Genomic DNA, 459,973 nt, shown 5'->3' with positions numbered 1-459,973 from the left:
TGAACGCGCGCACCTGTTCATCAGTGGGTGCGGGCACTTGCCCCCATTGAGCGTAGACCTGCCGGGCCGCCAGTTCACGTCGGGTGTAGTCGGCGTAACTGTGCTCATCGAAACCTGCGTCCTGCAGGCGCTGGTTGAAGCGTTGAGGGCTGCCAAAGGCCTGCCGCGTCTGCTCGACCTGCGCCTGCACTGCACTGTCGCTGATGATCACGCCGCGCCTGCCCGCCTCTTGCCACAACAGCTCCTTGTCGATCAACTCACCCAGGGCCGCCTGCCGCAATTGCCGGTAGGCCTGGGGGCTGCGAATGCTCGCCACCGCCCGCCCCTGTTCTTCCAGGTACTCGGTAAAGTAGCGCTCCAGGCGGAACTCGCTGATGGCTTGGCCGTTGACCCGCGCGGCCACCCGGCCATCGTCGGCCAAGGCCTGCATGAAGAGTGGCGACAGGGTCAGCAACAACAGGGGCTTGAGCTTCATGACGGTGCCTCAGGGTCTGGCTTGCAGCGATTGGTAGGGGGCCACGGGGTAGAAGCGCTGCTCGGGCAGTTCTACCGTGACGATGTGCGCGCCGTTCAGGCCCAAGCGCTTGCCCGGGCCAAAACTGATCGGTGGCGTGACGCCGGTGACGAAGTCGTGCAGGCCTTCCAGCGCGCTGATCAGCTTTTCCCGGCTGGCATCGCGGCCAGCCTGCTTCAAGCCCTCGCACAGCAACAACATCGAACTGTAGGCCGCCACCTGCAACACCGCGTGCTGGCCATTCAAGCCCTGGCGCTGGCGCAATTGGGTCAGCGCCGCACGGCCACTGGGGGTCCAGTCGCTGGGAATGAACGGATAGGCTAGAAACACCCGCCGGGAAAACCCGCTCGGTAACTGCAACACGTCGCCGGCCACCTGGCTTGAGGCGGCGAACAGGTAGGGTTGCACGCCGGCTTCCTGCAGGTGCCCGGCCAAGGGGCCGAAGCCTGCGCCCTCGCCCACGTAGAACACCGCGCGGGCGCTGGCCGCCTGGCCGGTAAAGCCCTGCGGTTGCCGTGGGTCGAACGCCAGGGCGCGCACCTGTAGCCAGCCCTGCCCTTGCAGGTAGTCGGCAAACGCGGCGGCCGCCTGTTGCTGGTGGGCATCGCCATACCAGGCCACCAGGGTCGGCCCCTGGGACAGTTGCAGGCCTTGCTGGGCGTAGTCGGCCAACGCCACCCATTGCTCGCGAAGGCCCGGCAACGGCTCGAAAATCTGCCGGCTGGTTTGGCTGGCCCCCAGCAGCGACAGTGCGCCAATCAACGGCACGCCGGCCTGTTCCAGTTGCGCCGACAGGTCCTCGTCCAGCGCCGGGGCCAGGGGCGCGACCAGCGCGAACACCGGTTGATCGATCAGTTGCGCCAACGCCTGCCGGGCGCTGGCACGGTCGGGGCCAGGGTCGGCCACGATCAGTTGCAGTTGGCGCCCATGAATGCCTCCGGCCTGGTTGATGCGCGCGATACTGCCCGTGAGGATCGCCGCCACGGTGGCGCCCTCCTCGGCCAGTGGCCCGCGGGTGGGCAACAAGGTGCCCAGGCGCAGCCGATCCGGTTCAAGGCCCGGGTCCTGCTCATCCTGCAGTCGCTTGAGGTAGGCGGTGAGGTTGCGCTGGTCATTGAGCGTCAGCACGAAGCGCGGCATGCTCGGGTCCAGGCGGTTGTTGGCCGGGTCGCGGCCTTCCTGCACGGCCCGGGCCAGCGTGGCGTCGTTATAGGCGGGGTAGTCGCGGCCGTTGATGCGCTGCTGGCCGTGGGCGCCGGCCAGGCGTCGCCAGCTAAGGTCGGCTGGCCTGATTCCGCCTTCCGGGCGCCCCAGGCCGTCGGTGCCGTGGCAGCCGGCGCAGGGCAGCGCGGTGGCCGGCACGCTGATGTCAGCCGCCCCCACCCGCGCCATGATCGGCTCGCCACTGCTCGACAGGCCCTCGCGATACAGGCGCTTGCCGGCGCTCTCGATAGCCGACAGCGGCACGCCGGCAGCCACCGCGCTCAAGCCGCACAGCAGCACCAGGCACACAGCCGCCCCGACGTTCATCGGTCACCGCCCGGCCACTGGCAGTGCCAGCAGTTGCAAGCGCTGGGCGATGGCGGCCGCCGGGGCATCGGGGCGGATCTTGCTCCAGCGCTTGCCGGCCACGTCGCCGACGATCAACTGGGTGGAGTGTTGTTCGGGGCTGGGGATCACCTGGCCGATACGGCCCAGCACCAGGGCCATCGCCTGTGCATCACCGGTCAGAAATAGCCATTGCGGGTCGTCCACGCCGTGCTTGAGGGTATAGGCCTTGAGCACCGCCGGGGTGTCGGTCTGCGGGTCGCTGGTCAGGGAGATAAACGTCACCTGCGCAGCGTCCTTGCCCAGTGCCTGGCGCACTTGGAGCAACTTGCGGGTGATCAGCGGGCAGGCGTCCGTGCAGCTCGTGAAGATGACATTGAGCAGCACCACCCGATCTTTCAACACGTCGCTGTAGAAGCGCAGCGTATTGCCGTGCTGGTCGTACAGCGGTGTATCGGTAAACCAGGCCTGGGCGTCACGGGTACCGCTGGCCGGGCGTTCGGTGGCCACTGCAGGCGCAGGTTCATGGCCCAAGGCGCTGCCACACAGCATCAGGCATACGATCAAGGCATGGGCACGCTTCATGGCTGCACATCCTGGGCGATCACCGTACGCCGGGCCTTGCGGTGCAGGCTGCTCAGCTCATCCACCTCGCGCACCAGCACGGCCGGGTCGGTGAAGCCGTAATAGCGGGTCCAGTGCGGGCTGTTGCCATCACCCACCAGAATCAACGGCGGGTGTTGGAGCAGGTTCGGGCTCCAACTGCCCAACCCCTTGAGGGTGGCGGTGATCGACTGGCTGCTGCCGGTCAGCCAACTCCAGCCGGGGCCATGCTGGAACTGCCGGGCGTAGGCCGCCAGGCGCGGTGGGTCGTCGCGCAGCGGGTCGACGCTGATCGACACCAATTGCACCTCGGTGCCCACCCGCCCGCCCAGTTGTTGCTGGACCTTGCCCATGATCGAGGACACCACCGGGCACACCGTGGTGCAGCGGGTGTAGATGAAGCCCATGACCACGATCTTGTTGGCCAACAGGTCTTTTTCCAGGCGTATCGGTTTGCCGGCCTGGTCGGTGAGCGGTACGTCGGCGAAGGTCACGCGGGTGGCTTCCAGGCGTGGTTTGGCCGGGCCGTGGCCTGCGTGTTCGTCGGCCGAATGGGCCTGCGCCGGCCCGGCCCCCAGGGCCAGTAGCCCGATCATCAATGCGCAGCTAGGGTATGTGTTCATCGCAGGCTCCCGCTCATTGGCCTGGCGCGGGCAATACCCGCACGCTGGCATAGGTCTTGTCATCGAAGTTCGCGCCCAGGGACGGCGCCCGCACGTGCAGGTACCAGGCGCCGCTCTGGTTCAGGTCCAGGGCCGCTTCATAAAGGCCATCGCCCACCTCGCGGGCCGGCACCACGCGCAGCTGCGAGGTGGGGGCCAGGTAATAGCGCACCTGCACGTCAGCTACCCCACGGCGAGGCACCCGGCCGCTGTCCTGGGCGATACGGAACCGCGCCACATAGGGGCTGCCCAGCGTCACGGTGCGGCGCTTGAGCAAGAAGTCGACCTTGGGCTGCGCCAGGCGCGGGTCGGCCACCGCCCCCGGCAATACCTGGGCGCTGAAGCAGTGGATGATGCTGGGCTGGTTAAGCAAGAACGCCACGTCGAACCTGCCGGCGGGCGGCAACTTGACCCGCGCGCTGTACACCCCAGGCGCAACCTCGCGCAGGCTGTGGTCGATCACCAGCGCCGCGCGCGCCTGCTGCCCGCGGTTGAGGTAGCCGGACATCGGGGCGTTCATGCCTTCGGCGTAAAAGTAGGTGGTGTTGTCCACCGGGTTGACCACGAACACCGAGTTCTCGTCCCGCGAGCTGGCCATGCTGCTGGCCAGCGGCAGGTCGCCGGCCTGGCGTGGCGCTGCTGCCCCGGCCTCGAACACCTGGGTAATGGGCGTGCGGCCCTCGCCCAGCGAGGACAGGTTGATCATGCTGACCTTTGGCGACCCCAGGCCGCGCACATAGGCGTAGGCCTGGGTGAAGTTGACCTGCCAAGGCTCGGCCGACACCTCAAGGTCATGGACCAGGCTGTCGGTGGCCGCATCGATGACCACCGCGCGGTTTTCCAGGGTGTTAAGCACAATCCCCCAGCGCCCGTCACGGCTGAAGCGTATCGGCCCCAACCCTGGCTGGCTGTGGATCAGCGTGCGCACGCGGTGGCTGCGCGCATCCACCACGGTCACCGTGCCGGTGCTGCCATCGGCCACGTACACCGCCTGGGACAACGCCGAGTAGGCCACCGCCAACGGTTGGCCGCCGGTCTTGAGTTGCGCCACCTGGGTACGGCTGGCAATGTCGATCACGCTCAGGGTGCCATCGTCGCGGTTGCTGACAAAGGCATGGCGCGAATCGTTGCTGAAGGCGATCTCGTGGTGGCCGCGGCCGGTGGCCAAAAACTTGACCGCCTGCAAGGTGCCCGGGTCGATCAGGGTCACGCCGGCCAGCGCCGGGTCGCTGGCGTTATTGCCCACCCACAACAGGCGCTCGTCGGGCTGCAAGGCCACGCGCACCGGTTGGTTGCCCGCGGCGATCGACGCCACGCGCCGGAACTGCTGGGCATCGATCACCGCCACCTCGCCTGCGCTGGGCTGCGAGACGAACACCCGGCGGTTGTCCTTGAGTGCCACCCAGTCCATGGGCGCGGCCACCAGCCCGATGCGGCCCAGGGTACTGGTGGTGCCGCCCAGGGACACCGAAGGGTCGATCACCGACACGCTGGCGTCCTGGTTCATCACCAGCAGGTAATAACTGTTGAGGTCGAGCAACGGCCGCGCGCCGATGCTGCTCTTGAGAAACAACGCGGCCCGCGACTTGCAGCTCTGTTCGCTGTCGCTGCCGACCTGGGTTTGCGCCGGGTCGAGCCAGGCGCCGGGGGCCAAATCCGCCAACGGCTGGCCCGAGGCAAGGTCGCTGACCTTGAAGCGCACGTCGGCAAAATCGCCTTCGTTGAGCGCGCCCTTGTCGCCCACCGCGCGCACCTCGAAGGCCACGGCCACGCCATCGCGTTCCAGGCGCTGGCCGGTCCAGGTGTCGGGCAGCGGCACGCTGGCCAGTGACTGGCTGCGTGGCAATGCCAGCCAGCCGACCAACAGCAGGGCCGCCACGGCCACAAGGCCGGCCCGGGTAAGTTGCTTGTCCATGTGCGTTCCCCTTTTCTTGGCCGCTAAGGCGCCGGCGCAGGTTCTGGCTCGTTGGTCACCCGCAGCAGCCCCCACAGCCCGCTGGCATTGCCGTAGGCGGCGTAATCGCGGTACAGGTAGTCGCCAGGGATGGCATTGGCGCCGCCGGCACTGGGGTGCATAAAGCTGAAGTGCCCCCCCGGCAAGACGCTTTCGTGGGCACCGACGTACATCGACATCGGGTTATAGCCAAACCGCACCGAGCCCACGCCAGGCGTGCTCATGGGGTAGCCAGCGGTGTCGCTTTTTTCCGATTGGAAGGGGTTGACCGACCACAGGTGCCCGTCCAACTGGTAGGTGCCGCCACGGCTGCCGCCCGAAGGCATCAGGATGTGCGTGCGAAACGGTTGGCCAGGCTTGACCCATAACACCGGCGTCTGCGGATCGCCGCCGACCAGCGCGTTGCTGTAGGCCATGTGGGCATTGACGATGTCGCCCAGGCCATAACCGCCCGCGCGCCCGAACGGCGCGTTGGGCGCCACGCCATAGCGAAACCACAACGGTTCGCTCTTGTAGTTGATGGCCATGTCGGAGTTGTCCTTGGGGTCGGTCGGCACGCCGTTGCCCTCGGTGTTCATGCCCTCCACCGGGCGGCCGTTGGCCCAGCGCATGTTCAAGGAGCGCTGCCACACCTGGGCAAAGTCGCGGTACGGTGCTTGCCCGCTGACGGTCACCGTGGCCGAGGCGCGGCTGCGCGCATCTTCAACCCAGGTCGCGGCCTGGGGCAGGATGCTCATGGCGCCGCCCAAGCCTTTTTGCGGCTGCTTGATCACGTCGGCCGTGGTCAGGTTGAGGCCACCAAACTCGATGGCCGTGGCGTTGATGTTGTCCACGCTGCGGCCCAACTGCGACACCGGCTTGCCTTCGCGCTCCAGGTGCCCGGCGTAGTACTGGTACACCCGGCTGGGGTACGCGCCGGTGCTGCCAACCCTGGGTGGCACGGTCTGGATCGGGTTGGTGCCGACGTTGGTGCCGTCGGACTTGGTGATGTCATAGGCCAGCAATTGCGCGTGCAGGCCCACGTGGCTGGAGGGGCGCAACTGGTTGTTGTTGAAGGTGCTGGCACCCTCGGTGTGGTTGCGATCGCGCTTGACCAGGCCTTGCATCACGGCGGTGCTGGCCAGGTCCGGCATCATGCTGGGCAGGCGGTTTTCCAGGGTGATGTTGATGCAGTCACCGGCAGTGGCGCGCAGCACCAGCGGCTCGATCGGCACACCGGGCTTGAGCTTGCCGGTGGCCGGGTCCAGGTCGGCCTTGCGCACGTAGAGGATCGCCGTGGGGTCATGCAACGGCCCGCTATTGCCGCCGATGGTGAAGGTTTCGCCGTCCTCGGGGTCAGTGACCGTCACTTGGGCAATGGCGGTGGCCCGGCTGTTGAACACCAGGGTACCGCCGGCCGGGTTCAGTGGCCCGCCGATGTGCTGGTTGATGCCGGCAGGGTCCGTCAGGCTGACGTTCAGCGGGTTTTTCAGAATATCGTTGGCCAATGCCGCGACCACTTCATAGTTGCGCTGCGGCGTGGGCCGGGTGCCGATGCCAGTGGGGTTGACACCGATACGCGGGCAGGCGCCGTCGAACGCCACGGTGTTGCGCGCCCCGGCCGGGGTGGCATTGTTGGGCAGTGCGAACAGGTCGGCGCGCTTGGCGGTGTAGTTGCGCATCACCCCCCAGATGCCGTTCCAGTAGCCCTCGATGGAGGCGTCCATGGAATACAGGTAATCCCCGGTGGTGGCGGCAGAACTCGAGAGCATCGACACCGGCGCGATAAAGCCCATCTGCTCGGAAATGCCGATCATCTGCGAGGCGCGCCAGCCGGAGTTGGAACTGTTGCCGAAGCCCGAGCCACTTTGCAGCCACTTGACCCCGTGCAGGGTCACGTTGTGCTCTTCCTCGTGGCCACCGGCGTGCACCCGCAGGCGCACGTTGTCACCGGTGTAGGTGCGCAGCATGGGGGTGAACGGGTCACCGGGCTCGGCCCCGCCCTTGTTGATGTGCGGCGGGAACAGCGTGGTGCCGCCCGTGGGCCCGGTGGCCGAGGTGACCAGGTTGGGCGCCAGGTTCATCGCCGCGATGGCCCGGTCGGTGCGGCTGTGCATCGCGTACGCCAGGTCGCCACCCAGGCCGTCGGCCTGCAGCCCGCGCTTGCCGTCGGGGCCAACCTTGTTGGGGTCGTACACGCGCAGGGCCAGCGGCTCGTTGCGGTAATTGACCACGAACATGCCTGGGTCATCCACCGAGATCGCTTGCGGGCAGGGCCGTCTCGGGCAGCCGGGTGCCAGGCCGCCGCGGGTTTCCACCACCGACTCGAGCAAGTTGGGGCCCTGCTTGCGCAGCGGCGGGTTGATGGCGTAGCGAAAGCTCTCGGTGGTGGCCGGGAATGCCTGGGCATTGGGCACCCCATCGGGGCCTGCGCCCACGTAGACGCCGGCTTCATAGGCGTGCTGGAAGTCGCTGTATTCCAGGAAAAATTCGCGGAAGCTGTCGTTGCGCCCGTCGCCATCCAGGTCGCCCGTGTTGACCACCGCTTGCCAGGACGTCGGCCCGCCGTCCTGGCGTGCGCCGCTGTACAACGGCTCGCCGGTTTCGGCATGGTTCCAGGTGGAGCCGGCAGGCTCGGCCAGCACCGTGGCGTACAAGCCGATCTGCTGGTGCGTCGAAGGGCCCAGGTGGTCATGGGTAAAGATGGTGCCCAGGCCCCGATCAATGCCACGGGTGTTCACCAGCGGGTCGATGAACCAGCGCTGCATGGCTGTGCGTGCACCCAGCCAATCGGCGCGCCCATAGCGGCCGAAGAACGGATGGTTTTTTGCCTGTGGGCACGCCGCGCTGCCTTCGCGCGGGTCGCTGGCGGTGCAGCCGTTGAAGGTGCGGATGGCATGGATGCGCTCCACCACCGCGCCGGGCGAGAGTACGCCGTCTTCGTAATTCCAACCATTGGAGGAACCATCGGCCGAGGTCAGGTCCCACTTGGGCAGGTGGATGTGCTGGCCGATCACGTCGGTGGGCGTGCGCACCTGGTAGTCGTCCATCTCGTAGGTGGCCGGGATCAGGTTGGTTTGCTGGTACATCACGCAGTCAAAGGTGTTCATGCGCATCACCAGGGGTTCGGGTGGGCGCTGCTTGGTGATCACCGGCCAGGCGTCTTCCCACAAGGCCAGGATGCGCGCCTGCGGGAAGTGGTAGCCGACCTTGTTGTACACCGCGTCGAACTGGATGTTGGCCGCCTTGTACAGCCGCGGGCGGTCGGCGCTGAAGGTGGACGCGCCAGTGAACGAGACGCCGTCCAGGCGCTCGCCGCTGTTGAATTCACCCAGGCCGGCACTGGCGGTCAGGCGTTTTTGCCGATCGTCCATGCACGGCTCGTAGTACGGCGCGCCGGCCACCGGCAAGGCACCGTTGGTGCGAAACGGCTTGGGCACCACTTGGTTGCCGGGTAGCACGGCGTAGCTTGGGTGTTCCTTGAGTGCATGGAAGGCCATGGCAGACTGCTCAACCTCTGTGCCCTCTTCAGGCAGGTACAGGGGCTTGGCGCGGGTCACCACCTTGGAGAAGTCCAGCGAGGTGGTCTGGGTGTCGGCCTCGCCCCCTGCCGCCACGCCGTCAAGCGCATGGCGCGGCAAACCGCCGTTCCAACCACCGGCCTGGACCGGGTCCAGGTTGGCCCACAAGGCCTTGCCCGTGGCCTTGAGCGCAGTGGCCTGGGCCGGGTCGAGCATGTCCAGCGGCGGGGTCGGCGGACGTTGGCCGACGCTGCTTTCCATGCCACCGATCCAGAACGGGTAGCCTGGGTTTTTCAAACTGCCGTCGGCGTTGCGGTTGGCCTGGCTGCGGTCCACCACGGCCAGGGAACCGATGGCCTGCTGGCCGCCGCCGTGTTGCCCATCATCATCGTCGCCCTCACCGTCGTCATCGTTGGCGGCCAGCCGGGTTTCACCCAGTTTGGGCACCACCGCCACTTTGCCGGGCATCGGCGCCATGGCCTTGCCCGGCAGTGGCACCACCGCCGGGATCGGTGTGCCGGCAATGATCTCGCCATCGGGCAAGGCCCGTGCGCCGGCGGCCGGCTTGCCGCTGCGCAAGGCGAAGGGCGCGGTGTGGTAACCGTCGACGCCTTGTTGCGACACCTCAAGCACAGTGCCCTCCTCGAACACGTCATGGATGCGCCACATGGCCCACATGCCCTGGGCAAAGTGGGGGTAGAAATGGCAGTGGTAAATGGCGTCGCCCGCCACGCGGTTGCGGTTGCCCGAGCCGCCGTTGGCGATTTCGTAGGTGTAGCCGGCGCCCGGGCCAATGCCTTGGGCGTCGATGTAGTCGGAGTTGTCGTCGTTGGGGTTGAACAGCCACTGATGCCCGTGCAGGTGGAAGATGTGCTGCTCGTGGCCATTGTGGGTGTTGCGAAACTTCACCAGGTCGCCGATGTAGCTGTGGTTCACGTTGGACGGCTCGGCCGGGTACAGCGCCATGCTGGCCTTGACGCCCACCTGGTCGGCACTCGGCACTTGGCCTGGGCGGATGTTTTCCAGGCCGACGTTGGCCGGCACGTCCACCAGCATCGCCACGTCGCCGACGGTGTGCGAGCTTAAAAAGAATTCTTCGTAGGCACACGACAGGCAATCATGCATCGGGCCCACGCCCAGGCGGTTGGCGATGACCTCGGCGCCCATGCCGCCGGAGCCGTAGTTGATCATGAACGAATCGCGGGTGGGCTCCAGCACATGGGCCATCACCGGGTCCGCCCAGTAACCGGGGAACGCCTGGGTCACGGCCACCTCATCCTGGAACTGCGAGGCAAAATCACGAAAGGGTTCCAGCCGGTTGGGCAACGCCGGGTTGCGCTTGCCCACCGCTTCCAGCGGGTAGGTGGCCGGGGGGAAGCTGCCATCGGCATTGCTGCCCATGACGATGGCATCGCTGTCGCTGGCAATGATTTCATTGCCATCGAGCATGTTCAGAATCGGCAGCCCGCCGCGGGCTTCGCCGACCCAGGGTTGGCGTTGCGGGTAGCGCGCCTGGTAATCCACCACCGGCTGGCCGGCTGGCGTGCGGCCCACACTGGCCAGGCGCAGCTCTTCTTCGGTCACGGTATTGCGGTAGGCGCGGCCACCCTTGGGCAGTACCACCACTTCGCCAAATAGGCCATTGGCCGCGTTGCCGGCATTGCCCTCCCCGCCAAACGTCGCGCCACGGCTGCTGGCGGCAAAGGCGCCTTCGCGCTCACCGAACAACACATAGCTGCGGCTGGCCCCGGGGGCCACCAGGCTGTTGGCGTTACGCCCGCTGAACGAGGCAATGTCATCGATGCTGCTGACGGCCTGCAGGCCGTTGACCTGAAAGCCCACGTGACGGTCGGCCACCTGGTCATCGACCACCGGCAGTTGGGCGCCCGCCTGATCTTGGACTTCATCCTGCCCCTGGTCACTCGCCGGGTTGGCCTGATAGGCCAGCAAGTTCTGCAAGTGCACGGTCAGGCAGTCGCCGGCGGCCATGCGCAGCACGATCGGCCGTGGGCGCTTGTCGGCGCGCAGGGTCACTTTGCCAGGCACCGCCGCCCCGCCCTGGGCCAGCGACACGCCACGGTCATCGACCACGTCGCGGCGCAGCGCGTAGAGCATGCCGTTGGCGTTTTGCGCGCCCAGGCGGTTGAACATCAGGGGTTGATCAAGGGCTACCACCTGCGCGACCAGGTTGCGCTCACAGCGCACCTGGGCCTCGGCAAACGGCTCAAGGCCAAACAGGGAACCGATCAGCAGAAGCAGGTTCATCAACCGCGGTGACGGGGATATGCCGTTCATGGGACGGGCCTCGCAAGGGGGTGCTGTACAGGACAAAACCACCCGAGCAAAGCTCATGCCAGATTATTATTTGTTATATTTCATGAGCTTACATTATCAACTTAATCAAGTGGGGGATTTGCCCCACACATTCCCCACATTCCCCGCGGGGCCGGCTGGCCCCACTGTTGGGGGTTACAGTGGGGCATCCACCGCCAAGCCTTGCAAGCGCCGGTACTGGCGCAGCACGCTGGGCACGTAGCGCTGGGTTTCGGCGAACGGCGGGATCACCCGGCCGCGGCTCAGCACCGCATCGGGCCCGGCGTTATACGCCGCCACGGCCAGGGCGATGTCGTTGCCGAACAGGGTCATCAACTGCTTGAGGTAACGCGCGCCGCCTTGGATGTTGGCCTGGGGGTCGTACACGTTGGCCACGCCCATTTGCCGCGCCGTGTCGGGCATCAGTTGCATCAACCCCGCAGCCCCCTTGGGCGACAAGGCACTGGGGTTGTAGGCCGATTCAGCCTTGATCACCGCATGCAGCAAGGCCGCAGGTAATTGGTTAGCGGTAGCGGCCGCCGACACCAACTCGGCGTACGGCTGGTTGGCAATCATCTGCGGCTGTTCGGCCACGCTGGCCACCCCCAGCGAGGCTTCCTGGATAACCCGCTCATAGTGGCGGCCGGGGCGGTGCACGTTGGACAGCACGTAGCCGCCGTTGGCGTCCCGCGAAATATAGACGTCGGCCTGGACGATGCTGCTGGCGGCAAGCCCGGCCAGGAATGCGGTGATGATCAAGCGCATGGTGAACCTCCCCTTCGCGGCAACCGAAAAGTGGGGGATATGCCCCAGTGGCCACACGCAACCAAGCCTTGAGCAAGCACTGTGCCGACTCGCGCAAGGCCCGGTTTACCTGGGGTTGGCAGGCTTGAGGGCCGGTGAGCATGGCAATTGCATCAGGCGTTGGGCCTACCGACTCTGTGAGGTCACCATGAACCGTTCCTGCATTAACCGCCGCCGTGCCCAGGCCGGCTTCACCCTCCTCGAATTGCTGGTGGTGTTGGTGGTGCTGGGCCTGTTGGCCGGCATCGTCGCCCCCAAGTATTTCGCCCAATTGGGCCGCTCCGAAGCCAAGGTGGCCAAGGCGCAGATCGAGGGCCTGGGCAAGGCCTTGGACCTGTACCGGCTGGAGGTGGGGCATTACCCCAGCACCGAGCAGGGCTTGCAGGCACTGGTGGTGGCGCCCAGCGATGAAACCAAGTGGACCGGCCCTTACCTTCAGAAAAAAGTGCCGCAAGACCCTTGGGGGCGCAATTACCTGTACCGCTACCCCGGGGAAAACAGCGAATACGACCTGAGCTCCATGGGCAAGGACGGCCAACCCGGCGGCGAAGGCGAGAACGCCGAAATCACCAACTGGCAGTAAGGGGCGCACGGCATGCGGTTTCATCTCAAGGCAGTCGGCAAAGGTGCGGTGGTATCCCTGACGGTCGAAGCGCCCGGCCAGGCCGAAGCCCGTCGCTTGGCCGAGGACCAGGGCTTGCGGGTGGTCAGCCTGCGCGCCGAACGCCACTGGCACCCGCTACGCTTGCACCGCAAGGAGTCCTTCAACCTGGTGCTGTTCAGCCAGGAGCTGACCACATTGATCAATGCCGGCCTGCCGCTGATTGACGCCCTGGAAAGCCTGGCGGAAAAGGAGACCGCCCCCAACGCCCGCAAGACCCTGAGCGAGCTGGTACGCCTGTTGTACGAAGGCAAGTCGTTCTCCCTGGCCCTCAGCCAACTGGGCGCGGTGTTCCCGCCGCTGTACGTGGCGTTGGTGCAATCGAGCGAAAAGACCGGGTCGGTCGGCGAGGCACTGGGCCGCTACGTGTCCTATCGCCAGCGCATGGACGAGGTGCGCCAGAAGATCGTCAGCGCCTCAATCTACCCGATGCTGCTGCTGATCGTCGGCGGTGGCGTGGTGTTGTTTTTGATGGGCTACGTGGTGCCGCGCTTCAGCCTGGTGTTCGAGGGGCTGGGTGACAACCTGCCGTGGCTGTCGCAAGTGTTGATGAACACCGGGATGTTCCTGCACGGCCACCAGGCCGAGTTTTTCACGGGCCTGGCGGTGGCGGCGGTGGCGCTGGGCGTGGTACAGCGCCAACCGCTGTTTCGCCGCGCCGTCGACCGGCTGATCCAGAAGGTGCCTGCCGTGCACCAACGCATCGTCATGTACGAACTGGCACGTTTCTACCGCTCATTGGGGATTTTGCTGCAAGGCGGCATCCCGATCCTCACGGCCATGGGCATGGTGCGCGGGCTGCTCACCGTCCAGTCCCGGGTGCGCCTGGACCAGGCCGCCGAGCGGGTGCGCGAAGGCCTGTCGTTGTCCAACGCGCTGGAGCTCAACCAGTTAGTGACCCCGGTGTCGCTGCGCCTGCTGCGGGCTGGCGAACAGTCCGGCAACCTGGGGCAGATGATGGAGCGCAGCGCGGACTTCTACGACGAGGAGATCAGCCGTTGGATCGAATGGTTCGTGCGCCTGTTCGAGCCGTTGCTGATGACCTTCATCGGGCTATTGATCGGGGTCATCGTGATCCTGATGTACATCCCGATCTTCGAGTTGGCGTCCAGTATTCACTGAGCCATTGCTGCGCCGGTGGCCGCTGCCGGGCTGCGGTTGGCCGCGGTCAGCAGCAGCCCGGCCAGGGCCAGCACGCCACCGGCCGGCGCAATCCATTCATACCCCAGGCCCAGGCCCAGCACGCCGCCACCCACCGCCGCCCCCAGGGCATTGCCCAGGTTGAAGGCGCCAATGTTCACCGAAGAGGCCATGCCCGGCGCATCGTGGGCCGCGTGCATCACCCGCATCTGCAACGGCGGTACGGCGCCGAAAGTGGCCGCGCCCCACAGCAACAGGGTGATGGCCGCGCCTGGCGAGGTGGTCGCGATAAACGGGAACGCCAGCATGATCACCGCCAGCACGCCCAGAAAGCCCATCAGCGTGCCTTCCAGCGAGCGCTCGGCGAGCTTGCCGCTGAGCAGGTTGCCCAGCGTGAAACCGATACCAATCACCACCAGCATGGCGGTCACGAAGGTCGGTGTGGCGTGGGTCAGGTGCTGCAGCACCGAGGCGATGTAAGTGTACAGCGTGAACATGGCGCCAGCGCCGAGCACTGTGGTCAGCAACGCGCGCAGCACTTGCGGGCGCATCAGCACGCGCAACTCGCGGCGCACTTCGGGCATCTGGCCCTTCTCACCCCGTGGCAAGGCGAACGCCAGGGACACCATCGCCAGCACGCCCAGGCCTGCGGTGGCGAAGAACGCCGCGCGCCAGCCGATCAATTGGCCGATCCAAGTAGCCACTGGCACCCCGCCAATGTTGGCAATGGTCAGGCCCAGGAACATGGTGGCCACGGCACCGGCCTGTTTTTCCTTGGCCACCAGGCTTGCCGCCACCACCGAACCCAGGCCGAAGAACGCGCCATGGGCCATGCTGGTGAACACCCGCGAGAACAGCAAGCTCGCGTAGCCCGGTGCGAAGGCCGACAGCACGTTGCCCACGGTGAAGATCGCCATCAGCAACAACAGCGCGGTCTTGCGCCGCGCCGGGCTGAGCAACAGGGTCATCAGCGGCGCACCGACCATCACGCCCACCGCGTACGCGCTGATCAACATGCCGGCGCTGGGGATGGACACGCCCACGCCGCTGGCAATCACCGGCAACAGGCCCATGGGCGCGAATTCGGTGGTGCCGATGGCAAACGCCGCCAGCGCCAAGGAGAAGAGGATAAATCGCATGACAAAACCTACTCAGGAGTAATATTTCGTTTAAATACTACTCTCCAGTATGATCCGTGCAAAGTCATTTCAGTTTTGCCGCCCACGCAAGAGTCCGATTTGCCATGAGCATCCAGAATAAGAAACGCCCCGCCGCCTTGACCAAAGGCGAGCAAACCCATGCCCGGCTGCGCGCGGTGGCCACCGCCGAATTCGCCAAGCGCGGTTTTCACAACACCAAGGTCAGCGACATCGTGCTGGCCAGCGGCTTGAGCCAGCCAACCTTCTACAACTATTTCCAAAGCAAGGAAGCGGCCTACGAGGAACTGGTCGGTGAATTCCGTCGGCGCCTGGAGGCCCTGACCCAAACCCTGCTGATCAAGACCGTGATGAGCCCGGGCGAGGCGCTGGACAGCGTCACCAGCAGCTTTCAGCAGTTCCTGGATTTTTTGGCAGAAGACCCGTGCCTCACCGAGATCGGGTTTTTCCAGCCCCCGGGCTGCACCGCGACCAAGGCCGGGCTTGCCGCCTGGATCGCCAGCAACATCGCCAAGGAGCAGGCCATCGGGTTGTACCGCGCGGACGTGACCTCGGTACAGATCGGCAAATGCTTTGTCGGCATGCTCGACCAGATGGCCCGCGGCCAGGTCAGCGCCCGGGAGCGCGCGGCCAATGCGCGCGGCTGCGCGACGCTGTTGTGCCAGGGGTTGTTGCTGTAGGGGCTGGGCTACACTGAGTACTCCCTGAAGGAGTATTCCCATGAAAATCAATCCGTACCTGATCTTCAACGGCGACTGCCGGGCCGCCTTCACCTTCTACGCCCATGCCCTGCCCGGCCATCTGGACGCCATGATGACCTTCGGCGAAAGCCCGGCCAAAGACCACGTGGCCGCCGAATTTCATGATCTGATCATCCACACTCGGCTGTCGATCGGCGACCAGGCCATCATGGGCTCCGACACCACCCCAGACCGCCCCACTGCCGGCATGAGCGGCAGTTCGATCTCGCTGAACGTCGACAGCATTCCCGAGGCCGAAAAAGTGTTCGGCGAACTGGCCCAGGGCGGCACCGTGCAAATGCCCCTGGAGGCGACCTTCTGGGCCGCACGCTTCGGCATGCTCACCGACCGCTTCGGCGTGGCCTGGATGGTCAACTGCGAGAAAGACCAGTAAACCTGCTCAACTCACCCGCAAATAACGCTGCGCGCCACAACGCACGCAGCGTTCACACAGCATCAAGGGGTTGTGCAGTTCGTTATCGGGCTGCGGGCTCCATTCGCAGCCGCGGATCAAGCAGATGATGGTCATGGGTACCTCCCGTGGGGCGGTTTTGCGCCCCTGTAAAAACACTGACCGGTGTTTTTGGCGAAGGTTTAGCCGGCCCAGGGCATTCTTTGCGCAAAAGGTACGGGTATTGCCCGTACAATCCTAACCTTCCAGGCCTGTACGGCTACGACCGTAACAATCCTGAACATAGTCAATAAACGCCCGCGTCTTGGCCGTCAACGCGCTGTGGTCAGTAACACAGGCATAGACTTCCATCGGCTCAGGCTCGGCGTAGGCGCTGTTGCGGCTGGCGTCATCAAACAGCGCCACCAGTTGCCCGCTGTCGATAAACGGTTGCGCCACGAAGTCGGCCAACCGGGTAATCCCACCCCCATGCACGGCCATCTGGGCCAGCACGTCGATGTCATCGCTGATCATCGACGCGTTCAGCGGCGCGTCGAAGCGCACCCCGTCGCGGATAAAGCCCCAGCGCAGAAAACGCCCGTCCACCGGGTAGCGGAACACCAGGCAGGCGTGCTGCTTGAGGTCTTCAGGGGTTTGCGGCCAGCCGGCCTGGGCGAGGTAGGCCGGTGCTGCGCAGAAGATGAACGGCACGCGGGCGATCAACCTGGCCACCAGGCGGTCTTCCAGTTGCGGCTTGATGCGCAGGCTCACGTCGATGGCTTCTTGCAGGTGATTGACCCGGCGGTCGGTGCTGATGATTTCAAGGGTGAGTTTCGGGTAGCGCGCCTTGAACCCTGGAATCAGGGGGGCCAGCACATGGCGGCCGAATGCCGAAGTGGTGGCCACGCACAGGCGTCCCTGGGGCTCGCCCGCCGTGGCGACGGCCTGGTGAGCGCGCTCCAGGTCGCGGTGGATGTGCCGCACTTGCTGGTAGTACAACGCGCCACTGTCGGTCAGGGCCATGCTGCGCGTGGTGCGCGACAACAAACGGCTGCCCAGGTGGGCCTCCAGGCGCGCCACGTTCTGGCTGACGGCGGCAGCGCTGATGCCCAAGGTGCGGGCGGCCCCGGCGATGCTGCCCGCCTCCACCACCTGGGTAAAACTTGAGATCGCGCCGAGCAGGTTCATGGCACTGGGCTCTTATTCGTAAGCGTTACTTTATAAAGAACCAATCGACGGCCGTCTACCGCTGGCCGACAGCCCTTGTTACCGTGGCCCACGCTGATCAATCACCGCTTCAGGGGGAAGCTCATGACTGCCGAAAATACCCGTATCGCTCGTACCTTCAAGCTGTCGCGGCGCACCACGCCGTATATCTTTGCGTTCTACATGGCCTCGATCATGGCCTTTTTGATGTGCCTGGTGATCACGGCCGCGGAGTTCGGCCTGGGCGCCGATTACCTTGCAAACGTATTGAGTGCTTACCGCGTGGCCATGCCTGCGGCATTTGTTTGCGTGCTGATTGTGCGGCCCATTGTGGCCAAGCTAGTGGCGTGGACCGTGCACGCGGCGCCGTGAACAAAATCTTTAAACCTTTTGCGCTCCCGCAAGCTCCATACCTGTAACGGCCTTTGCCGTGCCAATAATAATCGGGAGATCACCATGGATCATTTCAACTTCAAGCACCTGGCCGTCGCCGGCCTGATCGCCAGTGGCCTTGCCGGCCAGGCGTTTGCCGCCACCTCCAATGACTTCGTCGACACTGCGGCCGCCGGCGGTATCGCGGAGGTCGAGGCCGGCAAATTGGCGCAAGAGAAAAGTGCGTCCGCAGACATCAAGGCGTTTGCCAGCGAAATGGTCAAGGACCACACCGCTGCCAACCACGAGTTGACGGCGCTTGCGAAAAAACTTGACCTGCAAGTGCCCGACGACGCCGCGCTGACCGCCAAAGCGAAGAAGATGATCCTGGAAATGCGCGACGAATCCTTCGACAAGGCCTACACCAATAACCAGGTCAAGGCCCACGAAGACACTGTGGCGCTGTTCAAGAAGGAGGCCGATACCAGCGATAACCCTGAGCTAAAAGCCTGGGCGGCGAAGACCCTGCCCAAGATCGAGCACCACCTGGACCAGGCCAAGGCGTTGCAGACCAAATACAACCCATGACAGCGCAGCGAATGAGTCCGCGCCCACGGATAACCCCATCCGCCCTGTAGGAGCGGATTGATCCGCGAAAAAACGCCGCTCGGTATCAGGCCTACCGCGGCGGCGCCTTCGCGGCTGAATGCGCGCCTACAGAGTGGGATTGGCCTGATGCGGCGGGTTAATCCGAATCGGTATTGCCCACATCCGCCGCTTCATCCAGATCGTTCAGCGGCACCTCCGAGCAGCCCGTGCCTTCGTCCTCATCCCACGGCTCAGGCACATCCTCATCGGTGTCCTCGGCTCCAAGGTTCATGCGCGCCTCCGGTTCAAATGTCGACTTCGCCGCCTTGCATCTGCACACCCAACGATGCCAAGGCATTCCAGTATTGAGGATAGGTCTTGCCCACGCACAAGGGGTCGCGAATGCGAATGCCGGCCACTTTCAGCCCCGCCAAGGCAAAGCACATGGCGATGCGATGGTCGGAGTGGGTGTCGATCAGCGCGTTGCAGGTAATACCGGCCAACGCCGGGTCGGCGGCCACCAGCAGGTCATCGCCCTCGACGCTGGCCAGGCCCGTGCGGATTTCGTTCAGGCCGTCGTGCAGGGCCTGCACGCGGTCGCACTCCTTGACCCGCAGGTTGGCCAGGTCGACGAAGCGCACCGGCGTTTCGTTGAACGCCGCCAGCACCGCCAGGGTGGGGATCGCGTCCTGCATTTGCGAGCCGTTGATCACTGCCGGCATGTGCGGGAACTGCGCGATGATTTCGCGGGCCTTGGCGTCCGGTTGGGTGAAATCCTCATCGGCCACGCCCAGGTCGATGCGGCCTTGGGTCAGCGCCTGGGCAGCCCACAGGTAGGTGGCGGCCGAAGCGTCCGGCTCGATGAAGTAGTCACAGGCGCGGTAGCCGGTGGGCTCGACCCGCCAGGTGCCGTCGTCGACTTCGCTGACCTGGGCGCCGAACGCTCGCATGCAGGCCAAGGTGAGGTCGACATAGCCGCGCGCACCAATGTCCTTGCCAGTCAGGGCCACTTCGATCGGGGTTTCGCCGCAGGCAGCCACCATCAGCAGTGCCGAGACGTACTGGCTGGACAAACCGCCATCGATTTCAAAGCGCCTGGCCTGCAGGCGCCCGGTACCCTGGACCTGCACGGGTGGGCAACCGGTGGCGCTTTCGGCGCTCACGCCACCGGCGCGCAAGGCGCCCAGCAACGGGCCAATGGGGCGCTTGCGCATGTATTCATCGCCGTCCAGGGTGACGCTGCCGTTGACCGTGGCCACGGCGGCAGTCAAAAAGCGCACGGCGGTACCGGCGTTGCCCAGGAACAGCGCTTGAGCCGGCACGCTCAGGTGGCCCACGCTGGTGACCACGAAGGTGGTGTCGTCGGGCTCATCGATGGTCACGCCCATTTGGCGCAACGCATCGGACATGTGCCGGGTGTCATCGCTTTTCAGCGCGCCATCCAGGCGGCTGGTGCCCTTGGCCAGGGCGGCCAACAGCAACGCACGGTTGGTGATCGACTTGGACCCCGGAGGCGAAACCTGGCCCTGCAACGGGCCGCTGAACGGGGTCACTGTCATTGTTTGTTGTACAGCCATAGATCAACACTCCACATCCAAACCCATGCCGCCGGCAGAACCACAGGCAATAAAGACGCCCATGTTGCCATTTTTGCCGGCCTTGTTCAGCCCCTATTAAGCGTTTTGGCCGCGGCTCTGGTACTTTAGCGGCCTTAACAGACCATGGCAGACAAGGGTTCACATGCTCGACTTCATTGTTTATTCCGTATGGCTGGGCGCTGGCGCCACCGCGCTGCTCGACCTTTGGGCCCTGCTACTCAAGACCCTGTTCAAACTGCCAACCCCACCCTGGCACTTCGTGGGCCGCTGGTTTGCCGGCATGGCCGGCGGCAGGTTCGTGCACCAGCAAGGCATCAGCCAGTCCAAGCCCGTGGAGGGCGAGTTGGCGGTGGGCTGGGCGATGCACTACTTCACCGGCATGGTCTTCGCCGGCGCGTTGTTGCTGATCTGGGGCGTGGACTGGGTGCATGCGCCGCACTTCACGCCGGCCTTGATCGTGGGCCTTTTGACCGTGGGCCTGGGTTGGTTCGTGTTGCAACCGGGCATGGGCGTGGGCATTGCCTGCTCGGGTGCGCCCAAACCCAACCAGGCACGCTTGCTGAACGTGGTCGGGCACATTGTGTTCGCCATCGGGCTATACGGCACCGCATTGCTGGTGGGTTGAGCCGGGGCGTCACTGCACCGGCAGGAAATTCATGAACAGCAAGCTCTGCGCATAATTCAGACCGATCCGTCGGTATCGCTCGTCGAGCATCTGCGTCAGCAACTCCAGCCGGGCGACGATCTTGCCAAACTCGGTGGCGAAACTCAGGTTGCTGCCCTCCTCCGAAATCTCATTGGAAAACAGCAGCGGCTGGCCCTCACGGGTCTGCCGTTGGCTGAGCATCCAGGTCGCCTTCTCGATGTTGCGCGCCGCGTTGCTGATGAACTGCGGGTTGAGCGAATCGGTCATGTAAAACTGCAACCGGTTGCCATGGGCGGTCACCAGCATGCTGCCGATGGCGTAGATGAATGCACCCACGCGATCACCGAGAAACTCCGGGCTCAAGGCGTAGCTCAACGCCGCCAGGTCGCGGCGGTTGCCCAGGGTGGGCAGCGGCTGTTGCTGCTCGATGGCCTGGCGCACTTGCTGCTCGGCAATGGCCGGGCTCAGGAAGCCGGACTTCCTCCACTCGGCGGGGTTGCGCAGGTACAGCTTGTTCATCAGCAGGTACAGGCTCTGCAGGTTGTCGTGCATGGTAAGGGTGGCCATGCGGTCGACGCTGGTCTGGAAGAACTCGTCGGGCTTGCCGTTGCTGAATTGGGTGGCGATATCGTGCCCCTGCTGCTGGCTGCAGGCACTGGCGGTGAGCATCAGCAAGCAGGCGCAAGCGACTCTAAAGGTGGCAAAACGAAACACACAGGCCATGGATCTCGGGGTCTTGGACACTGTCGAGGCAGCGGGGATCGCTGCGTCTGGCCATGGATAGAGCGGCAAAATCGGAAAAAGTGCACTGCTGGCCATACAGCGCCCATAAAAAACCCCGCGTCAGCGGGGTTGGGGTCTGGCCAGGGAGCGGGCCGGCTTGGCCGGTTTGAACACCTGGCGGATGCGGCTGGCCAGCGAGCTTGAGCCATGCACGTTGTCGTAATGGAACACCGCCGTGGCGCGCACGCCGTTGGGGTCGCCGGGCAGGTTGGTATGCAACGAGCGGTAGCCCCAGAAGAAATACATGTCGCCGGGGTTCATGGCGATTTGGGTGAACGCCTTGGATTTTTGCTGGTGACGCTTGGCCAGCCAACCCTGCACCCATCGGTTGTCCACCTTCACCTTGTCCAGCAGGTTCCAGGCGTAATGGCTGCGTACCGGGCGCTTGTTGGGGATCATCAGCAGGTCGCCCTTGGGGCCGTTTTCCGGCAGGCACACTGGCATGATGGTGGTCAGCACGTAAGAGTCATAGTGGAAGATCATCGACTCGCGCCGGCCGGTGGACCCGGTCAGGCAGCGCAGTACCTGGAACAGGCCAGTCTCCTCCGAATCTCGGCCGGTGGCGGTATTGACCACCCGTTTGCACAAGTCGATGAACACCGGTGAGGTGCCCCACTCGTGCAGCAAGGTGCCGGTCACCGCCTGGCGCCCACTCAAGGCCACATAGTTGCCGCCGGCCGAGGCGATGCTGTCGGTGACCAGCCCCTTGAGCTCGGCCAATTGTTCAGGCGTGGCCCAGTTGGGCAACACGGCGTAACCGTCGCGGTCGATGCTGTCGACCAGCGTCTTGATTTGTTCATCGCTGAAGGCTGCGTATTGCATGTCCGTATCCCCGGCATTGGCGTTGGCAAATTTTCGGCGCGCAGCCGAATGCGCCGAAGGCTTGGGGCCGTCAGCTTGAGCGGGCTGCGTCTAGACGAGAGGTGAGCTACCGCAGGCCTTTGGGCTGTGCCGAAAGCTGCGAGTCACGATTGTTTCAGAAGTGGGCTGTCGCGCCCTTGCCAGAAAACACACCCGGCAAGGTGGACTAGCCCAGAGCCTAGCAGCGAAAACGCTGGCTGGCGACTGCCTGTTGAAAAAACGACGAGCGGCGCGACACATTTATCTGTATATCCATACAGATAAAGGTTGCCAGGACCCCTGCCAACCAGCATCCTTGAGCCCTTCGCAACAAGCAATAAAGTGGTGGCCATGCGACTGTACCTCTGTGAAAAACCCTCCCAGGCAAAAGACATCGCCAAGGTGCTTGGCGCCAGCCGGCGCGGTGACGGCTGCTGGGTAGGCAACGGGGTCACGGTCACCTGGTGCATCGGCCATCTACTGGAAACCGCCCCGCCCGATGCCTACGACGCCCGCTACAAGCGCTGGGTGCTGGCGGACCTGCCGATCATCCCGGAAAAATGGAAGATGACCGTCAAGCCCAAGACCGCCAGCCAGTACAAGGCGGTCAAGCGGCTATTGGGCGAAGCCGGCGAGCTGGTGATCGCCACCGACGCCGACCGCGAGGGCGAGATGATCGCCCGCGAGCTGGTGGAGCATTGCCGTTACCGCGGGCCGATCCAGCGCCTGTGGCTGTCGGCGCTGGACGAGGCGTCCATTGGCAAGGCCCTGGCGGCGCTCAAACCGGGCGCCGATACCTTCAGCCTGTACCATTCGGCGTTGGGCCGTTCGCGGGCCGACTGGCTGATCGGCATGAACATGAGCCGGCTGTTCACCCTGCTCGGCCGCCAGTCCGGCTACCAGGGCGTGTTGCCGGTGGGCCGGGTGCAGACACCCACCCTGCGGCTGGTGGTGGACCGCGACCGCAGCATCGCCGACTTCGTGCCCGTGGCGTATTGGGCCATCGACGTGCAATTGCGCAGCGAGGGCATCGTATTCAGCGCCCAGTGGCGCGCGCCCGAAAGCGCCTGCGACGACCAGGGCCGCTGCCTGAACCAGGCCTTGGCCCGGGACGCTGCGAGCGCCATGGCACGTGCCGCCAGCGCGCGGGTGGCCAAGCTGCGCACCGAACGCCTGCAAGAGCCGGCGCCGTTGCCGTTCGACCTGGGCACGCTGCAAGAGGTGTGCTCGAAAAAGCTCGGCCTGGGCGCGCAGGAGACCCTGGACATCGCCCAGGCGCTGTACGAAACCTACAAGCTCATCAGCTACCCACGCAGCGATTGCGGCTACTTGCCGCTCAGCCAGCACAGTGAAGCGCCGGCCATCCTTGCCGCCTTGGGCCGAGCCGACCCAGCACTGGGCGAGCTTGCCAAACACTTGCAGCCCCAGCGCCGCTCCCGCGCCTGGAACGACGCCAAGGTCAGCGCCCACCACGGCATCATCCCCACGGCCGCCGCCGCGGCCCTTGAGCGCCTGAGCGGCAAGCACCGCGCGGTCTACACCCTGATCCGCGCGCGCTACCTGGCGCAGTTCCTGCCTAACCATGAGTACGACCGCACCCAGGCCGACTTCACGTGCGCAGGCCAGGCCCTGCGCGCCGTGGGCAAACAGATCGTGGAGCCTGGCTGGAAGCGCGCCCTGCCCGAAGCCCTGGCCCCGGCCAAAGGCCGCGAGGCCCCTGCCCCGCAGCCCTTGCCGCCGCTGGCAGAGGGCCGTGACTGCGAGGTCGATGCCGTCACCCCCAAGGACCTGTGGACGCAACCGCCCAAGCCCTACACCGAGGGCGATCTGATCAAGGCGATGAAAAACGTGGCCAAGTTGGTCGACGATCCCAGGCTCAAGCAAAAGCTCAAGGACACCACCGGCATCGGCACCGAAGCCACCCGCGCCGGCATCATCCAGGGCCTGATCGACCGCGGCTACCTGGGCAAACAAGGCAAGGCGCTGCACGCGACGCCCGCCGCCTTCAGCCTGATCGACGCCGTGCCGCGGGCGATTGCCGACCCTGGCACCACCGCCATCTGGGAGCAGGCACTGGACATGGTGCAAAGCGGCGAGATGACCCTGGACGTATTCGTCGCCAAACAATCGGCCTGGATGAGCAAGCAGGTGGAACGCTGCACCGGGCTCACCCTGAACATCAGCGGCCCGGCGCCTCGCGGTGCCACGCCGTGGAAAAAGAGCAAGCGCAAGCCTTCAGGCACTGCTCAAAAGCCTGCACCAAGGGCGAAGCGGGCCGGTACTGGGGCAAAATCAGGCTCACGCTGAAGGGCACCGACACCGCCAGCGGTCGCCAAGCCAGGCCGCGCGTGGCCTCATCAAGGCCGGTCAGCGGGTTGACGATGGCCACGCCCAGGCCCTGGCGCACCATGGCGCACACCGAGGCTGCCGTGCTGGTTTCGATCAGTGCCGTGCGCTGCACGCCGGCCTGGCGAAACTGCTCGTCCAGGCGCTTGCGGTACAGGTCCATGCCCGACAGGTTGATGAAGTCCACCCCGTCGAAATCCTCCAGCGCCAACCGCGCCTTGGCCAACAGCGGATGGCCCGGCGGCAGCACGCACACCATGTCGGCGCGCAGCAACTCCTGCCCCGCCGTGCCGCGCGGGTACACCTGGCTTTCGCTCAGGCCCAGGTCGTAGCGCTGGCCGCTGAGGGACTCTTCCAGCAGCGGCGACTCCTGGGCGGTGATGCTCAGCGCCACGCCGGGGTACTGTGCGCTGAACGCCTGGCACGCTGCCGGCAACAGCACCTGGGCGAACACCGGCAGGCAGGTGATGTTCAACTGGCCTTGGTCGAAGCGGCGAATCGACTCGGCCACGCTGGTGATGCGCTCAAGCCCCACGTACGAGCGCTGCACCTCCTCGAACAACATCAAACCCTGCGCGGTGGGCTCCAGGCGCCCGCGCTCACGCTCGAACAGGCGAATGCCCAGCAGGCTTTCCAGGCGCGCCAGTTCGCGGCTCACGGTGGGTTGCGAGCTGAACAGCAATTGCGCCGCACCGGTCACGCTGCCGGCGTTCATCACCGCGCGAAACACTTCGATATGGCGGATGGAGATTTCCATTTGACATTCCTTGAAGCAAACACCCTCCATATCAGATATGAATAGCAGAATGAATAAAAGATATTTTATTGAATGACCGGTTTTTTGCATCATGGCGGCCTCATTCAGCAGCCGAAGATTGCGCGCCATGCTCGAACACGCCCCCCGCCTGAACGCCCTTGCCCAACAGCACGGCACCCCCTTATGGTGCTACGACGCGGCCGTGATCCGCCGGCAAATCGCCCGCCTGCAAGGCTTCGATGTGATCCGCTTCGCCCAGAAAGCCTGTTCCAACGTGCACATCCTCAAGCTGCTGCGCGAACAAGGCGTGCAGGTGGACGCGGTATCTCTAGGCGAAATCGAGCGCGCCCTGCTGGCCGGCTACAGCCCCCAGGGCGAGCCTGCGGGCATGGTGCTGACCTGCGACCTGCTGGACCGCCCGACCCTGGAACGGGTGATCGAGCTGGACATGGAGGTTAATTGCGGTTCCATCGACATGCTTCGCCAACTGGGCGAGCGCCACCCCGGCCACCGCGTGTGGATCCGCCTGAACCCAGGCTTTGGCCACGGCCACAGCCAGAAAACCAACACCGGCGGCGAGAACAGCAAGCACGGTATCTGGCACACCCACTTGGGCGACGCCTTGGCCGTGGTGCGCCAGTACGACCTGCAACTGGTGGGGCTGCACATGCACATCGGTTCGGGCGTTGACTACGACCACCTGGAGCACGTGTGCAGTGCCATGGTCGAGGCCGTCAGCGGCATGGGCCATGACCTGCAAGCGATCTCCGCCGGTGGCGGCCTGTCGGTGCCGTACCGTGAAGGTGACGCGGCCATCGACACCGAGCGTTACGCGCAGATCTGGAACCAGGCGCGCCGGCAGATCGAAACCCGCCTGGGCCACCCCGTGCGCCTGGAAATCGAGCCGGGCCGCTTTTTGGTGGCCGAGGCCGGCTGCCTGCTCAGCGAAGTGCGTGCGGTCAAGGACGTCGGCAGCCAGCATTTCGTGCTGGTGGACGCCGGTTTCAACGACCTGATGCGCCCCTCCATGTACGGCAGCTACCACGGTTTCAGCCTGCTGGACCGCGACGGCGTGGCCAAGACCGCGGGCCTGCGCGACAGCGTGGTGGCCGGCCCCCTGTGTGAATCCGGGGACGTCTTCACCCAGCACGAAGGCGGCCTGGTGGCGCCTCGGCCCTTGGCAGCGGCCGAGGTTGGCGACCTGTTGGTGATCCATACCACCGGTGCCTACGGTGCATCGATGTCGTCGAACTACAACAGCCGGCCGTTGATTCCGGAAGTGTTGATCGACGGCGACCAAAGCCGGGTGATTCGTCGTCGCCAGACGTTGAACGAATTGCTGGCGCTGGAGTTGATCGACGGCTGATGATGGCCGCCCGCACCCGCCCTCACCGGTCAGCGCGTGGGTGCGGGGCCCTTTGCGGGCACCCCGGCATTGCGTAAAGTGCCCGGACCGTTCCAGCCCGGCCCCTCGCCCATGCATTCGCCCGACATCGTCATCACCCCCGTCAGCCACCCCGACATCGCCGCCACCCAAGCCTTCATCATGGAGGCGCGCGCGCAACTGTTCCCCCTGCTCGACCCCAGCGTACTGCCCGCCGACCTGGCCGCCTTTGCCAGCACCTACCTGGCCCCAGGCCGTGGTCGTTTCCTGATCGCCCGGGCGCACGGTGACATCGTCGCGGGCATCGGCTACCTGCCCTACGATCATCGTTTCGAGCAGTTGGACTACCAGGGCCAACGGGTGGTCGAAGTGGTCCGCCTGTTCGTTTCCCCCGCCCTACGTCGCTGCGGTCTGGCCGCGCGGCTGTACCAGGCGATCAAGGGCCTGGCGCTGCAGGACGGCATCGAGGTGCTGTACCTGCACACCCACCCGTTCCTGCCTGGCGCCATCGACTTCTGGCACAAGCAGGGGTTGCAAACCGTCGATGTCGAAGCCGACCCGGTGTGGCAAACGACGCACATGCACTGGCGCGCCTAGGCGCAACACATCGTGCTCATCCCCACCACAGGGCCGCAAGTCGCGTTACTTATCCGACTTGATGTTGGTCCACACGCGCGTGCGCACCCGTTCAAGCTTTTGCGGCAGGGGCTGCACCACGTACAGGGTCTTCAAGGCCTCGGGGGTCGGCGTCAGGTTCGGGTTGCCGGTGATGTCCTTGTTGATCAGCGCGAATGCATCCTTGTTGGCGTTGGGGTAGCCGAGGAAGTCACTGATGCCGGCGATCACCTTGGGTTCCAACAAGGTGTTGAGGAACTCGTGGGCCTCTTCGACGTTTTTCGAGCTTTTGGGGATGGCAAAGGTGTCGAACCAGATCGGCGCGCCCTCTTTGGGCAGGCGCCAATCAACCACCACGCCGTTGCCGGCCTCTTTGGCCCGATTGGCAAACTGGTAGAAACTGCCGGAATAACCGATGGCCACGCAGATATCGCCATTGGCGATGTCGGTCATGTACTTGGCCGAGTTGAAATAGGCGACATAGGGGCGGATTTTCAACATCAGCGCCTTGGCTTTTTCATAGTCGTCGGGGTTCTGGCTGTTCGGGTCCAGCCCCAGGTAGTGCAACGCCAGCGGCAGGATCTCCGAAGGCGAGTCGAGCATGGCCACGCCGCAGGATTTGAGCTTGGCCATGTTCTCGGGCTTGAACACCAAATCCCAACTGTCCACCGGTGCATTGTCACCCAGCACGGCCTTGACCTTGGCCGGGTTGAAGCCGATCAACACCGTGCCGTACATGTAGGGCACGCCGTACTGGTTGCCGGGGTCGTTCTTGTTCAGCAGCGCCAGCAGTGCCGGGTCTTGGTGCTGCCAATTGGGCAACTTGGACTTGTCGAGTTTCTGGAACACCCCGGCCTTGATCTGGGTTTCGATAAACTGGTTGGACGGCACCACCAAGTCGTAGCCCGAGTTGCCGGTCAGCAATTTGGCTTCCAGTGATTCGTTGGTGTCGAAGGTGTCCCAGGTGACCTTGATGCCCGTGTCCTTGGCGAAGTCCTTGGGCACCGAGGGCAAGATGTAGTCGGCCCAGTTATAGACCCGCAGTTCACGCTGTTCGGCGTGGGCGCCAGCGGCCAACAGTGCCAGCCCACACACCGTGACGTTCAATACGCGTTTGATCGTGTTCATGGTTTCCCCAGAAGTGTCGTCCGTACGATGGTTTTCTTATGTTCTGTACACGGCAGCGGTCTTGAAAAAAGCCAAAGGCTCAGCATCAGGGTTCTTGTTGTGACGTCGATTCTTGCTGACGGGCTGGCCGGATCACAGTGCGCGGTTGGCCAAAAGGGGATAGAAATGGCCAATCGGTGTGGCCGGTGCTGCGCCCCATCAGAACAACGACCACGATGCGGTGCATCAAAAACCGCATTGCGGTCATATCTGTTCGGCGCTAGGATACTCGCTCCCTCCTCTATCCAGGCCCCCGCCATGCGCCTCCACCCCCGCAGCAGCGCCTTCGCGCTCTTTCTTGGCGTACTGGCCGCCCTGCCCCCCGTCGCCACGGACATGGCGCTGCCCGCGCTCAACGACATCGGCATCAGCCTGCAGGCCCGCGCCGGGTTGGCGGGGCTGACCTTGAGCCTGTTCATGGCAGGGTTTGCCTTCAGCCCGTTTTTCTACGGCCCGCTGTCCGATCGCTACGGGCGCCGGCCGGTGTTGCTGGCCGGCCTTGGGCTGTTCGCCGTGAGCGGGTTGGTGGCCACCCTGGCGCCGAGCATCGGCCTGTTGCTGGGTGCGCGCTTGCTGCAGGGCATGGGGGCTGGGGTGGGGATGACCCTGGCCATGGCCATGGTGCGCGACGTGTTCCATGGCCGTGAAGCCCAAGCCCGGCTGACCTTGATTACCGTGGTGGTGAACGTCGCGCCGATGCTCGCCCCGGCCCTGGGCGCGGCACTGGCCGGCTGGCTGGGCTGGCGCGGCATTTACGGCGCCATCGCGCTGTGGGGTTTCGCCACCCTGGCGGCAACGTGGCTGTGCGTGGGCGAAACCGCCACCCTGCCCCAAGGGCCACAGCCGCCGTTGCTCGGCGCGGTGCTGGCGGGCTATCGTACGGTACTGAGCCACCCAGGCATCATGGCACACGTGCTGCTCAACGCCTTTGGCTTTGGCTGGATGTTTGCTTACGTGGCCGCTTCGCCCTGGCTGTTGATGCAGGTGCTGCACGTCAGCCAAGGGCTGTACGCGCTGCTGTTCGCCTGTACCGGCGGCGGCATCGTGGTAGGCGCGATGGTGGGGGGCAAACTGGTCAAGCACGGCGTGTCACAGCGCACGGTTTTGCTGGCTGCCGTGCTGCTGGCCATTGGCACCACCGTCTGCCTGCAAACCCTGGCCTATACGGACCGTGTATCGCTGGTCAGTTTCATGCCGCTGCTGGTATTGGCCACTGCTGCGTTCGGCATGACCGCACCCAACGCCGCCAGCGGCGCGCTGGAGCCGCTGCCACGCTTGGCCGGCATTGCCGGCGGCTTGCTGACCTCGTTGCAAATGCTGGCGGGGGCGGCGACCAGCGCCGGGGTGGCCCTGCTGTTTCCGCGATTGGGCGTGCAGGCCATGAGCCTGACCATGCTGGGCTGCGCCGTGGCTGGCGCACTGATGGTGCTATGGATACTGCGCATCAAGGCCGCCCCGATCGGCAGCGCCGCAGCACCGCTGCCCGATTAATGCCGGGTTTGCTCCAACAGAATCGCCAGGCACTGCTCCTTGCAGGCCAGCAGGGCCTCCTTGATCATTGGCAAGCGAGCCTCGAAGCGAAACGCCGGCACCACCACCGAAATCGCATAGGCGCGCATGCCCGGCAGGCTGATGGCCGTGGCCAACGCACACACCCCCTGGGCATGCTCCTCGCGGTCGGTGGCAAGCCCGGTGGCGCGCACGTTGTCCAGCGCTTCAGCCAATGCGGCCCGCGAGGTCAGGGTGCGCGGCGTCAACGCGGCCAGTGAGGCCGGCAGGATGCGCTCAACCTCCTCGGCGCGGTGGCAGGCCAGGATTGCCTTGCCGTTGGCCATGGCGTGGGGCGCGAACGGCCGATCCAGCACGGGCACCACGCGCACTTCCTGATCCGACACGAAGCGCTCCAGAAAGCGGATCTCCTGGCCTTGCAGCACCGACAGGTCGATGGTTTCCCGGGTGTGCCGGAACAGCGCTTCCAGCGGCCCGCGCAACTGGCTGACCACCCCGGACGACACGTAGTCGCCCAGTTCCTTGAGCCCCCAGCCCAGGCGCACGCCGCCCTCGCCAATCTCCAGCAATCGCTCGCGGGCCAAGGCATCGACAATACGCTGCACCGTGGAGCGCGGCAGGCCGGTGCGCTTGGCCAGCGCGCCCAGGCTCGCCGTATCGCCGCCCAGGCTACGCATCAAGTCGGCCGCACGGGCAATGACCTGGATACCTGAGTTGTCGCGTTTATCTTGCGGGTCGTTCACGGGGCGGGCTCATCTGCGGCGTATCGTATGGCGAGGATGATAGCACCGCATGGTGGGGCACGATGCAACTCGCCAACCTGGCGCCCCCACCCACAGACCAATCACGCACGCCACGGACAGATCGCGCAGGCATTTGCGATGTATCAAAACCTGTAACATTGCGTATTGAATCGACAACGATAGTAGCCAGCCTACCCCGCACCCAGGAGGCTACATCGTGTTGCACCGCATTTTGTGCTCGCTGTCCTTGATCACCCTGTCCATCAACGCTGCGCAGGCCACCGAGACCTACACCCTCGACACCCCGCACCTGGCCAGCATCGACAACTTTCGTGACATCGCCGGCACCACCACCGCCTACACCACGGCCAACGACGGCACGATGCGTTCCGGGGTGTTCTACCGCTCCAACGCCTTGACCCCGTCGGCCGCAGACCTGGCCACCTTGAACAGCCTGGGTATCAGCGCGGTGTACGATTTGCGCACGCCCAGCGAGATTGCCGCCACGCCAGACACCCTGCTCACCGGCGCCACCTACACCAACATCGACATCATCGGCGGCGGCATTTCGGGGGCCAATATCACCAACATCTCCCTCACCAGCGCCGCCAGCGCGGTGGCGATGATGCAGGAAACCAACCGCCAGTTCGTCAGCGACGCCGGCATGCGCAGCCAGTTTTCCGTGCTGTTCAACGACCTGGCCGGGGCCGATGGCGCCGCCCTCTTCCATTGCACCGCTGGCAAGGACCGCACCGGCTGGACCGCGGCCGTGCTGCTGAGCATCGCCGGGGTCGACAGCACGACCATCATGGCCAACTACCTGGCCACCAACGACTACACCGCCGCACGGGTGGCCGCGACCCTGGCGGCGATGCCCTCGAGCATGGCGGCCATCTACGCGCCGCTGCTGGGCGTGGACGCCAGCTACCTGCAAGCTGGCCTGGACGAGGTGACGGCGTTGTATGGCAGCATGGACAACTACCTCAAGCAAGGCCTGGGGCTGTCCCAGGCGACCCTCTACGTGCTGCGCGCCAAGATGGTCTATTACAACAGCCTGCCCGGCCAGGCCGGGCTGTTCGGTAACGCCGCCGCCGGTGCGCTGCTGTTGCAACAATTGCAGAACAGCAGCCTGTCAGGCACCTACACCGCCTACAACTACTACCTGCAGTCGGCCATCGATGCCGGCACCCTGGGCGGCGTGCAATCGACCGTCGGCGGCCAAGTGCACGCCGACGCCGCAAGCTACCTGTTGCGCCAGGACGCCTTGATCGACCAGGCCGCCGCGCCCTACACCAGCGGCACCGACCTCAAGGTCGGCCAGCGCAGCGTATGGACGGCCGGGCTTGCCGGCTACCTGGGCACCGACGGTAGCGCCCATGCGCAAAGCAGCAACGAACACACCCAGGGCATGATAGTCGGCCTGACCCAGCGTTTTACCGAACAGCTCAGCGGCCACGCCAGTTTTGGCTACAGCCGCGGCAGCGTAGGCGCCGCCGGTGGCGAGGTGGACACCGACCTGACCTTTTTCAGCGTGGGGGCCCGCTTGGCCCCGGGCGGCCTGGAACAGGGCCTGTTCGCGGCCGCCAATGCCAGCACCGGCTACGTGGACTACAGCAGCAAGCGCGACATCGGCGGCGGCCTGGGCACGGCCAAGGGCGATACCCATGGCACCCTCAGCGGTGCCAGCCTGGCATTGGGCTACCGCCTGCCCATGGCCGGCATCACCCTGGAGCCCAGCCTGGGCCTGCGCGTGAGCCACCTGAACCTGTCCGGCTTCACCGAAAAAGGCAGCGAGCTGGCCTTGGATGTCGACGGCCTGCAGCAAACCCGCCGCAGCGCGTTCACCGAGGTAAAGGCGACCTTCGCGCCGATTGGCCTGGCCGGTGGCTGGCAACTGGTGCCGGGGGCGCAGGTGGGTTACGAACACGTGCTGGGTGACCAGCAGGTGAACAGCGACGCCCACCTGCTAGGCCTGGACATCGAGCAGCGCGCAGCCTTCGCCAACCGCGACCAGTTCATGGGCGCAGTCAACCTGACCGCCAGCCTGGGGGCGGTCAGCGTGGGTGCCGAGGTGGGGGCCGTGGGCGGTGGCGATAGCCACGGGGCAAGCGCCAGCCTCAAGGCCAGCTATCGGTTTTAAAAGCCAGGTTCAGGGGTGGGCGTTTGCCTACCCCTGGCCTGAGCCATCAATGGCGGCCGCGCAGGCCAAGCCGAACGTCCTGCGGGCTGACCCCATAGGCACTTTGGAAATACTGGCAGAACCTGCCGACATTGGAAAAGCCCAACCCCAATGCGACCTCCGTCACCGACACCGGCGCGCCCTGGCGCAACGCCTGGTGGGCGCGCTCCAGCCGTACCTGGCGCTGATACGCCACGATCGAGGTGCCCAAACAGCGTCGAAAGCCTTCCTGCAAGGCCCGCAGGCTGACGTTGCTCAGTGCGGCCAATTCGCTCCCGCTGACCAACGCGTCCGGATGCGCCTGGATATAGTCCATCGCAAGCTTCACGTGCCGCGGCGCAATGGCCGGCCCCGGTTGCTTGAGCGCCTGGCTGTAGTTGTGCGGCCACACCTCCAGCACCGCGTCTACCAGCATTTCCTGCAAGCGCGTGGGCATCAGCACGCTGGCGTTCATCAGCACGTCAAGCTCGCTGCCCGTGGCAAACCCGACCAACGCCTTGATGCTGTCGAACGCCGGGCGGCGCAGGTCAACCACCGGTTCAAAGCGGATCTTGTCGACCACCGGGCGGCCCAGCAACGCGCACAACCGCTGGGTGAACAGCCCACGCCTCACCGAAAGCCCGTGTTGCCCGTGGCCATCGATAAAGCGCACCGAGCGCACCGCGGTCTTCTCCACGGCAAGGCCCACGTGGGGCGTGCCGACTGTCTGGCAGGCCAGGTTGAAAACGATCTGGCCGGCGGTGGGTATGACAAAGGTGATTTCATCGTCCAAATCTGGGATTTGCACCGTGAAATCGCCGCGATAACTCATGCGCCGGAAGCTCACCCCCTCATACCGCCCGTACACCCCGGCCACGCTGATCGGCATGCCCTGTTGCGGCAGGTCGGCATACAGGCTGCCGAACACCTGGGAAAAGCGCTCGCCGAAATCATCGGCGCCCAGGCCTTCGCAGCGAATGATGATCGGTTTGCGCGTGGCGCTTGCGTACATGCTCGGTACCTGTCCCTGGGGCGCCCTGCGGGCGAATCGCCTGCACCCTAGCAAGGGAACATGACAACGTCGTTACCCTTTGGATACCTCCCGAAACATTAACCCGATTTGATCATCAACTAGGTCAAATCCGCTCACTGCACCACACCGCCTGCGTGCCGCAGGCCCCGCAATCTGGCCGTTTCATCGCTTGGCATAGCCTGTGCAAATGCTCTGCCTGGCCAGTCGCCCTTGTGCGCCCGGCCCATAAAAACAATCATCCGAGGCTAAGCCCATGTCCCATTCCGTCAAGCCAGACATTGTCCAACTCCCCCCTGAAGCGCACGCGCACATCATCGACCGCTATGCCTTGCACGGCGGCCACATCAGCAGCAGCGAAACTGAATCGCCGTGGGTGCCGTTTGGCGACAGCGCAGCGATTCGCCACCTCAGCTTCGACGTACGCACTGGCAGTGTCTGCAACATCCTCTGGGTCAAGGGTGGCGGGCGCATCGGTACCCACCGCCACCGCGCCGCCGTCTCGGCCGTGACCCTGGAGGGCAGCTGGGGCTACTACGAATATGACTGGACCTCCCGCCCCGGCAGCTTTGTCTACGAGACGCCAGGCACCGCCCATACGCTTTACTCCGACGACCCACAGGGCATGAAAGCGCTGTTCTGGATTCACGGCCCCATCGAGTTCTTCGACGAGCAAGGTCAGCACACCGAAACCACCGACGTGTTCTGGTTTATCAACCACTACGTCAGCCATTGCCAAAAGCACGGCCTGCCCATCAACAAGGCACTGTTTCTATAAGGATCGCGAGCATGAAGTTTTGGGAACGATTTGCCGTTGAAGGACTCCACTGCGTGGTCACCGGAGCTGCCAGCGGCATTGGCCTGGCCTATTCGGAAGTCATGGCCGAGGCCGGCGCCCAGGTCACCTTGCTGGACATAGACGCCACACGGCTGCACGAACAGGTCGAGCGTTTGTGCGAGAGTGGCTTGAACGTACAGGGCGAGGTGGTGGACGCCACTGATCGCGCCGCGATGTATGACTGCTTTGAGCGCATCGGGCAACGCCACGGCCGGCTCGACGTGGTGTTTGCCAATGCCGGCATCGATGCCGGCCCAGGCTTTCTCGACTGCGACGGCCAGCGCTGCCCGCAAGGGGCGCTGGAAGCCCTGGAAGAGGCGCATTGGGACAAGGTGCTGGCCACCAACCTGACCTCGGTATTCACCACGTTGCGCGCCGCCGTGCGCCTGATGAAGCCCCAAGGCAGCGGGCGCATCATCGTCACCACCTCCAACGCCGCGATGCTCAACGAAGCGATCGTCGGCACCCCCTACATGCCCGCCAAGGCTGGCGCCGCCTCACTGGTGCGCCAGGCCGCGATGGAACTGGCGCGCTACGGCATCAACGTCAACGCCATCGCCCCGGGCCCCTTCGTCACCAACATCGCCGGGGGCCGGCTGAACAATGCCGCGGACCGCGCCGCCTTTGCCCAACGGGTGCCCCAGCACCGGATTGCCAGCACCGAAGAGATCAAGGGGCTGGCGTTGTTCCTGGCCTCCCCGGCCTCAAGCTACGTCACCGGCGCCCAGATTGTGATCGACGGCGGCCAAATGCTCGGGCGAGTCGACTGAGGAGGCAAGCATGCAAGCTATTGTTTTCAAGGCCCCGCACCAACCGTTGCAGGTGGCCAGCCTGCCCGCGCCGACGCCTGGGCCGGACGAAGTGCTGATCGAGGTCTGCCGGTGTGGTATCTGCGGCAGTGACCTGCACATGACCCACGACCCTACCTTTGCCATTGCCCCTGACACCGTGCTGGGCCACGAATACAGCGGGCGCGTGGTTGAATGCGGCGCACAGGTGAACGGCTTGCGCGTGGGCGACCACGTGGCCGTGGCACCGTTGCGCGGTTGCGGCCAGTGCGAGCACTGTCGTCGTGGCGAGCCGGCCTGGTGTGCGGCCTTCAGCCTGCAAGGCGGTGGGTTCGCCGAGTTGGCCACCGCCCGGGCACACCAGTGCGTGGTATTGCCCGCCAGCATCGGCCTGGCCGACAGCGCGCTGGCCGAGCCCCTGGCCGTGGCCTTGCACGGCGTCATGCGGGCCCGCTTGCGCCCTGGCGCAAAGGTGTTGGTACTGGGTGCGGGTGCCATCGGCCTGGCCGTGGCGTATTGGGCCCGGCGCCTGGGCGCAGCAAAGGTGTGCATCACCGACCTGGGCGATTGGCAACGCGAGCGCGCCCTGCAACTGGGCGCCAGTGATTTCCTGGTGGATGACGGCAACCTGGCGCGGCGCATCCCCGAATGCCTGGGGGGGCCGCCGGACATCGTCTTCGAATGCGTGGGGCGCCCCGGGCTGATCGCCGCTGCCGTGGAGCACGTGCGCCCGCGCGGCACCGTGGTCATCCTGGGCCTGTGCACGGTGGCCGACAGCTTCATGCCCTTCCGTGCCCTGTCCAAGGAAGTCAGCCTGGTTACCTCGGCGTTTTTCAACCTGGATGAATTTCGCGCCGCCCTGGACGTACTCGACGGCCCACACGCAACGGCGCTGGCGATGGTCAGCGACACCGTGTCACTGGCCGCCATGCCTCAGGCATTCGAAGCGCTGCGCCAACGCACCCACCAGTGCAAGGTCATGGTGGCACCGTTTTCAAACTGAAGCCTTCAACCTGAGCGGTGCCATGTGGCACCGCCCGCTTTCAACCTGTACTGGAGAATCTTGATGAGTGTGTACACCCACGTAACCGTCGGCAGCAATGACCTGACCAAAGCACGCCAGTTCTACGACATCGTGCTCGGCCAGATCGGCCTGAACAGGCTGGTGGACCTGCAAGACAACGGCTCGATCTGGGGCGAGAAAGAACCCGCCTTTTTCGTGCTGCGCCCAGCCGACGGCGCCGCGGCGACCGTCGGCAATGGCGTGACAATCAGTTTTCAGGCACCCAGCCGCCAAGCCGTGGCCAATTTCCATGCCGCGGCCATTTCCGCCGGCGGTCGCTGTGAAGGCCTGCCCGGCCCACGCAGTTGGGCACCGAACGCCTACGCCGCCTATGCCCGCGACCCGGACGGCAACAAACTGGCGGTGTACTGCTTTGAGCCTGCCTGATTCGATTTAGCCCTCGCCCACACCTCCCGCCTTGGCGGGAGGTGTGCTTTCACGCGGCTAAAGCCCCAACGCGGTGCCCAAGTCGTACATCACCTGCACGGCGATCACTGCGCCATTACGGCTGAGCGGCGCCTGCGGGTTGTAGAAGTTGTCCGGGTTGAAGATGTATTGCACGCTGGGCTCCAACGCCAGGTCGCGACTGACCTGCCAATGGGTATTGAGCTCCACCCTCGACACACCGCGCCGGGTGCGCTCATCCTCGCCGGTCGCAGCCAGGCGTGCCTGCTCTTGCCAATGGGCCTGGCGCTCGCCCAGGCGCAGGTAACTGGCCTTGAGGTTGAGGCTGTCCTGCGGGCGCCCAAACGGCCCAAGGCGGGTCACGCCCACTTCGGCAAAATGCTCGAAAGGCTGCATGTCATCGGCGCTCCACGACCAGGAACCGAACCATTGCCAGGCGCTTTGCGGCACCGCGCCCGTGCCCTCGCGAGACAATGTCTGGCGAAATTTGAACAACAAGCCGCTGCTGCCACGGCGCAACGATCCATCAAGCGGGTCGATCTGCTGGCCACTGTTGTAAAAGCCGTTGAATTCATAATGGTAGGCGAACGGGGTTTGAGCGAACCCCTGTTCGCCTCCCCACCCCGCCAATACCGACACGCCGCTGGCATCACCCGGGTCCCAGTCAAAGCCTTCGGTGCGCTTGAGGTAATGCTGCGGGTTGGATTCGAACACGCCGGCATGCACGTAACGCCCCTGCTCCAGGTGGTAGCGTGAGTACAGGCTCCAGCTGCCATACGGGAACGGCAAAATGCCGGTGGAGTTGTCGATCACCGGGTCGTTGCAGGTGACGACATTGTCGCAGTTGGCCATGTAGAAATGCTGCTTGGCGTTGCTACGGCCTGCCACCAGTTCCAGGCGGTCTTCCAGCAAGCGCTGGTTCCAGGTAAAGCGCGCCAGGTAGCCGGCGTCGATATCGTTGTGCATCGGCGCGCCAGCGAAATAGCTGCCGGCCTTGCCTTGCCAATGGTCCTGGGCGGGTTGACCTTGGCCACGCATCCACGGAAAAAACACGTACTGAAACGACACCGAGGCACCCTGGATCGCAGCCAGCTTGGCCAGGTCAATATCGGCGCCGGCGAACACGTTGCCACTGTTGCCGTAGCGATAAGGTTGGGGGCCAGTGTCGAGGTTTTTCACCGAGAGGTTCCACACCTGTAAGTTGAGCTTGATCGCATCAAAGGGCGCCTCGGCGGCCATCGAGCAACTGCTGAACAGGGTCAGGAACAAAGCGGGCAAAGGGCTGAGGCAAACACCGGGCGAGCGGGTGCCGCGCTGCTGAGCAATCATGATGCACTCTCTATTGTTGTTGTTATGAAGTGCGGCCAGCGGGCCGCCAGAGGTGCATCGCAAAGGCTATGCCAGCCAGCACGGCAAGCGCCAAGGCCGGTAAAACCTGGCCTGGGGCTGCCGGCAAGCCCGCATCACTTGATCAAATTGATCGGCTTTGATCAGCCTGGATGATCAACCCAGGCCATGCGCCTTGAGGCGGTAGGCCAGTTGTGGCCGGGTCATGCCCAACTGTCGCGCAGCCGCCGAAAGATTGCCGGCGCAGGCTTGCACCACCTGGCGGTAATGCTGCAGTTGCTGGTATTGAATCGACTGCTTGAACTGGGACAGCGGCGAGCCTTGCAGGGGCAGGTCCGCGCCCTGGGTATCGGTGGCCTGCGCGCTGACCCTGCCGTCGCCGCCAATGCTCAAGCTGGGGCGCGGCGTTTGTTCCCCCGTGGGGAACAGGTGTTGGGTGCGGATCGACGCGTTGTTGGGCGCCGCGATCACGCCCCGCTCCACCAGGTTCTGCAGTTCGCGCACGTTGCCGGGGTAGTCATGATTGAGCAAGGCCTCGACCGCCTGGGCGCTGAAGCCGCTGACCTGCTTGCCGTGCAACTGGGTGTAGTGCTTGAAAAAGTGTTCCATCAACAACGGAATGTCGTCGCGCCGATCGCGCAGCGGCGGCAGGTGGATGGGAAAGACGTTGAGCCGGAAAAACAGGTCTTCGCGAAAGGTCCCCTGGGCAATGGCGGCACGCAGGTTGGCGTTGGTGGCGGCAATCACCCGCAGGTCGACCTTGATCGGCTTGTTGCCCCCTACCCGCTCGATCTCGCCTTCCTGCAAGGCGCGCAACAGCTTGCTTTGGGCGCTCAGGCTCAAGGCCTGGATCTCATCGAGGAACAGCGTGCCACCCGACGCCCGCTCGAAACGCCCCGCCCGGCCCTGCGTGGCCCCGGTGTAGGCGCCCTTCTCGGCACCGAACAACTCGGCCTCCAACAGGCTTTCGGGCAGCGCCGCGCAGTTGACCGCCACCAAGGGCCGGTCGGCGCGCGGGCTGAGCCGGTGCAGGCACTTGGCAAACACCTCCTTGCCCACGCCTGACTCGCCGCTGAACAGCACCGTGGCCCGCGTCGGTGCGACCTGGGCGATCTGATGGCGCGCCACGCTGAAGGCGGCAGAGATGCCCACCATGTCATCTTGCACTGGCAAGCTGCTGGTGGTACTGGCCGGTTGCGGGGCATCGCCTTGCCCCTCGGACCAGATCGAATTCATCCGGATGAAGTGGCTGGGGTCCCAGTGCCGCAACGCCTCGCTGTGCTCATGGTGCGGCAACCGGTCGGCGGTATCGCCGACGACCCGGCACACCTTGCCGCCCGCTGCCACGCACTCCACCTCGCGGTACACCACCAGCTTGCCGATGAAGGCACTGGCGTAGCCTGCTGCATAGCCCAGGGTCATCCAGCACACGGCCTCATCCCCCACGCCGTAATGGGCGATGTGCTCATGGGCCTCGCGGGAGTCGTGCCACAGGTACTCGCCATGGAAATGACCCTGGCCAATGTTCAGGTCCAGCTCCACGGTCTCCACGCGCACGATGCCCTGCAGCGCGTGCAGGCGCCCACCGGCGATGAACGAACTGCGCTCGTCCGAGCCCGTCCAGCGCTTGCGCACCAGGGCGGCGTCCTGGGTGCCCGCCGAATAGCCGATGCGCATCAGGATACGCTTGGCACCGTCGCGCCCGACGCTCTCGATCAGCTCGCGACGCAGCGCACCTAGTGCGCTGGAGTGCAACATGACCATGCTCTGGTCATCGAGCCAGATCCGCGCGTCCTCGTCGGAGAAACGCAGAAAACGCCGCAGGTCTGCCGGCGTCGGCTCGCAGGTTTCATAACTGTGCGCGGGGCGCGGGGCACAGGCGTGAGGGGCTGCCATGGACGTACGATTCATGCCTTCTCCGGTTATTGTTGTTATCCGCCGCATCGGTGCGCGGGGGATTGGAGAGATCGGGTTTGATCATCAATTTTTCCCACGTTCATCAACAAAGATCAAGGCAGCGCCACCGCACAGGCAGGCTGAATGCTTTGATTTCAATCGGTTGAACGCGCTAATCGCCGCTGGCCTGACCCTTGCTAAGTCATGGCTAACCGACGAGCCCTGCCCGTCGGTAATCCAATAACAATAATCATGCCGGAGATTGACCATGCGCCGCTGGTTCACTTGCTATGAAAACCGTCTGTTGTTTGTCCTCAGCCTGAGCTTCGGCTTTGTCTTTTTCGATCGCAATGCCATGAGCTTCCTGGCGCCTTTCGTGGCGCAGGACCTAGCCTTGAGCAACACCCAGATCGGCCTGCTGGTGTCGGCCCTTTCGCTTACCTGGGCGCTGTCCGGTTACGTGCTGGGCGCCCAGTCCGATCGTAGCGGCCGGCGCAAACCCTACCTGTTGGCGGCGGTCATGATTTTCTCGGCGTGCTCGTTCGTGTCCGGCCTGGCCGGTTCATTTTTCATGTTGCTGGCTGCCCGTCTGTTGATGGGCCTTGCCGAGGGGCCCATCCTGCCGATTTCGCAAACCTTGATGGCGATGAACTCGACGCCCGCCCGCAGGGGCCGGAACATGGGCATCATGCAGAACTTTGGCAGCAACTTGCTGGGCTCCTGCATCGCCCCGCTGGTGCTGGTGGCGATTGCCAGCCACTACCACTGGCGGTTGGCGTTCTTCGTGGCCGGGGTGCCTGGTTTGATTGCCGCCTGCCTGATCTGGAAATACGTCAAGGAACCCAAGGCCACCGTCACCACCACACCCACGCCGCGGGCGCGTACCACAACCTCGCTGCTGGACCTGCTGCGCTATCGCAACGTCTGGCTGAGCATGGTGATCGCCTGTTTTTACGTGGCCTGGATGGTGCTGGGCTGGGCCTTCATGCCGGTGTATTACTTGAACGAGCGCCACTTCAGCTCAACCGACATGGGCATCCTGATGAGCGTGCTGGGCGCCAGCGCCACCCTGTGCAGTTTTATCGTACCCGCCCTGTCCGACCGGTGGGGGCGCCGTAGCGTGGTGGTGGTATTTTCATTGATCGGCGCCCTTACGCCCTTGGCCGCGCTGTACTTTCAGGGGCCCTTCTGGGCACTGTGCGGCCTGCTGTTCGTGACCTGGTCGGCCAGCGGTGTCGCGCCGATCTTCATGGCCACCATCCCTTCGGAAACCGTGCCCACGCACTGCATCGCGGCCTGCGTGGGGTTGGTCATGGGCATGGGTGAAGTGGTGGGTGGCGTATTGAGCCCGGTGATCGGCGGCTGGCTGGCCGACGCTCACGGGCTGAGCGCACCGCTGTTGCTGCAGGCCGCCTGCGCAGGGGTAGTGGCCCTGCTCGGGCTGGGCCTGCATGAGACCGCGCCGCTGCGTGTGGGCCGCGCCACGGCGCTGGCAGGCAAAGGCGCAACCGTTCCCTAAAGTGCCTGGTTCACCACGGCGCCGCGCACGATCAGTGGCGCCGCCGTGGCCACCGCCGGTGCCGTCTCGCGCATCTTCAAGGCGCACAAGGTCGACGCCACCCCGAGCAAGCTGAACAACACCGCCGGCCCCATCCAGCCCACGCTGGCATACAATGCGGTGGCCACGAACGGCAAGGTGCCGGCGACCAGCGAGGCGCAGTTGTAGCCCAGGGAAATACCGGACGAACGCACGTTGGCAGGAAACTGCTCGGTGAACCAACTGGCCTCCACGGCAAAAATCGGGTCGTGGCTGAGCAGCAACGCCAATGCCACGGCCACCACCACCAGCACGATCACACCGCTGTTGATCATCATGAACATCGGAATGCCAAACACGATGGTAAACAGCGAGCCCAACAGGAACACCGGCTTGCGCCCGACCCGGTCACTGAGCGCACCGTAGAACAGGTGGCTGCCCAGGCCCAACGCCGAACCGATCATGGTGCCCCACAGCACGTTCTCCCGCGAGGCCACGCCGGCCAACAGCACGTAGGACAACATGAAGCTGGTCGCGATGTAGTAACCCCCCGTCTCGGCCAGGCGCAGGCCGGCGATCTGCAAAATCTTGCGCCAGTCGCTGCGGATCACCTGCAGGGCCGGCTGCTTGACCAAGGTGTTGTCGGCCTTGGCTTTCTCGAACTCTGGCGACTCGCTGACGCCCAGGCGGATATACATGCCCACGGCCACCATGGCGACGGAGGCAAGGAACGGCGCGCGCCACACCCAGTCACCTTCCAACAAGGCACCGCTGAGCAGGAATGCACCGTTGGCCATCAGCAGCCCCAGCGGGATGCCGATCTGCGGCACGGCACCGAAGAACCCGCGCCGGTGCGCCGGTGCGTGTTCGCAGGCCATCAGCACCGCCCCGCCCCATTCGGCGCCAAAGCCGATACCCTGGACCATGCGCAACACTATCAACAACAGCGGCGCCAACAGGCCAGCCTGCTCGTAGGTAGGCAGCGCACCAATCAACACCGTCGCACCGCCCATGGCCAGCAATGACCACAGCAATACCGTCTTGCGGCCCAGGCGATCACCGAAGTGGCCGGCCAGGTAGCCACCCAGCGGGCGCATGAAAAAGCCCACGGCCATGGTCGCGAAGGCCGCCAGGATGCCGATGATCGGTTCGGTGGTATGGAAGAACACTCGGCCAAACCAGCCGGCGGCTGCCGTGCCGTAGATGAAGAAGTCGTAGCTCTCCACGGCCGAGCCGATCATGGAGGCAAAGGACACTTTCGCAGCCTTGTCACCCGGCTGGGTCGTCGCTGAAGGGGACGGGTTCATGGCACTCTCCGCTATTTATTGTTGTTGTTGTTTGCGGGCAGGGTTTGGCCCTGCCCTGGGTTTGCGAAACACCTACTGCCAGGTCTCGATCACCCGGCTGTCATCGCGCTTGCCCAGCCCTGCGTCGGCCGCCAGGCAAAAGCGCTGATGGGCCACGGCCAGCAGCGGCACCTTGGCTGCACAGCCCTGAGCCGCATCGGCCACCAAGCCACTGTCCTTGACAAAAATATCGACCATGCTGGTGACACGGGTGTCAGTGCCCTCCAACATGCGCGGGCCGCGATCGGAGAGCATCCAGGAGCCCCCCGCGCCACCTTGCACCAGCTCCAGCACATGCGCCGGGTCAAGCCCCAGCGAGCGTGCCAGGCTCAGTGCTTCGGCTGCCGCAGCCAGGTGAACCGAGCACAGGTGCTGGTTGACCACCTTGATGGCCTGGCCGTCGCCGACATGATCGCCCGCCACCTTGACGTCACCCATGGCAACCAGCACCGGTGTCACGCGGTCCAGCGCCGCCTGTGGGCCTGAGGCAAAAATCAACAGGCTGCCGGTTTTCGCGCGCGCCACGCCGCCGGTGACGGGGGCGTCGATCACCTGCACGCCGTGCGCGAGCAAGCGCTGCGCTTGCTCGCGCACGGCCGCCGGCCCCACGGTACTCATCACCACCCAGTGCTGGCCGGCCTTGAGGGGCGTGCACTGGCTGACCAAGTCGGCCAATTGCGCGGGGGTGGCGACCATCACCACCACCACGTCGGCGTCAATGGCCGCGCGCCAATCGGCGCTCGCCTCGATGCCGTGGGCCTGCGCCGTGGCGCGCCCGGTGTCGCTCAATTCGATACCGACCACGGCGTGGCCGGCTTGCTGGATCTGCTGGGCCATGGGCAAGCCGATCGCGCCCAGGCCAATAAATGCGACGTTCATGTTCGAACCCTCAAGCCAGCCACAGGCGAATGTTGGCCGCCATGGTGGCGGTGGAAATGCCATAGCGATCGTGCAAGGTGGGCAAGGCGCCGGCGTCCAGGAACGCGTCAGGCAAGGCGATCTGCCTGAACGCCGGGTTCACGCCTGCCTTCATCAGCGTCAACGCCACGGCCTCACCCAGGCCGCCGACGCTGCTGTGGTTTTCGGCCACCACCACCAGCCGGCCACTGCGCCGGCATTGCTCGATCAGGGTGGCCTCGTCCAAAGGCTTGATGGTCGGCACGTGCAACACCGCGACGTCGGCGCTGCCGTCGGCCAACACCTCGGCCACCTCCAGGGCGCGCATGGTCATGATGCCGCTGGCGATGATCAACACATCCCGGCCGTCGCGCAGTAGCTTGGCCTTGCCCAATTCAAACTGGTAATCGTATTGGTCCAGCACCATCGGCACTTTGCCGCGCAGCAGGCGCATGTACACCGGCCCTTGGTACTCGGCGATGGCGGCCACCGCCTGCGCGGTGTCCAAGGCATCGCAGGGGTCGATCACGGTCAGCCCAGGCACGGCGCGCATCAGTGCCAGGTCGTCGGTGGCCTGGTGGCTGGGCCCATACCCGGTGGTCAGGCCGGGCAATGCCGCGCAGATCTTGACGTTCAGGTGCTCCTCGGCAATTACCTGGTGGATGAAATCATATGCCCGTCGCGTGGCGAAGACCGCGTAGGTGGTAGCAAAGGGCACCAGGCCTTCCTTGGCCATGCCGCCGGCGGCAGCCATCAACAACTGCTCGGCCATGCCCATCTGAAAATGCCGATCAGGGAACTCACGGCCAAACACATGCAGGTCGGTGTACTTGGAAAGGTCCGCGGTCATGCCGACGATGTGCCGGTTACGCTGGGCGGCGGCCACGAGCGCATGGCCGAAGGGGGCGGACTCGGTGCGCTGCCCTTCGTTGGCGATCGAAGCAATCATCGCGGAGGTGGTCAGGCGGGGTTTGGCTACGGTCCCGGTACTCATCTCAATGCCCCCCTTGCTGATGGCGAAGATCCAATGCATGCAGCGCGGCTTGCCATTCTTCTGGCTCCACGCGGATAAAGTGGTTTTTCTCGCGGGTTTCCAAAAAGTCCACGCCTTTGCCCATCAGGGTGTCGAACAGGATGACCCGGGGCCTGGCCTCGGCCAGCGCCATGGCCTGGTCAAAGGCGGTTATCACCGCGGGCAAATCGTTGCCATCGACCCGCTGCACATGCCAGCCAAAGGCCTGCCATTTATCCACCAGGGGTTCAAAGCCCAGAATGTCATGGGAGTTGCCATCGGCCTGCTGCTTGTTCAGGTCCACCAGGGCAATCAAGTTGCCCAACTGATGGTGCGCGGCCGACATCGCCGCTTCCCAGGTCGAGCCTTCGTCCAGTTCGCCATCGGACATCGAGTTGAACACCCAGGCCGGGTTGTTTTTCAAACGCAGCGCCAGGGCCATGCCCACGCCGATGGGCAGCCCCTGGCCCAGCGAGCCGCCGGACATTTCCATGCCAGGCGTGTAGCTGGCCATGCCCGACATCGGCAACCGACTGTCGTCGGAACCGTAGGTGTCCAATTCGCTTTCGGGGATGACCTGCGCTTCGATAAGCGCGGCGTATAGGGCAATCGCATAGTGCCCGTGGGACAGCAGGAAGCGGTCGCGGCCTTCATGGTGGGGATCGTTTGGGTGCAGGGTCATCGCGTGGCAATAGGCAACCGCGAGCACATCCGCCCAGCCCAGCGCTTGCCCGACATAGCCTTGGCCCTGTACTTCGCCCATGCGCAGGGCAAAACGGCGGATCCGCCAGGCGTGGTGCGCCAGGCGCTGAAGCGGCGCCACGGGGGCTTCGGCACTTCTAGGAATTGTTGTCATTATTGATTCCTGTTTTTTGTAAGAGCGTACCCAGGCGCACTACTGTGCTTAATTCATCAAACTGCCTGCGTACCACCTGCAATCAAGCTAACATCAGCCATACAGCCCTTACAAAAGACCTTTTTGCAGCAATGACTGAACATAATTCAGCAATCACCGCACTGCGCCGGGTTCCACTTTCATCACTGCGGGTGTTCGAGTCGGTGGGCCGCAGCGCATCGTTCATCCAGGCGTCGGTGGAGCTCGGTATCTCGTCGAGTGCGGTCAGCCATTCCATCAGAAAGCTGGAAGACGCCATCCAGATCCAACTGTTCGAACGCACCACCCGCGAAGTCAACCTCACGGCCAAGGGGCGCCTGTTGCTGGAGCACGTGCAGCGCGGCCTGGACGAAATGCAACGCGGCTTTGCCCTGGCCAACGCCGACGAACCCCCGCCCCTGCGCCTGCACACCGCGCCCAGTTTCGGTACCCAGTGGCTGATGCCGCGCCTATCACGGTTCGTGCAGGCACACCCGGCCATCGACCTGCGCTTTTCTGCCAGCACCGACTACGCGCAATTCGAAAATGACGACTTTGACCTGGATATCGTCTATGGCGAGCCGCGGCCCAGCCTCAACGAAAAGGTGCCGCTGGCGGTGGAACACCTCACCCCACTTTGCAGCCCGGCGCTTGCCGAACGCATCCGCAGCCCACAGGATTTGTATGCGCACACACTGATCCAGTGCGACGTGCAAATGCTGCAATGGAAAGGCTGGTTCGAGGCCAACCACCTGATGCCGCCGCACCACTATGCCCTGCGCTTTGACCGCAGCAACATGGCGATTGCCGCGGCGGTCAACGGCATGGGCGTGGTGTTGGAATCGACCTTGCTGGCCGAAGGTGAACTCAAGCGCGGCGCGCTGGTGGCGCCACTGCGGGCGCTCACTCATGACATCCAGTACATCGGCCACTACCTGGTGTACCCCAACCGTCGGACCCAGCACGAGGCGGCCGAAGTGTTCAAGAAGTGGTTGCTCGATGAGCTCGGCGTCAGGTGACCACGGCGCCGGCGGCGACACTTGCCAGCAGCGCCTGGGTAAGCGCTTGCTGCGCCCGGCCTCGCGCCACCAGCCAACGTTGGAAACTGCGGCACTGCGGCTTGTGAAAAGCCTCGCTGGCCCAGCGCAATTGGTACGGCGACGGCAACAGGCTGGGGTGCAGCACCGCGATGACCAGCCGGCCGCTGCCCAGCTCCTTGCCCACCATCGAATACGGCGCCAACACCACGCCCTGCCCCAGCAAAGCGGCCTCGATGGCCATGCCGGTGGACGAGAACGTGCGCGGGATGTGTAACGGCTGCGCAAGCACGACCTGCGCCGTGGCAAACCAGCTTTCCCAGGACGGCGGCGAATCGAACTTGGGCCGTGAGTCGACCCGAATCAACGGCAGCCTGGCCAGCGGCTCGGCGCTGGCAAAGGGGCCCCCGGCGGCGATCAGGGGTGGCGCGCACACCGGCACCACGCAATCCTGGAACAGCTCCAGGCCATGCTCGCCCTCTTGCAGGCTATCGCCATAGCCAATGCGAAAGTCCACGCCCTCCAAGGTCAAGTCCTCGTTCAGGGAGCTGTCCAGGTACACGCTGACCGTGGGGTTGTGTTGCTCCCATTCGCCGATCAACGGCCCCAGCCATTTGTGCAGCAACGACGGCAGGCCGCTGATGGACAGGCTGTGCGGGTCACGCGAGCGGTGAGCCTCATCGACTGCCAAGCGCAGTGCTTCGAACGCTGCCGTGCAACGGGCATGGAAGCGTTGGCCGCTGGGGTTCAGGCGCAGGCGTTGGCCGGCCTTGACCATCAGGCTGATGCCCAAGGCCTGTTCGAGGATTTTCATCTGCTGGCTGACCGCACCCGTGGAAATACCCAGGCGCCTGGCTGCCTGGGTGATGCCGCCGCAATGGCCGACGGCTTCAAATACTTCCATGGCCCGCAAGGGTGGCAGCGGATTCATCGGGTGAGATCCTTGGTCTATTTAGTTTAGGTATTCTAAACAATATCGCAGCTTTAGCCCACTTATCTTCACAGTAAAAGCCCCTTACGCTTTCAACCACGCCCCTGTACCTGGGGGCCTACGCGCGCTATTTTTTTCCTGTGGAGTGATTGATGAACCGCCATCCCGAGCAGATCGAACACGTGGTACTGGGCGACAGCGACCTGAGCCTTGAGCAATTCGTCGCCGTGGCGCGCTATGCCGCCACCGTGTCTTTTTCCGACGGCTACAAAGCCCGCGTCAACGCCTCCAGCCGTCTGGTCAAACGCTTCCTGGACGAAAACCGCCTGGTTTATGGCGTGACCACCGGCTTCGGCGACAACGTCAGGCACGTGATCGCACCGCAGGACGCCAAGCAACTGCAGGTCAACATCGTGCGCTCCCATGCCGTGGCCGTGGGTGAGCCACTGAACCGCGAGCAGGTACGGGCCATCCAGCTGATGATGCTGGTCAGCCTGGGCAAGGGGTTTTCCGGCGTGCGCCTGGCGCTGCTGGAACTGATCGCCGAGCTGTTGAACCATGACGTGGTGCCGTTCGCTCCCGGCGAGGGCTCGGTGGGCTACCTGGCGGTCGAAGGGCACATCGCCCTGGTGTTGCTCGGTGAAGGCCAGGCCCGGGTGGCAGGCGGGCCGCTGGTCGATGGCGCTACAGCGCTGCGGCAAGTGGGCCTGCGCGCCACCGAGTTGCACACCAAGGAAGGCCTGGCGATGCTCAATGGCACCACCTCGGTCACCGCGCTCAGCCTGTTGGCACTGTACAACGCCACCCAGGCAGCCCGCACCGCCGATGTCGCCGCGGCGCTGTCGGTCGAAGCCCTGCGCGGTACCGTGCGGGCCTTCGACCCGCGCTACCATTCGGTCAAGGCGCACCCGCTGCAGGCCCACACCGCGCGCATCCTTTGTGAGTTGCTGGCCGACAGCCAATTGGCGGCCGCAAACGTCGACCACCGCTTGCAAGACTTCTACAGCTTGCGGGCCATCCCCCAGGTGCACGGCGCGGTCAAGCAGTTCATCGACTACGCCCGCCAGGCGCTGGACAGCGAATTGCGCTCCAGTGGCGACAACCCGGTGATCTACCCGTTGGGCGACGACGATGGCATTGCCATCTCCGGTGCCAATTTCGACGGCTCCTACGTGGGCATGGCCGCCGACAGCCTATGCGTGGCCATGACCAACCTGGCCAAGTTCTCCGAGCGGCGCACTGATCGCATGGTCAACTCGCACTTCAGTGAAATGCCGGCTTTCCTGGTTCGCCAGCCGGGGCTCAACAGTGGCTACATGATCATCCAGTACACCGCCGCCGGCCTGCTGGGCGAAATGAAAGTACTGTCGCACCCGGCCTCGATCGACAGCGTTTCGACCTGTGGCAACCAGGAAGATCCGGTCAGTTTCGCCTATAACGCCGCCATGAAGGCCTACAAGGTGTCGCAAAAGCTCGAATCGGTGATCGCCATCGAAGTGCTGGTCGGCTGCCAGGCACTGGACTTTCACGACGTGGGCAGCGCCTCCAGCGCCACGCGCGCGGTGTACGACCGGGTACGCAGTGCCGTGCCGGTGGCCGATCAAGACCGTGCGTTTTATGCCGACATCGCCAGCGTGACCGAGCAATTGCGCAGCGGGCAGTTGCTCCAGGCAGTGGGGCCACGCTTTACCTAACCTTTACCGAACCTAGACCTGCGTTTACACGAAACGGGTGTTTCATACACACATGGCGAACCCAACATGCCGCCAGAGGAGACACCATGTTTTCGAAGATGACCCAAGCCTTGATCCTTTCCGGTTGCCTGGTCGCCGCAGGCGCGGCATCAGCCCATGATCGCGATGTGATAGTGCCCGTCATCGCCGGGGCAGCCGTGGGTGCCGTGGTGGCCGCCGTGATCAGCGGCCCCGGCCAGAACCACTACTACCGCCCGCAATACCAGGGCTATCAACCGCAGTATCGCTACCCGCCGCAATACCAGCCGGTGGCCTACGTGGTGCCGCAACGGGTTGAATACCGCCGGTACGCCCCACCGCCAACGCGCGGCTATTACGGCCCAGGCTACGGGCGCTGGTAACAGGCCTTACGCAATCACCCTTGCATAAACCGGGCGGTCTATATTGCCGCCCGACAAAATCACTGCCACCTTCTGCCCTGCCACCCGCTCACGCTCCTGCATCAATGCCGCCAAAGGCGCCGCACCGGCGCCTTCGGCCAGGTTGTGGGTGTCGGTGTAATACACCCGCATCGCGTCAGCGATCTGTTCGTCGCTCACCGCGACGATCCGCGCCGCCCCCGCCGCGTACACGGCAAAAGCCTCGGGGATTGGCTTGCGCACCGCCAGGCCGTCGGCAAAGGTGCCGGCCGAGGCGGTTTCCATCAGCGCACCGGCTTCAAAAGACTGTTTGGCCGCATCAGCCTCGGTAGACACCACACCCACCACCTGGGTCTTCAAGCCCAGCGCGTCGCGGGCGGCGATCACCGCGCAAATACCCGAACCGCAGCCGATGGGCACGTACACCGTGTGCAGGTCGGGTACCGCGTTAAACAGCTCCAGCGCGTAGGTCGCCACCCCCTTGACCAGTTCGGCGTGGTACGGCGGCACCAGGTAAAGGCCATGGGCCTGGGCCAGGCGCGCGGCCTCTTCGCGGGCTTCGTCAAAGTCCTGGCCAAACTCGATGACCTCGCCACCAAAGGCGCGCATGGCGGCGTTCTTTTCCACCGAATTGCCCACCGGCACCACGATCAGTGCCTGCAGGCCCAAGGCCCTGGCTGCCAGCGCCAGGCTTTGGCCGTGGTTGCCCCGGGTAGCGGTGACAATGCCTTTGACCTCTGGAAAGTTACGCTTGAGCCAGTGCATGAAGGTGATGCCGCCGCGCACCTTGAAGGCGCCGGTAGGCGTGTGGTTTTCATGTTTGACCCACACCGTGCAGCCCAGCCGTTGGGCCAGCAAGGGCCAGGCATATTGGGCGGTGGCCGGCATCACCTGGTACACCAGGCGGGCAGCGTTTTCGATGTCGTTGCGGATCAATCCGTGCATGGGCATGGCCTCTGGGGTTTGGCCCAGTCTAGGCAGATGCACCGGGCGCTGGCTTTCATAAAACTGACCTGACTTTCGCCCGCTCGATTGGCTACTATGACCGCCATGAACCGTTCCCCACACGTGCCCACACCGCCCCTTTGCGAACCGGTCCGGCGAGCCGTGGCGGGGCCGTGGGCGATCGAGTTGCTGCCAGGCGCCGCGTACCAGGCCCGTTATGTCGCCACCCAGTCGGCCATCGGCTTTGCCTTCGACAGCCAGCGCGGCCGGCACGCCATCGGCAGTGACCGGGTACGCCCGTTCGCCGCCACGGCCAATGGCCTGGCGTTCATCCCCGCCGGGTGTGACGTGTTTTCCGAATCGCCTGCGGGCGGCGAATACCTGCGCCTGGTCCGCAGCGACGGTGCGCCGCTGGTGGGCGACCAGGCGTTCAACAACCGGGTCGACCCGCCTGCCATCGCCCTCGCCCAGCAGATGCGCCGTGCGCTGCTGCTCGGGACGCTGGGCGCCGACTGGGAAGGCTGGGCCTTGGCCCTGGCTGCGCGGGCGAACGGCACTGCAGCGATGCCCCAAAAAGGCACGATGACCGCCCGGCGCCTGCGCCTGCTGGACGATTTCATCGACGCCGGGCTCGACGGGCCGCTGAGTGTGCAGGCCATGGCCCAGTTGCTGGAGCTATCGGAAGGCTACTTCACCCGTGCATTCAAATTGGCGATGGGCAAAAGCCCGCACAGCTACCTCATCGACCGGCGCCTGGCCCGCGCGCGCAGCCTGTTGCGCGGCTCAAACCTGGGCCTGGCAGCCATCGCCCAGGCCTGCGGGTTTGCCTCCCAGGCACACATGGCCACCGCGTTCCGGCAACGCCTGGGAATTTGCCCAGGCCAACTGCGCGATCATGGCCGCGCCGGCAGGGCCTGATACAAGGCCTGCACCGCCGCCTGGCCGTAACGCCGTTCCAACTGCCTGACAATGAAATGCCCCCGCGCCATGTCTTGGAAATGGTCGATGAACGCCAGGTTGACCAACGCCCCGCCCACGGCGCCAATGGCCGGTATCGCCTGGGCGGCCGCTTTCTCGCCCACGTGAATGCTGAACCGCTCGGCGATGGCGGCGATCAGCTTGAGGATCGAGCCGTCGGACAACGACTTGGCCAGCGCGGCGCGCACGGTGTAGTAGCCGGTTTCCGAATCATCGTCCTTCACCGAGCGGCCACCCAGCGCAAACACGGCCAGGCAGGCTTGCTTGGCTTCGTCGGTGTCCACCTGCTCGCCATGGCTGCGGGCGATATCGGCGATCGAGCGCAGCATGATCGAGGTCGACAGCGGCAATTCCACCCCCAGCCCCGCCAAGCCGAAAAAGCCGCCCACGCCGCCGCTCACGGCAATCCCGGTTTTGTGCCAGAGGTTGGAGGGTGCCTGCCCCGGTACACCCTTGAGGGTAAATACCGCCGCATCCAGGGCCTTGACCAAGGCCGACTGGGTGACGCCGGCAATGCGTTTGGTCACGCTTTTGGGCAATTGCTTCAGCGCGACCTCGATCGGCATGCCGATGATGTTGGTCAACTTGGCCACGAAGCCGGGGTTCTCCAGCAGGTTTTTTGCGTGCTGCAATTGCTGTTGGTCGTGCGGGGTAATGTTCATCGATTCCTCTGCGGCGAACTCTGGCGCGACGTTGCTATCAAAGTGCTGTCACGGCAACCAAAAAGCAAATTCCACCCAGCTGGGGTTTGATTGTGTGCCAAACCGCTTGAGTGTAAAAGTCCGGCCACGGCCACGTTAATGTCATGAGGGATGAGTTCTGAAACACCAAACCCGCGAGGAGCTGGCGTCCGAGAACGCCAGGCTGCGCCTGGCCCTTGAGCACAGCACGCGCACCGCCGAAACCGCACTGCGCCAAAGCGAAGAACGCTTCAGCACGATACTGGAAACCATCGAGGCGGCGTTCGCCATTGTCCAGGTCAAGTTCGATGCCAACGACCATCCGGTGGATTACCGCTTCGTGCAAGCCAACCCAGCCTTCGAGCGCCAGGCTGGGGTTAACCTGCGTGGCAAGTGGGTGACTGAATTCGCACCCGACCTGGAACAGTTCTGGTTCGACACCTACGGGCATGTGGCCAAGACCGGAGAATCGGCCAACTTCGAAAGCTATGCCAAGGCGTTCGAGCGCTGGTTTGACGTGCGTGCAATACGCGTCGGCGACCCCGCCGATCGGCAGATCGCGATCTTTTTCAGCGACGTCACCGAACGCCGCCGCGCTCAGGAACGCCTCGCCGCCAGCGAGGCGATCGCACGGCAAAACGTCGAGCGGGTGCAGTTGGCCCTTGCCGCCGGTGCAATCATTGGCACCTGGCACTGGGACCTGCCCACCGACCGCTTCACCGTTGACGAAGCCTTCGCCCGGGTGTTTGACCTGGACCCCGCCTTGGGCCTGGACAGCTTGAGCCTGGCCCAAGTGGTCGTGACCGTGCACCCGGACGATCGCGACGCACTCACCGCGGCCATCAATGAAGTGATCACCCGTGGCGGCGCCTATTCCCACCAGTACCGGGTGCGCCGGGCCGATGGGCGCTATTGCTGGATCGAAGCCAACGGTCGGGTCGACTGCGCCGAGGATGGCACCCCGCTGCGTTTTCCAGGGGTGCTGATCGATGTCGAGGAGCGCCGCAACATGGAGGCCCAGCGCGACCAGGCAACGGCGGCCTTGCGCGCGCTGAACGACAACCTGGAACAACGCGTGGCCGAACGCACCGCCGAGCTGATGCAAACCGAGGAAAAACTGCGCCAGGCGCAAAAAATGGAAGCGGTAGGCCAACTGACCGGGGGCCTGGCCCACGACTTCAACAACCTGCTGGCGGGTATCTCGGGCGCCTTGGAGCTGATGGGCAAGCGGATCGCCCAAGGCCGGTTTCAGGACGTGGACAAATACATCGTCACCGCCCACGGCGCGACCAAGCGAGCCGCGGCCCTGACCCACCGGCTGCTAGCGTTCTCCCGACGCCAAACCTTGGACCCGCGCCCCACCGACGTAAACGCGCTGATGGCCGGCATGCTCGAGCTGATCCAGCGCACGGTGGGGCCCAGCATTGTCCTGCAAACCCAGGCCGCGCCCGACCTGTGGCTCACGCTGGTGGATGCCAGCCAGTTGGAAAACGCCTTGCTCAACCTGTGCATCAATGCCCGCGATGCCATGCCTGCTGGCGGCCGCATCCTGATCGAAACGGCTAACCACTGGCTGGACAGCCAAGCCGCCCGCGCCCACGACATGCCCCCCGGGCAGTACCTGTCGCTATGTGTCACCGACACCGGCTGCGGCATGCCGCCCGAGGTCATCGCCAAGGCCTTCGATCCGTTCTTCACCACCAAACCCATTGGCCAGGGCACGGGCCTGGGGCTGTCGATGATCTACGGCTTTGCCAAGCAATCCGGCGGGCAGGCGCGCATCGACTCCCTCGTAGGCCACGGCACCACCATGTGCCTCTACCTGCCTCGCTACCTGGGCGACGCGACCCAGCTTGCGCATGCCCCGCACCCGGCGCCTGCCGCGTTCAGCAACGCAGCCGAGACCATCCTGGTCGTGGACGACGAACCGACCGTGCGCCTGCTGTTGACCGAGGTGCTGGGCGACCTGGGCTACACCCTGATCGAGGCCGCCGACAGTAGCGCCGGGCTCAAGGTGCTGCGCTCGGACGTGCACATCGATCTGTTGATCACCGATGTCGGCCTGCCCGGCGGCATGAACGGCCGTCAGTTGGCCGATGCCGGGCGGGAAATCCGGCCGCAACTCAACACCTTGTTCATCACCGGCTACGCCGAGAATGCCGCCATTGGTAACCGCGACCTGGGCCCGGGCATGCAAGTGCTGACCAAGCCGTTCGCGGTCGACAGCCTGGTGACCCGCGTGCGCGAACTGATGAACCACTGCCCGCCCTCACCGTAGGCGCGGATTCATCCGCGAAGCATACAACGCGGTTTACCAGGCAAACCGCAGCGCACTTTTCGCGGATAAATCCGCTCCTACGCCAGGGCCAACGCCGTCGTCAGCACGACCCGGGCCTCGCCCACACTGTAGGCGCGGATTCATCCGCGAAGCACACAACGCGGTTTACCAGGCAAACCGCCGCGCACTTTTCGCGGATAAATCCGCTCCTACGCCTGGGCCAACGCCGTCGTCAGCACGACCCGGGCCTCGCCCACACTGTAGGAGCGGATTCATCCGCGAAGCACACAACGCGGTTCACCAGGCAAACCGCCGCGCACTTTTCGCGGATAAATCCGCGCCTACTCAAGGGCCAGCGCCGTCGTCAGCACGACCCGGGCCTCGCCCACACTGTAGGAGCGGATTCATCCGCGAAGCACACAACGCGGTTTAACAGGCAAACCGCAGCGCACTTTTCGCGGATAAATCCGCTCCTACTCAAGGGCCAACGCCGTCGTCAGCACGACCCGGGCCTCGCCCACACTGTAGGCGCGGATTCATCCGCGAAGCATACAACGCGGTTTACCAGGCAAACCGCAGCGCACTTTTCGCGGATAAATCCGCTCCTACGCCACGGCCAACGCCGTCGTCAGCACGACCCGGGCCTCGCCCACACTGTAGGAGCGGATTCATCCGCGAAGCATACAACGCGGTTTAACAGGCAAACCGCAGCGCACTTTTCGCGGATAAATCCGCTCCTACGCCAGGGCCAACGCCGTTGTCAGCACGACCCGGGCCTCGCCCACACTGTAGGAGCGGATTCATCCGCGAAGCATACAACGTGGTTTAACAGGCAAACCGCAGCGCACTTTTCGCGGATAAATCCGCTCCTACGCCACGGCCAACGCCGTCGTCAGCACGACCCGGGCCTCGCCCACACTGTAGGAGCGGATTCATCCGCGAAGCATACAACGCGGTTTAACAGGCAAACCGCAGCGCACTTTTCGCGGATAAATCCGCTCCTACGCCACGGCCAGTTGCGGTACTATCTGGCCAGGCTGATGCTGCCTGCCGCTCGCTCCCCCTGGGAAAGGTGAAAGCATCTGATGGACCTTCAACCCGCTCACTTCTCTTGACGGTCGAAGTCTGGCAACGCGAGCCCCATGCGCATCGGCCACAGGAGTTGTGATGATTTCAATCGAACACGCCAAGCAGATGGCCACCCGGCTGCGTGCCTCGCTGGCCGCGCGCGAGCAACCGTTGGCCCATGCCGCCGCGCTGGAACTGGTGGCGCAGCAACTGGGCTACAAGGACTGGAACACCGCGTCCGCGCTGTTACCCCGGCAAGCTGCCAGTACCGCCGTCACCTTCGACAAACCCATCCCCATACTGCGCAGTTTCGATGAAGCCAAGGCGCGCGAATTCTACTTGGGCTTTCTAGGTTTCACGGTGGAATTCGAGCACCGCTTCGAAGCCGACCTGCCACTGTACCTGGGCATCAGCCGCGACGGTCTGCAACTGCATGTGTCCGAGCACCATGGCGATGCCAGCCCAGGCTCGACGGTGTTCATCCCCATGCACAACATCGAGCGGCTGCGCGACGAACTCCATGCCAAGCGCTACGGCTACGGGCGACCGGAGATTGTCCAGCAGGGCTGGGGGCAGGTGCTGGAGGTCTACGACCCGTTTGGCAATCGGCTGCGCTTTTGCCAAAGCTGAATCAATTCACCTAGTTTTCAGCGACGACGGAACTCGTGCGGGCTGCCGGCCCCTAAGCTCAGTCCGGGGCGCCCCGCGCCCCTTTCCCGAGCCCCTTCAGGACTGCGCCGTTGATGCCTTCTTCTACCCACTCGGCCACAGGCCCCGACCAGGCCAAACCGGCCGCCTCGCCTCGGCGCTTGATTTTTATCTCGGTACTGGTCGCCACCATGGGCGCGCTCGCCTTCGGTTATGACACCGGCATCATCGCCGGCGCCCTGCCCTTCATGACGTTGCCCGTCGACCAGGGTGGCCTGGGCCTGAGCCCATTCACCGAAGGGCTGGTGACGGCCTCGTTGATCGTCGGCGCCGCCCTGGGGTCGCTGGGCAGCGGCTACCTATCCGATCGCTTTGGCCGCCGGTTGACCTTGCGCGTGCTGTCGGTGCTGTTCATCGCCGGCGCGTTGGGCACGGCAACCGCCCCGTCGATTCCCTTCATGATTGCCGCGCGCTTTTTGCTGGGCATTGCCGTGGGCGGCGGCTCGGCCACCGTGCCGGTGTTCATCGCCGAAATCGCCGGGCCCTCGCGGCGTGCGCGGCTGGTCAGCCGCAATGAACTGATGATCGTCAGCGGCCAATTGCTGGCCTACGTGCTCAGCGCCGTGCTCGCCGCGCTGCTGCACGCCCCGGGCATCTGGCGCTACATGCTGGCGATTGCCATGGTGCCGGGCATCTTGTTGCTGGTCGGTACCTTCTTTGTACCCGCCTCGCCCCGTTGGTTGGCGTCCAAGGGACGTTACGACGAGGCGCAGCAAGTGCTGGAAACCTTGCGCGACAGCCCCGCCGCCGCCAAGCAGGAAGTGGAGCAGATGCAAGCCCACGACCAGCAGGCGCGCAAGCGCACGCCGGCCAGCGAACTGCTGCGCCAACCGTGGGTGCTCAAATTGCTACTGATCGGCGTGGGGCTGGGCTTCACCGCGCAGTTCACCGGGGTCAATGCCTTTATGTACTACACGCCCATCATCCTGAAAAACACCGGCATGGGCACCAACGCGGCATTGACTGCCACCATCGGCAACGGCGTGGTCTCGGTGGTCGCGACCTTGCTGGGCATCTGGGCCATCGGCCGCTATGGGCGGCGTCACCTGCTGATGACCGGGCTGGTCATGGTGGTGCTGATGCAAGCGGCGCTGGGCTGCGTGCTGCAATTGATGCCGCAGAACCTGACCCAAAGCTACACCGCTTTGGCCTGCATCCTGGTGTTTTTGCTGTTCATGCAAATGTGCATTGCCCCGGTGTATTGGCTGTTGATGTCGGAGCTATTCCCCATGCAGGTCCGCGGGTTGATGACCGGCACCGCGGTTTCGATGCAGTGGCTGTTCAATGCCACGGTCGCATTTGTTTTCCCGCTGGCGATCGCCGCACTGGGCAACCCGACGTTTTTCGTGTTCGCGGCCATCAATATTGGCTCGCTGGCGTTCGTGTTTTTCTGCGTGCCGGAAACCAAGGGCAAGTCCCTGGAAGAAATCGAAAAGCATCTAAAAAAGCAGCTATGAACCCAAGGGCCCTGCCAGGCGATGCCAAACGGTGCGGGGTAGACGCCTGGCTTATGTGATAATGGCCGCTTCCCCCGTACAGAGAAACCCGGAATGTCCTATCGGGCCCCACAGGACCTGGCCCTTGGCCTGGCACTCACCGCCCTGCTCGACGCCCAAGTGGCAGCGGGGCACTACGCCAGCGTCGAGCAGGCCCGCAGCGCCGCGTTGCAGAACCTGCAGGCGGGTGCCCGCGATGTGACGGCCGAGCAACACGACGAAACCGCGCTGCATGATTCCATGGATTTCGCCCGCCTTGCCCTGTCGGCCGTCAGCGGGGTTGGCGTGTGGACCTATGAAGTGTCCAGCGATTGCTTCTACTGCGACGCCGGCATCAGCGAACTGTATGGCATCGACCCGGTGCAGTCGGCCGCCGGTATCAAGCGCACCGACTTTCTTGCCAACGTGCACGCCGACGACCTAACGGCGTTGCGCAAGACCATGGCCGGCGGCCTGGTCAACAGCGGCGAACTGGAACTTGAGTACCGCATCCTGCACCCCGACGGCTCGGTACGCTGGGTGCTGTCACGCGGGCATACCTATTTCAACACCACCGGGCAACCGGTACGCCGCACGGGCGTGGGCATCGACATGACGGCCCAGCGATTGCTTGAACAACAACTGCGGCAAAGCCAGAAAATGGAAGCCGTAGGGCAACTCACGGGCGGCCTGGCCCATGACTTCAACAACTTGCTGGCGGGGATCATGGGCAGCCTGGAAATGCTCAGGCTGCGCGTCGGCCAGGGCCGTTTCGGCGAGATGGACCGCTACCTCGATGCGGCCCAGGGGGCTTCGCGCCGCGCCGCGGCATTGACCCATCGGCTATTGGCGTTCTCCCGGCGCCAGACCCTGGAACCGAGCGCCACGGACGTCAACCGCCTGGTCATGGGCATGCTTGAGCTGATCCGTAGCACCGTCGGCCCAGCCGTGCAGGTCCAGGTACAAGGCCAGAGCCACCCGTGGCTGACCCAGGTTGACGCCAACCAGCTGGAAAACGCCCTGCTCAACCTGTGCATCAATGCCCGCGACGCCATGCCCCAGGGTGGCACGTTGAGCATCGGCACGGCCAACTGCAGCCTTGACGCCAAGGCCGCCGCAGACCAAGAGGTGCCCGCCGGCGACTACTTGACCTTGAGCGTCACGGACACCGGCAGCGGCATGAGCCGCGAGGTGATGGCCCACGCCTTCGACCCCTTCTTCACCACCAAACCCACGGGCAAAGGTACCGGGCTGGGGCTGTCGATGATCTACGGCTTCGTTCGCCAGTCCGGCGGCAGCGTGCAGATCCAGTCGCAGCTGACGCTGGGCACCTGCATGACCTTGTACCTGCCACGGGCCCGCGCCGTGAGCGCATCCGCCAAGCCCCCGCTTGCCGCCCTGCCGCTGGCGGTTACCGCGCAAGGCGAAACGGTGCTGGTGGTGGACGACGAGCCCACGGTGCGCATGCTGATCACCGAAGTGCTGCAGGAACTGGGCTACCAGGCGCTGCAAGCGGCGGATGGCGCCAGTGGCCTGCAGGTGCTGCAATCGAATCAAAAGATCGATCTGCTGGTCACCGATGTCGGCCTGCCCGGGGGCATCAACGGCCGCCAGGTGGCCGACGCCGGGCGCACGCTGCGCCCTGGCCTCAAGGTGCTGTTCATCACCGGCTACGCCCACGATGCCATGGCCTGGGAGGAACAGCTGGAGCCCGGCATGCACCTGCTGACCAAACCGTTTTCGATGGAGGCGTTAACGCATCGAATCAAGACAGTCATCACCTCGTGAAACCTTCGCCCATCACCGCGGCGCACCTGGCCGATATCTTGCTTTGACTTGAGCACTGACCCCGTCGAGCCCCGCACCGTGAAACTTCACCAAATCAAAGCGCTGGTCGCCATCAACCAATGCGGCAGCATCAACGAAGCCTCGCAAATTTTGCACGTCACCCAGCCGGCCCTGAGCCGTTCGATCAAGGACCTGGAGCGCGAACTGGGGCTGACCTTGCTGCAGCGCTCCTACAAAGGCATGTCGCTGACCGAGGAAGGCCGGCGCATCATCCGCCACGCGCGCATGGCCGTGGAAAGCATGCGCCGCCTGCAGATCGAGGCCGATAACATTCATGACATGGCCGTGGGCGAAGTGGCCATCGGCGTGACGTCGCTGACCGCCATGCTGCCGGGTTTCGACCAATGCCTGGCCGACTTCCAGGCAAAAAACCAGCGGGTGCGCATGAAGGTGGTGGAGCAGCGCCCCAGCCATATCGTGCAGCGCCTGCGCGAAGGCACCCTGGACTTTGCCCTGACCTCGCAGCAGAACACCCAGCGCCTGAACCTGGACTGGGAGGCCCTGCACCGTATCCAGGGCGCGGTGACCTGCAGCGCAAGCAACCCGCTGCGCCATTCGCGCTCCCTGCGCCAGTTGCAATATGCCAACTGGATCAGCCTGGACGAAGTGGATGACCGCTCTTCGCAGTTCTACCAAATGTTCGAGGTCAACGACATACCCGCACCGCCCAAGGTGATCGAGTGCGCGTCGATGCTGCTGGCCCTGCGCCTGATCAAAAGCGCCGACGCGTTCATGACCATCAGCAAGATCGCCACGGCGCAAAACACGGTCGAACAAATGGCCGGGTTGGTGTGGGTCGACATCGAAGAGGTGATCCCCGACTACCCCATCTACCTGGTCTGCGTGGATCGTCACTCCCTGACGTCACCCGCCAGGGATCTGTTCTACAGCTTGAGGGCCCGGTTGACCCAGGAACAAACCTAGAAGTGGTAATACATACCCACCGCCACATTCTGCGGATCATCCCCGGCTTCGTTCACGGCAATACCGGCATAGGTGATCGATGAATTGGGGCGGTTCTTGATAAAGCCGACACGGCCATACACGGCCCAGTTGGGTCGCAGGAAGTGGTCGTAGCCGACCATCATGCCCAAGGCGTCCTTGTCACCGAACTCGATCTCGCGCTTGACCAACGACAAGCGCGCCACGTCGGCCTTGCCGACCGGGGCCGACATACCGAACGACCAGGCGGTCATGCTGGGCGTGCCACTGTAGTCGACGTCCTGGCGCTGCCAGCTGAGGCTGGTGGCAACGGGGCCGAAGTCATAAAACGCCGAGGCGGCCTTGATGTAGTTATGGGTTTGGCGCTGGTTGCCGTTATCGTTCCAGGGGTCGCTGAGGTAGTCGTTGTAGGAGGCCAGCAAGATCCATTTGGCGTCGCCGTACTGCACGCTCATGCCCTTGCCGCGCACGGTGTCACCGGTGCTGGCGGCATCATTGAAACCAAAACTGACCGCCGTGCCGACGCTTATGCCGGCGAACTTGGGCGTGGTATAGGCCAGGGTGTGCTTGGGCCGCAGGTCCAGGTAGTAGGCGCCCTTGCCGGCGGGCGGCGTGGTCAGGTAGGTGTAGGGCGAGCCGTACACCGCCAGGAACGGGTCGGCAAAGGTCGGCGGGCCCATGCCGTAGGTCTTGCCGAACTCAAGCTTGCCGTACTGCCGCGAGCGCAACGCCGCCACGGCCAGGCGCAGGGTGCCGACCTGTTTCCAGTGCTGGTCCAGTGCCTGGCCGTTGAGGTTGAAACCCTCTTCGGCGTCCAGCTCCAACACCGTGTCGGCGTCGAGGGCCTTGCGCATGTACAGCCCCAGCTTGTTGGTCCACGCCCCGCCGCCGGCCAGCTTGTAGCCTGAGTAGTGACCCGAGTCCTGATAGTTCACGAAGGCATCCAGGGTGCCATACACCTTGACCTTGTCGTCATAGCCCTTGTCGACGTTGTAGTAACCAAAACCAGAGGCCACGCGGGTGATTGCCGGGAAGCCGTCGGCCTGACTGGCCAGCGGCAGGCCCATGCCAAAAGCCAGGGCAAACACTGAGGTACTGCGCACAGGGGACATGCCCATTGCGAACTCTCCATGAACGTTGCGATTGAGAGGCCCCAGCGTTCACGAAAATAAAAGCCAGCGGAAATTGCCAATTCGATATGGCTATGCCTTTTTGCTAATACTCGTTGGCAAAGCGGCGACGCTACCGACCCTCAAGCGGGGCAAAACACCTGTTTTTTTCGGTTTTGGGGCACCGACCCTCCCCTCGACCCTCACGCTGGTGTCATCAACTGGTGCGCCGATGCCCTGTCAGCGGCTGTTATGCACCGCACTGACGCACATTTCCAAGCATCACAGGCCACAGTCATAACCATTTGTTAATTGCCTGCACATTACGCAAGTGATTCATCGCCAGCGTTGCTCGATAGTGGCTCCCGACAACGCCAAACGCTGGGGAGACAGCCATGAATACCTTGCACACCGACACACCACTGGCAGCCGCCACGCCCAAGCCAGGCCAGGCCGCCGTCGGGTCGCGCAAAGCCACCTTCGCCTGCGCCCTGGGCAATGCCCTGGAAATGTACGACTTCACCATCTACAGCTTTTTCGCCGTGGTGATCGCGAAAAACTTCTTCCCCGCGCAGTCCCCCGTGGCGTCGCTGCTGATGTCGCTGACGGCCTTCGGCGTGGGCTTTCTGATGCGCCCGGTGGGGGCCATGGTGATCGGCCGGTTCGCCGACCGCAAAGGCCGCAAGGCGGCGCTCAGCCTGACGATTTTCATGATGACCCTGGGCACTGCGCTGATTGCCTTTGCGCCCACCTACCAGCACATCGGCGTGTTCGGCACCGTGCTGCTGGTGGCCGGGCGCCTGACCCAGGGCTTTTCGGCCGGCGGTGAAATCGGCACCGCCTCGGTAATGCTGATGGAGTCGACCTCCACCGCCAACCGCTGCCGCAACGTCAGTTGGCAAGCCGCCAGCCAAGGCTACGCGGCGCTGGTCGGCGCAGGCATCGGTTTGCTATTGACCACGCTGCTCAGCACCCCGGACCTTGAAAGCTGGGGCTGGCGCATCCCCTTCGTGCTGGGCCTGTTGATCGGCCCCGTCGGCTGGTACATCCGCCGCTGCCTGCCAGAAACCCTGGAGCCTGCGCCAGTCGCCAAGCAGCACTGGCGCGAGGCAGTTGACCTACGCCACATCGTGCTGTCGACCGGCCTGTTGGCCAGCAGCACCATCGGCATGTACCTGTTCATCTTCTACATGCCCTCCTACCTGGTCAGCACCCTGCACTACCCACCCCGCAGCGCCCTGGCGATTGCCTGCGTGGCCAGTGCCTGCATGGCAATCATCTCGCCCATGGCCGCCCGCTACGCCGACCGCCGGGGCCTGCGCAAGCAACTGCTGGCCTGGACCCTGACCCTGCCGGTGCTGGCCGCCTGGCCGGCGCTGTACCTGCTGTCGCACACCACCAACCTGTACGCCGCGATGATGATACTGGCTGTGCTGGTGCTGCCCGGCTGCGTCGGTGCCGGGGCGTTTTTCGCGATGATCATGGAGGCTTTCGCCAAACCTCAGCGGGCCTTCGGCACCGCGGTCAGCTACAGCGTGGGCGTGACCTTGTTCGGCGGCTTCTCGCCCCTGATCGCCGCGTGGCTGACCGCCACCCTCAATGACCCGCTGGCACCGGCTTACTACCTGCTGGCTGGCGGTGCGATCAGCCTGACGTGCCTTAAATTGTTCCCCGAAAACACTGGAAGAGCCTGAGCCATGACGATTCATACTGCTTTCACCAAACACGACGTGGACACCTTCGTTGCCCTGCGCCGGCAGATCCATGCCGCGCCGGAACTGGGCGGCGATACCCCGGCCACCGCCGAACTGGTCGCCGCGCAGCTGACGCAATGGGGCTACCAGGTGCACCGCGGCATTGGCGGCCACGGCCTGGTCGGCGTGCTCAAGAAAGGTGACGGTGCCCTGCGCATCGGCCTGCGTGCCGACATGGACGCGCTGCCCATGCAAGAGAAAAACCCCTTCGCCCACGCCAGTAAGATCCCTGGGCGCATGCACGCGTGCGGCCACGATGGGCACACCGCGATCCTGCTCGCCGCGGCCTATCAACTGGCCATCGCTGGTAACTTCAATGGCACCCTCAACCTGATTTTCCAGCCCGATGAAGAAGGCCTGTGCGGCGCCAAGGCGATGATCGACGACGGCCTGTTCGAGCGCTTCCCGTGCGACGCGATCTTTGCCCTGCACAACATGCCGGGTGCGCCGGTGGGCAGCGTGGTGATCCAGGCCGGCCCCACCATGGCGTCCTCCGAGCGGGTGCGCATCAGCATCACCGGCAAAGGTGGCCACGGCGCCATGCCGGAGCTTGCCATCGACCCGGTGCCGGTGGTCGCTAGCCTGATCAACGCGATCCAGACCATCAAGTCGCGCAACCTGGCCCCCGAGGAGTTTGCCGTCATCAGCATCGGCATGATCCAGGCCGGCAGCGTCTACAACATCATCCCCGACGAAGCCAGCATGCTGGTCAGCGTACGCACCGACACACCGCACACCCAGCACAAGATCAACCAACGCTTGGAGGCCATCGTGCGTGGCCACGAGCAATTGTTCGGCGTGACGATCGACCTTCAGATCACCCCGCTGGCCCCAGCGCTTATCAACCACCCGGCCGAAACCGACTTTGTGTTGCAAAGCCTTGCGCCGCTGTTCAACGCAGGGCAGGTGCATACTCGGGGGCGCAAAGTGATGGGCACCGAAGACTTCGCCTGGATGCTGACCCAGGTGCCGGGCTGCTACTTCATGCTGGGCAACGGCGAAGGCGAGTTCCACGGTTGCTCGGTGCACAACCCGCATTATGACTTCAACGATGAGTTGATCGGCCTGGGGGCCCAATGTTGGGTGAAGCTGGTGGAAGATTACCTGGTCTGAGGAGGCTACTGGCGGGAACCGTAGCCTGTGCTAGCGTCTTCACACCATCCCCCATTTGCGAGACCCGGCCATGGACGCAACGATCGTCAATGTGACCACCGCGAAATTCGATGCTCTGGTTTCACTGGTACAGCAATACGGCGCCGCCTTCGCGGTCAAGATCCTCTGCGCCATCGCCTTCTGGATCGTCGGGCGCTGGATGATCGGCTTTGCCGTCAGCATGGTCCAACGGTCCTTGGGCCGGCAAAAGGTCGACCCCACGGTACTGCGCTACGTGGGTTCGGCCATTACCGTGACGCTGAACATCATCCTGGTGATCGGCATCCTCGGCTACCTGGGCATGCAAACCACCACCTTCGCCGCGCTGCTGGCGGCGGTAGGCCTGGCTATCGGCCTGGCGTGGTCGGGGTTGCTGGCCAACCTGGCGGCCGGTGCCTTCATCATTGTGCTGCGGCCTTTCAAGGTCGGCGATTTCATCTGTGCGGGGGGCGTGACCGGCACGGTCGTTGAAATCGGCCTGTTCGTGACCGCGATCAACACCCCGGACAACGTGCTGACCCTGGTGGGCAACAACAAGTTGTTCAGCGACAACATCCAGAACTTCACCCACAACCCCTTCCGCCGCGTGGAGCTCAAGGCGCAGCTGTCGGGCGCGGCCGACTGGAAAGCTGCGGCGGCCTTGCTCAAGCAACACATCGGCGCCTTGCCCAACGTGCTCGCCGAGCCTGCGGTGGAGATCGAGATCCTCGATTTCACCTTGGTAGGCCCGGTTTTGGCGGTACGCCCTTATTGCCATAACGAGCACTATTGGCAGGTGTATTTTGACACCAACCGCGTCATCAAGGACGCCTTGGGTGAAGCCGGCTTCCCGGCGCCGATTCCGGCGCAGGTGGTGATTGTGCAACAGCAGCCCCAACCCTGAGCGATCAAAACGTGGGCGTGTACTTGACCGTGAACATCACGTTGCGCGGGTCGCCAAAGTAGTTGTTGCCGGTCAGCGAGCCATACGACGGGATCACGTAGTGCTTGTCGAACAGGTTGTTCAGGTTGGCAGCCAGCGACACCTGGTCGCTCACCTTGTAACCCACCCGCGCGCTCCAGATCGAGAACCCAGGCTCTTCATACGCACGGTCAAAGCTTTGCGTGCGGCTTTGGCTGTTGACCCCCGCGCCCACGCTCACGCGCTCGAAATCGCCTGGCAACGCGTAGTTGGCCCACACCCGCAGCAGGTGCTTGGGCGTGAAGGTGCTGAACACCTTGCCCTGGTAATCCGGGTCATCCAGAAAGGTGGTGGTGTTGTAGGTGTAGCCGCTGGACAACTGCAGGCCCGGCAGCAGTTCGCCGTTGAGCTCCAGTTCCACGCCCTGGCTGCGCACCTTGCCGGCCGCCAGCGAGCAGTACCAGCCGTCGCAACTGGTTAGCGGGTCTTCAATGTCGGTGCTCAGGTCGCTGACCGCGCGGTTCTTCTGGATGTAGCGGAACACCGCCAGCGAGGTGTTCAGCCGCCCGTCCATCAGCTCGCCCTTCAGGCCCACCTCGTAGTTGGTCCCGGTGATGGGCTTGAGCGCGGTTTTAGCCTGGGTCAGTTCGCTCTGCGGCACAAACACATCGGCGTAGCTGGCGTAGGCCGACCACTGCTCGTTCAGCGCATACACCAGGCCCGCGTAGGGCGTGACTTTGCCGCTGCTTTGCGAGGTGCTGTGGGTGGGATCGCCATTGGGCTGGCCCTGGAAGTAGTTGTCGGCGTCGTAGCTTTCACTGTACCAACTGACTCGCCCACCCAACACCAGCGTCAGCGGCTCCAACAGGTTGACCCGCCAACTGCCATACACGCCCTTCTGGCGTACGTCGTATTGGCTATGGGTCAGGTTGGCGCTGCTGGCGATGCTGTCGTAGCTTTGGAAGGGCCGGTCGTGGTCGATGTTGTTGATGTCAACGCCCGGCGTGAACGCACGCGCGTAACCGTCATCGGTGGTGAATTTCGAATAGTTGGCGCCCAGCACCAGGCTTTGCATGAAGCCCAGCCCCTGGAACTGCCCGTCCAGGTACGCGTCCAGGCCCAGGTTGTGGTTCTGGAAATCGGTGCCGTAGTCCGCGTAAATGGGCCGCGAGGTGGGCGACACGGTGCCGGTGATGAACTGGTAGGTGGCCTCGTTGGATTCGACCATGCCCAGTGCCGAGGCCTTGAGTTTCCAGGCCTCGTTGAAGCGGTGCTCCAGGTCCAGGTAAATGCTGGTCTGGTTGCTGAAGGCGCGGTTCCAGTTGGCCCCGGCATAGGTCGAGCGGCCCAGGTCCAGGCGGCTGCCGTCGCTGTTGCGCGGCAGGCCGATCATGTACGGCTGGTAATGGCTGTATTTGTTGCCGGCACCCACGCCCAGGGTGGTGTCGGCGTCCAGGTCAAAATCCAGCGCGCCATACACCGTCTGCTCCCAGTTCCAGATCGAGTCGGTGAACGAGTTGCCCTTCTGGTAATCGACCACGGCGCGGCCACGGACGGTGCCTGCGTCATTGAGTTTGCCGCCGGCGTCGAGCTGCGTGCCGTAGCGGTCCCAACTGCCGCCGGTGGCGGTCAGGGTGACGGTGGGCTCGGCCTGCGGGCGCTTGCGCACCATGTTGATCGCCCCGCCCGGGCTGTTGGCGCCCTGCAGTAGGCCGGCAGCACCGCGCAGTACTTCCATGCGGTCGTAGATGGCCATGTTTTCGCTGATGTAGCTGCCCAGTGAGTACAGGTTGCGCGGCACCGGCACACCGTCGTACTGAATGGCTTCGATGTCGAAACCGCGTGAGTAAATGAACAGCCCCGAGCCCGGCGACTTGATCGCGCTGATGCCGGTGCTGTTTTCCAGGGCCTGCTTGAGGGTGACGATGTTCTGGTCGTCCATGCGCTGGCGGGTCAATACGCTGACCGACTGCGGGATGTCCTTGAGCTTCTGCGCGCCCTTGCCGAGGGTCACTGCACCGGTGGTGTAGGAGCCCGTGCCCTCGGTGGTGCTGCCCATCTGCTCGGAGTTGATGCGGGTGGCGCCCAACTCCATGGCATCGCCGGCCACGGTGGCTTTTTCGATGGCCAGGGTATCGCCGCTCAACGAGGCGGCAAGCCCGGTGCCGGCGAGCAACTGCTGCACGCCTTGGGCGACGCTGTATTGGCCATTCAAACCCGGGCTGCTGCGCCCGGCCAGCAGCTGGCTGTCGACAATCAACCGCAGGCCGCTTTGGTCGCTGAACCGCGTGAGTGCCTGGCCCAGTGGGCCTGCCGGGATGCGGTAGGCTTGCGTGGCGCTTTGGCTGGCGGCGTGCACGATGGGGCTGGTGGCCAGTGCCAGGCCGCAGGTGGCGCGAAGTGCCAGGCTCAAGGCGGCCCTTTTGAATGGTTGCTGCATGCGTCTTCCCCGAAGAAAAATTCTAATGACAATCAGTCTCAAATGGGAAAGACGCTGGGCGATGAAAACCCGACAGTGCTCGGTTGAATTTATTTTTTAACGGCGGCGCGGCGCTCGTCCGGCTCCACCACCGTCAACCACGGCAAGGTGCGCACGCGGATCGGCAACGACTGCTGCAACAACGCCAGTTGCGCGGCCAGGTCGCGGGTGTCGAACACCCCGGTTACCGGCAAGCTGCGCAGCGCCGGGTCACGTACCCACAGCAGGCCGCGCTGGTAACGGGCCAGTTCGTCGAGCACCTCGCCCAGCGGTTGGGCGTCGAACACCAGCCGGTCGCGGCGCCAGGCGGTGGCGCTGTCGACGTCCACGCTGTGCGGCGCGCTCAGCCCCTGGTCGTCGTAGCCCAGGCTTTGCCCGGCCTGCACCACGGTTTGCCCCGCCGTGCCCGGCCGGGTGACACCGACACTGTGCTCGGTGACCACCAAACGCACCTGCGCGCCTTCGCGGCGCACGTCAAAGCCGGTGCCCAGCGCACGCAATGTACCCTGCCCGGCCTGAACCTCGAATGGCCGCGAGGGGTCACGGGCCACCTGCACGAACAACTCGCCGGCGTACAGGCGCACGATGCGCCGGTCACCGTGCATCTGGATGTCGACGCGGGTTTCGGGCGCCAACTGCAAGCTCGAGCCGTCGGCCAATTGCAACTGCCGGCGCTCGCCCGCCGCGGTGCGCTGGTCGGCCATCCAGCCGTCCTCATGGGCCTGCCAGGTGGCGCCCCCGGCCAATGCCATGGCCATCACCAAGGCCAACCGCGGGCCCGGCCTGCGGCGCGAAACCGGTCGCTGCAAGGCGCTGCCCAGGTTCGTCCACAAGCGCTCGGCACTTTCGCTGGCCAGTTGATGCTCGACGCAGCGTTCGCACCAGCGCTGGTAATCCTCCCAGTCGGCTGCGCTTGCCGTGCCGCCATGCAAGTCCACCAGCCACTGCAAGGCTTGTTCGCTCAACCCGGGCAATGGCTGGTCAAGCGCGCTATCGGCTAACTTCGCCATGCTCACTCCTCCACCAGGCCAAGGCGCCGGGCGCAATGGCGCAGCGCGCGCATGATGTATTTGCTGACCATGCTCGCCGACACCCCCAGGCGCTCGGCAATGGCCTGGTGGCCCAGGCCCTCGAGGCGGTTGAGCAGCAGTGCGTCGCGGCAATTGCCGGGCAACTCGTCCAGTGCCTGCTGCAGGCACTGCAGTTGCTGGCGCAGCTCTAGCAAGCGCTCAGGCCCTGGGCGCGGGTCGTGCAACTCCTCTTGCACGTCCTCAAGGGAAGCCGGCACCCCTTGGCGCTTGCGGCCACGGGCGAAGTCGATGACCAGGTTGCCCAGTACCCGGATCAGAAAAAATCGCGGGTTGAGGATGCCCTCGGTACGCTGCTGCTGGCCCAGGCCTGCGTAGCGCACGAAGGCATCCTGCGTGAGGTCGGCAGCCATCTCGCGATCGCCTAGGCGGCGGTAGGCCATTTGCTGTAATTCGCGATGATAGAGGCGAAACAGCCGATCCAGATCGTCAGCCAAGGCGAACCCCGTGTGTTCAGTGACCGGCAGGCGCCGGCGGTCAGGCGCGCAGGATATAGTGATTAAGAATCGTTCGCAAACGATCGTTGCAGCACCTGTTTGGTAAAACCCGACTAGGCTGTGTGGGGCTTGCAATTCACTCAAGGAGTAGACCCCCATGGCACTGCGCATCAACGACCTGGCCCCTGATTTCACCGCCGAAACCGACCAGGGGCCCCTGCAATTCCATGACTGGATCGGCACCGGCTGGGCCATCCTGTTCTCCCACCCCAAGGACTTCACCCCGGTGTGCACCACCGAATTCGGCGCGGTCGCGCAACTGGCCGCCGAATGGGCCAAGCGCGGCACCAAGGTCATCGGCGTGTCGGTCGACGGCGTCGACGCCCACCGCAAATGGAAGGGTGATATCCAGGCGGTCTCGGGCGCCCAGGCCGACTTTCCGATCATTGCCGACGAAACCCTGGCCGTGTCCAAGGCCTTCGACATGCTGCCCGCCGAAGCCTACCTGCCCGATGGCCGCACCGCCGCCGACACTGCCACCGTGCGCTCGGTGTTCATCATCGGGCCCGACAAGAAGCTCAAGCTGTCGATGACCTACCCCATGTCCGTGGGCCGCAACTTCGCCGAAGTGCTGCGCGCCCTGGACGCCCTGCAATTGACCTACAACGTGCCGCTCGCCACGCCTGCCAACTGGACCGTGGGCCAGGACGTGATCGTCGCGCTGACGCTGAACGATGACCAGGCCCGGGAAAAATATGGCAGCATCGACAGCAAACTGCCTTACTTGCGCACCACCCAGGCGCCCAAGCAAAGCTGACACCCATGGCGTTTGTGCAGCAAGGGGACCGCCGTGCCGGATCGACAAGAAAAACTACAAGACTGGAACCGCCGCTGGCGGTTCATCGGCGAACTCATCCGCTGCACCGCCTGCGGGCAGGATCAGCTGTACCGCGATTCACGCGTGCCCTTCCCGCACAAGGCCAACTGCCCCGAGTTCGAACACAAGGGGCAATTGCCGTGGCTGGACCTTGAGGTAATACTGCGCCGGTCGCTGGAGTAACCAAGGGCCTGGGCCTGCAAGGAGAGCTGAACGATGACCCCCTTCACCGTGCGCACGCTGGAACGTGCGGACATCGATGCACTGCTGGCCTTCGAGACGGAAAACCGCGAGTGGTTCCAATCCCATATCGATGCCCGCGACCCTGCCTTCTACTCAGTGCAGGGTGTGGGCGAGCATGTCCAGGCCTACTTGTCCGACTTCGCCGTGGGGGCCTGGCACCCTTTTGTCATTGAAGATGCCAACGCACACATCGTGGGCCGGGCCAACTTGAAAAACATCAATTCGCCGCTCGGCTGCGCCGAAGTCGGTTACCGCATCGGCCAGCGCTTTTGCGGCCAAGGGCTGGCCACGCTGGCCGTGCGCCAACTGATTCAAACCGCGCAGCGCCGCTGGCACCTGACCCAACTGGTTGCCCACGTGTACAGGCACAATGTCGGCTCAAGCAAAGTGCTCGATCGCTGCGGCTTCCTGGTCGACCCGCAATCCTGGGCAGATGAAACGCAGAAGGAATGCCGGTTCAGCCTGTCGATCTGATCAGCCGCAAGCGCACAGGTGCTCGTGGTGTCGTGCTGCTCGATCCGAACCGTTATCCATGGCACTGGCCACTCAAAACGTATTGATCACGATACGTGTTCTGCACGATCACTTTGAAGCCATTGATGCAGTTTTAAATCGGAATACTCTGCATTCATCTTCACCATGATCTCGCACGACAAAAAGAGCGAACCGCCATGACCCGCCCGCGCACCCTTTACCAGAAGCACATAGACAGCCACACCGTCTGCACACTCGATGATCAGGGCCACGTGTTGCTGTATATCGATCGTCAAGTGGCGAACGAATACACCAGCCCACAGGCCTTCAGTGGGCTGCGCGAAGCCAAGCGCAGCGTCTGGCGGCCTTCGGCGACGCTGGCTGTGGTCGACCACGTCAACCCTACCGCGCCCACTCGCAGTGCTGCCATGGCGGATGCCGGCGGTGCCCTGCAGGTCTCATTTTTTGAACACAACTGCCGCGAATTTGGCATTGAACTGTTCGATGTACTGGATAAGCGCCAGGGCATCGAGCACGTGGTGGCCCCCGAGCAAGGCTTCATTCTTCCGGGCATGGTCGTTGCTGCCGGCGACAGCCATACCACGACCTACGGGGCACTGGGCGCTTTTGGCTTTGGTATCGGCACATCAGAAATCGAACACCTGCTGGCCACCCAGACGCTGGTCTACAAGCGCCTGAAAACAATGCGCGTCACCGTGACCGGCGAGCTGCGAGTGGGCATTACCTCCAAAGACATCATCATGGTGCTGATTAAAAAGATCGGCGCTTCAGGCGCAACGGGCTACGCAATCGAGTTCACCGGGCCCGCTATCACGGCCCTGAGTGTCGAAGCGCGCATGACCATTTGCAACATGGCCGTGGAGGCTGGCGCACGCGGCGCGTTCATGGCTGCGGACGACAAGGTCTATGCCTACCTCAAATCCAAGCCCCGCGCGCCGAAAGGCGAGCAATGGGACGCGGCCCAGAACACCTGGCGTGAACTGTATACCGACCAAGGCGCACGCTTCGATGCAGAGGTGGCGGTCGACGTTAGCGCGCTCGAACCCATGGTGACCTGGGGCACCAGCCCCGACCAGGCCTTACCTGTCGGGGGCACCGTACCTGACCCCCATGACCAGGCCGACCCCATACTGCGTCAAGGCATCCAGCGCGCGCTGAACTACATGGGGCTGGAGCCTGGTGCCCGCCTGGACCAGGTCACTATCAGCCATGCGTTCATCGGTTCCTGCACCAACGCAAGAATCGAGGACCTGCGCGATGTCGCGCGCGTGGTGGAAGGCAGGAAAGTCGCGCCTACGGTGCGTGCCATGATTGTGCCGGGCTCAACCTTGGTACGTGATCAAGCTGAAGAAGAAGGCCTGGCCAAGATATTCCTGGACGCAGGCTTTGAATGGCGTCAATCGGGGTGCTCCATGTGCCTGGCCATGAATGATGACGTTCTGGCCCCAGGTGATCGCTGCGCCTCCAGCACCAACCGTAATTTTGAAGGTCGCCAGGGCGCCGGGGCCCGAACCCATCTTATGAGCCCTGCCATGGTGGCTGCGGCCGCGATTCGGGGTCATTTGACCGATGTCCGCTCGTTCGCCGAGGAGGCTTGAGCCATGCAACCTTTTGAAATCGTCACGGGCAAAGCCGCGCCTATCCTGGCCTCCAATGTCGACACTGACGTCATCATGCCCAAGCAATTTCTCAAGGGCATTGACCGCAGCGGGTTGGACAAGGGCGTGTTCTTCGATCTGCGTTTTTTGAAGTCCGGTGAATTGAACCCGGCGTTCGTGCTCAATCAGCCAGCCTGGAACGGCGCCAGCTTCCTCGTCGTCGGCCCCAACTTCGGCTGTGGTTCAAGCCGTGAACATGCCGTGTGGGGGCTCAAGCAATTAGGTATCCGCGCATTGATCGGCACCCGCTTTGCCGGGATCTTCTACGACAACTGCCAGCGCAACGGCGTACTGGCCATTGAGCTTGACCAGAGCCAATTGCAGCGCCTGGGCGAGGCCGTGAGTGACCCAGCGGCAACGACTATCAGCGTTGATCTGCCCCAACAAACCATCCAGCTGAGCGACGGTTCGACCCTTGCGTTCACGATCGATGAGCTGCGCAAAGCGTCGCTGCTGCTGGGCCTGGACGCCATTGGCAGCACCTTGCAGAAGTCTTCGCAGATTCGCGATTTCGAGCGCCAACACCTGGCACGCAACCCCTGGCTCGCCTGAGCAGGTATCAGCCCAGGGACAACTCGCGAAAGTGCTGTTCGAAGAACTCGATACAGACTCTCAGCTTTGCTGACTGACTCACCCGCGTAGGGTATACCGCCCAAACGTTGGCGCTTTGGCTGTAGTCGGTCAGCACTTGCACTAGCTGCCCACTCTCCAGCAGAGGTTTAACGTCCCAGAGTGACCGCAAAATGATTCCCGAACCGCTCAATGCCCATCTCAGCACGATCTCGCCATTGTTCGAAGACAACGGCCCGCTGACCCGCACGGTCTCCTGCTGGTCGCCACGCGTCAGGTTCCACACACCGAATGCATTGTTGCGCTCCTTGAGCACCAGGCAGTCGTGTGCCGCCAGCTCATCAAGCGTTTGCGGCGTGCCCCGGCGCTCCAGGTAATCAGGCGTCGCGCACAGCACCCGGCGGTTGCTCACCAGCTTCTTGCCCAGCAACTGGTTCGGCAAATCATCGCCCACGCGAATTTCCAGATCAAAGCCCTCGTTGACGATATCCACCACCCGGTCAAACACATCGAGGCGTATTTCCAACTTCGGATACCGCTGTGACAGGGTGGTGATGGCCGGCGCCACGTGATTACGCCCGAAGCCGAAACTGCTGCACATGTGCAGGCTGCCACGCAACTGCTGCCGCGAGTCGGTAAGTTCGCTGATGAAGTCATCCATGTCCCCTAGAAAGCGCGCGGCCCAGATACGCACACGCTCACCCTCGTCGGTCAGGGCGACTTTTCGAGTGGTGCGATGCAAAAGCCTTGCGCCGAGGGTGGCTTCCAGGATCGAGACGCGCTTGCTGACGTAGGCTGGCGAATACCCAAGCGCCTCAGCCGCGTGATTGAAGCCGTTTTTACGGATAACCGTCAGAAATACCCGGAGGTCATCCGGCAGCAACGATTGCTCACGCTTCGTGTTCATAATGGTCAGGGCCTGACAATTTATCGTCTATTTCTGCAAGGATAACATCAAGCCACGTTCGATCTGCGCTTATGCAAACGGGGTCATTGAGCTGCCCGTTTTCATCGGCTGTGATGATCGGCCTGGGCATGCGCTACGTACCGCTGGACAGCGTCGGAATGTGTATTCCCAGCAGCGCAGAGGCCTGAAAGGATGGTATTTAAGTCACTGGCCATGCCATGGCACACCGACTTCCCGGAGCGAATCCGTGCTTGCACTCCTCGCTCAATATCGCCGCCAGCCTCTGATCCAGGTCTATGGCGGCTTTGGCCTGAAAGCCTACGCGGGCATAAAAGGGTGCATTCCATGGCACATGCTTGAATGTCGTCAGCGTCACGAAACTGAGTCTGTTTGAGCGGGCATAATCCTTCGCTGCCTCAATCAGACGCCGCCCTATGCCTTGTCCTTGCATCGATTGCATCACTGATAATTCATGGATGTGAAGGTCACTACAGTCGCGCTCAGCGCTGAGAAATCCTTGCGGTCGATTTTCGGCATCAAGGGCGACCCAGCAGGTCGACAGCGCAATGAGTTGGCGATGACGCTCAACGGACATCGGAGGCGACTCAGCCAGCCAGCTCAACGCCTCAATCATGCGAAATGCTTGAGCCGCGGAGGCTTCAATGGCGGGCAGGCGTTGTGCATCCTGCGGTACAGCAAGGCGGATAATCGCAGGCATGTGTCGCCTTTGGTGATATGAGTGAGTTTTTCGCTACCTGGCAGGCGTAGCACGTGGCGCAGTTCGTGCACCTGATGCGCAGTTTGCCGACGGGATCAAAAACGATCCACTGCTGCCCTTTGGACACCCGGGTTAACGAAGCTGCTCAACGCAGCGTCACTCGTTTCGCGGAACAACCTTGGTGTCAGGCCGAACGCAACCTTGAATGCCCGGCTGAAATGGGAGCTGCTGACAAAACCCCAAGACAACGCCACCTCGGTGATGGACCGATGACTCAGGTCGGGGTTGCGAAGGTCTTCGGCGCACCGCGTCAGCCGCCTGTGCCAGATGTACTCGCTCAGGCTACACCTCAGGTCTTCTTCGAACAGACGGTGCAGTGTGCGCGTTGAGCACCCTTGCGCCGCGGCGATGCGGTCGATGGTCAGGTCTGTGTCAGCCAGGCGGTCCTCGATGAAGCCTTTGATGCGGTGCTTTTTAAAGTAGCGAAAATCGTGTTCCAGCTTCGGTGCCGCCGCTCGGTTTTCCAACAGGTTTGCAACCAGCGCCGTAATGCTTTGCCCCACACAATGAGCGGAGCGGGCGTTAAGCAAGGGATATTGGCCATACGCGTCGGTGATCAGGTGGTGCAACATTTTGCCCAGGCCTTCGCGATTGTTCAGGTGCAGTTGCGACGGCAACGCGGCGTCGCCGATCAACCCCTCGCACAGCAGCATCAGGTATTCACAGCCGTTGGGGCTGGTGACCTCGAACGGCTTGCCGCTGTCGATCAACATCAGTTCGTCTGCGCACACGCTGTGGGAGCGGTTGCCCTGGCTGAAATGGCTGATGCCACGCATCTGCAGAATCAATAGCCAAGGTGCATCGTGTTGGCTGGCCGTGGCGCTGAGGCTGCGGGTAAATCGATGGGGGGTGCTGACCATTCGGCAGAAATGCATGTCGCCAAGTTCGCCGTATTCCAAACGCCCGGCAAACGGCGCGCCTTCCAATGACTGGAAACGGGTGGACTCCAGGCGGCGGAGCTTTTCCGGTGTTTTGCCCACATGCACACTCATGAGCTCTTGCCATTTCATCAACCGATCCGTCAGTGCGAACTGATCGGTACTCACGCAGGCCAATGTCCCCATGACACCCTCCTCTCTTCTTGTAGGGAAGCTGACGGCTTCCTGCCCTCAGCCTACCACTGTTAAAACGGGTACTGCTGCCTTCCTGCACGCCAGGTGACCCAATGCGCGCGGGTGAACTCATCCAGCGCGTAGTGCCCGTTGAACCGCCCCAGGCCCGAGTTTTTCTCGCCTCCAAACGGGGCGTTGGGCTGGTCGTCGACGGTGATGTCGTTAATGTGGGTCATGCCGGCCACGATCTGCCTGGCAAAACCGAGCCCGCGCGCCATGTCTTGGGTAAACACGGCGCTTGATAGCCCGTAGTCTCCCGCATTGGCCAGCTCCAGTGCATGCCGTTCATCTTGGGCAACCACCAAGGGCAGGATCGGACCAAAGGTCTCCTCGGCGGCCAGTTCGTGGGAGGGCGGCACCTGGCCAAAGACATGCGGGGGGAGCAACAAACCCGCAGCCGGCCCACCGGCAATCTGTTGCAACCCGGCCGCAGTGGCGCGCTCGACTTTGCCCAGCAACCCCCGCAACTGCTGTTCGTTGATTACAGGGCCAATCACCGTGTCTGGGTCATTGGGGTCGCCGACTTTCAGGTTGCCGACCCGCTCGGCCACCAATTCAGCAAAACGCGCATAAACGCTGCGGTCGACAATGATGCGATTGACGCTCATGCAAATCTGCCCTTGATGCAGGAACCGCCCCACCACGGCCGCGTGCGCCGCCTGCTCGACGTCGGCATCGTCCAGCACGACCAGGGGGCTGTTACCGCCCAGCTCCAACGCCACGCGCTTGATGAACGCCCCGCCCGTGGCAGCTCGCCCAACGCTGCGCCCGACTTCAGTGGAACCTGTGAAAGAAATGAAGCGCGGCACGGGGTGCTCGACAAAGGCATCACCGATTTCGGAACCAGCACCCACCACCACATTCAGAACGCCGGCAGGGAAACCTGCCTCTTCAAACAAATGGGCGATGAGCAACCCGCCCGTGACGGCCGTGTCGCTGGCAGGCTTGAGCACCACGGTATTGCCCAGGGCGATGGCAGGCACCACCGAACGCATGCTCAGGTAGAGCGGGAAATTCCACGGGCTGATCACCCCGACAACGCCCAACGGCTCACGAAACACAAAACTCTGCTCGCCAGGCTTATGGCTAGTGAGGATGCGCCCCTCGACTTGAAACGGCATGGCCGCGCATTCACGGGTTAGGTTGGCCGTGTTGGCACACTCAAAGCCGGCTTTGATTCGCGTGCTGCCCGATTCGCGGATGAGCCAGGCGGTGATCTCTTCGCTTCTGCGCTCGATGATCGTTGCCAGCCGGTTCAGCAACGCTGTTTTCTGCGTCGCCGGGCACGTGGCCCATTGCACCTGGGCCTGCTCTGCCGCACGGTACGCCTGGTCGACATCGGCAACGCTGGCCATGGCCATTTCGAGCAGCGGTTGCCCGGTGTACGGATCTCGGTCATCCAGCCTGCGGCTGGACCTGCCTGCCTGCCAGCGACCATTGATGTATTGATCGCCACTTAGTGCGTAGGACGAAACCGGTTGTGGTGCATTCATCTTGACCTCAGCTAAAAGGGGGAACCCAAGGGGCTGCACGCCGGCCTGTGCAATACAGGCGGCACACGGTGTTGTTGCTCGATTGAACGGCCTGATTAATCGGCCGGGGCCCAGCAGCCATGCAGCGACATGCGGATGCGCAGCGGCAGCTTGATGCGCGCGACGGGGCCGTCGGGCATGTGTTGGCTATCGAGCACCACCAGTTCGGTGGTGCAGTCGCCGATGTGGTTCAGCAACGCAATCACGTAACCATCGCCTTCCGGGGCATCGGCGCAACGGGGCACGAAAATGGGTTCCTGGAAACACTCGCTGTCACCGGCAAACCAACCTTCACTGTGCCCAGTACGGACATTCAGCCGGGCCAGCACATTGAAGAACTGAAAAGGCATCGGCCCGTTGGCCGGGTTGTAGGGCCTTTGCGGATCGAAGGCGATCACAAACCCATGCTCATACGGGCGCCCGATGTAACGGTCATCGCAGCGGGGGAACTCACAGGGCCATTCACTCAACGCGCAGGGCTCTACCGTGTTGCTCGCCGCGCTCAGGTCGAACGTCCAGCGCATCATCTGCGAGCTCAACGTTTCCGGTGATGGGACAAACCCGTCCGCCTGAGGGAAAAAATAGAAAATGTTGCCGCAGGTAACGGGCATGTCGACGTGAATCAGCCCGTGCGCCTCAAAGGCATTGAGCGTATGGCCCTGGAAACCATTGGCCGGGCCTTTGAACCAGCGCACCTCATCGCTTGCGCCACGCCGGGGCACCACGGCGAACAGTTGAGGCAGGTCGGGCTGCCATTCAAAGTGCGGGCCTGCGCGCTTCATACGCTCAACATCGACGGTCAACGGTATCAGGGGGAAGATCACGTGGTGTTCGGTGACCGCAAAGTCGTGGACCATGGCAGCGTAAGGTGCCTGGAACCATATTTCGTGCAGCAACTGGCCTGTTGCAGAGATCTCGAAGTAAGCCAGGTCGGGCGTGCCATCGCCCTTGGCTTCATAACTGAACGCCAGCAAGTTGCCCGTGGCGGGATCAATCTTGGGGTGCGCCGTGAAGGTGTGCGATTTAATTTGCCCGTCAAAGTCATGCACGCCCAGGGTCTCAAGAGTTTGCGGGTGAAGTGCGTAGGGCAATGCATCTTCTTTCATGGCCAGCAATACACCGTTGTGCTTGAGCACGGTGGTATTGGCCGTGGTGTTGTTGGCAGCCGCCTTGGGGTCGTTGGTGTGAACGTTGCGGTAAAGACCATTGAGCGATCGCCCTTCGCGCCGTTGCGCCATCAACCGGGCCGTTTTCACGTAGCGACGACGTAACGAAACGGTGCCGTTCTCAAAAAAGAACGCGCTGACCATTCCGTCCCCATTGAAGAAAATATCGTGCCCCAGCATGGGTGGATATTGAGGGTCGGGAGAAACTTGGTAGAACGCACCGCTGATCGCCGCGGGCAACGTGCCCTCCACCACCAGATCAAAAACGTCAGCCTCGACGCGACTGGGGCTATACAACGATCCAGCGAACTCGGGGAGTTGCGGAAATGGGCGTGTCATCAGGCACCTCTATTCATTATTTTTTCTGGATGTGTTCAGACGCTCAGGGCCATGGCAGCCCTGTGCTCAATCCCACGTTTGAAAGAGGCCACCACGGTGATCGCCGTGATCAGCGCGATCACGTAGGCACCCGCGGCCAGCCAGCCCACCGCGCGAAAATCCCCTTGGCCCACCACCATCGCTGCCGCGAACGGCCCCAGGCCCTGGCCGACGAAAATCGCCGCATTACCAAGCCCCGCCAAACGACCACTGGGGTCGAGTTCCGCCGCCATCGACAGCAGGTATGGCAGGCAAAAAAACCAGACCAGATGAATCAGCCCCGCAGTGATGGCGAACGCCAACGCACTGGTGCCATACACCATCATCAGCGTGGCAATGAGCGCGGTACCAAAGCCAAGCAGTTGCGGCAGCAATAGCCCGAACCGGCGCTTGATCAGCCCTGCCAGGCCAGCCCCGACGGCACCGGCCAACACGCTGGCGCCCAGGATTGCGCCGATCTGCTCGGTCGCCAAGCCGATGCTTTTGCCAATGCGCTCCTGGTACACCCACAACGCCGAATGCCCGAAAAACAGTAACGCGAACAGGCCAATCAGCAGCATTGAGGTCAGGCCCAGCGGGGTAGCGAGTTGCTGCTCACCCTGCATGACCCCGACGTACCGCGGCGGCACTTGGCGAACACCGTACGCGGCAACGGCGCTGGCGGCCCCCAGCAGCCAGAAGCACGAAGCAACCCCGCCATGGCCCAGAATCAAAGGCATGCTGGACACCAGGATCACGCCCCATAGCAGGTTGGCGATGTTGATGACGGCAAACGTGCTGTCCTTCGATGACCTGAGCGCCGCACTGGCATACACCACCGCCATGACTGCGCCACCGCCCAGGCCTGCGAACAAGCGCAGCACCACCAGTTGCCCGAAGGTTGCGGCATAGCTGCTGGCGATCGTGCTGATGATCACCAGCCCCATCGCAACCAGGGCATAGCGCTGTCGATTAATACGCGGCATCAACAAAGCGCTCGCGCCACAGGCGATCGCCATGGCAATCAATTCGGCGGCAAAAATGGGCCCGACCTGGTTCAACGAGAGGCCCAACTGATCGACGAAGGCCCCTCCCAGCATCGGCTGAACCTGCAACGTGCCCAGTGAAACCACCATCATCAGGCACAGCGAAAACAACGTACGCCGGCTATCCACATGTTCAAGTGTTGGCATGGCTGCGATACCTCAGGTACTTCAAAGGGCGTGCGCGAAACGCACTTGCACGGAGAACTCGTTTTTGGCGCGATTTTCCACGGCGGACTCGTGGTACACGTTGAACCAGAACCCTTGCCCGTCGCTGATCTTCCAAAACAACCCCGGGCCGAGTCCCAGTACGCGCTCGCGCGAGTCCTCCAAGCGGTGACCGTTGATTTGGTCATCGGAGATCTGTTTGAAGTAGTAGCCGTTCAGCCCTACCGAAACTTTGGGTAACACCTCATACGAGGCCGTGAAGTTGGCCCACGCCGCCTGTCCCGCCTGGGTGTCATCCACCGCCAGGCCCCGGTAGTCGAGTGGTGCACTACTGGCTGGTTTGTCGTTTCGAAAGTTGTAGAGGTAGTGGAGGCGCCAACTGACTTCCCAGCGGGGCGCGGGCATCAACGTAGCGGCCCAGTAGGGGTTGATGGAGTAGAAGTGCGAGCCGGGGTTGAAGTCTTTGTGTTCGTCGTATTTGCCGGTTGGTACGATCACGTCCATGGCGAAGCGTTGGACGTACACCGGTCGGCCGTGCGCGTCGACCACCGGGTCGAATTGAAGCTGAGGCCCGGCGACGACATCGCCTAGGCCCGTGCCATTGTCTTTGAGTTGGGCGCCGGCAGGCCCAAAATTCCCGTCCAGCGAGACGATGGGCACAATCAGGCTCCAGCCCAGGTGCGCGCCCATGCCAATGCTCTGCGGCGAGTAATAGCTGAACTGGTTCAGAAGCGTGGTGACCGAGAGTTTCGGGTCGTCGAGCGCAGGGTTCTGGCGGCCTTTGGCCCCTAGAAACGACTGCGCCGAATCGTACTTGAGGTACATCAGATGGCTCAGGCCTGGCGGCCCGGCAAACCCATCGTAGAAGCTGGTGCCCCCCAGGTTGATACCGGCCGGCTCATTGACCGAGGGTGTCACCGCATACACAGAACTCGTTGAAACGCCGAGCAACGCCAGCGCAATGCACGTGTGGGCAAATGGTCTTTTCATGGTGAGCTCTATTGTTTGAATTATGAGCGATGGAGCGCGCAGCCCCGATGCCCTTCAACTGTATGCAGTCCAAGGGGCGGGGTCTTTCACCAGCGAGACAGGCTTGACTGAACGCGACAACGCGGGGGCGCGCTGACGGTGGGGGGGGGTGGCTATTGGGGTTCGATCAGCAACTGCTCGAGGCAGCGCACGCAAGGCATCGCGCTCATCGCCGCTCAAGTGTTGCGTCAACACCTGCTCGACGCTGTCCACGCGTGGCTTCAACACCTGCAGTTGGGCCCGCCCCTGCTCCGTCAGGTACAGTGCATTGCGCCGCTTGTCGTGCGGGTCGGCCACCCGCTCCAGCATGCCGTTGCGGACCATGCGTGCGGCCAACTCGGCGATGGTGGAGCGGTCCAGGTCGAGTTCATCACCCAACTCGCGCTGGCTGACGCCGGGGCGTTGCTCCAGCACGAACAGCACGGCGTACTGCACGCTGGTCACGTCGGTGGACACTTCCTTAAGCCAAATGGCCACGTGACGTTGTTGTGCCCGGCGTATCAGGCTACCGGTATGCACGAGAATCCTGGGGTGGGCGTCGACCGACACGATGGGGAGCCTTCTATTGCGCAATAAAAACCGGCTGCAAGAATGCCTCCAGCTCACGGTATCCGTCCAGTGGCAGAACGTGGGCAATGTACTGGTCTGGCCGCACCAGCACCATCACGCCTTGCTGGGCATCGATGCCGCGCTGCTGGTAAATGCTGGACGCGGGGTCAACGGCAAAGGCTTTCTCGTAGTCGATCAGGCCGAAGCAGCCCTTGCGGGGCAACAACAACCCCGGTAACTGCTCAACCTTGAGCTCACGGTGCGGTTGCTGGTACACGGCGCGCACATCGAGCACGCTGTCCAGGTCTGCGCCGGGGGCGGTGAACCTGCGCACCGGCGAGGCCGGATCGTGTTCCAGGTAGTGGCACAAAGCGTTCAGTGCCTGGCCCGACGCATCGGCAAACGCATATAACCGCCAGCGGCCATCAGCGGTGGCGGCGTGCCCAAGGTGCATCGGGCGCCCGTCAGCCAGGCGGATGACCGGTGCGGAATGTAAGCGTGTACCAATGACCAGCCCACGGGCAAGGCCCTGCCAGGTGCCCTGCCCCGTCAGTGGCCCTGGCGGGTAATGGGTGGCAACCCCAGCGGTGTAGCGCCCTGCCTTTACGAAGTAGGCCTGCAACTCGGCCGGATCCACCCCACCGGCAGCCGGGTTCAAGGGGTCTTTGGGCCGCGCGCCCATCATCGCCGACCACTCCTTGTCGAAGCCAATCAGCGTTTGCGCCACCGGCTGACGTTCTTGCGAATAGCTGGCCAGAAGGCTCGACGGGCTGCGGCCTTGCAGCACGGCCGCCAGCTTCCAGCCCAGGTTGAAGGCGTCCTGCATCGAAACATTCATCCCCTGCCCGGCCTTGGCACTGTGGGTATGGCATGCGTCGCCGGCGATGAATACCCGAGGTTCGCGCGCCGCCCCTGCGCCATCCACCGCATCATCAAAGCGATCAGTCAGGCGCTGGCCAACCTCATACACCGAGCACCAGGCGATGCTTTTCACGTCCAGCGCATAGGGGTGCAAAATCCGTTGCGCGGCGGCGATCAGTTGCTCGGGGCGGGTCGCCTTGATGGCCGTGCGGTTGTGCTCAGTCACCTCCCCCAAGTCGACGTACATGCGAACCAGGTGCCCGCCCTCCCTTGGAATGATGATCATGTTGCCCGCCGAAGCGGACTGGATGGCCACCTTGAGGCGGATGTCCGGGAAATCCGTCACCGCCAACACGTCCATCACGCCCCAGGCGTGGTTGGCCGCGTCCCCCCGCAGTTGCTGGCCGATGGCAGCGCGCACCTTGCTGCGCGCGCCGTCACAGCCCACCAGGTAGCGCGCACGCACCTGCACCGCCTGCCCGCCGTCGGCGTGGGTGAGCGTCGCCAGCACAGGGTGCGTGGGATGGCTGTCACGGGCAACGTCGGTCAGTTCCAGGTTGTAATCAGGCGCCAAGCGCTGCGGTGATTTGAGCATGCTGTCGAGCAGGTAGTCCTGGATGCGGGCCTGGTTAACGATGACATGGGGGAACTCCGACAAGCCCTCCTCGGTGTCTTGCACACGCCCCGTGCGATGAATGCCTTGGCGAGCGTCTGCCTGGGGTCGCCAAAACGCGGTTTCATTGACCCAATAGGCTTCGCGCAGCAGTTTTTCCGCCAGCCCAAAGGCGTTGAACATTTCGACGGTGCGGCAAGCGATCCCGTCGGCCTGGCCCAATTGCAGCCGCCCGCCACGGCGTTCGACCACCCGCGTGAGGATGTTCGGGAAGCACGCCAGTTGCGCGGCCAAAACCAGACCGGCCGGGCCACTGCCCACGATTAATACATCCACTGCATCTGGCTGTATCGGGAGTTGGGTTTGGCCTGCAGGGTGAAGCTCTGGGTCCCCCGCTTGAAAGCCGTTGAGGTGAAATTGCATGGGCAGTGTCCTTGTTGTTTTTGATGAAATGCGATGCCCATTACAATATGCTCAGTATACAAACTATTTCAAGCCCCCACTCTGCTACCGCTTGGCGCAGCGTTTGCCAGGCAAGCAATTCGGGGGAACGGGAGCGGCGCCGACGACATCGAATGCACCACGCCTGCAGGGGCCGCTTCGCAGCCTTGGGCTGCAGCCAGGAAGGCTATTAACCCAGGCGCATCGACAAGCGGATTTATGCGCAAAGCATTCCCCGTCATGCGCCTGAAGTACCGCGCTGACCTGTTCGCGGATAAATCCGCTCCTACAAAATGGGGCACTTCGCCTTATCAATAAGAAACTATCGCGGGCAGGCTCGACACGTGCCGTACCTGATCAGGAATTCTTATACAACGCCGCGCTTACCCCTCTCAGGGCAAGGCATCTTTGGCTATTGCGGGGCGGTTACCGGGTAAAGCTTCAAGCCTGTGGGAGCAAAGTCGCCCCCAATTCGTGCGCAAGCCAGTCAATCAATGCGCGCACTGACGCACGATCGTCTCCCCGGTGCTGCCTGAACACCGATATCGCCTCCGGCAAGGGTACGCTTTCTGCGCAAGGCCTAATCAGCGCCTTGGTTTCGATAAGGCGCTGTGCCGTTCGGTGCCAACCCAGCGCGATGCCATGCCCTTCAACAGCCGCCTGGAGCATCAAGGGGTAACTATCGAACAGGGTTACCCGGGGGTAACTGTCTAGATTCTCGCCAAAGACTTGCAGCCAGGTGTCCCATTCCATCGCGTGCGGGGGTGTGCCCCGGTGATGTAACAGCATGTGGGAACGCAGTTGGCCGATCCCGATGGGCTTTCGCACGCGCAGGTAATCAGGGCTGCACACCGGAAATACCTCATCACTGGCGGTCAATGCCAGGCGGTGCGAGCCGCTGGGGCGGCCGGTGCTTTGCAACGCCACGTCGAAAGGGTCGTTGAGTTCGGCCAACGGTCTGGTAGACGTCGCAACCTGGATCTCGATCTGTGGATGTAGCTGATGGAACGTCGAAAGGCGCGGCATTAGCCAATAGAACGCTTCGCACAACTGACAGAGTAAAACCAGGCGATGTGTACGCGGCGTTTCACGCAGCTTGCTGGCGCTGGCACTGATGCTCTGCAATGCCGCACTGATCACAAGCCCTAGATTGCGCCCCTCCGGCGTCAGGAAGACCGCACGGTTACGGCGACAAAAAAGCTTAACGCCCAGGTCTTCTTCAAGCCCACGAATCTGCCGACTGATGGCTGCTTGAGTGATGTGCAATTCGTCGGCAGCCTTTGAAAAGCTTTGCAGCCGAGCCGCTGCTTCGAAGGGCAGCAAGCTGGCCAGCGGGGGCAATGACTTCCCTAGTGTATTCATAATCAGAGGTTATGCATTCCGGACCGAGAACTCGTTTGTAGCATATCGCGGGCGCTGTGCAACATAGGCCAACTCAACTGCGAACGAGCCTGATGGCCATGATCAACTCAAACCGTGTCGCAGGGCTTGCCCTGGCCGTGATTGCTACGCTGAGCTGGGCCCTGAATTTTATCGCCCCCTATGTCACAGGCGCCTACAGCATTTATGACTTGATGGTGATCCGGTTCCTGGTCGCAGGCGCGCTGGGTGCAGGCATCCTGGTGATCGGTCGCGTCCAGCTCAGGTCCTTAAGTGGCCATCAGCAGCTGCTTGGCGCGAGCCTGGGGTTGGTCGGATACCTCGGTTACAGCGCCTGCATAGCTGCAGGTGTGATGTTCGGGGGGCCGGTGCTGACGCCAGCGTTTATCGGCATGGTGCCGGTCTTGTTGGCGCTGTTGAGCAACACCCTGAGCCACACGGTTGCGTGGCGCAGGTTGACGATACCGCTGATGTTGTTGACGCTCGGGCTGGTGCTCTCGAACATCAGTAGCCTCCACGCACCTGCCGTGAACCAACGGTCATGGCCGGTGGCGCTGGTGCTTTCAGTCAGCGCGGTGGGCTTGTGGCTAGTATTCAGCGTGTTGAACCAGCGGGCCTTGAAGACACTGCCTGACAATGCGTCAGGGGTATGGACTGGCCTGATGATCACAGGTGCCGGCATGGGCGCCGTGTGCCTTATCCCTGTTCTGCTTGGGCTTGACCTTATCAAGCTTGCAACCCTGGGTTTTAGTGTGCGCGCTGCGGGGCACCTGTACGCCTGGGGGCTGCTGATTGGGGTGATGTGCTCATGCGTCGCAGCCTGGGCATGGAATGCAGCGTCTGAGCGCCTGCCCATGGTGCTTTCCGGCCAGCTCATCGCCCTTGAGTCGCTGTTTGCGACGTTGTTCGGCTTGTTGTTTCAACGTCGCCTGCCAACGCCGTTGGAAGCGGCTGGCATGGCTGCGGTGCTGTTGGGTGTGGTCATGGCCGTTCGCGCCATTGTGACGTCATCGCCAGAGGGGCAAGCCAAGCGTGAGCCTACACGGCGCTATCATCCACCACCGCAGGCGTCGCCGCCGCCCCCGCCAACAGGCCGCCGTCAATGTTGAATTCACTGCCGGTCACGTAGGTTGCCTCTTCGCAGGCAAGCAACAGGGCCACGGCCGCGACCTCCTCGGGCATGCCAAAGCGCCTGAGCGGCGTGTCTTGGACCAGGGCGGCCATCCGCTCGTCACGGCCGGCATCGGTACCCAGCATGGGTTCCCACATGGGCGTGAGGATGGCGGCCGGGTGAATCGAGTTACAGCGTACTTTCAGCCCTTGTTCGGCGCAGTAGAGCGCCACCGTCTTGGTGTGATTGCGCACCGCCGCCTTGGACGACGCATACGCTGCGGCGCCGGGGATACCGACCAGGCCGGAGCGAGACGAGATGTTGATGATTGAGCCCGTGCCTGTTTGGCGCATGGCGCGGATGGCGTACTTGCAGCCCAGGAAAACACCATCCAGGTTGGTGCGATGCACCGCGTGCCAGTCCTCCAGGCGCGCATGCTCCGGATCGTGCGGCACGGCGCCTTGCTCAAAACCGGTGATGCCGGCGTTGTTCACCACGACATCCAAACGCCCGCGCAACGCCAGAACCTGCTGCGTCACGCACTGCCAATCGCCCTCGCTGCGCACATCCAGGCGCAGATAACCGGCGTGCTCACCCAGTGAGCCTGCCAGCGCGGTGCCGAGCGCGTCGTTGATATCGGTGACGTACACAAAGCAGCCTTCTTGCACGAAGCGTCGTGCAATCGCGGCGCCAATGCCTTGCGCCGCCCCTGTCACCAAGGCGACCTTGGCCGTGAGTTTTTTATTGTCCATAATCGTGATGCCCTCCAGGTGAAGCCGATGCAAAGACTAAAAAAACAGATATGCCCTGTTTCAAAAAATACCTGATGCAGTGCGCCTTGAGTATTCTGTTTTCCATTACCTGCTGACACAAGGAACCTGTCACATGCCCACCCTGCACCTCATGTGCGGCAAAATCGCCTCCGGGAAATCGACCCGGGCAACGTCATTGGCGGGCGAGCATTCTGCGCTGTTGCTGAGCGAGGATTACTGGCTGGCGAGGCTGTACCCGGACCAGATCAAATCCGTCGGAGACTACGTTCGGTTTGCCCATCGAATTCGCGAGGTGCTGGGCCCGTTAGTCATCGACCTACTGGCCGCGGGTAACAACGTAGTACTGGACTTTCCCGCCAATACCCCGGCTGATCGCCAGTGGCTGAGTGGCTTGGCGCAAGCCGCCAAGGTGCCCCACCGCCTGCACTACCTCCAGATCGACGATGACACCTGCCGTGGCCGGTTGCATGCGCGAAACCTGCGTGGCGAGCATGACTTCGCGGCAACCGAGGCCGAATTCGATTTGATCACGAGTTACTTTCAAGCTCCGCAGGCCGATGAGGGGCTTGATGTTGTGGTCTACCGGCTGTAGGCCTTGCTTCAAAAGCCTTCAGGGTAAACCCTGGCGCCCACCTGGCGGGCTGTTGCCTACCAACGTTTCCACCAAGGTTTGCGCGGCAACGGCTGCTCATGAAGGCGCAAATACCAGGTCGTGGGCTTGAGGCTGCACTCCCACGGGCAAATGCCCAGGTATTCGTTCAACGCTTCATAACTCAAGCGGCTGGTCAGGCCCAGTTCCGGCACTTGCTGCTCACGGTCGCCCAGGTAGTAGATTTTTTGCCACTGCTCTTCGGGGCAATCATCTTCCTCAAAGTAAAATTGCGCGGACTCCCAGCGCTCTTCGAACGGTTTCAAGGGCCCGAACTGCTGCACCGGGCTGTCGAACAGATGCAGTCGCGAACGCGTCAGCACCCCATTCTCGATAAAGGCATAGCCGTAGGTACCTCCCGAATCGTATTGGCAAAACGGGATAATGAGGGCCGGCGAGCCAAGCGTTTCATGCAACTCGCTCGCCAGGTAGTGCGGGTTCTCCAATATCGGCATGGTCAGGGCGCCGCTGCTGATCACCCAAATATCGCCATATTGCTCCACCACCACATCATTGGGCTGACGAGTATCGAAGCGTGGGGGGCGCTGTGCGAGGACTTCTGCACGCTTGTTGAAGAGACGGGCGACCACCTGCGGCACATCGAAGTCTTGGCGTTGGGTACGGAATGCAATTGCCGCTTGCGAAACGCCCACGTGGTTATCCTTACTGATGGGTTTTTGAAGGCTGCTCGAACGAGCGTATCGGCCCAGATGCCCCAGGCTTGACAGCATGCTTGATGAAAAAAAACTCAGCGAGTGACAAGTCGGTGAATACCAGGGGGGCAGCCGAACCATCGATTACAGGCCTTGTGAAAACTACTGGCGTTACGAAACTGCAGCTGCTCGGCGATCGCAGTGATCGTGGTGTCGCCGTTGCGCAGTAACTGACTTGCCAATTGACGTCGGCAATCATCCAGCAGGTCTCGGAAGCCCGTCGCCTCGTCGTCCAGTCTATTTTGCAAGGTACGGAGCCCAAGGTTGAGTTCCCGCGATGCGGTCACAAGGGACACCTCACTACCGGAGGCCAACCCCACAAAAATGTGGTTCTGGACGACCGGCGAGATTTTTAACTTGCGCCTCGAGAGCTCTTGGTTCGAGTGGTTAAGATGGTACAACTTCAGCGCTTCATTTGCCGTGCCCAACGGGCATAGACAATCGATGCGCCTGAATACGATCTTATTTGATTCACTAGAAAATACGAGATTCGGGCCAAATACCGACTCCAACTGGGCGCGTTCTTCAGGCTCATCATAGGAAAAATAAACAGCCGCCGGTATGGGCTTCTCCCACGGGAGCAGCCAGTGCGTTAACCCGACAAACGTCGAAAGGCAGCAGTCGATGTATTGCCTGCTCACCCCAAGCGATTCGATACGAAGAAAATTTACCGTCACTGCCTCAGCGCCCTCACTTATCGAAATCGGTGCCCCGTCGGACAATAACACCGAGTAGTGCGCTGCCGTTTTAATCGCTTCACCCAAGGTGGCGCTGGACATGATCGCGTAGAGCTGCGAGTTGAGTTGGCTTGGCCTGAACATGGCGTAAGACCGCAAGCCTACATTCAGATCTCCAGTTTCTGATGCGAGAAGCCGCACATATCCAGAGGCTTCGAGTATATCTACACCTTGGCCGGACTCTACAACTTTCGCCATCGTGGAGTGCAACTTGCTGAGCGCCGCCGAAGGGGCTTGCACGTTCATGGATAAGCGCAAGATCACTTGAGCACAAGAGGCAGCGAGCGTGGGCATAACGAGTTCTCAAGAGTTGCGATATCGTTTCAGCATGCCAAATACCCGACGTTATGCCAAGCCCCTGCCAAGCTGCAGGCTGTGCTGAAAAAGCGCAACGCCCCCGGATCAAACAGTCGCTTCACGGCGCGCGACCACGGGTGCAGCCCAGTAAAATCGGGGGCAAGGCCTGATCCGAAGTGGGTTTGCCCGCCACTTGCGCCCTATCAGCAAGGCCAATTTATTAGCGTGCTTTGTATGTCCGGACATTGAAATTTTCATGCACGGAAACTCTAAATAAACGAGCGATTGTGATGAAATGTAAATGTAATCGCCTGCATCTATTCTGCCTGCCAACCCATAAAGGCCTTCCGCCATCAGACCCTGCCCGCGGTAAAAACAGAACACTACTATTGCTCTGAACCACGCCCAAAAAAACGCAACAAGGGCGAATACCTATCTGCACGCAAGCACCCAGAAAATAATATTGCCATAGGGCGCAAGGAAACAAACCATGGACTGCCACCACCGCACCAACACAGCACATAAAACTCTAAATCCGGAACACACCAATGTCATTGAGATCTTTTTCCATTACCACTAGAACCGTGGGATGCTTCACCTCGATCATCTTACTGATAATAGCTTTTGGCATTTTCAGCATGGTCGAGCTTCACCACATCCGAGCCCAAAGCCTCATCATCGAAAACGACGCACTTCCTGGTATTGCGTTGGGTGATGATATTGCGCTTACATTCGCGAACACGCGGATTACCGCCGTCAAAATCATGAGCTCCGCGAGCGTCGATGGGCAGTCGATGGAAACCGAACTACTCGCCAGGGAAGGAAAGTTCCATGAAGCCGTCACCGCGTACATGCCTCTTGTCAACTCAGACGCTGAAAAAGCAATCCTTAGCGACATCGATGAAACCTATCTCGCTTACATTCGAACTTTGCGCAACTACATGGCACCAACCGTTACAACGCAGGCGCTTACGCCCAAGGAGAAAATGGCGTCAATGACCCCCATCGCGGCGAAAATGACCGAGTTCCTGAAAAACATCGAAACCAACAACGATGCTGCACAGACCCACGCAAGCCAAGAAGCCAGCAGCGCTTACAGCATGACCCTGACCGTGACGATTATTGTCCTTATCGCCCTGATCGCGCTGACCGGGGCGGCCGCCTGGCTATTGATTCGAAGCATAGCGGTGCCCCTTTCTACCGCACTGGAGGTGTCCGAAGCGATCGCCGGTGGCGATCTGCGGGCCCTAGTCATCGACACCACCGGCAACGATGAGCCGGCGCAGCTCCTACAGTCGATGGAACGCATGCGCTCCAATCTTCAATCGATCCTTTGGAACGTACGCAATGCATCGGACTTGTTGTCAGCCTCGGCAGAATCCATGCGCGTGGTTGCCCAGGAAAATAGCGACGATATACAGCATCAGAATCAGGAAATCGAAATGGCAGCGACAGCAGTGACCGAGATGAGTCAGGCCGTCGATGAGGTCGCACGCAACGCCGAGTCGACGTCATTGGAGTCAAAGGCGTCTGCGGCAATGGCAAAAACGGGCCAGTCGGAGCTGGATAAGACCATCAATTCGATTGACGGGCTTTCGAACGAGGTCAATCGCGCATCCTCTGAAGCCAATCAACTTGCCGTCAGAAGCCAGGACATCACTCGGGTCCTTGAGGTCATCCGTTCGGTATCGGAACAAACGAATCTGCTGGCGTTAAACGCCGCGATCGAAGCTGCCCGGGCGGGAGAGGCAGGTCGAGGTTTCGCCGTGGTCGCCGACGAGGTCCGTGGCCTCGCGCATCGAACCAGCGAGTCCACGCGTGAAATCGAAACAATGATTGACGACATCCGAGCCGGCACGCAGAACACTGTCTGCGCGTTGAAAGCCAGTAATCAGCAAGCCACCCACACCAAATTGCAAGCAGAAAGTGCTGGTGACGCCCTTCGCCAAATTCAAGTGGCTGTCAACCTCATTGAAGAACGCAATATCATCATCGCAAGTGCCTCTGAGCAGCAAGCTCAAGTGGCGCGAGAAGTGGATCAAAACCTGTTGCGTATTCGAGAACTATCAGGCCTATCAGCGGCAAGGGGTCAGCAGACCAGCGAGTCGAGCGTAGAGCTGTCCAACTTATCACAACGACTGAATGGTCTAGTGACCAAGTTTAATCTTTGACGCGCCGACAATCCAAGATCTTGAGAAGTGCTCGACCTGTTGACTTGTACTTTCTCGAAGAGGAGTTTTTATGATCCCGTATGAAGCAAAACCCACTCCCGTGCATAAAACCATCGTCGGCGAAAAAATCATCGCTGCGATCCGGATCTTGATACGTGCCGCAACCACAGGGGAGTCAGATGCTGAACCCGTCGCTGCATTCCTATTGGCGTGGCACGACCCCATTGTTTACGGTGGTTTCAGCATTCAAGATTTATGGGGAATGGAAGAATCAGCACGCAACGCTGCAGCGATACTATTCGCCTGGATCAGTGATAACAGAGCCACGCCTCAAGACTTAGAGCTTGAACTCGTCTTCGAGGCCATCGGCGCGCGCTGGGCAAATTAACAGACTGACACTTTCGAATACAGCCAGAACGTATGAGCAGGAACCCCATGAACGAACTCGACATTCACACGGCAAGGCTGCAAGCCCTGATAGATGGCATGAGCCACTGCATACAACGGCTCTCGGTGAACACCCGGTCAAACAGAGCACTGACAGAGTTCATCGTTGCAACGACCGAACAAATCGACAAAAATATCCAATCGCTTCATGCTTTTCCCGATGCCTGCAACACGGCCCATAATACCCTCTTGCAGATCATCAATTTCACGCGCGCGGTTAGCATTCTGCTTTCAGTCAGCAACAATCAAATTGCCGAGGTCAACGCGACACTTGAAAGCGCAGTCAACACGGCCACATCGCTAAATTTATCCAGTATCAAGCTCGCCAGCGGTTTGGCTCAGATCAACCAGATCAAAGCCGATATCCACGGTATTCGGGAACTATTGGAAGCGACAGCCCAGCACCAAAAACTGCTGACCAGCATGTACAACTTTCCAACAATAAATGAACTTGTTCATTAAGCCCTGTACGACCGGTATCCCAGTTCGGCCATGCTGCGTTGAAAACAGGGTTCGCAGTGCAGTCCGCCAGCAAAAGCTTCGCTTAATGAAGTTTATGGCGTGGCCGCCCCGCTTGTTCCTGCGCGCCATCAGCAAAAAATGGCGCCCGCAGGCGCCGTAAACACTCAATGATTACCAGCAAAAGCTGTTCACCGCCAATTAGGTGGCCGCTGGGAAGCATTGACTGGGGGCACCTTAGCGCGCCAGGGCTGGGCGCGCTCTAGCTGCGCGGCGAGTGCCAGTAACGTACTTTCCTCGCCAAAGCGCGCCGCGAAATGTGCCCCCATCGGCAGCCGCCCAGCGCTCCAATACAAGGGCACCGACATTGCCGGCTGACCGCTGGCGTTGAACAGCGCAGTGAAAGGCGAGTAACTGTGGAAGCGCTCAATCAGTTCCTCAAGCCCCATGCTGTCGTCTTGCACATCCAGTTCGCCAATGGGAGCGGGCTCGCGCGTCAGGGTCGGGGTCAGGATCAAATCGTAATTTTGCATGAACAACGCCAACTGCCGACCCAAGGCATGAATCCACTCCACCGCCCCCGCATATTGCGCCCCGCTGACGTCGCCCTTGCTACGCAGGATAATCCGCGTCCGGGCTTCCAGTTCTTCAGGCTGTACCGCAAACCCGCGCATCTGGCCCAGTACATCGATATAGTGGCGGGTGCTCGCACCGATGATGGTAAAGACCTGATCGAGAAACTCTGGCAGCACCACCGGCAAGCTGACCGGTTCAACGCGATGCCCCAGTGACTCGCACAACCTGGCAGCCTGGCGCACCGCTTCCAAGCTCTCAGGGGCGGTTTGCCAAGCCCCCAACTGCTCTACCAGCCCAATACGCAGTGGCCGCGGATCACGTTGCACCGCCGTGACATAAGGCTGCGCGTGCATGGGGGCCGCGTAGGGTGCCCCCAGGTCGATACCTGCGGTGGCATCAAGCAACGCCGCACTGTCGCGCACCGATAAGGTGATAGCGTGCGGCGTACCCATCCCCGCCCACCCCTCTCCGACCATCGGGCCCGAAGGCAACAGCCCGCGGCTCGGCTTGAGCCCGAACACCCCACAGCAGGAGGCTGGGACCCGCAATGACCCACCACCGTCATTGCCATGGGCGAACGGTACGACGCGTGCGGCGACCAGTGCCGCTGCCCCACCGCTGGAACCACCGGCACTGTGAGCGAGGTTCCAGGGGTTGCGCGTGGCGCCGAAGCGGTTCGATTCGGTGGAGTAAGAAGTACCGAACTCCGGCGAGGTGCTAGTCCCGACAATCAGGCACCCCGCGCCGCGCAGCCGGGTCACGATTTCAGATTCAAAATCGGCTCGAAAGCCTCCCAGCGACTTCGAGCCATTGGTCATTGCAGCCCCATTGACCGCAGAGAACAGATCTTTGATCAGCGTCGGTACGCCAGTGAAAACACCTTCCCTGCACGTGGGCTCCCGAGCTGCCTGACGCGCCGACTCATAAAGCCGTTCGGCGACCGCATTTAGGTGTGGCTCAACGGACTCAAGACGTTCGATGACCGCTTCAAGTAGTTCGCTGGGCTGTACTTCCCCGCGTTTTACCCACTCTGCCAGACCTACGGCGTCTTCTGTGTCCAACAAGTTCTGGATGCCTTGCATACCCATGCTCCTAGTGCCTTTGAATTACCGATCACTTGATCAAACAACGCAGCCAATGGCTTTGCGTCGCGCGCGCACGCCGACCAGCGCCCAAACCACCGCCGCGGCAAAGCTGGCGACCGCCAACCACTGGATCGAATGGCGCAAGTCACCCGCAAAAGCACCGATCAGTGCTACCACCAAGGGGCTCACGAATTGGCCGAAATACAGAAAGGCAGTGAACCCACCCAACCCGCGCCCCCGGGTTCTGGCAGTCAGTGCATTCATCACGGGCGCCATGGTATTGGGTACCAAAAGCCCGGCACCCAGGCCGTGAATAAGCACCGCCACCACTACCTGGTCGTAGCTTTGCGCGCGCATCAGCAACCACAACCCAAGCCCCAGCGTTGCCAGCAACAGCGCGTTACACCCGACGACTCCGATGCGTCGGCGCAGCAGCGGCCACATCAATGACCCACCCAAGGTTGCCAGCAGGCTCAGCCCTGCCGACAGCCCGATCAACGTACTCGACGTGACGCCCAGGCTAACCAACAGAACGGGGGACTGAATCGGCACGATAAAACTCAACACCATGCCGCTGAGGATCAGCATGTACCCCAGGATCAGTGGCAACACCTCGACACTTCCCGCGCTGGGCTCCTCGAACTGCGGTTGGCCAGCCGCAGGTTCCCACAACACTTTCATCATCACGGGCACCAACAGCAGCGGCAGCAGGTAGAGCAAGAACGGGAGCCGCCAGGAGTGCTCACCCAACGCCCCGCCGACCACAAAAAACACCGCGCCGACCAAGCCGATGGTCACCACTTGGCGGTTGACGTAGCGAAGCCTTTCCTCGCCCCGCCAATAGTCTGCGATCAACGTGGCGCAACAGGTCATCACCGCAGCTTCAGCGCAGCCAAACAGCAGGCGTACGCCTACGATGGCCGGCAGGCTATCAAGCACTGCCGGCACAGCCCCCAGCAGGGCATACAGCAGGGTTGCGATCACCAGCAGTGCCTTGCGGCCAACCCGATCGGCCAACCAACCCGCCAACGGGGCACACAAGGCAATGGCCAGTGCCGGCCCGGTAACGGCCAATGGCACCAGCAAATCCGCCTGAGGATTAAGGGGGCCAAACTCGGCGCCAAGCTTGGGCAGGATGGGCGCAACCATGACCGATCCCATGATGGTGAGGCTGCTGCCGAGCATCAGCACCAGCCCTTCACGTCGCCCACTGGCTTGACGCGGCGAAGACAAGGCCCCTGGTGAAACCGCGTGTGATTGATTCATGGCACCCCCTTAAAAGCTTTGAGAAATACGCAACGCCACGGTGTAGCCCTGCGCACGGTTTTGTGCGTCGAACTCCTTGTAGGCGTGCAGCCACACAGGGGGTAGCCCCGGCTTGAAGTAACTGACCGCAGGGCCAGCCGCCAACACCCGTGCACGGTTACCCGTTTCCAATCCTGGGGCCTGGTCATCGGTGAACTGGCGGTAGTAATAGCCGCCCATGCCCACGGTCCATGGCCCTACGTGCTGGCCCACGGCAAACTCGTGCCGGTACTCAATGCCGTTTTTGTAATCGGTGGCGTTGTTGCGGGTATTGATGTCGGCTTCAAAACTTGAAGACACCTCAAAGCCACTGTCACTGATGTAGGTGGCGTTGAGAATGGGCGAGAAGGTCCAGTGATTCAGGCCCGGCGACACCAAGCGATTCTTATCGTAGTCACCGGTAGGCGCTTGAATTTGAAATTGGGTATTGATGAACAGGTTTGGCGACACGGTCCATTGCAGGATCAACGGCAGAAATTGCACGTCGGCCAAACGGAATGGGTCAGCTTCCAGGCTCAGCGGCCCTGCGGGCGTGGGTACTTTGACTGAAGCGTCCATTTTGAAGAACGGTACGATCACGCCAAACCCATACTGGGCGCCCAGCACCGTGTTATTCGTCATCCGCATGTAAGCGACGCCGATGGACAGCACGTCCAAGGAAAAATGGTTATCGACCGGGTGACCTTCCCGGTCCTTCTGCACATTGGCTGAGTAGAACGCGGTTCGCAGGCCAAGCGTGCCGAAGGGTGTTGCCGGGGGCGAAATCCCTGCACCGAAATCATAAACGCCGACTGCGGTGGTCGGAGAATCGTTCTCCGTACCATGGGCACTGGTGCAAAGGCCTGCCAGCCCCAACGTGATCAACGTCAACTGCCTGATGCTTGAATTGGTTTTGTTCATCGAATGCCCTCCCATCCCGTTGATGTAGGGCCATCCTATGAAGCGCAAGGTGGTGCGCGTTATCCGATTTCAGCAGAGTTCGGCTCGGCGTAACGTTTGCGAAGGGCATTCACCGAAAAGGGTGCGGTAGTCACTGGAAAACCGGCTCAAGTGCCAGAACCCCCAACGGGCGGCGACTTGCTGAACCCCCTGCAACTGAGTGCCCGTTCGCAACTCACGGCGCACCGCATTGAGGCGCAATGCACGCAGATAAGCCACCGGATTAATGCCCAGGGTTTCCTGGAAGCAGTATTGAAGTTTACGGCGACTGGCGCCGATGTGATTGCACAGGTCAAGGATCGACAACGGCTCATCGACATGAGACAGCGCATACTCACGCGCTCGATCGACCATCCGCTTACGCGCCGTAGGGCTCAGTGGCGGCGCGTGGTCCGGTGCGACCAAGTCAAGCACATGCAGCATCACGGCATCGCGGATGCCTCTGCGGATCGAATCATAGCCAAGCAGCACTGCACGCGCCTGATCACCGTTGGTCAGCTCTTCAAACAAAAGGGCAAGGTCTGCTCGCACCGTTGAGTCGCCCAAACGGTAACACTTGGGAAGATCGGTAATTCGAAAGTGACTCCCCTGGCACTCCAGTACATGCGCAAGCGCCTGTTCGTCAATCGCAACGCCCAGCAAGTCCAACTGACGCGGCGTGCTCAAATCGGGAAGATTGTCACCGTGTGCCACCAACATGCTGGGCTCGTGAATCGGATGCCCCGAGCAAAACACCGGGCCATGGGCACTCAACGGTATGCTGAACGTAATAGCGCCTTTCCAGGCCGCCCCGCTTTTGGTCATGGCCTGATTAGAGCGGTCGCGGACCAATCGCATCCAGTCTGCGCGAAACTCGACCAGCTCCCCCTCAAAGCGCCCGGGCGTCAGTTGGTCATAACGAACGTGCCAACCGTCCATGTTCTGCGCGTGCTCATCAATGTCACTCGCGAAAAAGCGATGGATCGGTAACGTCGCCACTACCGACCCTGAAGCCTGCGCGATCAGCCCGTTGTAATTGTTCATCGACCTACCCTTCATCAGCCTTGGGAGCGTGTATACCCCTGTGTCATGCAAGCGTCATTCCCTGGGTAGCGCTGAACGCTCACTTGTGCCGAAAATGGATAGTCGTTCTGCCCGGGGTGTTCAATCTGAGGCCAAACCCTCACCCAACAACGGACACACCTGCGTCGCCCGTTCAGCCAGTGCATCACGCAAAGCCTGCATCTGTCCGATACGTTCATCCAGTACGGCGATTTTTTCGGCAAACAAGCGGGCCAGCAAGTCGATTGAAACGCCTTCGCTGTTCCACAGCAGCGGCAGGTTCTCGCCAATCTCTGCCAGGGAAAACCCCAACTGCTGCGCCAGTTTGATATACCCCACCAGCTGCAGCGTCTGCTCGGGGTAATGCCGGTAGCCGTTGGCGGCGCGCTGGGGCTTGATCAGCTTCTTCTCTTCATAAAACCGCAACGCGTCGACCGATACACCCGTGCGCGCTGCCACTTCGCCGATTTTCATGACGTTCAGTACTCATGTTGACTCTGGACTTAGGTCCAGGCTTTAGCCTGTGGGTCCAAACTGTGAGGGATGACCATGATCAGCGTAAAGAGCAATCTACACATCGTGCGGGCCAGCGCCTGGTATGACCTGATAGTGACCGCAGGCTTCATGACCCCGTGGACCGCAGCAGCGGTAATCAAAGGCTTTGCGGCGCTGTCCAACGGCCTGGCATTGGACCGCCCCGTGCCTGCCTTGGACGTTACGGCCATGCTGTTCGCTAATTTGCTGGGCAGCATCGTGGTGGCTTGGTCACTGTGGCGGCTCATGCACGCGAGCCGTGAGGTGGGCTTGTATGACGCCATGGCAAGAATACTGTTTGCGGCCTGGCAACTGTTTGCCGTGGCCCAGGGTGCGAGTTTTCTGCTTCTTGGTTTTACGGTGATCGAGGTAGGGTTTGCAATTGCGCAGGTGCTGCCAACCAATGAGTCAGGGCGATGGGCCAGGCAGCCGAATCGGCAACCTGCCCCCCTCTACCGGCAACCCTGAGGTCCGCATCGCAGCCTTGGGCTGCGGTTGCACACGGATGTCCCCGTCGCAACCGCTGGCCCAAGCCTGTGCTGGCACGGGTGAGCGCGGCCTTTCGTGCGCTCAGGACATCGCGGCCCCCTTGACGGCGGACAGGGTATCGACAAGGTTCTTGACGCCGGACTCGCGCAGCCGCGCTACCACTGCCGCGCTGTATGCGGGAGTGCCGAAAGGCAATGAGAGGCACGCCACGATCGCATGCTTGACGGCGTCATCCGGATCGCGAACCAGTGCGGCGCGCACTGCTGCCGACTGATCTTCAAGTAGCCGGGTGTGCGCTTCGTCAGCCAACGCCCGGTCGAACAACGCCCCTTCGATTTCAACCGCTTGGCGTTGCGCCACTTGATCAAACTCGATCTCGCTGTCATTGGCGATATCGTCGGGGTTGTTGATAGCGCCGCATACCTTGGTCTATACGGGCATGCGCTGGCATGTACGGGCGTATTGCGAGAAGAACCGCCAGTACCGTGACTTCGTCCTCAGCCGGTTACGTGGGCAGCCGGAGTTGCTGGATAAATCGCACAACGGAGCCGATCAGGATGTGGATTGGAATACCGATATTCCAGTGATCTTGACTGCGGACCTGCGACTGACGCCTGAGCAAAAGGCAATTATCGAGACTGACTTCGCAATGGTGGGCGGGCAGTTGCGGGTGCCTAGCCGTCGGGCATTGGTGAAGTATGTACTGCAGCGCTATCAAATTGATCCCAGGAGCCATAATCCCAAGGCTGCGGCGCAGCAGATCGTGGTGCAAAACCTGGAGGCGTTGAAGCCTTGGTTGTATGACTAGCGCCACGATTTAATCGCCTGCAGCCGGCCACGGCATGGGTTCACCTGAGGGCGCATAATCGATTGCACTGATGTTTACTATCGAAACGCTCGCCTCTGTACTTGCCGACGCCGCCCCCTATAATCGCCTGCATTACACCCCCCGCTCCTTTCGCCTGCCAGCAGGCGACATTCCCCCTTGGAACCCAGCACCATGCCAAGCGCAAGCCCGGCCCCTAGCGGCCCCCCCGAACATAATCAACAAAGCGTCAAACAGCAGTGGCTGGCGATTCTCTCGGTCGCGGTGGGCGCCTTCGCCCTGGTGACCAGTGAGTTCCTGCCCGTGGGCGTGCTCAACGACGTCGCCAGCGACTTGGGTATCAGTGCCGGCCACGCCGGCCTGATGGTGACCCTGCCCGGCATCATGGCAGCCCTGGCCGCGCCGTTACTGTCGGTGGGCATCGGCGCCATGGACCGCCGCTATCTGCTGATCGGCCTGACGCTGTTGATGATCATCGCAAACTCGGTCGTGGCCTACGCCAGCGACTTCAGCCTGCTGCTGTTCGGCCGCGTGCTGCTGGGCGTCAGCATCGGCGGTTTCTGGGCGACGGCCATTGCCCTCAGCGGCCGCCTGGCGCCCAAGGGGGTTGGCGTGGCCCAGGCCACCTCGATCATCATGGTCGGCGTGACGCTGGCCACTGTGCTGGGCGTGCCCGTGGGCACCTGGCTGAGTGGCCTGATGGGCTGGCGCATGACCTTCCTGGTGACCGCGCTGGTGGGCGTGCCGGTGCTGCTGGCACAGATCTTCCTGCTACCGCGGCTCGCGCCGGACAAGGCCATCAGCATCAGTGACCTGCCGGCCCTGTTTATCAACCCACAAGCTCGGGTTGGCTTGATTGCAGTCTTGCTGATTGGCCTGGCGCACTTTGCCGCCTACACCTATGTGGCACCCTTCTTCAAGCAAAGCGCCGGCTTCGATGGGCCGACGATTGGCTCGCTGTTGCTGCTTTACGGTGCGGCCGGTGTCGCAGGCAACATTTTTGCGGGTTTCGCCGCCAACCGCAGCGTGCGCCACACCCTGATGCTGGTGGCGCTGTTGATCGGCACCAGCACCGCGCTGTTCCCCCACTTTGCCACCGGCATGACGGGCGCGGCGATGCTGATCGCGCTCTGGGGCTTCGCCTTCGGCTGCGTTCCCCGCCTGCGCCAGTATCTGGATGTTCGTGGTTGCGCCCAAGGACGTGGAGCGCGGCATGCCGCTGTTCGTCGCCTTGTTCCAGGTGATCATTGCGGTGGGCTCGTTCTTTGGCGGGCAGATCGTCGACAAAATGGGCACCTCGGTGCTGTTGAGCCTGGCCACAGCCTTGGTGGGCTGCGGTTTTGTGACGGTGCTGGTGCTGGGGCGTAACGTCAGCAACAGCCTGGTGGCCCAACCCGGTTAACATCCCGCTCCCCACGGCGACCGCACGTGGGGAGTAACGCTTGCCTGCGATGTCGGCCCCACGGTCACTGTCGCGGGCAAAGACGGTTCAGCGCCTGTCCAGCACCCGCGCCAACAGGAACGTCGCCACCACCGCCAGCGCCACCGCGGCGGCGATGGCCGGCAGCCCACCCCAGGGCTGCATCGCCATTTCCAGCACCAGGTAAAACCCCAGCACCCCGACACCGCCAATGGCGTTGCCCCTGATGATCTTGCCCATCTCCTGGGCGCCGCCCAACACATGGGCGAATACGGCCAACGGCCAGGCAATCACCGGTATCGGCGCCAGCATCCCGCTGGCGACAGGCCCCAGCCATTGGGCGCTGGCGGTAATGGCCAGCAATAGCAAGGTGGCCGCCAGCATACGCATCGGAATCACCCATCGCGGCACTCGCACCAGGCGCGCCGTGCTTGGCTGGGCCTGTTTGGAGGTGAGGATGATGATCGAGGCCAGCAACACCAACGTCACGCTGACCGACAGTGCCAGGCTGCCCAAATGGCTCATCAACACGGCCATTGCGCCGTACGCTGCCAAAGCCACCATGCAGGCCAGGGGGATGCGAACACGTTGCGCCACGATGAGGTACACCAGGTACGTCGCCTGCACCGCGGACAGCCCGGCCAATGCCCCGGGAATGGCCTCCAGTGCAAAGGCGCTGCCTTGCTCCAGGGTGAGAAACAACATGATCAGCGCCGATGTCACGGGCAACCCAGAGAGAAGACCGGCCAGGCGAACGCCCCAGCGATTGCCGGCCAGCGAAATGGCGAGCATCAGGGTGGGTGTGACGAGCAGTTTTAAGTAGAAGGCAGTCATGGAGGGGGTGGCAGATTCTTTGTTTTTAAGGGGCCTTACGCGAGGGGCACGTAAGGCGGGTGTCGCCATGCTAATAGAACGCGGCCGGTTACAGGCAGTTGTTCGTTGGATTTTACTGATGTGGCACAGCGTTCCGACCCCGCGAGCCATTGCCCAGTCCCGCGAGAAAACCGTAGGAAAAGTACTACAACCTCTGCGATAATCGGCCTACAGCTTACAATTTTGCGCTTGCACGGGGTGTATTTCCGGGTCTAGTCTGCGCTCGCCGCTGCTCATCAGCGGTCGGGTTTAGTCGCTCGGAAGTTCTCCCACTCGCTATAGATGCATAGCGTTTCGCGTACTTTATCGTCCGCGAAAAACCGTTATGGCAGCTGTGGCGCAGGGCACCCTCGGGTGCGCCGGTATTCCTGGGAGGCCGGTCGACTAACCTGTTGCCACGGCTGCCACCCCTTCGTTTAGTCGCGAATGTGGCAGCTCCACTCTCTCAGGAGCTGCATCATGGTCAAACCAACCCCCGATCCACCCAACATCCCGCACTTCAGCCTACCCGCCGATCACCCCCTCCTGGCATTCCCACGCCTTGTGTTCGACCTGGACAACAAAGTCCTGGCCAAGCGCTACGCCGTCTACTTCGCCAAACGCGAGGCCGAACGGCGCAAATCCAGGCCCCGGCGCTGGTGGCAATTTTGGCGCCACGCGGTAGGAGCGGATTTATCCGCGAAGCACGCACCTCGGTCCAACTGATAGACCGTGGCGTTTTTTTTCGCGGATAAATCCGCTCCTACAGAATGGGGTGCGCCCCGTTTATCAAGAAGGATATTGACCATGAACGACATCACCGAAACCACCGCCCTGCCCTTCGGCCTGTGCGATTCCGGGCAACAGCCCTACTTCAGCGTAAACTCCGGCATCAGCCTGGAAGACGCCCTGACCCACCTGTCGCACCTGCTCAAGTGCGCACACGCGTCGACGTTCGAACTGTGCGACACACCCAACCCTGACCGCGGGTTGGTGTGGTCTGCATTGCACCACATCGAGGGGGCAAAAGGTTTGGTGGATGCATTGCTGGCCGGCCACGAAAGCCGCAACGGAGGCTAGATCAAGCCGTTTTCAAAACCGCCCCCCCAGCCCAAGGCCTGAACACCACAAAGCTCGCCAGCGCCGCCAGGCAGACGCTGGCCACGCCATACAGCAGCACCCAGGTGAAGCCTAGATCGAGCGCCGCGTGAAAGGCGGCTGCCGGTACCTCTTGCTTGCCCGCCGCCACTGCCTGGGCCGCAGCGTGCAAGCTTGCTGCATCGCTCAACCCACCCGATGCCTGCTGCAACCCAACGCTGATACCTTGCAGCAGTATCCAGCCCATGACCGCGATGTTGATGGCCAGCGAGGTCATCCGCGCGCTCATGTCCATGCCCGACGCCATGCCGGCACGGGTTGGCGGCACGGAGCCGGTGCTGGTGTTGGTCACCGGGGTGTTGGTCAGCCCCAACCCCGTCCCGGCCAGCAAGCAGCCAGCGGCCATTCCCGGTACCAGCAGTTGGGCATGGCCGATGGATGCACACATCAACATCAAGCCCGCCCCGATCACCAGCAGCCCTGCCGGGATGACCACACCCGGATGCAGCTTCAGCGCCAGGCGCTCACCCAGCGGCGGCACGAAGAGCGTCGGCAACGTATACGCCAGCAACAGTAAGCCGGCTTCGCCTTTGCCCAGCCCCATACCCGCCTGAACGTAGATGGGCAAGTAGATCATCAGCGGCCAAAAACTGAAGTTCATGCCTGCCGAGCCGAGCAACGCACCGGAAAATCCGCGAATGCGCAACACCGAGAAATCCATCATCGGCTGGCGGTTGACCCTTTGCGAAATTACGAACGCCACGAACGCAAGCAGCGTCAACGACAAGATCACCCGTGCTTCCACACTCGACATTTCAGGCTGTGAGCCTTGAATGATCACGTAGGTCAGGCCGAACACGGCTAAGGCCAACAACACAATCCCGACGCCATCCAGCTTGCCAGTAGGCGCCTCGCTCGAAGCGTGCACCCCGGCGGCGGCAAGGGCACAGGCGCCTGCGGCGATCGGCACATGGACCAGAAACACCCACTGCCAGCTGGCCAACGCAAGGATGCCGGTGCCGATGATCGGGCCCAGCCCAAGGCCTGCGCCAAACACAATGCCCCACAAGGCGAACGCTTTGCTGCGTTCACGGGCCACGGTGAACTGCCGGGACAGAATCGAAACCTGGCACACCAGCATGGCGCCGCCACTGGCGCCCTGCACCGCACGGGCGATGATCAGTTGCGCGGCGCTGTCCGCCAGGCCGCAGGCCAACGAGGCCAGGCCAAATACCGCGACGCTTTGGATAAACAAGGCTTTGCGCCCGTAGCGATCCACCAGCGTGCCCACGGCCATCAACACGGTCGTGCAGGCCAGTGTGTAGGCGTTCATGATCCACTGCAGGTCACTGAACCGGCTTTTGAGCAATGCCTCAAGGGTGGGCAATATCACCGGGATACTGGAGATTTCCAAACCAAACATCATTGCCGCCAAACACACGGCGGACAGCGCCTTTACCGAGTCCTTCATGTTGCACCTTTGCATAGCCACAGTGAGTGCAGCGATGATCAGGGGCAGGCGCGCCGGTGGAAATCGGCACGAATGCCAGGTATCGTCAATTTCATGCCAAAACACCTGCCTGACTCAATACCGTTCAATAACCGCCTCGTCGTGCTGGCGTACGACCAGCTGTGTACCTTTGAATTCGGCACCGCCATCGAAGCCTTCGGGCGCAACGACCCGCAGCTCAAACGCCCCCTCTATGAGTTGCGCGTCGCTGCAGCCGAGCCGGGCCCGCTGAGGGCGTTTGGCGGCGTGCAGATCACCGTGCAAGGCGGCCTGGAGTTGCTGGAGCAGGCTGGCACTGTCGTCATCCCTGGCTGGCGCGACCTGGCTGAAGAGGTGCCGGCCGGCCTGCTCGATGCGCTGCGGGCGGCCAGCCAACGGGGCTGTCGCATCGTGACTATTTGCGCCGGCACCTTTGTGCTGGCGGCCACCGGTTTGCTGGCGGGCCGGCGCGCCACTACCCATTGGCACCATCACGAGGCATTGTCCCGGGCCTACCCCGATATTCAGGTCGAGCCGTCGGTGCTGTACGTGGACGAAGGTAATATCCTGACCTCGGCTGGCTGCGCCTCCGGGCTCGATGCCTGCCTGTATTTGATCCGCCGCGACTTTGGCCCTGAAGCGGCCAACCGCGCGGCGCGGCGCATGGTTACGCCGCCCCATCGGCTGGGGTGCCAGGCACAATATATCGAACAGCCCGTCACCGTTCGGCCCGGTAGCAGCCTGGCGCCAATGCTGGACGCACTAATGGCCAGCCCGCACAGCGATATCGATATCGAGCACATGGCGCGCACCGCCCACATGAGCCGCCGCACGTTCCTGCGCCGCTTTCACGATGCCACCGGCACCACGCCGGCCAACTGGTTGCTGGGGGTCAGGTTGGAGCGCGCCAAGGCTCTGCTGGAAACCAGCACCTTGCCCATGCCGCTGATTGCCGAGCGGTGCGGCTTTGGCACCGCCGCCACCTTGCGGCACCACTTTCGCAAAAGCCTGGACAGCAGCCCCAGCTGTTATCGCAAGCAATTCGGGCGGGCTGAATAGGCCAAAAGCTGTCGTTCAAAAAGATAGCGCCGCCCCCTAACGCCACCCCACCCAAGGCCCTGCCATGCACGCCATCACTGAGTATTCAAACGAACACCATCGCCTTGGCGTCATTGCGCTGTGGGAATCTGTTTTCGGATATAACACCGCCCACAACACCCCAAGCCTTGCAATCGACAAAAAGCTCGCCGCTTCAGACGGCCTGTTTTTTGTAGCACTGGCCGGTGATGCCGTGATTGGCACCGTGATGGCCGGTTACGACGGTCATCGTGGCTGGCTGTATTCGGTAGCGGTGCATTCTGCCCATCAGCGCCAAGGCATTGGAGCACGCTTGATCGGTCATGCGGAGGCCGCCTTGACCGCGCGTGGGTGCATGAAAATCAACCTGCAGATTACCAACGACAACGAACGTGTCATAGGCTTCTACGAGGCCCTGGGCTATTCGGTCGAGCCACGCATCAGCATGGGCAAGAAAGTCGAATCGAACATCGTCAATCCTGAACGGTAAGCGCTTAGGAGGCTGCCAATGCGTGGCGGTTCTTGCCAGCACTTTTGGCTTCATACAGCGCAAGGTCAGCACGGCGCATCAGGCTGAACAAAGTTTCCTCGCACGCGTGTTGCGCCAACCCTACGCTGATGGACACCATGAGGCCGTACACCTGGCTTGAGTGCACGGCCTCGACCAGGCTGCCAGCCAGTGCCTGCGCTGCGCTAACGTCCGCCACCTGGGCGGCAACCGCGAACTCCTCACCGCCCAGGCGGGCGAAGTTGTGGCCCAGGCTGTGCTCGCGCAGCACCTTGGCCACCTCCACCAGCACCCTGTCGCCGACATCATGGCCGAAGCCGTCGTTGATTTTCTTGAAGTCGTCGATGTCGATCATCAGGAAAAATAACGCTGCCGATCCTTGCTCCAGCGTCGCACCCAGTTGCTCCATGAAGGCCCGTCGATTGGGCAGCCCCGTCAGGGCGTCCTTGTAGGCCATGCCATGCAGTTGGCGCTGTAAATCGAACACGTCTTTGCGGGTACGGCAAAACGTCGTGCACACCAGGGTGGCCACCAGCAGGCTGCCAGTGATCAGTATCAGCGTCAGGGTGAGGTCCAGTTGCCGGTCGAAGTTGGGTTGCACCACATAGAACAGCGTGGCCCAGATGGCGCCCCCGGTACTGAGGGCGTGCAACGGATGATCGTGCATGGCCGACACCGGCAAGCTCAACACCAGGCCGATGGGCAAGAACCACAGGAGCGGGTTGCCCAGGGCGATGGCCAGCGAGCCCAGGCAGGCGGTGCAGGTGCACAGCAACAGCATGCCGGTCAACCATAGCTGGCGCGTGGTGCGGGCCCGGTAGGTGAGGTAGCAGGCCATGCCGGCCACCAGGCAATACCCGTAGAGCCAGGGCGACAGCGCCTGGCTGGTGTTGGCCAGCACCAACACCAGCAAGCACACGGCGGTAGCCAAAATCTCGCTGGAAATTTTCAGCGGGCGCAATTGAGCAAAGGATTTTTGCTCCAGCGTTTCTTGCGATGCATGCATGCTCAACCACCTCGCCAAACGCTTCGAAGCGCGACCTGTGTAAGGCTACAGGGCCCCGTAGGAGCGGATTTATCCGCGAAAAACACACCGTGATGCATCAGGCAAACCACAGCATGCTTTTTTCGCGGACAAACCGGACCGCCGCGCCCTTAACCGGCCAGCCCCGCCACCTTGGCCCGCGCCGCGTGCAGTTTTTTGTAGCTCTCCACCAACCGCAGGTGCCGGTCCAGGCCTTCCAGCTTCATGTTGGTCGGCGTCAGACCGTGGAAACGTACCGAGCCGTTGACTGAACCGATGGCCGCGTCCATGCGCTCGTTGCCGAACATGCGCCGGAAATTGACCTCGTAATCAGCCAGCTCCAGGTCTTCGTCCAGTTCCATCTCCAGCACCGCGTTCACCGCCTGGTAGAACAAGCCGCGCTCCACCGTGTTGTCGTTGTACTGCAGGAAAGCTTCCACCGCCTCCTTGGCTTCCTCAAATTGCTGCAAGGCCAGGTAAATCAGCAGTTTCAACTCCAGGATGGTCAACTGGCCCCAAGCGGTGTTGTCGTCGAACTCGATGCCGATCAGCGAGGTGATGTCGGTGTAGTCGTCCAGCTCGCTTTCGACCAGGCGCTCAGCCAAAGCCTTGAGGTCATCTTCGTCCAGGCGATGCAGGTTGAGGATGTCGGTGCGGAAGAACAGCGCCTTGTTGGTGTTGTCCCAGATCAGGTCGTCCACTGGGTAGATTTCCGAATAGTCGGGCACCAGGATGCGGCAGGCCTTGGCGCCGAGGTGCTCGTACACCGCCATGTAGACTTGCTTGCCCATGCCTTCGAGAATGCCGAACAACGTGGCGGCTTCTTCGACGTTGGCGTTGTCGCCTTCGCTGGTGAAGTCCCACTCCACGAACTCGTAGTCGGACTGGGCGCTGAAGAAGCGCCACGACACCACGCCGCTGGAGTCGATGAAGTGCTCGACGAAGTTGTTGGGCTCGGTGACCGCGTGGCCGGCAAAGGTCGGCTGTGGCAAATCGTTCAGGCCTTCGAAGCTGCGCCCCTGCAGCAGCTCCGTGAGGCTGCGCTCCAGCGCCACTTCCAGGCTTGGGTGCGCGCCAAACGAGGCAAACACGCCGCCGGTGCGCGGGTTCATCAGCGTGACGCACATCACCGGGAACTCACCGCCCAGGGACGCGTCCTTCACCAGCACCGGGAAGCCCTGGGCCTCCAGCCCCTCGATGCCGGCCATGATCGCCGGGTATTTGGCCAACACGTGGGCCGGTACGTCCGGCAGGGCGAATTCGCCTTCGATGATTTCGCGCTTCACCGCACGCTCGAAAATTTCCGACAAGCACTGCACCTGGGCTTCGGCCAGGGTGTTGCCGGCGCTCATGCCGTTGCTCAGGAACAGGTTTTCGATGAGGTTGGACGGGAAGTACACCACCTCGCCATCGGACTGACGAACGAAGGGCAGCGAGACAATCCCGCGCGCCTCGTTGCCCGAGTTGGTATCGAACAGGTGCGAGCCACGCAGGTCGCCTTCGCGGTTATAGATTTTCAGGCAGTGCGCGTCGAGGATTTGCGGCGGCAGCTCGTCTTTGCGGCCCGGCTGGAACCAACGTTCATCCGGGTAGTGCACGAACGCTGCGTTGGCGATGTCTTCGCCCCAGAACTGATCGTTATAGAAGAAGTTGCAGTTCAAGCGCTCGATGAACTCGCCCAGCGCCGACGCCAGGGCGCCCTCTTTGGTCGCACCCTTGCCGTTGGTGAAGCACATGGGCGAGTGCGCGTCGCGGATGTGCAACGACCAGACATTGGGCACGATGTTGCGCCACGAGGCGATCTCAATCTTCATGCCCAAGCCCGCCAGGATGGCCGACATATTGGCGATGGTCTGCTCCAGCGGCAGGTCCTTGCCGGCAATGTACGTGCTGGCGTGCGCCGCCGACGCGGGCATCAACAAGGCCTGGGCATCGGCGTCCAGGTTATCCACTTCCTCGATCACGAATTGCGGCCCGGCTTGCACCACCTTCTTCACCGTGCAGCGGTCGATGGAACGCAAGATACCCTGGCGGTCCTTGGCGCTGATATCGGCCGGCAACTCGACCTGGATCTTGAAGATCTGGTTGTAGCGGTTTTCCGGGTCGACGATGTTGTTTTGCGACAGGCGAATGTTATCGGTGGGGATGTCGCGGGTATCGCAGTACAACTTCACAAAGTAAGCCGCGCACAACGCCGACGACGCCAGGAAATAATCAAACGGGCCCGGCGCCGAACCATCGCCTTTGTAGCGAATGGGTTGGTCGGCCACCACCGTGAAATCATCGAACTTGGCTTCAAGCCGAAGGTTGTCGAGAAAATTGACTTTGATTTCCATGCGGGAATTACCATGCGAGCAAAACGAATTGGCCGCCATTATCCCGGTTTTTCCACCGCAAGTCGTGAGCGATCTGCCAACGCGCGCCCTCCATAACCCAGGCCGGTCATAAACTTGCGGTGTGCCACCCCTTCGCCTACCATACGAAACATATACGTTTCATATAAGGCACCCTCCCCCATGGGCATCGTCAAGATCTCTGAGCAAATGCACGAAAACCTGCGCATCGCCGGCAATGCGCTCAGCCGCTCCATCAACGCGCAGGCCGAACACTGGATGCGCATCGGCATGCTCGCCGAGTTGCACCCAGAGCTCAATCATCGGGAGCTGTCGCGTTTGCTGATCCAGGCGGAACTGGCCGGTGGCCTGACCTTGGGCGGTGCCTGTGAACCGCTGCGCGCCGTCGTCGGGGTGGCCCGATGAGCCGTCCAGCGATGCGCAACCAGGTGGCCCTCAAGACCGCGGCCCAAATCGACAGCGCACGCATCGCCGGCAAGCTGGCCGCCGAGGTGCTGCACATGATCGCCGAGCACATTAAGCCTGGGGTGACCACCGACCAGCTCGACCAGTTGTGCAACGACTACATCGTCAAGGTGCAGAAAACCATCCCGGCCAACGTCGGCTACCATGGCTTTCCCAAAACCGTGTGCGCATCGGTCAATGATGTCGTGTGCCATGGCATCCCATCGGCCGTGCCGCTCAAAGATGGCGACATCATCAACATCGACATCGCCGTGATCAAGGACGGCTGGTACGGCGACACCAGCCGCATGTACTTCGTCGGCGAGCCGCAGCCGCAAGCACAGCGCCTGGTCAGCACCACCTACGAAGCCATGTGTGCCGGCATCCGCGCCGTGCGCCCCGGCGCCACCTTGGGCGACGTGGGCCACGCGATCCAGACGGTGGCCCACCGCGACGGTTTCAGCGTGGTGCGCGAGTACTGCGGCCATGGCATCGGCAAGGTTTACCACGACGAACCCCAGGTGCTGCATTACGGCAACCCGGGGCACGGCCTGAAACTGCAAGCCGGCATGGTGTTCACCATCGAGCCGATGCTCAACGCCGGCAAACGCATGGTCAAGACCCTTGCCGATGGCTGGACCGTGGTCACCACCGATGGCTCACTGTCGGCGCAGTGGGAGCACATGGTGGCGGTGACCGACACGGGCTTTGAGGTGCTGACGCCGTGGCCGGATGTGTCGCTGGAGTACCCGGCGCCCTGAAGCCCTGACCGCTCGTGCCATCAGGCCCGAGCGCAAAGCCCGCCAGCAGCCACCGGCTCGCTGGCGTTCGCCGGCCGCGAAACCATCCCCGCGATCGCCGCCACCAACGCCAACGCGCCCATGAAGCACGCCACCGGCACCCAGCCCTGCGGCCCTTCGCCCAGCAGCGCGTAACACAGGCTGGGCGAAAAGCCCGCGACGATGAAGCTCAGTTGCGTGGCCAGGCCCACCCCGGTATAGCGCACCCTCGGGCTGAACATTTCTGCGTAGAACGACGGCCATAGGGCGTTGGGCGCGCTGTAGAACACGGCCTTGAGCAGGATGGTGCAGGCGATGATCAGCCATAGCTGGTGGGTGCTGATCGACCACAGGAACAGGAACACCCCCACCGTGCAGGCCATGGCGCCGGTGACGAAGATGCGCTTCTTGCCGATGCGGTCTGCCAGCCAGCCGAACAGCGGGTGGCACACCAGCGCGACGAACTGGCTGATGGAAATGGCCATGAGCATGGACGGCCGGTCGATGTGCTCGTTGTTGGTGGCGTACGACAACCCGAAAATCATCACCAGCGACGACACCGAGGTGATCAGCGCGCAGCAAAACACCACGACCAACGCCCGGCGCTCGTTACGCAGCAAGTGCTTGATCGGGATGTGCTCCTCGACCGGTTGTTTAGCCGCCGTGGCCGTGAATTCCGGGCTTTCGTCGATGCCGCGACGGATCAGGTAGGTGCTGATGACCATCAGCGCGCTCAACAGGAACGGAATGCGCCAACCCCAGGCCAGCAGGTGTTCTTCGCTAAGCATCGAGATCGGGATAAATACCGAGGTCGCGAGGATCGAGCCCATGGACGCGCCGTTGAGCAACCAGCTGGTGTAGAACGCGCGGTGCTTGCTGGGCGCGTGCTCCATGGTCAACAGGCTGGCGCCCACTTGCTCGCCACCGGCGGAAAAGCCCTGCAGCAAGCGGCACAGCACCAGCAAGGCCGGCGCCCAGGTGCCGATCATCGCGTAGGTGGGCAGCAGGCCGATGGCGAAGGTGGCCAGGCCCATCAGCACCAGGGTCAACAACAGCACCTGCTTGCGGCCGATGCGGTCGCCCAGGTGGCCGCACACCAATGCGCCCACCGGGCGGGCGATGTAGCCCACGCCAAAGGTCGCCAGTGCCGCCAGGGTGCCGGCCATGGCATCGCTGCCCGGGAAAAAGACCTTGTTGAACACCAGCGCTGCGGCCGAGCCGTAGATGAAGAAGTCGTAGTACTCGACCACGCTGCCGAGGAAACTACCGAAGGCAGCCCGGCGGGCCATGCTTCGCGAAGGGGTGGAGTGAGTGTGCATGATCAACCTTTGTTGTCGTTGTAAGGGTTGTAAATCACTGGTGCGTTCAGAGGTTGCCGAACGGTGCCAACTGGCTGCCGCCGCACACGTGAATGACCTCGGCGGTGACGAACGCAGAATCGCCAGAGGCCAGGAACGCGGTGGTATTGGCCACGTCTTGCGGCGTGGTCAAACGGCCCAGCGGCGTGACCCGCACCGCGCCTTCGGCCATGCGTTCGAAGGCTGCCTCATCGCGGCCGTCCTGGGTAAACGCCGACGGCAGCATGCCCGGGGCCACGGCGTTGGCCGTGACGTTGTAGGGTGCCAACTCCCGCGCCAACGAACGGGTCAGGCCCACCAGCCCGGCCTTGCAGGCGACGTAGGCCGGTGGCCCGCCCGCTACCCAGCAACGCGAGACCATGTTGATCACCCGCCCGCTCATCTGCGCCTTCCAGTACGGCAGCACCTGTTGGCACAGCACCGCCGGCCCACGCAGGTTGACCGCCATCATGTGGTCCCACAGCGCCGGGTCGAAATCGGCGAGGGAACCGCGATGGTTGACAGCCGCGTTGTTGACCACCACGTCGATCCGGCCATAGTGCCCACCGGCCTGCTCGACCAAGGCTGCGATGGACGCGTTGTCGCCCATGTCCACCTGCAGCGCCAAGGCGCCCTGCCCGTCTGCCCGGTCCAGGTTATCCGCCACGGCTTGGGCCGCGGCCAGGTTCAGGTCGGCCAGCACCAGGTGCATGCCGTCACGGCACAGGCGTTCGCAGATCGCCCGGCCCAGCACGCCGGCAGCGCCCGTCACCAGGGCTACGGGACGTACAGTTACTGTTGGGTTCATCGGGTGGTCACCTCGGTTTCAGTGCAAGGGGTGCCAAGCGGCAGGTTCAGGTAATCGTGCATCAGGGCGCGGTTGCGGGCGATTTTCTGGCGGTCGGGGTAGCGGCTGTCGAAGTCTTCGACGCTGACCCAGTCGTTGAATTGATTGTGCTGCAAGGTTGCCAGCATGGCCCGCAGCGGCAGGAAGCCCTCATCGGGCGGGCACCAGTCCCAGGTCCAGCCCAGGCCGTCGCCGCGCGGGGCGTAGGCGACGTTCTTGACCTGCACGTGGGCCAGGTGCGGGCCCATCAGGTCCAAGGACAATTGCACGTCTTCGCGGCCTTCGATGGCCAGGTTGCCCAGGTCGTAGATGATCCCCAGCGCCTGCGCCGGGTAGTGCTGCGCCACGCGCATCGCCAGCGCAGGGCTTGAGCAGATGGTGCGTTGGTGCACTTCCAGGGCCAGTTGCACGCCGAGCGCCTGGGCCTGGGGCAGCAGGTGGTCAAGGAAGTGACGAAAACGCTCGTAGCCTACGCTGTAGCGCTCGCCTTCATAGGCCGGCGCCCACAGGCGCAGGCGCGCTTGCCCGGCGATGGCCGCAAGGCTGAGCAACTGGTTGGCGTAAGCCAGGTCGCCGACGGCCAGGTAGGGGCTGAGGCCAAAAATGCTCAGGCCAGCGTCCTGGCAGCGACGGGCAATGCGGCTGACCGCCTCAGTGGTTGGCGCCACGGTGCAGCGGTTGTTGTGCTTGGCGTCCCAGGGGCGCGAGGGGTCGAGCGCGCTGACGTCGGCCACGCGCCATTCGACGCCTTGGTAACCCTGCTCCACCAATTGCTCGATCAGGGCTTCCGGGCTCAGGCTCGGCGTGGATGCACTGGACAGGCCCAGGCGCGGTGTAGGGGGCGATGCATCCGGGCGAAGGGGCATGGCGCTACCTCTGTTGTTTTTATGAATGAGCCCATGCTAGCTCAACCCCGTGGTTGATAAAATTGAGTTATATTCCCGCATTGATCAACCTACAGCTCAACCAATAAAAAGAGAACGCTCCATGAGCCTGTCGACCATCAACCTGCGTCACTTGCGGGTGTTTTTGGCGGTGGTGCAGCACGGCAGCCTGCAAAAGGCTGCGCAAATGCTGCATATCACTTTGTCGGCGGTGTCCAAAAGCCTCAAGGAGCTGGAAGACGAACTGGGCCAGCGCCTGGTGGAGCGCGGCCGTCGCGGCATGCGCCTGACCCAGGCCGGCGAGGCTTTCCAGACGCACGCCGCGCAGGCCATGAGCAGTTTCAACCAGGCCCTGACCCTGGCCCACAGCGCCCCCGGCCAGCCGGAGGTACTGCGCATCGGCGCCCTGCCCACAGCCGCCGGCTACATGCTGGCGCCCGCCGTGGCATTGATGCAGGCGCGCCACCCCGAGGTGCAAATCCAGGTGTTGTCGGGCGTGTACGAATACCTGGTGGCCAAACTGCGCACCCACGACCTTGACCTGATCGTCGGCCGGCTGATCGGCCGCGACATGCTGGGGGTGAGCTTCGAGGCACTGTATGAGGAAGACCTGGTGCTGGTGGTGCACCGCGACCACCCGTTGGCCGGCCGCGAACAGCTGGAACTGGACGACCTGCGGCCCTACACCTTGCTGGCCTCGCCACCGGGGACGCTGGTGCGCATCACCGTCGACAACTTCTTGCTGGCCAGCGGCGCCGGCGCCGGGTTTCGCATCGTCGAGTCTTTGAGCGAGACCTTCTCACGGGTGTTTACCCACGATCACCAGGCGGTGTGGTTCGTGCAGCGCGGGCTGGTGAACCTGGACCTGCGCCTGGGGCTGCTGGTGCCGTTGCCCTTTGCCAGCCCCTTGCTCAAGGCGCCGGTGGGGCTGACCACCCCCACCGATCACCCGCAGTCGAACGCGACCCGGGCGTTTGCCGAGATACTGCGGCGCTGGCAGCCGCAACATCCGTAGGAGCGGATTTATCCGCGAAGCCGCCGACACCAATTACCTGACACACCGCAGTGTCCTTTTCGCGGATAAATCCGCTCCTACAGAGGGAATACGATCGCCTGTAGGAGCGGATTCATCCGCGAAGAATGCACCGATGATCTTCCAGACAAACCGCGGCGGCCTTTTCGCGGATAAATCCGCGCCTACAGAGGGAACGCGATCAATCTGTGGGAGCGGATTCATCCGCGAAGAATGCACCGGTGATCTTCCAGACAAACCGCGGCGGCCTTTTCGCGGATAAATCCGCGCCTACAGAGGGAACGCGATCAATCTGTGGGAGCGGATTCATCCGCGAAGAATGCACCGATGATCTTCCAGACAAACCGCGGCGGCCTTTTCGCGGATAAATCCGCTCCTACAGAGGGAACGCGATCAATCTGTGGGAGCGGATTTATCCGCGAAGAATGCACCGGTGATCTTCCAGACAAACCGCGGCGGCCTTTTCGCGGATCAATCCGCTCCTACAGAGGGAACGCGATCAATCTGTGGGAGCGGATTTATCCGCGAAGAATGCACCGGTGATCTTCCAGACAAACCGCGGCGGCCTTTTCGCGGATCAATCCGCTCCTACAGAGGGAACGCGATCAATCTGTGGGAGCGGATTTATCCGCGAAGAATGCACCGGTGATCTTCCAGACAAACCGCAGTGTCCTTTTCGCGGATAAATCCGCTACAGGGTTGGCGCTCTTGCGGGGTGCCGATTGATCCGCGAACAACACAACGCGGTCTACCTGATATACTGCGCAGCTTCCACGCCTATCGCGCAATACCCCCGGAGCCCCGCATGTCTGTCAGTGAACACCCCCCTGTCGAGCCGACCCTTGAACAACCCAGCGGCGACAGCCAGGACAGCAAGCCGGCCATCCCCGCGTTCAGCTTTCCATTCAAGCCGGCGGCGTTTGCCGAGGCCTTGAAAAAAGGCCAGCCCACCCACCCAGGTGCCGGCAAGTCCAGCCATGACAAAACCCCGGGCCGCGCGCCCAACGGCACCCGCCGCTCCATGGGCAAGCGCTGAGGCCTGGCCTTTTGGACATCAAACAGCTCAAGTTCCTGATCGCCCTGGACCAGACCCGGCATTTTGGCCAGGCTGCGGCCCGCTGCAACATCACCCAGCCGACCCTGTCGATGCGCCTGCGCAACCTGGAAGACGAGCTGGACGTGGTGCTGGTCAACCGTGGCCAGCGCTTCGAGGGGTTCACCCAGGCCGGCGAACGGGTCCTGGCCTGGGCGCGCACGCTGATCGCGGCCCATGACGGCTTGTACGCCGAGGCTGCGGCCTGCCGTGGCCAGTTGATCGGTGACTTGCGCCTGGGCCTGGTACCGCTGAGCAGTTTCAACACCACCACGTTCATCAAGAACCTGGCCGAGCGCTTTCCCGAGTTGCGCTTTCGGGTAAGCACGCTGACCTCGGATGACATTTTCGCAGGCCTGGCCAACAACCAGATTGACCTGGGCCTGTGCTACCTGGACCAGGTCAACCCTGCCTATTTCGAGTTTATCGAGCTGTCCTCGACCCGCGTTGGCCTGCTGTACGACAAGCGTCACTTCAGTTTCCAGGCGCCTGGCATCAGTTGGGAAGACGCAGCGCAACTGCCCTTGGGGATGATCGTCAACGGCATGCATTTTCGCAAATCCGTGGACCTGAGCTTTCGCAGCCGTGGCCTGTCACCGCAACCGGTGCTGGAAAGCGACTCCACCTTCCAACTGGTCCAGGCCTTGCAGGCCGGGCTGTGCTGCGCGGTGATGCCCCTGGACAGCGGCCTTGAAAGCCTCAATGAACACTTGGCCTTTTTGCAACTGCCCGACGCCGAAGTGATCGCGCCGCTGGGCCTGATCATGCGCCGCACCGAACCGCGCTCGGTGCTCGCCGAAAAGTGCTTTGCCGAAGCCCGCACCTTCCTGGCAGTGACGCCCAGCTAAGCGCCCTGCACCGCCAAGGCCTGCAACGCACTCAATGCCATGTGCACGGCCGGTGCGGGCTGGCGATCAGCCTGCCACATCAACACCAATTGTTCGCGGCCGGCAAAGTCGCTGATGGGCACCCGCCGCAGTGGCGCGGCCTGCTCGCGGCCCTGCCACACCGGCAACAACGCCACCCCCGCGCCGCTTTCGGCCAAGGCCAGGGCACCGGTAATGTCGGTGCACTCGAAGGCAATCACCGGCGCCACCCCAAGGCTGCCGAAGGCCTGGATGATGCGTTCGTAAACGCCCTCGCCCTGCCGGCGACGCACCATGATCAAGGGGACTTGGGCAAGTTCGGCCAACTGGCAATGGGAGTGCCCGGCCAATGGCCCGGCGCCGTTCTCCACCGCTACCAGCGTCAGGTCCAGCAAGGGCAATGTCTGCAGCCCCGGGGTATTGACGGGCCAATGGGTCAGCGCGAAATCCAGCTCACGGGTGGCCACCCGCTCCTCCAATTGCCGGGGGTCGCCCTGGTCGATCGAAAACACCACCTTGGGCAGTGCCAGGCGCAGCTCGGCCAGCACCTTGGCCAACGGCAGCAGGCCGGTGGTCACCGCGCCGATGCGCACGTGCCCGGCCAGGCCCTCGGCGCGAAAGCGCATATCGGCATCGATTTCATCGGCCAGATTCAACAGTTCACAGGCGCGCCGGTACAGGTGTAGCCCGGCCTCGGTCACCAGCAGGCCGCGGCCCTTGCGCTCGAACAGCTGCAAGCCGTAGTCAGCCTCAAGGGTCTTGAGGTGTTGGCTCAGCGGCGGCTGGGCGATGTGCAGCACTTCGGAGGCGGCCGAGATGGAGTTGCATTCCACGATGGTCTTGAAATACAGCAGTTGGCGCAGGTTCATTGCAGGTCCGGGCGGCGCGAGGGGGCGATCACCTGCAGTGTAATGCAAATAGCGCGAGATACGTTTATTCGTAACAGCCATTGCCCATCACTTGATATTCAACGGTGTGCCGTTGGCCCTGATGATCTTCATAGGTCATTTGCGCCGGCACCACTTTGCACACGTTAGGGATGTCCGACAGGTTGATCACCTTGGCGATGTCCAGCTTGTCACCGTACTTGTACGGCGCAGCACCGTCTGCCTCGGCCACACCGGCCATGATCGACAGGCTGGCAGCCACCAACAGCATTAACTTTTTCATGATAATGACCTCAATACACTGGCGTCACGGGTTCGACCGAACCTGCGTTGAAGTTCGCCATGTTGATTAACTTCGATTAACGGAAAGTTATGCCATTGTCCGACAAGTTCACTTCCCGAGGGGTTAAGCAAAGTTTAATTAACCCCACCGGAAATAAATATTTCTTAATAAATAAGCATCGATACTAAAAAAGTATCAGTCGCGACCCCGAGGCAGTTCGAGCACCGCCAGCAGGCCGCCACCGGGGCATTGCCCGGCGTCAGGTTGCCACCGTGAGCCTCGCGGCCACGGCCAGGACTTTGCGTTGTGGTTAAATCAAAGGCAGGACGCCACCGCCGCCAACCGGCGATCGGCCAACTTGTCCGGCGCCATCACGTAATAGCGGGCTTGGGCCCCTGCCCCCACCGGCCGCACATCGGCAAAGTATTCCGAGTCGGTGGTGTAGACGGTGAAGCTGCCGTCCTTGAGGTTCTTGACGAACGCGTCGGTGGTGGCGCCGAACACCGCCTCATCCTTCCAGTAGAACTCGATGCACTGCGCCACTTTCTGCGCCGGTTTCTGCGAGTCGAACGTCTTGGCGGGCCCCGCCGTGCGAGTGCTGTCCATCTTCTGCCCGGTGCACCCGGCCAGCGCCACGGCTACCAGCACACCCATCCCCAACACTCGCTTCATGGTCTTCCCTCGGCGCAAAAGCGCTGACTTTACCAGCCCCGGCGGCCTTAGGCACTCACCATGGTGTATCGAGGCTGGCAAACTGCACCGGCCGCACGATCCGCGTTTCTTGCGCCATTACCAAGTGCATGGTGGCCTCCAGGTAGGCTTGGGCCGCCTGTGCCAGGAGCAACTGGGCATGACCCCCATGGCGTTGGTGAACGCGCGCCTGGTGCTGCAAGCCAAGCGCGAACTGGCGCATTCGGGGCTCAGCATCAAGCAGATCGCCCATGAACTGGGGTTCACCGACGTGGGCTATTTCAGCCGGTTCTTTCGCAAGCAGGTGGGGGTCAGCCCGAGTGCGTTCAAGGAGGGGCACAGTACCGATCACAAATGATAAGGTGGCCGCTGACTTGACTCCCGTTCGGATAACCCGATGAATCTCAAAGCACTTTTCGCCCTGCCCGCCCTCGCCGTTGCCTGCGGCCTGGTTTTTTTGGGCTGGCAGCACTACTACCCGGTTCAAGCGGCCAGCGGCTGGCAAGTGCGCCTGGCCCATGGCGACATTCCCAAGGCCGCAGCGCTTGGGATCGATGACCAGGGGCGCTTGCTGGTGAGCGAGGAGTTGCGCAATGCCAAGGGCCGCATCGTCGCGCTCAATCCCGACGGCAGCCGCACGCCACTGATTGAAAAACTGACCAAGCCCGATGGCATGGCCGCGTTCATGGGCGGCCTGGCGTTCAGCCAGGAAGCCGTCGACTCGCCGGTGCAATTGTGGAAAAACGGCACCGTCACCCCGCTGTTCATGGGCAACCATGTTCAGGGCTTAAAGGCGGTGGGCAACAGCCTGTACGCCATCGAAGACCGCAAGGGCCAAGGCCGCCTGATGCGTTACGACGGCGACAGCGGGCAACTGACCGTGCTGCGCGACGCACTCAGCGAATCGGAATCGGTGGAAACCTGCCCCGACGGCAAGATGCTCTACACAGTGAAGGCTGCCGGTGAAGTACGCCAGTTCACCGAGGACGGTAAAGACCCGGTGTACCTGAGCGGGCTGAAAGAGCCGACCTTTTTGCTGTGCGACGAGCGCGGGCTGTGGATCAGCGAAGACCAGACGCACTTGGCGCGGTTGTGGCTGTTGGACAACAGCGGCAAGTTGCAGGTGATCCTGTCGCACCTGCGTGCGCCCCAGGAACTGTTGCCCATGGGCGGTGGCAAGTACTTGTTGGCCGAGGGTGGTCGCGATCGAGTGATTGAATTAAGCACGCGCTGAAGCCTGCCCTCACGCCTGCCCCTTGATCAAGGCCTGCAACGAGGCATCGAAGCGCTGCAGCGCATTGATCTGCACCACCCGCTGCTGGCTGATCTGCGCCGCCTGCCGGCGCGCTTCAAGCGGTGACATCTGCAGCGCGTCATGCCCCTCGGCCTTGCCGATGTAGGCGAAGTTGGCGTCGAAGAACTGCGCCGTCACGTTGGTTTGCACGTCGGCGTTGTGCTCGCTGAACAACTGGCTGCGGCTGTCGATCATCACCACCACGTCGGGCCGCGCGGCCACCAGCGACCCCAGGTCGCGGTAGAAGGTGACCTGGGCGAACTGCTGTTCCAGCGCGCTGTTCAACCAGGCGATGGCCAGGTCCGGGTCGGCGCTGTCGACATAGGCCTGCTTGACCTCGGGCGCCAAGCCATGGGTATTCACCCCACGTTGGGCGTCGCTGCGGTAGCGGGCCAGGTAGGCAATGTTGCTCAGGGTGTCGTCACTCACCAGTACGCCCACGCTCTGGGTGTGCTTGAGGGTGACGCTGGAGTGCACGGTGGCAGGGCGGAACAACCCATCATGGGGCTCGGCAGCACGCGGGGCGGCCGACACAGCGCCGGTGGCGAGGGCCGAAACGAGGGTCAGCAGCAAGGCGATTCTGGGCATCATGGGGTGTTCTCCCTGGGGTGTGAGCAGGCACTGCCATGGTGGCCGCCCGCCCTGCCAAAGAGAACGTGATTGAAATGATAGTGGTCATTGCCAAAAGCGATGATTCACCCTTGGCGTGCGGCGATGGCGTCGATCTCCACCAGCGCCCCCGGCAACGGCAACGCCGCCACCTGCACGGCGGTGCGCGCGGGTTTGTTCGGCTGCTCGGCGGTGCCGAAAAACTGCGTGTAGCCCTCTTGCAGGCCGGCAAAGTCCAGACGCCCGCCCAGCTCTTCGGCGCCCACCAGAAATACCCGAAGCTGCACGATATCGCCCAGGTCCAGGTCTTGGGCCTGCAGCACTTTCTGCAATTTGCGCAGCACCGACACGGTCTGGGTCGCGGTATTGCCGAAAGAGGCCGGCGTGCCGGGCGTGGCGTTGGGGTCGGCGACATCGGGCAAGGCGCCGCTCAAGAAGGTCAGGCTGGCCGAGGCCTTCACGGTCACGCTCTGGGAAATCGGAAAGGCACCGGCACTGACGCGTTGGATGGTTTGGCTCATGGTGTGGCTCCTTGATCAATGAAGGCGGCTCAGGAAAGGCTGGCCGCAGCGTGGCGTTGTTCGATGACGTGTTTGGCCAATTGCCCGACCACCCGGCGCGCCGAGTTGGCCGCCGACTCCTGCCAGATGCCGACGCCGTTTTGCACCAGCCCGTCGCTGGCCAAATACACCCGGCCCTGGGGTTCTTCCAGCAACGCATGGGCATCGGCTGGAAAATGCTCGCGTTGCAACCACGGCCCCTCGCTGAACGGCACCTGCTCCCAGGACACGGCCAGCGGGTGACGCAGTTTTTCGGCTTGACCTGGGTGCAGCAACTCCACCGCCTGGGCAGAGGCTGCGTATTGATCGGCTAAGGGTTGCTGGCCGAATGCAGCCGCGCCCTCCCCAGTCACGTAGCCGGCCACCAGCAGCCCTTGTGCGTGGTTGAGGTTGTTGCTGGGGTACCAGAGGATCCGCGCCGGGTGGTCCAGCCACGACAGCCCGCCATAAATGCGGTCCTGCTGTTCCCAGAAGCGCGGCGCCTGCCAGGCCACCTTGGTTGCCTGGTCGTTGCGGGTGCTGCGCAGCGCCGCCTTGAAGGGCTCGCTGAAGTCGGTGTCGAGCTTGGCCAGCAAAGGCAGCGGGATGGTCGAGACCAGGTAGTCGGCGCGCACCACTTGCTCGCGCCCGCTGGCCAGGTCGTGATACGTCACCGCCACGCCGTCCTGCAGTTGGCGAATCTGCCGCACCTGGGCGCCCAATTGCACCTCATCCTGCAAGCGCTGGTGGAAGGCCTGGCTGATGCGGTCCATGCCGCCTACCGGCTGGAACATGGTGGCGGAAAATTCCGGGTATTCGGTGTGCAGCAAGGCGCCCCACAGTTGCGGGTGCAGCAGGCGGTCCAAGGCCAGCGGCGCGCCCTTGCCCGGCATCGCACCGGGGGCACGGTCGGCCACGCCATGGCCGGAGCGAATGCTGCCTTCGTACACCAGCTCGTCCGACAGGTCGCCGTAGTCCTTGAGGAACGCCAGCAGGCGCGCGCGCTCTTCGCTGCTCAGTTGATCATCCAGAGCGTCGCGCTGCACCGCGCGCGCCAGCAGGCCGGACACCTGCCCGCGCGTATCATTCTTGGCCTGGCGCACGGTGTAGGCTGGCTGCTGCAAATCGGGCCGCAGGCGCGCGCCGTGGCTGCTGTTGATCAGCACCTCCAGCGGCACGTTCAGCTCGCTGCAGTAGTCCAGCAGGGTCTTGTGCTGGCTGGGCAGGCGCGCCGGCCCGGCGTTGAAATACAAGCCTTCGGCGTAGCTCACGGTTTGACTGCGACCGTCCAGGTAGTCAACCTGGTCGCCATGGCGCAGGCTCCAGTTACGCCCACCGGTGCGCTTGCGCGCTTCGAGCACCTGTACCTGGAAACCGGCGCGCTTGAGCTCCAGCGCCGCCACCAGCCCAGCGATGCCGGCGCCCAGGATCAACACCCGGGTGCCCTGCCCGGCGGCCTTGCCATAGTCCAGTTTCTGGTATTGCAAATGCCCCGAAGGGCCCAGGCCCAATGCCCCCAAGGCCGCCTGCGCCGCAGGCTCACCGCCCACTGCGCTCAGGGTTGAAAGCGCTTCACGTCGAGTCAATGCCATGTCTGTTGCTCCTTGCTCAGTCCGGCAGGCCCGGTGGGTTGATTTGCGAATGGTCGATGCCCTCCACGACCAGGCCCCAGCGTTGCAGCACCTGGGCGTACTGCCCGCCGGCGATGGCGCCTTCCAGCGCGGTGTGGATCGGTGCTACCAGGCCGTTGCCCTTGCGGGTGGTCACGGCGATGTCGGCCTTCAGCGGCCAGCCGCCGTTCACCAAGCCAACCAACTTGATACCGCCGCGCAGGCTGGCGGCGTAGGACAGCACCGAGTTGGGTGCGAACAGCGCATCCACCCGGCCCGACTGCAAGGCCAGGGTCGAGGCCGCCTGGTCGTCGTAATAGGCCAGGGTGGCCGGGGCGATGCCGGCCTTTTCGTTGGCCTCGTTCCAGGCCAGCAAGACTTTTTCCTGGTTGGTGCCGGCGCCGACGATGATCTTCAGCCCGGCGATGTCCTTGGCTTGCTTGATCTCGCTGATGGCGTTGCTCGATTTGACATAGAAGCCCAGCACGTCCTGGCGGTAGGTGGCGAAGTCAAAACGCTGCTTGCGCGCCTCGGTCACCGTCACGTTGCTGATCACCGCGTCGTACTTGCCGGAACTCACGCCCAGGGGCCAGTCCTCCCAGCTGGCCTGCAGCACCTTGAGCTTCAGGCCCAGGCTGTCGGCGATCAACCGGGCAGTGTCGGCTTCGCTACCGATGGTGGTCTTGTCATCAGTGGCCAACAGGGCCAACGGTGGGCTGGCCGTGCCCGACACCGCCACGGTGAAGGTACCGGGCTCGGCGAACTTGAAGCCCGCCGGGATCTGCTTGATGGCCGCGGCATTGGGCGGTGTGACGATAGGCGGCTGGTCGGGGCTCAGGTCGAACTCCTTGACCGTGTCGGCCAGCACGGCACCGCTGGCACTGGCGCTCAGTAACAGGGCTAACAGGGAACGTTTGAACATGGCAGTCATTCCTTTAACGTGGCGGTTTACAGCACCTTGCCCAGGAAGGCAGCGGTGCGCGGGTGTCGCGGGTGTTCGAAAACCTGGTGCGGCGGGCCCTGCTCGATCAGCTCGCCGTCGCACAGAAACACCACGTGGTCGGCCACCTCGCGGGCGAAACCGATCTCGTGGGTGACCACCACCAGGGTGGTGCCCAGGCTTGCCAACTGCTTGATCACGTCCAGCACCTCGCCTACCAGCTCCGGGTCCAGGGCCGAGGTCGGCTCATCGAACAGCATTACCTTGGGGTTCAGTGCCAATGCGCGAGCGATGGCCACACGCTGTTGCTGGCCGCCGGACAGCTGCCTCGGGTAGGCATCGGCTTTCTCGGCCAGGCCCACCTTGCCCAACAGTTCCAGGCCTTTTGTGCGCGCATTGGCCGGGGTCCAGAGCTTGTGCGCCAGGGGCGCTTCGCTGATGTTCTCCAGGGCCGTGAGGTGCGCGAACAAGTTGAAGTTCTGGAACACAAAGCCCACCTCGATGCGCCGTTTGAGCACTTCGCGCTCCTTGAGCTCATACAGCAGGTGGCCCTTGCGCCGGTAGCCCACGTATTCACCGTCGATGGTGATGTGCCCGGCGTCGATCTTCTCCAGGTGGTTGAGGGTGCGCAGCAGGGTCGACTTGCCCGAGCCCGAGGGCCCGAGGATCACCGTCACCTGGCCAGGCTCGATGGTCAGGTCGATGTTCTTCAACACCGCCTGTGCGCCGTAGTGTTTGCTCACGCCCTGGATCTGGATGCGTCCGGCGCGCACGGTGGTGGCGTCAGCCATGGGCCTTCTCCTTGAACCAGCCGCGCAGGCGTTGCAGCGGCGTGGGCGGCAACACCCGCACCGCGCCGCGGGCAAAGTAGCGTTCGATGTAGTACTGGGCGCTGGTCAGCACGGTGGTGATCAGCAGGTACCAGACCGTGGCCACGATCAGCAGCGGGATCACCGCCTGGGTGCGGTTGTAGATCACCTGCACGGTGTAGAACAGCTCCGGCAAGGCCAGCACGTAGACGATCGAGGTGCCCTTGACCAGGCCGATGATTTCGTTGAAGCCGGTCGGCACGATGGAGCGCAATGCCTGGGGCAGGATGATCCGGAAAATCCGCCGGTGGCTGGGTAGCCCTAGCGCGGCGGCGGCCTCGTGCTGGCCGGGGTCGACGCCGATGATGCCGCCGCGGATGATCTCGGCGGTGTATGCCGCCTGCATCATCCCCAGGCCCAGCACCGCCACGGTGAACTGGCTAAGCACATCCACGGTCGACCACTGCGCCAGTACCTGCTGGGTAAAGGGCACCGCCAGGGTGATGTGGTCGTACAGGTAGGCGAAGTTGTAGAGGATGATCAGTACCAGCAACGCCGGCAGCGAGCGGAAGAACCAGATGTAGCCCCACGCCAGCGACGACAGCAGCGGCGACCTGGACAACCGCGCCAACGCCAGGCCTGTGCCCAGCACTGCGCTAAGCAGCGTGCTGAGCAAGGTCAGCAGCAAGGTCTGGCCCAGGCCCTTGAGCACCGAGGGCGCGAAGAACCAATGGGCAAACACCCCCCACTCCCAACGCGGGTTGGTGGCCAGGGAATGGCCGATGCCTAGCAGCACCAGTGCGGCGAAGGCCGAGCCCAGCCAGCGCCAGGGGTGACGCGCGGGCACGATGCGCAAAGCCTGAGTGGCCGGTGCCTGGGTTTCACGGGTGTAGGCGTAGCTTTCCAATACAGTGGGCATGGCGGTTCCTCGCATGTCAGAAGGCGTAGGTCAGGCGGGTGTAGTAGTAGCCACCGGTAAAACCGTACGGGGAGTACACGCCGTAGCTACTGACCATGGTGCTGGAGGGCACCCCCTGTTTCTTGGGGTACTCGTCGAACAGGTTCTTGGCGCCGACCGCGACACTCAGGTCTTTGGTCAGCCGGTAGCCCACGTCAAGGTCGGTGATCCACTGCGCGCCGTAGATGCGGTCCAGGGAGCGATCGGACGAGGCATTGACCTCTTTGTAAGCGCCGTAGCGGGTGAAGGCCAGGTTGACGTTGAACTTGTCGATGCTCCAGTCGCCGCCCAAGATCAGCTTGGTCTTGGGCTGCACGCCGGTGAGCAGGTTGCGCGCCTCGCGGTTCATCAGCTCATAGGGGGTGCCGCCGATGTCGGTGGTGGCCTTGTAGCTAAGGATCTCGGTCTGGTTCCAGTTGAAGGCCGCGGTGTATTTCAGCGAGCCCCAGGCTCCCAGGTCCTGGCTGTAATTGCTGACCACATCCACGCCCTTGGTACGGGTGTCGGCACCGTTGAGGAAGTACTGCCCACCCGACGTGGAGTTGATCCCGTTGCTTTGCAGCACTTGGGTGACTTCGTCGCCCAGCAGCGTGCCGGTCAGGGTGATGCGGTCACGGATGTTCACCACGTAGGCATCGGTGGTCAGGGTGAAATCGTCGGTCGGGGTAAAGGTGAAGCCCAGGCTGAAGTTGGTCGAGCGCTCAGGTTTGAGCGACGTCGCGCCCAGGGCCTTGGCCGCCGCCGAGTCCACGGGCAGCACGCCATAGTTGATCGACTGGTACACGCCATCGACCACCCCATAGGTGGTGGAGCGCGCACTGAACAGGCTGTCGGCCAGGCTCGGTGCACGGAAACCATTGCTCACGGTACCGCGAATGGCAAAGGCCGGGGTGAAATCGTAGCGGCTGGTCAGCTTGCCGCTGCGGGTGGCGCCCACGCCTTCGTTGTAATGCTCGTAACGCAAGGCGGTGCCCAGGTACCACTGCGGCACCGGGTTGATGCCCACGTCGATATAGCTGGCCACGCTGTTGCGGGTGGCGCTGGTGGCCTCGTCCGGCGAAATGCCGTTGGTGACCTGCGCGCCTGAGGACGCGCAATTGCCCGGCGCCACGCAATAGCCGCCGTCGGCGTAGGAGGCGTAGTCGCCGGCCTGCACTTGGTACCCATCGCGGCGGTGCTCCAGGCCCCAGGACAGCGATAGCGGGTCTTCCAGGCCCACGTCGTAGCTGCGCTGGAAGTCCAGGTTGGTGGTCAACTGCGTGGAAATCCAGGTGCCATTGGTGAACGAGTTGGGCGTGGCCTCGCCCAGCGACGGGTTCTGGTTGTGGTAGGTGCCCTGCTCTGCTTCGTTGCGCCCGTAGGTGGTGGACAAATCCCAGTCCCACTCGCCCACCTGGCCCTTGCCGCCGAAGGCTGCCTGGAAGTCGTCCTCATCGATGGTCCACACCGGCACGTAGCCGGCCGGGTAACCATTGGGGCCGGTGGTGATGGTGTTGGTGATGGTCGGCAGGCGGAAGTTCTGGCCTTGCTCGGACTTGCGCCTGGACCAGGTGGTGAACGAGTACAGGCTTAAATCATCGGCCAACGGCAGCTCGGCGTTGTAGGCCAGCGTCAGCAGGTTCTGCTTGGGCGTGCCGTAGCCGCCGTAGGTCGACTTGCCCGCCAGGTCACCGGCCTGGGCCACGCTGTAGCCGTTGGCGCTGGCCTTGTTGTCATCGTTCTGGCTGCGTGCATCCAGGCTCAGGTGGACGATACCGCCGTCGCCAATCTCCCAGCCCTTGTCCAGGCTTTGCTGCACGGTCTGCTTCTTGCCGTCGTAGCCTTGGCCGGCGTTGGTCACCGAGGTGCCGCTGGCGTCGGCCTTGAGGATCACGTTGATCACCCCTGCAATGGCATCAGAGCCGTACTGCGCCGCCGCGCCGTCACGCAGCACTTCGACGTGGTCGATGGCGCTGATGGGGATGAAGTCCAGGTCCGCAGGCGCAGCGCCGGTGTTGATGCCGTTGATGTTCAGGGTGGCGCTGGTGTGGCGGCGCTTGCCGTTGACCAATACCAGCACTTGGGCGGCGTTCATGCCACGCAGGTTGGGTGCGCGGGCCATGCCACTGGCGTCCCAGCCGGTTTTTTCCGGCAGCGACAGCGAGGGAATGCTGGCGCTCAGGGCTTCCATCAAGCCGGGCTTGCCGGTGGCTTGCAATTGCTTGGCACTGACCACGTCGATCGGTACCGGGCTGCTGGTCACGGTGCGCTGTTCGGCGCCACGGTTGCCGGTGACGACTACAGTGCTCAAGGTGTCGTCATTGGCGGCGAAGGCGTTGCTGGCCAGCAATGCGCTGCTGATTGCCAGGGCCAGAGAAGAGGTGGTGTGCATACCTGCGGGTAACTCCCGTCCAATGTTGCTGGGGAACCATCCGTGGGCGGGGGTAGGCTGTTGGAAATGACAATAAGGGAATTAAATCGAGTCGTATAATTCTATTTTGGTATAATCTTGTATTAATTTATTTTATTATTTTACGTTTTTATATGCGCCCGCAGGAGCGAATTCATCCGCGAAAAGCACTCCGCGTTCCCCCAGGAGAACCGCGCGGCGCTTTTCGCGGATGAATCCGCTCCTACGTAAAGCCTGCGTTTTAGTGGCGCGAGGTGTGGCTAGACCGCGATGGAAAGCGCCGGCGCCTGTGCATGGCGATTCTCGGGCACCGGCAAGCCCAAGTGCCCACGCAGCGTGTCATGGCTGTACTCCTCGCGAAACAGCCCCTTGGCTCGCAGCAGCGGCAGGACCTTCTCGGTAAACGCGGCAAACTCGCTGGGCGCGGTCAGGCGGATGTTGAAGCCATCCGAGGCCCCTTCCACGAACCAGCGCTCGATCTCGTTGGCCACCGTTTGCGGCGAGCCGACAAAATGCGAAAACGGCGTGGCAAAGCGCAGGGCGGCCTGGCGCAAGGTCAGGCCCTGTTCGCGAGCCACTTGCTTGATGTGCTCGGCATGGCCGCGGTAGCCGTTGCTACCCAAATCGCCCAGTTCTGGAAACGGTTGGTCCAAAGGGTACTGCTTGAAGTCGTGGTAGTTGAAGGGGCGCCCCAAGGCTGCCAGGGCCTTGTTCAGGTCCAGTTCGCCGTGCAACTGGCGCTCCAGCAGGCGCGCTTGTTCATCGGTGTCGGCAATGATCGGCGCGATGCCCGGCAAGATCACCACGTGCTCCGGGTTGCGCCCGGCGGCCTGGGTGCGCTGCTTGATGTCGCGGTAGTAGGCCTGGGCGTCTTCAAAGTTATCGACGCCGGCGAAAATGCCTTCGGCCACGTCGGCGGCCAGCGCCCTGCCCGACTCGGAAATCCCAGCCTGGAAGATCACCGGCTCACCCTGCTTGGAGCGGCCGATGTTCAACGGCCCGGTCACCGAGAAAAATTCCCCACGATGGTCCAGGCGATGTTGGCGTGAGGGGTCGAGGAACTGCTTGCGTTGCTTGTCGCGCGGGAAGGCATCGGCTTGATAGGAGCTCCACAGCCCCTGCACCACCTCGACATGCTCGCGCGCCCGGCGGTAGCGCTCGCCATGGTCGATGTGCTGTTCCAGGCCGAAGTTGCCGGCCGCCCCTTCAAGGCCCGTGGTCACCACGTTCCAGCCAGCGCGGCCGTGGCTGATCAGGTCCAGCGAGGCAAACTGGCGCGCCACGTTGTAGGGCTCGGTGTACGAGGTGGTCAGGGTGGCCACCAGGCCGATCTTCGAGGTACTGCCGGCGATGGCCGACAGCAGCGTCAACGGTTCCAGCCGGTTGAGGTAGTGCGGGGCGGAATCGGCGGTGATATAGGGGCTGTCGACGATGAACACCAGGTCGAACTTGGCAGCTTCCGCCTGGCGCGCCTGCTCACGGTACCAGTCGATGTCGACGCTGGCGTCGCCAGGGATTTCGGGGCTCAGCCAGTCGGCCTGGCCCGTGCCGACGCCGGTCAGGATAGCGCCAAGTTTCAATTGTCGGGTCATTGGGTGTTCCTGGAGTCAGAGTTTATAGTCGGTGTCGGTGCGTTCCAGCTGACGAATCAGCGCGTTCCAGTGCCGCGCCACGCCGGGGCCATCGCCGCTGGCGTGGGCCTTGGCCTGTTGCTCCACTTTGGCGATCACCGCAGCGGGCGGGTAGACCAACTCGGCATTGCCTGCGGCCTGTGCCGCCACCTGGATGGTGCAGGCACGCTCCAGGCCATGCAGTTGCTGGAAGGCGTGCTCAACGCTGATGCCGCCGGTCAACAGGCCGTGGTTGCGCAAGATCATCACGCTCTTGTCGCCCAGGTCCGCCACCAGGCGCACCCGCTCGTCCAGGTCCAGGGCCACGCCCTCATAGCCGTGGTAAGCCACGCGGCCAGAGAACCCGATGGCGTGTTGGGAGATCGGCAGCAGGCCATCCTTTTGCGCCGACACGGCAATACCGTCGCGGGTGTGGGTATGCAGCACGGCTTGCAGGTCCGGGCGCGCGCCGTGGATGGCGCTGTGGATCACGTAGCCTGCGTAATTGATGCCAAGGCCGATGGGGTCATCGACAATAGTGCCGTCGATGTCAACCTTGACCAGGTTGGAGGCGCTGATCTCGTCGAACAGCAGGCCGAAGGCGTTGATCAAAAAGTGCTCTTCAGGGCCGGGCACGCGGGCCGAAAAGTGCGTGTAGATATGGTCGGTGAAGCGCAGCTGTGCAGCCAGGCGGTAGGCAGCGGCAAGTTTGACGCGTACTTCCCATTCCTGGGGCGTGACGCGTTCGCGAACCGAGGTGTTGCTGCTGGTATTGAGGGGTAAGGCTGACACGCTGCTCATGGCACTGCTCCCTGTGGGGCCTATGGTGGCTGTGCAGGCAGCCTAAGCCCCGGGAGCAACATTTAAAAATCACATTTTAATCTAAGCTAATCATCAAATTATTTTATGACCTTACGCAGCCGCCCGAGTTTTTTTTCAGCGATTGCGCCACCAGTTCGCCAAAGGTCGCGACCGGCCCCTGCAGGTTGCCCAGAAACCGCGGGTAGATCAGCCACAGGTCCATCACCGGCTTGAAATCCTTGAGCGGCACCACCGCCAGTTGCTCGCGATGGGCGCTGCGCTCAAGCAAGTCGCGGGGCACCAGGCCCAGGCCCATGCCTTCGGCCACCAGGCCCAGCTGCAGCTCGGTGCCAAAGGTTTCCAGGTTCACTTTCAGTTGCAAGCCCTGCTCCGAGAGCGTGCGCGCAAGCCCTGCGCGAAACCCGCAACCGTCGGGGTTGAGCACCCAGCCGCTGTCATAACAGTCGGCAAGCTTGCAGGGTTTTTTCGGCAACTGCGCCTTGGCACACACCACCACCAACTCCATCTTGCCAATGGACTCGCCGATGATGTTGTCGGGGAAGATCTTGCCGGCCGGGAACAGCGCGGCGGCCGCGTCCAGCTCGCCGCGTTCGATCTTGCCGACCAGGTGGCTGCCCCAGCCGGTCGACACCTGGGCGCGCAGCCCGGCGTACTGTTGGCGCAGGTGTTTGAGGGCATCGAGCAGCACCACGTCGCCGATGGTTTGCGGCACGCCCAGGCGCAACACGCCGCTGGGCGGCGCGTCGCTGGCCACCAGTTCGCGCAGGGCGTCCATTTCGCGCAGGATGGTGCGGCACTGCTCGTACACCTGGGTGCCGATCAGCGTGGGCTTGAGGGGTTTGGTGTTGCGGTCGAACAGCTCCACGCCCAACGCCTGCTCGAAGTTCTGCACCCGCCGGGTAATCGCCGGTTGGGTGAGCTGCAAGCTAAGGGCTGCCTGGCTGATGGACTGGCAACGAATCACCGCGACGAAGGCATCGATATCATCAATTTTCATTCGGGCCGCACATGGTAGCAAGAGAGTAAAATGTTATAAAAGCATAGTCCTAAAGTACCGTGCTTGGCCAGTGGCGCCCTATCATTCCTGCCAGGCATAGCCACTATCGATACGCGCACACTAGTGCCGGGCGTCCAAGGCCCTTAACCTTGGTACCTCGATCCCGTTCCACTGCACAAGACGACTTTCATGACCAGTCTGACCGACCCGTTGCACAGCAAGGCCCCGACCATGAGCCGCGCCCTGGTGACGCTGTTTGCCTTTTGCTGCGGCGCCATCGTCGCCAACATCTATTACGCACAGCCGATCATCGAGCTGATCGCCCCGGACATCGGGCTGTCGGCGCACAGCGCCAGCCTGATCGTGTCCCTGACCCAGGTCGGCTACGCCCTGGGCCTGTTCTTCCTGGTGCCATTGGCGGACCTGGTGGAAAACCGCAAGTTGATGCTGGCGACCGCCTTACTGGCGACCCTGAGCCTGGTGGGCGCGGCCATCAGCCACGAGCCGCTGACCTTTTTGCTGGTGTCGCTGCTGATCGGTTTCAGTTCGGTGTCGGTGCAAATGCTGATCCCGTTGGCCGCGCACCTGGCCAGCGAAGAATCCCGTGGCCGCGTGGTGGGCAGCATCATGGGCGGCTTGCTGCTGGGTATCTTGCTGGCCCGGCCACTGTCGAGCCTGATCGCCGACTGGCTGGGCTGGCGCGCGGTGTTCATCGCCGCCGCCGTGGCCATGGTGTTGATCATGTGGGTGATGGCCGCCACGGTGCCGGCGCGCACCCCGGACCACAGCGCCAGCTACGGCCAATTGCTGCGCTCGCTGGGCACTTTGTTCAGCCGCTACGGCGCGCTGCGCCAACGGGCGTTTTACCAGGGCTTGATGTTCGCCGCCTTCAGCCTGTTCTGGACCGCCGTACCACTGGAGCTGTCGCGCCAGCACGGCCTGAGCCAGAGCCAGATCGCGATCTTTGCCCTGGTGGGTGCCATCGGTGCCATCGCCGCGCCCATCGCCGGGCGGCTGGCGGATGCCGGGCACACCCGCCGCGCCTCCCTGGTGGCCATGGTGCTGGCGCCATTGAGCTTTACCACAGCCCTGGTGCACCCGGCGTTCAGCGTGATCGGCCTAGCCCTGACCGGCGTGCTGCTGGACTTTGCCGTGCAGATGAACATGGTGCTGGGCCAACGCACCATCTACAGCCTGGACCCGGCCAGCCGCGGGCGCCTGAATGCGCTGTACATGACCAGCATTTTTATCGGCGGCGCGGTCGGCTCGGCCATCGCCAGCAGCCTGTATGAACAGGGCGGCTGGGGGCTGGTGGTCAAGGTCGGCGTGGCGATACCGCTGGTGGCGCTGGTGGCGTTCCTGGTCAATGAGCGTGGGCGTGCGCGCGAGTTGGCTTGAGGCTCGATGGCATCTGAGGCCGGCCTTCGCAAGCAAGCTTGCTCCCACACCGTGGGAGCAAGCTTGCTTGCGAAAGGGGCCGGGGCAAGCATTGATTCACATGACAAACCCTCCACCATTGGCTAGGGTGCAGAACGCACCCTGACTCAATACACGGAGGTTTGAATGAAACTCTACGGCATGCTGGACTCCCCCTACGTACGCCGCGTCGCCCTGTCGCTGGACCTGTACGGCATCACCTTCGAGCATTTCCCCCTGTCGGTGTTCAGCACCTTCGACGCCTTCGCCCAGGTCAACCCGGTGGTTAAGGCCCCTACCCTGGTGCTGGATGACGGCACCGTGCTGATGGATTCGGCGCTTATCCTGGACTATTTCGAAACCCTGAGCGCACCGGCCGGCAAACGCCGCCCCCAGGATGCGCGTGCATTGGGGCAAGCACTGCGCACCGAGGGCCTGGCCCTGGCCGCGTGTGAAAAGTCGATTCAACTGGTGTACGAGCACAACCTGCGGCCCGAAGAGAAACGCCACCAACCCTGGGTGGCGCGGGTGACCGGGCAGTTGCTGGCGGCGTGCGCGGCGCTTGAGCAGCAGATCGCCGCCCTGCCCCCGGCAGATGACCAGGTGCCGGGGCAGGCCGAGGTCACCAGTGCCGTGGCCTGGTCGTTCATGCTGCTGATGGTGCCGGACGTGATCAAGCCGGCTGACTTCCCAGCGTTGCACGCCCACGCCGCCCGCCTGGAAGCCACCGCCCTGTTCAAGCGCTACCCGATGGTGTGAATCACCTTGGGGTTGCCAAAGCGGCGTGCTGCCACGCAACACAACACCAGGCCCAACACGGCCAGCACGCCGCCGACGATGCCAACATTGGCCACGCCGATCTGGCTGCTGACCACGCTGCCCAGCAGTGCCCCGCCACCGATGCCGATGTTGTAGATGCCCGAGTGCAGGGCCATGGCCACGTCGGTGGCGTCGGGCGACAGCTGCAGCACCTTGGCTTGTTGCATCAGGCCAAAGCACATGATCGCCACGCCCCACAGCACGCTCAGCGCGCCCAGGTAACCGGCCTTGTACGACAGTGGCAACAGCAGCAACAGGCACACCGCCAGCGAGCCGATGGAGGCAATCAGCAAACCACGCGGGTAGCGATTATTGAACAGGCTGAACACCAGCGAGCCAATGATACCGGCGCCACCGAACAGCAATAGCAGCAAGGTGGTCATTTCGCTGCTCAGGTGCGCGACCGATTGCGAGAACGGCTCGATGTAGCTGTAGGCGGTGAACTGCGCGGTCACCACCAACGCCGTCAGCACGTAGCAGGCCACCAACGGTGGCCGCTTGAACAGCATAGGCAGGCTTTGCAGGGAACCGGAGTTCTGGCTGGGCAGCAAGGGCAGCGACTTGGCCAGGCACAGCACGGTCACGCCTGCGGCCACGGCAATGCTCAGGAAGGTCATGCGCCAGCCCAGCAATTCACCCACCACCCGGCCCAGCGGGATGCCCAGCACCATGGCCAGGGACGTGCCCGTCGCCAATAGCCCCAGGGCCTGCACCTCTTTGCCCGCCGGCGCCACGCGCACGGCCAGTGACGCGGTGATCGACCAGAACACCGCGTGAGAGAAGGCAATGCCGATACGGCTGACCATCAGCATGGCAAAACTGTTGGCCACGCAGGACAGCACGTGGCTTACGATAAACACGCCGAACACACACATCAGCAAGCGCCGCCGCTCGACGTTGCGGGTGATCAACATCATCGGCAGCGACATCAAGGACACCACCCAGGCATAGATCGTCAGCATCAGGCCGACTTGCGCAGGGGTCATGTCGAAACTGCCGCCGATGGAGCTCAGCAGGCCCACGGGGACGAATTCGGTGGTGTTGAAAATAAAGGCCGCCAGGGCCAGCGCGATCACGCTCAACCAACTGCCGGTGTGAACATCCTGGGATGCATCCATGTATGAGAACCCGCGCCAAATCGTGAAAAAAACAACCCACACCCGAAAACGCCACGCACGAAAGCCCCACCCAGGGTTTGCCTGAGTGGAGCCTGCGGCCAGCGATTGTTATGAGTATTGGGGGTGAATCCAGATAACGCGAATTCTACGCGCGGTGGTGGGGGCGCGACAACAGGCGGGCCATGACCGGGCTTGCATGTAGGAGCGGATTGATCCGCGAAAAGCGCACCGCGGTGTGTCAGGCAAATTATGTCGGCTGCTTCGCGGATGAATCCGCTCCTACAGGCGATCGCGTTCCTTCCGTAGGAGCGGATTGATCCGCGAAAAGCGCACCGCGGTGTGTCAGGCAAATTACGTCGGCTGCTTCGCGGATGAATCCGCTCCTACCGGTATTGCAACGCACCCAGGTATGAACGAGCGGCGTTGGCCGCCCATGCTTAAGCCCATCAGGGCAACGGGTCGAATTTCAATTCGCTCAAGCTCTGCACCTTGTCTTCGCGCACCATCTTGTAGGCGGTGTCCGGGCCGATCCAGCGGTTCCAGATGGCGTCGATTTCGCCGGCCTGGTCCATGGCGCGCAGCGATTCATTGACCTTGGCCAGAAAGGCCGGTTCGCCCTGGCGCATGCCGGCGCCAATCGGTTCCAGGGCCATTGGCTCCTTGGCGATGGCAAGCTCCACGCCGCCCTCCTTCGCCTGGCCCACCAGTTTGATCGCGGTCATGGTGTTGGTCACCAGCCCCACCACTTTGTTCTGCTGCAGGGCCATGTAGGCAGAACCCGTGTCCTGGAACGTCACCGGCGTGGCGTCGGCCATGCGGATCGATTGCTCGGAGGTCGAGCCCTTGGTCGAGCTGATTTTCTTGTCCTTGAAGAACGAGCGCGGTTGGTCGGCGTTCGGCGCGCGCACCACCAGGGTTTCCTTGGCAATGTAGTAAGGGTCGCTGAACTGGATCTGCTCCGCACGGCTCTTGGTGTAGGCAAGATTGGCGAAGATCACGTCGACACGGCCCATCTTAACCTCAGGGATACGCGCCTCAACCGACATCGGCTTGAGTTCCAGGGCCACGCCCAGGTGCTTGGCCAACGCCGTGCACAGGTCCACGTCCATGCCCACCAGCTCACGGGTTTTAGGGTCGGGCGCGGAGAACGGCGGCACGTCCGCGTAGACGCCGCAGCTCAAGCTTTTTTTCGCCAGCACATCACTCATCTGGTCGGCCTGGGCCACCGAGACGGCCAAGGGGGCCAACGCCATCATCGCCAACAATTGCTTCATACGCATGGGGCTACTCCAGGTCAATCAGGTTGAATTCAGTGGGCACGCAGGTCGGCGATAAACCGTTGCGCGCGGGGGTGGGCCGGCTGGCTGAAAAACTGCTCGGGCGCGCCTTTTTCCAGAATCTGCCCGGCGTCCATGAACCAGATAGTGTCGGCCACCTCACGGGCGAAGTTCATCTCGTGGGTCACGCACATCATGGTCATGCCGTCCTTGGCCAGGCCTTTCATCACGCTCAGCACCTCGCCGACCATCTCTGGATCCAGGGCGCTGGTGGGCTCGTCGAACAGCATCACCGGTGGCTCCATGGCCAGGGCGCGGGCGATGGCCACGCGCTGTTGCTGGCCACCCGACAGTTGCGCCGGGTAGGCGCCGGCCTTGTGCGCCAGGCCCACGCGGTCCAGCAATTCCATGGCCCGGGCGCGGGCTTCGCTGCCCTTCAGGCCGCGCACCTTGGTGGGGGTCAGGATGATGTTGTCCAGCACCGACAGGTGCGGGAACAGGTTGAAGCTCTGGAACACGAAGCCCACCCGGCTGCGCAGCCGGTTGAGGTTGGCGTCGGTGCCGTTGACGTCCTGGCCATCGAACAATATCTGGCCTTTCTGGATGTCTTCCAGGCGGTTGACCGTGCGGATCAGCGTCGACTTGCCCGAGCCCGACGGCCCGCACAGCACCACTACCTCGCCACGCTTGACCTCGGCGGTGATATCGGTGAGGGCCTGGTACTCGCCGTACCATTTGTTGATGCGGGAAAACATGATCATCGGATGCATGAAGGCAACCCTCTTCAGTTATCGCTGGTCAGCAGGCAAGCCTGCGGCGCTGCCTGGGCATTGCTACCCTGGCGCTTGCGGGCAATACGCGCTTCCAGCACGCCCGCCAGGCGGGTCAGGCCGTAGCACAGCACGTAGTAGGTAATCGCCAGGATGAAAAACACCTGGAAAGGTTTGGTCAGCAACTGGTTGTTGACCTGGTTTGCCGCGAAGGTGACCTCCTGCACGTTGATCACGTAGCCCAGGGAGGTTTCCTTGATGATCGAAACGAACTGGCTGATCAGGCTGGGTAAGGCGTTGTACAGCGCCTGGGGCAGGATCACCCAGATCGTGCTGCGCACATACCCAAGGCCCAAGGCCCGCGAAGCTTCATACTGCCCGCTGGGCAAGGCCTGAATGCCGCCGCGAATGATCTCGCACAGGTACGCGCTCTGGTACACCACCAGGGTGCAGAGCATGGTGGCGAAGCCGGTGATGTTGTGGCCGATCAGCAGTGGCACCAGGAAGTACGTCCAGAAGATCACCATCAGCAGCGGGATACCGCGCAGCACATACACCCACACCGTGGCCGGGTAACGTAGCCAGCGCCACGGCGACACCCGCGCCAGCGCCAGCAGCATCCCCAGGGGGAACGCCAGAATCAGCGCCAACGCGGCCAGGATCAGCGTGTTGGCCAGCCCGCCCAAGGGCCCGTGGGGGTACTGACCGATGAGAAGCAGCGCCCAGTTGTCGCGCACAATCGTGAAAAAATCGAACATCGCGCCTACCTCGCCGTGGCTTTGCTGAAGTGCCGTGCGATCAGGGCACCCAGGCCCATCAGCAGCAGCGAAATCGCCAGGTACACCAGGGTGGCCACCAGGTACGATTCGAACGTGCGGAAGGTGTAGTTCTCCACTTCCCGGGTGGCGTAGGTCAGCTCCACCACGCCGATTGCCATGGCAAGGCTGGTGTTCTTGAACAGCAGCACGGTGTGGTTGATCAGCGAGGGCAGGCAGTTGCGCACCCCCTGGGGCAGGATCACGTAGCGCAACGAACGCACGTAGCCCAGGCCCAGGGCGCGGGCCGCCTCGGTTTGCCCGCTGGGGATGGCGCGCAGGCCGCTGCGGATGTCCTCGCTGAAGTACGCCGCCTGGCACAGGCCCAGGGCGATGATCGCGAACAGGTATTCGGTGCTGTAGTTGGCCAGCCAGATTTGCGTGGTGTCGCTGAGCAGCGTCGGGATGCCGAAGTACCAGAGCATCAGTTGCACCAGGGTCGGCACGTTGCGGTGGTACGACACGTAGGCCGCCACCAGGCGTTCGGCGTACTTGTTGCCCGTCAGGCGGACCGACACTAGCAACAGCGCCAGCACCATGGCCAGGCACCAGGCGAACAACGCCAGTTGCAGGGTCATTTCTATGCCCTTGAGGATCAGCGCGGCGTATTCGCCTTGGAGGATCGCGGCCAGATCGAAGTCATGCTTCATGGTCAATTCCCATCGACATGCGGCTTGGGGCAGAAACAAGGCGCCGGGGCGAACCCGGCGCGGGTGCGGCAATGACGGCTTGGGCCGTTCTTTTAAGGCCTGCGGGGCTCAGCCCTGATACTCCTGGGGGCGTGCGGTTTGCAGCCCACCCGGCACTTGCAGCGTAGGGGTGATTTCCATGTGGCCAACGTTCATCGACACCGGCGCGGCAATGGCGAAAGCAATGGCGTTGGCGATGTCCTTGGCCTCGGGCAACTCGAAGCCTTCGATAAAGCGCTGGCGCACTTCGTCGGAGTCACCGTGCACATGGGCGAAGATGTCGGTGGCCACCCGGCCCGGGCAAATCTCGGTGACCCGCACGCGCTTGCCGAATGCGTCGACCCGCAGCTGCTTGGACAGCATGCTGACCGCAGCCTTGGTCGCGTGGTAGGTGGCGTTGCCGCCGAAATTGTAGGCGGCGGCAATGGAGCTGATGTTGACGATGTGCCCACAGTCGCGCGCCATCATGCCCGGCAGGGCCAGGCGCGCCAGGTGCAGCACGGCGCGAATATTCACGTCTACCAGCAGGTCTATGCCTTCTGCATCGGCCTTGAGCAGGGAGCCGGGGCGGTCGACGCCGGCGTTGTTGACCAGGATGTCGAAGGTGTAGCGCTCGAACAGCGCGGTCAGCCCGGCAAGGTCGGTGACGTCGACGGCGTGGGCGATGCAGCCGGTGCGCTCGGCCAATTCAGCCAGCTTGTCGGCGCTGCGGGCCAGGGCGTGCACCTGCACGCCCTCGGCGCACAAGCGCTCGACCACGGCGGCACCGATACCCGAGGAGGCGCCGGTCACCAGCGCGGTTTTATAATCGGAAAATGGCATGGGGTGTTCCTCAATTCTGCTTCTGTTCTGGACTGTAACCAGCCGTGCTGTGCACGGCCAAGACGCATTGGTTGTGTGGCGATAAGCTGCGCTTATGACCGCAGCAACTGGCTGATCGGGGTGATGACGGCGCCCTGCCCTTCGATGAACTGGCGCAGGTCGCGGGCAAGCGTCACCGCGCCCGGCGTGTCGCCGTGCAGCAGGATCGAACAGGCGTCGACCTTGACCCGCTTGCCGTCCAGGGTGGTCACGGTGCCGTCCTGCAACAATTGCGCGACCCGCTGGCGCACCTGCGCCGGGTCCTTGATCACCGCGCCTGGGATGCCGCGCGGCACCAGCAGGCAGTGCTCGTCGTAGGCGCGGTCGGCCAGGAAGGTAGTCGCCACCCGCAACCCGTGCTTGCCTGCGGCCGCCTCGATGGCCTGGCTGCTGGATGAGCTGATGATCAGCCGGGGGTCAAACTGGGCCACGGCGCGCACCAGCACCTCGGCCATCTGGGCATCGGCGGCCACCCGGTTGCCCAGGGCGCCATGGAAACTCATGTGGGTCATGGGGTGGCCGGCAACGGCGGCCATGCCGGCCAGCGCACCCAACTGGTAAACCACGTATGTGGCCAGCTCGCGCAGCTCGATGTTCATGGCCCGGCGGCCGAAGCCCTGCAAGTCGGGGTAGCCGACATGCGCGCCCAGGTCGATGGCGGCCGCCTTGGCCTGGCGTACCGTGGCGTCCATGATTAGCGGGTCGCCGGCATGAAACCCACAGGCCACGTTGGCCGAAGAGACCACCTGCATCAACGCCTGGTCTTCGCCCATTGTCCACGGGCCGAAGCCCTCGCCCAGGTCGGCATTCAAATCTATACGCATCATCGGCTCCTAGACGGCCAGGTCAAAAAGCGGCTGGCCGTAACCCACCTGTTCGCCTTCGGCGGCGCGCACCGCGCTCACCCGCCCGGCCTGGTCACTGCGCACCGGCAGCATCAAGTGGCCGATGCGCAGTACGCCCAGCAATTGGCCGGCTTGCACCTCATCGCCGGCCTTGACCCAGGCACTGCGCTCGTCGGGGTGGTGGCTGAAAAAGTGCCCGGGGCCGCTGGCCTTGACTGACGCCGTCGGCGCGTCAGATACCGCAGCCACTTGAGTCTGGACCGCCACCGCGGCCTGCGCGGGCGCAGCCGACCCACGGCGCAGGGTCAGTTCGAAACCGGGCCGGGTAATCTGTAGCCCACTGAGGTTGGCCGCGCTCAGCCAGCGGGCCAACTGGCGTATTTCCTGAAGGTTCATGCTTAGGTCCTCAAAGGCTGTGCAAGGTCAGCAAGCGGCGCGTGGCGTCGATGAAGGTGCGGTTGGCCTCCAGCGCATCCAGGGCCTGCTCGTAGCTGCATTGAATGAAACGTACCGAACTACCGATGGGGGCCTGGCCCAGCCGCCACAGGTCGGCCTCGATCACTGTGCCGAACTTGGGGTAACCGCCGCTGGGTTGGGCATCGCGCATCTGAATGATCGGCTGGCCACCGTGGGGTACCTGGATCACCCCCGGCACGATGCCATGGGAGCGAACTTCCAGAGGGTGCTTGGGCAGCAGCGGCTGGCCTTCAAGGCGATAGCCGTAGCGGTTGCTCTGGGTGGTGATTTTCCATTGCCCGGCCCAGAACGCCGCCTGCGAATCTTCGCTGAAGCAGTCGTATTCGGCTGCTGGCAGCACGCGCATGGCCGGCACGCCATCGACCGCCAGCGGCATCGCCCGGCTCACCAGGCTCACGCCAAAATCGCTGGTACTGGCCAGGCCCGGGCGGCCTGCGGGCAAGCGGTCGCCCTGCTGCAACATGCGCCCCTGCCAGCCGCCGAACTCGCCACGCAACTGGGTGCTGCGCGAGCCCAGCACCGGCGGCACGTCGACCCCACCGGCCAGGCATAGGTAGGCACGGCTGCCGGCCGACGGGTAACCGAGTTTCAAGACCTGGCCGGCCAGCGCCTGGGCCACCCAGTTGGGGGGGATTACCTGGCCGTCCAACCGGGCCCCGCAGGCGGCGCCCGTCACGGCGAAGGCGCAGTCTTGGATAAAGCGCACTTCAAAGGGGAACAGCGGGATCTCGATGGCCGCCGCCCCCGGCTCGTTACCCAGCAACAGGTTGCCCAAGGTCAACGACAAACTGTCCATGGCCCCGGAGGTGCCCACGCCGTAGCCCAGGCTGCCGTTGCGGCCCAGGTCCTGGACGGTGGCCAGGGCGGTGGCGCTGATGATCTCGATCATCGGATGATCCTCTCGATACGAAAGCGCAGTTGGTCGCCAGGCTGCAAGATCGCCGGTGGCGACTGCTCGGCGTTGAAAAAGACCATTTCGGTACGGCCGATGGTGTTCCAGCCGCTGGGGCCGGCCGAGGCCGACACGCCGGTCTGCACGCCGCCGATGGAAACGGAGCCTGCGCCGATAGTGAGCACCGGCACCTGCCGGCGCGGGGTGGCCAGGCGCGGGTCCATGCCGCCCAGGTAGCAGTAGCCCGGGTGGCTGCCCAAGGCGTACACCGGGTACAGCGGTTCGCAATGCAGGTTGGCGATGGTCTCGATATCCAGCCCGGTGTGGGCGATCACATCGGCCATGTGCGGGCCGTGCTCGCCGCCGTACACCACCGGCAATTCGATCACGCGGCCCTCCAGGGGCAGCGGCGGGCACTGCGCCCAGGCGTCGAGCAGGCGGGTTTTCAGGCCCTGCAGGTCGCGCGGCGGCGTGTCGAAGGTCAGCATCAGGTTGTTCATGCCCGGCACGGCTTCGCGAATCGCCGGCCACTGCTCGGCCAGCCGGGCCAACGCCCAGATTCGTTGTTGCGGGGCCAGGTCCAGGCTGCCGGGCGCTTCGAGCAGCAAGGCGGTGGTGCCCAGCAAGCTGATGCGTGGGGCCGCGTCCGTGTGCATGGCACTCATGGGGTACTCCTCAGTTGCAGCCAACGTTCCAGATGATGAATATCGACACCGCCGGCGTTGAAGCCAGGGTCCTGGAGAATCTCGCGGTGCAGGGCAATGTTGGTGCTGATACCCTCCACGCGCATTTCGCTCAGGGCCAGGCGCATGCGCGCCAGGGCTTCTGCCCGGGTGGCCCCGTGGGTGATGACCTTGGCCACCATCGAGTCGTAGTAAGGCGGCACGCGGTAACCGTGGCTGACATGGCTGTCGACCCGCACGCCATAGCCGCCAGGCACTTCCCAGCGGCTGACCAGCCCTGGGGTGGGCATGAAGCTGTGCGGGTCTTCGGCGTTGATCCGGCATTCCAACGCATGGCCTTGCACGCAGATGTCGGCCTGGGTCAGGCCCAAACGTTCGCCCAACGCCATGCGGATCTGTTGCTGGACGATGTCGATGCCGGTGGTCATCTCGGTCACCGGGTGTTCCACCTGCAGGCGGGTGTTCATCTCGATGAAATAGAATTCGCCGTGCTCGTACAAAAACTCGAAGGTGCCCACGCCCTGATAGCCGATCTGCCGGCAGGCCGCCGCACAACGCTCGCCCACCCGGCCCAGCTCGGCCGGGTCGATGCCGGGGGCCGGGGCCTCTTCCAGCACCTTCTGGTGGCGGCGCTGCATTGAGCAGTCGCGTGCGCCCAGCCACACCGCGTGGCCATAGGCATCGCACAGCACCTGGATCTCCACGTGGCGGGGTTCGCCCAGGAATTTCTCGATGTACAGCTCCGGGTTGCCGAACGCGCGGCGCGCTTCTTCGCGGGTCAGGCCGATGGCCGCAAGCAATTGGTCCTCTTGCTCGACCACGCGCATGCCACGCCCACCGCCACCACCCGCGGCCTTGACGATCACCGGGTAGCCGATCTGGCGGGCAATGGCCAGGATGGTCGCCGGGTCTTGCGCCATGCTGGTGTCGGGGCCGGGCACGCACGGCACACCGGCTTCACGCATGGCGCGCTTGGCCGAGACTTTGTCGCCCATGGTACGGATGCACGCGGCGCTGGGGCCGATGAAGGTCAGGCCGGCCTGTTCGACGCGCTCGGCAAAGGCGGCGTTTTCCGAGAGAAAACCGTAGCCTGGGTGGATCGCCTGGGCGCCGCTCAACTCGGCGGCAAACAGCAGCGCTGCCTGGTTCAAGTAACTCTGGCCCGGGGCTGCCGGGCCAATGCAGATAGCCTGGTCGGCCAGTTGCACGTAGCCGGCGTCGCGATCGGCTTCGGAATACACCGCCACCGTCTTGAGGCCCAGGCCTTGGCAGGCCCGCAGGATGCGCAAGGCTATTTCGCCGCGATTGGCGATCAGCACAGTATCAAACATTCACACGCCCTCCAGGCGAAACAGCGGCTGGCCGGCGGCGACTTCTTCGCCACTGGCGGCCAAAATCGCTTGTACGGTGCCTGCGTGTTCGGCCTTGAGCGGGTGGAACATCTTCATCGCCTCGACCACGGCCAGGGTTTGGCCCTGGGCAACTGTATCGCCCACCTGCACGAAAGCCGGTTGGTCGGGCGCAGGTGTCAGGTGCAGCACGCCGTACAGCGCGGCGCTGGCTTCAAAAGTGCCGGTGGTGGCGGGCGACACGGCCTGCACCGTCGGGGCCGCCGCGGGCGGTGCTGGCACGCACGGCACCTGGCCGTCGCGCAACAGCTGCAGCTGGGTGTCGCCTTCGTTGAGGCGCAGTTCGCTGAGGTCGGACTCGGCCATCAGGTCGATCAGCGCTTTGATGCGTTCCGGGTTCATGCAATGCCCCTGCCGTGAATAGAAAAAAGTGGCTGGAGCGCACTGTATCGAGCGTGCCAAAACGCGGCCAAGAGGGTTTGACTGTGGGGTGATAAGGGCCGCTTATGACTGCACCGAGACCAGGTTGCCGCGCATCTCGGCCACCAGTTCCAGCAGGATCGCCTTGACCGCCTGGGCCGGCACCGACAGCGGCAAATGCCCTGAAAGGCACAAGGCCAAGGGCGCCTCTATTTGCGGTTGGACGATGCGGCACAGGTGCGCCTCGTGCACCGCCACCAAGGCGCGAGCGGCGGACTCGGGCAAAATCGTCGAGCCGAAATGCTCGCTCACGGCGGCGGCCAGCGTGGTGGACGACTCCACCTCGGCGATCACCCGTGCGCTCAAGCCGATCTTCAGGAAGGCCTCGTCCACCAGCCGGCGCATGGTGTTGTAGGTGCGCGGCAACAACAGGTCCAGGTCGGCAAGTTCCGCCAAGGCGATTTCGTCGCGCGCCTGCAACTCGGGGTCGGCGCTCACCAGGTACAGCTGCTCGCGCATCAACGGCACGAAGCTCAGCCCATGCACCTCACGGCCGCCGTACAGCACGGCCATGTCCATGCGCCCGTTCATGATCAACTCGCTCAGTGTGGTGCCAAAGTTTTCGTTGAGGTACAGCAGCACCCCGGGGTGGCGCTCGCGTACCCGGCGCAGCAACGGCAGCGACAGCGCCGAGGCCGCCGTGCCGGGAGCCAGGCCCACCGAGACCTGGCCGGACAGGGCGAAACCGGTGGCATTGACATCGCTTTGGGCCTGCTCGCACTGACGCAGAATCAACTGCGCGTGGCCATACAGCACCTTGCCCGCCTCCGTCGGCGTCACGCCGCGCTTGGTACGGATGATCAATTGCTGTTGCATCTCCGCCTCCAGCGTCACCAGTTGCTGGCTGAGCGCAGGCTGGGCGATGTGCAGCACATCGGCGGCCTGGGTCAGGCTGCCGACGTCGACGATCTTCACGAAGTACTTCAAACGGCGCAGGTTCACAGGCGGCACACTCTGGCAGGGCAATGCAGGGGTAGAGCAAGAGCCAGGCCAGAACCTGGCAGGGCGAATATCGGCAGGAAGCGGTTCGCCGATCAATCCGTGCCTACAAGTGATCGCGGCTCGTGCAGGGGCGCATTGATCCGCGCAACAGACACCGCCGATATAAGCCTTTGCTATGACACTGCGGCAAAGCACCACAACCCACCCAGGCAACCCTCGCAAACACGGCGCGGCACCACTTTGGTGCGGCATGGAACATTCCCGGTCATAAGCTGCGCCTATCAACCCAGAACGAACTTGTCTTATCTCAGCCCACGGCCGCCTCGTAACGTAGCCCCCATCAGGCCACTCTCGAGGAAACCCACGTGACCGCTTCCCGCATCGCCGCCCGAGTGCATCGCATCAAACCTTCGCCCAGTAGCGCCGCTGCCGACCGTGCCAACGAATTGCGTCGCGCCGGCAAGTCGATCATCAACCTGGTAGTGGGCGAGCCGGACTTCGACACCCCGCCGCACATCCGTGCCGCCGCCTGCGCCGCGATCCAGAACGGTGACACCCGCTACACCCAGAACGCCGGCACCCCGGAGCTGCGCCAGGCCATCGTCGCCAAGCTTGAGCGCGAAAACGGCCTGAATTACAGCCCGGCCCAGGTGGTGGTCACCAGCGGCGCCAAGAGCGCGATCTACAACGCCTTTTCCGCCACCCTGGGCGCCGGTGACGAAGTGCTGATCCCGGCGCCGTACTGGGTGTCCTACCCAGACATGGTGTTGGCCTGCGAAGGCGAGCCGGTGACCCTGGCGTGCACTGAAGAACACCATTTCAAGCTGACCGCCGAGCAACTGCGCGCCGCCATCACCCCGCGCACCCGCTGGCTGTTGCTGAACTCGCCCAGCAACCCCACGGGCGCGGTGTACCACGCCGATGAACTACGCGCGCTGGCCGACGTGTTGCTGGACTACCCCCATGTGCTGGTGATGACCGACGACATCTACGAGCACATCCGCTACGACGACCGCCCGGCCACCCATATCCTCAGCGTGGAGCCAGCGCTCAAGGATCGCGTGCTGCTGATCAATGGCGTGTCCAAGTCTTACGCCATGACCGGCTGGCGCATCGGCTACGGCGCCGGCCCCGCCGACCTGATCACGGCCATGGCCACCCTGCAATCGCAGTCCACCAGCAACGCCTGCAGCGTCAGCCAGGCGGCGGCCGTGGCGGCCTTGAACGGCGACCAGACGTTTGTCAGCGAAAGCCGTGCGGTATACCGCCAGCGCCGTGACCGCTGCCTGGCACTGATCAACGCCATCGACGGCCTGAGCTGCCTGCCGCCTGAAGGCGCGTTCTACCTGTACGTGAACTGCGGCGCCCTGCTGGGCAAGCACACGCCTGACGGCCAGGTGCTGAACAGCGACACCGAGGTGATCCTCTACCTGCTGGAAAGCCAGGGCGTGGCCGTGATCCCCGGCAGTGCCTATGGCCTGGCGCCGTTCTTTCGCATGTCCACGGCATCGGCCATCGAAACGCTGGAAGAAGGCTGCCGGCGCATCGCCACCGCCGTTGCCGCGTTGCGCTGAGGGGCCTGCCATGACGATGCCGAGCCACCCCGCCCTAAGCTTCAAGCAAGCGCTGCTGGCCATGCTCGGCCTCTCATTGGTACTGATGCTCTCGGCCTTGGACCAGACGGTGATCGGCAATGCCCTGCCCAGCATCGTTGCGCAACTGCAGGGCTTTGAACTGTACGCCTGGGTCGCCACCGGCTACCTGCTGGCGTCCATCGTGACCATTCCGATTTTCGGCCGGCTGGGCGATTACTACGGACGCAAGCCGTTCGTGATCGCCGCCACTGTGGTGTTCACGCTGGCCTCTTGGTTGTGCGCCCTGGCCAACGACATGTGGGTACTGGTGCTCGGCCGGGCCCTGCAAGGGGTGGGCGGCGGCATGCTGATCGGCACCGCGTTCGCCTGCATCCCCGAGTTATTCCCCGATACCCGTCAGCGCCTGCGCTGGCAGATGCTGTTGAGCGCGCTGTTCAGTGTGGTCAATGCCATCGGCCCGGGCCTGGGCGGCTACCTGACCGGGGCGTTCGGCTGGCGTTCGGTGTTTTACCTGAACCTGCCGCTGGGCTGCATCGCGCTGTTTTTTGCCTGGCGCTACCTGCCCCACTACAAGCCGCAGCACAACCGGGCCATCCGCCTGGATTGGCTGGGCGCGGCGTTGATCGCAGTGGCGCTGGGCAGTCTGCAACTGTTCGTGGAGGGCTTGAGCCAGTGGCCTTTGCTTGCCTGTGCGTTGTTGGGCCTGACGTGCCTCAGCGCCGCGCTGGCCTTGTGGGCCTGGGAGCGCCGCTGCGCCCAGGCGCTATTGCCTGCCGCGCTGTTTGGCTCGCGTAGCATGCGGTTGTTGTTCGTGCTGTCGCTGCTGGCCGGGGCGATTATGTTTACCCTGCTGTTTTACCTGCCGCTGCTGTTGCAAGGCAGCTATGGCTATTCGCCGCAGGATGCCGGGCTGCTGATCACCCCGCTGGCCCTGAGCATCACCTTGGGGGCGATCGTCAACGGGCGCATCGTCACCCACCTGCGCAACCCCAACGTCATTCCCCTGGCCGGTTTTGCCGTGCTGCTACTGGCCTGTGTCGGGCTGTCGCTGGCCGGCCTGAATGCTTCGTTCAACACCTTGTTGGGGTTGATCCTGGCGGCTGGCCTGGGCCTGGGTTTCATCCTGATGAACCTCACGGTGTTCACCCAAACCCTGGCCGAGCGCCAGTTCCTGGGCATCGCCACCGCCCTGACCCAATCGCTGCGCCTGGTGGGCGGCCTGCTCGGCACCGCCGTCATGGGCGCGTTGATCAAGTTGCTATACGCCAGCCACCTGCAGCAGGCCTTTGCCGGCGCAGATGTTGACGCCGAACTGCCCTATTACCTCGACCCACAAGTGCTGCTGCAAACCGGCGCCGCCCACGCGCAACCCGAGTTGTTGCACCTGGCCCGCGTGGCCCTGGCGCAATCGGTGGGCGTGGGCCTGCTGTTATGCGCCGCCCTTGGCGTGCTGGCGCTGTGGCTGCTGTACCGATTGCCGCCGGTGGTGCTACCCCGCGTCACGGCCAACCTTGCTCCTGAAAACCCTGCCCATAACAACAATAACTGACTGCCGCCCTTGCCCTGCCCTCATCCCTTTAACGACATACCGAGGATACCCCGATGGAGCGAGTGAACCGCGCGCCGACCCTACTTGCCGGCCTGTGTGGCCTGGTCATTGCGCAACAAAGCCACGCCGAGGGCTTTATCGAGGACAGCACGGCGAGCCTGTTGGCCCGTAACTTTTTCAGCAACGCCGACAACCGCAGCGGTTCGGCCAACCCCAATTACACCCAGGAGTGGGGCCAGGGCTTTATCCTCAACTTCAAGTCTGGCTACACCCCCGGCACCGTGGGCTTTGGCGTAGACGCTATCGGCATGCTCGGGATCAAGCTGGACTCGGGCAAAGGCCGCCACTACAACCCGACCGGCAGTGCCTACAACGGCAACATCTTCCCCACCGACGACGGCCGTGCGGCGGATGAATTCGGCAGCCTGGGCGCCACCGCGAAAATGCGCTTTGCCAAGACCGAAGTGCGCGCCGGCGCCCTGGTGCCCATGCTGCCGGTGGTGATGTCGACCGACCGCATGCTGCAGCAAACCTTTAACGGCGAGCAGATCCAGTCCAAGGACCTGGACAATTTCACCTTCATCGCCGGCCAACTGGACAGCGTGAAAGGCCGTGGGTCGACCAACCAGATGGGCATGTCGATCCCAGGTTCCAACAGCCGCCTGACCGGTGAGTTCGTCAATAAATTCCAGTACGCCGGTGTCGATTGGAAAGCCACCCCGGACCTGCTGCTGCAGTACTACTACGGCAACCTGAAAGACTTCTACAGCCAGAACTTCCTCGGCCTCAAATACGACTGGAAGGTCGGCCCAGGCACCCTGCGCAGCGATTTGCGCTACTTCAATAACCGTTCCGAAGGCAAGAACGGCGATGACCCGGCCTACTACACCGTGGGCTACTACGGTAACGGCGTGACCAAGGGCAAGGTCGACAGCCAGTTGAGCAGCGCGCTGTTTTCCTACCTGGTGGGCCCGCACACCTTTGCCGCTGGTATCCAGCAGGTTAGCGGCGATAGCGACGCGGTGTGGCTGAACCAGGGCGATGGTTCCACGGCGTACTTCATGACCGAGTCGATGATCGGCAAGTTCCAGCGTGCCGGCGAGCGCACCTGGCAGGTGCGTTATGGCTACGACTTTGCCGCCATGGGCGTGCCGGGCCTGAGTTTTCTGGGCATGTACGAAAGCGGTTCGGGCATCCGCAGTGCCACGGGCGACAAGACCGAGTGGGAGCGCAACCTGACCTTGAGCTACACCGTGCAGGCGGGCCCGGCCAAGAACCTGACCGTCGCCCTGCGCCACGCCTCGATGCGCACCGAGTTTGCCGGCGCGCGCGACCAGGATGAACATCGGGTGATCGTCAGCTATCCGATGAATCTGTTCTGATGCACGCCCGGTAGATTTTCGGTGTCGTAACCTTCGCGGATGAATCTGATATTCGCGACCAAGGTCGCTCCCACAGGTTGGGGCAGCGAGTCCTCACGGGCTCAACTGCCGCGAAACGTGTGGGAGCGACCTTGGTCGCGAATCGAAAGAGCGATACCCATCTGACAGGCAATTACTCCTACAGGGGTAGGAGCGGATTCATCCGCCAAAGGCGCCCCGTAAAAGGCGGGGCAACCCCCGATTTACTCCTCCTCTTCCTCCTCATCTGCCAGGCTGACCCAAGGGCTCAGACTGCTCAGTTCGAACTCTTCTTTTTCCGCGCCCACTCGCCCGATTCGGGGGAAGTCAGTGGGTTTGTAGGCATGGCTGGGATCAAGAATGTCCTGGGCTAGCGGTGCTGCATTTCGGTCTGCCATCGTTGAGCCTCCATGTTCAAGGGTGCGCACAAAGCGCTCGGTTGACTATAGACCAGGGTGGCGAGCCATTCGTCGGGGTGGCAAACTGGGGGCCCGTAATGGTAAACCCCGAGGTGATCGTGACGACCCCGCGCCGACTTGAACGCATACTCATTACCAACGACGACGGCATCGATGCCCCCGGCCTCGCCGTGCTGGAACAGGTGGCCAGGGAGCTGGCCGATGAGGTCTGGGTGGTGGCCCCAGCCTTGGATCAGAGCGGTATTTCCCATGCCCTCAGCCTGCACCACCCACTGCGCGTGGTGCGCAAAACCGAGCGGCGCTTTTCGGTGTCCGGCACCCCGGCCGATTGCGTGGCCATGGCCCTGCGCCAACTGATGCCCAGCCCGCCGGACCTGCTGCTGTCGGGCATCAATCGCGGCGCCAACCTGGGGGTGGAAACGGTGTTTTCCGGTACCGTGGGCGCCGCCATGGCGGGCCTTCTGATGGGCATCCCGTCCCTGGCCCTGAGCCAGGCCTACAGCCGCCGCGACGCGGTGCGCTGGGACACCGCCCGCGCCTTGGCCCCCGATGTCATCCGGCAACTCTGGGCGATGGGTTGGGGCAGCAGCGCGTGCCTGAACATCAACTTCCCGGACGTGGCCGCCGAGGTGGCCACGCCGATGCAGATCACCACCCAGGGCATGGGCCGCATGAGCGGCCTGAACATGAGCCAGCGCACCGATGAGCGCGAGCAGGACTATTACTGGCTGACCATCGACCGCCACAGCCAGCCCGACATCGACGGCAGCGAAAGCGCGGTGGTGTGGAGCGGCGGCATCTCGGTGACGCCACTGCGCTTTGAGCGCAACGAACCGGACACCGCGCAGCGCCTGCGCGAGCAACTCACCTCAGCAAAGGGGTAAGCAACTGGTAGCCGTCGGCGGTGACTTCGACCATCGCCGAAAGCACCACGCTGTCCTGGCCATCCTTGGACAGCACCGTCCAGGCGTCAGACAACACCCGCACCCCACGCTCGCCTGCCTTGGCGACCACGTACACGTTAAGCACTTGGCCTGCCTGCAGGGGCGTGTCCTGGCCCGCAGCCCGGTAACCCAGGATTTGCGGCGCCTGCACCCGGTGCTTGCCCATGGTGTAACCGCAAAACTCGACCACCGGGCTCACCTCGCATGCCTCCAGCACCTGGCCGATCGCCTCGCCGATCGCGCCCACGGGCACGCCATCGCGCACCTGTTCGATGCCCTGCTGCAATGCGTGCCGCGCCGACGCCAACAGGTGCTGCTGTGGCACGTTGGCATCGGCCGTGGCGAAGGTCCAGGCCTGGGCCACGTAGCCTTGCGCCGTGGCCGCCACCAACTCGACGGTCACCAGCGCTGCCGCCGGCACCGGCTTCTCGTCGGGTATGCAATTGATCACCCGCCGGTTGACCGACACCGGCACGGCGGCCGGGTAGCCCTTGTAGCCCACCAACATCGGCCGCCAGCCCAGGGCCTGGTATTGCGCCAACAGGTGATCCTGAATCGCCAGGCCCGTGATGCCTTCGCCGATCAGCGGCTTGACCGACAGCAGCAGGTCGCTGGCCAAGGGCGCCAACCGCCGCGCCTCGGCCAGTATCTGATCCTCGCCGCATTGGGCGATGCGGGCGGCCAGTGCCTGGTTGCCCGTGGCGTATTGATCCAGCAGCGACTGCGCCGCGTGGGTTTGCGAGCGTGGCAACAGCGAGCGCATTCTTTCCATGAACTTCAACAATCCATTCCTTTTTTGCGTTATTCAGCCACCCATTGGACTCAATCCTTGCGTAACGCGCAATAGGCCTCGGTCCGGTAAGGGAACGCAATCGACGTTTGGCCGCGCAATGCCGGGTGGCTGTCGATCAGTGCCTGCAACTGCGCCGCCACCTTGGCCTTCTCATCGGCGGGCAAGGCGGCAATGAAACTCACCGACAAAAAGCGGTCGAGGATCACTTCCTGCGCACTGCCGACATGGGCGTAGCTGAAGGTAGCCAACGTGGGCTCGGCGAACCCGGAACCGGCAAACGGCAAGCGCCAGGCGCCGGTATGAAAGCGCGGGGTGTCGCCCTCGTAGGGGGTGATGATCGCGGTAATGGCGGCCACCCAGTCCACCGATTCATCGCGCACGTTCCACACCAGGCCCAACCGACCACCCGGCTTGAGCACCCGGTGGATCTCGGCCAAGGCGGGCGCGGTGGCGAACCAATGGAAGGCTTGGGCGCATACCAGCGCATCGGCGCTGCCGTCTGCCAGGGGGATGGCTTGGGCCGTGCCCGCCAGTGCCTGCACGTCGGGCAGGCGCTGGACCAGTTCGGCGCGCATGGCGTCGATCGGCTCCACGGCCACGATGTCGGCACCGGTAGTGGTCAACAGTTGGGTGAACTTACCGGTGCCGGCGCCCAGGTCGACCACCTGGCGGCCAGGGCTGACCCCCAAGGTGGTCGTCAGCCAGCCGGTGAGTGGCGCAGGGTAATCGGGGCGCCCCTTGGCGTAGGTCTTGGCTTCGCTGCCAAAGCCTTGCTGAGCAGCCTGGTGGATGTTGGCCATGATGCGGATCCTCCGTTGGGTGCCTGTGAGGCCTACTTCGCAAGCTCGGCATCGATAGCGCTGAGCAGCCGCGCATCATCGGCCGCCACATCCGGCGCAAAACGCCCCACCACCCGACCGTCCCGGCTGATCAGGAACTTCTCGAAGTTCCACTGCACTTCCGGCGCCGGGTTCACCTCGATGCCCTTCCCCGTCAAACGCTCACGCCAAGGCCCCTCGCCGGTCGCCGCCGGGAGGGCCTCGGTCAGCGCCTGGTACAGCGGATGCTTGCCTGCGCCGGCCACCGAAATCTTGGAGAACAAGGGGAACTTCACGTCATAGGTCAGGCTGCAAAATGCCTTGATCTCATCGTCAGTGCCCGGCTCCTGGGCCTTGAAGTTGTTGGCCGGAAAACCCAGCACGGTCAAACCTTGGGCCTGTTTTTCTTCGTAGAGTTTTTCCAGGCCCTCGTACTGGGGCGTCAGGCCGCACTTGGAGGCGACGTTGACCACCAGCAGCACCTTGCCGCTGTAGGCTGCAAGGCTGCTGGGCTGGCCGTCGATGGTGGTCAGGGGAACGTTGGTCAGGGTGCTCATGCAAGGCTCCTTTGCCGATGCCATGGAAAGCTGCGAGTGTGGAACCGCTGGCGCCCTCATGCAAGTGAAAGCCCGGTCAAGACGCGACCTTGAGTTTATGCTCGGCCGCGGTAACCACCGTGGAGATAATCGATTGCAAGGTCACGTGGCCGATCGGGTTGTGCCCGTTGTCGGTGACGACCAGGGCGTCCATCCCGGCCTCTATCAGGGTTTTCATCGCCACCTCCAACGAGGTGCCACGGGGCAGGCTCAGGGTCGGCCGATGCGTGGCCGTGAGGGGCGCCATGATTGCCTCCACCTGAATCACCCGCCCCCGGTTGACCTCGCGCACGAATCGGGCGATGTACTCGTCGGCCGGGGCCATGACGATTTCGTGGCGCGTGCCCTGCTGGATGACTTCGCCGTCGCGCAGGATGGCGATACGGTCGCCAATGCGCAGCGCCTCGTCCAGGTCATGGGTGATGAACACGATGGTCTTGCGAATCTCTTTCTGCAGGTCTAGCAGCACCGACTGCATGTCCATGCGGATCAATGGGTCCAGGGCCGAAAAAGCTTCATCCATCAACAGCACCGGTGCATCACTTGCCAAGGCCCTGGCCAGGCCAACTCGCTGCTGCATGCCGCCCGACAGTTGATTGGGATAGTGCCCTTCAAAGCCCTTGAGCCCCACCCGTTCCAGCCAGTGCATGGCCCGCTCCACTTGCACCGCACGGGGCAGCCCCTGTATCTCCAGGCCATACACGGTGTTTTCCAGCACCGTGCGGTTGGGCAGCAAGGCAAACTTCTGGAACACCATGGAAATGCAATGGCGGCGCAGTTCCTGCAACGCTGCCGGCTTCATTTGAAGGATGTCCTGACCGCCGATCAACACCCGGCCCGCCGTGGGTTCGATCAAGCGGTTGATGTGGCGGATCAGCGTGGACTTGCCCGAGCCGGACAACCCCATGATCACTTGGATACCGCCGGCCGGCATGCTGATGTTGATGTTCTTGAGCCCCAGCACATGGGCATGGCTGGACAGCAGCTCAGCCTTGCTTGCCCCTTGCTTGACCCGCTCGAGGCTGGTGTGGGCGCGGTGGCCGAATATTTTATAGAGGTCGCGGATCTCGATGCCGTATTCAGTGCCCATGGACGATCTCCAAGTGCTTTTGCAGCCGTTTGCCGTACGCCTGGCTGACACGGTCAAAGATCACGGCAATGCCAACGATCGCCAGGCCATTGAAAATACCCAAGGTGAAATACTGGTTGGCGATGGCCTTGAGCACCGGCTGGCCCAGGCCCTGAACCCCGATCATTGACGCTACCACCACCATGGCCAAGGCCATCATGATGGTCTGGTTGATGCCGGCCATGATCGATGGCATCGCCAGTGGCAATTGCACGTTCTTGAGTTTTTGCCAACTGGAGGAGCCAAAAGCATCGGCGGCTTCGAGCATCTCGCTGTCCACATGGCGAATCCCCAGGTTGGTCAGGCGGATCATCGGCGGCAACGCGTAGATCACCACCGCGATCAAGCCTGCGACTTTGCCGATGCCCAACAGCATGACCACCGGGATCAGGTAGACGAAACTGGGCATGGTCTGCATCACGTCGAGCACCGGGCTGAACAGCCGCTGCAGGCGATCGGAACGCGCCATCAAGACCCCGGCCGGCAAGCCGATGAGGATCGCGATCACCGTGCACACGAAGATCATCGACAGGGTTTTCATGGTGTCGGTCCACATATCCAGGTAGCCGATCAGCAGCAGCGTGAACACGCAACCGAACACGATCTTCCAACTGCGGCTGCCCAGCCAGGCCAACAGCGCCACCAACAGGATGATGATCGGCCAGGGTGTGCTGGTCATGAAGCGTTCCGACTGAGTCAGGAAGGCTTGCAAGGGGTGAAAGAATGCCTCGAACGCATCACCGTACTGGCCGGTGAAATCACGAAAGGCGCCATCGATGGCCTTCTTCAAGGCCCGCAGCCGCTCATCCTCCATATGAGGAAAGCTCATCAACCAATCCATACCGTTCACCTTCTGTAGAAGACTGGAAACAGGGGGCAGTCAATTCAATACACGGTGTTTTTTTATTAGGTCTTGATGAAAGCGCCCGGCCTTGCCGCCGGGCACCTGGTTACAACGACGCCTTGATCTTGGCCTGGGCTTGTGGAGTAACCCATTGGCTCCATAGCGCCTCGTTGTTTTTCAGGAAGTACTTGGCGCCCTCCTCACCCGTGGCCTGGTTGTCCGTCATCCAGGCGATCAGGCTGTTGGCGGTGGTGTTTGACCAGGCGCGCTTGCTTAGGTACTCCATCACCACCGGGGAGCGCTTGGCAAAACCTGGGGTGGTCAAGGTATAGACGCGGTCCACCGGCCAGGCATTGGGCTTGGGGTCGGGGCAGTCGGCCACGGTGTTGCAGCGTTTCCATTCGGCGGCGTCGTTGGGCACTTCGGTTTGCAGCTTGACCATCGGGTACTTGCCCAGCAATGCGGTCGGCGCCCAGTAGTACCCCAGCCACGGCGCCTTGCGCTCGTAGGCTTGGGCGATGGAGCCGTCCAGGCCTGCAGCCGAGCCAGTATCGACCAGTACGAACCCGTGCTTGTCGAAGTTGTAGGCCTTGAACAGTTGACTGGTGACCACCGTGCCACCCCAGCCTTGCGGGCCGTTGTACACGGCGCCTTTTTTCGGGTCTTCCGGGGCTGGGAATAATTCGGGGTGCCTGAGCACGTCTGAGAACGTCTTGATGTCGGGGTGCGCATCGGCAAAGTACTTGGGTATCCACCAACCCTGGGCGCCGCCATCGGTTAACGACTTGGCGGCCTGTACCAGCTTGCCGCTGTCCAGCCCCGCCTTGGCGACATCGGGCACCAAGTCGATCCAGCCTTCGGGCACGATGTCCGGGCGGCCTTTCTCGGCCATGGAGGTGATGGTCGGCACGGTGTCGCCCGTGACCAGGTCGGCGTTACAGCCATAGCCTTGGTTGAGGATGATCTTGTCGACGTTGGCCATCACCTCCGCCGACTGCCAGTTCATGTTGGCGATGGTCACGTCGCCGCAACTCTCGGCCCGGACCACACCACTGGCCAACAGCACGCCCAAGGCCACGCCGGTTTTAAAATACTGATTCGCCATCGTTTGCACCCCTAATCACGGACAAGGTTATGAGCGATCGACCGGTGCGGTGCGACCCTCGCAGAACTCAGCAGGCTCAAAGGAAAACAGCGCACAGCCCGCTACCTGCGCGGCGCAGGCCAGGCCTTCTTCTATCAGGGTTTCAAAACCGGCGGCACGCATGGCTTCAAGGCCGGCAGCGGTAACGCCTCGATAACCGATCAACACTTCAAGCAGCGCTTGGAACGGCTGCGGTTGGCCAATCAGTTGGCTGGCCTGCACCACGCCCATCACCGCGCGCCGGGCAATGGGCTCGGGCAGGCCCTGGCGCAGGGCACTGTTGAACAGCGCCTGGGCCAGCAAGGCCGGGTACGCAGGCCCCGTGCCCGAAAGGCCGGTGAGGTAATTGAGTTGCTGCTCGCTGAACACTTCGTCTGCCTGCCCGCAGGTTTGGAACAGGCGCTGAACAAAGTCTTTGCCGGGCGCATCGACCTCGGCGCTGGCAAGCCAGGGCGTATAGGCGCAGCGCTGCTCAAGGGCGGCATTGGGCATGGCGCGCACCACCCGCAGGCCTTTGACGTGCGCCTTGAGATCGTGCATCGAGGCACCTGCCACCAGCGATATCAGCAGCTTGCCACCCACCTCGATCTGCACCGCAGGCAGGTCCTGGGGTCGCACCGACAACACCACCACGTCGCTGCGGCGCACCAGTTCGGCGTTGTCGCAGGTCATCGCCACGCCGGCCAAGGGTGATGGGGCCGAGCGGCTGGACAACAGCAACGCCTCAGGCGCCACGAACCCCGTGGCCAGCAGTGCCTTGGCGAGCGAGCGGCCGAGCCAGCCCGCCCCGCCGATAATGCCTATCGTGGGTGAGTTCACTGTGTACGCCTGCCCTGTGGGTTGGAATCAGCGAGCCGTTTCGTCCATCACATAGCCATGCCGTGCGCAAAACCGCTTCATTTCGCGTACGTCCGGTGCCTGCCCGGTAAAAATCTTCACGTACTCGGGGATACGCAGCATTCGCTCGGCCACATCCTCCCGGGTGTTGGTGCTGATGTAGCCGATCTGTGTCAGGTAGATGGTGCGGGCGCGAACGTCCGCCGCCACCGGCTCGTAGCCAAAGCGAATGAACATCTGGTGCAGCGCCTCGCGCCGGGCGATATCGGCCTGGCGGATGTGCTCGGTGACATCCGGCGATTGCAGCGCCCAACTGCGCATGGCGAACTCCAACTGCGAATCGAACAGCTCGCGGTTCAGCCAACAGTCAAAGACGTTGAGCATCGCCTCGGCAATGGTCTCGGCATAACACTGGGTCTGGCCGATCAGGTTGCCGGTGTTCTTCAGCCGCCAGCGTTCGATCAGCGCGGCCAGCAGCTCTTCGCGGTCTTTGAAAAACCAGTAGAAGCTGGTACGTGACAGCCCCAGCTTCTTGGCCAGCGGCATCACCCGTACGGAGTCAACGCCCGCCTCGGTAAGGCTCTCGTATGCCGCGTCGAGCCAGCCTTCCAGCGAGCCCCGCCAGCCTGTTTCAATGGTTTTGGTCGATGCGTTCATGGCCCGATCCTAACGCGCTGACAACGCCTGCGCAAGAAAAATGTACACCACTGTCATGCTTGTTGACACCACTGTACATTTTCTTCTAGCTTGAAATGGCCCCCTGGCGCGTTGACCTCTTCCGGAGCGTGATGACATGGCCACTGATCCGCTGTTGCAGCCTTACCAACTCAAGCACCTGACCCTGCGTAACCGGATCATGACCACGGCCCACGAGCCGGCCTACCCGGTGGACGGCATGCCGCAAAAGCTCTACCGCGCCTACCACGTGGAGCGCGCCAAGGCCGGTGTGGCCCTGACCATGACCGCAGGCTCTGCGGCGGTTTCACGGGACAGCCCGCCGGTGTTCAACAACGTGCTGGCCTACAAGGATGAAGTGGTGGGCTGGATGAAAGACCTGACCGATGAGTGCCATGAACACGGCGCGGCGGTGATGATCCAGCTCACCCACCTGGGCCGCCGCACCCGCTGGGACAAGGGCGACTGGTTGCCGGTGGTATCGCCGTCCCACGAGCGCGAAGCGGCACACCGCTCCTTTCCCAAGCAGATGGAAGACTGGGATGTGGCGCGCATCATCAAAGATTATGCCGACGCCGCCGAGCGCATGCAGGCCGCAGGCCTGGACGGCATCGAGCTGCAAGCCTACGGGCACCTGATGGACCAGTTCTGGTCGCCGCTGACCAACCAGCTGCAGGCGCCCTATGGTGGCTCGGTGGAGAACCGCCTGCGTTTCACCTTCGACGTCCTCACGGAGATTCGCCGCCGCGTGGGCTCGCAGTTCATCGTCGGCGTGCGCTACACCGGCGATGAAGACCTGCCCGGCGGGCTGACCCTGGCCGACGGCCTGGACATCTCGCAGCGCCTTAAAAACAGCGGCATGGTCGACTTTCTCAACGTGGTACGCGGCCATATCGACACCGACGCCGGGCTCACCGACCTGATTCCGATCCAGGGCATGCGCAACTCCCCTCACCTGGATTTTGCAGGGCAGATTCGCGCCGCCACCGCCTTCCCCACCTTCCATGCGGCCAAGATCCCGGACCTGGCCACGGCACGGCATGCCATCGCCTCGGGCAAAGTCGACATGGTGGGCATGACCCGCGCGCACATGACCGACCCGCACATCGTGCGCAAGCTCATGGCTGGCCGCGAAGAAGACATTCGCCCCTGCGTGGGCGCCAACTACTGCCTGGACCGCATCTACCAGGGCGGCGCTGCGTACTGCATCCACAACGCCGCCACCGGCCGCGAGACCAGCATGCCCCACGACATCCCGAAAGCGACCGTGCGCCGCAAGGTGGTGGTGGTCGGTGCGGGCCCCGCAGGCCTTGAAGCCGCCCGGGTGGCCGCCGAACGCGGGCATGAAGTGGTGGTGTTCGAAGTGGCCGACCGGCCCGGTGGCCAGGTGCGCCTGACGGCACGGTCAGAGCGGCGCAAGGAGATGATCAGCATCATCGACTGGCGCATGGGCCAATGCCAGGCGCGCGGCGTAACCTTCCACTTCAACACCTGGGCGGAACGTGCGCACATCGCCGACGAAAACCCGGACGTGGTGATCATCGCCACCGGCGGCCTGCCCCACACCGCCGTGCTCGACAGCGGCAATGAGCTGGTGGTATCGGCCTGGGACATCCTCAGCGGCGACGTGAAACCCGGGCGTAACGTGCTGGTATTCGACGATGCCGGCGACCACGCTGGCCTGCAGGCCGCCGAAGTGATCGCCAAAAGCGGCGCCCACGTCGAGATCATGACCCCCGACCGCGCCTTCGCCCCCGAGGTGATGGCCATGAACCTGGTGCCCTACATGCGCTCGCTGCAAGCGCTGGACACCACCTTTACCGTCACCTACCGGCTCAAGGCCGTGCATCAGGAAGGCGGCCAGTTGCAGGCATCGATCGAGAGCGACTACGCCATCGTGGGCAGGACCCGAACGGTGGACCAGGTGGTGATCAACCACGGCACCCGGCCGCTGGACGAGCTGTACTTCGAGCTCAAGCCAGACTCGACGAACGGCGGCGCCGTGGAGCACCTGGACCTGATCGCCAGCCAGCCCCAACACGTGGTCACGAACCCCAACGGGCGCTTTCAACTGTTTCGCATCGGTGATGCCGTGGCCGCGCGCAACACTCACGCCGCCATCTATGACGCATTGCGCCTGGTCAAAGACCTGTGAGCGGGCATGGCGATTTCACACCGTGGCTGATCGAAGGCCTCGCAGGCCTGCGCGACACGGGCCCTGGCTCCCACCATTACACCGCTGCGGCAGCGGCCTGGGAGCCCACCGCCACGCCGGGTTTCTGGATCAAGCCACTGTTCACCGACACTGCCAAGGGCATGCGCACCTTGCTGATGAAGGTCGACCCGGGCGCGTGGTCTGCGCCGCACCAGCATGAAGGCGAACTCGAACAACTGTACCTGCTGCAAGGGGCTTTCCAGGACCAGGACGGCACCCTGAATATCGGCGACTATTGTTGTCGCAGCCCAGGCGCCGTGCACAGTGGCGGCAGCGAAGGTGGCGCCTTGATGCTGGTGATTTATACCCGCGGTTGAGGCCCGCAGCCCTCGCCTTGCTCTGCGGTGCGCTGCAACTGCTGCTCGATCTTCGCCACCGGCGGTGCATACAAAAAACCGAAGGACACACTGTTCTGCCGGCCCTTGACCTGATGATGCAGGCGATGGGCCTCGTACAACCTTCGCAGGTAGCGATGCCGTGGCCGCGGGCGGACCGGCCACTGCCGGTGCACGATGCCATCGTGGGCAATCACGTAGATCAAGCCATAGCCCGCCACGCCGGCCCCCACCCACTGCCAAGGTGCGTGGCCGGCATTGCCGAACACGATCAAGCCGATGGCCGCCAACGCCAAGGCCACCAGGTACAGGTCGTTGGTTTCCAGCGCACCCAGGTGCGGCTCATGGTGCGAGCGGTGCAGGCACCACCCCCAGCCATGCATCACGTATTTGTGCGCGAGGGTGCCGACGCCCTCCATGGCAACGAGGGTGATCAGGAACACGGCAAATTTGAACATCATCACGTCACGTAACAGGGCTGCACAGGCCGACAGCGTAACGCGGTTGGCAGGCCGCTGGCAGCCAGAAAACAGTGGAGGGTGAATGTTTCATGCATTTTAATGTTACTTTATAACAACAATAGCGTTAAACTTTTGCCCCCTTGGGCGCTCTAACCAGCGCTTCTTGTGCCCAAGCCTGCCAAAAAAATGATAATGGAACGCCACATGTCACGATCCACTGCCCCCCGCTTCCAACGCCGCCACGCCACCCTGCTGCTAGCGCTGTGCGCCGCCGCGGCCACCCCCCTGACCGCCGAGGCCCAGGACGCTTTCGCCGCTGACTCCCAATGGATGACCGGCGACTGGGGCGGCCAGCGCACCGCCCTGCTCGACAAGGGTGTCGATATCCAGATGGGCTACACCGGTGAAACCGCCTCCAACCTGCGCGGCGGCTACAACAAGAATCACACCACGCGCTACGCCGACCAGTTCACCCTGGGCGCGGCCATCGACCTGCAAAAGCTCATGGGCTGGCAAGACACCCAGTTCATGGTGCTGCTGAGCAACACCAACGGCGACAGCCTGAATGACCAGCGCATCAGCGACCCGCGCGCCGGCAGCCTGTCCGCCACCCAGGAAATCTCCGGCAACGGCAGCGTCACGCGCCTGAGCGAGTTGTGGTTGAGCAAAGGCTGGTTCAACGACGCCTTGAACGTCAAGGCCGGTCGCTTTGCCTTCGGTGATGATTTCGCCGTGGAAGACTGCCTGTTTGAAAACCTGGCGTTCTGCAGCTCGCAACCGGGCAACTATGTCGACAGCATCACCGTGGGCCCGGTCAGCACGTGGGCGGCACGGGTCAAGTACACGCTCAACGACGAAGTGTACGCGCAGCTCGGCGTGTTCGACGTCAACGACTCGTACGGCGACAATAACAATGGCTTCAAGCTCAACGGGGCCGGCACCACCGGTGCGATGATCCCGGTAGAACTGGTGTGGACGCCGACGCTGAACAACCTGCCCGGCGAATACCGCGTCGGTTACTACTACAGCACCGCCAATGCCGATGACCTGTACAAGGACGCCAACAACCTGCCGGCGGCCGTCACGGGCGACGATTACCGCCGCGACGACAGCCGTCACGGCTGGTGGTTGACCGGCAAGCAGCAACTGACCACGGTGGGTGGCGATGCCTCGCGCGGCCTGGTGCTGTATGGCAACGTCAGTGCCTTCGACGCCGCCACCACGCCGGTGGACAGCCTGCTGAAAATCAGCCTGGTCTACAAGGGCCCGTTCGACGCGCGCCCTGCCGACACCCTGGGCCTGGCCGTGGCACGCTTGCACAGCAGCAACCAATACCTGCGCAATGCCCGTGCGGCCAACCAAGCCAGCGGCCTGAGCTACGCCGATGCCGATTACGTACCTGAACAACACAGCGAATACGACATCGAGTTGAACTATGGCATTCAAGTCACCCAGTGGCTGAACGTGCGGCCCAACCTGCAATATGTCGCCCACCCCGGCGGTGTACGCGAAGTTCAAAACGCCGTGGTGGCCGGCCTGCAAGTGCAATCACAGTTCTAACTTGAATATCGCGAATGAATCCCGCGCCTCCTGTAGGAGCGGATTCATCCGCGAACCCAAAAGCGTATAACCCGGTGACACTCCCACGGCTATTTGCCAGACTCGTGCCACTACGCGTTAAACCCATATCCATTTGAATAAAAAGCCATTTCCACCCATAACTGCGCCTTGAAAACCCCCACTTACGGGCCCCTATCCCCACCACTTCCCCCCCTAAAATATTTTGTAAAAAATCACTACAATTATAATTAAACCGCAGCTAGAGTTTCCATCAGGCACCCGCCTATTTATAAAACCCCTGTTAGCCGGAGCACACTCGGCGCCCCCTTCGTGCGCCCGCTGGAAGACAACAAGGGTTCATCGTGAATAACAACAAACCGCACTTAGCCACCTGATACATCCGTGAGCGTGCCGCCATGATGAGATACCTGAATGCTTTGATCCTGATGTGCCTCAGCGGCCACTTGCTGGCCGCCCCTGCCCCCGCCGCCGACGTGCCCACCCTGCAATCGCTGCGCGGCCTGTTGCCACCCGACCCATCCGGCATCGAGGGCGGGCGCAAGGTCGACCTGATGACCGACTACGTGCTCAATCGCGATGCCGCCATCCGCCTGGGCAAGGCGCTGTTCTGGGACATGGACGTGGGCAGCGACGGCATGACCGCCTGCGCGTCCTGCCACTACCACGCCGGTGTCGACCACCGCGTAACCAACCAGATCAACCCCGGCCAAGCCAACACCAATGCCAACCTCGCGTCGCTGTTCAACAAGCCGTTCGCCGCAGGCGACATACCCGGGGACGTACCGGCCTACACCACCTTGTCCGGCGGCAAGGGCGGGCCCAATTACACGCTGAAAAAAGCCGACTTTCCCACCCACGTGCTGGCCGACCCGCTGGACCGCAACTCGCCCATCCTCTACTCCAGCGATGACGTGATCGGCTCGCAGGGGGTGTTCGACGCCAACTACGTCAAACCCCGGCAATCACGTTTCGACAAGTGCACGCAACAGCCCGACGGGGTGTTCCAGGTCAACGGCATCAATGTGCGCCGCAGCACCGGGCGCAACGCCCCCACGGTCATCAATGCCGCCTTCAACGTGCGCAACTTCTGGGATGGCCGGGCCAACAACGTGTTCAACGGCTTTTCGCCCTTCGGCAACCGCGACCCCGACGCCGCGATCTTCGTCACCAGTGACCGCAGCGGCGTGGCTAAACAGGTACGCCTGGCGCTGAACGATGCCTCGGCCGCGTCCCAAGCCGTGGGCCCGCCCGGCAGCCCAGTGGAAATGTCCTGTGGCGGGCGCACCTTTGCCGATATCGGCCGGCGCATCCTCGACACGCTGGTACTCAGCCACCAGCGCATCGCGGCCACCGATTCGGTATTGGCCGTCGTCGCCGGCCCGCGCAAACCCAGTTACCGCGACATGGTCAAGGCCGCGTTCCAGCCACGGCTGTGGAACGCCAGCCAACCGGTGTCGCTGGGCGGCGCGGCGTATACCCAGATCGAAGCCAACTTCCCGCTGTTTTTCGGCCTGGCGATCCAGCTGTACGAAGCCACCCTGGTCTCCGACCAGGCGCCGCTTGACGCCTACCTGGGCGGAGACACCCAAGCGATGAATGCCCAGCAGGTGCAGGGCATGAACCTGTTCATCGGCAAAGGCAAATGCGTCAACTGCCACGGCGGCCCGGAACTGACCAACGCCGCCAGCCGCCTTCGCTTTGAACCGCGCGAGCGCATCGAGCGCATGCTGATGGCCGACAACCTGACGACCCTCTATGACAACGGCTTCTACAACACCGGCGTTCGGCCCACGTCCGAGGACCTGGCACTGGGTGGCAGCGACGCGTGGGGCAACCCATTGTCGTTCACCCGCCAATACAACACGCAGTTGGCCGGCGGCAATGTGCCCGACCCGTTCGAGGTGGATGTCTGCCAGTTCGAAGTGCCCCTGAGCGCCGCCGTGCCCTGCGACGCCACGCTCAAGCCACCCGCAGGCTTTCGCGATGCAGTCGACGGTGCGTTCAAAACCCCGACCCTGCGCAACATCGCGCTCACTGGCCCGTATTTTCACAACGGCAGCCGCGCCACCTTGCGCCAGGTGATGGAGTTCTACAACCGCGGCGGCGACCGCCGTGGCCAGGACGCCAGCAACACCAGTGGTTTCGATCACGCCAGCGTTAACCAGCACAACGCCTCAAACCTGGACGCCGACATCACCCGCCTCAACCTCACCAGCGAGGAGATCGATGCCTTGGTCAAGTTCATGGAAGTGGGCCTGACCGACCCGCGCGTGGCGTGGGAGCGTGCGCCGTTCGATCATCCGTCACTGGTGATCGTGCAGGGCCACACCGGTGATGAAAACACCGTGACGCTGCGCCCCCTGGACATCAAGGCCACCACGCCACGGGCGCAGGATGCGCAAGTGACCTTGCAACCGGTCGGCGCCGAAGGCCGGCGGGTGACCGAGGGGCCGTTGCAGCCGTTCTACAACGACCTGTGATGGGTACTGCGCGGCGCATCGCGAGCAAGCTCGCTCCCACAAAGGCCGCTCAGACCGAGTGGCGGGCTTTGTGGGGTCGGCTATAGAACCAGGGTCGAGCACACAAGGCTAACAACTCGGGCTGACGGGCCAATGTGGGAGCGAGCTTGCTCGCGATACGCCGCACGGGCGGCGCGCGATTTCAAGGACGCCCGAGAAACCGAGGCATGCACTTGTCAGCGATGATGCGATTTCAGGACAGGCTTTTTCGGCGGTCTTCAGAGCAATCGGCTGGGGGTCAGGTACCAGCCGATGTGTTTGGAGTGTGCTTGAGACCGCGCGGCGCATCGCGAGCAAGCTCGCTCCCACATTGGCCGCTCAGACCGAGTGGCGGGCTTTGTGGGGTCGGCTATAGAACCAGGGTCGAGCACACAAGGCTAACAACTCGGGCTGACGGGCCAATGTGGGAGCGAGCTTGCTCGCGATACGCCGCACGGGCGGCGCGCGATTTCAAGGACGCCCGAGAAACCGAGGCATGCACTTGTCAGCGATGATGCGATTTCAGGAAAGGCTTTTTCGGCGGTCTTCAGAGCAATCGGCTGGGGGGCAGGTACCAGCCGATGTGTTTGGAGCGTGCTTGCGACCGCGCGGCGCATCGCGAGCAAGCTCGCTCCCACATTGGCCGCTCAGACCGAGTGGCGGGCTTTGTTGCAGAACGTGAACTGTGCCGGATCAACGGGCACTTCGCTCAGCGCGTGGACACCACAAACAACCGTGGAAACGGCAGCAACACCGTGCCGTCTGCCAAGGCTGGGTACGCCTCGCTGATCAGCGCCAGGTAACGGGCCAGAAAGGCCGCTTTGTCTTCAGCGCCCAGCGGTTCCAGGTAAGGCCGCAACGCCGAGCCCTTGAACCACTCAACCACCGCCGCCGCCCCGCCTTCCAGGGGGTGATGGTAGGTGGTGCGCCACACGTCCACGCTGCTGCAATGGCCCTGCAACAACTCATAGTAGAACGTCGCGCCATGGCGCTCAGGGTGTTTGACCGCGCCGATGGTGCTGGCCCATGGGCCTTCGGCAGCCACCTGACGGGCCAGCCGGTGCGCCGGCTCTTCAAGGTTGTCCGGCGTCTGCACCGCCAGGCTGCCACCGGGGGTCAACAGGCTGACCAGCCGCGGGTACAGCGTGGCGTGCTCGGGCACCCACTGCAGTGAAGCATTGGCCAGGATCACGTCAAAGGTTTTGCCTGGGCTCCAGGTAGCGATGTCGGCCTGCTCGAAACCCACGCCCGGCAGGCGCTCGCGGGCACTGACCAGCATGTCGTCGGAGCTGTCCAGGCCGCTGACCAGGGCTTGGGGAAACTGCGCAGCCAGCACCTCGGTGGAGTTGCCCGGGCCGCAACCCAGGTCAACCGCGGTGCGCACTTCGCGGGTCGGGATGGCCGCCACCAGGTCAATCACCGGGCGCGTGCGCTGCTGTTCGAATTTGGAGTACTGCTGGGCAGACCAGGTCATCGAGGGTGAGCCTTCATCGCGGGGGGGTGCGCAAAGCCTAAGCCTTGATGCCCAAGAGCACAAATGGATAACATCATAGGACACCCCCTCCGGACCCTGCCCCATGGCCAAGCATTCCGGCGCCAAGGACTGGATCGTCCGCGCCGCGCAACCCACCAAGACCGAACGCATCGAGGCGTATTTCGCCGGCCACGGCTACACGCCGCATCGCCACGACACCTACGCCATCGGCCGCACCCTGGCCGGCGTGCAAAGCTTCAACTACCGCAATGGCCGCTGCCACAGCTTGCCGGGCGCGACCCTGGTGCTGCACCCCGATGAGTTGCACGACGGCGAAGCCGGTACCGAGGCCGGTTTTCACTACCGGATGATCTACGTTGAGCCTGCGCTGATCCAACAGGTACTGGGCGGCAAGGCACTGCCCTTTATCAAGGGTGGCATCAGTGCCGACCCACGCCTGTTCGCCGCCAGCGAAAGCTTGCTGCAAGGCATGGACAACGCCCTCGACCCCCTGCAGGAAGACGACGCGATTTTCGACCTGGCCCACGCCCTGGACGCCGCCGCCGGAAATCGCCGGGGCCGCCGTGCCTTTGATTTCCAGGCGGCAGAACGGGCCCGCGCGTTCATTCACGCGACCCTCTGCACCACCATCACCCTGGACGACCTGAGCAAGGCCTGCGGCCGCGACCGCTGGAGTTTGTCACGGGATTTCCGCGCGCTGTATGGCACCAGCCCCTACCGCTACATCACCCAACGCCGGCTGGACCGTGTGCGGCACCTGATGCTGGCCGGCCATACGATCACCGATGCGGCCCTGGCCACAGGTTTTTTCGACCAGAGCCACATGACCCGCCAGTACACCCAGACCTACGGCGTGGCGCCGGCGCGATGGCTGAAGATGTTGGGCCCGCGTTAACTTGCACGATCATGCAAGACCGGTGTGCGATGGCTGACTAAGGTGCTCGTCATCCATCACACGAGCCAGACCTCATGACCGAACAACACACCGCCATCAACTTCGCCCACAAATACAGCCTGATCGACGCCCAGTGGTCGCCCCGGGTCATCGCCGAAATGAACGACTACCAGTTCAAACTGGCGTTGTTGGAAGGGGAATTCATCTGGCACGCCCACGCCGACACCGACGAGGCGTTTATCGTGCTGCAAGGCCAATTGCGCATCGAGCTGCGCGACGGCGTGGTCGAGGTCAACGCCGGCGAGATGTACGTGGTGCCCAAGGGGGTGGAGCACCGCCCGTGCGCGGCACAGGAGGTGAAGCTTCTGTTGATCGAACCGCGAGGGGTATTCAATACCGGGGATGCGGGAGGTGAGCGCACGGCGGTCAATGACCGTTGGGTATGACGTAATGGTGGGGCGTGCTTGCCACGCCTTCTTTGTCGTCTGTTATAGCCGACCCGGAGCGCTATGGCCTGTGATAATGTTATCGGCTGATACGTTGGGAAGCAGGAGAGAGCATGAGCCGCCAAGACGATGGAAAAGTTGCCAGTGAACAGAGCATTCGCCTCTGTAAATTCAGCATTGATAATTTCAAATCACTGGTCGGTTTTGAAATGGCCCTGACAAAGTTTACCTGTCTGGTGGGGCTCAACGGCGCTGGCAAATCAACTGTCCTTCAGGCTTTGGACTTTCTTTGCCAACAGATGAAAGGCGACCTTTCGGGGTGGCTGAAAAATCGCGAGTGGGAAGCGATCGACCTCAAATCCAAGCTTAGCAAAGTAAGCAACATCAGTTTTGAAGTGGTTTTCGAGCTGGGTGGGAAAGAGGTTCGGTGGAAAGGCAGCTTTAATCGAAGTTTGCTTCGATGCACCCAGGAAACACTCGAGATCGCCGACACTACGTTCATGAAAGTGGACGATGGCCGCTACTCGATTATTGAACACATTCAGTCGCAATCAAAAACCCTTGCCCTAGGTGATATCAATTTCGATTATCAGGGTTCAATGCTGTCGCTCCTCAAGAGTCAGTGCTCAATGACGACCTGCGCACGGTCAAGCGTTTCATTTCCAGCATGACCTCGCTGGATGCACTTTCCCCTCAGCAGTTGCGGCGAAAATCGCGTGAATCTCAGGGCAATCTGGGTTTTGCCGGAGAAAAACTATCAGCGTTCATTCATCAGCTTCCGCTCGAGCAGCAAGGTCAACTGCTGGCGCTCTTGCAGCAACAATACCCTCAGCTCAAAGGCTTTGAATTGTCGGCCTTACGTGCGGGCTGGAAATCGCTAGGTATCCAGGAAGAATACGCAGGCGTTCGGTTCAGCACTGAAGCACGACACATCAACGATGGCATGCTCAGGCTGATGGCCATTTTGGCGGAAACCTTATCCGCCCATGAATTCATGCTGTTCGACGAAATTGAAAATGGCATTAACCCCGAATTGATCGAGTTCCTGCTCGACTACCTCGTGAACGCTCACCAGCAAATCATGGTCACCACCCACAGCCCGATGATCCTCAACTATCTAGAAGACGACGTTGCACGCAGCGGTGTGCAATTGATCTATAAAACGCTGGATGGAAAGACCCGAGCTGTTCCATTTTTCAGCATTGCGTCCGTGGCAGAAAAATTTACGGTCATGGGTCCTGGTGAGGTGTTCGTCGATACCGACCTTAAGCTGCTGCCTGATGAAATTGCTCACGCCAAGAAGGGCCGAAGCTGATGCTACTGATGGTGAGTGGCGAAGGTCCATCAGATATAGGTGCTGTTCACCCGGGAGTCGACGGGCCAGAGTTCAAGCCCGGTCCCATGACGATTATTATCGATCAACTGATCGAAGCCTGCGTCGACTATTCCTTGCTGGATTATCAACGGGTGCGGTTCGTGTCCAAGGCCGAACTGATTGAGTCGCACCCCAAGCACCATGGCCGTCAATTGCGCGCACCGGGCAAGAATAAGCCGAAGGAGTCAGGTTACTACTACGAAAATGCAAAACGCTTGGCGCTCATGGCCGAACAACTGCAGCAGGAACAAGGCGATCGAGTTATACCTCTACTGTTCCGAGATGCCGATGGCACGCAATCTTCCGGCCGAGGCGAATGGCAAGCTAAGTGGGGATCAATGCTAAAAGGCTTTGCCGCTGGAGGATCGACTCTAGGTGTGCCAATGTTGCCCCAACCCAAATCCGAGGCTTGGTTATTGTGCGCCTGCCGCGAGCCTAAATATCAGCATTGTGCACAATTGGAAAACGAATCAGGTAACGATGACGCTCCCCATTCGTTGAAAACACAGTTGGGGGTTGCGCTGGCGGGTGCCACTACTTCCAGTCAGCTAGCAGAGGCGGTCATGTCGGGGCCATAGAGCCCGATCGAATCGATATGCCAAGTTTCAATCATTTCAAGGCCCACTTGCTAAACGTGTTAATCGAGGCGCAAAGAGGGTAATCCAAACCCTCTCTGCCACCCGAAACGTCGCCCTCAAAACGCCAACTTATACCCAATCGCCACCAGCATCACCGCTAAACACGGCCGCAACACCCCATCAGGAATGCGCCCGGTCAAATGGCTGCCGATGTAAATACCCGGCAACGAGCCCATCAACAGGAAGCCCAGCAAGTGCCAGTCCATGTTGCCCATGCTGGCGTGGCCCAGGCCTGCGACCAGGGTCAGGGGCACGGCGTGGGCGATTTCGGTGCCCACCAGGCGACGGGTGGGTAAAAAGGGGTACAGCAAAAACAGCGCCACGGTGCCCAGCGCGCCAGCGCCGATGGAGGTCAGGGCCACCATCACGCCAAGCACCACCCCGGTCACCACGGTCAAGCCGTTGAGGTTGCGGTCGCTCAAGGAGTAATGATCCCCGGCGTGCTTCTGGGCAAAGGCCAGCAATTGCTTCTTGAACAGGATGGCCATGGCCGTGAGCAGCAACACCACGCCCAAGGCCTGTTTGATCACCGCGTTCATCGCCTGCGCATCGGCGTGCAGGTGGCTCAGGAACCACAAGGTCACGGCCACTGCCGGCACGCTGCCCAAGGTCAGCCAGCCGGTGATTTTCCAGTCGATGTTGTCGTTTTTCTTGTGCACCCACACCCCACCGGACTTGGTGATGGCGGCGTACAGCAAATCCGTACCCACGGCGGTCGCCGGGTTGATGCCGAACCACAAGAGAATCGGGGTCATCAGGGAGCCCCCTCCGACACCGGTCATGCCGACCACAAAACCGACGATCAAGCCTGCTACTACAAAACCGAAATTACCCACATCCATCGTCATGTCCTGCGCGGCACGCGCAACCTGCTGAAATCTGGCCGGCAGCATAGCGGCATTTTTTATAGCGTTTTATATCGTTGTGATCTAGCGATATAACCATATCGTTTCAGCAATAGCCGCTCAATCGACGTTTTACTGATTGCAGCGGCCGTGCCCGCGTCATGACTCTGATCGGCAACCTGCTCGAACCTCGAATTGGCGACGTTGCCAGCCTCAAGGCCGGCGCCGTGATTTGGCCCGGTGCCCCTAGTGTTTGCGCGTGGGAGACGCGCCGGGCAGCACCTATGTGTGCCAGCGCACAGACCACTAACCCAGCCACAGCCCACACTCAGCCCTCATTGCGCGCGTCACGCCTGGAATACTATGGACAGCTTCTGGACCCGCCCCCTCGCCGCCATCAGCCACTTCGCGACGCGAAGGCCAGCCTGGTTGCCAACTGCCCGTAAATTCGAATACGAACCGCTGCTGCGCGCCGAGCTGTTCAGCGCCGACCAGATGGCCCAGCACGGCGTGCAACTGGCCCAGCAGCAACGCCTGAGCGCGCTGTCGGCCAAGGACTCGCTGCTGGGCCGGCTCACCGAGAACCAGGGCATTTTGGACCGCAGTTGCGCAGCACTGCGCATCGCCCAACTGTCGACCCGGCGGGCGACGCCTGCGGCCGAATGGCTGCTGGACAATTACTTCCTGATCGAAGAACACATCCGCACCGCCCGCACCCACTTGCCCAAAGGCTACAGCCGGCAATTGCCGCGCCTGGCCAACGGGCCGTCGGCAGGCCTGCCCCGGGTGTACGACATTGCCCTGGAAACCATCGCCCATGGCGATGGGCGCGTCGATGCGCAAAGCCTCAGCCGTTTCGTGATGCATTACCAAAGCATCACCCCGCTGGCACTGGGCGAGCTGTGGGCCATCCCGATCATGCTGCGCCTGGCCCTGATCGAGAATTTGCGCCGGGTGGCGTCGCGGGTCATGGCTAACTGGGAAGACCGCAACTTGGCCGATGACTGGGCCGACCGTTTGATCGGCACCGCCGAAAAAGATGTGAAAAACGTGGTGCTGGCGGTGGCCGACATGGCCCGCTCCGGGCCGCCGCTGAGCACCTCGTTCATCGCTGAGCTGGCGCGCCGCCTGCAAGGGCAAAGCGCCGCCCTGGTGCTGCCGCTGGCCTGGATCGAGCAGGCCTTGAGCGAAACCGGCCTGAACATTGAACGCCAGGTGCAATTGGACGCCCAGCAACAGGCCGCCGACCAGGTCTCGATCGGCAACAGCATTGGCAGCCTGCGCCTGCTCACGGCGGTGGATTGGCGCGAGTTCGTCGAAGCCATGAGCCCGGTGGAACACACCTTGCGCACTGACCCGGCGGGCGTCTACGCGCAGATGGATTTTGCCACCCGCGACCATTACCGCCATGTGATCGAACACCTGGCCCGCCACTGCAAACACACTGAAGGCGTGGTCGCGCGCACCGCCATCGAGCTGGCCGCAGGTGTCGCCAGCCCAAGCCCCCACGTGGGTTACTACTTGGTGGGCGCAGGCCTGCTGGCCCTGGAACGGCAACTGGCTGCGGGGGTGTCCCTGGCTGATCGCTGGAAGCGTTTGTTGCAGCGCTCGCCACTGGACTTCTACCTGTGCCCGGCGCTGTTGATCACGGCCTTGCTGGCCTGGCCGTTCATTGCCGACGCCGAACGGCACATGGCCTCGGCCGCCTCTGTGCTGCTGCTGGGCGTGGCGGCGGTGCTTGCCACCAGCCGCTTGGCGATTGGCCTGGTCAACTGGCTGGTGACCCTCACGGTCGCGCCCAGCGTGCTGCCGCGCCTTGACTACAGCAAAGGTATCCCGGCCGCCGCGCGCACCCTGGTCGTCATCCCGACCTTGATCGCCGGCAGCGCAGACATCGAAGAGCTGGTCGACGGCCTGGAAGTGCGTTTCTTGGCCAACCGCGACCCGCAGTTGTTTTTTGCCTTGCTTACCGACTTCATGGACGCGCCCAGCGAGCACCAACCCGACGACGACGCCCTGCTGGGCCTGGCGCGCGAACGCATCGACACCCTCAATGCGCGCTACCCGGACGGCGGCCTGGACCGCTTTTTCCTGTTGCACCGCCCGCGCCGCTGGAACCGCCAACAACAGCAGTGGATGGGCCATGAGCGCAAGCGCGGCAAGCTCGCCGAACTCAACGCCCTGCTGCGCGGCCAGGGTCTGGATCGCTTCAGCCTGATCGTCGGCGACATCACCCCGCTCGCCAGCGTGCGCTACGTGATCACCCTGGACACCGACACCCTGCTGCCGCGCGACGTGGCCGGGCAGTGCATCGGCGCCATGATGCACCCCATGAACCAGCCGCAGTTCGATGACAGCAGCGGGCGCATCCGCAGTGGCCATGCCATCCTGCAACCCCGGGTGGGCATCAGCCTACCCAGTGCCACCCGCTCGCCCTACGCCCAACTCTATGGCAGCGACGCCGGTGTCGACCCCTACACCCGCGCGGTGTCCGACGTGTACCAGGACCTGTTCGAGCAAGGTTCGTTCATCGGCAAGGGCATCTACCAGGTTGATGCCTTCGAGCGGGCGCTGGCCGGCCAACTGCCCGAAAACCGTATCCTCAGCCACGACTTGATCGAGGGCTCGTACGCCCGCGCCGGCCTGCTCAGCGATGTGCAGGTGTACGAACAATACCCGGCGCGCTACAGCGCCGACGTCAAGCGCCGGCACCGCTGGATCCGCGGGGACTGGCAACTGCTGCCCTGGGTGTTGCCCTGGGCGCCGACGGCCAGTGGCCGCTGGGCGCGCAACGGCCTGGGCGACCTGGCGCGCTGGAAAATCCTCGATAATCTGCGCCGCAGCCTGGAGCCGGCCGCCCTGCTGGTCATGCTGGCGTGGGGTTGGCTGTACAGTGCCCATCCCCTGGGCTGGACCCTGGCCTTGCTGGGCATGTGCGTGCTGCAACCGCTGTTGGCGATGCTGTTGGACCTGTTGAAAAAAAGCCCCGAGGTGCCGTTGGCCCAGCACGTGGGCATGGCCTTGGCCGTGGGTGCCCAGCAATTGAGCCGCACGGCCCTGGGCCTGGCCTGGCTGCCCCACGAGGCCTATTACAGCCTGGACGCCATTGCCCGGACGCTGTGGCGCATGGCGTTCAGCAAGCACCAGTTGCTGCAGTGGCAACCGTCACGCGAGGCGGAGCGCGCCAGCACCAATCGGTTACCTGGCCTGTTCCGGCAAATGGCAGCCGGGCCGTTGCTGGCCGTGGTACTGGCCGCGCTGTTGTGGCCCGACGCCCCGGCGCTGGCCTGCGCCGCGCCTTTTTTGCTGGCCTGGCTGGCCGGCCCCGCCCTCGCCGGCTGGCTGAGCCGGCAACGCTTGCGCGACCATTTTGCGCCATCGGCCCAAGAGCGCCAGTTCCTGCGGGTGCTGAGCCGTAAGACCTGGGCGTTTTTCGACCACCACGTCAACCCGCAGAATAACTGGCTACCGCCGGACAACGTGCAAGAAATCCCGCAATTGACCGTGGCCCACCGCACCTCGCCCACCAACATCGGCATGGCCCTGTTGGCTCACCTGGCCGCCCATGACTTCGGCTACCTGAGCGCCAGCCGCCTGCTGCAACGCCTGGCCCTGAGCCTGGAGACGCTTGTGCAACTGCCGCGCCATCGCCGGCACTTCTACAACTGGTACGACACCCAAACCCTGCAACCCTTGTTGCCGCTGTACGTGTCCACCGTCGACAGCGGCAACCTGGCCGGGCTGTTGCTGACCCTGCGCCCCGGCCTGCTGGGCCTGGCCGACAGCCCCCTGGCGGCCCCGCGCCAACGCAGCGGCCTGCTCGACACCCTCGACACCCTGCTGCAAGCCCTGCACGCCGCCCACCTGGATACCCACGCCGCGCAAGCCTTGCGTGACGCCGTGCACACCGCCAGCCAACCCGGCGAGCTGGCTGCCCTGTTGGCGCACCTCGAACCCCTGGCGCTGCCCGCCGACACGGAGGCGGCGTTCTGGTCCCAAGCCTTGAATGCCCATTGTGCGGACCTGCGCGCCGAGCTGGATGATTACGCGTTGCCCGCAGCCCTGGGCCCTGGCCACCTTAAGGCGGCGACCTGGCGCCAACTGGCCGCGCTGGACACCGACCGCTGGGCCCCCGAGCACCACGCCCGGGTGACCAGCGTGCGCCAACTGGCAGCCACCCGCCTGGCGTGCGCCGCCCACCTGGCCGAACAATGCGCCCAACTGGCCGACATGGATTTCAGCCTGCTCTACGACAGCCAGCGCGACCTGTTCGCCATCGGCTACAACGCCAGCGACAATCGCCTGGACAGCGGCTACTACGACCTGCTCGCCTCCGAGGTGCGCCTGACCAACTTCGTCACCATCGCCCAAGGCCAGGTGCCGCAACAGGCCTGGTTCACCCTGGGTCGGCTGCTGAGCAACACCGGCGGGGTGCCGGTGTTGCTGTCCTGGACCGGCTCGATGTTCGAATACCTGATGCCGATGCTGGTGATGCCCAACTACGAAGGCACCCTGCTCGACCAGACCTGCCGTGGCGCGGTGGCGTTGCAGATCGACTACGGCCAGCAACTGGGCATCCCGTGGGGCATTTCCGAGTCCGGCTACAACACCATGGACGCCCACTTCAACTACCAGTACCGCGCCTTCGGCGTGCCGGGCCTGGGCCTGAAACGTGGGCTGGGCGAGGACCTGGTGGTGGCGCCTTATGCCAGCGCCCTGGCATTGATGGTCGACCCGCAGGCCGCCTGCCGCAACCTGCAACGCTTGGCCAGCCAGGGCTGCGCCGGGCGTTTCGGGCTGTATGAGGCGGTGGACTTCACCGAAGCGCGCCTGCCACGCGGCCAGCGCTATGCCGTGGTGCAATCGTTCATGGCCCACCACCAGGGCATGAGCCTGCTGGCATTGACCAGCTTGCTGCTGGACCAGCCCATGCAGCGGCGCTTTGAGTCCGACCCGCAGTTCCAGGCCACCGCGTTGCTGCTGCAGGAGCGCGTGCCGAAAACCGCCGCGCATTTTTTGCATGCCTCCCAAGCGCCGGCCGTGGACGAGGCCGCACGCCAACAGGAAAGCCACCTGCGGGTGTTCGCCGACCCCGGGCGCAAACGCCCGGCCATCCAGCTGCTGTCCAACGGCCGTTACCACGTGATGGTCAGCAGTGGCGGCGGTGGCTACAGCCGCCACAATGACACCGCCGTGACCCGTTGGCAGGAAGACATCACCTGCGACAACTGGGGCAGCTTCTGCTACCTGCGCGACGTCGCCACCGGCACCTTTTGGTCGGCGGCCCACCAGCCCACCCGGCATGAGCCGGACAGCCACGAAGCGATCTTCAGCGACGCGCGGGCAGAGTTTCGCGTGCGCACCCAGGACTTCGACAGCCACATGGAAATCGTCATCTCGCCTGAAGACGATATCGAACTGCGCCGCCTGCATTTGACCAACCGTGGCCGCACACGGCGCACCCTGGAGCTGACCAGCTACGCCGAAGTGGTGCTGGCCCCGGCCATCAGCGACGCCATGCACCCGGCGTTCAGCAAACTGTTCGTGCAGACCGAACTGCTGCCCGAGCTACAAGCCATCATCTGCACCCGCCGGCCACGCGCAAGCAACGAGGCGGTGCCGTGGATGTGTCACCTGCTGGCCGCACACGGGGTGGACATCCAGGCCATCTCTTATGAAACCGACCGCGCCCGCTTCATCGGCCGCGGCCGCACCCTGGCCGCCCCTGCTGCCCTGGACGCGGCCGTTGAGCGTTTGTCCGGCAGTGCCGGCGCGGTACTCGACCCGATCGTCGCGATCCGTTGCCGCATCAGTCTGGAACCCGGCCAGACCGCCACCCTGGACCTGGTCACAGGCATTGCCAGCCAGCGCGAGGGCTGCGTGCAACTGATCCAGAAGTACCGCGACCGCCATCTGGCCGACCGCGTGTTTGACCTGGCCTGGACCCACAGCCAAGTCTTGCTGCGCCAACTCAACGCCTCGCTTGCCGAAGCACGCTTGTACGAACAGATGGCCTCCTCGATCCTCTACGCCAACGCTTCGCTGCGCGCCGACAACGGCGTGCTCAAGGCCAACCGACGCAACCAGTCGAGCCTGTGGGGCCAGGCGATCTCCGGCGATTTGCCAATCGTGCTGCTGCAAATCACCACCCAGGAAAACATCGAGTTGGTGCAGCAACTGGTCAAGGCCCACGCCTACTGGCGCCAGAAAGGCCTGGTGGTGGACCTGGTGATCTGGAACGAAGACCAGGCCGGTTACCGCCAACAGTTGCAAGACCTGATCATGGGCTTGGTGACTTCCGGCAGCGAGGCAGCCTTGATCGATCGGCCTGGGGGCATTTTCGTGCGCCCGGCCCAGCAGCTGTCCCAAGATGACCGCACCTTGATGCTGTCGGTGGCGCGCCTGGTGCTCAGCGAAGGCCATGGCAGCCTCGCCGAACAAGTGCATCGGCGCCGAGCGGTGCCGCCGTTCACGCCCTTGGTGCCCTCCCGCGAATTGCCCGCACCGCCCCGCGAACCGGTGTTGCTGCCCACGGTGCCGGGGCTGCAACTGGAAAACCAGTACGGCGGCTTCAGCGCCGACGGCCGCGAATACGTGATGACCCTGCGCCCAGGCCAAAGCACCCCGGCGCCCTGGGCCAACGTGTTGGCCAACCGCCAGTTCGGCAGCGTGATCAGTGAGGCCGGGGGCGCCTACACCTGGGCCGAGAACGCCCACGAATACCGTCTCACGCCCTGGCACAACGACCCGGTCAGCGACAGCAGCGGCGAGGCGATCTACATCCGCGACGAAGAAACCGGGCACTTCTGGTCGCCCACCCCGCTGCCCTGCCCCGGCAGCGGCAGCTACCGCACCCGACACGGCTTCGGCTACAGCGTGTTCGAACACAGCGAGCACGGCATCGACAGCGAGCTGTGGGTGTTCGTGGCGCTGGACGCGCCGATCAAGTTCACCCAGCTCAAACTGCACAACCGCTCTGGCCGCCCGCGCAAGCTCTCGGTCACCAGCTACGTGGAATGGGTGCTGGCGGACCTGCGCGGCAAATCGGCGATGCACGTGGTGACCGAAGCCGACCCCTTCAGCGGCGCGCTGTTCGCCCGCAACGCCTACTCCATCGAGTTCGGCGAGCGCGTGGCGTTTCTCGATGGCGATGCCCAGGAGCGCAGCTTCAGTGGCGACCGCACCGAATTCCTGGGGCGCAACGGCAGCCTCAAGGCACCCTTGGCCATGACCCAGACACGCTTGTCGGGGCGCAGCGGCGGCGGCCTGGACCCCTGCGCTGCGCTGCAAAACCAGATAACCCTGGAGGATGGCCAGCGCCAAGAGGTGGTGTTCCGCTTGGGTGCGGGCAAGGATGCCAACGAGGCCACGCGCTGGGTGCAGCAGTTTCGCGGCACCCGCGCAGCCGGCGTCGAGCTGGACGCGGTGCGCGCCTACTGGCAGCGCCTGCTGGGGGTGATCCAGGTGCAAACGCCAGAGCCCAGCCTGGACGTGATGGTCAACGGCTGGTTGATGTACCAGGTCATCGCCTGCCGCTTTTTGGGGCGCAGCGGCTATTACCAGTCGGGCGGCGCGATCGGCTTTCGCGACCAGTTGCAAGACAGCATGGCCATGCTGCACGCCGACCCCGCCGCCGTGCGCCGGCACCTGGTGCTGTGCGCCGGCCACCAATACCTGGAAGGCGACGTGCAACACTGGTGGCAACCACCGCTGGACCGTGGCGTGCGCACCGGCTGCTCCGACGACTTCCTCTGGCTGGCCCTGGCCACCAGCCGCTACGTGCAAGTGACCGGCGACCTGAGCGTCCTCGACGAGCCAGCGGGCTACCTGGAAGGCCGGCCGCTGGCGGCGGGGGAAGAGTCCTACTACGACCTGCCGGGCCACTCGCCGGTGACCGAAACCCTTTACCAGCATTGCGTGCGCGCCTTGGAGCACAGCCTTGCGCGCGGCGTGCACGGGCTGCCGCTGATGGGCTGCGGCGACTGGAACGACGGCATGAACCGGGTGGGCCAACACGGCCTGGGCGAGAGCGTGTGGCTGGGCTTTTTTGGCTACGAGGTGCTGCAGCAGTTCGCCCGCCTGGCCCAAGTGCACGGTGACAGCGCCGTCGCCCTGCGCTGCGCGCAACAGGCCACGCGCCTGCAAAGCGCCTTGGAACAACAGGCCTGGGACGGCAACTGGTACCGCCGCGCCTGGTTCGACGACGGCCAGTTGCTGGGCTCGGCAGGCAACGGCGAATGCCAGATCGATTCGATCTCGCAAAGCTGGGCGGTGCTCAGCGGCGCCGCCGCACCGGCCCGGCAACGCTGCGCCATGCAGTCGGTGAACACGCACCTGGTACGCCGCGACCTGCACGCGATCCTGCTGCTGGACCCGCCCTTCGACAAGGGCACCTTGGACCCCGGCTACATCAAGGGCTACGTGCCCGGCGTGCGCGAGAACGGCGGCCAGTACACCCACGCCGCCGTGTGGGCGAGCATGGCCTTCGCGCGCTTGGGCGACAGCGCCCGGGCCTGGGAGCTGACGCAATTGATCAACCCGGCCAACCTGCCGGCCAACCGCATGGCCACCTACAAGGTGGAGCCTTACGTGATGGCGGCCGACGTCTACGGCGCCGCCCCCCATGCCGGGCGCGGTGGCTGGACCTGGTACACAGGCTCCGCCGGCTGGATGTACCGCCTGATCGTCGAAAGCCTGCTGGGCCTTACGCGCAACGCCGCCACGTTGCGCCTGGAGCCATTGCTACCGGCCGGTTGGCCCGGCTTTACCCTGCATTACCGCCAGGGCAACGCCACCTACCATATCCAGGTGCAAGCGGCCGCGACGAGCCTGCTCACCCTGGACGGCAGGCAACTGCCGGGCGGTGAGCTGGAGCTGGTGGATGACGGCCTGGAACATTGGGTACAGGCGCTGTGCCTGCAACCGAGCCTTAAGGAGTACCCTGAGGTGGCTGCACTCCCCCATTGAACGGTGCCACCCATGTCCGATTTACCCGTGCCGCAACGCAATCACCTGCTCGCGGCACTGCCTGCGGACGCGCTCAAGCGCCTGCTGCCGCACCTTGAGCCCATCGCCCTGGCGCTGGGCACGGTGCTCTACGAACCGGGCGACACCCTGCGCCATGTGTACTTCCCCACCGATGCGATTGTGTCCTTGCTGTACGTGATGGAAAACGGCGCCTCGGCGGAAATCGCCGTGGTCGGCAACGAGGGCCTGATCGGCATCGCGCTGTTCATGGGCGGCGAGAGCACCTCCAGCCGCGCCATCGTGCAAAGCGCCGGCAGCGCCTTCAGGATGCCCGGCGTGCAGTTGAAAAAGGAGTTCAACCGCCATGGCGAACTGTTGCAGCTGATGCTGCGTTACACCCAGGCGCTGATCACCCAGATGTCGCAGACCGCCGTGTGCAACCGTCACCATTCAATCGACCAGCAGCTGTGCCGGTGGCTGTTGTTGAGTTTGGACCGGCTGCACGGCAATCAGCTGAACATGACCCAGGAGCTGATCGCCAACATGCTCGGCGTGCGCCGCGAGGGCGTCACCGAAGCCGCCGGCAAGCTGCAACGCCAAGGGGTAATCGAGTACAGCCGCGGCCACATCAAGGTGCTCGACCGGCCACTGCTGGAGCGCCTGAGTTGCGAGTGCTACGCGGTGGTCAAGGCCGAGACGGACCGGCTGCTGCCTTACCTGCGCGCCGACTGACCAGGACCCGCCAATAGGCCAGGCCGTTGACCACTAGTACCACCGCGCCCAACACCCACTGCAACTGCGCGGTCAGCCCGGCCGGGTAAATGATCGGGATCAGGTAATACTCGATGAAGCCGCCGTCATAGCCGCCTTGCCCGGCCGCCTGGCGCAAGCAATTTTCCCAGCGGGTCAACGGGCATTGCAGCTGCAAGAACTCCACCGCCAGGCCCCATGCCACGGCCGGCAGGTGCAGCCAGACCAAGCCACGCCAGCGCAGCACCAGCAGCGCACCAAACAGCACGAACAGGATGAACGCCAGGTGGAACAGGACCAGTGCGTCGGCGGCGAGGCGGTAAAGCATATGAACTCCTTGTTCATTGAATGATGGCGGTGAATCGTTCGCAGATAAATCCGCTACAGCTACAGATCTCTATGCAGCGTGCCGAGGCCTGCGTGATAGCAAAAAAGCGCGAGTGGCTCTGACGCCAGTCACACAAGGCAGGCAACGCCGACCCTACAGTCAATGGCACGTTGCAATCAATGTGGGAGCGAGCTTGCTCGCGAAGCGCCGCGCGGGCGGCGCGCGATCTCACAGGCACTGAAACAACATCGGCTAGCACCTGGCAGCCTTGACGAGATCCCAGTCGACAATCGTCAAAGGCTCGCCTCCAAGCGCCGCTCGTGCAACGCTTCGCGAGCACGCTCGCTCCCACAACCGGCGTAGTCCAGCGACCGTATTTGACGATTATACCCGCCCCCACAACCCCCACCCCGCATACCCCATCCCCACCAGCGCAATCAGTAACAGCACCAGCGCCGACAGCCGCGCGATCAGCCCTTGGTATTTCAATGCCGCGGGCTGTCGCATCAGCAGGATATAACCGAGCAAGATCGCCACATCGATCACCACCCACACCCCCGCCAGCACCGCAAGGCTGGTATTGAACGACGGCGTGACGTGGATGAACTGCGGGAAGAACGCCACGAAAAACAAAATATCCTTGGGGTTCGACACCCCCACCAAAAAACCTGCCAGCACCCCGCCCGAACGCCGGCCGGCCGCGGGCCCGCCAGGCTGCGCCGGCGCCCGCAACCCCTGCGCCGCCAGCCAGGCGATGTAGCCGCACCCCGCCAGGCTGACGCCGTCGAGCAGCGCCGGGCTGATCAGCAGTGAGCCTGTCAGTATCAACGCCGCCAGCAGGATCAGCACCAGCGAGGCGAAATGGCTGCCCAACGCGGTCCACAATGCACGCCTGGGCCCAGCCACCAGGCTGGTGTTGATGACCAAGGCCACCACCGGGCCTGGGGTAATGATCAGCAGGAACACGCTGAGCGCATAGGCCAGCAACCAGGAGAGCGCCATCGGCATCCGTCCATACCCAAGAAATGTGTGGCAATTGTGGACAACGGAAGGCGCGTTGAAAAACGCAAAAAACCATGGCCTACTGTGATTAATACTCATAGTAAGGCCGTGACCATGACTGAGCGTTTGCCCCCCCTGTACGCCCTGCGCGCCTTCGAGGTGGCGGCCCGCACGTGTTCGTTCACCAAGGCGGCGCACCAATTGTCGTTGACCCAGAGCGCCATCAGCCGGCACATCCGCACCCTGGAAGCGGCCTTGGGTTGCCGCCTGTTCGAGCGCAATGGCCCGCGCCTGGCGTTGAGCGACGCGGGTCGGCGGCTGGCCGAACAGTTGAAGGTGGGCTTCAAACTGATCGAAGATGCCTGCCAACCCTTCCGTGGCCAAGGCGCGCACGTGCGCCTCAAGGCCCCATCGACGCTGACCATGCGCTGGCTGCTGCACACGCTCAAGGCCGCCCACCCGACCCTGGCGGTGCAACTGGCTAGCGTGTGGATGGACTTCGACAGCGTCGACTTCTACGCAGAGCCTTACGATTGCGCGATCCTGCTGGGCAACGGCCACTTTGGCAGCGGCGTGGCCAGCCACAAGCTGTTCGATGAATGGCTGATCCCCATTTGCGCGCCCAACGCCTTGGGCGCCCAGCCCTGGGACGCGCAACGGCTGCAGGCCACCGAGCTGATCCACCCCTCCGCCGACCGCCGCGACTGGCGCCGCTGGTTGCAGGCCGCAGGCTTGCAAGGGCACGTGCCGGTGGACGGCGGCAAGGTCTTCGACACCCTGGACCAAGGCATCACCGCAGCCATGCGTGGCCACGGCGTGTCGATCGGCGACCTGCATCTGGTCGCCCAGGAGATCGCCGACGGCCAATTGGCGCTGCCCTTCACCCGGGCCATCGCCACCGGCGATGCCTATTACCTGGTGTGGCTGCAGGGCAGCTTCAAACACACCGCCATCGAGCAACTGCGCGACCACTTGGTCGGGCAATTGCCGGATGTGTCGGGCTTGGCGGCGCAGGGCGTGCTTCAATGAACGGGGCCTGCCCCCTTTGCACAACCGGGAGTGCCCCCCATGTCCGATTACCTGATGTCTGTACGCGCAGTGCGCAACGGTGCGTTCGTGGCCGACGTCGGCCCCACCAAGTTCCTGGTCACCCCTGACGGCCAGGCGGTAGCGCCGGCCCAGTCCATCACCGCCGCCGCCTGGTACAAGGCGGTGCGCGCCGATGCGGTGTGGGCCAATGCCCAAGGCGAGCCGCGCGGCGACGTGCTGTTTATCGTGCACGGCTACAACATGAGCGAGGCCGAGGTGCTCCAGCGCCATCGGTTGATCAAGGACGGCCTGGCCGAGTTCGGTTTCAAGGGCGTGATCGTGTCGTTCGACTGGCCCAGCGACGACAAGACCCTGGCCTACCTGCCCGACCGCCACCGGGCCAAAGACAGCGCGTTCAAGCTGGTGACCGACGGCATCGCCTACCTGTCGGGCCAGCAAACCCCCACCTGTAGCATTAACGTCCACGTGCTGGGGCACTCGACCGGGGCTTATGTGATCCGCGAGGCGTTCGACGATGCCGATGACGCCGGCCTGCCCAATTCAGCCTGGAACGTCAGCCAGATGCTGTTCGCCGCCGGCGACGTGTCGTCGGCCTCCATGTCCGATGACAACCCCAGCACCGATTCGCTGTACCGCCACTGCGTGCGCCTGACCAACTACGCCAACCGCCACGACCAGGCGCTGGACATTTCCAACGTCAAGCGTGTCGGCACCGCGCCGCGCGTGGGGCGCGTGGGTTTGCCCGGCAACGTGCCGGCCTCGGCGGTGAATGTCGATTGCACAACCTATTACGAACGGCTGATCGCCGACAGCGCCCACGACCAACCCGGCGGTTTCGTCGGCCTGCAAAGCCACTCCTGGTACTTCGGCAACCGGGTGTTTACCGAGGACCTGTTCGCCGTGCTGATCGGCACCGATCGCAGCGTGATCCAAACCCGTGAAGTCGCCGCCGATGGCAGCATTGCATTGCGCGGTGAATGAGCCGCAGGCGGGGCATTTGTTACCCAACGCTGTGGCACAGGGTGACACTGCGCCCCGTTGCAGTGCGCCGGCAACACCCACGGCGCGGGCCATCCCCCTGCCCAGCAAGGCCCGGGCCGCCATGGCGCACATTGTGCATCTGTCCGCAGCCCTGCCCCCTTAGAAGCCCCCATGCGCCCCAAGGAACTGAAACTCTGGACCACCGGCGTCGCCCACCTGCTGGCCCTGCCCGCCGGGCATGCGCGGTTGTCGGGCCTGAGCCATTGGCTGCGCCAGGTGTGCCCGGTCGACCACTTCGTGCTGTTCGTCTACGAAGGCAATCACCGGCCCTTGGCGATGTTCGACACCTTCCCCGCCGACAAGCGCGCGGTGTACGTGGACGACTACCAATGCGGGCCCTACCTGCTGGACCCCTTCTACCTGGCCTGCACCCGCCGCCAGGCGCCGGGCCTGTGGCGGTTACGGCAGTTCGCCCCAGACCACTTTTACCTCGGCGAGTACTACCTCACCTATTACCAGCAAACGGGCCTGGCCGAAGAAGTGGCGTTTTTCGTCGACCTGGGCGCCGGTGCCATGGCCGTGTTGTCACTGATGCGCTCCACTGCCAACTGCGCGTTCAGCCGTGACGAGTTGCAATTGATCGAGTGCGCCCAGGCGGTGGTCGAGCAAGTGATTGGCGAAGCGTGGCAACTGCGCCAGGCGCAACAACCGCGCCCGGCGCAAGATTTGGACTTCAAGATACGCGAGGCCTTCGACCAGTTTGGCGCGCACATCCTCACCGGCCGCGAACAGGAAATCGTGCAACTGCTGCTGCGCGGCCACTCCAGCGCCTCGGTGGCCGAACAACTGAACATCAGCCCCGGCACCGTCAAAATCCACCGCAAAAACCTCTACGCCAAACTCGGCATCGGCAGCCAGTCGGAGCTGCTGGGGCTGTTCATTCGCGAGCTGACGCAAGACAAACTGCAAGCAGCAAGCTAAACGCACGACCTGCTTGTGCTGTGCGCTTGCAGCCTGCGGCTGCGCCTATCCCCCAAGGGATATATACAGCGCGAAACCCTGATTGCTAGTTTGGCCCCCCAAGACCACCGCATCTCGAGGGAGCCGAACCGTGAACGACCATTCGCCCAGCGATATCGAATTTTGCAACGTGATCAAGTGCTACGGCGATATCCAGGCCGTGGGCAGCCTGAACTTCGCGGTCAAGCGCGGCTCGTTCCACTCCTTTCTGGGGGGCTCGGGCTGCGGTAAAACCACCACCCTGCGCATGATCGCAGGCTTCGAGCAGCCCACCCGCGGCGAAGTCAAACTGGCCGGCAAAAGCGTCGCCGGGGTGCCCGCCTACCAGCGCCCGGTGAACATGGTGTTCCAGCACTACGCGCTGTTCCCGCACCTCACCGTGGCACAAAACATTGCCTACGGGCTGCGCTACCGCACCCCGCGCCCCGACAAACACACCCAACTGCGCTTGGCCGATGAGGCCCTAGAAATGGTGCGCCTGAGCGGCTTTGGCCAGCGCAAGCCGAGCGAGTTGTCGGGCGGCCAGCAACAACGCGTGGCCCTGGCCCGCGCCTTGGTCAACAAGCCCACGGTGCTGTTGCTCGACGAGCCCCTGGCCGCCCTGGACCGCAAATTGCGCAAAGAGATGCAGTCGGAGCTGCTGCGCCTGCAGCGCGAGGTGGGCATCACCTTCGTGCTGGTGACCCATGACCAGGAAGAGGCGCTGTCGATGAGCGACAGCATCAGCGTGATGCGCGACGGCGCGATCATCCAGACTGCCACCCCCGAACAACTCTACGAGGCCCCGGCCACCCGCTACGTGGCCGACTTCATTGGCGAGGCCAACCTGTTCGACGGCACCGTGCGCCGCCTGCAGGGCAACTCGGTGGTGCTGCGCACGGCCCAAGGCCTGGAACTGACCAGCCCGCTGACCCCCACCGGGCAGTCGCTCAGTGCCGATGCCTTGGGCTGCATTGCCGTGCGCCCGGAGCTGGTCAGCATCGCCGCAGGCGAGGCCACCATGGCCCGCGAAGTGACGCTGCAAGGTTGCGTGGAAGACCGCATTTACCTGGGCAACTCCACTGAATACCGCGTGCGCACCCAGGCCTTCGGCCTGGTGTGCGTGCGGGTGCCGCGCCAGCAGGACCACGGCGCCAATGCCTTCGAACACGGCGCCGCGGTGCGCGTGGGCTGGGATCACGCCAATGGCCTGGCCATGGCGTTGTAAGCACGACTCGAATCGTTTCATCAACCGGATGGGGAGCGTCGCCATGGACCAGAAAACCTTTATCAAAACCCTGCGCAGCTGGCAGAACGGCTCGATCAGCCGGCGTGACTTCCTGGGCCGCACCGGCCTTGGGATCGCCGCCGCCGTGGTCGCCAGCAACCTGCCGGGGCTGCTGAGTGCAAACGCCTATGCCGCCGACGCCACGAACCTGGGCGATCGCCTCTCACTGGCCACCTGGCCGAACTACCACAGCCAGGAAAACCTCGACAATTTTGCCAAGAACACCGGCGCGCGGGTGTCCATGAGCGTGTTTGGCTCCAACGAAGAGATGCTCGCCAAACTGCAGGCCGGCGGCAGTGGCTGGGACGTGCTGGTGCCCACCAACTACACCATCAGCACCTACGTGGGCCTGGGCCTGATCGAGCCGCTGGACCTGTCGCGCATCCCCAACTTTGACGCCGCCGCCTTCCAGCAAAAATTCATGGCCCAGGGCACGGTGGACGGCAAGGTGTATGCGGTGCCGAAAAACTGGGGCACCACCGGCATGGTCTACGACACCACCAAGCTCAAAACCAACCTGCAAACCTGGAAGCAGTTCTGGGAAGTCGCCCAAGGCCCCGCCAGCGGCCGGGTGATGGTGCACGACTACCAGTTGACCGCCATCGGCAACGCCCTGAAAAGCTTTGGCTACAGCTTCAACTCCCTAGACCCCAAAGAGCTGGCCGACGCCGAGAAGTTGCTGATCCAGGTCAAGCCGCACCTGTTTGCGATCAACTCCGACATCCAGCCCTCGATGCGCAGTGGCGACGCTTGGCTGGCCATGTCCTGGACCGGTGACGCCTCACAACTGCACCGCGACAACCCGCAGATGCAGTTCGAACTGGGCAAGGAAGGCGGCGAGATCTGGAGCGACTTTTTCGCCATCCCGAAAAGCTCGGAACACAAGGACGCCGCCTACGCCTTCATCAACTACCTGCTCGACCCCCAGCACAACAAACTGGAAGTGTTGAGCCACGGCTACCCCAGCGGCGACAAGCGCGTCGATGCCCTGCTGCCCACGGCGATGCTCGACGACCCGATCATGTACCCGGCCGCCGAAGCCCTCAGCCCGCTGGAATTCGGCGCCGCCGCCACGCTCACCAGCCCCGCCCGCGCGGAACTGATGGCGCGCTTCAAGTCCGCTTGACCCATGGCCAACAAGGAGCCGCCCATGAACGCTGCCGCCCACCCGCACACGGCGCACCTGCCGCTCGACGCTCGCCCCAGGCGCAGCCTCGGCCGGCGGATCACGCTGTTGATGCTGTTGCCGTCCACCCTGTGGTTTTTGCTGCTGTTGCTGATGCCCCTGGTGATCATCCTGGTGTTCAGCTTTGGCGAGCGCAGCGCCGTGGGCGGCTATGCCGGCGGGTTTACCCTGGCCAACTACCTGAACCTGGGTTCGCGGGCGGCAGCGTTCGGCAACACCTTGCTGCTGGCACCGCTGGGCACCGTGGTGTGCCTGGTGGCGGCCTACCCGCTGGCCTACTTCCTGGCAGTCAAGGCCGGCAAGAACCGCTCGTTACTGTTGACCCTGGTGATCGTGCCGTTCTGGACCAGCTTTTTGATCCGCACCTACGCCTGGATCTTCATCCTCAGCGGCAAGGGCATACCCGCCTTGCTGGCAAGCGTTGGCCTTGAAGACGTGCGGCTGATCAACACGCCCTGGGCGGTGCTGATCGGCATCGTCTACGGCTACCTGCCGCTGATGGTGTTCCCGATCTACGTAAGCCTGGAAAAACTCGACAAACGCCTGCTCGAAGCCTCGGCGGATTTGGGCGCCAGCGCCGTTTCGAGCTTCACGCGCATCACCCTGCCGCTGTCGGCGCCGGGGATCATCACCGGGGTGATGCTGGTATTCATCCTGCTGATGGGCGAGTTTTTGATCCCGGCGATATTGGGCGGCGGCAAGGTGTTCTTTGTTGGCAATGCCTTGGTCGACCTGTTTTTGCAATCGCGCAACTGGCCGTTCGGCAGTGCGTTGGCGATGACGCTGGTGGCGATGATGCTACTGATCATCGGTGGCTATTTGAAGTTGGTGGCGCGCTACGGCGGCCGCCCGGCCGATGGAGGGCTGTGACATGTGGCTGCGCAGTTATTCGACCTCGCTGTACCTGTTTTTGTATGCACCGATCGCGCTGATCGTGCTGTTCAGCTTCAACGCCGGGCGCAGTGGCCTGGCCTTCGAGTGCTGCTCGGTGCAGTGGTTTGGCCGCGCCTTCGGTAACCCCTTCATCATGGAAGCTTTGGGCCACAGCGCCTTTATCGCATTCAGCTCGGCGGTACTGGCCACGCTGTTCGGCACCCTGGCGGTGTTCGGCCTGCAACGCGCCGGGCGCAAGATCCGGCTATTGTTCGACGCCCTGACCTACTGCGCGATCATCATCCCGGGGATTGTCATCGGCATCTCCACGCTGATTGCCTTCATCAGCCTGTTCGACCTGATCAACCCCGTGCTGGCTGCCTGGCTGCCGGGCGTGCCGCGCCTGAACATGGGCTTTTTCACGGTGATCGCCGCCCACTCGCTGTTCACCATGGCCCTGGTGATGGTGATCGTGCGCAGCCGCGTCGACAGCCTGGACAAGGCCCTGCTCGAAGCCTCCGCCGACCTGTACGCACCGCCCATGGAAACCTTTTGGCGGGTGACGTTGCCGCAGATCAGCCCGGCGATCATGGCGGGCTTTTTGCTGGCGTTCACCTTCAGTTTCGACGATTTCATCATCGCCTTTTTTGTCGCCGGCTCCGAGACCACCTTGCCCATTTATATCTTTTCCTCGATCCGACGTGGCGTCACGCCCGAGATCAACGCGGTGTCCACGGTGATCATCTGTGCCTCGCTGGCCTTGTTGTTCACCTCCCGCTATCTGCAAAACCGCCGCACCGGCGTTCAGGAGCCTCAGCATGCGTGACCAGCTCTATATCAATGGCGAATGGGTGAGCCCGGACCTGGGCGGCTACCTGGATGTGATCGACCCGGCCACCGAGCAGGTCATCCAGCGCGTGGCCGCTGGCACCGAAGAGGACGTGGACCACGCCGTGCGCGCTGCGCGCCGGGCCTTCGACAACGGCTGGGGGCACAGCAGCGGCGCCGAGCGCGCGCAATGGCTGGAGGCGCTGGCCACGGAACTGGAACACGGCCAGCAGGCCCTGGCCGAGCTTGAGGTGCGCGACAACGGCAAGCCGTTGCCCGAGGCGCAGTGGGACATCGGCGACGCCATTGGCTGCTTTCGTTACTACGCAGGCCTGGCCCGCGAGCTCGATGGCCGCCAGGACCAGCCCCTGGCGCTGCCCGACCCGCGCTTTCGTTGCCGTATTCGCCACGAACCGATCGGCGTGGCCGGGCAAATCATCCCCTGGAACTACCCGCTGCTGATGGCCGCGTGGAAAGTCGCGCCCGCGCTGGCCGCCGGCGCCAGCGTGGTGCTCAAACCCTCGGAACTCACGCCCCTGACCGCCCTGGAACTGGCCGCCGCAGCCGATCGCATCGGCCTGCCGGCCGGTGTATTGAATGTGATCACAGGCCTTGGCAACGAGGCCGGCAGCCCGCTCACCGAACACCCTGGCGTGGACAAGCTGGCCTTCACCGGCAGCGTGCCCACCGGGGCAAAAATCATGTCGGCGGCAGCCCGCGACATCAAGAACATCAGCCTTGAACTGGGCGGCAAATCAGCCTTTATCGTGTTCGACGATGCCGACATCGAGGCGGCGGTGGAATGGATACTGTTCGGGATCTTCTGGAACCAGGGCCAGGTGTGCAGTGCCACCTCGCGCCTGCTGGTACAAGACAGCATCGCCCCCCGGCTGATCGAGCGGCTGGTGGAAGAAACCCGCAAGATCACCATCGGCCCGGGGCTGCAGCCCGGCGCGCTGCTCGGCCCGCTGGTCAGCCAGGGCCAACTGGACAAGGTACTGGGCTACATCGACCAGGGCCTGGCCAGCGGCGCGCGCCTGCTGACCGGCGGGCGCCGGCCCGGCCACCTGGCCCAGGGCTATTTCCTGGAGCCGGCGATTTTCGATGAGCCGGGTTCCAGCAGCATCCTGTGGCGCGAAGAAGTGTTCGGGCCGGTGTTGTGCATCAAGCGCTTCAACACCGAAGAGCAGGCCGTGAACATGGCCAACGCCAGCCGCTTTGGCCTGGCGGGCGCGGTGATGAGCGCCGACCCGCAGCGCGCCACCCGCGTGGCCAACCAACTGCGCGCCGGCATCGTGTGGGTCAATTGCTCGCAACCGACCTTCGTCGAGGCGCCCTGGGGCGGCATGAAACACAGCGGCATCGGCCGCGAGCTGGGCCAATGGGGGTTGGATAATTACCTGGAGACCAAGCAGGTGACCGAGTACGTGGGGGATGGGCCGTGGGGCTGGTATCTGCGCTGAGGGGTTGGCCGCAGCGCCGCCCGCTCACCACTGGCGCTTGTCCGGCCGCATCAACCCCAGCTTCTCGATCCGATAGCGCAGCATGTCCCGGCTCAAGCCCAGCAGCCTGGCCGACTTGGTGACGTTCCAGTCGGTCTTGTCGAGCATCTTGCGCACCATGTCGCGCTCCACCTCCGGCAGGTTCATGTGCTCCACGCCGTTGATGGGCGCGCGCGGTTCGCTGCTGAACGGTTCGTGTTGCAACAGGGGCTCGTCCACCAGGCTGTGACACACGTTCAGTTGGTGGGCGGCGATGGTGTCGTGCTGGGCCAGCAGCACGGTCTGTTCGAGCATGTTGCGCAATTCGCGCACGTTGCCCGGCCAGCTGTAGCTGAGCATCAACTCCTCGGCCTGGGCGCTGAAGTGCAGGTGCGGCTTGCCATAGCGCTTGCCGTGCTGGGCCAGAAAGTGCCGCGCCAGCAGCAGGATGTCGTCGGCGCGGGCGTACAGGCGCGGCACCTTGATGGAGATGATGCGCAGGCGAAAGAACAGGTCGCGGCGAAACTTGCCTTGCTGCACCATCTGCTCCAGGTTGCAGTTGGTGGCGCTGATAATGCGCAGGTCAACCTTGCGCTCCTTCACCGAGCCCACGCGGCGGATGGTGCGGTCTTCCAAAAGCTTGAGCAGCTTGGCCTGCAGCAGCAGGTCCATCTCGCCCACCTCATCCAGGAACAGCGTGCCGCCGTCGGCCGCTTCCACCAGGCCCACGCGGCGATCCTTGGCGTCGGTGAAGGCGCCCTTCTCGTGGCCGAACAGTTCCGATTCCAGCAGGTTGGAGGGGATCGAGGCGCAGTTGAATTCAATGAACGGGCCCTTGCTGCGCGGGCCGTCGAAATGCAGGGCACGGGCCACCAGTTCCTTGCCGGTGCCGGTTTCGCCCTCCACCAGCACCGGGGGCAGGTCGGTGTTGGCCATGCGCCGTTCAGCCTCAAGCAACTGGCCGATGGTGCTTTTCATGTTGAGCATGGGCGCCGACTCGCCGATCAGCGCCTGCACGCCAGACTTCTGCGCCTCGCGCTCCTGGTAGAACGACAGCGTGCGCTCCATGCGCTCGGTGGCCAGGGCCTTGTCCAGCAGCAGCTTGAGCTCCGGCAGGGCCACAGGCTTGGTCACGTAGTGAAAGGCGCCCTCCTTCATCGCCACCACGGCGTCCTCGATGTTGCCGTAGCCGGTCATCATGATCACCTTGAGGTCTGGCGCACTGACGCGCAGCTTCTGGATCAGGTCGTGGCCGCTCATGCCCGGCAGCGAGTTGTCGGTCAGCACCGCGTCGGGTGCGAACACGCGCAACTGCTCAAGGGCGTCTTCGGCGCTGTGGCACACGGTCACCTCAAAGCCCTTGCGCTCCAGGTAGGTCTGGATGTTCTCGGCCAGGATCTCATCGTCCTCGACCAGCAATATGCTGTGCTCCATATTCCCCTCCCGCTGCCACTCTAAAGTTTAGACTTACACGGGTTCCTTCCTGCTCCTGGCTGGTCAGGTCGACCGAGCCCTCGAAGCGCTCCATGATTCGTTTTACCAACGCCAGGCCCACGCCCAGGCCGCCTTGCTTGGTGGTAAAGAACGGCTTGAACACCATGCGTTCCTGCTGCTTGTTCATGCCCTTGCCTGTATCAGTCAAGACCATTTGCAGGCGATCGTTGGGCAACGGCAGCACTTCGATGGTCAATACCCCACCTTTGGGCATAGCCTCCAGCGCGTTGGCGAACAAGCTGTTGAGGATTTGCGTCAACAGCACCTGCTGGCTGATCACCGGCGGATGGGTCTGCGGGTTGAACTGCAACTGCACGCCAGCGCGCTTGATCTGCGCATCGAAGGCATTGACGGTGTCGTCGATTGCCAGCACCAAGTCGACGGCTTCCTGGTCGTCGTTCATGGGCCGCAGTGAGACAAGCAATTCGCGTACCCAGCGCGACATACGGTCAACCTGGCTGATGATATCGCCGATGTTTTTCTGCGCGGGCGGGTTGGCCACCTCTTGCGCAAGCTCAGCACTGGAGCGAATCGTGGCCAGGGGGTTGCGCAGGCTGTGGGCCACCGCCGAGGACATTTCGCCCAGGGCAACGAACGTCTCATTGGCCACCAGTTGCATTTGCTGGCTTTGCAACAGCCGCGCGGCGCGGCGCACGATCCAGAACAGGCCCAGGTAGATCAGCAGGCCGCCAAACAACGTGGCCACCCAGATCAGGGTGAAACCGCGGCGGATACGCTCGACCAGGTCCATGGGCTCCTTGTAGATCTCGACCATGGCCACCACCTTGCTGTGGTCGGCGTCGAACAGCGGGATGTAGTTCTCGATGAACAGGTAACGCGGCTCGCGCAGCAGTTTCTGCTCGGGGCGTTCATCGTCGATGCGGTGGTAACTGGACGACACCGGCACCTTCAGGTTGAAGGAATCACCCAGGTCGTCGTCATCGTCATCATCGATCTTGACCCCCACCAGGGCCGGGTTGGTGGACCAGATGATCGTGCGGTCCAGGGCATACACGCTGGCCAGCAGCGAGTCGGGCAATTGCTCGATGTGGTCGAGGAATTCGTTGCGTGCGCTGGTGCGGGCAGCCAGGTCGACATCGGGATAGGCGTCGTCCTGGCGCGGGTCGATCAATTCACCCATGGTGCGGTGGCTGGTGATGCCGGCATGGCGCAGTTCCGCCTCGGCGATGGCCTGGATGAATTGCGCGGTCAACAGCGCGTCGCGCTCCACGCTTTCGATCACCACGAACCGGGTGGACACATAGCCCAGGCCCACGGCCACCGCCCCGATGATCAAGAAACTGGCCAGGGAAAACCAGCGCAGCAGGTTGAAAGGCCCGCGCCAGACTTTCTGTTCCAAGGCCTGCGCGCCGTGGTCGGCGCTTTGTTGTTGTTTGAGCATCAGCATGGGAGAAACTCCGGGATGCCGTGGGTACCGCTGTGTAGCCTGCCCCTCTGTCTAAAGCATTGATACTTTAGTCATGAGGCAGACGCCGGTAATTCTAGTCGACGATCAGGGAACCGCAGCCCCCTTGTCGGCAGCGTCCTGGGTGTGATGCATGTGCTCCATGTGGTCCATGTCCATGTCCATTGCCGCATCCGCCATCGGTGCGGCCGGTGGGTGCTGGCGGTCGGTTTCTTCCTGCAGGTAGGTCAACAACGCCAAGGTCGCGGCGTCGTCCAGGCGCAGGTTGGGCATGGCCACCTTGTCGTATTGCTCGTACAAGGCGGTGGCCAGCGGGTCTTTCTCGGCCAGCATGCGGTCCGGTTCTTTCAGCCAGCGGCTCAGCCAGGCCGGGTCGCGCTTGCCGGTCACCCCGATCAGGTCCGGGCCGATGCTGCGCAGGCCCAGGCCCTGGCCGTCCAGCGGGCCCATGCTGTGGCACGAAGCGCAACGGGTACGGAACAGCTCCTCGCCGTTGCTCGGTGGGCGCACCACCGGCGCGTCGGCGTAGCTTTGCTCGGCGCTGGGCTGCTTCCAGTTTTGCAGGGTATTGGCCAATTGGTCGGCCAGAATCCAGGGGTTCTCGAACGGCGAAGCCTTCATCCAGCGCCCAGTGGCCTGGTTGCCGACGATCAGGCTGAGGTTGTGGTCTTTGCTGCGGCCGTTGTCCACCCCCTCGATGAACAACCCCAGTTTTTGCCGTAACTGGGTGACATCCTCCTTGCTGCCGGTGAGAAACTGCCAGCCCGGCCCCACCTTGAACTTCTCGGCGTAGCGCTTGAGCATCGCCGGGGTGTCGGTGTCGGGGTCGATGGTGATGGAATAAAAGAACACGTCCTGGCCCACCCGTTCCCCCAGCAACTTTTGCACCTGGCGCAAACGCGCGGTTTCCAGCGGGCAGGAATCGGTGCACGAGGTGAAGATGAAGTTGATCACCACCACCTTGTCTTTGATCAGGTCGTCGAAAAAATGCACCGCCTGGCCGTCCTGGTTGGTCAGCGGGGTGTTGGGGAAATAGCCCTCACCCCACGGGGTGGCCGACGCCTGCGCAGGCGGCGCCGGCACCTGGTGCGCCACCAAGGCCTGGCTGCCCAGCAGCCCGGCCACCAACATCAGGATCAAGTGCATGCCCCGTGCCCGGGTACCCATTGCGTGAGCAGCCATGACTGTTTCCCCTTATTTTTTCACGGTCACTTGCGGGCCGAAACCATCGCCGTTGCGGAAGGTAGGCAGCGCGGCGGAGTTCACATAGCGCACCCCGTCCCAGCTGGGCAGCGGCGTTGGCATCAACTGGAATTGCCCGGGGTGTTCGATGTCCCAGCGCAGCAGCATGGAGTTGTCCTCGTGCTGGGTGTTGTGGCAGTGCTCCATGTAGGTGCCGGCGAACTCACGGAAGTTGATCACCATTTCGACGTTGTCCAGGCCGTCGTTTTCCATGCCGATGCGGTACACGTCCTTGCGCGCCCATTTTTCCCATTCAGGCGGGGCCTTGCCGCCGCGGCTGAGGATGATGCCCTCCTCGAAATGCACGTGCACCGGGTGGCTCCAGCCCTTACCGCCCAACTGGATCTTCCACACCTCCAGGGTGCCGTAGCCGGTGATGCCGGCATCGGTGGGGCCGCTGGCCAATTGGGTCGAGGCATTCAGGCGACGCGGGTCCATGTGGTAGCCAAAACCACCGTCGGTCTTGACCGTCCAGGGCGCCTCGTCGGTGCCATCGGAGCGGCCGAAGATAAAGGTGCGGTGGCGCGCCTTGGCAATCAGCGCCTGGTCGGCCGGGTTATCGCGGTGCAACTTGAGCGGGATCATCACCTTGCCGACTGCCTTGCCGGGCTTGGCCGGCTCATAGGCGGCCGGGTCCATGGCCAGGTCCTGACCGGTATAGGCCTTGACATTCAGTTGCAGAATCTTGCCCACGCCCGGGTCACCCTTGTCCCACTGCGGGCCTTTGCTCGATTGCTTGATCACCGCCAGGTACTTCTCAGACAGCACGTCGGCCAGGGCAATGTCCTCCTTGGGCCCCTTGCCGTCGTCGTGGGCCTTGAGGTTGATCATGAACACCTTGTCACCGGGTTTGATCCCGTTTTTGGCGAAGTTGACGATGATGTCGAAGCGCTCGGCAATGCCTTGGGTGGGCAGGATCGCGTTGTGGTTTTGCAGGTCGCCGTCGGCGTCCAGGTCCATGCTGCCGTCGAACGGCACGCTGTGCTCCATGATGTTGCCGTCGTTGGCGATCAGGTGGAACGGCACCCGGCTGTAGGACAGCCCCGAGCCCTTGGGCCCCTGGAACTCGCCGCTGCTGCCCTTGATTTCGCGCACCAGGGCGAACTTGAAGTAACGCGACACCGAACCGTTGAGGATGCGGAACCGGTAACTGCGGGCGCGCACGTCCAGGGTCGGTTTCCACTGCCAGTTGACCAACACCTGGTCACCCAGGAAGCCGTCGGTGTTGAAGGGGTTGAACCACAACTGGCCGTCCTGATCCCAGGCCTTGTCGGCCACCACCAGGTTCACGTCATAGTCGCGGTTGCCCCACGGCAGGCCGCTGCCGCTGGGAAAGCGCAGGTTGACGCCGTCGTCCACCGCTTCGTTGCCGCGGTCCAGGGCGCTGTAGTAGTTCATCATCGCCGCGTTGCCCTTGTAGACGTTCTGGGCGGTGAAATCGAGCATGTGGTCGTGAAACCAGTGGGTACTCATGGTTTCGCGCCAGTCGCCACGGATCTTGATGGTGCCGTGGTCGCAGGTTTTCATGCCGGGGCTTGTATCGTTGACCCACAGGGTTTCGCCCGGCGCGCAGGGGAATGCGGCCTTGGGGTCGGACGCCTGGGTGTTGATGCTGTCGTAGCCGGCCAACTGGATGGGCCAGCGGTAGTCGTAATATTGGCCCGGGAAGAAGAACGCGTTGGCATAGCCGTCGCTTTCGGCCGGTGCGTGGCCGTTGTGTTCGTGGGTGCTGATGGTATGGATGCCAAAGCCCTTGTTGGCCGAAGGGTCGATGGGCAGGCCGTTGTAATGGCGCATCAGCACGGGCTGGCCGTAGCGCACCATCAACAATTTGGGCGGCAAGGTGCCGTCGAAAGTCCACACCGAATTGTGGTTCTGCGCTGGCATGTTGGGGTGAAAGCGCGGGTCTACGCCTTTGCTGGTGCCATCGGTGACCGGCACCCCGGCCACGTTGTGGTACAGACCACCCGGTCCAAACTCGCCCACCTGGTAGCCATGGCGCTGCTTGCTGTCACGTACCCCGCCGTTGACCCGGATACCGGTTTGCACGGTCTTGTAGGCCGCCTGCGGGTAAAACTCGTTCCAGCGCTGGTGCGACCAGCCCTTTCCTGGTGGCCTGCCTTCAGCAGACGAGCCGATGTGGCGGTTTAGAAAGTACTCGATCTGCGCTTGCCAGGGGTTGCGGTCCACGGTGTTGGCGTATTGGGCCGGGAATGGGGTAAGCCCCGGCTGGCGCAAAAAGGCGTCCAGCGCGGCCGTGGGCGGTTCGCTGCGGGCGTCGCTGACAGGGTCTTGCTGGGGTGCCGGGCCCTTGACCGGGGCTGGGAACGGCAGCGGCCCGGCCGGGGTGGTGGGGTCGAGTTTTTCCGGGCCGAACTCTTCGAACAGCAACAATTGCTGGGTAAACGGTTGCGCGCCGTACAGGGGGCTGGGCTTGCCATTGGTGGGGTAGTTGAAGCTGGTCTGGGCCGAAGGTGGCAGCACGTTCTCACTGCGCGTGGTGGCCTTGCTGCCTTTGACGCTGTCGGGCAAGTCCAGGGCATCCTCGTTGGCCTCCGGTAGGGTCAGGATGCTGTTGAGCGCTGCGGGCTCGTCGGCGGGTTCGTCGTAATAGGCAGAGGGGTCCGAGGTCTGCGGCTGACTCTCGTCGTCGATCGGCCCGGCCTGGGTGCCCTGCGCCAGGAGCGCAATGGCCATCGCCACGCTCAGGGGCGTCAACCGGGCTATTCGTTTGAAGGTGTCACACGCTGTCCTGTCCATCGCCATCCGCCTCGTTTGCTTGAAGGGGTGATGGCACAGGAGCAATTAGCTCGCCAGCTTTTGGCGCTCGAAAGGTGTTTTTTAAAATGCCGTGGTTTCAAGCACTTGTAAAAAAATATTTCAAGAAATCGGGCAAACGACTGGGGAATGACACCCACCTGCGGGGAAAGTTCACACCCATTGTCAGGTGGTTGCCAACGGGAACGAAAGACTCACGCGGGTCCCTTCGCCTTCCACGCTGTGCAGCTGCACCTGGCCGCCAAAGCGTTCCATGATCCGCTTCACCAGCACCAGGCCCACCCCCAGCCCGCCCTGTTTGGTGGTGAAAAATGGCCGGAAGGCCATGCTGCGCTGTTCGGCGCTCATGCCCTTGCCCGTGTCGGTCAGGGTCAGGCTCACGGCTTGGGCGCCCTCAGGCTCCAAGGTGAGGGTCAAGGTGCCGCCGCGGCTCATCGCCTCCAAGGCATTGGCCAACAGGCTGTTGAGGATCTGGGTCACTTGCACATGCTGGCTGAGCACCATGGGCGTGAAGGCCGGGCTGAAGATCACGTGGGCCTGGGCCCGCTCGATCTGCTGCTCGAAGGCCAGCAGGCTGTCGTGCACGCAGGCCACCAGGTTGACCGGCTCCGGGTCGTCATTGAGCGGGCGCAACGACTGCAACAGCTCGCGGACCCATTTGGACATGCGGTCGACCTGGTTGATGATGTCGGTGATGTTCTTGTGCGCCGCGCCACCGTCGAACTCCAGGGCCAGTTCGGCGCTGGAGCGGATGGTGGCCAGGGGGTTGCGCAGGCTGTGGGCCACCGCCGAGGACATCTCGCCCAGGGCCACGAAGGTTTCGTTGGTGATCAGTTGTTGTTGCTGTTCCACCAACAAGGTCGCGGCGCGGCGCACGATCCAGAACAGGCCGAAATAGATCAACGCGCCGCCCACCGCCGTGGAGGTCCAGATCAGCACCAGGCCGCGCTCCATGCGGTTGATCAGGTCTTTGGGCTCTTTGTAGATCTCGACCATGGCAGCCACGCTGTCGCCGTCGGCGTTGAACAGCGGAATGTAGTTTTCGATGAACAGGAAGTCGGGCGGAGTGAGGAATTTCTGCTCCATGCGCGCGTTATCGACATTGTGATAACTGGCCGACACCGGGATCTTGTAGCGAAAGGCATGCTCCAGGTCGTCGTCCTCATCGATGTGCGTGCCGATCAGCGCCGGGTTGGTCGACCAGATCACCGTGCGATCAGGGGCATACACCGAGGCCAGCAGCACGTCGGGCAAGTGTTCGATGTGATCGAGGAACTCGTGCCGGGCCTTGGCCCGCGCGCCCGGTTCCACGTCCGGGAAGTCCGCGTCATGGCGTGGGTCGAGCAATTCGCCCAGGGTCCGCACGTTGGGGATGGTGGTGTGGCGCACTTCGGTGGAGGCAATGGACTGAATGAACTGCGCGGTGAGCAAGGCATCGCGCGCCACGCTCTCCTGGATCACGAAGCGGGTGGACACCGCGCCCAGGCCCAGCGCAACCAGGCCGATGATGGCCAGGCTGATCACCGAAAACCAGCGCAACAGGTTGAAGGGCTTGCGCGCGGTGGCGAGCGTTGCGGGGCGCTCACTGCGGGGCGGCTCATGCCTGGTCATGAAATATCCTTTACGCCGATGACTATAGGGTTATAGACCACTCATCGGTTCTTGCCTGCCCTTCCCCATTCCCCACCTGCCCCCAATGCCGGGGGTTGCGCCCCACACCCCGCACCCGTCGCGTTGCCGCCTTAACCGCCGCGAGCCGCGTGGCGCGGGCATCGTGGTTCAAAGCGCAGGCCTTGGTATGGAAGTTGCCAAAGACCTCTCAACTGACCCATCCCCCCGGGGCCGGGCCTTTTGCCAGAGGGATAACCCATGCACCCTTTACTGTCTAAAACCGCGTCGGTGATGGTCGTCGCCTGCCTCGCCCAAGGCGTCGCCCGCGCCGCGCTGTTCGACGTCGACCCTGGGCCCTACCCGGCCAGCAACGGCCACTTCGCCAGCTGGTACCAGGACAGCCACGGCCGCGTGCTCGACTTCTGCCTGTCGCGGGCCCAAAGCTCCCGCGTGCCCGGCACCCCCGGGGCACCGTCGTACATGTGCTCGCTGATCCCCAACCCCGGGGTGTTCGACGACACCAAGCCGATCGTCTTCCCCAGCAACTTCCCCGACGAAGCCTTCTGGTTCACCGCCGACGGCACCCTGGTCGATGCCGCCCGGGGCATCAACCTGAGCTATGGCGCGGCCATCGAGGCCACGTTCAGTGGCGGGCTTCCCGCGGAAAACGAGCAGATCAGCTTTGCCCGCGTGCGTATGCGCATCGACGTGCCCACCGCCGGCACCTATGTCATCACCCACCCCTACGGCGTGGACGTGTTCAACGTGACCACCCCCGGGCGGCGCGCGATCAACATGACCCGCGACCTGGGCATCGGCGACCCGCAGGTGTTCACCGGCGCGCTGAAGGGCGACATCGGCCCGTTCCTACGCGGGGTGAATGGCCCGTACACCGAAACCAACCCGCAAACCGGCGCGGCGGAAACCTTCGTCGGCGACCCCAACCTCACCGAGGCGGTCACCGGCAGCCCCTACAACACCAACTACATCCGCATCGAGGGCCCCAATGGCCTGGATGTGCGCACCACCGTGTTCGCGGTGTCCGGCAAGCTCTCGAGCGTGGTCCGGCCCACCCCGCTGATCACCCAGCGTGGTACCTACTCGCGCCATGCCGGCGACAGCGCACCTGTGGCCCAGCAGGACGTGTTCGTGATGGCCCCACCGCCGCCCGGCACCGTGACCCTGGCCAGCAACAGCCCGGCCCTGGCGCTGATCGAAAACACCGCCACTGGCAACTGGTATGCCCAGTCGGCCAGCAACCCGACCCTGCCGAGCAACCTGTTGCTGACTGCGGACAACCACCTGGCCATCGCCAGCAGCACGCCGACCACCCTGGCCTTGCCGCTGACGGATTTGGTGATCATCCAGAAAGCCGAATACAGCCTCAGCACCGGGCAACTGACCCTGGTGGCCTCCAGCAGCGATGAAACCTCGCCGCCGCTGCTCACGGCCACCTCCGGCACAGGCGTGACCATCGGCGCGCTGAGCGGTGATGGCGCGGTGAAAACCCTGGCCACCGGCATTTCGCCGATACCGCCGGCCCTGGTCAAGGTGACGTCGTCCAACGGCGGCAGCGATACCGAAGAAGTGGTCATCGTGCAATGAGCACCCCTCGGCCCAGTTTCGTTTCAGGAGGCATCATGAACAATTGGCCACGCCTGGCGCTCAGCGCCCTGGGGCTTTCGATATCGCTGTCGGGCACCGCCCACGCGACCCTGGCTGCCGTCGACAGCGGCCCCTACACTGCCGCCACCGGGCGCTTCCCGCTGTGGTATCAGGACTCCACCAACCTGCAGCTCGAACTCTGCCAGTCCAAGGCATTGAGCTCGCGGGTGCCCAGCGTAGCGGGCACCCCTTCATACATGTGCACCATCCTGCCGGAGCCGGGCATCTTCGATGACACCCTGCCCATGGTGTTCCCCGACAATTGGCCACCAGAGGCCTTCTGGACCGTGGCCGAGGCCAAGATCCCGGCCGTGGGCAACAGCGGGTATGAGCTGGAAGCCTATGTGGCGGGCATCGAGGCGGCGTTCACCACCCCAGACCCGGTGGACGGCCAGCAGATCAGCTTTGCGCGCATCCGCCTGCGCATCAACGTGCCGGTGGCCGGCAGCTACACCGTGACCCACCCCTACGGCACCGAAACCTTCAACGTCACCACCCCGGGCCGGCGCGCGATCAACGTGACCCGCGACATCGGCGTGGCCGCCCCCGGCAATTTCGGCGGCGCGCTGAACGGGGCCATCGGGCCGTTCCTGCATGCCGTCAATGGCCCCTATATCGAGGTCAACCCGGAGACCGGTGCCAGCGAAACCTTCATTGGCGACCCTAACCTGGCGGAAGCGGTGACCGGCAGCCCGCAGGGCACCAACTTCATCCGCATCAGCGGCCCGCCCGGCACGATCCAGACCAGCCTGTTCAACCTGACCGGCAAGGTCTACGATAACCGCGCGCAAACCCCGGTGGACGTCGACCGCATCACCTACCGGCGCACCACCAGCGGCGGTGGCAACAACACCCGCGTCGAGGTGTTCGCCCATTCGCCCAACAGCTCCAGCCTGTGCTTTCGCGAAACCCTGGCGCTGCTGCCAGGCCCACCGGCCACGCCTTGCCAAACCAGCCTTGCGAACGACAACACCGGGCTGTACTTCGGCCAGCACCTGCTCACCGGCAACACCCTGCCCGCGCTGGTGGTGGTCACAGCCAGCAACCCGGCCGGCACCACCCGGCCCACGGCGGTGTCGAGCAAACTCAGCGACATCGTCAAAATCAGCGCCGCCACCTACACCTGGAGCAACCACAACCTGGTGATCGAGGCCACCTCCAGCGATGAAGTGGCGGTGCCCGACATGGTCGCGCAAGGCTTCGGCCGGTTGTCCAAGTCCGGTACCCTGCAACGCCTGACCGTGGCCGACCTGGCCCAACCGCCGGCCAGCGTCACGGTGAAATCGGCAGCAGGCGGCAGCGACACCGAATGGGTAAAAGTGGTGGGCAATGCGCCCAATACCGGCGACAACCAACCGCCCGTGGCCGTGGCCGACACCGCCAGCACCGGCTTTGGCGTGCCCATCACCCTTAACCTGCTGGCCAACGACCATGACCCGGACGGCAACACGCCGCTGAGCATCACCGGGCTCACGCAACCGGCCTCGGGGTTGGGCAGCGTGGTGCTCAATGGCTCGACGTCGGTGGTGTACACCCCGCCGGCGGTGGTCAACACGCCGATTACCGCGGTGTTCACCTACATGGCCCAGGACGCCAAAGGCCTGAACTCCACCCCGGCCAACGTCAGCGTCAGCGTGGCGCCCAACCGGCCACCGGTGGCCAACGCCGACGCCGTCGCCACCCTGGGCGTGGCCATCGCGATCAATGTGCTGGCCAACGACACCGACCCCGAAGGCAACGTGCCCCTGGGCGTCGCCAGCCTGACCCAACCGGCTGCCGGGCGCGGCACCGTGAGCACCGACGGCACAGTGATCACCTACACGCCACCGGCCACGGTGACCACAGCGTTCACCACCACCTTCACCTACATCGCCCGTGACAGCTTCGGCGCCCTGTCGACGCCGGCCACGGTCACGGTGCAGGTCTCGCCCAAACCTGCCGCGGAAACCTTCACGGTGACCACCGCCACGGTGCAGGCGCGCTCCGGCAACCGCTTCAACTGGGACTTTGCCGGCACCTCGTCGGTGACCACCGGCAATACCATCACCGTGCAGGTCACCACGCCGACCGGGCTGGTCACCCTGGGCACCACCACCGTGCCGGCCACCGGCAGATGGCGGTTGACCTTGAACAACCTGACCACGCCGATCCCCTCGGCCAACCCGACCGCGACCATCCGCTCCTCGCAAGGGACGGTGCGCACGGTCTCGGTAACCACCCTGTAACCCCCGCGCCCCACCGGCATTGCCTGCCGGTGGGGTGCCCCCCACCAGGAGCTTGCCATGGACGTACTCAAAGCCGCGCTGTTGTGCCTGGCAATGCTGGCGGGCAGTGGCACGGTTTGCGCCGATGACCTGATGGACAACGCCGACCTTGCGCCCAGCACCGACCTGGGCGAGCTGCCGCCGCCGGTGGGCCAGCACGCGCTGATCGACCAGAACGGCCAGGCCAACCAGGCCCGCGTGGAGCAGAACGGCCAGTCGCTGCTGGGCAACATCGTGCAGTCGGGCAGCAACCAGGAGGCCTACATCCTGCAGGCCGGCAGTGACCTGATGGCCACGATCAATCAACAGGGTTACGGCAACAGCGCGTCCATCAGCCAGAACGGCAGCCACAACCGGGCGCAGATTTCGCAAAACGGCAGCAACAACAACGCCAGCATCGATCAGGCCGGTACGGGGCTGCAAAGCGCCGTGACGCAGTCGGGCAACGGTATGAGCGTTTCAGTCAAACAGTACCGCTAGAAGCAACCTTTCACTCTGGAGGATTCACCATGTTCAGACTAAACCCCCTCGCCGCCGCCCTGCTGGTGGTGCTCAGCGCCCACGCCATGGCCGATGACAGCGTATCCAGCCAAATCCAGGACGGTACCGCCAACATCGCCGACGTGCAGCAAACCCAGGCCAGCAACGCCAAGGCCAACCAACAGCAGCAGGGCCAGGGCAACGACGCGGCCAGCGTGCAACAAACCACCGACGGCCAAATCGACCAGATTCAAAGTGGCAGCTACAACGCCGGCTACGCCGAGCAGTTATTCGAAGATGCCAGCACCATCAAACAGCAGCAGAACGGAAGCTTCAATACCGCCCACGCCAGCCAGTCGGTGGGCATCGGCAACCAGGCCGAACAGCAACAGGACGGCACCGGCAACTTCTCGTTCGTGTACCAGGACTCGCAGCAGGGCAGCCGGCTGAGCAGCCTGCAATCGGGGGACAACAACAGCGCCTACATGGAGCAACTGTTCGGCGGCCTGAACAACAGTGCCTTCGTCACCCAGTTCGGCCTCAACCACTATGCCGCCACCGAGCAGGTGCTGCACATGGGCGGGCAGATCAGCATCAACCAGACTGGCGACGGCCAATACGCCTACGCCGACCAGCGCAACGGCGACGGCGGCCTGACCACCATCACCCAGAGCGGCACGCTCAACGCCAGCGAAGTGTGGCAAGACACCCAGACCCTGGGCAGCGAAGCCCACGTGACGCAAATGGGTAATAGCAACGAGGCCACCCTCGACCAGAGTTTCGGCCAGAGCAACCTGGCCACGGTGTTGCAGGTGGGTGACCTCAACGCGCTGTACGTCGACCAGTTCGAGTCCATCGGCTCTACCGTGCAGCTGTATCAAAGCGGCAACGACAACGCGCACTTCACCTACCAGACCGGCGATAACCACCTGATCAGCGCAAGCTCGCTGGGCGACGGCAACAAGGTCAACGCCAACCCCTTCCAGGGTGCCCACGTGGGCGGCCAGAGCGGTTCCAGCCAGAAGGCGTTCATCAACCAGAACGGCACCGCCAACGTCGCCACCTTCACCCAGGACGGCGCCAGCCACCTGACCCAGCTCAACCAGACCGGCCAACGCAACCAGGCCACGGTGACCCAGGCCGACGCGTTCAACGAGCTGTATTTCGACCAGAATGGCAGCGACAACATCCTGATCTCTGACCAGCGCGGCGAAAGCAACCTGGCCCAGGGGTCCAGCGCCGGCACCGGCAACAGCACCACGTTCGACCAGTCGGGCAGCAACAACCAAGCCTACACCGCGCAGTTGTACGGTTCGGACAACCAGATCAACATCAAGCAGGCCGACAGCCTGAACGTCGCCTACGTGACCCAGGGCGGCACCGCCAACACCGCCACCGTGGACCAGAGCGGCTACAGCCAGACAGCGACCGTGCAGCAGACCGGTTCGTTGAACCAGGCCAATGTGCTGCAGCAGTAGGCAGCAAGGGGCGGCGAGGGCCTTGGACTGTCACCCAGCCCTCAGCCCTTACCCAACCCCGCCAACAAATCCGCCTGCACGATCTCGATCCAGTACTGGTCCGGGTCGCTGACAAACGCCACGTGCTTCATGCCTTTGTCCAAACGCTTCACGAACGGTACCTGCAACCGATCGAAGCGTTCGCAGGCGGCTTCGATGTGCGGCACCGAAAAGCAGATATGCCCAAACCCACGCGGGTCTGCGTTGCCGTTGTGGTAGTGCGAATCGTCGCTCTCGGTGCCCCAGTTGTGCGTCAGCTCCAGCACCGATTGGCGGCCGAAGGTGTACACCTGGCGCGCGCCCTCGTCTTGCGGCACCTGCTCGCCGGCCGTCATCGCCAGAAAATACAGCGAGAACCGGGCCTCGGGGAAATCCACCCGGCGCAGCAGGCGCATGCCCAGCACCCGGCTGTAGAAATCCAGTGAGCGTTGCGGGTCCTTGACCCGCAGCATGGTGTGGTTGAACACATAGCCTTGGGTTTCGGCGTCCGGTGTCAGGCACACACCGGGCTGGGTTTCGCTGACAAAGGTCATGGCAGTTACTCGGTTCAAGGTCTGCACAGTCTAGCCACGGGCGCGCCGGCCTGGGTAATAGCGCACTACTACGAGGCCATGGCCCTGGCGAGCGTACTCAGTTCATCCTTTTCGTGTTGCAGTACGAGCGAGGCGTTGGCACGCATGATCAAAAGCCCGACATGCCTGCTGCAAGCCGCCTTGAAGAGCGCCGGGTTGATCTGAGCAAGGCTTGCGAGCGCCTTTAGCAAGCGCAGGTTGACTTCAAGCAGGCCTGCGCCATCTCTGCTGATCGGGGCAAAAAAGTCGTCGAACAAATCATCGACCCGCAACCCCCGCACATACACCCGCTCACAGTCTGAATCGGTCTTTGGCGTAGGTAACTGCGGCTTACCCCAGCACGTAAAGGTTCGGACCCCCCGACCGATGACGTCGATGGCAGTCCCCGGGTCGTTGACCGCAGGAGACAAGGCGCGGGAGGCAATTTCCGAAAGCACGCAAAGGCCAAACCTCGGATCGTGTTCAAACGATCGCCTGATGCCAATGGTCAATGCCGCCAAGACCTTGTGCGCGATCGCCTGCCCGTCATCGGCACGCTCGCCGTTCAATGCCACGGTATGGACGAGAGGCATCCCCAGGTGGACAAAACTCCCCGGGACAATCTCCAGATAGATCCGGACCTGGCACGCCTTGGCAATGACGCCCAAAGCCTGCACATCGATATGCTGGACGTAGCCGGTCTGGTCGCTGGCCACCGCGTGGGCGTTGGGGGGCAGGACAAGGTCGGGCGGGTAGGCCGAGCCGCCCAAATGAGGCCACTGTGCGCGTTGATTGATGGCTTCCATCGTGGCGTTTTCAACCCGGTCGATAGTTTCCCCCACCCGCCCCAGCTTGGAGAGGTGGTCGATCCAGCGCAACAGGGTATAAACAATCAAAATGACCACGGCTATCGTGACCGCGAATAACACCACCCGACCTTGGGTTCCGTATGCACCGGTGCTCAGGGCAATGATGCCCACCAGGCTAAAAAGAAAGGAACCTATGAACGTGGCCAGGGCGTTCTGCGTCGTGGCGTCCTCCATCACCAGGGTCGTGGCGCGAGGCGTCACCCCGCTGCTGGCGGCACCGTACGCGGTCACCATGGTGCTTAGCGAGAAGGTCGTCACCGCCAGCATGCTCGAGGCAATGATCCCCAGGATCTTGTCCACCGCGTCAGCCCCGATACGCGCGGGTAGCGACTCTGGAATAAAGTCCTTGAAAAATACCGCGAGCAGTGCCGTGACTACCCCCAGCAGTGAGAACAAAGAGGCCCTGAACCACAGCCGCTTGGTGAGTTGATTCATTAGCCAACGCCAACGGGCGATCATGTGCAGTACCTTCAGTGGCCATGGCTGATTGAGTCGCAGACAGGGTAGAAGTTTCATCGCACCGTGCAGGTCTGGCATACCCCACTGACGCCTTGGCGTGCGCGACATCAAGCGTACCGGTTGCCTCGACTGAAGTCGCCAGCGATTGATTGACCTTGGGGCAGGCACCCACGTAGTACCGCGCTATTACCTGCTGTATTGCAGGGGGTCTAGTATCAAAAGCAGCTGCATCGCCTCTTACAAAAAAAATAACGAGGAACACGCCGTGAATGACCTGAAACTCGATCGTCGCCGCTTTCTACAGGGCAGTGGTGGGTTGCTGTTGGGCACCCTGCTCTTCACCTCCGGCCCCATTGCCTTGCTGGCGCCCAGCCAGAGCTGGGCCATGGCCCTGACCACCCTGGACAGTGACACCGGCGCCCGCCTGCTGGTGATGGTGCGGCGCATCTACCCCCACGACAGCCTGGAGGACGCCGCCTACGCTTTCTCGGTCAAAGCGCTGGACGACAAGGCCAGCCAGGACCCAGGCGTGGCCCAGCAACTCAAGGACGGCGTGGCGCAACTGGACAAGCAGGCCGGCGGCCACTGGCTCAAGCTGGATGAAACCCACCAGGTGAAAATCCTGGAAACCCTGCAAGACTCGCCATTTTTCGCCCTGGTGCGGGCCACGGCGGTCGGGTCGCTGTACAGCAACGAGTTGGCGTACGCACACTTTGGCTACGAAGGCGCCTCGTTTCCCAAGGGTGGCTACCTGCTGCGCGGGTTCAACGACCTGACCTGGTTGCCCGCCCCGCCTGCCGACGCCAGCCCCGACCCCTTCGCCTGAGGACACTGCCATGACGACTTACACCCTAGATGACGATTCGGTGGTGGTGATCATCGGTTCCGGCGCCGGCGGCGGCACCCTGGCCAACGAGCTCTGCCAGAAAGGCATCCCCGTGGTTTTGCTCGAAGCGGGCGCGCGCCAGTCCACGGCCACCTTTATCAACGATGAATGGCCCTCGTTTAACCAGTTGGCCTGGACAGACAAACGCACCACCTCGGGCAGTTGGCGGGTGGCCAAGGACTTCCCCAACCTGCCCGCCTGGATCTGCAAGACCGTGGGCGGCACCACCACCCACTGGGCCGGTGCCAGCCTGCGTATCCAGGAACACGAGTTCCACGCCTTGCAGACCTACGGCAAGGTCAAGGGCGCCGACCTGCTGGACTGGCCCATCACCCGCGCAGAGCTTGACCCCTATTACACCCGCGCCGAAGACAAGATGGGCGTGACCCGTACCAACAACGTGCCGGGGTTGCCGGGCAACAACAACTTCAAGGTGCTGTACAACGGCGCCAAGAAGCTTGGCTACAGCGAATGCTCCACCGGCCACATGGCGATCAACAGCCGCCCGCGTGCCGGTCGCGCCTCGTGCCAGCAACTGGGGTTCTGCTTCCAGGGCTGCAAGATGGGCGCCAAATGGTCGACGCTGTACACCGAAATCCCCGCTGCCGAAGCCACCGGCAAACTGGAGCTGCGCGCCGAATCCCAGGTACTGCACATCGAGCACGACGACCAGGGCCGCGCCAGTGCGGTGGTGTATGCCGACGCAAAAGGCCAGTTGCAACGCCAGAAGGCGCGCATCGTGGCGGTGGCCGGCAATGCCATCGAAACCCCGCGCCTGTTGCTCAACTCGTCCAGTTCACGCTTCCCCCACGGCCTGGGCAACGGCGCCGGCAAGGTGGGCCAGTACTACATGCGCCACACCACCGGTTCGGTGTTCGCCGAGTTTCAGGACCCGGTGCACTTTTACCGCGGCACCATCATGGCCGGCATCGTCAGCGACGAGGTGCATTTCAAGCCCGATCGCGGTTTTGTCGGCGGTTACGAGATGGAGACGATTTCGCTCGGGCCATCGTTCATGGGCGCCTTCTTCAACCCTGGCGCCTGGGGTCGCGACTTTACCCGGGTGCTGGACCAGTACACCCACCTGGCCGGGATGTGGCTGGTGGGCGAGGACATGCCCCAGGCCAGCAACCGCATTACCCTGAACAGCGAGGTGAAGGACGCATTCGGCCTGCCGGTGGCCAACGTGCACTACGACGACCACCCCAACGACCTGGCCATGCGCGAGCATGCCTTCACCCAGGGCCAGGCGCTGTACAGCGCGGTGGGCGCCCTGAAAACCCACCGCGTGCCACCCTACCCCTCCACCCACAACATGGGCACCTGCCGCATGAGCGCCAAGCCTGAAGACGGGGTGTGCAACAGCCATGGGCAAAGCCATGAAGTGCCTAACCTGTACATCAGTGACGGCAGCCAGTTCACCACCAGCGCCGCCGAAAACCCGACCCTGACCATCGTGACCTTGGCGATACGGCAGGCCGACTACATTGCCGAGCAGTTGAAGGCCTGACACACCGCGAAAAGTACGCCGGGGTGTATCAGGCAAACCGCGGCGCCTGCTTCGCGGATAAATCCGCGCCTAGACGGTGGGGCGCTCAATCTGGCAGCACGATGTAATCGTTGCGTTGGACGATACCGCCATGCGCGCCCTGTACCAGGTGAATGTAACGCCCGCTCACTTCGTCGATCGGCAGGCAGTCGTCCACATCCATCAGCGCATCGGTGTGGGGCTTGGACCAGTGCGCCAGCAGGTGCTGCTTGCCCTTGGCCTTCGCCTGGGCCTTGTTCTGGGCGACCACCAGCACGTAGTGGTGCGCCTCGCCGAACGCCTGCGCTTGGTAACCACCCAGGTTGATGAAATACAGCCGTGGCGAGCCGGGCGCAGGCGCCAGGTGGCTGAGCTGCACCTTCCATTGCTCGACGCCGTCCACCCGCATCCATGAGTCCACATGCAGCCCTTTCGGGCTGCCAAACCAGCCTTGGCGCAGTTGCGGGTAGGCCGCCTCCAGGCTGTCGGCAATCACAAACGCCACATCATGGACTTCAATTTTGGCCCTGGGATGTTTGCCTCCCAGCATCACGACAAACAGCATGTTCGGTTCCTGAATTCAGACGGCGGCGTTGACTGGGTGCATGATAACCGCGCCGAACGTTTCCAGGCGCCGCGTATCAGAGCATTTAATCACTCAAGGATCGACCTTACCCATGCGACGTTCACCCGGCCTGCCCTTGTTGTTGAGCGCATCGTTACTGTGCGCGGCCACGTGCGCCAGTGCCGCCGGCGCCGCCACACCTGCCCCATCGCCCGAGCAACTGGCGGCCAGCGGCATCCACCACGCGCCGCACACCCAAAGCGGTTTCGAAAACAACGACGGGCCGCTCGCCCAAGGTTCGATCTGGAAGTGGCGCTGGAACGCATTCATCAACAACCTGCCGCCTCCCCCTGCCAATCACTACCAGTTCCCCATCGATCACCCCGACCTGCCCTGGCTCAAGGCCAACCGCAGCGTCACCACGCTGACCTGGATCGGCCATGCGAGCACTCTGGTGCAGATCGGCGGGCTGAACATTTTGACCGACCCGGTGTTCTCCCAACGCGCCTCGCCGTTTTCCTTCGTGGGGCCGGCCAGGCGCGTGCCGCCGGGGCTGAGCCTGGCCGAGTTGCCGCACATCGACGTGGTGCTGATTTCCCACAGCCATTACGACCACCTGGACACCGCCAGCGTGCAGGCGCTCAATCAGCAAGCAGGCGGGCCGCCACGCTTCCTGGTGCCCTTGGGCATCAAGCAATGGCTGGCCAACAAAGGGATCGACAACGCACAGGAACTGGATTGGGGCGACCGCACCCGGGTCGCAGGGCTGGACTTCTGGTTTGTGCCGGCCACGCACTGGTCTGCGCGCAGCCTGAGCGATCGCAACAACACCTTGTGGGGTGGCTGGGCGGTGAAGACCGTACCCGGCGCGACGCCGTCGTTCTCGCTGTATTTTGCTGGCGACACCGGTTACTCCAACGACGCCAAGCGCATCGGCGCAGCGTTCGGCTGCTTTGACCTGGCCCTGATCCCGATCGGCGCCTACGCGCCGCGCTGGTTCATGCGAGCGCAGCACATCGACCCGCAAGAGGCCGTGAAGGTATTCCAGGACGTGGGCGCGAAAAAGGCCATCGGCATTCACTGGGGCACCTTTGAACTGACCGATGAACCGCTCGACGAGCCGCCGGCCAAGCTGGCCGAGGCGAGCAAAGCTGCAGGGTTGGCTGACGATGCGTTTACCACGCTGCATCACGGCCAGATGATTCGGCTGGAGGGCAATGGCTGCTTGAACCTGTAGCGCAGGCATATGCGGGGCAGCCGACGCGGCCATCAGGACTAAGCATAGTGCTTTTCGGTATTTGGTATATACCAAATATAAGCCTATAAATGGCCACCTTCAAAGACCGAACAAGGCCTGCGCGTCATGCTGTCACTGCGGATCATGCTGGAATACTTTCACCCCTGGCCGAACTCGGCGGGCTTTTACCTGGCGCGCGAGCGCGGTTGGTACGCAGAGGCTGGGCTGGATGTCGAGCTGTGCGTGCCGGACCCCGAGCGCGGCGACAGCCTGCAGCATGTGCTGCAAGGCGCCGCGCACCTGAGTGTGTTCCCCAGCAATCGCCTGTTGGTGCGCCGCGACCTGGGCCAGCCGCTCAGAGGCGTGGCGGCGATCAACCACGCGGGCCTGGAGGCCTTCCAGACCCTGAGCGAATTGGGCATCCAACGCCCACGTGACCTGATGGGCAAGCGCCTGGCCATGAACCCCACGCCCCGCGGGCTGGCCATGGTGCGCGACCTGGTACGAAAGGACGGCGGCGACCCGGACGCCGTGATCATCGTCGATGCCGGTGCCCGCGAGTTACGCCCCGAAGAACTGGAGGCCGGCCTTGCCGACGCCAGTTTCGGCGGCTATTGGGCCTGGGAAGCCTTGATGGACAGCCCCGTGGCGGCGCAGCGACGGGTGGTGCACCGGGTCAGTGATTGGGGCGCACCGGCCTACCACAGCTACCTGCTGGGGGCTCGCGAGGACTGGATCCAAGCCAATGCGCACACCCTGCGCGCCTTCCTCGCCGCCACCGCGCGTGGCTTTCACTGCGTGGCCGAGGCGCCCGCGCTGGCCCGCGCGGCCTATGAGCGGGTCATTCCGTACTTCCCCCGCACGTTGATCGAACAATCGCTGACGCACATCGCTCCCACCTGGCTGCATCAAAACCGCTGGGGCGTGCAGCGCCAGGCATTGGTCGAGCCTTATGCCCATTGGCTGCACCAGCATGGCATCGTGCAAAATCCGCAGGCCTGGGAGTCAGCCATCACCAATGATTACTTGCCTGTGGAGGCGCCATGAACCAGCCGCTGCATAGCCATGGGTTGGCCGGTGAGCAGGTTGCGCCGATCTGGGCAACGCTGACCCAAGCCCAGTTGCAACCGGTACTGGCGCAGTACCCCCAGTTGGGGGCGTTGCGTGCCATCGATTGGCACAGCCCACGGCCCTTCTCTGCCGCAGCGCTGGTGAGCACCGAGCACGGCCAGTGGTTCGTCAAACGCCACCACCCCAGCGTGCGCAGCGCCGCCTGGCTTGCCGAGGAACATGGCTTCAGCCAACACCTGCGCCTGAACGGCATTGCTACACCGGTGGTACAGGCCAGCGCCACCGGCGCGACGGTAATCAGCCACGGCGGCTGGACCTATGAAGTGCATGCCCGCGCCATCGGCGACGACCTGTACCGTGATGCGCAGTCCTGGTCACCCCTGTACAGCCTGGAGCATGCCCACGCCGCTGGCCTGGCCTTGGCGCAGTTGCACCGTGCCGCCGAACACTTCGCGGCCCCCGCGCGCCAGGCCTGCGTGCTCAGCAGCCGCTGGCATCTCTTCACCCAGCCCGATCTGCTGGCGGCGGTGGAGCTGCACCTGCAGCACAACCCGACACTGGCGCGTTACCTGGCTGGCCGCGATTGGCGCAGCGAACTCGGCCAGGCGTTATTGCCCGCCCAGCAGAAGCTCTTGCCTCACTTACGCACCCAACCGGCCCTGTGGACGCACAACGACTGGCACGCCTCCAACCTGCTGTGGCGCGACGGCCAGGTTGCCAGCGTGCTCGATTTTGGCCTGTGCGACCGCACCAGCGCGCTGTATGACCTGGCCACGGCGCTTGAGCGCAATGCCATCCCGTGGCTGGAGCTGGACAGCGGCGGTGTCGCCCAGGCGGACCTGGCCACCGTCGACGCGATGCTGGACGGCTACGCGGCCCACACGCCACTGAACGCCCAGGCAATAGCGGGCCTGATCGCCTGGCTGCCGGTGGTGCACGCCGATTTCGCGATCAGCGAAACCGAATACTTCGACGGTATTCTGGGCGACCGCGTCAGTGCCAACATTGCCTGGGATGACTACCTGTTGCGCCACGCCAGCTGGTTCCAAAGCAGCGAAGGCCAACGCTTGATCGAACATTTACAGCAACGCACGGGAGATTGGGCATGAACCGCCTGCTGGTCGATGTCGCGTGGCTGGCGGCGCAGTTGCAGCACCCGGAGCTGGTCATTCTCGACGCGACCGTGAACCTCAAGGCGCCACGCTACGATGGCGACTATCAGGTTGAAAGCGGCGCGCCGAGCGGGCTCGAACAGCACCTGCCCCACGCCCGGCACGCCGACCTGCTGCATGATCTGCACGACCTGGCGGCACGCTACAGTTTTGCCATGCCGCCCCTTGACCGGCTGGCCGCGAGCCTGCGTCAACTGGGCATCAGCGACCACAGCCGCGTGGTGATCTACGACCGCGCCGAGGGCTTCTGGGCCGCCCGGTTGTGGTGGATGCTGCGCAGCGTGGGCCTTGCGCCGGCGATTCTGGACGGCGGCCTGCACGCCTGGCAACAGGCTGGCCAGCCGACGTTGGCAGGCATGGCTGGGCCACGCCCGACGACGGCCCCGCTGACCTTGCGCAAACAACCGGGCTATTGGGCCAGCCTTGAACAGGTCAAGGCCGTGAGTGAACAGCGCACGCCGGGGCGCCTGGTGTGTGCGCTGTCCCAGGCGGTGTTCGAGGGCGCCACGGCCACCCGCTATAGCCGGCGCGGGCATATTCCCAACAGCCTCAACCGCCCCGCCCGCCAGCTGTTCGATGACACCGGCCGTTACCACCCGCAGGCCGTGCTGCGCGAACGCCTGGGCGCCGACCTGCTGCAAGGCCCCGTGCTGCTTTACTGCGGCGGCGGCATCAGTGCGGCCGCCACCGCGTTCGCCCTGGCCCTGCTGGGCCAGTGGAACGTTTCGCTGTATGACGGCTCGCTGCAGCAATGGAGCGCCGACCCCGCTTTACCAATGTCCACCGGAGCAGCTCCGGCCTGATACCTTACCGGGCTTTGTCATTGACCCAGGCGCGTTACCCCGCGCCTCGGCCGACTGCACCCGAAAAAAAATCCTGTTTTGCAAGGAGCTGCCCCATGTTTCGCCCCCTTCCCTTCCCGGCCCGCCTGCTGGTGTCGAGCATCGCGCTCGTGCCCTACTGGGCCGCCGCGCAGGAACCCACTACCCTGAGTGCCGTCACGGTGCTGGGCGAACAGCCCGACAGTTATCGCGCCACCAGCGCCTCGGTCACCGGCTTAAATGATGCGCCGCTGATCGACACCCCGGCTGCGGTCTCAGTGTTCAATGCGCAACTGTTGCAGGACCAGCAAGCGCGCCTGCTCAGCGAGGTGCTGCGCAACGACGCAGCGGTGGGCGACAGCTACGCCCCGGTCGGCTACTACGAGAACTTCGTGGTGCGCGGTTTTTCGCTGAACGCCGCCAGCAGCTACAAGATCAACGGGCGCACCATCACCGGCGAGCAAAACGTGGCCCTGGAAAACAAAGAACAGGTCGAAGTGCTCAAGGGCCTGGCGGGCTTGTCCAGCGGTGTCAGCGAGCCCGGTGGCGTGGTCAACTACGTGACCAAGCGCCCTGCCGACGTGCGCTCGGTCACGGTGGGCACCGACGATCAGGGCGGGCGCACCCTGGCCACCGACGTGGGCACCTGGTTTGGCAGCGAACAACAGTTCGGCCTGCGCGCCAACCTGGCCCACGAAGACATCCGCTCCTACGTCGACCATGCCGACGGCAAGCGCGATTTCGCCTCCCTGGCCTTTGACTGGAACATCGACCCGCGCGCAACCTTGCAACTGGACGTGGAATACCAGACCCGCGAACAGCGCTCGGTGCCCGGCTACCAACTGCTGGGCGGTACCGAGGTACCGCACCACGCCGCCCCCCACGACCACCTGGGCTACCAAAGTTGGGCCAACCCGGTGGGCATCGACTCGCTGAACATGAGCGGCCGCTACGAGTATCGCCTCACCGATGACTGGAAGGCTCGCCTGAGCCTGTCGCGCAGCCGCGCGGTGATCGACGACTACAGTTCGTTCCCCTGGGGCTGCTACGGGGCCGCCAGTTGCGCGGGTAGCGCACTGCCCAATTATTTCAGCAGCGAGGGCGACTATGACATCTACGACTTCCGCAGCCCCGACGACACCCGCCGCAACGACGAAGCCGAGGCTGGCGTAAGCGGTGAATTCAAGCTCGCCGGCCTGCGCCACGAACTGGACATGGGCCTGAGTGCCTTTCGCCGCACGGTCGACCAGCGCGACGAAATCAACGAATGGGTCGGCAGCGGCAACATCGACGCCACGCCGCCCACCTACGCCCCTTACGAGGGCGCGTTGAACCCCACCTACCGGCACCTGGACAGCCGTCAGTACGGCCTGTTCATCAACGACCGCATCCACTTGAACGAACAGTGGCAAGTGCTGCTGGGCGGTCGCGAGGTACGCCTGGATGAAAAGACCTTCGACATCGACGGCGACACCACCCGCCATACGCAGATGTGGGAGTTTCTGCCTAACCTGGCGGTGATCTACAAGCCCCGCGACAACCTCTCGCTGTACACCCGCTACAGCAAGGGCCTGTCGCTGGGCAGCCAGGCGGCCTGGTTTACCACCAACGCCGGCGACACCCTGGCACCGACCGTCTCGCGGCAACTGGAAGTGGGCATCAAGCAAGACTGGCAACGCCTGAGCCTAGGCGCGGCGCTGTTCCAGATCACCCAGGCCTATCAATACTCGCGCCCCAACGGCGACGGTACATTTACCTTCGTACAGCAAGGCCAGCAGAAAAACATCGGCCTGGAACTGACCGCCAGCGGCCGCGCCACCGAGCGCCTGCAACTGAACGCCAGCGTCGCGGCCACCCGCGCGCGGGTCAGTGACAGCGGCACCGATGCCTACGACGGCCACCAGGCGATCAATGTGCCCACCCTGCGCGCCAGCTTCTATGGCGACTACAGCGTACCGGGCATCGACGGCCTGGCCCTGCTGGGCGGCGTGCAGTACAGCGCCAGCAAGAACGCCAACCGCGAAGGCAACGTCAAGGTCGGCGACTACGCCGTGTTCAACACCGGCAGCCGCTACACCACGCGCATCGAAGGCTATGAAACGGTGTTGCGCCTGAGCGTCGACAACCTGTTCGACAAGCGCTACTGGCGCGACGTCGGCGAGTTTGCCGGCGACGGTTACCTCTTCTTGGGCGCCCCGCGCACCGCGCGGCTGTCCGCCACGGTCAACTTCTAAAAGGAAATGGCTCATGTCCAATCTGGAAATTCTGGCGGTGCTGGTCAACGTACTGGGCGTCTGGCTGACGGCGCGGCGCACCGCTTGGTGCTGGCCGGTCAACGTGGTGGCGGTATTGCTGTACGTGTGGATCTTCTATGACGTCAAGCTTTACTCGGACATGCTCCTGCAAGTGCTATTTGCCTTCCTGCAAGGGTATGGCTGGTGGCGCTGGCACACCGGGCGCATGGACCAAGGCAAAGTACGGGTCGAACGCCTGCCGGCGAAGTTGGCCCTGCTCAGCCTAGTGATCGGCGCACTGTTGTCGCTGCTGTTGGGCACGGCCATGGCCCACTTCACCGACGCCGCCGTGCCCTGGCTGGACGCGACCCTGACCGGCTACAGCCTGGTGGCCAGTTACTGGGCGGCGCGCAAGTTCGTCGCCAGTTGGTGGTTGTGGATCGTGCTGGATGCGGTGTACACCGGCCTTTACTACTACAAGGCCTTGCCGCTGACCGCCGCCCTGTACGCAGGCTTCATCGGCTTGGCCATCTATGGGCTGCGGGCCTGGCAACGGGACCTGGCGCAGCAACCCGCGCAGCCCGGTACACTGGAGCCGTCCCTTTGACCGGCGCCACCCCCATGACCATCAAGCCTGCCCACTCCCAGTACCTGCGCATCAGCGAGCAACTGGCCACCGACATTGGCGCCGGCCAGTGGCTGGCTGGCGAGCGCTTTCCCACCGAGCGCGAGATGGCCGAGCGGTTCGGCTGCACCCGCGTCACCCTGCGCCAGGCGCTGCAACGGCTGGAGGCCCAGGGCACGTTGTACCGTGGCCACCGCCGCGGCTGGTTCGTCTCGCCCACGCCGATCCGCTACGACCCCACGCGCATTACCGGCTTCATGGAGTATGTCAGCGCCCAGGGCCGCGAACCGCGCACCGAATGCCTGTGTGCCGAGCGCCGCGCCGCCGACGCCTGGCTGGCCGCGCGGATGAACCTGCGCGAAGGCGACGGGGTGTTTTACCTGCAGCGACGGCGTTGGGTAGACAGCCGCCCGGTGCTGCTGGAAACCAACGTGCTGCGCGAAGACTGGTGCCCCGACTTGCTCAGCCACCCCCTGGACGGTTCGCTGACCACCCTGCTGCGCGAGCATTATGCCCGCCAACAGGCCCGCAGCCAGATCAACATCAAGCCGTGCCTGTTGGATGACGGGCAAAGCGAACTGCTGGAAATCGCCAGCGGTTCTAGCGGGCTGTACCTGGAGCGCCTGTGCTTTGACGACGAGGGACGCGCGGTGGAGTTCGACCTGGAATATTGGCGACCGGATGCGGTGCAGGTCTCCCTGGCGGTAGATCGCTAACCTCCCGTAAACCCGCGCACCGGCAAGCACGCCGGCCGGCGCAGGACGACGCCGTTCACCCAGGGGATCTGCGCTGCCGGCACGGCCAGGCGCAGGTGTGGCATGCGCTGGACCAGCAGTTGCAGCACCGTGGTGATTTCCAGACGGGCCAGGGCGGCGCCCATGCAGTTGTGCATGCCATAGCCGAACTGCAGGTGGCGGCCGTCCTTGCGACCCAAACGGATCGCCAGCGGCTGGGCAAACACCGCGGGGTCACGGTTGGCGGCAAAGGCGTCGGCGTAGACGATGCTGCCCGCCGGGATCAGCCCCCAGGGGCCGTCCAGGTCGACACTGGCCAGGCGTGGAAAGATCGACAGCGTGCCCAGGGGGATCAGCCGCAGCAGTTCCTCGACCGCATCGGCAATCAACGCCGGTTCGTCCACCAGTGACTGCCAGAGCGCAGGCTGGGCCAGCAGCGTATACAGCGACTTGGTCAACAGCGTCAGGATGTTCTGGTCACCGCCAATCAGCACGCCCAGCAGGATACCGACCAGTTCCTCGTCAGACAGCGGCGGCTGGCTGTCGGCGCGGGTGGCGACCAGTTGCTGGATCAACCCGTGCGGGTGCGTTGGGCGCGCCCCCGTCACCAAGTCGGTCACGTACTGGAACAGGGCCCAGAACTGGCGCAGCAGTTCCGGGACGTCCGTATCACTGGCCACCTGCACCCGTGTGGCTCAGTGGTCGATACTCGCCACGGTCGGCCAAGGGAATACCGAGCAAGTGGCAGTCCACGGTAGCCGGTATGTGATCGAGCACCAGGGCAAACAAGTCCGCCCCCGGCGCCTGGCGCTCAAATGCATCCAGGCGCTCATGGGTGGCCTGCAGCACCTGCTCGCGCAGCCGCGCCACCCCGGCGGGGCTGAAGTCCCGGGCGATCACCTTGCGCAGGCGGCCATGGTCGGGCACGTCTTTGTTAAACAGCATTTGCGCGGGCGTGACGGTTGGCAAAAAGCTTGCGCCACCCTCTTCATTGCACGGGCTGCGAATGGCTCGGTCGTCGAGCAACAGCTGTTGCACGTGCTCGTAGCGCGTCAGGTGATAGGCCAGGTGGCCGCTGGGCAGTTCAATCCTGGGCAGGCCGTTGGCGGCGCGGGCGGGTCGATACGCAGGCGGCGCGTCGAGGTGGGGAATGTGCGTGACGCAAACTGTCGGCGTGGTCGTGCTCATCTCTGATACTCCTGGGCAAGGTGCAACAGGCTCACGCCCGTCAGGCACTGCAAGTGCGCCAACGCCTGGCCGTTGTCGATGAAATGCAGCGTTTGCCAGCCCAAGGCTGCCGCCGCGGCGACGTTCTCGGCCAGGTCATCGATCAACAGGCTGGCCTGCGCCCCCACCCCGGAGCGCAGCGTGGCGATGTCAAAGATCGCCGCGTCAGGCTTACGGCAGCCCTGCTCGCTGGAATCCACCAGCAGATCGATCACCTCGTCCAGCCCGACCATCGCCCGCCAATGCGGCGACCACTCCTGCACGTTATTGGTGAGGATGCCCACACGGTAGCCGGCCTGCTTGAGCGCCCTGACCGCCGCAACCAGCGGTGCATTGGCCGGCACCCCGGCAAACCAATGTTCGCCGAAAGCCTGCAGACGGGCGCGGGACACGTCCAGGTGCTGGTGACGGCGGCGCAAGGCTTGTTCCAGGCGCCGGCCCCACTCGGCCTCGCTCAGCAGCCCGCACTCGATGGGCGCGAGCATCGGCACGCCGAGGTCGTCGGCGACATCCTGCATCGCCTGTTGCAATACCTGCGGATCCAGCCCCGTCTTGACCTGGTACTGCGCGAACAGCGCCGGGATAGGGGGTGACAGCACGCCGCCGAAGTCGAACCAGATAAACTGCAGCCGGCTCATTGCTCACCCCCGCCAACCCGGGCCGGCACCGGTAGCAGTTCAAGCGCTGCGGTGGCGAGCACCGCGCCGCCCTGCACGATGTCCAAGGCCACGCTCACGCGCCCCTGCTCATCGTGCGCCAAGGAGGCAAGGTGGCAACGTACCTGGGTCGGTAATGCAAACTCGCCAAAGCACCTGAACGCTACCTCGCAACGTGACAGCGCCAAGGTTTCGGGGCTTATCTGCAAGTGCCGTTGGGCCGCCACCAGTGCCATTTGACGAAAGCCTTCGAGCAACAACATGCCCGGTATATGGTCCAGCGGGTGGTCGAAAATCGCCGGGGGCGTGCGGTCCACTCGCAATGTCGCCACCAGCGTGCCGGGCCCCTGGGCCACGTCACGGCCCAGCACCACGTTGCTCGACACCTGGCGAGCAACGGCGGATGGGCGCATCGGCACCGGCAGTTGCGCCACGCCATCGGCCCCCACTGGCACCATTGCCTGCCCGCGGGCCCGCATCCTGGCCCAGGCCGCGCCGGCCATCCAGCGGATGCTCATGCCTTCGTGGCGGGCCGCCACCTGGCCATCGATGCTCAGTGCCATGTTCAGCGTGACGCCGCTGCGCACGCCATGGCGCCAGTGGTGGTCCACCACCCACACCTCGATCAGCGCCAGCGCCGGGCGCTCGCCCACCGCCAAGGCATTGCGCTCGGTGACGTGGGTGACGCTGTCCAAGTAGATAAACTTGTCCTGGGCGCTGACGTTAAGGAACGCATGGGAGATATAGATCGACGCCTGCCGAAACACCTCCAGCAGCAATAACATGTCGTAGTGCGCGTGGCGCTGGCTGTGTTCGCTGAAATAGCTGTGGGTGCGCGGCAACTGGGCCATGCAGCGAAAATGCCCCTCGCCTGCCAGCACCGCGCCGGTCAGGAACACCTCGCTGACGGCCGCGCGGTGGACCATGCTGCGCGGCACGGTGTTCTCGCACTCGATGAGCAGCGAGGGGTTGATGAAGCCCGCGACGACCGGGCTTGAAACAGGCGATTGGGACATGGGCAGCAGCCTCCTGAAAAGCGATCAGGAACAAAGTCTGTACCAATTCAAGGGCATAAAAAGCCCTACCATTCCCAAGCACTAATAGGAAACGTCATACACACCGGCGCCCTGCCAGGTGCCCGGCGCGATTGCAATCAGCGCGCCCGATTGCTTCAATACCGGCCAAAGCCCTGCGGAATGCACCTCCATGATCGAGTTGAACAACGTCACCGCCTACCAACAACAAACCCGCGTATTCGACCGGGTGTCGCTGAAGATTGACTACCAGGAGCGCGTCGCCATCCTGGGCCCCAACGGCGCCGGCAAAAGCACCCTGCTCAAATTGATCAACCGCGAGCTCTACCCGGTGGAGCGCCCCGACAGCTCACTGACGCTGTTCGGCCAGCAGACCGTCAACCTGTGGGACTTGCGCAGCAAGATCGGCTTCGTGTCCCAGGACATGCAGGAAGACTACACCCCCTACACGTCGGCGCTGGACGTGGTGCTCTCGGGCTTTTTCGGTGCCATGGGCGCCCACGCCCACCTGCAACCCACTGCCGAGCAGATTGCCCGCGCCCGCGACTTGCTCGGCCAACTGGGCATGGACGTCGATGAGCAACGCATGTTCCAACGCCTGTCCACCGGCCAGAAACGCCGCTTGCTACTGGCCCGCGCCCTGGCCCACAGCCCACAGGCGCTGATATTGGACGAACCCACCAGCGGCCTGGACATGGGCGCAAGCCTGGGGTTGCTGACGCTGATGCGCGACTTCTGCCATGAACAACGGGCGATGATCATCACCACCCACCACATCGACGAAATCATCCCCGAGATCGACCGGGTGGTGCTCATCAACCACGGCCGGGTCGTCGCCGACGGGCCCAAGGCCCAGGTACTGACCAGCGCGCAACTGTCCGAGCTGTACGGCACCCAGTTGCAGGTCAGCGAGCAGGACGGCTGGTATCGGTGCTGGCATGCGTGAATGAGACGGCGCGCCTGACGCGCACCGCTCATCAGGCCTGCTCGATGGGCTAGGGGTTGGAGGCCGCCCCTGCGCGGCCAAACAGCCCGCCCAGCCAGCGGCCTAGGCTGACCAGCCACACCAGCAAAGCGATCAGGTTGACGCTGAGCAGCAAGCCCTGGACCCCACCCTCGCTGATCAGCTTGCCGGCGAGGAAGGGGTAGCCGAACACGCCGATGAAGTAGGCCAGGCTGAACAGCAACAAGGCTTGCGCAGTCAGCCCCGGGGGCGCCTCGTTGGCCGCCAGGCCGTTGATCACCGAATAGTTCAGGCCATAGCCGATGCCCAGCAAGGCGGCGGTCAAGATGTAACCCAGGCTGCCGTGCACCCAGCTACCGAACCCGGTCACGGCAATCAGCATCAGCCCGGTCAACAGCGCACTGGTGGCGAGCGGATCACGCTTGACCACCCACCCGGCAATCAGTAAACGGCAGCCAATGGCCGCACCCATGAAGCCCATGAAAAACAGCGAGTAGTCGAGCCCCAGGCTGTGCGCGTAGCTGGTCTGGAAACTGCCCAGGCCGCCGAAGATCGCCCCGCCCAGGCCCACCAGCAAAATTGACCAGGCACTGCGCGAACACAACACTTTGGCGGCCGACGCCAGGCTGATTTCCACCCGCCCGGCAGGCCGTTGCCCGCCGCCCAACTGCCAGAAATACAGGCCGCCCAATGCCGCTGCCAGCGCCGCGCAATAGAATGCCGATTGCACTGCAAAGCCGAAATGGCTGGCCAGTTTACCCGCCAGCGGGCCACTGCCAATGCCAGTCAACATGCTGCCCGACAACAGCGCGAAGCAGTGGGTGCGCCGGGCCGGCTCGATCATGGCCGCGACCATGATCGGCCCCACCGTGTAGAACAAGCCCCAGCCCACCCCCAGCAACAGGCCACACACCCACAGGGCCGGGCCCAAATCCGAAACCTGGGCAAACCCCAGCGAGGCCAGCACCAGGCAAGCGGCGCCCAAGGTGATACAGCGCGCCGCGCCCCAGCGCTGCATCAGGTGCCCGGAGCCGAGCACCGCGGCCAACGTACTGACCATGGCCACGGCAAATACCTGCCCGGCCTGGCCTTCGTTGCCGCCCAGGGAGGCGATCAGCAATGACAGCAGGAACGTCGCACCATAGGCGATGGACAGCAGGAAGCTGGCGACGCAGAAGGCGCCGAATCGGACGGTGGCTGGGCGGGCGTTGGTCATATGGCGTTTCCATGCGTTGAACTGGCCATGTTGTAGCACGGCCAGGCATGGCGTTAGGGGGCAAAGTGCCGGAGCCAGGGTTGGCAAATCTGCACCTTTGCCCCTTGCGGGCGTTTACAGCTTGAGCAAACGCTCGGCGGCCACGGGCTTGAGGTGCGGCGTCAGCAGATGGATCACCACGATCGCCACCAGGTAGGCGCTACCGGCCACGATGAAGATCGGCTGGTAGGACTTGAACACCTCCAGGATGTAGCCGTTGTAGGTGGTCATCAGCATGCCGCCCATGGCACCGGCCGTGCCACCGATACCGATCACCGAGGCCCAAGGCAAAGCGCGCCAAGGCGAACTGCGTGACGCTGTGGACGATGCCATGGCCAATGCTGGCCAGTGTCCACAAGGTAAACGCCAGCGCGTAACCGATGCGCACGCCGACCTTGTCGATTACCCGCCCGAAGGTCAAAAAGCCAATGGCGTAGGCGCACTGGAACCAGAACACGATGCTGGCGTAGTCGGTTTCCGACCACTTGGGTTCAGCGGCGAGGGTGGGTTTGAGAATACCGATCATCTGGCGATCGATGTAGTTGATGCCGATGGCGACGAACAACAGCGTGCAGATGGTCCATCTGTAGCTGTTTTTATTGACCTGCTAAACGGTATCCATTCGAACGCAGGGGCGATGGATTCGTCTGACTGGACTTGGAAGCTGTCAAATGTGCACCGCCCCTCCCGCAGGAGCGGATTTATCCGCGAAAAAATTGCCACGGGTACATCAGGCAAACCGAGGCGATCTTTTCGCGGATCAATCCGCTCCTACAGACGGTGACGCGGCTGGGTTAGTGCTTCAGGGCGGGGGTACGGGGTGGCACAAGCCGCTTGCTACCCGTCGACTCGAACCCTGCGGCATAACGCAACAGCGCCGAATCATCGTAGGCGCGGCCAGCAAACGTAAGGCCGACCGGCATGCCGATGTCAGACATCACTCCCATGGGCACCGTGACGGTTGGCACCCCCAGGTGGCGGATGGCGAGGTTGCCGTTGGCTACCCACACGCCATTGCTCCAGGCGATGTCTGCCGATTCGGGGTGCACGTCGGCGTTCGCCGGGCCCACGTCTGCCACGGTCGGGAACAGCACGGCATCGAGCTTGAGCGTGTCCATCCAGTCTTCAAGGTCCAGGCGGCGCGTTTGTTCAAGCCCCCGCAGGCCATCGGGCAGCGTGGTGATCTGGTCCCACGGCGTGATGCCGCGCTCGGCCATGCGCACGTACTCATCCATGCCCGCCGCCAGGTCGCCCTCGCGGTTGGGCAAGGTGCCGGGGTCGTGCGGGAATATCTTCAAACCGTCCACGTCCACCAGGCGGTTCAAATGCGGATCGGCGTTGGCCTGCAGGAACTCATCGAACGCCCAGGCCGACAGGTCCCATAGCTCATGGTGAAGAAACTCCGGGCTCACCAGGCCACGATTGAACACCGTCGGCGCACCGGGGCGATCGCCCTCGCAGTTGGACACCAGCGGGAAGTCGACCTCGACCACTTCGCCACCGGCCGCCTGGATGGCCTTGCGTGCGGCCTCCCACAGCGCGATCACCGAAGCGCGGGTGTTGATCCGCTGCCCGGTTGGGCCACCGATACCGGGGGCCTCGGAGGTGCCCGCCGCGGGGTCGGCGTTGATGAACATGCGCGGCACGCCAAAGCGCTTGCCCGCCAGCGCCTCGGTGCCCGCCGCCAGCGCCGGGTACGAGGCGGGGCGCACCGACGCCACGCTGGGGATGGGCACCCAGGGTTGCAGGCGCCACAGGTCGCCACGGGTGTCGGGGTCTTGGGCGACGACGACGTCAAGCACCTCCAGCAGGTCGGCCATGGTGCGCGCGTAAGGCACCACCACGTCCATGGTCGGCGTCAACGGCCAGTTGCCGCGTACCGAGATCACCCCACGCGACGGCGTGTAGGCGCACAGCCCGTTGTTGGACGCCGGGCCCCGGCCGCTGGACCAGGTTTCTTCGGCCAGGCCAAAGGCTGCGAAGCTGGCCGCGGTGGCCGTGCCCGCGCCGTTGGAGGAACCCGAGGCAAAGGGCGCCGTCAGGTACGCCGCGTTGTAGGGGCTTTCGGCTCGGCCGTACACACCGCGCTGCATGCCACCGTTGGCCATGGGCGGCATATTGGTCTTGCCCAGGCAGATCGCCCCGCCGGCGCGCAAGCGTTCGACAGTAAAGGCATCACGTTGCGCCACCAGCTTGGCGAAGGCCGGGCTGCCGGAGGCTGCGGTCAGCCCTTTCACCAGGTAGCTGTCCTTGGCGGTGTAGGGGATGCCATCCAGCGGCCCCAGGGTTTGGCCTTGGGCACGACGGGCATCGGACGCCCGCGCCTCATCGAGCGCCGCCGGGTTGCGCACCACCACGGCGTTGAGGGCGGTGGGCGTGTCGGCAGCGTCGTAGGCGTCGACACGGGCAAGGTAGGCCTGCACCAGTTCGACGGCCGTGGCCTGGCCGGTTTCGAGCGCGGCACGCAATTGCGCGATGGTGGCTTCGGTCACTTCGATGCTGCGGGCAGTGCCAGCTTCACTTGTCTGAAGGGGGGTATTCATGGTTATTCTCTTTGCACGGCATTTTCTGTGGTTGAGCTTATCCGAACAGCGGCCTGTTCGGCCATCTCGCCACCTCCACCCTCGCGTGCAGGACCCTTATTCATGAGCAAAACCGCCTACGTCCCCCCCACGGTCTGGCACAACGACGCGCCCTCGGGCGGCCAGTTTGCCAGCATCAACCGGCCCACCGCCGGCCCCACCCACGAGAAAGAACTGCCGGTGGGCAAGCACCCGCTGCAGCTCTATTCGTTGGCCACGCCCAACGGCATCAAGGTCACCATCCTCCTGGAGGAGTTGCTGGCGCTGGGGCACAGTGATGCCGAGTACGACGCCTGGCTGATCCGCATCAACGAAGGCGACCAGTTTGGCAGTGGCTTCGTCGGCATCAACCCGAACTCCAAGATCCCTGCCCTGCTCGACCGCAGCGCCACGCCGCCGATCCGGGTGTTCGAGTCCGGCTCGATCCTGTTGTACCTGGCCGAAAAATTCGGTCAGTTCCTGCCCGAGGACCTCGCCGGGCGCACCGAAACCCTGAACTGGCTGTTCTGGCAAATGGGCGCCGCGCCGTACCTGGGCGGTGGTTTCGGGCACTTCTATGTGTATGCGCCGGAGAAAATCGAGTACGCGATCAATCGCTTCACCATGGAAGCCAAGCGTCAACTGGACGTGCTGGATCGGCGCCTGGCCCAGAGCCCTTACCTGGCAGGCGAGCACTACACCATCGCCGACATCGCGGTGTGGGCCTGGTACGGCCAACTGGTGCGCGGCACCGTCTACTCGGCGGCCCAATTCCTCGCGGCGCACGAATACACCCATGTGCAGCGCTGGGCCGAAGTCATCGCCAACCGGCCGGCGGTCAAGCGCGGCATGCGGGTCAACCGCACCTGGGGTGATGAGCCCAACCAGGTGCCGGAGCGGCATGAGGCCGCTGATCTGGATTGATGGGCCTGCGCGAGTGCCAAGCGCCCCTCAGCCCTTGGCCGCCATCGCCGTCACTTCCACGCGCATCCCTTCCACCGCCAGGGCGGCAACGCCCACGGCGGCCCGCACCGGCCACGGCTTGGCGAAGAAGCGCTGGTACACCAGGTTGAACGCTGCACGGTCGGCCATGTCGGTGAGGTAGATGGTCAGGTGCAGCACCCGGTCCATGCCACTGCCGGCCTTTTCCAGGGCCAGCTTGAGCGCTTGCAGGGTGCACTCGCTCTGCGCAGTGATGTCACCCAGCTCCAGGCTGCCGTCGGTGTGGGTAGGGATCTGGGTGGACACCAGCAGGCCGGCGAAACCTGCGACGTCTGAGGAGATGGATTGCGCATCCGGATCGGGAATGAAGGTGATGTCGTGGTTAGCCATGGGAGTCTCTAGCAATGGGGGATTAATTCACTTCACCAGCCGCGTTTCCTTGGAGGGCCGATAACCGAAGTAGGCGCTGTAGCACTTGCTGAAATGGCTGGGCGATACGAAGCCGCAGGCCACCAGCACGTCGATCATTTCAAGCTCGGTGTATTGCAGCAGCCGGCGCGCCTCGATGATGCGCAGCTCCAGGTAGTGGCGCTGGGCCGTGGTACCCAGTTGCTCCTTGAACAGCCGCTCGATCTGGCGGCGCGAACGCCCGGCGTATTCGGCCAGTTGATCGAATTCCAAGGGCTCTTCCAGGTTGGCCTCCATCAACTTGATCACCTCGCGCAGCGGCGGGCTCACCGACAGGGTGTTGGAGGGGGTGATGCGCCGGTAGCGCGACTCACCGAACGCCAGGATGTCCTCGACGCCTTCGATCAAGGCCTTGTCGTGCAGGCCCTTGATCCACTCCAGCATCATGCTGAAGGCCCCGGCCGGGCTTGAGGCGGTGATGCGATCGCGGTCCAGCGCATAGGCCTCACTGGTGACGTGGCTGATACGGGCGATCTCGGCCAGTGCCGGGCGATGTTCGGGGTGGATGACGCAGCGGTAGCCGTCCAGCAGGCCGGCATGGCCCAAAAACCACGCGCCGTTCCACAAACCACCGAGGACGATGCCGCGCTGGGCCGCGCCCTTGAGCAGGGCCGTGAGTGCCTCGCTGGCCTTGAGCTCGGTGCGAAAACCGCCACACACCACCAGCACGTCCAGGGTGCCCAGCAATGCAGGGTTCAAGGCAGTGTCGGGGCGGATCACCAGGCCCAGGTCGCTGGTCACTTGCCCGCCGTCCAAACCCAGGGTCTGGGTATTGAACAACTGGGGCCTGAGCAGGTTGGCCGTCACGAGCGTGTCGAGTGCCTGGGTAAACGCGGGCAAGGAAAAGTGTTCCAGCAGCACGAAGCCGACGTGAGTGGTCGGGGTGCCAGGTGACGCGGGGTCACGACGGGTTGAACGGTGCTGGATCAATACTCGTCTCTTCTGATCGTTTTCAATCGAAGAATACCTGAGGCCGGAGGGAGTGGCCTGGATGAGCATAAGAAAAAATGGCAGGGGCGGCTGGATTCGAACCAACGCATGGCAGGATCAAAACCTGCTGCCTTACCGCTTGGCGACGCCCCTGTGGAGTGGGCGCAAATTTACCAGCATTCGCCGGTCTTGGGAAGCAAAAGTTAAAAAAATGTTTTTTAAAACAGCGAGTTGCTATCAAGCAAGGCGCGCCTACCCTGGCGCGCCCTGCCCCTGCGGCGTTACATCAGTTCCAAGGACGGTCGCCGTTCTCGTCTTTGATGCGGGTTGGCAGGCCCATCTCGTCCAGCGCCTTGAGGAACGGCTCGGCCGGCAGTTCCTCGACGTTGGCCATGCGCTGCACGTCCCATTCGCCACGGGCCACCAGCAAGGCGGCCGCTACCGGTGGCACGCCTGCGGTGTAGGAGATGCCCTGGCTGTCGGTCTCGGCGTAGGCCTCTTCGTGGTCAGCCACGTTGTAGATGAACAGCTCGCGCGGCTGGCCATCCTTGGTGCCCTTGACCAGGTCGCCGATGCAGGTCTTGCCGGTGTAGCCCGGCGCCAGCGAAGACGGATCCGGCAGCACGGCCTTGACCAGCTTGAGCGGCACCACTTCCAGGCCTTCGGCGGTCTTGACCGGCTTTTCGGACAGCAGGCCGAGGTTTTTCAGCACGGTGAACACGTTGATGTAGTGCTCGCCAAAGCTCATCCAGAAACGCACGTTGGGCACGTCCAGGTTCTTGGACAGCGAGTGCACTTCATCGTGACCGGTCAGGTACAGGTTTTGCGAACCCACCACCGGCAGGTCATCGGTACGCTTGACCTCGAACATGGTGTTGCTGGTCCACTGGCTGTCCTGCCAGCTCCATACTTGCCCGGTGAACTCGCGGAAGTTGATTTCCGGGTCGAAGTTGGTGGCAAAGTACTTGCCGTGTGACCCGGCATTGACGTCGAGAATGTCGATCGAATCAATGCGGTCGAAATACTGTTGTTTGGCCAGCGCCGCGTAAGCGTTGACCACACCCGGGTCGAAACCCACGCCCAAGATGGCGGTGATGTTCTTCTGCTGGCATTCCTCGAGGTGTTTCCACTCGTAGTTGCCGTACCAGGGCGGCGTCTCGCAGACCTTGCCCGGCTCTTCGTGAATGGCGGTGTCAAGGTACGCGACGCCGGTGTCGATGCAGGCACGCAGCACCGACATGTTGAGGAACGCGGAGCCGACGTTGATGACGATCTGCGATTCGGTCTCGCGGATCAGCGCCTTGGTCGCTTCGACGTCCAGTGCGTTCAGCGCGAACGCCTTGATTTGTGCGGGCTGTTTGAGGCTGCCCTTGGCCTTGACGCTGTCGATGATGGCCTGGCACTTGGAGATGTTGCGCGACGCGATAGCAATACGACCGAGTTCATCGTTGTGCTGCGCGCACTTGTGGGCCACCACCTTGGCGACACCTCCTGCACCAATGATAAGAACGTTCTTCTTCAATTTCTCTCTTTCTCCTTTCGTGTGCCAGCTTACGACAGGCTGGACAGGTAGTCTTCAAAACCAAATTCGCGAACCACCTCGATTGTACCGTCGAGTTGTTTCACTACGATGGACGGCATTTTCAGGCCGTTGAACCAATTTTTCTTGACCATGGTGTAACCCGCCGCATCGACGAACGACAACCGGTCGCCGATGGTCAGCGGACGCTCGAATTGATACTCGCCGAAAATGTCCCCGGCCAGGCACGACTTGCCGCACACCATGTAGGTATGCTCGCCCTCGCTTGGGGCCAGCTTGGCATTGAGGCGGTAGATCAACAGGTCGAGCATGTGCGCTTCGATCGAGCTGTCGACCACGGCAAGGTGCTTGCCGTTGTACAGCGTGTCGAGCACGGTCACTTCCAGGGACGCACTCTGGGTGATCGCCGCTTCGCCCGGCTCCAGGTACACCTGCACGCCGTATTTGTTCGAAAAAGCCTTCAGGCGCGCGCAGAACGCGTCCAGGTCATAGCCTTCGCCGGTGAAATGGATGCCGCCACCCAGGCTCACCCACTCCACCTTGTGCAGCAGGTGGCCGAAGCGTTCCTCGATGGTGCCCAGCATCTGGTCGAACAGGCCGAAGTCGCCGTTCTCGCAGTTGTTGTGGAACATGAAGCCTGAGATCTGCTCGATCACTTGCTCGACCTTCACCGGATCCCACTCACCCAGGCGGCTGAATGGCCGCGCCGGGTCTGCCAGCAGGTAGTCGGAGCTGCTCACCTGCGGGTTCACGCGCAGGCCGCGCACTTTGCCTTCGCTTGCCTGGGCATAGCGCTGCAATTGGCCGATCGAGTTGAAGATGATCTTGTCGCAGTTGGCGAGCATCTCCTGGATCTCGTCGTCGGCCCAGGCGACGCTGTAGGCGTGGGTTTCGCCTTCGAACTTCTGGCGGCCCAGCTTGAGCTCGTACAGGGAGGACGAGGTGGTGCCGTCCATGTACTGCTGCATCAGGTCGAACACCGACCAGGTGGCAAAGCACTTGAGTGCCAGCAGGGCCTTGGCCCCGGACTGCTCGCGTACGTAGGCGATCTTTTGCATGTTGTGCAAAAGCTTCTGTTTGTCGATGAGGTAGTACGGTGTCTTGAGCATTTCGAGGCCTGTGGCAGGACTAGCCAAAAAAAGGACACGCATTGTGCCTTCACTTGTCGCGTATCGAAAGGTTGGAACGCATATTTCGCTGAGTTGTTCGCTATTTAAGATCGATGGCACGCTGAAAATATCGACACGCACAATGGCGCGCATGCCTGAGCGCCGGTTGAAACCGGTGGCCCAAAAAAATGAACCCTGCACGACAAATCGTACCTAACCTTGTGACTACACAGGAGGTGAACCATGCAAACCGAAACGATCTGGGTTCTGCTAGGGGCCGCGCTGCTTATCATCGAACTATGGGCGATCAACCGGGTGCGTAAAAGCGAGGGCAAATCCAGCACCAAGGGGGTGTGGATGGTGCTGATCGTGTTTGTGCCATTGATCGGGCTGATCGCGTGGGCCCTGGCCGGCCCCAAACACATCTCCCATCGCCAGAACGCGCCCGAGGCCAGGCAGTAACCTGCGGGACGTAGGGGCGAATATCCGTGCAGCGATCGCCTTGATGAGCCCGGCAAACCTTGGCGGGGCCTTCGCGGATAAATCCGCCCCTACCGGCATACCCCACTCTGTAGGAGCGGATTCATCCGCGAAAGCCACACCGCAGAGCATCAGACACACCGCGCCGCTTTCTTCGCGGATAAATCCGCTCCTACCAGCATATCTATCACCCCGTAGGAGCGGATTCATCCGCGAAAGCCACGCCGCAGAACATCAGACACACCGCGCCGCTTTCTTCGCGGATAAATCCGCTCCTACTGGCATACCCATCACCCTGTAGGAACGGATTCATCCGCGAAAGCTACACCGCAGAGCATCAGGCACACCGTGCCGATTTCTTCGCGGATAAATCCGCTCCTACCGGCGTACCCATCACTCTGTAGGAGCGGATTCATCCGCGAAAGCCACACCGCAGAGCATCAGACACACCGCGCCGCTTTCTTCGCGGATAAATCCGCTCCTACCGGCATACCCATCACCCTGTAGGAGCGGATTCATCCGCGAAAGCCACGCCGCAGAGCATCAGGCACACCGCGCCGCTTTCTTCGCGGATAAATCCGCTCCTACCGTCTGAATCGCTGTGAGGCTTTCCCAGGCACGCCTGGGAATCCTGAGGTCGGTGTGAACGATCACCCCCCAAGCAACCCCACCAACCGCTCTATATCAACCCTGCCGCGCTTGGCCCCTGGCACGAACGCGCAATAGGCGTGCCCCAGTTTCAACGAAGCCGCAGACAGCGCAATCAAGCGCCCCGCTTCCAGCTCCCGCCGGGCGATGACCTTCTGCCCCAAGGCAATACCCATCCCAAGCGTTGCCAGCGTGACCGACAAACTCGAAAGGCCCGAGCGCCGCCCATGGCCAGGGTCTGGCGCCTGCCCGGCGCCTTCGCTGGCAAACCAGTCGCTCCAGGTAGGGTGCGAGGCGTAGTTGGCGCCCCACTGGGTGTGGATGAACAGGCTTTGGTGGATCTGTGCCAGGTCAAACTCCTTGTTGCCATGGCGGTACCACAGCTCCGGCGCGCACACCGGCAGCACTTCGTCATGGAACAGCGCGATGGCCTCGCAGGCAGGGTAGTGATAGTCGCCGTAACTCACGCGCAAGTCCACGTTGTGGCGGGCCAGGTCGACGGGGTCGTCTTCCACGCGCACATCCACCGACAACTGCGGGTAGATCTCCACCAGTTGCGCAAGCTTGGGTGCCAGCCAACATTCGGCCAATGAGAACGGCACGCTGACGGTCAGGCGCGTGCGCATTTCGCCTTCCAGGATGCGCACGGTCATGGCGGCGATGTCGCCCAGCGCCCGCGAGGTCTGCGGGTAGATCGCAAGGCCGGCGTCGGTCAGGGCCAGGCGGTTGCCGTTGCGCACGAACAGCTTCTTGCCGAAATAGTCTTCCAGGTGCCGGATTTGCTGGCTGACGGCGGCCGATGACACGCCCAGTTCCGCCCCGGCCAAGACGAAGCTGCCCAGGCGCGCGGCCACCTCGAAGGTGCGCACGGCGTTGAGTGGCGGTAAGCGTTGCATAGGCCGGGCGCTCCATAAGTTTTTCTAGGGGGAGCCTAACAATTTATGCCGTTGTTGCGAAGTTTTTCATGGGGTACGTTGGGACTGCCTACAACGAGAGGGCCATCATGAATAACATCATAGATCTTCACCGCTACCCCCTGGACCGCCCCGACAGCGAAGCGTGGCGGCGCCTGGTCGAACAGGCTCGCGACGATTTGCAGCGCCACGGCATGTTCAACCTGGAAGGCTTTGTCATCGCCGACACCGTGCGCCAGGCAGCCGAGCAGATCCAGCCGACCATGGACAGCCAGTCCCACACCCATAGCCGCACCCACAATATCTATTTCAAACCGCAGATCGACGGCCTCGCGGCGGACCACCCTGCCCTGCGCAAGGTCGAGACGGTCAGCCATACCTTATGCGCCGACCAGTTGCAGGGCAGCCTGGTGTGCCAGGTATACGAATACCCACCGCTGCTGGCGTTTTTGGCGGCCGTGATGGGCAAGCCGGCGCTGCACGTGATGGCCGACCCCTTGGCGCGGGTCAACGTGATGAGCTACCGCCACGGTGAAACCCTGAACTGGCACTTCGACCGCTCCGAATTCACCACCACGCTGATGCTGCAGGCGCCCGCCGAGGGTGGCGAGTTTCAGTACCGCAGTGACCTGCGCAGCGCCGACGACCCCAACTACCCGGGCGTGGCCGAGCTGCTGGAAGGCCGCGACCGGCAGGTGCAGACCATGAAATTGCGCGCGGGCACGCTGAACGTTTTTCGCGGCAAAAACACCGCCCACCGCGTGACCCCGGTGCGCGGCAACCGCGAGCGCATGGTGGCGGTGTTCTCTTACTACGAACAGCCCGGCGTGCTGTTCAGTGCCGAGGAGCAACAGGGTTTTTACGGCCGCACCGCTTGATGCTTGCGCAGCACCAGAACAACAAGATCACGGTTTTATTGCTTGCCCCTGCCCAACCGATGCGTACTTTTTGGGGAACACCATGCACACCATTACTCGCTTTACCCGCAACCTGCTGGCCTGCTCGGTACTGGGCGCCAGCGTGCTGTGCAGCGGCCTGGCCGCGGCCAAGGATTGGACCACCGTACGGGTGGCTACCGAAGGTGCCTACGAGCCTTGGAACACCACCTTGCCCAGCGGCGAAATCGCAGGGTTCGAACCTGATCTGCTGAAAAACCTGTGCACCCGGATCAAGCTCGATTGCCAACTGCAAGCCCAGGATTGGGATGGGATGATCGCCGGGCTCAATGCCAACAAGTTCGACATGCTGATGGACGCCATTGTGATTACGCCGGAGCGCCAGGCCATCGTCGACTTCTCCCGGCCTTATGCGGCCACGCAGGGTGTGTTTGTGAGCGCGACGCCTGGCGCTGCAAGCGAACCGACCGTCAAGCTCAGCGGCGACCCCGCCCAGGACAAGGCCACGATCGATCAGCTCAAGGCCATGGTCAAAGGCAAGACCATCGGCATTCAGTCCGGTACGGCGTACACCGACTTTATCGAGAACAACTTCAAGAGCGTCGCCACCATTCGGGTCTACAAGAAATCCGGCGAGCACATGATGGACCTCAATGCTGGCCGTATCGATTTTGCTTTCGACGACGTGACGTTTTTCACCTCCGTGCTGCAAAACCCGGAGAACAAGGGCGTGCACATGGTGGGCCCGAAAATCGGCGGGCCGATCTGGGGGCCGGGTGAAGCACTGGCTTTCAGAAAAAACGATCCGGACTTGAAAGCCAAGTTCAACCAGGCCCTGAGCGACGCCCTGGCCGATGGCACGGTGCAGCAACTGTCACAGAAGTGGTTCAAGGCTGATATCGCGCCCTGACTCCAGCCATCTGATACCTGCGGGGTTACTGGATCGACAACCCCGCGTCCACTACAAAGTTTTGCCCGGTGCAGCCACGGCTGTCGTCCGAAGCCAGGAACAGCGCCATGCGCGCGCAGTCACTGGCATCCAGGCGAAACTTGAGCATCTGCTGCTCGATGAACTGCTGGCTGGCAGCCGCAAGGCCTGCCGGGTCGCTGGCCCACATGGCATCCTGGCGTTCGGTGCGAATGGCGCCGGGCACCAGGCTATTGACGCGAATGCCCTGCTCGCCCAACTCCCGCGCCAGGGTGCGGGTCATGCCATTGAGCGCAGCCTTGGCCGTTGTATAGCAGACCATGCCAGGGCGCCCGCGCATCCACGAGATGGAGCCCATGTTGATGATCACGCCACTGCCGCGCCGGGCCATGCCTGGGGCCACGGCTTGCGCGGCGAAAAATGCATGGCGCAGGTTGGTCTGCATGCGCTCATCCCAGTACTCCACGCTAACGGCTTGCAGGGGGTGGCGATCGTCACGGGCGGCGTTGTTGATCAGTACATCGATGGCGCCCCATTGGGCCTCCACGGCTTGGATCGCGGCCTGCAGGCCTTCGATGTCACGCACATCGCACGGCGCGAACATCACACGTTCCAGCCCCAGCGATCGCGCCAGGGCCTCGCCCCCCGTCGCGTCCAGGTCGATAAAGGCCACGCGTGCGCCTTGCTCATGAAAGGCTTGCACAAAGGCTGCGCCGATGCCCGAGGCGCCGCCGCTGATCAAGACCACCTTGCCGGCCAGGGAAGGATAACGAGTCGCAGTGTGCTGATTCATAGCAGTGTCCTTGCAGTAAAATTAAGGCTCATCCGGCAAACATCGGTTCGGCGCAGCCGGGCACGTCGACCCGTACCGCAAACACGCAGCCCGATAGCGGCCAGTGCGCCAGGTCTTGTGCGCTGCGGTTTTCCCGGGAGCTGGTGATGTACAGGGTGCGCAGGTCTGGCCCGCCGAAGGCGACCATGGTCGGCCAGCGGGTGGGCACGGCGATCTCGGCCAGTGGCGTGCCGTCTGCGGCCAGGCGCAGGATGCGCCCGCCGTCGAACTGTGCGCTCCAGTAGCAACCCTGGCTGTCGAACGCCGCGCCATCGGGCCGCCCGCCCGCGCCGCGCTCGAAGGTGCGCACGGTTTGGCGCGACCCCGGTTGGCCCATGGCGTCCAGCGGGTAGCGATACAGCACATGGTTGGGGGTGTCACTGTGGTAAGCCCAGTGGCGGTCCGGGCTGAACGCCAGGCCATTGGAAACCATCACGTCTTCGGCCATGACCTGCGCCTGGCCGTGTTCGTCGACGCGCATCAGCACGCCGCCGTTACGGTCGCGTGGTTGCCAGATCGTACCGGCCCAGAAACGGCCCCATGGGTCGACACGACCATCGTTGAAACGGCTATTGGCAGCGCCGCAGGGGTTGTCGGCCAGCTTTTGCCCCAGCACGCCTTGGCGGTCGAGCAGGAAGATCCCGCTGCGCAGGGCGACAATGAACCCGCCCTGCTCGCGCAAGCCGAAGCAGCCCAGGTCTTCGGGTAATGCCAGGCTGGCAACGGCTCCGGTTTGCGGGTCGAGGCGGTGTAATTGGCGGCCCAGGATATCGGCCCAGTACAGCACTTGTTCGCGAACCGACCACACCGGGCATTCACCCAATTCGCTGACCTGGCTTACCACACACTGAACGGTTTGACTCATGTCGATGCTCCCAAGGCGCCGCGCAATAGGTTAAGGCGCAAGCGGCGCTCCATGCTCTGCCCCGGTGCCAGCCAAACGATACCGTTGGCTGCCGGCGAGGCGCTGTTGATGGCATTGTTCAAATGGCTGACCGGCTCCACCGCGATAAAGTCCTGTGGCGCCGGCGGGGTGAACACCACCAGGTAATCCAGGCCCGGCTCGGCGTGCAGTTCAAGCCCAAGCCTGGCGTGCGGCCAATACACCTGCGCCGGTTGACGCCAGCCTTCAAAACAGTTGTCCAGGCCCACCGGGCCCATGGGCCTGCGCCTATCAAACGCCCAGTGTGTGGGTACATCCGTGCACAGGCTGGGCAAGGCGTCGTCACCATTGAGCCATACCCTTGCGGCCTGGAACTGCACCTCCACACCCTGGTGTCGTGAAAAATACGGGTGCCAGCCCAAGCCTGCCGGCATGGCGCCGGTACCTGCGTTGCGCAGCTGCAGGCTCAGGGACAGCCCGTCATCGTCCAGGCTCAGTTGCTGCCGGGCCTGGAAGGCAAACGGCCAATGTTCGCCGCCCTGCCCCCGTGGCTCATGGGCCAGCACCAGGGTGCAGGCCCGCGCATCCTGTTCCAGCACTTGCCATTCACGCTGCCACCCCACCCCATGCAAGGGGTGCGGATGCTCGCCAAAGTTGCGCGGCAATTGCCAGGTTGCGCCCTCATGGCTGAAGCGCCCATGCGCGATGCGGTTGGAGTACGGCACCAACGGGAAACAGGCGGTACGCCGCACCGAGGGCGTGCGGTCCCAAGGCCGCAACAGGTCGAACCCGCCGTGCTGCAGCCACGCCAGCGCCCCGCCCAGTTGGGGCACTACGCCGAGGCGCAGCTCGCCGCTGCTCAGCTTTAGAATGTTCACGTGATACCCATCTGTCATATTCAGCCTAGAAGCCCCATCGAATACCTACCGTCATGGCCCACGGGTCATAACCCTTGGGCACGCTGGGGTAACTTTCGCTCAGCAGCGCGAAGCCCTGGGTAGAGTCACCGTTATTGACGATGTGCGACACGTAGGTATACAGCTGCGTGTTGGTGTTCAGCGAATACAGGTAACCGGCATGGGTGGCCCACGCCCGCGCGCCTTCGGCTTCGATACGGTGCGACACGCCCAGGGTCACGTCGCCAGGCCCGAAGGTGATGCGCGCATTGACCATTTGCGCCGAGGCAAACCAGCGCGCGTCGGTGTCGCGCTTGGAGTACACGTAGTTGGCGCCCCACAGTACGCCACCCAAACGCGCAGTGCCGCTGAGCACATGGGTGTCCTGGCTGTAGAGTTCGCCGGTGGTCAAGGAGGGCGCCGAGTCGTGGTGGTTGAAGCCGTAACCCAGTTTGGTATCGCCATTGCGATAACGCAGGTTCAAGCCAGTGGTGCGATTCTGGTTGGGGCCATCCTCGACACTGGAGTTGCCATAGGAATAGCCCAGCTCGGTCGAGAAGCCATGCACCTCGGGCGACCGGTAGCGCACGGTGGTGTCATAGAAGCCGCCGGTGCCGCTTTTGCCCAAGGTAGTGGTATGTTCCAGGCTCATGATCGAGGCCATGTTCGACAAGCCATACAGCGCCACGTCGGAATCCAGGAACACCCAGTAGATCGGCATGTACAGGCTGCCTATGTCCACCGAGCCGAACGGCCCGGCCACACCGGCGCCGTAGCCACGGTTGGTGGAGATCTTGCCCTCGTTGTAACCGGTGCGCCAGAGGTTGCGCAGCACCAGCCCGCGCTCGCCGAAGGCACGCAGCATGTAGCCGCTGTCGCCCAACAGGTAATCGATTTTCAGGCCAATGCGCGAAGCTTGCAGGTTACCGTCCGACACCATGGTGTGGCCCGGGTGGTCGTCGGTGAACTTGCCGCCCTGCAGCGACAGGTCAAGGATGCCATAGGGGTTGATCACGAAATTGCCGGCCTTGAACACCACGGGTGGGTCGGCATAGGCGGTGCTGGCCAGGCTGGCGGACAAGGCGAAAGCAGCAAAGCGATAGTTTTTGTTATTCATGTTCGCTTACTCAAGTAATACGGGCAGTGACGATTTACAGGCGCAAAGAGCCCCACGCGCCGGCGCTGGGGAAGCGCTCGACCCTTTGCAGGAACGGGGCTTGAGGTCAACTCATGGCATGTCGCCGGCCAGCGATTCGAACAGGCCCTGCCAGCTGCTGCCCACGCGGATGAACACCGGGGGCTGGCCCAGTGGTGCGGCCACGCTGACCCGCTGGCCGCCTTCGTGGCGCTCGGCACTCCACAGGTGCTGCCAGGTGTCCCCCAGTGGCAGGTAGGCCGACCATTGGCCCTGCCCTTCGGCGTGCACCGGCGCGACCAGCAAGTCGCGGCCGTACAGGTACTGGTCCTGGATGCCATAGGTGTGGGGGTCGGCGTCGTAGTGCACGAACAGCGGGCGCTGCAAGGGCAGGCCCGTCGCCTCGGCCTCGGTGACCAGGCTGTGCAGGTAGGGCCGCAGGCCCACGTACAGCCGGGTCATGCGGGCAAAATGCGCACAGGTGTCGGCGTCTTGCCAAAACTGCAGGTTCTGGTCCGGGCGGTTGCCTTCGTGGGTGCGCATCACCGGGGTGAACACCGCCATCTCGGCCCAGCGCTGGAACAACTCGGCGGTGCGGCAGTTACCGTACAGGCTGGTGTAGCCGCCGATGTCGCTGTGGTGGTAGGCATTGCCCAGCAACCCCGACGACAATGCGCCGCAGATCACCGTTTGCAGGCCGTCGTGACGGCTGAAATCGACCGACTGGTCGCCGGCCCACAGCAGCGGGCAATGGCGTTGCACACCGCTGTAGCCGGCGCGCATGAAAAACAATGCGTCGCCGGTTTTGCCGGCGGCGGCAATCGCCCGCGCATTCACCTGGGCCCAGCGCACCGGCCAGGCGTTGTGCTCCAGCATCGGGTCGGCGTCACCGGCAAGCTTAAGGTCGATCGGCAGGTATTCACCAAAGTCGGCCATCCAGCCCGACAGCCCTTTGTCGAGCATTTCGCGACGCAGGATGCGCTCCTCGAACCACTGTGCGGCGGCCGGCAGCGTGAAGTCGACCACGCCACACAAGAACTCGCCGAAATCCACCAGGTAGGTACCACCTTCCACGCGGGTAGCCAGGTAGCCGGCCGCCTGCGCCTCCAGAAACAACGGCCCGTCGTTACACAGGTACGGGTTCACGTAGCCCATGAAACGAATGCCCTGTGCCTCAAGGCTGGCCACCCAGGCGGCGTGATCCGGGTAGCGCGAGGCGTTCCACTGCCAGTCCCAGAACAGGCGTTTGCCGAACGAGGTGATGCGCAAGCCTTCCCAGTCCTCGCACCACAACGCACTCACCTGCACGCCTTGCGCCAACGCGTGGTCGAGGCGTTCCTGAGCATGCTCCAGGCCATTTTTAAGACCCAGGATCGCGCCGTTCATCACCCACTCGGGCAAGCGCGGCTGGCGGCCGAAGTGGCTGGACACCTGGCCCACCAGATCGACGAAGTCAGCGGCCAGCAAAAACTCGAAAGCCTGCGGCACCGCCCAGAACTGCAGTTCGTGAAACCCCGCGTGGCGGAAATCAAAATCGGCGTACGCCGTGGTGACCGCATGCAGGCAATAGCGCTGCGACGACACGTAGGTCGGCTGCGGGTAGTTGGTGTGGTAGTAATCCCCCCCGGCATTGGCTTCGTTGTCGGCCTGCAAGGTCAGCCAGGTCGACTTGTCACGGCCCACGCCCGGCTCCGAGGTCCACAGCGGGAAATGCCGGCCACGCAGGTCGAAGTAGGACATCTGCTCGCCGCACCCCCACACGTGTTCATCGGCCAGCGCCGGCACACGCAGCCACAGGCGGTTGATCGAGGGATCGACCTGCTGCGGCACCAGGCGCAACACCGTGCCCTGTACTTCAAGCGCCAGGCTGAGCATCACCGGGCCATCGGCCCAGGCACGCAGGTCCAGGCGCGTGCCTGTCTGGTCCAGCCAGGCATGGCGCAGGGCAACCCGTTCGTGCACGTAGTCGTTGATGGTGAAATTGCCGCGCTGCATGCTGATGTCGGCCTCGCCCTGGCCCACGAACAGCGCCGGGGCGTGTTCAGCGTGGCGAAACAGCACGCGGCCGCCCACCACCAGTTGCACCAAGCCTGCCAGCTGTTCAAACCGTGCGGCGGCCAGTGGAGTTGTAGACGTCATCAGGAATGTACCTCGCAGTTTGTCAGGGTGTGCTTGGCAGCGTTTTCGCGTAGGCGCCAGCGGCGACGGCTGATGTTGGCGGCCACCAGGGCCAGCACCCATACGCTCGCCATCAGCGGCGCATACCAAGAGCTGGGTCCGGTGGCACTGGCCACGCCCAGCGGGGAAAAGGTCAGGTAGATCGACACCAGCGCCGCCACCAGCATGTAGCTGAAGCTGGCGGCATGGCGCCACGGCGTCAGGTCCATCAACCGGCTGGACGCCACGGCGACATAAGGCTGGGCCCGGGCGAAGCGCTTGCGCAGGGCGATCAGGATCAGCATTTCAATGGCGAACATGATGCCCATCACATGGATGAAGCTGATGCCCAGGCGCACGTCGATCTTCAAACCCAGCACAAACACCGCGTAGCAGACCGCATGCAGGCCCAGCACCAGCTTGGCCGGGAAGGCACCGCCGCGGGCATTGAAAAAGCCGAACAGCATGATCGCGATGATGGGCATGTTGAAGAACCCGGTGAAGCGCCGCAGCACCGCATAAATGCCTTCCGGCGCGTACATCAGCAAGGGCGCCACCACCAGCGACAACAGCGCGGCGAGGATGCTCACCCGCTTGCCGAAGCGCACCAGCGCCTCATCGTCGGCCAACGGCCGCAGGGTCTTGTAGAAGTCATAGGTGAGCAGCGTCGCGGTGCCGTTGATGATGGCGTTGAAGTGGCTCATCACCGTGCCGAAGATCACCGCCACGAAGAAACCTTTCATCCACCAGGGCATCAGTGCCGACACCAGCGCCGGGTAGGCCAGGTCCGAGTTGGCCAGGGGCTGGTCGCGAAACAGGTGCCAGGCGATCACACCGGGCATCAACATCGCCAAAGGCACCAGCAGTTTCAGGCAACCGGACAACAACACGCCCTTCTGCCCTTCGGCCAGGTTCTTGGCCGCCATGCTTTTTTGCACGATGGCCTGGTTGGTGCACCAGTAGAACAGGTTGGCAAAGATCATCCCGGTGAACAGCGCGCCGAAGGGCACCTTGTCTTGCGGGCCGCCAATGGCGTTCAGCTTCTCGGGGGTGTCATGCATGATGGTCTGGGCACCGCTGAGCACGTCGCCGTGGCCCAGGGTCCACAGGCCGATGATCGGGATCAGGATGACCACCACCAGCAGGCCGATGCCGTTGATGGTGTCTGACACCGCCACCGCCCGCAAGCCGCCCAGTACCGCGTAGGCCGCACCGATCACCCCGGTGCTGACGATCAGCAGCGAAATGGTCGCCGGGTACGACCAGCCCAGAATGGTTTGCAGGTCGAAAATCTGGTTGAAGGTGATGGCCCCCAGGTAAAGCGAGGCCGGGTTCAGCACCAGGGTGTAGGTGGCCACCATCAACCCGCTGACCACCCGGCGGGTAGTCACGTCATAGCGCTTTTCGATGAACTCGGGCAGCGTCGAAAAACCGCCGCGCAGGTAACGCGGCAAGAAAAACAGCGCCAGGGCGATGGTCGACACCGCCGCCGTGGCCTCCCAGGCCATGGAGCTGAGGTTGTGCGCGTAGGAGTCACCGTTCAGGCCCACCAATTGGTCGATGGACAGGTTGGTGAGCATCATGGAGCCGGCGATGAACCAGCCATTGAGGCCACCGCTGGCCATGAAGTACCCGTGGGCGCCCACGTCCTTGGCCTTGCGGGTGAACGACCAGGAAATGGCCGCCACCAGGCCTGTGAAAAACAGCATGCTGAGGAAGGTAAACAGGGACGTATTCATTTTTATAGTTGTTCTCCAACGGGGGTTGGGTAGCGGCCCTGACAAAATCGCAGCGCTGCTAAATTGTGCAGGAAGAGCATAAACGAAGCAAAATCGTAGCGCTACGATTTTTTCTTCGCTTCCCGCGCACTTTTATTCGGTTTCGAAATCTGGGGGGGGGTAACGGCACTCGTGATTGACTTGAACGCGCCCTGCTTCCATTCTCTTGAGCTTTTGCACCCGAGGATACAGATGAGCGACTTGCCGGCCACCGTGGCCAACCTCAATCTGGGCCGTCGCAAGGGCAATCGCGTCACCATGGACGTCGTCGCCGAACGGGCCAAGGTCTCGCCCAGCACCGTTTCACTGTTTTTGCGCGACCCCGAGGCCGTCTCCAGCAAACGTGCCGAGCGCATCCGCGCGGCCATCGAAGAGACCGGCTACACCGTCAACCGCCTGGCCGGCGCCCTGGCCGCCTCCCACAGCCGGGCGGTGGCGGTGATCGTGCCCTCGATGATCAACGCCTTCTTTTCCGAGACCCTGCAGGCGATGCAGGACGTGTTCGAAGCCAAGGGTTATCAACTGCTGATCAGCAACAGCAACTACGACCCCGAGCGCGAACTTGAATTGATGCGCGCGCACCTGTCCTGGTCGCCAGCGGCGTTGGTGCTGACCGGTAACCAGCACCAAGGGGCGCGGGCGATGCTGGAAGCCACCGGCATCCCCGTGGCGCAAATGTGGGAGTTGGGCGACGCCCCCTTCCACCTGCAGGTGGGTTTTTTCCACGAACACGTGGGCGCCGCGCTGGCCGAGCATTTGCACGGTTTGGGGCTGCGGCACTTCACCTACGTGGGCGCACGCATGCACCTGGACCACCGCGCCCGCAAGCGGGCCGAAGGCTTCAGCGCCTGGCTGGCACAACAGAGTTGCAGCGCCACCGTGATTGCCTTGGAAGAAAGCACGTCCGAGGCCGTGCTGACCCAGGTGTTCGATCAATTGGCGCTCAATGGCGACCAGCCGCAGGGCCTGTGTTGCTCCAACGACGTGCTGGCCATTGGCGCGCTGTTTGAGGCACGGCGCCGGGGTATCGAGGTGCCGGGCCAACTGGCGATTGCCGGTTTCGGCGACTTGCCCCTGAGCAAACTCAGCGCCCCACGCCTGACCACAGTACGCCCCTACCCCTTGGAAATCGGCCGCACGGTGGCCACCCGGCTGCTGAACTGGATCGAAACCGGCACCCTGCCCGCAGAACCCGAAACCGTCGATTTGGGTTTTGAGTTGATCGTGCGCGAAAGCACCCGCGCCGTTCTGTAGGCGCATCCGCGAAAAGACCACCGCAATGAATCAGGCACACCGCGGCGCGACTTTCGCGGATGCTCCTACAGAAGGTCACAATCCCCAGGGACGTGCGATGCCTGTAGGAGCGGATTTATCCGCGAAAGGACCACCGCAATGAATCAGGCACACCGCGGCGCGACTTTCGCGGATGCTCCTACAGAAGGTCATAATCCCCAGGGACGTGCGATGCCTGTAGGAGCGGATTTATCCGCGAAAAGACTCACTGCAGTGAGTCAGGCATACCGCCAAGGGGCTATTCGCGCAAGGCGCGGCGCAATAGCTTGCCCACTGAGCTCTTGGGCAGGTCGTCGCGAAACTCAACGAAGCTGGGCACCTTGTAGCCGGTCAGGTACTCGCGGCAATGCAGCAGCAGCGCCTCGGCGGTGAGCGCCGGGTCGTTGCGGCACACGAACAGCTTCACCGACTCACCCTTGAGCGTGTCTGGCACACCGATCGCCATGGCTTCGCGCACGCCCGGGTGGCGCATCACCGCGTCCTCGATTTCATTGGGGAACACGTTGAAGCCCGACACCAAAATCATGTCCTTCTTGCGGTCGACGATCTTGACGAAGCCGTCGGCGTCGATCACCGCGATGTCGCCGGTTTTCAGCCAGCCGTCCGCCGTCAACGTTTGAGCGGTGTCTTCAGGCCGCTGCCAGTAACCCTGCATTACCTGCGGGCCGCGAATCCACAACTCGCCAGGCACCTCGGCGGCGGTGTCCTGGCCGTCGTCGTCCACGGTGCGCAGTTCGGTGTCGACCAGCGCCAGGCCGATGTAACCCTCGCGGTGCGGGCTCAGGCTGGTGGAAGTGGTCACCACCGGCGACGCTTCGGTCAGGCCATAGCCCTCGCGGATCGGCGCACCGGTCAGCGCTTCCCAGCGCCGGCCCACCTCACTGTTGAGCGGCGCCCCGCCCGAGGTCACCCAACGCAGGGCCGAGAAGTCGATGCTGTTGAACTCAGGGTGGTTCATCAGCCCGACGAACAGCGTGTTGATGCCGCTGAGCAGGCTGAAGCGATGGCGTTTCATGGCACCGATCACCTGCCCCAGGTCGCGGCCATTGGCGATGAACACCGTGTGCAGGCCCATGCCCACCGAACTCAGGCAGTTGGTGGCAAAGGCCATGATGTGGTACAGCGGCAACGGCGCGATGCGGATGTCGGTTTCAGGCTCCACCAGCCCCGGCCGCAAAAACAGCTCCAGGGTTTGCACCACGTTAGAGATCAAGCCGTGATGGGTGAGCATCGCGCCTTTGGACAGCCCCGTGGTGCCACCGGTGTACTGCAACAGCGCCAGTTGCTGCGCCACGCGCACGCTGGGCAGCACCGGCAGTTCGGCGCCGGCCCGCAGCAATGCCTCGAAATCGGCGCCGGTGAGCATCACGTGCTCGATCTGGGTGTCAGCTTGCAACGCCTGCAAGGCCGGCAACAGGCTGGGCATCAGCAGGATGGCCCGGGCACCGGAGTCGCGGAACTGGTGGGTGGCTTCGGTGCGGGTGTAATGCGGGTTGGTGTTGACCAGCACGATGCCGGCCTTGAGCGCACCGAACGCCGCCACCGGGTATTCCAGGCCGTTGGCCAGTTGCACCGCCAGCCGCTCGCCGGCTTGCAGCCCCAACCCATGACGCAGGTAGCGGGCGAACGCATCGGCGCGTTGGTGCAGTTGGCGAAAGGTCAGGGCCTGGTCGCCACAGGAAAAGGCCAGCCGCTCGGGGTGCTGGGCCACGGCGCGGTCCAGCAGGTCGAAGACGTTTTCCAGGCGGTGTTCGCGCAGGTAACGTTCAGTGTAAGACAGTGCAGAATCAACCATGCATTTCTCCCAGCGGATTATTGTTTTAGTGTGCGAAACTGTCGCTTCACCCGATCCTAATTCTCGGAACATTCATGAGCGCTGACGAAAACCTCCCCCTGCCCAAGGATCGCAAGTTCGTCGAGGCCCTGGGCCGGGGCCTTGAAGTGCTGCGGGCCTTTACCAACGGCTCGGTGGTGCTGGGCAACCAGGAAATCTCGCGCCTGACCGGCCTGCCCAAGGCCACTGTGTCGCGCATGACCTACACCCTGACCCAGCTCGGCTACCTGAGCTACGCGGCGCAGCACGAGAAATACCAGTTGGACTCCGGCGTGTTGGCCCTGGGCTATGCCTACGTGTCCAACCTGCGCGTGCGGCAACTGGCCAAGCCGTACATGGACGCCTTCGCCAAGCGCACCCACACCACCGTGGGCCTGACCTGCCGCGACCGCCTGGCGATGATCTACGTCGAGAACTGCCGCCCGGTGGAAGTCGCCACCCTGCGCATGGACGCCGGCGTGCGCCTGCCCCTGGCCAGCACCTCGGCAGGCCGGGCTTTTTTGGCCGCGACCCCGGCCAAGGAGCGCGCCCACCTGCTCAGCGCCCTGGAGGCGCGCCACGCCGAAGACTGGCCGCCGATGCTGGCGTCGCTGCAAGAAGCGTTCGTGGAGTATCAGCAACAAGGTTTTTGCCTCTCCCTGGGTGACTGGGACCGCAACGTGATCGCGGCGGGTGTACCGTTGCGCCTGGCCGACGGCAGCATCATGGCGCTGACCTGCGGTGCGCCGTTGTACGAATTGAGCGAAGAGACGCTCAAGGGGTCGTTGGCGTTCGAGCTTGAGCGGTTGGCGCGGGATATCGAGAGTTTGGGCGTGTAAGCCCGCTCCCCCCCGCTGTAGGCACATCGGGGGGGAGCGTCGGTCAGGCGACTTCCAGCAAGTCGGCATACACCTTCAAGTGAAAGTCATCATCGCCAAACTGGTGGCTCATCATCACCAGGCGCTTGGCGTGGTGCGCCAGCACGTATTCCCAGGTCATGCCGATGCCGCCGTGCAACTGGATCGCCTCCTCGGCAATGAAGCGCCCGGCGCGGCTGCAGATGAATTTGGCGTTGGCCAACGTGCGGCTGCGCTCCACGCTGTCCGGCTCATCGGCCACGCACGCGGCCAGGATGGCCATGGAGGTGGCCTGTTCAAGCTCGGTGCGCATGTCCACCATGCGGTGCTGCAAGGCCTGGAACTTGCCGATTTCCACGCCGAACTGCTTGCGGGTTTTCAGGTAGTCCAGGGTCAGGTCGCAGGCTTCCTGCATGTTGCCCAGGGCTTCGGCGCACTGCGCGGCAATGGCACGGCCTTGCTGGTAACGCAGTGCCGGCAGGGCTTCGCCGATGTGGCCCAGTACCTGGTCCGCAGGCACGAAGACATTGTCCAGGAACAGGTCGCAGGCTTTCGGGCCATCGATGTTCGAGTAGCTGCGGCGCGTTACACCCTGGGCCTGGGGGTCTACCAGGAACAGGCTGATGCCATGCTCGTCGCGTTCCTGGCCGCTGGTACGGGCGCTGACCAGGATCTTGTCGGCACTGTGGCCGCCAATCACCACGGCCTTGCGACCGCTCAGCCGATACCCGCCCTGCTCGCCGGCGGCGCGGGTGTGCACGTCGTTGAGGTGGTAATGACTTTGCGCTTCTTCGAAGGCCACCGCCAGTTGCAACTGGGCAGTGGCGACCTCGCCCAGCAGCGCATCCTTCTGCTGCTCGGTGCCCAACTGCTGCACCAGGCCGCCAGCGTAGATCACCGAATGCAGGTAGGGTTCCAGGCTGAGCACGCGGCCCAGTTCGGTCATCACCAGCATGGTCTCGACGCTGCCACCCCCAAAGCCGCCATAGGCTTCGGCAAAGGGCACCGAGGTCAGCCCCAGTTCACCCAGTTGTGCCCAGAACGGTGCACTGAAACCCAGCGGCGACTCAGCCAGTTGCTGACGTTTCTCGAAGCTGTACACATCGCGCACCAGCCTGGCGGCGGTGTCTTGCAGCATCTGCTGCTCTTCGGTCAATTTGAAGTCCATGGGGTGTGCTCCTTACAGCTCGAGGATCATCTTGGTGACGATGTTCTTCTGGATTTCGTTGGAGCCGCCGAAGATCGACAGCTTGCGCATGTTGAAGTAGGTGCCGGCCAGTGCCGCGCTGTAGTCGGCGTGCAGCAACTCACCTTCATAGGCCAGCTCCAGCTCTTCTTCCAGGGCGGGCAAGGCATAGGGGCCGACCACTTTGCGCAGCAGGTGGGTAATGGCCTGGCGGATCTCGGTGCCCTTGATTTTCAGGATCGAACTTTCGGTGCCCGGCACACCGCCGTGGGCGGCTGCGGCAACGATGCGCAGGGTGCTGATTTCGATGGAGCGCAATTGCATTTCCACCTCCGCGATTTGCGCGCGGAACAACGGGTCGTCGAGCAATGGCTTGCCCTCGCTCAGCTCCTTGGCGGCGATGGCCTTGAGGTGCTTGAGCGCAGCCTTGGAGCCGCCAATGCCAGCCAGGCCGGTGCGTTCGTGGGTCAGCAGGTACTTGGCGCAAGTCCAGCCCTTGTTCTCTTCGCCCACCAGGTTTTCGACCGGCACCTTGACGTTGTCGAAGAACACCTCGTTGACCTCGTGGTCACCGTCCAGGGTGATGATCGGGCGCACGGTGATACCGGGGCTTTGCATGTCGATCAGCAGGAACGAGATGCCGCGCTGCTGTTGTGCTTCGGGGTCGGTGCGCACCAGGCAGAAAATCATGTTGGCGTGCTGGCCCAGGGTGGTCCAGGTCTTCTGGCCATTGACGATGTAATGATCGCCGTCACGCACCGCGCGGGTTTTCAGCGAGGCCAGGTCAGAGCCGGCGCCGGGCTCGGAGTAGCCCTGGCACCACCAGTCTTCGCCACTGAGAATGCGCGGCAGGTAATGGTCTTTTTGCTGCTCGGTGCCGAACTTGATGATCACCGGGGCCACCATGTTCACCCCGAACGGCACTTGGCGTGGCGCGCCGAAGTCAGCGAACTCCTCGTCGACGATGTGTTTCTCGACCGCCGTCCATTCGACGCCGCCCAGTTCCACCGGCCAACCGGGTGCGTACCAGCCCCTTTTTGAAACGGTGCGCTGCCAGCGCTGGTGATCTTCCTTGGACAGGTTTTTGCCCAGGCGAACCTTGGCGGCGATATCGGCCGGTAATTCGGCGCTCAGGAAAGCCCGTACCTCATCACGAAAGGCAAGCTCCTCGGGGGTGTAGTTGATGTTCATGGCTTGTCCTTGTTGTTGTTCATGTCACCGGTCTCCCATTCACTGAAGGTGCGGCCTTGTGCAGCCAGTTGTTCGAGCAGAGGCGCAGGTTGCCACCAGGCCCCCAGGCGTTGATGAAATTCACGGACCTTGGCCAGCACCGTGGCAAGGCCCACCTGGTCAGCGTAGAACATCGGCCCCCCGCGAAAGGCTGGGAAGCCGTAGCCGTTCAGGTAGATCACGTCGATGTCGCTGGCCCGCTGGGCAATGCCCTCTTGCAGGATCTTCGCGCCTTCGTTGATCAGCGCGTACAGGGTGCGCTCCAATATCTGTTCGGTGCTGGGCGCGGTGGCGCCCTGAGGCAGCAATTCCAGCAACGCCGGGTTCGGCAATGGTGTGCGCGAGCCGGCTTCATAGCGGTAGAAGCCGGCACCGGTTTTTTGCCCCAGCATGCCGGCGGCGCAGAGTTGATCGAGCAGGTTAGGCAGCGCGTATTCTGGCGCCAGGGTCGGGCGCTTGCGGTTGCGAATCGCCAGGCCGATATCCAGCCCCGACAGGTCGCGCACTGCCAGCGGGCCCATGGCCATGCCAAAGCCTTGCAGCGCGCCGTCGACCTGCTCGGGCCGGGCGCCCTCCTCCAGCAGGCACTCGCTTTCACGGCCGTACTGGAACAGCATGCGGTTGCCGACGAAGCCATCGCACACCCCGACCACCACCGAGATTTTTTTCAAGCGCTTGCCCAAGGCCATGGCGCTGGCCAGCACGGTGTCGCTGGTTTGCTGGCCGCGTACCACCTCCAGCAGCCGCATCACGTTGGCCGGGCTGAAAAAGTGCAGGCCGACCACGTCTTCCGGGCGCCCGGTGAAGGCGGCAATGGCGTTAAGGTCCAGGGTGGAGGTGTTGGAGGCCAGTATCGCGCCCGGCTTGCACACCTTGTCGAGCTGCTCGAACACTTGGCGCTTGACGCCCAGCTCTTCGAACACTGCCTCGATCACCACGTCCACCTGGGCCAGGTCGCTGTACTGGGTGGTGCCACTGAGCAACGCCAGGCGCTGGTCCATGCCGGCCTGGCTCAGGCTGCCGCGCTTGACGCTGCTGGCATAGGTGTCGCGGGCCCGTTGCAGGGCACGGTCCAGGGCTTGGCCATCGACTTCAAGCAACTTGACCGGGATGCCGACATTGGCAAAGCACAAGGCGATGCCCACGCCCATGGTGCCGCCGCCAATCACCGCGGCCTGCTCAATGTTGCGGGTAGGCGTATCGGCCGCCAGGCCATTGACCTTGGCCGCCTGGCGCTCGGCGAAAAACGCGTGGATCAGGGCCGCGCGCTGGGGCGACTCCAGGCATTGCTGAAACAGTTCGCGCTCGCGGACCAGGCCCTGCGCGAGGGGCAACTGGGTCGCGGCCTCGACGGCGTCGATGCAGCGTGGCGGCGAAAACAGGCCCGGGCTGCGCGTGTGCACCTCGGCCCGCTTGGCCTGGATCAATGCGGCGTTGTCGCCCTGGGCCAGGGCCGCCGTTTGCTCGCCACTGCGGCGCACGCCGCGGCCATCCTTGAGCAAGCGCCGGGCGAAATTGATGCCGGCCTGTTGCAGGTCGCCTTCGCACAGCTCGTCGATCAGGCCATGGGCCAGGGCGTCTGGTGCACCGATGGGCGCACCGCTGACGATCATCTCCAGCGCCTTGGCCACCCCGGCCAGGCGCGGCACACGCTGGGTACCGCCGGCACCGGGCAACAGGCCGATCTTCACCTCTGGCAGGCCGATCTGCGCGTCTTGGCGGGCAATCCGATAATGGCAACTGAGCGCCACCTCCAGGCCACCGCCCAGCGCAGTGCCGTGCAATACCGCGACACTGGGTTTGCTGCAGTCTTCAATGCGTTGCACCACCACCGGCAGCGACGGCTCTTGGGGGGGCAGGCCGAACTCCTTGATGTCGGCCCCGGCCATGAACGTGCGCCCGGCGCAAGTCAGCACAATGGCCCGCACCGCCGGGTCGCCCTCGGCGTCGCTGATCGCCTGCAGCAAACCGCTGCGTACCGCATGCCCCAGGGCATTGACCGGTGGGTTATCGACCGTGATCAGGGCCAATTCGTCTTGCACCACGTAGCGCACAGCCATACTCATGAGGATCATCCTGGCTTGTTGTTTTCAAAACTATATTCCGCAGTGCGGAACAAGTGCAACACGAGTTTTTATCGCGGGCACAGGAAAACGACAGCTAACACGGATGTGATAACCCTTGGAGGCGTGGCAGGTAAGCATGCTGGGTATTGGCGATGGGGTGGCATCACCGGGGGTGATGACGGGCCGCCCTCACCTGCGCTGGCGCAAGGGTGAGGGCCGGGGGTCAGATCAACGCGCGCAGCGCCACTTGGAACGCTTCGATGTTTTTTTCGTCGCGTTTGTAATAGGTCCAGGGCCCGATGCGCTGGGAGGTCACCAACTGCGCCCGCTGCAAGGCACTGAGGTACAGCGACACCGTCGATTGCGACAGGTTGGCCCGGGCCTGGATGATGCTCACGCACACCCCCACTTCGTCAGGGTTGCGTTCCTGCTCGGGGAAATGCGTGCGGGGTTCCTTAAGCCAGCCAAGGATCGCCAGGCGGGTGGGGTTGTCGAGGGCCTTCAAGGCTTCGCTGATATCGATGCTCATAGATCACTGCAGGTGAGTTTTCGCGATTTTACGACACTTGCGCCTGGCGTGCAGCCTTTGTCAGCCTTCGTAGACCGGGTAGTCTATATAACCCTTGGCCGTGCCACCGTACATGCTTGCCGCCTCCAGCGCATTGAACGGCAGGCCACGGGCAATGCGCTCGGGCAAATCGGGGTTGGCAATGAACGGCCGACCGAAGGCGATCAGGTCGCCCCACCCTGCTTCCAGCACCCGGTTGCCCCGTTCGGCGGTGTATTTGCCGGCGTAGATGATCGCGCCACTGAAGGCCTGGCGCACTGCGGCGCGGAAGGCTTGCGGCAGCTCGGGCGCGCTGTCCCAGTCGGCTTCGGCGATCGACAGGTAGGCGATGCCGATGCCTTCAAGCACCTTGATCGCTTCCAGGTAGGTGTGCCGTGGGTCCTCCTCGACCAGGCCCAGGTAAACACGGGCCTCCTCGGTGCTCTCGAACAGTGGCGAAAAACGCACGCCGACGTGGTCCTTGCCCACCACATCGGCTACAGCCTGGGTCACTTCGCGCAGAAACCGCAGCCGATTGGCCAACGAACCACCATATTCGTCGTCACGCTGGTTGCTGTGGGCCGAGATGAACTGGTTGATCAAGTAGCCGTTGGCGCAATGAATCTCGACCCCATCGAAGCCCGCCGCCACTGCATTGCGCGCGGCCTGGGCGTAGAACTGGACCAGTTCGCCAATCTCTTCACGGCTTAAGGCGCGCGGTTGCGACGGCGCGCTCAACGCACCGGTGCCTGGCCCGGTTTCGACAAACACGCTGACGTTCTGCGCGGCAATTGCCGAAGGCGCCACCGGCGCCGCACCGCCAGGCTGCAACGAGGTGTGCGAGACCCGGCCCACATGCCACAGCTGGGCGAAGATCACCCCGCCCTGAGCGTGCACCGCCTCGGTAACCTTGCGCCAGCCGGCCACCTGCTCGGCACTGTGGATGCCCGGCGTCCAGGCGTAGCCCTGGCCACGCGGTTCGATCTGGGTACCCTCGGTCACCATGAACCCGGCGCCGCTGCGCTGACGGTAGTAGGTGGCCATCAGGTCATTGGGGATGTTGCCGGGCTGGCTGCTGCGCGAGCGGGTCAGGGGCGGCAGCACGATGCTGTTTTTCAGGGTGAAGGGACCCAGGCGGGCGGTGTTGAACAGCGGGGAGTTTTTCACGCGGGGGAATACCTTGGGGGGTGCGGATGAGGTGCGCACCTTAAACTAGATATTTATATATCTCAATACCTAGAAATAAAACCTAACCTCTGTAGGAGCGGATTCATCCGCGAAAACGCCGCTGCGGTTTATCTGGAGGATCACCGGTGCGTTATTCGCGGATGAATCCGCTCCTACGGGCTCGGGCCAATCCTGCAGGATTTACCCGGGAGCGATAGGGGCGGCGGATTATGGGCAACCGGTGGACGGCTGCGCCGACCAAGCCCGCGCCGTGCCCGCAATCGTCTTGGCCAGCTTGCCAATCAACTGCTGATGCGCTTGCACCACACTGGCCAGGTCGGTGCCGGCCTGTTGGCGCAGTTGGGTGCTGCAGGTCAGGCTGCGGCGTTTCTGGCCTTCGTCGCGCTGGCTCAGGTTCCAGACCACGTCGATCAGCGCGTAGTTGCCGGGGATCGAGTCGAAGCGGCGCACGTCGGCCTGAAGCGTCAGCAGTGGGCGGCTGGTGTCCTTGGGCAGGCTGGACAGGTCGCGGGTGCCCAGTTGCTGTTCCAACTGGGTGGCCAGGGCGTCGTTGAACTCGTCGGCCAGGGGTGCACTCCAGCGTTCGTTTTCCAGGATCGCCAGTTGGCCGGTGCTTTCACGCACCACCAGTTGCGGCTGGTCCGCCTGCACTGGCATGCGCACCGACAGCAACTGGAACTGGAACGGCGCGGGGGTCACCTGCGCCTGGGTTTGCGGCGCGGTGGGCACCAGGGTGTAGTAATGCGTGGGTACCGAGCTGCAGGCGGTCAGCAACAAGGGGGCGGCCAGGGCCAAAGTGCGTAGGTTCATGGCTGGGTTTCCGGCTCGGCGGTTTCACGGGAAGTGTTTGAGGTGCCGCGGAAGGCGTCGGGCTGGCCATCCTTGGTGCGGCCGCGGATCAGCGCTTCGGGGTGGCGGCCGAGGAAGTCGGTCAACACCCGCACCGAACGTGCGGTGCGCTGCACTTCATCCATGGCCTGGCCCAGTTGCTGGCGCTCCGGCGAGTTCTCCGAAAAGCTGTCGTTGGCGCTGGCCAGGGTTTTCTGGGTTTGTGCCAGGGCGTCGCGCATTTGCGGCAGTACCTGGCCATTGACCTGCTTGAGGGTTTTCTGCATTTCACCCAGGCTGCCATTGAGGTTGGCGGCGATCTGGTCGATCGGCAGCTTGCTCAGCTTGTCGGCGAACTGCTGCAGTTGTTCCTGCAGTTTGTCCAGGCTGCCCGGCACGGTGGGGATGTTCAGTGGGCGCATGCTGCCGTCGAAAGCCACCGGCTTGGCGTCGGGCACGAAGGCCAGCGAAATGTACAACTGGCCGGTCAGCAGGTTGGCGCTTTTGGCCTGGGCACGCAGGCCCGACTTGATAAAGCCGGCCATCATCTTCGCCGCAGCCGCATCGTCTTGCTTGCCGCCCATCAGGGCCATCAGCTTGTCGTTGGCCTTGCCCAGGCGCGCCGGGTAGATCACTGCCCCAACCAAGGTTGGGAAGGCCTGGTTTTTCTGGTCGAAGTCCAGGTCCACCGACACCACGCGGCCCAGGTTAACGCCCAGGAACTCCACGGGTGCTCCCACGGCCAGGCCGCGCAGGTTCTGGTCGAAGCTCATGCGAATGTAACGCGGCTCGCCATCGGGCGGCGCCAGGGCGGTGTCGCGGTCGGCGAACAGGTTGAAGGTCGCGTTTTCATCGGCCAGCACCGGTTTGGGGCTATAGGTGGGCTCGATGAAGGCGACGCCCCCGGAGATGATCGACGACAGCGACTCGGTGTTCACCTTGAGGCCATTGGCACCCAGGCTCACGTCCACGCCGCTGGCGTTCCAGAAGCGCGAGTCGCTGGTCACGAATTTGTCGTTGGGCGAACGCACGAAAATGTCGACGTCCACGCCCTTGCCATCGTCGGCCAGGCGGTAGGCCACCACTTGGCCGACCTGAATACGCCGGTAGTAGACCGGCGAGCCGATGTCCAGCGAGCCCAGGGTGTCGGTGTGCAGGGTAAAGCGCTTGCCCTTCTCGCCAAAATTCACCGGCGGCGGGTTTTCCAGGCCCTTGAAGCTTTTTTTCTGTTTATCCGAGCGCCCGGCGTCGGCGCCGATGAAGGCCCCCGACAGCAAGGTGTCGACGCCCGAAACACCACCAGCGCCAATGCGCGGGCGCACCACCCAGAAGCGCGAGTCATCGGCGGTAAAGGGCCGGGCCGACTCGTTAAGGTCAATGGTCGCGCTGACATGGCTGCGGTCATCGCTCAAGCTGATGGCGCTGACCTTGCCGATCACCACGTTCTTGTACTTGACCTCGGTCTTGTTCGCTTCAAGGCCCTGGGCCGTGATGAAGGTCACGGTGATCTGCGGCCCTGCCGACATGGCGTTGTGAATCACCATCGACAACCCGACCACGGCCGCGACGATGGGCACCAGCCACACCAGCGAAACGTTGAAACGCCGACGGGTGACCGCTGGCGTTCCCGCTGCCGGCGATGGGGTGGAACCTGGATGATCAGACATCTTCAACCTCTGCGTCCCAGATAAGCCGGGGATCAAAACTCATGGCAGCCAACATGGTGAGCACCACAACCAAACCGAAGAACAGGATGCCCATGCGCGGGTCGATCGTGCTCAGTGAACGAAACTGCACCAGGGCCGCTACCAGGGCCACCACCAGCACGTCGAGCATCGACCAGTAGCCGATGATCTCGATAAAACGGTAAAGCTTGGCCCGCTCGCGCATGGCCCAGGTGGTGCGCAATTGGCAGCTGATGAGCAAGGTGCCCAGCACCACGAACTTGATGCACGGCACCGCGATGCTGGCGATGAAGATCAACAGGGCGATGTCCCATTCCCCCGCCTGGAAGAACTCGATCACCCCACTCATGATGGTGTTTTCACTGCCGCTGCCAAAAATGTCGGTGTACATCACAGGCAAAAGGTTAGCCGGGATGTAGCAGATCAGGCTGGCGATCAGGAACGCCCAGGTGCGGCTCAGGCTTTGCGGCTTGCGCGCGTGCACGGTGGCCTGGCAGCGCGGGCACTGGTGGCTGTCGCCGGGGCAGGCCAGGCCGCAGGTGTGGCACAGCACCAGGTTGAGTTCGCTGGCAGTGGCCGGTCGGCCGATGTCCAGGCTCATGTCCACTGCCCCTCAAGGTCGGTCCACAGCCGGCGGATGCCCTTGCCGGAAATCAGGATGATCAGCACCGTCAGCATCGCCAACGCCCATAGGCCAAGGCCTGGGTGCACGTCGAGCATGCCGGCCAGCTTTACGATGGCGACCAGGATGCCCAGCAGGCAGACCTCGAGCATGCTCCAGGGCCGCAGGTGTTCCAGGGTGCGCATGCACACCTTGAAACCAGGCGCGGCGCGGCCGATGTTGGCGAACAGCAGCAGCCAGCACAGCAAGGCAATCTGCAGCATGGGCGCAAGGATGATGGTCAAGCCGGCCACCGCGGCCATCGGGCTGATCTCGCCTTGGGCCAAGGCCTTGACCGACTCGATCAGGGTGGCCTGGTTGCTCAGGCCCTGCAGGCTGATGCTGATCACAGGGAAGGCATTGGCGAAGCAGAACAGCAAGGCAGCTGTGATCGACAGCGCCAGCAACTGCTGGATGCTCAACTGGCCGCCCCGCCCCAGGATCGCACCACAACGCACGCAACGCGCGGTCTGCCCTTTTACCAGGGGCACGGGGTCGTAAACCGAATCGCAATGCTCACAGATAATGCGGTCGCAAGGGTTAGTCATAAGGTCTTGGAGGCGTGAAGGTAGAGCAGTTTCCCTAAACTTGACTCACTCGTCTAGTTCAAGGGTGTTCAATAAGGGTATTGATCGCTTTATAAAAGCGTACATTGACAAGACTGACCATGGGCAAGGGGAAATAATTCCGTGGTCGGGTGCCGTGTCGGCGCGGCGCGCGCCGACACGTGCGAGGGTCAAATAGAGCGGCGGCGGTAGTCGCGATAGCGTGGGAACCAGAAGTTGCGCTCGATGGCGTGGTGCAACGCCTCGTCGCTTGTCTCCAGCGCCACGCCTTCGGCCTGGGCCTGCTTGGCCACGGCCACGGCGATTTTCTTGCTCACGGCCTGGATGTCATTGAGCGAGGGCAGTACCGCGTCGCCCTCCCCGGTCACCACCGGCGAGCATTCGGCCAAGGCATTGGAGGCGGCCATCAACATGGCGTCGGTGATGCGCGAGGCACGCGCGGCAACCACGCCCAAACCGATGCCTGGGAAGATATAGGCGTTGTTGCACTGGGCGATGTGCACGCTGCGGCCGTTGATCTGGACGGGCGCGAACGGGCTGCCGGTAGCGACCAGCGCGTTGCCTTCGGTCCATTCCAGCACCTCGGCTGGGGTTGCTTCCACGCGCGAGGTGGGGTTGGACAGCGGCATGATCAGCGGTTGCTTGCAGTGGCTGTACAGCTCGCGCACCACGGCTTCGGTGAACAGGCCGCGCTGGCCGGACACCCCGATCAGGATGGTCGGCTTGGCTTGCTTGACCACTTCCAGCAGGGCAATGCCGTTCTCGTCACGCTGCCAGCCCTGAACGTCGGCTTGCTTGTGCGCCAGGCGCATTTGGAAGTCGTGCAGGCCGCTCATGTCGTCGGTCAGCAGGCCGAAACGATCGACCATGAAAATGCGCTTGCGCGCCTGGGCCTCGGACAGCCCCTCGATCACCATCGCCGCGACGATGTGCTCGGCAATGCCGCACCCGGCCGAACCTGCACCCACGAAGGTCACGACCTGCTCGCCCAGCTTCTGGTTTTTCACCTTGCAGGCAGCCAGCAACGTGCCCACGGCCACCGAGGCGGTGCCCTGGATGTCGTCGTTGAAGCAGCACAGCTCATCGCGGTAGCGTTCCAGCAACGGCATGGCGTTGGTCTGGGCGAAGTCTTCGAACTGCAGCAGCACTTCCGGCCAGCGGCGTTTGACGGCCTGGATGAACAGTTCGACGAACTCGGCGTAGTCCGCACCGGTTACCCGTGGGTGACGCCAGCCCATGTACATCGGGTCGTCCAGCAGTTCCTGGTTGTTGGTGCCCACGTCCAGCACGATCGGTAGCGTGTAGGCCGGGCTGATGCCGCCGCAGGCGGTGTACAGCGACAACTTGCCGATCGGGATGCCCATGCCGCCGATGCCTTGGTCGCCCAGGCCCAGGATGCGCTCGCTGTCGGTGACCACGATGATCTTGACCGAGTCCTTGGTGGCGCTGCGCAGAATGTCGTCGATGCGATCACGGTCCGGGTAGGCGATGAACAGCCCGCGGTGGGTGCGGTAGATCTTGGAAAATTCCTGGCAGGCCTGGCCGACGGTCGGGGTGTAGATAATCGGCAGCATCTTGTCCAGGTGGGACTCGAGCAGGCGGAAAAACAGGGTTTCGTTGTTGTCCTGGATCGAGCGCAGGTACACGTGTTTGTCCAGGTCGCTGGCGCATTGCTCGTACTGGCGGTACACGCGATCGACCTGTTCTTCGATGGTCTCCACGGTTTGCGGCAGCAGGCCGATCAGGTTGAAGTCGATGCGCTCTTGCGGGGTGAATGCACTGCCTTTGTTCAGCAGGGGCATTTCCAGCAGCGAGGGGCCACCGTAGGGGATATACAGCGCACGGGATGGCAGGGTTTTCTTCATGGGATCGCCTTGTTCGGTTGTATCAAGGATTCGAGCGGCGCCCAGTATAACGCGACAATTTGTCACATTGGATGAACATCCGAATACTGACCCGCAGGTCGGAACTGTTCGCGATACTGCATCGGCGTCACCCCCAGGTGTTGGCTGAACACCAGGCGCATGCGGTTGGTACTGCCAAAACCGCAACGGTAAGCCACTGCCTTAAGGGCCAGGTCCGTGCCTTCCAATAGGTGACGGGCCGCGTCGATGCGCGCCCGTTGGACGAAATCGGCGGGTGTCAGGCCGGCATCGCGCACAAATACCCGGGCGAAGGTGCGCGGGCTCATGCTCACCACTTCGGCCAGGCGCTCCACTGACAGCGGCTCGGCAATGTGTTGCTGCACGTAACGTTGCACCCGGGCCACGGCCGAATCATGGTCGGCGGGGGTTTGCAGGTAGGGGCTGAACTGCGACTGGCCGCCCTGGCGCTGAATCACCAGCAGCAAGCGCTTGGCCACCGCCAGCGCCACCGCCGGGCCATGGTCTTCGCTGACCAGCGCCAAGGCCAGGTCCATGCCGGCGGTCACCCCGGCGGAGGTGACCAGGTTGCCGTCGCGCACATGAATGCGGTCTGGCGCCACCAGCGCCTGCGGGAACTGCTCAGCCAATTGCCGGGCGTGACTCCAGTGCGTGGTCACCTGGCGGCCATCGATCAGCCCTGCCCGCCCCAGCAAAAACGCGCCGGTGCAGATAGAGCCATGGCGGCCTGCCAAGGGCGCAGCCTGTTGCAGCCACTGGCAGAGCGCCTGGTCTGCGCCCTGCTCCGGCAGCCAGGGCCCACCGGGCACCAACACTACGTCGAAGGGCTGCACGGCCTCGACCAGGCTCAATTGCGCGCCCAGCGGCATGCCGTTGGAGGCGGTGATGGGCATCCTGCCGCTGGCGACGGTGACGATGGCGTAGCCCGTTCCCGGCTCGACAAACCGGTTGGCTTCGGCAAACACGTCCAGGGGCCCGGCCACATCCAGGGCTTGCACGCCTTCGAACAACAGCATCGCCAATGTTTTCATGCAGGGCTCGGTATTGGGTAGTAGGCGTTACGCTGGAACAGCCGCAGGGTGCCCAGCGCCACCGCGCCGGTCAGCAGCAACGAGGCGGCCAGGGCGACCAGCGCCAGGCCTTCGATCAACGGATCATGACCGCGCTGGGCCATGGTCAGCAAGCCCTGGGCCAGGGTCGCCAGGCCAAAGGTATAAGCCCAGTAACCGGCGGCAAAGGGCTGTTCGCGCAACCAGCGCCACGCCAGTACCATGGCGATGGCCACGAACAGCGCGTAACCGGCCAGGGCGTGGGTGAACGCGCTGTTGGCCTGATCGCCCGCCAACACCTGGTACGCCACCAGGGCCACCACCGATGGCGCCATGTAGATGCCCATGAAGTTGCGGGTCTTGACCGCCAGGCCGCCGACCATCAACTGCCCGCTGACGGTCGAATCGAGCACCAGCCACGAAATGGCCCCGACGCCAAACAACATCCAGCCGTAATCGACATAGCCGAACAGGCCCGCCACCAAGGCGTTGACCAAGACGCTGGCGGTGTAGCTCAGAAAGAGCGGCGGCACGTTCTGGGCAGCCTCCCTGGGCTGGGTCCACATGGCCGAAAGGCGGTAGGCGCCATAGGCCAGGTTGCCGGCCGAGCCTATCCAGAACACCCCGCGGGCCAGCTCACCCTGCCAGGGCAACAAGGCGGCGGCGACCAACATCAGCGACTCGGGGATCAGCGCCAGGAACGACGCCTGCACCGGGTCGCGGGCTTCAGTGAGGGCCACCTGGCGATGGTTGAGCCACTTGTTCAGGTACAGGGCGAACCACCAGGCGAAAGAGAGAATGGCCAGGCCTTCCAGCCATTCGCCAATGGCCGGCGGCAGATGCCAAAGCGGCACGGCCAGGCGCCAGGCGTTGCCGGTTTCGGCAAGGCCCAGGGTCATGGCAAAGAAGGATGCAGGTACCACGGGGAGGCGTTTCATGGAGGTCACTCATCGAGGGCGGGATGAGTGAATTGTCCGGGGCGGCGCGGTTGGCCTCAATCGGCGCGAGGGATCGAATCCTGCCAAAGGGGCGTCATAGCCTGCCGCCCCGGCAATCGGACGATCAAAGCACCTGCTGGTCCACCAACATCGACTGCACGATGAAATCCTTTTGCTGGGCCGTCAGCGTGTCCCAGACATGAACCTTGGCGTAAAAACCCAGCGCCAGCACGATGTACAGCACCAGTGCGCTGATGATCGCGATGGCGGTCACGGTCCAGCCGCCTTCGGCTTCTTCACCGCTATGGGTTTCCTGAAGCTCAGCACGGGGGCTGACCGAAGTCAGGGTGAACAGACGACGAAACGCTTGCAGTAAAAACATCAGGACGGCGCGTAGCATGATGGGTAGTTCTCGGTGGCGAATGGGATTCTTTGGCGGCTCGTGCGCCCAAGCGGAGCGCAAAAACGAAAAAACCCGTCGCAAGGACGGGTTTTTTTTATAATCAGGGGAGTCTGGCTCCGACGGCATCTGTGACCGAATGTTGCAAACTTTATCAGCCCCCGAAACGAAAATCCAGATCCTTAGCTAGCGAACGATAAACGGTATTGGCAGCAGCGTTAGACGGCAAAACGATCACCCACATCGATAATCAGTATGCCTGAGGGTGTTTTTTCATCGAGCAGGGCCAGACGTACAGTGGCCCCATCAACTCGACATCCCCTTTGGAGCTCAACCATGAAACGTGCCCTCGCCTTTGCCATCGCGTTGTCCGCCCTGACCACTAGCGCAGCCTTCGCCACCCCACAGATGGCCACCCCAAACGTGGTCAACTCGGTGGCCGCGCACTTCACCACCGACCTCAAATCGCTGCGGATCGCCGAAAACGGCAGTGAAAAAACCTTGCAACGCCAGCACCAGGATGCTCCTCGCGCCGTATACGTGGCTGAAAACCGCGCCGAGTTCGGCTCGCAATACCAGCGTTATTGAGCCTTCGCCTGGTACAGGCGTCACCCCAAAGCCCGGCGGTTGCCGGGCTTTTTTTCGTGCGCGCGATGCCACCCCACCTGCCGCCACCATTGCGGGGCGCCCGCTGTAGTTGTACGATGTCCGTCAACTAGGCATGACCTCGACGCTCTCTTAGAACAACCTGAACAACCCGGAGATTACGATGACCACCCTTCTTGGCCACAATTTCATCCGTGGCACCCGCAGCGCTGCCGGTACCCAACGCATCAAAAGCCTGGATGCCACCACAGGCGAAGCCCTGCCCTACGAATTTGCACAAGCCACTGAAGACGAAGTGAACGCCGCCGCCTTGGCCGCCGAAGCCGCCTTCCCGGAATATCGCCAGTTGAGCCCTGCGCGCCGCGCCGAGTTCCTGGAAGCCATTGCCGAGGAACTGGACCAACTGGGTGACGATTTCGTCGCCATCGTGTGCCGTGAAACCGCCCTGCCCGCCGGCCGTATCCAAGGTGAGCGTGGCCGCACCAGTGGCCAGATGCGCCTGTTCGCCAAGGTGCTGCGCCGCGGTGACTACTTGGGTGCACGCATTGACCTGGCCCTGCCAGAGCGCAAACCGCTGCCGCGCGTCGATCTGCGCCAGTACCGCATCGGCGTGGGCCCGGTGGCCGTGTTCGGCGCCAGCAACTTCCCGCTGGCCTTCTCCACGGCCGGTGGCGATACCGCAGCCGCCTTGGCAGCCGGCTGCCCGGTGGTGTTCAAGGCCCACAGCGGCCACATGGCCACCGCCGACCAAGTGGGCTGCGCCATCATCCGCGCCGCCGAGCGCACCGGCATGCCGGCCGGCGTGTTCAACATGATCTTCGGTGGTGGCGTGGGTGAGCCGCTGGTCAAGCACCCGGCCATCCAGGCCGTGGGCTTCACCGGCTCGCTGCACGGCGGCAACGCCCTGTGCAAAATGGCTGCCGAGCGCCCGCAACCGATCCCGGTATTCGCCGAAATGTCGAGCATCAACCCGGTGGTGTTGCTGCCCGAAGCCCTCCAGGCCCGTGGTGAAAGCGTCGCCAAAGACCTCGCCGCTTCCGTGGTCATGGGCTGCGGCCAGTTCTGCACCAACCCAGGTTTGGTGATTGGCGTGCAATCGCCTGCCTTCAGCGCCTTCCTTGAGCACCTGCAAGTGCAGATGGCTGACCAAGCGCCGCAAACCATGCTCAATGCCGGCGGCCTGCGCAGCTACAGCAAGGGCCTTGAGCACCTGCTGGCCCACAAAGGCATCACCCACCTGGCCGGCAAGCAACAAGCCGGCAACCAGGCGCAGCCGCAACTGTTCAAGGCCGACGTGCAACTGCTGCTGACCGGCGATGCCTTGCTGCAGGAAGAAGTGTTCGGCCCGGCCACCATCGTCATCCAAGCCAAGGACGACGCCGAGCTCAAAGCCGCCCTGCAAGCCTTGCGCGGCCAGCTGACCGCCACGTTGATCGGCGAACCGGGCGACCTGCAAGGCTACCAATGGTTGGTGCCGTTGCTGGAACAGAAAGTCGGCCGCATCCTGGTCAACGGCTACCCAACCGGTGTCGAGGTGTGCGAAGCCATGGTTCACGGCGGCCCGTACCCAGCCACCTCTGACTCGCGCGGCACGTCGGTCGGTACCCTGGCCATCGACCGCTTCCTGCGCCCGGTGTGCTACCAGAACTACCCGGACGCGCTGCTGCCAGAGGCTTTGCGCAACAGCAACCCGCTGGGCTTGAAGCGCCTGGTGAACGGCGAATGGTCGAGTGAAGCCATCGCCTGACTCAGGTGACGGTCAACAAAAGCGGCGCAGAGTGATCTGCGCCGTTTTTTTTGCGCGTCACAATTGCCAGGGGCGGTGATCTGCTTTTGATCTGCTTTTGATCTTGATCTGCTGTTGATCTGCTCTTGATCTTGATTGTATGCCCCGTAAAGCGCCCGGGCCGACTGGAGGCGTCGCTCAAGGGGCGGCCCGCAGGGCCCGAGGCGTAGCCGAGGGAGACGGCAGCCGGCAAGCTTCTATAGCCGGTGCCGTCTGCCCCTTGAGCGACGCCGGAAGGAGGGGACCCGCAGCGCAGCGGAGGGCCCAAGCAGGGGCAAGCCCTTTTTGCTTACTTTTTGTGGCGTTTGACAAAAAGTAAGACGCCGTAAGGGCGGAAAGGTGAAGTGATCGCGCCATTGATAATGGATATGTTCACGCATCTTTGAAGCTTGCTCTTAAAACGGTGAACATATCCATTGGTTAGGTGATGCCGAATCACCTTTCCGGCCTTACGCCGGCTCACTTTTTGTCAAACGCCACAAAAAGTAAGCAAAAAAGGCTTGCCCCTGCTTGGGCCCTACGCTGCGCTACGGGTCCCCTCCCTCCGGCATCGCTCAAGCGGACGACGGCCCGGAATAGAAGCTCCTCCGGCTCCGTCTCCGGCGGCTACGCCTCCGGCCGCTTGATCGACGCCTCCAGTCGGCCCGGGCGCTTAATGGGGCATACAATCAAAATCAAAAGCCAAGCAGATCAAGAGCAGATCAAGAGCAGATCAAGAGCAGATCAAGAGCAGATCAAGAGCAGAATTTGGCTTTGGCTTTCGAACTTGATCTTGATCTTGATCTTGATCTTGATCTGCTTTTGATCTTGATTGTGTGCCCCGTAAAGCGCCCGGGCCGACTGGAGGCGTCGCTCAAGGGGCGGCCCGCAGGGCCCGAGGCGCAGCCGAGGGAGACGGCAGCCGGCAAGCTTCTATAGCCGGTGCCGTCTGCCCCTTGAGCGACGCCGGAAGGAGGGGACCCGCAGCGCAGCGGAGGGCCCAAGCAGGGGCAAGCCTTTTTTGCTTACTTTTTGTGGCGTTTGACAAAAAGTAAGACGCCGTAAGGGCGGAACGGTGAAGTGGTCTCCCCCTAAATAATGGATATGCTCGCAATTCTCAGAAGCGGGATTCGGATGCCTTACACATATCCATTGGTTAGGGTGATGCCGAATCACCTTTCCGGCCTTACGCCGGCTCACTTTTTGTCAAACGCCACAAAAAGTAAGCAAAAAAGGCTTGCCCCTGCTTGGGCCCTCCGCTGCGCTACGGGTCCCCTCCCTCCGGCATCGCTCAAGCGGACGACGGCCCGGAATAGAAGCTCCTCCGGCTCCGTCTCCGGCGGCTACGCCTCCGGCCGCTTGATCGACGCCTCCAGTCGGCCCGGGCGCTTAATGGGGCACACCATCAAGATCAAAAGCCAAGCAGATCAAAAGCCAGATCAAAAGCCAGAGCCAGAGCCAGAGCCAGAGCCAGAGCCAGAGCTGGGACTGTAAAGTCGCCCCGCCCGACAGATTGTATACAACTCTATAGACAGATAGCTCACATATTGAATACAGTGCCAGCACAACAAAAACCAGGGAACCCCCACCATGAACGAGTCCCCGACTGCACCGCTGCGCCCTGAAGATGAGAACCTCGGCCTGTTCGCCAACATGGCGTATGGGCTGCAACACGTACTGACCATGTACGGCGGCATTGTCGCGGTACCCTTGATCATCGGCCAGGCGGCAGGCCTTTCGCCTGCCGAGATTGGCCTGCTGGTGGCCGCATCGCTGTTCGCCGGTGGCCTGGCCACCTTGCTGCAAACCCTGGGGGTTCCGTTTTTTGGCTGCCAACTGCCACTGGTACAAGGCGTGTCGTTCTCCGGCGTGGCCACCATGGTGGCGATCGTCGGCACCCAGGAAGGCGGCGGCATTGCCGCGATCCTGGGCGCAGTGATGGCGGCATCATTGATCGGGCTATTGATTACCCCGGTATTCTCGCGCATTACCCGCTTCTTTCCGCCGCTGGTGACCGGCATCGTCATCACCACCATCGGCCTGACCCTGATGCCGGTGGCCGCACGCTGGGCCATGGGCGGCAACAGCCGCGCCGAGAACTTCGGCAGCATGAGCAACATTGGCCTGGCCGCGATCACCCTGGTGCTGGTGCTGATCCTGAGCAAGGTCGGCAGCGCGACCATCTCGCGCCTGTCGATCCTGCTGGCCATGGTCATCGGCACGGTAATTGCCTGCCTGCTGGGCATGGCCGACTTCTCCACCGTCAGCCAGGGCCCGATCTTCGGCCTGCCCAGCCCCTTCCACTTCGGCCTGCCGACCTTCCACCTGGCCGCGATCATCTCCATGTGCATCGTGATCATGGTGACGCTGGTGGAAACCTCGGCCGACATCCTGGCCGTGGGTGAAATCATCAACACCAAGGTCGACTCCAAGCGCCTGGGCAACGGCTTGCGCGCCGACATGCTGTCCAGCCTGCTGGCGCCGATATTCGGCTCGTTCACCCAAAGCGCCTTCGCCCAGAACGTGGGCCTGGTGGCCGTGACCGGGGTCAAGAGCCGCTACGTGGTAGCCACCGGCGGGGTGTTCCTGGTGATCCTCGGCCTGCTGCCGGTGATGGGCCGGGTAATCGCCGCGGTGCCCACCTCGGTACTCGGCGGCGCCGGCATCGTGTTGTTTGGCACCGTGGCCGCCAGTGGCATTCGTACGCTGTCCAAGGTCAACTACCGCAACAACATGAACCTGATCATCGTCGCCACCTCGATCGGCTTCGGCATGATCCCCATCGCCGCACCGAACTTCTACGACCACTTCCCCAGCTGGTTCGCGACCATCTTCCATTCCGGCATCAGTTCCTCGGCGATCATGGCCATTGTGCTGAACCTGGCCTTCAACCACTTCACGGCCGGCAACTCCGACCAGCAATCGGTGTTTGTGGCCGGCACCGAGCGCAGCCTGCAGTACCGCGACGTGGCGGCGCTGCGCGACGGTGACTACTTCAGTGGCGGCAAACTCTACGACGCCGAACACCAGGAAATCCCGTTGCTGGGTGACAACCAGGGGCATCCGGGGGCAGTACGCAGTGGGGCGCTGGCAGCGGCTTCAGAGCATTCCTGAAAACCACGGCTAAGCTTGCAGGATTGAATGCAGTGCCATCGTAGCCGCCTGGCGGCTACGACTCGGCAAACGCGAGAAGCCCCTATGAGCCAAGCCGTCGCCGCCTACCTGCACTACCTGTCGATCTTCGTGCTTTTCGCGCTGCTGTCGATCGAGCACGTGCTGTTCACGCCCCAGCCCACCCAGCAGCAAGCACTCAAGCTGATCCGCGTCGACATGTTCTACGGCCTGTGCGCAGGCGTGGTGGTGCTCACGGGCTTGGCGCGGGTGCTGTGGTATGGCAAGGGGCTGGACTACTACCTGCACAACACGGTATTCCACGCCAAGATCGGGCTATTTATACTGATCGGTCTATTATCGATCTACCCCACCGTCAAATTCCTTGCCTGGCGCTTGCCAGTGCGGGCCGGCGATGCGCCTGAAGTCAGCCCGGGCACGGCCAAGGCGATGATCATGATCATCCGCCTGGAGCTGACCTTACTGATCATCATCCCGTTGCTGGCCACCTTGATGGCCCGCGGTATCGGTACGATCAGCTAATAGCCAGTGCTCAATAGCCCGCACCCTGTCCATGGGCACCGCTGACGATAGCGATACCGGAGCTGCTGCCCAGGCGCGTGGCGCCCGCTTCGATCATCGCCAAGGCAGTGGCATAATCACGTACCCCGCCAGAGGCTTTCACACCGATGTCCGGGCCCACGGTGCGACGCATCAATGCCACGTCTTCAACGGTGGCGCCACTGCGGCTGAAGCCGGTAGAGGTTTTGACAAAAGCCACGCCCAGCTCGCGGCAAATCTGGCAAGCGCGAACCTTTTGCGCGTCATCCAGCAGGCAGGTTTCCAGGATCACTTTCAACGGCACCGACCCGCACGCCTTCAGCACCTGGGCAATGTCGGCCTGCACCTGGTCGAACAGCCCCTCCTTGAGCCAGCCGATGTTCAGCACCATGTCGATCTCGCCGGCGCCGGCAGCAATGGCGCGCTCGGCTTCAAAGGCCTTGGTGTCGCTCAGGCCGGCGCCCAACGGAAAACCGACTACGGCGCAGACCGTCACGCGGCTACCCTTCAGGCACTGCGCCGCATGGGGCACCTGGGCCGAATTCACGCAGACCGAATAAAAGCCATACTGGCGAGCTTCGTCGCACAAGGCGGCGACTTGGGCACAGGATGCATCAGCCGCCAGCAACGTGTGGTCGATGTAGGGTGCAACGGCTGCGGGTTCGAGAGTGCGCATCGATAAAGCTCCTGCTTGTCGTTCAGTTGTGCATGCGCCACCATTGAGGGCCACCTGCGCCAGTTAGTTACATTTATCACATATTATGTTACTTAAATAACATCAACAATCAACCCCCGGAAAGCCTGTGGACCAGAAAAAAGCCGAGCGCCTGAAACTCATACAGCAAGCCCTGCAGGACCAGAGCGCCATTCACCTGCGTGAAATGGCGGCGCTGTTGGAGGTGTCCGAGATGACCCTGCGCCGCGACCTGAGCAAATACGGCGACCAGTTGCGGCTACTGGGCGGCTACATCACCCGGGTGCACGACGCCGGCGAGCCAGGCGAGTACCGCGTGGCCGAGCAGGACACGCGTCACGTCGAGGAAAAACGCCGCATCGGCAAGCTCGCAGCGCAGTTCATCAAGGCCGGTGACACGGCGTTTTTCGATTGTGGCACCACCACCCCATTCGTCATCGATTTTATCCCCGATGAGCTGGAATTCACCGCCGTGTGCAGCTCACTCAACGTGCTGCTCAAATTGCAGCAAAAACCCAACTGCTCCATCGTGCTCTGCGGCGGCACCTTCCACCGCAAGAACCAAGTATTTGAAAGCGCCGCCGACACCTCGGTGCTCGACCAACTGCGCCTGACCTGGGCCTTTGTCTCGGCCGCAGGCGTCAGCCAGGAATTCGGCGTGACGTGCTTCAACCTCAACGAGGTGCAGGTCAAGCAGAAGGTGCTGCGCCAGGCCCAGCAACGCGTGCTGCTGGCCGACCACAGCAAGTTCGACAACGTGCGTACCGCCTACTTTGCAACGCTGGCCGACTTCCACTGCGTAGTCAGCGACAAGAAAATCCCCCGTGCCTACCGCGAGGCCTTCGCCGCCGCCGGTACGCAACTGGTGGTTTAATCGAACAAGGCCTGGCGTTCGCCGGGCGTCAGGTAGCCGGTGGTCACGCTGAACTCGGCAGTGGCGCCGGCTGCCAGCGAACGGACCTGGCCCTTGGCTTTTTCCGCGCGGTAGCCTTCTGGCTCGCAAGTGGCTGGCAACACGAACGCGGCCACCTGCTGGTCGGCGTTGTGCAATACCCAGCGCGCGGCATGCTCGAACTGCTCGGGCCGGTAGCGGGTGTAAAAGGCCGCGCCGTCGGGATGTTGCAGTAGAAAATGCGCCTGCCCCTGGGCGTCGGCGTGCACGCCATCGAAGAACATCACCACTTCCGGATCGTACAGGTGCGGTGAGTCCAGGCAGGCCAGCGCCGCAGGTTTTTCTGCCAGTTGCGCCATGTAGGCGCTCCATTGCGCGGTGGGTTGCACGTGGGCCGGCACGCTGCTGCGCAAGCGCCGGGCCTGCATGCCCAAGGGCTCTATAAAGCGAGCGTCCGGTACGTAGGCGTAATTCATGTGCGCCATGTACATCAGGTCCATGGGCTTGCCGGCCAGGTTGCAAACCTGCATGCCAATGTCGAACAGGGCCGAGCCCGCCTGCAGGGTGACGCTGGGGCTGGCGCGGTAGCGGTCGCCAAAACCCTGTACGTACTCCACCTCGCCGCCCAGGCGCAACCAGGGGCCGCCGGCGCCCTCGCCCACTTCCAGCCAGGCACTGTCCATGGCCGCGCAGGGCATCTCGCCGTGCAGCGCATGGTCGTCTTGTGGCGTGGGGCAGCCATTGCGCAGCAAGCCGCTGTGAAACATGAAGCAGCCGTAGGTGCCGATCACCGTGGGGCTGGGCCTGGGCTGGCTGAACAGGTTGTTCATGGTCAGGTTGCAACCATCGAACATTGCGGACCACACCATCTGGCCTTGATACGGCAACACAACCAGACGGCCACGGCTGTTTTCCAACGCAAGCGCCAGCACGCCACTGGGGTACACCCAACTGCTGACGCGAAAATCGGCCGACTGCAGCAGGGTTTTCTCGGCCTCGCCAAAGGCGCTCTTGTACAACGGGACACGGGTACTCATGAGGCCGCCGCCGCGACGTTGCCCATCGGTTCATGACGCGACTGGCGCAGGCAACGCACCGCATAGGCGACAATGACGATAAAGCACAGCAACGGCACACTGTAGGCCAGTTGCATGTTGCCGCCGCTGTAGTCCGACAGCAGGCCCTGGAAGATCGGGATCACCCCGCCGCCGACGATGCTCATCACCAGTAGCGAGCCGCCGACGCCAGTGTCTTCACCCAGCCCGTCGATGGTCAGGCCGTAAATGGTCGGCCAGCAAGGGCCCAGGAACACACTCACGCCCACTGCCGCGTACACCGCGGTGATGTTTGGCACCAGGATGGTGTAGGCCAGCAACACGATGCTCAACACCCCGTACAACGCCAATACCTTGGCCGGGTGGTGTTTACGCATTAGCAGGTTGGCAATCATCTTGCCGATGAAATAGGCAGCGAAGGTGGTCAGCAGGAACCACGACGCGCTGCGCTCGTTCATCCCACCCATCTGCATGGCCAGGCGAATCGTGAAGCTCCACACACCTACCTGTGCGCCCACGTACAGGAATTGCGCCAACACCCCAAAGGTGAAGCGCTTGTTGCGCCACAACCGGGCCAGGCTCTGGCCGATGCTGCTGGTCTTCAGGCCCGCCTTGATATTGCCCTTGCACGCGGGGTATCGAGTGATGGCCACCAGGATGAACATCAACACCAGTACGCCAATCATCCATTTGTAGGGCAACAAGGTCGACTGGATCATTTGCAGTTGGGCGGCGGCCGCGTCCGAGGCGCTCATCTGGGTCAGTTGCTCACGGGTCGCATCGCTGTCCTTGAACATCACGAAGCTGCCCACGTACACACCGGCCATGGCGCCGAAGGGGTGGAAGGTTTGCGAGATGTTCAGCCGGCGCGTGCCGGTTTCACGCGGGCCCATCAGGGTCGAGTAGGTGTTGCAGGCGGTCTCCAGGAACGACAGGCCGGCGGCGATCACGAACAGCGCCAGCAGGAACATGCCGTACTTGGCAGTGGACGCCGCCGGGAAAAACAGCAGGCAGCCGCCCATGTACAGCAGCAAGCCAATCAGGATGGTGGTCTTGTAGCTAAAGCGACGCACCACCAAGGCGGCCGGGATGGCCACGAAGAAGTAGCCCAGGTAGAACGCCGACTGCACGAAGGCCGTCTGGAAATCGCTGAGCAGGAAGGCTTTCTTGAAATGGGCGATCAGCACGTCGTTCATGCTGGCCGCCGCCGCCCACAAGGCGAAGATGCAGCACAGCAGGATGAAGGCGAACCAGGGCGTGCGGTTCAGGTAGAAACCGTCGGCAGTCTGTTGCAGCGCAGGTTTGTTCATTATTGTTCTCCGCGTGAAGGGCCGGCCTTATTGGGGCGTGATGTGCTTCTGGAATTCGGCGAACGCCACGGCGTTCGGGTAGGAGCTTTGCGTGCCGCGACCGGTCACCGAGCAAGCCGAATAGGCCACGGCCTTTTGCATGGCGGCGCGGATGTCGCGGGTTTGGCTCCAGTGGTGGATGAAGCAACCGATGAAGGCATCGCCTGCACCCGTGGTGTCGATGGCCTTGACCGGCAACCCAGCCGTGCGCCATTCGCCCTGCTCGCCCACGTACAGTGCGCCCTGTTCACCCAGGGTCACGATCAGATGCTTGATGCCGCTGGCCACCAGGGTTTTTGCGGCCACCAGCGCCGATTCCGGGCCCGTCACGGGTAGCCCGGTGATCAGCGCCAACTCCGTTTCGTTGGGGATCAGGAAATCCAGCTGCGCCAAGTTCTCGCCGCTCAAGCCCTTGAGTGCCGGCGCCGGGTTGAGCAGCACCGGGATGGCGTGGCGACGGCCGAATTCGATGGCGTGGTACACCGTGGCCAGGTTGATTTCCAGTTGCAGCACGATCAGCCCGCAGTCGCGCAAGTCGGCCGCAGCGGCGTCGATGTCGGCGGGCAACAAGTGCGCGTTGGCGCCTTTGACGATCAGGATGCTGTTGTGGGAGTCGGCCTGCACGAAGATCGGCGCCACCCCACTGGGCACGCCGGCCACGCGCTGCACATGGCGGGTATCGATGCCATAGCGCTGGAAATTGGCCAAGGTGTTGTCGGCAAACAGGTCGTCGCCCACCTTGCTCAGCATCAACACCTGGGCGCCCAGCTTGGCGGCGGCCACGGCCTGATTGGCGCCCTTGCCGCCGCAGCCCATGGCAAAACCGGGCGCTTCAAGGGTTTCGCCCTGGGCGGGCATGCGGTCGATGTAGGTGACCAGGTCGACCATGTTACTGCCGATGACTGCGATCTTGCTCATTGCCAATCCACCTTGTTCGGCACGGCTCGGGGCGCCGTGACGCTTTTGTTTTTTGTTATTTAAATAACATTTGGTGTGATTATTCAATCTTTATTTTTGTTGGGCGACCGCTGACTACGGTCGCTAAATAACCGGGACGGGCACAAAAGGTTAACAACGCGGACTGGCAGCCATGGCACTTGGCAGAAAATGTGGGAGCAGAGCTTGCTTGCGAGGGTTTGGCCTGTCAGGCCCAGTGGCGAGCTTTGGTTGGTCGGCTTTGGGACTTGGGACGAACATACAAGGCTAACAACGCGCACCGACCTGTGGGAGCAGGCAAGCCTGCTCCCACAGGTCGGTCAGACCGAGTGGCTAGCTTTGTTGGGGCGGCTTTAGAACGGTCGACTTCCCGCCAGGCTGATCCGCTTCAAACTCCGCGTTTCGCCCGCATCGAACGCATTGCGCGCATGCAGCGTGGCCTGGTTGTCCCAGTAGACGATATCGCCCACCTCCCAACGGTGGGTATACGCCAGCGCCGGGTTGACCAGGTGCTCACGCAAGCGCTCGATCAACGCCTGGCCCTGTTCTGGCTCGTAGCCTGGGATTTCCACTTCGGTACGCACGCCCAGGTACAACAAGCGCTTGCCGCTTTCCGGATGCACGCGCACCAGCGGGTGTTCGGTGCCCTGGATAGCCTCGATGTCCGGAGTGCGGTACTGAATGGACTTGCCATCGCCATATCCGGCATCACGTTGGCGCAAGCGAATAAAAGGGTTGTAATTGATCAAGCGCAGGTCGTCGATCTCAGCCTTGGTCGCCGCATCCAGCGTTTCGTAGGCCAGGGCCAGGTTGGTCCACGTGGTTTCACCTCCGCTGCTGGGCACCTGCAAGGCGTACAACAACGAGCCTGCCGACGGCGTTGGCGTCCAGTGGTGGTCACTGTGGGCCGGCAAGGCAAAGTTGCCCAACTCGCCATCTTCACTGTTGGCCACTTTCACGATCAAAGGCGCCTTGCCGTCCTTGCCCGACGACAGCACCGGAATATCGGCCGGAGGCTGGAACACCGAACCGAAATACGAGGTGAAATCCAGAAACGCTCGGTCATCGAGTTGTTGGCGCTTGAAAATCAGAATGTGGTGGTCGCGCAGCGCTTGTTTGAGCGCCAATACCTGGATGGCCGTCAACGGCTGGCGCCCGTCCAGGCCTTCGACTTGCGCACCCAGCGCAGCTTTCAAGGGGGTAATACGAAACGCATCGGCGGTGATGGGAGGTGTGGCGAAGGCGGTCTGGCTCATGATTAGGCTCTCTCTGATTCAGGCTGAATCCATGGCGCGAGCGTACGAAGGCGCAGGGATCACGACAAAGAATCAAACGCCATAGTTTAGAAACCAAATGAGCTAAGGCAGGGAATACAAGGGGTGCAGGGGTTATAGCAGGAAGGCATAAATTGTATGTGATTTAGGTATCGATCCCTTTCGGGAGAAGGTTATGCGAGTGCAAAAAGCACCTATTTTGGTACACTCCAGTCATGAGTACGGACACAGTGACGTTGAACGTCAGTTTTTTCAGAACGGATGCAGGCAATGAACCCGTCCGCGATTGGTTGACTGGTTTGCCCCGCGAACATAAACGACAGATCGGGATTGATATCAAGACTGTGCAGTGGGGTTGGCCCATCGGCATGCCTGTGGTAGGTAAACTTGCCGGCGGTCTATGGGAAGTACGAACCGATCTTGGGGATACCCATCACCCGCGTTCTTTTTACGGTTTTGGGCACAACGGTGGTACTGCTTCATGGCTTCATCAAAAAAAGCCAGAAGACACCCACCCACGACATGGCAATCGCTGTAACGCGAAAAGCACGATTAGGAGGCACTCCATGAACGATGCAGTTGGATCTGAATTTGACGATTTCCTCGCTGATGAAGGCCTGGTCGAGGAAGCTTCGGCCGCAGCGCTCAAGCGAGTCATCGCCTGGCAGATCGCCGAAGCAATGAAGGTGCAGCGCGTCAGCAAGAAAGCCTTGGCCGAACGCATGCATACCAGTCGCACGGCGGTAGACCGCGCGCTGGATCGCAACGATCCGGGCATGACACTCGCCACCCTTGCCAGTGCTGCACGCGCCTTGGGCCAACGGGTTGAAATACGCCTGATCCCCGAGGGCGACTGGGCACACGCCTGATTTGGGACGCATCGGCTTCAGGCAGCAACAGGCCCCGAAATCGGGGCCTTTTCGTTTAAACACCGCCCTAACGGCGTAAACCATCAATTATCCTGCAAGCAATTGTCCGAATACTTCTTGTAGTCCAGCGCATGATTGACCCCTGCCGAATCCAAGTACTTCATGCGTGCATTGACCACACCGCAGGTAGGTTGGGCGTCTTCGGTCAGGCTCAATACTTTGTGCACGTCCAGGTGTTCGCCGTAGGCGTAGGTTTGCTCCTGTACGTTGGCTGCCTGGGCGCTGACCGCGCCCAGGGTCAATACGGCAAACAGGGCGCTGATGCTCAGGGTCTTGACGTTCATGGTGTGTTCCTCACGGTATTGCGTTCGGGGTAGGCGCGGTGTTTGCCGGGCTGTTGAGGCCTATTGAATGCCGGTGGCGTATCTGGACTGTGTCATCAGGTGCCGGTTTTCAATCGCTACGTATCCATGGGCACTGCAGATACACTGCAATACAAAGGGTGGCAGGCAAGCCCCCCGTCGCTGGTTAGAATGCCCGCCATACAAGCCTTTGAGGGTTGAACGGATGGATCATGTGGACCACATTCTGATCGTCGACGACGATCGCGAAATACGTGAATTGGTGGGCAATTACCTGAAGAAGAACGGCCTGCGCACCACGGTGGTGGCTGACGGCCGGCAAATGCGCAGCTTTCTAGCCACCACGCCCGTCGACCTGATCGTGCTGGACCTCATGATGCCGGGCGACGACGGCCTGCTGCTGTGCCGCGAACTGCGCGCCGGCAAGCACAAGGCCACGCCGGTGCTGATGCTGACGGCGCGCAATGACGAAACCGACCGCATCATTGGCCTTGAAATGGGCGCCGACGACTACCTCACCAAACCCTTCGCCGCCCGCGAACTGCTGGCGCGGATCAATGCCGTGCTGCGCCGCACGCGGATGCTGCCGCCCAACCTGCAGGTGACCGAAAGCGGCCGCCTGCTGGGTTTTGGCCAATGGCGGCTGGACACCTCGGCGCGGCACCTGCTTGACGACAGCGGCACCCAAGTGGCCCTGAGCGGCGCCGAATACCGCCTGTTGCGGGTGTTTCTCGACCACCCGCAGCAGGTGCTCAACCGCGACCAATTGCTGAACTTGACCCAGGGCCGCGATGCCGACCTGTTCGACCGCTCCATCGACCTACTGGTGAGCCGCCTGCGCCAGCGCTTGCTGGACCATGCCCGCGAGCCGTTCTACATCAAGACCGTGCGCAGCGAAGGCTACGTGTTCTCCATGCCGGTCCAGGTCCTGGGAGCTGAGCAATGACGCCCCTGCTGCGCTGGCCTCGCACGTTGATCGCGCAGCTGGGCCTGATCTTTTTCACCGGGCTGGTGCTGGCCTATGGCTTGTCTTTTGCCGTGCAGTTTTGCGAGCGCTACCAAAGCTCGCAGTCGATGATGATGGGCACCCTGGAACGCGAGGTGGGCACCTCGGTGGCGATCCTGGATCGTTTGCCCGCGCCAGAGCGTGCCAGTTGGTTGCCGACACTGGACGGGCGAACCTTCCACTTCATCCTGGGCGAAGGCGAACCGGCGCCGCCGCTGGCCGAAAAAGGCGCGCCACAGTCGATGGCCTCCATCCAGCGCGCCCTGGCGTCGAAATTCCCCGTCACCTTTACCGACCTGTCCACCGACGTGCAAAAGCATTTCCAAGCGCACTTGCGCCTGAGCGACGGCCACCCCCTGAGCATTGATGTGCGCCCTTCCCTGCTGCCCATCGCCTACTGGCTGCCCGCCGCCCTGCTGGTGCAATTATTGGTGCTGATCGGCTGCGCCTGGCTGGCGGTGAAGGTTGCCATCCGCCCATTGACCCGCCTGGCCAGGGCCGCCGACTCCCTGGACCCCAACACCCGCGGCCCGCGCATTGATGAATCCGGCCCCGAGGAAGTCGCCTTTGCGGCGCGGGCGTTCAATGCCATGCAGGAGCGGATCGAGGCCTACCTCAAGGAGCGCATGGAAATCCTGGGGGCCATCTCCCACGACCTGCAAACGCCCCTCACGCGCATGAAACTGCGCGCCGAGTTCATGGAGGATGGCGTGGAGAAAGACAAACTGTGGCACGACCTGGGTGAGATCGAGCACCTGGTGCGCGAGGGCATCGCCTACGCCCGCAGCGTGCATGGCGCCACCGAGGCAAATGCGCGAATAGACGCCGATGCCTTCCTGGAGAGCCTGACCTTCGATTACCAGGACATGCACCAGCCGGTCGAACTGCACGGCAAGACCGGCCTGCAACTGGACACCCGCCCCCACGCCCTGCGCCGGGTGCTGATGAACCTGGTGGACAACGCCTTGAAGTTCGCCGGCGCCGCCCAGTTGCAAGTGGCCGTGCGTAGCGACGGCGGCCTGTCGATCAGCGTGCTGGACCGCGGCCCCGGCATCGCCCACGCGCAGTTGGGCGAAGTGCTCAAGCCCTTCTACCGCCTGGAAACCTCGCGCAGCCGCGATACCGGCGGCACCGGCCTGGGGCTGGCCATCGCCCAGCAGTTGGCGCTGGCCCTCAACGCCACGCTGACCTTGAGCAACCGCGAGGGCGGAGGCTTGTGCGCGCAGTTGAGCCTGCCAGCCTGAAGTACCTTCATGAAACTTGCTTCATCTAGCGCGTTTGCCGATTGTCGGCGCACGCACCCGAGCGTATGCTGCGCGCGTTTTCAATCACCGCGGAGACCCCACGTGGGCACTTGTTCGAGCGACAGTAGTCGGCCGGTTTCAGACACCGGCAAATTCTCGGCGAGATAACGCGCAGTCTTTTCTGCCGTGCTCTCGCCCTTGATGCGAGAGACGGCAATCCGGCCTACCTGCCCCACGGGCGCCCGGCCGATTCCCCCTCTTACGACCACACCTGGATTGCGCAGCCTTATCGCCGTGCAGCACAGCGTTCGTGCGTGCCCCCCTTTTGCCATGCAGCCCTTTACATCATGAACCCAGACACCGATTCAAGACCGCCTGCGTGAACATCCCGAAGTGGAGTGAGCGCAGGCGCACTGACCTGAGATCAGGCTATGAAGCTCACCCTACTGAAAGAATTCTTCGCAGGCTTCCTGCGTACCCGTCACATCGCCCGGCACTTTCGCCGCCTGGCGCTGTTCGAAAGCCTGGCCGACAGCAACGTCAGCCGCGAGATCCCGGCCAACCTTGCGCACAGCCTGGTGGCCGCGGCTACCGCCGATGCCAGCGCATTGTTGCAACGCCTGGGCAGCCAGCACGACGGCCTGAGCGCCGAGCAGGCCGATGCCGTGCGCGAGCACGTAGGCCTCAACGAGGTGGAACATGAGCAACCGCTGCCGTGGTGGGTGCACCTGTGGCACTGCTACAAGAACCCCTTCAACCTGCTGCTGACCCTGCTGGCGTTCGTCTCGTTCGTGACCGAAGACATGAAGGCCACCACCGTGATCGGCTCCATGGTGGTGCTCTCCACCCTCCTGCGTTTCTGGCAGGAAACCCGCTCCAACAAGGCCGCCGACGCGCTCAAGGCGATGGTCAGCAACACCGCCACCGTGCGCCGGCGCCAGGACGCCGGGCACACGCGCATCGAGCTTGCGATCAAGCAACTGGTGCCCGGCGACATCGTGGTGTTCAGCGCCGGTGACATGATCCCGGCCGACTGCCGCCTGCTGTCGGCCAAGGACCTGTTCGTCAGCCAGGCGGCGATGACCGGCGAATCCATGCCCGTGGAGAAGTTCGTCGCCCAGCGCGATGCCAACACGCTCAACCCGCTGGAGCTGGACAACATCCTGTTCATGGGCACCAACGTGGTGTCCGGCGCCGCCGTGGCCGTGGTCATTGCCACCGGCAACGGCACTTATTTCGGCGCCCTGGCGCAACGCGTCAGCGCCACCGACCGGGGCGAAACCTCGTTCCAGACCGGCGTCAACAAGATCAGCTGGCTGCTGATCCGCTTCATGTTCGTGATGGCCCCGCTGGTGCTGTTCATCAACGGCTTCACCAAGGGTGACTGGATGGAGGCGCTGCTGTTCGCGCTGTCGATCGCCGTGGGCCTGACCCCGGAAATGCTGCCGATGATCGTAACCTCGACCCTGGCCAAGGGCGCGGTGTTCCTGTCGCGCAAAAAGGTCATCGTCAAGCGCCTGGACGCCATCCAGAACTTCGGCGCCATGGACGTGCTGTGCACCGACAAGACCGGCACCTTGACCCAGGACAAGATTTTCCTCGCCCGCCATGTGGACGTGTGGGGTCAGGAATCGGACGATGTGCTGGAGATGGCCTACCTCAACAGCTACTACCAGACGGGCCTGAAAAACCTGCTGGACGTGGCCGTGCTGGAACACGTGGAAGTGCACCGCGACCTGCAGGTGACCACCGCGTTTCACAAGGTGGACGAGATCCCGTTCGACTTCAACCGCCGGCGCATGTCGGTGGTGGTGGCGGCGCACGACCAGCATCACCTGTTGATCTGCAAAGGCGCGGTCGAAGAAATTCTCTCGGTGTGCCAGCAGGTGCGCCATGGCGACAATGTCGAGCCGCTGAGTGAAGCCCTGCTGGCACGCATCCGCCAGGTGACCGCCGAACTCAACGCCGAAGGCCTGCGCGTGGTGGCCGTGGCCGCCCGCGAGATGCCTCCGACCCAGGACGTGTACAGCCTGGCCGATGAACGCGAGTTGACCCTGATCGGCTATGTCGCCTTCCTCGACCCGCCCAAGGAAAGCACCGCGCCGGCCCTCAAGGCGCTGGCCGCCCATGGCGTGGCGGTGAAGGTACTGACCGGTGACAACGAACTGGTCACCGCCAAGATCTGCCGCGAAGTCGGCCTGGCCCAGCAAGGCTTGCTGATGGGCAACGACATCGAGCGCATGAGCGACAAGCAACTGGCCTTGGCGGTGGAGACCACCAACGTGTTCGCCAAGCTGACGCCGGCGCACAAGGAGCGCATCGTGCGCCTGCTCAAGGCCAACGGCCACGTGGTCGGGTTCATGGGCGACGGCATCAACGACGCCCCGGCCCTGCGCACCGCCGACATCGGCATCTCGGTGGACAGCGCCGTGGACATCGCCAAGGAAGCGGCCGACATCATCCTGCTGGAGAAGAGCCTGATGGTACTGGAAGAAGGCGTGCTGGAAGGCCGGCGCACCTTTGCCAACATGCTCAAGTACATCAAGATGACCGCCAGTTCCAACTTCGGCAACGTGTTCTCGGTGTTGGTGGCCAGTGCGTTCATCCCCTTCCTGCCGATGCTGCCGATGCACCTGCTGGTGCAAAACCTGCTGTATGACATCTCGCAGATCGCCGTGCCGTTCGACAACGTCGACGAAGAGATGCTGATGAAACCACAGCGCTGGCAGCCTGCGGAAGTGGGCCGGTTCATGCTGTTTTTCGGGCCGATCAGCTCGATCTTCGACATCACCACCTTTGCGCTGATGTGGTACGTGTTCGGCGCCAACACCCCCGAGCATCAAACCCTGTTCCAATCCGGCTGGTTCATCGTCGGCCTGCTGACCCAGACGCTGGTGGTGCATATGATTCGCACGCCCAAGCTGCCGTTCATCCAAAGCCGGGCGGCGATGCCACTGATGATCATGACCTTGGTGATCATGGCCGTGGGCATCTTCCTGCCGATGGGGCCGCTGGCGCACTACTTCAAGCTGCAGGCGCTGCCGGGGCTGTACTTCGTGTTCTTGCCGGTGATTTTGCTGGCGTACGTGATGCTGACGCAGGCAATGAAGCGGTTTTACATCCGCCGGTATGGCTGGCAGTAAGCGTTGATTTTCTGTAGGAGCGGCGCTCCTGCGCAGAAGATCAATCCTTGGCAGCCGGCACCAACCGCAACGTACTCACCGTGCCGGCGGCCACCGCCTCTTCAGCCAGCAACGCGCGCTGGTATTTGCCCTCGATGAAGTCCTGCGCCTGGTCGGCATAATGCCGGTCCCCCGCCGCCCCGCTTTGGCCCATGGGCAGTATGCTCAATGCCTGGCTGGCGTCGGCGAAATCCACCAGGCGCCGGGTAGAGGGGCCGTTGACCACGGCCCACGGCGCCGGGCCACGATTGGCCCACAGGTTGTTCGGCACCTCGTGGCCACCGGGCATCGCGTGGGGGCCTTCGTTGGCAATGCCCAACGGGTGGCTCTGGGTCAGGGTGTGCGCCTTGCCCCATTGCCATTGGCCTGGGTCTTCACCCAGCGTGGCCTTGAGGTGCTCGACGCTGGCCTGCCAGGCGCGGCGCACGATCACTGCGCGGCTTTGCGTGCCACGGCTGGTGCGGTCATCCCACCACGGTGAATCGGCCTGTGCGGCCAGGCGCGGCAAGGCGCCGTCGAGCAGCCGGGTGCTCAACAAGGTGGCAAATTGCGCCTCGCCCAGCTCGTCCTGCATGGCCAGGCGCGCCAGGTCGAAACTCAATTGGGTGAACAGGGTTGCGGCAATCGAGTCCAGCGGATAATCGCCCTGCCATGCCGCCAGCTGTTCGATCAGTTGCCGCTGCCCGGTGTCGGCCACCCCCTCGCGCAGGTCCTTGAGCAACGGCGCAAGGGTGCGCGGCCCGTAACCGGTGGCGGTACCCAGCTGCAGCGCCTGGCTGTTGCGTACGTCCCAGGCCGAGCCTTGCGCCAATTGTTCAAACAACTGCAGGCCGCGATCCGGCGTGTGGTAATACCCGGGAATCGCCACGCCGGTGGGTGAGTCGGGCTGGAAATTGGCCGAGACGATAAAGCCGCGCGGCGGGTTCTCCTCTTGGGGGTTGGCGCGAAACGGCAGGTAACCCGATTTATGCGCCTCGCCGCGCTGGGCATCGAGGATAAAGGCCGGGTTGACCCCCGCCGGGCGCACCGGTAACTGCGCCGCGGCCCACCAGCCGATGTCGCCGGCGGCATTGGCCCAGAGGATATTCAGCCCGGGGGCGGCGATCAGTTCGGCGGCGGCGCGCATTTTCTCGCGGGTGTCGGCGCGGTTGACCTGGTAGAAGCCGGCCAGGATCGGCTGTTGGGTTTGCAGGAACGTCCACCACAGCGACACCGGTTGGCCATGGTCGCTGATGATCGGCCCGTGGGGTGACTGGCGCACGCTGAAGTGGACCGGCTCGGCGCCCTTCACCGCAAGGGTGTAGTCGCGCTGGGTCAACTCCACCCACTGGTCATTGAACCGCACCTGTTGCGCATTGGCCGGGTTGACATGCTCGGCCACCAGGTCCATGTCATCGTTCTGGAACATGGTCAGGCTCCAGCCAAAATCACGGTTATGGCCCAGCGAGGCGAACGGCGTCAGCCCGTGGTAATGGCCGTACAGCTCAAACCCCGGCGCCTGCAGGTGGGCCTCGTACCACACCGCCGGCACCGCGAAGCGCACATGCGGGTCGCCGGCTAGCAAGGGTTTGCCACTGGCAGTGCGGGTGCCGGCCACCACCCAGGCGTTGCTGCCTTCGAACTGCGGCAGCCCGGCCTCGGCCAAGGCATCACGGCTGACGCGGGCGACCTGGTCCAGGCCCCTCCAATCGGCGTCGGCCAGGGGCAACACGCCGCCGGGCTGCCACTCAAGGTCGAACACCTTCAGGTACTCGGCGCCCAACTGGTCGCGCACGTAAGTCAGCAAGGGTTCGGTGCGCAAGCCCATGGCAAAACCGTAGGCCATGAAGCCGGAAACGCTGAGGGTGTCCTCCAGGGTAAACGCACGCTTGCCGATGCCCAGCAGGCCGAACTCCACCGGTAACGGCTGGCTGTCCTGGTAGGCGTTCAGCCCGGCCAGGTAGGCCTGCACCGCACGCCAGGCCGGCGCATCGCGGTCCTCGCGCGCGGCATACACGGCCGCCTGCTCGCGCAGGCCCAGGGTGCGGAACAATCGGTCGCTCTCCACCAGCCGCGGCCCCAGCACCTCGGCCGCCTCGCCTTGGGCCAGGCGGCGCAGCAGTTCCATCTGAAACAGGCGGTCCTGGCCATGCACGTAGCCCAGGGCAACATACAGGTCGGTTTCGTGTTGCGCCTGGATATGCGGTACGCCGCGCCCGTCATAGCGCACCGCCACGGGCGCCTGCAAACCGGCCAATGCCACCTGGCCGCTGCGCCCGCCCTCATCGGCCCAGGCTTGGGGCTGACCGAGCAAAAGGGCCAGGGCTAGAGAACGACGCTTCATGGTGAATCCCTTCGTATGGAGAATGCCGAAGGTACTCACCGACAGCGGCTTGGGCTGTCAGACGGGGATGAAGATGATGGGGAAATTTCCATCGCCAGTTCAGCGCACGCCCTCCCTGTCGCCCTCCACCACATAGTGGGTATCGATGCTCACCACCACCGACATCCCCGGGCGCAAGCGCTGGGCTTCGGGCTGGTCGGGGTCGACGGTGATGCGCACCGGGATGCGCTGGGCGATCTTGACGAAGTTGCCGGTGGCGTTGTCCGACTGCAACAAGGCGAACTCCGAACCTGTGGCCGGCGAGATGCGCTGCACGTGGCCGCGCAACCTGAGGTGGTTGAGTGCGTCGACGGTGAAGGTGACCGGCTGGCCGACGCGCACTGCGTCCATCTGGGTTTCCTTCATGTTGGCGATCACCCAGAGCGTGTCGGGCACCAGCGCCATCAACTGCGCACCGGAACTGACGTAGGCGCCCAAGCGCACGCCAATCTGCCCCAGCTGGCCATCGCGCGGCGCGGTCACGCGGGTGTTGTCCAGGTCGATACGGGCCAGTTCCACCGCCGCCTCCGCGCTCTGCACCGAGGCCTCCAAGGAGGCGCGGTTAACGATCACGGTTTGCAGGTCCTGGCGGGAAATCTCCAGCGCAGCCTTAGCCTGGGCCAGCGCCGCGACGGCTTGGGCGTTGGTGGCACGCACCTGGTCCAGGCTCTGGCGCGACACCGAGCCGTCCTTGATCAGGTCTTCGTTGCGGCGCAGGTCCGCGCTGCTTTTGCGCACCTGGGCGTCGTTGTCGGCGATCGCCGCCTGTTTCTGCAGGATGGTTGCCTCGGCGCTCTTGCGCTGCTGCAGGTTGTTGGCCAGCGACGCGCGTTGCTGCTCCAACTGGGCCAGCGACTGGTCCAGCTTCTGCTTGTAGATACGGTCATCCAGGCGCACCAGCAAGTCACCGGCCTTGACGAACTGGAAGTCTTGCACCGGCACCTCGAACACATAACCGCTCAGCTGTGGCCCGATGATGGTGACCTGGCCGCGCACCAAGGCGTTCTCGGTGCTTTCCACCGCGCTGCTGAACGGCGGCAGCTGCCAGGCATACAGCACCACCAGCACACCGACGATGGCAATCGAGGCAAAAATCAGCGTCGACAGCACGCGCACCCGCAGCGAGCGCGGCTCAGTGGCGGCAGCAGCCGGTGGGGCGACCCCCTCAGGGGTGGAGGCAATGGCATTGGTGGTCGTGGTCGTGGGTTCGGTCATTGCGTCGGGGCGCCGCGGCTAGGGTCGGAAGGCTGGGCAGCAGCGGCTGCCCGCGTAGTGCTCCACAGCCACAGGCTGCGGATGAAAATCCAGATCATGGTGAGGATGGCAATGCAGCCGATCAGCATGAACACATCGTTGTAGGCCAGGATATTGGCTTCGCGGGTGGCGGCGGTGGCCAGCGCTTGTGTACCGGCCTGGGTGCGCAGCGCCGGGTCGGCAAATAGCCTGGCATAACTGGCCCCGCCGCTTTGCACGCGGCTGAGCACCAGGGGGTTGAGCAGCGTCAGTTGTTCCACCAACACGCTTGAATGAAACTTTTCCCGCACGATTTGAAAGGTGCCCAGCAGCGCCGCACCGATCAGCCCGCCCAGGTTGTTGCAGATCCCGAACAGCACCGAGAAGCTCACCAGGTTGCGCGGGTTGGTGGCCACGTTGCGCGTACCCAGGGCCATGGTCGGCCCGACGAAAAAGGTACTGCCAAAGGCCAGCAAGAATTGGCTCAGGTACATCTGCTGCGGCCGGGTCAGGTTGCTCGAGGAGCAGTCCATGAACGAGCCGGTGGCCATGAACGCCAGCGAGATCACCAGCGGCATGAACAAGTGCTGCGGGCTGATGGTCAGCGCACTCACCGCCAACCCCGACACCGCCCCCAGCAGCATCACGTAGTAAAGATCGCGCATTTGCTCGGCGCTCATGTTCAGCGCCTGCAAAAAACCCACCGCACCGGTGGACTGCTCGGAGGTGACCATGCGGATCAGCGTCACCGCCAAGGCCATGCGGATCGCCACGCCGCTGCCCAGCCAGCGGGTCATCAGCAAGGGGTTGGTGCGGTTGTGCTCCACCGCCAGGCCGCCCAGTATCAGCGCAATGGAGCCTGCCAGGGCCATGCCGATCCACGGCGCCTCCAGCCACCAGTCAATGCGCCCCAGGGACAACACCGCGCAGAGCAAGGCGACGCCACTGGCCATGACCCCGAAGGTCAGAAAGTCCAGCGGCTCGAAGGTTTTGAAACGGTCGCCCGGCGGTAACTTGAGCATGAACACGCAGCCCAGCGCGGTCAGCGCCAGGCCCAGCTCGAACAGGTACAGCCCGCGCCACTCGGCGATCTGCAGCAGGTCTTCGGAAAAGATCCGCGCCAGCGGCAATGCCAGTTGCGAAGCCCCCAGGCCCAGTACCAGCGCCTTCATGCGCCACTTGGCCGGGAACGCCTGGATCATGTAGTACAAGCCCAGGGAGCTGAGCGCCGCGCCGACCATGCCGTGGGCCGCGCGCACGGCGATGGCCGAGTTGAGGTCGTTGACGAACAAGTGGGCGAACGTCACCAACGCGTACAACACCAGGAACACCTCGGTGAATGCACGCAGGCCGAACTGCTGGCGAAACTTCACCAACAGCAGGTTCATCGACACGTTGGTCATCACGTAGGCGGCCGGCAGCCAGGCCATCTCGGCCGTGGTCGCGCCCAGCGCCCCTTGCAGAAATTGCAGGTTGGCCGTGACCAGGGCGTTGCCCAAGCCACCGGTGATCGCTACCAGCAAACCCACCGCCCCGAAGGCCAGGCGCTTGGGCGTGGAGTGCAGCGGAGTCGAGGGCGAACCGGGCAAGCTGGGCTTTTCATGGGGCAGCCACTGGTGGGGTGCGTAACGGTCCATCCACTTACCCTGAGCTATTTTTCATTATCATACCGATCTGCACCCTTGTAGGAACGGATTGATCCGCGAAAAATTCCCTGGGGTTTGCCAGAAGTTACACCGGATGGAGGCGCTGCTATGATCTGCCCCCCCTGCCCCGTCTGGATGACACCGCATGCCTGCCCACGCTCCCACGGCCGACCCGGCCCGCGCCTCGCTGATCAGCGCCCGCATCGACCGCCTGCCACCGGTCGCCAGCCTGTGGCGGCTGGTGGCGCTGCTGTCCATCGGCGGTTTCTTCGAGCTGTACGACCTGTTCCAGACGGCCTACATCAGCCCCGGCCTGATCCGCGACGGGATCTTCGCGACGGGTAACCAGGGGGTGTTCGGCCTGTCGGACCAGGCAGCGTTCGCTGCAGCGACGTTCCTGGGCCTGTTCTTGGGTGCCAGCCTGCTCAGCCCCATCGCCGATCGCTTCGGCCGCCGGGCGATCTTTACCTTCGCACTCATCTGGTACACCGTGGCCACGGTGGTCATGGGCCTGCAAAGCACCGCGCTGGGCTTGATCCTCTGCCGGTTTCTGGTAGGCATCGGCCTGGGCATCGAGCTTGTGACCATCGACGCCTACCTCTCGGAACTGGTGCCCAAGCGCATGCGCAGCGCAGCGTTCGCCTTTGCCTTTTTCGTGCAGTTCCTCTCGGTGCCAGCGGTGGCGTTGATGTCTTGGTGGCTGGTGCCGCAAGCCCCGTTCGGCGTGGCCGGTTGGCGCTGGGTGGTATTGGCAAGCGCGGTGTTCGCGCTGTTTATCTGGTGGCTGCGCTCGCGCCTGCCCGAGTCGCCGCGTTGGCTGGCCCAGCATGGGCGTTTCAGCGAGGCCGAACGCATTCTGGATGCCATCGAAAAGCGCTGCGCAAACGATCATGGCCAGCCCCTCCCCGCCCCAGAGGTGGAAGCCGTGCCGGTAGAAGCCAACGGCCGCTTCTCGGACATCTGGCAACCGCCCTACCGTCGCCGCGCCCTGATGCTGATCGTGTTCAATATTTTCCAGGCCATCGGCTTCTTCGGCTTTGGCAACTGGCTGCCGGCGCTGCTGTCAGGCCAAGGCGTGAGCGTCACCCACAGCCTGGGCTACGCCTTTGTCATCACCCTGGCCTACCCGTTGGGGCCACTGTTGTTCGTGCGCATTGCCAACCGCTTCGAGAACAAATGGCAGATCGTCGGCTCGGCCCTGGGGACGATGCTGTTTGGCACCCTGTTCGCCTTCCAGACCCAGGCGGCCGGGCTGATCCTTTGCGGGGTCATGATCACCTTCTGCAACGCCTGGCTGACCTTCAGCTACCACGCGTACCAGAGCGAGATGTTCCCCACCCACATCCGCGCCAGGGCGGTGGGCTTTTGCTACTCCTTCAGCCGCCTGTCCACGGTGTTCAGCAGCCTGATGATCGGCTTCTTCCTGGAACACTTCGGCACGCCGGGCGTGCTGGCGTTCATTGTCAGCAGCATGTTGATCGTGACATTGACCATCGGTGGGTTCGGGCCAAAGACGCGCAATCTGGCGTTGGAGAATATTGCGCATTGAGCCAGCACCAGTAGGAGCGGATTTATCCGCGAAAAGGTCGTTGCGGTCTAGCGGTTGCACCGTGTCGTTCTTTTCGCGGATAAACCGCAACGCCGCCCCTACAAACAGAGGTTTGAGCCCAGGTCAATGCAACTGCAAGGTCGAGTTGATCTGGCTGATGGCATCCACCACGTGCCGCGAGCCTTCCTGGATCTCCAGGATCACTTCGCCGGCCTCGTTCGCCAGTTCCACCCCCTGCCCCGTGCGGCTCAAGCTGGAGCGCATACTGGCCACCGCGCTCAAGGACAGGTCCTGGTTTTGCCGCACCACGTCGACAATCTCCACCGTCGCCTGGCTGGTGCGCGCGGCCAGGCTGCGCACTTCATCGGCCACCACGGCAAAACCGCGCCCATGTTCACCGGCACGCGCAGCCTCGATGGCGGCGTTCAACGCCAACAGGTTGGTCTGGTCGGCAATGCCCCGGATGGTCTGGACGATCTTGCCGATCACCTCCGACTGCTTGCTCACCGCATCAATGCTGCGCGCCGCCTCGTTCAGGTCGTTGGAAATTTCCTTGATCACATCGACTGTCTGCCTGACCACGCTAGAGCCTTTCTGCGCGCAGGCGTCGTTTTGAACCGAGGTCGCATGCGCAGCTTCAGCGGCCGACTGTTGGGTGCAGATTTGCGAAGTGATATCACTGGCAAACTTCACCACTTTATATAAGCGACCCTTGATGTCGAAGATCGGATTATACGAAGCTTCGAGAAACACCATATGCCCGTGTTTATCCACGCGCTCGAACCGATGCGAGTGATATTCACCTCGATTAAGCGAGGCCCAAAAAGCCTTGTAACTGGCAGACTCACTTTCGGCGCGCGTACAAAACAGGCTGTGGTGCTGGCCAATGATTTCGTTAAGTTGATAATGCATCGTCGCCAGGAAGTTTTCATTGGCGGTAATGACCCGCCCTTCCGGCGTGAATTCGATCATGGCCATCGAGCGGCTGATGGCACCGATGATACTTTCCTCTTCGTGCTCTTTATTCACCCGCCGGGTGATGTCGGACGCCACCTTGATCACGCTCACCACTTGCCGATCGGCACCGAGCACGGGCATGTAGCTGGCCTCCAGCCACACGCTCTTGCCGCTCTTGTTAAGCCGCGAAAACGTTCCGCTGACGGGCTCACCGCGCGCCAGGTCTCGCCAGAGTCGGGCGTATTCCTCGCTGTTATAGAACTTTTCCTCACAGAACACCCGATGATGCTTGCCAATGATTTCTTCCAGCGAGTAGCCCATGGTCGCGCAGAAGTTGGCATTGGCGTCCAGCACCAGACCGTCCGGCGTGAACTCGATCATGGCCATGGAACGACTGACGGCGGCTAATTTGCCACGGGCAATAGCGAGTTCAGCCGCGCTGCGGGCGAGTTCAGCCACGTCAGCCTTATTATGGGAATTGAACATGGATCCTATACCTCAAGCGTCATGTACTTATTAACGGCACGATGGTTAAAAGCAATAGCAACGCGAACGGCATTCACGACCAACGGCACACGCTTATAAAGCGTGTAAAATAGCGACGTCCCTTGTGCTCGAACCTATCGTTAAACCGGGAGGTTTAACCGTCATTCCCTTAACGTGCGAAGCGTCCTTCCTGTTCGTGAGCTGAGCATAGAGGGCAATTGACGCCTTGCAAGCCAATCGCCATCTATTGATTGATAACTAACAGGAAAACGATTGCGTAAAGCGTTTCAGCTTTCGCGCACCATCAGTTCAAACCCCAAGTCATGGGTTTGCGAACCTTCCAACTTGCCATCGAGCAGGCCGAGCAGCAGGTGCGCGGCTTGGCGACCGATGGCCGCCCGGGGCGTACGGATCGAGGTCAGGCGCGGCACCAGGTGCGCCGCGGCGGGCAAATCGTTGAAACCCACCATAGCGACCCGCTCGGGGATGGCGATGCCTTGGCGCAGGGCCTCCATCATGGCGCCCTGGGCCAGGTCGTCATTGCAGAAGAAAATTCCGTCGACATCCGGGTGGCGGCGCATCAGGTCGCTGAACAACTCCCCGCCCAGGCCGATGGACGAGGGCTGCGGCGCCATCACCTCCAGTGCCACGTCGTACACACCGGCGGCACGCTGGGCGCGGCGAAAGCCCTCGGCGCGCTGCATCACCCGCGGGTCGAGTTGCGCCGCCACGTAGGCCAGGCGCTTGCGCCCCCGGTCCAGCAGGTGCTGGGCGGCCACTTCACCGGCGTTCTGCTGGGAAAACCCGACGCACGCCACCCCTGGCATGGCGTTGAGTTCCATCATGTGCACGCACGGCACCCCGCTTGCGGCGAGCATGCGCCGCGAGGCGTCGCTGCGATCAAAGCCGGTCAACAGCAGGCCGCGCGGCTGGTAGGCCAGGTAGTTGCGAATCAGGTTTTCTTCTTCGGCAGGGTCATAGTGGAAGTTGCCGATCAGCACTTCCAGGCCGCGCGGGCGCATCACGTCGTGAATCGCCTCCAGGGTATCGATGAACAGGTGGTTGGACAGCGACGGGATCAGCACCACGATCGATTGGCTTTGCGCCGAGGCCAGTGCACGCGCCGCCGGGTTGGCCACGTAACCCAGCTGCTGGGCGGCTTCCTGCACCCGTAGGACCAATTGGGGGGCGACGGAAGCCACGCCGCGCAGTGCTCGCGAGGCGGTGATGGGCGAGACGCCGGAGAGCTGGGCCACCTCGGAAAGCGTGGGTTTGCCGGTGGTACGGGAGCCGATTCGGTTCATGGTTGTTATTGTTTTTGACTTGCAAATGAGGGGGTTGGAGGAATAAGGTAGCGCTGTCTCAAGGTCAGGGCAATGCCAAAAATGGTAACTGCATGAAACTTGAGGCCGCTAAACTGCTCAAACAATATCAATAAGATAGGTTCGCAGTGAGATCGTCGGCCCCTGTCGGGCTGGCCCCAACAAACACTGCAACTGCAGGAGATACCCATGAAAACCCCTCTATCCGCGATTGTGGTGATGGGCGTGGCAGGCTGCGGCAAAAGCAGCGTCGGCGCCGCCATCAGCGAACGTAGCGGTGGCCGCCTGATCGAGGGCGACGTGTTCCACCCTGCCGCCAATATTGAAAAGATGAGCGCGGGTATCCCCCTCAATGACGACGACCGTGCCGGCTGGCTGACCCGCCTGGGCGAGGAAATGAGCGCCTGCGTGGCCTCTGGCGAACGCGCCATCCTGACCTGCTCGGCGCTCAAGCGTGCCTATCGCGAAAAGCTGCGCGCTGCCGTGCCTGGCCTGGGTTTCGTGTTCCTCGAACTGACCCCCGAGGAAGCGGCCAACCGCGTGTCCCACCGCCCCGGCCACTTCATGCCCGCCAGCCTGATCGACAGCCAGTTCGCTACCCTGGAATCGCCTCGCGGTGAACCGGTGACGCTGGCTCTGGACGCCACTGTGTCGATCACGCTGTTGGCTGAAAAAGTCGACACCTGGCTGCACGATCAGGACGCACCGTCGCTGCCGCAGACGGCCTGATTTTTTTACCCCTAAAAGACAGCGCTACCTCACTGACTGACTACACTAGTTGTTCATAAGCTGCGCCAACAACAACGACAACACGAGGCACCCCCTTATGCTGGGTCTACCCATGGACACCTACCTGCTGCTGGATGCACTGGTCACCATCATCGGCCTCGTGCTGTTGATCACCAAATTCAAGATTCACCCCTTCGTCGCGCTGATTCTGGCTTCGGGCTTCCTGGGCCTGACCTCGGGCATGAGCGTGGTCAAGGTGATGAAATCGTTCCAGGACGGCTTCGGCGGCGTGCTGGGCTTTGTCGGCATCGTGCTCGCCTTGGGCACCATGCTCGGCAAGTTGATGGCCGATTCGGGCGGTGCCGACCAGATCGCGCAAACCCTGATCCGCAGCTTCGGCGTGAAGAAGGTGCACTGGGCCATGATGTTCTCGGCCTTCCTGGTCGGCATCCCGCTGTTCTTCGAAATCGGCTTCGTGCTGCTGGTACCGCTGGTGTTCATCGTGGCCCGGCGCTCCGGCGTGTCGCTGGTCAAGGTGGGTATCCCGCTGCTGGCCGGCCTGTCCGTGGTGCACGGCCTGGTGCCGCCGCATCCGGGCCCGTTGCTGGCCATCGGGGTATTTGGTGCTGACATCGGCAAAACCATTTTCTACGGGCTGATCGTTGGCCTGCCGACTGCCGTGATTGCCGGTCCGATTTTTGCCAACTTCATTTCCAAGCGCATCCCGGGCAACCCGTCCAAGGAGCTGATGGACCAGATCGCCAAGGAAGCGGTGATCGAGAACCCGCCCAGCTTCACCGTGACCCTGATCACCGTGCTGCTGCCGGTGTTCCTGATGTTGCTCAAAACCCTGTCCGACGTGGTGCTGCCCGCCGACCACATAATCCGCCAATGGATGGACTTCATCGGCCACCCGATCAGCGCCCTGCTGTTCGCCTTGCTGCTGGCCTTCTACACCTTCGGCCGCGCCCGTGGCTTTGACCGCCAGCACATCATGAAACTGCTGGACCAGAGCCTGGCACCGACCGCCGCGATCATCCTGATCGTGGGCGCCGGTGGCGGCTTCAAGCAGATGCTGGTGGACACCGGTGTCGGTAACGTGATCGGCCAGATGGCCGTGCACGCGCAGATCTCGCCGATCATGCTGGCGTGGCTGGTAGCGGCGGTGATTCGCATTGCCACCGGTTCCGCCACGGTCGCGACCATCACCGGCGCCGGCATCGTCGCACCGGTCGTCGGCATGATCCCGGGCGTCAACCGCGAACTGCTGGTGCTCGCCACCGGTGCCGGCTCCCTGATCCTGTCCCACGTGAACGACGCCGGTTTCTGGCTGGTCAAGCAGTATTTCAACATGACCGTGGCCGAAACCTTCAAGACCTGGTCGATGATGGAAACCATCCTTTCGGTGGTTGCGATCATCTTCATCATGGGGCTGTCGTACGTGGTTTGATGGCGGTGCCGTGATACAAAAAAAGCGACCTTCGGGTCGCTTTTTTCATGACCCTGCGCAGCGTTTACAGACGATACCGCAACCACACCGCCCCACCCTCCTGCACCTCGGCGCTGGCCAGCTTCAAGTGGGCAGGCTGGCGCCAAGCCCTCTCGCTGACCTCGAACGAAGCCGGGTGCTCGCCACGCCCGTCAATCAACGGCAGCACCAGCACGCTCACCTCATCCACCAACCCTGCATTGACGAACGAGCCGCTGACGTGAGGGCCACCCTCCACGATCAGGCGTTTTGTGCCCAGTTCGTTGGCCAGGATCTCGACCACCTGATGCAGGTCAATCTCGGTCTTGCCGGCAAACAGGTACGACACGCCGATCGACTGCAGGTAAGCCAGGTAGTCATCACTCACCGCCTCAGTCAGCACCTCGACGATGTGCGAATCCAACGCCTGGCTGGTTTTCCAGCCGACTTTGCCATGGGGGTCGATAGCGATGGCGTACTGCTTGGCGTCGCGCTGGGCGAAATGGTGGGTGCGCGGGATCGGCGATGTAGCAAGGCCGGCAGGGTAGCCTTCGTCGTGGGCGATTTCCTGCATGGTCACGCGGCCACAGATCCAGGCATCGAATTGAAAGGTCTGCGCCAGTTGCTCGTAGAGTTCGCCAGCGGCTTTCTTGAAGGTACGGTCCCAGCCATCGGTAAGCGCGTGGCCGTCCAGGGAGGACATCATGTGGCAGACGATATAGGGCTTCATGCGGGCGCTCCTGACAGTGATCTATTGCCGACCCTTGCGGGCCGGCGATAGTTCATCCCATCTTAGTCAGGATGAGTACTGCGGGGCTTAGCGGATACCCTTGGCGCGCAGGGCGCTCGGGGTAAAGTCGGCATTGCTGAACTTCTGGTCGAACTGGATGAATTTGTTTTCTTCGTTGCTCATGCCGGTGACGATGTAGCGGCCTGCGATCAGGTCGTACAGCGCTTCAAAGGCATAGGACGGGGCCTGGCGATGGTAGTACGGCACCAACAGGGCCTGGCCGACACGCCACAGTTGGCCACGACCGTCGTACAGGTCCGACATGGCGATGGTCCAGGTGTCTTCATCGACGTAGAACCGGCGCTTGGCGTAGATGTTGCGCTTATCGCCCTTGAGCGACGCTTCCACCACCCACACACGGTGCAGTTCATAGCGAGCCAGGTCGTTGTTGATATGGCCGGCGCGGATGATGTCCTTGTACTTGACCGACGGCATCGCGATGCGGAAGTTGTTGTACGGGATGTACAGCTCCTTCTTGCCGATCAGCTTCCAGTCATACATCTCTGGCGAGCCGTTGAACATGTCGAAGTTGTCGGAGGTGCGCATGCCGTCGGACGCAGTACCCGGGCCGTCGAAGGCCACTTGCGGGGCCTTGCGCACCCGGCGTTGGCCGGCGTTGTAGATCCATGCATCGCGCGGGTGCGCAGTCTGGTTCAACGACTCATGCACCAGCAGCACGGTACCGGCCAGCCGCGCCGGCGCCGTCACTTCCTGCTTGAAGAACAGCAACACGTTGCCGCTCTCCTTAGGGTCGTAGTTGCTCATCTTGTAGGGGAAGCCGACATCATCCTCAAGCTTGATGGCGTCGAAACTGCCGTTGGTTTGCGGTACGGCCTGGGTGTACAGGCGGATGGCGTTGCCGCCACGGTAGCGGGTGATGTGGTTCCAGATTACCTCAAGGCCAGTTTGCGGCTCGGGGAAGGCATAGACATGGCTGTCATCGAAGTTTTGCAGGCCGTTGCCATCGGCCGTCAGCGTGGTCTTGGCGGCACTGACCTTGGCGGCTGCAGCGACGTCATCGGGCACCGAGGCGCTGCGACGGGTCACGTACACCGGCATGCTGTAGGTGTCGGGGTAGCGTTTGAACAGAGCGATCTGGCCTTCGGACAGCTTGGCCTTGTACTGGTCGAGGTTTTTGGCGGTGATGGTGAACAGCGGCTTGTCACTGGCATAGGGGTCGCCCATGAAGCCGTTGCTGTCGATCGGTGCGGCGTTGGTCTTCAAGCCACCGTCCCAGGCCGGGATGCTGCCATCGGCGTTGCCGGCTTTTTCGCCACCCAGCGGGGTGAGCGAGGTGCCCAGCTTGGCCACTTGATCGGCGCTGACCGCCGCCATTACGTTGGCTGCCAACAGGCTCAAGACCAGGGCGCCACATTGCATCAGATTCTTACGAGTCATCAAAGGTGCTCCTGCCATTAGAAGTTCACGCCAAAGCTCAAGGCCACGAAGTCGCGATCGGTGGTGACGTTGTAGTCCCCGCCAAAGAAGTTGGTGTAGTTAAGGCTCGCGGTGTAGGTGTTCTGGTAGTCCGCATCGATGCCGATGCTGGCTGCCTTCACCCCTTCGTTGAACACGGGGCCGGTACCGTTGACGTCCTGGGACCAGGCAAGGTTGGGCTTGAGGTTGATGCCGGCGAAGGCGTTGGCGTAATCCCAGATAGCACGGGCGCGGTAGCCCCAGGACGTGGAGGTGTAGAAACCACCCGAGCCGTATTCGTCATCGGCAGCCGCCGATTCCGGCAGGCCGAACACCGCGTCGCGGCCCATGCGCTGGCCGATCTTGTTGGAGATGCCGCCCACCCGGGTCACACCGACTTCACCCACCAGGGTCAGACGCTCGGCGCCCATCACTTGGTCAAAGAAGTGCGTGAAGGTGGTTTGCGCCTGGGTCACTTCCTTGCGGATGTAGCCGGAGCTGACCACGTTGGCCTGGGCCAGTGCCGCAGCCGCGCCGCCGGTGGCCGCAGCCCCCGCCACCGTGGTGGCCAGGCGACCGGTCAGGTCCGAGGTGTTGGTTTGCAGCGGCATGTTCGGCCGGTAGCTGATCTCGCCGCTCCACGCGGTGCCCTCAGGCAAGGTAGTGGAGAAGCTCAAACCGTACAGGCGGATGTCCTCGGGGTATTCGAGGAAGTAGCTGCCACGGCCCAACAGGATCGGCTGGGCCAGCGCAGGCGTTCTCAACGCGGTGGTGATGGCTGCCGCGTTGGCGTTCTGCACGCTGACGATCGGCGTACGGCTGTGGTAGTTCATGGCATAGGCACCGTACTCGGTGTCATCGCCCAGCCAGTGGAACGCCATGCCCCATTGGCCGGAGTCGCGGGCATCCTTGTCGGAACCGCGCGGTACCACCAGGCCTTCGGGGCTGACGGCCACGCCCAGGCTGTTGAGTGCCGCCAGGGTACCCGGCTGGCGCAACGCATTGACGGTGTTGGCATCCAGGATGTTGTAGTTGTTGCGGCAACCATCGGCGGCCACGTCGGTGGTCGAGAAGAAGGTGCCGCAGTTGTCCAGGACGGTCTGGTCCCATTCCAACTGGTAGAAACCTTCGACCGAGAGTTTGTCGGTCAGGCCCTGGTTCACGTACAGCATGTTGACTGGGATCAGGCCTTCCTTGATCTCTGCACCTGGGCGGCGGAACGCCGACACGTCGATCGGGTTGATGGCGTTGATGCTGTTGCCGATGAAGGTACTTTCACCCCAGCTCACCACCTGTTTACCGACCCGCACGCTGCCTGGCTTCTCGGCGATTTGGTAGTTGTAGTAGGCGAAGGCATCGAGCAGTTCGAAGCCCGAGGACTTGGCAGCCTCTTTGCGACCGTCGTTGCTGATGTCCTTGAACTCGCGGCTTTCATCTTGCAGTTCGAAGTCGTACCAGTACTTGGCGCGGGTGAACACGCCAAAGTCGTTGTACTTCAATTCCAGGTCGTGAATGCCCTTGAAGATCTTCGAGAAGGTTTCGCCCTTCTTGAAGTTCAGGTGGCCGTCGTCGTTGGTCTGGGTAAACCCGTGCCCACCGTTGGCCGAACCGATCAAGCGCTCTGACGGGCTCTGGGTACTCCAACTGGCACCCACCGACAGCGAGGAGTCAAACTGCCCCTCGATCTCGCCAATGTTGAAGTTGACTGCCTGTGCTTCGACGCTAACCCCAAATCCAACCACTACCGCCAGAATCCTCGGAGAGAAATCGGCGAACTTTATTCTTGTTATCATGTGGCGCTCCTTGATGGATGAAACAACCCCTACTGCCCTACTTGCCCTCATTTGCCCCGGCGCCCCCAGCAACCCGAATGCGAAGCCGATCGCCGCCCCCACGCTCAAACCTTGAGCGCGCAGTGGGGTACGCAGGGAAACTGTTCATGGCCCAACTACCGGCCCAAGACACGTGTTGCGAGACCACCGGCCCTCAACAAGGGCACGGCGATTTGCACGGTGGTGCGAGATGAATCCTGACGTCATGCCCTTCTCCGTTTTTTATGGGTCTGGCGGCAAATATAGCCGACCCTTTTTGTTCGTCACGGAAATGCTACACAAAACAGGTTGATTAGTGTGCTTAGAAACGTTGTTCCAGAGCCTTTCAGCAGCCGGAATAGGCCTGAACACCCCGCCATTGTTGGCTTGTAGACCGCTGCGCTGTAAAGCGCGATTTCTTTGCATTCATGGCTTTGATCAAGGGCCATACATTTAAATATGAACGAAGGTCTGCAAGCTGCGGTTATTTATACAATTCGCAACAATTGGAGAGGGTGTTGTGGTGACGGTCGCCGGTGGCGGCCCGCGCGGGTTGGCTTGGGATTCAAGTGATGCTGAAACCGGCCGCCCGCGCGGCCTGTCGCAAGCAAGGCTTGCTCCCACATTGGTTGCAACGTGCCGCAGTCTGGTGGAGAGGCGTTGAATGATTTTAAAAGCGCTGCAAATGGACCTGCCATACATCCAAAGCTGGCAACGCCTCTCCAACAGAATGCGGTACGGTGCAATAAATGTGGGAGCAAGCTTGCTTGCGATAGGCCGCGCGGGCGGCCGGTAGTGGCCATTACCCAATCCACAGCCACAATCACAGCCACAGCCAAACCCAGCACCACCCTCACCGCACCACAAAATAATAAGCACGCTCCCCCACCACCACCTTGTGCAGCACCACCAGCGGCGCTGGCGGATCGTCGTCGCGCTCCATGACGGCGACATGGTCAGCGCTGGCCAGGAGATAACCGTTCAATTGATCCTCCGTCTGCAGCGCCCGCAACAGGCTGCGGCTGTAGAACACACCCGCTCCCGCCAGACGCTCGCTGGGGGTGTAGAGCACCACCTGCTTACCGTCTTGCTCCAACGAGCGGATCAGCTCGGTCAGGGGCAGGAAGGACTGTTGCGCATCCTGGCGTGGCAGTACCCACACTGCCACCGCCAGGTAGCTGCAGATCACCACCGCCAACACCCCTTGAGCCGCGCGCGGCGCTTTTGGCCAGCGATCGCCATAACGTTCTCGCAGCAGCCTCAGGTACTCCATGGCGATCACCGCTGCCGCCGGTGCCAGGGACATCAGGTAGACGGTCCGTTTGCTCGACGCCAAGGTCAGCAACGCGAACTGCGCCAGCAGCCACAGGCTGAAAAACAACAGGTAGGGGTTGGCGCGCCACTGCTTGCGAAAATGCCATAGGCCCAGGTACACCAACAGGTTCCAGGGCAGGAAGGCTTCCGGCAATTTGGCCAGGTAGTAATAAAACGGTTCGAAATGCCCTGCCGCTTCGAACGAGCCATCGAAGCGCCCCACGCTGTTGGCCCACAGCACATCGGCCAATGCACCGGCACCGCCGTCGCGGTACAGAAAACCCAGCCACACCAGCAACGGCAGCACACCCACCAAGGTCGCGGCCGCAGGCTTGAGCCAAGCGCCCAGGCGCAAGCGCTTGTGCAACAGGCTGTCGGCCACAAGCCAGGCAAAGATCACCACGCCCGGCAAGGCCAGGCCCAGCACGCCCTTGCTCAAGGTGGCAATGGCGATGCCGGCGGCAAACAGGCCCCACCACCGCGCCTGCCCGCCCTGGCTGATGCGCAGGTACGCTAGCAGGGACAGGGTCACGCCCAGGCACAACAAGGCGTCCTCGCCCACCTGACGCACGTTGCCCCAAAAGCTGCCCATGGTCGCAAGCAGCAGCGCCGCGCCCCAGGCCACCCACACTGGGCGGCCCAGGCTGCGCAGCACGGCGTACAGGCCCAGTACGCAAAACAGCCCGGCCAGCGCCGACGCCAAGCGCACCGCCCAAGTGGTGGGCCCGAACAGTTTCATGAAGCCTGCGTCGAGCCACAGGCTCAACGGCGGTTTTTCCAGGAAAGGCTCGCCATTGAGCCTGGGCGTGACCCAGTCGCCGTGCAGGTGCATTTCCATGGCGATGCCCGCTACGCGAGGCTCGGTGGAGCCTTGTAATTCATGATTGCCCAGTGCTGCGAAAAACAACAGGCACAGCAGTATCAACAGCGTCAGCGTGGGGCGCGAGGTCATGGGCGGGCAGTGTCCAGAGGGCAGGTTTGCAGCACAGTAAAACGCAACACATGTCGATAATTCGTTCGTGTGACGACTTTTTCTCATTTCCCTTACACAGGCGTCACATCACCCTGCCTAGGCTCTGCACGAAATGAATTCCAGCGAAGGTCAGGGGAGCGCTCGACTTGACCAGCTGTCAATGAGCATTGCGATCGGACTCGCGCACGAGCCTGTTTTCAACGCAGCATGACCGAGCCGGGATGCAGTTCTTACAGAGCCTAGGCTGGCGCCACCTGACTGATGAAGACCTCCATGAGCGCATTTTTAAAAAGCGAGCGCGGCGCGCTGCTGCTGTTACTCAGCGTGACGGCGCTAATCCTGTTGCTGGGCCTGGGCAGCCGCGAGCTGTGGGGGCCGGAAACCCGCTGGGCGAACATCGCCCTGCAGATGCTGCAGACCGGCGACTACTTGAACCCCTACCTCAAGGGGCTGCCCTACTACGACAAACCGCTACCCTCCTACTGGCTGATCACCGCCTTTGCCACGGTATTGGGCGGGCTGGGGCCTTGGTCGCTGCGCCTGTCCTCGGTGATCGCTGCGTGGCTGAGCGTGTGGTTGGTTTACTCGATAGGCGAACAGTTGTTTCGCAAAGGCACCGGGCTTATCGCCGGCTGGATGCTGGCGACCACGTTTTACTTTGCCTTTTGGGCGCGGGTAGCCACGGCGGATATCCTCACCGTGTGCGGCGTGCTCGCGGCCGTGTGGTGGTACTGGCGTGGCCCCGACGACACGCGCCTGGGCCGCTACACGGTGTTCTTGCTGATACTGGCGGTGACATCGCTGTTCAAGGGCCTGATCGGCTTTATCCTGCCAGGCTTGTTGCTGCTGCCACACCTGCTGAGCCAAGGCCGCTGGAAACAGCACCTGAACCTGCGCCTGCCGCTGGCAGCCGTGGTGGCGGGGGCGGTGTACGCGCTGCCGTTCGTGCTGTCGCATGCGTATGGCGCGCCCACCTATGGCGAAAGCGGCCTGGCCTTGGTATTTCGCGAGAACGTGGTGCGCTTCTTCCAGCCCTTCGACAACATCGGGCCGATTTACACCTACCTGCTGTACCTGCCGGTCTATACCCTGCCTTGGGCACCCTTTTGGGTGTTGGCCCTGTGGGTTGCCGTGCGCCACTGGAAGCACACCGAGGCCAACACCCGTTGGTTGATCAGTGGCCTGGGCCTGTTGTTTGCGTTTTTCACCGCCAGCGGTAGCCGCCGCAGTTACTACGTGCTGCCCCTGGTGCCATTCGCGCAACTGCTGGGCGCCTGGTGGATCACCCGGTACATCGCCGCCCGCCGCGCCGCCGACAAGGTCAGTGGCCCGGGCTGGGTGAGCAGTTTCGGCGCCATGGCCGCGCTGTTGATGCTGGTGCTCGGGGTGTTCTACCCCTGGAGCAACGGCGGTGGCGGCGTGATGCACTTCAGCCGGCAAGTGCAGGCCGAGGCTGGCCGGCAAGCACCTTGGGGGCAATGGCGGTTGGTGCTGGTTGAGGCCGACAACAGGCTGCCGATGTACCTGCCCAGCGGTGAAACGCCGTTCTACTACGTACCCGAGGAGCTCGATTACCCACGTGACGGCGACAGCGCCGGCTTCATGGCTTGGCTGCAAAAGCACAGCGGCGAGCGATGGGACCCGGCGCGCACGATCATCATCGAGCAATACCGCGATGCCGACCACCTGCCCCTGGGGTACTTGGCAGACGACCATCAAGTCATTACCACCCGCCCAAACAATGGCGCGCGCCTGTTCCATCAGCACGATGGGGGCAGCGTGGCGTTCATTCCAGAACCCGCTACCCACCCCGCGCTTACCGGCGAGCGATAATAATATTTAACTAGCCCGAAAACCCAGAATCATCGAAAACCCCATTAAACAGGGCCTTATCAGCACGCCAAGTCAGTCATGGCGCAAAGAATCTTTTACGAAAGCACGCATATTGTTTGACATAATAAACGGCTCTGGCAGGATATGTGGCAGGTTTCCGACCGAGAATCGGCATTCGCCTCGCATTCCCGGCAGTGCTCGGAGCCTCAGGCAGCGACAGCATTTAGAGGTTGCGCCTGCACAAAAACGATAGGCGGCTGCGCCTGTCCCAAGGTGACATATGTCCAACAGCAACATTGGCAATAAGAATCAAAAAACCCGCAAACCCGTCGTCCTGATGTCCATGGGTGCCCAGGAACGCAAGGGGCACGACTATCAGGTCATGACGCACAAATACATCGTACCCTTGGTGGAACATGCCGGCTGCGTGCCGGTGCTGGTACCCACCTGCTGCGGCACCGAAGACCTGGAGCAATACCTGGACATGGCCGATGGCGTGTACCTGACCGGTGCCGGCAGCAACATCGACCCTGCGCTTTACGGCCAGGAAAACCAGACCCCCGGCAAAGGCCAGGACAAGGACCGCGACCTGTTCGACCTGCCGTTGGTGCGTGCGGCCATCGCCCGTGGCCTGCCGATTTTCGGCGTGTGCCGCGGCATGCAGGAAATCAACGTGGCGCTGGGTGGCGACATGTACCAGAAGCTCTACGCCGAGCCTGGTTTCAATGACCACCGCGAAAACAGCGAAGATCCCGTCGAGGTGCAGTACGCACCGGCCCACAGCGTGCGCATCGCACCCAACACCTGGCTGCGCAAGCTGCTGGGCAGCGACGAGATTCGCGTCAACTCGCTGCATGGCCAGGGCCTGAAAACCCTGGGCAAGGGCCTGGAAGCCATCGCCAAGGCCGAAGACGGCGTGGTCGAAGCCGTGCACGCCCCTACCCTCTCGCCGTTCCTGTTTGCCGTGCAATGGCACCCGGAATGGCAAGCGGCGCAGAACCCTGATTCGGTGAAAATCTTCCAGGCGTTCGGCGAAGCGTGCCGTCGGCAGGCGCAGAAAGGCCAGTACGAAAACGCGGCCTGATAAATTGCGGCGGGGTTTTCGCGGATAAATCTGCTCCTACAAGAGCCGATTTATCCGCGACGGCTTTCACGCCATCAATCGTAATTCCAGGTACTGCAACAACATAATCGTCTTGCCATCGGCGATCTCGCCGCTCTGCACCATGGCAATCGCCTGCTCGAACCCCAGCTCCAGCACCTCGATGTCCTCCCCCTCCTCTTGCAGCCCGCCGCCGTCGCTGACCTGATCGTGAGGCTGATACTGGCCGATGAAAAAGTGAATGCGCTCGGTCACCGACCCTGGGCTCATGAAGGCATCGAAGATTTTCTTGATCTCGCCCACCCGGTAACCGGTCTCTTCCTCGGCTTCCTTGCGAATGCGCTCCTCAGGGCTGGCGTTGTCCAGCAAACCTGCGGCGGCCTCGATCAGGTAGCCGCTATGGCCGTTGACGTAGCACGGCATGCGGAACTGGCGGGTGAGCAACACCGTGCGCCGCTCCAGGTTGTACAGCAGGATGGTGGCGCCGTTGCCACGGTCATACACCTCGCGCGTTTGCGGCTGCCAACTGCCGTCGCGGCGCTGCAGGTCGAAGCTGTACTTTTTGAGCACGTACCAATTGTCAGAGAGGGTTTCTTGCGCGGTGATGCGAATGGGGGCGCGTGCCATTGCAGGTCCTTGTGCGTTACTGGGTGGGGGGCAGCATGTTGCGTCGCGCCAAGCAGAGTCAAGTCGACGACCCTGGGCGTCGCGCCCCCCAATGGGTGCGCGCAGCCCCCACCCCGCTTAACTCCGGATTGACGTGCAGCAAATGCCCGGAGGCCGGCGCATTGCCCAGTGCCTCCATCGCCAGGTCATGGCGCGAGGTGGTGATGTACAACGTATCGTTGCTTGGCCCGCAGAACGCCAGGTCCGTGGGGCTGGGCACAGGCAGGCCGATCATACGATCCAAGCTGCCGTCGGCGGCGAACCGCACCAGGCTCCAGCCATCGCGAAGGGTGGTCCATACGCCACCCTGGCTATCCAGTGCCAGGCCGCTCAGGCGCCCAGACCCCTTGGGCAGCGTGGCCAGGCGGCGCACGCCACCGCCCTGGCCGCGCAGCACAAAAATCGACCCCGAATCCGGCCCCACGGCGTACAGCGACTCGCCCTTGGCATCCCAGCCAAACGCACTCACGGGCTCTTGAAACGCGCGCGGTTCAAGCAGCTCCCCTTGCACGTCCAGCTCGCCGATTTCACAGCCCGTCGGCGTCGCCAGGCAAGCCCAGAGGCTGCCGCACGGGTGCACGGCCAGGCTCAACAAACGCTTGCCCGGCCAGTGCGCCAACGGATGCTCCAAGCCTGATGCGTCAATCAGCGACCAGCCGCTGGCATGCCCCACCATCAGGCCGTCGCGGTGCAGTTCCAGGGCACAAATCGGCCCATCGAACCGGGCCACGATACGCTCACCCTGGGCGTCGAGTACCCGGATGGCCGGGGCCAACGTGTCGGCCCAAAACAGCCGTTGCGTGGCGTCGCACCAGCGCGCAAAGGCGCCATGGAACGACCATGGGCCCGGCACTAGTTGAGCTTCGCTGTCCGTGAGGCGCACTTGCGATTCACTTAACTGCGACCCCACCCGACGCGCCGCATCGGCCAGTTCCGGGCCCAATAATTCGAGGCGGTTCAAGGTCAGCCGATAGGCGGGCCCGGCCACGCTGAGCGCACCGCGCACCTTGCCCGCATTGTCGCGAATAGCAGCGGCAACACAGCGCACGCCCAACACGATCTCTTCGTCATCGATGGCATAGCCACGGGCACGGGTGATCTTCAGTTCCGCCTGCAATTGGCGCCGGTCGGTGATGGTCAGGGGCGTCAGTGCAGCCAGGGTCAGGCCCTTGAGCACTTCCTCGCGACGCGCCTCATCCAGTGCCGCCAATATAGCCTTGCCCTGCCCCGTGCAATACACCGGCTTGCTTTGGCCCATCGCCGCCGCCGAGCGCTGGGTGTGCGCGCCGTCACAACGCTCAAGCGACATGACCTGGTTGCCATCGAGCACCGCAAGGTAAGACGTCTCCCCGGTCAGGTCACGCAAGGCGCGCAGCTCGAAACTGGCAGCCGCCACCAGGTCGGGCATCAAGTAGGCATTGCGTACCAGTTCCAGATAGCGGAACCCCAGCCGGTAGACCTTGCGCACCGGATCGCGGCGGATCATGCCGCGATCAATCAGGCTGGCGATGATGCGGTAGAGCGTGGTACGCGGCAGCCCCATCTGAACCGCGAGCTCGGCCTGCGATACCCCCTCGGGCCTGGAGCCAATGGCTTCAAGCACATCCATGGCCTTTTCCAGGGCGCCAGTGCCATCGGAAGGCGTTTTCATCATAAATTCCCACTCGTTGGAACAAACGGTTTTGCCCAGCATAAACACGATTTTCGCCAAGTCAATTAGCGCTTAAGATCCGACCAAGAAGGAAGTGAAGCTAACTAAATATTCCCAAACTACGGGAATTATCAAGACCTGACGATATCGAGCACGCGGAGAACAATAATGACGCAGATCCATCAATACGCCGACGCGTACGACAACTCGGCCAACCGCCAGGTGGCGGTCAGTGACCAAGTGCTGGCCAAGCTTGCCACCTGCAGCAGCGGCTCGCTGACAACGCAACTGTTCAAGTTGGGCTTCCGCCAGCCAGCGCTGGTGGGCTTGCGCGCCATGAGTAAGGCCATCAAGCCGTTCGCCGGCCGCGCCTACACCATGCGCTTCATTCCAGCCCGCGAGGACATCGACACCTACGGCACCATGACCACCAAGCCCAATGGCGATAACTTGCAGTGGCAAGGCGTGGAGCAGATCCAACCCGGCGATGTGCTGGTGATCGACAGCCAGAACGACCCCCGCGCCGCCTCCGCCGGCAACATCCTGGTGACCCGGCTGCTGGCCCGGGGCGCCAAGGCGATCATCACCGATGGCGCCCTGCGTGATGGCAGCGAGATTGCCGGTTTGCCGCTGCCGGCCTACGCCCGGGAGATCACCGCCACCACGCGCATCTCTTACCACCACGTGGCCGACCTGCAAGTACCCATCGGTTGCGCAGGCGTTGCCGTCTACCCAGGCGACGTGATCGTCGGCGACGCCGATGGCGTGACCGTGGTGCCCGCCCACCTGGCCGAGGAACTGGCCGAATACTGTTCGGTGCAGGACGACTTGGAAAGCTACCTGGCCATGCGCATTGCTGCCGGCGAAGCCCTGTGGGGCATCTACCCACCGGGCCCTGCAGCCATTGCCGCCTACCACGCGTGGATCGCGGCAGGTCGCCAACCGATCCCCAGCATCATTGGCCAACAGGAGGCCAAATGATGCCGGTCGCCGAGCACCCCTACGCCGCCTTGATTCGCCGTTATTTCGCGGCCTGCAATGCGGCCGATCACACGGCCTTGTTGTCGTGCTTTACCCCGGATGCGGTGCACTACTTTCCTGCCGGGCTGCCCGATATCCCGTGGCGCAGCGCGCGCACCATCGCCGACAAATGGGTGTGGTGCGTGGAGCATCTTGGCTCGCAGTGGACCATCGAAAAGATCCTGGTCAGCCACGACAGCCATGAAGCCGTCATCGAGTGGACCCACTGGAAAGGCAAGCTGGGCACCGCGCTGCGCGGGGATGAGTGGTACGTATTCGATCAACACAGCGGCCTGATCAAGGAAATCCGCGCCTACTACGCCTCGCCTGCCGACCAGGGCGTGCCCATCAACGAACTGCTGGGCTTTGATTACAGCCGCCGCGGCTACCACCTGGCGCCGCTCAAGGGAGCGTTCAAATGAGCACCCCAGAACAACAACGCATCGACCAGGTGGTCGCACAGGCCGCTGCGACAGCCCGGCAATGGGCCCAGTCGAGCATGGGCACAAGGGCCGCCTTGCTGGACGGCCTGGCCGAGGGCCTGGAGAACCACCAGGCCGCGCTGGTCAGTTTGGCCGACGAAGAAACGCACCTGGGCCCTGCGCGCTTGAACGGTGAAGTGGCGCGCACAGCCTTCCAGTTGCGTGGCTTTGCCGCCCAAGCCCGGGCCGGCGTGCCCCTGGCGTGCGTCGAAGATGCGGCCATTGACGGTGCGCCGCCCAAAGGTCGGCCGGCGTTGACGCGCGTCTCGGAACCCCTGGGGCCGGTGGCCATGTTTTCGGCGAGCAATTTTCCATTCGCCTTCTCGGTATTGGGCGGCGATACCGCATCGGCGTTGGCGGCCGGCTGCCCGGTGGTGGTCAAGGCGCATTCGGGGCACCCCCGGTTGTCGCGCGCCGTGCATGAGATCGCCCAAGGGGTGATCGCCGCCCAGGGTTTGCCCCTTGGCTTGCTGGGCCTGGTCGAAGGCGCCTCGCGGGCGGCAGGCGTGCATTTGGTCGAGCACCCGGCCATCGCGGCCGTGGCCTTTACCGGCTCCTACCAAGGCGGCAGCGCCCTCTGGCGAGCCGCCAATGAACGGGCACGGCCGATCCCCTTCTTCGGTGAACTGGGCTCGATCAACCCGCTGGTGGCCCTGCCGGGCATCCTGCAACGCGAGGGTGCGGCACTGGCCACGCTATTGGCCGGGTCCATTACCCAAGGCTGCGGGCAGTTCTGCACCAGCCCTGGCGTGATCATACTGCTGGAGCACCCGGCCAGCGACCGCTTCATCGAGCAACTGGCCTGCGCACTGCAACCCTTGACCACCCACGCCATGCTCACCGAGGCCATGCGCAAGGGCTTTGAACACGGCCTCCATAACCTGGAGCAGGCCAGCGCGGCGCGCCCGCTGCTTGAGCCCCACGCAGGGGGCGAAGGCCCTGCCCCACGCTTGTTCGAGATTGATGCCTTGGCGTTTATCAACGATAGCGCCTTGCGCGAAGAAGTGTTCGGCCCCGTTGCCGTGGTGATCAAAGCCTGTGACGTAGCGCAAGCCAATGCGGTGTTACAGGCCATCGGCGGCACGTTGACGGCCACCCTATGGGGCTTTGAGCAGGCAGACGAACCGGCCCGCAGCCTGTACCGCACCGCCCGCACGATTGCCGGCCGCGTGTTGTTTCGTGGCGTGCCCACCGGCGTCGCCGTTACCCACGCCCAACAGCATGGCGGCCCATGGCCCGCCTCCACCCAACCGCACACCACCTCGGTCGGTTACGCCGCGCTGCAGCGCTTCTTGCGCCCGGTGGCCTTGCAGGACGCACCGGCCTGGGCGCTACAGCCATATCAGGAGCGCTCGCAATGATGAAGCACATTGTGATGTTTCGCCGGCTGGCGGGGGTGAATAAGGATGTGGCCCTGGAGGCACACCTGGTCGAGTGGATGCGCGGCCTGCACCAGGAGATCGACTTCGTGCGCAGCTGGAAGGTCTGCGCCAATGAACTGGACCGGCCGATTTGCTGGGACTACTTGCTGGAAGCCGGCTTCGACGATGCAGCCGCCGTGCAGCGCTACTTGCCGCACCCGGCGCATGTCGCGCTGGTCACCCAACTCAAGCAGTACTTCGAATGGGCCGCGGTCGATTACAGCGACTAAGCCCAGGCGGCGGGTATCCTGCGCCAGGGCACCCGCAACGCTGCAACAGGCGACCCTACAAAAACAATAATCGGCACGCGGTACAGGTGCCGGCGGGAGAGGCAACATGCACACTAAAAAGAACTATCGCTGGACGATCCTCACGCTGTTGTTCATCGCCATGGTGATCAACTACGTCGACCGTGCGGCGCTGTCCATCGCCATGCCCTTCATCACCCAGGAGTACCACCTCACGCCTTCGGAAAAAGGCATGATCTTCAGCAGCTTTTTCATTGGTTACGCGGTGTTCTGTTTTGTCGGCGGTTACCTGGCCGACCGCTACGGGCCCAAGCGCGTACTGACGGTGGCCATGAGCGGCTGGTCGATCCTGTGCGGCCTGACGGCGCTGGCCTTCAATTTCTGGTCGCTGCTGTTTGTGCGCGCCCTGTTCGGCGTGGGCGAAGGCCCGGTGTCCACCACGGCCAACAAGACCGTCAACAGTTGGTTCCCGATCAAGGAGCGTGCCCGCGCCATTGGCATCAACCAGGCCGGCGGCCCATTGGGCGGCGCGCTGGCAGGCCCCATCGTCGGTTTCCTGGCCCTGTGGCTGGGCTGGCGCGTGGCGTTCGTCGTGATTGCCGTGATGGGGCTGGTCTGGGCGCTGTGCTGGTACCGCATGGCGACGTCCACCCCTGCCGAACACGCCAAGGTCAGCCTCGAAGAAATCGCCGAGATCAATTTCGAGCGTGAGGTGCCCGTCACCACCGCCGCCCAGGCACCACGCACACCGGTGCTGCAGATCATCCTGCAACGCTCGGTGCTGGTCACCGGTATCTCGCTGTTCTGCTACAACTACATCCTGTATTTTTTCATGACCTGGTTTCCCAGCTACCTGATCGACGCCAAGGGCATCGACCTCAAATCCATGAGCATCGTCACCTCACTGCCTTGGCTGGTCGGCACCCTTGGCTTTCTGGGGGGTGGCGTGCTCATCGACTACCTCTACAAGCTGACGGGCAAGCGCCTGTTCTCGCGCAAGGTGGTACTGGTGACCTGCCTGTTGATTGCCGCCTGCTGCATCGCACTGACCGGCCAAGTCCAGGACGTGACCCAAAGCGTGATCGTGATGACCGTGGCCATCGGTTTCCTGATGCTGACCGCACCCGCCTACTGGTCGCTGATCCAGGACGCCGTGCCGGACCACCAGGTGGGTACCGCCGGTGGCTTCATGCACGGCCTGGCCAACCTGTCGGGGATCGTCGCACCCACCGCCACCGGCATTATCATCCAGAGCTCCGGCACCTACGCCGCAGGCTTTGCACTGGCCGGCGGCTTGGGCATCCTGGGTGCACTGATCGTGGCCTTCCTGGTCGGCCACCCCACCTCACGCAGCCCCATGCTCTCACCGGCCTGACCGCGCGCCCACTTTATCAAGGAGCCCACCATGCAAACCCTTCTGATCACAGGCGCAGCCGGCATTGTCGGTACGGCCCTGCGACCCCTGCTGCGCCAGCACTATGCGCTGCGCTTGTTTGATCGTTCGGTCATCAGCGAACTGGCCGCCAATGAGACTGCGGTGCAGGGCGACCTGACCTGCACGGCAGACATTCTGCAAGCGGTGCAGGGTGTTGACGCCGTGTTGCACCTGGCCTGCGCCCACGGCACCGACATCCGTTTCGAAACCACCTTGAAACCCAACTACGACGCCACCCTGCAACTGTTGGAGGCCGCCGAACGATCCGGGGTCAAGCGCTTCATCTTTGCCAGCAGCCATCATGTGCTGGGGCAATACCGCACCGACGCTGCGCCCGTTTTCGACGACCTGCCCGTGGCACCTGACAGTTACTACGCGCTGAGCAAAGTATTTGGCGAAGCGTGCTGCGCCACCTTTGCCCAACGCAGCGCCATGGCCCTGTGCGTGATACGCATTGGCAATGCCGACCCACAGGTCAGCGACGCGCGCCGCCTGCGGCTGTGGGTGAGCGCCCGCGACCTTGCGCAGTTGGTGAGCATTGGCATCGAGCACCCCACGCTTCACCACGAAGTGTTCTATGGCGTGTCCGACAGCCCGCAGGCGCTGTTCAGCAACCACCGCGCCAAAGCCATGGGCTACCGCCCCCAGGACAATGCCAAGGACTTCGTGGCCGCCCGGTTTCTTGATTACGACGCCATGTGCGCCCACACCTCGGGCCGTGACTTCGTCGGCGGCGCATATGCCGTCAGCCCATTGGCCAGTTGCCTGGAGCGCCCATGATCATCCGCAAGCTGGAAACCTTTATCGTAGAAATCCCCTTCAGTGATGGTGGCAAGGGCCAGGGCATTACCCCCACCACCTGGAACACCCTGGAAAACGTGCTGGTGCGCGTCGAGGATGATCAGGGCAACGTGGGCTGGGGGGAGTCGTTCGGCTACTTCACGGCCGACGCGACCAAAGCCACCATCGACCGCTTGATCGCCCCCGTACTGGTGGGCAGCACGGTCCAGGACATTCCCGCCTGGAACCTCAAGACCCAGCGTCAACTGCACCTGTTTGGCCGTTACGGCATCACGATGTTCGCCATCTCCGGGGTCGACATTGCGCTGTGGGACCTGGCCGCCCGCAGGCGCGGCGTACCGTTGCATCACCTGTTCAGCGAACAACGACGCAGCCACGTCCAGGCCTATGCCAGCCTGGTGCGCTACGCCGATGGCGAAGTGGCGCCGCGCATTTGCGAACAGGCACTGGCCATGGGCTTTCGCGACATCAAGCTGCATGAGGTAACCGTCGAGGAAATTGCCCAGTGCCGAGCCGCCGTTGGCTACGACGTGCCACTGGCCACCGACGTCAATTGCGGTTGGTCGCTGGCCGATACGCGCGCCTGGCTGCCCGAACTTGAAGCCCTGCAATTGGCCTGGCTGGAGGAGCCGATCTTCCCCCCTGAAGACTTCGCCACCCTCAACAGCTTGCGTGGCCAAGGCGTGCCCCTGTCAGGCGGCGAAAACTGGTGCACGGCGTTCCAGTTCGAACAGGCGATGAAGGCCGGAGCGGTCGACTCCATTCAACCGAGCGTCACCAAGGTGGGGGGTATCAGCGAGTGCCTGCGCATCGCTGAACTGGCCCGCCACCATGGCGTGCCGGTATTGCCACACAGCCCCTACTTCGGACCCGGCTTCCTGGCCACCTTGCACCTGGCCGCGGCGCAGGAGCACGTCGCCCAGATCGAGTACCTGTTCGTCGAACCGCAGGCGTGGCTCTACGACATCGAAGGCCTGCGCCAGGGGCATCAGTTCGAGATCCCGCAAGGGCTGGGCTTGGGGCAGCAGATCGACACGCGCGTTTTTGATCGCTACCAACGTGCACCCAGGAGCCGGCCATGACGTGCGCCCCAAGGTTGACGCTGCAAAACAGCGAGCTGACCCTGCATCTGTTGCCCGCATGGGGCGGTCGTATCGAGCGCCTGCAGGTGCGGGCACACGCCTTGGACCTTCTGCACCCCCTGGATGCGACGGCGCCTTTCAACCCCCTGGACTGGCCGAAGGGCGGCGCCTACCCGCTGATCCCCTACTCCAACCGCATTGCCGGGGCGCAACTGGACTTCGCCGGCCAGCACCACGTGTTGCCCCACCACCCTCAGGCCTTGCCGCACACCTTGCATGGCGTCAGCCATAGCCAGCCCTGGCAGGTGGACGACCAGTCAAGCCATCAGGCCCGCATCAGCCTGGACTACCACGGCGAGCACTGGCCCTGGCCGATCCGCGCCGAGCAACACTACCGCCTCCAGGGCCATCAACTGCTGATGCGCCTGGTACTGACCAACCAAGGCACCTCGGCCATGCCCGGGGGCGTGGGCCTGCACCCTTATTTTCAGGCCAACCCGGGGATGAAGGTCAGCTATCGCAGCGGCCGGCAATGGCAGATCGCCGACGACTACCTCGCCACAGGGCAATGCACCATCGGCGATCGTGACCACCAGTGGGCGCCGCAGGATGGGCTCGCCCACACCTGCGCCCAGTACCTGTCGCAATACGGGGGCGAAGTGACCCTGGACTACCCGCAGGGGCGGCTGACGCTTATCGCCGGCCAGCACCTGGACCACTTGGTGGTATTCGCCCCAGCCGGCGCGCCGTACCTGTGCATAGAGCCGGTGTCACACCTGGCCAATGGTTTCAACCTTGCGCAACAACTGGGTGAGTTGTCTGGCACCCAAGTGATCGAGCCGGGCGCAAGCCTCTCTACCACGCTTTGCCTGCAATGGCATGAGCCACCGCAACAACCCGGGTAAACCTTGCTTTAACCACCGCCCCCACGCACACCGCCTTTTCACCCTGGCGTGGGTTAACTCGCCTCTAAAAAGAATAAAAAAATGAACATCAAACAGTCGCTTCGCGCTCAACCCTACCGCTCAATGACCGCTTGCATCACCCTATGTGCCGCTCCATTGGCCGCACACGCCGACTTCCTCAGCGACAGCAAAGCCTCGCTGACGATGCGCAACTTCTACTACAACCATGACTTGCGCGACTCCAAGGCGCCGGCCCAATCGAAAATCGAAGAATGGGCACAGGGTTTCATCCTCAAGGCCGAGTCCGGTTATACCGAAGGCCTGGTCGGGTTTGGCGTGGACCTGTACGCAGGGCTTGGGGTCAAGCTCGACTCATCTCCCGCCAAAAGCGGTTCGGCTTTGCTGCCGGGCGCCTACAACCGCGCAGGCGGCCCGCGTAACGCTGACCCAAGCGCGGTGAATGAGTACTCGGAGGCGACGGCTGCAGCGAAAATGAAGATCTCCAAGAGTGAACTGAAGGTGGGCGGGCTGTTCCCGAAAATCCCGTTGGTCAGCGCCGGTGACGCCCGCCTGCTGCCGCAGTTCTTCGAAGGTGCCATGCTCAGCGTTCGCGAATTCGATAACCTCGACATCGACCTGGGCCAGATGCGCCAGGTCAATTACCGCGAGTTCACCGGCAATCGAGCCATGCAGGTGGGCAACTACCTGTCGGTGGCCAGTGACCGTTTCAATTACCTGGGTGGCACCTGGCGGATCACTCCAAGCGCTGCGGTAGGGGTGTGGGAAGGCGAACTGAAGGATGTGTACCGCCAAACCCTTTACACCAGCACCCTGGCCACCACCCTGGGCGGCTGGAAGCTTGGCGCCCTGCTCAACTACCTGGACACCGGGGAGGCAGGCGATGCCCTGGCGGGCAAGCTGGACAGCCGCATGCCCTCGGCCATGTTCTCGGCCAATCTTGGCCCGCAAACCTTGCGCCTGGGTTTGCAATACAATGCCGGCGACAGCGCCCTGCCGTTTTTGCACGACACCGACCTGCCCGGCGTTGCCAACGCCGTGCAAGTACTACGCTTTGACCGAGCTCAGGAGCGCTCTTGGCAAGGGCGCTACGACTTCGATTTCGCCGCCCTCGGCCTGCCCGGGTTAACGGCCATGGCCCGCTATGTGTATGGCGACAACTTCCAGATCGCCGGGCAAAACGCCAGCGAATGGGAGCGCAACATCGACCTTACGTACACCCTGCAAAGCGGCGCGCTCAAGAACCTGTCGTTTCGGTTGCGCAATGTCGAACTGGTGGGCGATGCCACGGGGCGTCGGGATGAGAATCGGTTTATCGTGTCTTACACGCTGCCGCTGCTTTAGAGTGCCCCGCCCTCGCCCCCTCTCCCTCTGGGAGCGGGCTGGGGTGAGGGAGAAGCGCCCGAGCGCGATACTCTATTGATACTGCATCTGAAACTGCGAACTCACCTGCACCCGCGCCGACATTTGCTCCCCGCCCCCACCCCGGCGCATGCCGCGCACCGGGCAAGCGTCCAGGTAGTCCAGCCCCACGGCCAGTTTCAGGTGGCGCTCAGGCTTGGCCAGGCGGTTGGTGATGTCGAAGCTGTACCAGCCGCCGTCGATCCAGGCTTCGGCCCAGGCATGGCTGGCCATGTGGCTGGCATCCTCGGTGCACAGGTAGCCCGACACGTAACGCGCCGGCACGCCCAGGCTGCGGGCACAGGCCAGAAAGGCGTGGGCGTGGTCCTGGCATACGCCGGCACGCCCGGCGAAGGCTTGCGCGGCGGTGGTGTCCACCGCGGTGGCACCGGGCACGTAGGCGATTTGTTCGGCCAGGGCGTTCATCAGGTCGATCAGGGCGCTGCGGTCGCGGCGCTCGCCGCACTGCTGCCGGGCAAAGGCCACGAGGGCCTCGTCGGGCTTGGTCAGGTGGCTGACGCGCAGGAACGGGAAGGCCGACTGCTCTTCGCGCTCCACTTCGCGCGCCGGGTCGATTTCCACTTGGCCATAGGCCGACAAGGTAATCGCGCCGTGGGGTTCGTCCAGGGTCATCACGTGCAGGATGTTGCCGTAGGGGTCACGCTGGCTGCGCACAAGCTTGGGCAGTTCCAGGTGCCATTGCACGATGGTCTGGCGCTCGCTGTTCTGGGGTGTCAGGCGCAGGAACTGGATGCTGGTGCACACCTCGTCGTCGTAGCGGTAGGTGGTGTCATGACGGATGGACAGTTTCATACGACCTCCAGATAGGACTGGTGAATGGTTTGCCCAAGATCACGGATTTGCCCGATCAGGTCGGTGAGCCAGATGTGCAGGCCCAGGCCCAGGATTTCTTCGATGCCGGTGTAACGCAGGCGCGCGTTCAACTCGGCGGCCAGGCGCTGCGCGCTGCGGCCGTTCTCGCCGGGCAGGCCGGCCAGCAGCAGGTCCAGCTCTTCAACGCACGAGAGCAACGAGCGCGGCACGTCGGCGCGCAGCAACAGCAATTCGCTCACTTGGCGCGAAGCCGGTGCCTGGCGGTAGATCTCGTTGAATGCCTCGAACGAAGACAGGGCCCGCAGCAAGGCGCTCCACTGGTAATAACCACGGGCCGAGTCGTCGCTGACCTCCTCGGACGCCTCGCCGAACATTTCATAGCGCGCATCCAGCAGGCGCAGGGTGTTGTCGGCACGCTCGATGAAGGTGCCCAGGCGGATGAAGCAATAGGCGTCGTTGCGCATGATGGTGCCGGAGGTGGCCCCGCGAAACAGGTGCGAGCGCTGCTTGACCCAGTCACAGAACTGGCTGATGCCATAGCCGCCCAAGCCTTGGCGGGCGATGGTGCGCATCTCAAGCCACGTGGCGTTGATGTTCTCCCACATGTCGGCGGTGATGCGCCCGCGCACGGCATGGGCATTGGTGCGGGCGGCGCGCAGGCAGCAATAAATACTGCTGGGGTTGCTTTCTTCCAGCACGAAAAAATGCAGCATGCGCTCGGCGTTCAGCTCACCGTGTTGCTCGTGATAGTCCTCCAGGCTGCCGGCCGACAGCAGTGCCATGGCCAGTTCCGCATGGCCATCGGTGCGCCCGGCTTGAGGCATCAGCGACAGCGAATAACTGACCTCGAGCATGCGCGCCATGTTTTCCGCGCGCTCAAGGTAACGGGACATCCAGTACAGATCCGAAGCGGTTCTCGACAGCATATGATTATTCCTCCACCACCCAGGTGTCCTTGGTTCCGCCGCCTTGCGACGAGTTGACCACCAGCGAGCCCTCGCGCAGCGCCACGCGGGTCAGGCCGCCGGGCACCACGCGGGTTTCGCTGCCCGACAGCACGAACGGGCGCAGGTCGATGTGGCGCGGGGCAATGCCCTGCTCGACGAAGGTCGGGCAGGTGGACAAGCTCAGGGTTGGCTGGGCGATGTAGGCCTCGGGCCGGGCCTTGATGCGCTCGCGAAAATCGGCGATCTGCGCTTGGGTGGAGGCCGGGCCCACCAACATGCCATAGCCACCCGAGCCTTGGGTTTCCTTGACCACCAGGTCCGGCAGGTTGGCCAGCACATGGGACAGTTCGGCCGGCTTGCGGCACTGGAAGGTGGGGACGTTTTTCAGCACCGGCTCTTCGCTCAGGTAGAAGCGGATCATCTCGTCGACGTAGGGGTAGATCGACTTGTCGTCGGCAACGCCTGTGCCCACAGCGTTAGCCAGCACCACGTTGCCGCAGCGGTAGGCCGCCATCAGGCCTGGCACGCCCAGCATCGAATCGGGGTTGAAGGTCAACGGGTCGAGGAAGGCGTCGTCCAGGCGCCGGTAGATCACGTCCACCCCTTGCGCGCCCGAGGTGGTGCGCATGAACACGCGGTCGTCACGCACGAACAGGTCGGCCCCTTCCACCAACTCCACGCCCATTTCACGGGCCAGGAAAGCGTGCTCGAAATAGGCACTGTTGAAGCGCCCCGGGGTCAGGACCACGACCGTGGGGTTGTCCAGCGGCGAGCTGCTTTTCAGGGTATCGAGCAAAAGGTTGGGGTAATGGTCGATGGGCAGTACCCGCTGCGCGGCAAACAACTCCGGGAACAGGCGCATCATCATCTTGCGGTCTTCGAGCATGTAGCTCACGCCACTGGGCGTGCGCAAGTTGTCCTCCAGCACGTAGTAGCTGCCGTCGCCATCGCGCACCAGGTCCACGCCGGAAATGTGCGCGTAGGTCTGGCGGTGCAGGTCCAGGCCCTGCATTGCCATCTGGTAGCCTTCGTTGGACAGCACCTGTTCGGCGGGCACGATACCGGCCTTGAGGATGCGCTGGTCATGATAGATGTCGGCCAAAAACATGTTCAGGGCCTGCACCCGCTGGATGCAGCCCTTCTCCACCACGCGCCATTCGCTGGCCTTGATGCTGCGCGGGATGATGTCGAAGGGGATCAGGCGCTCGGTGCCCTGCTCGTCGCCGTACAGCGTGAAGGTGATGCCGGCCCGGTGAAACAGCAGGTCGGCCTCGCGCCGACGTTGCTCCAGCAACTCGATGGGGGTGCTTTTCAACCAATTGGCGAACGCTTGATAGTGCGGACGGCAGTGCCCTTTTTCATCGTACATTTCGTTAAAAAACGCATCAGGCATATCAAGCTCCTTGTCGCTGCGCCTTGATCCAGGCCGCGCGACTTATTCTAATCACATCACCCAAACAGCCTGTTCAAACCACCACACCCCATTGAAACAGCAACGGGCGTGCCAAAGCGCTGTAGCACAGCCATTGCACTGATTCGGCGCCGCAAAGCGCGCCAAAAAAGCGCCACCTGCAGTTTTATGCGTTTTAACCGGGCAGCGACAGTAAATTTTATCGGGAACTGTCCTGCGGGTAGGTGCGCGCCAGGAACGCCAGCAAAAAATGGTTTACTTCATCTGGTTTTTCACTCTGTATCCAGTGCCCGCACTCGGCGATCAGATGCTGTTCAAGGTGTGGTACCCGCTCGGGCATGCGCTTGAGGGTATGGGCTTCGAGCACGCCGACCGGGTCCTGGTCGCCCAGCAGGAACAGCGCCGGCTGTTCGACGATGGCGTTGGCCAGGGGCTCGGTGCGCTGCCAGTTGCGCTCGAAGTTGCGGTACCAGTTAAGCGCGCCATGAAAACCGCGCCCGGCGAAGGTGTGCAGGTAAACGTCGAAATCATCCGCAGTGCACCAGCGGGGCAGATCCGTTGGCACCGGCACGCCGTCAAACAGCCGGGCACTGGCGGGCTTATTCTTGAGGATGAGGTCGGCGTTGGCGCCGCCCTGCATGAACAGGCGCAGGGTGTGGGCGATGTCGGCGTCCAGCTCGGCCTCGGCCACCCCTGGCGTCTGGAAATAGACGATGTAGTTGAAGCGCTCGGCAAAATGCTTGCGCAGGCTGTCGATGGCCGGTTGCCGGGGGCGCCCGGCAAACGGCACCGACATCGCCACCACGGCCTTGACCCGCTCAGGTTCCAGCAACGCCAGGTGCCAGGCCACGGGCGCGCCCCAATCATGGCCCACCACGCAGGCCTCGTGGTGACCCAACTGGTCCATGGCGCCCTGAATGTCGGCGCACAGGGTGAGCAGGTCGTAGGCGGCAACCTCCTGGGGCGCACTGCTTTGGCCATAGCCGCGCATCTCGGGCACAAACACCTGGTACCCGGCCGCCACCAGGGGGCCGATCTGCCGGCGCCAGGAGTACCAGCACTCGGGAAAGCCGTGCAGCAACCACACCACCCGGCCACCTGCGGGCCCGGCGCTGTGAACGCTCAGGTTGATGCCATTGACCTGCAGCAAACGTTGCTCTGTCGCGCTCATCATCCGTGCTCGTTCGACTGTTTGAGGCACAGTATCAGAGCTGGGCCCGCTGGCTATATATCATTGATCCGGGGAATACCTTGGCTGGCCTGCACCCGCCGCTCGCCGAGGAAGACGAACACCACGCCTGCGCACAGCAAGGTGATCACCATCAACACCCGGGCCAGCTCGCTGATGGCCTGGCTGGCCGCCTCAAGCAAAGCGTGCGTGGGGGCCGACTGCGCGGCGTGGGCCAGGTCGCCTGCGGCCAGGTACTGCGCGGCCAGGGTCACTGCCTCAGCGCCAAGCGCACTGTCAGCCAGGCCCAATTGCCGGGCGATCAAGCCGCTGAGCAGCGCCATCACCATCGCCAGGGCAATCCCCTCCCCGGCCACCCGCACGGTACCGAAAATACCCGTGGCCATGCCCGCGCGCTCCTTGGGCACCACGCTCACTGACAAGCCGTCCATCAACCCCCACGGCAAGCCGGTACCGACGCCCACCACCAACATCGGCAGCACCCAGGCGCTCGCGCTGGCGTCGGCAGCCAGGCCACTGAGCAGCCACAACCCCAGCGCGGCAATCAACAGGCCGGTGCCGGAGATTACCCCGGCCGAGGCAAACCGGCTCAACCAGGCGGCCAGGCCGGGCACCACCAGCATCGGCGCGCACAAGGCGAGCATGGCAAGGCCAGTGTCCACCTCGCTGCGCCCTTGCACGCCAATAAAGTACAACGGCAGGATCACCAACAGCACGGCGAAGCAGTAGCACGTAGCAATCGGCAGCACCTGCACGCCCACAAAGCGTGGGTAGCGAAACAACGACAAATCCAGCATGGGCCGTGCGGCGCGGCCTTGCACCCGTACGAACGCCACCAGCATGACCAGCGCGGCGGCCAGCAAGCCAAGTACCGTCACGCTGCTCCAACCGCTGCCAGGTGCCTGCAGGATGCCCCAGGTCAGCAGCGCCAGGGCTGCGGTAAAGGTCAGGGTACCGGCCCAGTCCAGGGGACCGGCGTTGGGGTCACGCGACTCTTGCATGCCACGCCAGGCCAGGGCCAGGGCGCCAGCGCCGATCACGGCGCTTGAGACGAACACCGCCCGCCAACCGTGATGGCTGATCAGCCAGCCGGCCAATATCGGCCCAAACGACAGGCCCACCCCAAAGCTGGTGCCCAAGGCACTGAAGGCGCGGGTGCGCGCCGGCCCGTCGAAAGCATGGGCCAGCGAGGCCGAGCCACCGGCCAAGGCGGCTGCCCCGCCCATGCCCTGCAACGCGCGCAGCATGTCGAGCCACAGCATGCCCGGCGCCAACCCCAGCAGCAACGAGGCCAGGGCGAACAGCGCGACGCCAATGACGAACACGCGCTTGCGCCCATAGGCGTCGGCCAGGGTACCGGCGGCCATCAACAAACTGCCGAACGCGAGCATGAAGGCGTTGGTGATCCAGCTCAGGGCCAACGGGCTGCCGCCCAGGTCGCGGCCGATGGCGGGGGTGGCGATGGCCCCGGCGGAGAAACTCATGGGCATGATCATCGCGGCGAGGCACACGGCGATCAATGTCCAATAAGGCTTGAGGGGTATGGGAGACATGGGCGAATCCTTTGCGCAGAAGGTTGCGGCAAGGATAGGATGGCCGTAATTGTTAAAAAACAGGCTGTCGATCCACTTTAAGCGGACATAATGTCCGCAATGGGAGCCCCATGGAAAGCCTCAGTGGTTTGACCGCCTTCGTGCGCGCGGCCGAGTTGCGCAGTTTCGTCGCCGCCGCCCAGCGCCTTGGGCTGTCGGCCTCGGCCGTGGGCAAGAGCGTGGCGCGCCTGGAAGAAAGCCTGGGCGTGCGCCTGCTCAACCGCAGTACCCGGCACATCAGCCTGACCGAGGAAGGCGCGCTGTTTTATGCGCGCTGCAGCCGCGTGGTGGCGGAACTGGAAGAGGCCGAGGCCGAGCTGTCACGCTCGCGCGAAGCGCCGCGCGGCCGGCTGCGGGTCAGCTTGCCGGCGCTGGGCTACCGCATGCTGTTGCCCATCTTGCCGGAGTTCACCCGCCGCTACCCCGAAGTAGAACTGGACCTGGATTTCAACGACCGGCTGGTCGACGTGATCGCCGAAGGCATGGACGCAGTCATCCGCAGTGGCGAGTTCCTCGACTCGCGCCTCAAGGCCCGCACCCTGGGCACCTTCCGCTTGCTGCTGGTGGCAGCCCCGCACTACCTGGCAGAACGCGGCACCCCCACCACACCCGAAAACCTGGCGCAGCATGCCTGCCTGTTCTACCGCTTCCACAGCAACGGCCAGATCCAGCCCTGGCAACTGGCGGGCCACGAACAACGGCCACCGTTGGTGTTGCCTGGCACGCTGACCTTCAACAACATCGAAGCACTGATCGGTGCCGCCCTGGGCGGCCTGGGCATCGCCTACCTGCCGGATTTCGCCGTGAGCCAGTATGTGCGCGACGGTCAGTTGCAGGCGGTGTTGCCGGACTACACCATGCAGGGTGGGCAGTTTTCGCTGCTGTGGCCCGGCAGCCGGCAGACCTTGCCCAAGCTGCGGGTGTTCGTGGACTTCCTGGCGCAGCGGTTGGTGTTGGGCGGCTGAGGTGTGTTCCAAACCTTAAGGGTACTGCGCCCCCGCCACCGCCACATGGATCATGTACAGCGACGTATTGGCCGTGATGAACAACCGATTGCGCCGTGGCCCGCCGAAGGTCAGGTTGGCCACTTTCTCCGGCAAACGGATCTTGCCCAACAAGGTCCCGTGGGCGTCGAAGCACTGAATCCCATCCCCCGCGCTGGTCCAGATATTGCCCTGCACGTCTACCCGCAAACCGTCGGGGATGCCCGGTTCGATCTGAGCCAGTACCCGCGACTTGCCCAGCCAGCGTCCGTCCACCACCTCCAGGGCGCGAATGTGATGGGGCGCATCCGGGTCGTGGGTGCGGGCCGAATCGGCGACGTACAGGGTTTGGCCATCCGGGGAAAACGCCAGGCCATTGGGCTGCACGAAGTCGTCGGCCACGCACACCAGTTCCTGGCTATGGGGGTCGATGCGGTACACATTGCGCCCGGCTTGTTCGGGCTCTGCCTGATAGCCCTCGTAATCGCTGAGGATGCCGTAGGTGGGGTCGGTAAACCACACCGCGCCGTCGCGGTGCACCACCACATCGTTAGGTGAGTTCAGGCGCCTGCCTTCAAAGCGCTCGGCCAGCACGGTGATCGAGCCGTCAGGCTCGGTGCGCGTCACCCGCCGGGTGCCGTGCTCGCAGGTCACCAGGCGGCCCTGCAAGTCGCGGGTATTGCCGTTGGCGAAGTTGGACGCCGCGCGGAACACCGACACGCCCTGCTCGGGCGTCCAGCGCAAAATCCGCTGGTTGGGGATATCACTCCACAACAGGTAGCCGCCATCGTTGAACCACACCGGCCCCTCGGCCCAACGGCACTGGTCGTAAAGGCGTTCGAGCTGCGTGTTGGGCAGGGTCAGGGTGCGAAAGCGTATGTCGGTGTACTCGTAAATATCGTCGTTCATGGCTCAACCCTTGCTCAAACCGTGCGCAGCGACTTGCGCCCGCTGACCGCGGCAATCACCGCAATAATGATCACACCGGTGAGGATCAGCCGCACCCCGGCGCTGGCGCCGAAGGTGTTGAGCATGCTCACCAGCAAATACAGGAACAACGATGCGCCCCACAGCCCCGGCACGTTGGAAAAGCCACCGGCCACCGAGGTGCCGCCAATCACCACCACGGCAATGGAGGCCAGCAGGTACTCATCGCCCATGCTCAGCGAAGCACCGCCGGAAAATCCGGCCAGCAGCACCCCACACACGCTGGCGAACACCGCGCTCAACACGTAGGTGGCAAAGCGCACCCGCTCCACTCGCACGCCAGCCAACTCCGCTGCGCGCATGTTTTGCCCCACGGCCAATGTCCAGCGGCCGTACACCGTGCGGGTCAGCAGGTAACCGGCAAATACCGTGAGCACCACCACCGCCATGGCCAGGTAAGGGATGCCCAGCACGTGGCCGGTGCTGAACTGATAAAACAGCTCTGGGGGCGCGATGCGCACGCTGCGCCCATAAGCGATGGCCATGGACTGCAGCAGGAAACTGGCCGACAAGGTGGCGATGATCGGCGGTATGCGCAGCACGCGGATCAGCGCGTAGTTGGCGCAACCAATCAGCACACCCAACACCAGCACCCCGGCCACCCCCACGGCAATCAGGCTGTCGGCACCGGCCATCAGCTTCATGCCCACGGCCCCGCTCAGGGCGATGTTGGCCGGGATCGACAAGTCGATGTTGCCTGGCCCCGTGGTGATCACGAACATCTGGCCCACGCCGACGATCACAAAGAACGCCGAAAAGCCCAGCGCCCCGGACAACAGCGCGCCGGCGCCTTCGCCACGGGTGAACGCCAGGGTGGCCAGCCACACCAGCAAGGCGGCCAGAAACGACCACAACCAGGGTTTGCCACGCACGGCGGCGATGCGCTTGGAAAGGTTCATGTGGGGCGCGCCTCCAGGCGGTTGACGGCGGTGCGCAAGGCCAGCACCAGGATCAGGATCGCGCCCTGGGCGCCGATCTGCCAGTCAGGTGAAATGCGAATGAACGACAGCAGCGAGCCGGCCAATACCAGGGTCAGCGCCCCCAGTACCGCACCGATGGGCGACACCCGCCCACCGACGAACTCGCCTCCGCCCAGGATTACCCCAGCGATCGACAGCAGCGTGTAGCGCAGCGCCATGTTGGCGTCGGCCGAGGTGGTCAGGCCCACCAGGAACAACCCCGATAAAACCCCGAAGCCACCGGCCAGTGCGTACAGCGTGACCTTGATGCGCAACAGCGACCAGCCGGCCTTGGCAATCGCCAACGGGTTGCCACCGGCGCCGCGCAGCACCACGCCCAGGGTCGAGCGCATCAAAAAGGCATGCACCGCCAGCGCCAGCACCACGCACACCAGGATGGCGAACGGCAGCAGCGGCGTCTTGATCTTGACCAGCGCCTGCAACCACTGTGGCGCACTGCCGCCCGGCGCAGGCAGCAACAGCACGGCGCCGCCCACCCAGATGAACGACATGCCCAAGGTCACGACGATGGCCGGCAACTGTCGCGTATGGATCAACGCACCGAGCAAGGCATACACCCCCACGCAGCCCACCAGCGCCAGGCACCCCAGCACGGGATGTTCGTTGAGCAAGGTCGCCGCCACGCAAGCGACGAAGCTGATGAAGCTGCCCAAGGACAGGTCCAGGTCGTTGACCGTGATGATCAGCATCTGCGCGATGGTCGCCAAGGCGATGGGCACCGCCAGGTTGAGCATCAGGTTCATGCCCATGTAGCTCATGGCCCGCGGCTGCATGATGAAAATGGTGACCAGCAGCACCACCAGCGACAAGGCCGGCAGCGCGTTGCGCAACAGCCGGGCGCGGTTGATCGAGGCCACGGCCGGTTGTGCCTTCAACGGCAAGGGATGGGGCGCATTCATGCCACCGCCTCCTGAAAGGATGCACGCAGGATCTGCTCTTCACTCAGTTCATTGCGTGGGATATCCGCCACGGCCTGGCCGTCGCGGAACACGTAGATATGGTCGCAGTAGTCGAGCTCTTCCAGCTCCGTGGTGTACCAGATGAAGGTACGGCCCCGCGCCGCTTCCTCCTTGATGATGGCGTAGACCTCACGCTTGGTGCCCACGTCGACGCCGCGCATGGGGTCATCCATCAGGATCAGCTCGCTGTTGGACGCCAGGGCCCGGGCAAACAGTGCCTTTTGTTGGTTGCCGCCCGACAACGACAAAATCGGGTTGGCCATGTCTGGCGTGCGGATGCCCATGCGCTGCTGCCATTGCGCGGCCATGGCAACCTCGGCCTGGGGGTCGATCAACACGCCGCGCTTGAGCGCACTCACGGAGCTGATGGTGATGTTCTCGGCAATCGACCACAGCGCAAAGACCCCATCTGTTTGCCGATCACCGGCCACCAGCGCCACGGGCAAGCCCTTGGCGACGCGCTGGCGCAATACCTGGATCAGCAACTGGCTTTGCCCCTGCCCTGCCAAACCGGCCAGGCCGACAATCTCGCCGGGGTGTGCGGCCACCGTTTGCCCATCGGTTTGCCGCGCCGGCCGCGAGTTCACCACCGGCGCCTGCTGGCCACGCTTGGAGGTGAACCCAACTTGCGCCTCGTGCGCCTTGGCCGCACTGCCCATGCACTCCACCAGCGAGGCATGGGTAAAGGCGCTGGCCGCGCGCACCTCCACCACCCGGCCATCGCTCATCACGGCGATGCGATCACAGGTGCCAAGCATCTCACCCAGGATGTGGCTGATCAGCACCACGCAGCCACCACCCTGCACGTAACGGCGCACGTGACCCAGCAACTGCTCGGCCACGCGCGCGTCCAGGGACGAGGTCGGCTCATCCAGTATCACCAGCGCCAGGCGCTCGCCGGCAGCCGTGAAGGCCCGGGCGATTTCGACCATTTGCCGCTTGCCAATCGCAAGGTCAGCCACCACGTCACCGGGGTCGATGCCGTGGCCGGGGAAGATGCCGTCAAGGCTGGCGCGGATCAGCGCGCCGGCCTTGCGCCGCCAGCCAAAACCGCGCACGGTCGGGCACATCAACCGGGTGTTTTCGGCCACCGTCAGGTTGGGGCACAACGATAGCTCCTGGAACACGCAGCGGATGCCATGCTGGCGGGCGACCTGCACGCAATAGCCTTCGCGTACGTCGTTGCCGGCCATGCGCAGCGCGCCCACGTCGGCACCCAGGGTGCCGGCCAGAATATGCATCAGGGTCGACTTGCCCGCGCCGTTATGGCCGATCAGGCCCAGGCACTCACCGGCCTGGCAATCAAGGTCAACCTCGCTCAGCGCGCGCACCGCGCCGAACGCCTTGCCAACCCCTTGCAGGCGGACCAGGGGTGTTGGGATGGCAACCATGGCACTCTCCTCGACAACGTCGCGCGTTACTGGGGTTTGGAGGCGGTCAGCTTGGCCACGTCATCGACGCTGTACACCTGGCTGACAATACCGCCCTTCTCAACGCCCTTGAGCGAGGATTCGAGGGTGTCCTGGGTCACGCTCAGCGCTGGCGACAACAGGTCATGGGGCATCTGCTTGCCATCAAGCAGTTGCTGGGCCACCCAGAACGCCAGGCTGGAAATGCTCGGGGCACTGGAGATGGAGAAGCTTTCGTAGCCGTTGGCGTCTTTCTGTTTTTTCCACCACGACAGCTCTTCTTCGCGGTTGCCAAAAATGATCACCGGCACCGGCCGACCGGCTGCGCCGAATGCCTGCGCCACGCCATACCCGTCATCGCCCTGGGTCACCACCGCGTCGATCTTCGGCAGGCTGGGCAATACCCCGGCCACGGCTTTTTGCGCGGCAGTCTGCGACCAGTTGCCGTTCACCGAGCCAACGATTTTCAGGTTTGGGTATTTCGCCGCACCGGCGCTTACGCCCGAGTGAATCTGCTCGTCCACCGAAACCCCGGCCAGGCCGCGCACTTCCAGCACGTTGGCGCCCTGGGGAAAGCGCTTGGCCAGGTAATCCATGCCGTCCAGGCCGCTTTGCTTGAAGTCCATGGACAGGCGATAGGCGCACGGCTCGGTCACCACCCCGTCGAACGACACCACGATGATGCCGGCGTCACAGGCCTGCTTTACCGCGCCATTGAGGGCGGTGGGCGAGGCGGCGTCGATGACGATGGCGTTATAGCCCTGAAGGATCAGGTTCTGGATTTGCGCGGCCTGCTCGGTGGCCTGGTTTTCGCCGGTGGTGAAGGAATCGGCCGAGGCAATCACCCCGGCCTTCACGGCCTGGTCGGTGGTTTTCTGCCAACTGGCGAGCATGCCCTGGCGCCAGGAGTTGCCGGCGTAGTTGTTGGACAAGGCAATGGTTTTGTCGGCCGTGGCGGCCTGGGCGAGCATGAAGGGGGAAATCAACAGTGCAGTAGAAAGCAGCGCGCAGCGCAACGGATGACGTTTCATGACTAGACCCTTGTTATTGTTGTGGGCATTGGCCCGCCGAATGGTTCGGTCGTGCCGGCATTACTGAAACTACGCCCTCAGTCTGCTCTGGCGATGAGCCCACTGTCTGTGGCGTTGCTGCACACTTGACACCCTTTGTTCGCACATTACCTGCGGGATCGCGCAAAAGTATCGCGCATCAGCGCAACGTTTTGCCAAGGCCAGGGTTGGCCTTTGGGTCATACTGTGGCGGCCTCTCCCATAAAAACAAAAGGCACTGCCCATGGCACCCAGAGCCCCGATCGCGGCCGAACATGTGCTGCACCATTTTCTCGGTATCTCCCGCGCCCTGGCCGGTCGCCTGGATTTTCAGTCGATGATCGACGCGGTGTCCGAAGAGATCCGCTTCATCCTGCCCCACGACCACCTGGACGTGAGCCTGATCCTGGACGGCCACAGCCATCTGTCGGCCTACGAGACCGGCGTGCACACCTCCTGGAGCGATTTTGCCGTGCACCCGCTGCCCATCGCGCAAAGCCCGATCCGCGCGCTGTTGCTGGGCGAGGAGGCGTATATCCTCAGCGATGACGCCATGAACGATGAGCGCTTCCGGTTCCCCGGCGCCCTCAACCACCCGATTTTCGATGCGCGCCTGCGCAGCCGCCTGCACGTGCCGTTGCGCGCCCGCGGCGAGGTGATGGGTGCACTCAGCTGCTCCAAGCACACCGCCCACTATTACACCCTGGACGACGTGCGCCACACCCAGCACGTGGCTGACCTGTTGGCGTCCTACCTGTATGCCTTGCGCCAAACCGACAAGGCCAAGCAGTTGGCCATCGCCCAGGCGCAGATCCGCGCCCGCGAAGAAGGCTTGCGCCTGGGCGTGCTACGCCTGACCGAGGAGCTTGAGAACGAACGCCAGCGCATCGGCATGGACCTGCACGACCAGACCCTGGCCGACATGACCCGCCTGCACCGGCGCATCGGCCGCCTGCAACTGCAAGACAGCGTACCGGGCAGCGAGCTTGCGCCCATCAGCCTGGCCCTGCAGGAAAGCATGCAAGAGTTGCGGCTGATCATCGATGCGGTCAAACCCACAGTGCTGCAGTTGTTCGGCTTTGAAGAAGGCCTGGAAGACCTGCTGCTGCGCAGCGTGCGCAACAGCGGCCTGGCCATCGCCACCCACCTGCACGACAGCACCGAAGGGCTGGGCAACCGCTTGGCCGAGGCGCAGCAGATCGCCCTGTTCCGCATCATCCAGGAAGCGGTGAACAACGCCATCAAACATGCCGCACCGGGCTCGATCACCGTGAACATCACCGCCACCGACAGCCATCTGCACTTGACCATCCTGGATGACGGGCTGGGCCTGGACAGCGCCAGCCGCCTGGAAACCGGGGGCATCAAGAACATGCAAGTGCGTGCGCAACTGCTCAGCGCCCAGGTCCAGATCGACAAAGGGCCCCATGGCAAAGGCACCTGCGTGCAGGTCAGCCTGCCACTGCCGCCCTCGCCCGAACCGCTTTGAAAAGAGAGAAACCATGGACATCCTGCTGATCGAAGACGACCCCGTGCACCGCGCCTTCCTCAAGGAAGTGATTGAGGTGGCCTTGCCCGAATGCACCCGCCTGCTGGAGGCCGAGGACGGCCAGGTGGGCGAACGGCTGGCCCAGGAGTTTGGCGTTACCCACGTGGTGATGGACCTGCAGATGCCCCGCCGTACCGGAGTGGAGGCAGCACGCTCGATCTGGCGTGACCGCCCGGAGACGTCGATCATGTTCTGGTCCAACTACGCCGACGAAGCCTATGTGCGGGGTATTTCGCGCATCGTGCCAGAGGGCGCCGCCTACGGTTACATCCTCAAGACCGCTTCCGAAGAGCGCTTGCGCCTGGCGCTGCGCAGCCTGTTCATCGAACAGCAATGCGTGATCGATCGCGAGGTGCGCGGCGTGCAGCAAAAAAGCCAGAACCATTTGCTGGGCCTGACCGACACCGAATACGAAGTGCTGCAGGACATCGCCTTGGGGCTGACCGACCGCACCATTGCCCAGCGCCGCAACCTGTCGCTGCGCAGCGTGCAGAACCGCTTGCAGCAACTGTACGAGAAACTGGGGGTGCGCCAGCCGCTGGAGGAAAGCGACGGCAACCCGGCGTTCAACCTCAGGGCACGGGCGGTGAACGTGGCGTTGCTGCGCAAATTGCTCAACCGAACGGCGCTGGAACAGGCGGAGATCGAGTTGCAGGAGTGGTTGAAGAATCCGCGGTTTGATTACCTACAGCGCTAATACCCCCCACACAAGCGCCGGCCCGGTTTATCCGCAAAGGGCCGACGCCGCTTGGGTTGGACCGGTGTCCAACGTCAGGGGCGCAGTTCACGCCTGTAGGAGCGGATTTATCCGCGAAGCAGTCGACACCGCTTGCCTGACACACTGCGGTGCCCTTTTCGCGGATGAATCCGCTCCTACTGTAGCGGCGTTCAGCGAATGACTCGCTCGGCACTGGCGTGGCCATTCAGTAACCGCACAACCCCCAACGGGTTGCCATCCTTCAGCGCATCGGGCAACAAACTGTCCGGGTAATTCTGATAGCACACCGGCCGCAAAAACCGATCGATCGCCAAGGTGCCCACCGACGTCCCGCGTGCATCGGACGTCGCCGGGTAAGGCCCGCCGTGCACCATGGCATCACACACCTCGACCCCGGTCGGGTAACCATTGAGCAACAGCCGCCCGGCCTTGTGCTCCAGCACCGGCACCAGGTCGGCGAAGGCCACCAGGTCGTCGGGCTCGGCAATCAACGTGGCCGTCAACTGGCCGTGCAAGCTGTGCAACGCTTGCAGCAATTGCGCCTTGTCAGCCACTTCGACCAGGATCGTGGTCGGCCCGAACACCTCTTCCTGCAGCACTTCGTTGCCCTTGAGCAACAGGCTGGCATCGGCCTGGAACAACTGCGGGCAGGCCTGGTTGCCCGATTGTGCCGTGCCCGCCAGGTGGCGAACACCCGGTGTGGCGCCCAAGCGGTCAAGGCCCTTGGCGTAGCTGACCAGGCCACCGGCATTGAGCAGCGTCTGCGCCGGTTGGGCACTGAAGTACTCGGCCAAACCTTGCGCGAAGGCACTGAACGCCTCGCCGCGAATGCCCAGTACCAACCCAGGGCTGGTGCAGAACTGCCCTGCCCCCATCATCACCGATGCCCCCAGTTCGCTGGCGATGTTCGCCCCGCGAAGCTGTAGCGCCTGGGGCAGCACCAGGATAGGGTTGATGCTCGACATCTCGGCAAACACCGGAATCGGCTGCGCCCGTGCCGCCGCCATGTCGCACAGCGCGCGGCCACCGGCCAGTGAGCCGGTAAAGCCCACGGCCTGGATCGCCGGGTGCTTGACCAACGCCGCGCCCACACCGCCGCCGTAGATCATGTTGAACACGCCCGCCGGCATCTCGGTGCGCTGCGCCGCGCGCAGGATGGCCAGGGCCACATATTCAGCGGTTGCCATGTGCCCGCCGTGGGCCTTGAACACCACTGGGCAACCGGCGGCCAAGGCCGCTGCGGTATCGCCACCGGCGGTGGAAAACGCCAGCGGAAAGTTGCTGGCCCCAAACACCGCCACCGGGCCTACGCCCAAGCGGCATTGGCGCAGGTCTACGCGCGGCAGCGGCTTGCGCTCCGGCAGCGCGGTGTCGATGCGCGCACCGTAAAAGTCACCCCGACGCAACACTTGGGCAAACAAGCGCATTTGCCCGCTGGTACGCCCACGCTCACCCTGGATACGGCCGGCAGGCAGCGCGGTTTCACGGCACACGGTGGCGACGAAATCATCGCCCAAGGCGTCGATCTCGTCGGCGATGGCGTCCAGAAATTCGGCACGGCGCACCGCTGGCAAGCTGCGATACGCCGGGTACGCCTGGGCAGCCACGATGGCTGCGGCGTCCACTTCAGCTTCGCTGGCTTGTACAAAATAATACGGCAAAGCCTCGCCAGTGCTGGCATCCAGGCTTTGCAGTTTTACGCTGCCGGCGCCGCTGCGCTGGCCGCCGATAAAGTTGAGTCCGCTAATCTGAGTCATGTGTGCTCCTGGGTTGTATGGCCGATCAGGTGATGGCACCGATCTGCCACGGCACGAATTCGTTCTGGCCGTAGCCGTGCTGTTCGCTTTTGCTGCGCTCGCCGGAGGCAATGCGCAACATCAGGCGGTAGATGTGCTCGCCGCGCTCCTCAATGGTCATGCTGCCGTCGGCGATGCCGCCGCAGTTCACGTCCATGTCTTCCTCCTGGGTTTCCCACAGGCGCGTGTTGGTTGCCAGTTTGATCGATGGCGACGGCGCACAGCCGTAGGCCGAGCCACGGCCGGTGGTAAAGGCGATCAGGTTGGCACCACCGGCGACTTGGCCGGTGGCCGAAATCGGGTCGTAGCCGGGGGTGTCCATGAACACCAGGCCGTGGGCCTTCACCGTTTCGGCGTACTCATACACGTCAACCAGGTCGCTGGAACCGGCCTTGGCCACCGCCCCCAGGGATTTTTCCAGGATGGTGGTCAGGCCCCCGGCCTTGTTGCCGGCCGATGGATTGTTGTTGAGTTCGGCGTTCATGCGCTCGCAGTAAGCTTCCCACCAGTGGATGCGGCTGATCAGTTTCTCGCCCACCGCCTGGCTGACGGCGCGGCGCGTGAGCAGGTGTTCGGCGCCATAAATTTCCGGGGTTTCGGAAAGGATCGCGGTGCCACCGGCGGCGACCAGTCGGTCTACCGCATTGCCCAGGGCTGGGTTGGCGGTGATCCCGGAATAGCCATCGGAGCCGCCGCATTGCAGGCCGATGATCAGGTGCTTGGCACTCACCGGTTCGCGCTGCACGCGATTGGCCTCGCCCAGCAGCTCGTTGACTTGGGCAATACCGCTGGCGATGGTCTTGGACGTACCACCGGTGCCCTGGATGGTGAAGGCGCGCAGGAACTCGCCCTTCTCCAGGCCCTGAGCCTTGAGCAGGTCGCTGATCTGGTTGGTTTCGCAACCCAGGCCAATCATCAGCACAGAGGCAAAGTTGGGATGGATGGCGTAGCCGCCCAGGGTCCGTTGCAGCATGGCCAGCGCCTCGCCACCGGGATCGACCGCGCAGCCGAAACTGTGAGTCAAGGCCACCACGCCATCGACGTTGGGGTAGTCCGCCAACGCCTGTGGGTTGATGTCGCGCCTAAAGTGGTCGGCAATCGCCTTGGCCACGGTGGCCGAGCAGTTGACCGAGGTCAGGATGCCCACGTAGTTGCGGGTGGCCACGCGGCCATCGGCGCGCACGATGCCCATGAAGGTGTCCTCGGTGCGCACCGCGCTGCCACGCGCGTCGACACCAAAGGCGTAGTCTCGGGAAAAATCACCCATGGCCAGGTTATGTACGTGCACGTGCTGACCAGCCTTGATCGGCTGGCTGGCAAAGCCAATGATCTGCCCGTAGCGGCGCAGCGGCTGGCCCACTTCGATGTCGTGGGTGGCGATCTTGTGCCCGGAAGGGATCGCGTCCTGCGCGACCAGGCCTTCCACGGCCAGTTCCAATCCCTTGGGCAGCGGTTGGCGGGCAATCAGTACGTCATCCAGCGGGTTGAGCCGGATCACGGCGTTGGCAACGCTTTGGTTGCCTGTTGTCGTTATGAGTTGCATCACGGTGTCCTCGAAATAATACAGCGGCTCAGGCCAAGCCGCGCTCGCGGTAGTCGATCAGGGCGGAGAACAGCGCCAGGCCCACGGCCATGAACACGAAGAAGATCAACGCCAGGAAATACGAATCGGTGAACTGCACGATCAGGCCGATGAGGATCGGCACGATCACCCCGACCATGTTGCCGCAGAAGTTCATGCTGCCGCCCAGCACACCAGCCTTGCTCTTGCCACCCAGGATGGCCGGCAGGCACCAGTACATGCCGCACCAGCGGATGAAGAACAGCGCCACGCACAGCAACGAAATCACGGCCACGGCGTCAGGCGTGTAGGCCACCACCAGGATGCACAGCGCGGCGATCACGGCCGAGCCGCCAAACATGCTGCGCATGACGGTGTTGGGGGATGCGCCAGCGCCTTTCCACTTGTCGGCCAGCCAGCCGCCACACAGCTCGCCAATGAAGCCACACATGAAGATCAAGAAGGTCGCGCCACCCATGGCCTTGATGTCCAGGTTGTGCACCTTGTGCAGGTAGCTCGGCATCCAGGTCAGCAGGCCGTAGAACACGCTGTTGTAGCAGGCGTAGCCGGCGAACATGGCCAACACCGAACGGCTTTTGAGCAAGTCCTTGAGGATTGCCGTGCGCTCACCATGGGTCTTTTTCGCTTCGTCGTTGGCGTCGGTAATGTAGGCCAGTTCAGCCGCGTTGACCTTGGGGTGCTCGGCCGGGTTGTTGCGGATGTACCACCAGGCCCACACGCCAACGACCATGGTGCCGATACCGGCAATGAAGAAGGCGATGCGCCAGGAATCGAACCAGGTGATCAGCCCTGCGATGATGATCGCACCCAAGGCTGTGCCCAGCGGGGCGCCGCCGTCGACCAGGGTCGCGCCACGGCCACGCTCGTTAGGGGTGAGCCAGGCGCCGTTGAGTTTGGCGCCGGCCGGCATGATCGGCGACTCGGCCACGCCCAGGCCGATGCGGGTGGCCAGCAGCATCATCCAGTTGTGCGCCCCGCCCGCGATGGCCTGGAAAAAGCCCCAGCCCACGGTGGCGACGCCGACGATGTTGCGCACCTGGAAACGGTCCAGCAGCATGCCGCCGGGGATCTGCATCAAGGCGTACGACCAGAAAAATGCGCTGAGCATCAGGCCTTCCAGGGCCGGGGTCATCTCGAACTCAGTGGAAATCAGCGGCATGGCCACCGACAACGAAGCACGGTCGATGTAGTTGATCGCCGACAACAGCAGCAAGATCAGGAAGATGCGCCAGCGCACGGTGGTCGGGCGCGAGGTGTCAACGTGGGCGGCGGCCTTGAGCGGCGCGGCCGATACAGGACTGGTTTTCATGCTCGTCTCGCTATTTTTATGGTTGTTATACGGCGCTGGCAGGCCCGCCTGCGGGCCTGCAAGGCGATCAGAGCGCGCTGACTTGCCCGGCACCCAGTTCCGGCTCGCCCACTTGAATGCTGTTGATCAGCGGCGCGCCAAACTCGCTCATGCTGATCTCGAAACGGTCGCCGGCCTGGGTCTTGATGTTGTCGGCCACCGACAGCGTCGCGGTGCCGAAAAAGTGCACGTGCACGTCACCGGGGCGCAGGAACTGCTTGTATTTGAAATGATGGTACTCAAGGTTTTCCAGGCTGTGGCACATATTGTCCTCGCCGCTGAGAAACTCTTTTTCCCACACCACTTCCTCGCCGCGGCGGATACGGCTGACGCCGGCCAGGTGACGCGGCAATTCGCCCACCCGCAGCTCCGGGCCGTAGGAGCAATTGCGCAGCTTGGAGTGCGCCAGGTACAGGTAGTTGCGACGCTCCATCACGTGGTCGGAGAACTCGTTGCCCAAGGCAAAGCCCACGCGATAAGGCTTGCCGTCATCGCCCACCACGTAAAGGCCGGTCAGCTCCGGCTCTTCACCGGCGTCCTCGGCGAAGGTCGGCGACTGGAAGGCCTGCCCCGGGCGCACGACGATCGAGCCATCGCCCTTGTAGAACCATTCCGGCTGCACGCCCACGGTGCCCGCTGCAGGGCGGCCGCCCTCGATGCCCCACTGGAAGATCCGCGCGGTATCGGTCAGGGCGGCTTGGTCGGCGATGTTCTGCTGGTGCATTTTGTCGCGGGTCGAGGCGCTGCCCAGGTGAGTCAGGCCGGTGCCACTGACCAGGCAGTGGGCCGGGTCTTCGTGGTCCAGCGGCGGCAGCACGCGGCCTTCTTGCAGCGCCAGGCGGTAACTGTGTTCGCTGGCGTGGGTGCCACGGACGAGCACTTCATCGACCAGGCCGCGGCCTTGGCGGATGGCGCTCAGGGCCAGTTCGCGGGTGCTTGGGGTGGCGTTGACCACTTGGATCAGGTCGCCGTCGATCACGCCGACGTGACGCTGGCCTTGCGGGGTTTGGAATTGGATCAAGCGCATGGTGATCGCTCTCTACTGATTGTTGTTATGGGCGGCCCTTGGCGAACCTTGTGGCGATCACTTTAATTTTTGTACGCGATGCTGCCTAATGAGAACTGCTGATTGAGCGATAACTGTTAGTGATCACCCTATGCTGCCCTCCCTCACCACCATCATTTCCCGCTTGCGTCTCAAGCAACTGCGCTTGTTGATTGCCCTGGACGAGTTCGGCTCGCTGCACAAGGCCGCCGAGTCCATCGCCATCACCCAGCCCGGCGCCACCAAGGCCCTGCACGAGATCGAGTCGACCCTGGGCTCGACCCTGTTCGAGCGCACCAGCAAGGGCCTGGAGGCCAACGACCTGGGCCGTTGCGTGATTCGTTATGCACGGCTGATCCACACCGACGTGGCGCACCTGCGCGAAGAGATGCTCGGCATACTGCAGGGGCACGGCGGGCGCCTGTCGATCGGGGTGATCATGGGCGCGGTGCCCAGCCTGGTGGAAAGCCTGGCGCGGTTGCGGGTCAAGCAGCCGCAACTGTCGTTCGAGATCGTCGAGGACACCAGCGCACGCCTGCTGACGCTGCTCGACGAGGGCCGCCTGGATTTGGCGATCTGCCGGACCAGTGTGAGCAAACGCCCGGCGGCTTACGACTGCCGCTATCGCGACCAGGAGCCGCTGATCGTGGTCGCCCACCCCCTGCACCCACTGGCCGCGCATGCCGACCTGAGCTTGAGCGATCTGGCCGATTCGCGCTGGGTGGTGTTCCCGGTGAACATGCCGATGCGCCTGACCCTGGAACGCGAGTTCCGCGAGGCCGACCTGAGCTTCCCGCTGTACCCAATCGAAACCTCGTCCACTTTCACCACCTTGTCGCTGCTGCTGCAAGACCCCAACCTGGTGGCGGTGATGCCCCTGGACGTGGCGCAGATGGCCGTCGACCACGGCATGCTGGTGCAGTTGCCGCTGGAGCTGACCTCGCGCAGCGAGCCTTACGAGATTGTCACCCGCCATGGGGTGGCCCTGACCGTGCCCACGCAACTGTTGATCGATGAGTTGACGGCCCTGCCCCCCGGGCATTCGCCTGTGTAGCATCGGCGGTCCAGCGCCCACGGGCCCTGTAGGCGCGGATTTATCCGCGCCTACAGGGCCCGTGGGCGCCATGCTGTTGAACCATGACAACCCCTATCGCGCCCCGCCCCATCTGCCCACCTGGCGCCTGCATTTGCGGGCTGGAAGGCTTGCTGGACACCACTGACGCGGACTTGCGTATCCTGCGACTGACCCGTCTTGAAGAGAAGAAACTGATCGCACGCCTGGAGGCCATTGAGTCGCTGGCCGAGCTTGAGCGCCTGCAGTTCAAAATGCAGGAGCAACTGGGCATTCGCCTGGACATCACCCCCAGCCATAACGAGGTGCGCAGCTTTCGCGGCATCGGCATCACCGTGCTCGAGCTGCCAGGGCTGTGCCGCAAGACGCGCCAAAACATCCCCGCCGCCATACGCCGCGCCTTGGACAAACACCCGGAAATTATCTACGCGCTGTTGAACGCCAACGACCTGCTGCGCGACGCCTGATACCCTAAGCGTTTTCGCCCAGGGGAACAGGTACATGAGCACCGCATTGCTGATCATCGACGTCCAGGTTGGCCTGTGCACGGGGGCTGACGCCGCCTTCGAGATCGACCGCGTGATCGCCAATCTCAACCAGGTCAGCACGCAAGCCCGTAGCGTCGGCGCACCGGTGGTGCTGATCCAACATGAAGAGCCCAGCGGCACGCTGAAGGTCGACAGCCCCGGCTGGCAATTGGCGCACGGCCTGCACACCGCACCAAACGATGTGCGCATACACAAGACCACCCCGGATTCGTTTTTGCGCACCAGCCTGTTGGCGCAATTGCAGGCCAAAGGCATCACCCGCCTGGTGATCGGTGGGTTGCAGAGCGAATTTTGCGTCGACTCCACCACCCGCATGGCGTTGGCCCTGGGATTTGACGTGGTACTGTTGGCGGATGGGCATTCCACGGTAGACAACGGCGTGCTGACGGCCGCGCAGATCAGTGCGCACCACACTATGACGCTGGGCAATCTGAGCAGTTTTGGCAAGCGGGCGTTGGTGGTGGCTGCCAACGACGTGGTAATCGCCTGATGCAGCTGCGTCGCCTGCCGCGGCAGGCGACGCACAGGTTCACCTTGCCAGTGCCGCTTGCACGAAATCCAACCGATCCTGCCCAAAAAACATCTCATCGCCCACAAAAAACGTCGGCGCGCCAAACACCCCGCGCTGCACGGCCTCTGCGGTATCGGCCTTGAGCCGGTCCTTGACCGCCTGCTCGGTTGACTGCGCCAGCACCTGTTGCGGATCAAAGCCGGCGTCGCTCAACACCTGGCCCACCACCGCCAAGTCACCCATGTTGCGCTCGGCCTCCCACAGGGCGGTGAAATTGGCCGCCAGGTAAGCCTCCAGGCGCTGCGGCTGGTACTGCGCCACCGCCACCACCGCACGCATCAGGCCCAAGGTGTTGATCGGGAAATACGGGTTGAAGCGCATCGGCACCTGGTAGCGCCGGGCAAAGCGCGCCATGTCCTGCTGGGTGTAGCGGCCCTTGGCGGGGATGGCTGCGGGCGAAGCATTGCCGGTGGCCTGGAACACCCCGCCCAGCAGCATGGGCCGGTAGATCAGGGTGGCCCCGGCCTTGGCGCACATGCCCGGCAGTTGGGTCCAGGCCAGGTACGACGCAGGGCTACCCAGATCAAAGAAAAACTCGACGCTTTGGCTCATGGAAACTCCTTGGATAAACAGGTTGGCGTAGCAGGCTTACCAGCGTTCCATGTAAGGGCGCAGGTCGAGTTCGAAGGTCCAGGCATCCCGTGGCTGGGCGTGCAAAAACCAGTAGTTATCGGCGATGTGCTCGGGGTTCAGGATGCCGTCCTGGTCTTTCAGGGCGTAGCGTTCAGGAAAGCTGTCGCGGATGAAGTCGGTGTCGATGGCACCGTCCACCACCACGTGGGCCACGTGAATATTGCGCGGCCCCAGCTCCCTGGCCATGCTCTGCGCCAGGGCCCGGATGCCATGCTTGGCACCGGCGAAGGCGGCGAAATTGGCCGCCCCGCGCAGCCCGGCCGTGGCGCCGGTAAACACAATCGTGCCGCGCCCGCGGGTGACCATGCGCCGGGCCACCGCCTGGCCGGTCAAGAACCCGGAAAAGCAGGCCATCTCCCAGATCTTGAAATACTTGCGCGCCGTCTCCTCAAGGATGCTGCACGGCACGTTGGCGCCGATGTTGAACACGAAGGCTTCGATAGGGCCGATCTGGCTTTCGATCTGTTCAACCAGCGCGCTCACCTCCTCCTCTTTGCGCGCATCGGAGGCGAAACCATGGGCCTCACCGCCCTCGGCGCGGATAGCCTCCACCAGCGGCTGCAGCTTGTCGGCGCTGCGCCGGGTGACACAGGCCACATAGCCTTCGCGGGCAAAGCGCTTAGCGATGGCCCCGCCCGTGGCGTCGCCGGCGCCGATAACCAGTACCACTTTCTTGTCATTGTTGTGCATGGTGCCCCCTATTTACCGAACGATCGTTCCTTAAAGAACAATAAGCAGCCTGCTGGCAGGCGTCAAGCCCATCAAAGTGTAGTGTCAGGCGTTGGCGCTGTTGGCTTCGATGGTACGCACGGCGAATTGCCGGCAGGCCTGCAGCACCTGTTGCTGGCCCTGGGCACTGGCCATGCCGGCGGCCAGCATGATCGCGCCCACCTCAAGGGCCATCACCGCCCAGGCGGCCGGGTCGCCCACCACCTTGGCCATGTCCGCGTGCATGGTCGATACGCCCGCTTCGAAGGCCTGGCGCACCGGTTCATCGGCACGGGCCACTTCGCAGCTCAAGCGCGGCAGCACACACCCCCTGCTCGGCGTTGTCCAGATGCTCCTGACTCAGGTAAGCCTTGGTCTGCTTGATCAATTGGGTGCGCGAACTGTCCTGGCGACCGATCAGCAGCAGGCGCGAGCCTTCGAACTCCTGCTCGATGATGTCCTTGAGCAGTTCGCCCTTGGACGCGAAGTGATGGTAGAACGAGGAGCCTTTCAGCCCCGCAGCCCCCATCAGGCCGTCAACGCCCGTAGTGCCGAAGCCTTGCCGTTTGGCCAGGGCACCCGCGGCCTTCACCAGTCGCTCACGGGTCTGTGCCTTGTGTTGCGCGCTATAGCGCATGCGCACCTGCCTTTTCGAGAGTAAGAGGAACGATCGTTCCTTTAAGGCATTCATGCCCCCAAGCAGCGCAGGTGTCAAGTTTGACCGCAAGACTCGGAGTTTTTAGCCAACGTGGTTCCCATAAGCTGGGCCCAACGCGATACTTCAAGGACCGCCGCCATGGAAACCACCGTGCCTTTACCCACCCCCGAACAAGACCTGCGCTGGCAAGCCGTCGTTGCCCGTGACGCCAAGGCCGACGGGCTATTCGTGTACGCGGTGAAAACCACCGGGGTGTACTGCCGCCCCAGCAGCACCGCCAGGCTGCCACGCCGGGAAAATGTCGAGTTCTACGACAGCGCGGCCCAAGCCGAAGCGGCAGGCTACCGGCCCAGTAAGCGCTCGGGCGCCGACCAGAGCAGCGTGGCCCGGCAACAGGCCGTGCGGGTGACCCAGGCCTGCCAACTGCTCGAACAGGCCCATACGCTGCCAAGCCTTGCCGAGCTTGCCCAGCAGGTGGGTTTGAGCCCGCACCACTTTCACCGCGTGTTCAAGGCCTGCACCGGGGTTACGCCCAAGGCCTATGCCGCCGCCATCCGGGCGCGGCGGATGCGCGAGCAGTTGGCCCAAGGTGGCTCGGTCACCGACGCGCTTTACCAGGCCGGCTTCAACGCCAACAGCCGCTTTTACGAAACGGCCGACGGGGTGCTGGGCATGAAGCCTGCCGACTATCGTGCAGGCGGCGCCAACACCGATATCCGCTTTGCCGTGGGCGAGTGTTCGCTGGGCTCGATTCTGGTTGCCCAGAGCGACCGCGGGGTGTGCGCGATCCTGCTGGGCGACGACCCGGACGCCTTGGCCCGCGAGCTGCAGGACCGCTTCCCCCGTGCGCACTTCAAGGGCGGCGAGGCGGCTTTCGAAGCGTTGATTGCCAAGGTGGTGGGCTTTATCGAAGCCCCCGCATTGGGCCTGGACCTGCCACTGGATGTGCGCGGCACCGCCTTTCAGGAACGTGTGTGGCAGGCCTTGCGCACCCTGCCCGTTGGCAGCACGGCCAGTTATGCCGAAATCGCCCGGATGATCGGGGCACCCCAGTCCTCGCGCGCCGTGGCCCAGGCCTGCGGGGCCAACCGCCTGGCGGTGGCGATCCCCTGCCACCGCGTGGTGCGCAGCGATGGCGGCTTGTCGGGCTACCGTTGGGGGGTGGAGCGCAAACGGTTGTTGCTGGCGCGCGAGGCACCCGCCCCACTCAACAACTGACCGTGCCTGCCGGGCAATTAGGCGCCAGCGCCGCCACGCTGGCCTCCACGGTCGTGGCCAGCCCGTATACCCCGGCCATCACTCCGGTGCTGGGGTTGTTCATCAACCTCAGCCAGGCCTGATCGAATGCGCCCCCCAGGTTGGCGCGCAGTTGCGATTCCATTTCCGGGCGTTCGCTTTCGTGCAGCATGGCGCGAATGCCGGCCACCCCCAAGGAAATCACCGAACCCACCACCCGCCCCGTCACGGCTGCCACGGCACCCGCAGCGCTGCGGCTGGCAAATTGCGCCTCGAGTTTTTCGCTGGTGCGCTTGGCCACCGGTGAGATGCCGGCCTGGGACAGGTCTGAGCCGGTGCCGCTGCGCACCTGGTTGATCAGCCCGGCGTACGCAGGTTGCGTGGCCAAGGGCTGGGCGTGCACCAGTTGGTAAAGGGATGCGCTCTGTTCAGGCGCCGCCTTGATCGCCGCTATCCGTTTGAGCCGTTGGCCGAACTGATCGACCGGCACGGCGTTTTGCTGGGCGATGACCGGCAACTGCGTGGCCATCAGTTGCACATAAAAATCGGCGGCCTGGGCCATGATCGCATCGGGTTCGGTTTCCACCGCCACGGGTGCCAGCACGCGGTCCTTGTACTGATCCTGCAGGTACACCGCCAGTCGGGTGCTGGCCGCATCCTGATCATGCCCGGCACTGATGCTGTACCAGGACACTTTCATGGCCAACCATTCCTGGGTCCAGTAACTGCTGAACCAGGGGATGAAGTTTTCATCGGTGCGCGCGTACACCAGCGTGCGCCAGTGCTCCATGGAACCACGGGCAAACACCCGCGCCTGGGCAGTGGCGTTTTGGGAGGCGGCCGCGATATCAGCATCCACCCGCTGCCAAGTCAGCGCAGGCACCACCACTGGCGGCGCCACCGGCCCGCGATTCACCCCGCTACAGCCGCCCAGCACCAGCAGCACGGCGACGATCAGCGAACATCGGTTCATGATCGTGCCTCCCCTCGCGCGCGGCCCAGATTCGTACCTATGAGTATAGGCGGCCAGGCGCTGAGTAAAGATCGTGTAACGTCACTTGAAGCCCGGCGCTACGGGGTTATGATCCAGGCTTAACCGAGAAGCAGGATGTCAACATGAATCATTCAACCGTTGGCTTGGCGATCCTCTGCCTGATCGCCGTGTTTGGCGTGGGGGCTTTTCTGTTCGATTTCCTGAGCGCGCTGTGGGCTGGCCGGCGCAAGCGCGATTAGGCCTTTTACCCTTGTAGGAGTGGCTTTAGCCGCGAAACGCGCGACGCCGTGTATCAGGCAAACCGTGGCGTGCTTTTCGCGGATAAATCCGCTCCTACGGGCAGTAAGGTTTACAGGAACACCGCCGACAGCATGCCCAATGCCCCCAGGCAAAACCCGATCAGCGCCCCGCGCCCCGGAGCCTCGGCAAACAGGCACCAGATCACCAGCGGTTCGAGCAGCAGCAAAGAAGTCACCGACACCACGGTGATCAGCCAGATGTCCCCCACCGCGACAAACCCCAGCCAGTAAGCGCCGATCAGGCAAAAGCCGGCGAAACACATCACCGCCACCGGCAGCGCGAGTTCCGCCCAGGAGGTCTGCCCGGTATGGGCCAACCGGGCCGCCACCACCTCGCTGTAAATAGCGCAAAACTCGCCCAGCACCATCAACCCTATAGCAGAAACTCCGAGTAACTCTTTGGACATGTGACGAACCCCTTTGCATTGAGAGCCAGATTTTTCAGCTCCCACGCCGTAATCGCTCCACTCACGGAGCCGTTCTGGCCGTGGGCTGGGGTGTATTCCGGTTCGCTCAGGTGGTAACAGGTGAACATGTCCATTTCCTTATTAAACAGGGTTGGCCGCCAGTATAGGCAGGCTATTGGATTTTGGGGTCAGCCTTGAGCCTTCTCCCGCTTGAGTTGCGTGACCAAGGTAAAGCGATCGTCCGGGTGGATGGTTTCCGAAGCCACCATGAGTTTCCCTTCGTCATCCCGGTACTGTCGCAAAATATTGAGCCCCGGCGAACCCACTTCGGCGTTGAGTGCCTTGGCAATCTCCGCACTCAGCAGCACTGCACGTACCTGCTGGTCGACCACATCGATGTGGCGGCCAAAGTGCTGTTCGATCAACGCCGCGATCAGTTGGCCGGGATGCTGTTCGGCCAACTCGATCACGGACGAGTACTGCTTTAGCGCGTAGACATCCGTCCAACACAGCGGCGCCAAGGCGTTTTCACGATCGACGCGGATGCTCGACACGCAAAAATAATGCTCGCCCGGTTCAAGGCCCAACCGTCGGGCCTGGGCAATGTCGGCGACGAAGTGGCTGACCTGCTGAATGCTGCGCACCTGGGTTTCAGCCAAGTGCGCGAGGTCTGCCACGGTGGCCAATGACTGTGAATAGCCGCCACGGGGCGCGGCCGCCTCAACCCGGGTACCGACCTTTTTGCGCCGCGACACCATGCCCTGGGTCTGCAATTGGCTGATCGCCGCCCGCACCGTGTGCCGGCTGACCTCATACAACTCGCACAGCTCGAACTCAGTCGGCAGCAGCGAACCCACAGGGTAGCGCCCGCTGGCAATCCCCTCCATCAAGTCCTTTGCGATCACTGCGTAGCGCGTCTCGCTCATACCTTCCGTCAGCCCAGAGTTTTTAACGAGTTGACAGTGTACCAGCCAGGGCGCAAGAATTATGTACGTACATATATATTATGTACGTTCAATAACAACATAATCAGGATCACGCCATGTCCACTACTGTTTTCGATTCCGCCCTGTTCCGCGACATGTTCGGCACTGCCGAAATGCGCCAGGTGTTTTCCGACCAAGCCCTGATCGAACGTTACATCGAGGTGGAAGTCGCCCTGGCCCGGGCGCAAGCGCGCTGCAGCGTGATCCCGGCCGAAGCGGCCGAACAGATCGCCGCGCATTCCACCTTCGCGGCCTTGGACATGGCATTGATGCAGCACGAAACCGAAATCGTCGGCTACCCGATACTGCCCTTGGTCGAGCAACTGTCGAAGATCTGCGGTGAAGCAGGCCGCTACGTGCATTGGGGGGCCACCACCCAAGACATCATGGACACCGCCGTCGTACTGCAGGTACGCGCCGCGCTGGCCTTGGTAGCGCGTGACATCCAAGCGGTACGCGGGCTGCTGGCCGACCTGGCCACGCGCTTTCGCGACACGCCCATGGCTGGGCGTACCCATCTGCAGCATGCCCTGCCCATCACCTTCGGCTACAAGTGCGCGGTATGGCTGAGCATGTTCGACCGGCACGCCGAGCGCTTGGTGGAACTGCGCCCACGGGTAGAAGTCGGCCAGTTTGCAGGCGCCGCTGGCACATTGGCCTCCCTGGGCAACAAAGGCCTTGAAGTGCAACACGCGTTGATGGCCGAACTGGGCCTTGGCGTGCCGCAGGCCACTTGGCATGTGGCCCGCGATGGCCTGGCCGAAACCCTGAATTTCCTCGGCCTGGTCACAGGCTCGCTAGGCAAAGTGGCCCTGGACGTCATGATGATGATGACCAGCGAACTGGGCGAAGTGTACGAGCCGTTCGTCAAGGGGCGCGGCGCCAGCAGCACCATGCCGCAAAAACGCAACCCTATCTCGTGCGAGCTGATGTACGCCGCCGCCAAGGGCGTGCGCCAACAGGCCGGGTTGATGCTCGACGCCATGATCCAGGACTTCGAGCGCTCCACCGGCCCTTGGCAAGCGGAGTGGATTGCCATCCCCGAAGCCTTTGCCCTCAGTGCAGCCTCCCTGGGCCAGGCCAAATTCATGCTAGCGGGGCTTGAAGTGCGCCCCGAGCGCATGCGCAAGAACCTGGACATGACCCAGGGCCTGATTGTCGCCGAGGCCGTGATGATGGGGCTGGCCCCTGCGCTCGGCCGCCAGGTGGCCCACGACGTGGTGTACGCCGCCTGCCGGCTGGCCAACGACGAAGGCCTGAGCCTGCTCGACGCCTTGCTGGCCCAGGGTGAAGCCACCGCGCAGTTGGACATCAATGAACTCAAACGCCTGACCGACCCTGCCAACTACCTGGGCCTGGCCCCACAGATGGTCGACATCGCGCTGGCTCGCGAGGGCTCCGTCAAACGCTGACCCAGCCGGGCCCTACCTGTATCGGGCCCTGCCTGTCGCTCGCCAATAACAACAACGAGATTGCAGACATGTCCACTCCCAGCAAAAAACCGTTCTACAAGGACCTGACCTTTCAGGTCGTCGCTGCCATGGCGCTCGGCATTGCCTTCGGCCTGGTCGCGCCGGAACTGGCTGCCAGCTTCAAAATTCTCGGTGACATCTTTCTAAAGCTGATCAAGACCGCCGTGGCGCCATTGGTATTTTTCACCGTGGTGCACGGCATCGCTTCGGCCGGTGATATCAAGCGCGTGGGCAAGGTGGGCTTGCGCGCACTGATTTACTTCGAACTGGTGTCCACCCTGGCGCTGGCGATTGGGCTGTTGTGGGGTAACCTGCTGCAGATCGGCTCGGGCATGCACAATGCCCACCCTAGCAGCGCCGCCGCAGCCGCGGCCAGTGCCGCCGTGGCCAAGGGGCACGCGCCGGCCTCGACGTTGGACTTTATCTACGGCATTTTCCCGGACAACTTCGTCGGCGCCTTTGCCGGCGGGCAATTGCTGCAGGTGTTGGTGATTTCCATCCTGTTCGGTTTTGCCTTGCTGGCACTCAAGCCTGAACGTCGCGAGGTGATCGAGGAGGGGCTCAACCGCATCTCTGAATGCTTCTTCGAGTTCATCAACCTGATCATGAAGTTCGCCCCGCTGGGTGCCTTCGGCTCGGTGGCCTATGCGGTGGGCAGCAATGGCACGGCGGTGCTCATGTCGCTGGCCAACCTGGTGCTGATGTTCTACGTGGGCGTGGCGTTCTTCATCTTCGTGGTGCTGGGTGCAGTGTGCCGGTTATCCGGTTTCAGCCTGTGGCGTTTTCTGAAATACATCAAGGATGAGGTGCTCATCGTGCTCGGCACGGCCTCTTCGGAAAGCGCCCTGCCCCGACTGCTGCAGAAACTGGAAAAATTTGGCTGCTCCAAACAGAGTGTCGGCCTGGTGCTGCCCACCGGCTATGCGTTCAACCTGGACGGCACCTCGATCTACATGTCCATGAGCGTGTTGTTCATCGCCAACGCTTACGGGGTGCCGCTGACCTGGGAGCAACAACTGGGCATCGTCGCCATCATGCTGGTCACATCCAAAGGCGCCGCCGCAGTGTCGGGTGGCAGTTTTGTGGTGTTTGCCGCCACCGTGACCGCCATCGGGGTGCTGCCAGCCGAGGGCTTGGCGTTGCTGTTCGGGGTTTATCGGTTCATGTCCATGGCCATTGCCACCTGCAATACCATCGGCAACAGCGTGGCGACGGTGGTGGTGTCCAAGTGGTCCGGCGAGTTTACCGAGCAAACGGCAAAGGCCGAGTACTCACGGGTACTGGGGCGCCACCCACAGGCGGCGCTTTAGCCTTTAGACCGCCCCCTCCACATCCTCCAGGCTGAAGGTTTCACTGTGGTCGTCATAGGAGAATATCTCCGCGTAACGCCCCCAGGTGATCACGCTTTCCAGCGTTTGCTCGACAAAGGCTTCGGTCAGCGAGTCTTCCAGCTCCTGTTCAAAGCGCACCCGCGGCGCACGGTGGCCGCGGCGCTCCTGGAGGATCTGGCGGATGCGCGCGGCCAGCGGCACGTGCTTGAGCAGGTGTTCGGCGAACAGCGCCTTGCGCTCCTGGGTGCCGTATTCGGCGAACAGTTTGCCCGGCTCGGTCAGGCTGATGTCCGGGCCCTTGAGTTCGGCAAAACCGAGGTGCTCAAGCATCTCGGCCACCGGGAACAGGTCGTCCACCTCCAGCAGCAAGCGCTCGGCCACGCTCGATAGACCGGCCTGGCCATGGTAGGGCTCGGCCGCCAGTGCCTCGGCCAGGCCCGACATCAGGTTGGTCGACACCTCGCGCAAGGGGCTGCCCACCTTGAGTTCGGCCTTGCCGGTGCTGGCGTCGGCGCTGCGCCGGTCAGTCATCAGGGCGTAGATGTCATCGATCATGGTGCGGAACGTGGGGTCCAGGCGGTTGCGCGGCTGTGCGAACGGCACCTTGATCTCGGCCACCACCCGGCCTGGGTTGGACGACAGCACCAGGATGCGGTCGCACATCAGCACCGCCTCCTCGATGTTGTGGGTGACGATAAGGATCGACTTGATGGGCAACTGCGCGTCGTTCCACAAGTCCAACAGGTCGGTGCGCAAGGTTTCGGCGGTCAGCACGTCCAGGGCCGAGAACGGCTCGTCCATCAGCAGCAGCGTCGGGTTCACCACCAGCGCCCGGGCAAAGCCCACGCGCTGGCGCATGCCGCCGGACAGTTCGCGCGGGTAGGCGTTTTCGAAACCGTCCAGGCCGATCAGGTCGATGGCCGCCAGCGCCCGTTTGCGCGCTTCGCGGCGCGGCACTTGCAAGGCATGCAGGCCGGCTTCCACGTTCTCCAACACGGTCAGCCAGGGGAACAGGGCGAAGGTTTGGAACACCATCGCCACCCCCTGCGCCGGGCCGTTCAGTTCGGCGCCGTTGTACAGCACCTCGCCGGACGAAGGCTGGATCAAGCCGGCAATGATGCGCAACAATGTTGACTTGCCGGAGCCGGAGCGCCCGAGCAGGCCGACGATCTCGCCTTCACGCAGCACCAGGTCGACGTCGCTGAGCACTTGCAGCGTTTCCTTGCCCTTGCCAAAGCCGCGGCTGACCTTACTCAGCGAATAGATCTGCGCGGCGCCGGTGTGTTCGGTGAAAGTATTCATGCTCAGTTCATCCGCAACTTGTTTTCAGCGATGGCATACATGGGCCGCCAGACCGCACGGTTGAAGGCCACGACAAAGATCGACATCACCACCACGCCCAGGGTGATCTTGGGAAAATCACCGGCCGCCGTGGTTTGTGCAATGTAGGCGCCCAGGCCATGGGCAACCACCTTGTCCTGCCCCCAGGAGACGAACTCCGACACGATGCTGGCGTTCCAGGCACCGCCCGAGGCCGTGATGGCGCCCGTGACGTAATACGGAAATATCCCCGGCAACATCACCGTGCGCCACCATTGCCAACCACGGATGCGGAAGTTGGCCGCCGCCTCGCGAAAGTCGTTGGGGAAAGCACTGGCCCCGGCGATCACGTTAAACAAAATGTACCACTGCGTGCCCAGCACGATCAGCGGGCTGAGCCAGATGTCCGGGTTGAGCTGGTAATGCAGGATGACGATCACGAACACCGGGAACAGCAGGTTGGCCGGAAAAGCCGCCAAGAACTGCGCCAGCGGCTGGATCTTCTCGGCCAACTGCGGGCGCAGGCCGATCATCACCCCCAGCGGTACCCAGATCAGCGAGGCGGCCAGGATCAGCAGCACCACGCGCAACAGCGTAATGCAGCCCAGGCCCATGACATGGCCGAACTCGGCCAGGGTGACCTCGGTGCCGATGTAAGTGAGGATGTGGTACAGGGCATACAGCGTCAGCAGGCCGATGGCGATGCCCCACACCCAGTCGATGACTTTGGAGGTGGCCGGGCTTGCGGTCAGTGCCCGGGCACTGGCACGTGGCAGGCTCAGGCGCTTGTTGCCGATGCGGCTGAAACGCCGGGTGATCGGCCGCAAAACCAACTGGATCAGGCGTGTGCGCTGGATCAGGTTCAACACCCAAGACTCCGGCGCGCCGGCCTGGGAGGCGGTGTTTTCCATGCGGAACTTATCGGCCCAGGCCACCAGCGGGCGGAACAAAAACTGGTCATACAGCAAGATCACCACCACCATCGCCACGATCACGTAGCCCACCGCGTGCAGGTTTTGCTGCTCGATCGCGGTGGCCAGGTAGGCGCCCACGCCCGGCAGGGTGATGGTCTTGGAGCCGACGGTGATGGCCTCCGACGCCACCACGAAGAACCAGCCACCGGACATGCTCATCATCATGTTCCACACCAGCCCCGGCATGGCGAACGGCACGTCCAGCTTCCAGAACTTCTGCCAGTTGGACAGTTGCAGGTTATCAGCCACCTCGCTCAGGTCGTGCGGCAGCATGCGCAACGACTGGTAGAAGCTGAAGGTCATGTTCCAGGCCTGGCTGGTGAAGATGGCAAAGATCGCCGCGCACTCGGCGCCCAGCACCCGCCCGGGGAACAGCAACAGGAAAAAGGTCACGGTAAACGAGATATAGCCCAGCACCGGCACCGACTGCAGGATGTCCAGCACCGGCACCAGCAGCTTTTCGGCGCGCCGGCTTTTGGCCGCCAAAGTGCCGTATACCAGGGTGAACACCAGGGATGCGAGCATGGCCGCGAGCATGCGCAAGGTGGTGCGCATGGCGTACTCGGGCAGGTTGGCCGGGTCCAGGGAGATTTGCTGGCTCTGCAAGGTGGATATCGGCGCCCAGGTCTGGTGCGCGCCGATGGAAAAAAACAGCAGGAAACCGATCACCAACGGCAAGGCAATCAGGTCCCAGCGGTTGGGCAATAGCCGCAGCGTGGTCGCCGGGATGTAGTGGCGCATGACCTTGTTCATATTTGGCACTTCCGGCGGGCAACGTCACGGGAAAGGTCTGGCGCTGACGCGCGGAGTATAGGAGTCAATGTGTTACAAAAACATAAAATAACCGTAACCCGTAAGCTGGCGTTCAGCTTCACTGCAAATCAAACACCATGAACCCGGCGCCGTTGAACCGCCCTTCCAGCGCAGGCTTGTGCCCATCCAACACGGTACCGGCCAGCGCGTCCTGATCCCTGCGCCCCACGATCACCCAGGCCGGGCGCGGCAACGCCGCCAACGTGGCGCTGTCGTCGGCACTGATAAACAGCGGCTGCTCATCGTGGCCCAGGTTCATCATGTAGCGCACCGCCCAGGTGTCCTTGCCCAGGTTGAAAAACACCAATGGCCCCGGCGTGCTCGCGCGCAAACCCTCCACCTGGCCCACGAACGCCTGGGTGTCGAACTGCCGGTCGAGCGAGGGCTCAACCAGCTTGACCAGCATCAGCCACTGCGCCGCCAGGGCCAGCAGGCTAAGCAACACCAGCCGCCGACCCGGTTCACTGACACGGCGCCACGCCCACACCGCCAAGCCTTGCAAAACGGCCAGCACGCCGACCAACAGCGGCAATGACACCTGTGGCCAGAAGCCGTGCTTGAGCCACAGGTGCCGGCAGACAAACCCCACCGCCATACACAGCAGCGGCAAGACTGCGACCAGCCACTGGTAAGCCTGACGCACTTTGCGCAGCCAGCCCTGTGCCTGCAATAACCCGTAGGCCGCCACGGCGGCGAACAGCGGCACCATCGGCAGCACGTAATAGGCACGCTTGAAGTGTGGCACCGACAGGCCCAACAAAATCATCAAGCCGCAACCGCCCAAGCGGATCGCCAACTGCAGGTCAGCGTCCTGCCCACGCAGCGCCCAACGCGAGCGCAGTGCAATCAGCGTGGCCAAGGCCAGCGGCACCACCGGGAAATAACGGTACAGGCTCAACTGCAAATAGAAATAGAACGGCTCGCCGCTTTCGTCCAGCCGGCCGGTCACCTGCATGGTCGACACCTGCTCGGCAAAGCTGTCGCCGCCGCTCAGGCGCGCCAGCTTCATCAGCAGCCACCAGCAAGCCAGCAACAGCGCCAGCCCGATCACGCCGTTCAAGGCGATTTTCCTGACGACCTGCACGGTGTCGGCCCGCGTCTGGCGCACCGCCAATGCCCACCAGGTACAGGCCACGCCGCACACCTCGATCAAGCCCAGCGGGCCGCGGATGGCAAACGCCAGCGCGAACAACGCGAACACCGCGTATTGGCGCCACCGCGCGCCCAGCCGTTCGGCGCTGTGCAGCAGGTAAAAGCAGGCCAGGCACAACAGCGCGCTCATCTGGTCCAGGCATACCGCCCGGGATTTCTCCAGCCACTGCGTGGTCAGGGCGGTCAACAGCACGGTCAACAGCGCCCAGTGACGACTGCTGGGTGCCAACAGCCGATACATCACGGCAAGCCCCGCCGCCGAGGCGATGGCGGTGGGCAACACGTTGGCCAGGTGATTGGGCGCACCGAACAGGCGGGCGCACAGGTAGCTGAAAAAGGTCGCGGTACCGGGGTAGTCCGGGTACGGCTGGCCGTAGGTGGTGGGGAACAGGCTGGGGCCGTGGCGGAACATCTCTTGCAGGAACAACGCCCAACGGCCATCGAACCCCTGGGGCTGCTGGGCCCAGATGCCCCACGTGCACAGCAGCAGGGCCACGAAGAAAATCAGTGCTGATTCAAGCCGAATCTGATGTTGCCGAACCATCGCCCACCCGTTAAGTCAGTCGCCCCGTCAGGGCGCCATGCTAGCGAGTTGCGTGGCCGCCTACCGTGAAGGACTCTTCAGCTTTGCCCGGCGCAGATGACAACTGCGGCCGCTGGCGCGCATAGGCGATAAAGCCCTGGATGTCGGTGCTGCACAAGTGCGCCCCGGCCGCGACGATGTCGGCATGGGGCCAGTCCCACCAGGCGATCTCCAGCAGCGCCTCGCGCTGCTCCTGTGGGAAACGCCAGCTAAGGATTTTCGCCGGGTTACCGCCCACCACCGCATAGGGCGGTACATCGCGCACCACGTGGGCATTGGCCGCCACCACGGCGCCGTGGCCCACGGTAATGCCGGAGAGGATCGTGCAGTTGGAGCACAGCCACACGTCATTGCCGATCACCACGTCGCCGCGGCTGAAATCATAGCGGTCCAGGGGGCCGGCCTCGGGCATGTAGTACGGCACCGGGTAAGTGGTGACCCACTCGGTGCGGTGGTGGCCACCCAGCAGGATGTGCACCCGGTCGGCGATCGAGCAGTAGGCGCCGATGCTCAGCTTGGCGTCTTCCTTGAAGTCGTGCACTTCAGGCACGCCGTAGCTGCCACGGCCGTAGGGGATGTGCGGGTACTTGTGGGCAAACCAGGCCGCGCCCTGCTCGATGCGCGGCAGCTTGCGGATGGCCTTCTTGACCCGGCGCTCGGCCGCTTGCGCGCTGAAGTAGCGCTGGTGCAGCCATTGCGCGGCAAAACCGCCGGCCAAGCCCAGGATCAGGATTTCAAGCATGAGGTTTTCCAGTACGTATTGGTTACAAAAGTACCAAGACTACTGCGCAATGTAACAATGTGCAAAAACGTGCAACACATCGACGCCGGGGCGAGCGGCGTTGCCTCAACCGATCCGCTCACCGCCCAAGGCATCGCGCTGCATGGATTCCAGGTTTTTCTCGATGGTTTCGCAAATGGCGTCCATCTTGATTTGATGCTCGCTGACCCTGAACGGGCTCTGCAGGTCGGTACCGATGCGCTCGATGGCCAGCAGCATGAAGCCCACCACCGTGGAGGCCAGCGGCGTGAACCAGCCCAGCGCCTCCACCAGCCCCACGGGCACGATCAGGCAGAACAGTGAAATGAACAGCCGCGGGAAATACACATAGGGGTAAGGCAGCGGCGTGTTGGCGATACGCTCAAGGCCACCTTGGCTGTTGGACAAGTCCACCAGGGTGGACTCAAGCCGCGCCAGGCGAATGCTGTCCAGCCGCCCGGCCTTGTACTCGCCGGCCAGCAAGGCCGCCGAGCCATTGAGGATGTCGTTGGCAAAGTTGTTGGAATTGCCGCGCCGCTCGAACTCGATCGCCGGCACGAACGCGCTCAGCTCCTGCGGGCACGGCACGCCCTTGAGGTGCGCGGCCAGGCTGTTGACGTAGGCCACGTGGCGGCGCAACAACGTGGACTTGACCGGATTAACCTCACTGCCCGGGTCATCCACCAAGGTCAACACCTGGCGGGCGAAACTGCGCGAACTGTTGACCAGCGCACCCCACAACGTGCGCGCCTCCCACCAGCGATTGTAGGCGCTACTGTTGCGAAAACTGATCAGCACCACCAGCGCCGAGCCCAACAGGGTCAAGGGCATCAGCGGCAAGCTGATCTTGTTGTCGAGAAACAGCATGAAATCAGCGGTAACCACGATGTCCCAGATCAATAACCAGAACAGCGCCCAGCCCACATAGCCCAGGGTCTTGACGATCAGGCGGTATTTCTTGGCGATGGCTTCTTTCAATGCAAAACCTCAAAGGCGGGAAAACGAACGGCAACAGGGGTCGGACGCCATCTCGCACACAAGGTTCGCCACAGGCTTTTGTGCAGGCCGCCAGGCGGGCGCTGATCATTTTTTGATCATGCCTGATCAAGCCCTTATTTCATTGGTGTTTGGCTGGGTTATCCACAGAGATACCCACGATTTTCGGGGACAAGTTCTGTAACGATTCACGCGCCGGGCCGGCCGTAGGAGCGGATTCATCCGCGAAAAGATCGCTGCGGTTTACCTGCGCCGGCGCGTTAAGGCCTTCGCGGATGAATCCGCTTGTATCTGCAGAGGTGGTTAGACTTTGAGGTGAGAGCGGTGAGTAGCAAGCTGTTAATCCGTTGTGCTTGAAGCACGTGTAGGAGCAAAGCTGCTACCCACCTCTTCACTCTGGCGATAAAGCCCGAACAGTTGAACGAGCACCACTCGAATACAAGCGTGGGCCACGCCAGAGCGCTCTCACTCACAAGTGTAGGAGGGTCTGGCCATGTTGTCTTGGATTGGGATCGACGTTGCAAAAGCTAGCCTTGAAATTGGAATCAAGCCTCAAGGCATCACTTTCACTACTTCAAACGACCACGAGGGCCTAGCCCAGCTAGAGACTTGTCTTGGCCAACTTGAGGTCGGGCGAATTTTAATGGAGGCGACCGGCGGATACGAAAAGCTGGCTCTGCGCACGCTTCAGAAGGCTGGTCACAACGCCGTTTGTATCAATCCTGTTCGGGCTCGCCAGTTCGCAGAGGCGATGGGCAAAAGAGCTAAAACGGACAAGATTGATGCATTGGTCTTAGCCGACTTCGCATCGAAAATCGACGATTGTCGCAGCCAGGCATCGACTCCGGAGCGCGATGAGCTCAGGGAGCTGGTCAAGCAGCGTGATCGGTTCGTCCAGCAGCGTGATGACAATAAGCGTCGGCTCAAGCAAGCCAACTCGGCGGTGGTCATCGCCAATTTCAACCAGCACATTAAGCACTTGCGCGAGTTGATCAAACAGCTGGACAAGGTAATCAAGCAAGCCACGAAAAGCGTGGACTCCGACAGAGCGAGGCAACTGATGTCGGTAAAAGGCGTCGGCCCTGTCACAGTGGCAAGCTTGCTGTGCTACTTGCCAGAGCTTGGCTCACTGGACCGACGTGAGATAGCGGCCCTGGTCGGTGTGGCGCCCTATAACAACGACAGCGGCAACCGCTCTGGGCCGCGAAGTATCTGGGGTGGCCGAGCAAAAATGCGACGAGTTCTATACATGGCGTGCTGGGCTGCCATCCTGAGCAACCCGGAATTCAAAATGCGCTATAGCACGTTATGTGCGCGCGGAAAGTGCTCTAAAGTCGCTGTAGTAGCCTGTATGCGAGTATTTATCGTGAGGCTCAATGCGATGGTCAGGGATGGCACGGCCTGGAAGGCACAAGCGGCATGAAAGACTTGATCGCACTGAAAAGCAAAGCTTTGCAGTGCGATCAAAATTTAAGGCGGAAGACAGTTGCTCCTACAGAGAGATGCCTGCCCTGTATGGAGCGGATTGGTCCGCGAAAAGCTCACTGCGCCCGTTGATGCAGGTGCCCGGGATCAGGCCGAGCGCTGCGCCGCCCAGTAATCATGCAAGGCCACTGCCGCCGCCTCGATGGCCGCCACGCGCTGCTTATGCAACGCCACGTCCAAGTCGTCGGGCAGTTCAAAGTTATCCTGCTCGGCGCAGAACGAAATCGCCTCGAACTGCGCAGCCTCGGCCGCTGGCAACGCGGGCCACTGGGCCACCGCGACGCCGCGCAGGTAGCCAAAGCACCACTCCTCGGCCAAGGTCAGTACCTGGCCTTGGTGTTCGGTTTGCTCCAAGCGCGCCTTGAAGGCTGTTGGGTCAAGGGCCAACTGGGTCGCCAGTGTATTGATGTGGCGTACGCACAAGTCGATGAACTGCTTGCCCTCCTCCGGGCTTTCCCAGTCCGGGTTCTGCCCACCCCAGATCGCCGGGAACCACTGGGCAATGTCCACTTGCGCGGGGCTTGAGACCAGCGCGGTGAAGTAGCCGTCGAGCTCCGAGGGGTTGAGCACGGAGTGGTCGTCGCCATGCTTCATCAGCGTGTCGTCGATGAACTCGAAATCACTGGGCGTAAGCGGTAGGTTTTGCATCACAAGATTCCTTCGCAGCTCAGGCACTGCACGAGGTTTGAGTAAAGATGAAAAAAGGTCGTGGAGGATGCCGCGTGCGCAGGTTTTTTTCCAGCGTGCAAAAACCCTTTTCAATAGCGGCTTGGCTGGGTTCAACTGGCCAAACACCCCGGCCACGAGAATGCCCGCCGATGTCAATCGAACACTTTCCTGGTTTTTGGCCGCTCGAGGTCGACACTGCAAACGTTTCCTTTCGCGGCGTCATCGGTGGCGCAGGGCCTGCGCTGCTGCTGTTGCACGGCTACCCGCAAACCCACCTGACCTGGCGCTACCTGGCGCCCGCGCTTGCGCAGCACTTCACGGTGATCGCACCCGACCTGCCGGGGTACGGCGCCAGCCGCACGCACAACCACACCCCGCGCTGGAGCAAACGCCGCGTGGCCCAGGCGTTGCTGGACATGATGGCGCAACTGGGGCACTCACGGTTCGCCGTGGTGGGGCATGACCGCGGCGCCCGCGCGGGGTACCGGCTGGCGCTCGACCACCCGCAACACGTCAGCCACTACGCCTCACTGACCGTGATACCGACCCTGGACATGTGGGAGCGGGTAGACAAGGCGTTTGCCCTGGCCCAGTACCATTGGTTTTTTCTCGCCCAGCCCTACGACCTACCGGAAACCCTGCTGCAAGCCAACCCGGACGCCTTCATCGAGGCCGCGCTGGGCAAAATGGCAGGCGGGCTGGACAACATCGACGGCTATGCGCTGGCAGCTTACAAAAAGGCCTTCCGTGACCCCGAGGTGCGCCATGCCATGTGCGAAGACTACCGGGCGGCGGCGGCAGAAGACACCGAGCATGACGCGGCAGACCGCGCCGCTGGCAAGCAACTGCAATGCCCGGTGTTGGTGCTATGGCCCCAGGCGCAGCGTGCTGCCCGCACCCCCCTGGAAGTCTGGCGGGGATGGGCCCGCGAGGTCAGCGGCAAGGGCATTGGCGGTGGGCATCTTCAGCCCGAAGAGTCGCCACAGGCGGTGCTGGCCCAGGTGCTGCCTTTTCTGATGCAGCCCGCTAGCAGTACCCCGTAGCGGCTACGTTATATCTGCTACCATCGCCGCCGTTTCATTGGACAGGGTCATACAGGGGGTTACATGCAGGTACGCAGCACAACAGGTCGGTTGGTATTCTGGATATTCGCCTGGGTGGCGGTGGATCAGCTTTCCAAGTATTTTTTCAAGGCCCTGCTGGCCTCAGGCGAGCAGATTTCAATGCTGCAAGGCAGCTTCGTGCTACTCCCGGCCTACAACAGCGGCGCCTTCCTGAGTGCCGGCGGCGCCATGCCCGAGACCGTGCGCAAGTACTTCTTCATGTACGGTATCCTGGCCTTCCTGGTGGGCCTGTTTGTGTGGTGCGTGCGCGCCAAAAAACTGAAGCCCCTGGAAATATTTGCCTTCGCCAGCATGATCGGCGGCGGCCTGAGCAACGTGATCGACCGCTTCTGCTACGACGCCAGTGTCTTTGACTTCCTTAACCTGGGCGTCGGCAACCTGCGCACCGGCATTTTCAACATTGCCGACGTCGGGATCATGGCCGGAGTGATCATTCTGGCGGTCAATAGCCTCGTCGCGCGGCGCACGCAATCGGCCGCGCAAGGTTGAGCCGGGCGTCGCCTTTGCCGTCACACCCTGAACTGGCGCAACAAGCCGTTCAATTGCTCGCTCAAGCCGCGTAACTGCACGCTCGCCACATTCGATTGCTCTGCCGCCTGGGCGGCGTTGCGCGACAGTTGCGCGGCCTGGGTCACGTTCTGGTTGATGTCTTCCACCACGTGGGACTGCTGCAAAGTGGCGCTGGCAATGGAGGCGTTCAGGCCATTGAGGTTGCCCAGGGCCTGGCTGATCGAGGTCAGGCTCTGCCCGGCCAGGTGGGCTTGTTCGATGGTCAGTTGCGAGGAGCGGCTGCTGTCACCAATCACCTTCACCGCCGCGTTGGAATGGCTTTGCAAGCGCTCGATCATGCCCTGGATCTCGGCCGTGGATTTTTGCGTGCGCTGCGCCAGCAGCCGTACTTCGTCGGCCACCACCGCAAAACCACGCCCCTGCTCGCCGGCCCGCGCGGCTTCGATGGCGGCGTTCAAGGCCAACAGGTTGGTCTGTTCGGCGATCGAGCTGATCACCTCCAGCACGCCGCCGATCTGCGTGCTTTCACTGGACAGCGTGCGGATCACCTCGACCGCCTGGCCAATGGTGCCGGACAGGTGCTCGATCTGCCGCAGGCTGCCGTCGATGTTGGCCTGGCCCTGCTGCGCCTGGGCCTGGGCGTCGCGCATTTCGCTGGCGGCGTGCTCGGCGTTTTTCGCCACGTCCTGTACGCCGTACGTCACCTCGTTCACCGCCGTGGCCACCAACTCCATTTGCTGGGATTGCTGCTGGCTGCGCGCCTGCGCCTGGTCGGCATTGGTGCCCAGCTCGCTGGATGCCTGGCCCAGGCCCACCGCCGAGTGCTGCAGTTCGCCGATCACCCGGCGCAATTTGGCAGTGAAACCGTTGAAGTGGGTAGCCAGTTGCGTGACTTCGTCGCTGCCATGGGTTTCCAGGCTGCGGGTCAGGTCGCTTTCACCACTGGCGATATTGGCCATCGCCTGCACCGCCGTGTTGAGCGGGCGCACGATGCTGCGCGCAATCACGATCAACAACAGCGCCATGATCAGGACGATGCCAACGGCGATCGACGCGGCCTTCCACACTTGCAACTGGAACTCGGCCTGTACGTCATCCACGTACACGCCCGAACCGATGATCCAGCCCCAAGGTGCGAACAGGCTGATGTAGGAGGTTTTCTCCACCGGTTCGCTGGCACCGGGCTTGGGCCAGCGGTAGTTGACCATGCCCGCGCCCTGGGCCTTGGCCACGCTGACCATCTGGTTGAACACCTGCACCCCGTCCGGGTCCTTGATGCCCGACAAGTCCTGGCCCACCAGCTTGGGGTTGGCCGGGTGCATGATCATCACCGGGCGCAGGTCGTTGATCCAGAAGTAGTCGGTCTGGTTGTAGCGCAAGCCGCGCACGGCCTCCATGGCTTGCTGCTGGGCCTGTTCGCGGCTCAGGGTGCCGGCCGTTTCCAGGCCGTGGTAATACTCCAGCAGGCCATTGGCGGTTTGCACCACGTGCATGGTCTTCTGCGCCTTGGCATCGTAGAGGTCGTCATGGATTTGCTTGAGCATGGCGCCTGCCATGACCAACAGCATCAGCACCGCGACCACGAGGATGAGCCAAAGCCGTCGACTGATCGAAAGATTGCGCATGTTCATAGCCCCTACCCCATTGGTTATTCTTGTCGTTGGCCTACTTGAATCGGCGTGACAGGAGCAAACCTGAAGGGGCATCCGGGGTTTGCGACGAAGTGTCCTGCTAATAGGCGTATCTGCCCTCTGATATCCACCCCCATGGGGCGCGTGTTACCGTCACCAACTGCCCACTGCCATGCTTGCGCCGACATGAAAATGCCCGACATCGAGGCTATCCAGGCATTCGTCCTGGTGGCCGAGCTCAAGAGTTTCACCCGCGCCGCCGACCTGGTCGGGGGCACCCAGGCTGCCATCAGCCAAAAGATCAAGCGATTGGAAGAAGGCCTGGGCCGCCAATTGCTCGAGCGCACGCCGCGCAAGGTGACCCTGTCATTGCACGGGCAAGCCTTCCTGGACAGCGCACGGCGCCTGCTGGCCAGCTATCAGGACGCGGTGAACTGCTTCGACTCACCCAAGCGCACCCTGAAGGTGGGCGTCAGCCATCACATTGTCGGCGCCGACCTGAGCCAATGGCTGCGGCGCCTGGCCAACACCGACCCACAGGTGGTGGTGGCGTTCAGCCTGGGCACCTCGCGGGACATGCTGGAAAGCTATGAGCAGGGCAAACTCGACGTGGCCCTGATCCTGCGCCATGACAACCGTCGCCAAGACGGTGAGGTGATTGGCTGCGAACGCTTTGGCTGGATGGCCGCGCAGTCGTTCGAGCTGGCGCCCGGCGCGCCGTTGCCCCTTGCGATCCAACCAGAGCCCTGCGGCATGCGCAGCATGGTGATGAGCGCGCTGCACACGCAAAACCGCCGCTGGGAACAAGCGTTCGTGGGCAGCGGCATCCTGGCGATCGGCGCGGCGGTGGGTGCCGGCATCGGCATCGGCGCCATGGTTGGGCGCATGGCACCGGCCGGCTGCGTCGATGTGAGCGAGCGCTTCGCCCTGCCGCCGCTGCCCAGCCGTGACGTGGTGCTTTATACCGCGCAGCGCGATGCCCAGGCCCAGCAGTTGATCCGGACCCTGAGCGCGGACATCGCGGGCGGCTGAATCAGAAGAATAACTGCCCCGCCCTGGCCACCGCCAAGGCAATGCCGGCAATGGCAAGACCTGTGAATACAAAGGCGGCGAGGTGTACCAATACGGCCGTGCGGCGCGTGTCCATGAAGGCTTCCTTGAACGGGACGGGAGGCCAAAGTATGGGCAGCGCCGGGGTGGCGAAACAGCCGGCGCAGGCTATTTCAATGATAAGCAACGGCGATCATTGGCGCGCTCAACGCCACCGCTTCACCCGCACATCCAGCAACACGGCCAGGGCCAGCGCGCCACTGGCAATCACGCACAACACCGGGTAATCGCCCTGGCGCACATTGAACAGCCACCAATAGCCCGCTGCGTGGGTTGATCATATCGGCGCGATGGTGACTATTTCGCCTTGCCGTCGTGCGGTTTGTAGAACAGGAATTTATCGGTATGAGCCGTTTCGATGTATTGCTTCACCCACGCCGGCGACACGTTGCGGTCGTGGAAATACATGGCGCCACCGGTGTTGTCGGGCAGTTGCTGATTGAGCGCCTTGCGCGCGATTTCCTTGGCAATGTCGTAGCGTTCGGGTTCCTCGACATCGTCGGAGCGGCCGTCGCACCACCAGGAAAACTGGCAAGCCTTCTTCGACTGGCCCTCTTTGACCACCTCGCAAATAGTGCTGGGGAAACCGTCATGGCCCAGGCGGTTGAGCACCACGTTGGCCACCGCCGACATGTCTTGTGCATTGCCACCTTTGGCTTCCCAATAGATCGTGCGCGACAGGCAGGTCAAGGTGTCATTCACCGACGCTTCGCCAGCGGGGTCGACCACCTGCGCCTCGGCCTTGGTGATGGTCGCAGCCTTGGGCACGGCGCCCTCCTTATCGGCCACCTTGTGCTCCAGCACCTGGGCCTTGTCCTTGACCACTTCGGGGCTTTGCACCGGGTCGGCGGCCAGCGCCTGCCCCCCGAAAAAAGCAATTGCAATGCAGGCGGTCAACCGGACTAGGCGCATGGCGAAACTCGATGGCGGACGATGCGCAAAGCTTACACCTTGCCTGGCTGGTTGGCTTGCTGCGTACTCAATGCCCACAACACGTCGAGCACGTGCAGCGTGGGCCGCTCCACCTGCCCTGCGCGATGGGCGATGCCCAGTTGGCGCCACAGCAGCGGTTGCAGCGGGCGCATGGTGATGCGCGTATCCGGCAATGGCGTCGACGCTTCATGGGGCAGCAAGGTCGCGCCATAACCAGCCGCCACCAGGCTTTTGATCGCGTCGTTGTAGTTGAGCTGGATCCGCGGCGTGGGCTGTGGCCCGACGCCGGCGAACCAGTCAGTGGTCAGGCGTGAAAGCCGGGTACTGCTGTCGTTGAGGATCAGCGCTTGGTTGGCCAGCCAATCGGGGGTGACCACTTGGGGGCAGTCCCAGCGCGAGGGCAGGAACGCCATGACCGGGTCGCGGCGCCAGGCCGCGATCCGCAGGCCTTTGACCGGGGCCTGCGGCAGTGCGACCAGGCCGATGTCCAGCGCACCGTCGGCGAGTTTTTGCAGGGTTTGCTGGGACGTGAGCACCGCCACCTGCACGTCGATGTCGGGGTGCGAGTGCCCCAGGGTTTCCAGCGCCTGGGGCAGCAACTGCGCGATGGCCCCGGTGGACGCGCCCAGGCGCACCCGCCCGGCCAGGCCCAGAACCTGGCGCTGCACCTCTTCGAGCGCCTGCTCGGCGTCGGCCAACAAGCGACGGGCGCGCTCTATCAGGGTTTCGCCAATGGCCGAGGGCTGCACCCGCCCGCGCGTGCGCGACAGCAGCGTGCCGCCCACGCGGGCCTCTAGGTCGGCAATGTGCAGGCTGACCGTGGGCGGCGCCAGGTTCAGCACCCGCGCGGCCTCGGCAAAAGACCCAAGGTCGGCAATCGCGACCAGGGTACGCAGGCGGTCCAGGCTGATTTCGCGCATGTAACGCTCCCCGTTCAGAATACCTGAACAAAACCATCATCAAATTCAACTTTTACTATCTTACCTCGCCCATGAAGATAAGGCCTGTTGATTCCGGTTCAGAGAGCACGCCATGACCACACCCCTGATTTTCATCGACGGCGACCAAGGCACCACGGGTTTGCAAATCCACCAGCGCCTGCATGGCCGCACCGACCTGACACTGGTCACGCTGCCGGCCGAACAGCGCAAAGACCCCAAGCACCGCGCCGAGGCCATCAACGCCTGTGACATCGCGATCCTGTGCCTGCCAGACGAGGCCGCCCGCGCAGCCGTGGCCAGCCTCCATAACCCGGCCGTGCGGGTGATCGACGCCAGTTCTGCGCACCGTACCCAGGCCGACTGGACCTACGGCTTCGCCGAGTTGAACCGCCAACAAGCCCAACGCATCGCCAGCGCACGGCGGGTGAGCAACCCCGGCTGCTACCCCACGGGGGCGATCGGCCTGTTGCAGCCATTGCTCGCAGCCGGCCTGGTACCACGGGACTACCCGATAAGTATCCATGCGGTGTCGGGCTATTCGGGCGGCGGCAGGGCCGTGGTCGATGCCCATGAAGGCGACAACGCGTCGGCTGCGGCAGCCTTTCAGGTGTATGGGTTGGGGTTGGCACACAAGCACGTGCCAGAAATCCAGCAACACAGCGGCTTGAGCGAGCGCCCGGTGTTTGTGCCCGCCTACGGGGCGTTTCGCCAGGGCATCGTGCTGACGATTGCCCTGCAGCTGCGCTTGCTCGCCCCCGGCGTGGATGCCGCACGGTTGCATGCCTGCCTGGCGCAGCACTATGCAAGCACCGCGTACGTCAAGGTCGATTCGCGGGAAGCCGCCAAAAACCTGGAGCGGCTAGACCCGCAAATGATGAATGGCAGCGACCACTTGCGTTTGATGGTGTTCGAGAATGAAGGCCAGGTACTGTTGGCTGCGGTGTTCGACAACCTGGGTAAAGGCGCGGCGGGGGCGGCGGTGCAGAACCTGGACTTGATGTTGGTTTGATGCCGGGGCGCTGACTACGGCGCGGCGCCCAGCAGGGCTGCCAGTTCACGCCAGGGGAAGTCCTCGCGCCGCGCGCAGCAGCCGGCCCGGTGCACGAACATTTCGCCAGGCTGGCTGGCCAACTGCGAGGCCCGGCACTGTTGGCAGATGATCTGGCCGCATTGCACGGACCAACGGAAGGTCCAGCCGGCGATACGGTCGCAGGGGCTCATGCTGGCGCGCAGCGCGGCGGCAATTTCGTCGGTGACAGAGATGCTGGACATGCAGGGACTCCCGTGTACCCTTTTATCTACATCCTTGTATTTTGGCAGGCGTACGCGACAACTCTACGGCCCAACGGCACGTTGCACGGCCAATTGGGTGCGCAAATCGGCCATCAGTTGAATTGGTGACGGTATTGCACCGGGGTACGGCCCAAACGGGCGCTGAACAGCTCGCGCATTTGCCGCACACTGCCAAAGCCGCTTTTGTAGGCCACTGTTTTAAAAGGCAAATCCGTGCTTTCCAGGAGACTGCGAGCACGGTCGATGCGCGCGTTTTGTATAAACGCCAAGGGCGTCATCTGCACCTGGCGGGCAAATACCCGGCTGAAGTGGCGCACGCTCATGGCCGCAAGGGCCGCCAGTTGCTCGACACACAGCGGCTCTTCCAGGTGCTCCAGCACATAATGCTGAACCGCCGTGATGGGTGACTCCTGGGTGGCCACGGTCGCCACCAGCGGGCTGAACTGAGCCTGGCCGCCCTGGCGGCGCATCACCACCAGCAGCACTTTGGCCACGTCCAGGGCCACCTTGCGCCCGTGGTCCTGGGCGACGATGGACAGCGCCAGATCAATGCCCGCCGTGACGCCGCCCGAGGTGATCAGGCGCCGGTCGTGCACGTAGATCTGGTCGGTGGCCACGCAGGCCTTGGGGAACGCCTTGATCAGGCGCTCGGTGTAGTGCCAGTGGGTGGTCACTTGGTGGTCGTCCAGCAGCCCCGCGTGGCCGAGAATAAAAGCGCCGGTGCAGATCGAGCCGTAGCGCCCGGCAGCGGGCGCCGCGTGCCTGAGCCAGTTGATCAGGCCCGGATGGCGGCCGTTATAGGCACCGGGGCCGCCGGGCACCAGCAAAATATCCAGGGGCGTGTCGACCTTGTCCAGGCACCCATCGGCCTGGATCCGCACCCCGCACGAGGCCCGAACCAGACCGGGGTCGACGCCCAGGGTAAACACCTCATAGCCGTGGGCCGGTTCCAGGTAACGGTTGGCGATGGAAAACACCTCCACGGGGCCGGCCATGTCGAGCAGGAGAAAATCGGGGTACAGGACGATGGCTACACGTTTCATCACAAGGGCTCTTGAGCAGCGTCTAGGGTAGGGGCTTGCTGCAGCGCAAGGTCGTGTACCAGGCGCTCGCGCAGGAAATCGATGAACGCCTGCACCGGCCTTGAACTCTGCCGGTGCTGGGGGTACACGGCCGACAACTGCAGCGCCGGCGGCGCGAAACTGTCCAGCACGCTGACCAGCCGGCCATCGGCCAGGGCGTCGCCGACGATGAACCGTGGCAGATAGGCAATGCCCAGGTCTGCCAGGGCCGCGTCTTTGAGCAGTTCGCCGTTGTTGGCCCGGATGCGCCCGGTCACCGCCATGGCCTGGGGTTTGCCACCCACCTGAAACTGCCACTGCACTTGCCGGCCATGGCCGTAAGGCAGGCAATCGTGGGCCGCCAGGTCTGCTGGCAGCCGTGGGGTGCCGCGCGCCGCCAGGTACTGTGGGCTGGCGCAGTAGAGTCTGGGGATGCAAGCAATGCGCCGGGCGATCAGCGAGGAGTCCAGCAGCACACCGATACGCAGCACCACGTCGTAGCCCTCGCCCAGCAAGTCGACCGGGCGATCACTGAGGTCCACCTCGACCGCCACCTGCGGGTAGCGCTTGAGAAACTCAGGCAGCAAGGTCCCCAAGTGCGCCACGGCAAACGACAACGGCGCACTGACCCGCAAGGTGCCACGCGGCTGGGCGTTTTCGCCGACGATGCCCTGCTCCACCGCTTGCACCTCGTTCAACAGCCGCACGGCCGACTCGTAGTAGCTCTGGCCCAACGGCGTGACGTCCAGGCGCCGGGTAGAGCGATTGAGCAAGCGCACGCCCAGGCGGCTTTCCAACTGCATCAGGCGCCGACTGACGTATTGCTTGGACAGGCCCAGTTGTTCGGCGGCCGCGGTGAAGCTGCCAGACTCCATCACCTGGGCAAACAGGCGCATGTCTTCAAAGGCGTTCATTGTCATACCTGGGTGGACAGTGGGTGCTTTATAGCGGGTTTTGGTTAGGTTGGCCGCAAAAAAACCGCCCTTGAAGCCCGACACAACCACTTCACTTGCCTCAAGCAGATTTTTTGAACCCCCACCGGCTACCAATGCCGAAATTCTGGGACCTGCGCAACGGCGTCTGGCCCGTGATGCGATGGAGGCGGCTGACGCATGCAAGAACCCCTGGAACGCCTGGAATCGGCCTTGTCGGATTTCGCCCGCAGGCCTAATGCGTCGTGTCTTGAGCAAGCCCTGCAACACACCCTGCACACCTGCCTGCAGCAAGGCCTGGACCAATTGCCCCTGCCCGGCGCAGGGCAGACCCTGTTGCGCTGGCAGCGGCTGGCTGCCGTGGCCAGCGTCGACCTGTCGCTGCTCAAGCTGTTCGAGGGCCACACCGACGCCCTGGCGATACTTGCCGAGCTTGGCTCGCAACCGTTCAGTAGCCCTGGGTTGTGGGCCGTTTGGGCCGCCGAACCACCGGCAGCGCGGGTGCAGGTCACAGGCCAAGGCACTGACCCCGTGCACCTTAACGGTACCAAGGCGTGGTGTTCTGGCGCGCAGCAGGTCGACTACGCACTGCTCACCGCTTGGGATGAACACGCCCAGCCGCAGTTGGTCGCGGTCACGCTCCACCAGCCCGGCGTGCGGGTCGGCCAACACGGTTGGCAAGCGGTGGGCATGGCCCGCACCGCCAGTGTCGACGTGCAGTTCGAACACGCTGTGGGCCTGCGCGTCGGCGCCCCCGGCGAGTACCTCTCGCGCCCGGGCTTTTGGCAAGGCGGCGCGGGCATCGCCGCCGCGTGGTACGGCGCGGCCATGGCTCTTGCGCGCGCGTTGCTCGAACACCGCCGCCAAGCCCGTCCTGACGCCCACGCCGACGCCCACCTGGGCGCCGTGGACGCCGCGTTGTGCGGCGCCGCCGCCAGTTTGCGCGAATGCGCGGCCTGGATCGACGCCCACCCACGCGACGATGCCCGCCTGGCTGTGCAACGGCTCAGGGCCCAGGTTGAATCGGCGGTGGAACAGGTGTGTCGCCACGTGGGGCGCGCACTGGGGGCCACGCCATATTGCCGGGATGCGCACTTTGCGCGGTTGGCCGCCGACCTGCCGGTGTTTATCCGCCAAAGCCATGCCGAGCGCGACCTGGCGCAACTGGGGCAACTGGTTTCGGCCGGTTCAACTGCCGCGTGGTCGCTGTGAGCCGCGCCGCGCCGTTTGGCGTGGGCGGCACCTCGTTGCAGCAATGGCAGGCCAGTGCCGAACTGGCCCAAGTGCCTTGGCTGCCCGTCGCCACGCTGATCCCGCCCGCTGCGCGCCTGGTGGTGCTGGCGCCGCACCCTGACGACGAAGTGCTGGCCTGTGGCGGATTGTTGGCCGCTATGGCGGCGCGTCAAGACGACGTGTTGCTGATCGCCGTGACCGACGGTGAAGCCAGCCACCCCGGCACGCCCGGCCTGGCCGCGCGGCGCCAGGCTGAAAGCGAATACGCCCTGGCCCGCCTGGGGTTCTACGTGCCGCGCCTCAAGTGCCAACGCCTGGCCATGGCGGATGGCCAGGTGGCCGCCGGCGAACGCCAATTGGTCGCGCACCTGATCGAGCAATTGCGCCCCGGCGACTACCTGCTGAGCACCTGGCGCCACGACGGCCATTGCGACCACGAAGCGGCCGGCCGCAGCGCCGCGCAGGCGGCGGCTGCCACCGGCGCTACTTTGTTGGAAATGCCCGTGTGGGCGTGGCACTGGGCAACGCCCGATGACCCGCGCATGCCGTGGCAGCGGGCGCACAAATTACAGCTCAGCCCCGCGCACCTGGCACGCAAACGCCACGCCATCCAAGCCCATATCAGCCAATTGCACAGCACCGCCGGGCAACCGGCGGTGCTTTCGCCCGCCACGCTGGAGCGCCTGATGCAACCTTACGAACTGGTGTTTACATGACCTTGAGCGCCCCCTATTTCGAACAATTGTTCGCCGAAAGCGATGACCCCTGGGCCTTCAAGACCCGCTGGTATGAACAGCGCAAACGCGACCTGACCCTGGCGGCCCTGCCCCGCCAGCGTTACCGCCGGGTGTTTGAGCCGGCGTGCGCCAATGGCGAGTTGAGCCTGCGCCTGGCGCAGCGCAGTGATGCTTTCGTGGGCATGGACCTGTGCACCAAGGCCGTCACGCTGGCCCGCGAACGCCTGGCGCATCTACCTGGCATCGACGTGCTTGAGGGGCGCTTGCCCAAGGATTGGCCGCAGGGCCGGTTCGACTTGATCGTGCTGAGCGAGTTGGCCTATTACCTGACTCCAGGCGAGTTGGCCGCGGTGATCCAACGGGTGCTGGCCAGCCTCACCGCCGACGGCGCCGTGTTGGCCTGCCATTGGCTGCACCCCATCGAAGGCTGCGCCATGGATGGCCGCCAGGTGCACGCACAGTTGGCCGCGCAACTGCCCTTGCAGCGCCTGGTGCGCCATGAAGAAGCCGATTTTGTGCTGGAACTGTGGACCGCCACCCCCCACGCCTTTGACCTCGATGAGCGTACGCTGCAAGGAACTGCGCCATGATCGCCGTCATCATCCCCGCCCACAACGAACAACAGTACATGGCCGCCTGCCTGCGCTCGGTGCACGCGGCGATCCGCCACCCCTCACTTGCCGGCGAGGCGGTGCAGATCCTGGTGGTGCTGGACCATTGCACCGATCGCACCGGCGCCATCGCGCGCGGCCACGGTGCGCAGGTCACCACGGTGAACGCCCGCAACGTGGGCCTGGCGCGCAGCCACGGCGCCAAACTCATGCTCGAACGCGGCGCGCGCTGGCTGGCCTTCACCGATGCCGACAGCCGCGTGCCCGGCCACTGGCTGGCCCGGCAACTGGCATTCGGCGCCGATGCGGTGTGTGGCACCGTCACGGTGGACCAATGGGCCGAACACGCCCCTGAAGTTCGCAGCCGCTACGACGCGCATTACCAACCCGTGGAAGGCCATCGGCACATCCACGGCGCCAACCTTGGGGTCTGCGCCATCGCCTACACCCATGCCGGTGGCTTCCAGCACCTGCCCGCCCACGAAGACGTGCGCCTGGTGCAGGACCTGGAGCGCAAGGGCGCCAGCATCATCTGGACCGCCACCAACAGCGTCATCACCAGTGCCCGCAAAGACAGCCGTTGCCGCGAAGGCTTCGGTGATTACCTGCGCTCGTTGGACACCGCGCAACCGCTCATATCACTTTCACAGCCCGGCCAATGAACTGCACCGGCCCCGTGGGTTTGCCAATCGGCGAGCCGGTGCTTTTTTCCAGGGTCAGTTCAAACAACTGGTTGGCCTCCAGCGGCGGCAGCTTGCCCAGCGGCACCTGCAAGGTCTGCCCCGGCTTGACCAGCCCCAACGACACCGGGCCTTGCCAACCGTCAGCTTTGGTCCAGAACTCCAAGGCCTGATCCGCCGGCACCTGGACCGTGCCCAATGGGATCAGCTGGATCTGGCGACCATTGCCCGCCTGCACCACCCAGCCGGGTGCCTTGTCTTGCGGCGCCACCAGCACCACCAGGTAGTGCGGGGCGCCAAGCGGTGGGGCCTGCAACACCAGCAGGCTGCCCAGTACCAAGGTGGCGACCAGGCCTGCCGCCGCCAGCCCCCGCCACAGGCCCAGGCGGTTCCACCAGTCGATGGCAGGCGTTGCCAGGCTGTGCTCGATGCGCCCCCACAAACCCGCCGAAGGCGCGTGCGGTTCGGCCAGCGCCGTCAACGCGAACAGGCGCTGCTCCCAGGCATCCACTGCGGCGCGCAAAGGCTCATCAATGGGTAGACGGCGTTGCACCACGGCGCGCTGATCCGCGCTCAAGGTGCCCAGCACGTACTCACCGGCCAGCGCCTCAATGTCTGGGTTTTGATCCTGCGGGCCGGTGCTCATCCCATGCACTCGCGCAAGGCCGACAGGCTGCGCTTGATCCAGGCCTTGACGGTGCCCAGGGGCGCGCCCAGCTGCTGGGCGATTTGCCCATGGGAAAGCCCGTCCACGTAGGCATGCACGATGCAGCGTCGGCGTTGGGGTTGCAGACCGGCCAGGCAATGGTGGAGCCGATCGGTATAAAGCAGCACGTCGTTCCCCTCACTGGGCGTTTCCAGTTCGCTGAATGTATCCAGTGGCGTTTCGCGTCGGCGCCGGCGCAGGCCGTCCAATGCCACATGGCGGGTGATGCTGAATATCCAGCCACGGGCGCTGCCGCGCGCCGGATCAAAATCTGCCGCGCCCTGCCACACCTTCACAAAGGCATCGTGCACCACGTCTTCGGCCAGCGCGTTGTCTCTCACCAACCGCTTGGCCACCCCCAACAAGCGCGCGACCTCCTGCACGTAAAGCCGCTGCAAGGCCGCACGTTCACCCCGGGCACAGGCGGCCAGGTGGGCTTCATAGTCAAACTGGGGTTCGGCTACAGACAAGGGCAGGCCATCACTGAAAGGGGGTGCCCCGGCACCCTGGCCGGGGGTCATGCATTAGCGTAGATGACAGCGTTGCGCATCAACCGGGCATAACGTTTCCACTTATTTCGCTGCCCAGAAAATATAGTCCGCCTGGTATTTCACCTGCTCTTTCTTGCCCTTGTCGGCCACGGTACAGCCGGCTGCGGGTGCCACGCCGCCCTTGAGTGCCACGCGCTGCACATAGGTCACGCCATTCATTGCACCCTTGCCCTCGGCCGGGTTGGCCTTGACCAACTGGTACGGCAGGTTGCCCGCGCTGGAGGGCGCCACGGCCAACTGCGTGCCGGTGATTTTCGAGCCATCCTGGGCCTGCCAGGTGGCCGGTGGGCCGAAATAGGTACCCACCTGTTTGCCGCTGCGGTCATTGAGCACCGCCTGGGGGCCGACAAACACCCACTCCACTTGGCCGGCAGCGTTGGCCTTGTCGCGGCACTCGTAGGTAATCTCCCCTACCCCGACGGTTTCCAGGGCCACCTTGTGGCCGTCTGGCACCTTGATGGTGTCTGGCACCTCCATGGCCGCGTGGGCGGTCAGGGACGTCACCAACAGCGAGGCACCGGCGAAAGACAGTAGGCGTTGAACGTTCATGGGTGTGGCTCCGTGAGGGGCAGGCCAACGGTGTGTTGGCCGCTAAGATGACTACTCACGGGGCGGGGGGTTTGGATGCATGCGCTCGAAAATAAAAATATGGGGGCGCGACATGGGCGCTGTTCGCGGACAAATCCGCGCCTACTGGGGGCGGTTGCGCACGTACAACACCGTGCCCCCGGTGGGCGATGCGCCCTTGACCTGCAGCTCGAAATGCGCGGCCTGGCCCTTGATCAAATCACTCAATTTACGAAACCCGTAGATCCTGGGGTCGAACTCCGGTCGCAGCTTGCCGATGTTGGTGCCAAGGGCTCCCAACTGCGCCCAGCCATCTTCGTCGGAGATGTCATCAAGGATCTTGGCAATGAATTGCACCGGCACCTTGGGCGCTTTTTTCGTGTGGGTGGCCTCTGCCTGCGGCTCGCTCTCGCGCACGGCGGCGGGCTTTTTCTCAGGCGCAGCCTCCTGCTCTGGCGTGGCGTCGGCGCGCAAAATCTCGGTGTAGATGAACTTGTCGCAGGCGGCAACGAAGGGTTTGGGGGTTTTCTCCTCGCCAAAGCCGTACACCACTAACCCCTCTTCACGCAGCCGGGCGGCCAGGCGGGTGAAGTCGCTGTCGCTGGACACCAGGCAAAAGCCGTCGAAACGGCGGGTGTACAGCAAGTCCATGGCGTCGATGATCAAGGCGCTGTCGGTGGCGTTCTTGCCCTTGGTGTAGGCAAACTGCTGGATGGGCTGGATGGACTGGTCGAGCATCACCTTCTTCCAACTGCCCAGGTTCGGGCTGGTCCAGTCGCCATACATGCGCTTGACGCTGGCGGTGCCGTACTTGGCGATCTCTTCGAACAGGCCTTCGGTGATGGCGGCCGAGGCGTTGTCGGCGTCGATCAGCACGGCCAGGCGGGTTTTATTAGGCATGGGGCTTCCTTGTTAAAGACCCCTTCACCATAGCCGCAAAAAAGCGCTGCGGCCCGCCTCAGCCAAATACGCGCTGCTCGCATAACCGTTGCTCGACGATCTGCAAGGCTTCGCAACCGGTCTGCAGCAGCAAGTGCGCGCCTTCGGCGAAATGGCTGGTGTCCACCTCCTCGCCCTGGCGCGCGGTCATGCAGGCCTGGTTCTTGAGCATCAGGCTGGCGGTGCGAAAGCGGTGCACGGCGAAGTAGAACAGGTCGGCGACCGAGGCGTTGGCATCCAGGTATTGCAAGGGCGTTGCTTGAACGGGTGAGCAGTGGGTCATGACCTTTCCTTGGAGTCAGGCCACCACCCAGGATGGGTGGCAGCTGGCACGCAGGTTGAGAGACCGGCTATCACAAACCAGCGCACACAAAGGTGCCCTGCGCGCAGCTGCCATGACGCGTGAACGCAGGCATTTGACTGCCTGAGTCCATGGTTACGCAACATGCACGTGATAGATCGGGCTCTCAAACCCGGTCGCTAGGTGAGCGACGGGGGGCACTATGAAGGGGGAAAAGGTGCGCCGCAATGGGGGAAAAGCGGGTTCGGAAAGGTCCTACATAGGGTTCGGAAATCTGCTCCTACAACGCATTTTTTACATCTTGAACCCTACCCGGTCGGGCTCGCCGCCCAGCGTTCGTGCCGTCAATTGGTAAAGCTGGCGCACATGCCCTGCCAGGAACACCCAGAAAGCGGGGTCATCAACGGTCTGCACCACAAGGTCACGGGGCAGGAAGCGACTCATCTCTGCGCGGAAACCGACTGCCAGGCTGTCATCCGTTTCGAGCCGCTCAGAGCGCTCTTTGAACAGGCCCAGAAATGCCGATCGCTCACAGCGATGGTCGGCCAACTTGCTCGCAATCAGGTCCAACCGTGGCTTGACACCTTGTTGCCTAAGCCATGCCAAGTCCCAAAGGTCGCGGTTTTTTATCCGATTGGGCCGCAGGGCAAACGCAACGATCTTGTCGGCGTAAATTTCTTCAAGTGTTTGCGCCATCAACAGCAAGCCACCGGTGCCCATATCGACACCGTAGGGGTTGAGCAGCACCATGGGGGTGGGTTGATAACTGGGGATCGAACACACATCGATATTGATACGTTGCGCTGGCATGTCTTTGCGCCCTGGGCGAGTCTGCACTTTGATTTTCCAGGTATCGACGTTACCGATGTCTCTCAAAGGCTCGCTGACCTCCACCTCCAGGCCGTATTTGCCCTTGAGGGTCGCGACCAGTACCCGCGCCAGTTCCGCCAGATGCTCGCGATCGAAATCCGCCCCGCCGGTAAAATCGAGGTCTTCACTCAAACGATTCGAGCCGTAGCACGCGCGCAAGCAGGTACCACCGATAAACGTCAATTTGGCCAGCAAGCCTGCCGCACTCAACGCTAGCATGATGTCGTGATGCAGCAGTTCTTTCTCGACCACGACCCGCAGCGCGTTCAGTTCCGGCCGATTGTGCAGCGCCTGGTCCACCACTTGGTCAAACAAACTCATCGGCAACGCTCCAATCAATCAAGTCAAGATTTCGCTTTGCCGCCTTCATGTCTCGCAGCGCTTGCTTTGGATGGGCGCGCCACAGCCGGCAGCGCGGGTCGTAACTCAACTGGCCGGCCAGGTCAGCCGGTTTTTGACGCGTGTGGCACGAACTCGATGGTGCCCCAACGCCCGCAGTCAATTGTGCTACCGCGCCCTGACGACATCAGCGTGATCCAGTTGATGGGGATCTGAGAAATGACCCCACAGTCGCTTAGGGCCGTCTCAAGGCTGATGTAATTGAACTGAAGCGCTCGCAACCTGGCTGCCGCGTGGAAGAGTACCAGCCCACTCTTAAGCATGGCAGGTTCAAACAGATACAAGCCTTTGCAAACCCTGGCCAGGTGACCTTGCTGCACCGTACGGCTCAAGAGTGTCCTGTAGCTGCCCTCTGAAAGGTCCGGAACCAGTGCACGGAGGTCTTGTGGGGTAAACAGATAGCGTTCGGCATTTGCGAATTTAATCAGGCCTTGAATCAGACGTCGCATGGGCTGGGTGGGCTGATGATCTGGCTGCACGATTGAAGACTCTACGCTAAGTTACACTTACTGTAACTTAGCGTAGAGTCTCCGGCAATTTAATGGTCGCCAAATATCCGGAGCACGACCCGATCACTCTACGTAATGTTACACAAACTGTAACATTACGTAGAGTGAACATCGGGCAGCCCTCCCGACCACCGGTATTGCTTCTGCCGCAAGCCCGCAACATGCTAGGCCATCCTTGCGCCACTACCGGTACAGACCGCCCATGAGCACCGTCAATCGCCCGCCCGAACCCGACAGCGCCGTGTACAAAACCCTGCTCGAGTCCACCCGCGCCATCCCCTGGCGCATCGACTGGGCCACCATGACCTTCAGTTACATCGGCCCGCAGATCGAATCGCTGCTCGGTTGGGCGCAGGGCAGTTGGGTGAGCGTGGACGACTGGGTCAGCCGCATGCACCCGGACGACCGCGATTACGTGGTCAATTTTTGCGTGTCACAGTCCCAGGCAGGCGTAGACCACGAGGCCGACTACCGCGCGCTGACCAAAAGTGGCGACTACGTGTGGATACGCGATGTGGTGCACGTGGTGCGGGTGGACGGCGAGGTGCAGGCGCTGGTGGGCTTCATGTTCGACATCAGCGAACGCAAGCAAACCGAAGAACACCTGATCCGCCTGCAAAAGCAATTGGAGGAATACTCCTTCCAGGACGGCCTGACCGGCATCGCCAACCGGCGCATGTTCGACACCGTGCTTGAGCGCGAATGGGCCAGTGCCCAGCGCAACCAATTGCCGCTGTCGCTGATCATGTTGGATATCGACTACTTCAAGCAGTACAACGACCACTACGGCCACATCAAGGGTGACGAAGCCTTGCGTCGCGTGGCCCAAACCCTGCTGCAGGCGGCCAACCGCCCACGCGACTTCATCGCCCGCATCGGCGGCGAGGAGTTCGTCTGGCTGCTGCCCGAAACCCACGCCGACACGGCCAAACAGGTGGCGCTCAAGTGTTTGCAACTGGTGCGCCAACAGCAAATCGAGCATGCCCGTTCTGAAGTGTCCGAATGGCTGAGCTTGAGCCTGGGGGTGGGCACCGTGGTGCCCGGTGCGCAGGCCCAGGCATTGGCGTTCGTGGAGCAGGTGGACGGGTTATTGTACAAAGCCAAGCGCGAGGGGCGGATGGGCGCGCAGTATTCGCAGTTTTGATGCGCCAGTTTTGATGGCCCAGTTTTGATAGGGAGGGCCGTAGCCCCCCACCACCGTCTACCGCCCTGCCGTATCCGCCTCAGGATACTTTTGCAGTAACTTGAGCGTGACCCCGTTGGTCCAGCCAAACCCATCCTGCAGTTCGTACTCCCCACCGCCGCCCCCTTGCTGGCTGCCGGACAGGTCATACTTTTCCACCAGCTTGGACTGCTTGGCATACAGCCCCTGCACCTGGGCCAGAAAGCGATCGGCGATCTGCGCCGCCAGGGCTTTCTCGTCGTAGCGGCTCAGGCCCTGCACGGCGATCCATTGCAGCGGTGCCCAGCCATTGGGTTCGTCCCACTGCTGGCCGTTGCTGACTTGGGTGGTGGCCAGGCCACCGGTGCGCAGCAGGCCGCCTTGCACGGCGACGGCGGTCTTGCGTGCGTGCTCGGGCGAGGCAAGGCCGGTGTACAACGGGAACAGCGCCGCGGCGGTCAACGCCGGGCGCTGTTGGTTGCGCTGCCAGTCGTAGTCCACGTAATAGCCACTGCGCTCATCGAACAGATGCCGCTCGATGGCCTCGCGGCGTTGCTCGGCACGCTTGCCATAGGCCTGGGTGCACGGCGCGTTGGCGGTTTTCTCGCAGGCGGTGGCGATGGTGCGTTCCAGGTGGTACATCAGGCTGTTGAGGTCCACCGGCACGATGGCCGTGGTGCGGATGCTGGCCAGGTTTTTCGGGTCGCCCATCCAGCGCGAGCTGAAGTCCCAACCGCTTTCGGCGCCGGCGCGCAGGTCGCGCCACACCTCTTCCTTAGGCCGTTGCGGCGCCTGTTCGGCGGTTTTCACGTCCTGGCTCCACGACTCCTGGCGGGGCGTGGCGCTGGCGTCCCAGTAGCGGTTGAACAGGCTGCCATCGGCCAGGCGCACCACGTGGGCGCCGGCTTCACCGGGCTTGAGGGTTTGCGAACCTTGCATCCAATAGGCGTATTCCTTTTGCAACTGCGGCAAGTAGCGGCGGTAGGCTTGGTCGCCTTCGATGCGCGCCTCAAGCTCCACCATGTAGGCAAAGAACGGCGGCTGCGAACGGCTCAGGTAATAGGTGCGGTTGCCGTTGGGGATATGCCCGTAGGTGTCGATCATGTAGGCGAAGTTGTCGACCATCTGCCGCACCTGTTCTGTGTCGCCACTTTGCTCAAGGCCGAGCAGGGTGAAGTAGGAGTCCCAGTAATACATCTCGCGAAACCGCCCGCCGGGCACCACGTAAGGCTGCGGCAGCGGCAGCAGGCTGCTGTATTGCGGCACTTGGTCGTAGTGGCGGCTCAGCACCGGCCAGAGCTTGTCGATGTGCTCGCGGATCGGCGCGCCAGGCTTGGGTGCCGGGCTTTGGGCTTCGCCGGATTCTTCGAAATGGTCTTTGACAAAGGCTTTCAGGTCGAAACCCGATTGATCACGCTGGGCCAGGTAATCGGCGCGGATCTGCGCCGGAGCTTGCTTGGGCAAGGCGTCGACGAAGTGCTTCTGGTCGGTGAAGATTTCACCGCGCTGCACGGCCTCAAACAGTTCGGGGTAGGCTTGATCGGGCGGCAGCGCTTGCCGGGTCGCTACGTCGGTGGTGCCCCACAGGGTCTGGGGGTGTTGCGCGCAGGCAGCACACAACAGGGCGGCGCAGGTCAGGGTGCTGAAATGCAGGGGGCGCATAGGCGGACTCCGTGTCTGTTCGGCGGGTAACAGACCAAGTGACCGCACCCCACGGGTCAGGGTTCAGTCGGATGTGCCCGTGCTTCAGACCACCCCTTCACGCCGGCGCACCGCATGGTAATACTTCCAGAACAGCAGCGCCGCCGTCGCCCGATGCGGCGCCCAGGCCTGGGCAATGCTGATCAAGGCCTTGCGATCCGGCGCAATGGCCAAGCCCAGGGCATCACCCACCGCCTTCTGCAACGCCAGGTCCCCGGCCGGAAAAATATCCGGGTGCCCAGCGCTGAACATCAAGTAAATCTCTGCCGTCCACGGCCCCACGCCTTTGTGCCGCACCAGTTCGCTAATCGCCTGCTCGGCCGGCAACTGCCCCAGTACGTCAAAGTCCAGGCCCCCCGCCACCACCGCCTCGGCCAAGGTGGTCAAGGTGCGGTGCTTGGAGCGCGACAGCCCAACGCCCAGCAGGCCCTCCTCGCCCAAGGCCAGAAAGCTGTGCGCCACCGTCGCGCCCGCCACCGCCTGGAAACGCCCGTAGATCGCGTTGGCACTGGCTACCGACACCTGCTGGCCGCAGATGATTCGCGCAAGGCCAGCAAAGCCTACCTCGCCAATGCGTGGCGCAAATTCACCGGCCACGGCGCACACCGCGACCAGGCGCGGGTCCAGTTTGACCAGCGCCTGCAAGTGGCGGGCGACGGCTTCAGGGGTTAGCAGGGGTTCGTTCAAAGCGTGGGGCCTGGGCAATGAGTGCTGGGGTAATGGTACTCAGGTGAAGGAGGATCGCATAGGCAGGCCGTTTAGATCATGGTGCCTGAGGCACTCGAGACCTAGGCCTATTCGCAAGCAAGGCTTGCTCCCACAGTTGTTGCAAAGTGCTCAATGCAAACTGAAGTGCGGCACGTTGCAGCCAATGTGGGAGCAAGCTTGCTTGCGAAAGGCCTTATTCCCGCAGTTTCAAGACGCGCTCGGAGCCAATCAACGGCTAAGGATGAGATGAGTCTCGCCTCGTTACTTCGCGGCATTTACGCTCGCGGCCGCAACCCCACCATCCCCACCGCACACACCGCCAACAACACACTGGTGCCCAAAAACACCAGCGGCATGCCAAAATGCCCGCCCACGTACCCGCCCATCAACGGCCCCAGCACCTGCCCCACGTACTGGCTGGAAGTGGAATAGCCCAACATCCGCCCCGCCACCCGCTCCGGAACCGAATGCCGGATGATGGCCGCGATGCACGGCAGCAACCCGCCCAATGCCAGCCCCATCAGGAAGCGCAACACCACCAGTTGCCAGGCATCGGTCACGAATGCCTGGGGTATCAGCAGCACCGCCGCCACCGCCAGGCACACCGTGACCACCTTCCAGTGCCCTACCCGGTCGGCCAGTTTGCCCAGCCGTGCGGCGGACAGGATGCTGCCCAGGGCCGCTGCCGACATCACCAGCCCGGCCATCAGGGTCAGGTGTTCAACGTGCAGTTGCATCAGGTACACGGTGATGATCGGCTCGATCGACATGTTGGCGAACAGGATCAGGCACGCCACCACGAACATGATTTTCACCAGGCCGCGCTGCGGGATGTCGCCCCAGCGGATCGGTTCGCCAGCCTTGGCACCCGGCTCTGGGCGTTGCCGCGGAGCCTCTTTGAGCAAAAACAGGGTGGCCAGGAAGGTGATGAAAATCACCCCGCCCGCCAGGAAGAACGTGTTGCGGATGCCCACCAACGGCGGCAACAGGCCACCGATCAGGGGGCCAGCGAGGCTGCCGGCCATGATCCCCGACGAGAGGATGCCCAAGGCCCAGCCAGTGCGCGCCTTCGGCGTTTGGGTGGCGACCAGAATGGTGGTGCCCGAGGCATAGCCGCCCAGCAAGCCGGCCAGCAGGCGCAGCAGCACCAATTGCCAGATGTTTTCGGCCAGGCCGATCAACGACATGGCAACCGCCATGCCCAGGCTTGCGCGGATCAGCATCAACTTGCGGCCGTAGCGATCGCCCAGGCGGCCCCACAAAGGGGCGGTCAGTGCGGCAGACAGAAACGTGGCGCCGAAGGCGATGCCCGACCATTGCACGATGGCCGCCGGGTCGCTGACGCCCAGGTGTTCCACGTACAGCGGCAAGAACGGCAGCAACAGGGTCATCGCGACGATGGTGGTGAAGGCACCGAACACGCACACCGCCAGGTTGCGTTGCCAATGAAGGTGGGTGGGCGGGCAATCCTCTGCGACGGTCATGCGTTGGTTCCTGCGTCTTGGCGAATGCCCTTACGCTACGCCGCCCATGTGCATAAATAAAATTCATGTTTTTTATTGACTGCATTCCAACAAGGAATGCATCAAAAAACGCGGGAACGCGTGGCGGTTACCTGCCACTCAACTGATATGCACTTTCGCTAACAAACTGACACTGTCACCGGATCAGTTTCAACGGCATGCTGAGCCCTTGCACACCCAGGCCACCGCCCCATGAAGCGTTACGAAAAACTTGCCGACGACATCGCCGAACTGATCCGCAGTGGCGTGCTGCCCCCCGGCGGCAAGATCCCCTCGGTGCGCCTGGCCAGCCGCACCTACTCGGTGAGCCCATCAACGGTGTTCCAGGCCTATTACCTACTGGAAGACCGCGGCCTGATCCAGGCGCGGGCACGCTCGGGGTACTACGTGCGCGAGCACGTGTCGCGGCCGATGACCGCCCCCCAGGTCGCCCCCCACCCGGCCCAAAGCACCGACGTGGACGTCAGCGAGCTGATCTTTTCGGTGCTGGCCTCGCTCAAGGACCCGGACACTGTGCCATTCGGCTCGGCGTTTCCCGGCCCTGATCTGTTCCCGTTGCCGCGCCTGGCCAAATCCATGGCCAGTAGCGTGCGGGCGATGTCGCCACAGGCGGTGATCAGCGACATGACCGCGGGCAACCCGGACCTGCGCCGGCAGATCGCCCTGCGCTACATGATCAGCGGCGTGCGCCTGCCCATGGACGAGTTGGTGATCACCAGCGGCGCCATGGAGGCCTTGAACCTGTGCCTGCAATGCGTGACCCGCCCCGGCGACCTGGTGGCCATCGAGACGCCGGCCTTTTACGCCTGCCTGCAAGTGCTGGAGCGCTTGCAACTCAAGGCCGTGGAAATCCCCGTGCACCCCACCGGCGGCGTCGACCTGGACACCCTGCAAGACAGCTTGGCGCGCTTGCCGATCAAGGCGTGCTGGTTCATGAGCAGCTTTCAGAACCCGCTGGGCGCGAGCATGGATGAGGTGAGCAAGGCGCGCCTGTATGACCTGCTAAGTGAATATCAGGTGCCATTGATCGAAGACGATGTGTACGCCGAACTGTATTACGGCAACCGCGCGCCCAACCCGGTCAAGAGCTTGGACCGCGAGGGCCTGGTGATGCACTGCGGCTCGTTTTCCAAGCAATTGGCACCGGGTTATCGCGTGGGCTGGGTGGCCGGCGGGCGATACGCCGAACAGATCAGCCGGCTGAAATTGATGACCACTATTTCACCCTCGGTGCCGGCCCAAGCGGCCATTGCCGACTACCTGCAACACGGCGGTTACGACCGCCACCTGCGCCGGCTGCGCCATGCCCTGCAAATGCAGCAAAGCGCAATGCTGGCCGCCGCCGCGCGCTACTTTCCGGCCAGCACGCGGGTCAGCCAGCCAGCGGGCGGCTACTTTCTGTGGTTCGAGTTTCCCGAGCAGGTGGACGCCTTGCAACTGTATACCCAGGCTTTGGCCCAAGGCATCAGCATCGCACCGGGGCCGATTTTCTCGGCCACACGGCGCTTCACCCATTGCGCACGGTTGAACTACGGCCACCCCTGGGACAAACGCAGCGAACAGGCGATGGCGGTGCTGGGGCGCATCCTCGCAAGCTTTTGATCACTTGCCCCAGGTGGCGCACCAGCGGCTGACGCATACCGATCCGACCACCGCGAGGATGATCGGTACCAGAAAGTCGTGGTCCACCCGGGTGAACTCGACCACCAGCACGATAGCGGTGATTGGCATGCTCATGGACGAGGCCAAAAACGCCGCCGCGCCAACAATGGCGAAGGCGCCCAAGGGCACGCCCGGCCACACCAGGTTCCAGCCACAGCCCAGCACGATGGCCAGCAACGCCCCGGTGGCCAGGGCCGGGGTCAGCAGGCCGCCTTCGGCACCGGCGCGCAAGGTGCTGGTGGTAACCAGCACCTTGGCCACCAGCAGCATCGCCGCCAGGCCCAGGGTCAATTGGCTGTCAAAGCCCAGTTGCGCCGGGCCCTTGCCGTTGCCCAGCACCTGGGGCAGGTAAATCGCGATGCACCCCACCAGGGTAAAGTTGATCAGGGCCAGCACCGGCAGTTGCCAACCGCGTGCGGCGCGCTGCCGGGCGCGCCCGGTCAACTGGCTGAAGCCATAGGCCGCGATCCCCATCAGGGGACCGGCCAGCAGCGACCAGACAATCAGGTCGGGGGTTTGCGTGAACCCCGGGATCACGTACTGGGTTTGCGCGCCCAGGCCGATCCAGGCAATGCCGGCGCCGATGGCCGAGGTGGCCAGGGCGATGGTCGCCGCCGGCCAACTGAAGCTGCCCACCAACACTTCCAGCACAAACACCGCCCCGCCCAGCGGTACGTTGTACACCGCCGCCAACCCCGCGCCAGCGCCACAGGCGATGATCAGCCGCTGCATCTCGGGGGCCAGGCCCGCGCGCCGGGCCAGGCTGCCACCCACCAGCGCGCCGACCTCCCGGGGTGCCACTTCGCGGCCCAACGGCGAGCCCAAGGCCACGGTAATGATCTGCAGCAGCGCATGGGCCAGGGTGGTCTTGGCTGGCATCACCGGCCCCTGCGCCGCCACTGCCTGGCGAATACCCACCAGCGGGCGGCCAAACCGGTAGATCAGCCACCAGCCGACCCCCGCGACCACACCGCACAAGGCCATCACTGCCACGCGGCGCTGCACCGAAGCGCTGGTCACGCCCAGCAGAAAGCTCTGGTGGCTGGTCAAGGCATCCTGCCCATAGCCGTAGGCCAGGTGCTGGATAGCGTGCAGCAGCATCGCCAGGAGCATGCCGCCCAACCCGGCGCCCACCCCCGTCAGTACGACCACGGCGCCCAGGCGCAAGCGGTACCAGGAGGGCGTTTGGGTGGTGGCCGGCAAAGTTTCGGGTAATGTCATGGGAGGCTGCCGAACAGGCCTTTCTGGTAGTCCTCGATGGCTTGGATGATCTCCTCGCGGGTGGTCATCACGAACGGGCCATGGGAAAACACGGGCTCGTCGATAGGCGTGGCGTGGCCGAAGATGATCTGGCTGTCGGTGAGTGCGGCCAGGTGCACGGTTTCGCCCTGCTCGCCCAGCTCGATCAGGTGCCAGGGCTGCGCGGCTTCGCCGTCCACCTGTAACTGGCCGCCGACCACGTAGAAGAACACTTGGCGGCCTGGCGGGGTCGGCAAATGGATCTCGCCGCCCTGCTTGAAGGAGACTGTCATCAGCGTGACATCGGTCAGCGACTGGATCGGCCCCTGGTGCCCCTCGAACGCCCCGGACACCAGGTTGACTTTGACCCGGCCGGCGTCGGCCTTGATCACCGGGATGTCTTGATGTTGCAGGCCGACATAGGCAGGCGCCACCCACTTCAAGCGGGCCGGCAGGTTGACCCACAGCTGCAGAATCTCCAGCGCGCCGCCAGTCTGCTTGAAGGACTCGGGCGACAACTCGGCATGAACCAGGCCAGAACCTGCGGTCATCCATTGCACGCCACCGGCGGTGATGATGCTTTCATGGCCACCGCTGTCCAGGTGCGACAGCTCGCCTTGCAGGATAAACGTCACGGTCTCGAAGCCCCGGTGCGGGTGCGGGCCAAAGGGCAGGCCGTGGTTGTGCTGCGGGTACACTTGCGGGCCGTGGTGGTTGAGGAACAGGAACGGGTCGAGCTGCTCGACCGCCGGCCCAGGCACGGGGCGCCGGGTGATCAGGTCACCAATGTCGTCGCGGTGGGCGGGGTGCTGCTTGAGGATGCGGGGCATGGACGGTCTCTTTGAATCAGGCAACCCACAGCATAAAGCCTAGGCGCGCGCTTCGCGATGAAGCGCAGATGAAAAATCGCGCCCAATAAAAAACCCGCCGAAGCGGGTTTTTCCAAGACCATCCAACACCCTGTCGGCAGCCACCCTCGGCAATGGTCGATCGTCCTTGATCCTGCGGCGATCCTTCGCTGCAGTTGATGGATCCAGATTACGGCTTGACGGCCATCATGGATAGAGCCGTTTTACCGTCAGCGCGTGTAAGCATTTACCTACACGACGATCAGGCTGGCGGTGCGGCCTTCGCGGATAAATCCGCTCCTACAGAAACGCCCGCTTCCCCCTGTAGGAGCGGATTTACCCGCGAAAAATCACCGCGTTGAATCAGGCCTAGCACGGTACCGCCTTCGCGGATGAATCCGCTCCTACAGAAACGCCCGCGTCCCTTGTAGGAGCGGATTTATCCGCGAAAAATCACCGCGTTGAATCAGGCCTAGCACGGTACCGCCTTCGCGGATGAATCCGCTCCTACAGAAACGCCCGCTTCCCTTGTAGGAGCGGATTTATCCGCGAAAAATCACCGCGTTGAATCAGGCCTAGCACGGTACCGCCTTCGCGGATGAATCCGCTCCTACAGAAACGCCCGCGTCCCTTGTAGGAGCGGATTTATCCGCGAAAAATCACCGCGTTGAATCAGGCCTAGCACGGTGCTGCCTTCGCGGATGAATCCGCTCCTACAGAAACGCCCGCCTCCCCTGTAGGAGCGGATTTATCCGCGAAAAATCACCGCGTTGAATCAGGCCTAGCACGGTACCGCCTTCGCGGATGAATCCTCTCCTACAGGTGCGTCTTACCCACTGGAAGTCAGAACTGATCAGTCTGAAAAGAAACATGTAGTGCTGCTAAAAAAACACTACAAAACCCCTTGACGCCCTCCCCGAGCCCTTGCATGATGAAGCTGTCTCCCCGATCGGGAGCGTTGGCAAAGGTGTTCCGAGCAAGCTCGACCAAGCAGGTCAAGCTGTTGCAACGATGTGTACTGCCCACAAGGCAGATTGATGAAGCAGACTGGCACAATCAGCCCGTACGGGCCGAGAAACGCTGGCGAGACGTCCTCAAGATGCTTGTGGTTGACGCGTAATAGTCACCCTGACATTGCCGAATCGTTCGCTCCGCTTTCTTGTGTAGCCACCTCTTCTTCGACACTACATACCTCGAGCTCCAGGCCGGATGTGCACTGACGGGAATGCTGCGCCCTCCCGTCGCTGCAACGCTGTAACTCGACTGGCGGCAGGCGCCGGGCGAGCTAACCAACACGACAGATCAGAACAGGTCGAGGGACTTACCATGAACTTGAACAATCAGCCTACCACCGAGCAACTGGCGCAACTCTTCGCAGCCCGCAAGGACACCCTGGACAGCCATATCCTGTGGGTATGCGAGTCGGGTGAAGTGCACATCGACTGCCTGGAGTGCGTGACCCAGGAAAGTGAGTTCGAGCAACAGCAACCGAGCATGCGCGCCCGTTTCAAGATGTACCGCCGTGGCCAGGGCTACGTGGGTAAAAAGGCCGCTGCCGACAAGGACTACGTGGGCCGCGTGCTGCAGACGCTCAAGCATGAATGGAGTGAAGCCCAAGGCTCCTCCAGGGTTCATGTGATCGACCGGCTGTGCTGAAGCCTGATTGAACAAAAAACCCGCCAAGGCGGGTTTTTTTTTGCGCTTTAGCCCGCGCTGCGCGACAGTTTCACTTCAAACCTGCAGCCTTGCGGCTCGCGCCCGGTCAGGGTGACCGTCCAGCCCTGGCTGAGGCAAATGCGCTGTACCAGCGATAAACCCAGGCCCAATCCCTCGCCGCGCTGTTCATCACCGCGCACAAACGGCTGGAACATTTCCGAGCGCTTCTCCTCTGGGATGCCAATGCCGCTGTCGTCCACACGAAACCCGTCGGCCAACAGCGTCAGCTCGATAAACCCACGGTCGGTGTAGTGCCAGGCGTTGCGCAACAGGTTGCCCATCACCGAGTGCAGAAAGGTCTGGTTGTACAGCGTGGTATCGATGCCTGCGCGGGTGTAGACCAGGCTCAGGCCCTTTTCCTCGATGGGCTTGCGCCATACCTCCAGCAAATCGTCAGCCACGGACTCAAGGTTGGCTTGCCCGCCTTGCATCGCCGCCGCCTCTTGCGAGCGGGCCAGCAGCAGGAAGGTTTCCACCAATTGGCGCATGCTGCCACTGGCGCGGGCAATGCGTGACACCTGGGCGTGGGTACGCGTATCAAGGCCTGGGTATTCGAGCAGCAGTTCGCTGGAGCTGGCCAGCACCATCAGCGGCGTGCGCAATTCATGGCTGACGTCACTGGTAAACAGCTTCTCCCGGCTCAGGGCCGAACGCAAACGCCCCAGCGCTTCGTCGAAGGAGCCGGCCAACTCGCCCACTTCGTCGTCGGCATAGTCGGGGGCCAAGGGCGGCGCCACGTCCAGCAGTTGGTCGCGATGGCGCACCTGCAAGGCCAGGCGCGCCACCGGGGCCATCACTCGCCGGGCCAGCAGCATGCCCAGCAAGATCGACAGCGCGACACTGAGCACGAAACCCACCACCACCACGATGAACAGCAGCCGCTCACGTTCTTCGAAGCCCTGCTGGCCGCGCAGCAGGATGTATTTGCGGTCGTTGACCACCCGCACCATGGCGTAATACGCGTCGCCCAGGCGGTTGAGCTCCTGAAAGCCTGGGTGCAAATCGGCCAGGTCCGGCGGCATGGCCAGGTCGCCCGGGCCGTCATCGGCAAAAAACAGCTCGTCCTTTTCCGGGCGATGGCTCCAGTTGGCGGCGTTTTCTTCCAATAGCAGGCGATGCAGGTTGCCGCCCAAACTGATGGTGGTGAGCTTTTTTTCCACCACGTGCACGGTCGCGACGATGCCAACGGCAAAAACGCCCGCCACCAGCGCCGTCATCAAGGCAAACACGATGACGATCCGTTGCGTAAGGCTGTGTCTGAACTCCATGGTGTTCCATAGTATTTTTTACAAAACCGCAACCCGCGACTGCGGGTGTGCGCTAGAAGCGCGACGATAGCGAGCCCCAGCGGTTCACGCAACTCGAACCGGTCGCCGTGCTGCTGTAACGCGTTGGCCGGACGCGCTAAGCTGGCGCCCATTGCAAACGGTGTGAACGAGGGCGTCAGGTGGGGATGAATTTTCAACGCAGTGATGGCACCCAGGAGCCCCTTGGGCATTTCCCCGCACTGGGAATTGCCCCGCTGACCCACTGGGCACGCGGCCTGTGGCTGTTGCCGATCCTGATGCTGGCCGCCGGCGTGCGCTTCTACGACGCCACGGCCTCGGCGATCTGGTGCGACGAAGGCTCCAGCCTGTTGATGAGTCAGCACTCGCCCCTGCTGATCTGGTTTCACAGTGCCCATGACGTGCACCCCCCGCTGTATTACCTGCTGCTGCATGGCTGGATCGAGCTGTTTGGTAACAGCCTGCTGTCGATTCGCACCCTGAGCGTACTGCCGGGCATTGCCACGGTGGCCTTGGGCATGTGGCTGGTGCGCCTGATCGCCACCCGCCCTGCGGCCGTGCTGGCCGGCGTCTTGCTGGCCTTGCTGCCGATCGCCGTGCGCTACAGCCAGGAAGTGCGCATGTACTCGTTCATGGGCCTGTGGCTGATGGGCGCGACGCTGGCGTTGGTGTATTGGGTGAACCGCCCGGACCGCTTGCGCTACCTGGCGATCTACGTGCTGCTGATGACCGCCAGTTTCTACACCCACTACTTCACCGGCCTGTGCGTGTTGGCGCACTGGACCTACCTGCTGTTGGTGCGCAACCAGCCACCCCGGTTGATCACCCGCAAGGCCTGGTGGGCGGCCAATGCCCTGATCGTGTTGCTGTACAGCCCCTGGATCCCCAGCCTGGTAGACCAGTTGCAGAACCTGGATCAACTGCGCGTGGGCGGCGACGTCGGCTGGATCCCGGCCATGACCCGCTATTCGTTGCCTTCCACCTTCTGGCAGTTCATGACCTTGAGCGATGGCCTGGACGTGCCCGCCGTGCCCTACCTGCTGCTGCCGGCGGCGCTGGCGGCAATTGCGGCGGCGGTGGCCCTGGGTGATCGCTCGGCACATCGCCTCCAGGCACTGTTGGTGTGCTACACCTTCGTGCCGTTGGCGGTGATCTACCTGGTGTCGTTTGCCTCGCCCCTGCTGGTGGAGCGTTACCTGATGTTCGCAGCCCTGGGCCTGCCGCTGATCGTGGCGATCTTCATCGACCGCCTTCAGCAGCGCAGTCGCTGGCTGGCCGGCGCCTTGCTGGTACTGGTGATCGGCGTGTGCGGCGTGGGCCTGAAAAACGACTACACGGTCCAGGAACCGCAGTTCGATAGCCTGGTCGGCTACGTCAACCAGCACTATGCCCAGGGTGATCGGATCATCATCAGCGACCTGTTCTGGTATTTCCCCTACGTGTATTACGATCGCACCGGCGTGACGCCGCAGCTGTACACCCCGACGCTGCCCAACGGCACCTCCAGCCGGCCCAACGACTATGGCTTCGGCACCCTGGTGAACCAGGACGCCAGCACCCTCTACCTGGATACCTTGCAAGCGCTGCCCCAGGCCAAGGGGCGCGTGTGGCTGATCGGCAGCAGTGACCCGGCGGACGATTTCGCGCACATCCCACCCACTTGGAACAAGCTCGCCGAACGCACCGTGGGGGATGCGCGAGCGCGCCTCTACAGCCCGCCGCAGGGGTAAAAAGTTTCACGCCGATTTCACTGTCGCGAAGGCCGCCATGCGCTAGATTGGCCACTACCCTTGTGCGCCCGGAGCGTGGTGGTGATGGCCGTTTCGTTCACTAAATCGCGGTTCAATCGATGGGCACTGGGGGTTGGCGCCCTTACCGTACCGCTGCTGGTGGCAGGCTTTGCCGCGTGGCAGAAATCACCCACCGACCTGGGCCATCGCGGTGCGCTGGACGCCAGTGGCCTGTACCGGCAATGGCAACGGGGCAACGTGGTGGTGATCGTGCGCCACGTCGAACGTTGCGACCGTTCCGGCCACCCGTGCCTGGGCCCGGAGGACGGCATCAGCCTGCAGGGTGACGCGGCAGCCGCGCAAATGGGCCAAGCGTTCAACCGACTGGGCATGGCCCACACCGACGTGGTCACCAGCCCTTTGATCCGCACCCAGCAGACCGCCCACTCGATGTTTGGCGTGCCCAGCCCGCAACTGGCCTGGCTGTATACCTGCGACAAGACGATGCTCGCGCAAATCGCACGCTACAAGGGCCCGCAGCGCAACCTGATGCTGGTCACCCACAGTGCTTGCATGAGCAAGATCGAAAGCACGCTGGGTTACGCCCATGCCGATGCCAGCGATTATGGCAGCGCGCTGTTCATCTCCCTGGCCCACGCCGGCAAACCCCGGGTGCTGGGCGTGATGCAGGCCCAGGACTGGCAGGCGGCCCAGCTCAAGGGCCAGTGATCAGGGGGCCAGGCGCAGCAGTTGGTAGCCATCCTTGTCGAACATCCCGCTCAACACCGGCGCCAGCAAGGCGGCGGTCGCAGGGGGCAATTTGCGCAGGTCACTGTCGCTCATCATCACGTAGGCCGGGCCCGCTTGCGCCGCCAATTGATCCGGCGCATCGCTGAACACTGGCCGCAGGTCGGCGTCGATATTGACCATGAACTTGATCGCCTTGGCATCCTTGCCCATGCCATACAGCACCAGCGGTGCCGGCGCTTGCCGCACCTGCCGGTACACCGCCTGGCTGAACTGGCGCGTGTCGTACATGCCCCGCTCGGCCGGTTCCAGCACCATTATGTAGCTGGCCCAGGTAGCCAACACGGCGCACGCGGCCGGCCCCACCACGCGCATGCCCGGCTTGACCAGGGCCGCCACGGCAATCAACTGCAAGGCGGCCAGCAGGCCCAGCAGCCCAGCGGGAGGCGGCACAAGCTCTGGGAAACGCTTGTGGGCGTACAGCACACCGCCGATCGACAAGGCCGGCAACAGCAGCCAGATAAGGTGGATCAATGCACGCAGCCCGGCGAACACCCGCCCCTGCGCACCCTGGAACGGGTAAGCGGCGATGATCGCTGCCATGGGCAACATGGGCAGCATGTAGCGGGCCTTTTTGGCCATGGGGATGGACAGGCCGACCATCACGATCAACCCCGCCGCGGCGCAAAAACCCAACAGGCGCAGCGCCGGCCCCCGCGGCTGGGCGCGGTTCAACACTACCGCCAACCCCGCCAGGATCGCCAACGGGTAGGCCATCGCGTAATTGCCCAGGGAACTGGTGAAGTAATACACCACGCTGCTCGAGCCTTCGCTGCCATCGATGCGCCCGGTGACTTGCATGCGGATCACGTCCTGCACGAACGCCGCCCCGCCGCTCAACTGCGCCAGCCACAGCAACAAGCCGATGCAGATGCCCAGCAGCGCCAACGCGGCAAAGCCAAACGCGAACAGACGCCGGTACTGGCCGCTCAACAGGTAGTAGCTGCACAGCATGCCAGTGGGCACCACCAGGCCGATCGGCCCGCGGATGGCAAAGCCCAGTAGCAACAACGCAAACAGCCCGGCCAAGCGTCGCGGCGCGCCGAAGTGATCATGGGCATAGCCCAGGTAGAACACCGCGAAGGCCACCGCCGCCAGCATCTGGTCCAGCGACACGGCACGGGTCTCGCTGATGAACGTCACGCTGAGCAGCAACAGCGCCACGCTGGCCAGTGCCCACCGCGTGGAAAACGGGGCCAGCAGTCGGTACATCAAGGTCACGATCACGGCACTGGCGATCGAGGTCGGCAGCCAGGCCGTCAGGCTGGTTACCTGGCCAAAAGGCAGCGACAGCAAGTAGCTGAACAGGGTCGAGGTGGCCGAATAATCGGCATACGGTTCACCATAAGTGGTAGGGAAAAAGCTGGGGCCGTGGCGCAGCATTTCCTGGGCAAACATGACGAAGCGCGAATCGAAACCGATCACCGACTGCTGATAATTACCAATAACGAACAGCACCAGGGCAAGCGCCCCCAGTAACAGGGACTGGCGAAGCTGCGCCGGCGTCGGCCGTGCGCTCAGGCTGGATGACATTCAGGTCTTCCTTGAGAGGGGGATAGAAAAGGCGCTGCAGGCGGTCAATCCTGCACCCAGCCTTTAGTAATAGGTAGGGCGAAAACGCGCCGGTACAGGCCTTGTGCACCATCAAGCAGGCGCGCCTTGAGCTGGTGTGTGTTCAACAGCGCAAGCACTGCCCAACTGCTGGCCGTGGCCACCAGCAAGGCACCGATGATGTCGAACGGAAAGTGCACGCCCAAGTAAACCCGCGACGCTCCCACGGCAACACCCAAGGCCACTAGCCAAGCACCGAGTCGACGCATCTGGCCCCAGACCAGCCCCAGGCCCACCGAGAAAAACACCACGGCGTGGTCGCTGGGGAACGAGGTTTCGGCCTTGTGCGGCAGGAAGTTGTGGCCCAGCGGTATCATGAACGGACGCGGGTGGAAGCTGACCGCGAAAATCAGCAGGTTGCAGCCCAGCGCCAGCAACAGGCTGAGCGCCGCCAGCAACACCGCTTCGCGGGTCGAACGGCGGCCCCACAGCCAGAGCACGGCCAGCAGCGGCAGGATCAGGTAAATCAGCCATTGAGCCAACACCGTCGCCAGCCACAGGCTCCAGGGCGCGGGGTCGGCACCGGCATTGATCAGTAGAAACAGCGAGCGGTTCAACGCTTCCAAGGGGCGGGCCTCACGGGGATCGTCTTTGTAATGATTGACCCGTGCAAGTTTGGCTGGGAAGCGGTGAAAAAGGCGTAAAAAAGTGATGAAGCAGGGGGCAAAATCGAGATTGTTCACCTGAGGTTCAGGTTACGGGCTCGCGATGTAGAGGATTGCGGCTTGGGATGACATCAAGCCACCCCGCGCCAGGCCATAGAGCTTTAGCGCTCTTTAGATCGAGCGCCGCCTGCGCGGCGCATCGCAGGCAAGCCTGCTCCCATATCGGTTGCAACGCGCCATGGCCTGTTGGAGTTGCGTGACTTATGCCTCGCCCAACTGCTCGTTGAATTCCTTGATGTATTTCCCGGCCAAGGTTTCTTTCTGCTGGTCTTCGAGCAACTTGCCCGCCACCTGGAAGAACTTCTGCTCCTCTTCCTTCAAGTGGTGATGCACTTTGTCGGCCAGCTTCTTGGCGGTGGCCAGCCACGCGGGGCTGCTCATCTCGGTCTCGTCCAGCTGCTCCATCAACTCATCCATCTCGTGGTGCTCGGAAATGGCATGCCGGCTGAGATCCACGCCGCCATCGAGCTTCATCAGCGGAACGTAGAAGAACCGCTCCTCGGCCGTCTCATGGGCGTGGAGTTCATCTTTGAGTTGCTGGTAAGCCTCGGCACGCTGCTCGCTTTCGCCGTGGGTCTGGATCAAGGCCACCGCGTAGGTGCGCTGGCGGTCATGGCTTTCTCGCAGGGCTTCGAAAATATTCATGGGGCGGCGCTCCGGGTGGGTAGTAGTCGTTACTACTAGACCCTCGGGCCGCAGTTGCAGTTCAAACCAATGGCTCAAGGCACGGCGCGGGTTACAAAATTGCCCAATCTGCCCTCAAGTCATCGCCACGAACGCACCGATACCGAGCACCACCGCCACGCTCGCGCACAGGGTGAACCACCACACGCCATCCAGGTCTGGCGCCGCAGGGGCTGGGGCAGAGGCTTGGTTGAAGTGGTTACGGCACATATTGGCACTGTACATGCGGGCATCTCCGGGAGCGATTCGAAAGAGGTCTGCCCGAATGAAAGCAAACACCACGCCAACCTCAGCCCTTTGCATTGTTACGGGGTGGGCAATGCTCCCTTACATTTTGATAGCTAGCTAACTAACTTGCCCAGCTGCTACCTTCCAAACCCTCCAGCACTGCACACCCAAGGCCTGGAGCGCCAGGCCAACATGGCGCAAGGTCGATAAGCCTACCGTGATGAGGTTTTTATGGAACCCGGCAGTTATCAGTTGAGCATGAGCGTGCTCATGACCCCCGACAAAGCCAATTTCTCCGGCAACGTGCATGGTGGCGCGCTGCTCAAGATGCTCGATGAAGTGGCATTCGCCTGTGCCAAACGTTATGCCGGCCGCTACGTGGTGACCTTGTCGGTCGACCAGGTGATCTTCAAGGAGCCGATCCACGTTGGCGAACTGGTGACCTTTCTTGCTTCGGTCAACTACACCGGGCGCACGTCACTGGAAGTCGGCGTGAAGGTCATGACCGAGAACATCCACGAGCGCACCGTGCGCCATACCAACAGTTGCTATTTCACCATGGTGGCCATCGACACCGACGGGCGCCCCTGCCCCGTCCGCGCCCTGCTGCCCGATACCCCGACCGAACTGCGGCGCTACGCCCAGGGCCAATTGCGCAAGCAACAGCGCCAGGAACTGCAAGCGCGCTATGACCAGATTCGTGACGGTGGCGTGCCACGCTGAACCCCATGCCTGCTGCAAGGAACAATAATGAAAATATCGCTCTTGAGTCGCTACGCCCTATTGGTCGCCTGCGTGCTGTTCACGGTGGCAAGCCTGGCCTGCCTGACGATGACGCCCTGGCTTGCGGTGCTGACCAGCCTGACTGGCCTGCTCAGCCTGATCGGCCTTAACGACCTGCTGCAAACCCACCACTCGGTACGCCGCAACTACCCTATCCTGGGCAACATTCGCTATTTGATGGAAACCATCCGCCCGGAAATCCGCCAATACCTGCTCGAAGGCGATGACGAACAACTGCCCTTCTCCCGCGCCCAGCGTTCGATCGTTTACCAGCGCGCCAAAAACCAACCGGCGGAAAAGGCTTTTGGCACCCTGAGCGACGTGTATAAACCCGGTTTCGAATTCATCAGCCACTCCATGTTACCCAGCGATGCCTGCGACCCTGCGCAGTTTCGCGTGGTGATCGGCGGCCCAGCCTGCCTGCAACCCTACAGTGCCTCGGTGTTGAATATTTCAGCGATGAGTTTTGGCGCCCTCAGCGCCAACGCCATCCGGGCATTGAACAAGGGCGCGCGCCTGGGCGGCTTTGCCCACGACACCGGTGAAGGCAGCATCAGCGCCTACCACCGCGAGTTCGATGGCGACCTGATCTGGGAGATCGGCAGCGGTTATTTTGGCTGCCGAACCCTGGACGGGCATTTCGACCCCGCCCGCTTTGCCGAGCAGGCGCGCCAGCCACAAGTAAAAATGATCGAGATCAAACTGAGCCAAGGGGCCAAGCCGGGCCACGGCGGCATTTTGCCCCGGCACAAGGTGACCGAGGAAATCGCCAGCACCCGCGGGGTGAACATGGGCAGCGATTGCATCTCGCCTGCGCGACACTCGGAGTTCAACACGCCCCTTCAACTGTTGGACTTCATCGCTCGCCTGCGCAAGCTCTCTGGCGGCAAGCCGGTGGGGTTCAAGCTGTGCCTGGGCCACCCCTGGGAGTTCATGGCCATCGTCAAGGCGATGCTGGAAACCGGCACCCTGCCGGACTTTATCGTGGTCGACGGCAAGGAAGGCGGCACCGGTGCGGCGCCCCGCGAGTTCACCGACAACATGGGCATGCCGATGCGCGAAGGGCTGTTGTTCGTGCACAACACCCTAGTGGGCGCCGGCCTGCGCGAGCAGATCAAGCTAGGTGCCAGCGGCAAGATTGTCAGTGCCTTCGATATCGCCAGCGTGCTGGCCATCGGTGCCGACTGGGTCAACTCGGCACGCGGCTTTATGTTCGCCGTCGGCTGTATTCAGTCGCAAAGCTGCCACACCAACAAATGCCCCACGGGCGTGGCTACCCAAGACCCACTGCGCCAACGCGCCCTGGTGGTACCGGACAAAGCGCAGCGGGTACACAACTTTCACCGCAACACCCTGGTGGCGCTGGGCGAGATGCTCAGTGCGGCCGGCCTGAGCCACCCCGGGCAACTTCAACCCAAGCACCTGGTGCGGCGCATGAGCAGCACCGAGGTGCGGCTGTTTTCCCAGATCCACGTATTCCTGGAGCCTTTGGAGTTGCTGCAAGGGCCGATATCCGCCGAGTTCTACGCACGCATGTGGCGCACCGCCCAAGCCCGCAGCTTCGCGCCATTGGCCGTTGCACCACCGTCCAAGGCAGACCGGGTGCAGGTACCCGAGCCCGCCGAGTCCTAGCCCTTGCCCCCTTTCAGAACGCTTAAGCCTTGAGAAGCAGACGTATACCCCCGCACAGCTTGTAGAATGGGGGTATCCGCCTTACCGTCAAGGAAAACCCCATGCCCCATGAAGGGAGCCTGCTACAAGCCGCCGTCGTGTTTCTACTGGCCGCAGTCATTACCGTGCCATTGGCCAAGCGCCTGCAATTGGGCGCGGTGCTCGGCTATCTGTTCGCCGGTGTCATCATCGGCCCGCAAGTACTGGGGCTGATCGGCAACCCGCAGAGTGTGTCGCACATCTCCGAACTGGGCGTGGTGCTACTGCTGTTCATCATTGGCCTGGAACTGTCGCCCCGCCGGCTGTGGGTGATGCGCAAGGCCGTGTTCGGCGTGGGCCTGGCCCAGGTGCTGTTGACGGGGGTGGTGATCGGTACGGTGGCAATCCTGGCGTTCGGCCAACCGTTGCCCACCGCCGTGGTACTGGGCTTGGGGTTCGCCCTGTCATCCACCGCCTTCGGCCTGCAAAGCCTGGCCGAAAGCAAGCAGCTGAACAGCCCCCATGGGCGGTTGGCGTTTGCCATCTTGTTGTTCCAGGACATCGCCGCCATTCCGCTGATCGCGCTGGTGCCGCTGCTGGCCGCCGGCAATGTCGACGTGGCCCCAGGTGACAGCCTCAACCATGGCCTGCGGGTGCTAGGCAGCATCGCCGTGGTGGTGGTGGGCGGGCGTTACCTGTTGCGCCCGGTGTTCCGCACCGTGGCCCGCACCGGCCTGCCGGAAGTGTCCACGGCCACGGCCCTGCTGGTGGTAATCGGCACGGCCTGGCTGATGGACCTGGCCGGCGTGTCCATGGCGCTGGGGGCATTCCTGGCCGGCCTGCTGCTGGCAGATTCGGAGTACCGCCACGAACTGGAATCGCAGATCGAACCGTTCAAGGGGCTGCTGCTGGGCCTGTTTTTCATCAGCGTGGGCATGGGCGCCAACCTCAGCCTGCTGCACGAAGCCCCGGCCACGGTGATCGGCCTGATGCTGCTGTTGATTGCCATCAAGCTGCCGCTGCTGTGGCTGATCGGGCGCCTGGCCGGGGGGCTCGGTAAAATCAGTGCCTTGCGCCTGGGCGTGGTGCTGGCCGCCGGCGGCGAATTTGCCTTCGTGGTGTTCAAGATCGGCCGCGACCAGGGGTTGTTCGACCAGCACCTGTACGACACGCTGCTGCTGACCATCACCTTGTCCATGGCCGTCACCCCGCTGCTTCTGTTGGCCTGCGCGCGCTGGCTCAAATCGCGGCCAAAACCGCCGGTGCCAGTGCCGGAGCACCTCAAGGCCATCGACACCGACGCACCGCGGGTAGTGATTGCCGGGATGGGCCGCATGGGCCAGATCGTCTCGCGGATCTTGCGCGCGCAAAACATCCCCTTCGTGGCCCTGGACACCTCGGTCGACACCATCGAGTTGACCCGCAGCTTCGGCAACATGCCGGTGTTCTATGGCGACCCGCTGCGGGCCGAAATCCTCAGCGCGGCCAAGGTCGGCGAGGCCGAGTATTTCATCATCGCCACCGATGACCCCGAGACCAACATCAAAACCGCCGAGCTGGTGCACCGCTTGTACCCGCACCTGAAGATCATCGCCCGCGCCCGCAACCGCCAACACGTGCACCGCCTGGTCGAGGTGGGGGCCGAGGCGATTCGCGAGACGTACTATTCAAGCCTGGAGATGAGCCGGCGTACGTTGATGGGCCTGGGCTTGAGCGAAGAACAGGCCAACTGGCGCATCAAGCGTTTCAAGCAGCACGACGAACAGGTGCTGGCGGCGCAATACCTGGTACGCGATGACGCCGCCAAGGTGATGCAGACGGCCCAGGAAGCGCGGGCAGAGCTGGCGACGTTGTTTGAGTCCGATACCAGTAACCGTTAGGCAACTGGAGAAGCAGCGGTACGACCTGCGGTTTTATCCGCGAAAATGACACCTGGGTTTGCCTGTTTCACCCCGGCGTCTGTTTCGCGGATAAATCCACGCCTACTGCCCGCCCGCTGCGATGCCCTCGAATGGCGCCGGCACCGACTTCAGCGCGCCGTCCAGGTCCCGGTAACGATGGTACAACCCGGTGCCGGGCAGCAGCCTGCCCCGCTCCACCACCCGGTGGCCGTCCAGCACGTAGCGCACCGTCTGCTCCTCGCCCACCACGCCTTCACCGGCCTGCAGGTCTGCCAGCAAGGTGCGCAGGGTTTCGTCGATGCACTGCTGCAACTGGTCATTGACCTTGTTCAGCTCCAGGCGCCCGTCGTCGATGCATTGCGCGCCGCAACTGCGCAAGGTTTGGCCGACCACGGCGATGCGACGCCGATAAAGGGTGGAGCCGGCGATATCCTGCACCTGCACGCGACTGATCAGCACGAAGCTGTCACGGTCGGCGCTGAGCACCAGGTGGGGCTCGATCAACAACCGCGCGCTGACCGAGCCCTGCGCCTGGGCCAGGCCGGCCGTCTGGCTGGCCAGCCGGTAACGCGCACGCAAGCGCTCGCCCAGTGCTTCATTAGCGAGCAGGTCGGCCATGGGCCGGGCATCTTTCTGGGCATTTTCCCGGGCATCACGCTCCAGCGCACCGGCCCCGATACGGCTGTTGATGGCGCTGACCACCAGCAAACCGATCAGGCCGGCACCGGCGCCACCCCGGGCAACCGAGTCGCTGGTCTGGCTGGCGGCAGCGGCGGTCTTGGCATCAATCACCATGGCAGCGCCCACGAAGCCTTCGCGTGGCACCTGGACATCGATGCTCACGCCATGGGCCATGACGTAGGGCAACGCAGCGGGGTCGTTGAAACCCGGTTCCACCGCAGGTTGCCCGGCGCAAGCGCCGAGCAGTGCAATGGCCAGCAGCAGGCCGGCACGTTTCATTGCGCGAACGGCGTGATCACCATTTGGCGACTGCTGTCCACGGCCTGGTAGTAGGCGTTGGCAAGGTTGCTGTAGTTGGGTTGGTCCCACTCACCCTGGGCTGGCTGCACCACGACGAACGGTTTCCACCACAGCAGGTGGTTGTCGTGCAGGTCGACCACGGCGCCCACACCGCCCACTTGCGGAGTAGGCACGCTGGTGGGGACTACACTGTAATAACTACGGAACGCGCCACTGGCGGTGTAGGAAATAAGCAGCAGGCGATCGACCCCGTATTTCGCCTGCAAGGGCGTCAGGTCGCGGCGATAGAAGCCTTCGCGAAACTTGATTTCCTTGTACTGGGTCACGTCGATGATCTCGTCAATACGCTTGGCCGTGTAACCCTTGGCCTTGAGCTTGGCGACGATCTCGTCGGGGATGGTGGCGGTGTCCTTGAGTTTCCAGGTGCTGACCTGGGTGCTGAGCTTGCTGTTGATGCCTTTGTTGATGGCCAAATCCAGCAGGCCCTGGTTACCCACCAGTGCCAGTTGCGATTCTGGCAGGTTGGTCATGGCCACGCCGATGCTCTGGCTTTTGTCGCTCCAGAATTGCGCGTCGAGGTCGATCGGTTTTTGCGTGGTATTGGCGCAACCGGTCAAAACGGCGCACAGGCCGGCCAAGGCAGCAACGCCTCGCAGTGAACGAAACAGCATGGGGCAAGTCCCTTTGATTGAAGTAGTCGATTGGGGTTATCGGACGCGCCTCGGATTCCTTTATGGCCAATTGCCATATTTCATAATCGGTTGAATCCGATGAAAAACCAGCGCTATCCGTGACGCTTGGCCTTTTTATTGCTTCTAAATTATTACACTTTTGTGACAAAGCGTAAAACGCAGCAGGTACACCCATGGGAAAAGCCATCAAGGAACGCGCCACCGTCATCTGCCGCATGGACGACAAGGTACTGTTCGTGCGCAAATCAAAATCCCGATGGTCGCTGCCCGGCGGCAAAATCGAAGGTAACGAGTGGCCGGCCCAGGCCGCCGTGCGTGAATTGATCGAAGAAACCGGGCTGCAGGTCGACGGGCTCAACTACTTGGCCGCGCTTGAAGCCTACGAAACGCTGCATTACGTATTCGAAACGCCTATTTCACCCGAACAAACCGCGCGCCCGCTCAACGAGATCGCCGATTGCCGCTGGTTCACCCTGGAACAGGTAAACCGGCGCAACGTGAACAAATCGATCAAACGCCTGCTCAGGGACGTGAAAACTTCGGCCGCGTGACCCGCGCCGATGTATCCACAAACACACAAGGTGGATACCCGGAATCGCTTGCCTTGCGCCCCGGAAGACTCGAGGATTTGCGCCCCTCTTTTTCGATGAGTCGCCCCCATGAAAGTCTTTACCGGCCTGGCCTTGGCCCTGACCTTGGCAAGCACCTCGGCCATGGCCAATGATGTGGTGGGTGCCCTAGTCGGCGGCGCCACTGGCGCTGTCGTCGGCAACCAGGTAGGCGGTACCCAGGGCGCGGTGATCGGTGGCGTGGCAGGCGGCGTGCTGGGTATCGCGGTGTCCAACCTGTTGGAGCACGACGGTGGCGGCCACCATCACGACCGAGGCGGCCAGGCGTACCAGGGCGGTGGCCACGAAGGCGGCGGCCCGCACGGGCCAGACCAAGGACGGCCCATGCACGGCCCTGAAGGCGAAGGTGGCCCGCGCCCCTGACACCCGAGCCCGGCCCCATGGCCGGGTTTTTTACCACCCCGCCTCTATTGATAATGCTTATCACTCACTATAGGATTGCCACCCCGCGCTATCGCCCTCTTTCATGTGGTCAATCAATCTGTGGATGCGTGTGCTGACAAGCTGACCCTGTACCTGGCCCATCGCACCGCGCTGGTCGACTATGCCGCCAATATCCTCGGTTGCAGGGCCAGGGCCGAAGACGTGGTACAAGAGGCCTGGCTGCGTTTTGGCGGGCGCATCGAGGAATCGCTGTTTATCAGCAACCCGGTTGGCTACCTGTACCGCATCGTGCGCAACCTGGCTTATGACCTGACCCGGCGCCTGGCCACCGAGCGGCGCCAGCCCGACAGCCACGAGGTGTTGGCGCAACTGCCCGCCGCCACCGCCTCGCCTGAGCGCGAAGCGGCGGGCCAGGATGAGTTGCTGGCCCTGAGCGAGGCCCTGGCCGAACTGCCGCAGCGCACGCGCCTTGCCTTTGAGATGCACCGCCTGGGCGGCTACACGTTGCAACAGGTTGCCAATACACTGGGCGTGTCCGTGGGGCTGGCGCACCTATTGGTGCATGACGCGTTGAGCCATTGCCTGGCCCGGCTGGAGTGAACCGATGAACCCACACGCCAATAGCCCGCCCCCCTCGAATGTGCGACCCTTGCGCCCCTCTTTCTCGACTGGAGACGGCGTGGCCATGCCCGATGCCGAACCTGCGACAGCGCTGCACGACATCGCCCTGGACTGGCTGCTGCGCGCGCAGCAAGCGCCTGCGGACCCGACGTTGCAGGCCGCGTTGGCGCACTGGCTGCAAACGGCCCCCGAACACCAGGCGGCCTATCGCAAGGCCGAGCGTATCTGGCACTTGACCGGGCAATTGCCGGCCAGCACCACCGAACAATGGCCCCTGCCCCCCGCACTGCCAGTGGCTGCGCGGCGCGAACGCCGCTGGCCGGCCTGGGCTGCGGGGCTGGCGGCCTGCCTGCTGTTGGCCTTGGCGCCGCACCTGTGGTTGCAAGCCCAGGCCGATTACCAAACCACCCTGAGCGAGCGACGCAGCGTCGACCTGCCCGACGGCAGCCGCGTGCACCTGGATGCCAACAGCGCCATCGTCGTGACGTTCAGCGGCAACCGCCGCAACGTTGAGCTGCTCAAGGGCCAGGCCTTCTTCCGGGTTGCACCGGATGCCAGCAAGCCTTTCCACGTATTGGCCGCCGACCTGGACGTGACCGTCACCGGCACTGCGTTCAACGTGGACCTGGGCCCAGGCAACGAAAGCGTGGCCGTGGACCACGGCTCGGTGCGCGTGCAGCAACGCGCCGACGGCAAGGTCCTAAGCCCGGGCCTGATTGCAGGCCAGCAACTTAACTATGACCCGGCCGATCGCAACGTCGTGCTGGGGCAGTTGCCGGTCAGCCAGATAGCGCCCTGGCGCCAACACCAATTGATCGCCAACAACGCCCGGGTGGGTGATGTGGTGGCGACAACTGGAGCGCTACCTGCCGGGCAAGGTGGTGCTGCGTGACGACGCCTTGGCGGACTTGCGGGTGACCGGGCTTTATGACCTGGAGCAGCCCGACGCGGCCCTGCGTGCGGTACTGCAACCGCATGGGGGGAAGGTGGTGGTTTTTTGGGGGTATGTGCGGGTAGTTTCGCGGTGAAATCGAGCGTGCGCGGGACTTGGCTCAGGATTTTAAGTGTTGCTGAGACCGGCCGCCTGGGACTATTCGCAAGCAAGCTTGCTCCCACATGTGTTGCAACGCACCAATGCCTGCGGGATTGAAGTTGAACGCTTTTTAAATGCACTGCAGGCGACGCCTGTCCACCGCGCGGGCGGCCGGTGGTGGCCTTGATTGAATCCTGAGACAGGCCCACACACCCTCACTCAATCCCCCCCACCCAAACATTCCTGAACTTTTTTTCATATTCTCCTGAAAATCCCCCGAGCTACCCCGTCATTGCCCCGTACATCAACTGCGATCAATTCGCATTCAATGAATTGTGAGCATCAATGGCTCACTCGGGGACACGATCATGGCAAAGCAGCTTCCACGGCCCGGCCGCACGGGCAGGCACTTCGGCGCGCGGGTTAACCTCAAGGCCCTGGGCCTGTGCGTTGCATTTGCCGCCCTGCCCCTGTACGCCGCCGAGCCTGCCCGCCTCATCGACAGCGCGCTGCAAAGCAGCCACGGTTTTGACATCCCGGCCCAGGCGCTGGCCGGAGCGCTGATCAGTTTTGGCCAGCAAAGTGGCCTGCAGGTGACCGTCGACGCCACCCTGCTGGCCGGGCGCACGTCCACTGCGGTCAGCGGCACCCTGAGCAACCAAAGAGCACTGGACCGGCTGCTGACAGGCACCGGCGTCAGTTGGGATTACCAGTACGCCAGCTTGATTTTCCGCCGCACCGATGCCCAGGCCGATATCGATGGGCCGATGGAAATCGGCAACACGGTGGTGCTGGGCAATACCCGGGAAAACAGCTACCAAGGCGAAACCGTGATCAGCCAGCAGGCCATCCAGGCCTTTCCGGGCGCCAACGGCGACATCACCACCTTGCTGCGAATGCACCCCAGCGTGCAGTTCAGCAACACCGCGCAAAGCTCCAACACCCCAGGCGAAATCGCCCCGGCCGACATCAGCATCAACGGCGCCAAGTACTACCAGAACAATTTCATGATCGACGGCGTGTCGATCAACAACGACCTGGACCCCGGCGCCCACGACTACAACGCGGTGCGCCAGTTCGACTCCTCGCCCAGCCGCTCCCACGGCATCGCCCTGGACGCCGACCTGCTCAAGGAAGTGCGGGTGTACGACAGCAACGTGCCAGCCGAATACGGCGGCTTCAACGGCGGCGTGGTCGACGCCATCACCCGCCAGCCCACCCAGACGCTGCACGGCAAGATCTCTGCGGCCATGACCCGCTCCGAATGGACCCGCTACCACATCAGCGAAGCCGACCAGGACGACTTCGCAAACGCGTCCAACGAGCAGTACCAGCCAGAGTTCGACAAGCTGACCGTGCGTGGCACCCTGGAAGGCCACCTCACTGAAGACTTCGGCGCGATCCTGAACTTCTCCCAGAAGCGCTCCACCATCCCGCTCAACGCCTACGCCGATGGCTACCAGAGCGATACCGGCAAACAGACCCGCGACCAAACCCGGCGCCTGGACAACTACCTGATCAAAACCTACTGGAACGTCAATGACCGGTTGACCCTGGACACCTCGTTCACCTACGCACCCGAAGACAACAGCTACTTTGTCGAAGACCGCCTGAACTCCGGCTGGACCACCCAGAACGGCGGCTACCAGGGCAACCTCAAAGCCACCTGGAGCGGCGACCTGGCCACCTGGACCCACAGCTTGTCGGTCACCCAACTGACCAGTTCGCGTGACGCCGATGCCGATGACGTCACCTTCTGGTACTGGTCACCGGCCAAGAACTGGGGCAACCCCGACAGCAGCACCGCTCGTAGCGTGGACGGTGGCTTCGGGGACCTTGAGCAAAGCCAGAAAAGCCTGGCGTACTCGCTCAAGTCGGCTTGGTTGCCGGTCACCTTGTGGGGCCTGGAACACACCTTTGTCAGCGGCCTGGAGCTGACCCACACCGCCGCCGAATGGGAGCGGCCCACCACGGTCAATTCGGTGTCCGGCTTTCGGCGCGACAACGGCACCACCTGTGCCACCGGCGACAGCCTGTGCTCGGTCAGCCCCTTGCTCAACGGCTCCAGCCGGCAATGGGCAAGCACCCGGGTGATCTACGGCGCGGGCAAGATCAGCGTCGATGAAAACAAGTACGCCTACTACCTGCAAGACAGCCTGCAACTGGGCAGGCTGGGCCTACGCCCCGGCGTGCGGCTGGAGGGCGACGACTACATGGAGAAAAAAACCATCGCCCCGCGCTTTGCCGGCGACTACGACTTTTTCGGTGACCGCAGCACCGTGCTGGTGTTTGGCGCCAACCGCTACTACGGCCGCAACCTGTTCAAGTATCGGCTGGCAGACGGTCGCGGCGAGCTGAACACCACCCAGACCCGCAGCAGCTACACCGGGGCCTGGACCTCCACCGTGCAGAAGAACACCAACAAGTTCTCGACCCTGGACATCCCCTACGACGACGAATTGATGCTGGGCCTGGACCAACGCTGGCTGGACACCGATTTTCGCCTCAAATACGTGCACCGCACCGGCAAGGACAAGATCGTGCGCGCCAGCGCCGGTACCCAAAGCCTGGCGAGCGCCGATGGCTACACCACCAATTACTACACTTACACCAACAACGGTTACAGCGAGAGCGACAACGTCAGCCTGAGCATCACCCCGATCCAGGACTTCCAGTTCCGGGGCACGCGCACCAGCCTGCAATTGGCCTTCGACTGGTCGCGCACCAAGGACGCCTACGGCACCTACGACGACATCGTCACCGCCAACGAATACATCGACAGCGACGTGATCTACGACGGCCAGCGCATGAAATACAGCGAGCTGCCGGCCGCGGACTTCAACCGCCCCTGGACCGCGCGCCTGACCGCCATCACCGAAATCCCCCAATGGAACCTGACCCTGAGTAACTTCCTGCGCTACCGCGGGCCGTACGACCAGATCGTCAGCACCAGCGACACCGTCGACATCGACGGTGAAACCCTCAAGGTGTACGAAGCCAGCCGCGTGGCCGGCGCCCCCACCTGGGACATGCGTGTGAACTGGGAAGTGCCCACCGGCCCCGAGCAGGCGGTATTCGTGGCCGTGGACGTGACCAACGTCACCGACAAGGTCAATGGCATCGTCGGCAGCAGCGGCAGTACCACCTATGAAACCGGCCGCCAGTTCTGGCTGGAAGTCGGCTACCGCTTTTAATCGCCCCCTGAAAAACTCGAGATAACCTGATGAACAAACTCATCGCGGGCCTGCTCGGCCCGCTGTTGCTGTGCGCCTGCGCATCGATGCTTGCGCCGGACAAACCCCTGCCGTGGGACCCGCGCGTGCTACAGGGGCAATTGCCCAACGGCTTGCAATACCGACTGCTGCGCGAAACCGCCCAAGCCGGCCGGGTGGATGTGCGCCTGACCATCAAAGCAGGTTCGGTGGATGAGGACGACGACCAGATCGGCGTCGCCCACCTGGTCGAGCACCTGGCGTTCTACAGCCACGGCCAACAACCGGGCACCGTGCGCAGCCGCCTGCAGGCGCTGGGCTGGGAACAGGGCAAGCACTTCAACGCACAAACCACCTACGACCGCACCCAGTACCTGCTCAGCCCCACCGGCGGCAGCGCGCAGATCAACCCAGCGCTCGAAGCCCTGGCCGACTTGGCCTTCGCGGCCGATTACAGCGCGGCCGACCTTGACCACGAACGGCCGATCGTCATCGAGGAGTGGCGCGGCGGCCTGGGTGTGGCCCAGCGCATGAATCAGCAACGCACCGCCAGCCAACGTGCCGGCTCGCGCTACCCGGCCCACCGTACCATCGGCAATGAAACGGCCATCCGCGAGGCGCGCCTGCCCGCCCTGCTCGCCTACCAGCAGCGCTGGTATCAGCCGCAGAACATGGTGCTGACGGTGGTCGGCGACATCGACCCTCAAACTGTGTTGGCGGGCCTGGAACTCACCTTCGGCAAACACCCCGCCACCCCGATGCCGCCACGCGGGCAACGCGACCTGCCCCTGGACAACCAACTTAAGGTGTTCCAACTGCAGGACAGCCAGAGCGGCAGCAATCAGGTGGCGCTGCTGTTTCGCCTGCACGAGCCGGCCAGCCGCGCCAACAGCCTTGCCGGCCTGCGCGAACGCATCATCGACCGCCTGGCCCTGTCCAGCCTGGTCAGCCAACTGCGTCGCCAGCCGCTGGGCAGCGGCGTGCGCAGCCTGACGGCGCAAAAAACCACGATCGGCGATCAATCCACCGTGTTGGGCGTGGCAGCCGGCGTGGACGCCAACCATCACGCGCAGGCCCTAACGCAACTGCTGAGCGAGCTGGAACGTTTGCGTCGCCATGGCCTGCAGCAAGCGGACATGGACGCCGAGCGCGAACAGATCCGCGGCTTGGCCTTGCGCATGCAGCACACGCCCACTGAAAAGACCTTCGAAAAATGGGTCACCGACCTTAACGACGCCGCCATCCAGGACAAGGTCGTGCAACGCCCGCAGGACATCGCCCAGGCCTACCTCAGCCAGCTTGACGGCATTCATCTGGCCGAGGTCAACCAGCGCCTGCGACGCTGGCTAGGCAGCCCCGACCAAGTGCTGCAGGTCAGCGCGCCGGGCCTTTCGCCGTTGCGCCTGCCCAGCGTCAGCGAGGTGCTGCAGCAGCAAGCGGCGTTGCAGCAGCAGCCCTTGGCGGCGCCCGCAACCCGGCAGCTGACGGCGGCCACAGCCCCTGCCCTGCCCACGCTACCCGCGCCGGCCGGCGGCGGCCGCATCGTGCAACGCCAACGCTTTGCCGCCGAGCAGGTGGAGCATTGGGCCTTAAGCAATGGCGACCGCCTGGTGTGGTTGCGCCGCAACGGTGAACAAGGCCGCTATGTGCTCAAGGCCCAATCTTCGGCCGGCTTCATGGCCCAGGGCATGCTGGCCTGGCGCACGCAGATGGCCACGCAACTGGCAATTAACAGCGGCCCCCCGGGTTGGTCGGCAGACGCGGTGCAGCAATGGCGCCGCGGCCAGGCCCTGACGCTGGGCCTGGACCAGCAGGCCCAGCACCTGGTCATCAGCCTGACCGCCGCCCCGACACCCGGCGCCATGGCCGGGTTGCTGCAAGGGTATCGCCTGAGTCAGACGGCGCAGGTGATCGACCCGTTGCTGTTCGAAGAGGCCCAGGCCGACCTGCTCAGCCGCCTGCAACGCCAGCACGACAGCATCAGCGAACAAAAGGCCGAGCGCTTGAGCGCCTTGCTGATGGCCGGCAAGGCACCCGGTACTTCACCCGACGCCGACACCTTGCAGGCCTTGCAAGCCCAGGACCTGGAACGTGACTGGCAGCAGCTCTCCCAGGCACCGGTTACGTACTACCTGATGGCCGACGTGCCCGTGGCAGACCTTGAGGCACTGGTCAGCCGCGAGCTGGCCGCCATCCCTCGCGGCAAAGCGCTGATCGGCACCAGCGCCGTGCAGCAGCCCGGCCAGCGCCAGGCGCAATTGGCCATTGCCGTGGAGCCGCGCGCCAGCCTGCAGATGCAACGCTACAGCGAACGGCGCTGGAGCCCAGAGGATGCCGTGCGTGTCGCGGCCTTGCGCGAGGTGGTGCGCCAGCAGCTGAAAACCGCCTTGCGCGCCGAAGCCACCGGCATCTATCGGCTGGACTACGACGCCGAACTGAACCCCGACACCCAGCGCATCGAAAGCCGGCTGAGTTTTACCAGCGACCCTGCGCGGGTCGAGGAGCTGTGGCAGCGCGCCCAGGCCACACTGGCACGGTTGCCCAAGCGCTTGACCGAGGCCGACGTGAAGCGCCTGCGCGCGCACCTGCAACAACAGGAAAACCTGCGCCGCCAGGACCCGCAAACGCAATTGCGCCGCTTGATGCTCAGCGAGCGCCAGTGGGGCGACCCGCGCTACCTCAGCCAACAAGCAAGCCTGGCCGATGCACTGGACCTTGCATCACTGCGCGCCCTGGCTCGGCAACTGGCCCTGGACGCCAACACCGTGCAATTGCGCCTGCTGCCCGCCCCTGTCACCGCGCAGGCCCAACCATGAATACCCTACGAACCTTTATCGCCCTGGCCAGCCCGTTCTGGCGCAGCCGCCAGCAGTGGCTGGCCTGGCTGATGCTCGCCAGCCTGATCGGCATGGGCCTGTTGCTGGTACAGATCAACGTACTGATCAACGCTTGGAGCAAGACCTTCTACGACACCCTGGGCCAGTTCGACACCGATGCCTTGTATGGGCTGATGGGCCAGTACGCCGGCTACATCGCGATGTACGTGCTGGTCACGGTGTACCTGGACTGGCTGCGCAAGGCCTTGGTGCTGCGCTGGCGTAGGGCAATGACCGAGCACACTGTGCAGGCCTGGTTCAGCGACCAGGCCTACTACCGCATGGGCCTTAAACATGAGCCTGACAACCCCGACCAGCGCATCGCCGAAGACATCGACCTGCTGGTTCGGCGCAGCATCGAACTGCTGGTCTCGTTTATCGCCAACATGGCCCAGGTGGGCGCGTTCGTGACCATCCTCTGGAGCCTGTCGGGTGTGCAGCAGTTCACGATCGGCGGCCATGAATTCATAGTACACGGTTACCTGGTGTGGATCGCGGTGGCCTATACCCTGCTGGGCACGTTGATTACCCACTTCATTGGTCGCCCGTTGAAGGGCCTCGATTACGAGCAGCAACGGCGCGAGGCGGACTTTCGTACCGGGCTGATGCGCAACCGCGAGCACGCCGAGCAGATCGCCCTTTACCGGGGCGAGGCGGCAGAGCAGCAGGTGCTCGGCGAACGCTTCACGGCCATCGCACAGAACTGGCGGCGGCTGATGAACCGCCAGCGCAGCCTGTCGTTCTTCACCGTCAGCTACGACCGGGTCAGCCTGATCATCCCGGTGTTCGCCGCGCTGCCCGCCTTTCTAGCCAAGACCATCACCCTGGGCGGCCTGATGCAGATCCGCAGTGCGTTCAGCGCCGTGCAGGGCTCGCTCAGCTGGTTTATCCAGATGTACTGGCGCTTGGCCGAATGGAGTGCCACGGTAGAACGCCTTGGCCAGTTCCAACAGGCCATCGAGGCCAACCGCCCGGCGCTGCGCGCTGAGGCCCACGGTGACCAATTGCGTATCCAGCACCTGGACATTCACCACCCGGATGGCAGCCCGATGCTGGCCGGCGTGCATGCCCACGTCAAGGCCGGCGAATGGGTCCGCCTGCAAGGCCGCAGCGGCCTGGGCAAATCCACCCTGCTGCGCACCCTGCACGGTTTGTGGCCGTACTACCGTGGGCACTGGCAGTTGCCTGCCGGGCGCAGCCTGCTGCTGCCCCAGCAGCCTTATTTGCCGACCCTGGCGCTGCGCCAACTGCTGGCTTACCCGGCCACCGACCTGCCGCCCGATGCCTTGCTGCGCCAGGCCTTGGGCCAAGTCGGCCTGCACGCGCTGGCGGCGGACCTTGACCAGTGCTGCGAATGGCCCCGCCAGCTCAGTGGCGGCGAACAGCAACGCCTATCCCTGGCCCGAGCGCTGGTGTACTGCCCAAGCACCTTGTACCTGGACGAAGCCACCAGCCAGCTGGACGAACCCACGGCGGCGCAGTTGCTGGCCCTGCTCAGGCGCGCACTGCCGCAGTGCCGGGTGGTGGGCATTACCCACCAGGCTTCGTTGACCACGGCGTTTGATCGCGAGATAGAACTGACTAGGCGCCAAAGCGCCACCGAAAATCGCGCGCTTGTGTAGGAGCGGATTTATCCGCGAAAGGGCCCCCGCACTCTACCTGGCACTGCGCGGTGCGCTGTTCGCGGATAAGTCCGCGCCTACGGGCAATGGGTTGCGCACCGCCAGGCGGCGCAACAGGTAAACCGCCGGCAGCGCGATCAACGCCGCCGGCAGCATGGCGCTGCCCAGGTGCCAGGTGCCCAGCGCCAGGCCGCCGATGATGGCGCCCACGCCGATGGCCATGTTCAGCACCGCGGTGTGCAGCGCGGCCGCGACCAGGGTCGCGCTGCCGGCGACCTGCAGCACGTAGGCCTGCAACCCGGCAAACAGCATGGCGATGGCCACGCCCCACAGCACCAACAGCATACTCACCGGTACCAGGCCCATGGCAGGGCCGCCCCCGCCCAGTGCCAGCAATGCCAGACACATCGTGATCATGGCGACCAGCAAGGTGGCCTGAAGGTGCCGGTCAATCAGCCAGGCCGTCAACAGATTACCCGCCAAGCCGGCCAGGCCGAAGCCAAACAGCAAGGCTGCGACTTCGAACGCCGATATACCACGCACCAGGCTTATGTAAGGCTCGATAAAGGTGAACGCGCAAAAATGCGCGGCGGCGGTCAGCGCGGTGATCGCGTACACCGGCAACAGGTCACGCCGCAGCAACACCTCGACCATTCGCGCAGGTGTGGCCTGCGCAGTGACTGCCGCCCTGGGCATCAGCACGCCCACGCCCAGCGCCATCAGCACACACAAACCGGCCAGCCCGGCAAAGCCACTGCGCCAACCGTAACCCTGACCCAACAGGTTGATCAGCGGCACGCCCAACACTGTGGCCACGGTAATGCCGCCAAACACCAACGAGGTCGCCAGGCCCACGCGCCGTGCAGGCACCAGTTGCGCAGCCGACGCCGCGACACTGGCCCAGAACAGCCCATGGGCCACCGCGCCCACCGCCCGCGCCAGGCCGAAGCCTGCGAAGTTCGGCGCCACCGCCACCGCCGCGTTGGAGCCCGCAAGCGTCAACATCAGGCCCGTCAGCAAAGCCCGCCGTGGCACATGGGCATGCAGGCGCGGCGATAACAAACCGCACAGCGCGCCCAGCCAGGCATACAGGGTCACGCTCCAGCCCACGCTTGCCGCATCGCTACCTAAATCCGCGCTGATCTGCGACAACAGGCCGATGGGTGCGAACTCGCTGGTGACCATGGCGAAAGCGGAACAGGCCAGCACCATCACGGCGGCCCAGCGCGAGATCTGCATGCGGTCATTCCTTTGATCGTCAAATACGCATCGTGGCATGGCCCCTTGAACCTCGGCAATGCCCGATCACTGCAATGGCGAGAACGCCGCCGGCAGGAAAATCCCCGAACGCATCTCGCGTAACTGCGGCCCGGAGTTGTCGGGGGGCCAAACGCCGTTCGCGACCGCCCGGGTGCGCACCTCCAGGCGCTGCTCCAATGAGGCGTAGGGCCAGATGTGCAGGTAGCGCGGCGTGCGGCCACAGGTGGCGTAGAAAGCAGCGTGCACCGGTGAATAACCGTCTGCGGTGCGCGCTCGGATGGCCTGCTCCCAGCCCGCCAACGTGGGTGCCAACCCAGAAGGAATCAGGTTGTACACCCGCAGTTCGTAGAACGGCCCGTGCCGGCCGGGGGGCAACGGCTCGACAAAGGGGAACAGCGTGTAGTCCTCCACATGCATGTCCAGCAGCAACGCTTCGATGCCAAAGGCATCGTGGGCCAGCAGATAACGCTCTCGCTCGGCCTGGCGCTGGGTTTCATCGGCAAAGCCGCGCAACACGGCCACCTGATTCAGTTCGCCTATTTCCGAGGCCCAGCAACCAATCAACACCCCGCTGGCATCGCGCAGTACCGGTTCCAGGCACGCCAACGCCTGGGCCGTGGTGCGCACGCGCAAGGTGAAAGTAATCAATTCATAGTGCTTCATGAGTGTCCTTGAATGCGTGAGGCCGCGTGCGGCCGAACAGCCACTTACGGCTCAGTCGATCCGCCGCCGTGCAGCCCATCAGGATGTCCGCATCGCGGTGCAGCAGGCCGTTATACCCGGCAGGGCCGACCGCCATGGGCAGCGGCCATCTGCGCAGGGTCGAACCTCGGGCAATTACCAGAACTTCCAGGTGTAAGTGGTCGCGAAACGGTACTCGTCGTAGTCGCTGCCCACCTTCTGTTTGACCTGGATATTGCGCACATCCAACCCCAGGCCTTTCAGGAAACCGCTCTGCACCACGTAGCTTGCGCCCAGGTTGCGCTCGGCCTCCTCGTTGTCGCTCAAGCCGGCGCCACGGTTCCAGTGGGTGCCCTTGGTGTAGCGGGTGTTGAACTTCAGGCCCGGAACGCCCAGGGCGGCAAAATCGTAGGCGTAGCGCGCCGACCACGACTGCTCACCCGGGCGCACGAAGGCCAGGGCCGACCAGTGCACCAGGTAAGGCTGCGGGATATAGCCATTGAGGGTTGGGAACACGCTTTCACCGAGCATGCGCTGGTAGCTCACGCCAAAGGTGTGGGCGCTTTTGCTCAAGCTGAACAGCGCACCATACGAGCGGTTGTCCACCACGCCGGCCAGAGCCTTGCCATCTTCATTGTTATTGAAGTAGCGCAAGTCGGTTTTAAGCCTGTAGCCATCACCCAGGTCGGCTTTATGGGTAATACCGAAATAATGTTGTTTGTAGATATCTTCCAGCACTGCATAAAAGTAACTGACCTGCAGGCTTTTATTGATATCGTAGGTGGCGCCAGCAAAGTTCAGGCCGTCACTGTCCAGGTTATCGGTAGTGCCCCACTTGTAGAGTTTTTCGTGATTGGAAGATTCGCGCGTCACCACCGACCAGTATTGCCCGCCGGTCAAGGTCAACCCGTCCAGTTCCTTGGACTCCACCACCGCCCCCTGGTAGATCGTGTCCAACTGGCGACTGGTGTCATCGAAGGCCACCGGCAACTGCGGGCGCATGTCGCCGACCTTCAGTTGCGTCTTCGAGTATTTCATCTTCAACGTCGCACCGGCGCGGCTCTGGTTCTTTGCCGTCTGTTGGTCGCTGACACTGTAGGGCAGCGAGCCATCGTTGCCCGACGAGTCCAGGCGCAGCGCATATTGGGCGTCTATGTCCAGGCCAAAGGCTAGCGGCGTGTCGGTGTAGCCCGACGTGAACTGCAGGTCGAAGCCCTGGGACCAGCTGTGCACTTCGTTGACCGGCGCCGCAGACTTTGTGTAATTACGGTTCAGGTAAAAGTTGCGCAAATCCAGGCTCAAGTGGCTGTCGTCGACAACATCCGCTTGCGCCAAAGCCGGCACCGACAAGGCACCGACCATGCTCAAACAGCACACACCACGGCCAAACTTCTTTTCTTGAAACATCTGACATCCCCATTTATGAGTGTGCTTAACCGCACTGAGTTATCGGAGCAGAGTTGATATAAGAAAGAACATCGGCAGTGAGCACTGCGCACCCTGTTAACCGGGCGCTACAGTAAAAAAATCCGCACTCCCGATGCGTGTCGGGATATTCTTATTGTTGTAAAAGCGGTTGTGGCTGAAACCGTCAATCAGTTACAGGCGTTACTCAAGCGGTGATAGGCGCGGTTGAAATACACCAAGCCTTCCTGGGACTCGCCAACCTTCAAATCGAGAATCTCGCAATAGAAAATCGTGTGCGAGCCCACCTCGTGGGCCTGGGCGATGCGGCAGTCAAAACTGACCAGTGCCTCATCGAGCAGTGGCGCGCCACTTTCCAGGGTGTGCCAGTGGGCGCTGGAAAACCGCTCTGGCATGCTCATGTCGCGGTTGGCAAACACCCCGGAAATAGCCTGGTGCTCGGCGGTCAGCACGTTCACGCTGAGCACACCGTTGGTCTTGAAATGCACGTTGGAGTGCGAAGCGCGGTTCATGCACACCAGCAGCGTGGGCGGCTGGTCGGTGACGCTGCACACCGCCGAGGCGGTAAAGCCGAAACGCCCCGCCGCACCGTCGGTGGTGATGACTGAAACGGCGCCGCTGAGCAGCGCCATTGCATTGCGAAATCCAGTCGTGTCGACCATGGGTTTGCCCTCCAGGGGTCAGATATCCAACACCAGTTTTTTCGATTTGGCCCGCGAGCAACACACCAGTATCTGGTCGTTGGCGGCCTTCTCGTCGTCGGTCAAGTACACGTCGCGGTGGTCCGGCTCGCCTTCTAGCACGTCGCACAGGCAAGTGCCGCACACGCCCTGCTCACAGGAAATGTCGATCTTGATGCCCACCCCCGCCAGCGCCTCGAGGATGGTCTGCCCTTCGGCCACCTGCACGCTCTTGCCGCTGCGCGAGGCCACCACTTCAAAGCCGGCACCGCTGTTGTCCACTTCCACCTGGAAGTACTCGCGGTGGATGTGATCGTCGGCATGGCCGGCTTCCAGCGCCTGGGCAATGACCCAATCCATGAAACCGGCCGGGCCGCACACGTACACATGCACATCGGCGCCCGGCGCGCCGAGCACCGCCGGCAGGTCGAGTTTTTGAGCAGGCGCCTCGTCATCGAAATGGGTGTGCACGCAGGCAGCAAAATCGGCCTGTTGCAGCTCATCCAAAAACGCGCTGCGGCTGCGCGAACGGCCGCAGTAGTGCAACTCGAACTGGCTGTCGCGGGCCTGCAAGGCGTACGCCATGGCCACCATCGGGGTAATGCCGATGCCGCCGCCGATCAGGATCGAATGGCGAGCCTTCGCGGCCAGCGCAAATAGATTGCGCGGTACGCTGATCTGCACTTGCTGGCCTTCGAGCAAGTGCTCATGCACGGCCACCGAGCCGCCACGCGAGGCTGGGTCTTTCAGCACGCCCAAGCGGTACACCGAGCGCTCGGCCGGGTTACCGCACAACGAGTACTGGCGCACCAGCCCGCCGGGCAGGTGGATGTCCACGTGGGCACCGGCTTCGAAGGCCGGCAAGGGCAGGCCCGTCGGGTCGCCTAGGTCGAGGACCACCACGCCGTCGCCTTGTTCCTGGCGCTTGCGCACCACGACTTTCACTACTTGATCACTCATGTCCCAGCTTCCCGCAAAATAAGTGTGCGCAAGGCCCAGGGGCTCAGCGCATGAACAGGCCGCCGTTGACGTCCCAGGTGGCGCCGGTGGTGAAGTAGGCGTCCTCGCCTGCCAGTTGCACCACCAGCTTGCCGATGAAGTCGGCGTCGCCCAGGCGCTTCACCGGGATGCCTTCGATCAGTTTTTCCAGGCGCTCGGGCGGCACGGCCGCACGCACCGCCGGCGACTCGATGGGGCCTGGGGCAATGGCGTTCACCGTCACCCCGCGCGCCGCCAGCTCCTTGGCAAAGATCTTGGTCAGGGTCACGATGGCGCCCTTGGAGGCGGCGTAATGCGCCCCCGTGGCGGTGCCGCCGTTCTGCCCGGCCAGGGAGGCCATGTTGATGATCCGCCCATAGCCCTGCTCGGCCAGGTAGGCACCGAACACCTGGCAACCGACGAAGGTGCCACGCTGATTGGTGCTCACCACCCGGTCGAACTCCTCGGGGCTGATCTGCATCACCGGCGTGGTCAGCGTCATGGCGGCGTTGTTGACCGCCACGTGCAGGGCGCCGAAACGCGCCAGCACGGCGGCCAGCGCTGCCTCGAAATCGGCCTTGCTGGCAACGTCCAGTTTCAGCGCCAGCACGCGTTCGCCGCTGGGGTCCAGTTGCCGGGCGGCCGCTTGGGCGCCGTCCAATGAACGGTCGCTGAGCACCACGGCAAAGCCTGCGCCGAACAGTTGCCGGGCGATGCTCAAGCCCAAGCCCTGGGCGGCACCGGTGACGATGGCTACCTGTGTCATGTTCCGCCCCTCAGAGGATGTAGCCGATACCGGCCAAGGTATCGGTGGAGTTGATCAACTGGATCAGCTTGCGCTGGATCTTGAAGCTGTCGCCGTCGCGCACCAGTTGGAAGGTCACGTCGGCGGTGTAGTGCTTGAGCACATCCTTGCGGAACTCGCGCAGGTTTTGCGCGCAGCGCACGGTCACCACCCCACCCTCCTCGCCCAGCACCCGAAAGCGCGACTGCGAGCGCACGGTGCGGGCCCGCGGCGCGGTAGAGATCGACTCGCCGCTGGTCAACCGGGTCACGCGCAACTTGCGCATGTGATGGTCGTCGTAGGCGTAGTTCAGGGTGTTCTCAAAGTCGGTTTCCAGTGGGTCGATGGGAATGATGTAAGTGGCGGTCGGCGTGTACAGGTCCAGCCACGCATCGAACTCGCTGTGGTCGAGCATGTCCGCTTCCTGCCAGATGAAGGCGGTGACCTGGTTGAGCAATTGCAGATTCGACATGTTCGTTACCCCTTCACCGACATCATTTTTTTCCACTGCTGGTAGCCTGCGCGCATGCCCGTTTCGGCACTCACGTCACCGGCCAGGCCGTCCTCGGTTTTCTGCTCGCCGGCCAGGCCGCGGTTGAGCATGATGTACAGGTCCTGGCCGGCGCTTGCGCCCTTTTGCACGCGCTCCCAAGCCTCGGAATCATCGGGTGTGCCAAAGCCCATCGGCCCCTGGAAGTGTTCGTGCAAACGCAGGCGGTAGCGGTTGGCCACGGCCGGGCCGCCGTCCATGGTGATCACCGCGTGATGGATCTCCGTCTCGTCCACGGCGATCGGTTGCAGCACCCGGAAAAACGCCATGGAGCAGGCGATGTTGGGGAACAGGTTGAGGTTGAAGCCCGACCCACCCACGGCGCGCACGATACGGCGCACGGCCTGTTCGTCATGGCCTTCCTCGCGCAGCTGCCCGGCCAGCTCCTCGAAACGCTCGGGGATCGGCAGTTGCAGGTTGGCTTCCAGGTCGATCAGGTCGGGGATCATCACCATCACGCTGTGGCCGTTGCCCAGGTCTTCGACATAGCCGGTGCCACCGACGAAATCGAGCATCTCTTCGGTCTGCTTGTCCACCGAGGACAAAAACGACTTGTGCACCAGGGGGAAGTGGTAGGCGTCGGTGGTGTTTTCCAGTTGGATCTTCCAGTTGCCGGGGAAGCGAAAACGATGCTCGCCGGCCACCTTGATCGGGTAGCCGCCGCCCTGCTTCATGAACAAGTCCATCCACTTTTTTGCCGCGCCGAGGAAGTCCTCGAGCGGCTCGATGTCATCCTTGAAGGTGGCGAAAATCATCCCGGCGTATTGCTCCACGCGCAGGCTGACCAGCGGGTGGTCGCCCTTGTCGAGCATATCGGCGTAACTTTCCGGGTGCGGCACGCCACGCAGCGAACCGTCCAACGCATAGCTCCAGCCGTGGTAGGGGCAGACGAAGCTGTTGGTCTTGCCCTTTTTGTGCTCGCACACGGTGGCCGCACGGTGGCGGCAACGGTTGAGCAACACGTGGATGTCTTTTTTGCGGTCGCGCACCACGATCACCGGCTGCTTGCCGACGAAGGTGGTCTTGTAGCTGCCAGCGTCCGGAATTTCGCTGACGTGGCCCACCCAGATCCAGGTCTGGTAGAAGATTTTTTCCAGCTCCTGGTCGAAGATCTTGGCGTCGGTGTACAGCGAGGTGTGGACACGGTCTGCCAGCACCAGGTCTGCGGGGCATGGGTCCAGGTTCAGGGTATCGATCAGGGTCGTCACGGTCGGTTTCCTAAATATTATTGAGCAGCGCCCGGCACGGGCAGGTGAGCGTCGCTGTTCCAAGCCGTCACGGGGCGGCTGAACAGGTTCTCGGTCTGGAAGTGCGCCATGCGCCATTGCCCGGCCTGGCGCGCGAACTGCACGCTCAGGCGGGCGCCGTTGAGGTGCGAAGCGCCGCTGGCGAAGGTCGAGGTTTGCAACATCACCCAACTGCCACTGGCCGCTTCACCGCGCACCTGGATCAACTCCGAGGTCAAAAAGTGCACGTTGAGGGCAAAGTGCGCAGGCTCCACCATGTACCCGGCAAACATCGCCCTGATCGCTTCACGCCCCTGGTAGCCGCCAAAGCTCTTGGCGTAACGGGCGCCCTTGCCCTGCCACGTGGCGTGCTCGGTGAACAGGCCGGCCAGCTCGTCCAGGGGCGAGCCTGCGCCCAGTTCGTCGCACAACAGCATGTAGCGGTTCATGCAGGCGCGAATCGCCTGCTCGCTTTCCAGCAGTGCCAGGCGTTGTTCCAGCAGGTGAAGTCGATCGCTCATGGCAAGGGCTCGCTCAGCGTTGGATGATCAGTTCACGGCCGGTACGGGCCTCGACCTTGGTGTATTTCCACAGCTTGTAGGTGCCGTCGCCCACCGGGGTAGTGCGAAACAGGTTGCAGGCGGCATGCACCGTCTCGATGCCGGGCACGTCGGCCAGCAGGTAAGTGGTCCAGGGGTAGCCGGTGGAGGGGCCGACCATGCTCTGGTCATCGTCCATGTTGCCGAACACGGTCACCCCTGGCAGGTCGTGGATGGCGTTCCACATTTCGCTGAATGCAGCCCACACCTGCAGTTGTTCTTCGCGCGGGGCGTCGAAGAAGTTCTGGTTGATGCCCATGCAGAACAGCACGCGCAACGTTTTTTTATCGCTCATTACAATCACCGATACGTGAGTTGGAAAAGGTCACAGGTAGCCAGGCAACGGCTTGTTGCCGAAGAAGATCGCGCCGGCGTTCTGGTAAGTCATGTCGCCCATGAAGGCGTGCTGGGTAATCACCTGGGCGTCATTGACGAAACGCGACAAGGGACTGCTGCGGTACACCCCGCTCATGCCCGAGAGCATCTGCGCGGTGCGCGCCACCTCGGCTGCCACGCGCGAGGCGTGGGTGGACGACAGGCGCAGCATGTTGGTTTGCTCCACCGACACCGCCTCGTTCGCCAACACACTGGCCCAGGCCGAATCGATGGCCTCGTAGAACCAGGCGCGGGCCGAGCGCAGGGAGGCTTCGGCCTTGGCCATCTCCACTTGCGCCAGGGGCCGGTCGGACAACGACGGCGCACCGGTCACCGAGATGCGCCCGCTGGCCATGCCGCTCAGTTCATCCAGCGCCGCACGGGCCACGCCCAGGCCGACCACCGAGAGCACCTGGGTCGCAAAACTCAAGGAGGGGTAACGGAAAAACGGCTCGCTGAGGGTCGGTGCACCGCCCCGCACGAAGGTCCAGTCCTCGGGCACCACCACGCCTTCGACCACCACGTCATGGCTGCCGGTACCCACCAGCCCGACCACGTCCCAGGTCTGCTCGATGCGCACTTTTTCCCGTGGCATCACCGCCAGGCGCGGCAGGCCGAGCATGTCACCGTTGCGCGGGGCAATGCCCACGCCGATCAGCGAAGCGCCCATGCAGCCGCTGGAAAACTTCCAGCGGCCATTGACCTCCAGGCCACCGTCGACGAACTGCGCAGGCTGCGGCGGGAAGATGCCGCCGGCAAACACCACGTCGGGCCCATCGGCATAGATTTTTTCAAGCGTGGCCAACGGCAGCGCAGCCAGGTACACCGGGCTCATGCCAAAGCTGGCCACCCAGCCGGCGGAGCCGTCGGCGTGGGCGATGTCCTCGACCATGCGGCAGAATTCGCCGGGCGAGCGTTCCTCGCCACCAAAGCGCTTGGGCACCAGGGCGCGATACACGCCCAGGGTGCGAAAGCGCTCGATGATGTCCTGGCTGATGTGCTTTTGCTCATCGAACTCGCCGGTGCGCGCGCGCTGGCGAATCTCACCCAGCAGTTGCACGAAAGCGTCGCTCTGGGTGATGGCCACCGGGTTTGGGCGTTCCAACGCGCTGAGTGCAGTCATGGGGCTCTCTGGAATAGACATGCAGGATTACCTTGCTAGGCGGCGCGACAGTTCGCGGGCGACTGCGCACAGCAGTTCGTCCGCGCCTTTGGCGGCGATCAGTTGGAGGCCCACCGGCAAGCCTGAAGCGCCGATCAACGGCAGCGTCAGGGCCGGGTGGCCGGAAAGGTTGAAGGGCCGCACGAAGGCGGTCATGCCGATCACGGCGCGGGTGTCAGCCGCTTCGCTGAGCAGCAGCGGGTAGTCGGGCATGGTCGGCATGGCCAGGATCGGGAAGCGCGCCAGGGCCGCATCGACTTGGGCGGTAAACGCCTGGCGCACCTGTTCGGCGGTGGCCAGAGCTGCATCCGAGGTGTCGGCCGCCGCTTGCAGGCGCCCGGCGATGTCGGCGCCTACCTTGCCGGTGGCCAGCAGGTGGCCACAGGCGTTCCAGGTTTCGCGATTGATCACCACCAGGCCCGCGTCGTAGGCCGCGGCCATGCCGGGCAACGGCTGCTCATGCAAGGCAAAACCGCTGCCTTGCAGGGCTGCATCCACGGCCGCTTGTACTTCAGGGTGGGCCTGCACCGGCACCACGCCAATGTTCAGGTGGGCCACCGCTGGCAGTGCCTTGAAACTGGGATCAATGGCCTGCATCGCGGCAATCAGCCGCTCGCTATCAGCGGCAAACGGGCCCACGCAATCCAGGCTGCTGACGGCTGGCATCACACCTTGGCGACTGACCCGGCCGAAGGTCGGCTTCAAGCCCCATACGCCGCAGCAGGCGGCCGGAATGCGCACCGAACCCCCGGTGTCGGTGCCGATGGAAAAGTCCGCCAGGCCCGCGGCCACGGCAGCGGCCGAACCGCTGGACGAGCCCCCGGGGATGCGCGCCGGGTACAGCGGGTTGAGCGCGGTACCGGCCCACTGGTTGATGCCGGTGGTACCAAAGGCCAGTTCATGCAGGCTGGTCTTGCCGATGATTCGGCAGTTTGCGGCCAACACATCCTTGACCACCTGGGCATGCGCCAGGGCGGCAGGTGCATCGGCCAGGGCCGCACTCGCAGCACAGGTAGGGTGGCCTGCGATATCAAGGGTGTCCTTGATCATCACACTCAGGCCGTTGCCACCTAGGGCCAAATCTTGGACGACGATTGTCATGCCATCACCTATTGAATAAGACGACGCCGATGGCGCCACACACCATGAGCTCAACGGACCGTGGCCTGCCGAGCGCTTAAATCTAAAATCGTAATTTTTACGTGAATTGTCAATTAATTTTTTGGCAAAAAATAAGTGAGTATTTTGGGTGCAATTTTTTACCGAATGCACCGTTCACGTGCATTTTGGTAACAGCACAAAAGCTGGCCGAAATGCCTTTAATCTCGCAAAAAATTGACTTAACTAGCTGTTTTATATGTTTTTTATAGAGATATCTATACTTAATAACGCCGCTACCACCGTGCTCGAACCTAGGTAGACGAGCCCTGAACTGGATAAATATTTAATGGAAATTTACCGTAAAAAATAAGCGGATTTTTACGGTAAAAATCGCTAAATAAATTCAAAAAAACAAAGCGCTTTTTATCGCCATCCACCGCTCGGCAAAGCCTTGCCCCTGCTCGCCTCCAAGGGGTTTTCACTCGACCTTTGCCCACGCGCGCATCGTAAGAAATTCCGCACAGCCGACCCGGCTCAACTACTACGCCGGGCACCGCCTCGGCACGGCGCACAGCCCGTTGCTGGCATGCAACCTGCTATCGCCCTGTCACCTTTGCTGAAGTCAGTTCCCGAACCCGGCTTCGCCCTCCTCACGCTTCGGAGAAACCCATGCGCTTGAAGAAAGCTGTGTCTACCTTGTTGTTGAGTGCCGCCTGTGCAGGCCTTGCCCAGGCCGACGTGAAGGTGGGCGTGATCACCTCGGCCACCGGGCCCATCGCCCTGGTTGGCATCCCGCAGAAGAACACCGTGGCGCTGTTGCCGCGCATGGCGGGCGACCAGAAGATCACCTACATCGACCTGGATGACGGCAGCGACCCCACTGCCACGGTCAAGGCGCTGAAGAAGCTGATCAGCGAAGACAATGTGGATGCGATCATCGGCCCGAGTGGCTCGCCCAACGCCATGGGCGTGATCCAGTTCGCCGCCGAAGCCGGGGTGCCGCTGCTGGCACCGGTAGGCACGGCCGCCGTGGTGGTGCCGATGACGGCCGACAAGAAGTGGGTATTCAAGACCACCCAGAACGACGACCTGATTGCCAAGGCGCTGTTCCAGAACATGGACGCCAAGGGCATCAAGACCCTCGCGTTGATTGGCACCGCCGACCCCTACGGTGAAAACTGGGCCAAGGTCACCAGCGCCCTGGCCGCCGAGCACGGCATCAAGATCGTCGCCAGCGAGCGCTTCCAGCGCCAGGACACCTCGGTCACCGGGCAAAGCCTGAAAGTGCTGGCCAGCCGCCCCGATGCAGTGTTGATCGCCGCCCCTGGCAGCTCTGCGGTGATGCCACAAACCACCCTGTTCGACCAGGGCTTTCGCGGCCAGGTGTACCAGACTCACGGCGCCGCCCTGCCCGACTACCTGAAGCTGGGCGGCAAGAAAGTCGAAGGCACTATCCTGGCCGCCAGCGCCATGCTGGTACTCGACGAAATCCCCGACAGCAACCCGTCCAAGAAGGTCGCCAGCGACTACATCGCCGCTTACGAAAAACTCAATGGCAGCAAGCCGGCCACCTTCGGCGCCAACACCTATGACGCCGGGCTGCTGCTGCAAGCGGCCATCCCCGTGGCGGCGGCCAAGGCCGCGCCCGGCACCCCGGCCTTCCGCCAGGCACTGCGCGATGCCTTGGAGCAGACGCACGAGCTGGCGGGCACCCAAGGCGTCTACACCATGAGCGCCGAAGACCACAGCGGCTTTGATGAACGTGGCCGCGAGCTGATCCAGGTGAAGAACGGCACCTGGACCTTGCTCAGCCACTGAGGCGGCTTGCCCAGCGCCCGGCGGCCATCGTGACCGCCCGGCGCGCAACCCTGATGACCCTGTAGAAGAGCCCGACCATGAATTTCCAGATAGCCTTGCTGCTGGGGCAAGACGGCCTGACCAATGGCGCGATCTATGCGCTGCTGGCCCTGTCGATCCTGCTGGTGTTTACCGTGACCCGCATCCTGCTGATCCCCCAGGGCGAGTTTGTGACCTATGGCGCCTTGACCATGGCCGGCGTGCAGTCGGGCCACCCGACGGCGCTGGTGTGGCTGGTGCTGGCCCTGAGCGTGGCCGACTGCGCGCTGGACCTGATCGCCCCGCTGCGCGCCGGCCGTGCCTGGCGCTTTCCAAAAACGGTGCTTATCAAGCTCGGCTATGCGCTGCTGCTGGTGGTTGCCGTGCGCACCCTGCCCCTGGCCGAACTGCCCATGGCGGCCCAGGCGCTGCTGACCCTGGCCCTGGTGGTGCCCTTGGGGCCGCAGATCTACCGGCTGGTGTTCCAGCCGATTGCCGCGGCCAGTTCACTGGTGCTGCTGATCGTGTCGATCGCCGTGCACGTGAGCATGGTCGGCATCGGCCTGCTGCTGTTCGGCGCCGAGGGCGCACGCACCCAGCCGTTCTCCGAGCAAGGCCTGGAGATCGGCCCGGTGATGTTCAACAGTCAGACCCTATGGGTGATCGCCGTGTCGCTGGCGTTGATCGTGCTGCTGTTTCTGTTCTTCGAGCGCACGCTGTATGGCAAGGCCCTGCGCGCCACGGCGGTGAACCGCATGGGCGCGCGGCTGATGGGCATCTCGCCCAACCTTGCGGGCAAGGCCACGTTCACCCTGGCAGCCTTCATCGGCGCGCTGTCGGGGATCCTGATCGCGCCCATCACCACGCTGTATTTCGACTCCGGCTTCATCATCAGCCTCAAGGGCTTTGTCGGCGCCATCATCGGCGGCCTGGCCAGCTACCCGGTCGCCGCCATCGGCGCCCTGGCCGTGGGCATGATCGAGGCGTTCTCGATGTTCTGGGCCAGCGCCTACAAAGAGATCATCGTGTTCACCCTGATCATCCCGTTCCTGCTCTGGCGCTCGCTGACCACCCGTCACGTGGAGGAAGAACAATGAAGCCGCGCTACCTGATCCTGGCCCTGGTGGCCGTGCTGGGCGTCGCCCCGCTGTTGCTGCCGGCGTTCTACGTCACCCTGCTCAACTACATCGGCCTGTACACCTTGGTGGTGCTGGGCCTGGTGTTGCTGACCGGGGTGGGCGGCATGACCAGTTTCGGCCAGGCCGCGTTCGTGGGCGTGGGCGCCTACACCACCGCTTGGCTGACCACCGCCCAACAACTGCCCGCCTGGCTGGCCTGGGCCAGCGCGTCGCCTTGGCTGACGCTGCTGGTGGGCGTGGCATTGACCGTGTGCGTGGCGCTGATCCTGGGCACCCTGACCTTGCGCCTGTCGGGCCATTACCTGCCGCTGGGCACCATCGCCTGGGGCCTGTCGCTGTATTACGCCTTCGGCACCGTGGAGTCCTTGGGCGGGCACACCGGGGTCAGCGGCCTGCCGCCGATTTCGCTGCTGGGCTTTTCCCTGGCGCGCGGCGAGCACATTTATTACTTGATCTGGGCGGTGCTGCTGGTGGCCATGCTGCTGACCCGCAACCTGCTCGACTCCCGGGAAGGCCGGGCGATTCGCGCGCTCAAGGGTGGGCAGTTGATGGCCGAGTCCATGGGCGTGGACACCTTCCGTTCCAAGCTGGTGATCTTCGTCATCTCGGCGGTGTTCGCCTCGGTGTCTGGCTGGCTGTACGCCCATACCCAACGCTTCGTCAACCCAACGCCGTTCGGCCTGAGCATGGGCATCGACTACCTGTTCATGGCGCTGATCGGCGGGGTGGGCAGCGTGTGGGGCGCATTGTTGGGGGCTGGCGTACTGACCGTGCTCAAGCAATGGCTGCAGGATTGGTTACCCCTGTTGTTAGGCGATGCCGGCAACTATGAAACCATTGTGTTCGGCGTGCTGATCGTGGTGCTGATGCAGCGTGCACCGGGCGGTTTGTGGCCGATGCTCAGCGGGCTGTTCAAGCGTCGCGCCAAGCCCCCGGTACGCGAGCTGCCCGTCAGCCGCCGCGAACTGCCCCGGCGCACCCTGCCGGCCCACGGCCAGGTGATACTGGAAGCTCGCCACGTTACCCGGCGCTTCGGTGGCCTGGTGGCCAACAACGACATGAACCTTGAGGTCCACGCTGGCGAAATCCTGGCCCTGATCGGCCCCAACGGCGCCGGCAAAAGTACCCTGTTCAACCAGCTGTCCGGGGTCGACACGCCCACTAGCGGCGACGTGCTGTTCATGGGCCAGCGCATCAACGGCCAACGCTCACGCAAGGTGGCGCACATGGGCATGAGCCGCACCTTCCAGCACGTGAAATTGCTGCCCACCATGAGTGTGCTGGAGAACGTCGCACTGGGCGCCCACTTGCGCGGCCATCAGGGGGTCTTGGCCGCCAGCCTGCACCTGGAGCGCGCCGAAGAAGCCGACCTGCTGGCCGAAGCCAAGCGCCAGCTGGAACGCGTGGGCCTGGGCGATTGCCTGTTCGAGCAAGCCGGCAGCCTGGCCCTGGGCCAACAGCGCATTTTGGAAATCGCCCGCGCACTGTGCGCCGACCCCTGCCTGCTGCTGCTCGACGAGCCCGCCGCCGGTCTGCGCCACAAAGAAAAAGAGGCCCTGGGGGTGCTGCTCAGCCGCCTGCGCAGCGAAGGCATGGCCATTCTATTGGTAGAGCACGACATGGACTTCGTCATGGGCCTGGTCGACCGCGTGGTGGTCATGGAGTTTGGCCAACGCATCGCCCACGGGTTGCCCGAAGACGTACAGAAAAACCCCGCAGTATTGGAAGCCTACCTTGGAGGGGCCGAATAATGAACCTGCTGGAAATCAACAACCTGAGCGTCGCCTACGGTAAGGTCGAGGCCCTGAGCAATGCCAGCCTGCACGTCGGCCAAGGGCAGATCGTCACGGTGATCGGCCCCAACGGCGCCGGCAAGACCACCCTGCTGTCGGCGATCATGGGCGTACTGGACTCGCGCGGCCAGGTGCAGTTCGATGGGCAACTGGAGGCCGTGCCGCAGGTGGAGGTGATGGTCGGCCGCGGCCTGGGCCTGGTGCCGGAAAAGCGTGAGCTGTTCACCAGCATGAGCGTGGCCGACAACCTGCTGCTGGGCGCCTTTGCGCGCCACCGCCGTGGCGAGCGCGACCATGGGCAAACGCTCAAAGAGGTCTACGAGTTGTTCCCTCGCTTGTGGGAGCGCCGCGACCAGTTGGCCATGACGCTGTCTGGCGGTGAGCGGCAAATGCTCGCCGTCGGCCGCGCGCTGATGGCCAAGCCGCGCCTGCTGATGCTCGATGAGCCCAGCCTGGGCCTGGCCCCGCTGATCACCCGGGAGATCTTTCGCATCATCACCGCCCTGCGCCAGACCGGCGTCTCGATCCTGCTGGTGGAGCAGAACGCCCGCGCCGCCCTGCGCGTGGCCGATTACGCCTACGTGCTGGAAACCGGGCAGATCGCCATGCACGGCCCGGCTGCGCAACTGGCCGACGACCCGCGGGTGATCGAGGCCTACCTGGGCCTGGCCAGCAAGCATCAGGAACTGCTCGCCAGTTGAGCGCGCAGGCCCTATTGAACCGGAACATGGAGCCCACATGACCCCAACCCTGCGCATCGCCATCGTCGGTGCCGGCGCGATTGGCTGCACCCTGGCGGCCCGCTTGGTCGGCAGCGGCCAGCCGGTCAAGCTGCTGGCGCGCGGCGACACCCTGGCCACCCTGAAGCGCGACGGCATCCGCCTGAGCGACCTGCAAGGCGAGCATCACGTTCGGGTTACCGCCAGCGACAACGCCCATGAACTGGGCGAGCAAGACCTGATTTTCATCTGCACCAAGGCCCCGGCATTGCCGGCAGTGCTGGCCCAGATCCCACCCATGGTCGGCCCCCACACCGTGGTGGTACCGGTGGTCAACGGCGTGCCCTGGTGGTACTTCCATGGCGAGGGCGGGCGCTTTGCCGGGCAACCGATCAAAGCCCTGGACGTCGATGGGCAACTGGCTCGCGCCCTGGACCTGAGCCACGTGATCGGCTGCGTGGTGTTCATCACCGCCCAGTGCCCACAGCCCTGCGTGGTGGAATCGCGCAACCCGCACCTGATGATCGTTGGCGAGCCTGACAACAGCCTGAGCCCACGCCTGGAGCAACTGCGCGATGTGATCGAACGCGCCGGCATCGAGGCGCGCAGCACCGATCGCATCCGCGATTCGCTGTGGACCAAGATCATTGCCAACCTGACCTCCAACCCGTTGTCGGTGGTCACCGGCGCCACGCTCGAACAACTCTACGGCCTGCCCGAGTTGCGCGAGCTGGTCAGCAGCACCCTGCACGAAACCCTGTTGACCGCCGCCGCCCACGGCGCGCGGGTGAGCATCGACCCGCACACCTTCCTGGAGCTGGGCGCCGGCATGGGTGCGGTGCGCACCTCCATGCTGCAAGACTTCGACAAGGGCCGGCCGCTGGAGCTCGCCGCCATCGGCGACGCCGTGCTGGAGCTGGCCGAACACATGGCGGTGCCCATGCCCGTTACCCGCAACATCATTGCCCTGGCACGCTTTCGCGGCGCCCACCCTACCCCTCAAGGAGCCTGACATGAGCCAACGCCCCGACACCTGCAGCGCCGAAGAGTGGGCGCTGCGCGTTCAGCTTGCGCACTGCTACCACCTGGTGGACTTTTTTGGCTGGACCGAAACCATCTTCAACCATATCTCGGCGCGCCTGCCCGGCCCCGCCCACCATTACCTGGTGAACCCGTTCGGCCTGAACTACACCGAGGTCACCCCGGCCAACCTGCTAAAGGTCGACCTGACCGGGAACAAACTGGACGACAGTCCCTTTGACGCCAACCCGGCCGGCTTTGCCCTGCACAGCGCCGTGCACGGCGCCCGCGACGACATCCAATGCCTGATCCATACCCACACCACGCCGATCTCGGCCATCGTGCAGAAAAAAGCCGGGTTCAATCACCACAACTTCTACGGCGCGCAGTTGCACGGGCGCATCGGTTACCACACCTTCGAGGGCATCACCCTGTTCGACGACGAGAAGGTGCGGATGATCCACAGCCTGGGCGACAAGCACATCCTGGTGCTGCGCAACCACGGCATCGCGGTGGGTGAAAGCAGCATCGCCAAGGCGTTTTTCCTGCTCTGGACCGTGCAGCGCGCCGCCGAGATCCAGTGCCAGGCCGGCGCACTGGGCGGCGAAGACAACCCGCTGCCCGAAGCCATCAGCGCCAAATGCGCCGACCTGACCGCCATGCTGATCCGCGAAAGTGGCTTTGCCACGAAGTTTTTCGACGCCATGGTGCGCAAGCTGCACGCCGAGCGCGGCCAGCCCTGGTAAACCCTGCGGGTCGTTTTTCGTCAATGCCATGAGGAGGGAGAGTCGACAGCGTCGGCTCAATCCCCTATAAATCCACCCTCACTTGGTTAAACCCACAAGAAAAGCCTGCATGAGCACCCCCAAAAAACGCCTCAGCCGTTACAACCCTGCCAGCGAGCACTTCAAGAAAGAGGAATTTCCTTTTTATTGGCTCGCGCGACTCAATGGGCGTTATGCCATGGCCATGGAAAAGGCCCTGAAAAAGATCGACATGGACATCCCGCGCTACCGCATCCTGTTTATCCTGCTGGATAACGGCGAATCGAGCATCTCGGAAATCTCCATCCACGCCATCGCCAAGCTGTCGACCATCACCAAGATCGTCTACCGCATGAAGGCCGATGGGCTGGTGGATACCGGCGTCAGCGAAAGCGACGGGCGCGTGACCAAGGTCTCGTTGACCGAACGCGGGCACGAGATGATCCACGAGGTACAGGCGGCCACCAGCCACATCTTCAACAACAGCTTCACGGGGCTGACACCGGTGCAGATCGGCAAGTTGAATGCGACGCTGGAGAAGATCTTCAATAACTTGCCGGAGGATTGAGCGGGCCGGGGTGAGTGCCTGCGGGCTAAACGCCAGTCCTGAACACCCCAAATGCACTTCGCCACCCACGCCGCGCTGTCCCGCTTGCAGCCCTGGGCAACACCTGGGGCATGTCCCGCATCCGCACCCAGGGCTCATCCTGCCAATACAACACCTTGATGCCCACGCCCTGCCAACTCATCTGGGTCAAGCTGGGATGCTGCTCCGGTTGCTGGCTGCGCATCACCGGTAACACCTCATGGGTCAACCAATAGCGCAGGGCGCGGTTTTCGGGGGCGTGGTGGTAAATCATCAAGGCCAGCGCACCGGACTCGCTGACCAGCAGGCGTTTGTGCCATTGGCCATCGATCTGCAGCCACTGGTGGCGCACTTGGTCGGTGTCGAGTTTTTGCGCACGGCGCTCGGGGTAAGGCAGGCCCATCAAGCGGCCCAGGTCTTTGACGCAGAGCCACGCGTGGCCGTCTTGCATCACGGTGCGCAGGGGCAGTGTGTGGCGGGTGAAGACAAAGGGGGTAAAGGCGTCCATGGCAACAGTTCCTAGTAAGGTCAAAACCACCACCAGAAGTCGCTAAACCAATGGGTGGCGGCTGTGCGCAGGTTAGCGAACCGGTACTAGGAACCGGCAGGCCCGAAAGCCTCCCACACACAGCCGCCATAACGCTCGCTCAAGGTCAGTAAACCCAAGCGAGAGGTACGGTGCTGCGGTTTCTAGTTTCCAGGTCGCTAAACCTGTTTGTCGATGATTCGACAACGGCGCGAAGGTTACTGATGTGAGCGGTTGCTCGCAAGCTTGATATTGTTTCAGAGGGCCTCGCTCAGGCCAGCGCCGCCTGGGCGATGAATTCACGCAACCACTGGTGCGCCGGGTCGCGATGGCAGCGTTCAGGCCAGAGCATGGCCATCTCGTAGCCGGGCACCGTCACCGGTGGTTCGGCTACTTGCAGCGCCGGATTGCCGCGCACCAATCGCGCCGGCACCATCGCCACCAGGTCGGTGCTGGCCAGCGCCGACAGCACGAACAGAAAATGCGGCACCGACAAGGCCACCTTGCGGGTCAGGCCGGCATGGGCCAGTGCCTGGTCGGTGACACCGCTGAAACCTGCGCCATCCGGCGAGACGATCACGTGATCAAGCGCGCAGAACTGCGCCAGCGTCGGCGCCGCGCTCAAACGCGGGTGCCCTGCCCGGCCAGCCAACACGTAGCGCTCCTTGAACAACAACCTGCGATGCAGCCCGGCAGGTGCGTCATCGCTGGTGTGAAACGCCAGGTCTACCTCGCCCTGCTCTGCTTGCCGGGCCAGCCGCGCGGGAACCACGTGCACCACCGCCAGCCGAGTGCCCGGTGCCTGGCGGCGCAAGCCATTGAGCGCGGGCAGCAGGATCGTCGACTCGCTGTAGTCCGAGGCAGCCACCCGCCACGTGTCGCGCGCCTGCGCCGGGTCGAAGGGGCTGGCCGGCGCCACCGCGAACTCAAGGGCTGCCAACGCCTGGCGCAATGGCTCGCGCAACGCGTCGGCCCTGGCCGTGGCGCGCATGCCCCGAGGGCCCGGTAGCAGCAGCGGGTCATCGAAGATGTCGCGCAGCTTGGCCAGGTGCACGCTGACCGAGGGCTGGGAAAAGTTCAGGCGTTGCGCGGCGCGGGTCACATTGAGCTCGGCCAGCAGCACGTCCAGCGTCACCAGCAGGTTGAGGTCCAACCGCCTGAGATTATTCATGGCTATACCTGGCATGTCAGACATTCATTTCAACTATACCCGCGTACACCTCAGAGTGCTCGCTACACGCACTTGGAGGTTTGACCATGAATGTTTTGATCGTTTACGCACACCCCGAACCCCGCTCGCTGAACGGCTCGCTGAAAGACTTTGCCGTGCAGCACTTGCAGGCCGCCGGGCATCAGGTCCAGGTGTCAGACCTGTACGCCATGCAGTGGAAAGCCGCGCTGGACGCCGACGACAGCCAGGAGCCCTTGGCCGGCGAACGCTTGAACCCATCATCGGCCTCAAAATCGGCTTTTGCCCACGACCTGCAAAGCCCTGACATCGCCGCCGAACAGGCCAAGCTGCGCTGGGCCGACACGGTGATTTTGCAATTCCCGCTGTGGTGGTTTTCGATGCCAGCCATCCTCAAGGGTTGGGTGGAGCGGGTATACGCCTACGGGTTCGCCTACGGCGTGGGCGAGCACTCCGATGCGCGTTGGGGCGAGCGCTACGGCGAAGGCGCGATGGCCGGTAAGCGCGCGATGTTGATGGTGACGGCCGGTGGCTGGGAATCCCACTACAGCCCACGCGGCATCAACGGCCCGATCGATGACGTGCTGTTCCCGATCCAGCACGGCGTGCTGTTTTACCCAGGTTTTGCAGTGCTGCCGCCCTTCGTCATCTATCGCACCAGCCGGGTCGATGCCCAGGCCTATGCGCAAATCAGCACTGCGTTGGGGCAACGGCCTGGATGAGTTGTGGAGCACGGCGCCGATCCCCTTCCGCGCGCAGAATGACGGCGCGTACAGCATCCCGGCGTTGACGCTGATACCCCAGATTGCACCGGGCAGCAGCGGGTTCGCGGCACACCTTGAACAATAGGTGAAGTATGCGTTCGGCTTGAGGGCCTCTCGCAAGCAAGCTGTGCTCCCACAGGTGTAGGAGCGGATTTATCCGCGAAGGACGCACTGCGGTAATAGGTTAGGCAAGCTGAGCTCCCACAGGTGTAGGAGCGGATTTATCCGCGAAGGGCACTGCGGTTATAGGTTAAGCAAGCTGTGCTCCCACAGGTGCAAGCCGATACCCCAGGGCGCCGGCCCGACGTGCCTACGGCGCAGCGCTGATTTCGAAGATGGCGCCTTCTATCCCCAGCACTTCGCCCGTGTCGGCATAAATGCCCACGCCCTTCTCCCACACGTCCTTGACCTGCCCGTTTGCGCAGCGGATGCGGTAGGTCAGCTCGAACGCTTGGCGCTTGAGCAGGGCGCATTGCACGCCGGCCCAAACATAGTCGGCGTGCTCGGGCAAGATCAGTGAGCTGAAGCTGTGCTCATGGGTGTTGGTGAGGTAGGCGGCCGGGTAGCCGGTCAGTTGCAGGCAGCCGTCGCTGACGAACTCCATGGTCCAGTGGCGGTTGTTGCGCCCCCGGTACAGCAGCCCCGGCAGGCCGTTGAGCAAGCTGGCGGCGCCGCGGTGGTGGGCTTCGCGCTGTAGCTCTTGGCGGCGCTGCGCGGTGGCGTCGGTGATGGCCAAAAACCAGTCGCTGCCTTGGCGCCGGGCGTGCAGGTCAAACCAGCGCAGATCACCTTGGGGGCGGATGAAGCGCAGGCGTCGCGGTTCGTGCGACTCGGCCGGATCCTCCAGCCAACTGCGCCACAGTGCCTGGTCTTCCTGATGCAAATAGGCTGACAGCTCAGTGCCAACACGGCTGGCTTCCATCAACGCGCACCAGGCCGGGTTGTGCTCGCGAATGCGGCCATGGCGATCCAGGCGCAACAAGGCGATGGGGAAACCGTCCAGCGCACTGGCGGGCCGTTCAAGCGTGGGGAACAACTGGGCCATCAGGCAGCTCCTGTCAGGTCAGGCACCGGCCCGGTGAACTCGGGCGGCGAGTTCCAGGCGGCTGTTGACGTCGAACTTGCGCAGCAGGTTCTTCACATAGATTTTCACCGTGCCGTCACTGATGCCCAGCTCGCGGGCGATCAGCTTGTTGCTCAGGCCGCTGGCGATCAACGCCAGGGTCTGGGCTTCGCGTTCAGTGAGATCGGCCGGTGGCATGGGCAATGGCGACTGGTCGGCGAGCAGCGCCACCAGGGCGTCGTCGAGCACCACCGAGCCCTTGCTGCAGCCACGCACGTAATCGAGCAGCGCCTCAGGCTCGGTGTCCTTGAGCAAGTAGCCTTCGGCGCCCAAGCGCAGGGCGGTCATCAACTCGCCGCGCTCAAGGGACGCGGTCAGGATGATCACCTGGCAACCCAGCTCCAACTGGCGCAACTCGTCGAGCACCTGCAAGCCGCCCAAGCCCGGCATGTGCAGGTCGAGCAGGATCAGTTCGGGTGCCAGCCGGCAGGCCAGGTTGATGCCCTCGCGCCCGCTGGAGGCTTGGCCCACCACAGTGAAATCACCGCTGTGGGCAAAAAGTTCGGCCAGGCCGCGGCGGAACAGCGGGTGGTCGTCGATCAGCAGCAGGGTAGCGTTATCCAACCTGATCCTCCTGATGGGCCTGCACACGGCAGGCCAGGGACAATGCGATGCGGGTACCGTGGGGCTGCAGCGACTCGATACGCAAGGTGGCGCCGATGGCCGCCGCGCGTTCGCGCATGATCGACAGCCCGTAATGGTTGTGTTCGGTCGAGGCTGGGCGCAGGCCGGTGCCATCGTCATCGACTTGCACCTGCAGCACGCCATCCTGGCCTTGGCGCAGCTCGACCCGTGCAGTGCGGGCATGGGAGTGGCGCACGATATTGGCCAGCGCTTCGCGCACGATCTGCAGGATCTGCAATTCGTGATCCGGGTCCAGCAGGCCCTCGGGCACACGGTTGTCCAGTTCGAAGGCGATCTGGCAACGGCGGCCGAACTCGTCCAGCGAATCGGCCAGGGCCTGGCGCAGCGAACGCCCGTCCATGGTCAGGCGGGCATTGGTGATCAGTTCGCGCACCTGGCGCTGCAGGCCAGTAAGGCTGCGGCGCAGTTCACGCAGCAGTGCCTGGGCCTGCTGCGGCTGTTGCAATTGGGTTTGCAGGCGGCTGGCCTGGAACGACAGAAAACCCAGTTGCTGGGCCACCGAATCGTGCAGCTCGCGGGCCAGCGCGCTGTTGTGGCCATGGCGCTGCAAGTGTTGGCGGGCACGCTGGCGGCGCACGCCCTGGCAGGCCGCCGCCAGCATCGGCGCCAAGCGCTGCAAGGCGTGCACGATGCGCTGCCCGCGCCCGTGCAGCACCAGCACGCCGGTGCCCGGCAGCACACACAATTGCCGTTGGCGCCCCTGGCCGCGGCACCGCCCGCAGGCCCCACTGGCTGGCGTGGCCAGGCGCAACGGGCAGTCGCCTTGCTCGCAGGTTTCGTGCGGACATTGCAGCGGCGCGGGCAGCCCTTCCATGTCCTGCACCAGGGTCAGGGGCGCACCGATCAAGGCGGCCAGCGCCTGAATAAAGCGCACCAAAGGTTCCCACGAACCCGGTTCGTCCAGCAACGCCAGCAGCAGTTCGGCCTGCAGTTCACCCAGGCGCACGGGGTCGACGGCAGGCGCGAACCAGCCGCCTGCCCACCGATGCATCCGCCACGTGCCCGCCTGTTCGATCATGCCAATGCTCCCAGCCTTCGTTGGCTTTTAGACAGCAACTTCCATGCCCTGCCGGCCCATTGAACGCCCCCTACCCCTTTGTAGGTATCTCCTGTGGTGGATTGAGCAAAAATTCACCATGGGAAATTATTATCCCCAGCAGGAAAGCCTGCCGACGCGCACCAACACAAGGCCATGCGGCCACCGGGCGCGTCATTAACGAGCAAGCACAGGAAGATGCCCATGGCCGACGCACCCCGCAATCAGCACAAGACCTTGCCGAGCGTGCCGTGCTATCGCCCCACTCGCCAGCGCCCCGGCAGCCAGCCACTGGTGGTGCGCCAGGGCGACGGACAACCTCTGCAAGAGCGCCTGAAACAGGCGCACATGGGGCTGCACCTGATTATTGAAGGCGATGAAGCCTTTATCTGGAAAGGCCACCGCCTGGCCCGCGAGCACGGCTTGCAGGCAAACGAAATCGACCTGCTGTTGACCGACGCCAGCACCCGCCCGGTGTACTGCGTGCATTGCACCACCACCCAGAACAGCCCCTTGGCCGACACCTTGACCTGCCAGCACTGCGGCGTGGGGCTGGAGGTACGCACGCATTTTTCCCAGCGACTGGGCGCCTACCTGGGCGTGTGCCGCGACGCCGACCAGCCGTTTGCCGAGGCACGGCCATGAGCGCATTTCTGGAGGTGCGCGTGGCCGCCTTGCGCGACCTTACCAGCGCCGTGCGCGAGGTCACCTTCGAGCCGCTCAACGGGCGCTTGCCGGGGTTCTCGGCCGGCAGCCACGTGCAAGTTCACCTGCCGGGCCTGCGCAATGCCTATTCGCTGCTCAGCGACCCGGCCGACACCCGCCACTATCGCATCGCCGTGCGCCGACAGGAGCAATCACGCGGCGGCTCGCACTATGTGCACGACCAACTGCAGGTGGGCCAAACGCTGCGCCTGTCGCCACCGGCCAACCTGTTCGCCCTGCACGGCACCGCGCAGTTGCACATCCTGGTGGCCGGCGGCATCGGCATCACGCCGTTCCTGGCCTACTGCACCGAGTTGCAACGCCGCGGCGCCGAATTCGAACTGCACTACGCCTACCGCACCGGGGTGAGTGACGCCTACCTGCCGCAACTGCGCGAACAGTTGGGCGCGCGCTTGCACACCTACGACAGTGTGCAACGGCGCCTGGACCCCGCGCAGCTGTTTAAAAATCGCCCACTGGGCAGCCACGTGTACGCCTGCGGCCCGCAGAGCCTGTTGCTCAGCCTGCGCGAACAGGCGCGCCTGCAAGGCTGGCCAGACGACCGCGTGCACTGGGAGGCGTTTACCGCACCCGCCGCCGGCCAACCGTTCCTGGTGGAACTGGCCCGCAGCGGCCGCCAGTTGCAGGTGGGCGCCGAACAAAGCCTGCTCGAAGCCCTGGAAGCCTGCGGCGTGGAGGTGCCCAACCTGTGCCGTGGCGGGGTGTGCGGCCAGTGTCACACCCGCTACCTGAAAGGCACCGTGGAGCACCGCGACCACGTGCTCGACGCCACCCAGCATGCCGACAGCCTGATGCCTTGCGTGTCGCGCTGCGCCGGCCCTTTGCTTCTCGACCTTTAGGAATTGCGCCATGAGCCTGACCTTCAAGCCCCAGGAAAGTTACCGCGACGGCTTCACCTTCGCCAACAGCGCCGCGGCCATCCAGCGCTTCCCGTTTCCGTTCCCGCAAGACGAGTACATGTACTCGGTGAACCTGGAGCCTGCGGTGTCGCGCGACCCGGGCTCGGTGTTCGAGCACCGCTTCGACATCGACGAACATTACCGCTCGGAAATGGCCGAACGCGCCTTGGTACTGGACAAAGACCCACGCCGCTGCCTGGTCATGCCGCACATGCAGACCGCCGCCTGGGACGCCCTGCAGATGATCATGGAGCAACTGGCCAGCGACTACCCGCAGTGGTACCAACTGCGCTGCGACGGCGACCGCTGGCACTGGCGCAACCTGGCACTGGGCATTGACCAGGCGTTCACCTTCGGCGACGCCAGCACCCTGCCGTGCGAGCCACTGGAGTTCATCGGCCGCCAGGCACAAGGCGATTTCGCCCTGCTCGACCAACGCGACAATGACCTGTACATGGACGCCGGCATCGTCACCGGCCCCGCCGACTGGTCCCTGGCCTTCGATGCCGGCATGAGCTTCAAGCAATGGCATTCGCCGGTGCCCATGGCCCATCAACTGGGCGTGTTCGACCGGGCCCTGAAATACCTGCTGCACATCCAGGTCGAGCAGCCGGTACGCCGGCTGAACTGGACCCTGACCATCAACCCGCGCCTGGACACCTCGCCGGAAACCTACCACCAGTGGGGCGCCGAGCGCGGCAGCGTGACGCCTGAAAACGTCGGGCAATTGGTGCACCTGCGCGTGGAGCTGCAACTGATGGTGCGCCTGCCCCGCAGCAACGCGCTGATGTTCAGCATCCGCACCTACCTGATCAGCATGGCCGAGCTTGCCACCCAACCGCAGTGGGCCACCCGCCTGCACCGCGTGCTGCGCGACCTGCCGGCGCCGATCGCCGATTACAAGGGCATGACCCGCTACCGCCAGACCCTGGTCGACTGGCTCAGCCAGTACGACGCCTGACCCCCCATTACCCAAGAAGAGGACACCCCCATGGCTCACTCCTGGCGCACCAGCGCACTGCGTGAAAGGCACCTGGCCCTAGGCTCCCAGTTGGAAGACTGGAACGGCATGCCCACCGCCTGGACCTACGCATCGGACCTTGCCGACCACCACCAGGCGATCCGCACCCACGCAGGGCTGATGGACGTCTCGGGCCTGAAAAAGGTCCACTACGTGGGCCCCCACGCCGAGAGCCTGCTGGACTACGCCACCACCCGCGACATGAGCAAGCTGTACCCCGGCAAGTCGGTATACGCCAGCATGCTGGATGAAGACGGCACCTTCGTCGACGACTGCATCGTCTACCGCACTGGCCCCAACGCCTTTTTGGTGGTGCACGGCGCCGGCACCGGCTACGAGATGCTGATTCGTTCGGCCCAGGGCCGCCAGGTGGCGGTGCTGTTCGACGACGACCTGCACGACCTGTCGTTGCAAGGCCCGCAGGCGGTGGATTTTCTGGCCGAACACGTGCCGGGCATTCGTGACCTGCCGTACTTCCATCACCTGCAAACCAAGCTGTTCGACCGCCCGGTGATGATTTCGCGCACCGGCTACACCGGCGAGCGCGGCTACGAAATCTTCTGCAAGGCCGCCGATGCACCGCTGATCTGGGACACCATCCTGGACAAGGGCCAGGGCCACGGCATCATCCCCTGCGCCTTTACCGCCCTGGACTGGCTGCGGGTGGAAAGCTACCTGTTGTTCTTCCCCTACGACAACTCGCAGATGTACCCCTTCGCCGACCAGAAGGCGGGCGACACCCTGTGGGAGCTTGGCCTGGACTTCACCGTGTCACCGGGCAAGCAAGCCTTTCGTGGCGCCGGCGAACACTACCGGCGCCAGGGCCAGGAGCGCTTCAAGATCTTCGGCGTGCTGCTGGACGGCCACCTCGCCGCCCAAGGTGGCGACACCTTGTGGCATGACGGCCGCCAGGTGGGGCTGATCACCTGCGGCATGTACTCGCGCCTGACCGAACGCTCCATGGCCATTGCGCGCCTGGAGCCTGGGTTCGCCCGCTCGGACATCGCCCTTGAAGTGCGCGGCAGCCTGCACGTCAAGGCCGTGACCCACACCCTGCCCTTCGATGACCCCGAGAAAAAGAAGCGCACCGCCAAAGGCTGACCACGCCCCGCCCCCTGTAGGAGCGGATTAATCCGCGAAACGAGCACCGCCGAACACCTGATGCACCGCGGCGCCGTTTTCGCGAATGAAACCAGGATGCCGGACCGCCGCTCCCCCAGGCCAATTACGCACAGAGGTTGATCTTGATGAACACTGCAGCACCCCACTACATCCTCACCGTCAGCTGCCCGGCCCGCTCTGGCATTGTCGCCGCGGTGACCACCTACCTGGCGGATCACGCCTGCTACATCAGCGAGCTGTCGCAGTTCGACGACGAGTTCACCGGCCGCTTTTTCATGCGCGCGGTGTTCCGTTTCAACGCCGGCGTGGCCGGTGATTTCGAGGCGTTGAAACAGGGCTTCGACGACGTCGGCGTGCCCTTCGACATGGACTGGCAGTTGCACAGCAGCACCCAACACACCCGGGTGTTACTGATGGTCAGCAAGTTCGACCACTGCCTGGCCGACCTGTTGTACCGCCACCACAAGGGCGAGATGGACATGACCATCACAGCCATCGTGTCCAACCACCTGGACCTGCGGCCCATGGTGGAACGCGAAGGCATCCGCTTCATCTACCTGCCCGTGACCAAGGAGACCAAGGCCGCCCAAGAGGCGGAGTTGATGCGCATCGTCAACGACACCCAGACCGACCTGGTGGTGTTGGCGCGCTACATGCAGATTCTCTCCGACGACCTGTGCAAGCAGCTCAGCGGCCGGGCGATCAACATCCACCATTCGTTTTTGCCCGGCTTCAAGGGCGCCAAGCCCTACCACCAGGCCTATGCACGCGGCGTGAAACTGATCGGTGCCACCGCCCACTACGTCACCAGCGACCTGGACGAGGGCCCGATCATCGAGCAGGAAATCCAGCGTGTGGACCACGCCTGCCTGCCCGATGACCTGGTCGCCATTGGCCGTGACACCGAAACCATCGCCCTGTCCAAGGCGCTCAAATACCACCTGCAACACCGGGTGTTCATCAACGTCGACAAGACGGTGATTTTCCCATGACCGGCGCCCAGGCATTGCCCCAGGTCATCGATGGCAAGGCGGCGGCCGCCCAAGTGTTGGCCGAGGTGCGCGAGCAAGTGCTAGGCCTCAAGGAGCAAGGCTTGCAACCGGCCCTGGCCGTGGTCCTGGTGGGCAGCGATGCGGCCAGCCAAGTGTACGTGCGCAACAAGATCCTGCGCGCCGGCGAAGTGGGCATCGCCTCACTGGAATATGCCCTGCCCGCCACCTGCACCCTTGCCGAACTGCTGGACCTGATCGCCCAATTGAACGCCGATAGCACGGTCAACGGCATCCTGGTGCAACTGCCCTTGCCGGCCCACATCGATGAGAACGCCGTGCTGCAAAGCGTCGACCCGGCCAAGGACGTGGACGGCTTCCACAGCGAGAACGTCGGTGGCCTGAGCCAAGGTCGCAACGTGCTCACGCCTTGCACCCCCGCCGGGTGCCTGCGCTTGCTGAAAAACACCCTGGGCGACTTGCGCGGCAAACATGCGGTGGTGGTCGGGCGCTCCAACATCGTTGGCAAGCCCATGGCCGCCCTGTTGTTACAGGCCGATTGCAGCGTGACCGTGGTGCACTCGCGCAGCCTGGATGCCGCCGCCCTGTGCCGCCAGGCCGACATTGTGGTGGCCGCCGTGGGCCGACCGAACCTGATCGATGCCAGTTGGCTGAAAACCGGCTGCGTGGTGATCGACGTGGGCATCAACCGCCTCAGCGTGGGCGGCAGCAGCCGCCTGGTGGGTGACGTCGATTATGCCAGCGCGTTGACCAAAGCATCCGCCATCACCCCGGTACCCGGCGGCGTCGGCCCGATGACCATTGCCTTGCTAATGAACAACACCCTGATCGCCGCGCGCCAACAGTGGGCCGCGCAAGGCACCCTTTAAGGAGATGCAGCCATGAACACACGTGTCGCTATCATCGGTGCCGGCCCTTGCGGGCTGGCGCAACTGCGGGCCTTCCAATCGGCACGGGACAGGGGCGCCGAGATTCCCGAGATCGTCTGCTTCGAAAAACAGAAAGACTGGGGCGGCATGTGGAACTACACCTGGCGCACCGGTCTGGATGAACATGGCGAGGCAGTGCACGGCAGCATGTACCGCTACCTGTGGTCCAACGGGCCGAAGGAATGCCTGGAGTTCGCCGACTACAGCTTCGACGAACACTTCGGCCGGCCGATTGCCTCCTACCCGCCGCGCGAAGTGCTCTGGGATTACATTCAGGGCCGGGTGAACAAGGCCGGCGTGCGCCCCTATATCCGTTTCCAAACCGCGGTGCGCAGCGTTGTCTGGGATCAGGCCCGCAAGGTGTTCAGCGTGACCGCGCACGACCACGCCAGCGGCGTGACCGACACCTCGGACTTTGACTACGTGATCAACGCCTGCGGGCACTTCAGCACCCCCAACGTGCCGGAGCTGCAAGGCTTTGCCAGCTTTGGCGGGCGTATCCTGCACGCCCATGACTTTCGCGACGCGCTGGAATTCAAAGGCCGCGACGTATTGATCATCGGCGCCAGCTACTCGGCCGAAGACATCGGCTCGCAATGCTACAAGTACGGTGCGCGCAGCATCACCAGTTGCTACCGCAGTGCGCCCATGGGCTACCAATGGCCAGCCAACTGGGAAGAAAAGCCCATGTTGCAGCGCCTGGAAGGCAAGGTGGCGCACTTTGCCGACGGCACCCACAAGTCCGTGGACGCGGTGATTTTGTGCACCGGCTACCAGCATCATTTCCCCTTCCTGCCTGACGACCTGGCGCTGAAAACCACCAACCGCCTGTGGCCGTTGCAGCTGTACAAGGGCGTGTTGTGGGAAGACAACCCACGCTTCATGTACCTGGGCATGCAAGACCAGTGGTATTCCTTCAACATGTTCGACGCCCAGGCCTGGTATGCCCGCGACGTGATCCTGGGGCGCATCGTGGTGCCCGACAAGGCCACCATGCAGGCGCAGAACCTGGCCCTGCGCGCCCAGGAAGAAACCCTGGAAACCGCCAAACAGATGTTCGAGTTCCAGGGCGCCTACATCCAGGACCTGGTGGACGCCACCGACTACCCCAGCTTCGACATTGCCGGCGTCAACGCCACCTTCCTGGCCTGGAAGCACGACAAGTACGAAGACATCATGGGCTACCGCAACAAGTCCTACCGCTCGTTGATGACCGGCACCCAGTCGCCCGGGCACCACACGCCGTGGCTGGATGCACTGGACGATTCCATGGCCGCGTACCTGGCCGAACCTGCCACCGCCAAGCGCGCCTGAGGGGGGTGCCTATGAACGCTCCCCTGATCAGCCGCCCGCGAGAGCCTGGCCTGTACCGGCGCAGCCCGGGCATCGAGCGGCATATTGTGCGTGGCGGCGGTTTCCTGTTGATCGAGCTGGCCGCCGGCGACCACCTCGAAATCGTCGACCTGGAAGGCCTGCAAGCCTGCGAACTGCTGGCCTTCGATGCTCAGGGCCGCGACGCCCTGGGCGCCCTGGGCTTGCAGGGCTCGGCGGCCAGCCTGTTTGTGGCCGGCCAGTTGCAACGCCCCGAATACCCCTTTGCCCTGGCCCGCAAACGCCTGCAGGCACACCAGGTGGATGTGCGCCATTTGCCTGCGGCGGCAAGCCTGTGGGGCCAGCAAACCCCGGCCGGGCAGCGCCGGCGCTTTGTGACCGACAGCGCCCTGCTGCTGATCGCCGCCGCGCCCGGGGGGCCCACCCCAGTGGACGTGCAAGGTGCGGCAACGGATTTGGCGCTGATTATCGAACGGGCGCGCACCCCTGAGATCTGGGTGCCGCCGTTGCCCGACCCACTGGCCGACCCCATCGACGAATTCGTGGTACGCGCCGGCACCGCCCACAGCTACACGGTGCGCGCCGGCGAGTACATCCAGGTACTGGACGTGGCCGGCCGGCAATGCTCGGACTTTGTCGCCTTGCGCTTGGCAGAGCTTGAGAACGGCCTGGAGCTGGACCTGGACCAGACCGCCACCCGCACCCTCAATGGCAGCGCCTACCCCGCGCCCGGGCTGTTCAGCAAATTCTTCGACCGCCAGATGCAGCCGATGCTGGAAGTGCTGCGCGACACCGTCGGGCGCCACGATTCGTTCTCGCTGGCCTGCACCGCGCGCTACTACGAGAGCCAAGGCTATTTTGGCCATGACAACTGCAGCGACAACCTCAGCCGCGCCTTGGCGCCCTATGGCGTGGCACCGCGCAGTGGCTGGCCGGCGATCAACTTTTTCTTCAACACCCAGGTCACCGCGCACCAGCGCATCGCCCTGGACGAACCTTGGTCACGCCCCGGCGACTACGTGCTGATGCGCGCCACCAGCGACCTGGTCTGCGCCAGCAGCGCTTGCCCCGACGACATCGACCCGGCCAATGGCTGGGACCCTACCGACATCCACATTCGTGTGTACGGCGCCAAGGAGCGCTTTTCGATCGCCATGGCCAGCCGAAAAACCCCAGACGCAGAACCACAGCTCACCCGCGAAAGCGGCTTCCACCCGCAACTGGCGAACTTGACCCGCCACTTCATCGACTACCGCGGCTACTGGCTGCCCAGCCACTACGCGGGGTACGGCGCCACCGAGGAATACCTGGCCTGCCGCGAGCAGGTGGCGGTGATGGACCTCTCGGCCTTACGCAAATTCGACGTGCTGGGCCCCGACGCCGAAGCCCTGCTGCAGTACTGCCTGACCCGCGACGTGACGCGTTTGGCCGTGGGCCAGGTGGTGTATTCGGCGATGTGCTACGAGCACGGTGGCATGCTCGACGACGGCACCCTGCTGCGCCTGGGCCCGGACACTTTCCGCTGGGTTTGCGGCGAAGACTACGCCGGTGTGTGGCTGCGCGAACAGGCACAGAAGCTGGGCATGAAGGTGTGGGTCAAGTCCGCCAGCGAGCAGGTCCATAACATTGCCGTGCAAGGCCCGCGGGCCCGCGAGTTGCTCAGCCAACTGATCTGGACCCCGGCCACCCAGCCCGGCATCGAGGAGCTGGGCTGGTTTCGCCTGCTCAATGGCCGCCTGGAAGGCTACGACGGTTGCCCGCTGATGGTCACCCGCACCGGCTATACCGGCGAGCTGGGCTATGAGATCTGGTGCCACCCAAGCGATGCCGCGCAACTGTGGCAACGGGTGTGGGAAACAGGCCAGCCGCTGGGCCTGACCCCGCTAGGCCTGGACGCCCTGGACATGTTGCGCATCGAAGCGGGGCTGGTGTTTGCCGACCATGAGTTCGACGACCAGACCGACCCGTTCGAGGCCGGCATCGGTTTTTGCGTGCCGCTCAAAAGCAAGACCTGTGACTTTATCGGCCGCGACGCCCTGCTGCGCCGCAGCGAGCACCCACAGCACCGGCTGGTTGGCCTGGAACTTGAAGGCAACGAGGTGGCCGCCCACGGCGACTGCGTGCGCGTGGGCCGGGCCCAGGTGGGCGTGGTCACCAGCGCCTGTCGTTCACCGCTGCTGGGCAAGAGCATTGCCCTGTGCCGCATCGACATCGGCCATGCCGAACTGGGCACGCAGGTGGAGGTGGGCAAGCTGGACGGCCAGCAAAAGCGCATCGCCGCCACCGTCACCGCACCGATTTTCCACGACCCGACCAAGAGCCGGGTCCGCGCTTGAAACGCCCCTAACAATTAGATCGGCCTTAACCCTTGCGATATCTGCCCCGCCACCATCATTCAAAGAAAGGGGATCACGATGGACGCTGCAACGCTTGATCAGATCGCGCCGGCCGCCCAGGCATCCGGCTCACTGCAACGCAAAATCGATTGGCGCGGGGCATTCTGGGTCGCCAGTGGCGTGCCCGCGCTGGTGCTGTTTTCCATCGGCGCGATTGCCGCCACGGTGGGCAAACCGGCCTGGATCGTGTGGATTCTGTCGATCAGTTTCGGCTTTATCCAAGCCTTCACCTACGCCGAGATCGCCGGCCTGTTCCCCAACAAGTCCGGCGGCGCCTCGGTGTACGGCGCCGTGGCCTGGGTGCGCTACAGCAAGCTGATCGCGCCGCTGTCGGTATGGTGCAATTGGTTGGCCTGGTCGCCGGTATTGTCCATCGGCTCGGGCCTGGCGGCGGGCTACATGCTCAGCGCACTGTTTGCCCCGGACGCGGTGATCAACACCTGGCAACTGACCCTGGTGGACCTGGGCATGCTCAAGGGCGGCCTGGCGCTGCGCATCAACGCCACCTTCGTGCTCGGTGCGGCCATCTTGCTGGGGGTGTTCGCCATCCAGCACGGCGGCATCCTGCGCTCGGCGCGCCTGACGTTAGTACTGGGCGTGACCGCGCTGATCCCGCTGGTGCTGGTGGGCATCGTGCCGCTGATCACCGGCGACGTACCGCACATCAACTTCCTGCCCCTGGCGCCCCTGGCCCATGATGCCGCTGGCAATGTGGTAGACGGCGCCTGGGATATTTCGGGTTGGACGCTGATGGCCGGCGGGCTGTTCATGGCCGCCTGGTCGACCTACGGCTTTGAAACCGCGGTGTGCTACACCCGCGAATTCAAGGACCCGAAACGCGACACCTTCAAGGCCATTTTCTACGCAGGCCTGTTGTGCATCGCCGTGTTCACCCTGGTGCCCCTGGCGTTCCAGGCCAACCTGGGCCTGGGCCAACTGGTCACCCCGGCCGTCACCGACGCTGCAGGCGTGATCACCACGCCTGCGGTCTACAGCGGCATGCTCGCGCCGGACATCTACAGTGGCATGGGCGTGGGCACGGTCATGGCCCAGAGCATCGGCGGCGGCAAGCTGGTGCAGAACGTGGTGCTGATCATGCTGGTGCTGGCCACCCTGCTTGCGATCATGACCTCCATGGCCGGCTCCTCGCGCACCCTGTACCAGGCCTCTCGCGATGGCTGGCTGCCGCGCTACCTGGGCCGCGCCAACGAACACGGCGCCCCCACGGCGGCCATGTGGACCGACCTGTGCTTCAACCTGGTGCTGCTGTTGATGTCGGACTACGTGTTCGTGCTGGCGGCGTCGAACGTCAGCTACATCATCTTCAACTTCCTGAACCTGAACGCCGGCTGGATTCACCGCCTGGACCGACCAAAATGGGAACGCCCCTACAAGGCGCCGACCTTGCTGCTGGCGGCAGGTGCCCTGTTGAGCTTTGTCAACCTGGCGTGCATGGGCCTGGGCGCCGACATCTGGGGCAGCGGCACGCTGGTGACGGGTTTGGTGCTGGCACTGTTGATCATCCCGGTGTTCTTGTTCCGCCATTATGGGCAAGACAAGGGCCAGTTCCCGGCTGAAGCGGCAGAGGATCTGTATTTGCAGGATGCGGCGCAGAAACGGGCGGGGGTGTTGCCGTACGTGGCGTTGGTGGCGGGCGTGGTGGTGGTGTTCGTGACGCATTACATCGCCACCCATGCCTGATGCCCAGGGGGCGGGCGCGGCGTTGGCCGCGCCCACGGGGCTCAGCCGAAACGCCCAGTGATGTAGTCTTCGGTTTGCGACTTGGCCGGGTTGGTAAACAACGTGTCCGTGTCCCCATGCTCGATCAGCTCACCCATGAACATGAACGCCGTGTAATCGGAACAGCGCGCCGCCTGTTGCATGTTGTGGGTCACGATGATCACCGTGAACTGCTCTTTGAGCTCGGTGATCAACTGCTCGATGCGCCCGGTGGAAATCGGGTCCAGCGCCGAGGTCGGTTCATCCAGCAGCAGCACTTGTGGCTTGAGCGCAATGGTACGCGCGATGCACAGGCGCTGCTGTTGGCCACCCGAGAGGCTTTGGGCGCTTTGCTTGAGTTTATCTTTCACTTCGCCCCACAGCGCCGCGCCGTGCAAGGCCTGCTCCACACGCTCGTCCATCTCGCGGCGGCCGAGTTTTTCGTGGTGGCGCACCGCGTAGGCGATGTTGTCGTAGATCGACATCGGGAACGGCACGGGCTTTTGGAACACCATGCCCACGTGGCTGCGCAGGCGGTTCATCGAATAGCCCGGCGCCAGGATGTTTTCGCCGTTGAGCAGCACTTCACCCTTGGCTTCCTGCTTGGGGTACATCGCGTAGATACGGTTGAACACCCGCAGCAGGGTCGACTTGCCGCAGCCCGACGGGCCGATGATGGCGGTCACGCGCTTTTCGGGGATGTCCATGTCGATGGACTTCAGCGAACGCTGATCGTTGTAGAAAAATTCCAGGTTGCGCACACGGATCTTGGTGCGTTCTTGGGCAAGGCTCGTCATCAATGGGACCTATTGCGCAAAAGAATCAAACGGGAGAGCAGGCTCAGCACCAGCACGAACAGGGTCAGCACCAGGGCGCCGGCCCAGGCCAGGGCGTGCCAGTCATCAAAGGGGCTCATGGCGTACTGGAAGATCACCACCGGCACGCTGGCGATCGGCTTGAGCAGGTTGCTGCTCCAGAACTGGTTGCCAAAGGCGGTGAACAGCAGCGGCGCGGTTTCACCGGTGATGCGCGCAAGCGCCAGCAGGACCCCGGTCACCACGCCGGCCTTGGCCGCGCGCAGCACGATCTGCAGGGTCAGTTTCCACTGGGGTACACCCAGGGCCAGCGCGGCTTCGCGCATGGTCGACGGTTGCAGCTGGAGCATTTCATCGGTGGTGCGCACCACCACCGGAATCACCAGCAAGGCCAGGGCCAGGGCACCGGCGATGGCCGAGAAACCCATCTGGTGGTTGCTGAAGTGGTTCAGGGGCAAGATCACCCCGGTATAGATAAACAGGCCCAGCACGATGGACGGCGCCGACAACAGGATGTCGTTGACGAACCGCACGGTATTGCCCAGCTTGCTGTGGCGGGCGAACTCGGCCAGCCACACGCCGGCCATCAGGCCGATGGGAGTGCCGATCACCAGGGCCAACGCCGACATCAAGGCGCTGCCGTAAAAGGCGTTGGCCAGGCCGCCCTCGGTGCCCGGTGGCGGAGTCATCTGGGTGAACAGTGCCAGGTTCAAGGCCTGGAAGCCGTTGATCACCGTGGTCAGCAGAATCCAGATCAGCCACAGCAGGCCGAACGCGGTGGCGCCGCAGCTCAAGCCCATTGCCACCCAGTTTTTGTAGCGGCGTACGCGGTACAGCCGTTCGCTGTCGTTCATAGACCCTCTTTACGCGACAAGCGCATCAGCATCAGCCGCGCCAGGGCGAGCACGATGAAAGTGACGACAAACAGCAAGAAGCCCAGCCCGATCAGCGCCGAGCGGTGCAGGTCGGTGTAGGCTTCGCTGAATTCGTTGGCGATGACCGAGGCGATCGAGCTGCTGGGCATCAACAACGAGGCCGAGAATTGTTGCGCGTTGCCCAACACGAAGGTCACCGCCATGGTTTCGCCCAAGGCGCGGCCCAGGCCCAGGAATACCCCGCCTACCACAGCCGAGCGGGTGTAGGGCAGCACGATGTCCCACACCACTTCCCAGGTCGTGTTGCCCAAGGCATACGCCGACTCTTTGAGGGTGGTGGGCACGCTGCGAAACACCTCGTGCATCACCGAGGTAATGAACGGGATGATCATGATCGCCAGCACGATGCCGGCAGTCAGCATGCCGATGCCCAGCGGCGGGCCCTGGAACAGCGTGCCGATCAGCGGCAAGGCGCCCAGGTAGTCGTTGATCCACGGCGCCAGGTGCGCGGCCATGAACGGGCCGAACACGAACAGGCCCCACATGCCGTAGATGATCGAAGGGATGCCGGCCAGCAGCTCCACCGCCGAGGCAATCGGCATGCGCAACCACGGCGGCGCCACTTCGGTAAGGAAGATGGCAATGCCAAAACTCACCGGCACTGCAATCAGCAGGGCCAGCAACGAGGTCACCAGGGTCCCGTAGATGGGGACCACGGCGCCGAATTTTCCGTTGACCACGTCCCAATCGGTGCTGGTCAAAAAGCTCCAGCCGAAGGTACGGAAGGCTTCACTGCCGCCCCACAGGGTAGAGCCTGCGATGCTCAGCAAAAGGAGCAACACCAGCATCGCGGCGCCCATCATCGAGCGGCGAAACCACAGGTCGTGACGCTGGTCGCGCGCGGCGCGCGCTTCAGACTCATCGACTTTACGGGCTTGGGTGCTCATGTACTGCGTGTTCTCTGTCATATCATCCACTCGCAAAACACGAACCCCGGCTAACCGACGTGGTTAACCGGGGGGCTGCTGGCGGTTTAGATCAATGGGCGAAATCGGATTTCCAGTAGCCTTCGATCTTCTGTACCAGCGAGCTTGGCAGTGCTACGTAGTCCAGGGCGCTGGCCTGTTGCTGGCCGTTTTCCAGGGACCATTTGAAGAAGTGGAACGCCGCCGCGCTTTGCTCGGCGTTTTTAGGCTGCTTGTACATGATGATCCAGGTGGTGGCAGTAATCGGCCACGCGCCTTCGCCCGGGGCGTTGGTCATGATCAGGTTGAAGTCTTTGGCATTGCCCCAATCGGCGGTGTCGGCTGCGGCCTGGAAGGCCTTGGCGTTAGGCGTAACGAACTTGCCAGCGGCGTTTTTCAGTTGCGCGGTGTTCATCTTGTTCTGCAGGGCGTAGGCGTACTCGACGTAGCCGATCGAGCCCTTGATCTGCTTCACGTAGGCGGCCACACCTTCGTTACCCTTGCCGCCGACACCGGCAGGCCAGGCCACGGTGGTGCCGAACTTCAGGCTGTCGTTCCACTCAGGGCTGACTTTGGACAGGTAGTTGGTGAAGTTGAACGAGGTGCCCGAACCGTCCGAACGGTGGACCACGGTGATGGCGCCCGACGGCAGTTTCACGCCAGGGTTCAGCGCAACGATGGCCGCGTCATCCCACTTGGTGATCTTGCCCATGAAGATTTTGGCCAGGGTTTCGCCATCAAGCTTGAGCTTGCCGTTTTCCACGCCGTCGATGTTCATCACCGGCACGATACCGCCGATCACGCTCGGGAACTGGCCCAGGCCACCGGCTTTCAGGTCTTCGGCGCTCAACGGGGCGTCGGAGGCGCCGAAGTCAACGGTGGCCGCCTTGATCTGGGCAATGCCGCCGCCAGAACCGATCGACTGATAGTTGATGCGGTTTTGCGAGTCCTTGCTGTAGTCCTGGGACCACTTGGACAGCACCGGGTACACAAAGCTGGAGCCCGCACCGGTCACATCGGTCGCATGGGCCAGGCCGCTCAAACACAGGGAGGCCAGCAGAAGCGACAAACGGTTTTTATTCAGCAGCGTCACGGCAACACCTCGGTATAAGGATTGAGAGTGCCGGCCCCTCCATGGGACCAGCCGTGACGATTTAATGCCCTGAACATTTCCGTTTCATGACAGTTTGTCGAGATGTTTCATGAATTCGTATTTGGGCGCAGGATCATGTACTTTACTTACCGGAAAAAAATGCGAAATAAAATCCGCAAAAGCTTCCAACCTAATAAAATTTAAATCCGACAAAAGCCTTTATCTGTAAGGGTTTAACTGTAAAAATAAATCTTTAAAAAAATCCGCAAAGTGAACACGAAATGGCCGACTCCATGATCACCGGGAACCACTGGCTGGAACCCCTGCTACCAGCGACATTTCCTTCGCAAATCATCGCGATGGCCGAGCAGATGCCTTATCAAGCCGGAAAATTGGCAGGTATGTTGGCGCCCCAGACCGCGACATTGGTAGGCGGGCTATTGCGTGTGACCAGCAGTTTTTACAGCAACCTGATCGAAGGCCAGTTTACCGAACCTGTAAGCCTGGCCCCCACTGCCCCCAAACGCCACCGCAAAGAACTGACAGAATTGGCTAGCACCCACATTGGCGCCCAGCAGGCTTTCGAGCGGGCTGTATCTATCCGCCAGGACTTATCGTGGCCAGACCTGTTTGCACCCGCGTTTGTATCCCGGGTACATCGCCGGTTGTTCGAGGGTGCCAGCGAAAGCCAACTGCTGCTCAGCGACGGCACTCACTTGGTCCCCGGGCAGCTTCGTGATGCGGCCGAAAAAGACGTGTTGGTTGGCCAACACGCGGCACCCGCCTGGACGTGCGTAAGCCCCATGCTGACCCGTATGCAACAGGTTTTTGGGCGCCTGGCCGATACGCGCGCACGACTTCTCGCCACGATGATCTATCATCACCGCTTGGCTTGGGTTCACCCCTTTGTGGATGGCAACGGTCGCGTGGTGCGGATGATTACTCATCTTCAGCTCCACAAATTGGGATTATCGTCACCGCTTTGGTCTCTTTCCAGAGGCCTGGCCAGAGCCCAACAGAGCTATTACGCCCATCTTGCCAATGCCGATCAGCCCCGTCGTGGAGACCTCGATGGGCGTGGCCAACTGACGCAAGCCGGATTGTTTGAATTCGTCAGCTTCATGCTCGATACCTGCCTGGATCAGATGCGCTACACCGAACAGGCCATGCAGGTGAGCAACATGCGCGAAAGACTGGGTCGAATATTCGCCTTCGACCAACGACTGCATCTAGCCGGGGTAAAGCCCGATTCGGCTCGTGCCATACATATTCTTCTAACCCAAGGCGTGGTTACGCGCGCAGATTTCAAAATTTACACCGGGCAAGGCGACCGCACCGCGACCGAGCAATTGAAAAAGCTGATTGACTTGGGCCTGGTTAAAAGCGCCACGCCAAAATCGCGGGAATTGGAGCCAGGCTTACCCATCTGGTTCGCGCAGCAATTGTTCCCCGACTTACATCAGCGATTCTTGCCAGCACATTAGGGAACGGTGACCCGGCACCCATTTCGGCGGCTGCTACAGTATGAGGTAGGAGAACACCATGACCGACCCCAAGCCCCCTACCCTCTGGCAAATGCTGCACAGCGTGCTGGCCGCCGCCTTCGGCGTGCAGAGCAACAAGAACCGCGAGCGCGATTTCACCCACGGCAAGCCGGTGCACTTCATCGCCCTGGGCATTGCTTTTACGGTGGTGTTTGCCTTGTTGCTGTTTGGCGTGGTGCAACTGGTGCTGCACCTGGCGCTGCCCTGATCAGGGCAGCACGGCGTCCAGGCTGAACGGGTAGCGGTAGCCCGCCGGTTTGCCCTTGGCACTCATGGCGTTAAAATCGATGGGGTGCCCAGGGCCAACGCCGTGGGCCAGCAACTGCCGCGCCGTGGCCGGATCAAGGTTGCGCAGGCTTTCGACCGATCGGTCGCGCCCGCCGTGACGGCTGAAGTCCACGCCCAGCGCATCGTCATGCAGCAGCACCAGCGCCCAACCGCCCAAGGTGAAATGGCCACCGAACAACACGCTCAAGCGCCCGTCGATGCGCGCCTGCAGCGTCTGGGGCGAGGTGTTCACGGCGCTGAACAGGACGTCCTTGCCGGGCATGCGCCCCTGCTCCTGAAGCGCGCGCATGGCGCCGAAGGCCATCTCGTCATTGGCCGACCACACCAGCGCGGTGCGCGGGTAGCGCTTGAGCAATTGCCCGGCCTGTTGGTAGGCCCGCTCCCGGTCCCAGGCACCGTAGACCCGTTGGCGCAGGTGCACCTGCGGGTGTTCGGCCAGGGCCCGGCGCATGCCCTGCTCGCGCAGGATCGAGGCCGGTGTCTGCGCGACGCCGCTGAACGCCAGCAAGTCCAGCGCCTGGCCAGGCGCCAAGGGCCCATGGGCCGCGACCAGTTGATTGAGCATCAGGTAGCCGGCCTGCTCATCGTTGGTCAGCAGGCTGCCGAGCAAGGGGGCGTAGTGGCGTTGGTTTTCGCTGATGAGTTGGGCCTGGCCGGGGGTCAGGCCGTTGTTGACCATGAACACCTTGACCTGGGTGCCTTGGGCCATGCGCAAGATCTGCGGGCCCACCGATTGCTCGTTGACGAACACCAGGTAATCCGGCGGCCGGGCCGAATGCAGGGCTGCACGGGCATTGTCCACGGTCAAGGACGGTACGCGCTCGGAGTACTGGATCGTAAGGTCCATGCCCAACTGATCGGCAGCCACCTGCATGAACTGTGAATAGCTCGACCAAAACGGCTCGGCCGCATGCCCCGGATTGAGAAACAGCACGGTCGACCCATGGGCGCTGCCCACGAAAATACACAGCCCCAGCACCAACGACCTGAAAACACCCACCCACATGCCAACCGACCCTTCGCGCAAAGCCGATCAGTATAGCCTGATGGCAGTCTGACATGCAGGCACATGGCAACCGCCAGTCGGACTGGAGCGCATTGCAAAGGGGGGTGTGCGGCTAAAGTACTACTGGTGGCTGACCCAGAAAACGGCCGTGCCCACCACGAGTATGATCAAGAACAAAATGGCCCAGGCATCGACGCTGCTATCGGCTTTTGGCGCTTTCACGGGGTTGCTCATGTGCATTGCCTCTTGTGGTTTTTATCAGGCTGCACAGGCAGTAAAGTCCAGCATTGACCGGACGGCAAGTAGGGAATTGCGACTAAAGTTGCAACGTTAGTACTTTTAGTTCTTTGCATATACTCAAACGGCACTTTTGCGCATAACTAAAAACAGGTATCTTTCCACGGCTCCGCAGGGGGTGCGCGGCCGTGCGCGCGATTTTTTGCTGCAAAAGACAGCCCTGAACAGGATCATCATGTACGTTTACGACGAGTACGATCAACGGATCATCGAGGACCGCGTCAAGCAGTTCCGTGATCAGACCCGACGCTACCTGGCAGGTGAACTCAGCGAAGAAGAGTTCCGCCCGCTGCGCCTGCAGAACGGTCTTTATATCCAACGCTTCGCGCCCATGCTGCGAGTCGCCGTGCCCTATGGCCAACTGACCTCGCGCCAGACGCGGATGATGGCCAAGATTGCCCGCGACTTCGACAAAGGCTACGCGCACATCAGTACCCGCCAGAACGTACAGTTCAACTGGCCGGCGGTGGAAGACATCCCGGACATTCTGGCCGAGCTTGCCACCGTGCAGATGCACGCGATCCAGACCAGCGGCAACTGCCTGCGCAACGTCACCACCGACCAGTTCGCTGGTGTGGCGGCAGACGAAGTGATCGATCCGCGGCCGTGGTGCGAAATCGTGCGTCAGTGGACCACTTTCCACCCGGAATTCGCCTACTTGCCGCGCAAGTTCAAGATTGCCGTCAACGGTGCCAACACTGACCGCGCGGCCATCGAAGTGCACGACATTGGCCTGGAGCCGGTGCACAACGCGGCCGGCGAACTGGGTTTCCGCGTCTTGGTGGGTGGCGGCCTGGGCCGTACCCCGGTGGTGGGCGCCTTCATCAACGAGTTCTTGCCGTGGCAAGACCTGTTGAGCTACCTGGACGCCATCCTGCGCGTGTACAACCGCTATGGCCGTCGGGACAACAAGTACAAGGCGCGCATCAAGATCCTGGTCAAGGCCCTCACCCCCGAGGTCTTCGCCCAGAAGGTGGACGCCGAGATGGAACACCTGCGCGGCGGCAGCACCACGCTGACCGAAGCCGAACTTGAGCGTGTCGCCAAGCACTTCGTCGACCCCGAGTACCTGGCCCTGCCGGACTTCGCCGCCGAACTGAGCGCATTGGATGCCGAGCACCCAGGTTTCGCCCGCTGGCGTACCCGCAATACCCTGGCGCACAAGAAGCCAGGCTACGTGGCCGTGACCCTGTCACTGAAACCGACCGGCGTTGCCCCGGGCGACCTGACCGACAAGCAGCTGGACGCCGTGGCGGACCTCGCCGACCGCTACAGCTTCGGCCAACTGCGTACCTCCCACGAGCAGAACATCATCCTGGCCGACGTCGAGCAGCAAAAACTGCACGCCTTCTGGCTGGAACTGCGCGAAGGTGGTTTCGCCACGCCGAACATCGGCCTGTTGACCGACATCATCTGCTGCCCGGGCGGTGACTTCTGCTCCCTGGCCAACGCCAAGTCGATCCCGATCGCCGAATCCATCCAGCGCCGTTTCGACGACCTGGACTACCTGTTCGACATCGGCGAACTGGACCTGAACATATCTGGCTGCATGAACGCCTGTGGTCACCACCACGTGGGCCACATCGGCATCCTGGGCGTGGACAAGAAAGGCGAAGAGTTCTACCAGGTCTCTCTGGGTGGCAGCGCCAGCCGCGATGCCAGCCTGGGCAAAATCCTCGGCCCTTCGTTTGCCCAGGACGCCATGCCGGACGTAATTTCCAAGCTGATCGACGTGTACATCGAACAACGTACCGAAGATGAGCGTTTTATCGATACCTACCAGCGTATCGGCATCGACCTGTTCAAGGAGCGCGTCTATGCAGCGAATCATTAAAAACAACGCGGTGGTCGACGAAACCTGGCACTTGCTGCCCAAGGACGCGACCCTCGATGGCATCAGCAACTGCGACGACCTGATCGTGCCGCTGGCCCTGTGGCGCGACCACGCCCACGCCCTGAAAGCCCGTGACGGCGGCCTGGGCGTGTGGCTGGACGCCGACGAAGAAGCCGAGGAAATCGGCGTCGACGTCGAGTTTTTCCAGGTCATCGCGCTGAACTTCCCGGCGTTCACCGACGGTCGCAACTACTCCAACGCCCGCCTGTTGCGTGACCGCTATGGTTACACGGGCGAGTTGCGGGCGATCGGCGACGTGCTGCGCGACCAGTTGTTCTACCTGCACCGCTGCGGTTTCGACGCTTTTGCCCTGCGCGCCGACAAAGACCCGTACGAAGCCCTTGAAAGCCTCAAGGATTTCTCGGTGACCTACCAGGCGGCTACCGACGAGCCGTTGCCGTTGTTCCGCCGCCGCTAAACGGCGGTGGCGGCTTCGCGGATGAATCCGCTCCTACAGGGGGCGGCTTTATCCGCGTTCGCCGCGCCATCAGTTACGCCCTCCCCCCCGCCTAGGCACACCGGCGCTGTTGCAGCGTGTGCGACGGCAGCTCCCCAAACGCCTGGCGGTACTGCTCGGCGAACCGCCCCAGGTGGGCAAAACCGTAGTCGAGCGCAAGCTCCGTCACGTTACGCACGTTGCAGGCCGGGTCTTTGAGGCAGGCTTGGATGCGTTGCAGTTTCTGCTGGCGAATGTACTGCCCAGGCGTTGTGCCGGCATGGCGTTCGAACAGCGCATACAGCGAGCGCTGGCTCATGTTGGCCACCTTCGCCAAGGCGTTGCTGTCGATGGCGTGCTTGAGGTGGCGCTGGATGTAATCGGCAATGCGCTCGAAGGTCATCGCCGCCGAGCCCGATGCCTCACGGCGCAGGTTGCTGGGCATGGCGGTGAGCATCTTGCTGGCGACGATCTGCGCGTAATGCTCTTGCACCCGCAGCAGCGGATCGCGGCTTTCGGCCTCGTTGCAGAGCATGCCCAGCAGGCGATCGAAGCCATCCAACTGGTCGAGCCTATAACGATTGCCGACAAACCGCACGCCGGCGCCCTCGGTGTGCCAGCGTTGCTCCTCACACACCGCCTCGAGCAGGCGCGTGGGCACCTTGAGGATGAATTTCTCGCAGTCGGCCGAATAGGTCAGGTCGACCGGATCGTGCGGGTTGATCACCAACAGCTCGCCCGGCCCCAGGCACTGCTCGCCCTGGGCGCTGCGCCACACGCAGTGGCCGCGCAACAGCACTTGCAGGTGATAAATGGTTTCCAGCGCATGGGAGGTGACGCGCACGCTGGCGCCGTAGCTGATGCGGCACAGGTCCAGGCTGGCGAAGGCCTTGTGGTTCAGGCTCGACAGCGGCTGGCCGCGGCGCGGCAGTACGATGCAGTGATTACCGACGTGGCGGTTGACGTAGTCGGACACGGCATGGGGGTCGGCGTGCGCAAAGACCTGGCTGCGCTCGCCCAGCAATTGGCTCTCCATCACGGGAGTACTCATTGTTTTTATAAGGTTTGATTGTGCGGCGTTTCGGCCAGGGGTGCCAATACGCAAAAGGTGTCGGGCCATACCTGGCGGGTATGGCCCGACACCCGTCAATCAATAAACGGCGCCACGGTTTCCCGGCGCCCAGCCATGAACGCATCCGCCACCAGGCGCAGCGGTTGCAGGTCGGCATCGCTTTGGCCATCGCCGATCAGTTGGTGGAAATGCCGGTACACCGAGGGGTACTCACCTTCGTCGGGCAATGGCTGGGCGCTATTGTTGATGTACAACGCCGCGCCGCCTTTTTCCAGGCGCAAGGTGCCATCTTCGGTTTCGATCACGATGCGCCAGATGTCTTCGCTGGTGTGGTCCCAGTCGAACTCGGCGCTTACGGCCAGGCCGCGTGCGTCGGTCATGCTCAGGCTGGCCGCGATGGGCGCCTGGCGGTTGCCGGGAAAGCGCAGCTCGGCAGCGGTGACGAACAGCGGCTCAGGCAACAGCGCGGTGGCGATCGACAGTGCGTTGATGCCGGGGTCAAACACCCCCTGCCCGCCTGCCTGCCAGATCCACTGCTGGCCGGGGTGCCATTTGCGCACGTCTTCTTTCCAGACGATTTGCACCGAGCGCAAGCTGCGACCTAGCAACCATTGGCGGGCAACCTCCACGGCCGGGGCAAAGCGCGAGTGCCAGGCGAACAAGCAAGTCACGCCCTGGCTGCGGCCCAGTTCCACCAGCGCCATGGCTTCGCCCAGGCTCGCGCAGGGCGGCTTTTCCACCAGCACGTGTTTGCCGGCCAGCAGTGCCTGGCGCACTTGGGCGTAGCGGCCTTGGGGCGGCGTACAGAACGAGACGGCTTGCACCTCGGGCTGTTCGGCCAGCAGCGCGTCAAGGCTTGTGTAGTGGGCCACGTCTGGGCAGGGGTTGCCCAGGGTTGCCACCGCAGTGAGATCGAACGCTGAATTGCCGAGAATGGCCGGCACGTGCTGGTCTTGGGCGATTTTGCCGTATCCGGTCAAGGCCAGTTTGATGGGTTCCATGCAGCGCTCCTGTCGGCAGGGTGATTGTTGTTTGTGCCGAGAATGACCAATCCGTGCGCCAAGCTCAAGGTGTTGTTCGCACACCCGCTCCCTTTCAGGTGGAGCAGAGCCATCTGTCAACTTTTGACGTTCGCTTTTGATAGGTAGTGAGCCCCAAAAATGCACCTGCAGTACACCCAAGGCAGTCAACCCCTCCCCACCAGACCGCGGCACGTTGCAGCAAATGTGGGAGCAAGCCTTGCTTGCGACAGGCCGCGCGGGCGGCCGGTAGTGGCCGTTATTGAGTCGCCTTCACAAGCCCATCGCAAGCAAGCTTGCTCCCACACAAAGCCCCGAAAATGCACCTGCAGTACACCCAAGGCAGTCAACCCCTCCCCACCAGAATGCGGCACGTTGCAGCAAATGTGGGAGCAAGCCTTGCTTGCGATAGGCCGCGCGGGCGGCCGGTAGTGGCCGTTATTGAGTCGCCAGCCAGCCCATCGCAAGCAAGCTTGCTCCCACACAAAGCCCCAAAAATGCACCTGCAGTACACCCAAGGCAGTCAACCCCTCCCCACCAGACCGCGGCACGTTGCAACCAATGTGGGAGCAAGCCTTGCTTGCGATAGGCCGCGCGGGCGGCCGGTAGTGGCAGTTATTGAGTCGCCAACCAAGCCCATCGCAAGCAAGCTTGCTCCCACACCAAGCCCCAAAAATGCACCTGCAGTACACCCAAGGCAGTCAACCCCTCCCCACCAGACCGCGGCACGTTGCAACCAATGTGGGAGCAAGCCTTGCTTGCGATAGGCCGCGCGGGCGGCCGGTAGTGGCCGCTATTGAGTCGCCAACCAAGCCCATCGCAAGCAAGCTTGCTCCCACACCAAGCCCCAAAAATGCACCTGCAGTACACCCAAGGCAGTCAACCCCTCCCCACCAGACCGCGGCACGTTGCAGCAAATGTGGGAGCAAGCCTTGCTTGCGATAGGCCGCGCGGGCGGCCGGTAGTGGCCGCTATTGAGTCGCCAACCAAGCCCATCGCAAGCAAGCTTGCTCCCACATAAAGCGCTCCCACGGCCAGAAAAAACTGGTCACAGTTGGCTCCACTGCCTAAAATGGTCGCCTTCCAATTTTAAATCTGCCTTCATACCTGGCTGCCTTGGCGCAGCCGGTCGCGAGGGTGTTTGTGCTGAGTCAAGGAAACCCATGTCCGTGTCCGCTATCCGCAACAACGTCCTGGCGGGGCTTACGTCTTCGTTCGCGTTGGTGCCCGAGTGCATCGCCTTCGCTTTGGTGGCCCAGGTCAACCCACTGATGGGCCTGTACGGCGCCTTTATCATTTGCACGATTACCGCGCTGTTTGGCGGGCGCCCGGCGATGATTTCCGGAGCCGCCGGCTCCATGGCCGTGGTGATCGTGGCCTTGGTGGTGCAACACGGCGTGGAGTACCTGCTGGCCACGGTGGTGCTGGGCGGGGTTTTCATGGTGCTGTTCGGCGCGCTACGCCTGGGCAAGCTGATCCGCATGGTGCCGCACCCGGTCATGCTCGGTTTCGTCAACGGCCTGGCCATCATCATCGCGCTGTCACAACTGGAGCACTTCAAGGCTGCGGGCGGTGGCTGGCTCAGCGGTGAACCGCTGTGGGTGATGCTCGGCCTGGTGGCCTTGACCATGGCCGTGGTGTACGTGCTGCCACGCCTGACGCGGGCCGTCCCGCCGGCACTGGTGGCGATCGTCGGCGTAAGCCTGCTGGTGTTCGTGTTCGGCCTGCCCACCCGCACCCTGGGCGACATGGCGCAGATCGCCGGCGGCCTGCCCAGCGTGCACTGGCCCGCCTTGCCCATGACCCTGGACACCCTGAAGATCATCCTGCCCTATGCGCTGCTGATGTCGATGGTGGGCCTGCTGGAAACCTTGCTGACCTTCAACCTGACCGACGAGATCACCGAAACCCGCGGCCAGCCGAATCGCGAGTGCATGGCCTTGGGCGTGGCCAACATTGCTTCCGGGCTGTTTGGCGGCATGGGCGGTTGCGCCATGATCGGCCAGACCGTGATCAACCTGAGCTCCGGTGGCCGCCAACGCTTGTCCGGGGTGGTCAGCGGCCTCATGATTTTGCTGTTTATCCTGTTCTTGTCGCCCTTGATCGAGCGCATCCCGCTGGCGGCCCTGGCCGGGGTGATGTTCGTGGTGGCCCAGCAGACCTTTGCCTGGGGCTCGTTGCGGGTCTTGGGCAAAGTGCCCAAGCAGGACGCCATCGTGATCGTCGCCGTGACCCTGATCACCGTGTTCACCGATCTGGCCACCGCCGTGATCTGCGGCATCCTCATCGCCGCGCTGGCGTTCGCCTGGCAGCACGCCCGCGAGATTCGCGCCGACGTCGACGACAACGGCAAAGGGCGCAAGGTGTACACGCCCCACGGCACGCTGTTCTTCGCCTCGACCACACACTTCCAGGCATTGTTCGACCCGGCCAATGATCCAAGGCAGGTGGTGGTGGATTGCCGCTTCCTGCACATGGCCGATCATTCGGCCATTGCCGCGCTGGAGTCGCTGGCGGGGCGCTACGAGAAGTTCGGCAAGGCGTTTGTGCTGCAAGGGTTGAGCGAACGCAACGAGCGATTGCTGCAGCGGGCTGGGGTCGGCATAGAAATGCAGTGAAGGCTGCCGAAAGCTTTTAACCAACTGGTTCACCTTATCAATTCGCTGTATAGTTTTATATACAGCGAATCGATTCGAGCGTCCCCTTGCCCACCTTTCTTCTCAGTGCCGCCGCCCTGGTGCTGGCTGCGCTGCTGGCCCTGACCCTGGGCCGCTATCCCCTGCCCTTGTCGCAGATCGTGGATTTTCTCGGCGCCTGGCTGGGCATCAGCCACCTGCCGGCCAGCCAATACGCCCTGCTGCACAGCCTGATCATCGACACCCGCTGGCCCCGTGTATTGGCGGCCATGCTGGTGGGCGCCGGGTTGTCCGTGTCGGGCGCGGCCTACCAGGCGGTGTTTCGCAACCCGCTGGTATCGCCAGGCCTGCTCGGCGTACTCAGCGGCTGTGCGTTTGGCGCAGCCTTGGCCATTGTCGGCAACCTGCACGGGCTCTGGGTGCCGGCCCTGGCCTGCGCCACCGGGCTTGCCGCGGTGGCCGTAGGGGTAGGCATCGCCAACCTGTTCCCTGCACCGTCGATCCTGATGCTGGTGCTTGGCGGCATCGTCGCCAACGCGCTGTTCACCTCACTGCTGTCGATGGTCAAGTACATCGCCGACCCCCTCGACCAGTTGCCGGCCATCGTTTACTGGATGCTCGGCAGCCTGAGTGCGGTCGACGCCCAGGCACTGGCGGTGATTGCCCCGGTGCTGCTGGTCGCCATCGTCAGCCTGTGCCTGTCGGGCCGCGTGATCGACGCCTTGTCCCTCAGCGACGACGAAGCCCACAGCCTGGGCGTGCCGGTGCAACGCATCCGTTACGGGGTGATCGTGCTGGCCACGTTGATCTCGGCGCTGACCGTGAGCATTGCCGGCATGGTCGGTTGGGTTGGCTTGTTGGTGCCGCACCTGGCCAGGCTGCTGGTTGGCCCTGGCAACGCCCGGCTGCTGCCGGTCAGTGCGTGCCTGGGCGGCTGCTTTTTGCTGGCGGCCGATGCCGCGGCGCGCAGCGTCAGTGCCGGTGAAATCCCCTTGGGCATCATCACCGAACTGCTCGGCGCCGTGGCCTTCGTGCTGGTGCTGCACCGCGTGCGCCGGGGGTGGCTATGAGCGTGTTGGCCAGCCGCAACCTGACGTACCTGCACATCCTCAAGCAGATCGACCTGAGTATTGCGCCCGGCGACTGCATCGCCCTGCTGGGCGCCAACGGCGCGGGCAAAAGCACCCTCCTGAAGTTGTTGCTGGGCCTGCTCAAGCCTTCGGCGGGCCAGGTGCTGCTCAACGGTCAGGACCTGGCCGGCCTGGATCGCCGGCACATCGCCCGGCACCTGGCCTATGTGCCACAAAGCCATGTGCCGAGCTTTCCCTTTACCGTGCGCCAGATCATCGGCCAGGGCCGCTTGCCGATTGCCGGGCTGGGCCGAGCACTGGGCCGCGAGGACCGCGACGCGGTGGCCCAGGCGCTGAGCGAGATGGGCATCCAAACGCTGGCCGAGCGGGTGTACACCGAGCTTTCCGGTGGCGAACGGCAACTGGTGCTGATCGCCCGTGCGCTGGTGCAGCAGGCCCGCCTGATCATCCTTGACGAGCCGACCACGGGCCTGGATTTCGGCCATCAACTGCGCTTGCTCGACCGCCTGCAACGCCTGGCCGAACGCGGCTTGAGCGTGCTGGCCAGCACCCATCGCCCCGAGCACGCCCTGGCGTCCTGCAACCGGGTACTGGTGCTGCATCAAGGCCAACTGATCGCCGATGGCACGCCCACCGCGGTGATCGACAGTGCGCTGATCGAGCGCCTGTACGCGGTCAAGGTGCGCCAGGTCCAAGCGCATTCCCATCGTTTTTTCATCTCCAATGAGTAGTCCGTCCATGCCCCGCTTGCCCTTTGCCCCGCTGTTGCTGGCCGTAGCCACAAGCCTTGCCCATGCCGATGACGGCGCGACCGTGCAACTGGCGCCGGTCCAGGTCAGCAGCCGTGAAAGCGACGCCGACGCAGCGCTGAACAAAAGCGCCCATCTAGGCCCCTTGGGCGAGCGGCGCTTGCTCGACACGCCCTACTCGGTGAGCGTGGTGCCCCACGACCTGATCGAGAACCAGCAACTCAAAAGCGTGAAGGATATCTTGCGCTACCTGCCCTCGGTACAAGGCGATGGCGCGCGCCCGCAGAGCCGTGGCATGCAAGGCAGCGTGGTGCAAAACAGCAGGCTGGACGGGCTGAACGTGGTGTCCACCACCGACTACCCAGCCGAACAACTGGCCAGCGTCGAGGTGCTCAACGGCCTGGCGGGCTCGTTGTACGGCCCGGCGAACCCAGCGGGTACGTTCAATTTCATCTCCAAGCGGCCCACCGATGAAACCCGCAACCGCGTGACCGCGGGCATCGGCACGGGTTTGTCGTGGCTCAAGGCTGCCGACCTGAGCGGCCCCTTCGACCCCGACGGCAAGGTCAAGTACCGCCTCAACCTGATGGACGAACAAGGCCATAGCTACGCGCCGGGCAGCACCTTGCGCCGGCAATTGATCAGCCTGGCACTGGACTTCCAGCTCAGCGACAGCAGCGTGCTGGAAACCAATTTCACCCACTACAACTACCTGGCCAAGGGCCTGCCGGGCAAGTTCGCAGTGGCCAGCGGCGTCGGCCTGCCCAGCGCGCTGGACCCGACCAAAAGCAACCTGGGCCAAAACTACGCCGGCGACGACAACACCACCGACACCGCCAGCGTGCACTTCAAGCACGATTTGGACGGCAACTGGAAGCTGGACGTCGGACTGCTGCGGCAAATCGCCGACCGCGAATCCACCGCCGTCACCAACACCCTGACCAATAGCCGCGGCGCTTACACCAGCACCACTTCCAGCGCCACGGCCAGCCGCTTCACCATTAACAGCTACCTGGCCAACCTCAATGGCAGCGTATGGACCGGGCCGGTGCGCCACGATCTAAGCTTTGGTTTGAGTGGGTTTGACTGGCGCAACTACAACCCGGTCAACGGCAGCACCCAAACCCTGGGCAGCGCTAACCTGGCGGCGCCGGTCAATTTTGCCGAGCCCAACTACCCCGACTTCACCGACCGCTACCAGTCGGCCCACAGCACCCAACAGTCGCTGATCTTCGGTGACACCCTGACCTTCACCCCGCAGTGGAGCCTGATGGTCACCGGCAGCCAAAGCCAGATGTCCGTCAGCAACTGGGCCAAGACCGGGGCGCGCAGCAGCCATTCCGACGATCACGGCCTGAGCGGCGCCGGCAGCTTGATGTACAAGCCAGTCGACAACCTGACGCTGTACCTCACCTATGCCGACAGCCTGCAGCAGGGCGACAGCGCCCCCACCGGCACCACCAACGCCGGCAACATCCTCGCCCCTTACCGCAGCAAGCAGTGGGAGCTAGGCGGCAAGCTAGCGCTGGACGGCGTGAACCTGTCGCTGGCCGCGTTCCAGATCAAGCGGCCTTACGCTTTTACGCAGGATGACGGCAGCTATGCCATTGCCGGTGAACAGCGCAACCGCGGCGTGGAGTTCATGGCCGACGGCAAGGTCAGCGACAACGTGCGGCTGTACGGTGGCCTGGTCTGGCTGGACCCCAAACTGCTCGATACCGGCAACGCCAGCACCGAGGACACGCGCATCGTCGGCCTGTCCAAGTACACCGCCAGCCTGTTGACCGAGTACCAGGTGCCGCAGGTCAAGGGCCTGGCGCTGAACCTCAACGCCCGCTACATGGGCGCACGCCCCACCGACAACAGTAATGACCACTGGGTGAGCAGCTATGAAACCTTCGACATCGGCGCCAGTTTCGCCACCCAATTGATGCACCGCGACACCGTCTACCGCCTGGAAATGACCAACGTCACCAACCAACGCTACTGGACCAACATCGTGCCCGGCGCCCTCAATGGCTATACCGGCACCGGTACCACCAGCGCCTCGTTGGGCGCACCGCGCATGCTGCAGGCCTCGATCCAGGTGGACCTGTGAGGTGGCTGTGGCTGCTGGTGGCGCTGGGCAGCAGCGCCGCCTTTGCCAGCGCAGAGCGCATCGCCGATGCGTGGTATGCCCACCATGCCTTGCTGATGACCTTGGGCGCGGGTGATCGCATCGTCGCCACGGTCAACCATCCGCAAAGCCGCCCGTGGATGTTCAAGGTGCAGCCTTCGTTGAACCAGGCCCAGGCGGTCAATGGCACAGCGTTCAACGTCGAGGACCTGCTGGCACGCCAGGTCGACCTGGTGTTCACCACCCAAGGCGATCGCAATGCCCTGGCCTACCAGCAGGCCGGCATCGCGGTGGTGTACGTCGGTTTCACCGACATCCCCTCCATGCAGCAGGCGATGCTCGACACCGCGCAAGCGCTGGGCTCGCCCCAGGCAATGGCGCGCGCCCACGCCTACAACGCCTACCTGGATGAGCAACTGCGCGCCGTGCACGCGCGCCTTGCATCGCTGCCCCAAGCCCAGCGGCCACGGGTGCTGCACATCGCCTCCCTCAACCCCTTGAAAGTGGACGGTGCCGACACCCTGGTCGATACCTGGATCGGCCTTGCCGGCGGGCGCAATGCCGCTACGGGCCTGAAGGGCAATTTGCAGGTGGTGTCGGCCGAACAGGTGCTGGCCTGGGACCCGGACGTGGTCATCGTGGCGGCTAATGCCGGCGAGATCGGCCCAGGGCTGTTGCAGCAATTGCGCGCGGTGAAAGCCGGGCACGTGCTGCGCAACCCCGACGGAGTATTCCCCTGGGACCGCTACGGCACGGAGTTGGCGCTGCAGGTGCCGTGGGCGGCGCAGCAGTTGCATCCGCAGGCGTTTGCCGACGTGCGAATGGTGGAACGGACGATGGACTTTTATCGGCGCTTCTTTGGCTATGCGTTAAGCGAAGAAGGGGCGCGTCGGATTATGGCGGGGTTGGGGCCTGAGTGACGGTGCTCACTGAAAATCCCGGCTGCGCACATCCAGCCCCATCAACAGATCACTGCGGTCCAGCAGATTGCCGGCAATCACATGCCGCACCTGCCCTTCGCGCTCCAGACGCCCCTGCACCTGCATCAACTGCGCACCCACCAGGATGCGCCGCTGGCGGTCGGCCAGGGTTTTCCACACCACCACGTTGATCATCCCGAACTCATCTTCCAGGGTCACGAAGGTCACCCCGCTGGCGGTTTGCGGCCGTTGACGGCCGACCACGATGCCGGCCACGTTCACGTGCCGACCGTGGTCGATGCCCGGCAGGTCTTGCGAACTGCGACAGCGCAGGGTATCCAGCGCCGGGCGCAACAGCGCCAGGGGGTGTGGGCCCAGGGTGGTGCCGACCGTGGCGTAGTCGGCGTACAGGTCTTCGCCCACGCTGGGCTTGGGCAAGGCCACCGGGGCCTCTTGGCGGGTGGGCAGGCCTTCAAACAGCGGCAGTTGCGCCTGCACGCTGGCCACTTCCCAGCGCGCCTGGTGGCGGTGCCCGGCCAGGCCTTTCAAGGCACCGGCATCGGCCAGTTGCTCGCGGGCACGGTTGTCCAGGCGGGCGCGCAGGCACAGGTCGGTCACGTCGCTGAACGGTTGCTGCTGGCGCACACTGTCGATACGCGTCGCGTCCTCCTCGCGAAAGCCGCGAATCATCCGCAACCCCAGGCGAATGGCCGGTTGCTGTTGGCCGCCGTCTTCCAGCGAACAGTCCCAGCCACTGATGCACACGTCCACCGGGCGTATCTCCAGGCGGTGGCGGCGCGCGTCCTGTAACAACTGGTCGGGGCTGTAGAAGCCCATCGGCCAACTGTTGATCAACGCGCAGGTAAAGGCCGCCGGTTCGTGGCACTTGAGCCAGCAACTGGCGTAGGTGAGCAAGGCGAAGCTGGCGGCGTGGGACTCGGGAAAGCCGTAGCTGCCAAAGCCCTTGATCTGTTCGAAGATGCGTTGGGCAAATTCCAGGCTGTAGCCGTTGCGCAGCATGCCTTCGGTCAGGCGGATCTGATGCGGTTCAAGGCCGCCGTGGCGCTTCCAGGCGGCCATGGAGCGGCGCAATTGGTCGGCCTCGCCGGGCGTGTAGTCGGCCGCGACGATGGCCAGTTCCATCACCTGTTCCTGGAACAACGGCACGCCCAAGGTGCGCTCGAACACTTTTTTCAGGGCCTCGGAGGGGTACACCACCTCCTCCTCGCCATTACGCCGGCGCAGGTAGGGGTGCACCATGTCGCCCTGGATGGGCCCCGGGCGCACGATCGCAACCTCGATCACCAGGTCGTAGAAGTTCTTGGGCTTGAGCCGTGGCAGCATGGCCATCTGCGCGCGCGATTCGATCTGGAACACCCCCACCGTGTCGGCGCGGCCGATCATGGTGTAGGTGGCCTTGTCTTCGGCAGGGAGGGTGGCCAGGGTCAGCTCCACGCCGCGATAACCGCGCACCAGGTCGAAGCTGCGACGCAAGGCGCTGAGCATGCCCAAGGCCAGGATGTCGACCTTAAGCAGGCCCACCAGGTCCAGATCGTCCTTGTCCCACTGGATGATGGTGCGGTCGGCCATGGCGGCGTTTTCCACCGGCACCAGGGTGTCCAGCGAATACTCGGAAATCACGAAGCCGCCAGGGTGCTGCGACAGGTGCCGGGGGAAGCCGATCAACTCGCCGGTGAGCGCCAGCACCCGGCGCAATATCGGGCTGTCGGGGTCAAAACCCACCTCCACCAGGCGCTCCACCGGCGGGATGCGGTCGCTGTAACGGCCCACGCAATCGGCCAGGGCGTTGATCTGGTCCGGCGGCAGGCCCAGCACCTTGGCCACATCACGCACCGCACCGGCGCCGCGGTAGCTGCTGGCCACCGCCGTGAGCGCGGCGCGGCTGCGGCCATAACGCTTGAACACGTACTGCAGCACTTCTTCACGGCGCTCGTGCTCGAAGTCCACGTCGATGTCGGGCGGCTCCTTGCGCTCCTTGGAGATGAAACGTTCGAACAGCATGTTCATGCGCACCGGGTCGATCTCGGTGATCCCCAAGGCGAAACACACCGCCGAGTTGGCCGCCGAGCCCCTGCCCTGGCACAGGATGCGTTGCTCGCGGGCAAAGCGCACGATGTCATGCACGGTCAGAAAATAACTCTCGTAGCCCAGCTCTGCGATCAGCGCCAGTTCCTTGTCGATTTGCTCCACTGCCTTGGCCGGCGCGCCATCGGGCCAGCGCCAGCGCATGCCCTGCAGGGTGAGTTCGCGCAGCCAACTGGTGGCGCTGTGCTGCTCGGGCACCAGCTCGCGGGGGTAGTGGTAGCGCAATTGGCTGAGGTCGAACTGGCAGCGCTGGGCAATGACCAGGGTTTCATCCAGCAGGGCCTGGGGGTACAGCTCGGCCAACTGCACCAGCGGGCGCAAATGACGCTCGCCATTGGGGAACAGCCGGTGCCCGGCATCGGCCACCGTGACGTGGTGGCGGATCGCGGTCATGGTGTCTTGCAGGGCGCGGCGGCCACGGGCGTGCATGTGCACGTCGCCGCTGGCCACCGCCCTGATCTTGAGTTCGGCGGCCAGGGCCAGCAGTTGCTGCAGGCGCTGGGCGTCGTCCGGGCCGCGGTGCAGTTGCACGCCCAACCATAGCCGCTCGCCAAACAGGCCGCGCAGCCAATGGCCGGGTTGCTTGTCTTGGGGGCTGTCGGGCAACCACAACGCCAGCAGGCCTTCCAGGGCGACCTCGGCCAAGTCCTCGCCAAGCAGTTGGTAGCTGCCCTTCTCGGCCCGACGCCGGGCCAGGGTGATCAACCGGCACAGGGCCTGGTAGCCGCCCAGGTCTTGCACCAGCAGGACGATCTTGGGCCCCTCGTGCAGGCGCATTTCACTGCCGATGATCAGCGCCAGGCCAGTGTTTTTAGCGGCCTGCCAGGCACGCACGATACCGGCCAGGGTGCACTCATCGGTGATCGCCAGGGCCTGGTAGCCATGACGCTTGGCCCGTTCGAACAGCTCCTGGGCGCTGGAAGCACCGCGCTGGAAACTGAAGTTGGACAGGCAGTGCAGTTCTGCGTAGCCGCCGCTCATCCGAACCAGCCCTGCAGCCACAGGCCGTCTTCGCCGACGCTGCGGTAGGCCCAGGCGCGCTGGCCGTTGGGGGTTTCAATCAGGTAGTAGTCGCGGCGCACATCGCCGCCGTCCCACCAGCCCGACTCGATGCGCTCGGGCCCGGCAAGGATGTGCGCGAACAGGTCGCCCAAGAGCTGGGCCTGTGGCAACAGCCAGCCGGGGCGCAGGCCGTGGTGGGCGAGCGGTGCGGCCTTGCGCTCGGGGGTCGAGCCCCAGGCGCATTCGGGCCGGTGATCGCCCTGGGCGCACAACCCCGTGAGCGCCTCATCGCCCAGCCGCGCCCGCAGGCGCTCGCGCAACTGCTCCCAGGGCTGGGTTTGCTGCGGGCGCTCGTCGAACAGCTCCTGGTGGGTGGGCACAAAGGCCGGCAGGTCGCGCGCCATCAAGCGCAGGCAGCGCACCGGGCGCGGCACCTGCAGTTGTTCGAAACGCCCACGGGCCAGTTCGAACAGCAGGTTGGGGTCGCGCTCGGCCCCCAGCAGGCCCACCGGCACCAGGGTGTCTTCGCCTTCGGCATGCTCCAGGTGCAGGGTGAAGCGCTGCACGCCGCCGTCACGCCCGGCCAGGAAGGTGGCAAGGTCAGTGATCAACCGGCGCAAGGGGAACAGCAGCGCCTGATGGGACTCGACATCGAAGTTAAGCTCGATGCGCTGCTCGAAAAAGTCCGGTGGCAGGTAGTACTCCAGTGGCATGGGGCGCAGCCCGGTCAAGGTGTTCAGGTGTGCCAGCACGCCTGCGCCGAAGCGCCGGGCCAGGGTGTCACGGGGCAAGGCCAG

The 459,973-nt window shown here is 63.4% G+C and carries 409 protein-coding genes, 1 tRNA gene and 9 pseudogenes (2 of these 419 running past the window's edge); 183 read left to right on the top strand and 236 right to left on the bottom strand.

The features are described from left to right. The 7 genes from L9B60_RS26625 to L9B60_RS26595 form a co-directional block, all read right to left on the bottom strand. Nucleotides 1–475 carry the 5' portion of a SurA N-terminal domain-containing protein gene (locus L9B60_RS26625; protein WP_249673958.1) on the bottom strand. It extends 182 nt beyond the left edge of the window, so only the first 475 of its 657 coding nucleotides appear in the window; it begins with the start codon at nt 473–475; its stop codon lies beyond the left edge, outside the window. A gap of 9 nt (nt 476–484) precedes the next feature. Continuing rightward, nucleotides 485–2,044, bottom strand: a complete 1,560-nt coding sequence (locus L9B60_RS26620) for a cytochrome c/ABC transporter substrate-binding protein (RefSeq protein ID WP_249673957.1) — start codon at nt 2,042–2,044, stop codon at nt 485–487. A 3-nt stretch (nt 2,045–2,047) separates the two neighbouring features. Beyond that, nucleotides 2,048–2,647 (bottom strand): SCO family protein, encoded by a 600-nt coding sequence (locus tag L9B60_RS26615; RefSeq protein ID WP_249673956.1) that lies wholly within the window; start codon nt 2,645–2,647, stop codon nt 2,048–2,050. Further along, nucleotides 2,644–3,288 carry an SCO family protein gene (locus L9B60_RS26610; RefSeq protein ID WP_249673955.1) on the bottom strand — a complete coding sequence of 215 codons (645 nt, stop codon included), beginning with the start codon at nt 3,286–3,288 and terminating at the stop codon, nt 2,644–2,646. Before L9B60_RS26610 ends, L9B60_RS26615 begins: the two co-directional genes overlap by 4 nt. 13 nt (nt 3,289–3,301) lie before the next feature. Beyond that, nucleotides 3,302–5,242, bottom strand: a complete 1,941-nt coding sequence (locus L9B60_RS26605; protein WP_249673954.1) for a YncE family protein — start codon at nt 5,240–5,242, stop codon at nt 3,302–3,304. Between the two features lie 23 nt (nt 5,243–5,265). After that, the gene (gene mnxG, locus L9B60_RS26600; RefSeq protein ID WP_249673953.1) at nt 5,266–11,076 is read right to left on the bottom strand and encodes a manganese-oxidizing multicopper oxidase MnxG; all 5,811 of its coding nucleotides are present in this window, start codon (nt 11,074–11,076) and stop codon (nt 5,266–5,268) included. A gap of 174 nt (nt 11,077–11,250) precedes the next feature. Further along, nucleotides 11,251–11,859 carry a lytic transglycosylase domain-containing protein gene (locus tag L9B60_RS26595; protein WP_249673952.1) on the bottom strand — a complete coding sequence of 203 codons (609 nt, stop codon included), beginning with the start codon at nt 11,857–11,859 and terminating at the stop codon, nt 11,251–11,253. 187 nt (nt 11,860–12,046) lie between these two features. Here L9B60_RS26595 and gspG point away from each other — a divergent pair, with 187 nt between their 5' ends. Beyond that, nucleotides 12,047–12,481, top strand: a complete 435-nt coding sequence (gspG, locus tag L9B60_RS26590; RefSeq protein WP_249673951.1) for a type II secretion system major pseudopilin GspG — start codon at nt 12,047–12,049, stop codon at nt 12,479–12,481. A gap of 12 nt (nt 12,482–12,493) precedes the next feature. After that, on the top strand, nt 12,494–13,681 hold the full coding sequence (locus L9B60_RS26585; protein WP_249673950.1) for a type II secretion system F family protein: 1,188 nt from the start codon (nt 12,494–12,496) through the stop codon (nt 13,679–13,681). Here L9B60_RS26585 and L9B60_RS26580 read toward each other — a convergent pair. Continuing rightward, nucleotides 13,675–14,838: an MFS transporter gene (locus L9B60_RS26580; RefSeq protein WP_249673949.1), complete on the bottom strand. Its 1,164-nt coding sequence runs from the start codon at nt 14,836–14,838 to the stop codon at nt 13,675–13,677. The two genes, L9B60_RS26585 and L9B60_RS26580, sit on opposite strands and share 7 nt — an antisense overlap. 104 nt (nt 14,839–14,942) lie before the next feature. On the opposite strand from L9B60_RS26580, the gene L9B60_RS26575 reads away from it, so the two are divergent. Together L9B60_RS26575 and L9B60_RS26570 are read left to right on the top strand one after the other, a co-directional pair. Continuing rightward, nucleotides 14,943–15,536: a TetR/AcrR family transcriptional regulator gene (locus tag L9B60_RS26575; protein ID WP_249673948.1), complete on the top strand. Its 594-nt coding sequence runs from the start codon at nt 14,943–14,945 to the stop codon at nt 15,534–15,536. Nucleotides 15,537–15,576: 40 nt separating this feature from the next. Further along, a complete protein-coding gene (locus L9B60_RS26570; RefSeq protein WP_249673947.1) occupies nt 15,577–15,990 on the top strand; it encodes a VOC family protein in 414 nt (137 codons plus the stop codon). Nucleotides 15,991–15,996: 6 nt separating this feature from the next. On the opposite strand, the gene L9B60_RS30510 is transcribed toward L9B60_RS26570, so the two are convergent. Both L9B60_RS30510 and L9B60_RS26565 read right to left on the bottom strand, forming a co-directional pair. After that, on the bottom strand, nt 15,997–16,125 hold the full coding sequence (locus L9B60_RS30510; RefSeq protein ID WP_283780538.1) for a PSPA7_2676 family Cys-rich small protein: 129 nt from the start codon (nt 16,123–16,125) through the stop codon (nt 15,997–15,999). A gap of 120 nt (nt 16,126–16,245) precedes the next feature. Further along, nucleotides 16,246–17,175 carry a LysR family transcriptional regulator gene (locus L9B60_RS26565; protein ID WP_249673946.1) on the bottom strand — a complete coding sequence of 310 codons (930 nt, stop codon included), beginning with the start codon at nt 17,173–17,175 and terminating at the stop codon, nt 16,246–16,248. Nucleotides 17,176–17,298: 123 nt separating this feature from the next. On the opposite strand from L9B60_RS26565, the gene L9B60_RS26560 reads away from it, so the two are divergent. Continuing rightward, nucleotides 17,299–17,565, top strand: coding sequence for a DUF2798 domain-containing protein (locus L9B60_RS26560; protein WP_249673945.1), 267 nt, complete (start codon nt 17,299–17,301; stop codon nt 17,563–17,565). An 84-nt stretch (nt 17,566–17,649) separates the two neighbouring features. Further along, nucleotides 17,650–18,153 (top strand): DUF4142 domain-containing protein, encoded by a 504-nt coding sequence (locus tag L9B60_RS26555; RefSeq protein ID WP_249673944.1) that lies wholly within the window; start codon nt 17,650–17,652, stop codon nt 18,151–18,153. Between the two features lie 157 nt (nt 18,154–18,310). On the opposite strand, the gene L9B60_RS30505 is transcribed toward L9B60_RS26555, so the two are convergent. Continuing rightward, complete coding sequence (locus L9B60_RS30505; RefSeq protein ID WP_283780537.1) at nt 18,311–18,445, bottom strand: hypothetical protein; 135 nt, start codon at nt 18,443–18,445, stop codon at nt 18,311–18,313. 13 nt (nt 18,446–18,458) lie between these two features. Next, complete coding sequence (gene aroA / locus L9B60_RS26550) at nt 18,459–19,730, bottom strand: 3-phosphoshikimate 1-carboxyvinyltransferase (protein WP_249673943.1); 1,272 nt, start codon at nt 19,728–19,730, stop codon at nt 18,459–18,461. A 163-nt stretch (nt 19,731–19,893) separates the two neighbouring features. On the opposite strand from aroA, the gene L9B60_RS26545 reads away from it, so the two are divergent. Next, nucleotides 19,894–20,376 carry a DUF2938 family protein gene (locus tag L9B60_RS26545; RefSeq protein WP_249673942.1) on the top strand — a complete coding sequence of 161 codons (483 nt, stop codon included), beginning with the start codon at nt 19,894–19,896 and terminating at the stop codon, nt 20,374–20,376. 9 nt (nt 20,377–20,385) lie between these two features. On the opposite strand, the gene L9B60_RS26540 is transcribed toward L9B60_RS26545, so the two are convergent. After that, nucleotides 20,386–21,120, bottom strand: a complete 735-nt coding sequence (locus L9B60_RS26540) for a hypothetical protein (protein WP_249673941.1) — start codon at nt 21,118–21,120, stop codon at nt 20,386–20,388. A gap of 120 nt (nt 21,121–21,240) precedes the next feature. Beyond that, complete coding sequence (locus L9B60_RS26535; RefSeq protein ID WP_249673940.1) at nt 21,241–22,002, bottom strand: phytanoyl-CoA dioxygenase family protein; 762 nt, start codon at nt 22,000–22,002, stop codon at nt 21,241–21,243. 369 nt (nt 22,003–22,371) lie between these two features. On the opposite strand from L9B60_RS26535, the gene L9B60_RS26530 reads away from it, so the two are divergent. Further along, a complete protein-coding gene (locus L9B60_RS26530; protein ID WP_349631957.1) occupies nt 22,372–24,327 on the top strand; it encodes a DNA topoisomerase III in 1,956 nt (651 codons plus the stop codon). Here L9B60_RS26530 and L9B60_RS26525 read toward each other — a convergent pair. Beyond that, nucleotides 24,227–25,123, bottom strand: a pseudogene (locus L9B60_RS26525) (LysR family transcriptional regulator); the annotation flags it as partial. The gene L9B60_RS26530 and the pseudogene L9B60_RS26525 overlap by 101 nt on opposite strands. A gap of 127 nt (nt 25,124–25,250) precedes the next feature. On the opposite strand from L9B60_RS26525, the gene lysA reads away from it, so the two are divergent. Both lysA and L9B60_RS26515 read left to right on the top strand, forming a co-directional pair. Next, nucleotides 25,251–26,489 carry a diaminopimelate decarboxylase gene (gene lysA / locus L9B60_RS26520; RefSeq protein ID WP_249673938.1) on the top strand — a complete coding sequence of 413 codons (1,239 nt, stop codon included), beginning with the start codon at nt 25,251–25,253 and terminating at the stop codon, nt 26,487–26,489. 111 nt (nt 26,490–26,600) lie between these two features. Continuing rightward, nucleotides 26,601–27,104, top strand: coding sequence for a GNAT family N-acetyltransferase (locus L9B60_RS26515; RefSeq protein WP_249673937.1), 504 nt, complete (start codon nt 26,601–26,603; stop codon nt 27,102–27,104). A gap of 45 nt (nt 27,105–27,149) precedes the next feature. On the opposite strand, the gene L9B60_RS26510 is transcribed toward L9B60_RS26515, so the two are convergent. Continuing rightward, entirely contained in the window at nt 27,150–28,250 is a 1,101-nt protein-coding gene (locus L9B60_RS26510; RefSeq protein WP_249673936.1) for a polyamine ABC transporter substrate-binding protein, read from the bottom strand. Between the two features lie 297 nt (nt 28,251–28,547). Between L9B60_RS26510 and L9B60_RS26505 the strand changes: the two genes are divergently transcribed. Next, entirely contained in the window at nt 28,548–29,780 is a 1,233-nt protein-coding gene (locus tag L9B60_RS26505; protein ID WP_249673935.1) for a multidrug effflux MFS transporter, read from the top strand. Here the strand turns inward: L9B60_RS26505 and L9B60_RS26500 are convergent. Continuing rightward, entirely contained in the window at nt 29,777–30,541 is a 765-nt protein-coding gene (locus tag L9B60_RS26500) for an IclR family transcriptional regulator (RefSeq protein WP_249673934.1), read from the bottom strand. The genes L9B60_RS26505 and L9B60_RS26500 overlap by 4 nt on opposite strands. A 217-nt stretch (nt 30,542–30,758) precedes the next feature. Between L9B60_RS26500 and L9B60_RS26495 the strand changes: the two genes are divergently transcribed. Then, nucleotides 30,759–32,681 (top strand): tyrosine-protein phosphatase, encoded by a 1,923-nt coding sequence (locus L9B60_RS26495; RefSeq protein ID WP_249673933.1) that lies wholly within the window; start codon nt 30,759–30,761, stop codon nt 32,679–32,681. Nucleotides 32,682–32,727: 46 nt separating this feature from the next. Here L9B60_RS26495 and L9B60_RS26490 read toward each other — a convergent pair whose 3' ends face one another. After that, nucleotides 32,728–33,711 carry an AraC family transcriptional regulator gene (locus tag L9B60_RS26490; RefSeq protein WP_249673932.1) on the bottom strand — a complete coding sequence of 328 codons (984 nt, stop codon included), beginning with the start codon at nt 33,709–33,711 and terminating at the stop codon, nt 32,728–32,730. A 274-nt stretch (nt 33,712–33,985) separates the two neighbouring features. Between L9B60_RS26490 and L9B60_RS26485 the strand changes: the two genes are divergently transcribed. The 4 genes from L9B60_RS26485 (at nt 33,986) to L9B60_RS26470 (ending at nt 36,805) form a co-directional block, all read left to right on the top strand. Then, nucleotides 33,986–34,507 (top strand): 2,4'-dihydroxyacetophenone dioxygenase family protein, encoded by a 522-nt coding sequence (locus L9B60_RS26485; protein ID WP_249673931.1) that lies wholly within the window; start codon nt 33,986–33,988, stop codon nt 34,505–34,507. A gap of 11 nt (nt 34,508–34,518) precedes the next feature. Then, a complete protein-coding gene (locus L9B60_RS26480) occupies nt 34,519–35,337 on the top strand; it encodes an SDR family NAD(P)-dependent oxidoreductase (protein WP_249673930.1) in 819 nt (272 codons plus the stop codon). A 10-nt stretch (nt 35,338–35,347) separates the two neighbouring features. Then, complete coding sequence (locus L9B60_RS26475) at nt 35,348–36,358, top strand: zinc-dependent alcohol dehydrogenase (RefSeq protein WP_249673929.1); 1,011 nt, start codon at nt 35,348–35,350, stop codon at nt 36,356–36,358. Nucleotides 36,359–36,421: 63 nt separating this feature from the next. Beyond that, on the top strand, nt 36,422–36,805 hold the full coding sequence (locus L9B60_RS26470) for a VOC family protein (protein WP_249673928.1): 384 nt from the start codon (nt 36,422–36,424) through the stop codon (nt 36,803–36,805). A gap of 57 nt (nt 36,806–36,862) precedes the next feature. On the opposite strand, the gene L9B60_RS26465 is transcribed toward L9B60_RS26470, so the two are convergent. Both L9B60_RS26465 and L9B60_RS26460 read right to left on the bottom strand, forming a co-directional pair. Further along, on the bottom strand, nt 36,863–38,152 hold the full coding sequence (locus L9B60_RS26465) for a carbohydrate porin (protein WP_249673927.1): 1,290 nt from the start codon (nt 38,150–38,152) through the stop codon (nt 36,863–36,865). Nucleotides 38,153–38,326: 174 nt separating this feature from the next. Next, complete coding sequence (locus tag L9B60_RS26460; protein WP_249673926.1) at nt 38,327–40,081, bottom strand: sigma-54-dependent Fis family transcriptional regulator; 1,755 nt, start codon at nt 40,079–40,081, stop codon at nt 38,327–38,329. Here L9B60_RS26460 and L9B60_RS26455 point away from each other — a divergent pair. Both L9B60_RS26455 and L9B60_RS26450 read left to right on the top strand, forming a co-directional pair. Further along, on the top strand, nt 40,065–40,310 hold the full coding sequence (locus L9B60_RS26455) for a hypothetical protein (protein ID WP_249673925.1): 246 nt from the start codon (nt 40,065–40,067) through the stop codon (nt 40,308–40,310). The two genes, L9B60_RS26460 and L9B60_RS26455, sit on opposite strands and share 17 nt — an antisense overlap. Nucleotides 40,311–40,334: 24 nt before the next feature. Continuing rightward, complete coding sequence (locus tag L9B60_RS26450) at nt 40,335–41,585, top strand: MFS transporter (protein WP_249673924.1); 1,251 nt, start codon at nt 40,335–40,337, stop codon at nt 41,583–41,585. Here L9B60_RS26450 and L9B60_RS26445 read toward each other — a convergent pair. From L9B60_RS26445 to L9B60_RS26430, 4 genes are all read right to left on the bottom strand, one after another. Next, nucleotides 41,582–42,910, bottom strand: a complete 1,329-nt coding sequence (locus L9B60_RS26445) for an MFS transporter (protein ID WP_249673923.1) — start codon at nt 42,908–42,910, stop codon at nt 41,582–41,584. The genes L9B60_RS26450 and L9B60_RS26445 overlap by 4 nt on opposite strands. 72 nt (nt 42,911–42,982) lie before the next feature. Beyond that, nucleotides 42,983–43,828 carry an NAD(P)-dependent oxidoreductase gene (locus L9B60_RS26440; protein WP_249673922.1) on the bottom strand — a complete coding sequence of 282 codons (846 nt, stop codon included), beginning with the start codon at nt 43,826–43,828 and terminating at the stop codon, nt 42,983–42,985. A 10-nt stretch (nt 43,829–43,838) separates the two neighbouring features. Continuing rightward, nucleotides 43,839–44,840 (bottom strand): transketolase family protein, encoded by a 1,002-nt coding sequence (locus L9B60_RS26435; protein ID WP_249673921.1) that lies wholly within the window; start codon nt 44,838–44,840, stop codon nt 43,839–43,841. 1 nt (nt 44,841) lies between these two features. Then, nucleotides 44,842–45,714 carry a transketolase gene (locus L9B60_RS26430; protein ID WP_249673920.1) on the bottom strand — a complete coding sequence of 291 codons (873 nt, stop codon included), beginning with the start codon at nt 45,712–45,714 and terminating at the stop codon, nt 44,842–44,844. A gap of 131 nt (nt 45,715–45,845) precedes the next feature. Here L9B60_RS26430 and L9B60_RS26425 point away from each other — a divergent pair, with 131 nt between their 5' ends. Continuing rightward, nucleotides 45,846–46,751, top strand: coding sequence for a LysR substrate-binding domain-containing protein (locus L9B60_RS26425; RefSeq protein WP_249673919.1), 906 nt, complete (start codon nt 45,846–45,848; stop codon nt 46,749–46,751). Here L9B60_RS26425 and L9B60_RS26420 read toward each other — a convergent pair. Further along, nucleotides 46,744–47,700: a LysR substrate-binding domain-containing protein gene (locus L9B60_RS26420; RefSeq protein ID WP_249673918.1), complete on the bottom strand. Its 957-nt coding sequence runs from the start codon at nt 47,698–47,700 to the stop codon at nt 46,744–46,746. The genes L9B60_RS26425 and L9B60_RS26420 overlap by 8 nt on opposite strands. Before the next feature lie 152 nt (nt 47,701–47,852). On the opposite strand from L9B60_RS26420, the gene L9B60_RS26415 reads away from it, so the two are divergent. Next, nucleotides 47,853–49,394: an HAL/PAL/TAL family ammonia-lyase gene (locus L9B60_RS26415; RefSeq protein WP_249673917.1), complete on the top strand. Its 1,542-nt coding sequence runs from the start codon at nt 47,853–47,855 to the stop codon at nt 49,392–49,394. Nucleotides 49,395–49,480: 86 nt separating this feature from the next. After that, nucleotides 49,481–49,795 carry a hypothetical protein gene (locus tag L9B60_RS26410; RefSeq protein ID WP_249673916.1) on the top strand — a complete coding sequence of 105 codons (315 nt, stop codon included), beginning with the start codon at nt 49,481–49,483 and terminating at the stop codon, nt 49,793–49,795. 6 nt (nt 49,796–49,801) lie between these two features. Here L9B60_RS26410 and L9B60_RS26405 read toward each other — a convergent pair whose 3' ends face one another. Next, entirely contained in the window at nt 49,802–50,758 is a 957-nt protein-coding gene (locus L9B60_RS26405; protein WP_249673915.1) for a threonine dehydratase, read from the bottom strand. A 96-nt stretch (nt 50,759–50,854) separates the two neighbouring features. Between L9B60_RS26405 and L9B60_RS26400 the strand changes: the two genes are divergently transcribed. Further along, the gene (locus tag L9B60_RS26400) at nt 50,855–51,676 is read left to right on the top strand and encodes a helix-turn-helix transcriptional regulator (RefSeq protein WP_249673914.1); all 822 of its coding nucleotides are present in this window, start codon (nt 50,855–50,857) and stop codon (nt 51,674–51,676) included. On the opposite strand, the gene L9B60_RS26395 is transcribed toward L9B60_RS26400, so the two are convergent. Continuing rightward, on the bottom strand, nt 51,652–52,398 hold the full coding sequence (locus L9B60_RS26395; RefSeq protein ID WP_249673913.1) for an EcsC family protein: 747 nt from the start codon (nt 52,396–52,398) through the stop codon (nt 51,652–51,654). The two genes, L9B60_RS26400 and L9B60_RS26395, sit on opposite strands and share 25 nt — an antisense overlap. A 202-nt stretch (nt 52,399–52,600) precedes the next feature. Here L9B60_RS26395 and L9B60_RS26390 point away from each other — a divergent pair, with 202 nt between their 5' ends. The 5 genes from L9B60_RS26390 to L9B60_RS26370 all read left to right on the top strand — a co-directional run bounded on the left by L9B60_RS26390 (nt 52,601) and on the right by L9B60_RS26370 (nt 60,717). Next, entirely contained in the window at nt 52,601–54,694 is a 2,094-nt protein-coding gene (locus tag L9B60_RS26390) for an ATP-binding protein (protein ID WP_438866159.1), read from the top strand. 1,167 nt (nt 54,695–55,861) lie between these two features. Further along, nucleotides 55,862–56,392 (top strand): glyoxalase superfamily protein, encoded by a 531-nt coding sequence (locus tag L9B60_RS26385; protein ID WP_249673912.1) that lies wholly within the window; start codon nt 55,862–55,864, stop codon nt 56,390–56,392. Between the two features lie 113 nt (nt 56,393–56,505). Next, nucleotides 56,506–57,927 (top strand): sugar porter family MFS transporter, encoded by a 1,422-nt coding sequence (locus L9B60_RS26380; protein WP_249673911.1) that lies wholly within the window; start codon nt 56,506–56,508, stop codon nt 57,925–57,927. A gap of 93 nt (nt 57,928–58,020) precedes the next feature. Next, complete coding sequence (locus L9B60_RS26375; protein ID WP_249673910.1) at nt 58,021–59,733, top strand: PAS domain-containing hybrid sensor histidine kinase/response regulator family protein; 1,713 nt, start codon at nt 58,021–58,023, stop codon at nt 59,731–59,733. Nucleotides 59,734–59,811: 78 nt separating this feature from the next. Next, nucleotides 59,812–60,717 (top strand): LysR family transcriptional regulator, encoded by a 906-nt coding sequence (locus L9B60_RS26370; protein ID WP_249673909.1) that lies wholly within the window; start codon nt 59,812–59,814, stop codon nt 60,715–60,717. Here L9B60_RS26370 and L9B60_RS26365 read toward each other — a convergent pair. Next, a complete protein-coding gene (locus L9B60_RS26365; protein WP_438866017.1) occupies nt 60,714–61,853 on the bottom strand; it encodes a porin in 1,140 nt (379 codons plus the stop codon). The two genes, L9B60_RS26370 and L9B60_RS26365, sit on opposite strands and share 4 nt — an antisense overlap. Before the next feature lie 386 nt (nt 61,854–62,239). On the opposite strand from L9B60_RS26365, the gene L9B60_RS26360 reads away from it, so the two are divergent. From L9B60_RS26360 to L9B60_RS26350, 3 genes are all read left to right on the top strand, one after another. After that, the gene (locus L9B60_RS26360; RefSeq protein ID WP_249673908.1) at nt 62,240–63,538 is read left to right on the top strand and encodes an MFS transporter; all 1,299 of its coding nucleotides are present in this window, start codon (nt 62,240–62,242) and stop codon (nt 63,536–63,538) included. Between the two features lie 3 nt (nt 63,539–63,541). Beyond that, nucleotides 63,542–64,711: a M20 aminoacylase family protein gene (locus L9B60_RS26355; RefSeq protein ID WP_249673907.1), complete on the top strand. Its 1,170-nt coding sequence runs from the start codon at nt 63,542–63,544 to the stop codon at nt 64,709–64,711. A gap of 70 nt (nt 64,712–64,781) precedes the next feature. After that, complete coding sequence (locus tag L9B60_RS26350) at nt 64,782–65,633, top strand: mechanosensitive ion channel family protein (protein WP_249673906.1); 852 nt, start codon at nt 64,782–64,784, stop codon at nt 65,631–65,633. A 4-nt stretch (nt 65,634–65,637) separates the two neighbouring features. On the opposite strand, the gene L9B60_RS26345 is transcribed toward L9B60_RS26350, so the two are convergent. From L9B60_RS26345 to L9B60_RS26335, 3 genes are all read right to left on the bottom strand, one after another. Further along, entirely contained in the window at nt 65,638–68,091 is a 2,454-nt protein-coding gene (locus L9B60_RS26345; protein ID WP_249673905.1) for a TonB-dependent siderophore receptor, read from the bottom strand. Nucleotides 68,092–68,180: 89 nt separating this feature from the next. Next, a complete protein-coding gene (locus L9B60_RS26340) occupies nt 68,181–69,140 on the bottom strand; it encodes a FecR family protein (protein WP_249673904.1) in 960 nt (319 codons plus the stop codon). 2 nt (nt 69,141–69,142) lie between these two features. Then, entirely contained in the window at nt 69,143–69,655 is a 513-nt protein-coding gene (locus tag L9B60_RS26335) for an RNA polymerase sigma factor (RefSeq protein WP_249673903.1), read from the bottom strand. A gap of 157 nt (nt 69,656–69,812) precedes the next feature. On the opposite strand from L9B60_RS26335, the gene L9B60_RS26330 reads away from it, so the two are divergent. The 5 genes from L9B60_RS26330 to leuD all read left to right on the top strand — a co-directional run bounded on the left by L9B60_RS26330 (nt 69,813) and on the right by leuD (nt 73,480). Beyond that, nucleotides 69,813–70,472 (top strand): peroxiredoxin, encoded by a 660-nt coding sequence (locus tag L9B60_RS26330; protein ID WP_249673902.1) that lies wholly within the window; start codon nt 69,813–69,815, stop codon nt 70,470–70,472. 33 nt (nt 70,473–70,505) lie between these two features. After that, entirely contained in the window at nt 70,506–70,715 is a 210-nt protein-coding gene (locus L9B60_RS26325) for a hypothetical protein (protein WP_249673901.1), read from the top strand. A 33-nt stretch (nt 70,716–70,748) separates the two neighbouring features. After that, entirely contained in the window at nt 70,749–71,249 is a 501-nt protein-coding gene (locus L9B60_RS26320) for a GNAT family N-acetyltransferase (RefSeq protein WP_249673900.1), read from the top strand. 197 nt (nt 71,250–71,446) lie between these two features. Continuing rightward, nucleotides 71,447–72,868: a 3-isopropylmalate dehydratase large subunit gene (gene leuC, locus L9B60_RS26315; RefSeq protein ID WP_249673899.1), complete on the top strand. Its 1,422-nt coding sequence runs from the start codon at nt 71,447–71,449 to the stop codon at nt 72,866–72,868. A 3-nt stretch (nt 72,869–72,871) separates the two neighbouring features. Beyond that, nucleotides 72,872–73,480 (top strand): 3-isopropylmalate dehydratase small subunit, encoded by a 609-nt coding sequence (gene leuD / locus L9B60_RS26310; protein WP_249673898.1) that lies wholly within the window; start codon nt 72,872–72,874, stop codon nt 73,478–73,480. 7 nt (nt 73,481–73,487) lie between these two features. Here the strand turns inward: leuD and L9B60_RS26305 are convergent, their stop codons facing one another. From L9B60_RS26305 to L9B60_RS26260, 10 genes are all read right to left on the bottom strand, one after another. Then, a complete protein-coding gene (locus L9B60_RS26305; protein WP_249673897.1) occupies nt 73,488–74,405 on the bottom strand; it encodes a LysR substrate-binding domain-containing protein in 918 nt (305 codons plus the stop codon). Nucleotides 74,406–74,604: 199 nt separating this feature from the next. Beyond that, nucleotides 74,605–75,123 carry a GNAT family N-acetyltransferase gene (locus L9B60_RS26300; protein ID WP_249673896.1) on the bottom strand — a complete coding sequence of 173 codons (519 nt, stop codon included), beginning with the start codon at nt 75,121–75,123 and terminating at the stop codon, nt 74,605–74,607. A gap of 95 nt (nt 75,124–75,218) precedes the next feature. Beyond that, nucleotides 75,219–76,247, bottom strand: a complete 1,029-nt coding sequence (locus tag L9B60_RS26295; RefSeq protein WP_249673895.1) for a helix-turn-helix domain-containing protein — start codon at nt 76,245–76,247, stop codon at nt 75,219–75,221. A 59-nt stretch (nt 76,248–76,306) separates the two neighbouring features. Further along, nucleotides 76,307–77,788 carry an aldehyde dehydrogenase family protein gene (locus L9B60_RS26290; protein ID WP_249673894.1) on the bottom strand — a complete coding sequence of 494 codons (1,482 nt, stop codon included), beginning with the start codon at nt 77,786–77,788 and terminating at the stop codon, nt 76,307–76,309. Nucleotides 77,789–77,883: 95 nt separating this feature from the next. Then, a complete protein-coding gene (locus L9B60_RS26285; RefSeq protein WP_249673893.1) occupies nt 77,884–79,332 on the bottom strand; it encodes a carotenoid oxygenase family protein in 1,449 nt (482 codons plus the stop codon). 35 nt (nt 79,333–79,367) lie between these two features. Beyond that, on the bottom strand, nt 79,368–80,543 hold the full coding sequence (locus tag L9B60_RS26280) for an MFS transporter (protein WP_249673892.1): 1,176 nt from the start codon (nt 80,541–80,543) through the stop codon (nt 79,368–79,370). Between the two features lie 21 nt (nt 80,544–80,564). Further along, nucleotides 80,565–81,563 (bottom strand): SphA family protein, encoded by a 999-nt coding sequence (locus L9B60_RS26275; protein ID WP_438866158.1) that lies wholly within the window; start codon nt 81,561–81,563, stop codon nt 80,565–80,567. Nucleotides 81,564–81,605: 42 nt separating this feature from the next. Then, nucleotides 81,606–82,139, bottom strand: coding sequence for a MarR family winged helix-turn-helix transcriptional regulator (locus tag L9B60_RS26270; RefSeq protein ID WP_249673890.1), 534 nt, complete (start codon nt 82,137–82,139; stop codon nt 81,606–81,608). 13 nt (nt 82,140–82,152) lie between these two features. Next, complete coding sequence (locus L9B60_RS26265) at nt 82,153–84,036, bottom strand: FAD-binding monooxygenase (RefSeq protein ID WP_249673889.1); 1,884 nt, start codon at nt 84,034–84,036, stop codon at nt 82,153–82,155. Between the two features lie 459 nt (nt 84,037–84,495). Next, nucleotides 84,496–85,416, bottom strand: coding sequence for a LysR substrate-binding domain-containing protein (locus L9B60_RS26260; protein ID WP_249673888.1), 921 nt, complete (start codon nt 85,414–85,416; stop codon nt 84,496–84,498). 92 nt (nt 85,417–85,508) lie between these two features. On the opposite strand from L9B60_RS26260, the gene L9B60_RS26255 reads away from it, so the two are divergent. After that, nucleotides 85,509–86,543: a DMT family transporter gene (locus tag L9B60_RS26255; RefSeq protein WP_249673887.1), complete on the top strand. Its 1,035-nt coding sequence runs from the start codon at nt 85,509–85,511 to the stop codon at nt 86,541–86,543. On the opposite strand, the gene L9B60_RS26250 is transcribed toward L9B60_RS26255, so the two are convergent. Then, a complete protein-coding gene (locus tag L9B60_RS26250) occupies nt 86,473–87,297 on the bottom strand; it encodes an SDR family oxidoreductase (protein ID WP_249673886.1) in 825 nt (274 codons plus the stop codon). The genes L9B60_RS26255 and L9B60_RS26250 overlap by 71 nt on opposite strands. Before the next feature lie 133 nt (nt 87,298–87,430). Here L9B60_RS26250 and L9B60_RS26245 point away from each other — a divergent pair, with 133 nt between their 5' ends. Continuing rightward, nucleotides 87,431–87,910, top strand: coding sequence for a P-loop nucleotide/nucleoside kinase family protein (locus tag L9B60_RS26245; RefSeq protein ID WP_249673885.1), 480 nt, complete (start codon nt 87,431–87,433; stop codon nt 87,908–87,910). Nucleotides 87,911–87,966: 56 nt separating this feature from the next. Here the strand turns inward: L9B60_RS26245 and L9B60_RS26240 are convergent, their stop codons facing one another. Together L9B60_RS26240 and L9B60_RS26235 are read right to left on the bottom strand one after the other, a co-directional pair. After that, a complete protein-coding gene (locus tag L9B60_RS26240) occupies nt 87,967–88,620 on the bottom strand; it encodes a hypothetical protein (protein WP_249673884.1) in 654 nt (217 codons plus the stop codon). A gap of 95 nt (nt 88,621–88,715) precedes the next feature. Continuing rightward, entirely contained in the window at nt 88,716–89,663 is a 948-nt protein-coding gene (locus tag L9B60_RS26235; RefSeq protein WP_249673883.1) for an AraC family transcriptional regulator, read from the bottom strand. Nucleotides 89,664–90,262: 599 nt separating this feature from the next. Here L9B60_RS26235 and L9B60_RS26230 point away from each other — a divergent pair. The 3 genes from L9B60_RS26230 (at nt 90,263) to L9B60_RS26220 (ending at nt 92,794) form a co-directional block, all read left to right on the top strand. Next, nucleotides 90,263–91,885, top strand: a complete 1,623-nt coding sequence (locus L9B60_RS26230; RefSeq protein ID WP_249673882.1) for a methyl-accepting chemotaxis protein — start codon at nt 90,263–90,265, stop codon at nt 91,883–91,885. Nucleotides 91,886–91,955: 70 nt separating this feature from the next. Continuing rightward, entirely contained in the window at nt 91,956–92,273 is a 318-nt protein-coding gene (locus tag L9B60_RS26225) for a DUF7673 family protein (protein ID WP_249673881.1), read from the top strand. A gap of 47 nt (nt 92,274–92,320) precedes the next feature. Then, a complete protein-coding gene (locus L9B60_RS26220) occupies nt 92,321–92,794 on the top strand; it encodes a hypothetical protein (RefSeq protein ID WP_249673880.1) in 474 nt (157 codons plus the stop codon). Between the two features lie 188 nt (nt 92,795–92,982). On the opposite strand, the gene L9B60_RS26215 is transcribed toward L9B60_RS26220, so the two are convergent. The 5 genes from L9B60_RS26215 to L9B60_RS26195 form a co-directional block, all read right to left on the bottom strand. Continuing rightward, nucleotides 92,983–94,449, bottom strand: coding sequence for an amidase (locus L9B60_RS26215; protein ID WP_249673879.1), 1,467 nt, complete (start codon nt 94,447–94,449; stop codon nt 92,983–92,985). Between the two features lie 39 nt (nt 94,450–94,488). Continuing rightward, nucleotides 94,489–95,718 carry an MFS transporter gene (locus L9B60_RS26210; protein ID WP_249673878.1) on the bottom strand — a complete coding sequence of 410 codons (1,230 nt, stop codon included), beginning with the start codon at nt 95,716–95,718 and terminating at the stop codon, nt 94,489–94,491. A gap of 9 nt (nt 95,719–95,727) precedes the next feature. Continuing rightward, nucleotides 95,728–96,657, bottom strand: a complete 930-nt coding sequence (locus L9B60_RS26205; RefSeq protein ID WP_249673877.1) for a SphA family protein — start codon at nt 96,655–96,657, stop codon at nt 95,728–95,730. Nucleotides 96,658–96,726: 69 nt separating this feature from the next. Beyond that, entirely contained in the window at nt 96,727–97,719 is a 993-nt protein-coding gene (locus L9B60_RS26200) for a helix-turn-helix domain-containing protein (protein WP_249673876.1), read from the bottom strand. Between the two features lie 120 nt (nt 97,720–97,839). Beyond that, the gene (locus L9B60_RS26195) at nt 97,840–98,211 is read right to left on the bottom strand and encodes a MerR family transcriptional regulator (RefSeq protein ID WP_249673875.1); all 372 of its coding nucleotides are present in this window, start codon (nt 98,209–98,211) and stop codon (nt 97,840–97,842) included. Nucleotides 98,212–98,286: 75 nt separating this feature from the next. On the opposite strand from L9B60_RS26195, the gene L9B60_RS26190 reads away from it, so the two are divergent. Further along, complete coding sequence (locus L9B60_RS26190; RefSeq protein WP_249673874.1) at nt 98,287–98,739, top strand: hypothetical protein; 453 nt, start codon at nt 98,287–98,289, stop codon at nt 98,737–98,739. Nucleotides 98,740–98,841: 102 nt separating this feature from the next. On the opposite strand, the gene L9B60_RS26185 is transcribed toward L9B60_RS26190, so the two are convergent. Then, nucleotides 98,842–99,120 carry a hypothetical protein gene (locus L9B60_RS26185; protein ID WP_249673873.1) on the bottom strand — a complete coding sequence of 93 codons (279 nt, stop codon included), beginning with the start codon at nt 99,118–99,120 and terminating at the stop codon, nt 98,842–98,844. Between the two features lie 46 nt (nt 99,121–99,166). Between L9B60_RS26185 and L9B60_RS26180 the strand changes: the two are divergent. Both L9B60_RS26180 and L9B60_RS26175 read left to right on the top strand, forming a co-directional pair. After that, nucleotides 99,167–99,568, top strand: a pseudogene (locus tag L9B60_RS26180) (BrxR family transcriptional regulator); the annotation flags it as partial. A 192-nt stretch (nt 99,569–99,760) separates the two neighbouring features. Continuing rightward, nucleotides 99,761–100,988: pseudogene (locus L9B60_RS26175) on the top strand (MFS transporter). Nucleotides 100,989–101,075: 87 nt separating this feature from the next. Here the strand turns inward: L9B60_RS26175 and L9B60_RS26170 are convergent. Further along, nucleotides 101,076–101,840, bottom strand: a complete 765-nt coding sequence (locus tag L9B60_RS26170) for a hypothetical protein (protein WP_249673872.1) — start codon at nt 101,838–101,840, stop codon at nt 101,076–101,078. A gap of 498 nt (nt 101,841–102,338) precedes the next feature. Between L9B60_RS26170 and L9B60_RS26165 the strand changes: the two genes are divergently transcribed. Beyond that, complete coding sequence (locus L9B60_RS26165) at nt 102,339–102,584, top strand: hypothetical protein (protein WP_249673871.1); 246 nt, start codon at nt 102,339–102,341, stop codon at nt 102,582–102,584. Between the two features lie 81 nt (nt 102,585–102,665). Beyond that, nucleotides 102,666–102,938 carry a DUF3077 domain-containing protein gene (locus L9B60_RS26160; protein ID WP_249673870.1) on the top strand — a complete coding sequence of 91 codons (273 nt, stop codon included), beginning with the start codon at nt 102,666–102,668 and terminating at the stop codon, nt 102,936–102,938. Nucleotide 102,939: 1 nt separating this feature from the next. Here the strand turns inward: L9B60_RS26160 and L9B60_RS26155 are convergent, their stop codons facing one another. After that, nucleotides 102,940–104,427, bottom strand: a complete 1,488-nt coding sequence (locus L9B60_RS26155; protein WP_249673869.1) for an MFS transporter — start codon at nt 104,425–104,427, stop codon at nt 102,940–102,942. Nucleotides 104,428–104,520: 93 nt separating this feature from the next. Here L9B60_RS26155 and ftrA point away from each other — a divergent pair, with 93 nt between their 5' ends. Both ftrA and L9B60_RS26145 read left to right on the top strand, forming a co-directional pair. After that, the gene (ftrA, locus tag L9B60_RS26150) at nt 104,521–105,504 is read left to right on the top strand and encodes a transcriptional regulator FtrA (RefSeq protein WP_249673868.1); all 984 of its coding nucleotides are present in this window, start codon (nt 104,521–104,523) and stop codon (nt 105,502–105,504) included. 64 nt (nt 105,505–105,568) lie between these two features. After that, nucleotides 105,569–106,012: a GNAT family acetyltransferase gene (locus L9B60_RS26145; RefSeq protein WP_283780536.1), complete on the top strand. Its 444-nt coding sequence runs from the start codon at nt 105,569–105,571 to the stop codon at nt 106,010–106,012. 4 nt (nt 106,013–106,016) lie between these two features. Here L9B60_RS26145 and L9B60_RS26140 read toward each other — a convergent pair whose 3' ends face one another. Together L9B60_RS26140 and L9B60_RS26135 are read right to left on the bottom strand one after the other, a co-directional pair. Then, a complete protein-coding gene (locus tag L9B60_RS26140) occupies nt 106,017–107,036 on the bottom strand; it encodes a GGDEF domain-containing protein (RefSeq protein ID WP_249673867.1) in 1,020 nt (339 codons plus the stop codon). A gap of 149 nt (nt 107,037–107,185) precedes the next feature. After that, on the bottom strand, nt 107,186–109,390 hold the full coding sequence (locus L9B60_RS26135; RefSeq protein ID WP_249673866.1) for an OsmC domain/YcaO domain-containing protein: 2,205 nt from the start codon (nt 109,388–109,390) through the stop codon (nt 107,186–107,188). A gap of 180 nt (nt 109,391–109,570) precedes the next feature. Between L9B60_RS26135 and L9B60_RS26130 the strand changes: the two genes are divergently transcribed. Both L9B60_RS26130 and map read left to right on the top strand, forming a co-directional pair. After that, nucleotides 109,571–109,813: a ParD-like family protein gene (locus tag L9B60_RS26130; RefSeq protein WP_249673865.1), complete on the top strand. Its 243-nt coding sequence runs from the start codon at nt 109,571–109,573 to the stop codon at nt 109,811–109,813. 11 nt (nt 109,814–109,824) lie between these two features. After that, the gene (gene map / locus L9B60_RS26125) at nt 109,825–110,613 is read left to right on the top strand and encodes a type I methionyl aminopeptidase (protein ID WP_249680156.1); all 789 of its coding nucleotides are present in this window, start codon (nt 109,825–109,827) and stop codon (nt 110,611–110,613) included. A 20-nt stretch (nt 110,614–110,633) separates the two neighbouring features. Here map and L9B60_RS26120 read toward each other — a convergent pair whose 3' ends face one another. From L9B60_RS26120 to L9B60_RS26110, 3 genes are read right to left on the bottom strand one after another with little or no spacing between them, the layout of a single operon-like run. Next, entirely contained in the window at nt 110,634–111,950 is a 1,317-nt protein-coding gene (locus L9B60_RS26120) for an MFS transporter (protein WP_249673864.1), read from the bottom strand. Nucleotides 111,951–111,996: 46 nt separating this feature from the next. Beyond that, on the bottom strand, nt 111,997–112,776 hold the full coding sequence (locus L9B60_RS26115) for an SDR family NAD(P)-dependent oxidoreductase (protein ID WP_249673863.1): 780 nt from the start codon (nt 112,774–112,776) through the stop codon (nt 111,997–111,999). Beyond that, nucleotides 112,773–113,681, bottom strand: coding sequence for a sugar phosphate isomerase/epimerase family protein (locus L9B60_RS26110; protein ID WP_249673862.1), 909 nt, complete (start codon nt 113,679–113,681; stop codon nt 112,773–112,775). Before L9B60_RS26110 ends, L9B60_RS26115 begins: the two co-directional genes overlap by 4 nt. Before the next feature lie 121 nt (nt 113,682–113,802). Here L9B60_RS26110 and L9B60_RS26105 point away from each other — a divergent pair, with 121 nt between their 5' ends. The 3 genes from L9B60_RS26105 to L9B60_RS26095 all read left to right on the top strand — a co-directional run bounded on the left by L9B60_RS26105 (nt 113,803) and on the right by L9B60_RS26095 (nt 116,673). Then, nucleotides 113,803–114,714 (top strand): LysR substrate-binding domain-containing protein, encoded by a 912-nt coding sequence (locus L9B60_RS26105; RefSeq protein ID WP_249673861.1) that lies wholly within the window; start codon nt 113,803–113,805, stop codon nt 114,712–114,714. An 823-nt stretch (nt 114,715–115,537) separates the two neighbouring features. After that, nucleotides 115,538–115,768 carry a hypothetical protein gene (locus L9B60_RS26100; RefSeq protein ID WP_249673860.1) on the top strand — a complete coding sequence of 77 codons (231 nt, stop codon included), beginning with the start codon at nt 115,538–115,540 and terminating at the stop codon, nt 115,766–115,768. An 11-nt stretch (nt 115,769–115,779) separates the two neighbouring features. Then, entirely contained in the window at nt 115,780–116,673 is an 894-nt protein-coding gene (locus L9B60_RS26095; protein WP_249673859.1) for a LysR family transcriptional regulator, read from the top strand. Here L9B60_RS26095 and L9B60_RS26090 read toward each other — a convergent pair. From L9B60_RS26090 to L9B60_RS26080, 3 genes are all read right to left on the bottom strand, one after another. Beyond that, nucleotides 116,670–117,560 carry a LysR family transcriptional regulator gene (locus L9B60_RS26090; RefSeq protein ID WP_249673858.1) on the bottom strand — a complete coding sequence of 297 codons (891 nt, stop codon included), beginning with the start codon at nt 117,558–117,560 and terminating at the stop codon, nt 116,670–116,672. The genes L9B60_RS26095 and L9B60_RS26090 overlap by 4 nt on opposite strands. Before the next feature lie 64 nt (nt 117,561–117,624). Beyond that, the gene (locus tag L9B60_RS26085) at nt 117,625–117,861 is read right to left on the bottom strand and encodes a DUF2790 domain-containing protein (RefSeq protein ID WP_249673857.1); all 237 of its coding nucleotides are present in this window, start codon (nt 117,859–117,861) and stop codon (nt 117,625–117,627) included. A 315-nt stretch (nt 117,862–118,176) separates the two neighbouring features. Further along, nucleotides 118,177–118,533, bottom strand: a complete 357-nt coding sequence (locus L9B60_RS26080) for a hypothetical protein (RefSeq protein ID WP_249673856.1) — start codon at nt 118,531–118,533, stop codon at nt 118,177–118,179. Between the two features lie 85 nt (nt 118,534–118,618). Between L9B60_RS26080 and L9B60_RS26075 the strand changes: the two are divergent. Both L9B60_RS26075 and L9B60_RS26070 read left to right on the top strand, forming a co-directional pair. After that, nucleotides 118,619–118,909, top strand: a pseudogene (locus tag L9B60_RS26075) (helix-turn-helix transcriptional regulator); the annotation flags it as partial. Between the two features lie 39 nt (nt 118,910–118,948). After that, nucleotides 118,949–119,785 carry a TolB-like translocation protein gene (locus L9B60_RS26070; protein WP_249673855.1) on the top strand — a complete coding sequence of 279 codons (837 nt, stop codon included), beginning with the start codon at nt 118,949–118,951 and terminating at the stop codon, nt 119,783–119,785. A 9-nt stretch (nt 119,786–119,794) separates the two neighbouring features. Here L9B60_RS26070 and L9B60_RS26065 read toward each other — a convergent pair whose 3' ends face one another. The 10 genes from L9B60_RS26065 to L9B60_RS26020 all read right to left on the bottom strand — a co-directional run bounded on the left by L9B60_RS26065 (nt 119,795) and on the right by L9B60_RS26020 (nt 131,128). Further along, entirely contained in the window at nt 119,795–120,436 is a 642-nt protein-coding gene (locus L9B60_RS26065) for an ATPase (RefSeq protein WP_249673854.1), read from the bottom strand. 104 nt (nt 120,437–120,540) lie between these two features. After that, nucleotides 120,541–120,975, bottom strand: coding sequence for a RidA family protein (locus tag L9B60_RS26060; protein ID WP_249673853.1), 435 nt, complete (start codon nt 120,973–120,975; stop codon nt 120,541–120,543). Between the two features lie 29 nt (nt 120,976–121,004). After that, nucleotides 121,005–122,585, bottom strand: coding sequence for a flavin monoamine oxidase family protein (locus L9B60_RS26055; protein ID WP_249673852.1), 1,581 nt, complete (start codon nt 122,583–122,585; stop codon nt 121,005–121,007). A gap of 16 nt (nt 122,586–122,601) precedes the next feature. Further along, complete coding sequence (locus L9B60_RS26050; RefSeq protein WP_249673851.1) at nt 122,602–123,525, bottom strand: ABC transporter substrate-binding protein; 924 nt, start codon at nt 123,523–123,525, stop codon at nt 122,602–122,604. Between the two features lie 26 nt (nt 123,526–123,551). Then, on the bottom strand, nt 123,552–124,334 hold the full coding sequence (locus tag L9B60_RS26045) for an amino acid ABC transporter ATP-binding protein (protein ID WP_249673850.1): 783 nt from the start codon (nt 124,332–124,334) through the stop codon (nt 123,552–123,554). Continuing rightward, the gene (locus L9B60_RS26040; protein ID WP_249673849.1) at nt 124,327–125,271 is read right to left on the bottom strand and encodes an amino acid ABC transporter permease; all 945 of its coding nucleotides are present in this window, start codon (nt 125,269–125,271) and stop codon (nt 124,327–124,329) included. The genes L9B60_RS26045 and L9B60_RS26040 overlap by 8 nt, the downstream gene beginning before the upstream one ends. 16 nt (nt 125,272–125,287) lie before the next feature. Next, nucleotides 125,288–127,681 (bottom strand): TonB-dependent receptor plug domain-containing protein, encoded by a 2,394-nt coding sequence (locus tag L9B60_RS26035; protein WP_249673848.1) that lies wholly within the window; start codon nt 127,679–127,681, stop codon nt 125,288–125,290. A gap of 278 nt (nt 127,682–127,959) precedes the next feature. Beyond that, a complete protein-coding gene (locus L9B60_RS26030) occupies nt 127,960–129,291 on the bottom strand; it encodes an LLM class flavin-dependent oxidoreductase (RefSeq protein WP_249673847.1) in 1,332 nt (443 codons plus the stop codon). 15 nt (nt 129,292–129,306) lie between these two features. Further along, nucleotides 129,307–130,110, bottom strand: coding sequence for a class II aldolase/adducin family protein (locus L9B60_RS26025; RefSeq protein ID WP_249673846.1), 804 nt, complete (start codon nt 130,108–130,110; stop codon nt 129,307–129,309). 103 nt (nt 130,111–130,213) lie between these two features. Next, the gene (locus tag L9B60_RS26020) at nt 130,214–131,128 is read right to left on the bottom strand and encodes a LysR family transcriptional regulator (RefSeq protein WP_249673845.1); all 915 of its coding nucleotides are present in this window, start codon (nt 131,126–131,128) and stop codon (nt 130,214–130,216) included. 189 nt (nt 131,129–131,317) lie between these two features. On the opposite strand from L9B60_RS26020, the gene L9B60_RS26015 reads away from it, so the two are divergent. Both L9B60_RS26015 and L9B60_RS26010 read left to right on the top strand, forming a co-directional pair. After that, nucleotides 131,318–132,526 (top strand): MFS transporter, encoded by a 1,209-nt coding sequence (locus L9B60_RS26015; RefSeq protein WP_249673844.1) that lies wholly within the window; start codon nt 131,318–131,320, stop codon nt 132,524–132,526. A 165-nt stretch (nt 132,527–132,691) separates the two neighbouring features. After that, nucleotides 132,692–133,303, top strand: coding sequence for a glutathione S-transferase (locus L9B60_RS26010; RefSeq protein WP_249673843.1), 612 nt, complete (start codon nt 132,692–132,694; stop codon nt 133,301–133,303). Here L9B60_RS26010 and L9B60_RS26005 read toward each other — a convergent pair. The 13 genes from L9B60_RS26005 to nac form a co-directional block, all read right to left on the bottom strand. Further along, nucleotides 133,288–134,481, bottom strand: coding sequence for a sugar transporter (locus L9B60_RS26005; RefSeq protein WP_249673842.1), 1,194 nt, complete (start codon nt 134,479–134,481; stop codon nt 133,288–133,290). The two genes, L9B60_RS26010 and L9B60_RS26005, sit on opposite strands and share 16 nt — an antisense overlap. Before the next feature lie 446 nt (nt 134,482–134,927). Then, nucleotides 134,928–135,761 (bottom strand): ABC transporter substrate-binding protein, encoded by an 834-nt coding sequence (locus L9B60_RS26000; protein ID WP_249673841.1) that lies wholly within the window; start codon nt 135,759–135,761, stop codon nt 134,928–134,930. A gap of 29 nt (nt 135,762–135,790) precedes the next feature. Then, nucleotides 135,791–136,519 carry an amino acid ABC transporter ATP-binding protein gene (locus L9B60_RS25995; protein WP_249680154.1) on the bottom strand — a complete coding sequence of 243 codons (729 nt, stop codon included), beginning with the start codon at nt 136,517–136,519 and terminating at the stop codon, nt 135,791–135,793. A gap of 23 nt (nt 136,520–136,542) precedes the next feature. Next, complete coding sequence (locus tag L9B60_RS25990; RefSeq protein ID WP_249673840.1) at nt 136,543–137,286, bottom strand: amino acid ABC transporter permease; 744 nt, start codon at nt 137,284–137,286, stop codon at nt 136,543–136,545. Nucleotides 137,287–137,291: 5 nt separating this feature from the next. Then, nucleotides 137,292–137,993: an amino acid ABC transporter permease gene (locus L9B60_RS25985; RefSeq protein WP_249673839.1), complete on the bottom strand. Its 702-nt coding sequence runs from the start codon at nt 137,991–137,993 to the stop codon at nt 137,292–137,294. A gap of 108 nt (nt 137,994–138,101) precedes the next feature. Next, complete coding sequence (locus L9B60_RS25980) at nt 138,102–138,854, bottom strand: SDR family oxidoreductase (RefSeq protein ID WP_249673838.1); 753 nt, start codon at nt 138,852–138,854, stop codon at nt 138,102–138,104. 92 nt (nt 138,855–138,946) lie between these two features. After that, nucleotides 138,947–139,717: a LamB/YcsF family protein gene (locus tag L9B60_RS25975; RefSeq protein WP_249673837.1), complete on the bottom strand. Its 771-nt coding sequence runs from the start codon at nt 139,715–139,717 to the stop codon at nt 138,947–138,949. A gap of 9 nt (nt 139,718–139,726) precedes the next feature. Next, nucleotides 139,727–140,134, bottom strand: coding sequence for an acetyl-CoA carboxylase biotin carboxyl carrier protein (locus L9B60_RS25970; RefSeq protein WP_249673836.1), 408 nt, complete (start codon nt 140,132–140,134; stop codon nt 139,727–139,729). A 10-nt stretch (nt 140,135–140,144) separates the two neighbouring features. Then, nucleotides 140,145–141,104, bottom strand: coding sequence for a 5-oxoprolinase subunit C family protein (locus tag L9B60_RS25965; protein WP_249673835.1), 960 nt, complete (start codon nt 141,102–141,104; stop codon nt 140,145–140,147). Beyond that, nucleotides 141,101–141,772, bottom strand: a complete 672-nt coding sequence (pxpB, locus tag L9B60_RS25960; RefSeq protein ID WP_249673834.1) for a 5-oxoprolinase subunit PxpB — start codon at nt 141,770–141,772, stop codon at nt 141,101–141,103. The genes L9B60_RS25965 and pxpB overlap by 4 nt, the downstream gene beginning before the upstream one ends. Continuing rightward, entirely contained in the window at nt 141,769–143,121 is a 1,353-nt protein-coding gene (accC, locus tag L9B60_RS25955) for an acetyl-CoA carboxylase biotin carboxylase subunit (protein ID WP_249673833.1), read from the bottom strand. Before accC ends, pxpB begins: the two co-directional genes overlap by 4 nt. Then, entirely contained in the window at nt 143,122–143,541 is a 420-nt protein-coding gene (locus tag L9B60_RS25950; protein ID WP_249673832.1) for an acetyl-CoA carboxylase biotin carboxyl carrier protein, read from the bottom strand. A gap of 102 nt (nt 143,542–143,643) precedes the next feature. After that, nucleotides 143,644–144,561 carry a nitrogen assimilation transcriptional regulator NAC gene (gene nac / locus L9B60_RS25945; protein WP_249673831.1) on the bottom strand — a complete coding sequence of 306 codons (918 nt, stop codon included), beginning with the start codon at nt 144,559–144,561 and terminating at the stop codon, nt 143,644–143,646. 365 nt (nt 144,562–144,926) lie between these two features. Between nac and L9B60_RS25940 the strand changes: the two genes are divergently transcribed. From L9B60_RS25940 to L9B60_RS25930, 3 genes are read left to right on the top strand one after another with little or no spacing between them, the layout of a single operon-like run. Then, nucleotides 144,927–146,135: an aspartate transaminase gene (locus L9B60_RS25940; RefSeq protein ID WP_249673830.1), complete on the top strand. Its 1,209-nt coding sequence runs from the start codon at nt 144,927–144,929 to the stop codon at nt 146,133–146,135. Between the two features lie 10 nt (nt 146,136–146,145). Next, entirely contained in the window at nt 146,146–147,705 is a 1,560-nt protein-coding gene (locus tag L9B60_RS25935; RefSeq protein WP_249673829.1) for an MFS transporter, read from the top strand. 53 nt (nt 147,706–147,758) lie between these two features. Next, nucleotides 147,759–149,087: an OprD family porin gene (locus L9B60_RS25930; RefSeq protein ID WP_249673828.1), complete on the top strand. Its 1,329-nt coding sequence runs from the start codon at nt 147,759–147,761 to the stop codon at nt 149,085–149,087. A 242-nt stretch (nt 149,088–149,329) separates the two neighbouring features. On the opposite strand, the gene L9B60_RS25925 is transcribed toward L9B60_RS25930, so the two are convergent. Then, nucleotides 149,330–149,503 carry a hypothetical protein gene (locus L9B60_RS25925; RefSeq protein WP_249673827.1) on the bottom strand — a complete coding sequence of 58 codons (174 nt, stop codon included), beginning with the start codon at nt 149,501–149,503 and terminating at the stop codon, nt 149,330–149,332. Nucleotides 149,504–149,601: 98 nt separating this feature from the next. Here L9B60_RS25925 and surE point away from each other — a divergent pair, with 98 nt between their 5' ends. Further along, entirely contained in the window at nt 149,602–150,408 is an 807-nt protein-coding gene (surE, locus tag L9B60_RS25920; RefSeq protein ID WP_249673826.1) for a 5'/3'-nucleotidase SurE, read from the top strand. Here the strand turns inward: surE and L9B60_RS25915 are convergent. From L9B60_RS25915 to L9B60_RS25880, 8 genes are all read right to left on the bottom strand, one after another. After that, nucleotides 150,389–151,240 (bottom strand): M24 family metallopeptidase, encoded by an 852-nt coding sequence (locus tag L9B60_RS25915; RefSeq protein WP_249673825.1) that lies wholly within the window; start codon nt 151,238–151,240, stop codon nt 150,389–150,391. The two genes, surE and L9B60_RS25915, sit on opposite strands and share 20 nt — an antisense overlap. Nucleotides 151,241–151,290: 50 nt before the next feature. Then, on the bottom strand, nt 151,291–152,061 hold the full coding sequence (locus tag L9B60_RS25910; protein WP_249673824.1) for a class I SAM-dependent methyltransferase: 771 nt from the start codon (nt 152,059–152,061) through the stop codon (nt 151,291–151,293). Nucleotides 152,062–152,093: 32 nt separating this feature from the next. Next, on the bottom strand, nt 152,094–152,636 hold the full coding sequence (locus L9B60_RS25905; protein ID WP_249673823.1) for a glutathione peroxidase: 543 nt from the start codon (nt 152,634–152,636) through the stop codon (nt 152,094–152,096). 76 nt (nt 152,637–152,712) lie between these two features. After that, nucleotides 152,713–153,765 carry a quaternary amine ABC transporter ATP-binding protein gene (locus L9B60_RS25900; protein ID WP_249673822.1) on the bottom strand — a complete coding sequence of 351 codons (1,053 nt, stop codon included), beginning with the start codon at nt 153,763–153,765 and terminating at the stop codon, nt 152,713–152,715. Then, nucleotides 153,755–154,633 (bottom strand): ABC transporter permease, encoded by an 879-nt coding sequence (locus L9B60_RS25895; RefSeq protein WP_249673821.1) that lies wholly within the window; start codon nt 154,631–154,633, stop codon nt 153,755–153,757. Before L9B60_RS25895 ends, L9B60_RS25900 begins: the two co-directional genes overlap by 11 nt. 121 nt (nt 154,634–154,754) lie before the next feature. Next, nucleotides 154,755–155,753 carry an ABC transporter substrate-binding protein gene (locus L9B60_RS25890; RefSeq protein WP_249673820.1) on the bottom strand — a complete coding sequence of 333 codons (999 nt, stop codon included), beginning with the start codon at nt 155,751–155,753 and terminating at the stop codon, nt 154,755–154,757. A gap of 27 nt (nt 155,754–155,780) precedes the next feature. Continuing rightward, nucleotides 155,781–156,611, bottom strand: coding sequence for a pyrroline-5-carboxylate reductase family protein (locus L9B60_RS25885; RefSeq protein ID WP_249673819.1), 831 nt, complete (start codon nt 156,609–156,611; stop codon nt 155,781–155,783). A gap of 27 nt (nt 156,612–156,638) precedes the next feature. Continuing rightward, nucleotides 156,639–157,286 carry a TetR/AcrR family transcriptional regulator gene (locus tag L9B60_RS25880; protein ID WP_249673818.1) on the bottom strand — a complete coding sequence of 216 codons (648 nt, stop codon included), beginning with the start codon at nt 157,284–157,286 and terminating at the stop codon, nt 156,639–156,641. A gap of 136 nt (nt 157,287–157,422) precedes the next feature. Between L9B60_RS25880 and L9B60_RS25875 the strand changes: the two genes are divergently transcribed. Together L9B60_RS25875 and L9B60_RS25870 are read left to right on the top strand one after the other, a co-directional pair. Further along, nucleotides 157,423–159,459, top strand: a complete 2,037-nt coding sequence (locus tag L9B60_RS25875) for an NADH:flavin oxidoreductase (RefSeq protein WP_249673817.1) — start codon at nt 157,423–157,425, stop codon at nt 159,457–159,459. Continuing rightward, entirely contained in the window at nt 159,456–159,836 is a 381-nt protein-coding gene (locus L9B60_RS25870) for a cupin domain-containing protein (RefSeq protein WP_249673816.1), read from the top strand. The genes L9B60_RS25875 and L9B60_RS25870 overlap by 4 nt, the downstream gene beginning before the upstream one ends. Here L9B60_RS25870 and L9B60_RS25865 read toward each other — a convergent pair. Then, nucleotides 159,821–160,315, bottom strand: a complete 495-nt coding sequence (locus tag L9B60_RS25865; RefSeq protein WP_249673815.1) for a sterol desaturase family protein — start codon at nt 160,313–160,315, stop codon at nt 159,821–159,823. The genes L9B60_RS25870 and L9B60_RS25865 overlap by 16 nt on opposite strands. A 204-nt stretch (nt 160,316–160,519) precedes the next feature. Here L9B60_RS25865 and L9B60_RS25860 point away from each other — a divergent pair, with 204 nt between their 5' ends. Both L9B60_RS25860 and L9B60_RS25855 read left to right on the top strand, forming a co-directional pair. After that, a complete protein-coding gene (locus L9B60_RS25860) occupies nt 160,520–161,875 on the top strand; it encodes a carbohydrate porin (protein ID WP_249673814.1) in 1,356 nt (451 codons plus the stop codon). A 446-nt stretch (nt 161,876–162,321) separates the two neighbouring features. Beyond that, nucleotides 162,322–164,376 carry a cytochrome-c peroxidase gene (locus tag L9B60_RS25855; protein WP_249680152.1) on the top strand — a complete coding sequence of 685 codons (2,055 nt, stop codon included), beginning with the start codon at nt 162,322–162,324 and terminating at the stop codon, nt 164,374–164,376. A 727-nt stretch (nt 164,377–165,103) separates the two neighbouring features. Here the strand turns inward: L9B60_RS25855 and tam are convergent. Further along, nucleotides 165,104–165,868 carry a trans-aconitate 2-methyltransferase gene (tam, locus tag L9B60_RS25850; protein WP_249673813.1) on the bottom strand — a complete coding sequence of 255 codons (765 nt, stop codon included), beginning with the start codon at nt 165,866–165,868 and terminating at the stop codon, nt 165,104–165,106. Between the two features lie 103 nt (nt 165,869–165,971). Here tam and L9B60_RS25845 point away from each other — a divergent pair, with 103 nt between their 5' ends. The 5 genes from L9B60_RS25845 (at nt 165,972) to L9B60_RS25825 (ending at nt 169,183) form a co-directional block, all read left to right on the top strand. Beyond that, complete coding sequence (locus tag L9B60_RS25845; protein WP_249673812.1) at nt 165,972–166,784, top strand: AraC family transcriptional regulator; 813 nt, start codon at nt 165,972–165,974, stop codon at nt 166,782–166,784. A 74-nt stretch (nt 166,785–166,858) separates the two neighbouring features. Beyond that, nucleotides 166,859–167,230 carry a cupin domain-containing protein gene (locus L9B60_RS25840; RefSeq protein WP_249673811.1) on the top strand — a complete coding sequence of 124 codons (372 nt, stop codon included), beginning with the start codon at nt 166,859–166,861 and terminating at the stop codon, nt 167,228–167,230. 113 nt (nt 167,231–167,343) lie between these two features. After that, nucleotides 167,344–167,901, top strand: a complete 558-nt coding sequence (locus L9B60_RS25835; RefSeq protein WP_249673810.1) for an AAA family ATPase — start codon at nt 167,344–167,346, stop codon at nt 167,899–167,901. Continuing rightward, nucleotides 167,853–168,545, top strand: coding sequence for an AAA family ATPase (locus L9B60_RS25830; RefSeq protein WP_249673809.1), 693 nt, complete (start codon nt 167,853–167,855; stop codon nt 168,543–168,545). The genes L9B60_RS25835 and L9B60_RS25830 overlap by 49 nt, the downstream gene beginning before the upstream one ends. Nucleotides 168,546–168,631: 86 nt before the next feature. Continuing rightward, nucleotides 168,632–169,183, top strand: coding sequence for a hypothetical protein (locus L9B60_RS25825; protein ID WP_249673808.1), 552 nt, complete (start codon nt 168,632–168,634; stop codon nt 169,181–169,183). A 116-nt stretch (nt 169,184–169,299) separates the two neighbouring features. Here L9B60_RS25825 and L9B60_RS25820 read toward each other — a convergent pair whose 3' ends face one another. After that, on the bottom strand, nt 169,300–170,085 hold the full coding sequence (locus L9B60_RS25820) for a sulfite exporter TauE/SafE family protein (protein WP_249673807.1): 786 nt from the start codon (nt 170,083–170,085) through the stop codon (nt 169,300–169,302). 366 nt (nt 170,086–170,451) lie between these two features. Between L9B60_RS25820 and L9B60_RS25815 the strand changes: the two genes are divergently transcribed. Together L9B60_RS25815 and L9B60_RS25810 are read left to right on the top strand one after the other, a co-directional pair. Next, complete coding sequence (locus L9B60_RS25815; protein WP_249673806.1) at nt 170,452–179,055, top strand: GH36-type glycosyl hydrolase domain-containing protein; 8,604 nt, start codon at nt 170,452–170,454, stop codon at nt 179,053–179,055. Nucleotides 179,056–179,067: 12 nt separating this feature from the next. Beyond that, a complete protein-coding gene (locus tag L9B60_RS25810; protein WP_249673805.1) occupies nt 179,068–179,787 on the top strand; it encodes a Crp/Fnr family transcriptional regulator in 720 nt (239 codons plus the stop codon). Here L9B60_RS25810 and L9B60_RS25805 read toward each other — a convergent pair. Both L9B60_RS25805 and L9B60_RS25800 read right to left on the bottom strand, forming a co-directional pair. Then, nucleotides 179,741–180,133 carry a DUF2784 domain-containing protein gene (locus tag L9B60_RS25805; RefSeq protein ID WP_249673804.1) on the bottom strand — a complete coding sequence of 131 codons (393 nt, stop codon included), beginning with the start codon at nt 180,131–180,133 and terminating at the stop codon, nt 179,741–179,743. The genes L9B60_RS25810 and L9B60_RS25805 overlap by 47 nt on opposite strands. A gap of 384 nt (nt 180,134–180,517) precedes the next feature. Further along, the gene (locus tag L9B60_RS25800; protein ID WP_249673803.1) at nt 180,518–181,135 is read right to left on the bottom strand and encodes a LysE family translocator; all 618 of its coding nucleotides are present in this window, start codon (nt 181,133–181,135) and stop codon (nt 180,518–180,520) included. Between the two features lie 114 nt (nt 181,136–181,249). On the opposite strand from L9B60_RS25800, the gene L9B60_RS25795 reads away from it, so the two are divergent. The 8 genes from L9B60_RS25795 (at nt 181,250) to L9B60_RS25760 (ending at nt 189,803) form a co-directional block, all read left to right on the top strand. Next, complete coding sequence (locus L9B60_RS25795; RefSeq protein ID WP_249673802.1) at nt 181,250–182,164, top strand: LysR substrate-binding domain-containing protein; 915 nt, start codon at nt 181,250–181,252, stop codon at nt 182,162–182,164. Nucleotides 182,165–182,203: 39 nt separating this feature from the next. After that, nucleotides 182,204–183,166: an alpha/beta hydrolase gene (locus L9B60_RS25790; RefSeq protein ID WP_249673801.1), complete on the top strand. Its 963-nt coding sequence runs from the start codon at nt 182,204–182,206 to the stop codon at nt 183,164–183,166. Nucleotides 183,167–183,337: 171 nt separating this feature from the next. After that, nucleotides 183,338–184,147, top strand: coding sequence for a response regulator transcription factor (locus tag L9B60_RS25785; protein WP_249673800.1), 810 nt, complete (start codon nt 183,338–183,340; stop codon nt 184,145–184,147). Nucleotides 184,148–184,277: 130 nt separating this feature from the next. Further along, nucleotides 184,278–185,393 (top strand): ABC transporter ATP-binding protein, encoded by a 1,116-nt coding sequence (locus L9B60_RS25780; RefSeq protein ID WP_249673799.1) that lies wholly within the window; start codon nt 184,278–184,280, stop codon nt 185,391–185,393. A gap of 43 nt (nt 185,394–185,436) precedes the next feature. Beyond that, nucleotides 185,437–186,579 carry an ABC transporter substrate-binding protein gene (locus L9B60_RS25775; protein ID WP_249673798.1) on the top strand — a complete coding sequence of 381 codons (1,143 nt, stop codon included), beginning with the start codon at nt 185,437–185,439 and terminating at the stop codon, nt 186,577–186,579. 24 nt (nt 186,580–186,603) lie between these two features. Continuing rightward, on the top strand, nt 186,604–187,509 hold the full coding sequence (locus tag L9B60_RS25770) for an ABC transporter permease (protein ID WP_249673797.1): 906 nt from the start codon (nt 186,604–186,606) through the stop codon (nt 187,507–187,509). Between the two features lies 1 nt (nt 187,510). Continuing rightward, nucleotides 187,511–188,338, top strand: a complete 828-nt coding sequence (locus L9B60_RS25765) for an ABC transporter permease (protein WP_249673796.1) — start codon at nt 187,511–187,513, stop codon at nt 188,336–188,338. Beyond that, nucleotides 188,331–189,803, top strand: coding sequence for an aldehyde dehydrogenase family protein (locus tag L9B60_RS25760; RefSeq protein ID WP_249673795.1), 1,473 nt, complete (start codon nt 188,331–188,333; stop codon nt 189,801–189,803). The genes L9B60_RS25765 and L9B60_RS25760 overlap by 8 nt, the downstream gene beginning before the upstream one ends. A gap of 24 nt (nt 189,804–189,827) precedes the next feature. Here the strand turns inward: L9B60_RS25760 and L9B60_RS25755 are convergent, their stop codons facing one another. From L9B60_RS25755 to L9B60_RS25735, 5 genes are all read right to left on the bottom strand, one after another. Continuing rightward, nucleotides 189,828–191,255 carry a sigma-54-dependent transcriptional regulator gene (locus L9B60_RS25755; protein ID WP_249673794.1) on the bottom strand — a complete coding sequence of 476 codons (1,428 nt, stop codon included), beginning with the start codon at nt 191,253–191,255 and terminating at the stop codon, nt 189,828–189,830. After that, nucleotides 191,221–192,723, bottom strand: coding sequence for a sensor histidine kinase (locus L9B60_RS25750; RefSeq protein ID WP_249673793.1), 1,503 nt, complete (start codon nt 192,721–192,723; stop codon nt 191,221–191,223). Before L9B60_RS25750 ends, L9B60_RS25755 begins: the two co-directional genes overlap by 35 nt. A gap of 105 nt (nt 192,724–192,828) precedes the next feature. After that, the gene (locus tag L9B60_RS25745; protein ID WP_249673792.1) at nt 192,829–193,923 is read right to left on the bottom strand and encodes an SCO family protein; all 1,095 of its coding nucleotides are present in this window, start codon (nt 193,921–193,923) and stop codon (nt 192,829–192,831) included. Nucleotides 193,924–193,935: 12 nt separating this feature from the next. Further along, complete coding sequence (locus tag L9B60_RS25740; RefSeq protein ID WP_438866015.1) at nt 193,936–196,680, bottom strand: multicopper oxidase domain-containing protein; 2,745 nt, start codon at nt 196,678–196,680, stop codon at nt 193,936–193,938. 246 nt (nt 196,681–196,926) lie between these two features. Next, on the bottom strand, nt 196,927–198,372 hold the full coding sequence (locus L9B60_RS25735) for a sensor histidine kinase (RefSeq protein WP_249673790.1): 1,446 nt from the start codon (nt 198,370–198,372) through the stop codon (nt 196,927–196,929). Between the two features lie 258 nt (nt 198,373–198,630). On the opposite strand from L9B60_RS25735, the gene L9B60_RS25730 reads away from it, so the two are divergent. From L9B60_RS25730 to L9B60_RS25715, 4 genes are read left to right on the top strand one after another with little or no spacing between them, the layout of a single operon-like run. Continuing rightward, on the top strand, nt 198,631–199,977 hold the full coding sequence (locus L9B60_RS25730; RefSeq protein WP_249673789.1) for a hypothetical protein: 1,347 nt from the start codon (nt 198,631–198,633) through the stop codon (nt 199,975–199,977). Between the two features lie 35 nt (nt 199,978–200,012). Next, entirely contained in the window at nt 200,013–202,262 is a 2,250-nt protein-coding gene (locus L9B60_RS25725; protein ID WP_249673787.1) for an Ig-like domain-containing protein, read from the top strand. Nucleotides 202,263–202,319: 57 nt separating this feature from the next. Further along, on the top strand, nt 202,320–202,781 hold the full coding sequence (locus tag L9B60_RS25720) for a curlin (RefSeq protein ID WP_249673785.1): 462 nt from the start codon (nt 202,320–202,322) through the stop codon (nt 202,779–202,781). A 29-nt stretch (nt 202,782–202,810) separates the two neighbouring features. Further along, entirely contained in the window at nt 202,811–204,259 is a 1,449-nt protein-coding gene (locus L9B60_RS25715; protein ID WP_249673784.1) for a curlin, read from the top strand. 41 nt (nt 204,260–204,300) lie between these two features. Here L9B60_RS25715 and gloA read toward each other — a convergent pair whose 3' ends face one another. Together gloA and L9B60_RS25705 are read right to left on the bottom strand one after the other, a co-directional pair. Beyond that, nucleotides 204,301–204,831: a lactoylglutathione lyase gene (gloA, locus tag L9B60_RS25710; protein ID WP_249680150.1), complete on the bottom strand. Its 531-nt coding sequence runs from the start codon at nt 204,829–204,831 to the stop codon at nt 204,301–204,303. A gap of 68 nt (nt 204,832–204,899) precedes the next feature. Next, nucleotides 204,900–206,177, bottom strand: a complete 1,278-nt coding sequence (locus L9B60_RS25705) for a DUF2254 domain-containing protein (RefSeq protein WP_249673783.1) — start codon at nt 206,175–206,177, stop codon at nt 204,900–204,902. 265 nt (nt 206,178–206,442) lie between these two features. Between L9B60_RS25705 and L9B60_RS25700 the strand changes: the two genes are divergently transcribed. After that, nucleotides 206,443–207,003: a tat (twin-arginine translocation) pathway signal sequence gene (locus tag L9B60_RS25700; protein ID WP_249673782.1), complete on the top strand. Its 561-nt coding sequence runs from the start codon at nt 206,443–206,445 to the stop codon at nt 207,001–207,003. 10 nt (nt 207,004–207,013) lie between these two features. Continuing rightward, entirely contained in the window at nt 207,014–208,573 is a 1,560-nt protein-coding gene (locus L9B60_RS25695) for a GMC family oxidoreductase (protein ID WP_249673781.1), read from the top strand. An 85-nt stretch (nt 208,574–208,658) separates the two neighbouring features. Here the strand turns inward: L9B60_RS25695 and L9B60_RS25690 are convergent, their stop codons facing one another. Continuing rightward, on the bottom strand, nt 208,659–209,156 hold the full coding sequence (locus L9B60_RS25690; RefSeq protein ID WP_249673780.1) for a DUF1543 domain-containing protein: 498 nt from the start codon (nt 209,154–209,156) through the stop codon (nt 208,659–208,661). Nucleotides 209,157–209,268: 112 nt separating this feature from the next. On the opposite strand from L9B60_RS25690, the gene L9B60_RS25685 reads away from it, so the two are divergent. The 7 genes from L9B60_RS25685 to L9B60_RS25655 all read left to right on the top strand — a co-directional run bounded on the left by L9B60_RS25685 (nt 209,269) and on the right by L9B60_RS25655 (nt 217,032). Next, entirely contained in the window at nt 209,269–210,393 is a 1,125-nt protein-coding gene (locus L9B60_RS25685) for an MBL fold metallo-hydrolase (RefSeq protein ID WP_249673779.1), read from the top strand. Nucleotides 210,394–210,519: 126 nt separating this feature from the next. Beyond that, nucleotides 210,520–211,440, top strand: coding sequence for an ABC transporter substrate-binding protein (locus L9B60_RS25680; protein ID WP_249673778.1), 921 nt, complete (start codon nt 210,520–210,522; stop codon nt 211,438–211,440). Continuing rightward, complete coding sequence (locus L9B60_RS25675; protein ID WP_249673777.1) at nt 211,437–212,573, top strand: phosphotransferase enzyme family protein; 1,137 nt, start codon at nt 211,437–211,439, stop codon at nt 212,571–212,573. Before L9B60_RS25680 ends, L9B60_RS25675 begins: the two co-directional genes overlap by 4 nt. Next, entirely contained in the window at nt 212,570–213,439 is an 870-nt protein-coding gene (locus tag L9B60_RS25670; protein WP_249673776.1) for a sulfurtransferase, read from the top strand. Before L9B60_RS25675 ends, L9B60_RS25670 begins: the two co-directional genes overlap by 4 nt. A gap of 95 nt (nt 213,440–213,534) precedes the next feature. Then, the gene (locus L9B60_RS25665; RefSeq protein WP_249673775.1) at nt 213,535–215,691 is read left to right on the top strand and encodes a TonB-dependent siderophore receptor; all 2,157 of its coding nucleotides are present in this window, start codon (nt 213,535–213,537) and stop codon (nt 215,689–215,691) included. Between the two features lie 13 nt (nt 215,692–215,704). Further along, nucleotides 215,705–216,298: a nicotinamide riboside transporter PnuC gene (gene pnuC, locus L9B60_RS25660; RefSeq protein WP_249673773.1), complete on the top strand. Its 594-nt coding sequence runs from the start codon at nt 215,705–215,707 to the stop codon at nt 216,296–216,298. Nucleotides 216,299–216,312: 14 nt separating this feature from the next. After that, nucleotides 216,313–217,032 carry a UTRA domain-containing protein gene (locus L9B60_RS25655; protein WP_249680148.1) on the top strand — a complete coding sequence of 240 codons (720 nt, stop codon included), beginning with the start codon at nt 216,313–216,315 and terminating at the stop codon, nt 217,030–217,032. Here the strand turns inward: L9B60_RS25655 and L9B60_RS25650 are convergent. From L9B60_RS25650 to L9B60_RS25635, 4 genes are read right to left on the bottom strand one after another with little or no spacing between them, the layout of a single operon-like run. Next, nucleotides 217,029–217,730: a cytochrome P450 gene (locus tag L9B60_RS25650; RefSeq protein ID WP_249673772.1), complete on the bottom strand. Its 702-nt coding sequence runs from the start codon at nt 217,728–217,730 to the stop codon at nt 217,029–217,031. The genes L9B60_RS25655 and L9B60_RS25650 overlap by 4 nt on opposite strands. Next, nucleotides 217,720–218,238, bottom strand: coding sequence for a cytochrome P450 family protein (locus tag L9B60_RS25645; protein WP_249673771.1), 519 nt, complete (start codon nt 218,236–218,238; stop codon nt 217,720–217,722). Before L9B60_RS25645 ends, L9B60_RS25650 begins: the two co-directional genes overlap by 11 nt. Beyond that, nucleotides 218,235–218,915, bottom strand: coding sequence for an HAD-IA family hydrolase (locus L9B60_RS25640; RefSeq protein ID WP_249673770.1), 681 nt, complete (start codon nt 218,913–218,915; stop codon nt 218,235–218,237). The genes L9B60_RS25645 and L9B60_RS25640 overlap by 4 nt, the downstream gene beginning before the upstream one ends. Then, nucleotides 218,912–219,949 (bottom strand): ScbA/BarX family gamma-butyrolactone biosynthesis protein, encoded by a 1,038-nt coding sequence (locus L9B60_RS25635; protein WP_249673769.1) that lies wholly within the window; start codon nt 219,947–219,949, stop codon nt 218,912–218,914. The genes L9B60_RS25640 and L9B60_RS25635 overlap by 4 nt, the downstream gene beginning before the upstream one ends. A gap of 190 nt (nt 219,950–220,139) precedes the next feature. Between L9B60_RS25635 and L9B60_RS25630 the strand changes: the two genes are divergently transcribed. Continuing rightward, the gene (locus tag L9B60_RS25630) at nt 220,140–220,913 is read left to right on the top strand and encodes an ABC transporter ATP-binding protein (RefSeq protein WP_249673768.1); all 774 of its coding nucleotides are present in this window, start codon (nt 220,140–220,142) and stop codon (nt 220,911–220,913) included. Nucleotides 220,914–220,962: 49 nt separating this feature from the next. Here the strand turns inward: L9B60_RS25630 and L9B60_RS25625 are convergent, their stop codons facing one another. The 4 genes and pseudogenes from L9B60_RS25625 to L9B60_RS25610 form a co-directional block, all read right to left on the bottom strand. Beyond that, nucleotides 220,963–222,147 (bottom strand): MFS transporter, encoded by a 1,185-nt coding sequence (locus tag L9B60_RS25625; RefSeq protein ID WP_249673767.1) that lies wholly within the window; start codon nt 222,145–222,147, stop codon nt 220,963–220,965. Nucleotides 222,148–222,261: 114 nt separating this feature from the next. Then, nucleotides 222,262–222,519, bottom strand: coding sequence for a hypothetical protein (locus L9B60_RS25620; protein WP_249680235.1), 258 nt, complete (start codon nt 222,517–222,519; stop codon nt 222,262–222,264). A gap of 1 nt (nt 222,520) precedes the next feature. Continuing rightward, nucleotides 222,521–222,712 (bottom strand): annotated as a pseudogene (locus tag L9B60_RS25615) (MFS transporter); the annotation flags it as partial. Nucleotides 222,713–222,980: 268 nt separating this feature from the next. Then, nucleotides 222,981–224,729 (bottom strand): amidase, encoded by a 1,749-nt coding sequence (locus L9B60_RS25610; protein ID WP_249673766.1) that lies wholly within the window; start codon nt 224,727–224,729, stop codon nt 222,981–222,983. A gap of 102 nt (nt 224,730–224,831) precedes the next feature. Here L9B60_RS25610 and yghU point away from each other — a divergent pair, with 102 nt between their 5' ends. Then, the gene (yghU, locus tag L9B60_RS25605) at nt 224,832–225,671 is read left to right on the top strand and encodes a glutathione-dependent disulfide-bond oxidoreductase (protein ID WP_249673765.1); all 840 of its coding nucleotides are present in this window, start codon (nt 224,832–224,834) and stop codon (nt 225,669–225,671) included. 27 nt (nt 225,672–225,698) lie between these two features. Here the strand turns inward: yghU and L9B60_RS25600 are convergent, their stop codons facing one another. From L9B60_RS25600 to nspC, 5 genes are all read right to left on the bottom strand, one after another. Continuing rightward, the gene (locus tag L9B60_RS25600; RefSeq protein WP_249673764.1) at nt 225,699–226,079 is read right to left on the bottom strand and encodes a RidA family protein; all 381 of its coding nucleotides are present in this window, start codon (nt 226,077–226,079) and stop codon (nt 225,699–225,701) included. 27 nt (nt 226,080–226,106) lie between these two features. Beyond that, entirely contained in the window at nt 226,107–227,087 is a 981-nt protein-coding gene (locus L9B60_RS25595; protein ID WP_438866014.1) for a GlxA family transcriptional regulator, read from the bottom strand. 78 nt (nt 227,088–227,165) lie between these two features. Further along, a tRNA-Gln gene (locus L9B60_RS25590) sits at nt 227,166–227,240 on the bottom strand. A gap of 133 nt (nt 227,241–227,373) precedes the next feature. Further along, nucleotides 227,374–228,609: a saccharopine dehydrogenase family protein gene (locus L9B60_RS25585; protein ID WP_249673763.1), complete on the bottom strand. Its 1,236-nt coding sequence runs from the start codon at nt 228,607–228,609 to the stop codon at nt 227,374–227,376. Between the two features lie 29 nt (nt 228,610–228,638). Continuing rightward, nucleotides 228,639–229,736, bottom strand: a complete 1,098-nt coding sequence (nspC, locus tag L9B60_RS25580) for a carboxynorspermidine decarboxylase (protein WP_249673762.1) — start codon at nt 229,734–229,736, stop codon at nt 228,639–228,641. A gap of 243 nt (nt 229,737–229,979) precedes the next feature. Between nspC and L9B60_RS25575 the strand changes: the two genes are divergently transcribed. Further along, complete coding sequence (locus tag L9B60_RS25575) at nt 229,980–230,198, top strand: PLD nuclease N-terminal domain-containing protein (protein ID WP_249673761.1); 219 nt, start codon at nt 229,980–229,982, stop codon at nt 230,196–230,198. A gap of 668 nt (nt 230,199–230,866) precedes the next feature. Here L9B60_RS25575 and L9B60_RS25570 read toward each other — a convergent pair. Next, on the bottom strand, nt 230,867–231,760 hold the full coding sequence (locus tag L9B60_RS25570) for a LysR substrate-binding domain-containing protein (RefSeq protein WP_249673760.1): 894 nt from the start codon (nt 231,758–231,760) through the stop codon (nt 230,867–230,869). Nucleotides 231,761–231,867: 107 nt separating this feature from the next. Here L9B60_RS25570 and L9B60_RS25565 point away from each other — a divergent pair, with 107 nt between their 5' ends. Both L9B60_RS25565 and L9B60_RS25560 read left to right on the top strand, forming a co-directional pair. Next, nucleotides 231,868–232,656: a HalD/BesD family halogenase gene (locus L9B60_RS25565; protein ID WP_249673759.1), complete on the top strand. Its 789-nt coding sequence runs from the start codon at nt 231,868–231,870 to the stop codon at nt 232,654–232,656. Between the two features lie 82 nt (nt 232,657–232,738). Beyond that, nucleotides 232,739–233,584 (top strand): transporter substrate-binding domain-containing protein, encoded by an 846-nt coding sequence (locus L9B60_RS25560; RefSeq protein ID WP_249673758.1) that lies wholly within the window; start codon nt 232,739–232,741, stop codon nt 233,582–233,584. A 25-nt stretch (nt 233,585–233,609) separates the two neighbouring features. Here L9B60_RS25560 and L9B60_RS25555 read toward each other — a convergent pair whose 3' ends face one another. From L9B60_RS25555 to L9B60_RS25530, 6 genes are all read right to left on the bottom strand, one after another. Further along, entirely contained in the window at nt 233,610–234,395 is a 786-nt protein-coding gene (locus tag L9B60_RS25555) for a sulfoquinovose 1-dehydrogenase (RefSeq protein WP_249673757.1), read from the bottom strand. Between the two features lie 28 nt (nt 234,396–234,423). Beyond that, nucleotides 234,424–235,299, bottom strand: coding sequence for a 6-deoxy-6-sulfogluconolactonase (locus L9B60_RS25550; protein WP_249673756.1), 876 nt, complete (start codon nt 235,297–235,299; stop codon nt 234,424–234,426). Further along, a complete protein-coding gene (locus tag L9B60_RS25545) occupies nt 235,296–236,195 on the bottom strand; it encodes an aldose 1-epimerase (protein WP_249673755.1) in 900 nt (299 codons plus the stop codon). The genes L9B60_RS25550 and L9B60_RS25545 overlap by 4 nt, the downstream gene beginning before the upstream one ends. A 25-nt stretch (nt 236,196–236,220) precedes the next feature. Beyond that, complete coding sequence (locus L9B60_RS25540; protein WP_249673754.1) at nt 236,221–237,330, bottom strand: porin; 1,110 nt, start codon at nt 237,328–237,330, stop codon at nt 236,221–236,223. 111 nt (nt 237,331–237,441) lie between these two features. Further along, a complete protein-coding gene (locus L9B60_RS25535; protein ID WP_249673753.1) occupies nt 237,442–239,487 on the bottom strand; it encodes an alpha-glucosidase in 2,046 nt (681 codons plus the stop codon). Further along, entirely contained in the window at nt 239,487–241,244 is a 1,758-nt protein-coding gene (locus L9B60_RS25530; protein WP_249673752.1) for a solute:sodium symporter family transporter, read from the bottom strand. The genes L9B60_RS25535 and L9B60_RS25530 overlap by 1 nt, the downstream gene beginning before the upstream one ends. Before the next feature lie 231 nt (nt 241,245–241,475). On the opposite strand from L9B60_RS25530, the gene L9B60_RS25525 reads away from it, so the two are divergent. After that, nucleotides 241,476–242,537 carry a LacI family DNA-binding transcriptional regulator gene (locus L9B60_RS25525; protein WP_249673751.1) on the top strand — a complete coding sequence of 354 codons (1,062 nt, stop codon included), beginning with the start codon at nt 241,476–241,478 and terminating at the stop codon, nt 242,535–242,537. 277 nt (nt 242,538–242,814) lie between these two features. Here the strand turns inward: L9B60_RS25525 and L9B60_RS25520 are convergent, their stop codons facing one another. After that, a complete protein-coding gene (locus tag L9B60_RS25520; protein WP_249673750.1) occupies nt 242,815–244,371 on the bottom strand; it encodes an AMP-binding protein in 1,557 nt (518 codons plus the stop codon). A 74-nt stretch (nt 244,372–244,445) separates the two neighbouring features. Here L9B60_RS25520 and L9B60_RS25515 point away from each other — a divergent pair, with 74 nt between their 5' ends. Beyond that, on the top strand, nt 244,446–245,228 hold the full coding sequence (locus L9B60_RS25515; RefSeq protein WP_249673749.1) for an IclR family transcriptional regulator: 783 nt from the start codon (nt 244,446–244,448) through the stop codon (nt 245,226–245,228). Nucleotides 245,229–245,271: 43 nt separating this feature from the next. On the opposite strand, the gene L9B60_RS25510 is transcribed toward L9B60_RS25515, so the two are convergent. The 13 genes from L9B60_RS25510 to L9B60_RS25450 form a co-directional block, all read right to left on the bottom strand. After that, nucleotides 245,272–246,414 (bottom strand): acyl-CoA dehydrogenase family protein, encoded by a 1,143-nt coding sequence (locus tag L9B60_RS25510; protein WP_249673748.1) that lies wholly within the window; start codon nt 246,412–246,414, stop codon nt 245,272–245,274. Between the two features lie 12 nt (nt 246,415–246,426). After that, nucleotides 246,427–247,623, bottom strand: a complete 1,197-nt coding sequence (locus L9B60_RS25505) for an acyl-CoA dehydrogenase family protein (protein WP_249673747.1) — start codon at nt 247,621–247,623, stop codon at nt 246,427–246,429. After that, nucleotides 247,620–249,728 (bottom strand): 3-hydroxyacyl-CoA dehydrogenase NAD-binding domain-containing protein, encoded by a 2,109-nt coding sequence (locus L9B60_RS25500; RefSeq protein WP_249673746.1) that lies wholly within the window; start codon nt 249,726–249,728, stop codon nt 247,620–247,622. The genes L9B60_RS25505 and L9B60_RS25500 overlap by 4 nt, the downstream gene beginning before the upstream one ends. 223 nt (nt 249,729–249,951) lie before the next feature. Next, entirely contained in the window at nt 249,952–250,257 is a 306-nt protein-coding gene (locus L9B60_RS25495; RefSeq protein WP_249673745.1) for an ArsR/SmtB family transcription factor, read from the bottom strand. A gap of 60 nt (nt 250,258–250,317) precedes the next feature. Beyond that, entirely contained in the window at nt 250,318–251,442 is a 1,125-nt protein-coding gene (locus L9B60_RS25490) for an alkene reductase (protein ID WP_249673744.1), read from the bottom strand. A gap of 228 nt (nt 251,443–251,670) precedes the next feature. Then, complete coding sequence (locus L9B60_RS25485; RefSeq protein ID WP_249673743.1) at nt 251,671–252,273, bottom strand: PqiC family protein; 603 nt, start codon at nt 252,271–252,273, stop codon at nt 251,671–251,673. Beyond that, a complete protein-coding gene (locus tag L9B60_RS25480) occupies nt 252,270–253,958 on the bottom strand; it encodes a PqiB family protein (RefSeq protein WP_249673742.1) in 1,689 nt (562 codons plus the stop codon). Before L9B60_RS25480 ends, L9B60_RS25485 begins: the two co-directional genes overlap by 4 nt. Next, entirely contained in the window at nt 253,951–254,577 is a 627-nt protein-coding gene (locus L9B60_RS25475; protein WP_249673741.1) for a paraquat-inducible protein A, read from the bottom strand. The genes L9B60_RS25480 and L9B60_RS25475 overlap by 8 nt, the downstream gene beginning before the upstream one ends. Beyond that, nucleotides 254,574–255,185, bottom strand: a complete 612-nt coding sequence (locus L9B60_RS25470; protein ID WP_249673740.1) for a paraquat-inducible protein A — start codon at nt 255,183–255,185, stop codon at nt 254,574–254,576. The genes L9B60_RS25475 and L9B60_RS25470 overlap by 4 nt, the downstream gene beginning before the upstream one ends. Nucleotides 255,186–255,373: 188 nt before the next feature. After that, complete coding sequence (locus L9B60_RS25465; protein WP_249673739.1) at nt 255,374–257,068, bottom strand: NAD-dependent malic enzyme; 1,695 nt, start codon at nt 257,066–257,068, stop codon at nt 255,374–255,376. Nucleotides 257,069–257,130: 62 nt separating this feature from the next. After that, complete coding sequence (locus L9B60_RS25460) at nt 257,131–258,117, bottom strand: GlxA family transcriptional regulator (RefSeq protein WP_249673738.1); 987 nt, start codon at nt 258,115–258,117, stop codon at nt 257,131–257,133. Then, nucleotides 258,114–259,073 (bottom strand): SLAC1 family transporter, encoded by a 960-nt coding sequence (locus tag L9B60_RS25455; protein WP_249673737.1) that lies wholly within the window; start codon nt 259,071–259,073, stop codon nt 258,114–258,116. Before L9B60_RS25455 ends, L9B60_RS25460 begins: the two co-directional genes overlap by 4 nt. Before the next feature lie 124 nt (nt 259,074–259,197). Next, nucleotides 259,198–259,473: a hypothetical protein gene (locus L9B60_RS25450; protein ID WP_249673736.1), complete on the bottom strand. Its 276-nt coding sequence runs from the start codon at nt 259,471–259,473 to the stop codon at nt 259,198–259,200. Nucleotides 259,474–259,809: 336 nt separating this feature from the next. On the opposite strand from L9B60_RS25450, the gene L9B60_RS25445 reads away from it, so the two are divergent. From L9B60_RS25445 to L9B60_RS25430, 4 genes are all read left to right on the top strand, one after another. After that, nucleotides 259,810–260,061 (top strand): hypothetical protein, encoded by a 252-nt coding sequence (locus L9B60_RS25445; protein ID WP_249673735.1) that lies wholly within the window; start codon nt 259,810–259,812, stop codon nt 260,059–260,061. Nucleotides 260,062–260,242: 181 nt separating this feature from the next. After that, nucleotides 260,243–261,826: an aldehyde dehydrogenase (NADP(+)) gene (locus tag L9B60_RS25440; RefSeq protein ID WP_249673734.1), complete on the top strand. Its 1,584-nt coding sequence runs from the start codon at nt 260,243–260,245 to the stop codon at nt 261,824–261,826. Nucleotides 261,827–263,434: 1,608 nt separating this feature from the next. Next, entirely contained in the window at nt 263,435–264,958 is a 1,524-nt protein-coding gene (locus L9B60_RS25435) for a nucleobase:cation symporter-2 family protein (protein ID WP_249673733.1), read from the top strand. A gap of 84 nt (nt 264,959–265,042) precedes the next feature. Then, nucleotides 265,043–265,498 (top strand): DUF2214 family protein, encoded by a 456-nt coding sequence (locus tag L9B60_RS25430; RefSeq protein WP_249673732.1) that lies wholly within the window; start codon nt 265,043–265,045, stop codon nt 265,496–265,498. A gap of 10 nt (nt 265,499–265,508) precedes the next feature. Here L9B60_RS25430 and deoC read toward each other — a convergent pair whose 3' ends face one another. Beyond that, nucleotides 265,509–266,192, bottom strand: a complete 684-nt coding sequence (gene deoC, locus L9B60_RS25425; RefSeq protein WP_249673731.1) for a deoxyribose-phosphate aldolase — start codon at nt 266,190–266,192, stop codon at nt 265,509–265,511. A 127-nt stretch (nt 266,193–266,319) separates the two neighbouring features. Between deoC and deoR the strand changes: the two genes are divergently transcribed. Further along, a complete protein-coding gene (gene deoR / locus L9B60_RS25420) occupies nt 266,320–267,084 on the top strand; it encodes a DNA-binding transcriptional repressor DeoR (protein WP_249673730.1) in 765 nt (254 codons plus the stop codon). Here the strand turns inward: deoR and L9B60_RS25415 are convergent. The 4 genes from L9B60_RS25415 to L9B60_RS25400 form a co-directional block, all read right to left on the bottom strand. Continuing rightward, nucleotides 267,081–268,139, bottom strand: coding sequence for an aldose 1-epimerase family protein (locus L9B60_RS25415; RefSeq protein WP_249673729.1), 1,059 nt, complete (start codon nt 268,137–268,139; stop codon nt 267,081–267,083). The genes deoR and L9B60_RS25415 overlap by 4 nt on opposite strands. Further along, the gene (gene fucP, locus L9B60_RS25410) at nt 268,136–269,467 is read right to left on the bottom strand and encodes an L-fucose:H+ symporter permease (RefSeq protein WP_249673728.1); all 1,332 of its coding nucleotides are present in this window, start codon (nt 269,465–269,467) and stop codon (nt 268,136–268,138) included. Before fucP ends, L9B60_RS25415 begins: the two co-directional genes overlap by 4 nt. Before the next feature lie 27 nt (nt 269,468–269,494). Next, nucleotides 269,495–270,424, bottom strand: a complete 930-nt coding sequence (gene rbsK, locus L9B60_RS25405; RefSeq protein WP_249673727.1) for a ribokinase — start codon at nt 270,422–270,424, stop codon at nt 269,495–269,497. A 371-nt stretch (nt 270,425–270,795) separates the two neighbouring features. Next, on the bottom strand, nt 270,796–271,698 hold the full coding sequence (locus tag L9B60_RS25400) for a TauD/TfdA dioxygenase family protein (RefSeq protein ID WP_249673726.1): 903 nt from the start codon (nt 271,696–271,698) through the stop codon (nt 270,796–270,798). Between the two features lie 233 nt (nt 271,699–271,931). Between L9B60_RS25400 and L9B60_RS30765 the strand changes: the two are divergent. Both L9B60_RS30765 and L9B60_RS25390 read left to right on the top strand, forming a co-directional pair. Further along, nucleotides 271,932–272,286 (top strand): annotated as a pseudogene (locus tag L9B60_RS30765) (type II toxin-antitoxin system RelE/ParE family toxin). After that, complete coding sequence (locus tag L9B60_RS25390; RefSeq protein ID WP_249673725.1) at nt 272,283–272,585, top strand: helix-turn-helix domain-containing protein; 303 nt, start codon at nt 272,283–272,285, stop codon at nt 272,583–272,585. The pseudogene L9B60_RS30765 and the gene L9B60_RS25390 overlap by 4 nt, the downstream one beginning before the upstream one ends. 83 nt (nt 272,586–272,668) lie before the next feature. On the opposite strand, the gene L9B60_RS25385 is transcribed toward L9B60_RS25390, so the two are convergent. Then, on the bottom strand, nt 272,669–272,929 hold the full coding sequence (locus L9B60_RS25385) for a DUF2790 domain-containing protein (protein ID WP_249673724.1): 261 nt from the start codon (nt 272,927–272,929) through the stop codon (nt 272,669–272,671). Between the two features lie 223 nt (nt 272,930–273,152). Between L9B60_RS25385 and L9B60_RS25380 the strand changes: the two genes are divergently transcribed. The 3 genes from L9B60_RS25380 to mgtA all read left to right on the top strand — a co-directional run bounded on the left by L9B60_RS25380 (nt 273,153) and on the right by mgtA (nt 278,340). Further along, entirely contained in the window at nt 273,153–273,893 is a 741-nt protein-coding gene (locus L9B60_RS25380) for a response regulator (protein WP_249673723.1), read from the top strand. Beyond that, nucleotides 273,890–275,197 carry an ATP-binding protein gene (locus tag L9B60_RS25375; protein ID WP_249673722.1) on the top strand — a complete coding sequence of 436 codons (1,308 nt, stop codon included), beginning with the start codon at nt 273,890–273,892 and terminating at the stop codon, nt 275,195–275,197. The genes L9B60_RS25380 and L9B60_RS25375 overlap by 4 nt, the downstream gene beginning before the upstream one ends. A gap of 431 nt (nt 275,198–275,628) precedes the next feature. Continuing rightward, entirely contained in the window at nt 275,629–278,340 is a 2,712-nt protein-coding gene (gene mgtA, locus L9B60_RS25370; RefSeq protein ID WP_249673721.1) for a magnesium-translocating P-type ATPase, read from the top strand. A gap of 40 nt (nt 278,341–278,380) precedes the next feature. On the opposite strand, the gene L9B60_RS25365 is transcribed toward mgtA, so the two are convergent. The 3 genes from L9B60_RS25365 to L9B60_RS25355 form a co-directional block, all read right to left on the bottom strand. Beyond that, a complete protein-coding gene (locus L9B60_RS25365; RefSeq protein ID WP_249673720.1) occupies nt 278,381–280,702 on the bottom strand; it encodes a penicillin acylase family protein in 2,322 nt (773 codons plus the stop codon). Between the two features lie 99 nt (nt 280,703–280,801). Further along, a complete protein-coding gene (locus L9B60_RS25360; RefSeq protein WP_249673718.1) occupies nt 280,802–281,956 on the bottom strand; it encodes an HlyD family secretion protein in 1,155 nt (384 codons plus the stop codon). Beyond that, nucleotides 281,953–283,611, bottom strand: coding sequence for an MFS transporter (locus L9B60_RS25355; protein WP_249673717.1), 1,659 nt, complete (start codon nt 283,609–283,611; stop codon nt 281,953–281,955). Before L9B60_RS25355 ends, L9B60_RS25360 begins: the two co-directional genes overlap by 4 nt. 154 nt (nt 283,612–283,765) lie before the next feature. On the opposite strand from L9B60_RS25355, the gene L9B60_RS25350 reads away from it, so the two are divergent. Next, nucleotides 283,766–285,169, top strand: a complete 1,404-nt coding sequence (locus tag L9B60_RS25350) for an MFS transporter (RefSeq protein WP_249673716.1) — start codon at nt 283,766–283,768, stop codon at nt 285,167–285,169. Nucleotides 285,170–285,292: 123 nt separating this feature from the next. Here the strand turns inward: L9B60_RS25350 and L9B60_RS30760 are convergent. The 3 genes and pseudogenes from L9B60_RS30760 to gntR all read right to left on the bottom strand — a co-directional run. Continuing rightward, nucleotides 285,293–285,646: pseudogene (locus L9B60_RS30760) on the bottom strand (methyl-accepting chemotaxis protein); the annotation flags it as partial. Nucleotides 285,647–285,829: 183 nt separating this feature from the next. After that, a pseudogene (locus L9B60_RS30755) lies at nt 285,830–286,507 on the bottom strand (PAS domain-containing protein); the annotation flags it as partial. 392 nt (nt 286,508–286,899) lie between these two features. Next, a complete protein-coding gene (gene gntR, locus L9B60_RS25340; RefSeq protein ID WP_249673713.1) occupies nt 286,900–287,916 on the bottom strand; it encodes an HTH-type transcriptional regulator GntR in 1,017 nt (338 codons plus the stop codon). A gap of 207 nt (nt 287,917–288,123) precedes the next feature. Here gntR and L9B60_RS25335 point away from each other — a divergent pair, with 207 nt between their 5' ends. Continuing rightward, nucleotides 288,124–288,663 (top strand): gluconokinase, encoded by a 540-nt coding sequence (locus L9B60_RS25335; RefSeq protein ID WP_249673712.1) that lies wholly within the window; start codon nt 288,124–288,126, stop codon nt 288,661–288,663. Between the two features lie 97 nt (nt 288,664–288,760). Beyond that, on the top strand, nt 288,761–290,113 hold the full coding sequence (locus L9B60_RS25330) for a GntP family permease (RefSeq protein WP_249673711.1): 1,353 nt from the start codon (nt 288,761–288,763) through the stop codon (nt 290,111–290,113). A 64-nt stretch (nt 290,114–290,177) separates the two neighbouring features. Here the strand turns inward: L9B60_RS25330 and L9B60_RS25325 are convergent, their stop codons facing one another. From L9B60_RS25325 to L9B60_RS25310, 4 genes are all read right to left on the bottom strand, one after another. Beyond that, the gene (locus L9B60_RS25325; RefSeq protein WP_249673709.1) at nt 290,178–290,861 is read right to left on the bottom strand and encodes a RibD family protein; all 684 of its coding nucleotides are present in this window, start codon (nt 290,859–290,861) and stop codon (nt 290,178–290,180) included. 87 nt (nt 290,862–290,948) lie between these two features. After that, entirely contained in the window at nt 290,949–292,319 is a 1,371-nt protein-coding gene (locus tag L9B60_RS25320; protein WP_249673708.1) for a DUF1329 domain-containing protein, read from the bottom strand. Nucleotides 292,320–292,336: 17 nt separating this feature from the next. Continuing rightward, complete coding sequence (locus L9B60_RS25315) at nt 292,337–294,130, bottom strand: DUF1302 domain-containing protein (RefSeq protein WP_249673707.1); 1,794 nt, start codon at nt 294,128–294,130, stop codon at nt 292,337–292,339. A gap of 871 nt (nt 294,131–295,001) precedes the next feature. Continuing rightward, nucleotides 295,002–296,414, bottom strand: a complete 1,413-nt coding sequence (locus tag L9B60_RS25310) for an ArnT family glycosyltransferase (protein ID WP_249673706.1) — start codon at nt 296,412–296,414, stop codon at nt 295,002–295,004. 294 nt (nt 296,415–296,708) lie between these two features. Here L9B60_RS25310 and L9B60_RS25305 point away from each other — a divergent pair, with 294 nt between their 5' ends. Then, a complete protein-coding gene (locus L9B60_RS25305; RefSeq protein ID WP_249673705.1) occupies nt 296,709–298,268 on the top strand; it encodes an ArnT family glycosyltransferase in 1,560 nt (519 codons plus the stop codon). A gap of 280 nt (nt 298,269–298,548) precedes the next feature. Then, a complete protein-coding gene (locus L9B60_RS25300; protein ID WP_249673704.1) occupies nt 298,549–299,352 on the top strand; it encodes a gamma-glutamyl-gamma-aminobutyrate hydrolase family protein in 804 nt (267 codons plus the stop codon). A 66-nt stretch (nt 299,353–299,418) separates the two neighbouring features. Here L9B60_RS25300 and nudK read toward each other — a convergent pair whose 3' ends face one another. Both nudK and L9B60_RS25290 read right to left on the bottom strand, forming a co-directional pair. After that, entirely contained in the window at nt 299,419–299,997 is a 579-nt protein-coding gene (gene nudK, locus L9B60_RS25295) for a GDP-mannose pyrophosphatase NudK (protein ID WP_249673703.1), read from the bottom strand. 58 nt (nt 299,998–300,055) lie between these two features. Then, on the bottom strand, nt 300,056–301,687 hold the full coding sequence (locus tag L9B60_RS25290; RefSeq protein ID WP_249673702.1) for an IclR family transcriptional regulator domain-containing protein: 1,632 nt from the start codon (nt 301,685–301,687) through the stop codon (nt 300,056–300,058). A 168-nt stretch (nt 301,688–301,855) separates the two neighbouring features. Here L9B60_RS25290 and L9B60_RS25285 point away from each other — a divergent pair, with 168 nt between their 5' ends. The 9 genes from L9B60_RS25285 to L9B60_RS25245 all read left to right on the top strand — a co-directional run bounded on the left by L9B60_RS25285 (nt 301,856) and on the right by L9B60_RS25245 (nt 310,443). Next, nucleotides 301,856–302,668 (top strand): RraA family protein, encoded by an 813-nt coding sequence (locus L9B60_RS25285; protein WP_249673701.1) that lies wholly within the window; start codon nt 301,856–301,858, stop codon nt 302,666–302,668. After that, nucleotides 302,665–303,129: a nuclear transport factor 2 family protein gene (locus tag L9B60_RS25280; protein WP_249673700.1), complete on the top strand. Its 465-nt coding sequence runs from the start codon at nt 302,665–302,667 to the stop codon at nt 303,127–303,129. The genes L9B60_RS25285 and L9B60_RS25280 overlap by 4 nt, the downstream gene beginning before the upstream one ends. Beyond that, nucleotides 303,126–304,550, top strand: coding sequence for an aldehyde dehydrogenase (NADP(+)) (locus tag L9B60_RS25275; RefSeq protein ID WP_249673699.1), 1,425 nt, complete (start codon nt 303,126–303,128; stop codon nt 304,548–304,550). The genes L9B60_RS25280 and L9B60_RS25275 overlap by 4 nt, the downstream gene beginning before the upstream one ends. After that, nucleotides 304,547–304,840 (top strand): Dabb family protein, encoded by a 294-nt coding sequence (locus L9B60_RS25270; protein WP_249673698.1) that lies wholly within the window; start codon nt 304,547–304,549, stop codon nt 304,838–304,840. The genes L9B60_RS25275 and L9B60_RS25270 overlap by 4 nt, the downstream gene beginning before the upstream one ends. Nucleotides 304,841–304,946: 106 nt before the next feature. Next, complete coding sequence (locus tag L9B60_RS25265) at nt 304,947–306,233, top strand: MFS transporter (protein WP_249673697.1); 1,287 nt, start codon at nt 304,947–304,949, stop codon at nt 306,231–306,233. Nucleotides 306,234–306,263: 30 nt separating this feature from the next. Continuing rightward, complete coding sequence (locus L9B60_RS25260; RefSeq protein ID WP_249673696.1) at nt 306,264–307,073, top strand: NAD-dependent epimerase/dehydratase family protein; 810 nt, start codon at nt 306,264–306,266, stop codon at nt 307,071–307,073. Next, nucleotides 307,070–308,176: a mandelate racemase/muconate lactonizing enzyme family protein gene (locus L9B60_RS25255; RefSeq protein WP_249673695.1), complete on the top strand. Its 1,107-nt coding sequence runs from the start codon at nt 307,070–307,072 to the stop codon at nt 308,174–308,176. Before L9B60_RS25260 ends, L9B60_RS25255 begins: the two co-directional genes overlap by 4 nt. Further along, on the top strand, nt 308,173–309,081 hold the full coding sequence (locus L9B60_RS25250; RefSeq protein ID WP_249673694.1) for an aldose epimerase family protein: 909 nt from the start codon (nt 308,173–308,175) through the stop codon (nt 309,079–309,081). The genes L9B60_RS25255 and L9B60_RS25250 overlap by 4 nt, the downstream gene beginning before the upstream one ends. 81 nt (nt 309,082–309,162) lie before the next feature. Continuing rightward, nucleotides 309,163–310,443 (top strand): OprD family porin, encoded by a 1,281-nt coding sequence (locus tag L9B60_RS25245; protein ID WP_249673693.1) that lies wholly within the window; start codon nt 309,163–309,165, stop codon nt 310,441–310,443. A gap of 72 nt (nt 310,444–310,515) precedes the next feature. On the opposite strand, the gene L9B60_RS25240 is transcribed toward L9B60_RS25245, so the two are convergent. From L9B60_RS25240 to L9B60_RS25220, 5 genes are all read right to left on the bottom strand, one after another. After that, nucleotides 310,516–311,313 carry a transglutaminase family protein gene (locus L9B60_RS25240; protein ID WP_249673692.1) on the bottom strand — a complete coding sequence of 266 codons (798 nt, stop codon included), beginning with the start codon at nt 311,311–311,313 and terminating at the stop codon, nt 310,516–310,518. Then, the gene (locus L9B60_RS25235; protein WP_249673691.1) at nt 311,310–312,260 is read right to left on the bottom strand and encodes an alpha-E domain-containing protein; all 951 of its coding nucleotides are present in this window, start codon (nt 312,258–312,260) and stop codon (nt 311,310–311,312) included. Before L9B60_RS25235 ends, L9B60_RS25240 begins: the two co-directional genes overlap by 4 nt. A 4-nt stretch (nt 312,261–312,264) precedes the next feature. Further along, nucleotides 312,265–313,674 (bottom strand): circularly permuted type 2 ATP-grasp protein, encoded by a 1,410-nt coding sequence (locus L9B60_RS25230; RefSeq protein WP_249673690.1) that lies wholly within the window; start codon nt 313,672–313,674, stop codon nt 312,265–312,267. A 217-nt stretch (nt 313,675–313,891) separates the two neighbouring features. Next, nucleotides 313,892–314,863, bottom strand: a complete 972-nt coding sequence (locus L9B60_RS25225) for an alpha/beta fold hydrolase (protein ID WP_249680144.1) — start codon at nt 314,861–314,863, stop codon at nt 313,892–313,894. A 53-nt stretch (nt 314,864–314,916) separates the two neighbouring features. Next, a complete protein-coding gene (locus L9B60_RS25220; RefSeq protein ID WP_249673689.1) occupies nt 314,917–316,434 on the bottom strand; it encodes an MFS transporter in 1,518 nt (505 codons plus the stop codon). Nucleotides 316,435–316,544: 110 nt separating this feature from the next. Here L9B60_RS25220 and L9B60_RS25215 point away from each other — a divergent pair, with 110 nt between their 5' ends. Beyond that, on the top strand, nt 316,545–317,438 hold the full coding sequence (locus L9B60_RS25215) for a LysR family transcriptional regulator (protein WP_249673688.1): 894 nt from the start codon (nt 316,545–316,547) through the stop codon (nt 317,436–317,438). Between the two features lie 15 nt (nt 317,439–317,453). Here the strand turns inward: L9B60_RS25215 and L9B60_RS25210 are convergent, their stop codons facing one another. The 5 genes from L9B60_RS25210 to L9B60_RS25190 are packed head-to-tail and all read right to left on the bottom strand — an operon-like array spanning nt 317,454 to nt 322,822. After that, nucleotides 317,454–318,365, bottom strand: coding sequence for an SMP-30/gluconolactonase/LRE family protein (locus L9B60_RS25210; RefSeq protein WP_249673687.1), 912 nt, complete (start codon nt 318,363–318,365; stop codon nt 317,454–317,456). Nucleotides 318,366–318,379: 14 nt separating this feature from the next. Continuing rightward, entirely contained in the window at nt 318,380–319,342 is a 963-nt protein-coding gene (locus L9B60_RS25205) for an ABC transporter permease (RefSeq protein WP_249673686.1), read from the bottom strand. After that, nucleotides 319,339–320,322 carry an ABC transporter permease gene (locus L9B60_RS25200; protein ID WP_249673685.1) on the bottom strand — a complete coding sequence of 328 codons (984 nt, stop codon included), beginning with the start codon at nt 320,320–320,322 and terminating at the stop codon, nt 319,339–319,341. The genes L9B60_RS25205 and L9B60_RS25200 overlap by 4 nt, the downstream gene beginning before the upstream one ends. Continuing rightward, a complete protein-coding gene (locus tag L9B60_RS25195; RefSeq protein ID WP_249673684.1) occupies nt 320,319–321,773 on the bottom strand; it encodes a sugar ABC transporter ATP-binding protein in 1,455 nt (484 codons plus the stop codon). The genes L9B60_RS25200 and L9B60_RS25195 overlap by 4 nt, the downstream gene beginning before the upstream one ends. A 26-nt stretch (nt 321,774–321,799) precedes the next feature. Beyond that, nucleotides 321,800–322,822: an ABC transporter substrate-binding protein gene (locus tag L9B60_RS25190; protein ID WP_249673683.1), complete on the bottom strand. Its 1,023-nt coding sequence runs from the start codon at nt 322,820–322,822 to the stop codon at nt 321,800–321,802. Nucleotides 322,823–323,084: 262 nt separating this feature from the next. Between L9B60_RS25190 and L9B60_RS25185 the strand changes: the two genes are divergently transcribed. Together L9B60_RS25185 and L9B60_RS25180 are read left to right on the top strand one after the other, a co-directional pair. Further along, entirely contained in the window at nt 323,085–324,329 is a 1,245-nt protein-coding gene (locus L9B60_RS25185; RefSeq protein ID WP_249673682.1) for a GAF domain-containing sensor histidine kinase, read from the top strand. A 13-nt stretch (nt 324,330–324,342) separates the two neighbouring features. After that, on the top strand, nt 324,343–325,086 hold the full coding sequence (locus L9B60_RS25180; protein ID WP_249673681.1) for a response regulator transcription factor: 744 nt from the start codon (nt 324,343–324,345) through the stop codon (nt 325,084–325,086). A 191-nt stretch (nt 325,087–325,277) separates the two neighbouring features. Here the strand turns inward: L9B60_RS25180 and L9B60_RS25175 are convergent, their stop codons facing one another. From L9B60_RS25175 to araD1, 4 genes are all read right to left on the bottom strand, one after another. Beyond that, nucleotides 325,278–326,864, bottom strand: coding sequence for an aldehyde dehydrogenase (NADP(+)) (locus tag L9B60_RS25175; RefSeq protein WP_249673680.1), 1,587 nt, complete (start codon nt 326,862–326,864; stop codon nt 325,278–325,280). Nucleotides 326,865–326,889: 25 nt separating this feature from the next. Next, complete coding sequence (locus L9B60_RS25170) at nt 326,890–328,446, bottom strand: UxaA family hydrolase (RefSeq protein ID WP_249673679.1); 1,557 nt, start codon at nt 328,444–328,446, stop codon at nt 326,890–326,892. A gap of 28 nt (nt 328,447–328,474) precedes the next feature. Continuing rightward, a complete protein-coding gene (locus L9B60_RS25165; protein WP_249673678.1) occupies nt 328,475–329,794 on the bottom strand; it encodes an MFS transporter in 1,320 nt (439 codons plus the stop codon). A 67-nt stretch (nt 329,795–329,861) separates the two neighbouring features. Next, nucleotides 329,862–330,860: an AraD1 family protein gene (araD1, locus tag L9B60_RS25160; RefSeq protein WP_249673677.1), complete on the bottom strand. Its 999-nt coding sequence runs from the start codon at nt 330,858–330,860 to the stop codon at nt 329,862–329,864. 130 nt (nt 330,861–330,990) lie between these two features. Here araD1 and L9B60_RS25155 point away from each other — a divergent pair, with 130 nt between their 5' ends. The 3 genes from L9B60_RS25155 (at nt 330,991) to L9B60_RS25145 (ending at nt 332,988) form a co-directional block, all read left to right on the top strand. Then, a complete protein-coding gene (locus L9B60_RS25155; protein WP_249673676.1) occupies nt 330,991–331,932 on the top strand; it encodes a LysR family transcriptional regulator in 942 nt (313 codons plus the stop codon). Between the two features lie 83 nt (nt 331,933–332,015). Beyond that, the gene (locus tag L9B60_RS25150; protein ID WP_249673675.1) at nt 332,016–332,417 is read left to right on the top strand and encodes a hypothetical protein; all 402 of its coding nucleotides are present in this window, start codon (nt 332,016–332,018) and stop codon (nt 332,415–332,417) included. 34 nt (nt 332,418–332,451) lie between these two features. After that, nucleotides 332,452–332,988 (top strand): cysteine hydrolase family protein, encoded by a 537-nt coding sequence (locus L9B60_RS25145; RefSeq protein WP_249673674.1) that lies wholly within the window; start codon nt 332,452–332,454, stop codon nt 332,986–332,988. Between the two features lie 39 nt (nt 332,989–333,027). Here the strand turns inward: L9B60_RS25145 and L9B60_RS25140 are convergent, their stop codons facing one another. The 4 genes from L9B60_RS25140 to L9B60_RS25125 form a co-directional block, all read right to left on the bottom strand. Beyond that, entirely contained in the window at nt 333,028–333,621 is a 594-nt protein-coding gene (locus L9B60_RS25140) for a 2-hydroxychromene-2-carboxylate isomerase (RefSeq protein WP_249673673.1), read from the bottom strand. 36 nt (nt 333,622–333,657) lie between these two features. Further along, nucleotides 333,658–334,392, bottom strand: coding sequence for an SDR family oxidoreductase (locus L9B60_RS25135; RefSeq protein WP_249673672.1), 735 nt, complete (start codon nt 334,390–334,392; stop codon nt 333,658–333,660). An 84-nt stretch (nt 334,393–334,476) separates the two neighbouring features. After that, nucleotides 334,477–334,710 carry a hypothetical protein gene (locus tag L9B60_RS25130; protein ID WP_249673671.1) on the bottom strand — a complete coding sequence of 78 codons (234 nt, stop codon included), beginning with the start codon at nt 334,708–334,710 and terminating at the stop codon, nt 334,477–334,479. Next, nucleotides 334,694–335,047, bottom strand: a complete 354-nt coding sequence (locus L9B60_RS25125; RefSeq protein ID WP_249673670.1) for a TetR/AcrR family transcriptional regulator — start codon at nt 335,045–335,047, stop codon at nt 334,694–334,696. The genes L9B60_RS25130 and L9B60_RS25125 overlap by 17 nt, the downstream gene beginning before the upstream one ends. 159 nt (nt 335,048–335,206) lie before the next feature. On the opposite strand from L9B60_RS25125, the gene ada reads away from it, so the two are divergent. Continuing rightward, a complete protein-coding gene (gene ada / locus L9B60_RS25120) occupies nt 335,207–336,286 on the top strand; it encodes a bifunctional DNA-binding transcriptional regulator/O6-methylguanine-DNA methyltransferase Ada (protein ID WP_249673669.1) in 1,080 nt (359 codons plus the stop codon). Here the strand turns inward: ada and L9B60_RS25115 are convergent. The 3 genes from L9B60_RS25115 to L9B60_RS25105 form a co-directional block, all read right to left on the bottom strand. Next, nucleotides 336,276–337,277 (bottom strand): hypothetical protein, encoded by a 1,002-nt coding sequence (locus tag L9B60_RS25115; RefSeq protein ID WP_249673668.1) that lies wholly within the window; start codon nt 337,275–337,277, stop codon nt 336,276–336,278. The genes ada and L9B60_RS25115 overlap by 11 nt on opposite strands. 370 nt (nt 337,278–337,647) lie before the next feature. Then, nucleotides 337,648–337,965 (bottom strand): hypothetical protein, encoded by a 318-nt coding sequence (locus tag L9B60_RS25110; protein ID WP_249680137.1) that lies wholly within the window; start codon nt 337,963–337,965, stop codon nt 337,648–337,650. A 227-nt stretch (nt 337,966–338,192) separates the two neighbouring features. Beyond that, on the bottom strand, nt 338,193–338,930 hold the full coding sequence (locus tag L9B60_RS25105; RefSeq protein ID WP_249673667.1) for a GntR family transcriptional regulator: 738 nt from the start codon (nt 338,928–338,930) through the stop codon (nt 338,193–338,195). A gap of 116 nt (nt 338,931–339,046) precedes the next feature. Between L9B60_RS25105 and L9B60_RS25100 the strand changes: the two genes are divergently transcribed. Both L9B60_RS25100 and dctA read left to right on the top strand, forming a co-directional pair. Then, the gene (locus L9B60_RS25100; RefSeq protein WP_249673666.1) at nt 339,047–340,402 is read left to right on the top strand and encodes a class-II fumarase/aspartase family protein; all 1,356 of its coding nucleotides are present in this window, start codon (nt 339,047–339,049) and stop codon (nt 340,400–340,402) included. A 68-nt stretch (nt 340,403–340,470) separates the two neighbouring features. Continuing rightward, nucleotides 340,471–341,772, top strand: coding sequence for a C4-dicarboxylate transporter DctA (dctA, locus tag L9B60_RS25095; RefSeq protein ID WP_249673665.1), 1,302 nt, complete (start codon nt 340,471–340,473; stop codon nt 341,770–341,772). Nucleotides 341,773–341,775: 3 nt separating this feature from the next. Here the strand turns inward: dctA and L9B60_RS25090 are convergent, their stop codons facing one another. The 5 genes from L9B60_RS25090 to L9B60_RS25070 all read right to left on the bottom strand — a co-directional run bounded on the left by L9B60_RS25090 (nt 341,776) and on the right by L9B60_RS25070 (nt 348,373). Next, nucleotides 341,776–343,095 (bottom strand): ABC transporter ATP-binding protein, encoded by a 1,320-nt coding sequence (locus L9B60_RS25090; RefSeq protein ID WP_249673664.1) that lies wholly within the window; start codon nt 343,093–343,095, stop codon nt 341,776–341,778. A 2-nt stretch (nt 343,096–343,097) separates the two neighbouring features. Then, nucleotides 343,098–344,840 carry an ABC transporter permease gene (locus L9B60_RS25085; RefSeq protein ID WP_249673663.1) on the bottom strand — a complete coding sequence of 581 codons (1,743 nt, stop codon included), beginning with the start codon at nt 344,838–344,840 and terminating at the stop codon, nt 343,098–343,100. Between the two features lie 118 nt (nt 344,841–344,958). After that, nucleotides 344,959–346,596, bottom strand: coding sequence for an ArnT family glycosyltransferase (locus tag L9B60_RS25080; RefSeq protein ID WP_249673662.1), 1,638 nt, complete (start codon nt 346,594–346,596; stop codon nt 344,959–344,961). 40 nt (nt 346,597–346,636) lie between these two features. Then, the gene (locus L9B60_RS25075; protein ID WP_249673661.1) at nt 346,637–347,377 is read right to left on the bottom strand and encodes a CatB-related O-acetyltransferase; all 741 of its coding nucleotides are present in this window, start codon (nt 347,375–347,377) and stop codon (nt 346,637–346,639) included. A gap of 105 nt (nt 347,378–347,482) precedes the next feature. Then, a complete protein-coding gene (locus L9B60_RS25070; RefSeq protein ID WP_249673660.1) occupies nt 347,483–348,373 on the bottom strand; it encodes a bestrophin family protein in 891 nt (296 codons plus the stop codon). A gap of 511 nt (nt 348,374–348,884) precedes the next feature. Between L9B60_RS25070 and L9B60_RS25065 the strand changes: the two genes are divergently transcribed. Continuing rightward, a complete protein-coding gene (locus tag L9B60_RS25065; RefSeq protein ID WP_249673659.1) occupies nt 348,885–349,814 on the top strand; it encodes an IS110 family RNA-guided transposase in 930 nt (309 codons plus the stop codon). A 149-nt stretch (nt 349,815–349,963) separates the two neighbouring features. Here the strand turns inward: L9B60_RS25065 and L9B60_RS25060 are convergent, their stop codons facing one another. Beyond that, nucleotides 349,964–350,524 carry a UPF0149 family protein gene (locus L9B60_RS25060; RefSeq protein WP_249673658.1) on the bottom strand — a complete coding sequence of 187 codons (561 nt, stop codon included), beginning with the start codon at nt 350,522–350,524 and terminating at the stop codon, nt 349,964–349,966. A gap of 170 nt (nt 350,525–350,694) precedes the next feature. Between L9B60_RS25060 and L9B60_RS25055 the strand changes: the two genes are divergently transcribed. Both L9B60_RS25055 and lspA read left to right on the top strand, forming a co-directional pair. After that, nucleotides 350,695–351,588 carry an alpha/beta fold hydrolase gene (locus L9B60_RS25055; RefSeq protein WP_249673657.1) on the top strand — a complete coding sequence of 298 codons (894 nt, stop codon included), beginning with the start codon at nt 350,695–350,697 and terminating at the stop codon, nt 351,586–351,588. 63 nt (nt 351,589–351,651) lie between these two features. Continuing rightward, nucleotides 351,652–352,158, top strand: a complete 507-nt coding sequence (gene lspA / locus L9B60_RS25050; RefSeq protein ID WP_249673656.1) for a signal peptidase II — start codon at nt 351,652–351,654, stop codon at nt 352,156–352,158. Nucleotides 352,159–352,178: 20 nt separating this feature from the next. Here lspA and L9B60_RS25045 read toward each other — a convergent pair whose 3' ends face one another. Beyond that, nucleotides 352,179–353,810 carry a methyl-accepting chemotaxis protein gene (locus L9B60_RS25045; RefSeq protein WP_249673655.1) on the bottom strand — a complete coding sequence of 544 codons (1,632 nt, stop codon included), beginning with the start codon at nt 353,808–353,810 and terminating at the stop codon, nt 352,179–352,181. A gap of 186 nt (nt 353,811–353,996) precedes the next feature. Between L9B60_RS25045 and L9B60_RS25040 the strand changes: the two genes are divergently transcribed. Beyond that, on the top strand, nt 353,997–354,842 hold the full coding sequence (locus L9B60_RS25040) for a LysR family transcriptional regulator (RefSeq protein WP_249673654.1): 846 nt from the start codon (nt 353,997–353,999) through the stop codon (nt 354,840–354,842). 375 nt (nt 354,843–355,217) lie between these two features. Here L9B60_RS25040 and L9B60_RS25035 read toward each other — a convergent pair whose 3' ends face one another. Further along, complete coding sequence (locus tag L9B60_RS25035) at nt 355,218–355,832, bottom strand: cell wall hydrolase (protein ID WP_249673653.1); 615 nt, start codon at nt 355,830–355,832, stop codon at nt 355,218–355,220. A gap of 32 nt (nt 355,833–355,864) precedes the next feature. Beyond that, nucleotides 355,865–356,773 carry a LysR family transcriptional regulator gene (locus L9B60_RS25030; RefSeq protein ID WP_249673652.1) on the bottom strand — a complete coding sequence of 303 codons (909 nt, stop codon included), beginning with the start codon at nt 356,771–356,773 and terminating at the stop codon, nt 355,865–355,867. Between the two features lie 112 nt (nt 356,774–356,885). Between L9B60_RS25030 and argC the strand changes: the two genes are divergently transcribed. Further along, nucleotides 356,886–357,803 carry an N-acetyl-gamma-glutamyl-phosphate reductase gene (argC, locus tag L9B60_RS25025; protein WP_249673651.1) on the top strand — a complete coding sequence of 306 codons (918 nt, stop codon included), beginning with the start codon at nt 356,886–356,888 and terminating at the stop codon, nt 357,801–357,803. Nucleotides 357,804–357,817: 14 nt separating this feature from the next. On the opposite strand, the gene L9B60_RS25020 is transcribed toward argC, so the two are convergent. The 3 genes from L9B60_RS25020 to L9B60_RS25010 form a co-directional block, all read right to left on the bottom strand. Continuing rightward, nucleotides 357,818–358,066, bottom strand: a complete 249-nt coding sequence (locus L9B60_RS25020; RefSeq protein WP_249673650.1) for a hypothetical protein — start codon at nt 358,064–358,066, stop codon at nt 357,818–357,820. 113 nt (nt 358,067–358,179) lie between these two features. Then, nucleotides 358,180–359,130, bottom strand: a complete 951-nt coding sequence (locus L9B60_RS25015) for a GlxA family transcriptional regulator (RefSeq protein ID WP_249673649.1) — start codon at nt 359,128–359,130, stop codon at nt 358,180–358,182. Beyond that, nucleotides 359,130–360,062, bottom strand: coding sequence for a LysR family transcriptional regulator (locus L9B60_RS25010; protein ID WP_249673648.1), 933 nt, complete (start codon nt 360,060–360,062; stop codon nt 359,130–359,132). Before L9B60_RS25010 ends, L9B60_RS25015 begins: the two co-directional genes overlap by 1 nt. A gap of 198 nt (nt 360,063–360,260) precedes the next feature. Between L9B60_RS25010 and L9B60_RS25005 the strand changes: the two genes are divergently transcribed. From L9B60_RS25005 to L9B60_RS24990, 4 genes are read left to right on the top strand one after another with little or no spacing between them, the layout of a single operon-like run. Beyond that, on the top strand, nt 360,261–361,292 hold the full coding sequence (locus L9B60_RS25005; RefSeq protein WP_249673647.1) for an acyl-CoA dehydrogenase family protein: 1,032 nt from the start codon (nt 360,261–360,263) through the stop codon (nt 361,290–361,292). Further along, nucleotides 361,289–362,029, top strand: a complete 741-nt coding sequence (locus L9B60_RS25000; protein WP_249680122.1) for a PIG-L deacetylase family protein — start codon at nt 361,289–361,291, stop codon at nt 362,027–362,029. The genes L9B60_RS25005 and L9B60_RS25000 overlap by 4 nt, the downstream gene beginning before the upstream one ends. After that, nucleotides 362,026–362,640, top strand: coding sequence for an SAM-dependent methyltransferase (locus tag L9B60_RS24995; protein WP_249673646.1), 615 nt, complete (start codon nt 362,026–362,028; stop codon nt 362,638–362,640). Before L9B60_RS25000 ends, L9B60_RS24995 begins: the two co-directional genes overlap by 4 nt. Further along, nucleotides 362,637–363,323 (top strand): glycosyltransferase family 2 protein, encoded by a 687-nt coding sequence (locus L9B60_RS24990; RefSeq protein ID WP_249673645.1) that lies wholly within the window; start codon nt 362,637–362,639, stop codon nt 363,321–363,323. Before L9B60_RS24995 ends, L9B60_RS24990 begins: the two co-directional genes overlap by 4 nt. Here the strand turns inward: L9B60_RS24990 and L9B60_RS24985 are convergent. The 7 genes from L9B60_RS24985 to L9B60_RS24955 form a co-directional block, all read right to left on the bottom strand. Further along, on the bottom strand, nt 363,295–363,987 hold the full coding sequence (locus tag L9B60_RS24985; protein ID WP_249673644.1) for an anti-sigma factor: 693 nt from the start codon (nt 363,985–363,987) through the stop codon (nt 363,295–363,297). The two genes, L9B60_RS24990 and L9B60_RS24985, sit on opposite strands and share 29 nt — an antisense overlap. Then, a complete protein-coding gene (locus L9B60_RS24980; protein ID WP_438866011.1) occupies nt 363,984–364,568 on the bottom strand; it encodes a sigma-70 family RNA polymerase sigma factor in 585 nt (194 codons plus the stop codon). Before L9B60_RS24980 ends, L9B60_RS24985 begins: the two co-directional genes overlap by 4 nt. 51 nt (nt 364,569–364,619) lie before the next feature. Beyond that, nucleotides 364,620–365,147, bottom strand: a complete 528-nt coding sequence (locus tag L9B60_RS24975; RefSeq protein ID WP_249673643.1) for a DUF3455 domain-containing protein — start codon at nt 365,145–365,147, stop codon at nt 364,620–364,622. A gap of 141 nt (nt 365,148–365,288) precedes the next feature. Beyond that, nucleotides 365,289–366,065 (bottom strand): NYN domain-containing protein, encoded by a 777-nt coding sequence (locus L9B60_RS24970; protein WP_249673642.1) that lies wholly within the window; start codon nt 366,063–366,065, stop codon nt 365,289–365,291. 58 nt (nt 366,066–366,123) lie between these two features. Further along, a complete protein-coding gene (locus tag L9B60_RS24965) occupies nt 366,124–366,387 on the bottom strand; it encodes a hypothetical protein (protein WP_249673641.1) in 264 nt (87 codons plus the stop codon). Between the two features lie 312 nt (nt 366,388–366,699). Continuing rightward, entirely contained in the window at nt 366,700–367,596 is an 897-nt protein-coding gene (locus tag L9B60_RS24960; protein ID WP_249673640.1) for a nucleotidyl transferase AbiEii/AbiGii toxin family protein, read from the bottom strand. Between the two features lie 122 nt (nt 367,597–367,718). Then, entirely contained in the window at nt 367,719–368,153 is a 435-nt protein-coding gene (locus L9B60_RS24955) for a type IV toxin-antitoxin system AbiEi family antitoxin domain-containing protein (protein ID WP_249673639.1), read from the bottom strand. Nucleotides 368,154–368,385: 232 nt separating this feature from the next. Here L9B60_RS24955 and L9B60_RS24950 point away from each other — a divergent pair, with 232 nt between their 5' ends. Beyond that, nucleotides 368,386–369,327 carry a sensor domain-containing diguanylate cyclase gene (locus L9B60_RS24950; RefSeq protein ID WP_249673638.1) on the top strand — a complete coding sequence of 314 codons (942 nt, stop codon included), beginning with the start codon at nt 368,386–368,388 and terminating at the stop codon, nt 369,325–369,327. A 57-nt stretch (nt 369,328–369,384) separates the two neighbouring features. On the opposite strand, the gene treA is transcribed toward L9B60_RS24950, so the two are convergent. The 3 genes from treA to L9B60_RS24935 form a co-directional block, all read right to left on the bottom strand. Further along, nucleotides 369,385–371,007: an alpha,alpha-trehalase TreA gene (gene treA / locus L9B60_RS24945; RefSeq protein WP_249673637.1), complete on the bottom strand. Its 1,623-nt coding sequence runs from the start codon at nt 371,005–371,007 to the stop codon at nt 369,385–369,387. A gap of 84 nt (nt 371,008–371,091) precedes the next feature. Then, the gene (locus L9B60_RS24940; protein ID WP_249673636.1) at nt 371,092–371,733 is read right to left on the bottom strand and encodes a DNA-3-methyladenine glycosylase family protein; all 642 of its coding nucleotides are present in this window, start codon (nt 371,731–371,733) and stop codon (nt 371,092–371,094) included. Nucleotides 371,734–372,029: 296 nt separating this feature from the next. Then, nucleotides 372,030–373,238: an MFS transporter gene (locus L9B60_RS24935; RefSeq protein WP_249673635.1), complete on the bottom strand. Its 1,209-nt coding sequence runs from the start codon at nt 373,236–373,238 to the stop codon at nt 372,030–372,032. A 231-nt stretch (nt 373,239–373,469) separates the two neighbouring features. On the opposite strand from L9B60_RS24935, the gene mapR reads away from it, so the two are divergent. Then, complete coding sequence (gene mapR, locus L9B60_RS24930; RefSeq protein WP_249673634.1) at nt 373,470–374,879, top strand: GntR family transcriptional regulator MpaR; 1,410 nt, start codon at nt 373,470–373,472, stop codon at nt 374,877–374,879. Here the strand turns inward: mapR and L9B60_RS24925 are convergent, their stop codons facing one another. Continuing rightward, nucleotides 374,880–376,160, bottom strand: coding sequence for a chloride channel protein (locus tag L9B60_RS24925; RefSeq protein WP_249673633.1), 1,281 nt, complete (start codon nt 376,158–376,160; stop codon nt 374,880–374,882). It lies immediately after the preceding gene. Beyond that, the gene (locus tag L9B60_RS24920; protein WP_249673632.1) at nt 376,157–377,008 is read right to left on the bottom strand and encodes a pirin family protein; all 852 of its coding nucleotides are present in this window, start codon (nt 377,006–377,008) and stop codon (nt 376,157–376,159) included. The genes L9B60_RS24925 and L9B60_RS24920 overlap by 4 nt, the downstream gene beginning before the upstream one ends. Before the next feature lie 1,344 nt (nt 377,009–378,352). On the opposite strand from L9B60_RS24920, the gene L9B60_RS24915 reads away from it, so the two are divergent. Beyond that, nucleotides 378,353–378,682: a hypothetical protein gene (locus L9B60_RS24915; RefSeq protein ID WP_249673631.1), complete on the top strand. Its 330-nt coding sequence runs from the start codon at nt 378,353–378,355 to the stop codon at nt 378,680–378,682. A gap of 47 nt (nt 378,683–378,729) precedes the next feature. Here the strand turns inward: L9B60_RS24915 and L9B60_RS24910 are convergent, their stop codons facing one another. After that, nucleotides 378,730–380,010, bottom strand: coding sequence for a sensor histidine kinase (locus L9B60_RS24910; RefSeq protein ID WP_249673630.1), 1,281 nt, complete (start codon nt 380,008–380,010; stop codon nt 378,730–378,732). 185 nt (nt 380,011–380,195) lie between these two features. On the opposite strand from L9B60_RS24910, the gene L9B60_RS24905 reads away from it, so the two are divergent. Further along, complete coding sequence (locus L9B60_RS24905) at nt 380,196–381,758, top strand: glycosyltransferase family 39 protein (protein ID WP_249673629.1); 1,563 nt, start codon at nt 380,196–380,198, stop codon at nt 381,756–381,758. A gap of 84 nt (nt 381,759–381,842) precedes the next feature. After that, nucleotides 381,843–382,487: a lipopolysaccharide core heptose(II)-phosphate phosphatase PmrG gene (gene pmrG, locus L9B60_RS24900; protein WP_249673628.1), complete on the top strand. Its 645-nt coding sequence runs from the start codon at nt 381,843–381,845 to the stop codon at nt 382,485–382,487. Here pmrG and L9B60_RS24895 read toward each other — a convergent pair whose 3' ends face one another. The 4 genes from L9B60_RS24895 to L9B60_RS24880 all read right to left on the bottom strand — a co-directional run bounded on the left by L9B60_RS24895 (nt 382,488) and on the right by L9B60_RS24880 (nt 385,750). Further along, complete coding sequence (locus tag L9B60_RS24895; protein ID WP_249673627.1) at nt 382,488–384,098, bottom strand: glycosyltransferase family 39 protein; 1,611 nt, start codon at nt 384,096–384,098, stop codon at nt 382,488–382,490. Nucleotides 384,099–384,142: 44 nt separating this feature from the next. Next, the gene (locus L9B60_RS24890; protein ID WP_249673626.1) at nt 384,143–384,742 is read right to left on the bottom strand and encodes a phosphatase PAP2 family protein; all 600 of its coding nucleotides are present in this window, start codon (nt 384,740–384,742) and stop codon (nt 384,143–384,145) included. Nucleotides 384,743–385,042: 300 nt separating this feature from the next. Beyond that, on the bottom strand, nt 385,043–385,486 hold the full coding sequence (locus tag L9B60_RS24885; RefSeq protein WP_249673625.1) for a hemerythrin domain-containing protein: 444 nt from the start codon (nt 385,484–385,486) through the stop codon (nt 385,043–385,045). A gap of 114 nt (nt 385,487–385,600) precedes the next feature. Beyond that, nucleotides 385,601–385,750, bottom strand: a complete 150-nt coding sequence (locus L9B60_RS24880) for a hypothetical protein (protein ID WP_249673624.1) — start codon at nt 385,748–385,750, stop codon at nt 385,601–385,603. A 234-nt stretch (nt 385,751–385,984) separates the two neighbouring features. Here L9B60_RS24880 and L9B60_RS24875 point away from each other — a divergent pair, with 234 nt between their 5' ends. From L9B60_RS24875 to L9B60_RS24865, 3 genes are all read left to right on the top strand, one after another. Beyond that, on the top strand, nt 385,985–386,476 hold the full coding sequence (locus L9B60_RS24875) for an acyl-CoA thioesterase (protein WP_249673623.1): 492 nt from the start codon (nt 385,985–385,987) through the stop codon (nt 386,474–386,476). A 27-nt stretch (nt 386,477–386,503) separates the two neighbouring features. Beyond that, nucleotides 386,504–388,168: an FMN-binding glutamate synthase family protein gene (locus tag L9B60_RS24870; RefSeq protein WP_249673622.1), complete on the top strand. Its 1,665-nt coding sequence runs from the start codon at nt 386,504–386,506 to the stop codon at nt 388,166–388,168. 101 nt (nt 388,169–388,269) lie between these two features. Then, nucleotides 388,270–390,066 carry a monovalent cation:proton antiporter-2 (CPA2) family protein gene (locus L9B60_RS24865; RefSeq protein WP_249673621.1) on the top strand — a complete coding sequence of 599 codons (1,797 nt, stop codon included), beginning with the start codon at nt 388,270–388,272 and terminating at the stop codon, nt 390,064–390,066. A gap of 102 nt (nt 390,067–390,168) precedes the next feature. Here the strand turns inward: L9B60_RS24865 and L9B60_RS24860 are convergent, their stop codons facing one another. Further along, nucleotides 390,169–391,047, bottom strand: a complete 879-nt coding sequence (locus L9B60_RS24860; RefSeq protein ID WP_249673620.1) for a hypothetical protein — start codon at nt 391,045–391,047, stop codon at nt 390,169–390,171. After that, entirely contained in the window at nt 391,044–391,739 is a 696-nt protein-coding gene (locus tag L9B60_RS24855; protein ID WP_249673619.1) for a hypothetical protein, read from the bottom strand. The genes L9B60_RS24860 and L9B60_RS24855 overlap by 4 nt, the downstream gene beginning before the upstream one ends. A gap of 194 nt (nt 391,740–391,933) precedes the next feature. Here L9B60_RS24855 and L9B60_RS24850 point away from each other — a divergent pair, with 194 nt between their 5' ends. The 8 genes from L9B60_RS24850 to L9B60_RS24815 all read left to right on the top strand — a co-directional run bounded on the left by L9B60_RS24850 (nt 391,934) and on the right by L9B60_RS24815 (nt 402,137). Then, nucleotides 391,934–392,311, top strand: a complete 378-nt coding sequence (locus tag L9B60_RS24850) for an NUDIX hydrolase (protein WP_438866010.1) — start codon at nt 391,934–391,936, stop codon at nt 392,309–392,311. Between the two features lie 108 nt (nt 392,312–392,419). Continuing rightward, nucleotides 392,420–392,752: a YMGG-like glycine zipper-containing protein gene (locus tag L9B60_RS24845; RefSeq protein WP_249673618.1), complete on the top strand. Its 333-nt coding sequence runs from the start codon at nt 392,420–392,422 to the stop codon at nt 392,750–392,752. 120 nt (nt 392,753–392,872) lie between these two features. Next, nucleotides 392,873–393,373, top strand: a complete 501-nt coding sequence (locus tag L9B60_RS24840) for a sigma-70 family RNA polymerase sigma factor (protein ID WP_249673617.1) — start codon at nt 392,873–392,875, stop codon at nt 393,371–393,373. Between the two features lie 49 nt (nt 393,374–393,422). Next, entirely contained in the window at nt 393,423–394,286 is an 864-nt protein-coding gene (locus tag L9B60_RS24835) for a FecR family protein (RefSeq protein WP_249673616.1), read from the top strand. Beyond that, entirely contained in the window at nt 394,234–394,422 is a 189-nt protein-coding gene (locus tag L9B60_RS24830) for a FecR family protein (RefSeq protein WP_249673615.1), read from the top strand. Before L9B60_RS24835 ends, L9B60_RS24830 begins: the two co-directional genes overlap by 53 nt. Before the next feature lie 373 nt (nt 394,423–394,795). Then, nucleotides 394,796–397,621 carry a TonB-dependent receptor gene (locus tag L9B60_RS24825; protein WP_249673614.1) on the top strand — a complete coding sequence of 942 codons (2,826 nt, stop codon included), beginning with the start codon at nt 394,796–394,798 and terminating at the stop codon, nt 397,619–397,621. A gap of 29 nt (nt 397,622–397,650) precedes the next feature. Further along, nucleotides 397,651–400,455: a M16 family metallopeptidase gene (locus tag L9B60_RS24820; RefSeq protein WP_249673613.1), complete on the top strand. Its 2,805-nt coding sequence runs from the start codon at nt 397,651–397,653 to the stop codon at nt 400,453–400,455. Next, entirely contained in the window at nt 400,452–402,137 is a 1,686-nt protein-coding gene (locus L9B60_RS24815) for an ABC transporter ATP-binding protein/permease (RefSeq protein WP_249673612.1), read from the top strand. Before L9B60_RS24820 ends, L9B60_RS24815 begins: the two co-directional genes overlap by 4 nt. Before the next feature lie 33 nt (nt 402,138–402,170). Here the strand turns inward: L9B60_RS24815 and L9B60_RS24810 are convergent, their stop codons facing one another. From L9B60_RS24810 to L9B60_RS24750, 13 genes are all read right to left on the bottom strand, one after another. Further along, nucleotides 402,171–403,376: an MFS transporter gene (locus L9B60_RS24810; protein ID WP_249673611.1), complete on the bottom strand. Its 1,206-nt coding sequence runs from the start codon at nt 403,374–403,376 to the stop codon at nt 402,171–402,173. A gap of 66 nt (nt 403,377–403,442) precedes the next feature. Then, nucleotides 403,443–404,060: an NIPSNAP family protein gene (locus L9B60_RS24805; protein ID WP_249673610.1), complete on the bottom strand. Its 618-nt coding sequence runs from the start codon at nt 404,058–404,060 to the stop codon at nt 403,443–403,445. A gap of 174 nt (nt 404,061–404,234) precedes the next feature. Then, nucleotides 404,235–405,440 (bottom strand): OprD family outer membrane porin, encoded by a 1,206-nt coding sequence (locus tag L9B60_RS24800; protein ID WP_438866157.1) that lies wholly within the window; start codon nt 405,438–405,440, stop codon nt 404,235–404,237. A 233-nt stretch (nt 405,441–405,673) separates the two neighbouring features. Next, nucleotides 405,674–406,165 carry a flavin reductase gene (locus L9B60_RS24795; RefSeq protein ID WP_249673608.1) on the bottom strand — a complete coding sequence of 164 codons (492 nt, stop codon included), beginning with the start codon at nt 406,163–406,165 and terminating at the stop codon, nt 405,674–405,676. Between the two features lie 18 nt (nt 406,166–406,183). Then, entirely contained in the window at nt 406,184–407,143 is a 960-nt protein-coding gene (locus tag L9B60_RS24790; RefSeq protein WP_249673607.1) for a PDR/VanB family oxidoreductase, read from the bottom strand. Between the two features lie 43 nt (nt 407,144–407,186). Then, nucleotides 407,187–407,927 (bottom strand): SDR family NAD(P)-dependent oxidoreductase, encoded by a 741-nt coding sequence (locus L9B60_RS24785; protein ID WP_249673606.1) that lies wholly within the window; start codon nt 407,925–407,927, stop codon nt 407,187–407,189. A gap of 10 nt (nt 407,928–407,937) precedes the next feature. After that, nucleotides 407,938–408,417 carry an aromatic-ring-hydroxylating dioxygenase subunit beta gene (locus L9B60_RS24780; RefSeq protein ID WP_249673605.1) on the bottom strand — a complete coding sequence of 160 codons (480 nt, stop codon included), beginning with the start codon at nt 408,415–408,417 and terminating at the stop codon, nt 407,938–407,940. Nucleotides 408,418–408,422: 5 nt separating this feature from the next. Continuing rightward, nucleotides 408,423–409,703 carry an aromatic ring-hydroxylating oxygenase subunit alpha gene (locus L9B60_RS24775; RefSeq protein WP_249673604.1) on the bottom strand — a complete coding sequence of 427 codons (1,281 nt, stop codon included), beginning with the start codon at nt 409,701–409,703 and terminating at the stop codon, nt 408,423–408,425. 17 nt (nt 409,704–409,720) lie between these two features. Further along, complete coding sequence (locus L9B60_RS24770; protein WP_249673603.1) at nt 409,721–410,242, bottom strand: nuclear transport factor 2 family protein; 522 nt, start codon at nt 410,240–410,242, stop codon at nt 409,721–409,723. Between the two features lie 13 nt (nt 410,243–410,255). Beyond that, nucleotides 410,256–410,615: an IacB protein gene (locus tag L9B60_RS24765; RefSeq protein WP_249673602.1), complete on the bottom strand. Its 360-nt coding sequence runs from the start codon at nt 410,613–410,615 to the stop codon at nt 410,256–410,258. Nucleotides 410,616–410,645: 30 nt separating this feature from the next. Then, nucleotides 410,646–411,818 carry an acyl-CoA dehydrogenase family protein gene (locus L9B60_RS24760; protein WP_249673601.1) on the bottom strand — a complete coding sequence of 391 codons (1,173 nt, stop codon included), beginning with the start codon at nt 411,816–411,818 and terminating at the stop codon, nt 410,646–410,648. Nucleotides 411,819–411,845: 27 nt separating this feature from the next. Continuing rightward, entirely contained in the window at nt 411,846–412,958 is a 1,113-nt protein-coding gene (locus L9B60_RS24755) for an amidase (RefSeq protein ID WP_249673600.1), read from the bottom strand. A gap of 311 nt (nt 412,959–413,269) precedes the next feature. Then, nucleotides 413,270–413,530: a hypothetical protein gene (locus L9B60_RS24750; protein ID WP_249673599.1), complete on the bottom strand. Its 261-nt coding sequence runs from the start codon at nt 413,528–413,530 to the stop codon at nt 413,270–413,272. A 97-nt stretch (nt 413,531–413,627) separates the two neighbouring features. Here L9B60_RS24750 and L9B60_RS24745 point away from each other — a divergent pair, with 97 nt between their 5' ends. The 7 genes from L9B60_RS24745 (at nt 413,628) to L9B60_RS24715 (ending at nt 420,797) form a co-directional block, all read left to right on the top strand. After that, the gene (locus L9B60_RS24745) at nt 413,628–414,776 is read left to right on the top strand and encodes an ABC transporter substrate-binding protein (protein ID WP_249673598.1); all 1,149 of its coding nucleotides are present in this window, start codon (nt 413,628–413,630) and stop codon (nt 414,774–414,776) included. A 77-nt stretch (nt 414,777–414,853) separates the two neighbouring features. Continuing rightward, entirely contained in the window at nt 414,854–415,891 is a 1,038-nt protein-coding gene (locus L9B60_RS24740) for a branched-chain amino acid ABC transporter permease (protein ID WP_249673597.1), read from the top strand. Continuing rightward, a complete protein-coding gene (locus L9B60_RS24735; RefSeq protein WP_249673596.1) occupies nt 415,888–417,684 on the top strand; it encodes a branched-chain amino acid ABC transporter ATP-binding protein/permease in 1,797 nt (598 codons plus the stop codon). The genes L9B60_RS24740 and L9B60_RS24735 overlap by 4 nt, the downstream gene beginning before the upstream one ends. Beyond that, a complete protein-coding gene (locus L9B60_RS24730) occupies nt 417,684–418,427 on the top strand; it encodes an ABC transporter ATP-binding protein (RefSeq protein ID WP_249673595.1) in 744 nt (247 codons plus the stop codon). The genes L9B60_RS24735 and L9B60_RS24730 overlap by 1 nt, the downstream gene beginning before the upstream one ends. Before the next feature lie 37 nt (nt 418,428–418,464). Continuing rightward, nucleotides 418,465–419,457 carry a ketopantoate reductase family protein gene (locus L9B60_RS24725; RefSeq protein WP_249673594.1) on the top strand — a complete coding sequence of 331 codons (993 nt, stop codon included), beginning with the start codon at nt 418,465–418,467 and terminating at the stop codon, nt 419,455–419,457. A gap of 1 nt (nt 419,458) precedes the next feature. Further along, nucleotides 419,459–420,211 (top strand): class II aldolase/adducin family protein, encoded by a 753-nt coding sequence (locus L9B60_RS24720; protein WP_249673593.1) that lies wholly within the window; start codon nt 419,459–419,461, stop codon nt 420,209–420,211. A 109-nt stretch (nt 420,212–420,320) separates the two neighbouring features. After that, nucleotides 420,321–420,797, top strand: a complete 477-nt coding sequence (locus L9B60_RS24715; RefSeq protein ID WP_249673592.1) for a MarR family winged helix-turn-helix transcriptional regulator — start codon at nt 420,321–420,323, stop codon at nt 420,795–420,797. A 25-nt stretch (nt 420,798–420,822) separates the two neighbouring features. Here the strand turns inward: L9B60_RS24715 and L9B60_RS24710 are convergent, their stop codons facing one another. Together L9B60_RS24710 and L9B60_RS24705 are read right to left on the bottom strand one after the other, a co-directional pair. After that, entirely contained in the window at nt 420,823–421,323 is a 501-nt protein-coding gene (locus L9B60_RS24710; protein WP_249673591.1) for a BRO-N domain-containing protein, read from the bottom strand. 289 nt (nt 421,324–421,612) lie between these two features. Further along, nucleotides 421,613–422,512 carry a LysR family transcriptional regulator gene (locus L9B60_RS24705; protein ID WP_249673590.1) on the bottom strand — a complete coding sequence of 300 codons (900 nt, stop codon included), beginning with the start codon at nt 422,510–422,512 and terminating at the stop codon, nt 421,613–421,615. A gap of 86 nt (nt 422,513–422,598) precedes the next feature. Between L9B60_RS24705 and L9B60_RS24700 the strand changes: the two are divergent. Continuing rightward, a pseudogene (locus tag L9B60_RS24700) lies at nt 422,599–423,379 on the top strand (NAD(P)H-dependent oxidoreductase). Nucleotides 423,380–423,604: 225 nt separating this feature from the next. On the opposite strand, the gene L9B60_RS24695 reads toward L9B60_RS24700, so the two are convergent. The 3 genes from L9B60_RS24695 to L9B60_RS24685 are packed head-to-tail and all read right to left on the bottom strand — an operon-like array spanning nt 423,605 to nt 426,080. Beyond that, the gene (locus L9B60_RS24695) at nt 423,605–424,339 is read right to left on the bottom strand and encodes a PAS domain-containing protein (RefSeq protein WP_249673589.1); all 735 of its coding nucleotides are present in this window, start codon (nt 424,337–424,339) and stop codon (nt 423,605–423,607) included. An 18-nt stretch (nt 424,340–424,357) separates the two neighbouring features. Continuing rightward, complete coding sequence (locus L9B60_RS24690) at nt 424,358–424,981, bottom strand: response regulator (RefSeq protein ID WP_249673588.1); 624 nt, start codon at nt 424,979–424,981, stop codon at nt 424,358–424,360. After that, on the bottom strand, nt 424,974–426,080 hold the full coding sequence (locus L9B60_RS24685; RefSeq protein WP_249673587.1) for a sensor histidine kinase: 1,107 nt from the start codon (nt 426,078–426,080) through the stop codon (nt 424,974–424,976). The genes L9B60_RS24690 and L9B60_RS24685 overlap by 8 nt, the downstream gene beginning before the upstream one ends. Before the next feature lie 222 nt (nt 426,081–426,302). Here L9B60_RS24685 and L9B60_RS24680 point away from each other — a divergent pair, with 222 nt between their 5' ends. The 9 genes from L9B60_RS24680 (at nt 426,303) to L9B60_RS24640 (ending at nt 437,234) form a co-directional block, all read left to right on the top strand. Next, nucleotides 426,303–426,743, top strand: coding sequence for a dimethylamine monooxygenase subunit DmmA family protein (locus L9B60_RS24680; protein WP_249673586.1), 441 nt, complete (start codon nt 426,303–426,305; stop codon nt 426,741–426,743). Beyond that, the gene (locus L9B60_RS24675; RefSeq protein ID WP_249673585.1) at nt 426,740–427,663 is read left to right on the top strand and encodes a PDR/VanB family oxidoreductase; all 924 of its coding nucleotides are present in this window, start codon (nt 426,740–426,742) and stop codon (nt 427,661–427,663) included. The genes L9B60_RS24680 and L9B60_RS24675 overlap by 4 nt, the downstream gene beginning before the upstream one ends. A 10-nt stretch (nt 427,664–427,673) precedes the next feature. Next, nucleotides 427,674–428,684 carry a heme-dependent oxidative N-demethylase family protein gene (locus tag L9B60_RS24670; RefSeq protein WP_249673584.1) on the top strand — a complete coding sequence of 337 codons (1,011 nt, stop codon included), beginning with the start codon at nt 427,674–427,676 and terminating at the stop codon, nt 428,682–428,684. A 30-nt stretch (nt 428,685–428,714) separates the two neighbouring features. Beyond that, nucleotides 428,715–429,845, top strand: a complete 1,131-nt coding sequence (locus tag L9B60_RS24665) for an aminomethyl transferase family protein (RefSeq protein WP_249673583.1) — start codon at nt 428,715–428,717, stop codon at nt 429,843–429,845. A 146-nt stretch (nt 429,846–429,991) separates the two neighbouring features. Continuing rightward, nucleotides 429,992–430,858: a formyltetrahydrofolate deformylase gene (purU, locus tag L9B60_RS24660; protein ID WP_249673582.1), complete on the top strand. Its 867-nt coding sequence runs from the start codon at nt 429,992–429,994 to the stop codon at nt 430,856–430,858. Next, entirely contained in the window at nt 430,855–431,745 is an 891-nt protein-coding gene (gene folD / locus L9B60_RS24655; protein ID WP_249673581.1) for a bifunctional methylenetetrahydrofolate dehydrogenase/methenyltetrahydrofolate cyclohydrolase FolD, read from the top strand. Before purU ends, folD begins: the two co-directional genes overlap by 4 nt. 12 nt (nt 431,746–431,757) lie before the next feature. Beyond that, the gene (locus L9B60_RS24650) at nt 431,758–433,119 is read left to right on the top strand and encodes a trimethylamine monooxygenase (RefSeq protein ID WP_249673580.1); all 1,362 of its coding nucleotides are present in this window, start codon (nt 431,758–431,760) and stop codon (nt 433,117–433,119) included. Between the two features lie 11 nt (nt 433,120–433,130). Next, entirely contained in the window at nt 433,131–435,473 is a 2,343-nt protein-coding gene (locus tag L9B60_RS24645) for a trimethylamine N-oxide demethylase (RefSeq protein ID WP_249673579.1), read from the top strand. Between the two features lie 78 nt (nt 435,474–435,551). Next, the gene (locus L9B60_RS24640; protein ID WP_249673578.1) at nt 435,552–437,234 is read left to right on the top strand and encodes an APC family permease; all 1,683 of its coding nucleotides are present in this window, start codon (nt 435,552–435,554) and stop codon (nt 437,232–437,234) included. A gap of 41 nt (nt 437,235–437,275) precedes the next feature. Here the strand turns inward: L9B60_RS24640 and pstB are convergent, their stop codons facing one another. The 4 genes from pstB to pstS form a co-directional block, all read right to left on the bottom strand. After that, nucleotides 437,276–438,049: a phosphate ABC transporter ATP-binding protein PstB gene (pstB, locus tag L9B60_RS24635; protein ID WP_249673577.1), complete on the bottom strand. Its 774-nt coding sequence runs from the start codon at nt 438,047–438,049 to the stop codon at nt 437,276–437,278. Next, nucleotides 438,049–438,921, bottom strand: a complete 873-nt coding sequence (gene pstA / locus L9B60_RS24630; RefSeq protein ID WP_249673576.1) for a phosphate ABC transporter permease PstA — start codon at nt 438,919–438,921, stop codon at nt 438,049–438,051. The genes pstB and pstA overlap by 1 nt, the downstream gene beginning before the upstream one ends. Continuing rightward, complete coding sequence (gene pstC, locus L9B60_RS24625; RefSeq protein ID WP_249673575.1) at nt 438,918–439,910, bottom strand: phosphate ABC transporter permease subunit PstC; 993 nt, start codon at nt 439,908–439,910, stop codon at nt 438,918–438,920. Before pstC ends, pstA begins: the two co-directional genes overlap by 4 nt. Nucleotides 439,911–439,980: 70 nt before the next feature. Then, entirely contained in the window at nt 439,981–441,000 is a 1,020-nt protein-coding gene (gene pstS, locus L9B60_RS24620) for a phosphate ABC transporter substrate-binding protein PstS (protein WP_249673574.1), read from the bottom strand. Nucleotides 441,001–441,281: 281 nt separating this feature from the next. On the opposite strand from pstS, the gene L9B60_RS24615 reads away from it, so the two are divergent. Both L9B60_RS24615 and L9B60_RS24610 read left to right on the top strand, forming a co-directional pair. Further along, nucleotides 441,282–442,484: a Fic family protein gene (locus tag L9B60_RS24615; protein ID WP_249673573.1), complete on the top strand. Its 1,203-nt coding sequence runs from the start codon at nt 441,282–441,284 to the stop codon at nt 442,482–442,484. A gap of 58 nt (nt 442,485–442,542) precedes the next feature. Next, nucleotides 442,543–442,752 carry a DUF2970 domain-containing protein gene (locus L9B60_RS24610; protein WP_249673572.1) on the top strand — a complete coding sequence of 70 codons (210 nt, stop codon included), beginning with the start codon at nt 442,543–442,545 and terminating at the stop codon, nt 442,750–442,752. Here the strand turns inward: L9B60_RS24610 and L9B60_RS24605 are convergent, their stop codons facing one another. Beyond that, nucleotides 442,753–443,838 carry an ABC transporter substrate-binding protein gene (locus tag L9B60_RS24605; RefSeq protein WP_249673571.1) on the bottom strand — a complete coding sequence of 362 codons (1,086 nt, stop codon included), beginning with the start codon at nt 443,836–443,838 and terminating at the stop codon, nt 442,753–442,755. A gap of 472 nt (nt 443,839–444,310) precedes the next feature. Here L9B60_RS24605 and L9B60_RS24600 point away from each other — a divergent pair, with 472 nt between their 5' ends. After that, nucleotides 444,311–445,969, top strand: a complete 1,659-nt coding sequence (locus L9B60_RS24600) for a nitrite/sulfite reductase (protein ID WP_249673570.1) — start codon at nt 444,311–444,313, stop codon at nt 445,967–445,969. Further along, nucleotides 445,953–446,447, top strand: coding sequence for a DUF934 domain-containing protein (locus L9B60_RS24595; protein WP_249673569.1), 495 nt, complete (start codon nt 445,953–445,955; stop codon nt 446,445–446,447). Before L9B60_RS24600 ends, L9B60_RS24595 begins: the two co-directional genes overlap by 17 nt. Nucleotides 446,448–446,538: 91 nt before the next feature. On the opposite strand, the gene L9B60_RS24590 is transcribed toward L9B60_RS24595, so the two are convergent. Together L9B60_RS24590 and L9B60_RS24585 are read right to left on the bottom strand one after the other, a co-directional pair. After that, nucleotides 446,539–447,504, bottom strand: a complete 966-nt coding sequence (locus tag L9B60_RS24590; RefSeq protein ID WP_283780535.1) for an AraC family transcriptional regulator — start codon at nt 447,502–447,504, stop codon at nt 446,539–446,541. 107 nt (nt 447,505–447,611) lie between these two features. After that, nucleotides 447,612–448,538 (bottom strand): Gfo/Idh/MocA family protein, encoded by a 927-nt coding sequence (locus L9B60_RS24585; RefSeq protein ID WP_249673568.1) that lies wholly within the window; start codon nt 448,536–448,538, stop codon nt 447,612–447,614. Nucleotides 448,539–449,719: 1,181 nt separating this feature from the next. Here L9B60_RS24585 and L9B60_RS24580 point away from each other — a divergent pair. The 5 genes from L9B60_RS24580 (at nt 449,720) to L9B60_RS24560 (ending at nt 456,068) form a co-directional block, all read left to right on the top strand. Beyond that, nucleotides 449,720–451,174 (top strand): SulP family inorganic anion transporter, encoded by a 1,455-nt coding sequence (locus tag L9B60_RS24580; RefSeq protein WP_249673567.1) that lies wholly within the window; start codon nt 449,720–449,722, stop codon nt 451,172–451,174. An 86-nt stretch (nt 451,175–451,260) separates the two neighbouring features. Next, nucleotides 451,261–452,262, top strand: coding sequence for a FecCD family ABC transporter permease (locus L9B60_RS24575; RefSeq protein ID WP_249673566.1), 1,002 nt, complete (start codon nt 451,261–451,263; stop codon nt 452,260–452,262). Continuing rightward, nucleotides 452,259–453,014 (top strand): ABC transporter ATP-binding protein, encoded by a 756-nt coding sequence (locus L9B60_RS24570; RefSeq protein ID WP_249673565.1) that lies wholly within the window; start codon nt 452,259–452,261, stop codon nt 453,012–453,014. The genes L9B60_RS24575 and L9B60_RS24570 overlap by 4 nt, the downstream gene beginning before the upstream one ends. A 7-nt stretch (nt 453,015–453,021) precedes the next feature. Beyond that, a complete protein-coding gene (locus tag L9B60_RS24565) occupies nt 453,022–455,130 on the top strand; it encodes a TonB-dependent receptor (protein WP_249673564.1) in 2,109 nt (702 codons plus the stop codon). Continuing rightward, complete coding sequence (locus L9B60_RS24560; RefSeq protein WP_249673563.1) at nt 455,127–456,068, top strand: ABC transporter substrate-binding protein; 942 nt, start codon at nt 455,127–455,129, stop codon at nt 456,066–456,068. Before L9B60_RS24565 ends, L9B60_RS24560 begins: the two co-directional genes overlap by 4 nt. A 6-nt stretch (nt 456,069–456,074) precedes the next feature. Here L9B60_RS24560 and L9B60_RS24555 read toward each other — a convergent pair whose 3' ends face one another. Both L9B60_RS24555 and L9B60_RS24550 read right to left on the bottom strand, forming a co-directional pair. Further along, the gene (locus L9B60_RS24555; RefSeq protein ID WP_249673562.1) at nt 456,075–459,176 is read right to left on the bottom strand and encodes an error-prone DNA polymerase; all 3,102 of its coding nucleotides are present in this window, start codon (nt 459,174–459,176) and stop codon (nt 456,075–456,077) included. Further along, on the bottom strand, nt 459,152–459,973 hold the 3' portion of the coding sequence (locus tag L9B60_RS24550) for a Y-family DNA polymerase (RefSeq protein ID WP_249673561.1). The gene runs 591 nt beyond the window's last position; 822 of the gene's 1,413 nt are visible here — the last part of the coding sequence; the start codon falls outside the window, past its right edge — the gene reads right to left on this strand; the stop codon is at nt 459,152–459,154. The genes L9B60_RS24555 and L9B60_RS24550 overlap by 25 nt, the downstream gene beginning before the upstream one ends.

It is taken from the genome of Pseudomonas abieticivorans (genome assembly GCF_023509015.1).
Classification (GTDB): Bacteria; Pseudomonadota; Gammaproteobacteria; order Pseudomonadales; family Pseudomonadaceae; genus Aquipseudomonas; species Aquipseudomonas abieticivorans.
The sequence above is the reverse complement of the archived record's forward strand: the minus strand, read 5'-3'. Positions and strand labels throughout refer to the sequence as shown.

Bases quoted from the DNA above. Each gene is read 5' to 3' on its own strand.
- L9B60_RS26620 (WP_249673957.1), bottom strand. From the start codon at position 2,044: ATGAACGTCGGGGCGGCTGTGTGCCTGGTGCTGCTGTGCGGCTTGAGC.
- L9B60_RS26615 (WP_249673956.1), bottom strand. From the start codon at position 2,647: ATGAAGCGTGCCCATGCCTTGATCGTATGCCTGATGCTGTGTGGCAGC.
- L9B60_RS26610 (WP_249673955.1), bottom strand. From the start codon at position 3,288: ATGAACACATACCCTAGCTGCGCATTGATGATCGGGCTACTGGCCCTG.
- L9B60_RS26605 (WP_249673954.1), bottom strand. From the start codon at position 5,242: ATGGACAAGCAACTTACCCGGGCCGGCCTTGTGGCCGTGGCGGCCCTG.
- mnxG (WP_249673953.1), bottom strand. From the start codon at position 11,076: ATGAACGGCATATCCCCGTCACCGCGGTTGATGAACCTGCTTCTGCTG.
- L9B60_RS26595 (WP_249673952.1), bottom strand. From the start codon at position 11,859: ATGCGCTTGATCATCACCGCATTCCTGGCCGGGCTTGCCGCCAGCAGC.
- gspG (WP_249673951.1), top strand. From the start codon at position 12,047: ATGAACCGTTCCTGCATTAACCGCCGCCGTGCCCAGGCCGGCTTCACC.
- L9B60_RS26585 (WP_249673950.1), top strand. From the start codon at position 12,494: ATGCGGTTTCATCTCAAGGCAGTCGGCAAAGGTGCGGTGGTATCCCTG.
- L9B60_RS26580 (WP_249673949.1), bottom strand. From the start codon at position 14,838: ATGCGATTTATCCTCTTCTCCTTGGCGCTGGCGGCGTTTGCCATCGGC.
- L9B60_RS26575 (WP_249673948.1), top strand. From the start codon at position 14,943: ATGAGCATCCAGAATAAGAAACGCCCCGCCGCCTTGACCAAAGGCGAG.
- L9B60_RS26570 (WP_249673947.1), top strand. From the start codon at position 15,577: ATGAAAATCAATCCGTACCTGATCTTCAACGGCGACTGCCGGGCCGCC.
- L9B60_RS30510 (WP_283780538.1), bottom strand. From the start codon at position 16,125: ATGACCATCATCTGCTTGATCCGCGGCTGCGAATGGAGCCCGCAGCCC.
- L9B60_RS26565 (WP_249673946.1), bottom strand. From the start codon at position 17,175: ATGAACCTGCTCGGCGCGATCTCAAGTTTTACCCAGGTGGTGGAGGCG.
- L9B60_RS26560 (WP_249673945.1), top strand. From the start codon at position 17,299: ATGACTGCCGAAAATACCCGTATCGCTCGTACCTTCAAGCTGTCGCGG.
- L9B60_RS26555 (WP_249673944.1), top strand. From the start codon at position 17,650: ATGGATCATTTCAACTTCAAGCACCTGGCCGTCGCCGGCCTGATCGCC.
- L9B60_RS30505 (WP_283780537.1), bottom strand. From the start codon at position 18,445: ATGAACCTTGGAGCCGAGGACACCGATGAGGATGTGCCTGAGCCGTGG.
- aroA (WP_249673943.1), bottom strand. From the start codon at position 19,730: ATGGCTGTACAACAAACAATGACAGTGACCCCGTTCAGCGGCCCGTTG.
- L9B60_RS26545 (WP_249673942.1), top strand. From the start codon at position 19,894: ATGCTCGACTTCATTGTTTATTCCGTATGGCTGGGCGCTGGCGCCACC.
- L9B60_RS26540 (WP_249673941.1), bottom strand. From the start codon at position 21,120: ATGGCCTGTGTGTTTCGTTTTGCCACCTTTAGAGTCGCTTGCGCCTGC.
- L9B60_RS26535 (WP_249673940.1), bottom strand. From the start codon at position 22,002: ATGCAATACGCAGCCTTCAGCGATGAACAAATCAAGACGCTGGTCGAC.
- L9B60_RS26530 (WP_349631957.1), top strand. From the start codon at position 22,372: ATGCGACTGTACCTCTGTGAAAAACCCTCCCAGGCAAAAGACATCGCC.
- lysA (WP_249673938.1), top strand. From the start codon at position 25,251: ATGCTCGAACACGCCCCCCGCCTGAACGCCCTTGCCCAACAGCACGGC.
- L9B60_RS26515 (WP_249673937.1), top strand. From the start codon at position 26,601: ATGCATTCGCCCGACATCGTCATCACCCCCGTCAGCCACCCCGACATC.
- L9B60_RS26510 (WP_249673936.1), bottom strand. From the start codon at position 28,250: ATGAACACGATCAAACGCGTATTGAACGTCACGGTGTGTGGGCTGGCA.
- L9B60_RS26505 (WP_249673935.1), top strand. From the start codon at position 28,548: ATGCGCCTCCACCCCCGCAGCAGCGCCTTCGCGCTCTTTCTTGGCGTA.
- L9B60_RS26490 (WP_249673932.1), bottom strand. From the start codon at position 33,711: ATGTACGCAAGCGCCACGCGCAAACCGATCATCATTCGCTGCGAAGGC.
- L9B60_RS26485 (WP_249673931.1), top strand. From the start codon at position 33,986: ATGTCCCATTCCGTCAAGCCAGACATTGTCCAACTCCCCCCTGAAGCG.
- L9B60_RS26480 (WP_249673930.1), top strand. From the start codon at position 34,519: ATGAAGTTTTGGGAACGATTTGCCGTTGAAGGACTCCACTGCGTGGTC.
- L9B60_RS26475 (WP_249673929.1), top strand. From the start codon at position 35,348: ATGCAAGCTATTGTTTTCAAGGCCCCGCACCAACCGTTGCAGGTGGCC.
- L9B60_RS26470 (WP_249673928.1), top strand. From the start codon at position 36,422: ATGAGTGTGTACACCCACGTAACCGTCGGCAGCAATGACCTGACCAAA.
- L9B60_RS26465 (WP_249673927.1), bottom strand. From the start codon at position 38,152: ATGATTGCTCAGCAGCGCGGCACCCGCTCGCCCGGTGTTTGCCTCAGC.
- L9B60_RS26455 (WP_249673925.1), top strand. From the start codon at position 40,065: ATGGACGTACGATTCATGCCTTCTCCGGTTATTGTTGTTATCCGCCGC.
- L9B60_RS26460 (WP_249673926.1), bottom strand. From the start codon at position 40,081: ATGAATCGTACGTCCATGGCAGCCCCTCACGCCTGTGCCCCGCGCCCC.
- L9B60_RS26450 (WP_249673924.1), top strand. From the start codon at position 40,335: ATGCGCCGCTGGTTCACTTGCTATGAAAACCGTCTGTTGTTTGTCCTC.
- L9B60_RS26445 (WP_249673923.1), bottom strand. From the start codon at position 42,910: ATGAACCCGTCCCCTTCAGCGACGACCCAGCCGGGTGACAAGGCTGCG.
- L9B60_RS26440 (WP_249673922.1), bottom strand. From the start codon at position 43,828: ATGAACGTCGCATTTATTGGCCTGGGCGCGATCGGCTTGCCCATGGCC.
- L9B60_RS26435 (WP_249673921.1), bottom strand. From the start codon at position 44,840: ATGAGTACCGGGACCGTAGCCAAACCCCGCCTGACCACCTCCGCGATG.
- L9B60_RS26430 (WP_249673920.1), bottom strand. From the start codon at position 45,714: ATGACAACAATTCCTAGAAGTGCCGAAGCCCCCGTGGCGCCGCTTCAG.
- L9B60_RS26425 (WP_249673919.1), top strand. From the start codon at position 45,846: ATGACTGAACATAATTCAGCAATCACCGCACTGCGCCGGGTTCCACTT.
- L9B60_RS26420 (WP_249673918.1), bottom strand. From the start codon at position 47,700: ATGAATCCGCTGCCACCCTTGCGGGCCATGGAAGTATTTGAAGCCGTC.
- L9B60_RS26415 (WP_249673917.1), top strand. From the start codon at position 47,853: ATGAACCGCCATCCCGAGCAGATCGAACACGTGGTACTGGGCGACAGC.
- L9B60_RS26410 (WP_249673916.1), top strand. From the start codon at position 49,481: ATGTTTTCGAAGATGACCCAAGCCTTGATCCTTTCCGGTTGCCTGGTC.
- L9B60_RS26405 (WP_249673915.1), bottom strand. From the start codon at position 50,758: ATGCACGGATTGATCCGCAACGACATCGAAAACGCTGCCCGCCTGGTG.
- L9B60_RS26400 (WP_249673914.1), top strand. From the start codon at position 50,855: ATGACCGCCATGAACCGTTCCCCACACGTGCCCACACCGCCCCTTTGC.
- L9B60_RS26395 (WP_249673913.1), bottom strand. From the start codon at position 52,398: ATGAACATTACCCCGCACGACCAACAGCAATTGCAGCACGCAAAAAAC.
- L9B60_RS26385 (WP_249673912.1), top strand. From the start codon at position 55,862: ATGATTTCAATCGAACACGCCAAGCAGATGGCCACCCGGCTGCGTGCC.
- L9B60_RS26380 (WP_249673911.1), top strand. From the start codon at position 56,506: ATGCCTTCTTCTACCCACTCGGCCACAGGCCCCGACCAGGCCAAACCG.
- L9B60_RS26375 (WP_249673910.1), top strand. From the start codon at position 58,021: ATGTCCTATCGGGCCCCACAGGACCTGGCCCTTGGCCTGGCACTCACC.
- L9B60_RS26365 (WP_438866017.1), bottom strand. From the start codon at position 61,853: ATGGGCATGTCCCCTGTGCGCAGTACCTCAGTGTTTGCCCTGGCTTTT.
- L9B60_RS26360 (WP_249673908.1), top strand. From the start codon at position 62,240: ATGAATACCTTGCACACCGACACACCACTGGCAGCCGCCACGCCCAAG.
- L9B60_RS26355 (WP_249673907.1), top strand. From the start codon at position 63,542: ATGACGATTCATACTGCTTTCACCAAACACGACGTGGACACCTTCGTT.
- L9B60_RS26350 (WP_249673906.1), top strand. From the start codon at position 64,782: ATGGACGCAACGATCGTCAATGTGACCACCGCGAAATTCGATGCTCTG.
- L9B60_RS26345 (WP_249673905.1), bottom strand. From the start codon at position 68,091: ATGCAGCAACCATTCAAAAGGGCCGCCTTGAGCCTGGCACTTCGCGCC.
- L9B60_RS26340 (WP_249673904.1), bottom strand. From the start codon at position 69,140: ATGGCGAAGTTAGCCGATAGCGCGCTTGACCAGCCATTGCCCGGGTTG.
- L9B60_RS26330 (WP_249673902.1), top strand. From the start codon at position 69,813: ATGGCACTGCGCATCAACGACCTGGCCCCTGATTTCACCGCCGAAACC.
- L9B60_RS26320 (WP_249673900.1), top strand. From the start codon at position 70,749: ATGACCCCCTTCACCGTGCGCACGCTGGAACGTGCGGACATCGATGCA.
- leuC (WP_249673899.1), top strand. From the start codon at position 71,447: ATGACCCGCCCGCGCACCCTTTACCAGAAGCACATAGACAGCCACACC.
- leuD (WP_249673898.1), top strand. From the start codon at position 72,872: ATGCAACCTTTTGAAATCGTCACGGGCAAAGCCGCGCCTATCCTGGCC.
- L9B60_RS26305 (WP_249673897.1), bottom strand. From the start codon at position 74,405: ATGAACACGAAGCGTGAGCAATCGTTGCTGCCGGATGACCTCCGGGTA.
- L9B60_RS26300 (WP_249673896.1), bottom strand. From the start codon at position 75,123: ATGCCTGCGATTATCCGCCTTGCTGTACCGCAGGATGCACAACGCCTG.
- L9B60_RS26295 (WP_249673895.1), bottom strand. From the start codon at position 76,247: ATGGGGACATTGGCCTGCGTGAGTACCGATCAGTTCGCACTGACGGAT.
- L9B60_RS26290 (WP_249673894.1), bottom strand. From the start codon at position 77,788: ATGAATGCACCACAACCGGTTTCGTCCTACGCACTAAGTGGCGATCAA.
- L9B60_RS26285 (WP_249673893.1), bottom strand. From the start codon at position 79,332: ATGACACGCCCATTTCCGCAACTCCCCGAGTTCGCTGGATCGTTGTAT.
- L9B60_RS26280 (WP_249673892.1), bottom strand. From the start codon at position 80,543: ATGCCAACACTTGAACATGTGGATAGCCGGCGTACGTTGTTTTCGCTG.
- L9B60_RS26265 (WP_249673889.1), bottom strand. From the start codon at position 84,036: ATGCAATTTCACCTCAACGGCTTTCAAGCGGGGGACCCAGAGCTTCAC.
- L9B60_RS26260 (WP_249673888.1), bottom strand. From the start codon at position 85,416: ATGAATACACTAGGGAAGTCATTGCCCCCGCTGGCCAGCTTGCTGCCC.
- L9B60_RS26255 (WP_249673887.1), top strand. From the start codon at position 85,509: ATGGCCATGATCAACTCAAACCGTGTCGCAGGGCTTGCCCTGGCCGTG.
- L9B60_RS26250 (WP_249673886.1), bottom strand. From the start codon at position 87,297: ATGGACAATAAAAAACTCACGGCCAAGGTCGCCTTGGTGACAGGGGCG.
- L9B60_RS26245 (WP_249673885.1), top strand. From the start codon at position 87,431: ATGCCCACCCTGCACCTCATGTGCGGCAAAATCGCCTCCGGGAAATCG.
- L9B60_RS26235 (WP_249673883.1), bottom strand. From the start codon at position 89,663: ATGAACGTGCAAGCCCCTTCGGCGGCGCTCAGCAAGTTGCACTCCACG.
- L9B60_RS26230 (WP_249673882.1), top strand. From the start codon at position 90,263: ATGTCATTGAGATCTTTTTCCATTACCACTAGAACCGTGGGATGCTTC.
- L9B60_RS26225 (WP_249673881.1), top strand. From the start codon at position 91,956: ATGATCCCGTATGAAGCAAAACCCACTCCCGTGCATAAAACCATCGTC.
- L9B60_RS26220 (WP_249673880.1), top strand. From the start codon at position 92,321: ATGAACGAACTCGACATTCACACGGCAAGGCTGCAAGCCCTGATAGAT.
- L9B60_RS26215 (WP_249673879.1), bottom strand. From the start codon at position 94,449: ATGCAAGGCATCCAGAACTTGTTGGACACAGAAGACGCCGTAGGTCTG.
- L9B60_RS26210 (WP_249673878.1), bottom strand. From the start codon at position 95,718: ATGAATCAATCACACGCGGTTTCACCAGGGGCCTTGTCTTCGCCGCGT.
- L9B60_RS26205 (WP_249673877.1), bottom strand. From the start codon at position 96,657: ATGAACAAAACCAATTCAAGCATCAGGCAGTTGACGTTGATCACGTTG.
- L9B60_RS26200 (WP_249673876.1), bottom strand. From the start codon at position 97,719: ATGAACAATTACAACGGGCTGATCGCGCAGGCTTCAGGGTCGGTAGTG.
- L9B60_RS26195 (WP_249673875.1), bottom strand. From the start codon at position 98,211: ATGAAAATCGGCGAAGTGGCAGCGCGCACGGGTGTATCGGTCGACGCG.
- L9B60_RS26190 (WP_249673874.1), top strand. From the start codon at position 98,287: ATGATCAGCGTAAAGAGCAATCTACACATCGTGCGGGCCAGCGCCTGG.
- L9B60_RS26170 (WP_249673872.1), bottom strand. From the start codon at position 101,840: ATGACTGCCTTCTACTTAAAACTGCTCGTCACACCCACCCTGATGCTC.
- L9B60_RS26165 (WP_249673871.1), top strand. From the start codon at position 102,339: ATGGTCAAACCAACCCCCGATCCACCCAACATCCCGCACTTCAGCCTA.
- L9B60_RS26160 (WP_249673870.1), top strand. From the start codon at position 102,666: ATGAACGACATCACCGAAACCACCGCCCTGCCCTTCGGCCTGTGCGAT.
- L9B60_RS26155 (WP_249673869.1), bottom strand. From the start codon at position 104,427: ATGAAGGACTCGGTAAAGGCGCTGTCCGCCGTGTGTTTGGCGGCAATG.
- ftrA (WP_249673868.1), top strand. From the start codon at position 104,521: ATGCCAAAACACCTGCCTGACTCAATACCGTTCAATAACCGCCTCGTC.
- L9B60_RS26145 (WP_283780536.1), top strand. From the start codon at position 105,569: ATGCACGCCATCACTGAGTATTCAAACGAACACCATCGCCTTGGCGTC.
- L9B60_RS26140 (WP_249673867.1), bottom strand. From the start codon at position 107,036: ATGCATGCATCGCAAGAAACGCTGGAGCAAAAATCCTTTGCTCAATTG.
- L9B60_RS26135 (WP_249673866.1), bottom strand. From the start codon at position 109,390: ATGGAAATCAAAGTCAATTTTCTCGACAACCTTCGGCTTGAAGCCAAG.
- L9B60_RS26130 (WP_249673865.1), top strand. From the start codon at position 109,571: ATGGGCATCGTCAAGATCTCTGAGCAAATGCACGAAAACCTGCGCATC.
- map (WP_249680156.1), top strand. From the start codon at position 109,825: ATGCGCAACCAGGTGGCCCTCAAGACCGCGGCCCAAATCGACAGCGCA.
- L9B60_RS26120 (WP_249673864.1), bottom strand. From the start codon at position 111,950: ATGCACACTCACTCCACCCCTTCGCGAAGCATGGCCCGCCGGGCTGCC.
- L9B60_RS26115 (WP_249673863.1), bottom strand. From the start codon at position 112,776: ATGAACCCAACAGTAACTGTACGTCCCGTAGCCCTGGTGACGGGCGCT.
- L9B60_RS26110 (WP_249673862.1), bottom strand. From the start codon at position 113,681: ATGCCCCTTCGCCCGGATGCATCGCCCCCTACACCGCGCCTGGGCCTG.
- L9B60_RS26105 (WP_249673861.1), top strand. From the start codon at position 113,803: ATGAGCCTGTCGACCATCAACCTGCGTCACTTGCGGGTGTTTTTGGCG.
- L9B60_RS26100 (WP_249673860.1), top strand. From the start codon at position 115,538: ATGTCTGTCAGTGAACACCCCCCTGTCGAGCCGACCCTTGAACAACCC.
- L9B60_RS26090 (WP_249673858.1), bottom strand. From the start codon at position 117,560: ATGAACCTGCGCCAACTGCTGTATTTCAAGACCATCGTGGAATGCAAC.
- L9B60_RS26085 (WP_249673857.1), bottom strand. From the start codon at position 117,861: ATGAAAAAGTTAATGCTGTTGGTGGCTGCCAGCCTGTCGATCATGGCC.
- L9B60_RS26080 (WP_249673856.1), bottom strand. From the start codon at position 118,533: ATGAAGCGAGTGTTGGGGATGGGTGTGCTGGTAGCCGTGGCGCTGGCC.
- L9B60_RS26070 (WP_249673855.1), top strand. From the start codon at position 118,949: ATGAATCTCAAAGCACTTTTCGCCCTGCCCGCCCTCGCCGTTGCCTGC.
- L9B60_RS26065 (WP_249673854.1), bottom strand. From the start codon at position 120,436: ATGATGCCCAGAATCGCCTTGCTGCTGACCCTCGTTTCGGCCCTCGCC.
- L9B60_RS26060 (WP_249673853.1), bottom strand. From the start codon at position 120,975: ATGAGCCAAACCATCCAACGCGTCAGTGCCGGTGCCTTTCCGATTTCC.
- L9B60_RS26055 (WP_249673852.1), bottom strand. From the start codon at position 122,585: ATGGCATTGACTCGACGTGAAGCGCTTTCAACCCTGAGCGCAGTGGGC.
- L9B60_RS26050 (WP_249673851.1), bottom strand. From the start codon at position 123,525: ATGTTCAAACGTTCCCTGTTAGCCCTGTTACTGAGCGCCAGTGCCAGC.
- L9B60_RS26045 (WP_249673850.1), bottom strand. From the start codon at position 124,334: ATGGCTGACGCCACCACCGTGCGCGCCGGACGCATCCAGATCCAGGGC.
- L9B60_RS26040 (WP_249673849.1), bottom strand. From the start codon at position 125,271: ATGCCCACTGTATTGGAAAGCTACGCCTACACCCGTGAAACCCAGGCA.
- L9B60_RS26035 (WP_249673848.1), bottom strand. From the start codon at position 127,681: ATGCACACCACCTCTTCTCTGGCCCTGGCAATCAGCAGCGCATTGCTG.
- L9B60_RS26030 (WP_249673847.1), bottom strand. From the start codon at position 129,291: ATGACCCGACAATTGAAACTTGGCGCTATCCTGACCGGCGTCGGCACG.
- L9B60_RS26025 (WP_249673846.1), bottom strand. From the start codon at position 130,110: ATGAGCAGCGTGTCAGCCTTACCCCTCAATACCAGCAGCAACACCTCG.
- L9B60_RS26020 (WP_249673845.1), bottom strand. From the start codon at position 131,128: ATGAAAATTGATGATATCGATGCCTTCGTCGCGGTGATTCGTTGCCAG.
- L9B60_RS26015 (WP_249673844.1), top strand. From the start codon at position 131,318: ATGACCAGTCTGACCGACCCGTTGCACAGCAAGGCCCCGACCATGAGC.
- L9B60_RS26010 (WP_249673843.1), top strand. From the start codon at position 132,692: ATGAAACTCTACGGCATGCTGGACTCCCCCTACGTACGCCGCGTCGCC.
- L9B60_RS26005 (WP_249673842.1), bottom strand. From the start codon at position 134,481: ATGGATGCATCCCAGGATGTTCACACCGGCAGTTGGTTGAGCGTGATC.
- L9B60_RS26000 (WP_249673841.1), bottom strand. From the start codon at position 135,761: ATGCGTATGAAGCAATTGTTGGCGATGATGGCGTTGGCCCCCTTGGCC.
- L9B60_RS25995 (WP_249680154.1), bottom strand. From the start codon at position 136,519: ATGATCATGTTTTCCCGCATCAACAAATGGTACGGCGAGTACCAGGCC.
- L9B60_RS25990 (WP_249673840.1), bottom strand. From the start codon at position 137,286: ATGTTCGATTTTTTCACGATTGTGCGCGACAACTGGGCGCTGCTTCTC.
- L9B60_RS25985 (WP_249673839.1), bottom strand. From the start codon at position 137,993: ATGAAGCATGACTTCGATCTGGCCGCGATCCTCCAAGGCGAATACGCC.
- L9B60_RS25980 (WP_249673838.1), bottom strand. From the start codon at position 138,854: ATGCCATTTTCCGATTATAAAACCGCGCTGGTGACCGGCGCCTCCTCG.
- L9B60_RS25975 (WP_249673837.1), bottom strand. From the start codon at position 139,717: ATGCGTATAGATTTGAATGCCGACCTGGGCGAGGGCTTCGGCCCGTGG.
- L9B60_RS25970 (WP_249673836.1), bottom strand. From the start codon at position 140,134: ATGAACCTTCAGGAAATACGCCAGTTGGCCCGCTGGCTGAGCGCGGCC.
- L9B60_RS25965 (WP_249673835.1), bottom strand. From the start codon at position 141,104: ATGATCGAGATCATCAGCGCCACCGCCCTGGCCACCGTCCAGGACCTG.
- pxpB (WP_249673834.1), bottom strand. From the start codon at position 141,772: ATGAGTGCCATGCACACGGACGCGGCCCCACGCATCAGCTTGCTGGGC.
- accC (WP_249673833.1), bottom strand. From the start codon at position 143,121: ATGTTTGATACTGTGCTGATCGCCAATCGCGGCGAAATAGCCTTGCGC.
- L9B60_RS25950 (WP_249673832.1), bottom strand. From the start codon at position 143,541: ATGAACCCGGAACGCATCAAAGCGCTGATCGACCTGATGGCCGAGTCC.
- L9B60_RS25935 (WP_249673829.1), top strand. From the start codon at position 146,146: ATGACGATGCCGAGCCACCCCGCCCTAAGCTTCAAGCAAGCGCTGCTG.
- L9B60_RS25930 (WP_249673828.1), top strand. From the start codon at position 147,759: ATGGAGCGAGTGAACCGCGCGCCGACCCTACTTGCCGGCCTGTGTGGC.
- L9B60_RS25925 (WP_249673827.1), bottom strand. From the start codon at position 149,503: ATGGCAGACCGAAATGCAGCACCGCTAGCCCAGGACATTCTTGATCCC.
- surE (WP_249673826.1), top strand. From the start codon at position 149,602: ATGGTAAACCCCGAGGTGATCGTGACGACCCCGCGCCGACTTGAACGC.
- L9B60_RS25915 (WP_249673825.1), bottom strand. From the start codon at position 151,240: ATGGAAAGAATGCGCTCGCTGTTGCCACGCTCGCAAACCCACGCGGCG.
- L9B60_RS25910 (WP_249673824.1), bottom strand. From the start codon at position 152,061: ATGGCCAACATCCACCAGGCTGCTCAGCAAGGCTTTGGCAGCGAAGCC.
- L9B60_RS25905 (WP_249673823.1), bottom strand. From the start codon at position 152,636: ATGAGCACCCTGACCAACGTTCCCCTGACCACCATCGACGGCCAGCCC.
- L9B60_RS25900 (WP_249673822.1), bottom strand. From the start codon at position 153,765: ATGGGCACTGAATACGGCATCGAGATCCGCGACCTCTATAAAATATTC.
- L9B60_RS25895 (WP_249673821.1), bottom strand. From the start codon at position 154,633: ATGAGCTTTCCTCATATGGAGGATGAGCGGCTGCGGGCCTTGAAGAAG.
- L9B60_RS25890 (WP_249673820.1), bottom strand. From the start codon at position 155,753: ATGGCGAATCAGTATTTTAAAACCGGCGTGGCCTTGGGCGTGCTGTTG.
- L9B60_RS25880 (WP_249673818.1), bottom strand. From the start codon at position 157,286: ATGAACGCATCGACCAAAACCATTGAAACAGGCTGGCGGGGCTCGCTG.
- L9B60_RS25875 (WP_249673817.1), top strand. From the start codon at position 157,423: ATGGCCACTGATCCGCTGTTGCAGCCTTACCAACTCAAGCACCTGACC.
- L9B60_RS25865 (WP_249673815.1), bottom strand. From the start codon at position 160,315: ATGATGTTCAAATTTGCCGTGTTCCTGATCACCCTCGTTGCCATGGAG.
- L9B60_RS25860 (WP_249673814.1), top strand. From the start codon at position 160,520: ATGTCACGATCCACTGCCCCCCGCTTCCAACGCCGCCACGCCACCCTG.
- L9B60_RS25855 (WP_249680152.1), top strand. From the start codon at position 162,322: ATGTGCCTCAGCGGCCACTTGCTGGCCGCCCCTGCCCCCGCCGCCGAC.
- tam (WP_249673813.1), bottom strand. From the start codon at position 165,868: ATGACCTGGTCTGCCCAGCAGTACTCCAAATTCGAACAGCAGCGCACG.
- L9B60_RS25845 (WP_249673812.1), top strand. From the start codon at position 165,972: ATGGCCAAGCATTCCGGCGCCAAGGACTGGATCGTCCGCGCCGCGCAA.
- L9B60_RS25840 (WP_249673811.1), top strand. From the start codon at position 166,859: ATGACCGAACAACACACCGCCATCAACTTCGCCCACAAATACAGCCTG.
- L9B60_RS25835 (WP_249673810.1), top strand. From the start codon at position 167,344: ATGAGCCGCCAAGACGATGGAAAAGTTGCCAGTGAACAGAGCATTCGC.
- L9B60_RS25825 (WP_249673808.1), top strand. From the start codon at position 168,632: ATGACGATTATTATCGATCAACTGATCGAAGCCTGCGTCGACTATTCC.
- L9B60_RS25820 (WP_249673807.1), bottom strand. From the start codon at position 170,085: ATGGATGTGGGTAATTTCGGTTTTGTAGTAGCAGGCTTGATCGTCGGT.
- L9B60_RS25815 (WP_249673806.1), top strand. From the start codon at position 170,452: ATGGACAGCTTCTGGACCCGCCCCCTCGCCGCCATCAGCCACTTCGCG.
- L9B60_RS25810 (WP_249673805.1), top strand. From the start codon at position 179,068: ATGTCCGATTTACCCGTGCCGCAACGCAATCACCTGCTCGCGGCACTG.
- L9B60_RS25805 (WP_249673804.1), bottom strand. From the start codon at position 180,133: ATGCTTTACCGCCTCGCCGCCGACGCACTGGTCCTGTTCCACCTGGCG.
- L9B60_RS25800 (WP_249673803.1), bottom strand. From the start codon at position 181,135: ATGGCGCTCTCCTGGTTGCTGGCCTATGCGCTCAGCGTGTTCCTGCTG.
- L9B60_RS25795 (WP_249673802.1), top strand. From the start codon at position 181,250: ATGACTGAGCGTTTGCCCCCCCTGTACGCCCTGCGCGCCTTCGAGGTG.
- L9B60_RS25790 (WP_249673801.1), top strand. From the start codon at position 182,204: ATGTCCGATTACCTGATGTCTGTACGCGCAGTGCGCAACGGTGCGTTC.
- L9B60_RS25785 (WP_249673800.1), top strand. From the start codon at position 183,338: ATGCGCCCCAAGGAACTGAAACTCTGGACCACCGGCGTCGCCCACCTG.
- L9B60_RS25775 (WP_249673798.1), top strand. From the start codon at position 185,437: ATGGACCAGAAAACCTTTATCAAAACCCTGCGCAGCTGGCAGAACGGC.
- L9B60_RS25770 (WP_249673797.1), top strand. From the start codon at position 186,604: ATGAACGCTGCCGCCCACCCGCACACGGCGCACCTGCCGCTCGACGCT.
- L9B60_RS25765 (WP_249673796.1), top strand. From the start codon at position 187,511: ATGTGGCTGCGCAGTTATTCGACCTCGCTGTACCTGTTTTTGTATGCA.
- L9B60_RS25760 (WP_249673795.1), top strand. From the start codon at position 188,331: ATGCGTGACCAGCTCTATATCAATGGCGAATGGGTGAGCCCGGACCTG.
- L9B60_RS25755 (WP_249673794.1), bottom strand. From the start codon at position 191,255: ATGGAGCACAGCATATTGCTGGTCGAGGACGATGAGATCCTGGCCGAG.
- L9B60_RS25750 (WP_249673793.1), bottom strand. From the start codon at position 192,723: ATGCTGATGCTCAAACAACAACAAAGCGCCGACCACGGCGCGCAGGCC.
- L9B60_RS25745 (WP_249673792.1), bottom strand. From the start codon at position 193,923: ATGGCTGCTCACGCAATGGGTACCCGGGCACGGGGCATGCACTTGATC.
- L9B60_RS25740 (WP_438866015.1), bottom strand. From the start codon at position 196,680: ATGGCCATTGCGCTCCTGGCGCAGGGCACCCAGGCCGGGCCGATCGAC.
- L9B60_RS25735 (WP_249673790.1), bottom strand. From the start codon at position 198,372: ATGACCAGGCATGAGCCGCCCCGCAGTGAGCGCCCCGCAACGCTCGCC.
- L9B60_RS25730 (WP_249673789.1), top strand. From the start codon at position 198,631: ATGCACCCTTTACTGTCTAAAACCGCGTCGGTGATGGTCGTCGCCTGC.
- L9B60_RS25725 (WP_249673787.1), top strand. From the start codon at position 200,013: ATGAACAATTGGCCACGCCTGGCGCTCAGCGCCCTGGGGCTTTCGATA.
- L9B60_RS25720 (WP_249673785.1), top strand. From the start codon at position 202,320: ATGGACGTACTCAAAGCCGCGCTGTTGTGCCTGGCAATGCTGGCGGGC.
- L9B60_RS25715 (WP_249673784.1), top strand. From the start codon at position 202,811: ATGTTCAGACTAAACCCCCTCGCCGCCGCCCTGCTGGTGGTGCTCAGC.
- gloA (WP_249680150.1), bottom strand. From the start codon at position 204,831: ATGACCTTTGTCAGCGAAACCCAGCCCGGTGTGTGCCTGACACCGGAC.
- L9B60_RS25705 (WP_249673783.1), bottom strand. From the start codon at position 206,177: ATGATCGCCCGTTGGCGTTGGCTAATGAATCAACTCACCAAGCGGCTG.
- L9B60_RS25695 (WP_249673781.1), top strand. From the start codon at position 207,014: ATGACGACTTACACCCTAGATGACGATTCGGTGGTGGTGATCATCGGT.
- L9B60_RS25690 (WP_249673780.1), bottom strand. From the start codon at position 209,156: ATGCTGTTTGTCGTGATGCTGGGAGGCAAACATCCCAGGGCCAAAATT.
- L9B60_RS25685 (WP_249673779.1), top strand. From the start codon at position 209,269: ATGCGACGTTCACCCGGCCTGCCCTTGTTGTTGAGCGCATCGTTACTG.
- L9B60_RS25680 (WP_249673778.1), top strand. From the start codon at position 210,520: ATGCTGTCACTGCGGATCATGCTGGAATACTTTCACCCCTGGCCGAAC.
- L9B60_RS25675 (WP_249673777.1), top strand. From the start codon at position 211,437: ATGAACCAGCCGCTGCATAGCCATGGGTTGGCCGGTGAGCAGGTTGCG.
- L9B60_RS25670 (WP_249673776.1), top strand. From the start codon at position 212,570: ATGAACCGCCTGCTGGTCGATGTCGCGTGGCTGGCGGCGCAGTTGCAG.
- L9B60_RS25665 (WP_249673775.1), top strand. From the start codon at position 213,535: ATGTTTCGCCCCCTTCCCTTCCCGGCCCGCCTGCTGGTGTCGAGCATC.
- pnuC (WP_249673773.1), top strand. From the start codon at position 215,705: ATGTCCAATCTGGAAATTCTGGCGGTGCTGGTCAACGTACTGGGCGTC.
- L9B60_RS25655 (WP_249680148.1), top strand. From the start codon at position 216,313: ATGACCATCAAGCCTGCCCACTCCCAGTACCTGCGCATCAGCGAGCAA.
- L9B60_RS25645 (WP_249673771.1), bottom strand. From the start codon at position 218,238: ATGAGCACGACCACGCCGACAGTTTGCGTCACGCACATTCCCCACCTC.
- L9B60_RS25640 (WP_249673770.1), bottom strand. From the start codon at position 218,915: ATGAGCCGGCTGCAGTTTATCTGGTTCGACTTCGGCGGCGTGCTGTCA.
- L9B60_RS25635 (WP_249673769.1), bottom strand. From the start codon at position 219,949: ATGTCCCAATCGCCTGTTTCAAGCCCGGTCGTCGCGGGCTTCATCAAC.
- L9B60_RS25630 (WP_249673768.1), top strand. From the start codon at position 220,140: ATGATCGAGTTGAACAACGTCACCGCCTACCAACAACAAACCCGCGTA.
- L9B60_RS25625 (WP_249673767.1), bottom strand. From the start codon at position 222,147: ATGACCAACGCCCGCCCAGCCACCGTCCGATTCGGCGCCTTCTGCGTC.
- L9B60_RS25620 (WP_249680235.1), bottom strand. From the start codon at position 222,519: ATGGCATCGTCCACAGCGTCACGCAGTTCGCCTTGGCGCGCTTTGCCT.
- L9B60_RS25610 (WP_249673766.1), bottom strand. From the start codon at position 224,729: ATGAATACCCCCCTTCAGACAAGTGAAGCTGGCACTGCCCGCAGCATC.
- yghU (WP_249673765.1), top strand. From the start codon at position 224,832: ATGAGCAAAACCGCCTACGTCCCCCCCACGGTCTGGCACAACGACGCG.
- L9B60_RS25600 (WP_249673764.1), bottom strand. From the start codon at position 226,079: ATGGCTAACCACGACATCACCTTCATTCCCGATCCGGATGCGCAATCC.
- nspC (WP_249673762.1), bottom strand. From the start codon at position 229,736: ATGCTCAAGACACCGTACTACCTCATCGACAAACAGAAGCTTTTGCAC.
- L9B60_RS25575 (WP_249673761.1), top strand. From the start codon at position 229,980: ATGCAAACCGAAACGATCTGGGTTCTGCTAGGGGCCGCGCTGCTTATC.
- L9B60_RS25570 (WP_249673760.1), bottom strand. From the start codon at position 231,760: ATGCAACGCTTACCGCCACTCAACGCCGTGCGCACCTTCGAGGTGGCC.
- L9B60_RS25565 (WP_249673759.1), top strand. From the start codon at position 231,868: ATGAATAACATCATAGATCTTCACCGCTACCCCCTGGACCGCCCCGAC.
- L9B60_RS25560 (WP_249673758.1), top strand. From the start codon at position 232,739: ATGCACACCATTACTCGCTTTACCCGCAACCTGCTGGCCTGCTCGGTA.
- L9B60_RS25555 (WP_249673757.1), bottom strand. From the start codon at position 234,395: ATGAATCAGCACACTGCGACTCGTTATCCTTCCCTGGCCGGCAAGGTG.
- L9B60_RS25550 (WP_249673756.1), bottom strand. From the start codon at position 235,299: ATGAGTCAAACCGTTCAGTGTGTGGTAAGCCAGGTCAGCGAATTGGGT.
- L9B60_RS25540 (WP_249673754.1), bottom strand. From the start codon at position 237,330: ATGAATAACAAAAACTATCGCTTTGCTGCTTTCGCCTTGTCCGCCAGC.
- L9B60_RS25535 (WP_249673753.1), bottom strand. From the start codon at position 239,487: ATGACGTCTACAACTCCACTGGCCGCCGCACGGTTTGAACAGCTGGCA.
- L9B60_RS25530 (WP_249673752.1), bottom strand. From the start codon at position 241,244: ATGAATACGTCCCTGTTTACCTTCCTCAGCATGCTGTTTTTCACAGGC.
- L9B60_RS25525 (WP_249673751.1), top strand. From the start codon at position 241,476: ATGAGCGACTTGCCGGCCACCGTGGCCAACCTCAATCTGGGCCGTCGC.
- L9B60_RS25520 (WP_249673750.1), bottom strand. From the start codon at position 244,371: ATGGTTGATTCTGCACTGTCTTACACTGAACGTTACCTGCGCGAACAC.
- L9B60_RS25515 (WP_249673749.1), top strand. From the start codon at position 244,446: ATGAGCGCTGACGAAAACCTCCCCCTGCCCAAGGATCGCAAGTTCGTC.
- L9B60_RS25510 (WP_249673748.1), bottom strand. From the start codon at position 246,414: ATGGACTTCAAATTGACCGAAGAGCAGCAGATGCTGCAAGACACCGCC.
- L9B60_RS25505 (WP_249673747.1), bottom strand. From the start codon at position 247,623: ATGAACATCAACTACACCCCCGAGGAGCTTGCCTTTCGTGATGAGGTA.
- L9B60_RS25500 (WP_249673746.1), bottom strand. From the start codon at position 249,728: ATGAGTATGGCTGTGCGCTACGTGGTGCAAGACGAATTGGCCCTGATC.
- L9B60_RS25495 (WP_249673745.1), bottom strand. From the start codon at position 250,257: ATGAGCATCGATATCAGCGAAGCCTTGAAGGCCCTCGACAACCCCACC.
- L9B60_RS25485 (WP_249673743.1), bottom strand. From the start codon at position 252,273: ATGAACCTACGCACTTTGGCCCTGGCCGCCCCCTTGTTGCTGACCGCC.
- L9B60_RS25480 (WP_249673742.1), bottom strand. From the start codon at position 253,958: ATGTCTGATCATCCAGGTTCCACCCCATCGCCGGCAGCGGGAACGCCA.
- L9B60_RS25475 (WP_249673741.1), bottom strand. From the start codon at position 254,577: ATGAGCCTGGACATCGGCCGACCGGCCACTGCCAGCGAACTCAACCTG.
- L9B60_RS25470 (WP_249673740.1), bottom strand. From the start codon at position 255,185: ATGACTAACCCTTGCGACCGCATTATCTGTGAGCATTGCGATTCGGTT.
- L9B60_RS25465 (WP_249673739.1), bottom strand. From the start codon at position 257,068: ATGAAGAAAACCCTGCCATCCCGTGCGCTGTATATCCCCTACGGTGGC.
- L9B60_RS25460 (WP_249673738.1), bottom strand. From the start codon at position 258,117: ATGAAAACATTGGCGATGCTGTTGTTCGAAGGCGTGCAAGCCCTGGAT.
- L9B60_RS25455 (WP_249673737.1), bottom strand. From the start codon at position 259,073: ATGAAACGCCTCCCCGTGGTACCTGCATCCTTCTTTGCCATGACCCTG.
- L9B60_RS25450 (WP_249673736.1), bottom strand. From the start codon at position 259,473: ATGCTACGCGCCGTCCTGATGTTTTTACTGCAAGCGTTTCGTCGTCTG.
- L9B60_RS25445 (WP_249673735.1), top strand. From the start codon at position 259,810: ATGAAACGTGCCCTCGCCTTTGCCATCGCGTTGTCCGCCCTGACCACT.
- L9B60_RS25440 (WP_249673734.1), top strand. From the start codon at position 260,243: ATGACCACCCTTCTTGGCCACAATTTCATCCGTGGCACCCGCAGCGCT.
- L9B60_RS25435 (WP_249673733.1), top strand. From the start codon at position 263,435: ATGAACGAGTCCCCGACTGCACCGCTGCGCCCTGAAGATGAGAACCTC.
- L9B60_RS25430 (WP_249673732.1), top strand. From the start codon at position 265,043: ATGAGCCAAGCCGTCGCCGCCTACCTGCACTACCTGTCGATCTTCGTG.
- deoC (WP_249673731.1), bottom strand. From the start codon at position 266,192: ATGCGCACTCTCGAACCCGCAGCCGTTGCACCCTACATCGACCACACG.
- L9B60_RS25415 (WP_249673729.1), bottom strand. From the start codon at position 268,139: ATGAGTACCCGTGTCCCGTTGTACAAGAGCGCCTTTGGCGAGGCCGAG.
- fucP (WP_249673728.1), bottom strand. From the start codon at position 269,467: ATGAACAAACCTGCGCTGCAACAGACTGCCGACGGTTTCTACCTGAAC.
- rbsK (WP_249673727.1), bottom strand. From the start codon at position 270,424: ATGAGCAAGATCGCAGTCATCGGCAGTAACATGGTCGACCTGGTCACC.
- L9B60_RS25400 (WP_249673726.1), bottom strand. From the start codon at position 271,698: ATGAGCCAGACCGCCTTCGCCACACCTCCCATCACCGCCGATGCGTTT.
- L9B60_RS25390 (WP_249673725.1), top strand. From the start codon at position 272,283: ATGAACGATGCAGTTGGATCTGAATTTGACGATTTCCTCGCTGATGAA.
- L9B60_RS25385 (WP_249673724.1), bottom strand. From the start codon at position 272,929: ATGAACGTCAAGACCCTGAGCATCAGCGCCCTGTTTGCCGTATTGACC.
- L9B60_RS25380 (WP_249673723.1), top strand. From the start codon at position 273,153: ATGGATCATGTGGACCACATTCTGATCGTCGACGACGATCGCGAAATA.
- L9B60_RS25375 (WP_249673722.1), top strand. From the start codon at position 273,890: ATGACGCCCCTGCTGCGCTGGCCTCGCACGTTGATCGCGCAGCTGGGC.
- mgtA (WP_249673721.1), top strand. From the start codon at position 275,629: ATGAAGCTCACCCTACTGAAAGAATTCTTCGCAGGCTTCCTGCGTACC.
- L9B60_RS25365 (WP_249673720.1), bottom strand. From the start codon at position 280,702: ATGAAGCGTCGTTCTCTAGCCCTGGCCCTTTTGCTCGGTCAGCCCCAA.
- L9B60_RS25360 (WP_249673718.1), bottom strand. From the start codon at position 281,956: ATGACCGAACCCACGACCACGACCACCAATGCCATTGCCTCCACCCCT.
- L9B60_RS25355 (WP_249673717.1), bottom strand. From the start codon at position 283,611: ATGGACCGTTACGCACCCCACCAGTGGCTGCCCCATGAAAAGCCCAGC.
- L9B60_RS25350 (WP_249673716.1), top strand. From the start codon at position 283,766: ATGCCTGCCCACGCTCCCACGGCCGACCCGGCCCGCGCCTCGCTGATC.
- gntR (WP_249673713.1), bottom strand. From the start codon at position 287,916: ATGAACCGAATCGGCTCCCGTACCACCGGCAAACCCACGCTTTCCGAG.
- L9B60_RS25335 (WP_249673712.1), top strand. From the start codon at position 288,124: ATGAAAACCCCTCTATCCGCGATTGTGGTGATGGGCGTGGCAGGCTGC.
- L9B60_RS25330 (WP_249673711.1), top strand. From the start codon at position 288,761: ATGCTGGGTCTACCCATGGACACCTACCTGCTGCTGGATGCACTGGTC.
- L9B60_RS25325 (WP_249673709.1), bottom strand. From the start codon at position 290,861: ATGAAGCCCTATATCGTCTGCCACATGATGTCCTCCCTGGACGGCCAC.
- L9B60_RS25320 (WP_249673708.1), bottom strand. From the start codon at position 292,319: ATGACTCGTAAGAATCTGATGCAATGTGGCGCCCTGGTCTTGAGCCTG.
- L9B60_RS25315 (WP_249673707.1), bottom strand. From the start codon at position 294,130: ATGATAACAAGAATAAAGTTCGCCGATTTCTCTCCGAGGATTCTGGCG.
- L9B60_RS25310 (WP_249673706.1), bottom strand. From the start codon at position 296,414: ATGACCTCGCGCCCCACGCTGACGCTGTTGATACTGCTGTGCCTGTTG.
- L9B60_RS25305 (WP_249673705.1), top strand. From the start codon at position 296,709: ATGAGCGCATTTTTAAAAAGCGAGCGCGGCGCGCTGCTGCTGTTACTC.
- L9B60_RS25300 (WP_249673704.1), top strand. From the start codon at position 298,549: ATGTCCAACAGCAACATTGGCAATAAGAATCAAAAAACCCGCAAACCC.
- nudK (WP_249673703.1), bottom strand. From the start codon at position 299,997: ATGGCACGCGCCCCCATTCGCATCACCGCGCAAGAAACCCTCTCTGAC.
- L9B60_RS25290 (WP_249673702.1), bottom strand. From the start codon at position 301,687: ATGAAAACGCCTTCCGATGGCACTGGCGCCCTGGAAAAGGCCATGGAT.
- L9B60_RS25285 (WP_249673701.1), top strand. From the start codon at position 301,856: ATGACGCAGATCCATCAATACGCCGACGCGTACGACAACTCGGCCAAC.
- L9B60_RS25280 (WP_249673700.1), top strand. From the start codon at position 302,665: ATGATGCCGGTCGCCGAGCACCCCTACGCCGCCTTGATTCGCCGTTAT.
- L9B60_RS25275 (WP_249673699.1), top strand. From the start codon at position 303,126: ATGAGCACCCCAGAACAACAACGCATCGACCAGGTGGTCGCACAGGCC.
- L9B60_RS25270 (WP_249673698.1), top strand. From the start codon at position 304,547: ATGATGAAGCACATTGTGATGTTTCGCCGGCTGGCGGGGGTGAATAAG.
- L9B60_RS25265 (WP_249673697.1), top strand. From the start codon at position 304,947: ATGCACACTAAAAAGAACTATCGCTGGACGATCCTCACGCTGTTGTTC.
- L9B60_RS25260 (WP_249673696.1), top strand. From the start codon at position 306,264: ATGCAAACCCTTCTGATCACAGGCGCAGCCGGCATTGTCGGTACGGCC.
- L9B60_RS25255 (WP_249673695.1), top strand. From the start codon at position 307,070: ATGATCATCCGCAAGCTGGAAACCTTTATCGTAGAAATCCCCTTCAGT.
- L9B60_RS25250 (WP_249673694.1), top strand. From the start codon at position 308,173: ATGACGTGCGCCCCAAGGTTGACGCTGCAAAACAGCGAGCTGACCCTG.
- L9B60_RS25245 (WP_249673693.1), top strand. From the start codon at position 309,163: ATGAACATCAAACAGTCGCTTCGCGCTCAACCCTACCGCTCAATGACC.
- L9B60_RS25240 (WP_249673692.1), bottom strand. From the start codon at position 311,313: ATGAAACTGTCCATCCGTCATGACACCACCTACCGCTACGACGACGAG.
- L9B60_RS25235 (WP_249673691.1), bottom strand. From the start codon at position 312,260: ATGCTGTCGAGAACCGCTTCGGATCTGTACTGGATGTCCCGTTACCTT.
- L9B60_RS25230 (WP_249673690.1), bottom strand. From the start codon at position 313,674: ATGCCTGATGCGTTTTTTAACGAAATGTACGATGAAAAAGGGCACTGC.
- L9B60_RS25225 (WP_249680144.1), bottom strand. From the start codon at position 314,863: ATGAGCGCGACAGAGCAACGTTTGCTGCAGGTCAATGGCATCAACCTG.
- L9B60_RS25220 (WP_249673689.1), bottom strand. From the start codon at position 316,434: ATGTCTCCCATACCCCTCAAGCCTTATTGGACATTGATCGCCGTGTGC.
- L9B60_RS25215 (WP_249673688.1), top strand. From the start codon at position 316,545: ATGGAAAGCCTCAGTGGTTTGACCGCCTTCGTGCGCGCGGCCGAGTTG.
- L9B60_RS25210 (WP_249673687.1), bottom strand. From the start codon at position 318,365: ATGAACGACGATATTTACGAGTACACCGACATACGCTTTCGCACCCTG.
- L9B60_RS25205 (WP_249673686.1), bottom strand. From the start codon at position 319,342: ATGAACCTTTCCAAGCGCATCGCCGCCGTGCGTGGCAAACCCTGGTTG.
- L9B60_RS25200 (WP_249673685.1), bottom strand. From the start codon at position 320,322: ATGAATGCGCCCCATCCCTTGCCGTTGAAGGCACAACCGGCCGTGGCC.
- L9B60_RS25195 (WP_249673684.1), bottom strand. From the start codon at position 321,773: ATGGTTGCCATCCCAACACCCCTGGTCCGCCTGCAAGGGGTTGGCAAG.
- L9B60_RS25190 (WP_249673683.1), bottom strand. From the start codon at position 322,822: ATGAAACGTCATCCGTTGCGCTGCGCGCTGCTTTCTACTGCACTGTTG.
- L9B60_RS25185 (WP_249673682.1), top strand. From the start codon at position 323,085: ATGGCACCCAGAGCCCCGATCGCGGCCGAACATGTGCTGCACCATTTT.
- L9B60_RS25180 (WP_249673681.1), top strand. From the start codon at position 324,343: ATGGACATCCTGCTGATCGAAGACGACCCCGTGCACCGCGCCTTCCTC.
- L9B60_RS25175 (WP_249673680.1), bottom strand. From the start codon at position 326,864: ATGACTCAGATTAGCGGACTCAACTTTATCGGCGGCCAGCGCAGCGGC.
- L9B60_RS25170 (WP_249673679.1), bottom strand. From the start codon at position 328,446: ATGCAACTCATAACGACAACAGGCAACCAAAGCGTTGCCAACGCCGTG.
- L9B60_RS25165 (WP_249673678.1), bottom strand. From the start codon at position 329,794: ATGAAAACCAGTCCTGTATCGGCCGCGCCGCTCAAGGCCGCCGCCCAC.
- araD1 (WP_249673677.1), bottom strand. From the start codon at position 330,860: ATGCGCTTGATCCAATTCCAAACCCCGCAAGGCCAGCGTCACGTCGGC.
- L9B60_RS25155 (WP_249673676.1), top strand. From the start codon at position 330,991: ATGCTGCCCTCCCTCACCACCATCATTTCCCGCTTGCGTCTCAAGCAA.
- L9B60_RS25150 (WP_249673675.1), top strand. From the start codon at position 332,016: ATGACAACCCCTATCGCGCCCCGCCCCATCTGCCCACCTGGCGCCTGC.
- L9B60_RS25145 (WP_249673674.1), top strand. From the start codon at position 332,452: ATGAGCACCGCATTGCTGATCATCGACGTCCAGGTTGGCCTGTGCACG.
- L9B60_RS25140 (WP_249673673.1), bottom strand. From the start codon at position 333,621: ATGAGCCAAAGCGTCGAGTTTTTCTTTGATCTGGGTAGCCCTGCGTCG.
- L9B60_RS25135 (WP_249673672.1), bottom strand. From the start codon at position 334,392: ATGCACAACAATGACAAGAAAGTGGTACTGGTTATCGGCGCCGGCGAC.
- L9B60_RS25125 (WP_249673670.1), bottom strand. From the start codon at position 335,047: ATGCGCTATAGCGCGCAACACAAGGCACAGACCCGTGAGCGACTGGTG.
- ada (WP_249673669.1), top strand. From the start codon at position 335,207: ATGGAAACCACCGTGCCTTTACCCACCCCCGAACAAGACCTGCGCTGG.
- L9B60_RS25115 (WP_249673668.1), bottom strand. From the start codon at position 337,277: ATGAACCGATGTTCGCTGATCGTCGCCGTGCTGCTGGTGCTGGGCGGC.
- L9B60_RS25110 (WP_249680137.1), bottom strand. From the start codon at position 337,965: ATGGTGCTGGGCGAGTTTTGCGCTATTTACAGCGAGGTGGTGGCGGCC.
- L9B60_RS25105 (WP_249673667.1), bottom strand. From the start codon at position 338,930: ATGAGCGAGACGCGCTACGCAGTGATCGCAAAGGACTTGATGGAGGGG.
- L9B60_RS25100 (WP_249673666.1), top strand. From the start codon at position 339,047: ATGTCCACTACTGTTTTCGATTCCGCCCTGTTCCGCGACATGTTCGGC.
- dctA (WP_249673665.1), top strand. From the start codon at position 340,471: ATGTCCACTCCCAGCAAAAAACCGTTCTACAAGGACCTGACCTTTCAG.
- L9B60_RS25090 (WP_249673664.1), bottom strand. From the start codon at position 343,095: ATGAATACTTTCACCGAACACACCGGCGCCGCGCAGATCTATTCGCTG.
- L9B60_RS25085 (WP_249673663.1), bottom strand. From the start codon at position 344,840: ATGAACAAGGTCATGCGCCACTACATCCCGGCGACCACGCTGCGGCTA.
- L9B60_RS25080 (WP_249673662.1), bottom strand. From the start codon at position 346,596: ATGGTTCGGCAACATCAGATTCGGCTTGAATCAGCACTGATTTTCTTC.
- L9B60_RS25075 (WP_249673661.1), bottom strand. From the start codon at position 347,377: ATGCTTGAAATCCTGATCCTGGGCTTGGCCGGCGGTTTTGCCGCGCAA.
- L9B60_RS25065 (WP_249673659.1), top strand. From the start codon at position 348,885: ATGTTGTCTTGGATTGGGATCGACGTTGCAAAAGCTAGCCTTGAAATT.
- L9B60_RS25060 (WP_249673658.1), bottom strand. From the start codon at position 350,524: ATGCAAAACCTACCGCTTACGCCCAGTGATTTCGAGTTCATCGACGAC.
- L9B60_RS25055 (WP_249673657.1), top strand. From the start codon at position 350,695: ATGTCAATCGAACACTTTCCTGGTTTTTGGCCGCTCGAGGTCGACACT.
- lspA (WP_249673656.1), top strand. From the start codon at position 351,652: ATGCAGGTACGCAGCACAACAGGTCGGTTGGTATTCTGGATATTCGCC.
- L9B60_RS25045 (WP_249673655.1), bottom strand. From the start codon at position 353,810: ATGAACATGCGCAATCTTTCGATCAGTCGACGGCTTTGGCTCATCCTC.
- L9B60_RS25040 (WP_249673654.1), top strand. From the start codon at position 353,997: ATGAAAATGCCCGACATCGAGGCTATCCAGGCATTCGTCCTGGTGGCC.
- L9B60_RS25035 (WP_249673653.1), bottom strand. From the start codon at position 355,832: ATGCGCCTAGTCCGGTTGACCGCCTGCATTGCAATTGCTTTTTTCGGG.
- L9B60_RS25030 (WP_249673652.1), bottom strand. From the start codon at position 356,773: ATGCGCGAAATCAGCCTGGACCGCCTGCGTACCCTGGTCGCGATTGCC.
- argC (WP_249673651.1), top strand. From the start codon at position 356,886: ATGACCACACCCCTGATTTTCATCGACGGCGACCAAGGCACCACGGGT.
- L9B60_RS25020 (WP_249673650.1), bottom strand. From the start codon at position 358,066: ATGTCCAGCATCTCTGTCACCGACGAAATTGCCGCCGCGCTGCGCGCC.
- L9B60_RS25015 (WP_249673649.1), bottom strand. From the start codon at position 359,130: ATGAAACGTGTAGCCATCGTCCTGTACCCCGATTTTCTCCTGCTCGAC.
- L9B60_RS25010 (WP_249673648.1), bottom strand. From the start codon at position 360,062: ATGAACGCCTTTGAAGACATGCGCCTGTTTGCCCAGGTGATGGAGTCT.
- L9B60_RS25005 (WP_249673647.1), top strand. From the start codon at position 360,261: ATGCAAGAACCCCTGGAACGCCTGGAATCGGCCTTGTCGGATTTCGCC.
- L9B60_RS24995 (WP_249673646.1), top strand. From the start codon at position 362,026: ATGACCTTGAGCGCCCCCTATTTCGAACAATTGTTCGCCGAAAGCGAT.
- L9B60_RS24990 (WP_249673645.1), top strand. From the start codon at position 362,637: ATGATCGCCGTCATCATCCCCGCCCACAACGAACAACAGTACATGGCC.
- L9B60_RS24985 (WP_249673644.1), bottom strand. From the start codon at position 363,987: ATGAGCACCGGCCCGCAGGATCAAAACCCAGACATTGAGGCGCTGGCC.
- L9B60_RS24980 (WP_438866011.1), bottom strand. From the start codon at position 364,568: ATGACCCCCGGCCAGGGTGCCGGGGCACCCCCTTTCAGTGATGGCCTG.
- L9B60_RS24975 (WP_249673643.1), bottom strand. From the start codon at position 365,147: ATGAACGTTCAACGCCTACTGTCTTTCGCCGGTGCCTCGCTGTTGGTG.
- L9B60_RS24970 (WP_249673642.1), bottom strand. From the start codon at position 366,065: ATGCCTAATAAAACCCGCCTGGCCGTGCTGATCGACGCCGACAACGCC.
- L9B60_RS24965 (WP_249673641.1), bottom strand. From the start codon at position 366,387: ATGACCCACTGCTCACCCGTTCAAGCAACGCCCTTGCAATACCTGGAT.
- L9B60_RS24960 (WP_249673640.1), bottom strand. From the start codon at position 367,596: ATGAGTTTGTTTGACCAAGTGGTGGACCAGGCGCTGCACAATCGGCCG.
- L9B60_RS24950 (WP_249673638.1), top strand. From the start codon at position 368,386: ATGAGCACCGTCAATCGCCCGCCCGAACCCGACAGCGCCGTGTACAAA.
- treA (WP_249673637.1), bottom strand. From the start codon at position 371,007: ATGCGCCCCCTGCATTTCAGCACCCTGACCTGCGCCGCCCTGTTGTGT.
- L9B60_RS24935 (WP_249673635.1), bottom strand. From the start codon at position 373,238: ATGACCGTCGCAGAGGATTGCCCGCCCACCCACCTTCATTGGCAACGC.
- mapR (WP_249673634.1), top strand. From the start codon at position 373,470: ATGAAGCGTTACGAAAAACTTGCCGACGACATCGCCGAACTGATCCGC.
- L9B60_RS24925 (WP_249673633.1), bottom strand. From the start codon at position 376,160: ATGACATTACCCGAAACTTTGCCGGCCACCACCCAAACGCCCTCCTGG.
- L9B60_RS24920 (WP_249673632.1), bottom strand. From the start codon at position 377,008: ATGCCCCGCATCCTCAAGCAGCACCCCGCCCACCGCGACGACATTGGT.
- L9B60_RS24915 (WP_249673631.1), top strand. From the start codon at position 378,353: ATGAACTTGAACAATCAGCCTACCACCGAGCAACTGGCGCAACTCTTC.
- L9B60_RS24910 (WP_249673630.1), bottom strand. From the start codon at position 380,010: ATGGAGTTCAGACACAGCCTTACGCAACGGATCGTCATCGTGTTTGCC.
- L9B60_RS24905 (WP_249673629.1), top strand. From the start codon at position 380,196: ATGAATTTTCAACGCAGTGATGGCACCCAGGAGCCCCTTGGGCATTTC.
- pmrG (WP_249673628.1), top strand. From the start codon at position 381,843: ATGGCCGTTTCGTTCACTAAATCGCGGTTCAATCGATGGGCACTGGGG.
- L9B60_RS24895 (WP_249673627.1), bottom strand. From the start codon at position 384,098: ATGTCATCCAGCCTGAGCGCACGGCCGACGCCGGCGCAGCTTCGCCAG.
- L9B60_RS24885 (WP_249673625.1), bottom strand. From the start codon at position 385,486: ATGAATATTTTCGAAGCCCTGCGAGAAAGCCATGACCGCCAGCGCACC.
- L9B60_RS24880 (WP_249673624.1), bottom strand. From the start codon at position 385,750: ATGTACAGTGCCAATATGTGCCGTAACCACTTCAACCAAGCCTCTGCC.
- L9B60_RS24875 (WP_249673623.1), top strand. From the start codon at position 385,985: ATGGAACCCGGCAGTTATCAGTTGAGCATGAGCGTGCTCATGACCCCC.
- L9B60_RS24870 (WP_249673622.1), top strand. From the start codon at position 386,504: ATGAAAATATCGCTCTTGAGTCGCTACGCCCTATTGGTCGCCTGCGTG.
- L9B60_RS24865 (WP_249673621.1), top strand. From the start codon at position 388,270: ATGCCCCATGAAGGGAGCCTGCTACAAGCCGCCGTCGTGTTTCTACTG.
- L9B60_RS24860 (WP_249673620.1), bottom strand. From the start codon at position 391,047: ATGAAACGTGCCGGCCTGCTGCTGGCCATTGCACTGCTCGGCGCTTGC.
- L9B60_RS24855 (WP_249673619.1), bottom strand. From the start codon at position 391,739: ATGCTGTTTCGTTCACTGCGAGGCGTTGCTGCCTTGGCCGGCCTGTGC.
- L9B60_RS24850 (WP_438866010.1), top strand. From the start codon at position 391,934: ATGGGAAAAGCCATCAAGGAACGCGCCACCGTCATCTGCCGCATGGAC.
- L9B60_RS24845 (WP_249673618.1), top strand. From the start codon at position 392,420: ATGAAAGTCTTTACCGGCCTGGCCTTGGCCCTGACCTTGGCAAGCACC.
- L9B60_RS24830 (WP_249673615.1), top strand. From the start codon at position 394,234: ATGTGGTGGCGACAACTGGAGCGCTACCTGCCGGGCAAGGTGGTGCTG.
- L9B60_RS24825 (WP_249673614.1), top strand. From the start codon at position 394,796: ATGGCAAAGCAGCTTCCACGGCCCGGCCGCACGGGCAGGCACTTCGGC.
- L9B60_RS24820 (WP_249673613.1), top strand. From the start codon at position 397,651: ATGAACAAACTCATCGCGGGCCTGCTCGGCCCGCTGTTGCTGTGCGCC.
- L9B60_RS24815 (WP_249673612.1), top strand. From the start codon at position 400,452: ATGAATACCCTACGAACCTTTATCGCCCTGGCCAGCCCGTTCTGGCGC.
- L9B60_RS24810 (WP_249673611.1), bottom strand. From the start codon at position 403,376: ATGCAGATCTCGCGCTGGGCCGCCGTGATGGTGCTGGCCTGTTCCGCT.
- L9B60_RS24805 (WP_249673610.1), bottom strand. From the start codon at position 404,060: ATGAAGCACTATGAATTGATTACTTTCACCTTGCGCGTGCGCACCACG.
- L9B60_RS24800 (WP_438866157.1), bottom strand. From the start codon at position 405,440: ATGGTCGGTGCCTTGTCGGTGCCGGCTTTGGCGCAAGCGGATGTTGTC.
- L9B60_RS24795 (WP_249673608.1), bottom strand. From the start codon at position 406,165: ATGGTCGACACGACTGGATTTCGCAATGCAATGGCGCTGCTCAGCGGC.
- L9B60_RS24790 (WP_249673607.1), bottom strand. From the start codon at position 407,143: ATGAGTGATCAAGTAGTGAAAGTCGTGGTGCGCAAGCGCCAGGAACAA.
- L9B60_RS24785 (WP_249673606.1), bottom strand. From the start codon at position 407,927: ATGACACAGGTAGCCATCGTCACCGGTGCCGCCCAGGGCTTGGGCTTG.
- L9B60_RS24780 (WP_249673605.1), bottom strand. From the start codon at position 408,417: ATGTCGAATCTGCAATTGCTCAACCAGGTCACCGCCTTCATCTGGCAG.
- L9B60_RS24770 (WP_249673603.1), bottom strand. From the start codon at position 410,242: ATGAGCGATCGACTTCACCTGCTGGAACAACGCCTGGCACTGCTGGAA.
- L9B60_RS24765 (WP_249673602.1), bottom strand. From the start codon at position 410,615: ATGAGCGATAAAAAAACGTTGCGCGTGCTGTTCTGCATGGGCATCAAC.
- L9B60_RS24760 (WP_249673601.1), bottom strand. From the start codon at position 411,818: ATGACTGCACTCAGCGCGTTGGAACGCCCAAACCCGGTGGCCATCACC.
- L9B60_RS24755 (WP_249673600.1), bottom strand. From the start codon at position 412,958: ATGACAATCGTCGTCCAAGATTTGGCCCTAGGTGGCAACGGCCTGAGT.
- L9B60_RS24745 (WP_249673598.1), top strand. From the start codon at position 413,628: ATGCGCTTGAAGAAAGCTGTGTCTACCTTGTTGTTGAGTGCCGCCTGT.
- L9B60_RS24740 (WP_249673597.1), top strand. From the start codon at position 414,854: ATGAATTTCCAGATAGCCTTGCTGCTGGGGCAAGACGGCCTGACCAAT.
- L9B60_RS24735 (WP_249673596.1), top strand. From the start codon at position 415,888: ATGAAGCCGCGCTACCTGATCCTGGCCCTGGTGGCCGTGCTGGGCGTC.
- L9B60_RS24730 (WP_249673595.1), top strand. From the start codon at position 417,684: ATGAACCTGCTGGAAATCAACAACCTGAGCGTCGCCTACGGTAAGGTC.
- L9B60_RS24725 (WP_249673594.1), top strand. From the start codon at position 418,465: ATGACCCCAACCCTGCGCATCGCCATCGTCGGTGCCGGCGCGATTGGC.
- L9B60_RS24720 (WP_249673593.1), top strand. From the start codon at position 419,459: ATGAGCCAACGCCCCGACACCTGCAGCGCCGAAGAGTGGGCGCTGCGC.
- L9B60_RS24715 (WP_249673592.1), top strand. From the start codon at position 420,321: ATGAGCACCCCCAAAAAACGCCTCAGCCGTTACAACCCTGCCAGCGAG.
- L9B60_RS24710 (WP_249673591.1), bottom strand. From the start codon at position 421,323: ATGGACGCCTTTACCCCCTTTGTCTTCACCCGCCACACACTGCCCCTG.
- L9B60_RS24705 (WP_249673590.1), bottom strand. From the start codon at position 422,512: ATGAATAATCTCAGGCGGTTGGACCTCAACCTGCTGGTGACGCTGGAC.
- L9B60_RS24695 (WP_249673589.1), bottom strand. From the start codon at position 424,339: ATGGCCCAGTTGTTCCCCACGCTTGAACGGCCCGCCAGTGCGCTGGAC.
- L9B60_RS24685 (WP_249673587.1), bottom strand. From the start codon at position 426,080: ATGATCGAACAGGCGGGCACGTGGCGGATGCATCGGTGGGCAGGCGGC.
- L9B60_RS24680 (WP_249673586.1), top strand. From the start codon at position 426,303: ATGGCCGACGCACCCCGCAATCAGCACAAGACCTTGCCGAGCGTGCCG.
- L9B60_RS24675 (WP_249673585.1), top strand. From the start codon at position 426,740: ATGAGCGCATTTCTGGAGGTGCGCGTGGCCGCCTTGCGCGACCTTACC.
- L9B60_RS24670 (WP_249673584.1), top strand. From the start codon at position 427,674: ATGAGCCTGACCTTCAAGCCCCAGGAAAGTTACCGCGACGGCTTCACC.
- L9B60_RS24665 (WP_249673583.1), top strand. From the start codon at position 428,715: ATGGCTCACTCCTGGCGCACCAGCGCACTGCGTGAAAGGCACCTGGCC.
- purU (WP_249673582.1), top strand. From the start codon at position 429,992: ATGAACACTGCAGCACCCCACTACATCCTCACCGTCAGCTGCCCGGCC.
- folD (WP_249673581.1), top strand. From the start codon at position 430,855: ATGACCGGCGCCCAGGCATTGCCCCAGGTCATCGATGGCAAGGCGGCG.
- L9B60_RS24650 (WP_249673580.1), top strand. From the start codon at position 431,758: ATGAACACACGTGTCGCTATCATCGGTGCCGGCCCTTGCGGGCTGGCG.
- L9B60_RS24645 (WP_249673579.1), top strand. From the start codon at position 433,131: ATGAACGCTCCCCTGATCAGCCGCCCGCGAGAGCCTGGCCTGTACCGG.
- L9B60_RS24640 (WP_249673578.1), top strand. From the start codon at position 435,552: ATGGACGCTGCAACGCTTGATCAGATCGCGCCGGCCGCCCAGGCATCC.
- pstB (WP_249673577.1), bottom strand. From the start codon at position 438,049: ATGACGAGCCTTGCCCAAGAACGCACCAAGATCCGTGTGCGCAACCTG.
- pstA (WP_249673576.1), bottom strand. From the start codon at position 438,921: ATGAACGACAGCGAACGGCTGTACCGCGTACGCCGCTACAAAAACTGG.
- pstC (WP_249673575.1), bottom strand. From the start codon at position 439,910: ATGACAGAGAACACGCAGTACATGAGCACCCAAGCCCGTAAAGTCGAT.
- L9B60_RS24615 (WP_249673573.1), top strand. From the start codon at position 441,282: ATGGCCGACTCCATGATCACCGGGAACCACTGGCTGGAACCCCTGCTA.
- L9B60_RS24610 (WP_249673572.1), top strand. From the start codon at position 442,543: ATGACCGACCCCAAGCCCCCTACCCTCTGGCAAATGCTGCACAGCGTG.
- L9B60_RS24605 (WP_249673571.1), bottom strand. From the start codon at position 443,838: ATGTGGGTGGGTGTTTTCAGGTCGTTGGTGCTGGGGCTGTGTATTTTC.
- L9B60_RS24600 (WP_249673570.1), top strand. From the start codon at position 444,311: ATGTACGTTTACGACGAGTACGATCAACGGATCATCGAGGACCGCGTC.
- L9B60_RS24595 (WP_249673569.1), top strand. From the start codon at position 445,953: ATGCAGCGAATCATTAAAAACAACGCGGTGGTCGACGAAACCTGGCAC.
- L9B60_RS24585 (WP_249673568.1), bottom strand. From the start codon at position 448,538: ATGGAACCCATCAAACTGGCCTTGACCGGATACGGCAAAATCGCCCAA.
- L9B60_RS24580 (WP_249673567.1), top strand. From the start codon at position 449,720: ATGTCCGTGTCCGCTATCCGCAACAACGTCCTGGCGGGGCTTACGTCT.
- L9B60_RS24570 (WP_249673565.1), top strand. From the start codon at position 452,259: ATGAGCGTGTTGGCCAGCCGCAACCTGACGTACCTGCACATCCTCAAG.
- L9B60_RS24565 (WP_249673564.1), top strand. From the start codon at position 453,022: ATGCCCCGCTTGCCCTTTGCCCCGCTGTTGCTGGCCGTAGCCACAAGC.